The organism is Pseudochelatococcus lubricantis (genome assembly GCF_042432495.1).
In the GTDB taxonomy this organism is placed as follows: Bacteria; Pseudomonadota; Alphaproteobacteria; order Rhizobiales; family Beijerinckiaceae; genus Pseudochelatococcus; species Pseudochelatococcus lubricantis.
The window spans coordinates 114,451-569,230 of record NZ_JBHLXC010000006.1 but is presented as its reverse complement, the minus strand read 5'-3'; the positions used below and the strand labels follow the sequence as shown (position 1 = coordinate 569,230).

Below are 454,780 nucleotides of genomic sequence, written 5' to 3'. Positions count from 1 at the left end.
CTTGCGGAGACACAGGGTCTGTCGGGCGTGCAGACGCTGCGCGCGCTGATCGCCGGAATCGAGATCACCGCCCGCGTGAACATGGGCTATCGCGAGAGCAACGACGGCCGCGACAATCGGCCCTTCACCGACGTGGGAATTTCGTCTGAAGGGATTCCCTCCACCATCGGCGTCAGCGCCCTTACCGCCGTCGCTCTCGGGCTCGACGAGGTCCGGACCTGCGCGGCGCTGGGCATTGGCGGCACACTGGCGGGCTGGTGTCCGGTCGAGGTGCTGTTCGGTGTCGGCGGCACCATCAAGCCTGTCATGTTCGGCGGCTGGCCGGCGACCGTCGGCATGCTGGCGGGACGCTATGCCGCTGCCGGCGTCACCGGGCCGACGCATCTTCTCGAAAGCCCGGTAGGGCTCTACGCAACCCTCGCCAAGGGCCATGATCCGGAAATCGTCAAGGGCTCACGGGGCTGGCAGCTCGAACGTCCCCGGCGCAAATGGCACGCCTGCTGCGGTTTCATCCATGCTGGTGTCGACGGGGTGGCGGCGTTGCGCCATCGCTACGGGCGGCAAATCTTCGAGGGCGCGACGGTCGAAATCGGCGTCGTCCCGCCCGTTGCCACGGTGATCTCTTCCGCCAAGCTGCCGGAGACGGAAACCGAGGCGCGCTTCAGCGGCCGCTATAACGTGGCGCTCGCCGCCGCCGGCGCGGACCGCATCGTACCCACCCATGCGGCGAAGGCGGCCGAGTTTCTTGCCGATCCGTTCGTGACGGCGATGATGGCGCGAATCCGTTATGTCGGCAACGACGAACTGCCCCATTTCTCGCATTCGCATGTGCGCGTGCTCGGCCCGGACGGCGAGGTGAGGGCGGAACAGCGGATTTCGGGCTACAAGGGCTCCGCCGCACAGCCGCTCACCCACGCCGAGGTAATGGAGAAATTTCTCGATCTCGCCTCGCCCGGGCTGAAGGAGCCGCGGGACTATATGGACAAGGTGCTGACGCTGGAAACGCAGCAGAGCCTGTCTTTCCTGTATGATGACATCCACGCCCAACGGATTTGAGCGGCGTGCCTGGAGTCTGTCCTGTTTACGTTGAAACAGGACAGATGCCAGGTTCCTTATCTTGAGCGAATTCTGATCGGAACAGCGCCTATAGCATTTCGACATTTCATTGAAACGCCAAAATGATATAAATTTTTGATATTACGCGCTTTCTTCACGCAAACCGGTATCCACTTTGCTTGAAAACGCTTTAGCCGACGATGCGGGCGTCCAGCACATTCGTGCCCGCGAGTGCGGCGACGAGCGCGGGGGCGGCTGTTGCCAACACGACGAGGTCGAGCCGTTCAAGTCCCGCTCCCTCTTCGAGCAGCAGGACGTAACGCGCCCGTTCGCTCGCGCACTTCCTCGCGGGATCGAATGGGCCGCGCGTCACCTCCGCCCTGAGCGGGCGCCGCACCATGACGTTGAAATCGAGGAGCCCGCCGCCCTCCAGCAGCGCAGCGGCAGGAACGTCGCCCGGAAAGGCGAGGGGATTGCTGGCCGCGTCCAGGCGGTGCTCGTTTTCACCGACGGTCAGAACCATTGCGCCGTCACCGTCCACAACCGACAGGACGCGGTCTACGCCAGAAAAGGCGGAGAAAGGGCCGGAGGCCGCCACAATGGCCGTGCTGATGCGCCAGGAGAAGCTCTCGAAATCCGCGCCCGGCGGTGCGACGACGATCTCGGCTGTTTCGCCGCCGCCATTTTTCCAGGGGCGGAACCGCCTGTCCGCGGCCCGAAGAACTCCCGAAGCTGTCATCCCGTTCAATCCTCCGATAAATATCCCGTGCAATTGTGCCGCCGCAACGCATTGTCCTATCCTGGGGGGCGGTCGCGGCGGTTCCCCGGACAGCGAGCCTGTCCCCGGATCAACTGCTCCGGTCATGGCCGCTTTCCGTGCTGACGCGATGGCCGGGGCGGAACGCCACCCGCACGGTAGTGATGGGGCCGAGATCGTTCCAGGTGGTGCGGTGCAGGATCAGCAGTGCCTGCCCCTGCCGGGTCTGCAGCAATCTCGCATCACGGCGGTCGGCGTTCTCGGCCGAGAATGTCAGCTCGGCCCGCAGATAGGGTGCGTTGCGCACCAGCCATTCGTTGGCGTTCAGATGGCGAAAATCGGCCTGCTCCAGTCCGGGCGCCGCCTGCGGATTGATCCAGCGGTCCTCCAGCTGGAAGGGGAGTCCGTCGCCATAGTGCACGGCCCGCAGGTGAACCAGGATCCGGCCTTCAGGCAGGTCGAGCCGGTTTGCGATCTCCGCCGGGATGGGGCTGCGCCGCTGCGCCACCACGCGATGGCTGTAGGCCATGCCCGCCTGCTCGACCTGCTCGCGCACGACGGGAATCGAGAACGTGGCCTTGCGGACCGGATTGACGGTGACCCGCGTGCCTGCACGGCGCCGGCGGTCCAGCAAGCCCTCGTCCGCCAGCAGTTGAAGCGCCTTGTTGACCGTTGCCCGCGCGGCGTCGAACTCCGTGGCCAGATCGGCCTCGTCCGGGATTCTGTCGCCCTGGCTCCATTCGCGCTCGACGATGCGGCGCCGTACCTCGTTGGCGATGCTTTGCGCCTTGGGTACGGTCGCGCCTGCTTGCTTGTCCGTCACATCTGCTCCCTCACTTTGCCGATGCAGGCCAGATAGCCGGCCACGATCCGGTCGCGCTCCACGTGGCGCCCGTCGCGAACGACGTGACGTCCCGCCGCCCAGACATCGCGTACCAGCCTGTCGTCGCCGGCGAAGATCAGGCTGTCCAGCATCTCGTCGCCCCTGCGGCCGAACATTACCGCATTGTTCAGCGATACGGCACAGAGGTCCGCCCAGAGCCCCTCGCGGATGGCGCCGGTGTCGCGGCCGGCGGCCGAAGCGCCGCCGTCCAGTCCCGCTTCGTAGATCACCCGCCCGGTCGAGCGTTCCGGCTCCGCCAGAACGGCACGGGCCGTGTCGCGCAGACGCTGGCTGTACTCAAGCGTGCGCAGCTCCTCGACAAGCGAGATGCGGATATTGCTGTCCGAGCCGAAGCCCAGATGTCCGCCCGCGTCCTTCCAGACCGTGCCGTTGAAGATGCCGTCGCCGAGGCTCGATTCGGTAATCGGGCAAAGGCCCGCCACCGCGCCGGTCGCGGCGAGGCGACGGGTCTCGTCCCCGGTCATGTGGGTGAGATGAATCAGCGTCCAGCGCCGGTCGGGGGCGTGGTTGTCCAGAAGCCACTCGACAGGGCGGCGGCCGTAGGCGGCGCTGATTTCCTCGATCTCGGGGATCTGCTCGGCCAGGTGCATATGCAGCGGGCGGGCGGGGCGAAGGCTTTCGCACAGCTTCAGCGCTTCGGGCGATACCGCGCGCAGCGAATGGGGCGCGACACCGACGCCCGCGTCGGCGGGCAGGGCGCGCAGCGCGGCCTCGGCGCCGTCGAGCAGGCGCTGGAATTCCTCGGGCGTTGTGCCGAAGCGGTTCTGGCCAGGGCCGAGCGGGCGACGGTCCACACCGCCAAACTGGTAATGCACCGGAAGCAGCGTCAGTCCGATGCCGGTCCTCGCCGCCGCCGCCGCGATGCGTTCGGACATCTCGGCGAGATTGTCGTAATGCCCGCCGCCGGGGCGATGATGCAGATAGTGGAACTCGACATTGGTGGCGTAGCCGGCCTCCAGCATCTCCATCTGCACGAGCGCCGCGATGGCCTCGACGTCGTCGGGCGTCAGGTGGTCGAGGAAGCGGTACATGATCCGCCGCCATGTCCAGAACGTGTCACGCGGTTCCGGTCCGCGCGCCTCCGACAGGCCGGCCATGGCGCGCTGGAAGGCGTGGGAGTGAAGATTCGCCATGGCGGGGAGCAACAGGTCCACCTGCTGGCCATTTGGCGCGGTCCCGGCCTCGACCTTACCGATCCGGCCGCCCGAATCCAGTGCGATGCTTACGTTTTCCGCCCATCCGTCCGGCAGCAGCGCGTGTTTCGCCCAGAGTGCCTTCATCATCATCCCCTTGCCGCAAATTGTGCCATGCGTTGCTTCAATTTTATCCATAACAGGAAAATAAGTTTAGACATAGAGTGTCGATTATGTTTAGACTTATCTCACAGTCAAGAGCGGCGTCAGTGCCGCCGCGAGAATACTTTTCGACAAGCCGGGAGGCGCACGGGATGCAGATTCTCAGCAATGCCACGGTTGCTGCCATGGGCGACTCGTCCCCGGCAGCGGCGGGCGGCGCATCGCAGGGCTACGGCCTTGTCGAGCGCGCCGCGGTCGCGATCGAGGACGGGCGGATCGCCTGGGTCGGCGCCGAGGCGGATATTCCGGCCGACTATGCGGGTGCCGCTCGTCGGGATCTCGGCGGACGGCTGGTGACGCCCGGCCTGATAGATTGCCACACCCATGTCGTCTTCGGCGGAGACCGCGCCCGCGAGTTCGAGATGCGGCTGGAGGGCGCGAGCTATGAGGAGATCGCGCGCGCTGGCGGCGGCATCCTGTCCAGTGTGCGCGAAACGCGCGCGGCGGATGAGGAGGCGCTGCTGGCCTCGGCCCTGCGGCGCGTGGACACGCTGCTTTCCGAGGGTGTGACGACGCTGGAGATCAAATCCGGCTACGGGCTCGACATCGACAGCGAGCTGAAGATGCTGCGTGTCGCCCGCCGGATCGGCGAGGCCCGCAGGGTGACGGTGCAGACGACATGGCTCGCCGCCCACGCCGTGCCGCCCGAATACAGGGACGACCGTCAGGGCTATATCCGCGACGTCGTGATCGCCGGCATGGAACGTGGCCATGCGGAAGGGCTGATCGACGCGGTGGATGGCTTCTGCGAGGGGATTGCCTTTTCACGCGAGGAGATGGCGGCGATCTTCGATCGCGCCGCTGGTCTCGGCCTGCCGGTCAAGCTCCACGCGGAGCAGCTTTCCGATCTTGGCGGCGCCGCCATGGCCGCGCGGCACGCCGCGCTCTCGGCGGATCACCTTGAACATCTGGGCCAGGATGGCGTCGATGCCATGGCTGAATCCGGCACCGTCGCCGTGCTGTTGCCCGGCGCCTTCTACACGCTGCGCGAGACGCACTATCCGCCCGTGCAGGCGTTGCGCGATGCCGGCGTGGCGATTGCGCTGGCGACGGATTGCAACCCCGGTACATCGCCGTTGACGTCGATCCTGCTCACCATGAACATGGGGGCGACGCTGTTTCGCATGACGCCCGCCGAATGCCTCGCCGCCGTCACCCGCAATGCGGCGCGGGCGCTGGGCCTTCCGGATCGCGGCCGTGTCGCGCCCGGCCTGCGCGCCGATCTGGCCATCTGGGATGTCCGGCATCCCGCCGAACTGACCTATCGCATCGGTTTCAATCCCCTTCATGCCCGCGTTGTCGGAGGCGAACTTGTCTGAACTGATCCTCACCCCCGGCGAAACCACACTTGCCGAGTTGGAGCAGGTCTGGCGTCATGGCTTTGCCAGTCGCCTGGCCGTTCGTCTGGCCGACAGCGCCCGGCCCGGCATTGCCGCCTCGGCCGCCCGGATCGCGGCCGCCGCCAGCGGCGACGCGCCGGTCTATGGCGTGAACACGGGTTTCGGCAAGCTTGCCTCGATCAAGATCAGGGCAGAGGACACGGCGACGCTCCAGCGCAACCTGATCCTGTCGCATTGCTGCGGCGTGGGCGAGCCGGTCGAGCCGGAGACCGTGCGTCTCGTCATGGTGCTGAAACTGCTGTCGCTGGGGCGCGGCGCATCGGGCGTCCGCCCGGAGGTCATCACGCTGATCGAAGCGATGCTGGCCGAGGGCGTCCTGCCGGTGATCCCGTCACAGGGTTCGGTCGGCGCCTCTGGCGATCTCGCGCCGCTCGCGCACATGGCCGCAGCCATGCTGGGCGAAGGCCGGGCGACTTATCAGGGTCGTGAGATGCCGGGTGCGGAAGCGCTGGCCGCTGCCGGCCTGCAACCTGTCGTGCTGGCGGCGAAGGAGGGGCTCGCGCTGATCAACGGCACGCAGGTATCCACCGCCTTCGCGCTCGCGGGGCTGTTCGACGCCTTCGCCTCGGCGCGCGCTGCGCTGGTCACCTCGTCGCTGTCGACCGATGCGATCATGGGCTCAACGGCGCCGTTCCTTGAGGAAATCCACACCCTGCGCGGCCATCGCGGCCAGATCCTCGCGGCGGGCGTGATCCGCAACCTGATGGAAGGCTCGGAAATTCGCGAGAGCCATCGCGAGGGCGATACCCGCGTGCAGGATCCTTACTGCATCCGCTGCCAGCCGCAGGTGACCGGGGCTTGCATCGACCTGCTGGCGCAGGCCGCGCGAACGCTGGAGACGGAGGCGAATGCCGCCACCGACAACCCGCTGGTGCTGACGGATGCCGGCCTGATCGTCTCCGGCGGCAACTTCCACGCCGAGCCGGTCGCTTTCGCCGCCGACCAGATCGCGCTGGCCATCGCCGAGATCGGCGCCATCGCGCAGCGGCGCGTCGCGCTGATGGTGGACCCGGCGCTGAACCACGACCTGCCGCCGTTCCTGACGCCCGATCCCGGCCTGAACAGCGGCCTGATGATCGCGGAAGTGACCAGCGCGGCGCTGATGAGCGAGAACAAGCATCTCGCCACCCCGTGCTCGACCGACTCGACACCGACCTCCGCAAACCAGGAAGATCATGTCAGCATGGCCGCCCACGGCGCCCGGCGTCTGAGGCGGATGAACGCCAACCTCGCGCAGATCCTCGGCATCGAGGCGCTCTGCGCCGCTGCTGGCGTGGAGTTCCGCGCGCCGCTGAAAACCTCGGCCACGTTGCAGGCCGTCATCGCCAAACTGCGTGAAACCGTGCCGGCCCTCGCGCAGGACCGCTATCTCGCCGCCGATCTCGCGGAGACCGCGCGGCTGGTACGGGAGGGCGTGCTGACCGGTGCCGTTCCCGCCAGATTGCTTGAAGAGGTGCGCGCATGATTCCCGTCGACGTCGTCGCAGGCGACAGCCCCGTCATTCTCGGCCTGCCGCATACCGGGACCGACCTGCCCGAAGACATCCGCGCGAAGCTCAACCCGCGCGGTCAGCTCCTTGCCGACACCGACTGGCATATCGACCGGCTCTATGAAGGGCTGTTGCCGGGCGCGACCACGGTGCGGGCGACGTTCCACCGCTATGTGATCGACGCGAACCGCGCTCCGGACGACGCGAGCCTCTATCCCGGCCAGAATACCACCGGCCTTGTTCCCGTGACCGATTTCGACGGCGAGCAGATCTGGACCGATCTGCCGACCGCTGAGGACATCGCCGAGCGGCGGCAGCGCTTCCACGCGCCCTATCACGCCGCGCTGGCGGCCGAGATCGGGCGGGTGCGCGCGAAACACGGCGTGGCAATCCTCTACGACTGCCACTCGATCCGCAGCCATATTCCGTTCCTGTTCGACGGCATCTTGCCGGACTTCAACATCGGTACCAATGTCGGCGCGAGCTGCGATCCGCGGATCGAGGCCGCCGTGCGTGAGGAGGCCGCGGCGACGGACCGCACGTGGGTCGTCAACGGCCGCTTCAAGGGCGGCTGGACGACGCGCCAGTATGGCCGGCCGGGCGAGGGTGTCCACGCGATCCAGATGGAACTCGCGCAATCGACGCATCTCGCGGCCGAGGTCCCGCCCTTCGCCTATGACGAGGCGAAAGCCGACCGGCTGCGCGTGACGTTGCGGGCGATCCTCACGCGGCTTGCGGCGCTTGCACCGGAGCTTCGGGCATGAGCGGGCCGCAATCGAAAAAACCCCTTGGGGGGATCAGGGTGCTCGATCTTTCCCGTGTGCTGGCGGGCCCCTATTGCACCGCTTTGCTGGCCGATCTCGGAGCCGAGGTCATCAAGCTGGAGCCGCCCGCCGGCGACGACTATCGCCACGTCGGGCCGTTCAGGGATGGCGAAAGCGCGCTGTTCATGCTGAACAATCGCGGCAAGAAAAGCCTCGCGCTGGACCTGAAGCAGCCCGGCGATCTGGCGCTTGCGCAGGCCATCGCCGCGCGTGTCGACGTGGTCGTCGAGAACTTCCGTCCGGGCGTCGCGGCCCGGCTCGGACTCGGGGCGGAGGCGCTGCGCGCGGCCAATCCGCGGCTGATCTACTGTTCGATTTCGGGCTTCGGTCAGCACGGGCCGTTCAGGGACCTGCCCGCCTATGACCTCGTCGTGCAGGCCATGTCGGGGCTCATGGCGGCAACCGGCGAGGAGGGCGGTGCACCGCTCAAGACGGGCGAGAGCATCGCCGATCTGATCGCCGGGCTGTTCGGAAGCTGGTCGATCATGGCCGCGCTCGTGCAGCGCAACGCGACGGGCACGGGTGCCACGCTCGATGTCGCCATGTACGACGCGCTGTTTTCCATGCTGACCACGAGCCACGCCCAGCATCTTTTCGCGGGCGAACTGCCGCAACGGGTCGGGAACCGCCATCCCCTGTCCACGCCGTTCGGCTGCTTCGCGACCGCGGACGGGCAGGTGGTGATCGCGGTGCTGAACGCGAAGCAGTTCACGACGCTGGCCGGCCTGATCGGCGCGCCCGAGGCGGCCGAAGATCCGCGCTTTGCCAGCGATTCGAGCCGCACCGCCCACGAACCGGCGCTGAAGGCGCTGATCGAAAACTGGTCGCGCGGCTTGACGACCGAAGAGGCCGTCGCCGCGCTGTCGGCCGCCGGTCTGCCGACCGCGCCGATCTGGGACATCGCCCGGGCAGCCGCGAGCGGCCATGCGGAGGCGCGGGAACTGGTGAGCCGCCTGCCGCACCCCGTGCTGGGGCAGGTCCCCGCAGTCGGCCAGCCCGTGCGCTTTGACGGCGAGAAGCCCGTGGCGGCGAACGCCGCGCCCCGCCTGGGCGGCGATATTGAAGCCGTCCTGCAGGAATTGGGACTGGAGAGAACCGCATGAACGACGATTGGACCATGCTGTCCGACGAGGAACGGCTGTTCTGCGAGGTGCTGGGCCGCCTTTGCGCCGAACGGATAGCGCCGCGCGCCTGGGAAACCGACGAAACCGCCGCCTTCGTTCACGAGCAGCTCGGATTGCTCGGCGAGGCGGGGATGATGGGCGCCAACCTGCCGGAGGAATACGGCGGCAGCGGCATTTCCGCCCCCGCGCTGTTGCGGGCGGTGGCGATCGTCGCCGGAGCCTGCGGGTCGACGGCATCGGCGCTGACGGCTCATTATCTGGCGACCGACTCGATCCTGCTCGGCGGCACCGAGGCGCAGAAGCGGGAATGGCTGCCGCGCGCGGCAAGCGGCGAGGCGCTCGGCGCTTTTGCGCTGACCGAGCCGACCGCGGGCTCCGATCCCGCCGACATGAAGACGCGCGCCCGCCGGACGGAAACGGGCTGGCATGTCACGGGCGCGAAATGCTTCATATCGAATGGCGGCGTGGCGGATTTCATCGTGCTCTACGCCGTCACCGATCCGGAAAAGGCGCACCGCGGCATCTCCGCCTTCATCCTGCCCGCGGGCACGCCGGGGCTTGAGGCCGGTCCGGCGGAAAGGACCATGGGGCTGAAGGGCGGCCATGTCTTTACGCTGAACATCGACTGCCACCTTCCTGCGGACGCGCTGCTTGGCGAGGAGGGCAGGGGCTTCCGCACCGCTATGCAGGTGCTGGACAACGGCAGGATCGAGGTCGCGGCCCAGTGCCTGGGCATGGCCGAGGCGGCGATGACGGCCGCCATCGCCTACGCCAGGGAGCGCGTGATCGGCGGTCAGCCGCTCAGCGACCGGCAGGGCATCCGCTGGATGATCGCCGACATGGGCGTGGCCTACCGCTCCGCGCTGTTGCTGGCGCAGGATGCGGCCCGCCAGCGCCAGCAGGCCCATGAGCGGGGAGGGCGTTTCTCGCTTGCCTCGTCCATGGCGAAGCTCGCGGCCTCCGAGGCGGCGGGCAGGATCGCCGACACCGCGCTGCAACTGCACGGCGGCTACGGCTTTACCCGCGACTTTCCCATCGAGAGGATCAACCGCGATCTGCGCATCATGCGGATCTACGAGGGATCCAGCGAAATCCAGCGCAACATCATCTCCGGCAACATGCTGGCCTGACCATCGGAGCGAGATATGGACGACCCACGCCACAACACCCGCGACATCTTTCCGCCGACCGGTCCCGAGATCACCGCGAAAAGCTGGCTGACCGAAGCACCGATGCGGATGCTGATGAACAACCTGCATCCCGACGTGGCTGAAAAGCCGCATGAGCTGGTCGTCTACGGCGGCATCGGCCGCGCCGCGCGGACGTGGAAGGACTTCGACCTGATCGTCGAGAGCCTGAAGAAGCTGGAAGCGGACGAGACGCTGTTGGTGCAGTCCGGCAAGCCTGTGGGCGTGTTCCGCACCCACAAGGACGCGCCGCGCGTGCTGATCGCGAACTCGAACCTCGTGCCGCACTGGGCGACCTGGGATCACTTCAACGAACTCGACCGGAAGGGGCTGGCGATGTACGGCCAGATGACCGCGGGTTCGTGGATCTACATCGGCTCGCAGGGCATCGTGCAGGGCACGTACGAGACCTTCGTCGAGGCTGGCCGCCAGCACTATGACGGCAGTCTGAAGGGTAGATGGATCCTCACCGGCGGGCTCGGCGGCATGGGAGGCGCCCAGCCGCTCGCCGCCGTGATGGCCGGCGCCTGCTGCCTCGCCGTCGAATGCGACGAGACCCGCGCCGATTTCCGCCTGCGCACCCGCTATGTCGATGAAAAGACCCAAAGCCTCGATGAGGCGCTGGCGATGATCGACCGGTGGACCAAGGCGGGCGAGGCGAAATCCGTGGCGCTGATCGGCAACGCCGGCGACGTCTTCCCGGAGCTGGTCAGGCGTGGCGTGCGGCCGGACATCGTCACCGACCAGACCTCGGCGCACGACCCGGTGCACGGCTATCTGCCCATAGGCTGGACCGTCGCCGAATGGCGGGAGCGCCAGGAAACCGATCCGAAAGGCGTCGAGCGGGCAGCCCGCGCCTCGATGAAGGTGCAGGTCGAGGCCATGGTGGCCTTCCACGCGCAGGGCATTCCGACCGTCGACTACGGCAACAACATCCGCCAGATGGCGCTTGAGGAAGGGCTTGAGAACGCCTTCGCCTTTCCCGGCTTCGTGCCCGCCTATATCCGCCCGCTGTTCTGCCGCGGCATCGGCCCCTTCCGCTGGGCGGCGCTGTCGGGCGATCCGGAGGATATCTACAAGACGGACCGGAAGGTAAAGGAACTCGTCGACGATCCGCACCTGCACAACTGGCTCGACATGGCGAGGGAGCGCATCAGCTTCCAGGGACTGCCCGCCCGCATCTGCTGGGTCGGCCTGGGCCTGCGCCACAAGCTCGGCCTCGCGTTCAACGAAATGGTGCGGACGGGTGAGCTGAAGGCGCCGGTCGTGATCGGCCGCGACCATCTCGATTCGGGTTCCGTCGCCTCGCCCAACCGCGAGACCGAGGCAATGCGGGACGGCTCCGACGCCGTTTCCGACTGGCCGCTGCTGAACGCGCTGCTGAACACCGCCTCGGGTGCGACATGGGTGTCGTTGCATCATGGCGGCGGCGTCGGTATGGGCTTCTCGCAGCATTCCGGTATGGTCATCTGCTGCGATGGCAGCGAGGATGCCGATGCGCGTCTCGCCCGGGTGCTGTGGAACGATCCCGCCACCGGGGTGATGCGTCACGCCGACGCAGGCTATCAGATCGCCATCGACTGCGCGCGCGAGTACAACCTCAACTTGCCGGGTATCCTTTGACTTCGGCGCGCGCCGCTGATTAGCTGCGGCGCGCGTCCAAATGCACAACAATGAAGCCAATTCACTGAGGAGAACGATATGACCATTATGAGAATGCTCAAATCCGCCGTATTCGGCATCGCGGCCCTTGGCCTCACCGTCCCGGCCATGGCCGATCAACTGGCGGCCGTCAAGTCGGCTGGTAAGATTGTCACCGCCACCGACATGCACTACGCGCCCTTCGACATGCTGGTGAACGGCGAATATCAGGGCATGACCAAGGACCTGTTCGATGAGGTCAGCAAGGAAATCGGAGTCGCGCCGCTCTATCAGGACATTCCGTGGACGGCCGAACTGCCGGGTCTTGAGGTCAAGAAATTCGACATCGTGATCGCTCCCGTGACCATTACACCCGAGCGGCTTGAGCGCTATGCCTTTTCCCTGCCGATCGCAGATGCGACCGTCTCGCTGGTCAAGTCGGCCAGGAATGACAAGCTGAAAAAGCCCGAAGACATCAAGGGCAAGACTGTCGGCGTTCAGCAGGGCACGGCGCAGTTCCGCCAGCTTGAGGCCTATGGCAAGGAACTCGGCGGCGTCACCGTCAAGGAATACGGCACGACCGACGAGGCATACGCCGACCTCGCCGCCGGCCGTCTGGACGCCGTCGCGGGCTCGCTGCCGAATCTGACCTATCTCGTGAAGAACCGCCCGGAGACCTTCGCGCTGTTCGAGCCTGCCTCGTTCGGCAAGCCGACCTATTTCGCGTGGGTGCTGCGCAAGGATGCGGATAGCGACAGCTTTGTCAAAGCCATCAACAGCGCGCTGCTGAAGATGACCGACGACGGCCGCGTCAAGGCCATCCAGGAAAAATGGCTGGGCAGCTATACCGAGCTGCCGCGTGAGGTTCCGACGAAGTAAGTCGCTTGCGGGCGGGGCCTGCCCCGCCCGTGTCCTCCGGCCCAAGGCGAGGGGCGCATGTTCTCGATTCCGGTTTTCCTCGAAAGTTTCTGGCCGCTGTTCTGGGCGGCGCGCTATACGGTGCTGATTTCCGTGCTGGGTATCGCGCTCGGGCTGGTGATCGGGACGCTGATCTGCGCGGCCCGGCTGTCGCCCTACCGCTGGCTGCACCGCTTTGCGGCGCTCTGGGTCAGTTTCCTGCGCGGCGTGCCTTTGCTGGTGCAACTGCTGGTGTTCTACTACGCGCTGCCGGTGATCGGGCTCGACGTGCCGGCGCTCGCCGCCGCCGTCATCACGGTGGGCGTCTGCGCCAGCGCCTATATCTCGGAAATCTGGCGCGGCGCGATCGCGGCCTTGCCGAAGGGCCAGGCGGAAGCGGCGGTCGCCATCGGCATGACCCCGCGCGATGTCTGGGCCCGCATAATTCTGCCGCAGGCGTTCACGCTGTCGCTGCCCGCCCTCGTCAACGAACTCATTCTGCTTGTCAAGGCGTCGTCGCTGGTTTCGGTCGTCGGTATTCTTGAGATCACCCGCGCCAGCCAGGCGCAGGCCGCGACCACCTTCCGCCCGCTTGAAGTCTATATCGCGGCTGCGTGCTGCTATCTGCTGCTCAACCTGTGCCTTGCGGCACTGGGGCGCTACCTCGAACACAGGACGGCCGTCTGATGGACTGGAGCATCCTGCAACAATACGGCCCGGCGCTGCTGAAGGGTTTTGGCAACACGGTCCTGTGCTGGCTTCTGGGCACGGTCTTCGGCATGGCGCTGGGGCTGGTCATCGCGCTGCTGCAGCGCTATGGATCGCGCTGGCTCAACTGGATCATCCAGGTCTATATCGAGGTCATCCGCGGCACGCCCTTTCTCGTGCAGCTCTTCGTCCTTTATTACGGCGGCCCGCTGATCGGATTGCGGCTCGATGCGCTGCCGGCAGGGCTTCTCGGCCTGACGATCTACGGCAGTCCTTATTTCGCCGAGATTTTCCGTTCGGGCTTCCGCGGCGTGCCGCACGGCCAGATCGAGGCCGCCCGCGCCATCGGCATGTCCGAGCCTGCCATTGTGCGCCGCATCCTGCTGCCGCTCGGCCTCGTCTCGTCGCTGCCGGCGCTGGTCAACTTCTCGATCATCCTGACCAAGGAAACCGTGATCCTGTCGATCATCACGGTGCCTGAGCTGATGTATCAGGTCCAGCGCATGTCGACCGAGACTTTCCGTTATGTCGAGGCCAATCTGGTGCTGGCGTTGTTCTTCTGGGCGCTGGTCGAGGCCATCTCGCGCGTTGGCCGCAGGCTCGAAACGCACGTCACGAAACATCTGATCGAGAGGACGTAAGATGCTTGCCGCGTCATCCGTCGAGATTCGCAAGGTCAACAAGCATTTCGGTCCCTTCCATGCGCTGAAGGATGTGGACCTGGTGATCGAGCCGGGCAAGGTGAACTGCCTGATCGGGCCTTCGGGTTCGGGCAAGTCCACGCTGCTGCGGTGTATCAACTTCCTTGAGGAATACGACTCGGGGGAAATCCGTATCGACGGCCAGTTGATCGGTTATGAAGCGCCCGGCAAGAAGATGTCCGGCCGCAGGCTGCGCGAGATGCGGCGCTCGATCGGCATGGTGTTCCAGCAGTTCAACCTGTGGCCGCACATGACCGCCAGGGAGAACGTGGCCGAGGGGCTGATCCGTGTGCGTGGCATGTCGAAATCCGAGGCCCATGAACGCGCCGCCGAGGCGCTGACGAAGGTGGGGCTCGCCGACAGGATGACGAACCACCCCGCGCGCCTGTCTGGCGGCCAGCAGCAGCGCGTGGCGATTGCCCGCGCCATCGCCATGGAACCACGGCTGATGTTGTTCGACGAGCCGACCTCCGCGCTGGATCCCGAACTGGTGGGCGAGGTGCTGAATGTCATGAAGACGCTCGCGGGCGAGGGCATGACCATGGTCGTGGTGACGCACGAGATGGGCTTTGCCGCGCATGTCGCCGACAAGGTGGCTTTCATGGAGAAGGGCGAACTGGTCAGCGTGGATATCCCCGATCGCATCCTGCACCATCCCGAGGATGCGCGCATCCAGTCGTTCCTGCGCACCTATCACGAGCGCAACAATTTCTGACTCCCGTTGCCTTTAGTAGCACCGCCGATTTCGGGATTGATCGTCACGAAGCGAATGCCGCCTGCCGGGGAACGAAAACCAACTCGGCCGGCGAACCGGCATCGCCTCATGGCCGCCGGTCTCTCCGCTCCCGCCCTTGCCATTGCACTTGTTGATAGCTCATGACATGGGCTATGCCACAAAGTGATGTGGCCTGACCGGATCGATGATCGTGTCAGGAGGAAAGGGAGGGATCATGGACATCTCGCAGCTCGTGACGCTGGTCCATGTCGCCGAGCTTGGCAGCATCAGCAAGGCGGCGGATCGCCTGAACACCGTTCAGCCTGCGCTGAGCCGGCAGATCCGGCTTCTGGAGCAGGAACTCGGCGTCCTGCTGTTCGAGCGCCACGGGCGCGGAATGACCATTACCGAGACGGGGCAGGACGTGCTGGACCACGCGGTGAGGGTGCTGGCCGAGCTTGATGCCATGCGCCGTTCCGTGGAGGAGGGGCGGACCTCCTTCCGCGGGATGGTCCGGATCGGCACCACGCCCACGGTTGCCGAAATCGTCACCGTGCCCCTGATGCAGCGCATCCGCCAGGCGCATCCCAATCTGAATATCCGCTTCTCCTCGGCTTTCAGCGGCTACCTTCTCGACTGGCTGAAACGCGGGGAACTCGATATCGTCGTCACCTACGATCCTCCCCCGGCGAAGTCGCTGCGTGTGACGCCCGTGATGATGGAGCAGCTCTATCTTGTGAGTTCGCGTCCGGGGCTGTCGCCGGACAGGCCCGTTCAGTTCGCGAAGCTGGCCGACGAGCAGCTCGTGCTGCCCAGCCCGCGCCACGGCCTGAGAGAGATCTTCGACGAATGCGCCAGACGGGCCGGGATTGTCTATACCCACGTCGTGGAGGCCGATTCCTTTGCGGCGATGACGGACCTCACGTGTGCCGGTTTCGGCGCCACGATGCTGCCGCTCGCGTCTATCCACCGCATGATCCGCGAAGGCCGGCTGTTCGCGGCGCCGCTCACGGACCCGACACCCGAACGCAAACTCGTCGTCTGCTACTCGGCGGACAGGCCCGTCAGCCCCGCCGCGCGCTATGTCGGCAATACGTTCATTGAAATCGCGACTGCGCTGGTGAATGCCGGCATCTGGGGCGGTCAAATGCTCGCTGCCAACAAGAAGGTATAGAATATTGCTATATCTCGAAGAGAAAAATAGCATTTTTTGATTTCTTCCCGGCACGTTACGACTATCCGGATAACGAGGCGCGGAGGATGCCATGCAGATGAACGGAACCGGACACGACGCCGGGAGACTGGCAGTAGAGTCTGCCGTGCGTTCTGCCGCCCTGCGATGGCGTTCATTTCAAGAACCGCTTCCTGGCGGCCCCCGGCTGTCAGCCGATCCGACGTGACGCAGCCGAAGCGGCGATAGCAGGGAAAAAAACGATGAGCGGCCTTGAAAGATTTTTCAACACGGTGAACGGTGCGCCGGTGCAGAGCACGACGGGACGCTGGCTCGTTTCGGAAAATCCGTATACCGGCGAGCCGTGGGCCGAGGTGCCGCAGTGCGGCGTCGCGGATGTCGAGGCTGCGGTCGAGGCTGCGCATGCCGCCTTCACCACCGGCCCGTGGGCGGCACTGACGGCCACGGCGCGGGGCAAGCTGCTGCGCCGGCTGGGCGATCTGATCGCGCGCGATGCCGAGCGGCTCGCGAAGCTGGAAACCCGGGACAACGGCAAGCTCTATGCCGAGATGTCCGGCCAGGTGCGTTACCTGCCCGAGTATTATTACTACTTCGCCGGCCTCGCCGACAAGATCGAGGGCGGCGTGCTGCCGCCCGACAAATCCGATGTCTTCATCTACACCAAGCACGAGCCTCTGGGCGTCGTGGTCTGCATCACCCCGTGGAACTCACCGCTGCTGCTGCTCACGTGGAAGCTCGCGGCCGCGCTGGCGGCGGGCAATACGGTGGTCATCAAGCCGTCCGAATTCACGTCGGTGTCGACGTTGGAGTTCGTGAAGCTGGCGGAGGAAGCGGGCTTCCCGAGCGGTGTGATCAATACCGTCACCGGCTATGGCCACGAGATCGGCGCGGCGCTGGTGGAGCATCCCAAGGTCGCCAAGGTCGCCTTCACCGGCGGCGACGCCACCGGTGCTGCGGTCTATGCCGGGGCGGCGAAGGGGCTGAAGCACGTCACGCTGGAACTGGGCGGCAAGTCCCCCAACATCATTTTTGAGGACGCCAATCTGGACGACGCGGTGAAGGGTGCCATCTCGGGTATCTTCGCCGCCTCCGGCCAGACCTGCATCGCTGGATCGCGCCTGCTGGTGCAGCGCTCGGTCTATGACGAGGTATCGCGCCGTGTCGTGGACTTCGCCGCAGGCGCCCGTCTCGGCGATCCGATGCAAGCCGACACGCAAGTCGGCCCGATCACCACGCAGCCGCAGCGCAAGAAGGTGCTCGACTATATCGCCGTGGCGAAGGCGGAGGGGGCGGAGTGCCTGCTGGGTGGCAAGGTGCCGGCGGATTCGGCGCTGAAGAACGGCTGGTTCGTGGAACCCACCATCTTCGGCAATGTCACCAACGACATGCGCATAGCCCGCGAGGAGGTGTTCGGCCCGGTGCTGTCGATCATTCCCTTCGAGGACGACGAGGACGCGATCCGCATCGCCAATGACACGATCTACGGCCTTGCCGCCGGCGTATGGACGCAGAACATGCGCCGCGCCGTCCGCATGGCCGACGCGCTGAAGGCCGGCACGGTCTGGGTGAACACCTACCGCGCCGTGAGTTTCCTGGCGCCTTTCGGCGGCTACAAGAAAAGCGGCATCGGGCGCGAGAACGGCCAGGAGGCCATCTACGAGTATCTGCAGACCAAATGCGTCTGGCTGAACCTGGCCGAGGGCGTTCCGAACCCCTTCGTGCTGCGGTGAACTTTTTCGAGTGAGGCGATGCAAACCGTGTCAGACCAGTATCAGGATATCCGTGACGCCATCCGCGATCTCTGCGGACAGTTTCCGGCGGAGTACCACCGCAAGGTCGACGAGGCCCGCGCCTATCCGGAGGAATTCGTCGACGCGCTCACGAAGGCGGGCTGGCTTGCGGCGCTCATCCCGGAGGAATACGGCGGCTCGGGGCTGGGGCTGACCGAGGCGTCCGTGATCATGGAGGAGATCAACCGCGCGGGCGGCAACTCGGGCGCCTGCCACGGCCAGATGTACAATATGAATACGCTGGTGCGCCACGGCTCGGAGGAGCAGCGCCAGCGCTATCTGCCGAAGATCGCCTCGGGCGAACTGCGCCTGCAATCCATGGGCGTGACGGAACCGACGACCGGCACGGACACGACCAAGATCAAGACGACCGCCGTCAGACGAGGCGACCGTTACGTCGTCAATGGCCAGAAGGTCTGGATCAGCCGCGTCCAGCACTCCGATCTCATGATCCTGCTGGCCCGCACCACGCCGCTGGCCGACGTGAAGAAGAAGTCCGAAGGTCTGTCGATCTTCATCGTGGACATCCAGGATGCGATGAAGAAGGGGATGGAGGTCCGCCCGATCCTCAACATGGTGAACCACGAGACCAACGAGCTGTTCTTCGACGAGCTGGAAATCCCGGCGGAGAATCTGATCGGCGAGGAGGGGCAGGGCTTCAAGTATATCCTGACCGGCCTCAACGCCGAGCGCACGCTGATCGCCGCCGAATGTATCGGTGACGGCTATTGGTTCGTCGACAAGGTATCCGAATACGTCAAGGAGCGTGTCGTGTTCGGCCGCCCGATCGGCCAGAACCAGGGCGTGCAGTTTCCCATCGCCGAAGCCTTCATCGAGGTGGAAGCCGCGAACCTGATGCGCTTCGAGGCCTGCCGCCTCTATGACGCGCACCAGCCCTGCGGCACGCAGGCCAACATGGCGAAGTATCTCGCGGCCAAGGCATCGTGGGAGGCGGCCAACGCCTGCCTGCAGTTCCACGGTGGCTTCGGCTTCGCCTGCGAGTACGACGTCGAGCGCAAGTTCCGCGAGACGCGGCTTTATCAGGTCGCGCCGATCTCGACGAACCTCATCCTCTCCTATGTGGCGGAGCATGTGCTCGGCCTGCCGAGGTCGTTCTGATGGCGGGTGAGCAGCTTCCACTCAGCGGCATCACCGTCGTCGCCATCGAGCAGGCGGTGGCCGCGCCGTTCACGTCGTCGCGCCTCGCGGATGCCGGGGCGCGCGTCATCAAGATCGAACGGCCGGAAGGGGACTTTGCCCGCGGCTATGACGACGTCGCCGGCGGGCTGTCGAGCTACTTCGTCTGGCTGAATCGCGGCAAGGAATCGCTCACGCTCGACCTGACGAAGCCCGAGGGCAAGGCGCGGCTCGCCGAATTGCTGACCGGTGCTGATGTGCTGGTCCAGAACCTGAAGCCCGGTGCGCTCGACCGCCTCGGCTTTGATCACGAGAGGCTCTCGCGGGAGTTTCCCCGGCTGATCGCGTTGTCCATCTCGGGTTATGGTGAGAGCGGGCCCATGGCCTCGCGCAAGGCCTATGACCTGCTGATCCAGGCGGAATCCGGCCTGTGTTCGGTCACCGGCGGGCCGGAGAGCCCGGCGCGCGTGGGCATCTCGATCGTCGACATCGCCACCGGCGCCACCGCCTACGCGGCGATCCTGGAAGCGCTGATCCGGCGCTCCGTTACCGGCGAGGGTGCTCATATCAGCGTCTCGATGTTCGACGTCATGGCCGACTGGCTGACCGTGCCGCTGCTCAACCACGAAGGCGGCAGGTCGCCGAAGCGGATCGGTCTCGCCCATCCCTCGATCGCTCCTTACGGCGTATTTGCGACGGGCGACGGCAAGCAGATCCTGATCTCGGTGCAGAGCGACCGCGAGTGGCGCAATCTGGCCAGGGTTTTCCTCGGCGACGAGGCGCTTGGGACCGATCCGCGCTTCGCCACCAACGTGGCGCGGGTCAGCAACCGCGCCGGGACCGATGCCGTGGTGGCGGCGGCCTTCGCCGCCCGGACGGGCGAGGAGGCGTTGGCGGACATTCAGGCTGCGGATGTCGCGTTCGCCTCGGTCAACGACATGGAAGGGCTGTCGCGCCATCCGCACCTGCGGCGGATTACGGTTGAAACGCCCGCCGGTCCGGTGTCCTATCCCGCGCCGGCGCCGGTTTTCGCGGGCGAGGAACGTCGTTATGGCGCGGTTCCGGCGCTCGGCAAGGAGGATCTTTGATGGCTGTCGACATTGCGCAGTTGCGGGAATGGATCGGGCGCGAGGAGAGCGCTTCCGAGGTGGTGACGCCGGAACTGGTCCGCCGCTTCAACGCCACGCTCGACCTGGACGGCTGCAGCCTGCCCGGCGATCCCGCACCGCTGCTGATCCATCTCTGCCTTGGCCAGCCGGCTGTTCCCGGCGCGCAGCTCGGGTCCGACGGTCATCCCGCCCGTGGCGGCTTCCTGCCGCCGGTGCCGCTGCCGCGGCGGATGTGGGCGGGCGGCGCTTTCGCCTTCCACGACGACATCCGTGTCGGCGATACGGTGACGCGCACATCCCGCATTCTCGACGTGGCCCTGAAGGAGGGCCGCTCCGGACAGCTCTGCTTCGTCACCGTGGAACACCGCATCGGCGCCGGCGGCCGCGACGTCATCACCGAGCGGCAGGACATCGTCTACCGCGACGCGGGGAGCCCGAAGCCGGCCCCCACCGCAGCCCCGGCCGCCGCGCCGGAAGGGGCGCATCGCCGCCTGATCGTGCCGACAACGACCTTGCTGTTCCGCTATTCGGCGCTTACCTTCAACGGCCACCGCATTCACTACGACGCGCCCTATGCGCGTGACGTCGAGGGCTATCCCGGGCTTGTCGTCCACGGGCCGATGCAGGCGACGATGCTGCTCCATCTCGCCGCCGACATCGGCGGCCGGGCGCCTGCGCGCTTTTCGTTCCGCAGCCTGTCGCCGCTGTTCGACAACGCGGACTTCATTCTCGATGCGGCGGAGGACGGCGCGGCCCTGAAGCTCTGGACGGCCCGCGTCGGCGGCCCGGTGGCGATGGAGGCCAAGGCGGAATGGTAGACCGCGGAATGGTAGATCTGGCTTCGATCCGCGCACCCCTCTTCGTGCCGGCCAACCGCCCCGAGCGTTTCGCCCGGGCGGCGGCGGCGGGCGCTGATACGGTGATCCTCGACCTGGAGGATGCCGTCGCCGCCGATGCCAAGGACGCAGCGCGGGCGGTGCTTGCGTGCGATTTCACCGACCTGCCGGTGATCGTGCGCATCAACGCGGTGGGCACGGTCTGGCATGAGGCGGATGTCGCGGCGGTGCGGCAACTGCCTCTCGCGGCGGTCATGCTGCCGAAGGCGGAAGATCCGGCGATGCTCGCATCGGTCTCATTGAAGCTCGGCGGCGATATCCCGCTGATCGCGCTGGTCGAGAGCGCGCGCGGCATCGCCCGTGTGCAGGCCATCGCCGCCACTCCCGGTGTGGCGCGGCTCGCCTTCGGCTCCGTCGATTTCTGCGCCGATCTGGGCTGCGCCCATCTGCGCGAGGTTCTGCTGCCGGTGCGGCTGCAACTCGTGCTGGCCTCGCGTTTGGCCGGAATCGCCGCGCCTGTCGACGGCGTCACGGTGCAGCTTGACGATGTGGCCGTCGCCCACGACGACGCGGCCCATGCCCGGGCGCTCGGCATGACGGGGAAGCTGTGCATCCACCCCAGACAGGTCGCCGAAGTGAAGAGTGCCTTCGCCCCGACGGAGGCGGAGGTTGCCTGGGCGCGGCGGGTGCTGGCATCCGGCGACGGCGCGGCCTCGGTCGATGGCGCCATGGTCGACGAGCCGGTGCGCATCCGCGCCCGCGCCATCCTGACCGAGGTGGGATGAATCATGTCCGATCTGCCGCAGCTTGTCCTGATCCCCGGCTTGCTCAACGACGCCGATCTCTGGCGCGACCAGATCGCCGGCCTGTCTGACGTCGCGCGGCCGGTCGTGGCCGACATCACGCGCGGCGAAACGCTGTCGGCACTGGCAAGCGGCGTGCTCGCCGGCGCCGAGGGCCGGTTCGCGCTCGCCGGGTTCTCGCTCGGCGGGATCGTGGCGCTGGAGATCATGCGCATCGCGCCCGAACGGGTGAGCCACCTTGCGCTGCTCGACACGACGATGCTGCCCGACAGCCCGGACCGCGCGCAGGAGCGGCGGCGGCTCATCGCCACGGCGCGTAACCCCGGAAAATTCCATGGCTTCGGCGAGCATCTGCTGCACACTTATCTCGCGCCCGAACACCTCGGCAACACGGAGATGGTCGAGCGGGTGCGCGCCATGACGGCGCGGCTAGGCCCCGAGGTGTTCGCCCGCCAGAGCCTGATCGACCGACCCGACAGCCGCGCGACGCTTGCCCGCCTGCGTTGCCCTGTGCTGGTGCTGTGCGGGGAGCATGACGCGCTGACGCCGCCGGAACTCCATCGCGAGATGGCGGTCGCCATTCCCTTCTCGCGGCTCGATATCGTGCCCCATGCCGGCCACCTCACACCCATCGAGCAGCCGCAGGCGGTGACATCGGCCCTGCTGCATCTGCTGCGGAGTTGATGGCAGTCAGCGGAACAGGGTCACGGGGAGATCGTGAAACACGGTCTTCCAGCCATGAGACGTGGAGCGCAGGGCGCATCTTGCTGATGGGCCGCATTCATCCCGTTCGCCGCCGGTCCGCAGCCCGACCAACGCGCGCCTTGCCTGTTAGAGCGCATTCCGATCAGATGGAATCATCTGATCGATCAGAATTCGCTCAATATAAGGAACCTAGAATCTGTCCTGTTTCAATGTAAACAGGACAGATTCTAGCGGCACGGATGTTTGCCGCATCGTTGCCGTCAGCGATTCCTGAACACGGGCTTGCGCTTCTCGGCGAAGGCCGTCATCCCCTCGCGTCTGTCCTCGGTGGCGAAGGTGGTGTAGAGCAGGCGCCGCTCGATGTAGATGCCTTCTGCGAGGTGGGTTTCGTAGGCGGCGTTCACCGCTTCCTTCGCCAGCATGACGATGGGGCGCGACAGGGTGGCGATCTTCGCGGCGAGCGCCACGGCCTGCGCCAGATACGTGCCCGGCGGCACGACGCGGGATACGAGGCCCATGGCGAGCGCCTCATCGGCGGCTAGCGTCCGGCCCGTCAGGATCATGTCCATCGCCACCGCCTTGCCCACGATGCGCGTCAGCCGCTGTGTGCCGCCGGCGCCGGGGATGATGCCGATCTGCGTCTCCGGCAGGCTGAAGCGTGCCGTTTCCGAGGCGACGATGATGTCGCACATGAGGGCGAGTTCGCAGCCCCCACCGACGGCATGCCCGGACACAGCCGCGACCGTTGGCTTGCGCACGCGCGAAAGGCCCTCCCACGAGGCGGTGATGAAGTTCTCGCCATAGACTTCCGCGAAAGTCTTGTCCCTGATTTCCTTGATGTCGGCGCCCGCCGCGAAGGCGCGCTCCGAGCCTGTCACCACGACGGCGCCGACCGTCTCGTCCGCATCGAACGCGGCGGCGGCCGACGAGAGTTCGGCTGTGAGCCTGCCGTTCAGCGCGTTCAGGGCCTCCGGCCGGTTCAGTGTGATGATGCCGACCGGGCCTTCGGTCGCGACGAGAATGGTCTCATAGCTCATGACGTTTCGGTGCTCTCAGCTATGCGGATGACGATCTTGCCCAGACGGGCGGGATGCTCCAGCCGCGCAAAGGCGGCTGGCACTTCGGTGAGGGGAAAGACGCTGTCGATCAGCGGCGTGAAACCGCCGCTCTCCCAGGCGCGGATCAGGCGGCGGAACTCCTCCATGTTGCCCATTGTCGAGCCGTGAACCGACAATTGCCGCACGAACAGCCGCTGGATATCGGCGGACGGATGGGCGCCGGTCGTCGCCCCGCAGGTAACGAGATGCCCGCCCCGGGCCATCGACCGCAGCGAGGCGCCCCACGTCTTTTCGCCCACGTTGTCGATCACGAGGTCCGCACCTTCGCCATCCGTCAGCGAAAGCACCGCCTTCGCCACGTCGGCGGTGCGGTAATCCACGGCGTCGATGGAGAGCGCGCGGAAATGCGCCAGCTTGTCCTCACCGGTGGTCGTCACGATCACACGGGCACCCGCCATGCGCGCGAGTTGCACGGCGGCATAGGAAACGCCGCCGCCGGCGCCCTGCACCAGCACCACGCTGCCCGGCCCCGCGGGGGCCTTGCCGAACACCATCCGCCACGCCGTGAGATAGGCGACCCCCAGCACCGCCGCCTGATCGACATCGGCATCCGGGCGGAGTTTCACCAGGGAGCGGGCAGGCAGGGAAATCTGTTCCGCGAAAGTGCCGTCGCGATGTTCTCCCGGAATTCGCGCGGTCCGGCAGAGTGGCTGGTCGCCGGCCAGGCAGTGCCGGCAGACGCCGCAGAACTCGTAAGGGTAGAGCAGAACGCGCTCCCCCGGTCTGACGTCCGCGTCGATGTCGGCTTCCATGACCTCGCCCACGCCGTCGACGCCCATGACCTGCGGCAGGCTATGGGTGATGCCGGCGCCGTTGTCGCGCATATAGAGATCGACGCGGTTGACCGATGCGGCGAGCATCCGCACCCGCACCCCGCCTTCCGGCCGCGGCGGCGCGGGTATGTCGTCATACACGACGCCTGCGGCGCCGCGCTCCTTCAGGACGATGGCTTTCATGAGCGGCCCTCCCGCAAATCATGTAAACATATTTGCATTTTATGATCAAGGGCGCCTCCACCGGAGAACGCTGTCATCCGCCAGCGCTATGGTAATCCACTCCCGTTGCATGAAGCGGGCGGATACCATGAACGGCAACTTATTGTCGTAGCGACGTCGGGTTTACGGGTTCGGCTTTTTGCCTGCGCGCGCCGGTTGCCGCGGGAGGCTTCCGGCGGCGGATCATTCCGCCGCGGCGGCCGTCCCGGACACAGGCTGCGCTTCCGGGTCGAGCGCCTTGAAATTATGCAGCATCTTGTCGAGGTAGTGGATCATGTGGATCTTGTCCTCGGTGGAGAAGCCCGTCAGCGCCTCGTCGTAATAGTCGGCGATCACGGAACGCATATCCTTGTCCCAGAGGCTGCGGCCCTTGGCTGTAAGACGCACGAGGCGCGACCGATTGTCGTTCGCATCCACCGCCCGCTCGACATAGTCGAGCACCTCAAGCCGCGACAGCACGCCCGCGAGATTCTGCCGGCTGACCAGCAGGAACGCCGCGAGGTCTCCGACAGCCACCCCGTTCTCGAAGGCGGGCCGCGTCAGCGCGCCGAGAACGGCCCACTGCTGGGTGGTAATGCCATGCTCGTCCAGCGCCCGCGTGCCCGTCTTGTGCAGCATGTTGGCGCATTGATAGAGCCGGAAGAAGAGCCTGTTGCTCAACCCGACGGACAGCCCCCCGAATGCGTCAACATCTTTCGTCATGGTGCCAGTCTTGCCTGCGGCGGCCAGGCAGTCAAGAGACGTACCGCATTAAAAATAAGGTAAATATATTGACATAAAAGTTGGGCCGGATTACGACGATTGCCGGGGAGGTCGATCCATTTCTGGATGCGACAATGGCTTCAAATCCGCAGAAAAAGCGGTTTTGTTGACGGAATCCTTATGGCCTTAAATCAGCAATGGAGGCATCTGTGAGGGGCTTGAAAGGTAAAGTAGTTGTCGTAACAGGCGGCGCGGGAGGCATCGGTTCGGCGACCGGCCGGCGATTCGCGGAAGAGGGGGCCCGTGTCGTCGTGGCCGATATCGGCGCCGAGGCGGCCGCCCGGGCGGTTGATGCCATCCGGAGCGCCGGCGGAGAGGCAACGGCGCTTGCCGTCGATCTCGTCGATTACGAAGCGACTGCCGCCGCAGTGGCAAATGTCGAGGCGGAGTTCGGTCCGATCGATGTGCTGGTCAACAACGTTGGCTGGGATCTGTTCGCCCCCTTCCTGAAATCCGAACCCGATTTCTGGACGAAGATCATCGATATCAACCTGCGCGCCGTGCTGAACATTACCAAACCCGTTGTTGCTTCGATGGTGGCGCGGGGTGTCGCCGGCCGGGTCGTCTCGATCGGTTCGGACGCCGGGCGCGTGGGATCGTCGGGCGAATCCGTCTACGCCGCCTGCAAGGCGGGCGTCATCGCCTTCTCGAAGACGCTGGCGCGCGAGCATGCCCGCCATGGCATCACTTTCAACGTGGTTTGCCCCGGCGTGACCGAGACGGCGATGCTGGAGAGCTTCATGGAAGCGGCGGGCGACAAGGAAAAGCTGCGCGTCGCCTTCACCCGGGCCGTGCCGCTCGGCCGGCTGGGCAAGCCCGACGATCTGCCCGGCGCGATCCTGTTCCTCGCCTCCGATGACGCCGCCTTCATCACCGGGCAGGTGATCTCCGTCTCCGGCGGCCTGACGATGCACGGCTGAAAGGACGAGCCATGACCTATACGGATATTCTCTATGAAGTGAAGAACGGTGCCGCCTGGATCACCATCAACCGGCCCGACAAGTATAACGCCTTTCGCGGCCACACGGTGGATGAGCTGATCCACGCGGTCCAGACCGCCGGTTGGGATCGCAAGATCGGCGTGATCGTGCTGACGGGCGCGGGCGACAAGGCCTTCTGCACGGGCGGCGACCAGTCGGCACACGATGGGCAATACGACGGCCGGGGCGTGATCGGGTTGCCCGTCGACGAGTTGCAGAGCCTGATCCGTGACGTGCCCAAGCCGGTGATCGCGCGCGTCAACGGCTTCGCCATCGGCGGCGGCAACGTGCTCGCCACCGTCTGCGACCTCACCATCGCCTCCGGAAAGGCGCAGTTCGGCCAGGTGGGCCCCAAGGTCGGTTCAGTCGATCCCGGTTTCGGCACCGCCTATCTCGCCCGCATCGTCGGCGAGAAGCGCGCCCGCGAAATCTGGTACCTCAACAGGCGCTACACCGCCGCCGAGGCGTTGGCCATGGGGCTCGTCAACGCCGTCGTTCCGCACGAGGAACTCGACGCCGAGGTCGATCGCTGGGTGGCGGAGCTGATGGAGCGCTCTCCCACCGCGCTGGCGCTGGCCAAGGTGTCGTTCAACGCCGACAGCGAAAACATCCGTGGCATCTCGGCCCTCGGGATGCGGGCGCTCAGCCTCTACTACGAGACCGACGAGAGCAAGGAAGGCGGCATCGCATTCCGCGAGAAGAGAAAGCCGGATTTCAGGAAATTCGGCAAGTAACGAAGAAAAATGAGCCTGATGGTCCAGTAACCGGGGAGGAAACATGCATCCCACGATCTTCGACACGGCGGAATTGAGCGATCTGCGCGACCTCGCCCGCAAGTTCGCGACGGAAAAGCTCGCGCCTGGCTATCAGGCGCGCGAGAAAGCCGGTGCCTTCGGCAAGGAACTGGTGCGCGAAATGGGCGGCCTCGGGCTGATCGCGCCTGAACTGCCGGAACAATTCGGCGGGCTCGGCGCGGGCGCGATCTATTCCGGCGTCATCATCGAGGAAATCGCCAAAGCGGACTTCAACTTCGGCTACGTGAACATCCTCGCGTCGCTGAACGGCCAGATCCTCGCCAGTTTCGCCAATCCGGACATCCGGCGGGAGTGGCTGCCGAAGCTCACGGCGGGCGAGATCATGATCGCCATCGCACTCACCGAACCGCGCGGCGGGTCGGATGCTGCCAATCTCGGACTGCGCATGGAACGCGCGGGTGATCATTATATCATCAATGGCGAGAAAACCTCGATCTCGGCCGCCGATCAGGCGGCTGGCGCGGTTGTCTTTGCCCGCACCGGCCGGCCGGAGGACAAGGCGCGCGGCATCTCGGCGATCTTCGTGCCCATGGACACCCCCGGCATCAGCACCACCCGCTTCACGGATGTCGGCCAGCACGCGATCGGGCGCGGCTCCATCTTCTTCGACAACGTGAAGGTGCCAGCGGAGAACCTGCTCGGAGACGAGGGCAAGGGCTTCGTGCAGGTGATGCAGGGCTTCGACTTCTCTCGCTCGCTGATCGGGCTGCAATGCCTCGGCACTGCGCGGCAGAGCCTCGATGAAACATGGGCCTACATCGGCGAGCGCCATGCCTTCGGCAAGCCGCTCGGGGCGTTCCAGGGCATCACCCACCAGCTCGCGGATTTCGATACGCGGATCGAGGGCGCGCGGCTGCTGAGCTACAACGCACTCTGGCTCAAGGACAATGACTTGCCGCATGTCGCCGAGGCGGCGATGGCGAAGTGGTGGCCGCCGCTGCTCGCCTATGAGGCGATCCATTGCTGCCTGCTGATCCACGGCCACGCCGCCTATTCCAGCGAACTGCCGTTCGAGCAGCGCTTGCGCGATGTGCTCGGCCTGCAGATCGGCGACGGCACCGCGCACATCATGAAGAACATCATAGCCCGCGAGCGCGCGGGCCGGGCGGCCGTGGCTGGCTGAACCCGGAAAGGGGAGGAAGCAAGCGATGAAATTCGATGCAGTACTGATCGAACCGCGCCGTGCAAGAATGGAAGCGGAAGGATTATGGCGCGGCAAGACCTTGCTCGATTATTTCGATGCCTGCGTGGCCGAAAGGCCCGATGCCGTGGGACTGACCGCCGTCACCGTCGCCACGGGCGATCGGCGCGATCTGACCTATGCCGGGATCGACCGTCTCGCGTGGCGCGCGGCGGCCGGCCTGCGCGGACTCGGTCTCGCCAGGGACGACGTGCTGGCCTGCCAGTTGCCGAACTCGTGGGAATTCGTCGTCCTCTACATCGCCTGCCGCCGGCTCGGCATCGTCTTCAATCCGGTGATGCCGATCTTCCGTGAGCACGAGCTGCTGTTCATGCTCCGTCACGGCGAGGTCAAGGCCTTCGTCGTGCCGCGGACGTTCCGCGGCTTCGATCACGAGGCGATGGCGGAGCGGATGCGGCCCGACCTGCCGGACCTCGAACACGTCATCGTCACCGGAGGAGAAGGGCCAAACGGCTTCGACGCCCTGCTGCTCGATCCCGCGCTCGACGACATACAGGACCTCGCGGCGATCAGCGCGCGCGACCGCGGCGACGCCGATGACGTGTGCCAACTCATTTATACGTCCGGCACCACGGGCGAGCCGAAGGGTGTGATGCACACCGCCAACACGATGTATTCCAATCTCGTGCCCTACGCGGAGCGTCTGCGCCTTGGCGCATCGGATGTCGTGTTGATGGCCTCGCCGATGGCTCATCAGACAGGCTTCATGTACGGCTTTCTGATGCCGGTGATGCTGCGCGCCCGCATGGTGCTCATGGATGTCTGGGACAAGGCAGTGGCGGCGCGGCTGCTTGAGAGCGAACGGGCGACCTTCACCATGGCCTCGACGCCGTTCCTCATGGATCTGTCGAACGCCGTGGAGGAGGAGGGAACAGATGCCTCGTCATTGCGCATTTTTCTCTGCGCCGGCACCGCTATCCCCGGTCCGCTCGTCGAACGTGCGCGCGGCGTACTCGGCGCAAAGGTCATTTCCGCGTGGGGCATGACCGAGAACGGCGCCGTGACCGTCGTCGCACCGGACGATCCGGACGAACGCTCGGTCAATACCGACGGCTTCGCCTTGCGCGGCATGGAGCTGCAGGTGCGCGGCGCCGACGGACTGCCGGCGCCGGCCGGCCACGAGGGCGAGCTTTACGTGCGCGGCTGTTCCAACTTCGTCGGCTACCTCAAACGTCCGCAATGGAACAACACCGACCCCGAGGGCTGGTTCGACACCGGCGACATCGCTCGCATGGACGAGCAGGGCTACATCCGTATCTGCGGGCGCTCCAAGGACATCATTATCCGCGGCGCGGAGAATATCCCGGTCATCGAGGTCGAGGCGCTGCTTTACAAGCACCCGGCGATACACCAGGTGGCGGTTGTCGGCTATCCCGACGCGCGGCTGGGCGAGCGCGCCTGCGCCTTCGTGGTGCTGAAGGGCGGACAGAGCTTCGACTTCGCTGAAATGACCCGCTTTCTGGAGATGCAGCGGCTGGCGAAACAGTACTTTCCCGAACGGCTCGAAATCCGCGACAAGCTGCCAGCGACCGCGTCGGGCAAGATCCAGAAGTTCGCGCTGCGCAACATCCTGAAGGCCGAAACCGGGGGCGGGGAAGCATGAACGGCACACCGCCCGCGATCTCGATCCGCCGGGCAACATGCGCCTGAATCGCGTCTGCGCCACCGGACAAGGCACACGACCCCGTCAGGCCCACAGTCTGGCGGGGATTGTTCCGATCACGGGTTCCGATCAGAATTCGCTCAAGATAAGGAACCTAGAATCTGCCCTGTTTCAACGTAAACAGGACAGATTCTAAAGGCCGTTTCCGCCGGCGGGCAGGCTCATGCCGGCGACCATCTCGCCGTCCTCGTCCAGCCCTTCCTCAAGAAAGCCTGCGGCACCATAGAGGCGGCGCGCTCCCTCGTTGTCCGGCATGTAGCAGATTGAGACCCGGCGCACATGGCGGAGCGCGGCAATTTCTTCCAGCACCGCGCGCAGGGCGGCGCGTCCATAGCCGCGGCCCTGAACGGCGCTGTCGATCATGAAGCGGTAGATCCGCGCCTCGTCGTCGTCCGCCGGCGCCTCGTACATGAGAAATCCGACGATGCGCGCCTGCGCCATCACAACGCGGGGGCGGGCGTCGGGATCGTGATCGGCCTCGTCGAGCGACTCGGCGTTGCCCGCCAACCAGTCCACTTGCCCGGGCGCGAGTTCGAGGGCCACCACGGCCTCGCGGTTGGCCGCCGTCACGGGAACGAGGCGAACGGCGGGCGGCGGAGAGGTTTCGCGGTCCATCGTCTCGCCATCCCGGGCTTCAGGCAGCGTCCGCCCGGGAAGGGGCGACGTCGCGGACCGGCGTGAGAAGGCGATGAAGCTTCGCGGGGTTGCCGCGCCACGCGGTGCCGGCCTCGATGGTCTCGCCCTTCATGACGAACGAATCCGCGTCCACCACCGCCCCGTCGCCCACGCTCACGCCGTAATGGATGAAGGCAGCCGGCGCGAGGGTGCTGCCGCTGCCGACATGCACGCGGTCGGACTTGAACACGCCTTCTTCCAGCGAATGCGCCTGAATGACGCAGGCTTCGTTGAGGGTTGCGCCGTCGCCGATCTCGACCAGCGAGCGCTCTGTGATGATGCTGCCGGCATCGTAAACCCGCCGGCCGACCTTCGCGCCCATGAGGCGCAGGATCATCGGCCGGAAGGGCGTGCCGCCGAACAGGCGGGCGACGGGCGAGTCCGACAGCTTCCAGTGGCGTTCGTGCGACCAGAAGCGGGGATCGTAAATGGTGACCATCTGCGGCCTGAGCCGCCCGAAGCCGAGGCTCGCCCGTTCGAGCAGGATGAAGAACGGAATGACGATGGCCGAGGTCAGGATCGTCGCCACGAAAAGCGCCGCCGCCCCCCACTCCGCGTAGTAGTTGAGCGCCCGGTCCCAGATCAGCATGCTCACGAACAGCGCGAACCATTGCCCCACGAGGTAAAGCAGGGCGGTGGCGGCGTTGTGCCGGTTCTTGCCGGGCAGGCGCCTGCTCCGCTCGCCCTCGTCGAAAGAGCCGATCAGCGCCTTGTCGCGTTCCACCATGCGCGGGATCGCGAAGGAAGGCGAACCGAGCAGGCCGACGTTTTCCCTCACCGGGCCGTCGACCGGGATCATGACCTTGGTGCCGAGCAGGCAGTTGGCGCCCGTGCGCGCATCCGGCGGGTAATAGATGTTGTTGCCGAGATAGTTGCGCTCGCCGATCCGTGTATGCTCCAGGCGGAAGGCAGATGCGGACTTGTACATGTTGATCATGGAAAGGCCGTCCGACACGATGGTGCCGGCGCCGACCTCGCACAGCAGCGGGTTGTCGTGCTGCTGGTTGGTGCCGAAGTTGGAGCCGGTCTGCTCCACCTTGTCGAGGTTCCAGCCGATGGCGCGCATGTAGTGCACCACCGCCGAGCTGTCACCGAACACCACGTTCAGGAAGCGGGAATTGCTCGACCACGCCACCAGCGTCTGCAACCAGAAATGGAGGCCATAAAGCGAGTAGGTCCGGCCCGGCTTCAGGAACGGCCGGAACAGGCGTGGCAACACCGCCCCCGAGGCGAGTATCACAGCGATGGAGCCGAACAGCGTGATGGTGGAGGAGGCCAGCACGAGGCCGACCGTTTCCTCGAAGTCGTCGCTCACATATTCCCAGGCGCTCAGGAAAAGCAGGGGCAGCGGCGTGACGACGGCAAACAGCCCGACCAGCTGGACCGCCTCGTAGAGGATGCGGCGGGCCTTCGAGCAGGGCATGTCCGGAACCTTGCGATAGTCCGCCGTCGTGGGCACTGCCGGCGAGCCATGCCACGTCTCGCCCGCCGGAACGCTCTGTCCGCTCTGGAGCGACGAGGCGTGGCCGAGCTGCGCGCCGTCGCCCATGGCGGTGTGGATGTCGAGCACGCTCGCCTCGCCCACGAACGCGCCACGCCCGACGTTCACCGGCCCGGTGTGGATGTAGCCCGACTGCGCGCGATAGCCCAGAACAATGGAATCCTTGCGCAGGATGGCGCTGTCGCCGAGGGAGATGAGATCCGTGCAGACCGGCACGAGACGGCATTCGATGGCGGTGTTGCGGCCGAGGCGAGCCCCGAGCAGTTGCAGATAAAGGCTGTAGAGCGGGCTGCCGCGAAACAGCACGACGGGCGCGCTGCGGATCAGCGTCTTCACCACCCAGAAGCGATAATAACGCACGCTCCAGATGGGGAAGGATTCCGCTTTCCAGCGGCCGATCAGCAGCCATTTGCCGATGATTGAGATCGCCGACATGCCGAAGAACAGGGCTGCCGCCAGCACCGCGCAACGCAGATAGAGATGCAGCGGCTCCTCAAGCTTGACATAGACCCAGTCGAGGCCGCGATCGAGCGCCCATAGCCCGAAGAAGCTGTAGATTCCGTAGAAAAATAGCTGGGCGGCGCCGCAGGTCCAGTAGGCGAGGGCCGAGGCTTCGTGCGTTGGCTCGGGCTCGACAGGGGTCGCGGCCTCCTGCTCCGGCCTGCGCAGATGCCGCGCGAGGAGCGCCACGCTGGGATGAAGGTAGATGTCCCGCATGGAGGTGGCAGCCCACCCCTCCCTCGCGCGCACGCGGGTGCAGAACCACGCCATGAGCAGGGAGTTGGCGCCGAGGTCGTCGAAGAAATGGTCCTCGACGGACACTTCGTCGAGTTTCAGCACGTCCGCGAGAATGCCCGCGAGAAACCGCTCGTCGTCGTTGGCAGGCGGTACCACCGGCCGCTCGGCGGAAAGCCGCGTGCTCGTCGGCTTCGGCAACTGCCGCAGATCGGCCTTGTTGGAGACCGTCATGGGAATGGTCGGCAGTTCTTCCAGATAGGCCGGCACCATGTAATCCGGCAGGCGCCGCTTCAGCTCCCGGGCGATGTCGGCGCGGGAGAGTGTGGGGAGGCCGCTCTTGAGCGCGTAATAGGCGACGAGTTCCACACGGCCGGGTTCGACTTCCCAGGTCGTGGCGGCGGCTTGCCCGATGGCCGGCTGGTCGAGCAGCACCGCCTCGATCTCGCCGAGTTCGATACGGTAGCCGCGAATTTTCACCTGCGTGTCGATGCGTCCGCGATACTCGATCTGGCCCTGCCCGTTGATGCGCCCGAGGTCGCCCGTGCGGTAGATGCGCCTTGACGGGTTGTTCGGCAGGTCGAGGAAATCCGGGACGAACTTCTGCTGGGTGAGGTCCGGCCGGTTGAGGTAGCCCACCGCAAGCCCGATGCCGGCGATGCCGATCTCGCCGAGTTCCCCAGGCGCGGCGAGAGCGGGCTCCGTCGGGTCCAGAATGACGATGGAGTATGTGGGCAGCGGCGCGCCGATGGTGACCGCGCCGTCCGGCGTGAGCACGCCCATCGTCGCCGTCACCGTCGCCTCGGTGGGGCCGTAGGTGTTGAGGATTTGCCGCCCCGGCTTCGACCAGCGCACCACCAGATTGTGCGGGCACGCCTCGCCGCCCACGAGCAGCAGGCGCAGGTCCGGCACCTCGCTTTCGATGGAGGAGAGCAGCGTCGGGCTGCAGGCCATGCAGGTGACGGCGTTCGTCCGCAGGAAGTCAGCCAGCTCCTCGCCGATGAGGGTGAGGCTGCCCGGCGCCGGCACCACCGTCGCGCCCGCCGCCAGCGGCACCCAAATCTCCTCCACCGAGAAGTCGAAGGCGATGGTCATGCCCTGATAGACGCGGTCGCCCGGCCTGTAGCCGTAGCTGGCGGCCGCGACGCGCACAAAGTTGCAGATGCTCCGGTGCTCAACCGCCACACCCTTCGGCTTGCCGGTCGTGCCGGAGGTGTAGAGGATGTAGCAGACCTTGTCCGTCGTGGCCGCCACCTCGTGGGCCAGCAGCGGCGCGCCGGATTGCGCGTCGACCTCTGCCGCGACCGCGTCGAGCAGCACGTGGGGCACGGGCAGTCCTTCCACCCGGCTCTCGTAAGCGCGGATCGTGACCACGAGGCCGACTCCCGCATCCTCCAGAATGAAGGCGATCCGCTCGTGCGGGAAGGCGGTGGCGAGCGGCACATAGGCGGCCCTTGCCTTCATGACGGCGAGCAGAAGCGCGTAGGTCTCGGCGGAGCGGTCGAGCAGGAGGCCCACCCGATCGCCGGGCTTCACGCCCCGCTCGACGAGGAGGCGCGCGAGCTGGTTGGCGCGCGTCTCGATTTCCCGATAGGTCCAGGTGCGCCCGCCGTCGATCACGGCCGGACACGGGCCGAAGCTCTCCGCAAGCTGCTCGAACAGTCCGTCCAGTCGCTCGACGGGACGACCCTGATCGGCGAAATCGGCGCCCGCCAATATCTGGGGCCGCGTGTTCGCCATTGCCTCGTCAGCCACCGCAACAGGCGCCGGCTCGTTACCCGCACTTGCTGCCGCGGCGTCCTCGTCGAACCCGCGGCGACCGATCCCGTGGACCATTTTTCACTGCTCTGATCTTGGGATCGGAACGGGCCGATCCGGCATTGCCAAGACTGCGCAAGACGAGTTCAAGCGCCGGCGTCCCCCGGAGCCTTCCGGCACCGCTGAACTGCCCGCGCGACCGCCTTCCGCAGACTCACCCCTTGCTGGCCGCAGACGGTAATTGAAGCCTCGATAAAAGGAAAGTGCGTCTTTGGTGAGCAAACGCCTGATAAAACACCGGCTGTTTCGGGTCTTCAGCCCCGCTGAGGCGCCGGTGGGGATCGCCGGCAGACGGGCGGCGGCAGGTCGCTGTCCCGATGTTATGCTACATCTTTATGGCATATATGCCTGTTTCTGTGCCATGATAGCCAGGTATCGAATGAGGGAAGACTGTGGAACAGGTGGAACGATCCGGCCAGGCGCCGGCAATGCCCGCGGTGGCGGACGATATCCTCTCGGCTGAGGCGCCGAGGGCGGCGGCCTTCATCGTCACCGTTTACGGAGACGTGGTCGAGCCGCGCGGCGGCACGCTCTGGATGGGTACGCTGATCGAGGTCTGTTCCGCGCATGGCATCAGCGAGAGCCTGGTGCGCACGGCGGTGTCGCGCCTTGTGGCATCGGGCCGGCTCCTCGGCGAGCGCGGCGGCCGGCGCAGTTTCTACCGCCTGACGTCCGCGGCGCGGCGCGAGTTCGCGGCCGCGGCCCGCATCCTCTTCGCGCCGCCGCCGCCCGCTGCCGGCTGGCTGCTCTGGGCCGACGCCGCCGATGAACTGCCGCGAGACCCGTGGGCGCGGATCGGGCCGGGACTGGCACTGGCGCCGGACCGCGCGGATCTCGACCCTCCCGACGGCTTGTTGATGCGCGTGGAGACGCTGAAAGGCGCCGCCGCCCTGCCGGAATTTGCTGCGAGATACTGGGAACTCGATGGAATCGCAAACAGTTATCGCGCCGTGATCGACCGGTTCGCGCCGCTGGCGGAGGCGCTTTCCGGCGGCTACGGGCCGGACGGCGCCGCCGCGCTGGCGCTCCGCCTGCGGCTTGTCGACCAATACCGCGCAGTAGCGCTGCGCGATCCGCGCCTGCCATCCGCCGCGCTGCCCGCCGACTGGCCGGGGCGGCAGTGCAGGGCGCTTTTCGTCACGCTCTACCGTACGCTTGCGCCGGCATCCGACATTTATATCGGGCGGCATTTCCAGGACGCAGACGGCTTGCTGCTGGCCTCGACCGAGGGGACGGCACTGAGACTGGAAAGGCTCGAACGTGAAGAATATCACCCAACAGATTGATTCCGAATAATAAAAATTTTCACTCCGCTATCAGGCCTCAAAACATCACATTATAATTGTTATTTTTATGTTGCGCGTGATGTATTTTTGATGCCTAATACATCGACCGATCGGTCACTGAATGCAGCGCATATCGGCGACCTAAAGAACACAAGGGAGGAATGACATATGCCGGAAGCCTTCATCTGCGATGCCGTGCGCACGCCCGTGGGCCGTTATGGCGGGGCGCTGGCCTCCGTGCGGGCGGACGATCTGGCCGCGGTGCCGCTCAAGGCGCTGGTGGAGCGCAATCCGGACGTGGACTGGTCTGCCGTGGACGATCTGATCTACGGCTGCGCCAATCAGGCGGGCGAAGATAACCGCAACGTGGGCCGCATGGCGGCGCTGCTGGCGGGCCTGCCCGTGGGGGTGCCGGGCACGACGGTGAACCGGCTGTGCGGTTCGGGCATGGACGCGGTCGGCATGGCCGCGCGGGCCATCCGGGCGGGAGATTGCGATTTCGTCCTCGCCGGCGGCGTGGAAAGCATGACGCGCGCGCCCTTCGTTATCCCGAAGGCGGAAACCGCCTTTTCGCGCGCCAATGCCATCTACGACACCACCATCGGCTGGCGGTTCACGAACCCGGCGCTGAAGAAGGAATTCGGCACGCATTCCATGCCGGAGACGGCGGATAACGTGGCCGCCGATTTCGGTATCAGCCGCGCCGATCAGGACGCTTTCGCGGTGCGCAGCCAGCAGCGCTGGGCTGCCGCTCAGGAGCGGGGTGTGTTCCGCGACGAGATCGTGCCGGTCACGATCCCGCAGAGGAAGGGCGATCCCGTCGTCGTCGACACCGACGAGCATCCGCGACCCGGCGTGACGCTGGAGGCGCTGGCGAAGCTGAAGGGCGTGAACGGTCCGGACCTGACGGTGACCGCGGGCAACGCCTCGGGCGTCAACGACGGCGCGGCGGCGCTGCTGATCCTGTCCGGCGCGGCGGCGGAGAAGCAGGGGCTGACGCCGAAGGCCCGCATCGTCGCCATGGCGGCGGCGGGTGTCGAGCCGCGCATCATGGGTGTGGGGCCGGTGCCCGCGGTGCGCAAGGTGCTCGCCCGCACGGGGCTTGGCCTCGACCGGATGGATGTCATCGAACTCAACGAGGCCTTTGCTGCCCAGTCGCTCGCGGTGCTGCGCGCACTCGGCCTGCCGGACGATGCCGCGCATGTGAACCCCAATGGCGGCGCTATCGCTCTCGGCCACCCGCTCGGCATGTCGGGCGCCCGTCTCGTCACTACGGCGACGTATCAGCTTCATCGCACCGGCGGCCGCTATGCGCTCTGCACCATGTGCATCGGCGTGGGTCAGGGCATCGCCGTCATCATCGAACGTGTCTGAAAAAGGGAGGTTTCGGTCATGTACGCACAGGTTATCAAGTCCGAGGGCGCGAAGCCGCGCGGGGAGATGTCGCCGGAAGAGATCGCCTTTCAGGAGCGCATCGATCGGGGCGAGAAGATCGAGCCCAAGGAATGGATGCCGGAGGGTTATCGCAAGACGTTGATCCGCCAGATCGGCCAGCATGCCCATTCCGAGATCGTCGGCCAGCTCCCGGAGGGCAACTGGATCACCCGCGCGCCGACGCTGGAGCGCAAGGCGATCCTGCTCGCGAAGGTGCAGGACGAGGCCGGCCACGGGCTCTATCTCTACTGCGCGGCGGAGACACTGGGCGTCAGCCGTGACGAGCTGCTGGAGAAGCTGCACAACGGCAGCATGAAGTATTCGTCGATCTTCAACTATCCGACCCTGAACTGGGCCGATATCGGCGCGGTGGGCTGGCTCGTCGACGGCGCGGCGATCATGAACCAGGTGCCGCTGCAGCGCACCTCCTTCGGCCCCTACAGCCGGGCGATGATCCGCATCTGCAAGGAGGAGAGCTTCCACCAGCGTCAGGGCTACGACATCATGATGAAGATGGCGCGGGGCACGCCTGAGCAGAAGGCCATGGCGCAGGACGCGCTGAACCGCTTCTGGTATCCGGCGCTGATGATGTTCGGCCCGTCCGACAAGGATTCGGTCCATTCCGCGCAGTCGATGGCGTGGAAGATCAAGATCAACACCAACGACGAGCTACGCCAGAAATTCGTCGACCAGACCGTGCCGCAGGCCGAATACCTCGGCCTGACCGTCCCCGATCAGCACCTGAAGTGGAACGAGGAGAAGGGCGGCTACGACTTCTCGGAGCCCGACTGGAGCGAGTTCTACGACGTCCTCGCCGGCAACGGCCCCTGCAACAGGGAGCGGCTCGGCGCGCGGGTGAAGGCGTGGGAGGACGGTGCCTGGTTCCGCGACGGTCTCGTCGCCCATGCGGAGAAGGCCGAGGCGCGTCGCGCCGCTGCGAAGATCGCTGCCGAGTAACGCCGAGGACCGATGAATAACGGCGGGCGGCCGAAGCCGCCCGCAGCAAAAAAACTGGGAGGATTATCGAATGTCCAGCGAATGGCCCCTCTGGGAAGTATTCATCCGCGGTCAGCACGGGCTCAACCACCGCCATGTCGGCAGCCTGCATGCGCCGGATGCGGAGATGGCGATCAAGAATGCCCGCGATGTCTATACACGCCGCAACGAGGGCGTGTCGATCTGGGTGGTGAAATCTGTCGATATCGCGGCCTCCAGCCCCTCCGACAAGGGGCCGCTCTTCGAGCCGTCGAACTCGAAGGTCTATCGCCACCCGACCTTCTTCGACATTCCGGAAGAAGTGGGGCATATGTGATGGCCGCGATCATTGCCGCGGTCGATCGGGCCGCTTTCTTCGAGTTCCTCACCCGGATGGGGGACAATACCCTGATCCTCGGCCACCGCGTATCCGAATGGTGCGGGCATGCTCCAGTGCTGGAAGAGGATATCGCGCTCGCCAACACCGCGCTCGACCTCATCGGGCAGACCCAGCTCTGGCTCGGCCTCGCCGGCGAGATCGAGGGCAAGGGCCGCAACGCCGACAACCTCGCCTTCCTGCGCGATGCCGGCGGGTTTCGCAACGTGCTGCTGGTCGAGCGGCCGAACGGCGATTTCGGCCAGACGCTGATGCGCCAGTTCCTGTTCGACGCCTGGCATCACGGGATGCTGACGGCGCTGACCGTCTCCGCCGATCCGCGCGTGGCGGAGATCGCGGCGAAGGCGCTCAAGGAGGTGTCCTACCATCTGGAGCGTTCGAGCGATCTCGTGATCCGTCTCGGCGACGGGACGCCCGAGAGCCACAAGCGGATGCAGCAGGCGCTCGACGACATCTGGACCTATACCGGCGAACTCTTCGTCGCCGATGAAACCGACCGGGCGATGGCGGAGGCGGGTATCGCGCCCGATCCGGCGCGCCTCAGGGCGAAATGGGAAGAGATCGTGACCGGCGTGCTGACCGAGGCGGCGCTGAAGATTCCGGCGACGGGTTATGTCCACAAGGGTGGCAGGCGCGGCGTGCATACCGAGCATCTGGGCTACATCCTCGCCGACATGCAGTTCCTGCAGCGCGCCTATCCCGGCGCGGTCTGGTAGGAGGCGACGATGCCCGCCGTCACCAAGCCTTCCACCGAAGAGGTCTGGCGCTGGTTGTCGGAGGTGCCGGATCCGGAAATCCCCGTGATCTCCCTGACCGATCTGGGGATCATCCGCGATGTCGCGTGGGACGACGATACGCTGGTCGTGACCGTCACGCCGACCTATTCCGGCTGCCCGGCGACGACGGTGATCAACCTCGACATCGAACACGCCCTGCGCGGCCGGGGGATCGGGAAGCTGCGGCTGGACCGCCGGCTCTCGCCCCCCTGGACCACGGACTGGATCAGCGAGGCCGGCCGCGAGAAGCTCAAGGACTACGGCATCGCGCCGCCCATCGATGGCACCGCGGCGGACGGGCGGCTCGTGGCGAGAGCGAAGCGCCTTGCCGAGGGGGCCAACCTCGCCATTGCCTGCCCGCGCTGCGGCTCGACCCGGACCGAGAAAGTGAGCCAGTTCGGCTCCACCCCCTGCAAGGCCAGCTATCGCTGCCGCGACTGCCTGGAACCCTTCGACTATTTCAAATGCATCTAAGAATGCGGAGGTAACGCCGAATGGCCCGTTTCCACTCCCTTGAGGTCGTCGATGTGCGGCGCGAGACTCGCGACGCCGTCGTCGTGACCCTGAAACCCCGGCCCGAGGATGAGGGCGCCTTCGACTTCATCCAGGGCCAGTATCTGACCTTCCGCCGCGACTTCGACGGCGAGGAGCTGCGTCGCAGCTATTCGATCTGTGCCGGCACGGACGAAGGTTGCCTGAAGGTCGGCATCAAGCGCGTCGACGGCGGCGCCTTTTCGACATGGGCGAACGAGAACCTCGCGGCCGGCGACACGATCGAGGCGATGCCGCCGACGGGCAAGTTCTTCGTGCCGCTGGACCCGCAAAGCGAACGCCACTATCTCGGCTTCGCGGGTGGCTCGGGGATCACGCCGGTTCTGTCGATCGTCAAGACGGTGCTGGCGCGCGAGCCGAAGTCGCGCTTCACGCTCGTCTACGCTAACCGCCAGATCAGCTCGATCATGTTCCGCGAGGAGCTGGAGGACCTGAAGAACCTCTATCTGGGCCGGCTTGCCGTGCTGCACGTGCTGGAAACGGAGGCGCAGGAGATCGACCTGTTCACCGGCCGCATCGACGCGGAAAAGGTGCAGGCGCTGTTCGCGCACTGGATCGACGTCAACTCCGTCGGCACGGCCTTCATCTGCGGGCCGGAGCCGATGATGCTGGCGATAGCGGCCGCGCTGCGCAACCACGGGTTGGCGGATTCGCAGATCAAGTTCGAACTCTTCGCCTCCGGCCAGCCGGGGCGCGCCAGAGCCAAGGCTGTCTCCCGGGTCGCCGTGGAGCCGGGTTCCGGCACCGAGGCCACGGTGACGCTCGACGGCGCAACCCGCACCTTCCTCATGCCGCGGCAGGGACAGAGCCTGCTCGACGCCGCGCTCGCAGCCAATCTGGACGCGCCCTATTCCTGCAAGGCGGGTGTCTGTTCCACCTGTCGCTGCAAGGTGGTGGAGGGTGAGGTGGAAATGGCCGTGAACCACGCGCTGGAAGACTACGAGGTGCGCGCGGGCTACGTGCTTTCCTGCCAGTCCTTCCCGCTGAGCGAGAAGCTCGTCGTCAGCTACGACGAATAAACAGCGGGGAGAAAATTATGTCCGACGTCATGAACATCGATGATTATCTGGCGCAGGGCGGCGTGTTGACCTCGCCTGACAACGTGCCCGCCCGCTATCGCGGGGAGCTGCTGCGCCTCATGTCCTCCTTCGTGGACAGCGAGCTTGCCGGATCGGCCGGCTTCGCCGGCGCCATCAACTTCGCCCCCGGCATCAAGGAGCGCATCGCCGCGAGCCGCATCACGCTGGAGAAGGCCGATCACGCCGAGCGCGTGCTCAACGTAATGGGCTCCTTCGGCACCGACACCCGTCGCTATCAGACGCAGCACGACTGGGCAGCGCGGGTGGCGCGCGACGCCGATTTCGGCGCGGCACGCACAGGCGGGGACATGCGGCTGTCCGTCTTCCGCTATCCGCTCGATGGCTGGACTGACGCCGTGGCGATGAACGTGCTGATGGGGCTGGCGACCGGCGTGCAGCTCACCGAACTCACCCGCGTCTCCTATGCGCCACTGGCGGAGGTTTTCCGCGAGATCGCGCCGCGCGAGGCACGCCATGCGGAGCTTGGCCTCGAAGGGCTCGAACGCATCGCCGCGGCCGATGAGGGCAGGGCTGAGGCCCGTGCCGCTGTTGCCTACTGGCGCCCGCGCGTGGCGGCCACCTTCGGCGTGGCGGGCTCGGCGCGCTACGGCACGCTCGCCCGCTTCGGCCTGCGCCACACGCCGAACGAGACGCTGCTCGCCCGCTGGGAGGGGCTGGTGGCGGAGAAGCTTGGCCCGCTCGGCCTGAACTGACCGCGCGTCTCCCGCGCCGCTCCCCTGAACCCATGAAGGAAGTATCCATGACGACCCTGGCCCGCGCTCCGCGCCGTCTCGAAAGCTATGTCTGCGGAAGCTGGACCGCCGGCGCGAAGGAGGGGCAGCCCCTTCTCGACGCCGCGACCGGCGAGACCGTGGCTTTGATCGATTCCACGGGACTCGATTTCGCCGCCGCGCTCGCCTACGGCCGCGAAGTGGTGGGCCCGAAGCTGCGGGCGCTGTCGTTCCACGAGCGCGCCGGGCTGCTCAAGGCGCTGGGCACGGCGCTGATGGAGCGGAAAGAGGAGTTCTACGCCGAGAGCTTCCACACCGGCGCGACGCGCGCCGACGGCTGGGTAGACATCGAGGGCGGCATAGGCACCATGCTGTCCTACGCATCGAAAGGCCGGCGGGAGCTGCCGAACACGCGCGTGCTCATCGACGGGCCGGTGGAGCCGCTGTCGCGGGACAACAGCTTCTCGGCCCAGCATATTCTGACGCCGCTCCAGGGCGTGGCGGTGCATATCAACGCCTTCAACTTCCCCGTCTGGGGCATGCTGGAGAAGGTCGCGCCGGCGTTGCTCGCGGGCGTTCCCTGCGTGGTCAAGCCGGCGAGCCAGACAGCCTATCTCACCGAACTCGTGGTCCGGCGGATCGTGGAGACGGGTCTTCTGCCGGAAGGCGCGCTGCAGTTGATCAGCGGCTCTGTGGGCGACCTGCTGGATCACGTCACCGGGCAGGACGTCGTCACCTTCACCGGCTCGGCCGGAACGGGGCGGAAGCTGAAGGCGCATCCGGCGGTCGTCGCCAATTCCGTGCGTTTTACGATGGAGGCCGACAGCCTGAACGCCTCCATCCTCGGCCCGGACGCCGTGCCGGGCACGCCGGAGTTCGACCTGTTCGTGAAGGAGGTCGTGCGGGAGATGACGGTGAAGGCGGGGCAGAAATGCACCGCCATCCGCCGCGTCATCGCGCCGCGCGCACACGTGCAGGCGCTGGTCGAGGCGCTGCGCGGGCGGCTGGACAGGACGGCGGTGGGCCTGCCGGCGGAGGAGGGCATCCGCATGGGGCCGCTGGCCTCGCTCGGCCAGCGGGAGGAGGTGCGTGCCCGCATCCGCGACCTGCAGGCCGACGCAGAGATCGTCGCCGGCGATCCCGACGATGTGCGCGTGGCGTCGGGCGATGCGGAGAAGGGCGCCTTCCTCAATCCTGTCCTGCTCTACGCCGATCGGCCCTTCGAGGCGGCGGCGGTGCATGACGTGGAGGCGTTCGGCCCGGTTTCGACCGTGCTGCCCTACGATACGCTCGACGAAGCGGTGGCGCTGGCGCGCAAGGGCAAGGGCTCGCTCGTCGCCTCCGTCTTCACCGACGATCCGGCAGTGGCGGAGGAAGTGGCGATCGGCACTGCGCCGTTCCACGGCCGTGTGCTGATCGGCAACCGGGCCTCGGCCAAATCCTCCACCGGCCATGGCTCGCCGCTCGCCGGCCTCGTCCATGGCGGTCCCGGCCGCGCCGGCGGCGGCGAGGAACTGGGCGGCATGCGCGGCGTGACGCATTACATGCAGCGCACGGCAGTGCAGGGTGCGCCGCGGCTCCTCTCGGCCGTGACGGGACGCTGGATCGAGGGCGCGGAGGCGCAGCAGGGCATCCACCCGTTCCGCAAGTCGCTGGCGAAGCTGAAGATCGGAGACCAGCTCGTGACGGAACGGCGCACCGTGACGCAGGACGACGTGGAGCATTTCGCGCACTTCACCGGCGACACGTTCTACGCCCACATGAATGAGGAAGCGGCGAAGGCGAATCCGTTCTTCGACGGGCGTGTGGCGCACGGCTACCTGATCGCGTCCTTCGCTGCAGGGCTCTTCGTCGATCCCGCGCCGGGTCCGGTGCTGGCGAACTACGGCGTCGACAACCTGCGGTTCCTGACGCCGGTGTATTTCGGCGACTCGCTGCAGGTGCGTCTCACCTGCAAGGAGATCAACCCGCGCGCGACCGCCGAGCACGGCGAGGTGCGCTGGGATTGCCAGGTCACCAACCAGAACGATGCCGTGGTGGCGCAATACGACGTGCTCACCATGGTCGCCAAGGACTGGCCGCAGGCCTGACGTCGACTCAGCGGACGGCCTTGATCCCCTCAAGGATCAGGGTCGTCGCCACGTCGGCGTAATCGTCGCGGCTGATGCGGCCGCCTTCCTTGAACCACATGTAAACCCAGTTCATCATGCCGAAGAGCGACATGGTCACGGGCATCAGCAGCGGGCGCTCCTGCCTGTCGAGCCCAGGATTGATCTCGCGCAGCACGGCCGAGAAGTGGCGCACGATGCGCCGCTCGATTTCCGTGATCTCGGCCCTCTGCTCTTCCGACAGCGCCGAGGTAGCGTTGAGCTGCACCTTATGCTCGTTGTCCGCCCCGCGGTAGTTCTCCAGCACCGCGCCGACGAGCCGCCGCAGCCGCTGTTCGGGTGGCAGGTCCGGCTCATCCGCCGCCAGGATGGCGTCCTCCAGTTCCTCCAGATGCGTCATGATGATCGCGAGGATCAGCGCATCCTTGCTGGGGTAATAGTGATAGAGCAGCGCCTTCGAAACCTGCGCGTGGGCTGCGATCTGCGACATGGAGGCCTTGTCCATGCCCTGTTCGGCGAATACGGCCGCGGCATTGTCCACAATGCCGCGTTGCTTCTCCTCGAAGTCTGCCGCCCGTGTCCGAGCCATACCTGTCACTGTCCTGATTGTGGAGTGTAAAAAGGGGGGCTTACGGCCCCCTCTTTAATGGCAATGCGTGCCGATGTCATCGGCACGGGGGATTTATTCTTTCGGCCGGTTGTCCAGCACACGCCTGGCCTTGCCCTCCGAGCGACAGATCGCCTGCGGGTCGCGTATCTCGATCCGCGTCGTGACGCCGACGACGCTCTTGATGTGATGGGCGAGTTCCTTGCCCGATTTCGCGCGCGCATCATCGGTCGCCATGTCCGGCGTGCATTCGACGTGGACCGTCATGTTATCCATGCGGCCCGCGCGGGTCAGCTCGATCTGGAAATGGGGCGCGAGGCCCTTGCACTTCAGGATCTGCTCCTCGATCTGGGTCGGGAAGACGTTCACGCCGCGCAGGATGATCATGTCGTCGCTGCGGCCGGTGATCTTCTCGATGCGGCGCACCGACCGCGCCGTGCCCGGCAGCAGGCGCGTGAGATCGCGGGTGCGATAGCGCACCATCGGCAGGCCTTCCTTGGTGAGCGTGGTGAACACCAGTTCGCCCAGCTCGCCGTCCGGCAGCACCTCGCCCGTGTTCGGGTCGATGATCTCGGGGTAGAAGTGGTCCTCCCAGACGTGGAGGCCGTCCTTCGTCTCGACGCATTCCTGCGCGACGCCCGGGCCCATGACCTCCGACAGGCCGTAGATGTCGACGGCATGCATGTCGAAGGCTTCCTCGATCTCCAGCCGCATCGCGTTCGTCCACGGCTCGGCGCCGAAGATGCCGACCGAGAGCGAGCTTTGCCGCGGATCGACGCCCTGGCGGCGGAATTCGTCGAGGATCGACAGCATGTAGGACGGCGTCACCATGATGATGTCCGGCTTGAAATCGGTGATCAGCGTCACCTGCCGCTCGGTCATGCCGCCCGAGATCGGCACCACGGTGCAGCCCAGCCGCTCCGCGCCGTAGTGCGCGCCGAGGCCGCCGGTGAAAAGCCCGTAGCCATAGGCATTGTGCAGGATGTCGCCCGCCCGCCCGCCGGCGGCGCGAATGGAGCGCGCGATGAGATTAGCCCAATGATCGATATCGGACTGGGTGTAGCCGACGACGGTCGGCTTGCCGGTGGTGCCGGACGAGCCGTGAATGCGGACGAGCTTCGAACGCGGCACGGCGAACATGCCGAAGGGATATGTGTCGCGCAGATCCTGCTTGGTGGTAAGGGGGAAGCGGGCGATGTCGGCAAGCGTCTTCAGTTCCTCGGGATGCACGTCGTGCTCGATGAACCGCTTGCGGTAGAAGGGCGAATTCTCGTAGGCGTGCTTCAGAGACCGCTTCATGCGGTGAAACTGCAAGGCTGCGATCTCGTCTCGGGAGGCGATTTCGATCGGGTCGAGATCGCCGGGACGGGGAGACAGGTCCTTCATTTTTTCCTCCCAGAAGGTTGTATGGTTTTATATCAGGCGCGGTCCGGCAGGTGCGTGCCCTTGACGATGCGAGAATGGCCGCGCAATTCGGCGATGTGGTCGCCGGCTTCGTTGGTGACGCGCACGTCGTAAATGCCGCCGCGGCCACGGCGCGATATCTCCCGCGCAACGGCGATCAGGCGGTCGCCGACGAAGGCGGGTGATATATAGGTGATCGACGCCTGCTGGCCGACGGTGCGCTGGTTATAGCCGTTGCAGGCAAAGGCGAAGGCGCTGTCGGCGAGGGTGAAGATGTAGCCGCCGTGGCAGGTGGTGTGGCCGTTGATCATGTGTTCGGTCACGGTCATGCTCAGGGTCGCTTCGCCGGGCGCGACATGGTCCAGCCGCATGCCGAGCCGCCGGCTGGCGGCGTCGCCGTCCCACATCGTCCGGGCGCAGGCTTCGGCCAGTTCCTGTGAGCTGAGGTTGCTGACGTCCGTCATTGGCCGCGAAACTCCGGCGTGCGCTTTTCCAGAAAGGCGGTCACGCCCTCGCTATAGTCGGCGGTGCGGCCGGCCTCGCGCTGGCAGTCGCGCTCCAGATCGAGCTGGGCGTCGAACGATTGCGTGCCCGCGGCCTGAATGAGGCGCTTGGTGAGGCCGAGGCCGATGGTGGGGCCCGCCGCGAGCCGGGCGGCCAGTGCTTCGGCCTCTCCCATCAGCTCGGCGTCGGGCACGGCCTTCCAGATCAGGCCCCAGGCGGCGGCGGTGGCGGCGTCGAGCGGCTCGGCTGTCAGCGCCAGCGCCTTGGCGCGCGGCTCGCCCAGAATCCGCGTCAGGCTCCAGCTTCCGCCGGCGTCCGGGATGAGGCCGATCCGGGAGAACGCCTGGATGAAACGGGCCGATTCGGCCGCCAGCACAATGTCGCAGGTGAGAGCGATATTCGCGCCGGCGCCGGCGGCGACGCCGTTGACCGCGCAGATTACCGGCTTTTCAAGGGCGCGAATCAGCCGCAACGTCGGATTATAGAACGTCTCCAGCGTATGGCCGAGATCGGGCGCGGGCCCGCCCTTTCGGGGATCGCGGTCGCCCAGGTCCTGTCCGGCGCTGAAGCCGCGGCCCGCGCCCGTCAGCAGGACCGCCCGCACCTCGGGCTCGTCGTGAGCGCGCCGGAACGCGGCACGCAAAGCCAGGTGCATTTCTTCATTAAAGGAATTAAGTTTTTCCGGGCGGTTCAGCGTCACCCGAAGAACGCCGTTCTCCCGCGCCACCAGCACGGTGTCGGAATGCCCCATGTCATCCTCCCAATAACAGGCGCGGCCTTTTCGCCACGCTTCGGCAACCTTGAAAGGTACCGTTAAAAAATCAGTTGCATAAACCGACCGGCCGGTCAATGATAATCCAAAAATCGGGGAGGACACCGGCATGGAAAGTTTGTTCGACCGCCATAGCGGTCTGCTGCAGGATGCGCTGAAAGCCAACGAGACGCGCGGATTCTGGTCGCCGTTTCCGGAAGTTCCCAGCGGGAAAATTTATGGCGAGACCGCCCGCGCCGATGCCGGGGCGGACTTCAACGCGCTTCTCGGGAGGCCTTTCGTCCTGCCCGGCCATCCGGAGAGCCGCCGCATCGGCGCCGAGGTATCTCCCTGGGGGCCGGAACTCGGCATCGGTTACCCGGCGGCCGATTCCGCCGCGCTGCTGGCGGCATCCGCATCCGCGGCGGCGGAATGGGCCGCGTCGGCGCCCGAGACACGGGTCGGCATCTGCCTCGAAATCCTGACCCGGCTGAACCGCGCGAGCTTCCTGTTGGGGAACGCGGTCATGCACACCACCGGCCAGGCCTTCCCGATGGCCTTTCAGGCGGGCGGGCCGCATGCGCAGGACCGGGGGCTGGAGGCCGTGGCGGTGGCTTATGCCGAGATGACGCGGGCGCCACGCGAGGCGCTGTGGGAGAAGCCGCAGGGCAAGGCCGCGCCGATCGTGCTGGAAAAGCACTGGCGCGTGGTGCCGCGCGGCATCGCGCTGGTGATCGGCTGCAACACCTTCCCGACCTGGAACTCCTATCCCGGCCTTTTCGCCAGCCTTGCAACGGGCAATACCGTCATCGTCAAGCCGCATCCGGCGGCGGTGCTGCCGCTGGCGCTGACCGTGAGGGCGGCGCGCGAGGTGCTGGCCGAGGCCGGCTTCGACCCTAACGTGCTGCTGCTCGCCGCCGACGAAGCCGGGGCCGAAGTCACAGCCGGTCTGGTACGCGCGCCCGAGGTCGCCATCATCGACTTTACCGGCTCGAACGCCTTCGGCGACTGGATTAGGGCCAACGCGGGCGAAGCGCTGGTGTTCACGGAGGAGGCCGGCGTCAACTCGATCGTCGTCGCCGCGACCGGGGACTTCGCCGGCATGTGCGCCAACATCGCCTTCTCGCTGTCGCTCTACAGCGGACAGATGTGCACGGCGCCGCAGGACATCTTCGTGCCGGCGGACGGAATCGAGACCGACGAGGGCCGCAAGAGCCTCGATGAGGTCGCCGCCGGCATCGCCGCGGCGGTCGACGCCCTGCTCGCCGATCCGGCGCGCGCCGTGGCCGTCTGCGGCGCCATCGCCAACCCGGCCACGCTGGACCGTGTCGCGGCCGCGAGACACCTCGGCCGCATCGTGCGCGACAGCGCGCCGCTGCCGGAAGGGCGCAGCGCCACGCCGCTCATCCTCGCCGTCGACGCTGCCGAAACCTCGGCACACGAGGAGGAACGCTTCGGGCCGATCTCCTTCATCGTCGCGGTGCGGGACGCGGAGGCGGGCATTGCCGTAGCGGCGGAACTGGCCCGGCGCAAGGGCGCGATCACAGCCGCGCTCTACGACACCGACGAGGGGCGCATCGCGCGCGCCGCCGACGAGTTCGCGCGGGCGGGGGCGAACCTTTCCGTCAATCTCACGGGCGGCATCTACGTGAACCAGAGTGCGGCCTTCAGCGACTATCACGTCACGGGTGCGAATCCGGCGGGCAACGCCAGCCTGACCGATGCCGCCTTCATTGCCGGGCGCTTCCGTCTCGCCATGTGGCGGCGCCCCAAGGCGGCCTGAGACAGGCCGCACGATCAACGGCCCTGCAACGGCCGAACATTTCAAGCAACTCTCTGGGAGGAGAAACATGAAATTCATGAATACGATAGAGAAAGATTCATCCAGGCTGAATCGGAAATCCTCTATATCAGGTTGTTTTTGCATCAGGTTTTTCCGGAAAACGATATCCGGTTTTCGGCTTGATGCACTGGCTCTCGGCGCGCTCATGGCCTCCGGCTTTGCCGGGACTTCCGCGCTCGCCGACATCCGGATCGGCGCAACGGTTTCCGAGACGGGGCCGGCGGCCTTTCTCGGCGATCCGGAAGCCAGAACGCTGCGGCTGCTGGTGGAAAAGATCAACGCGGCCGGCGGCGTGAACGGCGAGCAGCTCAAGCTCTTCCTTTACGACGACGGCGGCGATCCGAACAAGGCGCGCACCTTCGCCACCCGCCTTGTCGAGGACGACGAGGTGCAGGCGATCATCGGCGGCACCACCACCGGCACGTCGATGTCCATCATCCCGATTGCCGAGGAGGCCGAGATCCCCTTCATCTCGCTCGCCGGCGCCATCGAGATCATCGACCCCGTGAAGGAATGGGTGTTCAAGACACCACACACCGACCGCATGGCCTGCGAGAAGATTTTCGCGGACATGAAGAAGCAAGGCTACACGAAGATCGGCCTGATCTCGGGCACCGACGGCTTCGGCGCCTCGATGCGCAAGCAGTGCCTCGATGTGGTGGGCGGCTACGGCATCGAGGTCGTCGGCGACGAAAGCTACGGCCCGCAGGACGCCGACATGACGCCGCAGCTCACGAACCTTAAGGGCAAGCCCGGCATCCAGGCCATCCTGAACCCCGGTTTCGGCCAGGGACCGTCGATCGTGACCCGCAACTACGCCCAGCTCGGCATCAGGCTGCCGCTCTACCAGTCGCACGGCGTGGCCTCGGACGGCTTCATCGCACTCGCGGGCAAGGATGCGGCGGAGGGCGTGCGCCTGCCGGGCACCGCGCTGCTGGTCGCGGGTCTGCTGCCGGACGGCGATCCGCAAAAGCCCGTGGTGACGGCCTATATCGAGGACTACAAGGGAAGCCACGGCACGGCGCCGACGACCTTCGGCGGCTATGCGCATGACGCGCTGCGCATCTACGTGGACGCGGTGAAGCGGGCGGGATCGGCGGAGCCTGCGGCGGTGCGCGACGCCATCGAGGCGACATCCGGCCTCGTCGGGACGACGGGCGTCGTTACCTATTCGCCGAAGGATCACCTCGGGCTCGATCTTTCGGCCTTCCGCCTGCTGGAAATCCGCAACGGCGGCTGGGCGCTGGCCGAGTAACCTGACCGTAAGCGCCCGTGGCCGGCCGGACGACGCATCGCCCGGCCGGCCACGGGAAGCTCCGCTCCTCCCAGAGTCCCCGCATCCCGTCGGAGATACGGCCATGCCCGAACTCATGCAATTCCTTCTGTCCGGTGTCACGGTCGGCGCGGTCTACGCGCTGGTCGCGCTCGGCTTCACGATCATCTACAACGCTTCCGACGTGGTGAACTTCGCCCAGGGCGAGTTCGTCATGCTCGGCGGAATGGTCACTGTTTTCGCGCATCATGCGGGCCTGCCGCTGCCGCTCGCGGCGCTGATCGCCATTCTGTCCACGGCGGGCATCGGCGTTGCGCTGAACAAGCTCGCGATCGAGCCGGCGCGCGGCGCGCCGGTCGTGTCGCTGATCATCATCACCATCGGCGCCTCGATCTTCATCCGGGGCGTGACGCAGCTCGTCTTCGACAAGCAGCTCCACCGCTTTCCGGCCTTTTCGGGCGACGAGCCGATCCGTGTGCTGGGAGCGACGATCCTGCCGCAGAGCCTGTGGGTGATCGCCGGCGCGGTCGCGGTTTTCGTCGGGCTGTGGCTGTTCTTCACCAGAACGCTGATCGGCCGCGCGGTGCTGGCGACATCGAACAACAGGCTCGCGGCGCGGCTCGTCGGTATCAATACCGGCTGGGTGATGACCCTTTCGTTCGCGCTCTCGGCGGGCATCGGTGCGTTCGCGGGCGTGCTGGTGACGCCGATCACGCTGGTCTCCTACGATGTCGGCATCGCGCTAGCGCTCAAGGGATTCGCGGCCGCCATGCTGGGCGGCATGGGCAACCCGAAGGGGGCGCTCGTGGGCGGCATCCTGCTCGGCCTTCTGGAGGCGCTGACGGCCGGCTACGTCAGCTCGCAATACAAGGACGCGGCGGCCTTCGTCGTGATTCTCGCCGTGCTCTTCGCGATGCCGCAGGGTCTCTTCGGCAAGAAATCGACGGATCGGGTGTGACCATGCGGCTTTCCGAAAAACAGTGGACGCTCCTCATCCTGGCCGCGCTGATCGCGCTGTCGCCGTTCTTCTTTCCGTCAAGCTATTATTATCGTGTCGGCTCGCTGATCTTCGTCAACGGCCTTGCGGTGACGGGCATCGTCATCCTGACGGGTTATGCGGGGCAGATCAGCCTGGGGCACGCGGGCTTTGCCGGCATCGGCGCCTATGCCTGCGCGCTAGCGCCCGCGCACCTCGGCCTGCATCCCGCACTGGCGCTGGTGCTGGGGGCGGCTATCTCCGGGGTGCTGGCCTTTCTCGTCGGGCGGCCGATCTTGCGGCTGAAGGGCTATTACCTAGCGGTGGCGAGCCTCGGCCTCGGCATCCTCGTGGCGATGGCGCTCGCCAACGAATCCTGGATCACCGGCGGACCGGACGGGATCAAGGTGGCTGACCTCGGCCTGCGGGCCGTGCTGAAAAGCCAGGGGCTGGACCTGTCGAACACCGAGTTCTGGTACGCCTTCACCGGCCTCGCCCTGCTCATCGGCGCGTGGCTGGCGCTCAACCTGCACGACAGCCCGACCGGCCGGGCGCTGCGCGCGCTCCACGGCTCCGAGATCGCGGCGCGGACGGTGGGGATCGACGTGGCACGGGCGAAGCTCGCGGCCTTCGTGATATCGGCCGTCTACGCCTCGGTATCGGGCTCGCTGCTCGCCCTGCAGAACAGGTTCATCACGCCGGATGTCGCCGGCTACATGCATTCGATCGAGATGGTCACCATGGCCGTGCTCGGCGGCGCGGGCTCGGTGCTGGGGGCGATCTTCGGCGCCGGAATCCTGACGATGCTGCCGCAGGTGCTGACAGTCTTCGCGGAGTACGAACAGCTCATGCTCGGCCTCGTGATGATGCTGGTGATGATCTTCATGCGTCAGGGCCTGCTGCCGTCGGTGCTGCGCCTGATCCGGGGGAGGGGCGAATGACGGTGCTGCTGGAAATCGAGGGGCTCGGCATCAGTTTCGGCGGCTTGCGCGCCGTCAACGACGTGAGCTTTCGCGTCAACCCCGGCGAAATCGTCTCGGTCATCGGGCCGAACGGAGCGGGCAAGACGACGTTGTTCAACATGATCTCGGGGATCTACAAGCCCGGCGCGGGCCGGGTGCGGCTGATGGGCGAGGACGTGACCGGTATCTCGCCGCATCTGCTGGCACGGCGCGGCATGTCGCGCACCTTCCAGAACCTGCAGATATTCCAGTCCATGACCGTGCTGGAGAATGCCGTCGCGGGCTATCACCTGCAGGAAAGCGGGTCGGTGATGGCCGATCTTTTGGGCCTGCCCGCATCGCGCCGGCGGGCGGCTGCGGCCCGCGAGGGCGCGCGCCAGCTGCTGGAGCGCGTGGATCTTGCCCGCGCGGCCGAGATGGAGGCGGGCAGCCTTTCCTACGGCGCACTCAAGCGGCTGGAGATCGCCCGCGCGCTGGCACTGAACCCGAAGGTTCTGCTGCTCGACGAACCGGCCGCCGGCTGCAACGCCGTCGAAACCGAGGAAATCGATCACCTGATCGCCGAGGTCGCGGCGTCGGGCGTCGCCATCCTGCTGGTGGAGCATGACATGAAGATGGTGATGCGCATCTCCCGGCATATCGTGGTGCTCGACCACGGCGAGAAGATCGCGGAGGGCGACCCGGCCACGGTCAGCCGCAATCCCAAGGTCATCGAGGCCTATCTCGGCACGCAGGCGGAGGACGCCCATGCTCACGGTTGAGGGACTGCGCTCGCGCTACGGGCGCATCGAGGTGCTGCACGGCATCGATCTGCATGTCGATTCCGGCGAGATCGTCACGGTCGTGGGCGCGAACGGGGCGGGCAAGACGACGCTGTTGCGCTGCCTCTCCGGGGTGCAGCCGGTCGCCGGCGGCAGCATCACCTTTCGCGGCGAGGCGCTGACGCCGGTTCCCGCTCACAGGCGCCTGAGCCGCGGCCTCGCCCAGTCGCCGGAAGGGCGGCAGATATTCACCAATCTGACGGTGGAGGAAAACCTGCGCCTCGGCGCCTTCCTCTACAGCGACGGCAGGGTGGAGAAGGACATGGAGGATGCCTTCGGCATGTTTCCTGTCCTGAAACAGAAGCGCAACCTGGCCGCCGGCGGGCTCTCGGGCGGCCAGCAGCAGATGCTGGCCATCGCCCGCGCGCTGATGGGGCGCCCCTCCTGCCTGCTGTTGGACGAGCCGTCGATGGGCCTCGCCCCCATCCTCGTGCAGCAGATTTTCGACGTGGTAAAGGGCCTCAAGGCGCTCGACGTGACGGTTCTGCTGGTCGAACAGAACGCCTTCGGCGCGCTGAAGATCGCCGACCGGGGATATGTGATGGAAACCGGCCGCATCACCATGGAGGGAACGTCCGAGGCACTGATCGCCGATCCGCGCATCCGCGAAGCCTACCTGGGGATTTAATCGATATGCCAATCGTCAGCATCGCCCGCGAGGGCGACATCGCCGTCGTCACCATCGACAACCCGCCCGTCAATGCCTTGTCGCAGGCGCTGCGGCAGGCACTTCTGGAGGCAGCGGAAACGCTCGATGCCGATCCCGACGTGCGCGCGGCGGTGCTCCTCTGCGCCGGGCGTACTTTCATCGCCGGCGCGGACGTGACCGAGTTCGGCAAGCCGCCGCAGCCGCCGCATCTGCCCGATGTGATCGCGCGGATCGAGGCGGCGGCGAAGCCATGGGTGGCGGCGATCCACGGTTCGGCGCTGGGCGGGGGCCTCGAAGTGGCGCTCGGCTGCCGGTTCCGTGTCGCCGTGGCGGATGCCAGCGTCGGCCTGCCGGAAGTCACGCTCGGCATCGTGCCCGGCGCGGGCGGCACCGTACGCACCCCGCGTCTTGCAGGCGCCGTGGCGGCCGTGGAACTGGCGACGACCGGCAAGCCTGTCCGCGCGCCGAAGGCACGGGATATCGGTCTCGTCGATGCGGTGGTGCGGGGTGACCTGCGTGCGGCCGCCATCGCCTTCGCGCGCGAAGCGCTCGGCAAGCCGCTGCCCGGGCCGGCCTCCCGCCGCGCCGTGGAGGTGCCCGATCCGGCCTTCTGGACCGGGCAGGAAGCGGCGATCGCCAAACGCGCGCGCGGCGAGATCGCGCCGCTGAAGGCGCTGGCCTGCGTGCGCCATGCCGTCGAGGCGCCATTCGACGACGCCATGGTTTTCGAACGCGAGACCTTCCTTGCGCTGCGCGGCTCCGCGCAGGCCGCCGCCTTGCGTTATGTCTTCTTCGCCGAACGCGCGGCGCCGCGTCCGGCGCATCTTGCCGGCGTCGCGCCGCTGCCGGTCCGGCGCGCCGGCGTTATCGGCGGCGGCACCATGGGGGCGGGGATCGCCGCCGCGCTGCGCGACGCGGGTCTGCCCGTGACGCTGATCGAGCGCGACGAGGAGGCGGTCGCACGTGGCCTCGCCACCGTCGGTGCCATTTTCGAGGGCGCCGTGAAGCGTGGCCGGCTGACCGACGCCCAGGCCGCCGACCGCATGGCGGGCATTTCCGGGACGGCTGACCATGCCGCGTTGGCCGATGTCGACCTGGTGATCGAGGCGGTGTTCGAAGAGATCGGCGTGAAGCGCGCGGTGTTCGCGCAGCTCGCCACCACCTGCCGCCCGGATGCGGTGCTGGCCACGAACACCTCCTACCTCGACCCGCGCGCCATTGCTGTGGGCTTGCCGAACCCCGGCCGCTTCATCGGGCTGCATTTCTTCAGTCCCGCCAATATCATGAAATTGCTGGAGATCGTGCCGGTGCCGGAGACCGCGCCGGAGACACTCGCCACCGGCTTCGCGCTGGCGCGCAGCCTCGGGAAGGTTCCGGTCCAGGCGGGCATCTGCGAGGGCTTCATCGGCAACCGCATCCTGAAGCGCTACCGTGCGGGGGCCGAGGCGCTGGTCCGCCGCGGCGTCGCCATCGCGGCGATCGATGCGGCGATGCGCGACTTCGGCTTCGCCATGGGGCCGTTCGAGGCGCAGGATCTCGGTGGGCTCGACATCGCCTTCCTGCAGCGGGAAGGAGCGCGCGCCGCCGGGCGGGACACGCCGGAGACGCTGGGTGACATCCTCGTGCGCGCGGGCCGCAAGGGGCAGAAGACGGGCGGCGGCTGGTACGACTACGCGCCCGGCGAGCGCAAGCCGCTGCCGTCAGTGACGGTCGCCGAACTCATCGCCCCCGCCGTCGCGGGCGGCGAGACGCTGCCGCGCGCGGCGATCGCCGACTATCTGGTGGCGGAAATGGCGGCCGAAGGTGCGGCGATCCTGGCGGAAGGCATAGCGCGGCGGCCCGAGGACATCGACCTCGTGGAAATACACGGCTACGGTTTCCCGCGCTGGCGGGGCGGCCCGATGCATCTGCGCGGCGCCGTGGGGACGCAGCGGTGAAGCATGCCTCTTGCCGACCGGAAAAGGCGAGATGATTCGACGCATCCGGCAGGCCGTCGGAACTGCTCTTCCGCCGGCCTGCCGGTGATGCCGCAAAATGGGACTTGCAACAAAACTGTCACATTAACCGGTCACAACGAGAGCGGCCGGTTCCCCGCTCATCAGACAGGATTTGTGTCATGTCGCTATCCAGCAGTTCCCAGACCCGGACGGAGGGGCTTCCCGTTCTCGCGACCGATCCGGCCGAGGTGGCCCGCATCGCGGCCTCGATCGACATCGGCGATCGTGCGGCCGTCGCCACTTACGGCGATGGCGCCCAGCGCGACGTCACCCGCTACGTCGACAACATTCTCTCCCAGATCCAGTCCAAGGACATCGGGGAGGCGGGCACGCTGCTTAGTGAAATCCTGCTTAAGTCGAAGGATCTCGATCCTTCCTCCATCAACCAGAGGGGCTTCCTGTCGCGCCTCTTCAGCTCCGCCGAGCGGGAGATCGAGAAATTCTCTATCCGCTTTCAGGACGTCGCCAGCCAGATCGACCGTATCGGCCTGCAGCTCGACAAGCACAAGGACGTGCTCACGCAGGACATTGCCCTGTTCGACGACCTCTACGAGCGCACGCTGACGTCTCTGCGCGGCCTTGAAGCTCATATCGAGGCGGGCAAGTCGTTCGCCGAGAGCTACAGGGCGTCCACCCTGCCGGGATTGCAGCAGGAGGCGACGGACTCGGGCGATGCCATCGCGGCGCAGCGATACCGGGACGCGCTGCAGGCCCTCGACCGGCTGGAGAAGCGCGTCTATTATCTGCAGCAGGCGCGCCAGATCGCGCTGCAGCAGCTGCCGCAGATCCGCATCATCCAGTCCGGCGACCAGACGCTGATCGAAAACCTGCAGGCGACGACGACGCTGACCGTGCCGGCGTGGAAGCAGAAGATGGTCATCCTGCTCGGCCTCCACCGCCAGCGCAAAGCCCTGGAACTGCAGGAGGCCGTCACCGACGCGACCAACACCATGATCCAGCAGGCCGCCGAGATGATGAAGGATCAGGCCATCGCCATCGAGAAACAGTCCCAGAAGGGCATCGTCAGCATCGACGCGCTCCAGAAGGCCAATCAGGATCTCGTCGACACCATCCAGTCGGTCATCAGGATACAGCAGGACGGGCGGCAGCAGCGCGCCGAGGCGGAAAAACAGCTTGAGCACATGACGGACGACCTGAAGAAGGCTCTCACGTCAGCCTGAGGAAACGGCCATGCGCAAATTTATCGCGGCTTTCCTGTGCCTGCTGGCGCTGGCTGCATGTTCGGACAGCACCCCGCCGGAAACGTTCGCCGTCGTCGCCGGTTCGGAAAACCGGGATCTCGAACCCATCGTTCAGGAGTTCTGCACGAAGCAGGGGCATGCCTGCTCCGTCACATATCTGGGGTCGCTCGACATCGGCCTTTCGCTCGCGGATGCGGAACCGAAATATGACGCGGTATGGCCGGCGGCCAGCATCTGGATCAGCATATTCGATCAGGAGCGCAAGGTCCGCCATCTGGCCTCCATCGCCCAGAACCCGGTCGTCCTCGGCGTGCGCGAATCCCTCGCGCGCGATCTCGGCTGGATCGGCCGGGATGTCTCGATGGCCGACATCGTCGCCGCCATCAGGAACGGCAAGCTCGGCTATCTGATGACGTCCGCCACACAGTCCAACTCCGGGGCTAGCGCCTACCTCGCCATGCTCTCCGCCGCCGTCAGCCACGGCGACACGATCAGGCGGCAGGACCTCGACGACCCTGCCGTCACGGAGACGGTGAGGACACTGCTGCGGGGCATCCGGCGCTCCGCCGGCTCGTCGGGATGGCTCGCCGATCTCTATCTCGCCTCCGCGCGGCAGGGTGTCCGCTACGACGGCATGTGGAATTACGAGGTCACCATCCGCGACGTCAACAACCAGCTCCGGACCGAGGGCAAGGAACTGCTCTACGCGATCTACCCGACGGAAGGCGTCGCCGTCGCGGACTCGCCGCTCGGCTTCGTCGACCGGAAGGGGGGGCAGGAGACGGAGGCGTTCTTCCTGAAGCTCCAGGCGCACCTGACCTCGCCGGAAGTTCAGAAACGCATCGCGGAATCGGGGCGCAGGCTTCCGTTCGGCTCAGCCTCCACCGCCACGCCGCGGGCGGAGCCGGAGTGGAACTTCAATCCGGAAAAGCTGATCTCGACGATCCGGATGCCCGAGCCCGGCGTCATCAGGCAGGCGCTCGACCTTTACCAGGGCGCGTTGCGCCGGCCGTCGATCACGGTCATGTGCCTCGACTACTCGGGCTCGATGCAGGGCGACGGGGAGCAGCAACTGCGCGAGGCCATGAGCTTCCTGCTGACGCCGGAGCAGACGAAACGGCATCTCGTGCAGTGGTCGCCGCAGGACCGCATCGTCATCATTCCGTTCGACGGCTCGCCGCGCGCCGAATACCAGTCGACGGGCGCGGAGGCCGAGCAGGGCGCCATGCTCACCGCCGTCAACACGCAGGTCGCGGGTGGCGGAACGGACATCTACGCCTGCGCCACCCGGGCGTTGCAGCGCATCGACGATCTCAACAGGAACGAGGAATACCTGCCGGCCATCGTGATCATGTCCGACGGGAAAAGCCAGGGCGGTGCCCAGGCCTTCCGGCGGGCGTGGGACGCCAGCACGAAGCCGCCGGTGTTCGGGATCACCTTCGCCGATGCGAACGAGCAGCAGCTCAAGGAACTCGCCGACGAGACCGGCGGCCGCGTCTTCGACGGGCGGCGAGACCTGATCGACGCCTTCCGGTCGATGCGGGGGTATAATTGATGGCCGCACCTTCCCCGAACGACTGGCGATGGGTCGTGGGAGGCATCGTCGGCGCACTGAGCGTGCCCGTTCTCACGCTCGCCGCGGGCGTGCCGCTGATCGTGTCGTCGGTCATAGCTGCGCTGCTCTTCCTCGGCGTCTCGCTGCTGCTTTCGCCGAGGCGGCTGTTCGAGGGCCTGTCCTTCAAGGGCGTGAGCAAGGGGCAGCTCGAATTCGCCGCCGACCTGATCAAGGAGGGGGACGCGCATGTGCGCAGGCTGCGCGTGCTGGCGCGGGACATGCCCGGCAACGACATGAGGGCGCGGCTCTCCCATCTCGCCGAAACGGGTGCGCGGATCCTGTCGCTGATCGAGAAAAGCCCGGGGAAGGCGCCGTCCGTGGGGCGCTTCGTCAGCTACTATCTGCCGCAGACCGTGCGCATCGCGGAGGGATACCTCATGGTCCACGGGCAGGAGCGGCCGGACCCCGACCGGCTGAACGAACTGTCGGGCGTCGTGGACAGGCTTGACAGGGTCTTCGACCAGTACGCGGGCACGCTCGTGGAAAGCGAGCTGTCGACGCTGGACGTGCAGCTTCGCCTGATAGATGCCTCACTCAAGCAGGACATCAAGGAATGACACTATCGCGTCGCGCTCTCGGGGGCGCCCTGATCGGCGCCGGAATCGTCGGAACCGGCGCCTATGTGGCGCTGCGGGACAACCCGCTCCTGCGCGGACTCACGGGCAACGCCACCGAACTCAGGGGCTTCGTCGGCGGCGAGAAGCAGCCGTATCTCGCCAACCCGCAGGTCGTCGATCTGCTCAGGCGGCACGGCATCGTTCTGCACAGCACCATCGCGGGCTCGGTCGAGATGGTGCGGCAGCGCTCCCTCATCGACCAGCGGCCGGATTTCCTGTGGCCGTCGTCGTCGGTGATGACGGAAATGGCGAAGATGAGCGGCCTGTCCATCGTGAGGGACCAGACGATCCTCAACACGCCGATCGTGATCTATTCCTGGAGCGGCGTCGTCGAGGGCCTCGTCGGCGCGGGGCTCGTCACGCGCACGGCGGACGGGCATTACGAGGTCGACACGGGCCGGCTGATCGGGGCCATCGCCTCCCGCTCCCGCTGGCAGGATGTCGGCGTGCCGTCCCTCTATGGCGCGATCCGCATTTCCTCGACGGATCCGAACCGGTCGAACTCGGGCTTCATGTTCGCGGGCCTCATGCTCAGCGCGCTGACGGGCTCGGTGCCCGACGCAGGCGATCTCGACAAGCATTTCGCGACCGTCAGGACCGTCTTCGAGCAGATGGGCTTCAAGTCGCCGAGTTCGGGAAAGCTCTTCGACCAGTACATCGCCGGCGGTCCCGGCAGCGAACCGATGATCGTCGGCTACGAGAACCAGCTCGTGGAATGGGCGCAGGCCGACCGGACGCGGTGGGAGCGCATCCAGGCGGGCAAGGGGGCAAGGCCGCTCCTCATCTACCCGCGCCCGACCGTCTATTCCTCGCATCCGCTGCTCGCCCTCACCGGTGAGGCGACGGCGCTGATAGACGCGCTGCTCACGCCCGAGCTTCAGGCCATCGCCTGGACGAACCACGGTTTCCGTGGCCCCCTCGGCGAGCAGACCGCCTCGGCCCCGCCCGGGCTCGCCGAGCTTCTCATTCCCGAGGTCAGCGCCACCCTGCCTTTGCCGGGAGCGCCCGTGATGCTCGACCTCATCCAGCGTCTCGATGCCGGAACCTGAGTCCGCACCATCGCCATAACCCTTGCCATAATCCTTGCCATAATCCTTGCCGAACGCCTCGTCCGGCCGATCCGCCGGGCGGCGCGCTACGGCTCCATCTTCCGGACGCGCGTTCCGGCTTCGCCCTCAAGTATCGCGCGCGCGTCTTCCAGCCGGCCGATCCCCGCCACGCGCCCGCGGGTGGCGGCGAAGGCGCATGCGGCCTCGACCTTCGGCCCCATCGAGCCGGCCTGGAAGGAAAGTGCGGAAAGCATAGCGGGCGTCGCCTCGCGGATCGCGCGCTGGCCGGGCGTACCCCAGCCCTCATAGACGGCCTCGACGTCGGTCAGCATCAGGAATGCGTCGGCGTCGAGCTGGCCGGCGAGCAGGCCGGCGGCGCGGTCCTTGTCGATGACGGCCTCGATGCCTTCGAGTTCGCCGTCCTGGTTGCGGATGACGGGAATGCCGCCGCCGCCCGCGCAGACGACGATGACGCCCGCGTCGACCAGCAGGCGGATCGCGCCGATCTGCGTGATGCGCTTCGGCAAGGGGGAGGGTACCACGCGCCGCCAGCGCCCCTTCGCTTCCTCCACCATCGGCCAGCCATGCGCGGAACGCGCCCGCGCGGCTTCCGCATCGTCGTAGACGGGACCGATCGGCTTCTGCGGCCGCGCAAAGGCGGGATCGTCCCGCTCCACCTCGATCTGGGTCAGCAACGTGGCGAGCCTGGTGTCAGCGGGCAGCGCGTTGGCCAGCTCCTGCTCGACCAGATAGCCGATCATGCCCACGCTCTCGGCGCCGAGGATGTCAAGGGGGTAGGGCGCTACGTCCTTGTATGCAGCCGCCTGCAGCGCGAGCAGGCCGACTTGCGGCCCGTTGCCGTGGGCCACGACGACGGTGTGATCGCGCGCGAGGTCCGCCAGCGCGGCCGCGGCCTTGCGGACATTGGCGCGCTGCACCTCCGCCGTCATCGGCTCGCCGCGTCTCAGCAGCGCGTTCCCTCCAAGGGCGACGACGACGCGCATCTCACGACCCCAGCGTGGAAACGAGCACGGCCTTGATGGTGTGCATGCGGTTCTCCGCCTGATCGAAGACCACGGAGGCCTTGGACTCGAACACCTCCTCCGCCACCTCCATGCTTTCGATGCCGTATTGCTGGAATATCTTCTCGCCGATCTCCGTCTCGCGGTTGTGGAAGGACGGCAGGCAGTGCATGAACTTGGCATGGGGGTTGCCCGTCGCGGCCATGACCTCGGCGGTGACCCGGTAAGGCGTCAGCAGCTTGATGCGCTCCGCCCAGACGGAATCCGGCTCGCCCATCGACACCCAGACGTCGGTGTAGACGAAGTCGCTGCCTTTGGCGGCTTCCACCGGATCCTCGGTAATGGTGATCGTCGCGCCGGTGGTCCGGGCGATCATCCGGCACTGCTTGACGAGTTCCTCATCCGGCCAGCACGCTTTCGGCGCAGCGAGGCGGACATCCATGCCGATCAGCGCCGCGCCGGTGAGCAGCGAATTGCCCATGTTGTTGCCGGCATCGCCCAGGAAGCAGAAAGCCGTCTGCGACAGGTGTTTGCGCGTGAACTCGCGCATGGTCAGGAAATCGGCGAGGATCTGGGTCGGGTGGAATTCGTCCGTGAGGCCGTTGTAGACCGGCACGCCGGAATAGGCGGCGAGTGTCTCGGCCTGCTCCTGCCCGAACCCGCGATACTCGATCGCATCGTAAAGGCGGCCCAGCACGCGGGCCGTGTCCTTCATCGACTCCTTCTTCCCGATCTGGGTGCCGGAGGGCCCCAGATAGGTAACGTGCGCGCCCTGATCGTAGGCGGCGATCTCGAAACCGGTGCGGGTGCGCGTCGAGTCCTTCTCGAAGATCAACGCGATGTTCTTGCCCTTGAGCTGCTGCTGCTCGTAGCCGCCGTATTTGGCCTGCTTGAGCGAGGCCGCGAGCCGCAACAGGAAGCGGATTTCGTCGGGCGTGAAGTCGAGCAGCTTGAGGAAGCTGCGGCCTTTCAGATTGACGGGCATCTTACATCTCCCAAGGCGTTTTCAAGCAAAGAGGGTTCTGGGTGTGTCGAGATACGGGTTCGGCCTGGCCGAAAATGACGGGTTTCGATAACCGGAGCGGAACGGACTAGATGTCGATCAGTGCCGGAAGCGCCGAAACCCGCCGTTTGCAGGCCAGCGTCACCCAAAAGTCTCCATGCCCTACACAGGGTCGCGGATCAGCGGGCACGTCATGCAATGGCCGCCGCCCCGGCCGCGGCCCAGTTCCGAGCCAGGCACGGTGATGACCTCGATGCCGGCCTTGCGAAGCTGCGTGTTCGTATAGGTGTTGCGGTCGTAGGCGATGACGACTCCCGGCTCGATCGCCAGCACGTTATTGCCGTCGTCCCATTGCTCGCGCTCGGCGACATAGGTGTCGCCGCCGGTCTCGACCACGCGCAGCGCCTTCAGGCCCAGCGCCTCCGCCGCCACCTCGGTCAGCGGCCGCTCCTCCTTGCGCACATCGATCTGCCATTCCTTCTCGCCGGGGCGAATGGAATAGGGCTCGATCTTCGCGGCGACCTCGGCGAAAACCGTCACGAGATCGCGGTCGCAGAAGCTGAAGACCGTGTCGAGGTGCATGGAGGAGCGTTCCACCGGCAGCTTGCAGGCGATGACGCGCTCCGCGCCGCCCTGCGCGAACAGCGCCCGCGCGAGCTGGCTGACGGCCTGCGGCGTGCTGCGCTCGCCCATGCCGACCAGGACGACGCCGTTACCGACCGGCATCACATCGCCCCCCTCAAGCGTCGCGAGACCGTGGTCGTTGTCCGGATCGCCCCACCAGATCGGGAAGCCCGCGTCGCGGAAATCCGGATGGAAGCGGTAGACGGCGGCGACATTGATGGTTTCGAGCTTGCGCGCGTTCCAGTGCATCGGGTTGAGCGTCACGCCGCCGTAGATCCAGCACGTGGTGTCGCGGGTGAAGAGATGGTTGGGCAGCGGCGGCAGAACGAAGTCCTCCGGCCGCAGGGTGGGCGCGAGCAGGCCCCGGGCGTCGACGGGCAGTTCCGCGCGGTTCATGCCGCCCATGAGGATCAGCGAGAGCGCGTCGGCATCGAGCGCGGTGAGATAGGCCTTCAGGTCGTCCGCGAGGCCGACGCCGACGGTGTCCTCGTTCACCCGCCGGTCGAGCAGCCATCGGCGCGCTTCCGGGTCCTGCAGCGTCTCCACCAGCAGCTCGCGCAGGAACACGACTTCCACGCCCCGGTGGCGCATGGCATCGACGAAGGTGAGATGCTCGACGCGGGCCTGCTTGACCCAGATGACATCGTCGAAAAGCAGCTCGTGGCAGTTCGTGGGCGTGAGCCGGGCAAGGGCGTTTCCGGGCCTGTGGACGAGGACCCGGCGCAGCTTGCCGACCTCCGAGTGGACGCCGTAAGTGATGGTCATGGCATTCTCCTTCAGGCGAGCAGGACGGCGATGCTGAGGCATGCCGTGATGATGACGGTGAGGATGAGCAGCAGCGGCCACATGAAGCGTAGCCAGCGTTCGTAGGGGACGCGGCCGATGGCGAGCGCGCCCATCACTACCGCGAAGGTGGGGTTGATGAGGTTCACGAGGCCGTTGGCCGACTGGTAGGCCGTTACCACCAGCTCGCGCCCCACGCCGGCGAAATCCGCCACGGGCGCCATGATCGGCATCGACAGCACCGCGAGGCCAGACGAGGACGGCACGAAGAACGACATCAGCACCTGCAGCCAGTACATGACGTTGATGAAGGCGACCTTGCCGAGGCCGGCGACCGAGAGTTCCGCCCAATGCAGGATGGTGTCCGTGATCTTGCCGGCATCCATGACGACGACGATGCCGCGGGCGAGGCCGATGATGAGCGCGACGCCGAGCAAATCCCGCGAGCCATTGACGAAGGACTCGACGAAGCTCTGCTCGCCGGGGCGGGTGATCAGCCCGATCAGGATCGCCGAGGCGAGGAACAGGCCGCTCATCTCGCCCATCCACCAGCCGCCCTTCAGCACACCCCAGATCATGACCACGAAGGTGATGCCGAAAATCGCCAGCACGAGCTTGTGCATGCCGGTGAAGTCGGTCCGCTCGCCCCGGTGCGCGCTGAGGAAGAATTCCTCGTTCGAGGCCTTCATGTCATAGACCAGCGACTTCGAGGGATCGCGCTGCACGCGCGCCGCGTAGCGCATCACGTAGACCACGCAGGCCAGCCAGCACAGGCCGAGGATGACGAAACGCAGCACGATGCCCTGGGTGAAGGGAATGCCGGCGGCGTCCGACGCGATGACGGTGGCGAAGGCATTCACCGTCGAGCCCAGCACGCCGACACCCGCGCCGAGCAGGATGACCGCCACCGCCGTTATGGCGTCGAAACGGGCCGCGATCATGATCGGGATCAGCAGCATGTAGAAGGCGAGCGTCTCTTCGGCCATGCCGTAGGTCGTGCCGCCGAAGGCGAAGAGCCCCATCAGGACGGGGATCAGCCATTTCTCGCGCCCCTTGAGCGCGATCATGGCGCTGCCGATGCCGGAATTGATCGCCCCCGTCGCGGTGACGACGCCGATGAAGCCGCCGAGGATGAGCACGAAGACCGCCACATCAACGGCGTTGGCCTGATTGGTGGCGGGATTGTAGAGCCCGCCGATGGGCGCCATGATGACGTCAAAGAGGCCCTGCGGGTTCGCCTCCGTCTCCGCGTAGGTTCCCGCGACGGGTACTTCGCGGTTGAGTGCGGGATTGAGGACGCGGTTGTATTGCCCGGCCGGGATGATCCACGTCAGCGCCGCGACCAGAATGATCAGCCCGAAGAGGATCGTGAAAGCGGTAGGGAAACGGAACCTCTGTGACTCTGCTGTTTCTGTTGTTTCCGGAGTATCGTTCATATCGCTCGTTCCGTATCGTTGTCGAAAACCGGTGAGTGCGACTGTCGAGGCTGATTTTCCCAATGGAATCGTCGCGTTCGAGCCTCGTGCGTTTTTTGGATGAAGGACTCCAGCAACAGCCGGGGGCTATTGCTGCCTCCATACGCGGCTTCACGGCCACACCTGCCGCGAAGACTTGTCGATCCCGAGCGGCGTCGGGAGCAGGTTTCACGGTTCGGGGCGGTCACCAAGAGAGCGCCTGCCACTGCGGGCGCCGTAGAGCGGCGGGACCGGCGCCACGAATTCGGCGTCCGGCTTCTATCCGCCGTCCTGTTCGCCATCCGCCATGCGGCGATCAACGATAGCAACATCATCCGACGATCGCCGGAGGAGAGCATTGATCGTTGTCATGGTTTTCCACGCTGCCAAGGATGGGAAACGGTGCGGGCAACCCATGTGGTCCGGGCAATCCATATGGTCCGGGCAATCCATGGCGTTTGCCGCGTGCCCGACGTGTGAAAACAAGAATTTATATGAGAGTGCATGATATATAGGAATTTTATTCACCTGTTCTTTGCCGTGACTATAGCAGCCTGTCGGCCTTTCCCGGCCCGATCGCTTGTATCGCTGCGGGCTGGATGTTCTCCGCGAACCGGTTTCAGGGTAGCCTTGGAAGAGACGGGCGTCCCGCTCCCGGGTCGTCATCACAGGCCGCGAACCGATTGACAGGAACGCCATGACTTTTCCAAACGGACTATGCGCCTTTCCGATCACGCCCGCCGACCACGCCGGTCGTGTCGATATCGCGGCGCTGCGCAGGCTGGTTGCCCGGCTTTCGGACGCACAGGTCGACTCCATCGGCCTGCTCGGCAGCACGGGCGTCTACATGTACCTGACCCGTGACGAGCGGCGCCGGGCGGTGGAAGCCGCGCTGGACGAAATCGGTAGCCGCACGCCTGTTGTCGTCGGCATCGGTGCGCTCAGGACCGACGAAGCGGTGGGGCTCGCGCAGGATGCGAGGGCCATCGGCGCAGCCGCGGGGTTGCTGTCGGCCGTCTCCTACACGCCGCTCGCCGATGAGGAGGTGTTCGTGCATTTCTCCACCGTGGCGCGGGAGAGTGGCCTGCCGATCGTCATCTACGACAACCCCGGAACCACTCGCTTCCGGTTCACGCCGGAGCTGGTCGCGCGCCTTGCCGCAGTGCCCGGCATCGTCGCGATCAAGAACCCCGGCTGGGAGCCCGATGAAACGGCGCGCCATCTGGCCGGGCAGCGCGGCATCGTCCCGGCCGCCTTTTCCATCGGCTGCAGCGGCGACTGGATGGCGACCGAGACGATGATCGCGGGTGCCGACACGTGGTATAGCGTGCTCGCCGGCCTGTTTCCGGAGGTCTGTCTCGGCATCGTCACAGCTGCCCGGCACGGTGACGCCGCCGAAGCGCGCCGGCTTGACGCAGCGCTCGCGCCGCTCTGGAATCTGTTCAGGCAATTCTCCAGCCTGCGCGTCGTCTATGCGCTTGCCGACCTGCTCGACATTTGCCACGTGGAACCGCCGCGGCCGATCCTGCCACTTCCCGATGCAGCGAAGCAGCAGGTCGCCGGAACACTCGCCCACCTGCCGACCGGCATCACGCGATGACCGGGCGCGGCGCCAGCTCACGCTTCGCCGTCGCGACGACTTCCCGCGTCAGATCGGAAAGCCGGTCGGCGGCAAGGCGGCTGACTTGCCAGAACAGCGGGATGTCCAGCGCGGTGCCGGGAATCAGCTCCACCAGCCGGCCTGACGCCAGATGCTCTCTCACCAGCAGGGCGGGGTTCAGGCCCCACCCCATGCCCGCCAGACCGGCATCGATGAAGCTTTGCGTCGAAGGCAACCAGTGGGTCGGATAGGTGACGCTCCGGCCCAGCGCCTGGCGTATCCACGCGAGCTGAAGCCGGTCCTTCTGATTGAAGGTGAGGCCTGGCGCCCGGGCGATGGCCTCAGGCGTCACGCCGGACGGGAAGTGGCGTTCGACATAGTCGGGGCTGGCCGTCGCGTGGTAACGGAGCGCACCCAGAGGGGTGACGCGGCATCCCTGAACCGGCTTCGCAAGGGAGGTGACGGCCGCCAGAACGCGGCCGCGCTGCAGCCATTCCGCCGTATGGTCCTGATCGTCGACCGCGACGTTCAACAGGTAGGCGGAGTTGCGCGTGAAGGCGGATATGGCCGTAAGGAACCATGTTCCAAGGCTGTCTGCATTGGCCGCGACGTTGAGCGTGACCCTCTGCATGGGCGCGGCCGGATCGGCCAGCCCCGGCAGATGCCCGGTCAGCTCCTGTTCGAGCATCCCCACATGCTCCATATGCCGGCAGAGCCATGCGCCCTTTTCGGTTGCGACGCATGGCGTGCCTCTTTCGATCAGTACCGTGCCGAGCCGCTCCTCAAGCTGCTTCACGCGCTGGGAGACGGCCGAGGGCGTCACGTTCAGGGCTCTGGCGGCCTTCTCGAAGCTGCCTGTCTGCACAACCATCGCGACGGCATTCGCGGCGGGATAGTCGATCATGGATTAGCTCTGCTTAATCCGGGTTATTCGATTTAAGTATGCTGATCACAGGATCGCAGCTACCACAAGTCCCGTGAATCGGCGGGGGTGGTCCTGTAGCAATGAATCTTTCGGTTTTTTTCGCAGGCATGACGATGGGTCTGAGCCTGATCGTCGCCATCGGCGCGCAGAACGCCTTCGTGTTGCGGCAAGGTCTGCGCAACGAGCATGTCTTCGCCGTCTGCCTCGCCTGCGCGATGTCCGACGCGATCCTGATCGTGGCGGGTGTATCCGGCTTCGGGAAAGCGGCAGGCTGGCTGCCGTGGTTCGATCCCGCGATGCGCTATGGCGGCGGCGCCTTCCTGATCTGGTACGGCGCCAGAAGCCTGCGCTCCGCCCTGCGTTCCACCGAAGCGTTGACGGTCGGCGCCTCGGCGGAGAAACGCGACCTTGCGAAAACCCTGCTGGCCTGCCTCGCCATCACCTGGCTGAACCCGCATGTCTATCTCGATACGGTCGTCCTGCTCGGCACGATCTCGACGCAGTTCCCCGGCTTCGAGGTTTCTTTCGCGGCGGGCGCGATCTCGGGATCGTTCCTCTTTTTCTTCTCACTCGGTTATGGCGCAACGCGGCTCCGGCCGGTTTTCGCCAGGCCGTCGGCATGGCGGATTCTGGAAGGGGTCATCGCCGCTGTCATGTGGGCGATCGCGTTCAAGCTCATTGCGGGCGTTTGAGGCGCTGTGTCCGGGCGCTCTCATGCTGCCAGCGTGTTCTTGTAAACGATGCCGGCCTTCATGATGAGCTGCATGCGGCGTTCCGGATCGCCGATGATGCCGATGTCTTCGAGCGGATTGCCATCCACGACGAGCAGATCGGCGTGGGCGCCGGTCTCGATCAGCCCCAGGTTGCCGGGATAGGGGTTGCGGGCGCCCGACAGCGCCAGCAGCGCGGCATTGCGGCTGGTGGCCAGCCTCAGCACGTCGACGTTCGACATCCAGCGCGCAAGCTTGGCGATCTGCCGGCCCTGCGTCGCCGTCTTTGCCGGGCTGAACAGGATATCGGTGCCGATGGCGACATTGACATCGTATTGCCGGGCCAGTTCGAAAGCGCGGACCGTGCCTTCGGCGATGGCCTTTTGCTGGGCCTGCTGCTCCGGCGTTGACTGGGGGTTGGCGTCTTCGTCAGCCAGAAAGGGCTGGAGGCTCCACCAGGCGCCGGCATCGGCGATGTGTTTGGCCGTCTGCGCCTCGGCAAGCTGGCCGTGCTCGATGCTCTTCACGCCGCAGGCGAGGGCGCGTTCGATTCCTTCGGGCGTGTAGACGTGGGCGCAGACGTAGGTGCCCCAGTCGGAGGCAGCATCGACAGCCGCCCTGATCTCGGGCGCGGTGAACTGGATCGAGTCCAGCGGATCGTAAAGCGACGAAACCCCTCCGCCGACCATGATCTTCAACTGGCTCGCCCCCAGCAGCAATTGCTCGCGGGCGCGCTTCAGGACCTCCGGCACGCCGTCGGCGATGATGGCGATCCCTTCCTTTTCCGCCGGGCTGAGGGGCGCCGCCGGTGCGCTCGGGATCTGGCTGCGGAAACGGAAATCGCCGTGGCCAGCGGTCTGCGAGATCATCGCCCCGGAGGGAAAGATGCGCGGACCGGGAAAGCGCCCCTCGTCGACGGCCCGCTTGAGCGCGAAGGTCGGCCCGCCGACATCCCGCACGCTGGTGAACCCGCGCAGCAGCGTGCGCCTGGCCTCCTGCACCGCGAGCAGGTGGATGTAGGCGGCATCGGCGGTCATCGCGACAGCCTGCGGCAGCGCGGCCATGAAGCTGTGCCAGTGCGCGTCGATGAGGCCGGGCATGATCACCTTGCCCGCGCAGTCGATGACCTGCGCGTCTTCGACGGCTTCTCCGCGAGGGATGAGCGCCGCGATGCGTCCTCCGGCGATGGCGACGTCGCGGCCGTCGATCAGCCCGGCGGAAACGCCGTCGAAGATCCGCGCGTTGGCGAGCACGATGGTGGCCGGCGCTTCGGCCGCGAGCGGCGTCGCCTGCCCGAGCGCACCCGCTGCCAGCGTGGCCGTGACCCCTTTCAGAACCGCGCGCCGGGAGAGCGCGTCCTCCATGGTGCAGACCACGCGCCGCGCCTCCGCGCCATGACAAAGGCAAGCGCCGACGAAATGCCCGTAGCGCGTTTTCAGACGAATGATCATGGTCTCTCCTTCGCCGGCATGGTCAGCGGAAACCGCACGGGTCCCGCGCCGTTTGCCGGGCTGTCCCGACGAGCTGCCTAAGCCCGTTCGGGCGCAGTATCGTACAGGCGCGTTATATGAACGTGAAATCGTGAAGTCGCGGTCGAATTTTCCGGGCGATTCCGGCGCGGTTCAGGGCGCGCGATGCCGATCGCGCTGGCACGGCGGCCGCCGATGCATTAACATTCTATCAGGCCCCGTCTGCAGGGCCGGTCACATCGACTGAGTGTAAACGCTACAGGTATCAGCAGCCTTCTTCGCGGGAGCCGCGCTTTCAGGGGCAGGCGCCCATGAGGGAGGTCTGCCGGCGCACGTTCCTGCAACCGCCACGCCGCGGTCGCAGTCCGGATCGCACGGCATGGCCCATCGATAAGGGGGAACTGAGCTATGCATTCACATCAAGAAGCCGTCGGAATATGGAAGATTTTATTGCTGGCCGCGGGGGTGACGGTGCTATCCTCTTCCGCCTATGCCGCATGCATACTTTATGAACATCGGGACTATCAGGGGGCCCAATACCGGCTCAATGACGGCGACGCGATGATCATGAAAAGGGGCGAGACCGTATGCACTTCGGTCAGCCACGGTCCCGGCGGGGGATGTGTCTACTATGAACCGTCGTGGAACGACGAACTCTCGTCGTTCAGGGTGACGAACGGATGCACGCTCACCTTGTACGAGAATTTCAACAGGAAGGGCGCGCGCTTCCGGTCGAACCGGAGCTACCGTTATGTCGGCGGCGCCTGGAACGACGAGGCATCGGAAGCCTATTGCTCCTGCCGTTGACGCGATGAACTCCGGACAGCGGGGACCTCTCCCGTTTTCCATGGGCCGGGCCAGCCTGTCAACGAAACGAAGCATATCCGTGACAGGGTATAGAGCGCGTTCTGATCAAATAGAACTGACTGGTTAATAAGCATTCGATCAAAATCATAAATTTTAGTCATGTTATCATTTCCCTGAAAAGACGAAATGATCTATGCAGCAACACGGTGCACGCCCATGATCAAGACCCCGTTCCTGCTGCTGGGCCTGTTCTGCCTGTTTCTGAGCCTGCTGGTCGCGGGCGGCAGCGCGGGTGCGCTCGGCATTTTCGAGGCGGAGAAAGGCCCCGGCCTGGGTCTCGCGGCCCTGTGCTTCTTCTGCGTGCTGCCTTGCTACAGCTATGCCATCCTGACTTGCGAGGTGCTCCAGCTCGGCGCCGTCAGTGGCCGGCTTCAGACGGTCGTCGCGCTTGCGGGCTCCATCGTGGGCCTGCTCTTCGGCCTCTATTTCATTGTCAAGGCCATCACGCTGCTGTCGGTGATGCTGGCCCTGTTCCTCGCGGTGCCTTTCGGCACCATCGCCTACATGGTGATCTGGGGCACATTCGATACGGGGACGAGCCGGATTGTCCTCTCGCTGTTCATGACGGTGCAGATCATCGGCGCCATCTTTCTCGTGGTCGCGGCGCCGACCATCGTCAAGAACGGCAAGCTCGTCGCGCTCACGGCCGTGACGCTGGCTTTCGCCTTCATCCTCGGCCTGCTGCACGGGCTCGTGCCCAATCCGCTCGTCTCCATCGTGGATGCGCTCGCCGCCCTCGTCATCAGCATCGTGGCGACGATCTGGATGCTGCCGCTCCTGATCGGCGGCATTCTGTCCCTGGTTCGCGTGGTGCGCGCGGTGGCGTGAGGGGTGCCCGTCAATTCCAGGTCACGCGCGGCGTGCCGCCGCCGAGAGCCTCGACGGTGAAACAGCCGCCGCCCGGGCCGATGGCGAAGGTCGCCTCGTCCGTCAGCCTCTGGTTTTCGCAGCCCGAGGTGGGGACGGCGGCATCCGCGCGGCGCAGGCACAGCACCATCGGCATGGGCTTGCCGTCGGCGCGCGGATCGAGGCCGCTGAGGCTGATCCGGGCACCGTTGCCGGCCGTGAGCCGGGCGCGGGCAACCCGGTTCTTCTGTGTGGACTTGCCGACGAACAGCGCGCCACCGCCGCACTGGTTTCCCGTGGCTGCGACAGGCGTGGCGCCGGGCGCGAGCGGCGAGAACAGGGTGCCGAGCACCTCGAACGGCCACGGCGCCCCCTCGCTGTTCATCCGGTCTTTCCAGTCCGCGCTGCCGTTGCCCGTGGGCACCAGCGCCGCGCCGGCACCCATCGCGACAAGAAACACGATACCGAGCAGGATCAGTCCGATGATGACAGGGCGCATGAGATGCTTCCGGTTCGCTGGCGCTCAATACTGTAAAACACGACGGATCACTGCCGGCGGAACTGTTCGGTCTCCGATCTGTCCGGCCGTCCGCTGTTGTCCTTGAAGGCCGTGGCGGTCGTGACGTTCAGCTGGTCGTTCGTCGTGTCGAGGCGGAACGACATCGTCCGCGTTGCAAACCCCTGATCGTAGAAGGCACTGTAACGGTTGGGGAGCGGGCGGGCGACATAGGTAGTACCACCGGGCCGGCGCCAGCGGGTCTGCCGCAGCGGCGTCGTTCCCCAGTCGCAGTTGGTGGGCGAGCATTTGCCCCAGACATGCACCGTATCGTTGGCGATGACGATCTGCGGAATGCTGCGCGTGTTCGCATTCACGTTGATCCACGTCCCGGTAATGGCCGGCGCGGCCGTGGTCTGGTCGCCCGGTTCCTCCTCCTCCACCTCCGGCTTCGGCCAGAAAGCGTAAGTGAGGCCGCCGGCGACGCCGATCACCAGCACGGCGGCGACGGCCACGGCCCACCATGGAAAAGGCTTCTTGGCCGGCGGCGGCGCGGCGGGCAGCGCCGGCACGGTGAAGGCGACGGGGCGGCTTTCCACGGAATCCGTGTCGGATCCGTTTTCGAGCGCCACCCGCAGCCGGAAGGAGGATGCCTTCGGCGCGGCGCCGGCGGGCGCGGCGATCGCAAGCTTGACGGTATGTACCTCACGCGGGCCGAAATCGACCGTATACAGCGTGGGGTTGGTGACGGAGGCGCCTTCGAAGCGATAGAGGGCGCGTTCGGCCTCCTCGGCCGGCAGGACGCTGAGGCTCGCCGTGAGGTTCTGCCCGGTCAGATTCTCGACCGTGAAGGCGACGAGTCCGTTGTAGGTGCCCTTGACCTCCGCGGCCTCGGCGAGGACCGCGTTCGGCGGCGGGTCGCTGATCTGAAAGCTTGCCATGTCGGTTCTCCTCAAGTGCCGTCCGGTCCGGCGGGTAAAATGTCGAGTTCGTAGGTCACCCACGCAGGCCGCTCGCCGGCGACGATGCGCGCGACGAGGTCCAGCCTGTGGGCAGCATCCGCCGGTATGCCCACACAAATGTGAAAGGCGCTCCTCTGTCCGGTCCGTGGATCGACCGGATTTTCGGTGATCGTGAAGCCGCTGACGCCGGTCGCGCATTCGAGCAGGGTAACGAGCGCCTCGCTGGTGCCGCGCAGCCGGGCGCATTCCGCCGCCACGCTCACGAGCTTGCGCAGGGCGTCCGGGTCGATGCGCGTCTGCACGCGGGCGGCGCCCTCGTGTTCCAGATAGGGGCCGAGCGCCAGCCAGCGCGCCAGCATGGCGACGAACGCATCCGGCGCGTAACGTGGATCGAAAGAGATGTCGAGTCCCGCGAGCACGGCTTCCGTCGGTGCGTGCATCTCCTCCATCACGGCGAGCAGCGCGGCCAGCACGGGACTTGCCGGAAGGGCGTCGCGGTAGATTTCCGGCAGCAGGCCGGCGATGGCCCCGGCTTTCATTCTGTCGCTCCCGGCCGGAATCCGCGTCCAGCCGCCCGGGAACGCGGCAGCATGTCCGGCTTTCTGTCCCGGCAGGTCAAAGGCTTTCTCCGGATTCGGAGGTGATCGTGAGTTCGATCGCTCCCGGGCGGAACAGCCAGTGCCGGGGCAGGGGCACCTTGTCGTCGAAGACGTCGCTGCCGATCTCCGCATAGGTGCGGCCGAGATCCGCGCTGCGGTAGATGCCCGCCTCGCCGCCGAAGAACAGGAACGGCACGTCCGTCTCCGACGGGCCGATGGCGGCGCCGCGCACCGGCGGCAGACTGCGGCGCTCGTCGACCGGCGGCAGGCCGCAAGAGATCGCGGGGGGATCGCTCCAGCGGGCGTCGCGGCCCGGACGGCAGCAGAGAATGCCGCCCCGGTTGCTGCCGGCGATGGCGATATCGTCCCAGAAGTCGAAGGCTTCGCAGCTGCCATGCGTCCAGCCGTCGCTGAGCGCCTGCCAGCCGGTCGGATCCTCGCTACCGTCGAGGCGGATGCCGATGCGCATGGCGCCCTGTCCCGGCTCGCCGCCGGCGGCGGCGAAGCCCGCCCAGAGGAAGGTCTCGTTGCCGACCTGCTGGAAGGCGAGGCTGCTGACCGGCCGCCCGGTCGTGTTCGGCAGGCGGCGGAACGTGCCGCCGCCGACGGCGATGAAAATGCCCAGCCCTTCCCGCGCCGCCACGGCGATGAGGTGCAGGCCGGAGAGATGGCGCGCTGTCGCCAGCGCCTCGAAGCCGCGCTGGTCCTCCCGCCGCTCCGCCTCCGTGGCGCCGCGCACGGGCACGGGCTCCGCCGCCGTCACGGTGGAAAAGCGGATGCGCTGGAGCATGTCGCGCCCGGCGATGAACAGCACCGGCATGCCGTCGAGTTCGCTCCAGGCGACATCGCGGATTTCGTTGGGGAAGACGAAATGCAGGAGCGGCGCCTGCGTACCCTGCGCCTCGCGCCGCGTATCCCGCCAGCTCTCGCCGCCATCCTCAGAGATATAGAGGATGTAGGTGGCGCGGCCCGCTTCCTCCCGCCGCGAAAAGGCCGCGACCTTGCCGGGCAGGAAGGGCGCGGTGCGCACGCCGAGAAAGGTTTCCCGCGCGGCTTCCCCGGCGGCCGGGTCCAGAACCGTTTCCCAGCTTTCGCCACGGTCGAGACTGCGGAACAGGGCACGGCCGGCGGCGAAACAGGTCGTCTCCTGACAGCGGTCGCGATGGATGTCGACGATCATTTCGGACGGCGCGTCGCCGGTGTGGAACTGCAGGCGCTCGGCATAGCGCACGCCGGGCTCGCGCGTCAGGGTCTCATAGATGTCCGAGGCGCGCAGCGGCTGGCCGAACGCCCATTGGCCATCGGGCGCCAGCAGGGCCCGCAGGGCGGTGGTCAGCCGCGCACGCACGGCTGCGGCGTTCTCGAATTCGGACACGACGAGATGCGCGGAGAGGTCTAGCTTGCGGCACCGCGCCCACTCGACGTGGGTCTCGACGCCCACCGGCCGGCGGCGGCGGATGAGGGTCTCGACATCGGCGAGAAGGCCGGGGCTCTGGCGCGAGGCGAGCGTGTCCGCATCCGTATCCGCCGCGTCGAGCTTCGGCACGATGAGCACATGCACGACGCCCGGCCTGCCATAGGCCCACAGATCGCGCTGCGCGTAGGCTCGGGCGCGGGCGATGCCCGGCACCTCGCGGGCGACGTTCTCGAAATCGCGCGTCGTCACCGCGGAGCGTAGCACGCGCACCGCCTCGCTGCCGCGGGCGATCGCCTCGGCGACCGGCTCCTTGTCCTCGCCGCCGAAGGCCGGCTCCCGGTTTTCGACGTTCACCTGCGGAACAGGCGTCTTCATCACCGTCAGGGTGCCCGGCAGCACATTCCCCCTGACGCCGCCGCCGCGCAGGTACCAGGCCCGGATCTGCCGGTCCTTCGCGGGGCCCGCCCGGCTTGGGCGGGTCTGGTCCGCCAGCGCGCCGGCCGCGGCGGCGCTCGGCATGAAGATGATCGTCCCGCGCAGCCTGTCCGCGGCGAAGACCTGCGCGTCCGGAGCGAGGCCGGCGAAGGATTCGACTTCCCGCCACAGCGCGAAGGTTCTGCCGTCGATGCGCACTTTCTCCAGATCGCTTTTCTCTCGGCCCTGCGCGCTGTCGTCGGGGCCGAGTTCGACGGCGACCCGCAGGTCGTCTCCCGCCACCGGCCGGCGCAGGATGGGGCCGCGCCGGACGGTGTGCGCCTGTCCGAATGCGCCGGTGCCCGTGCCGAGCACCTCCGCCTCAACCCGCTCGGCATGGAGCGCGCGCACCTCCACGGTTACCTCCGTGTCCGGCGCGTGCCGTTGCGGAAACGCCGCTTCCGACAGCGTGTGGAAGGTAACCGAGCCGCTCTTGTCGCTCACCGCCGTGCCGCGGGGAATGACGAGGCGGCCTGCATCGACGGCCTGTGGCGACAGGCGGAACGTGAGCGTGACCGTGGCCGGCGCCGGCGCGCGCGGGGCGACGCCCAGCAGGTCGAGCAGCGCGTAATGAACCTTTTCCGGCAGGCGGTTCAGCCGGTAGAGCATGATGTCGGTGAGATGGGCGAAAAGCTCAACGAGCGTGATGCCCGGATCGGAGGCATTGCGGTCCGTCCATTGCGGGCAGCGCTCGTCGATGAGGGCGAGCGCCTCGCGCAGGAGATCGTCATACCGGCGGTCGTCGAGTGGCGGATAGGTGAGCATCAGGCCGCGTCCCCCGTCAGATCCAGACTGAATTCGAGCCGTTCGGCGTGGCGGGTGGCGCGCACCCGATAGTCGAGATGAACGAACAACGTGGCGCGCGCCGGATCGTCCGTTCCCGTCGCGCCGGCACGCGGCCCGGCATCGAGATGAAGGATTTCCGCGCGCGGCTCGAAACGCAGCAGGGCCTGGCGCACGTAGTGAATGGCGAGGCCCGCCGTCGTCGCGTCATTGGGGTTGAACATCAGCCGGTGCAGCGGGCAGCCGTAGTCCGGCCGCATGACCCGCTCGCCCGGCCGCGTGGCGAGCAGGATCAGGATCGATTGCCGCACGTGCTCGTTCTCCTCGATGAGCGCCACGCCGCCCGTGGATGAGACCGCGAGGCCGAGGCTGCGGTCGCCCGGCCCTTCTGAGGGGGCGGGCGCCGCCAATCGGGAGAGACCGAGAAAGGCCCAGCCGCCAGCCATATCCTGCTTCCTCGTGTTCGGTTTTCCGGTGTGGTGTCACCCTTCGACGATCGCGATCCAGTTCTGGCCAGCGCTCGCGACATGCCAGGGAGACAGATTGACGTTCATGTAGTCGGTCGCGCCGCTGGCGCTGTCGAGCGCGATGCCGAGGCCCTCGATGACGACGAATTGCGAATGGCTCTTGCTGTCGTTGACGGTGGCGATGGCGCGGCAGCGCTTGATGCCCGCCGCCTCCGCACCGCCGATGCAATGGGCGACGGAGCGGCCGTCGAAGTCGCCCTTGACGAGAACCGGGATGTCATCGACCGTCACCCAGTCCTGAATCGGATCGAAGGTGACCGTTCCGGCATGGACGCAATGGCATTGCGCCTGCTCCGTGCACAGCAGGGTCATGACGTCCTCCGTTCGAACTGCACCCTGGCGGCCTGAATGGTCAAGGTGCCGCCGACGGCCGCGATGGTCAGATCGCCGGCGACGACGAGTTTCGACGCCGCGCCGAGCTGCAGGAGGTCGCCGCGCTGGGTGGAGAGCGAAAGCAGCGTCTGCTGGCCTCCGAGGACGAGCCGCTGGTTGCCGCCGGACGCCAGCACGAGCGCGCGCTTGTCCTGCGTCGTGGTGCCGCGCGGCAGCCGCGCGTGGCCGTAAAGCCCGCCGAGAATGATGCCTTGCGCGAGATCGCCCTGCGGAAACAGGACGACGACCTGATCGCCGACATCGGGCAGGACGGCCGCGCCCTTGCCGGCGCCCGCGCCGGCCACGAGCACGCTGAAGAAGCCGGGTTCGAGATCGCCGAGCGCGGGCAGCTTCACCTTGCAGCGGGCGCCGCCCTCGGGGTCCTGAATGTCGGTCACCTCGCCCAGCGTGACGACGGGCGCGTGCAGCTGCTCCGGTTCGTGGGGCAGGGCGGTGGAAAACGTGCTCGTGGCGCCCGTGGCGGCATCGAAATGATGCACGACCTCAGTGACGACCCCGATGGGCGACGTTTTGGTGTCGAGACCGTCAAGCCGCAAGCGCAGGCCGGGGGCGAGATCGGGGTCGGCGAGGACGGTTCCGCGCAGCACGGTTTCGCGCGCCACGGCGCGGTCGAACGCCGCCTGTGCCTGCGCCTCCAGTGCAGCCTGGGTGCCCGCCGGGCGGTTGGTGGCGTGCAGCAGCCCCTGATCCTGCTCCAACGCGGGCAGGCCGTAGCTGTCGAGGTCGATGCTCTGGTCCTGACGCGCCAGCGCCGCCTCGGCCGAAAAGGAGGTGGCGGAATAAGGGTCCCAGCCCCTGCTGCGGCTGGCGCGCGCGGCCTGTTCGCCGCTCTTTTCGATCGTCGCCTCAAGCAGGTTCTTACCCCACGTGTAGGCGCGCGGATCCTCGCGCCCCGCCAGCGAGACGAGGCGCAGGCAGGTGCCGTCGAGGGTGGCGTAGAGGCCCTGTTCGCCGCCGAGCGCGAGCAGCGCGGCCAGGTCGCTCGTGCCCGCCTGCACGAAACGTCGGGGAGGGGTTTCCTCGTCGCAGGCAAAGGTGAAGTCCAGCTCCGCCGCAGCCTCTTCCCACAACGCCGTCAGCCGCGCGTTTTCGACGACCCTGAACCGCCGGCGTAGCCGCAGGGCATGCAGCGCGTCATGCGCGCGGACGAGCAGCCGGCTGACGCCGCCCGCCGGATACCGCTGCTCCTGACCGGTGATCGTGCCCCTGAACAGCAGCCGGCCGTCCGCCGTGGCGACGGCAAGCGCGAGGCCGGCCTCGCACCGTTGGCCGAAGCCCGGCGGCGGCGCTTCGATCGTCAGCTCCGCAAGGGCCGGAACGTTGAGCGCGCGGCGGATGACGAGGCGCGAAAGCTGGTGCGCGGCGGCCTGCGGCAGGGGCGCGCCGCCGAGCGTGACGACCGGCAGGGCCTTGCCGGAAAGCGCGCCGCCGATGGTTGTGGCGTTCGTCATCGTTCCGTCCCTCCCACGGCCGAATTGCCGGATGCCGGCGGCAGGGCGATGACCTGTCCCGGTTCCAGATGCAGCGGATCGGCGATGTCGTTGTGGTCGGCGACGATCCGCCAGTCTGCGGGATTGCCGCTGTACTCCGTGCCGATCCGGTCAAAACGCGGGTTGGGTATGCCGTTCTCGTCGACTTCGACGGTGATGTGCCGGGCGAAAGCCTCCCCGGGCGACAGGGCTGCCGGCGGCGGCTCGAAGAACGAGGCTGTTTCGAGCTGCGGCCCGGCAACGGCGCGCGGCGGCGTCAGGGTTTCCGGCAGGCGGCGCAGGCGCATGCGCAGGAACGAGCGGCGTGGCCGGCCTTCGCCGTCGAAACGCTCGAACCGCTCGGCGACATCGGTGACGACACCGAGAATGTTCCACGAGCGGCCCCAGATGAAGCGGACCTGCGGCACGACGCCGGCACGGTGTTCGGCAGCGGCGTTTTCCGCAAGGTTCCAGAACGGCCGCGTCAGGTGGCGCACGTCGGCGGAGCGCGGCGCATCGAGCCCGGGCAGCGCCGCGCCGGATAATGGTGGCTCTGCCGCCGCAGGCTCGGCCTCGGCGCGTGCAATATCCCCGCCCGGCTGCCGCAGTGCCTGCGCGTCGATGAGATCGATATCGAACAGAAGATCGAGCGTGAGTTCCGTGACGCCGCCGCCCGTGGCGATCAGCGGCGTGTCGGAGAGGCCCGGCCCCGTCACTGCCCCCGCGCCCGCCGTCAGGGGACGCAGGCCGCTGGCGCGGGTGAGTGTCAACTGCTCCGGATTGAGCAGGGCGGAAATGCGCTCGCCGGTGGCTTCGATGAGGAAAAGCGCGCGTTCCATCAGCTTTCCTCCTGGATGCGGATGAGCCGGCGCATGTCGTGCGCCGGCGTCTCACTCCCGGTGTCGCCCGGCGCTGGCGTCGGGGCAGGCGGCAGGACGGGCCAGAGATCGGCGTCGAACGTCTCGCGCCACTTGACGGCAGCCCCGGGCTTCCGGGGGGACGGGGCGGGCGGCAGCGGCGCGCGGGGGGAAACGGAATCGGCCGGGCTGCCATCCCGCCGCTGCCAGCCCGCGAGGGCCGGCTGCGCATCGGGGCCGGGCGCCTGCCGATCCGCGCCGAAAATCTTCTGCCAGATATTGTGGAGGCCGGGCTTTGGCGTGAACGCCCTGGCCGGTGCGGGCGGCACCTGCGCCGGACGGGCTACGTTCGCCGGCGGGCGGCGCATGCCGGTTTCAAAATCCGCCGGCGTTCGCGGAGGCGTGAAATTGGCCGCCACGGTCTCGCCTGGTGATCGTGGTGCGGTGCCGAAGGAGGGGCGCTCGGCAAAGGCTGCCGGCGGCGGGACGGGTGCGACGGGCAGTCTGGCGGCCGGGATTTCCTTTCCCGCACCATCGAGCGGTGTAATCGCCCGCAGCAGGAAACGCGGCGCGCGGCGGGCCGTGCGAGGCTCTGCGGAAAAAACCGGTCGGGCGGCGGGCGCGAGAGCCGGCTGTGCGGGCGCGGCGACAGCGGAAGCGGCGGGTGCAGGCACCGCCGTTTCGAAAAGAGGGGCGGTCACCGGCCTTTCCGTGGTGGCGTGGGGCTCCGGAACCGCGCGGCGGCTCTCCCGGCGCGGAGCGGCGGCCGCCTGTTTCGTGGTCATCCGCTCCTGGCGCGGTGCCTCTTGCGGGGATCTGTTGCGGGCCACAACTTCAAGCCACACGTCCGGCGCGTCCGGATAAAGCTCGCGCAAGTCGTCCATCTCCGCGCGCAAAGATGCCGCTTCGGTCCTTGCCGCCATTCCGCGCGTCATCGCCGTGGCGAGCGCGCGCCACGCCCGCCGCGCGCCGGCGAGGAACCGGACCAGCAGACGGGTGAGATGGTGTGTGGCAGCGGGCGGCGTCATCGTCTCACTCGGCCCGCAACTCGTCATACGCGAGTTTGAGTTCGGCGAAGGCGATATCGCGGCCGAGGCCGTCCAGCGCCGGGCCATGCCACTCGCACGGCCAGGCGCTGAGCAGATTCCAGCGTAGAGCTTCGGTGACACCGTCGGTTTCGAGCAGCAGGATCGAAACGTTGCGCCGCTCGATCCGCCCCTTGGCTATCGCGCTGATCCAGTTCCACAAATCCGTGGATTTGGTCAGGCCGTGGCGCAGCGTCACCTCTGCATATTCCACCGGGCCGGGCAGGGAGCGCACCGCCTGCCCGTCGCCGCCGGGCCGATAGCGGATGGGATGGATGCGCATGGCGAGGCCCTGAACCGAGAAAAAGGCGGCTTCGGTGACCCCGCCGATCTCAAGGCGGAAATTGAAATTGCGATAGGGATCGATCGGGCCGGAAGATTGCGCGCTCGCCATGTCTTAAGCTCCTTCGCGGAATTGTGTCATCGGGCTTTAGAGCCCGCACGGGCGCGTGCGGCTCACGCAGCGCCGGAGGCTTCCTGGGCTGTCGGCAGGCCCGCCATCTGCCCGATCTCGAAAATGACGAACTCCGCCGGTTTCACGGGGGCGACGCCGATGACGATGGTGACGATGCCCTGATCGACGTTTTCCTGCGGGTTGGTTTCCTCGTCGCATTTGACGAAGAAGGCCTGCTCCTCCGTCGCGCCCATGAGCGCGCCGCGCCGCCACAGGTTGACGAGGAAGGCGTGGACGTCGCGCCGGATGGACTTCCACAGGGGTCTGTCGTTGGGCTCGAACACGACCCAGCTCGTGGAGCGGATGATGGATTGCTCGATGAAGATCAGCAGCCGGCGCACCGGGACGTAACGCCAGTTGGACGCCGGCGCCGCGAGCGTGCGCGCGCCCCAGACCACGATTCCCTGATCCGTGAAGAAGCGGATGGCGTTGACGCTCGCGAGGTTGAGCTTGCCCTGTTCGGCATTGGTCATGTGCTGGCTGAGGCCGAGGGCGCCGCGCACGGGCTCGTTGGCCGGCGCCTTGAATATGCCGCGCTGGACATCCGTGCGCGCGTAGATGCCCGCGATATGGCCGGAGGGCGGGATGAGCACGGGCTCCTTGCGATCCGTCGCCAGACAATCGCGCACCACAAGCCACGGAAAATAGAGCGCGCCGAAGCCGCGCGGGGAGGCGGGCGCCCGGAGGCCGGCGCGAGGCGCCGCCGGTGCGTCGGTCTCGTCCGCATCCTGCCCTGCCACGGCGGGCGCCGCGACCTGGCCGACGGTCACCAGCGCATCGAGATCGACCCGCGCCGGCCCCGGCGCGTCGACGATGGCGAAGCGGTCGCCCTGCCTCTCGCAGGAGCCGATGAGGATGCCTGCGGATTCGGTGTCGCTGAAACCCGGCGCAGCCACCATGGCTATTTCATCGTAGGGCAGCAGTGCGTCGACCGCCGCCTGCAGCGATCCCTGCGCGCCGAGATTGACCACGTAGCAGCGCGTGCCGCCGTTGAGGAAAAAACCGAAAACGGCGTTGGCGAGATGGTTGGGCTCTGCCGACCGGTCTCCGAACGCGGCGCGGAAGGCGCTGAAGCTGTTGACGGGTTTGGGTTCGAGTGGAAACGCCGCGGGATCGGGCGCGCGCCCGATGAAGGCCGCCGTCGTGGTCGTCACGCCCTGGATCGGCCGCGTCCCGCTGTCCTTCTCCTCGATGTAGACACCGGGATAGGAATAACTCACGCTCATGATCACTCCTCCGCAAATCCGTCTCGTCGTGTTCGGTGCGCTCCAGTGTCCCGGTCGATCCCGAAAGCGGCGGTCGCTCTATTGCATGAGCCCGTCGATGGGCATTTCCACGGTTATGGTGCCATGCGCCGGCACGATGACCTCGTGCCGTGCGGTCTTGAAGCCGACGACGAGCTTGATGGCACGCCCGCCGGGCAGGCCGGTCAGATGAAAACGCCCGCGATGGTCGGTGCGGACCTGCTGCTGCTGGCCGACGACGGCGATGTCGGCCTCGGCGAGCGGCAATCTGCGGCCGGCCGCCGTGGTGCCGACAAGCTCGCCGTGGAGATCGGCAAGCGCCTCGCTCACGACACGCGGAGGCGCCAGCACGGGCCGGGCCGCCACGGTCTGCCGCTCCCGTGCGAAAGGCACGTGCAGAAGCATGGCGAGACACGGCGGCAGGCCGCATTGCCGGCTCATCGCCAGCGCGGCGTCGCGCGTATCGAGACCGACCTCCTGACTGTCGCCGGCGCCGTCGCGCCAGCGTCCCTCTTCCAGCAGAAACGCGAGGTCGCCCGCCAGCGCCGCCGCCTTCAGACAATCGGCCTCGGCAACGAAGAGGAGAAGCGATACCTCCACCAGAGCAATGTTCCGGCGCCCGAGCGGCCCGGTTTTAGGCTGGACATTGCATAGCAAGAGACCCGCGCCCCCCGTGGGGAGCCGCGCCGGCGCCGAGAGGTCCGGCATGGACAGAAGATGCACGGGCTCAGGCGCAATAGCCTCGCCGAGCCATTGGTGAAACGCCGCCAGCGATTGCGCAAGCGATGCCATTGCCGCCCCTCCGCCGGATCAGGCCGTTTCTTCTCGCATGACAAGCAAAGTTTTTATTCAAACACACGCAAAGCAGTCATTCTTCGCGTGAGAATGTCCCGGAACCATGTGTATTTTTATGATTTCATCCAGTCCAATACGTTATCCCCTGCCGCAGCGCAGGGTATATTGACCGGTTTTGCTATAAGACACCCTTGTAGGGAATCTTCTTCTTGCAGCCCGCGAGGGTATTATAGTAAAATACTTGAGCACAAAAATGATTTTGATAATAGCACGCTTAAGCTCAAATTCAAGCATAGGCCCCGAAATAAATCGCCGCGCACGGCCGCTCCGATGCGCGGGCCTGCAAGCCTGCGCGTCGGCCGCCGTGCTTGGCAAGAAGGGAAGATAGCGTCCGCCTGGGCGGATTCAGCGGATCGTGTGTCAGCCCCCGAACAGGCGTTCGAAGAAGTTCTTTTCCCGCTGCGGCCGGGGCTGTGCCTGCGGCGCCGGCGCGCGCAGGTCGACGGGCGGCTGCAATGACGCGGCGGGCGGGGGCGGCGCGTCCGGCGGCAGCTCGCTGACCGGTGCATCCCACGGGCTGCCGGGCAGGGGGGCCGGCGTCACGCCCTTCAGCGCCTGCACCATGAAAGCGCGCCAAGCCTCGGCGGGCAGGGTGCCGCCGGTGACGTTCTTCGTCGGCGAGTAATCGTCGTTGCCGAGCCAGACGCCGGTGACGAGCCCGCTCGTGTAGCCCATGAGCCACGCATCGCGCGATTCCTGGGTGGTGCCCGTCTTGGCGGCGATCTCGTAGCCATCGATCGCCACGCGCCGCGCCGAGCCGGAGGTGACGGCCTGATGCAGCATGTAGTTCATCATCGACGCATCGTCCTCGCTCAACACGCGCCCGAGATCGTAGGGCTGGCGCTGGTAGACGGGCTTGCCGTCAACGGTCTTCACGTCGCGGATGATCCACGGCACCACGCCGACGCCGCCGTTGGCAAAGGCCGCGTAGGCGGCGGTGAGTTCGAGCGGGCTCACTTCCGACGTGCCGAGCGCGATGGTGGCGTTCGCGGTGAGCGGCGAGGTGATGCCGAGGCGCTGCGCCGTCTGCGCGACCGTCTTGGGCCCCACCTCGACGGCGAGCTTCACCACCACCGTGTTGAGCGATTGCGCGAGGGCGGTGGCCAGCGTCACCGGGCCGCTGTAGCGGCGGGAGAAGTTCTGCGGCTGCCAGCCGTTGATGTTCACCGCCGTGTCCTGCCGCACGGTGCCCGGGTTCATGCCGCGCTCCAGCGCCGTCAGGTAGACGAAGGGCTTGAAGGCCGATCCGGGCTGGCGGCGGGCAGTGGTCGCGCGGTTGAACTGGCTCGCGGCATAGCTGCGTCCGCCGATCAGGGCGCGGATCGCGCCATCGTTCGACATCGCCACCAGCGCGCCCTGAGAAACGCGCGCCTCCGCGCCTTTCTTCGCGATGACATCGGTCAGCGCGCTCTCACCGGCGCTCATCAGGGCGCGGTCGATGGTGGTGCGCACCACGACATCTGTTTCCGCCTTGCCGATGAAGTCGTCGAGCACGTCCATCACGTAATCGGCGGCGTAGTTGGCATTGCCCGTGCCGCGTGGCTTGACGGTTTCGGCCGGCGTCATCAGCGCGCCCTTGGCCTGCTTGTCGGTGACGAAGCCGAGTTCCGCCATGTTGGTGAGCACCAGCTGCGCCCGCGCCTGCGCCGCCTGGGGATTGCGCGTCGGCGACAGGCGCGAGGGCGCCTGCACAAGGCCGGCGAGCATCGCGGCCTCCGCCAGCGTCACCTCCTTGGCGGGCTTGCCGAAGTAGCGCAGCGCCGCCGCCTCCACGCCATAAGCGCCCGCGCCGAAATAGACGCGGTTGAGGTAGAGCGCGAGAATCTCGTCCTTGCTGAAGTTCTGCTCCAGCCAGACGGAGAGGATCGCTTCCTGAATCTTGCGCGCGACGGTGCGATCCTGCGTCAGGAAGAGGTTCTTCGCCAGCTGCTGCGTCAGCGTCGAGCCGCCCTGCGACACGCCGCGCGCGGTCACGTTGCGCACAAGCGCACGCGCGATGCCGAGGGGATCGATGCCCCAGTGATCGTAGAAGCGCCTATCCTCGATGGCGACGAAGGCCTGCGGCAGATAGGGCGGCAGTTCCTTCAGCGTCACCGTGCGGCCGCCCATGTCGCCGCGATTGGCGAGCAGCGAGCCGTCCGCCGCCAGCACCGCGATGTTGGGCGGGCGCTTCGGCACGGTCAGCGTATCGATGGGGGGAAGCTGGGCGAAATGATAGGCCACCACGCCGCCCACCGCGATCGCAGCCCAGAGGCCGAGGACGACGATCGTCGAGAACAGCGTGCCGACAAGCGTGCGACGACGCCCCGTCCGGCGTTTGCGGGCGGGCGGACGCCCGCTTGCCGCCGCCTTCCTCGCGCCCTTGCCGCGTCCCGCTGCCGCCATCGATATCCCCTCGCTGCTCACGTCCGGTCCGGGTTGCGACGGTCCCTGGCCGGCTGGCGAAGGGGCCCGCACGAGACGGTCCTGCGCCGACAGGCGCCATTCCTGCGTGCCGGAAGCTGCCGCGTCGTCGCGATCCCCGTCCGCCTCGAAACGGGGCTCCTGCCGGAACCCGCTGCCTTTGCCGTAACCGTTGCCCTGCGTCATCTCACCGGGATGTCTGTTCGCGCGACAACGCGCGCCGCTACTTCCAGCTTCTCTTCTGGCATCCTAATTGTGGCAGATTAAGGGGACGTTGCCGCCGAACCCGCGGCCCGTGCCGGTTTGTGCGTGGAATTTGCGCGATACGCCACGCCGCCGCGTTTGAAATTGCGCTTTTCACGGCGCATAACAAATGAAGACGGAATTGTGCGACAGATGTTGCAGAATGCGCTGCCGGATATCAACAGTTTGCCGTCCGGAGGTAAAATCTGCTAACGCATGACGCCGTGATATATTGAAAAATTATGCGCCAACCGTCGCGGGCGGCGCGTTCTTCTGCACGAGAGTCCCATGGCCGCTGCCTCTTCCGCCAAGACCGCGATCATCACCGGCGTGACCGGACAGGATGGCGCCTATCTCGCGCAATATCTGCTGGAGCGCGGGTATCGCGTGGTCGGCGCGGTGCGGCGCACGTCGTCGGTGAATCACTGGCGGCTGGCGGAACTCGGCCTGCTGGACCACGCCAGTCTGGAACTCGTCGATTTCGACCTGGGCGATGCCACCAGCGCTATCCGCCTCGTGGCCGAGCACCAGCCGGACGAGATCTACAACCTCGCCGCGCAGAGCTTCGTCAGCGTCTCGTTCAAGCAGCCGCTGGCGACCGCCGACATGACCGGCCTCGGTGCCCTGCGTCTGCTGGAGGCCGTGCGCATCGTGAAGCCGGATACGCGCTTCTATCAGGCGAGCACATCGGAGATGTTCGGCAAGGCGCAGACGCCCCGGCAATCCGAGACGACGCCGTTCTATCCGCGCTCGCCCTATGCCTTCGCCAAGCTGATGGCGCACTGGGCGACGGTGAACTACCGGGAGAGCTACGGCATCTTCGCGGTTTCAGGCATTCTCTTCAATCACGAATCGCCCTTGCGCGGCAAGGAGTTCGTCACCCGCAAGATCGCCGATCACGTCGCGCGCGTCTCACTCGGCGAAACGGCGCCGCTGGAGCTTGGCGCGCTCGACGCGCAGCGCGACTGGGGCTATGCGCGCGAATACGTCGCCGGCATGCACGCCATGCTCCGGCATGAGCGCCCCGATACATTCGTGCTGGCGACCGGGCGCACGTCAAGCGTTCGCCGTTTCGTCGAACTGGCGTATGGCGTCATCGGCCTCCCGCTCGTGTGGGAAGGGGAGGGCGCGCGGGAGCTGGCGCGCGACGCGCACACGGGCGCCGTGCGCGTGCGTGTCAACCCGCGTTTCTACCGCCCGGCGGAAGTGGATTTGCTGCTCGGCGATTCCGGCAAGGCCGAACGCGAACTCGGCTGGCACGCGCAGACCGGGCTGGAGACGCTGTGCGAGATCATGGTAAAAGCGGATATCGAACGCAACCGTCAGGGTCGCTCGTTCTGACCGGCCGTTTCGGCCGGCATCCGTGGTTCTTCTATCGGAGAGAGCGCCCATGCGCGTGCTCGTCACCGGCGAGGAGGGTTTTACCGCCCGCCATCTCGCGCCCCTGCTCGTCGCCCACGGCCACGAGGCGCTGCCGCTCGCGGCCGACCTGACGCGGCCGGCGGAGGTGGCGCAGCGCGTGTCGGCGCTGATGCCGGACGCCGTCGTGCATCTGGCGGCCATCTCGTTCGTGCCCGACAGCACGGACGCCCGGGTCTACGCGGTCAACACGGTCGGCACCGTGACGCTGCTCGATGCGCTGGCCGGGCTGGCGCGGCCGCCGCGCCGGGTGGTGCTGGCGTCGAGTTCCCACGTCTACGGCACGCAGGCGGGCCGGCTGGCCGAGGATGCGCCGCTGCAGCCGGTCACCCACTACGGCGCCTCGAAGCTCGCCATGGAGTGCGTCGCGCGGCCGTACCGGGAGCGTCTCGGCGTCGTGATCGCCCGGCCGTTCAACTACACCGGCGTCGGGCAGGGGGAGCGTTTCCTCGTGCCCAAGCTCGTCGCCGCCTTCCGCGCCCACTTTCCCGAATTGCGGCTGGGCAACCGGAATGTCGCACGCGACTTTTCGGACGTGCGTCACATCGTCCGCGCCTACTTCGCCCTGCTGACGGCGGACGACGTCGAGGCGGTCTACAATCTGTGCTCGGGCCGGCCCGTCACCATAGAGGCGCTTCTGGCCGCACTGGAGGCGCAGACCGGCCATCGGCCGCGGATCGTCACCGACCCCGCCCTCGTGCGCCCCAACGAAACGCCCGTCCAGTACGGTGATCCGGCGCGCATGGAGCGCTTGCTCGGCACAGCCGCGCCGCCGGTGGAGGACGTCCTGCGCTGGATGTTGCGGCAGCCCGCCTGAAGCGCTGCGTGCCGAGGCGCTGACGAAAGCCTGTGGAAAAGCCGGCGCGGAGGGGCTGTCCTGCGGCTTTTTGTGCCGTCCCCCGATACGAAACTGTCATCCTTTGGCCGTTATATGAATACTGCATGGGTGTGTGCGGCGTCGGCGGTCGATTCGCGATAAAATATGTGGATTGACGGCGCGATACAAAAAGCGTGCCGCTTTTCGGGCGATATCGTGCGTTAACAAACAGATAGCGCGGCGGCTACATTTTTATCCCGTGCTGGCTGCATCATGAATGCCATTAAATCTATTGTCTAAATCTATTGTCTATGTTAATGTACAAATGTAAGATAATTTCCATTCGTTCCTGCTGCACGCGCGGCCTGGGACAGTTGAATGATAAAGGAGAGCTGACGCGGGATGGTGTCGGGATTTGAGCGGGCGGGGTCTGGCGGAGACGATATCTGCCATGGCTGATGTTCTCAAGCCGTCCGTGATGGAGAAGAAAAAGAAGAATTGCCGGCGCCAATTCGGGGCGCTGCCGTTGCGCATGAGCGATGACGGCCGGATCGAGGTGATGATGGTCACCTCGCGCGAGACCCGCCGCTGGATCGTTCCCAAGGGCTGGCCGATCAAGGGCCTGTCCGGCGCGCAGACGGCCGCGCGCGAGGCGCAGGAGGAAGCCGGCGTGCTCGGCATCACGGGCAAGAGCCCGGTGGGCGGCTATCTTTACGACAAGCGTCTCAAGAACGGCAGCAGCGCGCGCTGCTATGTCGAACTCTATCCGCTCTGGGTGGTGGACGATATGCCCCGCTGGCCCGAATATGGCGAGCGCGAGATCGAATGGCTGCCCGTCGACCAGGCTGCGGAACGCGCGGGCGACGCCTCGCTGGGCGAACTGCTGCGCGCGGTCGGCGACAAGGGGTTGCCGCGTTCCTCCCACAAGCTCTATCGCAAGGCGGCACGCAAGGCGCGGCGCACGCAGGCCCAAGGCGATTTGCGTTATCGTTGAGCCAGAGCCCGCTGTTCATATTGCTTTGGATGCCCGGCTGTTCACCCTTCCCGGCGCAGCTGTTGCAAAACATTGCGATTGCGTGACCTTCCGAAAAATCCCGTTTCCCTCCGTCCGAAAACCGGTTACACACGGAGATTGCGTGGCGGGTGGCGGCGCTTGATGAGTGGACGGAAGATGGAGCGAAGTGGCGTCAAGCCCGACAAGGCGGATACGGCAGGCGTGAGCGAGAATCGCAGCAAGGCGGAAATCCGCAAGGAAAGCGGCTTTCTCGATACAGTGAAGGTGGTCGCGCAGGCGCTGCTGATCGCGCTCGTGGTGCGCTCCCTGCTGTTCCAGCCTTTCAACATCCCGTCCGGATCGCTCATCCCGACACTGCTCGTGGGTGACTACCTGTTCGTGTCCAAATATGCCTATGGCTATTCGCGCTTCTCGTTCCCGCTCGGTATCGTGCCGTTCGAGGGGCGTATCCTGGGCGCGGAGCCGAAGCGCGGCGATGTTGCGGTGTTCAAGTTGCCGAAGGACAATTCCACCGACTATATCAAGCGTGTCATCGGCCTGCCGGGCGATACCTTGCAGATGATCGATGGGCGGTTGTTCATCAACGGCAAGATGGTCGAGCGTGAGCGTATCGGCAACTACCGGGACGACGAGGACACCACGCCCGGCACAGGGCCTGAGGTGCCGATGTACCGCGAGACGCTGCCCAACGGCGTGAGCCACGTCGTGATCGAGCGCTATGGCGACCGCGGCCCGTGGGACAACACGCCGCTCTACAAGGTGCCCGAGGGACACTACTTCATGATGGGCGACAACCGCGACAACTCCGCCGATTCGCGCGACATGAGCACCGTGGGCTATGTGCCGTTCGACAATTTCGTCGGCCGCGCCGAGGTACTGTTCTTCTCCATTGACGGCGTGCCGGCGTGGCAGGTGTGGAACTGGCCGACGGCCGTGCGCTGGGAGCGCCTGTTCAGCCGGATACATTGATGCCCGATCTCGCTTCTCTCCAAGAGCGCCTCGGCTATGTCTTCGCCGACGCCGGTCTGCTGGATATGGCGCTCACCCATGTCAGCGCGATCCCGACGCAGAAGATAAAGTCCTACCAGCGGCTCGAATTCCTGGGCGACCGGGTGCTCGGCCTTGTGGTCAGCAACATGCTCTACGCAACCTTCCCCAACGCCGAGGAAGGCGAGTTGTCGCGCCGGCTCGCGGAACTCGTGCGCAAGGAAAGCTGCACGGAGGTGGCGCGCGGCTGGCAGGTCGGCCCGCTGCTGCGGCTCGGCGAGGGCGAGATCACGTCGGGCGCGCGCGACAACGCCGCCATCATCGCGGATGTGTGCGAGGCGATCGTGGGCGCCGTGTTTCTCGATGGCGGCTTCGACGCGGCGCAGGCTCTGGTCGAGCGGGCGTTCGAGGCGCGCATGCACGCCCCGCGCCGCCCGCTGCGCGATGCCAAGACAGCGCTGCAGGAATGGGCGCAGGGCCGGGGGCTCGCCGCGCCCACCTATGAGATTACAGACCGCAGCGGCCCGGACCACGCGCCGCGCTTCCGCGTCGCTGTCCGGGTCGATACCATGTCGCCCACGGAAGGGCAGGGCACCTCGAAACGCACCGCCGAGCAGGACGCCGCCGCCCGCTTCCTGTCGCGCGAAGGAATCCGGATCAGCCAGTCATGACGGACGAAAACCCGCAGCAGCCGCAACCGTATGAAGCTCCGCAGACGCGCTGCGGCTTCATCGCCCTCATCGGCGCGCCGAACGCCGGCAAGTCCACGCTGCTCAACGCGCTCGTCGGTGGCAAGGTGTCCATCGTTTCCCACAAGGTGCAGACCACGCGCACGCTGGTGCGCGGGATCACGATCGAGGGCGATGCGCAGCTCATTTTCGTCGACACGCCCGGCATCTTCCGCCCGAAGCGCCGGCTCGACCGCGCCATGGTGACCTCGGCCTGGGGCGGCGCGGGCGACGCGGACGCCGTGTGCCTGCTGATCGACGCCCGCCGTGGGCTGGACGAGGAAAACGAGGCCATTCTCGACAAGCTGCCGGACGTTCGCCGGCGCAAGATCCTGATCCTGAACAAGATCGACCTCGTGCCACGCACGGCGCTTCTGGCGCTGGCGGAAAAAATCAACGCGAAGCTGCCCTTCGACGAGACGTTCATGATCGCCGCCCTTAACGGTGACGGCGTGGCGAGCCTGCGCAAGCGTCTCGCGGAGCTGGTGCAGCCGGGGCCATGGCTCTATCCCGAGGACCAGATGTCCGACGCGCCGCTGCGCCAGCTCGCGGCCGAAATCACGCGGGAGAAGCTGTTCGAGCGCCTGCACGACGAACTTCCCTATGCCTCCACGGTCGAGACCGATCAGTGGACGGTGCAGAAGGACGGCTCGATCCGGGTCGAGCAGACGATTTTCGTGGAACGCGAGAGCCAGCGCAAGATCGTGCTCGGCCATCAGGGGCAGGCCATCAAGGCCATCGGCTCGCGCGCGCGCGTGGAAATCGGCGAGATCGCGGAGGCGAAGGTGCATCTCTTCCTGTTCGTCAAAGTCCGCGAGAATTGGGCCGACGACCCTGCTCGCTACCGCGAGATGGGGCTGGAGTTTCCGCGTGGCGGATGATATCAGCTGGCAAGTTTTCCGTTTGCCAGAGTAATCGCTGGCCGGATCGGTGCTTTGTTGGAGACTGGCGCGATGCGTTCCGGCGACGACAGGTTTTCTGCCGTTCTTTCCTATCTTTTTGCATTCATACTCGGGTCATATATCAGCCTGGCCGTCTTCCCCGCCGATTTCATCTGGCCGGCAGCGGTGGCGCAGCATCCGTTCCATCAGGATTTCTCGCAACACGTCGTCGGCCAACGCTATTTTATTGCCGATGCATGGCGCTGGCCCCCGTTCGAGGTGCCGTCCCTCAACTTTCCCGATGGCGTCCATGTCGGGTTCACGGATTCGATTCCGGCGCTCGCCGTGCCTCTCAAGCTGCTGTCGTTCCTGCTCCCGCCCGGCTTCCACGGCTTCGGCCTGTGGTACATTCTCGCATGGATCCTGCAGCCCGTTGCCGCCGTCTGGTGTCTGCGCGCGGCCGGCGAACGGCGGTTGCTGCCAGCCGCCTGCATCGCCCTGATCGCCATCAGCATGCCGACATGGTGGAGCAGGTTTCTTCATGCGTCGCTGTGCGGTCATTTCCTGATCTGGATCGTGCTGGGCACGTATTTCCACCTGCTGCGCGACAACAGGGCGCTCCATTGGGTGTACGCGGCGCTCGTGCAGATCGTGATCCTGTTCGTGCATCCCTACCTGTGGGCGATGACGGCGGTCATCCTGTTTGCCGTGCCGCTGACGTATTTCTTCAACGGCGACAGCCGCTGGCGCACATCGTTGCCCGCGAGCGTGCTCGCCGTTGTGGCGAGCATCGCGACGGCATGGGCCACCGACTATCTCGGCGCGCACGGCGGGCATGGCTACGGCATCTACGGCATGAACCTGCTGTCGCCCTTCTGGCCCGCCGGTTCATCGCTGCTGCCCTTCAGTCTGCCCATGCTCTACACATCGCCGGAGGGGGCTTGGGAGGGATACCAGTATCTCGGCGCTGGCATGCTGGCCGGCCTGGTGTTGCTCGTTCTCGCGCGGCGCGGCGCCCTGGTGGGGGACCTGCGCGCCAACATCGGCCTGGTGCTGGTGTCGCTCTTCCTGACGGTCTTTTCGCTATCCAGCACCATCGGGATCGGCGGCCGCATCTTCCCGAACGTCTACGCGACGAACGGCTTCCCGTCTTTCATCGAATCGCTGTTCGACCATTTCCGCTCGTCCGGGCGCATGTTCTGGCCCGTGGGATACCTGCTCGTCCTCGCGGTCGTGATGGGGCTGGCGCGAATGGGCAACGCCGTGCTCGGGACGGTGCTGCTGCTCGCGGTCGCCGTGGTCCAGTTCGCCGACAACCGGGATGCGCGCGCGACGCTGGCCTCCAGCCTGCGCCACGATCGGCCGGCGTGGCTCTTCGATGTCGGGCGCGTGCGGGAGGCGGTTTCGAAGGCCTCGGTTCTCCGGATCTATCCACGCTGGGAATGCGTGCCGACTGCGGACATCCCGGCCGAGCACCAGAGCATCACCCAGTTGCTGACCGTCGCTTCCGAGACAGTCGTGCCGGTCAACACGATGTACGTGGCGCGCTGGCACAACATGCGCAACTGCAACGACGAGCAGGAGGCCGCGGAGCCCCTGGCGCCGGGCGAGGTGCGCATTCTGGGCGTGACCGTGCGCGACCGTTACGGCCCGCACATTCCGGAGGCGGATCGTTACTGCCAGCGTGTGGACCAACTGCTGCTGTGCAGCCGTCCCGCTTCGACACAAGGCGGGTAATCGGCGGGTAATGATGCTCCTGCCGACAGCGAAGGTGCCCCGATTTCAGCGTGCCGGGTGATGTGTCGGCGCAGAAGGACGGGGCGGGCGGCCGTTCACTCGCCCGCCGTCGCCTTCTTCGCGGTGCGGCTGCGCGCGGCCTTGGCCGGCTTGGCCGCATCCGGCTCCGCGTCGCTTTCGGTGTTAGCCGCCGTCTTGCTGGCGGCCGTCTTCCGGGCGGTCGTCTTTCTGGCGGTTCCGGCTGTTGTCTTGCTAGCCGCCGCCTTGCCGGCGGGCTCCTTTTCGGCAGCGGTCTTGGCCGGGGCCTTCTTCGCGGGCGGTTTCTTCTTGCCCGCCACCCGCCGGGCACGGATGAGGGCGACCGCTTCCTCAAGGGTGTAGCTGTCGGCCTCCACGCCCTTGGGCAGCGTGGCGTTCGTGGTGCCATCGGTCACGTAGGGGCCGTAGCGGCCGGCCTTCAGCGACAGGGTCTTGCCCGTCTCCGGCTCCTCGCCCAGCACCTTGCCGGGATCGGAAGAGCCGCCGCGCCGCCCGCCGCCCTGTTCCTTGGCGATGATCAGGTCGATGGCGCGGTTGGCGCCGATTTCCAGCACGCTGTCGTCCTTGCCGAGGCTGGCATAGGTCTTGTCGTGCTGCACATAGGGGCCGAAACGGCCGATGCCGGCCTTGATCGGGTTGCCGCTCTCCGGATGCGTGGCGACGGTGCGCGGCAGCGACAGCAGCTTGAGCGCGATGTCGAGATCGACGTTGTCGGGCGCGAACTCGCGCGGCAGCGTCTGACGCTTGGGCTTTTCTTTCGGCGTGGCTTTCGTCTTCCGGCCCTTTTTCGGCACGTCGCCGCTGCTTGCCTCAGGCGTCTCCGGTGCCTCGGGCGCTTCCGGCGCGTCGCCGCCGAGCTGCACATAGGGGCCGTAGCGCCCATCGCGCAACGAGACCTCCAGGCCGGTTTCGGGGTCGGTGCCGAGCACGCGCGGCCCGCCGTCTCCGCCCCCGCCTTCGCCGTCGCCCGAAAGCTGGCGTGTGTAGCGGCATTCGGGATAGTTCGAGCAGCCGATGAAGGCGCCGAACTTGCCGATCTTCAGCGACAGCCGGCCCGAGTTGCAGGCAGGGCAGGCGCGCGGATCGCCGCCGTCGGCGCGGGCGGGGAAGATGCGCGGCGCCAGCACGTCATTCAGCGAATCAATAACTTGCGTCATGCGCAGTTCGCGCGTGCCCTCGATGGCGGCGATGAAATCGCGCCAGAAGTCGCGCAGCACTTCTTTCCAGTCGATCTCGTGATTCGACACGCGGTCGAGCTTTTCTTCGAGGTCGGCGGTGAAGTCGTACTCGACATAGCGGCTGAAGAAGCTCTCCAGAAACGCTGTGACGATGCGGCCCTTGTCCTCCGGCACGAGGCGCTTTTTGTCGAGACGCACATATTCGCGGTCGCGCAGCACGGCGAGCACCGCGGCATAGGTGGACGGGCGGCCGATGCCCAGCTCTTCCATGCGCTTGACGAGGCTCGCCTCGGTGAAGCGCGGCGGCGGCTCCGTGAAGTGCTGGGTGGCGCGAATCTCGCGCTTGTCGAGCGAATCGCCCGCCTTCATGGCCGGCAGGCGGCCGCCGTCCTCGTCCGCGTCGTCGTCGCGCCCTTCCTGATAGAGCCTCAGGAAGCCGTCGAACACCACGACCTGCCCGGTGGCGCGCAGGTCGAGCACGCGGGCGCCCACCTGCGCCGTGATGTCTGCGGTGGTGCGCTCCAGCCGGGCCGATTCCATCTGGCTCGCGAGGGTGCGCGTCCAGATCAGCTCATAGAGCTTTGCCTGCTCGGGGTCGAGATAGCGCGCCACGGCATCGGGCGCGCGGCCGGGGTCCGTGGGGCGGATGGCCTCGTGTGCCTCCTGCGCGTTCTTGGCTTTGGTCGAATACTTGCGGGGGGCGTCCGGCACGTAGGCATCGCCGAAGGTGCGGCCGATGACCGCGCGGGTGGCGCTCACGGCCTCTGGCGCCATGTCGACGCCGTCCGTTCGCATATAGGTGATGAGGCCAACGGTCTCGCCGCCGATCTCCGTGCCCTCGTAGAGGCGCTGCGCGAGCTGCATGGTGCGCGCGGGCGCGAAGCCAAGCTTGCGCGAGGCTTCCTGCTGCAGCGTGGAGGTGGTGAAGGGCGGCTGCGGATGGCGCCGCGCGGGCTTCGCCTCGATATTGGCGACGGTGAAGGCGGCGGTTTCCAGCGCATCCTTGAAGGCCTGGGCTTCCTCGCCCTTGCCGATGTCGAGGCGGGTGATCTTCCTGCCGTCCGCGCCGACGAGGCGCGCCTCGAACGTGGCGCCCTCGCGTGTCGCCAGAACCGCGATGAGCGACCAGTACTCGCGCGCCACGAAGGTCTCGATCTCGCGCTCCCGGTCGCAGACGAGCCGCAGCGCCACGGACTGCACCCGCCCGGCCGAGCGCGCGCCCGGCAGCTTGCGCCACAGCACCGGCGACAGGTTGAAGCCCACCAGATAATCGAGAGCACGGCGCGCCAGATAGGCATCGACGAGTGCCTGGTCGATCTGGCGCGGATGCGCCATGGCGTCGGCGACCGCGTCGCGCGTGATGGCGTTGAAGGTCACGCGCTCGATCGGCAGGTCCTTCAGCAGTTTCTTCTGCGCCAGCGCCTCGATGACGTGCCACGAGATGGCTTCGCCCTCGCGATCCGGGTCGGTTGCGAGGATGAGCTTATCGGCGCCCTTCACAGCGCGCGCGATGTCCGCGACGCGCTTGGCGCCGCGGTCCTCAAGTTGCCACACCATGGCGAAATCGGAATCGGGATCGACCGAACCGTCCTTGGCCGGCAGGTCGCGGATGTGGCCGAACGATGCCAGCACCTCGTAATCCGGGCCGAGATATTTGTTGATCGTCTTCGCTTTGGCAGGCGATTCGACGACAACGACCTTCATGATTCCATCCCCGACGGCTGAAAAACGATTGCACTTGAGTTTTGTGCAACGGGCGGGATAAGTGGGGGCAAAAGGGGCGCAAGTCAAATGCTGCGGTGCACCTCTTTCCAAAAAGATCACGATGTGCCGCCGTTCCGGCGATCATGCAAGCTGCCCGTTCCCGTTTCCCGCAAGGCGTCACATGACTGGCATCCCGGACGCAACATCCTGTATACGCTCGCTGAATCGGGCCACGCGGATGGCGCTGCCGGTGCTGCTCGCCTATGCGATATTCGCGCATCTCATCGTCGTCTCATTCGGTACGGTTACGCTGGCGGCAGGGCTGCCGGGGGGGACCGGAGCCGTCGGCCCGCTTGCCGCCGTGCCTTTCGCCGCCATGCTGTGCCATCCGGGCGCGCTCGCGGAAGATGCCTCGCCCGGCACTGAGCGCCCCCCGGGCGATATGCCGCACGGCAAGCAGCACTGGTGCTGCGGTCCATGCCTGTTACAAGGGTCGGAGCCGTGGGCGCCGGCGGCTGCTTTCATTATCTTTTCCCATGAACGCGCTGCTTCCGTCATCCGCTGGCACTCCGGGCGCGAGACGGCGCTGGCTTCGTTCGCGGTCGTGCCGACAGCGCGCGGCCCACCCGCCGCCGTCCGCCGGACATGAAGAATCACAGATCCCGGTCCGATCGAATGTGAATGGATCGGGGATTCCGTAACAAATCCGAAGCAACGCAACCGAATCGCCGTTACGCTTCGACCGTTCGCCGTCGAACTGCGGGGCTGGAGCCGCGCATGGATATCCGGTTCTGGACATCCGGTTCGACGCCGCACCGTGGATTGCGCGGATCGATGACCGCGCCAGGGAGACAGATCATGACTGCATTCATCCATGCCACCCACGCCCGCCGCCTTGCCCGTGTTCTGGCACAGGCGTCGTTCGCGACCGCGCTGGCCGTCGCGGGGGCGGGCGCTCCTGCCGCTTTCGCCCAGTCGTCCGCTCCGGCGCACGGCGCACAGCAGCAGGCGGAGCAACACACCGGCATCGCGATAGAACAACCGTGGTCGCGCGCGACCGCCAAGGGCGCCCGCGTCGGTGGCGGCTATCTGGGCATCACCAACACGGGTAACGAGGACGATACGCTCCTCTCCGGCTCGACCGACGTTGCCGAGCGCGTTGAGATTCACGAGATGGCGGTCGTCAACGGTGTCATGAACATGCGCAAGCTCACGGACGGCCTTGCCGTCCCCGCCGGCCAGAGCGTCGCGCTCAAGCCGGGCAGCTATCACATCATGCTCATCGGCCTGAAGCGCCCGCTGCGCGAAGGCGAGACGTTCGACGCCAGCCTTGAGTTCAGGAATGCCGGGACCGTTCCCGTAACCTTCACGGTACGCGGCATCGGCGCGCGCGACGCCGATGGCCACCAGGGCATGCAGGACAAGCCGAAGGGGCACTGACGTGAAGGGGCACTGACATGCCGCGACGGGGACGGAAACTCCGTCCCCGTCGCGGCGATGGTTCTCCAAGGCGGTCGCCGCCTTTCGTGCCAGATGGCGTGGGCGCGGCGATTGAGCGAAGCGCAGCGATATCCTACGCCCGCTCGGCGGAGGGGACGAAGCGCATGGTGAATATCCGTCCAGCCACCGCGCGGCCGAAGGACGAGGTAAACTGCAGCGGCGTGCATGCGTTGAAGGCGTCCGCAATGGAGTTCAGAAACGCGCGCGCCCGCTTGTCGCTTTCGCCGAGCCGGGCGAAAGTGATGCGCGGGGGCCCCATGAGCGAGCCGTCACGCCGGAAACTGAAGCGTGCCGTGGCGGAAAGCCCTTCGGTGCCGTGCGGTGGCTTCCAGCAGGCCATGAGTGCGGGGCCGATGCCCCTTGGCGTGTTGATCTCTGCCGCTGCCGCTGTCGTGAGGGAGGCGACGCCAAGCGAAGCCGCTAGCAACGCGATGCGTACCACCCGAGGCCATGCGGCTGCCGGTGACGCCGAGACAGCACGCGAACCTGCAGGCGCGGGACCGTGCAGGGCAGAGAGCCGATCGACGGGGCGCATGTTTTTCTCCTCGGTCTGAACCTGCAGCGCAGAATACATCACAAGGCGAAAAATTGGATGCGCGGGCGGAAACTTTTATGCCGCGCCACCGCAGCCCCGGGATAGCGACGCCTGAGGACGGGCTCGCCGCTCGCCGGGCCACCGAATCACACACGCAGGGACGCGAGTTGCTCCCCGGCGGAGACCGCATCCGGCCTCGCGTCGGCGGTAAACTCGCGCGAGGAGATCAGGTTCCGCCAGGCTTCCGCGACGTTGACGGACTGACGGAAGAACTCCTCGAACGCCGCCTGCTCCAGCCCTTCGAAGGACAGGTGATCGGCATAGATCAACCGGTTTTCCTGCCTGTCGAGCCCGATTGCGCCCGTGCCGACGAGAAGCCCGGCGAGATTGACCTCAAGCAGATTGGCATAACGCTCCGTGTCGACTGCTGCCGGCAGGTTGCCGATCACGGACAACAGGATGAGATGTCTTTTCTCGGGATCGTATTGGGCGTCGATGACGATGTCGTCGAAGGTGAGGCGGATGGCGTTATTGTCGTCCAGCTTCAGATCCGGAAGCCCCAGCTTGCGGCCGAATTCGGAAAACAAAAACGTTGGGTCAGCGAGGGTCGACATGCCCATGTTCTCCCTTGAAAAGGCTGAAACAGGTAATAGAGAAGCAAACATCCAAAACGACACGTATTGTAGGGGATGGAATGTCAATGTCAAACAACCATAAAGAATCACATAAAGTAAAAATAAAACAAAATCACAATAATTACTTCAAATAGCAAATTATGAATTTATTTAACATCTATTAAATATAGTAATTATTACTTATTTACAAAATAAGTATTTCTTATTTAGGTAAAAATTTTTTACTGTCAGAAGTATACAGTGCAACGACATTCTGCAACGAGCGCGTGGGCGCTCATTGTCCGGCGTCGGAGTGTGTTCCCGGATTGCCGGTGCCGTCCGTGGAGGGAGAGGTCGTTTCCTTGCGTGCGGCTTCGAAGCGCGCCTCTTCTGCCTTGTGCCTGTACTGCGAGCAGACAAGCCAGCCCTTGGCCGGGCGCAGCACCGCAAGGCAGCCGATCAGGATGAGCGGGAAGGTGGTGAAGAAGTGCACCCACAGCGGGGCGCCGAACGTCATCTCCAGCCAGATGCCGAAGGCGAGCGCCGGAATGCTGCCGATCCACATCGCGAAGAACGCCGGACCGTCAGCGGGATCGGCGAAGGAATAGTCCAGCCCGCAGACCTCGCAGCGCGGGGCGAGGCTCAGGTAGCCCTTGAAGAGATGGCCCTCGCCGCAGCGTGGGCAACGGCCGCGCAAACCCAGCCGGAAGGCGCTCTCAGCCGATTCGGGGATGTCGTATTGGGTCGTCATCGAGAAAGCTCCTGAAGAAAACTCCCGCAAACGTCAGGCGGCCCTGTCGACCTTGTCCGCGTCCGCGTCGCCGTGCAGCGTCCGCGACAGGCGCGATCGCTCGAAAAGGATCACGACGATGATCGCGAACGCAAGCGGCAGGATGAGATAAAGCAGCCGGAAGACCAGCAGTGCGGCGAGAATGTCCGACTGCGAGAGCTGCTCGTTGGCCATCGCGTTCAGGAACACGAACTCCAGCACGCCGAGCCCGCCCGGCGCGTGCGAGATCAGCGCCAGCGAGAAGGAAGCGAGAAACACGCCGAGCACCACGAAATAGCCGGGGTTTCCGGCATCCGGCAGCGCAAAGTGAATGATGGCCGCAGCGCCGATCAGCTCCAGCGGCGCGGCCATGAGCTGGCGCACGGTGATGCGCAGGCGCGGATAATAGACGGCGAACTTGCCGATCTTCAGCGGCTTGAACTCGCGCCACGAGCCGAGCACGTAAAGCGCGACGAGGGCGAGCATACCGAAGCCCACGAGGCGCGCCAGCCACACCGGCGCATCGATGAAGCGCAACACGATTTCCGGCTCGCCCACCAGCACGAGCCCGCCGAGCAGCACGGTACCGAGCGCGAAGGTGAACGAGCACAGCGCGACGAGCACGCCGACCTCGGCGAGGCTCAGCCCCATGCTGCCGTAAGCGCGGAAGCGCACCATCGCGCCCGAGAGCACGGAGGCGCCGATGTTGTGGGACAGCGCATAGGTGGTGAACGAGACCAGCGACACCACGACCCACGAAATCTTGCGGCCCAGGTGCAGCAGCGCGATCCGGTCGTACCAGGCGAGCGCGCCGTAGGCGACAAGGGTCGCGAGCACGCACAGCATCCAGCGGTGCGCGCTGATGTTGGCCACGCTGTCCCACACCTCGCTGGCCGAGATGTCTTTCAGTTCCTTGAACAGAAGCCAGAATGAAAAGACGACCGCGATAAGGCCGATGACCGGCCAAACATACTCAAGCTTCTTCTTCATTGGCTCTCTGGCATCTGATTCCGGGCGGCGGCAAGTCTGGACATCAAGCCTCGACATCATGTCACAGGGGGGCCGGACGACAGGCCTTCGTCGCAAATCAAGGACGGCGGGACAGGTTCCGGGCAGGCCGGCACCCCGCGACGCGCCGACAGCGCCGCAAGTCATCTGTGCCCCACGCGCCCGTTCGCCGCAAGAGGAATTCGCCTTCGGGCGCATTCGTCGCAAGGCGAAGTTGCACTGCGGCAATCTTGTTTCACACCGTTGTCGGGGAAAAGCGGTGGCGTGACGTGGACGCGGCAGTGTATTTCTGTCATTTATGACGTCGACGAGTCTTGCTGGGGCGACGGCGTCGTCGTATCCGTGCGGGGAATGCATAAAAGGCACGACGCCGGACCACCGGTGCGCGCGATAATCGGAATGTATGGCGGCGGGCGGAACGATCCGCGGCGGCGCCATTCAGCGGGTGGGGCTGTCTTGGCTTATTTTGTCGACCAGTTTGTCAACGGGCTGACGCTTGGTGCTGTGTACGGCCTGATCGCCATCGGCTACACGATGGTCTACGGCATCATCGGCATGATCAACTTCGCCCACGGCGAGTTGTTCATGATCGGCGCATTCATTTCCCTCATCGTGCTGCTGCTGCTGGCCCAACTCGGCGTCGCCTCCGTGCCGGTGGCCATTCTGATCACGCTCGTCCTGTCGGCGGCGTTCACCGCCCTGTGGGGTTATGTGGTGGAGCGGATCGCCTACCGGCCGCTGCGCGGCGCCATGCGCCTCGCGCCGCTCATCTCCGCCATCGGCATGTCGATTCTGCTGCAGAGCTTCGTGCAACTGGTGCAGGGCGCCGGGCAGAAGTCGCTCGCGCCCATGATCACCGGCCGCGTCGTCGTCGGCGAGCTGGACGGCCAGCCCGTGGAGATCGCGGTCGTGCGCATCGTCATCATCGCGGTGACGCTGGTGCTGATGACGGCCTTCAGCCTGTTCGTCGCTCGCACCAGCTTCGGCCGGGCGCAGCGCGCCTGTGAGCAGGACCAGAAGATGGCGAAACTGCTCGGCATCAATGTCGACCGCGTCATTTCGCTCACCTTCGTCTCGGGCGCGGTGCTCGCGGCGGTGGCGGGGTTGCTCTATACGGTCTACTATGGCTCGATCGATTTCTTCATCGGCTTTCTCGCCGGGCTGAAGGCGTTCACGGCGGCGGTGCTCGGGGGTATCGGCTCGCTGCCGGGGGCGATGCTCGGCGGATTGCTGATCGGGCTCATCGAGGTATTCTGGGCGGGTTATGCGACGGCCGAATACAAGGACGTCGCCGTGTTCGCCATCCTCGTGCTCGTGCTCCTCTTCCGGCCGACCGGCCTTTTGGGTCGCGCCGTCGTCGAGAAGGTCTGAATGCAGGTTCGACCTTCGCATCAACCAGAATCTAGCGTGGTCCAGACACGAATCGGGAGAATCATGATGAAAATGTCAGCGAAAAAGGCTCTGGCCGGCGTCTGCATGCTGGCGCTTCTCGCGGGGGCGACCGCCGCGCGGGCCGATGTGACCATTGCGCTCGGCATTCCCGCCACCGGCGGGCAGATCGCGGCGCTCGGCGCGCAGGCGAAGCTCGGCGCGGAAACCGCTGTCGCGGCCATCAACGCCAAGGGCGGCATCAACGGCGAGAAGATCGACCTGCAGATCGCCGACGACCAGTGCGACCCCAAGAACGCGGTCTCCGCCGCCAACCAGGTGGTGTCGCGCGGCATCAAGTTCGTGCTGGGCCACCTGTGCTCGGGCGCGTCCATCGCCGCTTCGGACGTCTATAACGACGAAGGCGTGCTGATGCTCACCGCCTCCGCCACCGCGCCCGATCTCACCGAGCGCGGTCATCCGCTCGTCTTTCGCGCCAACGGCCGCGACGACCAGCAGGGCTCCGTGGGTGGCAAGTTCATCGCCGAGAAGTTCAAGGACAAGCGCATCGCCATCGTCGACGACAAGCAGGTTTACGGCCAGGGCCTGGCGCGCGAGGCCGGCAAGGTGCTCGCGGCCGCTGGCATCAAGCCGGTCTATGTCGGCACGATCAACGCCGGCGAGCGCGACTATTCGGCGCTGGTCAGCCGCCTGAAGGACGAGAAGGTCGATGTCGTCTACTTCGGCGGCTACCATACCGAACTCGGCCTGATCGTCCGTCAGGCCCGCCAGGCCGGCCTCGACACGCGCTTCATCGGCGCGGACGGCATCGCTGCCAACGAATTCTGGTCCGTCGCGGGCGAGGGCGGCGCGGGCACGCTGTTCACCTTCTCCGCTGACGCCAAGGACAAGCCGAGCGCGCAGGAAGCCTACGCCGAGTTGAAGAAGGGCGGCGAGCCGGACAATTTCGCCTTCTACTACTATGCCGCCGCGCAGACGCTGGCCAAGGCCATCGCCGACGCAGGCAAGGACCCGGAGAAGGTTGCCGAGAAGCTGAAGTCCGAGAGCTTCGACACCATCGTCGGCACCTTCCGCTTCGATGCCAAGGGCGATCTGGTCGATCCCGAATATGTCGTGTTCGAGTGGAGGGACGGCAAATACGCGCCGACGAAGCTCTGACCCCTATGATGCAACCCGCTCCCGCCTGTCAGGCGGGAGCGGGTGGTTACAGAATGACAGATGTGTTTCATAACAAGAACAACTGCCGGAAGATCGTTACATGAGCCTCGCCGCCGCCCGTGACACCCACGATCCGGAAGCCCGGTCGCTGTTCGTTGCAGCGCTGCGCGAGGCGCTCGTCGCCGGCATCATCATGGTCGGCCTCGCGCTGCCGCTGGTGGGGTTCGAGCTGGAAAACCAGACGGGCGGTGGCGTCGCCATCGACTATCGCTTTGACTGGGTCGCGATCGCCGCGCTTGTCACGTTCTTCGGCCGTTTCGCGGTCGCCCTGTCGCGGCCTTATGTCGCCAGTGCACTGGGGCGGCAGAAGAGCGTCGCTGGCACGCCGGTGCGGCGGACGGCGCTGCCGAGCGGCGTGACCTCGGCGCATCTGGGGCTCGCGCTCGGCCTCGTGGCACTGGCGCTGCCGTTCCTGCCGATCGCGGACCGCTACATCGTCGACACGGCGACGACGGTGCTGATCTACGTCATGCTGGGGCTCGGGCTCAACATTGTCGTCGGTCTAGCGGGGCTGCTCGACCTCGGTTATGTCGCATTCTATGCGGTGGGGGCTTATTCCTTCGCACTGCTGTCGACCATCTACGGGATGTCGTTCTGGCTTTGCCTGCCGGTCGCGGGGATCATGGCTGCCTTTTTCGGCATCCTGCTCGGCTTTCCGGTGCTGCGCCTGCGCGGCGACTATCTCGCCATCGTCACGCTCGGCTTCGGCGAGATCATCCGTGTTGTGCTGATCAACTTCGATGTGCTGACCGGCGGCCCCAACGGCGTCGGCGGCATTCCGCGTCTTACGTTTTTCGGCCATCCCTTTGCCAACCGCGCGCAGGATGGCGTGACGCCCTTTCATGAGCTGTTCGGCATCGCCTACGCGCCGATCCACCGTGTCATCTTCCTTTATTACGTGATCTTCGTGCTGGTGCTGATCACGGCGTTCGTGTCCATGCGGCTGCGGCGGCTGCCCATAGGCCGTGCGTGGGAAGCGCTGCGCGAGGACGAGATCGCCTGCCGCTCGCTCGGGCTCAACGTTACCCGCGTCAAGCTGTCGGCCTTCGCTATCGGCGCGATGTTCGGCGGCTTCGCCGGCACGTTCTTCGCGGCGCGTCAGGGCCTCGTCAGCCCGGAGAGCTTCACATTCTGGGAATCGGCGCTGGTGTTGATGATCGTCGTGCTGGGTGGGCTCGGCAGCCAGACGGGCGTCGTCATCGCCGCCATCGCGGTCATCGCTATTCCGGAGTTCTCGCGCGACCTGGCGCAATTTCGCATGCTGATGTTCGGCGCGGCGATGGTGGCGCTGATGGTCTGGCGTCCGGGCGGCATCATCGGCACACGCGCGCCGAGCGTGCGGCTGGGCGGTGGCGTTCCTTCGCCGTCCGGAAAGGCGTGAATTTCCCGCCGGATGTTCTAGACTGACAAAGACGGCTGTCCGCGGACGGGGCATGCAACAAGGGATGGGGGTTTGACATGATAAGGACTGTTGGCGCGGCGTTCGCGCTGCTGCTGGCCGGTGGTGTCTGGGGTGCGGACAGCGCAGCCGCGCAGACGCAGACGGTGGCGATCACCTCCATCGTCGATCACCCGGCCCTCAACGCCGTGCATGAGGGTGCGGTCGCGGCGCTGGCCAGAGCCGGCTTCAACGACGGCAAGGAGATCAAGGTCGTTTTCGAGAGCGCGCAAGGCCAACCGGCGACGGCGGTGCAGATCGCCCGCAAGTTCGTCGGCGAGAAGCCGGCCGTGATCATCGGCATCTCCACGCCCTCGGCACAGGCGCTGGCTGCGGCGACGAAGTCCATTCCGGTGGTGTTCAGTGCCGTGACCGATCCGGTCGGCGCGCAGCTCGTGGCCTCCGCCGATAAACCTGGCGGCAACGTCACCGGCGTGTCGGACCGCGCACCCACCGAGGACCAGGTGGCGCTGATTCGGGAACTGACGCCGGACGCGAAGACCGTGGGCGTGCTGTTCAATCCCGGGGAGCCCAATTCCGTCACCGCGGTCAAGGAACTGAAGGAAGCGGCGGCGAAGATCGGTCTTTCGGTGGTCGAGGCGCCTGCCACCAAGACGGCGGAAGTGCAGGGCGCGGCGCGCTCGCTCGTCGGCAAGGCGGATGTTGCCTTCGTCCCCACCGATAACACCGTCGTCTCGGCGCTGGAGGCGGTGACGGGCGCCCTGATTGCGGCGAAGATCCCGCTCTACGCGGCGGATACCGACAGCGTGGCGCGCGGCGCGTTCGCTTCTGTGGGCTTCAACTATCGCCAGGTGGGTGAGCGCACCGGCGAACTCGTGGCGCGCATCCTGAAGGGCGAGAAGCCGAGCGACCTGCCCGTTCAATTTGCGCAGGGCACGGACCTCTATCTCAACAAGGGCGTGGCCGGGAAGATCGGTGTCACCCTGTCTGAGGCGGCCGTGAAACGTGCGGTGAAGGTGATCGACTGAAGGGGGCTGGCGGTGCTCCAGAGGGGTGCCGGCGCTTGAGGAAAAAATTGACAAACAGGGCGTCGGCGTGCTTTCGCACGCCGATATCCTTTATTGAGCAGGTGTTCGCAGAATCATGAGCAGCATCGCCCTGTTGGGCGCCATCGAACTCGGATTGATCTATGCGCTCGTCGGTTTGGGCGTTTATCTGTCGTTCCGGGTGCTTGATTTTCCCGATCTCACCGTCGACGGCTCGTTTCCGCTGGGCGCGGCCGTCACCGCCGTACTGCTCGTTGCGGGGGCCGATCCATGGGTGGCGACGGGGGCGGGCGTTGTCGCCGGGGCGCTTGCCGGGTTCGTCACCGCCTTCGTGACGGTGCGCTTCGGCGTGCTGCATCTGCTGGCGTCGATTCTCACCATGATCGCGCTCTTTTCCGTCAACCTGCGCATCATGGGCCGCCCGAACATCGCGCTGCTGACCGAGGCGACGGTGCTGACGCCGTGGCTCAGTGGCGGCACGTTCGGCGGGCTGGTTGCGGATGAATACGTGCGCCCGCTGTTTCTCGCCGTCGTCGTGCTCGCCGCCGTGGCGCTGGTGGCGGCATTCCTGCGTTCGGAGGCCGGACTTGCGATGCGCGCCACCGGCGCCAATCCGCGCATGGCCCGTGCGCAGGGCGTGCGCACCGGCGTGCAGATCATCGTCGGCGTCATGCTCTCCAACGGGCTCGTCGGCCTTGCTGGGGCGCTTTTTGCGCAGACGAACGGCTTCGCGGACGTCACCTCCGGCGTGGGCACCATTGTCGTGGGGCTGGCGGCGGTTATCGTGGGCGAGACCTTCATTCCGCGCCGGCGCATCTTCTGGGCGCTGGTCGGCTGCGTGGTCGGGGCGGTCATCTACAGGCTCGCGGTGCAGACGGCGCTTTCCATCGATTTCCTCGGCCTGCAGGCGTCCGACCTCAACCTCGCGACGGCGCTGCTGGTGCTGGTGGCGCTGGTGCTGCCGAAGCTGCGCCACAGGGTGCGCACGAGGGCTGCATCATGATCGAGGTTCGCGATCTCGTCATCACCTTCAATCCCGGCTCGCCGCTGGAGCGCAAGGCGCTGCGCGGCATTTCGCTGCGGCTCGGAGAGGGGGATTTCGTCTCCATCATCGGCTCCAACGGCGCGGGCAAGTCGACGCTGCTTGGCGCCATCGCCGGCGATATGCTGCCGACCTCCGGGCGCGTCCTGCTCGGCGGCAGCGACGTCACCCGGCTGCCGGCGGAGGCACGCTCGCGCCATGTGGCGCGCGTGTTTCAGGACCCGCTCGCCGGCAGTTGCGGCAATCTGTCGATTGCGGAAAATCTCGCGCTCGCGGCCTCGCGCGGGCAGCGGCGCTCCTTCCTGCCCGCGTTGCGCCAGTCGCGACTGTCGAAGATCCGCGCGCGTATCGAGGAGCTGAACCTCAAGCTTGAAGATCGCCTCGACCAGCCCATGGGATCGCTATCCGGCGGCCAACGCCAGGCGCTGTCGCTCGTTATGGCGACGCTGGCTCCTTCAAGCGTGCTGCTGCTTGACGAACATACGGCGGCGCTCGATCCGCGCAACGCCGAATTCGTGCTGGGACTCACCCGTGATCTCGCCGCCCGCTTTCGGCTTACGGTGCTCATGGTCACGCATTCCATGCGCCATGCGCTCGATATCGGCACGCGCACGGTGATGTTGCACGAGGGCCGCATCCTCCTCGATGTCGCGGGGGCGGAGCGGGCGGGACTGACGATCGAGGACCTGCTCGACCAGTTCCGCCGGGCACGCGGGGAGGCGCTGGCGGAGGACCGCCTGCTGACCGGTTGATGCTCCTGCGCATGTCACCACCGGGGCGCGGGCCGGCAGGCACCGCGCAGAAGCTCGTGCTGGTGCAGATGTTGCGCGCGGCGGCGGCACTGTTCGTGGTGTTCCACCACGCGCAGTTCGACGCCGCGCATTTCGCCCCGCAGGGCGGTTTTACGCCCAGCCGCGCCCTGCCGTGGGAGGCGGGCGTCGACATCTTCTTCGTCATTTCCGGTTTCATCATCGTCCATTCCTCCCGCCGTCTGTTTGCGGCGCCGGGGGCGCGCATGACGTTCCTGAAACGCCGCCTCATCCGCATCGTGCCGCTCTACTGGCTGGCGAGCGCGGCCTTTCTCGCTGTCAGCCTGTCGCTGCCGGCGGTGTTGAACAGCCCGAGGCCCGGCTTGTCCGAGGTCATCGCTTCCTTCCTGTTCTGGCCCTATGTCAACAGCGCCGGCGTGGCCCAGCCCATGCTGTCGCTCGGCTGGACGCTGAACTACGAGATGGCCTTCTATCTCGTGTTCGCGCTCGCTATCGCCCTGCCGGGCCGGCATGCGGTGCTGGCGGTCGCGCTGTTCCTGTCCGCGCTTGTGGGTCTCGGCACACTGGTGGCGCTGCCGATGCCGCTGGCGTTCTGGGCGGATTCGCTGGTGTTCGAATTCGTGTTCGGCATGGGGATTGCCATGCTGCGCGAGGCGGGCGGACGCCCCGGCATCGTCCTGCGCGTGGTGCTGTTCTCGGCGGCGATCCGCATGCTGCAGGCTGATCTGACCCAGGATGACATCGTCCGTGCGGTCGCGTGGGGCGTGCCGGCGGCGATGCTGGTCATGGCTGCGGTATACGGCCCGGAGCCGCGCCATCCGCCGCTTCTCGGCCGTCTGATCGTGCTGCTGGGAGACGCTTCCTACGCGCTTTATCTCTTCCATCCCTTTGCATTGCGTGCAACCCGGCTTATCCTTTCGGGCATGGATGTCGGACCGTGGGGCTACGTCGCCATCGCCTTGCCAATGGCGATGATGCTGGCGGTCGCGGTGCATCTCCTGATCGAACGGCCGGTGATGCGCGGGTTGCGTCGGCTGTTGTCGGACGGGAACGGGGGAGAGGAGCGTGAGCGAAGACGTTGAGAACACGGCAAGAGCGCGCCGAAAGGCGCAACTGATCATTCCAGTGGTTGATCTGCGCGAGGTCCTTGAACCTAAAACGAACGGCAAGGCGGACGGTGAGGCCGTTCCCCATGGCGCCGTACCGGACCTCATCCCCGTGACGACGAAGCCGCCGGCGAAGGCGCCGTCGGCCGCGCCGGACAAGGCTGAAGATAACGAAAAAGCCGGGAAGGGGCCGGAAGCAGGCGCTGCGAAACCCGCCGCGCCATCCGCCGCATCTGTCTCCGGGCCGATGGCCGCGCTGCCGCCTCCGAAGCCGGCGTCTTCCCCGAAAGCGGCTGAGGGGGCGGGGCAGAAAAGCGGGAGCTGGCTGTTCCCGTTCCTTGCCGGCGTTCTTGCCGGCGCGGCCGGGTTTTACGCCGTCTTGTGGCTGCGCGCGCTCATCTGATCGTCCGTTCGCCGATTGTGGCGATGGCGCCGGTCTGCGGATCGTGGCCGCGCGTGGTCAGCGAGATCGCGGAGCGGGTGCCGTCGGGCACGATGTCGAGCAGGTGATAGCCGGCCCTGTGGTCATTGGTGCCGCTGACCGCCGACACGGAGGGCGCGCCGAGAATCGGCACCGCCGATCCGCCGGGGCCAGGTATCGTCGCGAGAGATGTCTTGTGGTTATGGCCGTGGAGGATGATTTCCGCGCCGGCGCGCGCGACGGTTCTCTCGAATTCGGCCGCATCGGTGAGGCCGCGTCCGGGTTTCGCCCCACCCAGATGAGGCGGATGGTGCACCATCACCACCCGGCACAGGCCGGCGCGGCCGAGGTCGGCGAGAATATCCGCGAAAGCGGTGAGCTGCGCCTTGCCCAGCGTGCCGCTGGCGAGGAAGGGCAGCGTCGGCACGCCCGAGGAGAGGCCGATCAGCGCCACGCCATCCCGCTGGCGAACATAGGGAAACCTGCTCGCCGCCGCGCCGTCGCCCGTCATCCACGGCCCCAGCCAGTGCCGCATCGGCGCGAGCGCGGCGCGTACATAGGCATCGTGATTGCCCGGCACGAAACTCACGTGCCCGGACGGGCCCAATTGCTCCAGAAACGCCCGCGCGAGAGGGAATTCACCGGCAAGGCCGATGTTGACGATGTCGCCCGTCATGGCGATATGGTCCGGCCGGTGGCTTCCGATATCCGCCAGCAGGCGCGATAGCAGCGGCATGTCATGCGTGCGCGAACGCCCGCGCTTCCAGTTGATGAATCCCGTCAGGCGCTTGTTCAACAGCTCATGCAGCAGCACGGGCGGCAGCGGGCCGATGTGGGCGTCTGAAAGATGGGCGATGAGCATGGAACCTCCGGGGGCAGCATCCCGTGTTTCGTCTCGCCAATCCCCGCCGCCCCGTCAAGCCTTCGCACGGATGAGATGGACAGTGCGCCCTCGTGATGATAGATGGCGCTTCGGAAGGGTAGTGGTCATGACGATGTTCCGGATTTCCTGGCGACGACGATGCGCATCCGTGCGTGTTGCGGCCGCGCGTGTTTTGGCGCGCGTGTCGTCGTGCATCGGGCTTTCCGCGCCGGCCTGAACCCGTCTGCCGGCGTGGGGCGCGATGCCTGATCCGTCGTCCTCATGGCTGCCGTTTCCGGTGGTCGAAATCCGGTGATTCCCTTTCATGACTTCTCTTGTGCTGACCATTCGCCACGAATATCCCTCGGACTACGACGCCATCGAGCGCATGCACGAGCGCGCTTTCGGCCCGGGCCGCTTCGCCCGCACGGCGTATCGCCTGCGCGAGGGCGCGCCGCCGGTGGCGGACCTGTCGTATTGCGCCCTCGTCGGCACGCTGATCGTCGGCTCCGTGCGGCTGACGCCCGTTCGCGCGGGAGACGCGCCTGCCCTCGTGCTCGGGCCGTTGACGGTGGAGCCCGCGTTCAAGGATCGCGGCATCGGCGCTGCACTGATGCAGACGTCGCTCGATGCGGCAAAGCAGGCGGGGCATCGCCTCGTCGTGCTGGTCGGAGACGAGCCATATTACCGGCGGTTCGGTTTCCGCGTCGTGCCGGCTGGCCGGTTGATCCTGCCGGGGCCGGTCGATCCGGCGCGCTTCCTCTATTGCGAACTGGGCGAGGGCGCGTTCGAGGCGGCGCAGGGCGCGGTACGGGCGTTGCCCGCAGCGGCGTGAGATATTTCCGCGCCCGGTGAGGCCGGAAGGCGCTATGCCTTCCGGCGCCGGCTTTCCATGATCCACGCGGCGAGCACCGCCCAGATGAGCAGCGCGAGGCCGGCCAGGCCGATGCCGAGCGGGAACTCGCGCACACCCCGGACGATGGCGCTACCGCTGGGACGCAGGCCGATCCAGTTATCGCCGGCGAAGGTCGACCCGGCATGGACGAGTTCGATGCGCGGCACAGCCGGCGCGCCGTCCACACGCCGCACGGAACCGCCCGTGGCCTGCGCCAGCGGCGTGAGGCGCTGGGTGTCGCTGAACACATCGGTAAGCTCGCGCGGATTGTCGGGGCCGGCGTTGACGAAGGCGGAAAGCGTGCCGTCCGTCAGCCGGTAAAGGCCGAGCTGTCGGTTTTCCACGGTGGCGGAAAAGAGGCCGGGCTTGACGGGCGTGAGCGTCACGGTCTGCGTCTGCCCGTCGGGCGCGGTCAGCGTGACGGGGGCCGGCGCGTCCGCCATGGTCTGGCGCTCAATGGCGATGAAGCCGTCGTGTGCGGTGGCGCGTAGCGCCTCTTCCTCCAGCGCCGGTTCGCGCATCAGCCAGTGGGAGAGGCGGCGCAGCAGATCGACATGCGGCCCGCCGCCCTGGAAGCCGCGCGCCCATAGCCAGGCGTGGTCGGACAGCAGCAGCGCGATGCGCCCGCGCTCGTGGCGGGAGAGGATGAGCAGCGGCAGGTTGTCCGCGCCGTCCATCAGCGTTTCGCCCCCGTGCACGTGCGCGCCGATCTGGCGCAGCCACGTGCCCCAGCTCGCCTGCGTGCCGGCGGAGGCGCCGCCCGGCAGGTCGCGCGTGACGGGGTGGCGTCCGCCAGTAGCGGTGACATGGGGGCGGAAATCCGTCTCATGGATCCGCCCGTCCGGCGTCGCCGGCAGGATCGCGCCGAGCGACGTCCGCGCCACGCTCGACGCGCCCGAAAACTCTGGTCCGGCGGCAAGCAGCAGCGCGCCGCCCTGCCGCACGTAGTCGGCAATGTTGTCGTAATAGATGGGCGGCAGTACCGTGAGATTGGCGTAACGATCGAAGATGATCAGGTCGAAGTCCTGAATCCGTTCCTGAAACAGCGCCCGCGTGGGGAAGGCGATCAGCGACAGCTCGTTGATCGGCGTGCCGTCCTGCTTTTCCGGGGGGCGCAGGATCGTGAAATGCACGAGATCGACGTTCGCGTCGGATTTCAGCAGGTTGCGCCAGGTGCGCTCGCCTGGGTGCGGCTCTCCCGAAACCAGCAGCACGCGCAGCTTGTCGCGCACGCCCTCGATGGTCAGCACGGCACGGTTGTTGGCGGCGGTGAGTTCGCCGTCCAGCGGCTCGACCTCCAGTTCCAGCACGTTGGGACCGGGGTGCTCGATGGGAATGGAGAGCGGCACCGGCCGCCCGGCCGGGGCCTGCACGGAGCCGAGCAGGGTGCCGTCGCGGCGCACCGTCAGGCGCGCCGTGCCGGGGCCGCCGCGCTCGTCGATGAGCACGCGGATGGTCTGGCTGCGGCCGACGATGCCGAAGCGCGGCGCGTCGACGAGCGCCACGCGCCGGTCGCGTTCCTGCCGCTCGCCGGTGACAAGCGCGTGCAACGGCGCGGTGAAGCCGAGTGCGTTCACACTTGCCGGGATGTCGTGGACAACGCCGTCGGTGATCAGGATCGCGCCCGCGACACGCTCCGCCGGTACATCGGCCAGCGCGCGCGACAGCGCGCCGAAGAGCCGCGTGCCGTCGCCGCCTTCACCTTCCGCCACCTCGATCCGGCGCAGCTCGATGCCGGGCAGGGCGCCGATCTGCCGGGCGACGGCTTCGCTCACCGCCGTCGTCTGTGCCTCGCGCGGCCCCAGCTTCTGTGAGGCGCTGCGGTCGGTGACGGCGACGACGATATCGTTGAGCGGCTCCCGCTCCTCCGATACGAGGGCGGGGTTGGCGAGCGCGCCGATGAGCAGCGCCATCGCCACGCCGCGCAGCAGACCGCTCCACAGCCCGCGGCGGATGGCGGCGGCGATGCAAACGGCCAGCGCGGCCACCGCGAGCCCGGCGAGGACGGCTGGCGGCAGCAGGGGCGAAAAGCCGAGGGTGGGAAAGGCGTCCGCGATCATGCCGGCATCCTATTGCCCGAGCCGGTCGAGAAGTGCCGGCACGTGCACCTGATCGGCCTTGTAGGAACCGGTGAGCACGTACATGACCATGTTCATGCCGCCGCGCGCCGCCATCTCGCGCTGGTCCGGATCGGCACCGACAGTGGGGTAAAGCGGGTTGCCGAAGTCGTCGAGCGCCCAGGCGGCCGCGAGGTCGTTGGCGGTGATGATGATCGGCGACACGTTGTCGCCGCTGCGCACCGGGCGCGGCTCGCCCTCCGGCGCGGGCGGCAGCGCCTCCACCCACGTCTGTCCGGTGGCGTAGCGGCCGGGGAAGTGGTCCATCAGGAAGAAGGTCTTGGTCAGGACATGGTCGGGCGGCACAGGTTCGAGTTCCGGCACGTCGATGCCGGCCAGCATCTGCCGCAACCGCGCTGTCTCGGGCGTCGGCGAGCCGCCACCGGCGCCCTGGCTCCAGGCGTCGCGGGTGTCGAAGATGACCGTGCCGCCTGCCTTCATGTAGGCATCGATCTTGCGCAGCGCCGCCTCGGAGGCCGGCGGAGCATCGGCGGCGATGGGCCAGTAGATCAGAGGATAGAAGGCCAGTTCGTCGGTCGCCGGATCGACGCCGACGGGATCGGCCGGCTCGAACGACGTGCGGAACGCGAGTTCCTGGCCAAGCCCGGCCAGGCCGGCCCTGCTCGTCTCGTCCACCTCCCCGTTGCCGGTGAGGACATAGGCGAGGCGCGTGTGAAGCGCCGCCTGACGGTCGATGTCGGAGAGCGGCGCCTGCGCGAGGGACGGCACGGCGGGCAGGGCGAGAAGCGCCGCCGCGAGCAGAAGCACCGGCAGGGCGGAGCCGGCCCCCGCGTATGTCAGCCGTCCGCGCCGCCTGCCGCCGAGCAGGGCGCCGATCAGCGTATCTGCCATGAAAAGAACCAGCGCGGCCAGCAGCAGCGGCAGGCGCAGGTCGAAGCTCTGCGGTGAGGAAAGGGGTTTGACGGCACCGGCGAGCGGGCCGAGATCGAGCGGCGCGAGGCGGTCGCCGTCGCGCAGGACGTTGAGCGCGAGCGGTGCCTCGTTGGTGCCGTAGAAGCCCGCCGGGTGATCGCGCGAGGCGCGGACGGTGCCGTTGCGGGGAACAGGCCGCGCGGTCGCGGGCGGGCTGCGGAAAGCGCCGAATCCGTCGAGCACGCGCAGCGGCGAGACGGTTTCCGCGGAGGCGCCCGGCGCATCGGCCGCGGTATTGTCCTGTGCGGCGGCGTGGCGGCCGGCCATGGCGATGATACGGCGCAGCATCTCGACGAAGGTGCCCGACAACGGCAGGTTCGACCACGTGGAATCCGCCGTCACATGCACCAGCACGATCAGCCCCTCGCCGCGCCGGTCGGCGGTGACGATGGGCGTGCCGTCCGACAGGGCGGCCCACGTGCGCCGGTTGAGATCGGCATCGGGCTCGGCCAGCACCTGCCGCATCACGGTGATCTCCTGCGGCGCGTCGAGCCCCTGGAACGGGCCTGTCTCCGGGAAGGGTGCGAGCGTCTTCGGCGTATCCCACGAGAGGGCGCCGCCGATGGTGCGCTCGCCCTGCCGCAGGCGTACCGGCACCAGCGTCTCGTCGCTGTTGGCCATGCGCGGGCCGGCGAAGCGCAGCAGTACGCCGCCGCGCTCGACGAAGGCCTCCAGCTTCGCGGCCGTCTGGCGGTCGATGACGCCGATGTCCGTGAGGGCGATCACGGTCGCGTTCTCGTCGATCAGGCGCGCGACGACATCGGGCAGCGCGCCGCGCGGCTCGCGCAATTCGGCGAAGGGTTCGAGCGCGCGGGCGAGATAGAAGGTCGGCGACAGCAGCGGCTGGCTCGCCGTATCCGCGCCCGCGCCGGAAATCAGCCCGACCCGGTGTCGGCGCTGGCGGTCGTCGACAAGTGTCACCGCGCCGGCCGATGCCTGCCCGGCGATGTCGACGCGCGCGACGGCGTTGCGAATTTCGATCGGCAGATCGAACAGCGCCGTCGCCTCGGTCGCGCCGTCTCCGAAAGCGAAGGCGGCCTCGCCGAGGGGAAGGCTGCGGAAATCGACCGCCCGCAACCGCCCTTGCGCGGGGGCACGGGGGTCGGCGCGGGTCACCGTCACCTCCAGCCCGTCGCGCGTGTTGCGGCTGCCGGCAAGGGCAAGAGTGCCGGCGAAGGGCTCCGCGCGGACATCCAGCGCGCGCACGCCGCGCAGGGCGTCGAGGCGCGCGGCGAAGGTCGCCTCCGCGTCTGCTATACCCGCGCCTGCAGCGCTGACAGCGGTGCCGTCGCCGACCCAGGCGATGGCCGCATCGGCATGGGAGTCGAGAAAACGCCGGATGGATTCGAGGTGCGCGGCGCGCTCCGCCACATGGGGGCGCGGCTCCAGCGCCCGCAGCCGCTCGCCTGCGTCGGCCCCGCCGTCGAGCGCGATGTCGCCCGGCGCGTCGGCGAGGCCCACGAGCGCGACGGGCCGTTTGTCGCGGCTCGCGGAGGCGAGAATGTCGCGGGCCGCGCTCACCCGCGCCGGCCAGTCGTTCGCAGCCGAAAAGCCGTTGTCGAGCAGCAGCAGCACCGGCCCGTTGCCGGGCATGGCGGGCAGCGGGTTCCACGCCGGCCAGGCGGCGGCGAGAATGATGAGTGCCGCGATCAGCAGCCGCAGCAGCAACAGCCACCACGGTGTACGCGCGGGCGTCTGGCGGTGGGGTGCGAGGTCCAGCGCCAGACGCAGCGGCGGGAAGGCGATGCGGCGCGGCGCGGGCGGCGTGATGCGCAGCAGCAGCCAGAGCGCCGGAAGGCCAGCGAGCGCGAGTAGCGTCAACGGTGCGGCGAAGGCGAGCGGCAGACCGAGAAAATCCAGCCCGAACATGTCACGCGCCCCCGTTGCGCCGGCTGGCAAGCAGCGTCAGCACCCTGAGCGCCGCCTCGCTCGCCGGTCTGTCCGTGTGGTGCACCGTGAGCGTGAAGCCGTAGCGCGTGAGGATGGCACGCAGGCCTTCGCGATGCGCCTGGAAACGCCGCCGGTAATCCTCGCCCCATCCGGCCGCGTCGCCCAGATGCAGGCGCGCGCCGCTTTCAGGATCAATGAGTTCCGTCTGGCCGCTAAACGGAAATGTCTCCTCCACGGGATCGACGACAAGCAGCACATGGCCACGCGCGCCGTTTGAAGCGATGAATGAGATAGTCTCTTCAATATCCTGCAATGGAACGAGAAAGTCGCCGATGAGCAGAGGCTCGCTGCGTTGACGTAGCGGCGCGGCGGGCGGCAGGTCCCGGTCGGCGCCGGCAACATCCGCCGCGAGGGCTTCGGCGATCTGTTCGCTGATATGACGGGAGGCGCGCGGGGCGAGCAGGCCGAGGCAGCCGACGCGCTCACCGGCGGCGACCAGCGTGTCGGCCAGTGCCAGCCCCAGCACGATGGCGCGTTCCACCTTCGGTGCGCGCGCCAGCGACGAGGCGAAGGCCATGGACACGGAACGGTCTATCCACAATTCGATGGTCTGCGCCGCCTCCCATTCGCGCTCGCGCACGTAGAGCTTGCTGTCGCGGGCGGAGCGGCGCCAATCGATCCGGCTGGCGGATTCGCCGGAAGTGAAGGGGCGGAACTGCCAGAAGCTCTCGCCCGGCCCGGCCCGGCGCCTGCCGTGAATGCCATGGGCAAGGCTCGTCGCCACACGCCGCGCTTCCAGCACGAGACGCGGCAGGCGGGCGGCAAGCTCGCGCGCTCTCCCGCGCTCTCCCGTTCCGGGAAAACGGCTGCGGTCAGGCAGGATCGCCACTTGCGCCATGCTCATAGGCCTGTTCAGGAAATAAACGTATCAAGTTGCAAATCAATCAGTTTATTCGTCAGATGCGCGCCGCGAGCCGGGCGATGATACCTTCCGCCGTCTCGCCCTCCGCGCGTGCGGCGAAGGTGAGCGCGATGCGATGCTTGAGCACGGGTTCGGCGAGTGCGCGCACGTCTTCCAGCGAGGGTGCGAGGCGCCCCTGTACCAGCGCGCGGGCGCGGGCGGCGAGCGTCAGCGCCTGGCTGGCGCGCGGTCCTGGCCCCCAGGAAAGCTTGTCCGCGACAGCCTGCACCTCAACCGGCCCGTCCCCGCCCGGGCGGGCGGAGCGGACGAGATCGAGAATGGCCTCCACGACGCTGTCGCCCACCGGCAGACGTCGCACGAGGCGCTGGATACCGACGAGCGTCTCGGCGCCGAAGGCGGCGGAAGCCTTCGCCTCCTGCGTGCCGGTGGTTTCCAGCAGGATGCGCCGTTCGGTGTCGCGGTCCGGATAGCCGACGTCGATCTGCAGCAGGAAGCGGTCGAGCTGCGCCTCGGGCAGCGGATAGGTGCCCTCCTGCTCGATCGGGTTTTGCGTCGCGAGAACGTGGAAGGGATGCGGCAGATCGTGGCGCACGCCGGCAACCGTCACGTGGCCTTCCTGCATGGCCTGCAGCAGGGCCGATTGCGTGCGCGGGCTGGCGCGGTTGATCTCGTCGGCCATCAGCAGCCGGGTGAAGATGGGCCCGCGCACGAAGCGGAAGCTGCGCTGGCCGGATGTCGACTCGTCGAGGATTTCGCTGCCGAGGATATCGGCGGGCATCAGGTCCGGCGTGAACTGCACGCGCTGGCTGTCGAGGCCGAGCACGGTGCCGAGCGTCTCCACCAGGCGCGTCTTGGCGAGGCCCGGCGCGCCGACCAGCAGCCCGTGGCCGCCGGCGAGCACCGTGACGAGCGCGAGTTCCACGACCCGTTCCTGCCCGAAGATGACGGCGCCGATCGCCTCGCGCGCACGTGCGATCGCGGCGAGCGCGGATTCCGCCTGCGCGACGATGGCGGTGGCGGCGATGGTGGCATCATCGGGCGCTGTGGCGGTCATCGTTTCCGTTCCTGTGCAACCTGGCGTTTCTCTGCAGTCTGGCGTCGTCAGAAAAGTGGATACCACTTTTTCGGCCTGAAAACGCCCGAACCGGTAAACTAGTGCTATTCCCGCGATTCAGCGAGTCGCAGAATGCCGGCGCGACTCGCCCTTCTGTTGTGGGGCGCCCGTGCGGCGCCAGTCAAGCGCCACCGCGGAGAATCAGGCCGATCATGACTATGTTATGATGTTAACCCGTGTCATGAATCGGGCGATGCAAAAAAACGGCAACCGTGCATGCGTATGGCTGTACCGTGCGTTGACGGGTGACGCCATTCCGGGAGGCGAAGATGACAAGAGCGCCAGAGATGCAGCCGGCGGGCGGCGATCCGGCCGGTGTTCAGCACGACGCGCCGCAAGGGCTGGCGCGCCTGCTTTCGGCTGCGCGCGGCACGGGTGCGCGGGAGGGTGTGGAGCGCTGGAATCCGCCCGATTGCGGTGACATCGATATGCGGATTGCCGCCGACGGCGCCTGGCTCTACCAGGGCACGCCTATCGGGCGCGCGGCGCTGGTGCGCCTCTTCGCCTCCATCCTGCGCCGCGAGGGGGAGCGCTACGTCCTCGTCACGCCTTTCGAAAAGGTGGGGATAAAGGTCGACGACGTGCCGTTCCTTGCCGTTGAAATGGCCGTCGATTCCGTGTCGCGCCGTGTGCATTTCCGCACAAACGTCGACGATGCCGTGGAGGTGGGCGAGGCTTGCCCGCTGTGTTTCCGCACGGACGCCGCCGGCGGCTTCCGCCCCTATGTGAAGGTGCGCGGCGACCTGTGGGCGCGGCTGACGCGCGCGCTGGTGCCCGATCTGCTGGCGCTGGCGGAGGAGCGCACGGTCGATGGCCGCATGATGGTTGGCATCCCCTCCGGCGAGGCGTTCTTCCCCATCGCCGAACGCTCCGCCTTTTTCAGCGAGGAGCTGGCGTGACAGGCCTGAGCTACACCGACGACGATCTTATTGCCCACCTGAAGGCGCGCCTGGTTCGCGACCCGCCGGACCGGTCGGCCCCCCACACGGGGGGCGACCACGCGCTTGGCGATCCGCTGCCGTCCATCTCTCCCATCCGCCCTGCCGCCGTGCTCGTGCCGCTCATCCCGCACGAGGCGCCGTCGGGGGTGCGTTATACCATGCTGCTGACCCAGCGGGCCGCCACACTGCGCCAGCACCCCGCGCAGATTTCCTTTCCCGGCGGCAAGATCGATCCGGAAGATCCGTCGCCGCTCGCGGCAGCGCTGCGCGAGGCGGATGAGGAAATCGGCCTGCCGGCTTCACTCGTGTGCCCGCTCGGCTATCTCGACGGCTATCTGTCAGCAACCGGCTATGCCATCGTGCCGGTGGTGGGGCTCGTCGATCCGCGCTTCACGCCGCGACCCAACCCGGAAGAGGTCGACGACGTGTTCGAGGTGCCGCTCGATTTCCTCATGGACGTCAACCACCACGAGCGCCACGCGCGCGAATGGCACGGTACGCTGCGTCATTATTATGCAATGCCGTGGGGCAAGCGCTATATCTGGGGAGCAACGGCGGGAATCATCCGCAACCTCTACGAAAGGCTTTACGGGCCATGAAAGCATGTCCGAACTGCGGAACGGCGCGATGAGCAGAGCGGTTTTCGAGGCGCTCGTCCTGTTTCTCAGCCCGTTCTTCCTGTTCGGCATCTATCTCTTTCTGCGCCGGCGCAGCCCCTTCACCCGCGAGGCGTGGGACGGCCACGTGCCATGGCTCGTCATCGCGGGACTTGCCGTCGCCATCGTGGGCTTCGTCATTGCCGGGCTGACGGCCGAACGAAACGCGGGCGCCTATGTGCCTTCGCATCTGGAGGACGGCAAGCTGGTGCCGGGGCACTTCCAATGAGCCTGCCGCAGTGCGTCCGGGATCTGCTCGGCGACGCGGTGCTGCGGCGCGTGCTCGCGGCGGTGGACGCCGAGGGCGCGGATACGCGCGTCGTCGGCGGCGCGGTGCGCAACGCGCTGCTCGGCGTGCCCGTCAAGGACATCGACTGCGCGACGACCGCCCACCCGCGCGATGTCATGCGTCTCGCGCGGGCAGCCGGGCTGAAGGCGGTGCCGACCGGCATCGAGCATGGCACCGTCACCGTCGTCGCGGACGGGCGCCCGTTCGAGATCACCACCTTGCGCCGGGACGTCGAGACCGACGGCCGCCACGCGGAGGTGGCCTTCGGCACCGATTTCGGCGAGGATGCGCAGCGGCGCGACTTCACCATCAACGCCCTTTATCTCGACAAGTCCGGCCGCATCCACGATTTTACCGGCGGCCTCGCGGATATCGAGGCCCGGCGCGTGCGTTTCATCGGCGATGCCACGACACGCATCCGCGAGGATTTCCTGCGTATCCTGCGATTCTTCCGCTTCTCGGCCGAGTATGGCGCGGCGGTGCTCGACGCGGACGGTTTCGCTGCCTGCATCCGCGAGCGGGCGGGGCTGTTCCGCCTGTCGCGCGAGCGTGTGCGGGCGGAATTGCTGCGCATCCTCGTCGCGCGTCGCGCGGCTGCGGTGGTCACGACGCTGAGCGACGCGGGCCTGTTGTCCATGATGACGGGCGGCGTCGCGGAACTCGGCCGCTTCGCCCGTGTTTGCGGCCAGTCGGAAGACGCCACGCTGCGACTTCTCGCCCTTTCGGTTTCGGTGGCGGAAGATGCCGACCGGCTGCGCGAACGACTGCGGCTGTCGAATGACGAACACGAGCGTCTGTCAAAGGCGGCGGCGCTGATCGCGCATCTGCATGGAAGGCGGGAGGCGCTCGACACCCGGACGCTGCGCCGCCTCGTCGTGCTCCACGGCGTTGCCGCTGTCGCCGATGCGCTGGCCATTGTCGATGGCGAGCCGCGCCCCTGTGTGGAAGAAGCGGCGCGCGCGCTGCTGGCCAGCTTCGCGAAGGGTGAAGAGGCGGTACCGCGGTTTCCGTTGACGGGCAAGCATGTGGCGGCGGCGGGCGTGCCGCCGGGGCCGCGAATGGGGCAGGTGCTGGAGCGGGCGAAGGCGCTTTGGCTCGCCGCCGACTGTCCGGCCGACAAACCGCAACTCGCCGCGCTGCTCAGGCTGGCGGTCGGCGAGGTTTCAGGTGAGGGGGGCGGGTGCGCCGATGGCGCGCCGGTCGAGATTCTGCGATAGCAGGCAGAGGCCGAGCCCGCCCGCCGCCAGCACGGCGGAAACCAGCGGCAGACTGCCGTAGCCCGCGCCCAGCGTCAGCGCGGTGCCGCCGATCCATGCGCCGCCCGCGTTGCCGAGATTGAAGGCGGCCTGGTTCAGGCTCGACGCCAGATTCGGCGCCTCGCTCGCCGTATCCACGACACGGAGCTGGAGCGGCGCGGTCACCGCAAAATCCACGATGCCCCAGACGAAGATCACCGCGACGGCGGCCTGCCATATCGGAGCCGCGAAATGCAGCGCCACGAGCAGGGCGATAAGCCCGGTGAAAATGCCGACGAGCGACGACATTAGCCGCCAGTCGGCCAGCCGGCCGCCGAGGAAGTTGCCGATCGTTATGCCCACGCCGAACAGCAGCAGCACCCACGTCACGTGATGCGGCTCAAGTCCCGAGACCTCGCGCAGCAGAGGCGCGATATAGGTGAAGACGCAGAACAGACTGGCGGAAGCGAGCACGCTCATGCCCATGGCAAGCAGCACCTGCGATTTGCCGAGCACGCGGAACTCGCGCATGATGCTCGCCTTCGGGTTGGCGATGTTCGCGGGGACGAGCAGCACGAGCGCCAGCGCCGCCGCGACGCCGATCAGCGCAACGGCCCAGAAGGTCGCGCGCCACCCCCACTGCTGGCCAAGCGCCGTGCCGGCCGGGACGCCGAGGATGTTGGCCAGCGTCAGGCCGCCGAACATGAGCGCCACCGCCTGCGCGCGCCTGTTGCGCGCCACGAGGCCCGCCGCCACCACCGCACCGATGCCGAAGTAGGCGCCGTGGCAGAAGGCCGTCACCACGCGCGCGCCCATCAGCAGCCAGTAGCTGGGCGCGATGGCGCACAGCACGTTGCCGAAGATGAACACACAGGTGAGGGCGATCAGCGTCGCCTTTCGCGGCAGGCCGTTTGTGGCGATTGCCACGATGGGCGCGCCCACGACCACGCCGAGCGCGTAGCCGGACACCAGATGCCCCGCAGCCGGAATGCTGACGCCGAGGTCTTGGGCGACTTCCGGCAGCAGGCCCATGATGACGAATTCGGTTGTGCCGATGCAGAACGATGCAGCGGCGAGAGCAAGCAGGGACAGGGGCATAAAGGCGATTCCGGCCGGCAGATGCGTTGCCGCGCCACGGCGCGGGCAGGGTATTCAGTTCGGACGGTAAGCGTTATCGAATTCGAATAGTAAAACAATCGCCCATGTTGCAGTGCAGCCATGCCGCGCGCAAAGGCGGATTCCATACGAATGTCATGATCTCAGGCTGGAAGCGGAATCTGCCCCGCCAACAGTGCGCCGAGCACGGCCGCCAGCAGCACCGTGCCGTCGTGCAGGGCCAGCACGAGACGGGACGGCGGGCCGTTTTCGTGCAGCCATTGCGTGGTGCCCGCGACGCAGACCGACCAGCCCGCGCCGAGCAGCGCCAGCGCCAGGGTGAACGCGGCCGCCGTTTCCGCGGCTGCGAAAACCGGCACGCCGAGTGCCAGCAGCAACAGGCCGCCCAGCGCCACCAGCGGTGGTGTCACGCCCTGCGGGAGATGCGCGGTGAAGAGCGCGGGCGCGTACATCGCCACCATATGCCAGGAGATGCCCGCGAAGATGAGGCCGGGGGAAAGGCCGCACCCGGCCATGGCGAGAGGAGCGGCGGCCATCAGCATGGTCATGACCATCCATGCCACGACGCCGGCGAAGGTCGCGCCGATCACCGTCCGCCAGTCCTGCGTGCGCGCGGCTGGCATTTCGGCCGCCTGCGCTTCCGCCATCTGTGGGGAGACGGACGGCAGGGTCAGCGCCAGCGCGAAAGCGCCGACCTGCGCCACCGCTGCCGCCAGCGCCGTGCCGACGAACAGGCGCGGCGCGGCGAGGCCTTCCGCGAAGCCGGCGAGCGAGGGTGCGATCAGGCCGACGAACGCGCCGGCGCCGAACACGGCGGCGATAGCCGCCCTGCGGTCGGCGGGGCCGGTGACGCTCGCTGCCGCGTGGCGGTAGAACAGTCCGAAACCGTTGGAGATGCCAAGCCAGAACGCGCCCAGCATCAGCGGGATGAACTGCTGGTTGAGGAGCGCCCAGGCGGACATGATACCCCCGGCGATGCCGAGGCTCGCGCCGAGCGCGAAGGCCGCGCGGCGGCCGAAGGCGTCCATCAGGAAGGAGGCAGGAAAGGTGGCGACCGTCGCGCCGATCAGCATGGCCGCATAGGGCAGGGGAGCCATCCACGGCCGCGGCGCGAGAAACGCCCCGGCAAGCGGCAGCGTGCCGACCATCAGCACCTGCGACAACACCGCAAGCGCAAAGCCCGCCGCCAGCCGGTTGACATGGCGGCTCACGGCCCGATCATCGATCAGCACGGAGGGCGCGCACAGGCAGGCGAGCCTGCCGGCGCGGGCCGTGAACTCGCCGATCGGCAGGCTCATCCCCGCTGGTCCGGGCGGGCGGCGGGGGGCAGGTCGTCGTCGCTCAGCACGCGCAGGCTCGCGCCTTCGAGATCGTCATACTGGCCGTTGCGCATGCACCACATGAAGCAGGCGAGCCCGCCGAGGCCGAGCGTCAGCGCAAGCGGCACAAGAATGAGCAATACGGTCATGACAAACCCTCCTGTATTGCGACGCCCGGCGGTGCCGTCACGGCGGGCTCCGCCCGTGCGTCCCTGTCCGCGCCGAGGCGGGCGCGCAATGCGTTCGCCGTCACCAGCAGCGACGAGCCGGACATCGCCACCGCCGCCACCAGCGGCGTCACCTGGCCGAGGAAGGCCAGCGGCACCGCTATCAGGTTATAAATGGCAGCGATGCCGAGGTTCTGCAACATCAGGCGCCGCGCCCGGCGGCTGACCCTCACGGCGGCGAGGACGGGGGCGAGGCGGTCGCCGAGGAAGACGCCGTCCGCCTGCGCCTGCGTAAGATCGGCCGCCGTCACCGGAGACAGCGAGACATGCGCGGCGGCAAGCGCGGGCGCGTCGTTAAGGCCGTCGCCCACCATCAGTACCTTGCGGCCTTGCGCCTTCAGGGCGGCGAGCGCCGCGATCTTGTCCTGCGGCTTCAATCCGCCCCGCCAGGCCTCGATGCCGAGCTGCCCGGCCACCGGCGCCACCGCATCGGGCCGGTCGCCGGACAGCACGATCAGCGACAGGCCCTGGCGCGCAAGCTCCCGCGCCACCCTCACCGCGTCGGCGCGCAGCGTCTGGCGGATTTCGAGCAGCGCGCGCCGGTCGCCGAGCATCACCGCGACGAGCGAGGTGTCCGCGCCGGAAGGCTGCGGGTGGTCCGTGAAGCCGCAGAAGGCCGGACTGCCGAGCCGGGCCTCCACGCCGCCCGCGACGGTTCGCACCCCTTCACCGGGACGCTCCTCCACCGCCTCGAAGGGCGCGGCGCGGCCGGCTTCCCGCGCGACAGCGGCGGACAGCGGATGCGAACTCGACAGAGCCAGCCGGCCCGCGACCGCGAGCAGGTCTGCCGGCACGTCGGGGGCATTGGCGACACGCGGATCGGGCACGGTCAGCGTGCCGGTCTTGTCGAAGACAATGGTGTCGGCCTCCGCCAGCCGCTCCAGCGCATCGCCGGAGCCGAGCAGGAGATTGGCCCGGAAAAGCGTGCCCGCGGCTACAACCTGCACGGCGGGAATGGCAAGCGCCAGCGCGCAGGGACAGGTGATGATGAGCACCGCGATGGCCGTGATCGCCGCGTCGTGGAAGGAATGGCCGGTCAGCATCCAGACGACCAGCGTGATCAGTGCCGCGCCGTGGACGATGGGCGCGTAGGCGCGGGCGGCCCGGTCCGCCAGGTGCAGGTAGCGCGAGCGGCCCTCCTGCGCGGCTTCGAGCAGCCGCTCGATGTCGTCGATCAGCGTGGCTTCGCCCGCGGCGGTGACCTCCAGCGTCAGCGTGCCGTTGCGGTTCAGGCTGCCGGCGTACACGGTGTCGCCGGAGGCGACGTCGCGCGGGTGCGTCTCGCCGGTGATGAGGCTCTCGTCGACGGCGCTCTCGCCCGAAAGCGCCCGGCCGTCCGCCGGCACGCGCTCACCCGGCAGCACCTGCACGCGCTCGCCGGGCCGCAACGCCTCCGCCGGGGTGAGGGTCAGCGTTCCGTCGGCCTCGATGCGGCGGGCGGTCGCCGCCTTGAGGGCCGCGAGATTGCCGGCAACCGCGCGCGTCTTGCGGCGCATGGCCTGATCGAGCACCCGCCCGCACAGCAGGAAGAACAGCAGCGTCACGGCGGCGTCGAAATAGGCATTCTCGGCGTGGTTCATGGTCTCGACGATGGACATGCCGAGCCCCAGCATGATGCCGAGCGTGATCGGCACGTCCATGTTGAGATGCCGGCTGCGTATCGCCCGCCAGGCGCTGGAGAAGAACGGCTGCCCGGCATAGGCTGCCGCCGGCAGGGCGATCAGCGCCGAGATCCAGTGGAACATGTCGCGCGTTTCGGGCGTGATGTCGGACACGTTGCCCGCCCATACCGAAACCGACAGCAGCATGACGTTCATCGACGCGAAGCCCGCGACGGCGAGGCATTTCAGCAGGTGCTGCATGCGCTGCGCCTCAGCCTCTTCGGCCTCACGCGCGACATAGGGCTGGGCGCGGTAGCCAAGGCGGCGAAGGGCATCGAGAATGGCGGAGGGTGTGAGTCTCCGCTCGTCCCAGTTCACCGTGAGCCTGTGGCGGCTGTAGTTGACGCGCGCGCCGACAAGGCCCGGCAATTCCTGCAGCCCGTGCTCGATCTCGCCGATGCAGGCGGCGCACGTCATGCCCTCGACAGCCAGGTCGAGGCGCGCCGCGCCGTTTTCATGGCGGATGAAGCCGGTCAGGTCGAGGGCGGCGGCTGTCATGGACTCTCTCCCAGAGCGCGTTCCGATCAGAATTCGCTCAAAATAAGGAATCGAGAATCTGTCCTGTTTCAACGTAAACAGGACAGATTCTAGTTCAGCACCACGCGGCTCGACGAGCGGAACATCTGCTCGCCGTTGCGCTCGATATCGAGGTCGAGGTTCCAGTTCCCGGGCGTGACAGCGATGTCGGCCTCATAGATGCCGTTACCCCTGTCCGCGAGCGGGATCGACCGATCGCGCCGCGAATCCGTCGGGTGGGCGAGGACGAGTGTCGCTTCGAGGCCCGCGAGCGGCCGTCCCTGCGCATCCCTCACGGAGACGGAAGTCGCGCCGGTTGCGACGCAGGCATGTTGCGGCACGAGGCATCCGTGACCGCCGGCGGGCTTCAGACCGACCGTGCCCGCGCGATGCGGCAGCATGACGTCCACCTGCCAGCCGAGCGCCTTCTGTGCCTCGGCGGCTTCGCGGTCCCGGGCGAAGTTGAGGCCGGCGCGGTAGCTGCTGATCTTTTCCGCGCCGCCGTGCGTGGAGATGGCGGCCCGGATCATCACGACATTGACGGCGGCGACAGCGCCGAAGAAGCCGATCAGGCACAGCAGCACCGTGCGCCCCGTCAGGCGGCGCTCGCGCCCGCGACGGGGGCCGACGGGCGCGGGGGAGGGCATGGTGGTCGGCATGGATCTGTTCCCCTGTTAACGGCCGAAGAAGTGGTCGCGCGCGCTGGCGCCCGACGTGCCGCTCTCGTCCCTGATCCGGAACACGATATCCGCATTGTCGGGCGCCGTGCCGCGCGGCTCGTCGTGAATGGTGACGAAGGCGCGCACCTCCCGCGTCTGGTCGGGACCGATGGTGAGGGCCACGCGCCCGTCCGCCGCGTCCTCATCGCCGATCGCGGAGAGCTGCGCGCCGGGCAGCGGCGTGCCGTCCGGACGCATGACGGTCAGCTCGAAAGTGCGTGCGTCGCGGTTCTTGTTGATCACCCGCAGCGTGTAGGCGTTGCGGACGGAGCCGTCGGAAAGGCGCACGAACACCGGGTTGCGGTCATGCAGCACATTGATGCCGGCCGTCGAGCGCGTGAGCAGCGTATAGAGCATTGCGCTGCCGACGACGGCGATGATAGCCACATAGGCGAGGGTGCGCCAGCGGATGAGGCGGACATGCGTCGGCTTGCCCTCGGTACGGGCGCGGACGTTGCGGTCCGTGTCGTAGGCGATCAGGCGCGTCGGCCGGCCGATCTTCTCCATCACCGTGTCGCAGGCATCGATGCACAGCCCGCACTGGATGCAACCCAGTTGGCTCCCGTGGCGGATGTCGACGCCGGTCGGGCAGACGTTGACGCATTGATAGCAATCGATGCAGTCGCCGGCGGCCTCGCCCTTGGCCCGCAGCGCTGCGTTCCGCTTCACCGAGCCGCGCGGCTCGCCGCGGTCGTAACGGTAGGTGACGTTGAGCGCCTCCTCGTCGGTCAGCGCCGCCTGGATGCGCGGCCACGGACACATGTAGAGGCAGACCTGCTCCCGCATGTGGCCGGCGAGCGTGTAGGTGGTGAAGGTGAGGATGCCGATCCAGACATAGGCCATCGCCGGCGCGGTAAAGGTCGCCAGTTGCCACACGAGCGTCGGCGCGTCGGCGAAATAGAGCACCCAGGCACCGCCGGTCCACCACGCGATGATCAGCCAGAGCGTATGCTTGGCCGTGCGCCGAAGGATCGTATCCAGCGTCAACGGCCCGTTGTCGCGCTTGATGCGGTCGCGCCGGTCGCCCTCGGTCAGGCGCTCCACCGCGAGGAAGAGGTCCGTCCAGACGGTCTGCGGGCAGAGATAGCCGCACCAGACGCGCCCGGCGACGGCGTTCATCAGGAAGAGGATCAGCGCGGCGAGGATCAGCAGGCCGGTGATATAGTAGAACTCTTGCGGCCAGATCTCGACACCGAAGAAATAGAATCGCTTGGTGACGAAGTCGATCAGCACCGCCTGGTTGGGCGCGTCGGGGCCCCTGTCCCAGCGTACGAACGGCAGCAGGTAGTATATGCCGAGGGTGACGACCAGCACGATCCACTTGATCCGCCGGAACGTGCCGTGCACCTTCTGCGGATATATCTTCTTTTGCGCCTCGAATAACAGCGGTTCGTCGCTGGAGGGCGTGGTGGTGTCGATGACGCGGGTCGTCGCCATGGCGCTTACTCGAATTTAAATCGTTACATCATGTGCCGCACGGGCATGAAGTGTTTCCGGTGGCAAGCCCCACCGGAAACCGTTGTTACTCGCCGCCGCCCAGCGTGTGGACGAAGACGGTGAGGGCCTTGATAGTCGTATCGTCGAGGCGGCCCTGCCAGGCCGGCATCACCGAGCCATGGCCGTTCCAGACGCCATCGATGATGGTTTCGCGCTCAGGACCGAACAGCCAGATGCCCGTGGTGAGATTCGGGGCGCCGAGTTCCCGGCTGCCCGTGCCGCCGGCCTGGTGGCAGGAGGCGCAGTTGTCCGCGAAGATTTTCGCACCCGTCGTCAGGTTGGCCTTGTTCTCCACCGGCAGGCCCGAAAGGGAGCGCACGTAGTCGGCAACCGCGACGATGTCCGCGCGCGGGATCATGCCGTCGCGGCCGAAGGCGGGCATGTCGCCAACTCGCGCCTCATCGTGGCCGGAGCGGATGCCGAAGCGGATCGTCTGCTCGATATCTGCGAGCGTGCCGCCCCAGAGCCAGGCGTCGTCGTTGAGGTTCGGATAGCCCTTAGCGCCGCCGCCGCCCGCGCCATGGCAGGGCGCGCAGTTGTCGCCGAACGCCGGCCTGCCGAGCGCACGTGCGAAGCTCAGCAGCTCAGGATCGGACTCGATCTGTGCCGTCGTGGAATCCTCAAGGCGGGTCATCATCGCGCTGCGCTGCTCGCGCAGATCGTTGAGCTGTTCCGCCACCTGCTCGCGCGAACTCCAGCCGAGAATGCCGGGCGTGAAGGAGGAGATGAGCGGCCACGCGGGAAAGGCGATCCAGAAGCCGATCGCCCACACGATGGTGGCGTAGAACACCCACAGCCACCAGCGCGGCAGCGGGTTGTTGAGTTCCTGAATGCCGTCCCACTCATGGCCGGTGGTGGATACGCCCGTCAGGGAGTCGACCTGCGGGGCATGGCCGTGGTCGGTCGTGTCGGTGTGCGCCATGATCCTCAGTCCTCCCGCAACGGAATGCGCGCGGCCTCTTCAAACCCCTGCTTGCGCGAGGGGGCGAGGGCATAAACCAGAATGGCGATGAATACGCCGATGAAGTAGAGCAGGCCCCATGTCTGGGCGAACCCTGCAAGCATTTGGTAGGTGCTCATGTTCGCCTTCCCGCTACCGGATGTTGGCCTTGTTGTCGTACAGCTTGAAGTCGACCTGGGTGCCCAGGTGCTGCAGGTAGGCGATCAGGGCATCCGCCTCCGTGACGCGGCCCGGGTTGCCGTCGAAGTTGCGCGCGACAGCGTTGGGGTAGCGCGAGCGCAGGCCGTCGACGTCGGGATCGTCGAGCGTCGCCTGGATGGTGACGTCCGCCGTCGCCCGCTCGATCATCTCTTCCGTATAGGGCACGCCCGCAACGCGCAGCACGCGCATGTCGTCGGAAATGCGGCTGAAGTCGAGTTCCCGCTGCTCAAGGAAGCCGTATGGCGGCATCACCGAGCCGGGTACCACTGACTTGGGATCGCGCAGATGGTCGCGGTGCCAGCCGTCCGAATACTTGCCGCCGACGCGCGCCAGATCGGGTCCCGTACGTTTGGAGCCCCACTGGAAGGGGTGATCGTACATGCTCTCCGCAGCCAGCGAGTAGTGGCCGTAGCGCTCCACCTCGTCGCGCAGCACGCGGACCTGCTGGCTGTGGCAGTTGTAGCAGCCCTCGCGGACGTAGATGTTGAAGCCCGCGAGTTCCAGCGGCGACCTCGGACGCATGCCGTCGACCGTCTCGATCGTGCTTTTCAGGTAGAACAGGGGAACCGCCTCGACGAGGCCGCCGATGGCGACCACGATGACGATGCCGAGGAGCAGAATGATCGAGTTTTTCTCGAAGATCGCGTGTTTTTGCCAAAGCGACATGGTCGTCCTCATTCAGCGGGCGTCAGCGCCGGCTTGGCGGCGGTTTCGGGAACGGTATCGGCAGCCTCGCCGTACTTAACGGTCATCCAGAGGTTGTAGGCCATGATCAGCGCGCCGATCAGGAACAGGATGCCGCCCAGTGCCCGGATCAGGTAGAAGGGGTGCATCGCCTCCACGGTCTCGATGAACGAGTATTCAAGGAAGCCGAGGCTGGTGTAGGCACGCCACATCAGGCCCTGCAGGATGCCTGCCACCCACATCGACGTGATGTAGAGCACGATGCCGATGGTGGAGATCCAGAAGTGCAGCGAGACCAGACGCAACGAATACAGCCCCTTGCGATTCCACAGCCACGGGACGAGGCAGTAGAGCGTGCCGAAGGAGATGTAGCCGACCCAGCCGAGCGCACCGGAATGCACGTGGCCCACGGTCCAGTCCGTATAGTGCGACAGGGCGTTCACCTCGCGCACCGACATCAGCGGGCCCTCGAACGTCGCCATGCCGTAGAAGGCGATGGCCACGACCATGAGACGCAGGACCGGGTCTGTGCGCAGCTTGTCCCACGCGCCGGAGAGCGTCATCAGGCCGTTGATCATGCCGCCCCACGAAGGCATCCAGAGGATGATCGAGAACGTCATGCCGAGCGTCTGCGCCCAGTCGGGCAGGGCGGTGTAGTGCAGGTGGTGCGGACCTGCCCAGATGTAGATGAAGATCAGCGCCCAGAAGTGGATGATCGACAGCCGGTAGGAATAGACCGGACGTTCCGCGCGCTTCGGCACGAAGTAATACATGATGGCCAGGAACGGCACCGTCAGGAAGAAGCCCACGGCGTTGTGGCCATACCACCACTGGATCAGCGCGTCCTGCACGCCGCTCCACAGCACGTAGGATTTCGGCGAGAAGATCGACACCGGGATCGCCGCGTTGTTGCCGAGGTGCAGCACCGCGATGGTGATGATGAAGGCGAGATAGAACCAGTTCGCCACGTAGATATGCGGCTCCTTGCGGCGCGACAGCGTGACGAGATACACCAGCAGATATGCAACCCAGACGACGGTGAGCAGCAGGTCGGCGTACCATTCCGGCTCGGCGTATTCCTTCGACTGCGTGATGCCGAGCAGGTAGCCCGTGCCGGCGATGACGATGAACAGGTTATAACCGAGCACGACGAACCACGGCGCGATGTCGCCCGCGAGGCGGGCATGCGACGTGCGCTGCAGGACGTAGAACGACGACCCGATCAGCACGTTGCCGCCGAATGCGAAGATCACCGCGGAGGTGTGCAGCGGGCGCAGGCGGCCGAAGTTGATCCAGTGGAACAGGTTGAGTTCCGGGAACGCAAGCTGCAACGCGATGATCACGCCAACCAGAAAGCCGGCAATGCCCCAGACCACCGCCGCGACGGTGGCGAACTTGACCGGCTCGAAGTTGTAGTTCGGCCGGCCGTCGATCTCTCGCGGCGGCAATTCCGCCGGGCGGGCGTAGAATCGGTCGATGATCTTGAACACGCCCCACGCGCTTGCTGCCGCCAGCAGAAAGGCGTGGAACGAATATTCCGTCGTATGGGCCTTCGCCCCGATCAGGATGAACAGAAACGTGAACGCAGCCAAGGCGGCGGCCGTTCCGGCCTCGCCGAATGTCATACGCTTCTGGGGTGCGATCGCTTGCGCCATGGTGTCTATCCGCCACTTGTGTCGTCGCCGGGGCCTTATGTCCGGACATCAGCCTGCCCAGCTTTACAATCGTTACAGCTTTGGTCTGCGTTGCGTATCGTCTCCTTGATTAGAATCAATTTTTTTTGAAAGAGGACGCTCCGTCGCACCCTTGGTGCACAAGGCATTTCGGACAGCGGCATTTTGGCGCGCACCCGCCTTTCCGGATGTGATATGGCGCAACGCGAAGACTGCGGAATATGCTATCGTCGCGCGACGACAGGCGTTTGTCGCGGCGGGCCCTGACCGGTGAGGAAATGAAGCCATGAAAGCGCGGGATATCCTTACAGCCAATGTCATCACCGTGAGAGTCGATGTGCCGCTGGCGGAGATCGCGGACCTGCTCGTCCGCAATCGCATCGGCAGCCTGCCGGTGCTCGACGCGCACGACCGGGTGGCGGGCGTCGTCTCGGAGGACGATTTCCTGCGCCGTATCGAGACCGGCACCGAGCGGCGGCGCTCGCGGCTGGCGGAGTTCTTCACGAGCGATGCCGTGCTGCAGCAGGATTACGTGCGCTCGCGCGGATTGCGGGCAGGCGACATCATGCGCACCGACCAGCCCCGGATCGGTCCCGATGCCGAACTCGCCGAGATCGCCGACGTTCTCGAACGCCACAACATTCACAGCGTCCTGGTAGTGGAGGGCGACAAGCTCGTCGGCATCGTCAGCCGCAGCGATCTGGTGCGCGCCTACGCTTCCGTGGCCGATACCCGCGCGCAGCCTACAGAGGGCGACCGCGCCATCCGTGAGGCGCTGCTGCTGGAACTCGCCAGCCAGCCGTGGGGCCGGCGGCTCGAAAACACCATCGTCGTCACCGATGGCATTGTTCACCTATGGGGACAGGCGGTCTCGCCCACGGAGCGCGCTGCGCTGCGCGTTGCCGCGGAGCGCATTCCTGGCGTCCGCACGGTGCAGGATCACACCACGCTGACCGGCCCGGCATCGTTTGTGGAATAAGACATCAGGCCGGAAAATGGACGGAGCCGCAGCGCGGCTCCGATTTTCCATGAGCGTTCGATTTTCCATGAGCGAGAGCGTCCCATTTTCCATGAGCGAATGCTTATCGGGCTGACGCTCCCATGTGCTCGGAAAGCGCTCCGGCGATAGGCTGCTTTCCGTGGCGGCTCAGTTCTTCCAGCTCGTCATAACCGCAGTGATGGCGTCGCTCAGGGCATTGTTGAGAAACGGCTTTTCCACAATCGGAATGCCCTGCGCCTGCGCCCGGTCGCGCAGGGTGGTGCTTGGATAGCTGGTAATCAGGATTGCCGGCATGGCGGAGCGGCGTTCGAGCGCCAGCGATGCGAGCATGTCGAGTCCGCTTGCGCCGGGCATCTTTTCGTCGACCACGAGGCAGGCGTTGCTGGGCAGGTCGTGCGCTTCCAGAAACTCCGTCGGGCTGGTGTAGCAACGCACGGCGTATCCCTCGATTTCGAGCGCGAACTTGAGGGCGCCGAGCACAGCTGGATCGTCGTCGATGATGAGCACCATCTTCTTCTCGACGATCAGCCTGCTCTCCGACGGCGCGTATCCCGTGCCGTCATTTCCGGTCCGGTCGCTGTTTCCTCTCGCTCTGCCGGCGGCGCTGATGCCGGACGTCGCGTACCCTAGCCACGTCAGTAGGCCACCCCCCGCATGCGGGCGATATTTCTCCCCACCGGAGCATTTATTGAAGTTGTTCACGGCACGCCACCATGTCCAGACCGCTCCAGACATTGCATCGGTTCCAACCCGCAGCCGCGGTGCCGTCCATTCGCCGGTACCGCGCCGGCATCGATCGGCGCAACAGGAGTCTGCGTCATTTCGCCATAGTCCGCAAACGGATGCCTTGACCTGCATCAACCATCCGGCATCGCTCACAGATCAGGATGCTCCGGTCTCGCCGGCGAGATTCTGCCCGGAATCCAGCGCGTTACTGCTGACGAGCGCCATGCGGACGAGATGCGACAGGCTGGCGGCGTTCATTTTCGTCATCACATGAGCGCGATGGACCTCGACCGTGCGCGGGCTGATTCCAAGCGAGACGGCGATATGCTTGTTGGTGAGACCCTTCACCAGCCCGTCGAGCACCTCACGTTCCCGGCTGGTCAGCGTCTGCAGCCGCTCGTTGATTTCGCAGGCCTCGGCGGTCGCCCGCGGCGAGGCCCTGCTACCGTCGAGCGCGATGCGGATGCCCGCCAGCAGCGTCTCGTCATCGAACGGCTTTTCGAGGAAATCGCTGGCGCCGATCTTCATGGCGTCGACGGCGAGCGGAATATCGGCGTTGCCGGTGATGACGATCACGGGCAGGTCGATGCCCTTTTCCTTCAGGATGCGAAGCAAATCTATGCCGCTGATGCCGGGCATGCGCACGTCCGTAACGATGCAGCCGCCGAGTCCCCAGGGCCGCTGCTCCAGAAATGCCTCGGCGGAAGGATAGGTCAGGACGGTCAGGTTCATGCCTTCCAGCAGGAACGAAAGGGAATCGCGCACTGATTCGTCGTCATCGATCACATGGACGGGGCCACTACGCATGCTCCGGAGACTCCTCTTGGGCCGAGCGAAGGGTGAAGCGAAAGATAGTGCCGCCGCCGGACGTGCCGTCAGCGTTGATCTGGCCGCCGTGGGCCTCCACGATGGTGCGCGAGATCGACAGTCCCACGCCCATGCCGTTCTGTTTCGTCGTCACGAAGGGCTGGAACAGGCGCCTCGCGACATCGGGCGCAAGGCCGGGTCCCGTATCTTCGACGCTCACTTCCACCATGCCGTCTTCAATCGGCTTCGTCACGACGCGGATTTCCCGCACATCGGAATCCTGCACCGCCTCCAGCGCGTTGCGCAACAGATTCACGAGCACCTGCTGTATCTGCACCTTGTCCGCCAGCACCCACATGGCGCGGGGATCGAGGTCGTAGGTGACGCGCGTTCCGTATTCGCGGGCGCCGACAAGCGCCAGCGCGCTTGCCTCCTCGATCACCTTGGTGAGGTTTTCCACACGCCGCTCGCTTTCGCCGCGCGCCACGAACTCCCGCAGGCGGCGGATGATCTGGCCGGCGCGCAGGGCCTGGTCGGACGCCTTCTCCAGCGCGTCGCGGATGCGCGTGGCGCGCGGCTCGTCGTCGTTCTCCAGCAGGCGGCGCAGGCCGCGCAGATAGTTGGCGATGGCGGTCAGCGGCTGGTTCAGTTCGTGCGCCAGCGTGGAAGCCATTTCGCCCATCGCCGTCAGACGCGAGATGTGGACGAGTTCGGCCTGCAGATCCTGCAGCCGCGTCTCGGTCTTCTGCCGCTCGGTCAGGTCGCGGACGAAACCGGTGAAGAAGACATCGCCGGGTGCGGTTGTTTCGCCGACAGAAAGTTGCATCGGGAAGGTGGAGCCGTCCTTGCGCTGTCCCATGACGACGCGGCCGATGCCGATGATGCGTTTCTCGCCGGTCCGCAGGTAGCGTTCCATGTAGCGATCGTGGTCCTCCCGGTAGGGAGAGGGCATCAGGATCGAGACGTTCCGGCCCATCACCTCCTCGGCGGTAAAGCCGAACAGGCGCTCCGCCGCGCGGGAGAAGGAGTGGATGCGCCCGAAACGATCGATCACGACCATGGCATCCGGCACCGTATCCAGAATCGAGCGCAGATGCGCCTCCCGGGCGAGCAGGTCCCGCGCCGCCGTGTCGGATTCGGGCGCCTCCTGGTGTTCGTTCCGGGTGCGCAGGCGCTCGCCGTAGTACGCCATGCCGAGGCCAACCAGCGCGAAGGCGGCGGCGGCGGCGATATCGGCCTGCGCCTCGCCTGGCGCATGATCAGTGAGCGCGCCGGCGACTGCCAGCGCTACGGCGGTCGCGACCACGCCGGGACGGAAACCGCGCTCGCATGCGAACAGAACGGCGAGGAGCAGCATCGGCTGTAGCAGCAACGGTTCGTCGCCAAGCTGAAAGACGAAGCCCAGCATGCCAACGAAGGCGACCGCGAGAAGCCCTCGTCCGTAATAAAGATAAGGCACGCGCCTGCCGACGCGGGCGGGTGCCAGCGCTTGCGCCGCTCCGGAACGGATACGGAAAAGCGGGCAGGCGGAAACCCCGTCCTCCGGCGAGTTGGCAGCTTTCGCAGAAACATTGCGCTGCCGCAAGGCATCCGGGACCTGCGGCGGGTAATAATCTTTCCCGGCGCCTTGTTTCTGGGCGCCCCCGGGCTCGTTTCGGGACAGACGGTCGATCATCGTTGGTCTCTGTTTCGCTCAGGTCCGGTGATCCCGGTCGGGCGTCGTTCCGGTACGTCTCTCCGGCGGCCGCGAACCGCCGCGCAGGCTGGCATGATTTTGCCGCAGGTCGTTCCGCGCTACCTTGCGCCGACCGCATAAAGGGTTCAACATCCGGTACTACGGGATTTCCCTTACGCAGTCGACCGGATTCCGCGTCACGCGGGACGGCGATACACAAAGGACATGACGAAGGGAGACGACATGTCCAGCATCCTGCAAACGCCCCAGACTGTCACCACCGCCGCTATCCCTCTTCCTGCCTCTCCGGTGAACCTCGCCGACGCGAGAATACGCGGGCAGTGGCGGCCTTCCGCCGAGCAGATCGCCGACTGGTCGCTCGACGCGCGGATCGTCCATATGTTCGCCGAGATCGGGACGCCGGGCACGGTCGCCCGCAATGGCGAATTGTACGCGGAAGACGACGCAGTCGACAATCTTTACAGGATCGAAAGCGGCGTCATCCGTACCTGCAAGATCCTGAACGACGGACGTCGGCAGATCGACGGCTTCTACATGGCCGGCGACATCGTCGGGCTGGAATTCGGCCGCCGGCACCTGTATTGCGCGGAAGCCGTGTCGCGCGCCACCTTTCGCGTCGTGCGGATGCGCACGGTGCACGCGCAGATCGAGACCGGCGGCGACATGTCCTGCGCATTGTGGGAGATGACGGCACGTGAGCTGTACCGCTCGCAGCAGCACATCCTGCTGCTTGGCCGCCGCAGCGCGCAGGAGCGGGTGGGCTGCTTCCTGCTGGCGATGGCGAACCGGATCGTCGGCAAGGATGTGCTCGATACTGCCGGCGCGGCGTTCGATCTGCCGATGTCGCGTCAGGACATGGCCGATTATCTCGGCCTGACGATCGAGACGGTTTCACGCACGTTCACGCAACTGGAGGCCACGGGCGTGATTGCTCTCGAGTCGGCCCGGACGTTGCGCCTCTGCAACCGTTCGGTGCTCCGCGAGATGAACGGTTGAGAGCAGATCCGATCCCTTTCGGGACCGGGTCATCCCCACGGCCCCCTTTTCCGGGGAGGGGGCTGGTTGTCTGTTGGGCGGCGGGCGTTCCATCTGTCGCGCCACCGGCGGCTCCAGGGGCCGCCGGCGTCGGTGCCGGGCTCCGGAGCGGCGTCGGTCGTTGCCGGTTCTGTGCCGGGAACGGGCAAGGGCTCGCTCGGCAAGTGGCCGCCGGCATAACGCACCAGCGCATCGATCCTGTCCCCGATGGGCGGGTGTGTCGCGAAAAGGCTGCTGAAGCCGGTGCGCGGGTTATCGATGCACATTTCCATGACGGCAGATGGCGCGGCGGGAACGTCGCTATGGCCGGATATCTTCAGCAGCGCCGAGATCATCGCGTCCGGGTTTTTCGTCAGTTCCACCGCTCCGGCATCCGCGAGATACTCGCGCGAACGCGATAGCGAGAAGCGGATGGCGATGGATAGCACCCACGCCAGAACCGCCAGCACCAGCGCGACAACGATGGCTAGCGCCGCGCCGCCGCCCTTCCGGTCGTTGTCGCGGGAGGACGAGCGCATGGGTGCGAACCGCAGCCAGCGGAAGAGCATCTCGCCGAAAAACGAGACCACGCCGGCGATGATCATCGCCGTCACCATCAACTGCACATCCCTGTTGCGGATGTGGGTCAACTCGTGGGCGAGCACTGCCTCGATCTCGGCGCGGTTCAGCGTCGCCAGCAGGCCGCGCGTGACGGTGACCGCATACTGGTCTTCGTTGAGGCCGGAGGCATAGGCGTTCAGCGCATCCGTTTCCATGACGGCGAGGCGAGGCGTGCGCAGGCCGCGCGAGATGCACAGGTTTTCGAGCAGCGCATAAAGCTCGGGCGCGTCGGCGCGCGTGATGTCGTGCGAGCCGGTGATCGCGCCGAGGATTTTCTGGTGAAAGAAGTAGGCGATTCCGATCCACGCGAGCGCCGCCAGCGTGGCGACGGGAATCGTCGTGACGAAGCCGTCCAGCGCACGACGGACGAGCACATCGAAAGGCGCGTTCGCCGCCAGCGCCTCGCCGGCCAGCGCGCCCGCGAACACGAGCACATACACCAGCAGGAATAGCCCCGCTATCAGCAGCGCGGAACGGACACGGTTAGCCCGGATATGCGTATAGAGCCCGAACGCGGCCATTCAGCAACCGTTTATCAGAATTTCACCGTCGGCGGCGCGTCGAGCTGCTGGCGCGCCGTCTCGCCCACATCGAAGAACTCCCGGTGCGTGAAGCCGAAGTTCCGGGCGAACAGGGTGGCGGGAAACGATTCGATGGCGGCGTTGTATTCGCTCACCGCGTTGTTGAAGAAGCGCCGCGCGGCCGCGAGCTTGTTCTCGATATCGGAAAGATCGAGCTGCAATTGTTGGAAATTGCCGTTCGCCTTGAGGTCCGGATAGGCTTCGGCCACGGCGAGGAGCCGGCCCAGTGCCCCCGTCAGCGCCTGCTCGGCACTGGCCTGTCCGGCGGAACCCTGCGCCTCAAGGGCAAGCTGGCGCGCCCGCGTGACGGAATCGAGCGTCTCGCGCTCATGCACGGCATAGCCCTTCACCGTCTCGACGAGGTTGGGAACAAGGTCGCGGCGCTGCTTGAGCTGCACGTCGATATCGCCGAATGCCTGATTGACCCGCTGCCGCAGGGACACCAGCCCGTTGTAGACGAAGACGGTGTAAAGCAGGAGTGCGACGATGACGCCGAGGATGATCCACATGACGGCCCCCTTGGAGCGTTGCAATGATGGCAACTTATGGCGAACGGCGCCGAGGCCAGTGTGACACAGGCCGCCCGCGCGTAGAAGGGCCGTGCGGTTTTTTCGTCAGCCGTCCTCGCCCGGCTCGCTGCCGGGCGGCGCTCCGCCGGATGTCGCCGGAACATGGGCCTCCACATGGGCCGTTGCCGCGGCGTCCGGGTGGCGCCCGCGGGTTCCCGACGCCCGCAGCGCCATGCCGCCTACCTCAAGCCCCACTTTGCCGCTATCCTGATTATCGAAGCGGAAGATGATGCCGAACGAATGCCAGTTGTCAGGCGGGACGCCATAGTAACGGACGATGTCTCGCAGGATCGGTTCCAGCCTCCGGGCGATATCCAGGCGGCGCTCCAGATCGCGATCGAGTGCCTGCAGCACCTCATTGATGTCGATCATTTCATCGAACGCCATGACTTGCGGCGTGTCGTCGTCGGACATGCGTTCTCCTCAACCTGCGGGGGCGCGCCCCCGTCACTCCGCCGCCAGATCGGAAACTGTCGTTCGGCAATTTTCCGCCCGCATATCCGGCATCGCGGATAATAACAGGCGATCGCGGCCGGTGTATATGTTCGCAACGCGACTCTGATCCGGCAAAGCGGTGGTTCCGCCGGGCGCGAAGGTGCGCTATTGCTCTGTCATCGCCGCCGGCAGGGCCGGCGAAGGATCGCGAACGCGCACCATATAAATATATCACAGCATGACAGGCAAAGGCGAGCGATGCCAGACACGCAAAACTATATCCGCCGGATATTGACGTCATCGGTCTATGACGTTGCCATCGAATCGCCGCTCGATCCGATGCGGCGTCTGTCGCAGCGCATCGGCACGCCGGTCTTCCTGAAGCGTGAGGACCTGCAGCCGGTCTATTCCTTCAAGCTGCGCGGCGCCTATAACAAGGTGGCGCAACTTTCGGCGGAGGAACGCGCGCGCGGCGTCATCTGCGCCTCGGCCGGCAATCACGCCCAGGGCGTGGCTCTCGCCACCCAGAAGCTCGGCATCCGTTCCGTCATCGTCATGCCGCGCACCACGCCCGGCATCAAGGTCGCGGCTGTGCGCAATCTCGGCGGCGAGGTGGTGCTGTTCGGCGACGCCTTCGACGACGCGCGCCGCCACGCGATGGAACTGGAACGCGAGCAAGGCCTCGTCTTCGTCCACCCCTACGACGATCCGGATGTGATCGCCGGGCAGGGTACGGTCGCGGTCGAGCTGCTGCGCCAGCATCCGGGGCCGCTGGAAGCCGTTTTCGTGCCCATCGGCGGCGGCGGGCTGGCGTCGGGCATCGCGCTCTACATCAAGTTCCTGCGCCCCAATGTGAAGGTGATCGGCGTCGAGCCCGACGACGCCGCCAGCATGAAGGCCGCCATCGCCGCGGGCGAGCGCGTGGTGCTGCCGCATGTCGGCCTGTTCGCGGACGGCGTCGCCGTAGCGCAGGCGGGCGTGGAGACGTTCCGCATCTGCCGTGAACGGCTCGACGGCATCATCACCGTTTCAGGCGACGAAATCTGCGCGGCGATCAAGGACATCTTCGACGACACCCGCGCCATCGCCGAACCGGCCGGCGCGCTGGCGCTCGCGGGACTCAAGCGCTACCGCACGCTGCCGGAGGCCGGCAACGGCCCGCTGATCGCCATCAACTCCGGCGCCAACCTCAACTTCGATCGCCTGCAGCACGTGGCCGAACGGGCGCAGGTCGGCGAGCGGTCCGAGGCGCTGATCGCCGTTACCATTCCCGAGCGGCCGGGCAGCTACCGCCAGTTCATCCGCCTGCTGGGCGACCGCCAGATCACGGAGTTCAACTACCGTTACGCAGCCGGCGCCGATGCCCATATCTTCGTCGGCGTGCAGTTGCGCGACGGCGAGCGGGAGCGGGAACAGATCCTCGCCCTGCTGAAGGAGCGTGACTACCCGGCGATCGACCTCTCCGACAACGAGCTTGCGAAGCTGCACGTCCGCCATATGGTCGGTGGACGGGCGGCCTCGGTGGGCAACGAACTCGTCTACCGGTTCGAATTTCCGGAACGCCCGGGCGCGCTGTTGCGCTTTCTGGAGGTGCTGCGCTCGGACTGGAACATCTCGATGTTCCACTATCGCAACCACGGCACGGATTTCGGCCGGGTGCTCGCCGGCATCCAGGTGGAGGAGGCCGACCGGCCAGCATTCGCCGGTTTTCTGGAGGAACTTGGCTATCCCTGGTGGGAGGAGACGAACAATCCCGCCTACCGGCTTTTCCTGGACGGAAGCTGAAGCTAAAGTTTCATATCCGTCCGGATATTCGCCACATTGCACGCGCCTTTTTGGATGGTCGAGTTACCACACCGGCGGGCGTTCTATCGGGCGGCCGCCGGGAGATGTCAGGCGCTTCTACCGGCGGCATATGCGATGGCTTTCCCTCTCCACCCGAATGAAGAATCGTCGCCGACACCCTCGGCCGGTTTGCTGGAAATCGACCTCGCGGCCATCCGCTCCAATTACCGCCTGTTGCAGGCGCGGCTGGGGCAGACCCAGTGCGCCGGCGTGGTGAAGGCGGATGCCTACGGCCTCGGCGCGTCGCGCGTCGCGCCGGAACTGCACGCTGAAGGCTGCCGCCACTTCTTCGTCGCGCATTTCGACGAAGCGCTGGCGCTGCGGCCTGTGCTGCCGGACGACAGCACTCTTTATGTATTGAATGGCCTCACGCGCGACGCCGTCGGCGCGTGCGCGCAAGCGGCGGTCGTGCCGGTGCTCAATTCAGCCGATCATCTCGCCGCGTGGCGCGCGGAGGCAGCGCGGCTCGGCCGCATCTTGCCCGCCGTCGTACAGATCGATACCGGCATGTCGCGCCTTGGCCTCGCGCCGGCGGAGGTGCGGACGCTCGCGCAGAACGCGCGGTCTTTCGAGGGGCTCGACATCCTTTTCGTCATGAGCCATCTCGCCTGCGCCGACGAACCGGCACGTGCCGCCAATGCCGAGCAACTCGCCAACTTCCGCGCCGGCCACGATGTCCTCGCCTCCCATTCCGCCTTTGCTCGCGCACGCCGCTGTCTCGCCAACTCCTCCGGCATCTTCCTGGGGCGGGACTATCATTTCGACATGGCACGTCCCGGCGCGGCGCTCTACGGCATCAATCCCCTGCCGGGGAGGCCCAATCCGATGCGCCCGGTCGTGCGCCTCCACGCACGTGTCATCCAGACGCGGGCGATCCCGCGCGGCGTCCATGTCGGCTACGGTTACACCTTCGAAGCGCCTGCGCCCGTGCGCGTTGCCACGCTGTCCGTGGGCTACGCGGACGGTTGGCTGCGCAGTCTGGGCGGGCGCGGCACGGTCTACCTCGACGGTCACCGTCTGCCCATACTGGGCCGCGTGTCGATGGACAGCATCTCGGTAGACATCTCCTCGCTGCCGGAAGGCGCGGTCGGCACGGATGCACGGGTCGAACTGATCGGCGGCCACCAGAGCGTCGATCAGGTGGCGGACGCGGCCGGCACCATTGGATACGAGATCCTGACATCGCTCGGTCATCGCTACAGGCGCATCTATAGCGGTGAGGCGCGGGCCTGACTTCCGGCCGGATTTCTTAACATCGAGAGAGTCGTGATCCCATGAAAGTGATTGTTCTGGGCGCCGGCGTCGTTGGCGTGACCTCGGCCTGGTATCTGGCGAAGGCTGGCTGCGACGTTACCGTCATCGACCGCCAGCAGGGGCCCGCCCTTGAAACGAGCTTCGCCAACGCGGGGCAGATTTCACCCGGCTATGCCTCGCCGTGGGCATCGCCTGAAATTCCGCTGAAGGCGTTCAAATGGCTGTTCATGGAGCACTCGCCGCTGATCCTGCGGCCTCGGGCGGATGCCGCCATGCTGGCGTGGCTCGTGCAGATGCTCGGCAACTGCACGCCTGCGCGTTATGCCGCCAACAAGGCCCGCATGGTGCGCATAGCCGAATATAGCCGCGACTGCCTCGATGCGTTGCGGGCAGAAACCGGCATCGCCTATGACGAGCGCACGCAGGGCACGCTGCAGCTCTTCCGCACGCAGAAGCAGCTCGATGCCGTCGGCGGCGATATCGAGGTTCTGCGCCAGTACGGCGTGCCATTCGAATTGCTCACGGTCGACGGTTGCGTCACGGCGGAGCCCGCGCTTAAGCATACGCGCCACAAGATCGTCGGCGGTCTGCGCCTGCCCCGCGACGAGACGGGAGACTGCTTCAAGTTCACCAATGCGCTGGCGCAGCAAGCCGCCGGCGCGGGCGTGACTTTTCGCTATGGCGTCGAGATCCTCGGCCTAAGTGCCGAGGGTGACCGCGTTACCGGGGTGCGCACGGCGGACGGTATCGAGAAGGCCGACGGTGTCGTGGTGGCGCTGGGCAGCTTCTCGCCCCAGTTGCTGAAGCCACTCGGCCTGCGCCTGCCGGTCTATCCCGTGAAAGGTTATTCGATCACGGTCGATATCGCCGATGCGGAGGCGGCGCCGGTTTCCACGGTGCTGGACGACAGCTACAAGGTCGCGATCACCCGCCTCGGAGATCGCATCCGCGTCGGCGGCATGGCGGAAGTGTCCGGCTATCAGATTGCGCTGCATCCGGACCGTAAGGGCACGCTGTCACTTGTGCTGCACGACCTGTTCCCGCATGGCGGCGATCCGGCCCCTGCGCAGCTCTGGTCCGGCCTGCGGCCGATGACGCCAGACAGCACCCCGGTCATCGGCAAGACGCGCTTCGCCAATCTCTACACCAACACCGGTCATGGAACGCTGGGCTGGACGATGGCCTGCGGATCGGGAAAAGTGCTGGCCGACATCGTGACGGGTGCGACGCCCGAAGTCGACGTGTCGGATCTTTCTCTCGCCCGCTATGGCGCGAGGTGATGGCTTGTCCCGCTTTTCGGGGTCACGCCCTGGCTGCAGCCGCCTGACGGAACTGTGCCAGCACGAAGACGCGGATCGCGGAAGACAGGTTGCTGTCTCCGCGCGCTGTGTCGATGTCGGCGATCAACGCCGCTACCGATGTCTGACGGTTTTCGGCAATCTCGCGCAAGGCGTCCCAGAACGGCTGCTCCAGTGATACGCTGGTGCGATGCCCGGCGATCATGACCGAGCGCTTGATAACGGTCTCGCTCAAGCCGGTTGCACTCATGCTGCTTCCGCTCACGCCTTGCCGTCGTCATCGGAACGCGATCGGGCGGCATCGGTTTCCGCGAGGCGATGCCCGTCGAGACGGCGTTCGTCTTTCTCGCGCGTGGCGGAGGAGAGCGTCCGCTCAGCCTTCGGCACGCCGGAGCGCAGGCGGTTCTCCGCCGCCTGCGCTTCCTTTTCCGATCTGGCGCGCGCCTTGCGGGCACGGCGCAGGTTGATGAGTTCGGCCATGGCGGCGACGATCAGTGCGGGGCCAGCATGTCCTGCGGGCGGACGACGGCATCGAACTCCTCGGCCGTGACCTTGCCGGACTTCAGCGCTTCCTCGCGAAGGGTGGTGCCGTGCTTGTGGGCGGCCTTGGCGATGTCCGCCGCAGCATCGTAGCCGATCTTCGGCGCAAGCGCCGTCACCAGCATGAGCGAGCGCTCCAGCAGCTCCGTGATGCGCTCCCGGTTGGGCTGAATGCCGACGACGCAGTTGTCGGTGAAGCTCACGGCGCCATCGGCGAGCAGCCGCACAGACTGCAGGAATACATGGACGATGACCGGCTTGTAGACGTTGAGTTCGAGGTGGCCCTGGCTGCCGGCGACCGAGATCGTCGTGCCGTTGCCGATGACCTGCGCGGCGAGCATCGTCACCGCTTCCGACTGCGTGGGGTTGACCTTGCCGGGCATGATCGACGAGCCGGGCTCGTTCTCCGGCAGGGACAGCTCGCCGAGGCCCGAACGCGGGCCGGAGCCGAGCAGGCGGATGTCGTTGGCGATCTTGAACAGGGCGGTCGCGACGCTCACCAGCGCGCCGTGCGCGAACACGACGGCATCGTTGCTTGCCAGCGATTCGAACTTGTTCGGCGCGGTGACGAAGGGCTGGCCGGTGATTTCCGCGACCTTGGCGGCGAAGCGCGCCGCGAATTCCGGATGGGCGTTGAGGCCTGTGCCGACGGCCGTGCCGCCCTGTGCCAGAGGATAAAGGGATTCGATGCCCTTCTTCACATGGCGGATGCCGGTTTCGACTTGCGCCGCGTAGCCGGAGAATTCCTGGCCCAGCGTGACGGGCGTGGCGTCCTGCAGATGGGTGCGGCCGATCTTGACGATGTCCCCGAATTCTTCCGACTTGGCGACGAGCGCCTTGTGCAGATGCTCCAGCGCCGGCAACAGGCGATTGCTGACGTCGAGCACGGCGGCGATGTGGATGGCAGTCGGGAAGGTGTCGTTCGACGACTGGCCCCTGTTGACATGATCGTTCGGGTGGACCGGCGTCTTGGAGCCGAGCGGCGCGCCGAGCAGCTCGTTGGCGCGGTTGGCGATCACCTCGTTGGCGTTCATGTTCGACTGCGTGCCGGAGCCCGTCTGCCAGACGGCGAGCGGGAAGTGGTCGTCGAACTTGCCCGCGATCACTTCCTCCGCCGCGGATGCGACAGCATCGGCCACCTTGCCGTCGAGCACGCCGAGATCCTTGTTGACGAGCGCGGCCGCGCGCTTCACCAGAGCGAGCGCATGGACGAGAGGCAGCGGCATCTTCTCCGTTCCGATGCGGAAATTCTGGAGCGAGCGCTGGGATTGCGCGCCCCAGTAACGATCGGCGGGAACCTCGATCGGGCCAAAGGAATCGGTTTCGGTACGGGTCTGCGACATCGGGCGCTCCTCGGAAGGGCGATACGCTTCCCCGGGAAGCGCTCGCTCAAAACCACATGCGCAAGGCACCACCGCAACCCTTCGCGATCCACGATCCCGAACCGGCCAGCGATGCTTCGCTCTCTCGTCTGGGCGCAACCAGGCGGCCATACCCATTGGGGAAGTGGTATAGCCGCAGCCGTGGCGTCTCGCAAAGGGGGTTAAGAAGGATCGTTGCGGATCGGGTGACGAATCGGTGACTTTGTCACGCCTTGCCGGGTCAGGTGTTCTTCTTGCGGAATGCGTCGAGCCGCACTACCTGCGCACCGGTCTGCTCGCCGTCGCCTGCGGGCTGGTCGGCGTCGCCATCCTCGCCAGCGCCCTCGGGAGCGGAAGCCCGCTCCTGCGCCGGCGTCTCTTCCGTCGCCACGGTTCCGTGCGACGAGGAGACGGTGTCATCCAGCTGTCTGTCGTCCGTCTCGCCGGGGCGGACTGGCGGGGCGATCTCGAAAATGCGGCGGGGGAAGGTGGCGGGCGTAACCTCTCCGGCGGGAACGGAATCGGTTTCCGCCTCATCCGCCTCGTCGTCATCAAGTGTGTCGAGATCCGTCTCGAAGCGCAGGCCGAAATCGACGGAACGGTCGAAGAAGCCGGTCAGCGCGTCGAACGGCACCACCAGCTTCTCCGGAATGCCCTTGAACGACAGCCCGACCTCGAACGCCGTTTCCGAGACCGAAAGGTCCCAGAACTGGTGCTGGAGCACGATCGTCATCTCGTCCGGATACTCGGCCCGCATGCGATTCGACAGCCGGACGCCGGGGTGGCGCGTCAGGAAGGTGATGTAGAAATGATGGTCGCCCGGCAACCCGTCCCGCGCCACATCGGCCAGCACCTTGCGGACGACGCCGCGGAGGGCGTCCTGGACGTGGAGGTCGTAGCGGATGAAGTCCTGAGCCATGGAACGGATGCCTGAAAAATCCCGATGCAGAATCCGCATCTCCGGGCAACGTTGATGCCAGACTTGCAGGGGGCAGCGCAAGCCCTGAAAAGCATATTCCGATCCGCCCGTTCGACCGTCCCGCGAAAGGGAAGTGGAGGCTTCTGTTGCCAGGTGCCTCCGAACCCCGCCCTACGGGGCTAACCGCAGGGACTTTGAATCGATTACCGGTACCGCATTACGCGGCGACAGCAACCGGAGCATAGTTGTCGTTGGCAACTATTGTTTCGGCCCGATGACGGCGGAACCATGCCGAACGAAAGCACACCCTTTACACCCTCGTCGATCCTGTTTCGCCCCCGCCGAAACCCGGCCTTCTCAGGCGTGTGCCGGGCTTTGGTGGAGGCGCCGGGTACCGCCCCCGGGTCCGAATGGTTTATTGCGATGACCGTTTATCGTCATAGCCGTCTTGCGGCGGCAAAATGAATATAGGGGCTATTCATCCCGGATGGAAGAGGCCATAATCTGGAATAATTCCAGATAAGGTGCGCTCTCCCCAGCGATTTTGAGCCGTCTTCTTTCTGCGCGACAGGCGACTGTGCTAGCGTCACCGCCAGCGCGTTTTTCCGCGCCGGGCTGCAGCGTTTCGTTGGGGAGATGTGATCGTGCGCGCCTATCTCGATCTGCTCGATCGCATCCTGCGCGAGGGGAAGCACAAGGATGACCGCACCGGCACCGGCACGCTGTCGCTGTTCGGGGAGCAGGTGCGCTTCGATCTGGCGCGGGGCTTCCCGCTGCTGACCACCAAGCGCGTCCATCTGAAATCCGTCATCCATGAATTGCTGTGGTTCCTGCGCGGCGACACCAATGTCGCGTATCTGCACGAGCACGGCGTCACCATCTGGGACGAGTGGGCGGACGGGAACGGCGATCTCGGCCCGGTCTACGGCAAGCAGTGGCGGGCGTTTGCCGGCGGGAACGGCGAGACGGTCGACCAGATCGCCTGGGTCGTCGAGGAAATTCGCCGCAATCCCGATTCGCGCCGGCTGGTGGTGAGCGCGTGGAATCCGGCTGACATCCCGAAGATGGCGCTCGCGCCCTGCCATTGCCTGTTCCAGTTCTACGTCGTCGACGGTAGCCTCTCCTGCCAGCTCTACCAGCGTTCTGCGGACGTGTTTCTGGGCGTGCCCTTCAACATCGCGAGCTATGCGCTGCTGACGGAACTGATCGCCCATGTCGTCGGGCTCAAGACCGGCGAGCTGGTGATGACCTTCGGCGACGTGCATCTCTACCTGAACCACATCGAGCAGGCGCGCACGCAACTGGCGCGGGAACCGCGCGCGCTGCCGCGCCTCTCGATCGATGAAAGGGTGACGTCGGTGTTCGACGTCCTGGCGGAGGATATTACCGTCGCGGGCTACGATCCCCACCCGGCCATCCGGGCGCCGGTTGCGGTGTGAGCGATGGCGGAACGGGCGTCGCGTCATCCGCTGGTCATCGTCGCCGCCGTCGCGTCTAACGGCGTCATCGGCGTGCGCAACACCTTGCCATGGCGGCTCGGCAGCGATCTGAAGCGATTCCGCGTGCTCACAACGGGCAAGCCGCTGGTGATGGGCCGGCGGACGTTCGAATCGCTGCCGCCCGCCCGCCCGGGCAAGGACGGCGCCCCGGCGCCGGGCCGGCTGCCTGGTCGGCCGCTCGTGGTGCTGAGCCGCTCCGCGCTTCCGGTGACGCCCGATGACGGGGAGGTCGCGCGCGCCCGCGATCTCGACGAGGCGCTGGCGCTGGCGGATGCCATGGCGACGCGCGACGGCGCTGATGAAATCGTGATCGCCGGCGGCGGCGACGTTTTCGCGCAGGCGCTGCCGCTCGCCGAACGTCTCCATCTGACGTGGGTCGATGCCGCGCCGGACGGCGATGCCTTCTTTCCGGCCATTCCGGCCGACGTGTTCCGGGAGGTTCGTCGCGAGGCGCACGCGCCGGGAGAGCGGGACGACCACGCCTTCGCCTTCGTCGACTACGAGCGACGGCGCGCTGACGCGATATGACCTTTTCCCGAATCGTCATATCACTCTTGTCGGTCGGTCCGCGCGCCGCCGTTTACGGAACCGGCGCGCGCTTTTCCGGACCATGCGCCGGCGATCGACGCATTAAGGGAGTTTTGGAGCTTGACGGGGCCGCCCGCGCCACCCAAGTTGCGGGTATCGTATTGAAAGATCATGCCGAAGGCATGCGGGCGCGGACGTCCCGCCTGCGGGCGGAACACCAGAACAGGGAATGGCTGACTTATGCCTTGGAGTAACCAGAGCGGCGGTCCGTGGGGCCAGAAACCACAGGGACCATGGGGCACCGGGCCGCAAGGCGGCGGCGGGCAACAGCCCGATCTCGAGGATATCCTGAGACGCGGTCAGGACAAGCTGAAGGGCATACTCCCCGGCGGGGGCGGCGGAGCGCGCGGCATCGCCGTGGTCGCACTCGGCGCGGTGCTGCTGTGGCTCGCGACCGGTTTCTACACGGTGCGCCCGGACGAGGTCGGCCTGAACCTGATTTTCGGCAAGTTCGTCGGCAAGACGGGCGAGGGGCTGCGCTACAACTTCCCCTATCCGGTCGGCTCGGTGATCAAGCCGCGCGTGACCACCGTCAATACGATCGAGGTGGGCCAGCGCACGGGCGATACGTCGCAGCGCATCTCGCAGCGCGAGGTGCCCGAGGAAAGCCTGATGCTCACCGGCGACGAGAACATCGTCGACATCAACTTCACCGTGCAGTGGCAGGTCAGCCCCAGCAGCCCGGAAAACTACGTGTTCAACCTCAAGAACCCCGATGCCTCCATCAAGGCGGTGGCGGAAAGCGCCATGCGCGAAGAGGTGGGCCGGCGCAACATCCAGGCCGTGCTCACCACGGACCGCGGCCCCATCGAATCCGAGGTGCGCAGGCTGATGCAGGCGCAGCTCGACGAATACGGCGCCGGCGTCGAAATCCGGCAGGTGCAGCTGCAGAAGGTCGACCCGCCGCAGCAGGTCATTGATGCGTTCCGCGACGTGCAGGCCGCACGGCAGGACCAGGATCGTCTGCGCAATGAGGCGGAGACCTACGCCAGCCGCGTCGTCCCGGAGGCGCGCGGCGAGGCTGCCCGCATCACCCAGGCGGCGGAAGGCTATCGCGAGAGCGTGGTGGCGGACGCGCGCGGCGCGGCGGGACGCTTCACGCAGGTGTATGAAACCTACAAGGCCGCGCCCGCCGTGACGCGCGAGCGCATGTTCATTGAGACGCTTGAGAAGGTGCTCGGCAGCACTGACAAGGTCATTCTCGACCAGAGCGGCACGCAGGGGGCGCTGCCGCTGTTGCCGCTCGGCGCGCTGCAGGTGCCGGGCGTGTTGCAGCCGCAGGCCGGCGCGGCCGCGCGGCCGCCGGCGCAGGCACCGCAGGCCGGAACGGTCATTCAGCAGGGAGCCGCCCGATGAACAGCCAGACCCTGAAGATCGCCGGCGCGGTGATTCTCGCGATCGTGGTATTCGTGCTTTACACCGCGACCTTCATCGTCCACCAGACGGAACAGGCGCTGGTGCTGCGCTTCGGCGGCGTGCGCTCCGTGGCGACCGAGCCTGGACTCTATTTCAAGCTGCCGCTGATCGAGACCGTGGTCGACATCGACAACCGCGTTCTCGACCTCGACCTGCCGGAGCAGGAAGTGATCGCCGCCGACCAGAAGCGGCTCGTGGTCGACGCCTTCACCCGCTACAAGGTGACGGACGCCGTGCGCTTCTATCAGACGGTGAACAACATCGCCGGCGCCAACCTGCGGCTCGCCAACATCATCAACTCGACAGTGCGGTCGGTGGTGGCGGAGGCGACGTTCACGGATATCGTGCGCACCAACCGCGCCGGGCTGATGGGCGAAATCCGCGATGAGGTGAACAGGCAGGCGCAGGGTCTCGGCCTCACCGTGATCGACGTGCGGTTGCGCCGCGCCGACCTGCCGCAGCAGAACAGCGAGGCGGTCTTCCAGCGCATGCAGACGGAGCGCCAGCGCGAGGCGGCGGACATCCGCGCGCAGGGCTCGCAGCTCGCGCAGGGCATCCGGGCGCGCGCCGACCGTGACGTGACCGTGATCAAGGCCGACGCCAACCAGCAGGCGCAGCAGACGCGAGGCGAGGGCGACGCGCAGGTGAACAGCATCCTGGCGGAGGCTTACAGCCGCGACCCCGAGTTCTTCGCCTTCTTCCGTTCGCTGCAGGCCTACACCACGAGCCTCGTCGGCAGCGGCACGCGCTGGGTGCTCTCGCCCGATTCGCCGTTCTTCCGCTACCTCGGCGGACCCGGCGGCACGGCGACGCCGCAGGCGTCTTCCGGAAGCACGCCCGGGCAGTAAGCAGTTTGAAGCGGCGGGCGCCCCAGCGGGCGTCCGCCTTTTTCGTGGATGCGGCGGGACAGCCGCCCACGCCGGTGTGATTATGTTGGCCGTGAGCCCAAAGAGCCTTTATCTTTGCGTTCGGCCGTGATCTTTTTACCAGAAGAAGAGCGAAGCATCGGCCATGGCGCGACCAGGGGGATCGCAGCCGCGTGGGCCGGCCGTTTCGCCGCGTTGCCGGGAGGGGCTTGACGGCGAATGACAGATTTTCTTGCCGCTTTCGGGCTGCTGCTTGCGCTGGAAGGCATATTCTTCGCCGCGTTGCCCGGCGTCGCCCGCCGGGTGCTGAGCGAGGCGGCGGATTCGCCGGTCGAACGCATGCGCCTCGTCGGCATCGTGTTCGCCGTCATCGGCGTCGTGGTGGTCTGGACGGTGCGCCGCGGTGGCCTATTATAGCTGAATGTCGAACGTCGGAGCGGCCTGCCCCTTCACGGAAACGCCGGCCCGTTCCATCTTTCCGTTTTTCACTGCTCCGGACGGAAAAGCCCGTCAGGCTCGTTCCGGAAAGGCTCTGGGCACCGCAGCACCATGCACGACACCGCACACGCTCCCCGACGATTCGAAACGCCGTTCACGCATGAGGCCGCGAGCAGCGGCGCGTGCCTGTGGCGCGGCGCCGTGCTGGCCGCGGCGCTGATGCTCGGCATGGCCGGCGCGCCCGCCTTCGCGCGCGGGCCGGAGGCCATCGCCGACCTCGCCAGCGAGGTGATGGACGCCGTCGTCAATATTTCCGCCGCCGAGACGGAAACCGTCACGAAGCGGGGGGAGGTGCCGCCCGCCATTCCCGGTTCGCCCTTCGGTGACCTGTTCGACGAGTTCCGCAAGCGTCGCAATGAGGGCGGGCCGCGCCCACGGGGCGCCGAATCGGCGGGTTCGGGCTTCGTGATCGACGAATCGGGCATCGTCGTCACCAACAATCACGTGATAGGCGAGGCGAACGACATCACCGTGGTGTTCACGGACGGCGCCAAACGCAAGGCGGAGGTCGTGGGGCGCGACGACAAGCTCGACCTCGCCGTGCTGCGGGTGAAGACCGACAAGCCGCTGAAGGCGGTGAAGTTCGGCAATTCGGAGAGCCTGCGCATCGGCGACTGGGTCGTGGCGATCGGCAACCCCTTCGGGCTCGGCGGCTCGGTGACGGCGGGCATCGTCTCCGCCCACAGCCGCAACATCGAGCAGGGACCCTACGACGACTATATCCAGACGGACGCCGCCATCAACCGGGGCAACTCCGGCGGGCCGCTGTTCAACCTGAAGGGCGAGGTGATCGGCATCAACACGGCGATCCTGTCGCCCTCCGGCGGCTCGGTGGGCATCGGCTTCGCGGTGCCGGCGGAACTTGCGGCGCCAACCGTCGCCCAACTGCGGGAGTTCGGCGAGACGCGCCGCGGGTGGCTCGGCGTGCGCATCCAGCCCGTGGACGAGGACACGGCGGAGGCGCTCGGCCTCGGTGGCCAGGATGGCGCGCTCGTCGCCAGCATCGACGGCAAGGGGCCGGCCGCGAACGCAGACATCAAGACGGGCGACGTCATCGTGCAGATCGACGGCAAGCGGGTGAAGGAGCCGCGCGACCTGTCGCGCACCGTCGCGGCGATGCCGGTCGGCAAGCGCGTCGACGTAACGCTGCTGCGCGACGGCAAGGAACGCAAGGCTTCGGTGACACTGGGCCGCCTTGAGGACGGCGAGAAGGCGCAGGCCCAGGCAGCGGGAGAGACCAGCAAGGCACGGTCCGGCCGGACGCTGGGGCTGCGCCTTTCGGAAATCGACGACGAACTGCGCCAGCAGTATGCGCTGGCGGAGGACATCAAAGGCGTCGTGGTGGTGGAGGTTGAGCCCGATTCGCCCGCCGCCGACAAGCGCATCGAGCCCGGCGACGTGATCACGGAAGTGGGCAAGTCGCCGGTGACGGCGCCGGCCGAAGTGGAACGCCGGCTTGAGGCGCTGCGCAAGGAAGGCCGCCGCTCGGCGCTGCTGCTGGTGACCGGGCGCGACGGCGACGTGCGTTTCGTCGCCATCCGGCTGGAGGAATGATCAGTCGGCCGCGAAATCCTCGCGCTTGTAGCCCTGGATATAGAGAAGTGCGCTGAGATCCGCCTTCTCGACGCGGGCGTGTGCTGCCGCGGCCACGGCCGGCTTGGCGCGGAAGGCGACGCCGAGGCCGGCTTCCTCCAGCATGGCGAGGTCGTTGGCGCCGTCGCCCACCGCGAGCGTTTCGTGCAACGCCAGGCCGTGCGCCTCCCGCAGCTCGCGCAGGGTGGCGAGCTTGGCCTCGCGGCCCAGGATCGGCTCCTCGACGACGCCGGCCAGATGCTCCTCCTTCACCACGAGGCGGTTGGCGCGGTGCTCGTGGAAGCCGGTGAGCAGCGCGATGCGGCTTGTGAACAGGGTGAAACCGCCCGACACCAGGCAGGTGTAGGCGCCGTGCGCGCGCATGGTGCGCACGAGGCGCGCGCCGCCCGGCGTGAGCGTGATGCGCTCGGCGACGATGCGGTCGACGACGCCGACCGGCAGACCGCGCAGCAGCGCCACGCGCTCGCGCAGCGCCGGCTCGAAGGCCAGCTCGCCACGCATGGCGCGCTCCGTGATGGCGGACACCTTTGCCTTCAGGCCGACGAAGTCCGCCAGCTCGTCGATGCACTCCTGTCCGATCATGGTGGAATCCATGTCGGCGAGGAAGAGCTTCTTGCGCCGGCCGAGAAGGGGCTGGACGATGACGTCCACAGGCGCGTCGGCCACCGATTCGCGCAGGCGGTCGGCAATGGCGCGCGGCGAATCGCCCGGTTCCGGCGTAAACACGAGATCGGCCGCGATGCCGGCATCGAGCCAGCGGGCCGGCGGCGTGCCCGGCAGGGCTTGCGCCGCGCGGCGAACGACGGCATCCGTGAGGGCGGGCGCGGCCGGATTCGCGACCAGCGTCGCGACATAAGGCGTGACGGGCGGCTGGGGCGTAACGGGCGATTGATCGACTGATGTCATGCGAACCAACAATGATTGAGAACGAAGAGCGGCACGGGACGCGGGCTATCCTCATCGCAGGCCCGACGGCATCCGGCAAGTCTGCTCTTGCGCTCGCGCTCGCGCAACGGTGCGGCGGCGTGGTGGTAAATGCCGATTCGATGCAGGTCTATGCCGGTTTGCGAATCATCACCGCACGGCCGACCGAGGAGGAGGAGCGGCTTGCGCCACACAGGCTTTACGGCCATGTCGACGCGGGCGTGAACTATTCCGTCGGGCGCTGGCTGGAGGACGTGACGGCGGCGCTCTCCGACGTGTGGCGGGCCGGCGGCCTGCCGGTCGTCACCGGCGGCACGGGGCTCTACTTCAAGGCGCTCATCGAAGGATTGTCCGAGATACCGCCCGTGCCGGAGGAGGTGAGGGCGCAGGTGCGCGAGCGGGCGGCGGGGCGCGAGACGCCTCTGCTCTATGCGGATTTCGCGGCGCGCGACCCGGAAACCGCGCTGCGCATAAGCCCCACGGACCGGCAGCGGATATTGCGCGGGCTGGAGGTGCTGGCGGCGACGGGACGGCCGCTCGCCTCCTTCCGCAATATGCGGCGGGCGGGGCCGCTCGCGGGGCTGGCGGTGCGGAAGGTGTTTCTCGCGCCCGGACGGGCGCAGGTCAACGACCGGATCGACGCGCGCTTCCTCGCCATGATGGCGGCCGGCGGCCTCGATGAGGTGCGGCATCTCGCCGCGCGCGGGCTCGATCCGGCGCTGCCGGCCATGCGGGCGCACGGCGTGCCGTGGCTCATCCGCCATATCCGCGGCGAGATCGGCCTCGACGAGGCGGTGGCGGGCGCGCAGGCCGATACGCGCCACTACGCCAAGCGGCAGTTCACCTGGTTCCGGCACCAGCTCGGCGGTTTCGAGTGGCTGACGCCGGAGGAGGCGGCCGACAGGTTGCCGGCCGGCGCCTGACCGTCAGAGGGCGGCGAGATCGGCCGGCATATCGGCCTGCAGCACGACGACCTTGGTGCCGAGCGGCACGCGGCTGTGCAGGTCGATGATGTCCTGGTTGAGCAGGCGGATGCAGCCGCTCGACAGCGACAGGCCGATGGAGGACGGGTCGTTGGTGCCGTGGATGCGGTAGAGCGTATCCCGGTCGCCCTGATAGAGGTAGAGGGCGCGCGCGCCGAGCGGGTTGTCGAGGCCCGGCGGCATGCCGTTGCGGTATTTCTCCAGCTCCGGCTGGCGCTTGATCATTTCGGCGGGCGGCGTCCACACCGGCCATTCGGACTTGCGGCGGATGGTGGCGCGGCCGTTCCAGTCGAACCCGTCGCGGCCCACGCCGACGCCGTAGCGGATAGCGCGGCCTTCCGGGCGCACGAGGAACAGGAAGTGGTTGCCGGGATCGACGACGATGGTGCCGGGCTCCTCCGGCGTGTCGTAGGCGATCTCGCGGCGGAAGAACTGCGGGTCGATCTTCACGAGATCGATGGCGGGAACGGGGAAGCGCTCGGATGGAATCTCGGCATACATGCGCACGAAACCCGGATCGATGCCGGGAACTGCCGACTCGATCACGGGCGGGGACTGGGTCACGCAGCCTGCGGCTGCAAGGGGGGCACCGAAAACGAACACACGCCTGCTGATCGCGAACATCATATCCTCAAGACTGACAACGTTTGTGATGGGCCTCGCGCGAAGTGAAGGCAATTTCAAGACGTGTGGGCCGACGAAAGGTTCCATCTGCGACATGGTGCCCCAAATCCCTTAACGTGTGGTATTTTCATCACGAATATCAAGCGCTTCGCTTCAATTTCCCGTGATTGCGGAACCTGATGCGAATCGAAAAATAGGAAAATAATCCTTGACAGCGTGACGCTGGTCCGCTATGTTTCAGCCATGCTCAGAAAGTGTGTCCGGATGGCGCGGCCATTGACCGGGCACCGTGCGGGCCGGACCCGTTGTCGATGAGGCAGCCTCGTCGACAGCGGGTTTTTTCATGGGCCGGTTGTCCGCGCCCGAAACGAATGCCGATTACCGACATCATGAACGAGGAAGGGCCATGCCTCAGCCTGATCGTGCCGGCCAGATGGGCGGCGGCGACGATGACCTCTGGAAAGAAGCGCGCCGCCTCTACGAACAGACGAACACGCCCGCGCAGGATATCGCGGCGCTGCTCGGCAAGTGCAGCACGCGCGCGCTCTACCGGCTCGCGGAGCGGCGCGGCTGGGGCAAGCGGCCGAAAGGCGGGAAGCCGGAAGGGCGGGCGCCGGCGGACGGCGGCAAGCTGGAACGCGCGGCGAGCCTCAACGGGCGCCGGCAACTGATCCAGAAGCTGGAAAAGACAGTGGCCCGCGAGATCGCCGCCATCGACAGCCGCGTGCGGGAATACGCGGCCGAGACGGGCGGCGGCGCGCCCGGCGCCGACCACGAGCGCCGCGCGCGGGCGCTGGCGACGCTGGCGCGCACGCTGCGGGAACTCGCGGCCATCGACAGGGCGGACGCGCAATTGGCGGAAACGCAGACCGGGGAGGACGAGGATGAAGAATTCCCGCGCGACGCCGCGGCGCTGCGCGACACGCTTGCGCGGCGCCTTGAGCAACTGTCTCGCCAGCGGCCAGCTCGGAGCGTTCCTCGCGACCTGTGACGCGGCGGCGCTGCGCTATCTCATGCATGCCTGGGCGGATGTCTGGGCGCGCGACGACCAGTTGCCGCCGGACTGCGCGCAGGGCGGCGGGGACTGGACGACGTGGCTCGTGATCGGCGGGCGCGGCGCCGGCAAGACGCGCACGGGCGCGGAATGGGTACGGGGCATGGCGCTCGGCCTGCCGCCGTTCAGCGGGCGGCCGGTGGCGCGCATCGCGCTGGTGGGCGAGACGATCGCCGACGTGCGTGAGGTGATGGTGGAGGGCGTCTCGGGCGTGCTCGGCGTGCATCCGTGCGGCGAGCGCCCGGCGTGGATACCGACGCGCCGCAGGCTGGAATGGCCGAACGGCGCGGTGGCGCAGGTCTTTTCGGCGGAAGATCCGGAAGCGCTGCGCGGCCCGCAATTCGCCGCCGCCTGGTGCGACGAACTCTGCAAATGGCGGCAGGCGGAGGAAACCTGGGACATGCTCCAATTCGGCCTGCGGCTCGGCGAGCACCCGCGCCAGCTCGTCACCACGACGCCGCGCCCTGTGCCGCTGCTGAAGCGGTTGCTGGCGGACCCGCGCGCCGCCGTCACCCGCGCCGCGACGCGCGCCAACGCCTGGAACCTCGCGCCAGCGTTTCTCGATGCCGTGGTGGGGCGCTACGCGGGCACGCGGCTCGGGCGGCAGGAACTCGACGGCGAGCTGATCGAGGAGCGGGCGGACGCGCTGTGGACGCGCGCCATGATCGACGCCGCGCGTATCGACGCGCCGCCGCCGCTGGCACGCATCGTGGTGGCGGTCGATCCGCCCGCAACGTCGGGCAAACGCGCCGACGCCTGCGGGCTGGTGGTGGCGGGACGCGACGAGGCAGGCCTGTTCCACGTGCTGGAAGACGCCACCATGGAGCGCGCCCGGCCCGCCGAATGGGCGGCGCGCGCCATCGCGCTCTACCATCGCCATGGGGCGGACGCGCTCGCCGTGGAGGTTAATCAGGGCGGTGAAATGGCCATCGCCGTATTGGGCGAGGTCGACGCCTCCGTGCCCGTCACGCCGGTGCGCGCCACGCGCGGCAAGTACCTGCGCGCGGAACCCGTCGCCGCCCTCTACGAACAAGGCAGGGTGCGCCATGCCGCCGCGTTCCCGGCACTTGAAGACGAGATGACCGATTTCGGGCCCGGCGGGCTCTCCAACGGCCGCTCGCCGGACAGGCTCGACGCGCTCGTCTGGGCCATCACCAGCCTGATGAGCGTGAAGAGCGGCGCGCCCCGGATCAGGCGGCTGTGACGGCTGGACTACGTCGGCGTCCGCCGGGCTTCACGCTTTTTTTGAAGAGAGCCTCGCATTGGCTCGGGCGCGCGTTCGCGCTTGCCGCGCTTTGCGCGGGAGAGGGCGGCGCGCCCCGGATCAGGCGACTGTGACGGCTGGACTACGTCGGCGTCCGCCGGGCTTCACGCTTTTTTTGAAGAGAGCCTCGCATTGGCTCGGGCGCGCGTTCGCGCTTGCCGCGCTTTGCGTGGGAGAGGGCGGCGCGCCCCGGATCAGGCGGCTGTGACGGCTGGGCGACGTCGGCGCCCGCCTGGCTTCACGCTTTTTTGAAGAGAGCCTCGCATTGGCTCGGGCGCGTGTTCGCGCTTGCCGCGCGTTGCGCGGGAGCGGGCGGCGCGCTGTGCCGGGCGGTTTTGAAGGGAGAAGGGGATGAGCGATATCGGTTCGGCCGGCGGGTTTGCCGAGAACCTGACGGCGAGCGTGGAGGGTGCGCGGGAGGCGATGCTCGACCTCGAAGACGTCGCCCAGCGCTTCGGCAATACCGTCACCGGCGTGTTCTCGCGCGCCGTCGTCAACGGCAAGCAGTTCGACGACGTCGTCCGGACGCTCGGCACGCGGCTGACGCAACTCGCCCTGCAGGCGGCGCTGAAGCCGCTGGAGACGGCGGTGACGTCCGGGCTGGGAAGTCTGCTCGACAAGGGTGTCAGCGCGGGCATCGGCTCGCTTGGCACGGCGCTGTCCGGCAACCTGCTGACGGCGAGCGCGGCGGGCAATGTCGTCGCGGGCGGCGCGGTGCGGCCCTTCGCCGACGGTGGCGTCATCGCCGCGCCGACCTATTTCCCGCTCGGGCGTGGGACCGGGCTCATGGGCGAGAAAGGCGCGGAAGCCATCATGCCGCTGACGCGCGGCCCGGATGGCAAGCTCGGCGTGCAGGCTGCCGGCGGGGGCGCGTCGACCGTCAACGTCACCATCAACGCCAGCGACGTGGAGAGCTTCCGCCGCTCCGAGGCGCAGGTCGCGGCCGCGCTGGCGCGAGCCGTGGCGCGCGGGCGGCGCGGACTGTAGCGCTCACCGAAAGCATCGCGCCGGCGCCATTGGATCGGCACGGCCGTCCATCCCGAAACATCAGGAAACGATCATGGCTTCTTTCATCGGCCGCCTTTTCGGCGGCGGAGGGCGCGCGGCCGCGCCCGTTCAGGAGGCTTCCGCGCCGCCGGAGCGCAAGGCCTCGCGCACGGCCGCGCTGTTCGCCGTCTCGGAGCCCGGGCGGCCGCTGTGGACGCCGCGCGATTATCAGGCACTTGCGCGGGAGGGTTTTCAACGCAACGCCGTGGTGCACCGCTGTGTGCGGCTCGTGGCGGAGGCGGCGGCTTCCGTGCCGCTGCTGCTGAAGGCCGGCCGGCGCGAGTTCGACACGCATCCGCTGCTGTCGCTCATCGCGCGGCCCAGCCCGCGCGAGGCGGGAACGGCGTTTCTGGAGGCGGTGTACGGCCACCTGCTGGTGGCGGGCAACGCCTATGTCGAGGCGGTCTCGCTCGACGGCACGCCGCGCGAGCTTTATGCGCTGCGGCCCGACCGCATGCAGGTGGTGCCGGGGCCGGACGGCTGGGCCGCGGCCTACGACTACCGCGCCGGCCACAGTGCCGTGCGTTTCCGGCAGGAGGGGGAGGTGCCGCCGATCCTGCATCTGCGGCTGTTCCATCCCGCCGACGATCACTATGGCCTGTCGCCCATGGAGGCGGCGGCCGTGGCGCTCGACATCCACAACGCCTCGGCGGGGTGGAACAAGGCGCTGCTCGACAACGCGGCGCGGCCCTCCGGCGCGCTTATCTACGCCGGGCCCGACGGCGCCAACCTGACGGACGCGCAGTTCGAGCGGCTGAAGGCGGAACTGGAGGCGCAGTTCCAGGGGGCGGCAAACGCCGGCCGCCCGCTGCTGCTGGAAGGCGGGCTGGACTGGCGGCAACTGTCGCTGACGCCGGCGGAGATGGACTTCGCGGAAGCGCGGGCCTCCGCCATGCGGGAAATCGCGCTCGCCTTCGGCGTGCCGCCGCTGATGCTCGGCCTGCCGGGCGATTCCACCTACGCGAACTACGCAGAGGCGAACCGGGCGTTCTGGCGGCAGACGGTGCTCCCGCTGGTGCGGCGCACCGCGCAGGCCATGGCGCACTGGCTGGCGCCCGCCTACGGCGGCGGCCTCTCGCTCGACCCCGATCTCGACAGCATCGAGGCGCTCGCCGGCGAGCGCGAGGCGCTGTGGCGGCGCATCACGGCGGCGGATTTCCTCTCCGCCGACGAGAAGCGCGAGGCCGTGGGCTACGGGAAGGGAGACCGGCGATGACGGACATCGTGACGGAGCTGCCGGCTGCCGTGCTCGCGCCGGTGGCGGAAAGCCTCATCGCGCGCGGCGACCTCGCCCATCTCGCGCTGTTCCTGTGGGCGGGCGGCGCCTCGGCGCTGCTCGTGCTGACGCTGCGCGACCTTGCCGGCGCCAACCGGCGTTTCGACGCCTTCGTGCGCGAACTCGCGCGCTTCAATCGCCGCCACGACGGGGAAGACGGCTGACAAGGAGAATTGACCATGGCCCGTTCGATCAACCGCGCAAGGCCGGTGCCGAAGCGCGCCACCGCGCCGCGCAGGCCGGCGCCGCAAAAGGCCGACGAGGCAATCTCGGCCTTCATCCGCGTGCTGGAGCGGCTGGACGCCGCGCCCGCCGCGCCGCTGCCCACGAGGCTGGGGGCGAAGCAGAACAAGGCGCTGGACCGCGCGCCGGAGGGCCGGTGATGGAGGAACATCTGGTGACGGGCCATCTTGCCGGCGGGCTGCGTCTTGCCGGGCGGCTGCCGGAGCTGAAGGCGGTGCCGAGCGTGATAGGGCCCGTCGACGGGGAAGGTGTGTTCGAGGGCTACGCGAGCCTTTTCAACGTGCCGGACCTCGGCGGCGACATCATCGAACCCGGCGCCTTCGCGGCGAGCCTCGCGCGGCGCGGCGCGGCGGGAGTGCGGCTGCTGTGGCAGCACGACCCCGGCGAGCCGCTCGGCACCTGGCTGTCGCTCGTGGAGGACGCGCGCGGGCTGAAGGTGCGCGGGCGCCTGAGCCTCGACGCGCGGCGGGCGCGGGATGTCGAGGCGCTGCTGAAAACCGGAGCCGTGGACGGCCTGTCCATCGGCTTCCACACGGAACGCGCGCGGCGGGAAGCCTCCGGCGTGCGCAGGATATCCCGGCTCGACCTGTGGGAGGTCTCCATCGTGACCTTTCCCATGGCGCCGGGAGCACGGGTGCTCGCCGCGGCGCCCGCGACGAAAGGCAACCCGCCGCTGGCCGAGGCCATCCGGCGGGTGACGGCCGAACTTCATTCCTGAACGGAGATATGCCGATGACCGTTGAATACGATGTTGCCACGCTGCCGACCGGCGCGCCCGAGACCAAGGTGGCGCACGACAGGGCTTCGCATGGCGAGGTTGCCGCCGCCTTCGCGGAGTTCTCGCGCGCCTTCGCCGCCTTCCGCGAGGCCAACGACGCGCGCATCGACGCGCTGGAGACGCGCATGGCCGGCGATCCCGTGATCGAGGACAGGGTCGCGCGCATCGACCGGGCCGTGGACGAGACCAAAGGCAGGCTCGACCGGCTGATGCTGGAGGCGCGCCGGCCCGCGCTCGCGGGGATCGAGGGGCGCGCCGCCGATCCGGTGGTGGAGGAGCACCGGAGTGCGTTCGCCGGCTACATGCGGGGCGGCGAGACGGCTGGACTGAAGGCGCTGGAGCTGAAGGCGGGCGGCGCCCGCGCCCTCTCGGCGGGATCGGGGCCGGACGGCGGCTATCTGACGCCGGCGGCGGTGGAGCGGGACGTGCTGGCGCGCCTCGGCGACATCTCGCCCATGCGAGCGCTCGCCTCCGTGCGGCTTATCTCCGGCGCGGCCTACAAGGGCGCGGTCACGAAGACGGCGGCGGGCGCCGGCTGGGTCGCGGAGACGGGCGCGCGGGCGCAGACCGACACGCCCGTGCTGGCGGAACTCGACTTTCCCGCCCTCGAACTCTACGCGCTGCCCGCCGCGACGCAGACCCTGCTCGACGACGCGGTGGTCAACATTGAGGAATGGCTCGTCTCGGAGGTGGAAACGGCGTTCGCCGAGCAGGAGGGCAGAGCCTTCATCGAAGGCAGCGGCACGGGCCAGCCGAAGGGGGTCGTCAAGTATCCGACGGCCGCCCACGCGGACTGGGAATGGGGCAAGCTCGGCACCACCGTGACGGGCGCATCCGGCGCATTTCCGGCGAGCAACCCGGCCGATATCCTGCTCGATCTCATCTACAGCCTCAAGGCGGGCTACCGGCAGAACGGCGTCTTCCTGATGAACCGGAAAGTGCAGAGCGCCGTGCGCAAGCTGAAGGGCGGCGACGGGCATTACCTGTGGCAGCCGCCAGCCACCGCCGACCAGGCGGCATCGCTGTTCTCCTTCCCCATCGTGGAGGCGGAGCATATGCCGGACATCGGTGCCGACAGCCTCTCCATCGCCTTCGGGGACTTCCGGCGCGGGTATCTCGTCGTGGACCGCGCGGGCGTGCGCGTGCTGCGCGATCCGTATTCCGCCAAGCCCTACGTGCTGTTCTACACCACGAAGCGCGTGGGCGGCGGCGTGCAGGACTTCGACGCCATCAAGCTGCTGAAGTTCGGCACTTCCGCCGCGCCCGCGGCAGGCGGTTAACGCCACTCCGCCGTGCGGCCCCAGCGGTTCAGGGTGCCGTCGATGAAGCCGCGCTGGGGGGCGACGAGAACGCCCTGCGTGTAGAGGCCGCACTGGCTGTTGCCCGCGCCCTTCGCCCAGGTGGAGACGGCGATGACGGCGCCGTCTCCGCGCACGATGGGGCCGCCCGAGTCGCCCTGGCAGACGCCGGCGCCGGGGCGCTTCCCGAGCCCGGACGGATCGGCCGCCCACAGCAGGATCTTGCCCGGTCCGTAGGGCTCGACGATGACGAGTTCCGCCGCGCGGAAGGTGCCCATCGTTTTCGGGTCGCCCTCCGCCGCCGTGCCCCAGCCCAGCGCGGTGACGGGCGTGCCGGCGCGCGGCAGCTTCGCCGCGCTGAGGGCCGCCGGCGCGAAACGGGCGGGCAGGGGCGCGGGCAGGCGGATGAGGGCGAGGTCTATGGAGCGCTGGCGCGCCTCTATCGCGCCCGCGTTGTAGCCGCCGTGCGTCGCGACCTCGGCGGGCTCCAGCAACACCGGCTCGCCGGAGGGGTCGCGGAAATGGACGCGGATCTCGCGCCCGCCCGCGACGCAATGGCCGGCGGTGAGCACCGCATCCCGCGCCAGCACGATGCCGGAACACACGCCGCCGCCCTTCGACAGCACCATCACGGTGCGCGCCTTCAGCGGGCCGCCGTTCTCCGCGCCGCGGACGATGGCGGCGGCCGGCGTGGCGGCCAGACCAGCAACAAGCGAGGCAACGACCGTTGCCGCCGCGACATGCACGCGCGCGTTCACGCGCGCCGATTTCCGAAGGATCATCATGACCCCGCTTCTCCTGACCGGACCGGCAGCCGAGCCGGTGACGCTCGCCGATATCAAGGGTTACCTGCGCCTCGACCATGACGACGAGGACAGGCTCATCACATCGCTTATGACAGCCGCGCGGCTGATGGTCGAGGCCGAAAGCGGCCGTTGCCTCGTCGCGCAGACCTGGCGGCTGGTGCTCGACCGCTGGCCGGCGGCAGGCCCGATCCGGCTGCCTCTTTCGCCCGTCATCAGGCTCGACGGCGCGCGCGTGTTCGATGCGGCGGGCGCCGCGATGGCGGTGCCGGCGACGCATTTCCATGTGGATACGCTCGCCGAACCGCCGCGTCTTATGCCTGCGGCGGCACTGCCGGCGCCGGGACGGCCGTTCTCCGGCATCGAGATCGATGTCACGGCCGGCTACGGAGAGGCCGCCGCCGACGTGCCGATGCCGCTGCGGCAGGCGGTGCGGGCCATCGTGGCGCGCTGGTACGAGCATCGCGGCGACGGCACCGGCGAGGTGCCGGCCATTCCGCCCGAGGCGCTGGCGCTGATCGCGCCCTACCGGCGCGGGAGGCTGTGAGATGGCGGTGCGCGGAATCGGCGAGCGGCGGCGGCATTTCTGGCTGGAGATGCCGGTGGAGCAGTACGACGGCGCGGGCGGCGTGGTGCGCCGCTACGCGCGCCGCGCCCGCCTGTGGGGAACGCTGGAGGCGGTCGGCGCGTCGTCCGGCGCGGCGCGGGAGGCGGCGGAGCGGCGGGAGATCGCCACGACGTGGCGTATCGTGACCGGCTTTAGGGCCGATATCGACGGCCGCAGCCGGCTGCGGCTCGGCGGCCGTGTGTTCGCGGTGCTGTCCGCCGCCGACCCCGACGGGCGGCGCCGTGGCCTCGTCGTGGTGGCAGAGGAGATCACGCCATGAGCGGGGCGGAAGCGAAAGGGCCGGTGCTGGCGCTGCGCGAGGCCATCGTCGCGGCACTGGCGCGGGATGCGGCGCTGACGGCGATGCTCGGCGGCGCGACGATCCATGACGAGGCGCCGCGCGGCGCGCGCGGTGTGTACGCCGTGTTTTCGGAAACGCGGCTGCGCGACTGGTCGACGGGCAGCGACCAGGGCCACGAGCAGGACGTCGCCATCAGCGTGTGGTCGGTGGAGGGCGGGGCGCGGATGGCGCTGCGCGCGGCGGCGCGGATCGGCGAACTGCTGGACGGAGCGGCGTTGACGCCAGACGGCCACCGGCTGGTGAACCTGCGGGTCACGTCGTCCGAAACGCGGCGCGATACACGCGCCGACCGTTCCCGCGTGGTGCTGCGGCTGCGGGCGGTGACGGAAGTACTCTCAACCCGGAATTGATGGAGGAGCGGATGGGTGCCCAGAAAGGCAAGGACCTGCTGCTGAAGGTCCGCGACGGCGGCGGCGTCTTCGTGACGGTGGCGGGCCTGCGTGCCCGCCAGATCGCGTTCAACGCGGAGGCCGTCGACGTGACGCACGCGGAATCCGTCGGGCGTTGGCGTGAGCTGCTGGCGGGGGCGGGCGTGCGGCGCGCGGCGGTGACGGGCGCCGGCGTGTTCAAGGATGAGGCGTCCGACGCGCTTGTGCGCCAGAGCTTCTTCGACGCGACCATCGCCACCTGGCAGGTGATCGTGCCCGATTTCGGGCGGATCGAGGGGCCGTTTCAGGTGACGAGCCTCGAATACCGCGGCGACCATGCTGGCGAGGTGACGTTCGATCTGGCGCTGGAATCGGCCGGCGCCCTCGTTTTCAGCGCATTGTGAGGACGGTCATCGGGAGGACGATCATGGCCAATCGCAGACGGGGCGAGATCGAGGCGGTGCTCGCCGGAGAGCGCCATAAGCTGGTGCTGACACTGGGCGCGCTCGCGGAGCTGGAGGACGCCTTCGGCGTCGCGGACCTCGTGGCGCTCGGCCGGCGGCTGGCGGCGGGCGGGCTCTCGGCGCGCGATATCACGCACATCCTGCAGGCGGGACTGCACGGGGCGGGCAGCAGCCTCGACGCCTCCCGCCTGCCGGTGGCGCGGGCACTGCCGGAAATCTTGCGCGCCGTGACGGAGCTGCTCACCGCGACCTTCGGGCAGGAGGAAGCCGCAGGCGGGCCTTCGCATGCCGTTGACGCGACGCGGCCTTTTCCATGGGAGGAGGCGATGCGGCTGGGCTTCGGCGTTTTGCGGCTGTCGTCGCGCGCCTTCTGGGGCATGACGCCGCGCGAGCTGGCGGCGGCGGCGGGCATCTATGGGCCGCCGCGCGCGCCGCTTTCCGGCGGGGAGCTTGCGGCGCTGATGCGCGCCTTTCCGGACGACACGGGAGCATGACGATGCCGGCAGGTTTTCATGAAGTGCGCTTTCCGCTCGATGTAACGCCCGGTGGGCGCGGCGGGCCGGAATGGCGCACCGACGTTGTGACGCTCGGCTCCGGCGCGGAGCATCGCAACGCGCGCTGGGCGCAATCGCGCAGGCGCTACGACGCCGGCTACGGCATCAAGACGCTCGATGCGCTGCACACGGTGCTCGTCTTCTTCGAGGAACGGCGCGGCAGGCTTTTCGGCTTCCGCTGGCACGACCGGATGGATTGCCGCTCGGGAGCGCCCTCGCGGACACCGGCCTTCACCGACCAGCGGATTGGCACCGGCGACGGCGCGGCGCGGACGTTCCAGCTCGTGAAAAGCTACGGGACGGGCTACGCGCCTTATGTGAGGCGGATCGCCAAACCGCTGGCAGGAACGGTCTCCGTCGGCCTCGATGGAGCCGCGCTGCCGGCAGAGGCGTTCGATGTCGACACCGCGACGGGGCGCGTGACACTCGCGCAGGCGCCGCAGGCGGGGGCGGCGGTGACGGCCGGGTTCGCGTTCGACGTACCCGTGCGCTTCGATACCGATGCGCTTGGCATCGATTTCGCGGCGTTCTCGGCCGGCGTCATCCCGGCCATTCCGCTCGTCGAAATCCTGGATTGAAAAGGAGGCGCCATGCGCGCGCTATCGGATGGGCTCTCGTCGCACCTCGGCGAGGGCGTGACCACGCTTTGCCGCTGCTGGAAGCTGCTGCGCCGCGACGGCACGGCCGCGGGTTTCACCGACCACGACCGCGATCTGCATTTCGCGGGTGTGACCTTTCTGGCCCGCTCCGGACTGGAGGCGGCGGAGGCGACGGCGGAGCTGGGCTTCGCCGTTTCGGGCGGCGACGTGGCGGGCGTGCTGGCGGCGGCCAGCATCACGGAGGAGGATCTCGCCGGCGGGCAATATGACGACGCGGGTGTCGAGACGTGGCTCGTGAACTGGGCGGACGTCGCGCAGCGGCTGCTGCTCGACGTTGCGTCCATCGGCGAGATCAGGCGCACCGAGCATGCCTTCACGGCGGAGCTGCGCGGCGCGATGCACCGTTACGATCAGGAGCAGGGCCGGGTCTACCGGGCGGATTGCGCGGCCGATCCCGGCGACAGCCGCTGCAGGGTGGCGCTCGACGCGCCGCATCTGCGCGCGGCGGGAACGGTGGAGACGACGGACGGGCGGCTCGGCTTCTCGGCGGCGGTGCTCGGCGGATACGCGGACGGCTGGTTCACGGGCGGTGTGCTGACGTTTCAGGGCGGCGCGAACGCCGGCGTCACCGCCGGGGTGAAGGCGCACCGGGGCGCGACGCTGCAATTGTGGACGCCGGCGGCGAGGGCAATCGCGGCGGGCGATGCGTTCGCCGTGACGGCTGGCTGCGACAGGAGTTTCGCCACCTGCCGGGCGAAATTCGGCAACGCGGTGAACTTTCGCGGCTTTCCGCACATGCCCGGCAACGATTTCGTCGTGCGCTACCCGTCGCAGGGCGAGCCGGGGCTCGACGGCGGGAGCCTGTTCCGATGATCGCGCGCGCTGCCATTGTCGCGCAGGCGCGAAGCTGGATCGGCACGCCGTACCTGCATCAGGCGGCGCTGAAGGGCGTGGGCTGCGACTGCCTGGGGCTCGTGCGCGGCGTCTGGACGGCGCTGTACGGCCGCGCGCCGGAAACGCCGCCGCCCTACAGCGCCGACTGGGCGGAGGCGGGCGGCGTGGAGACCCTGCGCGACGCGGCGCTGCGGCATCTCCGGCCGGTGAGCCCGGACGCCATCCGCGCGGGCGACGTGCTGCTGTTCCGCTGGCGCGCGCATGTGCCGGCGAAGCACCTCGCCATCGCCAGCGAGGCGGGGCCGAACGGCGCGCGCATGGTGCATGCGCACGACGGCGCGGCCGTGTGCGAGGTGGCGCTGTCGGGGTGGTGGCGGCGGCACCTCGCCGGCGCCTTCTCGTTTCCCGATTCTCTTGACCAGTGAAGGAGGGCGCGGATGGCGACGCTTGTGTTGCAGGTGGCGGGGGCCGCCGTCGGCGGGCTCGTCGGCGGACCCGTGGGGGCGATTGCCGGGCGGGCGCTCGGCGGACTCGCCGGGGCGATGATCGACAGCACGCTGTTCGCGCAGGGCGGCGGCACGCAATACCGCGAGGGGCCGCGCCTGGCCGACATGGACGGGCTGACCTCGACGGAGGGAGCGCCGGTGCCGCGCGTCTACGGGCGGGCGCGTATCGGCGGGCAGCTCATCTGGGCGACGCGGTTCGAGGAGAACGTCGAGCACGAGGTGACGCGCAGCAGCGCGCGCGGCGGCAAGGGCGGCGGCGCTAAAAGGCAGACGACCGTCACGACCACCTATTCCTACTATGCCAACCTTGCCATCGGCCTGTGCGAGGGCGAGATCGCGCAGGTGCGGCGCGTGTGGGCAGACGGGCAGGAACTCGATCCCGAAATCGCCTTCCGCGTCTACAGGGGCACGGAAGACCAGCAGCCGGACCACCTGATCGTGGCCAAGGAGGGCGAGGCGAATGCGCCCGCCTATCGCGGCCTCGCCTATGTGGTGTTCGAGCGCCTGCCGCTCGCGGAATACGGCAACCGCGTGCCGCAGTTCTCGTTCGAGGTGGTGCGGCCGGCGAACGGGCTCGGGGCGCGGATCAGGGCCGTCGAGGTGATTCCCGGCGCGTCCGAGTTCGCCTACGACACGGCGGCGGTGGTGCGGCTGGGCGCGCCGGGGGTGAGCGTTTCCGAAAACCGGCACCAGCGCGAGCGGGAGGCGGATGTGCTCGCCTCCTTCGATGCGCTCGCGGCCGTCTGCCCGAACCTGGAACGGGTGGCGATCGTCGCGAGCTGGTTCGGCGACGACCTGCGCGCGGGGCATTGCACGATCACGCCGCGAGTCGAGCATGCGGCAAAGGAAACCCACGGCGGCGAATGGTCCGTGGCCGGTTTGACACGGGCGCAGGCGCGGACGGTGAGCAGCGTGGACGGCGCGCCGGCCTATGGCGGCACGCCTTCCGACGCCTCGGTGAGGGCGATCATCGCGGAGGCGAAGGCGCGCGGCTGGGCGGTGACGCTCTATCCCTTCGTCATGATGGACGTGCCGCCCGGCAATGCCCTCCCCGATCCGTACACGGGCGCGGCCGGACAGCCGCCCTATCCCTGGCGGGGGCGCATCACCTGCGATCCCGCGCCCGACCGCGCCGGCACGGTTGATGGCACAGCGGAAGCGGCGGCGCAGGTGAAGCGGGTCTTCGGCGCGGCGGACGGCCGGGGCCTGCGGCGGCTGGTGCGCCATTACGCAACGCTCGCGGCGGAGGCCGGCGGCGTGGATGCCTTCGTCATCGGCTCGGAACTCGTGGGGCTGACGCGCGTGCGCGCGGCGCCCGGCGTCTATCCGGCCGTCGCGGAACTCGTGGCGCTCGCGGCGGAGGCGCGCGCCATCCTCGGTGCGGGCACCGCCATCACCTACGCGGCGGACTGGACGGAATACGGCGCGCATGTGCGCGACGGCGGGCGGGAAGTGCGCTTCCCGCTCGATCCGCTGTGGGCGGACGCGAACATCGACGCGGTGGGCATCGACTTCTACGCGCCGCTCTCGGACTGGCGCGACGGCACCGGCCATGCCGACGCGCGGGAAGCGGAGTCCGTCCACGATCTCGACTACCTCAGGCGCCGGGTGACGGCGGGCGAGGGCTTCGATTGGTATTACGCCGACACCGCCGGGCGGGCGGCGCAGCAGCGCCTGCCTATCACGGATGGCGCTCATGGCAAGCCGTGGATATTCCGCCAGAAGAACATCGCCGGCTGGTGGGGCAATGCGCACGTGGAGCGCGTCGACGGCGTCGAAACGGGCGCGACCGCATGGGTGCCGTGCGGCAAGCACGTGTGGCTGACCGAGATCGGCATTCCGGCGGTCGACCGCGGTACCAACGGGCCGAACGTGTTTCCCGATCCGAAATCCTCGGAATCGGCCTATCCGCCGTTCTCGCGCGGCACGCGCGACGACCTGATCCAGAACCGGGGGCTGACGGCGCTGCTCGATGCCTACGGCTCCGGCGGGACGGCGGCCAATCCGCTCTCGCCGCGCGACGGGTTGCCGATGGTGCCGGCTGACCGCGTGTATGTATGGACGTGGGACGCGCGGCCCTATCCGGCCTTTCCGGCGCTGACCGACGTGTGGCGCGACGGCGGCAACTGGGAGACGGGGCACTGGCTTACCGGGCGGCTCGACGGGCTGACGCTGGACGGCCTCGTCGCGGCGGTGATCGCCGACTGGGGCCTGCCGGCCGCCGACGTCATGCTCGACGGGGAACTCGACGGCTATGTCATCGACCGGCCCATGTCGGCCAGGCAGGTGCTGGAGCCGCTGGCGAGCGCCTTCGGCTTCCATGCCGTGGCGAGCGGCGGGGCGGTGCGCTTCCGCGCCAACGCGGGGCCTGCCGCCGTCGCGCTGGCGGCGAGCGAGATCGTGCCGGACGGGGAGGGCGCGGGCATCACGCTGCGGCGGGCGCAGGAAACGGATCTGCCAGGCGAGATCAGGCTCGGCTACACGGACGGCGACCGCGACTATCGCCGCTCCGCCGCCGTCTCGCGCCGTGTCGCGACGGGCAGCCGGCGCTCGGAAGGGCGGGAGCTGGCGGCGGTGCTGCGGGCAGGGCTGGCGCAGCATCTGGCCGATACGGGATTGCAGGCGCTGTGGGTGGGGCGCGAGACGGCCGCCTTCGCGCTTTCCACGCGGCAGGTGAGGCTGGAGCCCGGCGATGTCATCGCGCTGCCGGTCGGCGGGGAGACGCGGCCGTTCCGCGTTTCCCGCATCACGGACGGGGCGGTGCGGCAGGTGGAGGCGCATGCCGTGGAGCCTTCGCTGCAGCGGGACGCCGTGCCGACGCTGCCGCGCCCGCTGCCCGCCGTCCCGCAACTGCCGGGGCCGCCCGCCGTCACCGTGCTCGACCTGCCGCTCGCGACCGGTGAGCCCGCGCCGCTGCAGGCGATGGCGGTGTTCGCCGATCCGTGGCCGGGGCGCGAGGCGATCTGGCGCGCGGGCGATGGCGGCGGCTTCGCGCTGCATGCCGTCGCGGAGCTGCGCGCCATCGCGGGCGAGACGCTGACGCCGCTCGGGCCGGGGCCGCTCTGGCGATGGGATATGGGCAACAGCGTCGACGTGCGGCTGCGCGGCGGACTGCTCACCAGCCTCGACGACGCGGCCGCGCTGGCGGGCGGCAACGCTGTCGCCGTGCAGGGCGCGGACGGACGCTGGGAAATTCTCTGCGCGGCGCGCGCGGAACTGGTGGCGGCGAATACGGTGCGGCTGTCGCGGCTGCTGCGGGGGCTGGGCGGCTCCGAAGCGGAGGCGGCGCGCACCGTGGCGGGCGGGGCGGCGGTCGTCGTGCTCGATTCCGCGCTGGTGCCGCTGACGACGGATGCGGGCGAGATCGGGCGGCCGTGGCGCTATCGCATCGGGCCGGCTTCCGGTGATCATGCCGGGCCGATGGTCGTGGAAGTCACGGCCGCCGCGACGGCGCAGGCGCTGAAGCCGCTGGCGCCGGTGCATCTTTCCGCCCGCCGCACGGCGGACGGGATCGCCATCGGTTTCATCCGCCGCGCGCGGACAGGCGGCGACAGCTGGGAACTCGCGGAGGTGCCGCTGGCGGAGGCGATCGAAGCCTACGAGATCGACATTCTCGCCGGCGACACCGTGAAACGCACGCTCTTCGCCACGGCGTCGCCGGCGCTCTATCCGGCGGCGCAGGAACTCGCGGATTTCGGCTCCGCGCAGGGCGCGATCGGCGTCGCGGCGTTCCAGCTCGGCGCGACGGTCGGGCGTGGCTTTGCGGCGCGGGCCACGTTGAAGGTTCTCTGAAAGGATATCCCACCATGAGCGAGACGACGAAACTGCGGCTGCCGCTGCTGGCGGCGGCGCAGGCGCAGAAACACGTCACCCACAACGAGGCGTTGCTGAAGCTCGACGCGCTGCTGCATCTGGAGGTCATCGACCGGGATCTCGCCGCGCCGCCTCCCGGCCCCGCCGACGGCGACCGCTATATCGTGGCGGCCGGCGCGTCGGGTGCATGGGCGGGCGAGGACGGCCATGTCGCCGTGTGGCAGGACGGCGTCTGGCGCTTCCACGTGCCGCAAACCGGCTGGCGGGCGTACGTGCGCGACGAGGGGGCGCTCTGCGTCAAGGCCGACGCCGGCTGGTTGGCGCTCGGCGCGGGTGGAGGGGCGTTGCAGAACCTGACGCTGTTCGGGCTCGGCACGCAGGCGGACGCCGAAAACCCGTTCGCGGCGAAGATCGGCAAGGCGTTGTGGACGGCGAGGACAGTGGCCGAGGGAGGCACCGGCGACCTGCGCTACACATTCAACAAGGAAGCGGCGGCGAACGTGCTCTCGCTGCTCTTCCAGCGCAACTGGTCGGGCCGGGCGGAGATGGGGCTGATCGGCAGCGACGACCTGCAGGTCAAGGTCTCGGCGGACGGCGCGACATGGCGCGAGGCGCTGCGCATCGACCGCGCGACGGGGCGGGCGACGTTCTCGCAAGGCATCGCGCCGCGCGCGTGGGTGACGCTGACGGACGCCGCGACCGTCGCCATCGACGCGGCGGCCGGCGACAAATTCCGCCTGACGGCGAGCGGCACGCGGACGCTGGGAAAACCGACCAATCTCACGGACGGCGTGCGCTTCCTGCTGCGTGTCATCAACAGCGCGGCGACGACGCTGACGCTGAACGCGGCCTATGCGCCGCTCTCCGGCAGCGTGCCTGCGCTGCGCACCGGAGCGGGGCAGGGCAACACCTTCGACTGCGTCTACGACGCGGCCGCCGACAAGATTTTCTATGCCTGGTACTGACGGACGGGAGACTGCCTTGAGCTGTGCGAAGGGGCGCGTTCCGCGCCACGATTTCCACCTGCGGCGCGGCGACAGCGCCACCATCGTCCTGCGTTTCAGGACGCTGTCGCAGACAGGCGCGACGCGCCTGCTCGACCTTGCCGAAAGTGACATCACACTCGCCGTGGAGTGGCCTGGCGGCGGGCTGGTGCGCCGTTCCGGCAACGGAGGGCTTGCCGTCGACGCGCGTGCCGGCACGGTCGCCTGGCGGCCGGAGCCCGTCGAGACGCGCGCCATTCCCGAAGGGCGCGTCGCCACCTACCGGCTCGTGCGCGAGGTGGCGGAGGGCGAACGGCGCACGCTGCTGACGGGCTTCGTCATCGGTGCCGGAACCACGGGCGAAGGAGGAGATGCTGACGATGTGTGACAACGACTGCGCGACGGTGGTCGAAATCCTGATCCCCGGCCCTCAGGGACCGGGCGGTGTGGGCAACAGCGGCATCGGCGGCTATTCCGTCGCTGTCGAGAACGCCGCGGAAGGCCATACCCTCGTCTTCGACGGGGAGGTGTGGGAAAACCGCCCGCAGCCGGCGGGACAGGGCGACATGAAAAAGGCCGTCTACGACGCGGACGGCGACGGCAAGGTCGACGTGGCCGCCGCCGCGGACGCGGTGGCGTGGGCTGGCATCGCGGACGTGCCGCAGAGCTTTCCACCCGCTGCGCACGCGCACGACACGGCGCAGGTGACGGGTCTCGACGCAGCGCTGGCCGCGAAAGCGCCGCTCGACTCGCCGACCTTCACCGGCGTGCCGACCGCGCCGACGGCGGAGCCGGGCGCGAACGGCGGGCAACTCGCGACAACGGCCTTCGTGACGGCGTCCATCGGCGCATTCGAGCCGGCGGTGACGTGGGACGCGATCGCCGGCCGGCCGGAAGCCTATCCGCCCGCCACGCACGACCACGGCATGGCGGAAATCGCCGGCCTCGGCGAGGCACTCGCGCAAGCGGGCAGGATCGCCGGGCCGGCGACGACGCTCGCGGGCGCGCTCGCCTACTTCGACGACACCACCGGCGCGCTGCTATCATCCGGAGACGACACGATGACGAGCCTGACCACCGCACTGGAGGCGATTGCCGGGGCGATCGCCGAGCATCCGGGCACGACCCCTTCCGCGCCGACGTGGGAGATGCTGACCGGAAAGCCCGCCGCATTTCCGCCCGCGGAGCACCTGCATCCGTTGTCGGACGTGACGGGTCTCGACGCGGCACTGGGCGGAAAGGCGGACGCTTCGGCGCTGCCCGCGCCCGCGAGCGCCGGCGCGCTGCTGGCCGGCGCAGACGACGCAGCCTTCGCCACGGGAAAGGGAATTGCGGACGCCAACGCGCCGGTGGCGCTCGATGCCACCGGTGAGACGGTCGCCATCGATCTGGCGGCGGGTCTCAATTTCACGCTCGCGCTGCCGGACAGCCGCACCGTCGCCAACCCCGCCAACGCGCGGCCGGGGCAATCTGGCAGCATCTGGGTAACGCGCACAGCCGCAGGCGCGGTGCCGTCGTTCGGCGCTCACTGGCGGCCGGCCGGGGGCGGCAGCGCATTCAGCGCGGACACGAATGCGGCCGACCTCGTGACGTTTCTCGTCATCGCGCCGGGCGTCGTGGCCTACACGGTGCTCGGCGGCTTCGCGGCGTAGGAGGGGAACATGATGCTGGGCCTGCATCCCATGCTGATGGGAGAGACGGCAAAGCCGGAGCCGCCGGGCGTGTGGAAGGCGTATGCCTCGGCGTCGCCGCGCACGATCCGCTCCGTCATCCACGTCAACGGACTGTTCGTGGCGGTGGGGGACGGCGACACGATCCAGACGAGCACTGACGGCGCCAACTGGACGCTGCGCAGCAGCGGCACCGCCGGCGACCTGCGCAGCGTGACCCATGGCAAGGGCCAGTTCGTGGCCGTGGGCGACAAGTGCCAGATATACACCAGCCCGGACGGCATCGGCTGGGCGTCGCACGGGACGCCGGAAGAGGCCGCCGGCGGCATGTGGAGCGTCGCCTACGGCAATGGCCTGTTCGTGGCCGGCGGCGACGGCGGCACGATGTATACGAGCTGGGACGGCGTGTACTGGGCGGCCCGCGCCGGCCACTACGCCGCCAACGCCTACGCGCTGATCTATACCGATTATACCGGCAGCCTGTTCGTGGCCGGATGCGGCGGCGGGCGGTTCCAGACGAGTACCGACGGCATTTTCTGGATGCCCGGCGACGACTTCGGCGTCAGCGCGGTGCGCGCCATGGCCTATGTCGGCGGCGTGTTCGTGGCCGTGGGCGACGGCGGCGTCACGCAAACGGGCACTAACGGCAAGAAGTGGACGCGCCGGCCCGGCGCCCACACGAGCGACATCCACGCGCTCGCCCACGGCGGCGGCCTGTTCGTCGCGGGCGGAGACAGCGGCGCGCTCCAGCGGAGCGCGGACGGAATCACCTGGCAGGCGGACGCCGGGGCGCAAACGGGCGATATCCGGAGCCTCGTCTACGCCGGCGGCCAGTTCGTCGCCGGCGGGCAGGGCGGCCAGATCCAGAAAATGAGATGGCCGTAGCGCATTTTTGCTTGAAAACGCTTTAACGCCGGGAACCGGATGCAATGCCGCCCTCCGGGGCGGCTTTTTTGTGGCTGAACTTCTTCATCAAACGAACATGGAGGCCAGCATGGCCCGCAAGGTAACGGACCTCGTCATCGACCGCATCAGGCAATGGGAGGGGCTGCGGCTGACCGCCTATCGCGACGCGGGCGGTGTGTGGACCATAGGCTACGGCCACACGGGCGCGGAGGCGCGCGCCGGCCGGACCATCACGCGCGAGCAGGCGGAAGCGCTGCTGCGGCGCGATCTCGCCCGCTTCGAGGCGGCGGTGGAAAAGGCCGTCGGCGTGCCGCTGTCCGACAACCAGTTCGGCGCGCTGGTGTCGTTCGCGTTCAACGTGGGGGAAGCGGCCTTTGCCGGCTCGACGCTGGTGAAGCTGCTCAACGGCGGCGACTACAACAGCGTGCCCGCGCAGCTCGCCCGCTGGGTCCACGCCGGCGGGCGACGGGTGCAGGGGCTGGTCAACCGCCGGGCGGCGGAGGCGGGCCTGTGGGCCGCGGGCGCGTTCGTGTCGTCCGCGCCGGTGGCGGCTTCCGTGCCGCCGCAGGGGCTGCTGACGGCGGAATCCGCCACGGCGACGGCAGGCGTGCTCTCGGCCGTCGCCACGGCGGCGAGCACGCCGGGACCGCTGCAATGGCTGTTCATGGCGATCCTCGTCGCTTCCTACGGCTTCAGCGCACTGTCGTGGTGGTCGCGCCGCCGGGAGCAGGCACGGTGATCAGCCCTCCTCTCGCAGCGCCCGGCGCAGGACCTTGCCGACGTTGCTCCGGGGCAGGGCATCGCGGAAGACGATGGAGCGCGGCGTCTTGTAGGCGGTGAGGAACTGCCTGCAATACTTGACGATATCCTCCTCCGTCAGGTTCGGGTCCTTGCGCACCACAAAGGCCCGGACCGCCTCGCCGGTCGCCTTGTCCGGCACGCCGACGACGGCGACTTCCGAAACGCCGGGATGGCCCGCGACGACGTCCTCGATCTCCGCCGGGTAGACATTGAAGCCGGAAACCAGGATCATGTCCTTCTTGCGGTCGACCAGCACGACGCGGCCGTTGTCCGTGAGGCGGGCGATGTCGCCGGTCTTCAGCCAGCCGTCGGCGGTGAGGGCGCGGTCGGTCTCCTCCGGCGCGTTCCAGTAGCCGCGCATGACGTTGGGGCCGCGCACCCACAGCTCGCCTTCCTTCCCCGGCGCGACCTCCTCGCCCAGATCGTCGCGCAGGCTGATCTCCATGGAGGGCAGCGGCAGGCCGACGCTGCCATCGAATTCATGGCCGTCGACCACCGGGCTGAAGGTGACGACGGGCGACGTCTCGGTGAGGCCGTAGCCTTCGATGATGGGCACGCCCGTGCGCTCGCGCCAGCGCCGCGCCACGGCTTCCTGCGTCGAGGCGCCGCCGGCGATGGCATAGCGCAGGCCGCTGAAGTCGATCCGGCCGAAATCCGGGTGGTTCAGCATGGCGTTGTAGAGCGTGTTGATGCCCATGATCGCCCTGAACTTCAGCCTGGCGATGGTCCGGATGAAGCCCTTGATGTCACGCGGGTTGGCGATCAGCACCGACGTCATGCCGTAGGACATGAACAGCAGCAGCATGTTGAGCGCGAAGATATGGTAGAGCGGCAGCGGCACGATGACGCTGCCGCCGCCCGTGAGGCAGGCGAGGGCGCGAACCTGCTCGACATTGGCGACGAGGTTGCGGTGGGTGAGCATCGCCCCCTTCGCCCGCCCGGTGGTGCCGCCCGTGTACTGCAGGAACGCCAGATCGTCGCCAAGGATGCGCGGCCTGCGCGGCGGCTGCTTGCGGCCGATCGCCAGCGCCTCGCGCAGGGACCGCGCGCCGGGCAGGTCGTAAGGCGGGACGGCCTTGCGGAACTTCAGGACCAGCTCCACGAGCCAGCGGCGCGGCAGGGGCAGCAGATCACCGATGCCGGTGACGATGACCGTGCCGACGGGCGTCTGTGCGCGGACTTCCGCCAGCGTGGCGGCGGCGAGGCTGCTGACGACGATGACCTCGGCGCCGCTGTCGACGAGCTGCGATTTCAGCTCGCGCGCCGTGTAGAGGGGATTGACGTTCGTGACCACGAGGCCGGCCTTCAGGATGCCCAGAAGCGCCACCGGATATTGCAGCAGGTTCGGCATCATCAGCGCCACGCGGGTGCCGGCGCGCAGGCCGAGGCCGTTTTGGAGATAGCTGGCGAAGTCGTCGGAGAGGCGGTCCAGCGTGCCGTAGGTCATCGATGCGCCGAAACTCGACAGAGCGACGCGGTCGCGGTAGCGTCCGGCGGCTTCCGCGAACATTGCCGGGATGGACGGAAAGCGGTCGGGATCTATGGTCTCCGGCGCGTTCGGCGGGTAGTGATCCAGCCAGATCGGTTTCATGGCTTCCCCCAGATAGCCTGAGATTGGACAGATGCCTTGCGGCCCGGGGCGCGTGCCGGGCCGGGGCGTCGCTTCTAGCGGAACACCGCCAGCGGCTGTTCAGGATCGTCCCAGCGGTAGCGCATGCCGACGGAGACGATGTCGGCCGAGGGCTTGAGGTCCGCCACGAAGGGCAGGCCCACGTAGTCCGGATGGCCGGGCACGATGCGCACCGGCGCGGGCTTCACGAAGAGATGCGCGTAGGAAACATCGAACGACAGCTTGTCGTTCCACCGGTAGGAGGCGCCGAGCGACGTCCACAGCCGGTCGGCATCCGGGATGCGCACGTTGCGCACCGCGTCCGAAATCGGCGACAGCTCGTAGCCCAGGCCGCCGCGCAGGGTCAGCCTGTCATCGACCTTGTACTCCGCGCCGAGGCTGAAGAACCAGCCGTCGTCGTACTGGAACTTCAGCGCCGTGGCGGGGGTGCCGGTGACCTTGTTGACGACCGCGACGCGGTTCAGCCGGCTCCAGTTGGTCCACTCCACGCCGGCGAGCAGCGTCCAGCGTTCGTCGATGCGCTGCGACAGGCCGAGCGTCAGCACCTCCGGCAGGTTCACCTTGGCGCGCACCGGGACGGAGACGCCGGGACGGGGCAGCAGCGAGCCGTCCAGCTCGTGATGGATGGAGGAACGGAAGCCGAGGCCGATCACCGTGCCCTCGGCGGGCGTGAGCGTCGCGCCCAGCACATAGCCGACACCGGTGTGATCGCCCTCCAGCGAGACGTTGGGCGCGCCGAAGCCGATGCCGGAAGCCTGCCGCAGGGTGACGTCGAGATACTGGACCTGGATGCCCGCGCCCAGCGACAGCCAGTCGTTGACCTTGTAGGCGATGATCGGCGTGGCGTTGAGGGAGAACACCTTCGACGTGCGGCCGTAGACCTGGCCGGCCCAGTCCTGATTCGGTTTGGTGACGAAGCCGAAGGGCGTGTTGGTGGTGAGGCCGAGCCAGAACCGGTCGTTCAGCTGGATGGCGGCGGTGCTCGCGGGCAGCACGCCTGCCTGGCTGATGTTGCCGGAATCCCGCGGCACGCCGCCGGCTGCCCTGACGGTGCCGAGCGTGTAGAGATCGGGCTTGATGGTGGACTGCGGCGCGACGAGCGTGACGCTGCTCTCAAAGGTGAGGCCCGGGTTCATGGTGATCGTCGCCGGATTCCAGAAGGCCGACGACAGGCCGCCCGAGCCCGCGCCGACGCCCGCGAACGACAGGCCGAGCCCACGGGCGCTCTGCTCGCGCAGTGCGAAGGAGCCTGCGATAGCCGGCAAACAAAATCCTGTAAAGGAGAAGGAAACGGCCAGCATGCATGCCAGCCGCGAGGGCTTGTTCATATGGTCCTCCCTATATGTTTTTTTGGCGTCCGCCTTGTCGGCGGCTCTTGTTGGTGGCGATACGGCGGGTGGGCCGTATCGCTTCTTGCCCCGTGGGCGTGCGGTCAGTCTTCTCCCTGCAGCAGGCCGGCGAGCTTGAGGGCGACGCCCTGCGACCCTTCGACCTTCAGGCGGCCCGTGGAATAGGCGACCAGGGGGTTGAGCTTGCCGTCCATGAGCTTCTGCAGGTTGGCGGAGGACAGCCGCACGGTGGTGTCGGCCTCCTCGCCGCCCGCCTCGACGCTGATGCCGTCCTCGCCGTCGGCGATGGTGATGGTGTCGTCGTTGTCCGTCAGCGCCACCACGACGCGGTAACCGATCCGCGCCACGTTGCCGACGCGCGCGCGGATCGCATCGATGAGTTCTTCCGTCGCGACCATGCGGATTCTCCTTCTGTCACAGCGCGCTCCGGTCTGGTCTATGGAGACGCGCCAAAATCAAAGAACTAGAACCGGTCCTCGCCCAGCGCCATCGTCGACGCCTTGCCGCTTCTGATTGCCGACCACAAGGCACCGGTCTGCGGCAGCAGGCGTTCCATGTAGAAGCGGGCGGTCACCAGCTTCGCTTCATAGAACGCGGCATCGGCGCCGGCGGTTTCACGTTTCCCGACGGCGATCTTCGCCATGCGCGCCCACATGTAGCCCAGCGCCACGAGGCCGAAGAGGCGAAGGTAGTCGGTGGCGGCGGCGCCGGCCTCCTCGGGATCGCGCAGGCCGTTCGCGGCGATGTGGGCGGTGGCCTGCTGGAGAGTGCCGAAGGACTTGGCGAGCGGGCCGATGAAGTCGGCAAGCGCCTCGTCCTCCAGATTGGCGTCGATGAAGGCGAGCACGGGATGGAAGAAGCTGCGCAGCGGCCGGCCGAAGTTGGACGACATCTTGCGGCCGACGAGATCGAGCGCCTGCACGCCGTTGGTGCCTTCGTAGATCTGGGCGATGCGGGCATCGCGGACGTATTGCTCGACGCCGTGCTCGCGGATGTAGCCGTGGCCGCCGTAGGTCTGCACCGCGAGGTTCGCCACCTCGAAGCCGAGGTCCGTGAACAGCGCCTTGACGATGGGCGTCATCAGCGCCACGCGGTCCTCCGCCGCCGTGCGGACCTGCTGGTCCGGCGACAGCTCGTGCTCGTCCAGCGCACGCGCCACCCAGCCGCAGAGCGCGCGGCAGCCCTCGGTATAGGCGCGGGCCGTCATCAGCATGCGGCGCACGTCGGGATGGACGATAATGGGATCGGCGGGCCTGTCGGGGTACTTCGCACCCGCCAGCGAGCGGCCCTGCAGACGCTCCCGCGCGTAGGCGACGGCTGCTTGATAGGCAGCCTCCGCCACGCCGAGCCCCTGCGTGCCGACCGAGACGCGCTCGCTGTTCATCATGGTGAACATGGCGCGCATGCCCTTGTGCGGCTCGCCGATGAGCCAGCCCTTTGCGGCGTCGAAGTTGATCTGGCAGGTGGCGGACGCCTTGATGCCCATCTTGTGCTCGATGCCGGAGCAGCTCACGCCGTTGCGCGGGCCGGGGTTGCCGTCGGCATCCTGCTGGAATTTCGGCACCAGAAAGAGGCTGATGCCCTTGACGCCCTTCGGCGCGTCGGGAAGCCTCGCCAGCACGAGGTGGACGATGTTTTCCGTGAGGTCGTGCTCGCCGGCCGAGATGAAGATCTTCGAGCCGGTGATGCTGTAGCTGCCGTCGCCCTGCGGTATGGCGCGGGTACGCAGCAGGCCGAGGTCCGTGCCGCAATGCGGCTCGGTGAGGCACATCGTGCCGCTCCAGCGGCCCTCGACCATCTTCGGCAGCCAGGCGTCCTTCAGCTCTTGCGATCCGTGCGACCTCAACGCCAGATAGGCGCCATGCGTGAGGCCCGGATAAAGACCGAACGACAGGTTCGACGAGCAGATCATTTCCTCGACGAGCTTGTAGACGCTCGCGGGCAGTCCCTGTCCGCCATAGGCCGGGTCGCTCGCCGCGGCATTCCAGCCGGCCTCGCGGAAGGCGTCGTAGGCCTGCCGGAAGCCCTGGGGCGTGCGCACCACGCCGTTCTCGTAATGGCAGCCTTCCAGATCGCCGCTGGCGTTGAGCGGCAGCAGAACGGTTTCGGTGAAGTTCGCCGCCTGCTCCAGCACATCGTCGATGAGATCGGCGGACAGCTCGCCCTGTCCCTCAAGCGCTGTCAGCTCCGCGCTGCCGTGCAGCTCGTGCAGCACGAAGCGCATGTCCCGCAAGGGAGCCTTGTAAACCTGCATTGTCTCCTCCCCGTTGAAGCGCCCGCCGCTTTCGCTGGCGGCGGGCATTCGTGTTGCGTTGTGCCGTCAGTTGCGGAGCGGCTTGCCGGTCAGCAGCATGTGCTCGATGCGCGCCAGCGTGCCGGGCGTGCGGGCGAGGCGCATGAACGTCTCGCGCTCAAGCCGCAGCACATCCTTTTCGGCGGCCGGCACGGTGGGGTCGGCATCGCTGCCCGAGAGCACGTCCGCAAGCCCGTCCGCGACGACGAGGTCGTGGTCCGTGGCGATGCCGCGCTTGTGGAAGCCCTGCGCGGCCATCATCATGGCGAGCTTGCCGGACGGGCCGGGCAGGACGATCTCGACGCGCTCCGGCGGCGTGTAGCCTTCCACGAGTTCGAGCGCGCGCGCCTTCGCGTCCGCGAGCAGACGGTCGCGGTTCATGGTGACGCGGTCGCCCTCGCGCAGGATCAGCATGTCGCGCGCCTCCGCCGCCGATTTGGAAACGGTGGCGGTAGAGACCATCTCGAACACCTTCGCGGGCGCGGGCATCGGGCCATGCGGCAGCTTGCCGGGCGCAGACCAGCGCACCAGCAACTCCTTGCAACCGCCCCATGCCGGCACGAGGCCGACGCCGCATTCGACGAGGCCGGCGTAGGTCTCGGCGTGCGCCTGCACCGCGTCCGAATGCAGCAGCAGCTCGCAGCCGCCGCCGAGCGCCATGCCCGACGGCGCGCCGACAACGGGGAAGGGGGCGTGCTTCAGCGCGCCGTAGACCTTCTGGCCGGTGGCGACGAGCTTCTCGATCTCGCCCCACGCGGCGATGTTGGCCGCGAAGAGCGCGAGGCCGAGGTTGGCGCCGACGGAGAAATGCCGGCCCTCGTTGTAGATCACCAGCGCCTTGTAGCCCCTCGCGACCAGCTTGATGGTGCGGTCGAGCGCGTCCAGCACCTGATCGTCGAGGGAATTGCCCCTCGTGGTGATCTCGAAGCACGCCACGCCGTCGCCGATATCCCACAGGCTCGCGGCGCCGTTTTTCAGCACCGGCTGCGACCGACGCCTGATGTCCTCCAGCAGGATCACGCCTTCCGGGCGGACGACGTCGTGATAGTCGCCGTCGAGGCCGAAGAACTGCAGGCGGCCGTTTTCGACGCGGTAGAATTTCCGGTCGCCGATCTGCTCCAGCAGCGGCGGCACGGTTGCGCCCTCCGCCTTCAGCCGTTCGACGAGCCACGCCGCGCCCACGCGGTCGATGAGCGCGAACGGCCCTTCCTTCCAGTTGTAGCCGAGGCGCATGGCGTCATCGATGGCGACGATGTCGTCCGCCGCCTCCGGCACCAGACCGGCGGCGTAGGCCAGCGTGCGGCCCATCACGCGCCAGGCGTATTCGCCAACGGGGCCGGGTGCGTTGAACAGCGCGCGCAGGTCGCGGCCGGCTTCCTTCAGCGTTTCCGTATCCGCCCTGGCCGACGGGCGGTAGGCGCCGGTCGCGAGGTCGATGCTCTCCTTGACGCGCCCGCCGTTCGCGGTATTGAGGCGATAGAAGCCGCCCTTGCCCTTGCGGCCCGTGTAACCCTCCTCGATCATGCGGCCGATCAGCGGCAGGTCGCGGTTCAGCGCGTGGAAGGCATCCGCCGGCGGCAGGCTTTTCGCCAGACTCGCGTTGATGTGCGGCATCAGGTCCAGCCCCACGAGGTCGGCGAGGCCGAAGACGCCGGTCTTCGGGATGCCGAACGGCCGGCCCATGGCGGCGTCGGCGTCCTCGATGGCGAGGCCGAGGTCGATGGCCTCCACGACGCCCGCCTGTATCCAGTAGACGCCGAGCCGGTTGGCGATGAAACCCGGGCTATCCTTGCATCTGACGATGGACTTGCCCAGCCTTTCGTCGGCGAAACGCGACACGCGCGCCGCCTGCGCGGGATCGGTATCCGCTCCCGCCACCACCTCCAGCAGCCGCATGTAGCGCGGCGGGTTGAAGAAGTGGGTGATCAGGAAGTTCAGCCGGAACGTTTCCGGCAATCCAGCGACGAGGTCGTGCAGCGGAATGGTGGAGGTGTTCGAGGACACGGCTGCGTCCGGCCGGCGTGCCGCCTCGATCTTCGCGTAAAGCGCCTGCTTGATGTCGAGACGCTCAATGACGGCTTCGACGATCCAGTCGCATTCGCCGATCCGGGCGAGATCGTCGTCGATGTTGCCTGGCTCGATGAGCCTCGCAGCCTTTTCCGACATCAGCGGGGCGGGGTCGGTCTTCTTCAGCCGCTCGATGGCGGTGCGCGCGATGGCGCTGCGGTCGCTGCCTTCCGCCGTGCCGGGAGGAACGATGTCGAGCAGCAGCACCGGTACGCCCGCATTGGCGATCTGCGCCGCGATGCCCGCCCCCATGACGCCTGCGCCGATGACGGCGACTTTTTCAATCTTGCCGTTGGTCATCACACGCGCTCCAGAATCGTTGCGATGCCCTGGCCGCCGCCGATGCACTGGGTGGCGAGCGCGTAGCGCTTGCCCTCGCGCACGAGCAGGCTCGCGGCCTTGCCGGTAATGCGCGCGCCCGTCGCGCCGAGCGGATGGCCGAGCGCGATGGCGCCGCCGTCGATGTTGAGCGTTTCCTCGCGGATGCCGAGTTCGCGCACGCAGGCGAGCGCCTGGCTGGCGAAAGCCTCGTTCAGTTCCACGATGTCGATGTCGTCGATGGTAAGGCCGGCGCGGTTCAGCGCCTTGCGGGTCGCGGCGACGGGGCCGATGCCCATGATCTCCGGCTCGCAGCCCGCCACGGCCACCGAGACCACCCGGGCGAGCGGCGTCAGGCCGTTCCTGTCGGCATAATCCTCGCTCGTCACGAGAACGGCGGAGGCGCCGTCAGTGAGCGGCGAGGACGTGCCCGCGGTGACCGTGCCGTGCGCGTCGAAGGCCGGCTTGAGAGCCGCGAGCGCCTCGGCGGTGGTGTCCGGGCGCGGGCAGCCGTCGCGCGTTACCAGACTCTTGCCGGTATCGATGGCGACGATCTCGTCGTCGAGGCGCCCGGCCGCCTGCGCCTCGGCTGTCAGGCGCTGGCTGCGCAGGGCGAAGGCCTCCTGCTCCTGGCGGCCGATGTCCCACTGCCTGGCGACGTTTTCCGCCGTGTCGCCCATGCCGAGCAGCGCGCCCGGACGGGTTTTCGCGAAGGCCGGATTGGGCAGCGGGTTGAAGCCCATCATCGGCACGCGCGACATGCTTTCCACACCCGCCGCGATGAATGCCTCGCCCGCGCCGAGCTGGATCTGGCCCGCTGCGATGTGGATCGACTGCATCGACGATCCGCAATAGCGGTTGACCGTCATGCCCGCGACGGACAGCGGCAGGCCGGCGAGGAGACCCACGGCGCGGCCGATGTTGAAGCCCTGCTCGCCCTCCGGAAAGGCGCAGCCCATGATCAGGTCCTCAAGGTCGGCGGCTTTCACGCGGCTGCGCTCCACGAGCGCGCGCACCACCTGCGCGGCGAGGTCGTCCGGGCGCACACGCGCCAGATCTCCCTTGCGGGCAAGCCCGAAGGGGGAACGGACGTAGCCGGCGATGACGACATTCTTCATTGACGTAATCCTCCCCAAGTAATGGCAATCGATTTTTTTATTCACTCGGCGGTGGCCAGTACGGCGCTATAGTCTGTCCTGTTTACGTTGAAATAGGCAGATTATAGGTTCCTTATTTTGAGCGAATTCTGATCGATCAGATGGCTCCATCTGATCGGAGCGCGCTCTAGCGGCCGGAAGGCGCGGTTCTGCTGCCGTATGCCATCGCCGCGCGGGCTTCCCGCTCGATCTCGTCGAGTTCGGCCAGCGCCTCGTCGAGGGCGATGCGCTGCTCCTGCAGGGACTGCCGGCGCACGCCGATGCGCTTCAGCAGCATGCGCAACTGCTCCTGCTGGGTCCTGTCTGCGTCGTAGAGATCAAGATACTCCCTGATCTCGCGCAGCGAAAACCCCAGCCGCTTGCCGCGCAGGATCAGGATCATGCGCACCCGGTCGCGGTGGCTGTAGATGCGGTTGTTGCCGGCGCGGCGCGGCGCGATCAGCCCGCTATCCTCATAGAAACGCAGCGTGCGCGCGCTTACGCCGAGTTCGCGGCCAAGCTCAGTGACCGAATAGAGGCGGTCGTCCGGCGCGCCCGCGTCTTCGCCGAAGCCGCCATCCACCGCGGCGGAAACGGTCTGCTCCGGCACCGCATCGATCGCGCCCGCGTCAGTCATTCCGCCCTGTATCCCTGCTGCATGTTTTTCATCCTCCCGTCAGCTGGCGATACGAATCGCCCGCCCGCGCCGGAGCGGCGGCCATTTGCGGCCTTGTTGCTCATGCTCCAAGCTTCCCTATACATCTCATACTTGACGTATACGTCAATTGCAATACCACTTGGTGAGGAAAGATCGCCCGGCCCGGGCCGTCTGGTGGAATCCGCCGGTGTAGGCAATAGTTGCGGGCGATGGTTGCGATCGCATCTACGATGCATTTGGGAATGGAGCGCCTGGAATGGGTTTGATGTCTCTTGTCGAAGGCCGGCTGACGCTGCCGGCGATTGCAGCGCCGATGTTTCTGGTTTCGGGGCCCGATCTCGTGATCGCCCAATGCCGTGCGGGCGTCGTCGGCAGCTTTCCCTCGCTCAACGCGCGGCCGCTTGAGGTGCTCGACGAATGGCTTGTGCGGATCGGGGAGGCGTTGCGCGCCCACGACGCGGCGCATCCTGAAAAGCCTGCGGCGCCTTTCGCGGTCAACCTGATCGTGCACCGGTCGAATGCGCGTCTTGACGACGATCTGGCGCTCGTCGTCAAGCACAGGGTGCCGCTGGTCATCACGTCGCTCGGCGCGCGCGAGGACGTGAACGCCGCGATCCACGCCTACGGCGGCATCGTGCTGCATGACGTGATCCACACCACCTTCGCCCGCAAGGCGATCGAGAAGGGCGCGGACGGGCTGATCGCCGTCTCCGCCGGCGCCGGCGGGCATGCGGGCGCGTGGTCGCCATTCGCGCTCATCGAGGAAATCCGCGCGTGGTGGGACGGGCCGCTGGCGCTGTCCGGCGCCATCGCCACCGGGCGCGGCGTGCTGGCGGCGCGCGCGGCGGGGGCGGACTTCGCCTACATCGGTTCCGCCTTCATCGCCACGCAGGAGGCGCAGGCGCCGCAGGCGTACAAGGACATGATCGTGGCGGGCGGCGCCGCCGACATCATCTATACGGATGTATTCACCGGCGTTGCGGGCAACTATCTGAAGCCTTCACTGACGGCGGCCGGCATCGATCCCGACAAGCTGTCGCAGGTGACGCCGCAGGCGCTGGACCTCGCGCTGTCGAAGGACGGCCCCCGGCCGTGGCGCGACATCTGGGGCGCGGGGCAGGGAATCGGCGCGATTCGCGAAATACCGACGGTCGCCGGCCTCGTGGCGCGGCTGAAGCAGGAGTATGACGCCCAGCGCGGACGGCTTTGCGGCGCCCCCGGCGCAGGGGAATGAGGGCGCCGGGCGAGGCGCGGGTCGCGGACTGTTTTGCGCATCGCCCGCAAAATCACCATATTGAGGCGTGAACACCACGCGCTACTGAAAAGATGACAAGCGAGCCCGTTGCCATGCAGCCCCCCCTTGAAGAGATTCTCGACAACTTCGCGTTCCTCGACGACTGGGACGACAGGTATCGATATCTGATCGAGCTGGGGCGCACGCTGGAGCCGCTGCCCGAGGACGCGCGCACGGAGGACAACAAGGTGCGCGGCTGCGCCAGCCAGGTGTGGCTGCAGTCGAGCGTCGTGCCCGATTCGCGGGGCGGCGCGCCGGTGCTCATCTTCCACGGCGACAGCGACGCCCATATCGTGCGCGGGCTGGTGGCGCTGGCGCTCGCGATCTTTTCCGGCAAGCGCGCGGCCGAGATCGTGCGCACCGATGCCTTTCCGGTCTTCGACCAGCTCGGCCTCGCCGCGCACCTTACGCCCCAGCGCTCCAACGGCCTGCGGTCGATGGTGGACAGAATCAGGAAAGACGCCCAGCGCGTCGTGGCGCAATCGTCGCCGAACGCGGCGGCAACCGCCGATTCTGCCTGACTCCGCGCAATGGAAGGCGCGCAGGACGATATCTCTGCCGGAAAATACGCCGCACGGGGACTTGTCCACAGGCGTCACGCAAACGACATAACAAGTGCCTCACCCCCCATTGACAGTTCGGGAACGGCTTCGTAAACAGACGTCCTCGCTTGCAGGCGAGCCCAGGTGGCGGAATTGGTAGACGCGCTGGTTTCAGGTACCAGTGACGCAAGTCGTGGAGGTTCGAGTCCTCTCCTGGGCACCATCAGTCTGATCTCTTTCATGAAATCGGCTGATCAGGTGCAGGGCGCATCCCGGAAAGCAAGGGATCAAGGCGCTGCTGATAGACTTTCCCATTACGATTCAGGCCAGGTTGATTACGTCGCAATTGTCGTGTGGCGAATCGGCCTCTGTTGCCTTTGCGGCGGAGGCGGTGGCCACCGTGGCAAGAGCCGTGGCGATGTGGCCATGATATGCGGGGTCGCGGGGACCGGATGACAGATTATCTCCACCACGTCATGCTCACTACCGGCGACGTCACGCGGATGCCGCGCGACGGGATTTCGGACGACGACATCGGGGCTATCGCCGAGATGCTGGATGGCGTGTTGCTGGGCGGCGTGCTGCCGGCTCCCGGTGCGGAAGAATATCTGGTCAACGGCTCACACCATCGGGATAACCTGATGGTCACGTTATGGCGCGGCCCCTGGCCGAAGCGGACGGCAGTCCTGACGACGGCCGTGGCGCGCGGGCCGGGGCCTGCGCTGACGTTGTGGCGCGAGATGCACCGCAGCGCGCGCGTACCTCTTGCCACCGACACCGGCAACCCGCCGCCGGAGCCGTGGATCGCCGACCGCGCGGAAGCGAATGCAGTCGCATATGCGGCCGAGGCGTCGCGGATCGGTGACTGGTCGCGACGCCTCGGCTGGGCGTGGATGGATTATGGCAGGTGAGGGCGCAGGCCGGCTCCTCAATCCGCCTGATCGAACAACTTGCTGAACTGCCGCGGCTGGGAGCGCAGGTACTGGTTGGGCGCGCGCACGCTCGCGCCGAAATGGGCGGCGGCGTGCCAGGGCCAGTGCGGATCGTAGAGGATGGTGCGCGCCAGGGCGATGAGGTCGGCATCGCCGGTGCTGACAATTGCTTCGGCCTGCTCGAATTCCGTGATCAGCCCCACCGCGACGACCGGAATTCCGACAGCGGCCTTCACCGCCCGCGCGAAGGGGACCTGATAACTGGGGCCGATGGCGATCCGCTGGTTTTCGGCCAGCCCGCCGCTCGAAACGTGGATGGCATCGCAGCCGCGCGCTTCCAGCGCCTGCGCGAAAGCAATGGTCTGCTCGACATCCCAGCCGCCTTCCACCCAGTCGGTTGCGGAGACGCGCGCCGAGACCGGACGGTCGGCCGGGAAGGCCGCGCGCACAGCGTCGAACACCTCCAGCGGGAACCGCAAGCGGTTTTCCAGCGATCCGCCGTATTCGTCATCGCGCCGGTTCGAAAGCGGCGACAGGAACTCATGCAGCAGGTAGCCGTGCGCGGCGTGGATCTGGACTGCGTCCAGCCCGAGTCTGCCGGAACGTTCGGCCGCCTGCGCGAAGGCCAGGCGGATGCGTTCAAGCCCGTTCCTGTCGAGCGCTGCCGGCGCGACATCGCTGGCGCGGAAGGGCACGGTGGATGGGGCCACCGTCTGCCAGCCATTCGCATGGTCGGGCGGAATCTGCGCGCCGCCGTTCCACGGCACGTCCGTGGAGGCCTTGCGGCCGGCGTGGGCGAGCTGGATGGCGATCGGCATGCCCGACCAGCGGCGGATGCCGTCCAGCGTCCGGCCCAGCGCGGCCTCGGTTTCATCCGAATACAGGCCGATGTCCCTGTAGGTGATGCGCCCTTCGGGCGCGACGGCCGTCGCCTCGATCGTCAGCAGGCCGGCGCCGGAATTGGCGAGGCTGCCAAGGTGAATCAGGTGCCAGTCTGTCGTCTTGCCGTCCTCGGCCGAGTATTGGCACATAGGAGCGATGACGATTCTGTTCCGCAGGGGCAGCTTGCCGATGTCGATCGGTGAAAATAACTTCGCGTGAGTCACGATTGCTTTCCTTCGCGTAGAAACAGGCGGTGTCCCCAAGAGTGGCACAGCGGACGGCTGGCGACCATGCGCTCCGGCAGCACAGGCCGACGGATCGATCAACGGACACTGAAGACAAGCAATTTTATAGATGATCGCGATGACGCTCCACCGCCGCGACAGGGGACACCACCGGACAGGTGCGCACAAGCACCCATCCCAATTTCAGCAGCATTTCACTGTGAGATTGAGTGGTGCGGCCGAGAGGACTCGAACCTCCACTGGTTGCCCAACTAGCACCTCAAGCTAGCGCGTCTACCAATTCCGCCACGGCCGCAGCGTGTCCCGAAGGAGCATGTCCTCCCGAAGTGGGCTTGGATGTAACAGAACGTTTCAGCTTCCACAAGCCCCTTGCGGCATCTCGCGCCGGACGATTCACATTGCCTGTGGGCAACTTTGCCGTGCCCGCCGCGCGGGGGGCGGCAAAAAGGTTTGCCGGATATGGCGGCGAGGCCGCCGGGGGCCTATATTACGGTCACGAACGCGCTTCGGGAAAACGAATTGCCTTCATTTCGAGGCGCGCGGGCAAAGGCGGGAATCAGCCGGCTGATTCGACAGGGCCATTACGCGCCGGCGGGATTTCGCTTTATGTCCGGCTGCAATCGTTCAAATGTAGGATGACGCGGTCGGCGGCGGGAATCGGGCCGGAGACGGCGGAGAATCAATGTATCAAGAGCAGGTCATGATGAGCGAGCATTCCGATGAGGGCCCGCGTCTCCCGAGGCTGGTGGTGTTTTCGGGCGCCGGCATCAGCGCCGAGTCCGGTATCGCGACCTTTCGGGACGCCGACGGGCTCTGGCACGGGCACGATCCGCGCGACGTCGCCAATTTCGATACGTGGCGGCAGAATCATGCACTCGTCCACGCATTTTACAATCATCGGCGGACGGAACTCGGCAAGGTGGCGCCCAACCCCGCCCATGCGGCGGTCGCCACGTGGGAAAAGGACTTTCCCGGCCGGGTGCTGAACATCACGCAGAACATCGATGATCTATTCGAACGCGCCGGGGTGGAGAGCACGGTGCATCTGCACGGCTTCCTGCGCAACCTGCGCAACACGCGCACCGGGGAATTGCGCGACATCGGCTACACGAGCTTCGACCCCACCGGCGATCCGCAGCGCGTGATCAAGCCGGACGTGGTCTTCTTCGGCGAACTGGCGCCGAACTACCGGCTGCTGGGCGAACTCGCCGCAAGCCTTGACGAAAACGACACGGTGATCAGCATCGGCAGTTCGGGCGCCGTGGTCAGTATCGACGGCCTCGTGGAGGCGACCGGCGTCTTCGGCATCCTGAACGTGCTGGACAACGTCGTGGGCGCGATCGACGAGCGTGTCTGGCACGAGCGCTTCTTCGAGCCGGCGACGCGCGCCGTCGAACGCATCGATGAGATCGTGCGCGAGCGCATGCAGGAGAAGCCATGACTGCGTCGTCCTTGCCCGTCGCGCGCGGCGACCTCGTGGACAGGCTGCTGCCCGCGCCCGGCGCGTCGCCCGTCGAATGGATCGTCACCGACACGCCGGTGCCTTACGAGACGGCGATGGCACTGATGGAAACGCGCGTCGCGGCCATCGCGGACGGCAAGGCCGGCGAATGCGTGTGGCTGCTGGAGCATCCGCCGCTCTACACCGCCGGCACCTCCGCCAAGCCGGAGGACCTCGTCGACCGGCGCTTCCCCGTGTTCCGGACAGGCAGGGGCGGGCAGTTCACCTATCACGGCCCGGGCCAGCGGGTGGCCTATGTCATGCTCGACCTCCACCGCCGCACGCCCAGCCCGCAGACGCCGGATCTGCGCCGTTTCGTGGCTTGCCTTGAAAGCTGGCTGATCGCGACGCTCGATGCGTTCAACGTGCGCGGGGAGCGGCGGGAAGACCGTGTCGGCGTCTGGGTCAGGCGGCCCGAGATGGGCGACGGCGCGGAAGACAAGATCGCCGCCATCGGCATCCGCGTGCGCCGCTGGGTGGCGTTTCACGGCATCAGCCTCAACGTGGAGCCCGACCTGTCGCATTATCAGGGCATCGTGCCTTGCGGCATTCGGGGACATGGCGTCACCAGCCTGGTCGATCTCGGCCTGCCCGTCACGCTCGCCGACGCCGACGTGGCCCTGCGCGCGGCGTTCGAGGATATTTTCGGCGAGACGGTTTCGGGACTCCAGCCATGACGGTTCTTGTAGCGGGAGCGCCCGCATGAGCGGGCTGCATCTCATCAAGCTGTGCGTGGGCGTCGATTCGGTCGCCGAACTCGTGGCCTGGAACGCGCAGCATGAGGGCCGCGAGAGCGGCCACACCACGCGCATGACGCCGAAACGGAACGACGAACTGCTCGACGGCGGATCGCTGTACTGGGTGATCAAGGGCCAGATCGCCTGTCGACAGCGGCTGCTGGAGTTGCGCCCGGTGCGCGGCGAAGACGGCGTATCGCGCTGCCGCCTCGTGCTGGACGGCACGATCGTGCCGGTGGTGCCGCGGCCGTATCGTGCGTTTCAGGGCTGGCGCTATCTTGAAGCGAAGGATGCGCCGCCCGATCTGGAGGAAAGCTCCGGCGCCGTCGCCGCCATGCCCGAGGAGATGAAGCGCGAACTCGCGGCGCTCGGCCTGATCTGAGCCCGGCGCCCGTTGCGTTCACGCCCGTACGTTTTAGCCCATACGTTTCGCTTGGACGCCGGATGCTTTATGATGGCGGCAACGCAGGAGGATCGTTTGAAAAGAGTGACGACCTTGTTGACCGGCGCACCCGTGCTTCTGGTGCTGGTTGCCGGTTGCGCCTTCGCACAGCCGGCGGGGAATGCCGGGCGCTGCATCGCTGTGGGCGGTGAAACACCAGCCGGCGCTGGCGCCGATTGTCGCGGCGGGCCGCTGAAGCCGGGCGATCCGCGCTTTGGCAAGCCGCAGGTGCCGCAGTCGGCGCAACGCGCGGGGCCGCCGGGGCAGACGTTCCAGATCGGCGGCAGCAGCGTGACGCTTTCCGGCTCCGTGCGGGTCGAGGGTGTATATTCTTCCCGCTGACGGTGACCGGCACGCGGAAGACGCCCGTTTCCCCAATCATTGATGGTATGGCGTATGATCTACCTTCTTGGAGGAATTCTTGCCGTCAGCCTGCTCTGGTGGGTGGGGAAGAACTATGCCGACGCCGATCCCCGGCAGATGGCGGCGCTTGTCCGCAAGATCGGCGGCTGGGGCCTCATCGCCTTCGCTGCACTGCTGCTGCTGCGCGGGCGGATAGACCTCGCCGTGCTCATGGGCGGCGCGGGCTGGTGGCTGGTGCAGGGAAACCGCCTAGATGCGTATCTGAACAGCCGCTTTTCCCTTGGGCGAAAAAACGCTGAGGGAAACGCGCACGCGGGGCCGGTCGAGCGCACGCGGCCGGGCGAGATGTCCGAAAAGGAGGCTCTTGAGATACTCGGCCTTCACCCGGGGGCGACCGAGACGCAGATTCGCGAAGCCCACCGGAATCTGATGAAGAAACTGCACCCCGACCAAGGGGGCACGAACTACCTTGCCATGCGGGTCAATCAGGCCAAGGACGTCTTGTTGAACCGACATCGCTGATGGCTCCGCTTTCGGATTGATCATCGGGTGGATAACCTGGAAGCGACGTCGCCGCTTCCGCTATGGCAGCAACCTTGGCCCGAAGGCTCAGCCGGGCGTCGCGAAGCAGTCGAACCCGCTGCGCTTCAGCGTCTTGCATGCGGCCTGCGCGCCTTCGGGGTCGAAGCCGGAGAAGCGCGCCCTGAACAGCGTGACGTTGCCGCGCACGACCTTTTCGGTGAACGGCGATGCATTGGCCAGCAGGCCGCGCGACTTGCTCTTCGCCTGCTGCAGGATGTGGTGGGCCTTGTCCTCGTCGGCAGATGCGCCAAGCTGGATGATCCAGCCGGGAGCGCGCGCGGCGGACGCCGCAGCCGGCTGTGCCGGCGCCTCGACGGCGGGAGTGGCGGCGAGCTTGGCCAGCGCCTTCTTTTCCAGCGTCCGGTCGGGTTGGACGGAAGCGAGCGTCACCGTTGCCTCCGCAGGCCGGGGCGCGGGCGCCGGAGCGTCCGCATACGCGAGCGCGCCGCTGGTCGAGGATTGCGCGGCGGGGCCGGAAGAGGGCGTCACCGTCGCGCCCGAGGCCGAGGCGACGACCGGGCGGATGTTGGACAGGTCGATCGGCTTGCCGATCTGCAGCGGCACCGTATTGGAAAGGGGCTGGGACGGCGGCACATAGACCGGCTCGGCGCTGGCCACCCGGACAGGCGCCTCGACATTGCGGGCGCTGGGTGCCTCGACGACGAGCGCCGTCCGGCGGCGGCCGGTGGAGGCGTCCGGCAGGGACTGTGCCAGCAGGACTTCCATGCGTTGATCGCGCTGCGCGCCGGAGCGCCCGCCCAGAACCGTGGCCACCACGTGACGGCTGTCCGTGCGCAGGGACGTCAGCAGGTTGAAGCCGGATGCCCGCGTATAGCCAGTCTTGATGCCGTCGACGCCCTCGACGCGGCCGAGCAGGCGGTTGTGATTGCCGATCGACCGGCTGCCGTAGTTGAAGGTCCGCGTGCCGAAATAGGCATAGTAGCGGGGGAAGCGGTCCTGGATAGCGCGTCCGAGGATCGTGAGATCGCGGGCGGTCGTGATGTTCGGCGGGTTAGCCGGCAGGCCATGCGGATTGCGGAACGTCGTCCTGCTCATGCCGAGCGCGCGCGCCTTCTGGGTCATCATGCGGGCGAAGTCGGCCTCGGTCCCGGCGATGTTTTCGGCGATGACCATCGAGACGTCATTCGCGGAGAGCGTGACGAGCGACTTGATGGCGTCCTCGACACGGATGGTGCTGCCCGCCCTCACGCCAAGCTTTGTCGGCGGCTGGGAGGCGGCGTATTTCGTGACCCGCAGGCGAGTGTCGAGATTGAAATTCCCGCTCTCAAGCTGCTCGAAAAGCAGATAGAGCGTCATCACCTTGGTGATGGATGCCGGGATGCGCGGGGCGTCCTCGTTTTCCGCGAACAGCGTCCGGCCAGTCTTGACGTCGACGACCATCGCCGCAGATGGAGGCGCATAGGCGGGCGCATGGCTCCTGCGCTGCGCAGCATCGGCGGAACTGGCCGCCCCAACGACAACGGCAGCCGCCAGACCAGCCGCTCCCGAAATCTCAAGAATGCGATGACGATTCCCCACAACGCAACCCCAGATCATAGCCGCCGCCCCTTCATCACACCTTGCAGCACTCACAGTTCTGTGCCTTCCGGCTTACACGCCCGAGAGCGCGTCGCCCGGCCGGCACAGTCAACAACCCTAAAGGGACGCGGTTACGGAGCCGTTAATTCCACGACGGTTCCGGGTGAACTTATTTTGCACCGCACAATAATGCTTGACAGCTTTTGTGCAGTGCACATATATTGACGGCGTTCGATATGCTCAGATGGGCAGGTAACGGTTTGGCCTTGGGAACGGCATGTCGGGAAGGGAACCGGTGCGGGCGATTCTCCCGCAGCGATCCCATGTATAATGAAATCCGGGCGGACGCCGGTCCGCGCTCAAGGAGATACATGATGGCTGCGCAGTACGAAGACGTTCAGAAGTTCGGCAAGGAACAGATCGACAGCTCGCTCAAGGCGTTCGGCGCCTTCTCCAAGGGTCTGCAGGGCATCGCCGCCGAGCTGGCCGACTACACCAAGCGTTCCTTCGAGGAAGGCACGAGCGTGCTTGAGAAGCTCGCTGCCGCGAAGACGCTCGACAAGGCTCTCGAAATCCAGACCGAATACGCGCGTACCGCGTATGAGAACTTCGTCGCCGAAACCACCCGCATCGGCGAACTCTACACCGACCTGACCCGCGAGGCCTTCAAGCCCTACGAGGGCGCTTTCGCCCGCAGCCAGTCGCAGTCGCACTGACGATACCGTCGGTCGGGAAGGGCTGACGCCCGTCCGCCGCGCAGGCCGTTTTGCGGCATGCGGTCGGGGCGGGTGTTGTGCCCTGCGTTCAGTAATATGTGAAAAAGCCCGGCGATGCGGGCTTTTTTGCTTTCTGGCGGCGCGGATGTTCCTGCTCGCCGCCCGGCAGCGACGACCTGAAAGCTTTGTGACTGAATTATTGCATGGGGGACTGGCGTGGAGGTGCAACCGCGATTAGATTGTGCAGGGTGAGGAATTCGACGCGCCGCAGCAGCGGCCGGGGATGTGATCGGGCAGTGACGCAGTCAGGAACGACGGGGGCGAGCGGGGTGCTCCAGGCAGCAGAACATCCGGGCATATTGCCCGCATTTCCGACTGCTTGCCGGAAAGCGGCGTCTGGTGTTGCCGGCATGGCGACAAAAGGGCGTTCCGCGGACGGGCATAGCCGCGCGGTGTGGCATATGGCGGACAAGCCGTCGCGAACGGTCTCCATTCCCGAAGGGCCGGGGACCACGCTGCTGACGCGCACCCGGACCCGCACGAAGCGGCCGAGCATGTATCGCGTATTGCTGCTTAACGACGACTACACGCCAATGGAGTTCGTCGTACATGTACTCGAACGGTTTTTCAACAAGAACAAAGAAGATGCCACGCGCATCATGCTGCACGTCCACCAGACGGGCGTCGGCGAATGCGGCATCTTCACCTACGAGGTCGCCGAGACCAAAGTGACTCAGGTTATGGACTTCTCACGCAAACACCAGCATCCTCTCCAATGCGTCATGGAGAAGAAATAGGGCCCACCCAGCCGGAGAAAGGATTTTCCCTTGCCGACATTCTCCCGCAGCCTTGAACAGGCCCTGCATCGTGCCTTGGCTTTCGCCAACGAGCGCCGCCATGAATACGCCACGCTCGAACACCTGCTGCTCGCGCTGGTGGACGATCAGGACGCAGCGGCCGTGATGCGGGCCTGCAACGTCGACATCGAGGCGCTGCGGCGCAATCTCATCGATTATGTCGACGGTGAACTCACAAATCTGGTCGTTTCCGGACGTGAGGATTCGAAACCGACAGCGGGCTTCCAGCGCGTCATTCAGCGCGCGGTCATCCACGTCCAATCATCCGGGCGGGAAGAGGTGACCGGCGCCAACGTGCTCGTGGCGATTTTCGCCGAGCGCGAGAGCCACGCCGCGTATTTCCTGCAGGAGCAGGACATGACGCGCTATGACGCCGTCAACTACATCAGCCACGGCATCGCCAAGCGTCCCGGCGTCGCGGAATCGCGCCCGCCGCGCGGCGCCGACGAGGAGGCGGAAACGAATTCTCCCAGCAACGAGGAAACCGAGGTTCGCGCCAAGAAAAAGGGCGATGCCCTCGATGCTTACTGCATAAACCTCAACAAGAAGGCGAAGGAAGGCCGTATCGATCCGCTGATCGGCCGCGCCAGCGAAATACAGCGCACCATCCAGGTGCTGTGCAGGCGGCAGAAGAACAATCCGCTGCTCGTCGGCGACCCCGGCGTGGGCAAGACGGCCATCGCCGAGGGGCTGGCGCGCAAGATCGTGACCGGCGAGGTGCCGGACGTGCTGAAGGACGCGACGGTGTTCTCGCTCGACATGGGCACGCTGCTCGCCGGCACGCGCTACCGCGGCGACTTCGAGGAGCGCCTGAAGCAGGTGATGAAGGAAATCGAGGCGCACCCGAACGCCATCGTTTTCATCGACGAAATCCACACCGTCATCGGCGCGGGCGCTACATCCGGCGGGGCGATGGATGCATCGAATCTGCTGAAGCCGGCGCTCGCCTCCGGGACGCTGCGCTGCATCGGCTCGACGACCTACAAGGAATATCGCCAGTATTTCGAGAAGGACAGAGCGCTGGTGCGCCGCTTCCAGAAGATCGACGTCAACGAGCCTAGCGTGCCGGACACGATCGAGATCGTGAAGGGTCTGAAGCCCTATTTCGAGGACTTCCACAAGCTACGGTACACGAACGAGGCCATCAAGGCTGCTGTGGAGCTTTCGGCGCGCTACATCCACGACCGCAAGCTGCCGGACAAGGCCATCGATGTCATCGACGAGAGCGGCGCCTCCCAGGCGCTGCTGCCGGCAAGCCGGCGCAAGAAGACTATCGGTATCCGGGAGATCGAGGCGACGATCGCGACCATGGCGCGGATTCCGCCGAAGACGGTGTCGAAGAACGATGCCGAGGTTCTGGCGCATCTGAAGGAAACGCTGGAGCGGGTGGTCTACGGGCAGGATGCGGCCATCGAGGCGTTGTCGGCGGCGATCAAGCTGGCGCGCGCCGGGCTGCGCGACGGCGAGAAGCCCATCGGCAGCTACCTGTTCGCCGGCCCCACCGGCGTCGGCAAGACGGAGGTCGCGCGCCAGCTCGCGCACGCGCTTGGCGTGGAACTTCTGCGTTTCGACATGTCGGAATACATGGAGCGGCACACCATTTCGCGGCTCATCGGCGCGCCGCCCGGCTATGTCGGCTTCGACCAGGGCGGTCTGCTGACGGACGGCGTCGACCAGCACCCCCATTGCGTGTTGCTGCTGGACGAAATCGAGAAGGCGCATCCCGATCTCTACAACATCCTGCTGCAGGTGATGGACCACGGCAAGCTGACCGACCATAACGGCAAGCAGGTCGATTTCCGCAACGTGATCCTGATCATGACGACGAACGCCGGTGCGGCGGATCTGGCGAAGCAGGCCTTCGGCTTCACGCGCACGCGCCGCGAGGGTGACGATACCGATGCGATTTCGAAGCTGTTCACGCCCGAGTTCCGCAACCGTCTCGACGCCGTGATCTCCTTCGGCCACCTGCCGAGGGAGGTGATCGCCAAGGTCGTCGACAAGTTCGTGATCCAGCTTGAGGCCCAGCTGGCCGACCGCAACGTCACCATCGAGCTGACAGACGAGGCACGCGACTGGCTGGTCGAGAACGGCTACGACGAGTCCATGGGCGCGCGTCCGCTCGGCCGCCTGATCCAGACGACGATCAAGACGCCGCTTGCCGACGCCGTCCTGTTCGGCCTGCTCAGGAATGGCGGGGCCGTGCGTGTCGTGGTGGTGAGCGACGAAACGGGCAGGAAGTCGCTCGCACTCGACTATCCGCAGGGCCCGGTCACGCCCCAGCCGGAGAAGGACGTCGCGGGCTCGCGCCGGAAGCGCGGCAAGCCGGACGAATCCGGCGGTGCCGACGACGGACCCGACGGCGACGATGGTGGGCCGGACGATCCGGACAAGGATGGCGCGGGTGCGGCGGAAGGTCAGCGCGCCGGCAGTTCCACGCCGAAATCCGGGACGGACGCTCCTTCCAAGTCCGGCGCCGCCAGGCCGCGCCGCTCCCGCAAGACTGTCGAGGCGGAGGAGAAAAAAGCAGGAGACAAGAAGGCAGGTGCGAAGGTATCAACGCCTGTCAGCATCGTCCCCAAGGTTCCTCTGCCACGGAGTTGAGTTTTCATGTCGACCTGGTTTGAACGCAGACGCGATCGGGCGCGGCGGCGCCGGCACTTCGAGGAAGTCGCCGCATGGGTCATCCTGCCGTTGATCGTCGTGATCGGCTGGGTCGTTGGTCAGCAGGTATATTCTGAACTGGAGGAGCCGATTTCGGCCTTTCTTCAGAACATTGATCGCGAGCGGTGAGCGTGCGGGCAAATCCCGCCGTTCACACGCTCTCGAACCGCATGACTGTATAACTTCCGTAATTACGGGAGCAGATCGTGCCTCGCCGCGAGGCATTTCTGTTGGGCATGCCCGCAGGATCGCGTAACAGGCGACAGATATCGATAAATGTAACATGGCGGCGCGGGATATGGCGCTGGCATTCGGCAGTGCACCGGGGAGTTCGCGCGGCGGCTGCCGAGCCGTATGGCGGTGTAAACCTGCAATCGTCCCGACAGGCAATCGCCTGTCGGGATTTCTGTTTCGGCAAGCTGCGCGCTTACCGCCGCGACCACCAGCCCGACCGTTTCGGCCTTGTGTCGTCATCGGACGGCGCTGCCTCCGAAGCTTCCGCCGCGTCGGCTTCCGTTTCCGGCGTAACAGACTCAGCCGGGTCGTGACCATTGCCCTCGACAGCAGGCGCAGGGACGGGCGCGGCGTCATCCGCCTCATGCTGCGGAAACGGCGCTTCCTCAGGCGACGCGGGCTCGTCGCCTTCCACGTCCTCTGCTTCGCCGGCCGTTGCATCAACCGTCGTCTCGGCTTCCGCCTCCGTCTCGGCAGACGGCACCGGAAGGGCCGGGGCAGCAATCGTCTCCTCATCTTCGACGCGGAGCGCCTCAGCCGGAACTTCTTCCGCCAGCGGCTCTATCTGCGCGACCGCCTCATCGCCCTCATCCTCCGCGAAGGAATCATCCTGCGCGGACGTATCCTGCTCGGCCCCGCCAGCAGTCTGTCCGCCTTCCTCGCCGCCGCGTCCGCCACGCCGGCGGCGCCGACGGCGCCGACGCCGGTTTCCGGCTTCGCCCTCGGCCCCGGAAGCCTCCTGCGTCAGCTTCTCGTCGGCCGTTTCTGTCTCGTCGTCACCATCGCTCTCGTTCTCGCCGGGGGGGATATCCGCATCGCTGTCGGACACCTCCGGCTCCTCATGCGGGCTCTCGACCGCTTCGTTCCACCGGCCGGCGGGCTCGGCCACCGGACGCGCCTGCACCGCAGCGGGCTCGCCCTGCGGCTCGGGACGGATGACAGCCTCGCCGCGCTCCAGCGCGTAGTAGTTGACGCCGGTGAAGTTGACGTCGTCGGCCAGAATCGAGATGGCCACGCCGAAGCGGGTCTCAAACTCACGCAGGTGGAGGCGCTTCTGGTTGAGCACGTAGAGCGCGACCTCGGTGCGTGTCCGTACCTCGATGTCGTAGCCGGCGTTCTTGATCAGCGCTTCTTCGATGGCGCGCAGGATATGCAGCGCGATGGAGGGCGTCGCGCGCACGAAACCGGTGCCGGCGCAGTGGGGGCAGGGCACCGACGAGCTTTCCAGCACGCCCGTGCGGATGCGCTGGCGCGACATCTCCAGCAGGCCGAAGGCGGAAATCCGCCCCACCTGGATGCGCGCCCGGTCATTCTTCAGGCAGTCCTTGAGCTTCTTCTCGACATTGCGGACGTTGCGCCTGTCCTCCATGTCGATGAAGTCGATGACGATGAGCCCGGCAAGGTCACGCAGGCGCAACTGGCGCGCAACTTCCTCCGCCGCCTCCAGATTGGTGCGATACGCGGTGTCCTCGATGTTGTGCTCGCGCGTCGAACGACCGGAGTTGACGTCGATCGAGACGAGCGCCTCGGTCGGGTTGATGACGATGTAGCCGCCGGATTTCAGTGTCACCTGGCTGGAGAACATGGCATCGAGCTGACCCTCGACGCCGTGGCGGGCGAACAGCGGCTGGATGTCCTTGTACGGCTGCACGGCCTTCGCATGGCTCGGCATGAGCATGCGCATGAAGTCCTTGGCCTCGCGATAGCCGTCGTCCCCGGCCACCAGAATTTCGTCGATGTCCTTGTTGTAAAGGTCGCGGATGGCGCGCTTGATCAGCGAACCTTCCTCGTAGACCAGCGCGGGCGCGCTCGACCGCAGCGTCAACTCGCGCACGCTCTCCCACAGGCGCAGCAGATACTCGAAATCGCGCCGGATCTCGGCCTTGGTGCGCGCGGCGCCGGCCGTGCGCACGATTACGCCCATGCCATCCGGCACCTCAAGTTCCTGCGCGATGGCCTTGAGGCGCTTGCGGTCCGGGATATTCGTGATCTTGCGGGAGATGCCGCCGCCGCGCGCGGTGTTGGGCATCAGCACGGAGTAGCGGCCGGCCAGCGACAGGTAGGTCGTCAGCGCCGCGCCCTTGTTGCCGCGCTCCTCCTTCACGACCTGGATCAGCAGCACCTGGCGGCGCTTGATGACCTCCTGGATCTTGTATTGACGGCGCAGCGGACGCTGGCGGCGGTCCGACACCTCCTCCAGCGCGTCGGAAGCACCGCCGACGTGCTCGACGTGGTCTTCGTCACCGTTGCCGTTGTTGTCGTTATTCCCGTCCGTCTCGGCGTCGCCCTCGTCCCGACCGCCGTTCTCGTCGTCGGCGGTGACGGAGGCGCCCTCGTCGGCGTGTTTCGCCCCACCGCGGCGGCTGCGGCCCCCGGAGCGCTCGTCGTCGCGGTCGAGGTCGCGCTCGGCGCGAGCCTCCTCGTCGAGCAGCGCCTGACGGTCGGCAACCGGAATCTGGTAATAGTCGGGATGGATTTCGCTGAAGGCGAGGAACCCGTGCCTGTTGCCGCCGTATTCGACGAACGCAGCCTGAAGCGAAGGCTCCACACGGGTGACCTTGGCGAGATAAATATTGCCGCGCAGCTGTTTACGATTGGCGGACTCGAAATCGAACTCTTCTACCTTGTTTCCACGGACCACGACAACCCGGGTTTCCTCCGGGTGCGAGGCATCGATAAGCATCTTGTTAGCCATGTTGAACTCTCGAAAGGGCGCCCGCAGCCGAACGCAGCAACGGCCGTCGGCGGACCGCCGGAGACGCAGCCACGCCAGAAGGCCGGCCGCGTTCCACGGGTTGCATGTCGCTGGAGCGCAGAAGCGCCGGAACAACGCCGGCGCGCAGGGCGAATAGGAATGATGGAGCGGGGAAATCGCCCGAAACCCGGTTGACCGGCACGGTCCATGCCTTCAGCGAAAGCATGGGCGGCGCGGAAAACCCGCACGGGACCGGCTTGGGGACGCACGATCGACGGGCGAGGCGGCAGGGACATCGACGACGGCTGTGCCGCAGAAAAAACCGTGCAGCCCGCATGCCGGCGACACAGGTTCCGCGGTGCAATCTCAAGCCTGTCGATCAAAGCCTGTTCCAAAAACGTGCGCCCGCCCGGGAAACCCGGCAGCGGACAATATCCAATACAACCTTTTCAGGCAGCGTCCGCCCCCGCCGCTATACGATCGGGACAACGGCCGCCGCCGCGAGGCGACGCGATGGAGCGCCGGGATTGACGGATCGCACCCGTCGGCCGGCGAGGACCGCGGCACGGCGCGACGAGGCAAAACCTCTCGCGCCCATGCGACGAATCACGGACTCCGCTGATCCAGGCCACGACGGTCGTCAAACGACGGCCGCACAAGAATTTTCGCGCATGGGCCACCGCGTTGGCGGGGCGGGCAGGCGAGGGTGCTGGCTGTCGCTGCGTTCGCCCTATGGGGGGAACGACGCATGACGATGCCGAAACCGGATCATCTTCATTACAGAACGGAATTGCCATTTGGCAAGCGTTATGCGTGACATGGGTCAATTATGTTCGGCATCCGTGTCATGCATCGGCGGGATGCGTATTGCTGCCGGGTGTGACATGCGTCACACGAAATGTTGATTGCGGTGCGGTAAAAAGAGATTAACCATCCTCCCATTATGCTGTCGAAAGCGAATGGCCCGAACAGCAGCTAACGTGAAGAGCGGCAGCGTATGGAATCCCGGCACGGCATCGACATCCCGGCGTGCAAGTCTCGCCCGTGCACACCCGGCGTTGGCGCGTTCTGCCTGCACGCGCTTCGCGCCTGCCTTCTCGCGCTTGCCCTGTTCGTGCCGGCGGGCCTCTCCGTCGGCGCAGCCGGCGCGCAGGATCGGCCGTCCGGCGAGGTGATCCGGGCAGTCGCCATTGACCTCTCGGGAAACCGGGAGAAATCGCGGATCGTGCTGACCCTGTCTGCGCCCGTGGAGGCGCGGGCGTTCCTGCTGGAGCGGCCGGACCGCGTCATCATCGACCTGCCGCAGGTCGCGTTCAGCATGCCGGGTGATTCGCACGCCGACGGACGCAGGAAGGCTGCGGGTCTCGTGGCATCCTTCCGCTACGGGCTGTTCGCGCAGGGGCGTTCGCGCATCGTGATCGATCTCAAGGAGCCGGCGCTGGTGACGCAGGTCGTCAGCGAACCGGTTGCCAAGGGAGCGACGCTTACCATCGAATTGTCCCGCGCGGACCGTGCCGCCTACAGCCGCGCGGCGATGCAGCCGATGGTCGAGGCGGCGGCGGCTCTCTCGGCGGCGGAGAACGCGCGCGCGGCGGCCGCGCGTGCGTCGGCAGGGGCGGATGCGTCGGCCGATCGGCGCGACGATCGCCCCCTCATCATGATCGATCCCGGGCACGGTGGCGTCGATCCCGGCGCCATCCGCAAGGGCGTTCAGGAAAAGGATCTTGTGCTGGCCTTCGCGCAACGCCTGCAGGACAAGATCCGCACGGGCGGGCGCTACCGCGTGCAGCTCACCCGCAGCGACGACAGCTTCGTCTCGCTGCGCGGGCGCGTGCGGATCGCACGTGAGGCCGGAGCGGACCTGTTCATCTCCGTCCACGCTGATTCGCTCGGCGGCGGCGGTAACGACAGCGTGCGTGGGGCGACCGTCTACACCAGCTCCAGCATTCCGACGGACGCTGAATCGGCGCAACTCGCGGCGAAGGAAAACCTCGCCGACCAGATCGCTGGCGTCGAGGTTGCGGAGGAGGCCGACGACGTCGTCGGCATTCTCGCCGAACTGACCCGGCGCGAGACGCAGACACTCTCCCACATCTTCGCCGAGCGCACGATCGAGACGCTGCGCGCGCAGGTGCGTCTCAACCGCAATCCGCAGCGGTCGGCGGGTTTCCATGTGCTGAAAGCGCCTGATGTGCCTTCGGTCCTGCTGGAACTCGGCTATCTGTCGAGCGAGCAGGACGTGGCGTTGCTCACCTCCGACGCCTGGCAGGAAAAGACGGTCAGCGCGCTGGTCTCGGCCATCGACCGCTTCTTCGCCCGGCGCATCGCCGAACAGGGGCGGGACAAGGGCTGAGCGCGTCCGGGGCACCTGCTGTCGATGCCGTAAAGACACATAACCTTCAAATGCCCCGGAACGGGTGTTTTCCTGAACTGCATCTTCATGATAAAGGCATATATTAAAGACAACGTGTGTTTCCGGCTAGGGCCGGACGGTGGTGGTGCGGTTTTCCAGGATCGTTTTCCTGATTTGGGCGACAGGCCTTACATATGAGATTTCTGCTTCGGTTCGTCGGGTTTGCGTTTGCCGCCCTCGCGCTGCTGTTCGTGGGCGGCGCGGCGGTCGTCGGCTTTTTCATCTGGAAGTACTCCCAGGACCTGCCCGACTATTCGCAACTGGCCAACTACCAGCCGCCCGTCACGACGCGCGTGCACGCGGGGGACGGCAGCCTGCTCGCCGAGTACTCGCGCGAGCGCCGGCTGTACCTTCCCATTTCCGCGACGCCGAAGCTGCTGATCGACGCCTTCCTTTCGGCTGAGGACAAGAGCTTCTACAAGCACGCTGGTGTCGATCCGGAAGGCATCGTGCGCGCGTTTGTCTCGAACCTGCGCAGCGGAGGGCGCCCGCAAGGCGCTTCCACCATAACCCAGCAGGTGGCGAAGAACTTCCTGTTGAGCAGCGAGCGCAGCTACGACCGCAAGATTCGCGAGATACTGGTCGCCCAGCGCATGGAGAGCGTCTACTCGAAGGACAGGATCCTTGAGCTTTATCTCAACGAGATATATCTCGGCATGGGCAACTACGGTATTGCCGCCGCCGCGCTGAACTATTTCAACAAGTCCGTCAACGAACTCACGCTGCCGGAAGTCGCCTATCTCGCCGCGCTGCCCAAGGGGCCGAACAATTACAACCCCTACACGCGCAACCAGGCGGCCGTCGACCGCCGCAACTGGGTGCTCGACCGGATGGCCGAGAACGGCTACATCACCGCCGCCGACGCGGCTGCCGCCAAGGCGACGCTCCTCAAGCCGACGCCGCGTGCGCTCTCGCCCAATACGTACGTCGCGGGTTATTTCGCGGAGGAGGTCCGCCGTCAGCTCGCCGAACGCTACGGTGAGAAGGAACTCTACGAGGGCGGCCTGTCGGTGCGTACCACGCTCGATCCCAAGCTGCAGGCTACCGCCCGCAAGGTGCTGACGGACGGGCTCGTGCGCTATGACGAGGTGCGCGGCTGGCGCGGTGCGGACGACAGGATCGACCTTGACGGGGACTGGGGCGAGGCGCTCGCCAGGAAGCCCCGGCTCGGGGACGTCAGGCCGTGGGAACTCGCCGTGGTGCTTGCCGTCGACAGCCAGAACGCGCGCATCGGGCTGCAGCCTGGGGTCGATCCGGGCGGGCGGGTGGATTCCGAGCGGCGCACGGGCGTGATCACGGCCGAGGGCGTGCGCTGGACGCGCCGGCGCCTCGGGCAGGTGCTGTCGGTGGGGGAACTCGTTTATGTCGAGCCCATCGCTGGGCGGCAGAACAGCTACCGCTTGCGGCAACTGCCGGAGATTTCCGGCGCCATCGTGGCGCTGGACCCGGCGACAGGGCGCGTTTTCGCCATGGTCGGCGGCTTCTCCTTCGACCAGAGCGAGTTCAACCGCGCCATCCAGGCACTTCGGCAGCCGGGCTCGGCCTACAAGCCCTTCGTCTATGCGACGGCAATCGACAATGGCTATACGCCGTCGAGCATCGTGGTCGACGGCCCCATCGAGATCGATCAGGGGCCGGGCATCGGCATCTGGCGTCCGGAAAACTACGAGAAGCGCTTCGCCGGCCCGCGCACGCTGCGATACGGCCTCGAACGCTCGAAGAATCTCATGACCGTGCGTCTGGCGCGCGATATCGGCATGCCGCTGATCATCGAGTACACCAAGCGCTTCGGCATCATGGACGACATGCCGGCGATGCTGTCGATGTCGCTCGGCGCGGGTGAGACGACGGTGCTGCGTCTGACGGCGGCCTATGCCATGTTCGTCAACGGCGGCCGCCACATCCGCCCGACGCTGATCGACCGTATTCAGGATCGCTGGGGCAAGACGCTGTTCCGCCACGACCAGCGCACCTGCGATACCTGCGCCGCCGACCGCTGGCACGGCCAGGCCGAACCCGCGCTCGTCGACAACAGCGAGCAGGTGCTCGACCCGCTCACCGCCTACCAGATCGTCTCGATGCTGGAGGGCGTCGTGGAGCGCGGGACCGGGCGCCTCGTCGCCGAGGTCGGCAAGCCGCTCGCCGGCAAGACCGGCACGACGAACGACGCCAAGGACGTGTGGTTCGTCGGCTTTTCGCCCGATCTCGCAGTGGGCGTTTACATGGGTTACGACCGTCCGCGCTCGCTCGGCGCCAAGGCGCAGGCGGCAACCTACGCCGCGCCGATGTTCCGCGACTTCATGAAGATCGCGCTGGAGGACAAGCCTGCGACGCCGTTCCGCGTGCCGGCGGGCATCAAGCTGATCCGCGTTGACGCGGCCACTGGCAGGCGGACTTCCGGCAGCGGCAACGGCGTCATCCTGGAGGCGTTCAAGCCCGGTACCTCGCCGCCCGACACGGTTGTTTCCAGCAACGCGCAGAAGGCGCCGGCAGCGTCCGCTCCGCCGCCGCAGGCCGCACCGCCGGCCGGCGGGTTTGCCGCGGGCGGCCTCTACTGACGCCGTCGCATTTACACGCCACCATTTACATTGCACCACGGGACGGTTATGTCCCGTGTTCGCATTCTCTTCAGACAGTTCGTTTGCCGTTATCAGGAAGCCATGCGCGCAGAGATCGAAAACCTCATCGAGAACGTCAAGCAGTCCGTGGGACTGCTGAGGAGGCATCTTTGACTGGGATGTCGCACAGAAACGCCTTGCCGAGCTGAACGCGCTGGCCGAAACCCCCGACCTGTGGGACGATGCGGAAAAGGCGCAGAAGATCATGCGCGAGCGCACCGACCTCGACGAGGCAGTGGCGACCGTGCTGCGCATCGAGCGTGACCTTGCCGACGCCATCGACCTTATCGAACTCGGCGAGGCGGAGGGCGATCAGGAGATCGTGACGGAGGGCGAGGAAACCATCCGCGCCCTTGCGGCCGATGCGGCGCGCCGTCAGGTGGAAACGCTGCTTTCGGGCGAGGCGGATCAGAACGACACCTTCCTCGAAGTGCACTCCGGCGCGGGCGGCACCGAGAGCCAGGACTGGGCGCTGATGCTCATGCGCATGTACTCGCGCTGGGCGGACCGGCGGGGCTTCAAGGTCGAGATGCTCGAAGTCACCGACGGCGAGGAGGCGGGAATCAAGTCCGCGACCCTGCAGATCAAGGGCCACAACGCCTATGGCTGGCTGAAGACCGAATCGGGCGTGCACCGGCTGGTGCGCATCTCGCCCTTCGACTCGAACGCCCGCAGGCATACGAGCTTCGCCTCGGTCTGGGTCTACCCGGTTGTCGACGACCGTATCCAGGTGGACATCAAGGAATCGGACTGCCGCGTGGATACGTTCCGCGCCTCCGGCGCGGGCGGCCAGCACATCAACAAGACCGACTCCGCCGTGCGTATCACGCACATTCCCACCGGCATCGTCGTGTCGTGCCAGGCCGAGCGGTCCCAGCACAAGAACCGCGCCACGGCATGGAACATGCTGCGCGCGCGTCTCTACGAGCTGGAGTTGCAGAAGCGCGAGGAAAAGGCGAGCGCGGAAGCGGCCAGCAAGACGGATATCGGCTGGGGCCATCAGCTCCGTTCCTACGTGCTGCAACCCTACCAGCTCGTCAAGGACCTGCGCACGGGTGTGACGTCCGGCACGCCGTCCGATATTCTTGACGGCGACATCGATTCCTTCCTCGAAGCCGCGCTGGCGCAGCGCGTCTACGGCGGCGGCGGGGATGTGGAGGACATCGACTGACGGGCCGGGCGAATGCCCGGCGCCAAGCCAACGTATTCGGGGGATGACGGTCTGCCATGTCGCTCCCCGGCGACGTTGACGCTTGCGCATTTCATGTTGTGATGCAACATTGAAGACAGACTCGTATTTCACGCTTCCGGCTTCACTCGGGGCGGCGGGTAATAACAACAACAATATCGCCTGCCGGAAAGCGGGCGATCGGCTCACGAGGGCTCAACAAAATGGCGGGCGAACGCACGCAAAACCTTCAGGACACCTTCCTTAATCACGTCCGTAAGAACAAGGTTCCGCTCACGATCTTCCTCATCAACGGCGTGAAGCTGCAGGGTGTCGTCACCTGGTTCGACAACTTCTGTGTTCTGCTGCGCAGGGACGGTCATTCGCAGCTCGTCTACAAGCATGCGATCTCCACCATCATGCCCGGCCAGCCGGTGCAATTGTTCGAACAGGCGGAAGAGCTTGGCGAGAGAGCATAAGTTTCTCAGTCGTCCTGGCCGGGTGAACGGCCGTTCCGGTATTCTTTGTCGATGTCATTGACCGAGCAGCGGCCTACGGCCGGCGGCACGCGCACGTTCGTCGTTGGCGCGTATAGCACCCGCAAACCGAAGCCGGCAGCAGTGCCCGCTACGCCCGACGAGTTCGCTGCGGTACGCGATCCACAGGCGCGAATCGATGAGGCGGTCGGGCTTGCCCGCGCCATCGATCTAGAAGTGGTGCGGCCGATCGTTGTCGGCCTCGACGCTGTCCGCCCGGCGACCTATCTGGGCAAGGGGCGCGTGGAGGAGATCGCGCAAGCGGTGAAGGACGACGATGTCGGCCTCGTGGTGATGGATTGCGCGCTTTCGCCTGTGCAGCAGCGTAACCTCGAACGGGCGTGGGGCGTCAAGGTCATCGACCGGACGGGCTTGATTCTCGAAATCTTCGGTAGCCGGGCCCACACCCGCGAGGGCACTCTGCAGGTTGAACTCGCGCATCTCTCCTACCAGAAGAGCCGCCTCGTGCGCTCGTGGACCCACCTTGAGCGCCAGCGGGGCGGCTTCGGCTTCCTAGGCGGCCCCGGTGAAACGCAGATCGAGGCGGACCGGCGCATCATCCAGGAGCGCATGACGCGCATCGAGCAGGACCTCGAAGCGGTGAAGCGCACGCGCTCCCTGCACCGCGCCAGCCGCAGGCGGGTGCCGTATCCGGTTGTCGCGCTCGTCGGCTATACCAATGCGGGCAAGTCGTCGCTGTTCAACCGGCTGTCCGCCGCCGAGGTGATGGCGGAGGACATGCTGTTCGCCACCCTCGATCCCACGGCGCGGTCGGTCACGCTGCCCCATGGCGGCAAGGCGATTCTCTCGGATACGGTCGGCTTCATCTCCGACCTGCCGACCATGCTGGTCGCCGCCTTCCGCGCCACGCTGGAGGACGTCATCGAGGCGGACGTGCTGCTGCACGTGCGCGACGTTTCCCATACCGACACACTGTCGCAGGCGGCGGACGTCAACGCCATCCTGCGCGAACTCGGGATCGACCCGGACGGCGGTGCGCGCATCATAGAGGTGTGGAACAAGGCCGACCTGCTCGACGAGGGAGAGCGCCAGCGCCTGCTCAACGTGGCGGAAGGGCGCCCGGCGGACCAGCGCCCGGTGCTGGTCTCCGCGTTGACGGGCGAGGGGCTCGACCGGCTGCTCGCCACCATCGAGGACCGGATCGCGCGTGGCCGCGGCGTCTTTCTCGTCAGCCTGGAACCGGAGGACGCCGGCCTCGCGAACTGGCTTCACGAGGAAACCGAGGTGCTGGAGCGGCGCACGGACGATAACGGCCGCTTGTCCATCGTGGTGCGCGTCGCACCGGAGAAGGAGCCGCGCCTGCTCAACCGCTTCCGTGGTGCCCGGCAAATACGCTGATATGGTAGTCTGTTATCGGCATTCCTTGGTATAATACACGAACGGTATCCCGCGCGCGAACGCTCTCAGGAGGTGGCGGATGGCGATGAGACCTTCGCCTCCTGCCACAGTTCCTCCATTTCGCCGAGTGTTGCTTCGGATATCGTTTTTCCATATTTATCAATGTGTTTTTCGATATATTTGAAGCGTGACATAAACTTTTCGTTGGTGGCGCGCGCGGCTGCCTCCGGATCTATGCCCAGATGCCGGGCGAGGTTGACGACGGCGAACAGCAGATCGCCGATCTCCTCCGCCACCGCAGTGCGGCCGCCCGGTGCGGCCTCATCCTGCGCGATGGCTTCCTCCACCTCGGCGAGTTCCTCGCGCACCTTGGCGATCACGTCGGCGGTGTCCGTCCAGTCGAAGCCGACGCGGGCGGCCTTGCGTTGCAGCTTTTCGGCGCGCATCAGGGCGGGCATGTTGGCGGGCACGCCGTCGAGCAGGCTTTCATCCAGCTGACTGCCGCCGCTGCGCGGGGCGCGTGCGTTCTTTTCGGCGGCCTTGATGTTTCCCCACAGGACCTTGACCTGATCCGGCGTCAGATCGCGCGCATCGCCGAAGACATGGGGATGGCGGCGGATGAGTTTTTCGGTAATGGCCTGCACCACGTCGCCGAAAGCGAAGTCACCCCGTTCCTCCGCCATGCGGGCGTGGAAGACGACCTGGAGCAGCAGGTCGCCCAGCTCCTCGCGCAGGTCGTCGAAATCGCCGCGCGCGATGGCGTCAGCCACTTCGTAGGCTTCCTCGATGGTGTAGGGGGCAATGGTCGCGAAATCCTGTTCGAGATCCCACGGGCAGCCCGTGCCAGGCGTGCGCAGGGCGGCCATGATCTCCAGCAGGCGGGCTATATCACGCGATGGCGTCATCGTTCGATCCTCGAAAGCCTCATGTGAAGGCGAGTCTCACCCCATGGCAAGATGGCATTCCATGTCGCCATGTGGTCTTCTGCAAGCCATGCACAGTTGATTCCCGGCCAGTGTCGCTAGACCGGAGAACATTGGCAAAGCCTAGCATTGGCCAACTAACAGTGGCTAAGTCTAAAGGAGCCTCCTGTCAGGGGGATGACCCGATATGCCTGACGATACTTCTCCGACGTCTCCCGCGGGACGAGTCGCACCCGCCGCGACGGAACGGCGGGCGGCGTCGCGGCTTGCCCGCGTCGCGTCCTTTCTCGCGATGGATGTGCTGTCGGCCGCGGGCGCGATCGAGCGGGCGGGCGGCAGCGTTATCCATATGGAACTCGGCGAACCCTCCGCACCGACGCCGCGCCGCATCCGTGACGCGGCGAAACGGGCGCTCGACGGCGACAGGGTGAGCTACACGGAGGCGCTGGGGCGAGGTGCGCTGAGGGAACGCATCGGCAGGCACTATAGGGACACTTACGGCGTCACGGTCGATCCCGCGCGCATCGTCGTCACCACCGGGTCATCGGCGGGCTTCGTGCTGGCCTTCCTCGCGCTGTTCGAGCCCGGCGCGCGTGTTGCGGTGTCGGCGCCCGGCTATCCCGCCTATCGCAACATCTTCGCCGCGCTGGGGATCGAGGCCGTGCCGGTGCCGCTCGACGACGCCAACGGCTGGACGATCACCGGCGCGGCGGTAGAGCGCCTGCATGCGGAAGCGCCGCTAGCGGGTGTGCTCGCCATGAGCCCGGCCAATCCCTCGGGCGTCACGATGAAACGGGAAACGCTCGCCGCGCTTGCGGGCGCGTGCCGGCGGCTCGGCCTCTGGTTCGTCTCCGATGAAATCTATCACGGGCTGACGTACGGCGTCGCGGCCGAGACGGCGCTTGCCTTCGACGACGAGGCCGTGATCGTCAATTCGTTCTCGAAATACTACTGCATGACGGGATGGCGCATCGGCTGGCTCGTGCTGCCGGAGCGGCTGGTGCGCGGTGTGGAGCGGCTGGCGCAGAACCTCTACATCTCGCCGCCATACTTGTCCCAGGTCGCGGCGGAAGCTGCCTTTGATGCCATAGACGAGCTTGAGGCAATCAAGGCCGGCTATGCCGCCAACCGCGACCTGTTCCTCAACGAGTTGCCGAAGATGGGTCTCGGCAAGGGGCCGGCCGCCGATGGCGCGTTTTACCTGTACATCGACGTCAGTCATCTGACCGACGATTCGCTCGCGTTGAGCGGGGCTATCCTGCGGAAGGCGGGCGTCGCGGTAACGCCCGGCCTCGATTTCGACCCCGACAACGGCGGCCGCTTCATCCGGCTGTCCTATGCCGGCTCGCAGGCGGACTGCCGGGAGGCCGTGTCGCGGCTCTACAGTTTCGTCACCGCGAACGCATAGAGCCGACGCGCCACGAGCCGACGGGCCTCATGCCCCCTGCGTGTCGGCGTCGAGCGCGGCGCGAATGCGGGCTGCGTGCTCCGCCAGCACCGCCGCGTCGGCGAAAGCGCCTGATGCGTGGCGCTGCAGCGGCACACCCTCGAAACGGGGAATGATGTGGACATGGAGGTGGAAGACCGTCTGTCCGCTCGCCGTCTCGTTGAACTGGCTGACGAAAACGCCGTCGGCGCTGAAGGCCGCACGGGCTGCGCGGGCGACCCGCTGCACCGCCTTGAACAGCACCGCGACCGTTTCCGGATCGGCGTCGAGAAGGTTGCGCGACGGCGCCTTGGGGACGACGAGCGTATGGCCCTCGCCCTGCGGCATCACATCCATGAAGACGAGGATGTCGTTATCCTCATAGACCTTGGCGGCCGGAATCTCCCCGCGCAGGATCTTCGCGAAGACGTTGTCGGGATCGTAAACGGTCATGGCGCGCTCACCCTTGTGACGATTTCGATGCGGAAGCGCCGCGATGCAGGGGCATTGCAACATTTCCGATGCTGAATGTTGCGACGCAAAGGCATCGCAACTTGGGCATCGCAACTTGGCGCGCAAACGTCAACGGGCAAACCGCGTTTTCGCCCCTCGCGGGGCGCGGACCGTGATGGCGGAAAAGGGAGAGAGGCTGGCCGGGAGCGGCGGCGGAAACCGCACACGCCGCTCGCCGGCCAGCAACCCCACGGACCCAGGAGATGCGGCGGACCTGAGCACTCCGTAGGGTAAACTGACGCCTTACTTATAAACGATCTGGATCAGGTGTAAATCTTTAAGCTGCAGAACTTTGCCGGCCCATGGACAGAACCGCGGGAAACGCAGGAGAATCAGGGTGCCGGACTATAGGTGCGGACCGTTTCCAGAAACTTCGCTACCGAAATCGGTTTCGACAGATAGGCCTCGCAGCCACTGGCGCGGATTCGCTCCTCGTCGCCCTTCATGGCGAAGGCGGTGACGGCGATGACGGGAATCGCGCGCAATTCCGCATCGGCCTTCAACCATTGCGTGACCTCGATACCGGAAACTTCCGGCAGCTGGATGTCCATGATGATGAGATCGGGCTTGTGATCGCGCGCGAGTTCCATGGCCTCGCGGCCGTTCGTGGCCTTGAGCGTGGCATAGCCATGCGCCTCCAGCAGATCGCCGAAGAGCTTCATGTTCAACTCGTTATCCTCGACGATCAGCACCGTGCTGGTCATGCCCCAACCTCGCCCCATTCTGCCGGTACGCACTGGCGGATTCACAACACCAGAACACGCGGCATAGTCGCATATTCGACGTGTTTTCCGATTCTTCCAATAGAAAAGCGCAGCGCGCCGCGCCTGAAACAGCGCCGTCCACCGGCGATTCGGCGCTGGCGGGGAAGGCGCGGCCGCACGACGGAGCGGCAGGGGCCCGGCTGTCGAATTGCCGTCCGGCCTGTCTCTTCGGTTCATGCATCAAATGGAATCGGAAAACGGTATCCGTTTCCCGATTCCATGCCTTATGCTTGATGTAACCGGATCGCTCACCGACGCATTGCCCGCCCGGGCGCGCGGCACGGCGACAACCCATTGATGAAAGGCGGAATTCCATCATGCCCCGTTCGATCTCCGCGCGCTCAGATGCCGGCGCCCAGCAGGATCCCGAGGCGCTCGCCATCTCGGCGCTTGCGTTTCTGGCCGGCGAGCCGGAGAGGCTTGGCCGCTTTCTCGCGATTACCGGGCTTGGGCCGGAGACGATTCGCGGCGCGGCGTCGAACCCCGGTTTCCTCACGGCGGTGCTCGATTATCTCGCCAATGACGAAACCCTGCTGGTCGCCTTCGCGGCCAATGTCGGCATTGCACCTGAGGCCGTGGCGCAGGCGCAGACGCGGCTGGCCGGGCCGCCGGCCGGCTCCCTCTGAGCGGCCTGCGGCTGCGTCCCCGTTTACCCTTGTGTTGCCGGGCGCGATCCGTCAAAACATCGGGGTGGGCCGCGCCGGTCCGCATGCCTTTCCCGTTCGCCAATCAGAGAGAGATCGAGCCATGAGCGCCATCGATACGAAACTCGCCGAACTCGGCATCGCGCTGCCGACACCCGCGATCCCCGTCGCCAATTATGTCTCGTTCGTCCAGTCGGGGTCGCTGCTCGTCATTTCCGGCCAGTTGCCGCTGGGCGCCGATGGCACCATCGACCCGGCGCACAAGGGCAAGGTCGGCGGCGACGTGGCGCCGGAAACGGCTGCCGAGGCCGCGCGCCTCGCCGCCATCAATGTATTGGCCCAGGCGCAGGCTGCCGTGGGCGACCTGTCGCGAATCGTGCGCGTCGTGCGCCTCGGCGGCTTCATCAACGCGGCGCCGGGCTTCACCGCGATCGCGCCCGTCATGAACGGCGCCTCCGATCTCGTCGTCGCCGTGCTGGGCGATGCGGGCCGTCACGCCCGCTCCACCGTCGGCGTCGCGGAGCTGCCGCTGGGCGCGGCGGTTGAGGTCGAAGCCCTGATCGAGGTCGCCTGATGAGCGCGCCCGCCTCCGCCGCCGATTGGCTCGCCGCCCGGCCGGTCGCGCATCGCGGCTTGCACGATGCCGCGCTCGGCGTGGTCGAGAACACGCCCACGGCCGGGCAGGTGGCGGCGCGGGCGGGTTTCGCCATCGAATGCGACGTGCAGCTCTCCGCCGATGGCGAGGCCGTCGTGTTCCATGACTTCACGCTCGACAGGCTGACGACCGGGCAGGGGCGCGTCGACGACCTGAGCGTAGCGGAACTCGCCGCGCTCTCCTACAAGGGCTCGACCGACCGTATCGTCACCCTTGACGCCTATCTCGACCTGATCGGCGGCCGCGTGCCGCTGATCGTCGAGATCAAGAGCCGCTTCGACGGCGACCTGCGGCTGACGCGCCGCACGGCCGACATCGTGAATCGGCGCAGCGAGCCGGTGGCGCTGATGTCGTTCGATCCGGATGTGGTGGAGGCGCTGCGCGCGCTCGCCCCGGATCGCCCGCGCGGCGTCGTCGCGGAAGCCGCCTATACGCACGGCGAGTGGCAGGAGCTTTCCGACGAGCAGCGGCACGAGCTGACGAACTTCCTCCACATAGACCGCAGCCGGCCGGACTTTATCGCCTGGCATGTGAAGGACCTGCCGCACACGACACCCGCGCTGGCGCGCCATTTCGGCCTGCCGGTGCTGACGTGGACGGTGCGCAGCCCCGACGACCGCGAGGCGGCGGCCCGGTTCGCCGACCAGATCATTTTCGAGGGCTTCCATCCTTGAAGATCGGCGTCGCGGGAGCCATCGCTGCCATTCCCGCCGCAGAATGGGATGCCTGCGCGCTTGACAGCGCGCGGCACGCGCCGGGGGAAGACGCCGACAACCCCTTCGTCCGCCACGCTTTCCTGCGCGCGCTGGAGGAATCGCGCTCCGCCGCGCCGCGCGCGGGCTGGCAGCCGCTGCACCTGACCGTCCATGACGATGCGGGCAAGCTCGCCGCCACGGCGCCATGCTATCTGAAAGGCCACTCTCAAGGCGAATACGTGTTCGATCACGCCTGGGCGGATGTCTATGAGCGGGCAGGGGGGCGCTACTATCCGAAGCTTCTCGTCGCGGTGCCCTTCACGCCCGCGACCGGGCCGCGCCTGCTGGTACGCGACGGTCCGGCGCAGGAAGAGGCGCGCGACGCGCTGATCGGCGGCCTGCGCGCGCTGCGGAAAGAAGCCGGAGCGTCGTCCATCCACGTCAATTTTACGACGAATGCGGATTCGGAACGGCTGGAGCAGGCAGGTTTCCTGCCGCGTATCGATTGCCAGTACCATTGGCTCAACGAAGGCTTCGGCTCGTTCGAGGACTTTCTGTCCGCCCTCGCGTCACGCAGGCGCAAGACCATCCGGCGCGAGCGGCGTGAGGCGCTGGCGCCGGGGATCACCGTCGAGCACCTGCGCGGCAGCGACATCGCCGAGGAGCACTGGGACGCCTTCTTCGCCTTCTATCAGGACACCGGCAACCGCAAATGGGGCCGCCCCTACCTGACACGCGCCTTCTACGACGAAATCGGCCGCACCTTCGCGGACAGGGTGCTGCTCGTCATGGCGAAGCGTGCCGGGCGCTACATTGCGGGCGCCATCAACTTCATCGGGCAGAATACGCTGTTCGGCCGCCATTGGGGGGCGATCGAGGAACACCCGTTCCTGCATTTCGAGGTCTGCTATTATCAGGCGATCGATTTCGCCATCGCCAATGGACTTGCGCGCGTGGAGGCGGGTGCGCAAGGCGAGCATAAACTGGCGCGTGGCTATCGGCCGGTGCTGACCCATTCCTGCCACGATATCGCCGATCCGGCCCTGCGGCGCGCCGTCGCGGACTATCTGGCGCAGGAGCGCCCGGCGGTGGAGCGGGAAGCGTGCTATCTGGAAGGGGAAACCCCGTTCCGCAAGCCGACACCGTAAACGCAAAACGCCCCCGGAGCGCATCGCGGGGGCATTCGGCGCAAGTACAAAACTACCTCAGCGGCAGCCTTACTTGATCTTCGTTTCTTTGAACTCGACGTGCTTGCGCGCGACGGGATCGTACTTCTTGATCGCCAGCTTGTCGGTCATCGTGCGCGAATTCTTCTTCGTCACGTAAAAGTAACCCGTGCCTGCCGTCGAAGCGAGCTTGATCTTGATCGTGGTGGCCTTGGCCATGGCGTAACCTCTGTCAGGTGACGCCGCGGCGGGCGTCCGAAAAAATGCAAAAAGCCGGAAACCCGGCTATTCATGTTATTGACATGCAGCATCGCAAGGCCCGTGTCAAGGGCGCGCAACTCCCTTCGGGCGGCTTTTCCCCGCCGGTCCGCCTAGGAAGAAACGCCGCATCGCGGGATGCGATGAAAATCTTGTTTTCGCCTTCTGACGTACCTAGGTTAAACCGATGATGCGTCGAGAGCGGCGGCGGGCGTGCGTGTTTGATTCGTTGCGGGAGGATTTGGCATGGGTGGATTTGGCAGTATCTGGCACTGGATCATCGTCGGTGGCCTCGTGCTGCTCCTTTTCGGCGGACGCGGCAAGATTTCCGACCTGATGGGTGATGTCGCGAAGGGCATCAAGGCGTTCAAGAAGGGCCTGTCCGATGACGACAAGCCGGCTGCGGACACCGATGCGGCGCAGAAGCCCGTGACGCATCAGGAAACGGCGAACCAGGCGGCGCCCCAGGAAAACAAGGTGAGCTGAACCGCCTTCCGCCCGACCGGGCGGATGTGCAAGCGTCGGCAATTGGTTGCAGGGATATTCCGAGGTGACATCCCGGAATTGTCATCGGCGTCGGGACGACAGAGCGCGGCATGTTTGATCTGAGTTGGAGCGAGCTTCTGCTGGTGGGAGCCGTCGCGCTTGTCGTCATCGGCCCGCGCGAGCTGCCGCGTGTCCTGCGCACCGTGGGGCAGGCATTCGGCAAGATGCGGCGCATGGCCGGCGAGTTCCAGACGCAGTTCAACGCCGCCATGCGCGAGGCGGAACTAGACGAAATCCGCGACACTGTCCGGGACGTGAAGAGCACCGCAAGTCGCGCTATGGATACCAAGGTCAACACGGCGTTCGATCCGTTGCGGCAGGTGCGCGACGAGCTGCGCGACGCGCTCCAGAAGGCGGAAACGAAGACAGAAGTGCCCGCTCCAGCGCCCGTCCATGCCGACTGGTTCGACGCGGCGTCGGTGGTCCCGTCCGCCGCCCGCGCCGGTGAGTTTTCCGCGCCCCTGCCGGAGGTTCCCGCGCCCGCCGGGCCGCCGCTTGTCGCGGAGGCGTCGCTTGCCCGCATCGTCCACAAGAAGGGGCGGCGTGTGATCGTGGCGGCGCCGCAGGAGGTGGTGAGGCCGCTGTCGCGTCCGTTGTCCGGCACGGCGCGTCTTTACAAGGCGACGAAGTTTTCCGCCCTTCCGGCCCGCTCCGCCGCGCGGCGGAAGCAGCGGCCGTCTGCCCCCGTGACGCCGCCGGGCGGCAGCGAGGGCGGCCAATGAGTACGCAAGTGACCCGAGCGAGCGATGACGTGAACGCCCATCCTTCAGACGAAGACGAGATCGAGGCATCCCGCGCGCCTCTCATCGATCATCTCATCGAGCTTCGCTCGCGCCTGATCAAGGCCATGCTGGCCTTCATCGTGATGTTCTTCCTGTCGTTTGCCTTCGCGAAGCAGATCTATAATATTCTGGTCTGGCCCTATATTTTCGCGGCGGGCGAGGGGGCGGACGTGCGTCTTATCTATACGGCGCCGCTCGAATACCTGTTCACCCAGATCAAGATCGCGGCCTTCGGCGCGGCGTTCTTGTCGTTCCCGGTGGTCGCCATCCAGATCTACAAGTTCGTCGCGCCGGGGCTCTACAAGAACGAGCGCCAGGCCTTCCTGCCTTATCTTTATGCCACGCCGTTCTTCTTCGTGCTTGGCGCGCTGGTGGTGTACTTCATCGCGATGCCGATCGTCATGCGCTTTTCGCTCGGCCAGCAGCAGGTGGCGGAGGCCGGGCAGGCGGCTATCCAGCTCCTGCCCAAGGTGAGTGAGTACCTGTCGCTGATCACGACGCTGATTCTGGCCTTCGGCATCTGTTTCCAGTTGCCTGTGATTCTCAATCTGCTGGCACGGGCGGGGGTGATCGATTCCGCTTTCCTCACGTCGAAACGTCGCTACGCCATCGTCATCGTGTTCGCGGTCGCGGCCGTGCTGACCCCGCCGGACATCATCAGCCAGATCGCGCTTGCGGTGCCGACGTTGCTCCTTTACGAGCTTTCCATCGTCTCGGTTCGTCTGACCGAGAAGAAACGCGCTGCGGCGGATGCCGCGCGGCAGGACGGATAGTCCGCCGCGCACCCGTCCGGCATGGGCGAGGCAGGCAGATTAAGGAGAGGCGGTGCGCCCGCGCCGCCGTTCGGGAACGTCATGCACGACATCCGTATCATTCGCGATAACTCCGAAGGCTTCGATGCGGCGCTGGGGCGGCGGGGGCTGCCGGCGGTGGCGCAATCCATCGTTGCGATCGACGAACGGCGCAAGTCCGCCATCGCCTCGCTGCAGGTGCTTCAGGAGAAGCGCAACGCGCTGTCGAAGGAGGTCGGTCAGGCCAAGGCCGCCCGGGACGAGGAGCGGGCGCAGGCGCTGATGGCCGAGGTCGCCTCCCTCAAGGAAGCCATGCAGGAGGCGGAAGAGGCCCAGAAGGCCGCCATCGCGGAACTGGATGAGGTTCTCGCAGCCCTGCCGAACACGCCGCTCGCCGAGGTGCCGGATGGTCCGGACGAAAGCGCCAATGTCGTGCATCACGTCTTCGGTACGCGCCGGGAGTTCGATTTCGCGCCACGCCAGCACTTCGAACTCGGCGAGGACCTGCGGCAGATGGACTTCGAGACGGCGGCGAAGCTGTCCGGATCGCGCTTCGTCGTGCTCAAGGGGCACCTCGCCCGGCTGGAGCGCGCCATCGGCCAGTTCATGCTTGACATCCACACGCAACACCACGGCTACACGGAAGTGAATCCGCCGCTGCTGGTGCATGACGACACGATGTTCGGCACGGCGCAATTGCCGAAGTTCCGCGACGATCAGTTCGCCGTCTCCGACGACAAGTGGCTCATCCCCACCGCCGAGGTGCCGCTGACGAATCTCGTGCGCGAGATCATCCTGCCGGAGGGCGAGCTGCCGCTGCGCTTCGCGGCGCTTACTCCCTGCTTCCGGCGTGAGGCTGGTGCGGCGGGACGCGACACGCGCGGCATGCTGCGCCAGCATCAGTTCACCAAGGTGGAACTCGTCTCGATCACCACGCCCGAAACATCGCGCGATGAGCACGAGCGGCTGCTGTCCTGCGCGGAGGCCGTGCTGAAGGCGCTGGACCTGCATTACCGCGTGGTGACGCTGTGCACCGGCGACATGGGCTTTGCCTCGCAGAAGACTTACGACATCGAGGTCTGGCTGCCGGGCCAGCAGGCGTACCGTGAGATTTCGAGCTGTTCGGTCTGCGGTGATTTTCAGGCGCGCCGCATGAACGCCCGCTACCGGCCCGACGACGAGAAGACGTTCGGCAAGGGCGCCCGCTTCGTGCATACGCTCAACGGATCGGGCACGGCGGTCGGCCGCGCGCTCATCGCCGTCATGGAAACGTGGCAGAATGGCGACGGGTCGGTCACGGTGCCGGATGCATTGCGCTCCTACATGGGCGGCATCGAGCGGATCGAGGCCGTTTCCTGAGCTGAAATGGAAGTCTGGGCGGCAAGGAGCGGGCCATGCGCATTCTCGTGACCAACGACGACGGAATCAACGCCGAGGGAATCGCCATACTGGCGCGGGTGGCGGCCGAGCTGTCCGACGATGTATGGGTCGTCGCGCCCGAGACCGATCAGAGCGGCGTATCGCATTCGCTGTCGCTACACGATCCGCTGCGGCTGCGCGATCTGGGCGGGCAACGGTTCGCCGTATCCGGCACGCCCACCGACTGCGTCATCATGGCCGTGCGTCATCTCTTCAAGGATGTGCTGCCAGACCTGGTGCTGTCCGGCATCAACATCGGCCAGAACGTCGCCGAGGACGTCATCTATTCCGGCACGGTGGCCGGCGCGATGGAGGGAGCCATCCTCGGCATTCCCTCCATTGCCCTGTCGCAGGTGTACGGTCCCGGCGGGCGCGGTGACGCCAATTGGGACTGCAGCGCCACCCATGCGGGCGAGGTTGTCCGCCGCGTGGTGAAGGCCGGGATCGAGCCGGGCATTCTGGTCAACGTGAACTTCCCGAGCTGCGCGCCCGAGCAGGTCGCCGGCATCGCGGTCACGGCGCAGGGGCGGCGCAACCTCGCGCTGCTGAAGGTCGAGGAGCGGCTGGACGGCCGCAACAAGCCGTATTACTGGCTGATGGGCGCGCGCAATCCGCATGAGCCCGTCGACGGCACGGATTTGTGGGCGGTCCGCAACAACCGCATCTCGGTCACGCCCCTGCAGATCGACTTTACCCACGAGCCGACCATGACGCGCTACGCCGGCCTGTTCCACGGGCTTCGTGGATAGCCGGCTGCGCACATGTCCCAGGCGGATTCGCACCAGCCGGATCGTACAGCGGAAGAAACGGTTGCCTTCCTGCTCGCGCTGCGGGAGCGCGGCATCCGTGACACCGCCCTGCTGCGGGCCATGGAGATGGCGCCGCGCCCACTTTTCGCGCCGCGCCGTTTCAGCGATCTGGCGCGGGCCGATATATCGCTGCCGCTGCCGTGTGGCCAGACGATGACGGCGCCGGGCATCATCGCCACCATGGTGATGGCGTTGAAAGTCGCGCCCCGGCACAGGATTTTCGAGGTCGGCACCGGCTCGGGCTATGTGACGGCGGTGCTCGCCCGGCTGGGGGCGCAGGTGATCTCGGTGGAGCGTTACCGCACCCTTGCGCTCGCGGCGACGGAGAGACTCGCGACCATCGGGCTTGCCAACGCGCTCGTCCTGCCTGGCGACGGCCTGTCCGCGGCTGACGTCGCCGGGCAGCGCCTTGACCGCATCCTGCTGAACGGCACTATCGCCAGCGAGTTTCCCGCGCCGCTGCTCGCGAGCCTCAACCCCGGCGGTGTGCTGGTCGGCGCGCAGGTTATCGGAGGCGAGTCGCGACTCGTGCGCGTGACCCGCCGCGCGCTGCCGGAAGCCGCTCCGGCGGAGCCCGGAGCCGGCGGGCAGCAACTGCTGGAGGAAGGGCCGGAGTTCACGCAGGAAATCCTTGGCCCCGTCCGCTTGCCGCCGCTGGCGCATGGCGTCGCGCGCGTGCTGTGAGGGTTGCGCCTGCTGCGCGGAACATGGCAGCAAGGCTGTGTCACGACACTGCACCGGAAATCGTCATTCAAGGTGAATCAATTTCCCCCGAACACCGGTTTGGCAACGCTTGTTTAACCAGAATCCGATCTTATTGACCCATCGAGATTCACGGGTACGGGTTAGGTGGGGGCAATGCCTGAGAGCGAAAAAACGTTGCTGCCGGTGGTTCATGCGGGGTCCATCCAACGTCTTGCCGTGGCAGGATTGCTGGCGAGCGCCGTCGCGGCATGCAGTTCCGATACCTTGCGGTTCGGGGACAACCCGTTTGCCAATCCATTCAGTAATGCGCGGGCCGACAACACGACGACGGGCAGCATCGGCTACTCGCCGTCGATGCCCGTGCAGTCGGCGCCGCTTGATCCGCCGGTTCCCGTCCGGCAGGCTTCCCCGCAGCCGAACTACAGCGCGCCGGTGAACGCCGCCGCGCAGCAGGCGGCGAGCCGCGTCGAGGCCGTGGGCGGCACCGCCAGGGGCTGGACGGCGCAGGGCGGGTCGCAGGTCTATGTCGGCACCGGCGATACGCTCGCCACCCTGTCGGGGCGTTACAACGTGCCGACGGCCGCCATCCTCGCCGCGAACGGCCTTTCCGGCGCCAATCAGATCGCGCCCGGCCAGCGACTGGTCATTCCCGTGTACAACGCCGGCGGCGGAGCCGCCCCGGCCGCAACCGCAACTGCTGCCGCCAGCAGCGTGAATGCGGCGGCCGGCAGCGTGAGATCGACAGTCACCTCGGCGGCCGCTCCCGTGCAGCAGGCGGCGACGCACACGGCGACGAAGGCTGCCGGCGCCGTCAGCAACGTGTCGCACGCCGTCGCGAAGCCCGTGGCGCGGGCCGAAGGCTCGCTGAACGATCAGGCTGCCCGGATCGCGAAGGTCAGCACGGCCGCGCCGGCATCTCCGCCCGCGCGCCAGGTCGTCGCTGCGTTGCCTCCGGTCGCGACGCCGGCTGCAACTCCCAAGGCTGCCGTGGCGGCGGTGGTGCCCAAGGCCGTCGCGGCTCCGAAGGTCGTTGAGCAGAAGCCGGTCGCAGCCGTGACGCCGGCGCCCGCACAGGCAAAGCCGGTTGCGGAAGACAGGCAGCCGGAAGTCGCGGCGAAGGCTGCGGCCGAGGACAGCGCCGGCTTCCGCTGGCCGGCCCGTGGGCGCGTCATCAACGGCTTCGGCAGCGGCAACGAGGGCATCAACATCGCCGTACCGGAAGGCACGGCAGTGAAGGCAGCGGAGGGCGGCGTCGTCGCCTATGCCGGCAGCGAGCTGAAAGGCTACGGCAACCTGGTGCTGATCCGCCACGACAACGGCTGGGTGAGCGCCTACGCCAACAACGGCGAGCTGAATGTCAAGCGCGGCGACAAGGTGTCGCGTGGCCAGACCATCGCCAAGTCCGGCCAGACCGGCAATGTCACCTCGCCCCAGCTTCATTTCGAGTTGCGCAAGGGTTCCAAGCCGGTCGATCCCGTGCCGCACCTCGCGGGCTTGTGATCTCACCCGGACCACGGAAAACAGGCAAGGGCCGCACGCAAGCGCGGCCCTTGCCTGTTGGATCAGGCGTCGATGGGCACGCCGAGCCGCCCGGCGAGGTCCGTCACATACTGCCACGCCGTGCGCCCGGAGCGCGCGCCGCGCGTTGTCGACCATTCGAGTGCGTCGGCCCGCAGCTTCTCGCGCGGCAGATCGAGGCCGAAACGTTCCGCGTAGCCATAGACCATGTCGAGATATTCGTCCTGGCTGCACTTGTGGAACCCGAGCCAAAGGCCGAAGCGGTCGGATAGCGAGACCTTCTCCTCGATGGCTTCGCCGGGGTTGATGGCGGTGGCGCGCTCGTTGTCCATCATGTCGCGCGGCAGCAGATGCCGTCGGTTCGAGGTGGCATAGAACACGACATTCGTCGGCCGCCCCTCGATGCCGCCCTCCAGCACGGCCTTCAGCGACTTGTAGGAGGTGTCGTCTGCGTCGAACGACAGGTCGTCGCAGAACACGATGAAGCGATGCGCGTCCGCGCGCAGGATCGCCATCAAACCGGGAAGGCTTTCGATATCCTCTCGGTGAATTTCCACAAGTTTGAGCGGCAGGGCGCCTGCCGAGGCACGCGCGGCATTGATTTGCGCATGCACCGCCTTCACGAGCGAGGACTTGCCCATGCCGCGCGCCCCCCACAGCAGCGCGTTGTTGGCGGGCAGCCCTCCGGCGAAGCGTTCTGTGTTCTCGGCCAGGGTGTCGCGCAGCCGGTCGATGCCACGCAGCAGGCCGATTTCCACCCGGTTCACGCGCGGCACGGGAACGAGCGTGCCCGGCGGCTGCCATACGAAGGCGTCGGCGGCGGCGATGTCCGGCGCGGGGGAGGCCGGTGGCGCCAGCCGTTCGACCGCCTCGGCAAGACGCCTGATTTCCCTGAAAAGCGCCTCGCCCAGTTGCATGGCAGCCGCCGCACCTGCGTCGCCGCCCGAACGCTCATCCGTCATGGACATTCACCCTTCGATGTTTTCGCCCCGCGACTCCGAAAGCCGATTTGAGGCGTTTGATTTCGCTTGCGCGATGGTTATAGTCCCCGCAACTTTCCGACTCCATATCCATACCGGATTGGCGCGTTCTTTCTGTCTGGAGGATGACCCTTGATTTCGATGGCCTTTGCCCAGGGCACGACCGCCGCTCCCACCGGGAGCAGCATCATTATCCAGTTCATCCCCTTCATCCTCATCTTCGTGGTGATGTGGTTCCTGATCCTGCGCCCGCAGCAGAAGCGCGCCAAGGCGCATCAGGAGATGGTGAAGGGTGTGCGGCGCGGCGATACCATCGTGACCTCCGGCGGCTTCATCGCCAAGGTGACGCGGGTCATCGACGACAACGAGCTGGAGGCGGAAATCGCCGACGGCGTGAAGGCCCGCATCGTGCGCTCGACCCTCGCGGACGTCCGCGCGAAGGGCGAACCGGTGAAGGGCGAGGCCGCCAACGACGCCGGCAAGTAACCGGCGGCGCAGCGACGTAATCGCCCGTATTCTCCGGCGCCGCGACCGCCGGACAGAGGACACTGGCGCATCGGACCGCGAGGCGGAAACCGGCTTCCGGATCGGCCCGATGCCCGACAGGAAAACAAGATTGGCCCTGCGCGCGGATCGGCGTACGGCTATCCGCCCGGCATCAGGAAGGCCGCCCGACAATGCTCCGTTATTCGACCGGCAAGGTCGTTGCCGTTCTCGTGCTTACCATGCTCGGCTTTCTTTTCGCCGCGCCCAGCCTGTTCACCCCCGCCCAGCGTGACGCCTTCATCGCGTCCGTGCCGTCGTGGATACCGCGCGCGCTGGTGCCGCATCAGGGCATCGTGCTCGGCCTCGACCTGCAAGGCGGTTCGCATGTCGTGCTGGAGGTCGATACGAACGATCTGCTGCGTACGCAGCTCAACCTGCTGCGCGACGACGTGCGCGCCATCCTGCGGGACGAGCGGGTGACGGCGCAGGGCGGTATCGTCGTGCAGCCGCGCGGCGTGCAGATTCGCATTCCCGACGGCGAGGCGCGTAACAAGGTGCTGCCGCGGCTGCGCGAATTGTCGCAGCCCATCGGCAATCCGCTGCTGGGGCAGGCGGGCGCTTCCACGATTGACATCACTGCGGACGCCGACGGCCTCATCCGCCTGACGCTGTCCGATGCCGGCATCAACGATCGGGTGCGCCGCGCCGTCGATCAGGCGATCGAGGTGCTGCGCCGGCGCGTGGATGCACTTGGCACCACCGAACCCAACATCCAGCGCGAGGGCGCGGATCGCGTGCAGGTGCAGGTGCCGGGCCTGCAGGACCCGCAGAGGCTGAAGGAAATCCTCGGCCGCACGGCCAAGCTCGAATTCCGCTTCGTGTCGGAGACGGGCTCCGGCGACGTGGAGAACATTCCCTCGCAGGAGATCCCCGGCCAGACCTTCCCGGTGGAGCGCCAGCAGGCGGTTGACGGCGCCGACCTCGTCGACGCGCAGCCATCGTTCGACTCGCAGACCGGCCGGCCCATCGTCAATTTCCGCTTCAACATGCGTGGCGCGCAGCGCTTCGGACAGGCGACGACGGAGAACGTGGGCCGCCTGATGGCTATCGTGCTCGACAACGAGGTGATCTCCGCTCCCCGCATCCAGACGCCGATCACCGGCGGTTCGGGCATGATCTCCGGCAGCTTCACGGTGGAGCAGGCCAACAACCTCGCCATCCTGCTGCGCGCCGGCGCGCTGCCCGCCAAGCTCACCATCGTGGAGGAGCGCACGGTCGGCCCCGGCCTGGGACAGGACTCCATCGAGGCCGGCAAGGCGGCGGTGGCGGTCTCCACGGTGTTCGTCGTGCTGTTCATGTTCGCGACATATGGCCTTTTCGGACTGATCGCCAACATCGCGCTCGTTGTCCACGTCGTGTTCATCTTCGCGCTGATGTCGCTGCTCGGCGCGACGCTGACGCTGCCTGGCATCGCGGGCATCGTGCTGACCATCGGCACGGCGGTGGACTCGAACGTGCTCATATACGAGCGCATGCGCGAGGAATCGCGGGCAGGGCGCTCGCTGATCACGGCGCTGGAAGCCGGCTTCAACCGCGCTTTCGCGACGATCATCGATTCGAACTCCACCATGCTGATCGCGGCGCTGATCCTGTTCTTCCTAGGGTCCGGGCCCGTGCGCGGCTTCGCCGTGGTCTTCATCCTCGGCATCCTGACGACGGTCATCACCGCCGTCACCATGACGCGGATGATGGTGGCGCTGTGGTACCGGCTGGCACGGCCCAAGAGACTGCCGTTCTGAAGACTGCCGTTCGAACGTATTGAAGTGAAGGGTTGGCGCCGCCCCGCGCGGGCCGCCCGCTGAGGAGAGACGAGAGTGCGCCTGCTTCGCATCTACCCCGATGACACCCGTTTCGGCTTCGTCCGCTTCCGGCGCATCACGCTGCCGCTGTCGGCGCTGCTGGTCGTTATGACGGTCGTTCTCGGCATGACTGTCGGCCTCAATTTCGGCATCGATTTCAAGGGCGGCACGCTGATCGAGATGCAGGCCAAGTCCGGCAAGGCCGATGCGGGCGCCATCCGGCAGACGGCGGAGGGGCTCGGCTTCGGCGGCGTCGAGGTGCAGGAATTCGGCACGCAGGGCGGTGTGTCGCTGCGTTTCCCCATCCAGGAAGGCGGCGAGGGCGCACAGAGCAACGTCGTGCAGCAGGCGCGCGCGACCTTCGAGGCGGATTACGAGTTCCGCCGCGTGGAGACGGTGGGGCCGCGCGTGTCGGGCGAACTGGTGCGCTCGGGCACGCTCGGCATCGTACTGGCGATCGGCGCGGTGATGGCCTACCTGTGGTTCCGGTTCGAGCTGCAGCTCGCGATCGGCGCCATCATCGGCACCATCCACGATATCATTCTCACGGTCGGCTTCTTCGTCGTCACGCAGTCCGAATTCAACATGACGTCGATCGCCGCGATCCTGACCATCGTCGGTTATTCGCTCAACGAGACGGTGGTGGTGTTCGACCGCACGCGCGAACTGATGCGCCGTTACAAGAGCATATCGGTCGAGGAGCTGCTCGACGTTTCCGTCAACACCACCATGTCACGCACCGCGATGACCGCCACGACGACCTTCCTCGCCGTGCTGGCGCTCGTGCTGTTCGGGGGTGAGGCGATTCGCGGCTTCGCGGAGGTCATGCTGTTCGGCGTGGTGATCTGCACATACTCGGCGGTGTTCGTGTCATCGCCCATCCTGATCTATCTCGGCTTGCGCTCGCGCCCGGCCGAGTCGGCACAGGCGGCGACGCGGGCGGACGCAGCGGAGCAGACGCCCTGATGTCGAAGCCGGAGGCACGCTACGAGGGTTTCCTGCCAGGGCAGCATCCCGTGACGGCCTACGGCAATGGCGGCTTCCGATTCGCCGGCATGTCGCACCGGGGATCGCTGCTGCTGTTGCCGTCCGGCGTCGTTGCCATCGAAGCGGCCTCAGTCGCCGATCTGTCCACGGTGCAGCTGGCGCAGGTCGCGGCGGAAGGCGAGGGGGTCGAACTGCTGCTCATCGGCACGGGGCGCAACATGCAGCTGCTGCCTGCCGGTCTGCGGCAGTTCCTTTCGGAGGCAGGCGTGCGATTCGAGACCATGCAGACCGGGGCGGCGATCAGCACCTACAACGTCCTGCTGGCGGAAGACCGGCGCGTGGCGGCTGTCCTGATCGTCGTGGAGTAATCTCCCGGTCGTGTCCGCGTGTCGTTGCAAGGGTGCAGTCACCGTTTGCTGAAATTGCTTTGGAGCGCACGATGGCGCCGACCGTTTCCGTGTCTGCCTTCTCCCATTGCGAAACCATCGTGCGCGAGCACGAACCGGACCGTTACTGGGCGAGCCTCTTCGCACCGGCGGACAAGCGGCCCTATCTCCAAGCGCTCTATGCCTTCAACCATGCGGTCGCGTGCGTGCGCGAATCGGTCAGTGCGCCCCTTCCGGGCGAAATCCGCCTGCAATGGTGGCGGGATGTGATTGACGCCGCACAAAGCGGCGCGCAGGGCGACCCGGTGAGCGAAGCTTTGATCGCCACCATCACCCGCTTTTCGCTTCCTGTGCAGGCATTCCACGACCTGATCGACGCGCGCGTCTTCGATCTCTACGATGACCCGATGCCTTCGCTCGCCGATCTGGAGGGATATTGCGGGGAGACATCGTCCGCCCTGTTCCGGCTGGCGAGCATCGTGCTGGCCGATGGCCGCGATCCGGGCGGCGCGGACGCCGCCGGGCATGCGGGCGTCGCCCATGCGATGACCGGCCTGCTGCGCGCCCTGCCGTGGCATTTGCGGCGGGGGCAGGTCTACCTGCCCGCCGACGTTCTGGAACGGCACGGCGTGAGCCGCGAAAGCCTGACGACGGGCGCCGCCGATGGCCCGGGTCTGTCACGGGCGCTCGCCGACCTGCGGGCGGTTGCTCGCGATCATTTCACCAAGGCCGAGACGGCCATGGCTGATGTGGCGCCGGAGGCCCGGGCGGCCTTTCTGGCGGCGGCTACCGTTCCGGCTTATCTCGCGCGCATGGAGCAGCGCGGCTACACGCCGTCGCGCTCCATCATCGATCTGCCGCAATGGCGTCGGCTATGGGCCTTCTGGCGGACAGCCGGGCGCTGGGGCCGATAGGGTAGCCAGCCACGACGCGAGGTCCCGCCGCGCCCGCGTCGTCAGCGCCTGCTTGCGGGCGAGTGCCTTGGCCGATCCCCGCAGCCGCTTGCCGTCCTCCGAGCGCAGCGCCTCGGTGAGCGGCGGAAACAGGCCGAAGTTCACGTTCATCGGTTGAAACGAGGAGGGTTTCGATACGGCCTCACCCTCCGCGCCGTCGTCGTCCGCATCGACGGAGACATGGCCACCGGTGATGTAGTCGAGCAGCGCGCCGATCGCCGTCGTCCGGGGCGGAAGGGGCAGGCTCGCCCCCGTCTCCTCGGCTGCGGCGAAGCGTCCGGCCATGAGGCCCACCGCCGCACTTTCCACATAGCCCTCGCAGCCGGTGATCTGTCCGGCGAAGCGCAGGCGTGGCCGCGCTTGCAGCCGCAGCGTCCTGTCGAGCAGGCGGGGGGAGTTGATGAAGGTGTTGCGGTGCAGGCCGCCCAGCCGTGCAAACTCGGCGTTTTCGAGGCCGGGAATCATGCGCAGGATGCGCGTCTGCTCGCCGTACTTCAGTTTCGTCTGAAAGCCGACGATGTTGTAGAGCGTCGCGGAAGCGTTATCCTGCCGCAACTGCACAATGGCGTAGGGCTTGACGAGAGGATTGTTGGGATTGGTCAGGCCCACCGGCTTCATCGGGCCGAAGCGCAATGTCTCGCGCCCGCGTTCCGCCATCACCTCGATGGGCAGGCAGGCGTTGAAATAGGGCGTGTTTTTTTCGAATTCCCGGAAGTCCGTCTTCTCGCCGGCCAGCAGCGCGTCGACGAATGCTTCGTACTGTTCCTGCGTCATCGGGCAGTTGAGGTAATCGGCGCCCGTGCCGCCCGGCCCCGCCTTGTCGTAGCGCGATTGCGCCCAGACGATGTCGCGGTTGATCGTATCCGCATGGACGATGGGCGCGATGGCATCGAAGAAGGCGAGCGCGCCTTCGCCGGTGGCTCCCTGCACCGCGTCCGCCAGCGCCTGCGAGGTGAGGGGGCCGGTGGCGATGATCGTCTGCCCCCAGTCCTCGGGCGGCAGGTCCTTCACCTCCTCCCGCACGACGGTGATGAGCGGATGCGCGCCGATGGCTGCTGTCACCGACTGCGAGAAGCCCTCGCGGTCCACGGCGAGCGCGCCACCCGCCGGCACCTGATGGGCATCCGCATGCGCCATGATCAGCGAGCCGAGCGCCCGCATCTCCTGATGCAACAGTCCGACAGCGTTGGTGCCGGCATCGTCCGAGCGGAAGGAATTGGAGCAGACCAGTTCGGCCAGCCCGTCTGTCTTGTGGGCGGGGGAACTGTTGTCGGGGCGCATCTCGTGCAGCACGACGGGCACGCCCTGGGAGGCGACCTGCCAGGCAGCCTCGCTGCCCGCGAGCCCTCCCCCTATTATGTGAACCGGATTCGTCATCCGGTCTATGTGTCGCTTATGGGGGCAAGCGTCAAGCGAGGTTAACGTCCTCGCCGCGGCTTACCGCAAGCGCCCAAACAAGAACGCCCGCCTGCTAACAGGACGGGCGTTCTATCGAGGCCTTCACGGTGCCGGTGTCACGCCAATGCGTGCCACAGTCACGCATTGGAATACTTCTTGGCGACGTACGGGATTTCCCAGCGGGACAGACCAACGTCGTTCAGCTCGCGATCCGAGAGCTGAGAAAGCTCGCGAATGGTCTCACGGTACAGACGCCAAGCGCGGATTTTGGACAGAATATAAGAAACGATCATCACACTCTCCTGATGCAGCGATGCGGAGGGATTAATCTCCTGCACTGTTGCGATGCAATATACGTCACCAGCGCATGCTGAGGGAGAGGGCATTTGGAAGATCAGTCAGGCATTCAATGCATGGCTAGAAGGCAGTTTCTTCACGATTTGCCCACAATTGGGGCAAAAAGATAAATGGTTTCATGTGTAAGCATTGCGCTCTCGTCATTCCGCCGCTTGTGTGCGCTTGCGAAGAGGTCGGCGGGCCAGCACTTCCCGCAGGAAATGGCCCGTATGGCTCTTCTCGTCTGCGGCGATCGTCTCCGGCGTGCCCTGCGCGACGATCCGCCCGCCGCCATCGCCGCCCTCGGGCCCCATGTCTATGATCCAGTCCGCCGTCTTGATGACTTCGAGGTTATGCTCGATCACCACGACGGTGTTGCCCTGCTCGACGAGTTCGTGCAGCACTTCGAGCAGCTTGGCGACGTCATGGAAATGCAGGCCGGTGGTCGGCTCGTCGAGGATATAGAGTGTGCGGCCGGTGGCGCGTTTCGACAGCTCCTTGGAGAGCTTGACCCGCTGCGCCTCGCCGCCGGACAGCGTCGTCGCGGGCTGGCCTACCTTCACATAGCCGAGCCCGACGCGCGACAGCGTCTGCAGGCGGTCGCGGATGGCCGGCACGGCCTTGAACAGCTCCAGCCCCTCGTCGACCGTCATGTCGAGCACGTCGGCAATCGAGTGGTCGCGGTATTTCACCTCCAGCGTCTCGCGTTCGTAGCGCTTGCCCTTGCAAACGTCGCAGGTGACGTAGACATCGGGCAGGAAGTGCATCTCGATCTTGATGACGCCGTCGCCCTGGCAGGCCTCGCAGCGCCCGCCCTTGACGTTGAACGAGAACCTCCCCGGCTGGTAGCCGCGCGCCTTCGCCTCCGGCAGACCGGCAAACCATTCGCGGATCGGCGTGAACGCGCCCGTATAGGTGGCCGGATTCGAGCGCGGCGTGCGGCCGATGGGCGACTGATCGATGTCGATCACCTTGTCGAGCTGCTCCAGCCCGTCAAGTGCGTCGAACGGGGCAGGGTGGGCCACAGCGCCATTCAGATGCCGCGCCGCCGCCTGGTAGAGCGTGTCGATGACGAGGGTGGACTTGCCGCCGCCCGACACGCCGGTGACGCAGGTGAAGGTGCCGAGCGGAAACGCGGCGGTGACGTTCTTGAGGTTGTTGCCCCGCGCGCCCCTGAGCGTCAGCATGCGGCTTTTCTGCGGCTTGCGGCGTTTGGCGGGCACCGGCACCGAGAGTTCGCCGGTCAGATACCTGGCCGTCAGCGAATCGGGGGATTTCAGCAGCTCCCCGGGCGTGCCCTGCGCCACGATGCGCCCGCCGTGGACACCCGCGCCGGGCCCGACGTCGACGACATAATCCGCCTGCAGGATGGCGTCCTCGTCGTGCTCGACCACGATCACGGTGTTGCCGAGATCCCGAAGGCGCTTCAGCGTCTGCAGCAGCCGCTCGTTGTCGCGCTGGTGCAGGCCGATGGATGGCTCGTCCAACACATAGAGCACGCCGGTGAGGCCCGATCCGATCTGGGACGCAAGCCTGATGCGCTGGCTCTCGCCGCCCGACAGCGTGCCGGAGGCGCGCGCCAGCGTGAGGTACTCCAACCCCACATCGAGCAGGAAGGTGAGCCGCTCGCGGATTTCCTTCAGGATGCGGTAGGCGATCGCGTTCTGCTGCTCGGTCAGCGTCGCCGGCGCCGCCTCGAACCAGCCGCGCGCGTCGCTGACCGACAGTTGCGACACCTCGCCGATATGTTTCCCCGCGATCTTCACGGCCAGCGCCTCGGGCTTGAGGCGGAAGCCGTTGCAGGCGGCGCAGGGCGTCTCGGACATGAAGCGCGCGATGTCCTCCCGCGCCCACTCGCTGTCCGTCTCCTTCCAGCGTCGTTCGAGATTGGGTATGACACCCTCGAACGGCTTGTTGACCTCATAGCTGCGGCTGCCGTCCGCATAGAGGATGCGCACCTTCTCGCGCCCGGTACCGTAGAGAATGGCATTGCGCAGGCCCTCCGACAGCTCCGACCACTTCGTCGCCATGCCCTCGCCGAAGTGAGCGGAGAGCGCGTCGAGCGTCTGGGCGTAATAAGGCGAGGTCGATTTCGCCCAAGGCGCCACCGCGCCGTCGCGCAGCGTGCGGCCCTCGTCCGGCACCACCAGCGTGGGCGAGACGTGCATCTCGCGGCCGAGCCCGTCGCAGACCGGGCAGGCGCCATAGGGGTTGTTGAATGAGAACAGCCGCGGCTCGATCTCCGGAATCGTGAAGCCGGAGACGGGGCAGGCGAATTTCGATGACAGAATCAGCCGGCGCGGCGCGCCCGATTCGTCCGTTTCGTCGGCGAATTCGATGACGGCGATGCCGTCCGCCAGATCGAGCGCGGTCTCTAGCGATTCCGACAGGCGCGACGCCATATCGGCGCGCACGACCAGCCGGTCGACCACGACGTCGATGTCATGCTTCAGCTTCTTGTCGAGCGATGGCGCGTCCGCGATCTCGTGGAAGACGCCGTCGATCTTCACACGCTGGAAGCCGCGTTTCAGGAACTCGGCGAGTTCCTTGCGGTACTCGCCCTTGCGCCCGCGCACTACGGGGGCAAGCAGATAGAAGCGCGTCTTCTCCGGCAGGGCGAGCACCCGGTCGACCATCTGGCTGACCGTCTGGCTCTCGATCGGCAGGCCCGTCGCCGGCGAATAGGGCACGCCGACGCGCGCCCAAAGCAGGCGCATGTAATCGTAGATCTCCGTCACCGTGCCGACGGTGGAGCGCGGGTTGCGCGAAGTCGTCTTCTGCTCGATGGAGATGGCCGGCGACAGGCCGTCGATCTGGTCGACGTCCGGCTTCTGCATCATCTCCAGGAACTGGCGAGCGTAGGCGGACAGCGATTCGACATAGCGGCGCTGCCCCTCGGCATAAATCGTGTCGAAGGCCAGCGATGATTTGCCGGATCCCGACAGGCCCGTGAACACCACGAGCCTGTCGCGCGGGATCGTCAGGTCGACGTTCTTCAGGTTGTGCTCGCGCGCGCCGCGAATGCTGATCACGTGGCGGGGGCCCGCCGGCAGCGGCGTCGAGCCATCGAAAAGGTCGTCAAGAGAGGCCATCAGTCACCAGCCGGTTGCAGAAAAAGGCACGCCGGAATACGGTCAGGAAAAGTCGTCATGCGCAAGGCGATCATAGCGGCATCCGATGCCCGGTGTTGTGCGTTTGTCGAAAATCGGTCTTGCATTCACTTTTGCACTGCATTAGGAACATTTCAAGAACAATTTTCTTTGCGGGACGGGTGGGTTCGATTGGCGGCGTTTTCCGGGCATAAGCGCTTCGGGGCCGGGCGTGCGGATTGGTGGCACCGGCGGATTCGCGTATTGTCCGGGTTTGCCAACGGCACCCGCAGCAGGAGGACATCGGTATGGCAGGCAGCGTGAACAAGGTCATTCTCGTCGGCAATCTCGGGCGCGATCCGGAGATTCGGCGCCTCAATTCGGGAGAGCCGGTCGCGAGCCTGCGCATCGCCACGTCCGAGACCTGGCGCGACAAGGGGACCGGCGAGCGCCGCGAGCGGACGGAATGGCATAATGTCGTGATCTTCAACGAGAATCTCGTGCGTATCGTCGAACAGTACCTGCGCAAGGGCACCAAGGTCTATGTGGAAGGTCAGCTGCAGACGCGCAAGTATCAGGACAAGGACGGCCAGGAGCGCTACACGACCGAGGTGGTGCTGCAGCGCTTCCGGGGCGAACTGACGATTCTCGACAGCCGTGGCGGCGGTGAGGAAGGCGCCGGCGGGTATGGCGGCGGCAGCTTCGCCGGCGCGGAGCCGTCGCGCCCGGCCGTCAGCGACAGGTCGCAGACATCGGGCAGCGGCAGCTACGGAGGCGGCCAGTCCGGGAACTATTCCACGGACCTCGACGACGATATTCCGTTCTGATCGCGGTATCTGTCGGCATGCCGGCATTTCTTGGCCGGTTGCCGGCGGCCTGCAGGTTCAGGTATTGCCGCACATCGGGCCTTGTTCAGGTTCCATAATCCTGCTTACGCGATTCATCTATCCGTGTAGCCGCGTCACACCTCCTGCGTGGCGCCAGCTACACGACGTCGCCATTTGATATAAGGAATCGACACCAGCGTGCCGATGACCAGATGGTAGAGAACGACGGCGAGCGCGGCTCTTTCGTCGGGGAAATTGACGCTGGCGATTGCCATGGCGATTCCCGGATGGCGCGTTCCGGTCGCCAGCGCCAGCACGGTGCGGTCCTTCGGCTCCGGACCACCGAGCTGGTGGCCGACCAGAAGGCCGATCAGCGTGAAGGCCGCCAGCGCGACGGCGACGCCGTTGCCCACCATCGCCCATATAGCCGGCCATGCCACGAACAGCACCGGCAGGCATGCGGCGACGAGCAGCGCCATCGCTGCAGCTGAAACAGGCCGGGCAATCCGGTCCGCGAAGGCCGGCGCGTAGTGCCGCACAGCAATGCCGGCTGCCAGCGGCGCGATGACGGACGTGAGTTCTATGAAGCCTATCTTGAGCGCCGATATGCCCGTATCGTGTCCGAATGCCGCGCCGACGAGTCTCACGGCGAGCGGTGCCAGAACGATCGCCATGAGCGAGGCCGCGACCAGCAGGCCGATGGTATAGGTGGCCGAGCCGCCCGCCCCGCGCTGCTTGTTGGCAAGGATGGGTGGCACCGGCGAGACCGCCAGCGCCACCAGCGCGATGCTGACCGGCCGCGGCAGATGGAACAGCGCGGCGATCGCTGCGGCGACGACAACCATGATGACGTTCATGGCGAGGATCGAGCGCAGGAAAAGCGCGCGATGCTGCACAAGGTATATCGCATCCTCCCGTCTGGCGGAAAGACCGATCGTGAAGACGAGAAAGAGGATGCTGACCTTGATCGTCAGCAACAGCAGGTGCGCGAGCGTCATGCCTGCACTCTATGCGTGAAGAATATAACGATATTATTTATCTTGGGATTTATGCCATGACTGCCACGCCCCCGGCCTGCGGGTCGTCGCCGCGTGCGGGATGGCGCGCGGCGACGGGCAGGATCACTCCGCCGCCACGCGGGCATAGGCCGCGGGATCGTAGTTGAGGATCGGGCCGAGCCAGCGCTCGACCTCGGCCACGTCCATGCCCTTGCGCAGTGCATAATCTTCCACCTGATCGCGCTCCACCTTGGCGACGCCGAAGTAGAACGCTTGAGGATGCGACAGGTAGAGCCCCGAAACCGACGATCCCGGCCACATCGCGTAGCTCTCGGTGAGCTTCACGCCGATGCGCTCTTCCGCCTTCAACAGGTCGAACAGCGTCGCCTTCTCGGTGTGGTCGGGCTGGGCCGGATAGCCCGGCGCCGGGCGGATGCCCCGATAGTCCTCGCGCAGCAACGCCTCGTAATCGTCCTCGCGCTCGTCGGGTGCGTAGCCCCAGAATTCGCGCCGCACGCGCTGGTGCATCCGCTCCGCGAAGGCTTCCGCCAGCCTGTCGGCGAGCGCCTTGACCAGGATGGAGGCATAGTCGTCGTTGGCGTGCTCGAAGCGTTTGGCAATTCGCTCCTCGGCGAGGCCGGAGGTCACCACAAAACCGCCAATGTAGTCGGCCTTGCCGCTGCCCTCGGGCGCGACGAAATCGGACAACGCCACGTTCGGCTTGCCGTCGCGCCGGGCGAGCTGCTGGCGCAGGGTATATAAGGTCGCGATCCGCTCCTGACGGCTTTCGCCCGTATAGAGCGCGATATCGTCGCCCACCGCATTCGCCGGCCAGAAGCCTATGACGGCCTTGGGCGTGAACCAGCGCTCGTCGACGATCCGCTTCAGCATCTCCTGAGCTTCCGTATAGAGTTGGCGCGCCACCGGGCCCTGCGTTTCGTCGGCGAGGATATCCGGGAAGCGCCCGCGCAGCTCCCATGACTGGAAGAACGGCGTCCAGTCGATGTAGCGCGCGAGTTCGCCCACGTCGTAGCTGCTGAAGGTGCGCGTGCCGAGGAATGCAGGTCTGGGCGGCGTGTAGTTCGCCCAGTCGACGGCGAAATGGTTCGCCCTCGCCTTCTCGATCGGCACGCGCTTCTTGTCGGCCTCGGCGCGCGCATGGGCGGCGGCGGCCTTCGCGTAGTCCTCGCGGACGCCGGCGATATAGCCGTCGCGCAGGTCCGGCGAGAGCAGCGACGACACCACGCCCACGGCGCGGCTGGCGTCGTTGACGTGGATCGCCTGCCCGCGCGCGTAGTTGGGGTGGATTTTCACCGCCGTATGCACCCGGCTCGTGGTGGCGCCGCCGATGAGCAGCGGGACGTCGAAGCCCTCGCGCTCCAGCTCCGCCGCCACATGCGCCATCTCGTCGAGCGAGGGCGTGATGAGGCCGGAGAGGCCGATGATATCGACCTTCTCGGCGCGCGCCGTGTCGAGTATCTTCTGTGCCGGCACCATGACGCCGAGATCGATGATCTCGTAATTGTTGCACGCCAGCACGACGCCGACGATGTTCTTGCCGATGTCGTGCACGTCGCCCTTCACGGTCGCCATCAGCACCTTGCCGGCGGAAGACAGCTGGGAGAGGCCCGTCTCCTGCTTCTCCTTTTCCATGAAGGGCATGAGATAGGCCACGGCCTGCTTCATCACGCGGGCGGATTTCACCACCTGCGGCAGGAACATCTTGCCGGCGCCGAACAGGTCGCCGACCACATTCATGCCCGCCATCAGCGGCCCCTCGATGACGTGCAGCGGGCGCTTCGCGGCAAGGCGGGCCTGGTCGACATCGTCCTCGATATATTCGGTGATGCCGTTGACGAGCGCGTGTTCGAGACGCTTGCCGACTTCCCAGGTGCGCCACGTCAGGTCCGCCTCGCGCGCCTGCTTGCCCTTGCCCCTGAAATCCTCGGCAAGCGCCAGCAGCCGCTCGGTGCCGTCCTTGCGCCGGTTCCGGATCACGTCCTCGCACGCCTCGCGCAGCGCGGGGTCGATCTCGTCATAGACGGAAAGCTGCCCGGCGTTGACAATGCCCATGTCCATGCCAGCCTGGATGGCGTGGTAGAGGAAAACGGCGTGCATCGCCTCGCGCACCGGCTCGTTGCCGCGGAACGAGAACGACAGGTTGGAAACGCCGCCTGAGATGTGCGCATGCGGCAGGGTCTGGCGGATGCGGCGGGTCGCCTCGATGAAATCGACGCCGTAGTTGTCGTGCTCCTCGATGCCGGTCGCGACGGCGAAGATGTTGGGATCGAAGACAATGTCCTCCGGCGGAAAGCCCGCCTCCTCCGTCAGCAACTTGTAGGCGCGTGTGCATATCTCGACCTTGCGCGCCTGCGTATCCGCCTGCCCCGTCTCATCGAACGCCATGACCACGACCGCCGCGCCATAGGCACGCACGATGCGCGCTTCGTGCAGGAACTTTTCCTCGCCCTCCTTGAGCGAGATGGAGTTGACGATTCCCCTGCCCTGCAGGCACTTCAGCCCAGCCTCTATGACGCTGAACTTCGAGGAATCGACCATGATCGGCACGCGGGCGATGTCGGGCTCGGACGCCACCAGATTGAGGAAGGTCGTCATCGCCTTCTCACTGTCGAGCAGGCCTTCGTCCATGTTGATGTCGATGACCTGCGCGCCGTTCGCGACCTGATCGCGTGCCACGTCCAGCGCCGCTGCGTAGTCGCCGGCCGTGATGAGCTTGCGGAAGCGCGCGGAGCCGGTCACGTTGGTGCGCTCGCCGACGTTGACGAAGGGAATGTCGGGCGTCAGCGTGAATGGTTCGAGGCCCGAGAGGCGCAGCAGCGGCGGTTGCGTCGCCGGCTTGCGCGGCGCCTTGTCCGCCACCGTCTCGGCAATGGCGCGGATATGGTCGGGCGTCGTGCCGCAGCAGCCGCCGACGATGTTGACGAGCCCGGCTCCGGCGAACTCGCCGATGAGCTTCGCCATCGCTTCCGGGCTTTCGTCATAGAGGCCGAACTCGTTCGGCAGCCCGGCGTTCGGATAGGCGCAGACGAAAGTGTCCGCCGCCTGCCCCAGCTCCTGTATATGCGCGCGCATCTCCCGCGCGCCGAGCGCGCAGTTGAGGCCGATGGAGAACGGGTCTGCGTGGCGCAGCGAATACCAGAAGGCCGTCGGCGTCTGCCCGGACAGGGTTCGTCCGGAGAGGTCCGTGATCGTGCCGGAAATCATGATCGGCAGCCGCACGCCGGTTTCCGCGAACACCTGTTCGGCGGCGATGACGGCGGCCTTGGCGTTCAGCGTGTCGAAAATGGTCTCGATCAGGATGACGTCCGCGCCGCCCGCGATCAGCCCGCGCGTCTGCTCGGCATAGGCGCCGCGCACTTCGTCAAAGGTTACAGCGCGATAGCCGGGATCGTTGACATCCGGCGAGATCGACAGCGTGCGGTTCGTCGGGCCGATGGCGCCCGCCACGAAACGCCGGCGGCCGTCTTTCTCCCGCGCGATGGTGGCGGCCTCCCGGGCCAGCCGCGCGCCCTCGAAGTTGATGTCGAACACCGCCGATTCCAGCCCGTAGTCGGCCTGCGCGATCGAGGTGCCGGAGAAGGTGTTCGTCTCGACGATATCCGCGCCGGCCAGGAAATATTGCAGGTGGATGTCGCGGATGGCGTCCGGCTTCGTGAGCACGAGGATGTCGTTGTTGCCCTTCAGGTCCTGTCCATGGTCCCGGAAGCGCTCGCCGCGGAAGTCGGCCTCTGTCAGCTTCAGGCCCTGCACCATGGTGCCCATGGCGCCGTCGAGGATCAGGATGCGCTCCCGCGCGGCAGCCGTCAGCGCCCTGCGGACCTCGGCTCCGTCAACAACCGGCGATGTACTCATTCTCAACTCATCCTCTCTCCGCCGCACCGGGCGGCGCTGAAACCGCGTCAGGCGGCTGCTTGCGCCTGCCCGGCCAACGGGCGCAGGCCCAGCAGATGGCAGATCGCATAGACGAGATCGGCGCGGTTCATCGTATAGAAATGGATATCGGTGACGCCGCGGTCCACCAGATCGAACACCTGTTCGGCGGCCACCGCCGCCGCGATCAGGCGGCGCGTCTCCGCGTCGTCGTCGAGGCCGTCGAAGCGCTGCGCGAGCCAGGCCGGCACGCTCGCCCCCGCGCGGGCGGCGAAGGCCGCCGTCTGGCGGAAATTCTGCACCGGCAGGATGCCTGGCACCACGGGGATATCGATGCCCGCCGCGCGCACCTTGTCGAGATAGCGGAAGTACACATCGTTATCGAAGAAGAACTGGGTGATCGCGCGCGCCGCGCCCGCCTCGACCTTCTGCCGCAGCACATCGATATCGACATCGATGCTCGCGCTCTCCGGGTGTTTTTCCGGATAGGCGGAAACGCTGATCTCGAAATCGCCGATCTGGCGGATGCCCGCGATCAGCGCGGGCGTCGAGACGTAGCCTTCCGGATGCGGCGCATACGGCGTGCCGATGCCGCCGGCCGGATCGCCGCGCAGCGCCACGATGTGATGCACGCCCGCCTCGGCATAGGAGCGGATGACGTCGTCCACCTCCGCCTTCGTCGCGGAGACGCAGGTGAGATGCGCGGCCGGGCGCAGCGCCGTCTCCTCCACGATGCGCCGGACGGTGGCGTGCGTGCGCTCGCGCGTTGAGCCCCCCGCGCCGTAGGTCACCGAGACGAAAGCGGGACGCAGCGGCTCCAGCCGCTTGATCGAGGCCCAGAGCGTCTCTTCCATCGCCGGCGTTTTCGGCGGAAAGAACTCCAGCGAGACGCGCACCGGGCGCGTGCCGTCGCGGCTCGGCCGGAAGCCTGGTCGGAACCCGGGACGGGATTCATGAAGCGTCATATCAAAAACTCCCGTCAAGCAACTGCGGATATGGAAGAATATTCTGAAACGTCGGTAACGACGCGCCGGTCGCGGGCGAGATACAGCGAGACGGTCAGCAGATCGCCCCGGCCGGGCTCGGCAGGCGTCAGGTCGCGATAGCCGATGAGGTCGAGTTCCGCCTCCTCCAGCCAGCCGGACATCTGCTCATGGGAAAAGCCGAGCCTACGGTGGGCGTGCTTCTCCCGCAGGAACTCAAGCTCGTGGGCGGCGAAATCCACGATCAGCAACCGCCCTCCCGGCGACAAAGCCCCGGCCGCCTCGCGGATGGCGCGCGCCGGATCGTCGAGGAAGTGCAACACCTGATGAATGAGCACGAGATCGAAGGAATGGCGCTCGACAGGCAGCGCGTGGATATCGCCCTGCCGGAGCTGGACATGGGACAGGCCCGCCTGCTCCAGATTGGCGCGCGCGACGGTCAGCATGGCATGGCTGGCGTCGAGGCCGACGGCCCTCGCCGCCCGCTCGCCCAGAAGCTGCAGCATGCGGCCGGTGCCGGTGCCGAGATCGAGCACGGCGCGGAATGGTTGCTCGCCGATCATCTCGCGGATGGCGGCTTCGACGGCATCCTCCGGAACGTGGAGGGCGCGCATCTCGTCCCAATGCCCCGCGAGACGCGAGAAATGCACCTGCGCCGCCTGTGCCCGCGCCTCGCGCACGGCATCGAGCCGCTGCCTGTCGGCCTGCAGCCGGGAGTCCCCGCGATGCAGGCGCGCGACGAGATCGCGCACCACCATGGCGCCGGCGTTCTGGTCCGCCAGCCGGAAGAAGGCCCACGCACCCTCGCGTTGGCGCTCGATCAGCCCGGCTTCCGTCAGCAGCTTGAGATGGCGCGATATGCGCGGCTGGGATTGCGCCAGAATGTCCGTCAGATCGGAGACGTTCAGCTCGCCCTCGGCCAGCAGCGCAAGAATGCGCAGGCGCGTTTCCTCGCCTGCAGCCTTCAGCGCCGCCAGCATCGCGGACAGCGGAACGGCCATGGACGCCTTCTCCCGGAGCGGTCCGCGAGATCGCAAAGGAGCGGACGCTGCCGCTGATGACGTCGTGCCGGAAGTCATGTTCGCACCCCGCTCAAGCCCGCGATATTCCTCGCGTCCCCCTCGTCCGGGACGCTCCATGCCTTATTTTGAAGAACTGCAAAAATCATATAAAGATATATTTATATATATTCTCGCATGGAGGCAAGCGCCATTTTCCGGCGTCTCCTGCCCCTGCGGGCGGGCGGGCCGCCTCTTGACCGGCGCCTGGCGAGGGGTCATATGTCGTTTCAAGCTGTTTCCGGATAGGTGCTGCATCGGCGGGCCTGTGCGGGAGTGTTCCGAAACGAAGTGCCAAAAAGGGCTTCGGATATGTCACGCATGCCATCGTTGTCCTCGCCGTTCCTCCTTGGCTTCGACGAGATCGAGCGCGCGCTCGACAGGGTCGCCAAGGCCGCGAGCGACGGTTATCCTCCCTACAATATCGAGCGCATCGCCGGCGAAGGTAACACGCCGGACCGCCTGCGCATCACGCTGGCCGTCGCAGGATTCACGCGCGAGCAGCTTGAAATTACGCTGGAGGAAAACCAGCTTGTAATCAGAGGCCGTCAGACTGAGGATAAGGGCCGCCAGTTCCTGCACCGTGGCATCGCGGCGCGGCAATTCCAGCGGTCGTTCCTTCTGGCGGACGGCATGGAGGTGTTGGGGGCCGACCTCGCTAACGGGCTCCTGTCGATCGATCTGGTCAGGCCCGAGGCCCAGCGCATCGTCCGGCGGATTGATATTCTGGCGCGCGATTGATCGCGGCCAAGACTCGCGACTGCTTCTGAAGGAGAGTGCGATATGATCAATGGTTCCTTTGAATTCGACGGCGACGCGACCGACGTGCGGGCTTTCGGCCTCGCTGGCGGCGGCAAGATAGCCTACCTGCGGTCCATCCGTTCCGAGGACGTGAAGAAGCTGTTCCCCGATGCGCCCGCCATCAAGCCGGGCCTCAAGCTCTTCGCCCTGCTCGCGGCGGACGGCACGCCCATAGTCGTCACCGACTCGCGCGATGCTGCCATCGCCAACGCCTGGGCGCACGATCTTGAGGCAGTGAACGTCCACTAATTCAGTATCTTACCGGGTGATATTCATATGCCGCCGCGGGTTCTCCTGCGGCGGCATTGTTTTTCAGGCGGAAACGGCTCCAGCGACGGTCGCCACCAGCAGAGCGATATCCTGCGGGCGCGAGAGCCGGTGATCGCCGTCCTTGATGAAGGTCACGGTCGTCGCCTCGCCCGGCAGGTGCTCCACGAGTTCCAGCGCGTGGCGCCACGGCACATCCGGGTCCTGCATGCCCTGCAGGATATGCACCGGGCAGCCGGGGGCGATGGGCGCGCCGAACAGGTTGTGGCGCGCGCCGTCCTCAATCAGCGCCCGGGTGATCGGATAAGGCTCGCCATAGGCCGAAGGCACCAGCAGACGGCCGCTTTCCGTAACGGTGCGCCGGTCGCTTTCGCTCATGGCGGCCCACATCAGCTTGTCGGTGAAATCGACGGCGGGCGCGATCAGCACCAGCGCGGAAGGCGCGCTGTCCGTTCCCGCAAGCGTGCGCGCGGCAAGCAGCGAGAGCCAGCCGCCCATGGAGGAACCGACGAACACCGGCCGCGTGCCGGCCCTGGCGCGGATGATGCTCACTGCATCCGACAGCCAGTCCGAAATGGTGCCCTCCTCGAATCGCCCGTCGGATTCGCCGTGTCCCGAATAGTCGAAACGCAGGAAGGCCTGCCCGCTTCGCTGCGCCCAGTCGTCGAGCGCTGCGGCCTTGGTGGCGCGCATGTCCGAGCGGAAGCCGCCGAGCCAGACGACGGTCGGCGACCGCCCCTCGCGCGGCAGATAAGCCAGACGACGACCGCCGGTAGCGGTTTCGTTAATGAAAAATTGCGCGTTCGGCTGGTTCACTTTACATAACTCCGCTGTCAGCATGGCTATTGTACGAATCTTTCCGCCTACTCTTACCATTGGTGAACCTGTCGATGCGACCGGGCGCTCTCCGACCGAATGTATCCCGTGGCCTGTCCGCGACGACGACGCACCCGCTGTACGGCCGCACGGTCTTGCAGATCATTCCCGATCTGGAGGCCGGCGGGGCGGAGCGCACCACGGTCGATATCGCCGCCGGCCTTGCGGAAGCCGGTGCGCGCGCGCTGGTCGCGACGGAAGGCGGCCGGCTGGTGGGCGAGCTGCAGGCCAATGGCGGCGTCTGGGTGCCCTTCCCGGCCCGTAGCAAGAACCCTGTCGCGATGGCCTTCAACGCGCGCAAACTGGCCCGCCTTTGCCGACAGGAGGGCGTCGAGCTGCTCCACGCCCGCTCCCGCGCGCCGGCCTGGGTGGCGCTGATGGCGGCAAGGGTGCTCGGCCTGCCGTTCGTCACGACCTATCACGGCAGCTATTCGGGCAAGTCCTCCGTCAAGGTGCTGTACAATTCCGTCATGGCGCGCGGCGACGTGGTCATCGCCAATTCGCGCTACACCGCGGGTCTCATCGAGGCCGCGCATCCGGTTGCAGCCGGGCGTGTGAAGGTCATTCACCGTGGCACGGATCTCACGCAATACCAGCCCGACAGGGTGGCGCCGGAGCGAGTCGAGGCGCTGCGCAAGCAATGGCAGACCGCGCCGCACCAGCGGATCGTGCTGCTCGCCGCACGCCTCACCGCATGGAAAGGGCAGCGCGTACTGATCGAGGCGGCGCACCTCCTGCACGACGGGCAAGCCCATCGCGACGCGCTTGCGGACGTGGTCTTCATCCTCGCCGGCGACCCGCAGGGGCGCGATGGCTACGTACGCCAGCTCGACAAGGACATCGCGCGCCTCGGCCTGACGGACGTCGTGCGCCGCGTCGGCCATTGCACGGACATGCCAGCCGCCTTTCAGGCCGCGTCCGTCGTCGTCGTGCCGTCGACCGAGCCGGAAGCCTTCGGGCGGGTGGCGGTGGAAGCGCAGGCCATGGGAACGCCGGTCATCGTCTCCGATCTCGGTGCGGTGCCGGAAACCGTGCTGAGCCCGCCGGACGTCGCGCCCCAGCAACGGACCGGCTGGCGCGTGCCCGCCGGCGACGCGCCAGCCCTGGCCGCCGCCGTTGCGGAGGTGCTGCTGCTCGGCGCCTCCGCCCGTCAGTCGCTGACCGCGCGTGCGCGCCGGCACGTCGAGTCGCATTTCTCGCTGGAATACATGGTTAATGAGACGCTTGGCGTCTATGCCGCCCTGCTGGCCGGCAGGCAGCGCACGCCGCAGGGTTGACACAGGTCGTCATTTTCGTGTCGTGATGTGGCCGGATGCTATTGACATTGTGGTACTTTATGCAAATGTTCCCGTCATCGAGGCAGTGCGTCGTGGCAGGAGGGCAGTTGATTTTTTCGGTTTGATCCGGGAGGTGCCCATCGCTGTCCGGCGTCAATCAGGAGAGATCAGCCATTCGCCGCCCCATGAGATCGCTTGCGGTTCCGCAGAAGGAAGGGCCGCGCGCCAACAGAGACATCCGTGGCGTTCGTGAAGTTCAACTTATCGATGAAGAGGGCCAGAATCGCGGGGTCGTATCGTTCTTCGACGCCCTGCGCATGGCCGAGGAAGCGGGACTGGACCTCGTCGAGATAGCTCCCAACTCGACCCCCCCCGTCTGTAAGCTGCTCGATTACGGCAAGTTCAAGTTTCTGGAGCAGAAGAAGGCCGCCGAGGCCCGCAAGAAGCAGAAGACCGTCGAGGTGAAGGAGATCAAGCTCCGCCCCGGCATCGATGACAACGACTATAACGTCAAGATGCGGGCGATGCAGCGCTTCTTCGAGGAAGGCGACAAGGTCAAGGTAACCTTGCGCTTTCGTGGTCGCGAGATGGCGCATCAGGATCTCGGCTACAAGCTGATGCTGCGCGTCAAGAACGATGTGCTCGAAACCGCCAAGGTGGAGAGCGAGCCGCAGCTCGAAGGCCGCCAGATGACCATGGTACTGGCGCCACGGTAGAGCTTTATATCAGGTATATCGAGTAACAATTATTGGTGCTTGCGTGACGGCGCGCGCTTGCGCACAATGACTCCCGGGGGCGGCGGACAACGGGTTCGCCCTCCGCGCATTCCCGGGAGCAACATATGTCGTCGCCGCTCGTTTCTCCGCAATGGCTCGCCGAAAAGCTCGGCCTCGCCGGCAGTGCCGCCGATCCCGCCGTCGTAACGGTCGACGGATCGTGGTATCTGCCCGCGGAGAATCGCGACCCGCAGGCGGACTATCTCAGGGCGCACATTCCCGGCACCGTTCGTTTCGACATCGACGCCCTCAGCGATCGCGCCTCGCCCCTGCCCCATATGCTGCCATCAGCGCCGGATTTCGCCGCGCGCGTCGGCGAACTTGGCATTTCCGACAAGGATATCATCGTTGTCTACGACGGCGCGGGCCTGTTTTCGGCTGCGCGCGTATGGTGGACCTTCCGTCATTTCGGCGTGGAAAACGTCTTTGTGCTCGACGGTGGCTTTCCACGCTGGCAGGCGGAGGGGCTGCCGGTCGAGGCAGGCAGCGTGACGCGCCAGCCGGCGGCCTTCGCGGTGAAGCCGGCGCTTGAGGCGGTGATCGATGCCGAGGGCGTGCGCACCTATCTCGATCGGGCATCCGCCCAGGTCGTTGACGCACGCGGCGCACCCCGCTTCCGGGGAGATGTGCCGGAGCCCCGCCCGGGCCTGCGCAACGGCCACATTCCGGGTAGCCGGAACCTGCCCTTCAGCGAGATCGTCAACGACGGGCAGCTCAGGCGCCCGGAAGAAATTGCCCGGGCCTTCGCACAGGCTGGCGTGGATACCGACAGGCCGGTCGTCGTCACCTGCGGCTCCGGCGTCACGGCAGCGGTGCTGGCGCTCGGCCTCCACACGTTGGGCAAGCCCGTGACGGCGCTTTACGATGGATCGTGGGCGGATTGGGGCTCGCGCGAGGATCTGCCGGTCGCCACCGGCCCGGCATCGTGATGCCAAGGGATATTGGCCGACCCGACTGATCGGCCATCATCCTTGCCTCGTCTGCTCAACTACTTTCAACAAAATTTTGTGTAAGCTATTGATTAAAAATCACATTATCCGGGTGGTTGCGCGATTTCCAGCATGTGGCGTGTCAGCCGGCGCTCGAAGCGCAGCCAGACGCGGCGGGTGATTTCCACCAGCACCAGGTAGAGTACGGCGGCGTAGATATAGACGTTGAAGTCGTAAGTGCGCGAATAGGCATAGCGCGCCTCGCCCATCAGGTCGAAGATGGTGACGAGGGCGGCGAGCGCGCTGGCCTTGACCATCAGCACCACCTCGTTGCCGAGCGGCCGCAGCGCCACGATCATGGCCTGCGGCAGAACCACGAGCCGGAACGCTGGCCAGTAGCCAATGCCGAGCGCCCGGGCGGCTTCCCATTGCCCGGTGGGCACGGATTTGATCGCGCCACGGAAAATCTCCGCCTGGTAGGCCGCCGTATTCAGTGTGTAGGTGAGCAGCACGCAATACCACGCCTCGCGAAAAATCCACCAGACGCCGAGTGTTTCAAGCGTTCCGCGAAATTGCAGGCCGCCATAATAGACGAGGAAGAGCTGCACCAGCAGCGGCGTGCCGCGCAGCGAATAGCTGAATGCGCGGAACGGCGCGCGCAGCCAGCGCCTGCGGGACAGCAGCGCGAGGGACGATGCAAGCCCCAGCACCGCGCCGAGGCTGCAGGTGATGACGACGATCTGCACCGTGATGCCGAGGCCGGACACGATGCGCCCGCCGTAGCGTTCCCAGAGTTCCGGACTGCCGAACGGCGTGAACAGCACGCCGAGCGCCTGCGTCAGCACCGCGTGCAGCCAGCCGGTGAGGGTCGGGATGAGATCCGTCATGCGTCCCGCTCCCGTCCGCGCGCACTGCGCCGTTCGAGGTGCGCGAAAAGCTCGCCGGAAACGGCGGAGATCAACAGGTAGACAACGAAGGCGGTGATGTAGAACAGAAAATACTGCTTCGTCGTGCCCGCCGCGACCTGCGTCATGCGCATCAGCTCGGTCAGCGAGATCACGGATACGAGCGAGGTATCCTTCAGCAGCACCATCCACAGGTTGCCGATGCCAGGCAAGGCGTGGCGCAGCAGTTGCGGGAAGATGACGAGGCGCAGCGTCAGTCTGCGCGACAGACCGAGCGCGGCGGCGGCGGCATACTGGCCTTGCGGAATCGCTGTGAAGGCGCCGAGCCACACCTCGCTCGCGTAGGATGCGTTGACCACGCCCAGCGCGACGACGCCCGCGGCGAAGGCCGGTATTTCCACGACGACGCCCGGCGCCACGGCCGCGAACAGTTGCCGGAGCGCGATCTGCGCGCCGTAGAACACGAGGAACAGCGTCAGCAGCTCCGGCAGGCCCTTGAACACCCACGCGAACGCAACGGAAGCGCCGCGCGTGATTCTGCCGCCGGAGCGCTGCGCCAGCGCCAGCAGAAAGCCGAACATGATGCCGAATGGAAAAGTGACGAGTGCGAGCGCCAGCGTAAGCAGCGCCCCCTTCAGAAGCTCGTCGCCCCATCCCCCCTCGCCGAACGATAGCAGGCTCAGCAACTCGGACGCCGGCATAAGCACGCCCCCTGCGTCCGCCCCCGCGTGTGCGTCATTGGATCGTCAACCGTCTCGACCGCCTGGGAAATCCGTGCGGCTTGAAAATGATAGCCGCTGTCAAACCGCAAAACGGCGCCCATGTCCAGCCGGGAAGCCCGAATTCCTCAGGGATTCCCGCAGGAAATACAGCCGCGGGGGCGCAAGGCCCTCCCCGGCGGTGTCACGATCAGTCGAGCTTGTAGTCGAAGTACTTCGCCGCGATCCGCGCGAAGGTGCCATCGGCGTGCACCTCGTCGATCGCCTTGTCGAGCAACGCCTTCAGATCGCTGTCTTCCTTGCGCAGCGCCGCGCCGATGCCCTCGCCATGGTACTCGAGAACATTGTCGAGGTCTGCCAGCAGCTTGCAGCACGCCTGCCCTTCCTTGCTGCGCAGGAAATCCATGATCGTGGGCTTGTCTGCCATCGTGGCATCGATGCGCCCGCCGGCGAGATCGGTGTTGGCCTCGTCCTGCTTGGGATAGAGACGGATGTCGGCGTCCTTGTAGACGCCTTCCGCGTAATTCGTGTGGATGGTCGACGACTGCACGCCCAGCACCTTGCCCTTCAGGCTTTCGGGCGAGGCGTCCTTGAGGGGCGAATCCTTCGCGACCGCGACGCTGGGGCGCAGCACGAGGTAGGGCTTCGTGAAGGCCACCTGCTTCTTGCGCTCCTCGGTGATCGACATGGAAGCGAACACCGCGTCATAGCGGCCCGCGAGCAGCGCCGGCAGGATGCCGTCCCAATCCTGCGCCTGGAAGGTGCAGGTTACGTTCGCCTTCTCGCAGATGGCCTGCGCGAGATCGATCTCGAAGCCGGCGACCTTGCCGGACGAATCCGTGTAGTTGAAAGGCGGATAAGCGCCTTCGGTAGCGATGCGAATGGTTTTCCATTCCTTGGCCGACGCCGGCGTGGCGAGCGGCAAGGCGGCGAGCGCTGCCGCAAGAGCGACAGAGGCTGCAACGGTAAGACGGCGCATTACGGTTCCCCTTATGATTTTGCGGACACAGGCACTGCATCCCCGTTCCCGCCCGCCGGAACGGGAATCGCATGACATCTGGCTTCTAGGGTACCGGAAAGACGACGCGGCTTACAAGCCGTCCGTTTGAAGGGCATCCGGTGCGCGACAATGGGCCGCCGGATGCAAACGGGGGCTGCGGCCGGCGCCGCGCCCCCGGAAAGTCAGGCGAAAGACAGCCGATCAGGCTGCGGCGGCGCTCGCCTCTTCGAGCGTGCGCACGGAAAGCACCATTTCGGGCACGTATTCCGGCACGTGGATCTTCGCCGTCGTGTTCTCGACGATGGTGTCGACCACGATGCCCGGCGCGCGCTCGCGCAGGACGAGGCCATCGTCGGTGGGCTCGATCACCGCGAGTTCCGTGACGATCAGCGTCACGCGGCGCAGCGAGGTCAGCGGCAGGGTGCATTTGGGCACGATCTTCGGCCGGCCGCGCGCCGTGTGCTGCATGGCGACGATGACGCGCCGCGCGCCGGTCACGAGGTCCATCGCGCCGCCCATGCCCGGCACCATCTTGCCCGGCACCACCCAGTTGGCGAGCTGGCCGTTCTCGTCCACCTCAAGCCCGCCGAGCACGGTGGCTTCGACGTGGCCGCCGCGGATCAGGCCGAAGGAGACCGCGCTGTCGATGGTAGCCGCGCCCGGCAGGGCGGAAACGTAGCCGCCGCCAGCGTCGGTCAGGTCTTCGTCCTCCATGCCCTCCGGCGGGCGGGCGCCCATGCCGATGATGCCGTTTTCCGACTGGAAGAAGACGGAGAGTTCCGCCGGCACATAGCGCGACACGCCGGTGGGCAGGCCGATGCCGAGGTTGACGAGCGAGCCGGGTTTGAGTTCACGCGCCACGCGGCGCTGGATGATTTCCAAGGCGTCCATGCTCAGGCCCTCTTGATCAGATAGTTGACGAGCACGCCGGGCGTGCGCACGGCGTCCGGCGGAATCACGCCGACTGGGACGATCTCGCGCGGTTCGCAGATGACGGTGTCGGCCGCCATCGCCATGATCGGGTTGAAGTTCGTCGCCGTCAGCTGGTACGTGAGGTTGCCCACGTAGTCAGCCTGGTCGGAGTGGATGAGCGCGAAGTCGGCTCTCAGCGGCGGCTCGTAGAGCCACTCCTCGCCGTCGATCTCGATGACGCGCTTGCCCTCGGCCTCGATGGTGCCGAGAGCCGTCTTCGTCAGCACGCCGCCGAGTCCGTAGCCGGCCGCCCGAAGCTGCTCCGCCAGCGTGCCCTGCGGCGCCAGATCGATGACCATCTCGCCGTCGATCATCTGCTTCTGCGCTTCGGGGTTGAGGCCGATATGCGACACGATGAGCTTCGACACCGCGTGCGCGTGCACGAGGCGGCCGATACCGAAATCGGGACGCCCGGCGTCATTGCCGATCACGGTAAAATTCTTGCGGCCGGCCTCCACAAGCGCATCGACGATACGGTGCGGCGTGCCGACGCCCATGAAACCGCCGATCGCCAGAACGGCGCCGTCCGGGATCAACTCCGCAGCCGCCTGCGGCGTGATTGCCTCTTTCATGTCTACTCTCCAGCCGTTGAAACGGAAACAAGCGAAGCCATCTTCCGACCCGTCGCGCCATGAGCCACGTCAACGATAGAATGCTTGTAACAATGGCAACTATTTGCACGGTCGACGTTTTGCATGACAACCATGACGGGCATGTGTCGTCAAGCGGCCCCCGTACTACAATTGTTGCATCGCACGGAAACTGTCACAACGCCCATGCGCGATACCTTCCGCGGCCGGTCGTCTCGCGCAGTCCGAGTTCGGCGATCAGACCCTGTGCCGCGCGCGGGGAAACGGCGAGCGCCTGCGCCACCGTGCCCGCCGTCACCAGCGGCCGGCGCGTTGCCAGCGCGATCAGCGCCGGCAGCCGCGATGTCGTGCGCCGGTTGGCGCACTTGCGCTCCAGCAGGCTGATCGCCAGCGTCAGGCGGTCGTGTTCGCGCAGGCCCGCCGCCGCGCAGGCGCGCACGGCCTCGCACCACGCGGCGAGCCGCGTCGCGCGGTCGGGCGAGCGCCGCCGCTCCCACGGGGAAAGGCGCAAGCCCGTGTTGAGGCACGGCAGGTGCGCCAGCGTCTTGCCGCGCTGCCGCAAGTAATCCGCCACGATCTGCCGGCCGAGCCACGCGCCCCGGCGCACGGGTGGCGCCGTCTCCCACGCATCCCACAGCAGGCCGGCGGCGATGACCGGCGGCAGGCCGTCCATGACGGCGGCCATACGCTGCCATGCGGCCAGTTGCGCGGCGTCGTCCGGGTCCGCTGCCGGCAGCGGCTCCCGCCGCATCCCGCCTTCCGCCCGCGCTTCTCCGGCGAGCACTTGCGCCGAGCGGGCGAGCGCGACGTCGATCAGCGCCAGCGCGGAATCGAGCGCTGCGTTTTCGGCCGTGGCTTCCGGCGCGCGCGCGTCCGCGATTTCCGCCCCCGGCAGGCGGGTTTGCGGGCGCTCCCCCTCGCCGTGCAGGCGCGCGAAACCTTCCGGCGACAGGGCCCAGCCTGAAGGCTGCGCCGCGATGAGGCGGCGCGCGCCGACGATGGCCCGCGCGCGGATCAACTGCGGCGTCGGGGCATGTATATCCATGCCGGCGTCATGCAGCACCAGATCTTCCAGCGCCACGAGTTCTCCCTCGATCCACAGCGACGCGCAGGCATCCGCGAAATGCGAACGGGCGATCCATCCCTCGCCGGCGGCGCCTGCGCGCAGGCGCTCGTCAAGGCGTGCCAGCATGTCCTCGGCGGCGACCAGCGGGCCGGCGAGAGACGCCCACGGTAAATCCGCCGGCCCGCAGGCGGCGAAGCGGTCAGCGGAGGCGCCCGGCATGGCGGAAACCGTCAGAATACGCCGTCCACGTGGACGAGGCCGGCCGGAGGATGGTGAGCCTGTTCCCGGGATGCAAGCTCATGAGGCGATATCGCTCTCCTGCTCCACCGCGCCCTGTGCGCCCGCCTGCACCAGCGCCAGCCATGCGTCCTCGTCGATGGTTTCGATGCCCAGCGCCCGTGCGCGCTCCAGCTTCGATCCCGCCTTCGGGCCGGCGACGACGAGATCGGTCTTCACCGAGACGGAACCCGCGACCTTCGCGCCAAAACGTTCCGCCATGGCCTTCGCCTCCTCGCGCGTCATGCGTTCCAGCGAGCCGGTGAACACCACCGTCTTGCCCGCCACGGGGCTGTCGCTGACCGTCGCCTCCATCGGCTGAGGCGTCACCCGTGCCAGCAGCGCGTCGAGCGTCTCGATGTTGTGCGGTTCGGCGAAGAACTGCACGATGGCGTCCGCCACCACCTCGCCGATGCCGTCGATGGAGGTCAGTTCCGCCCAGGCTTCGTTGTTCAGCGCCTCGGCCGATATCCCCCTGCCGGCGTCGAGGGCGGCCTGCCGGAACGCGGCGAAGCTGCCGTAATGGCGCGCGAGCAGCTTCGCCGTCGTCTCGCCGACATGGCGGATGCCGAGCGCGAAGATGAAGCGGTTAAGTGTCACCGTGCGGCGCGAGTCGATGGCGGCGAAGAGGTTGCGCACGCTCACCTCGCCGAAGCCCTCGTAGTTCTTCAGCTTGCTGACCGGGTTCTGTGAATCGCGCTCCTCCAGGGTGAAGATGTCCTGCGGGCCGTGCACCAGCCCCTTCGCGAAAAACAGCTCGATCTGCTTCTCACCCAGCCCGTCGATGTCGAAGGCGTTGCGCGAGACGAAGTGCTTCAGCCGTTCCACCGCCTGCGCCTCGCAGGTGAGGCCGCCGGTGCAGCGGCGCGCCACGTCCTGCCGGCCCGTGCGCGGATTTGTTTCGCGTACCGCGTGGGCGCCGCATACGGGGCAGACTTCCGGAAACACGAAGGGCGGCGCGTCCGCCGGGCGGCGTTCGGGGACGACACCGATGATCTGCGGGATCACATCGCCCGCGCGCTGGACGATGACGGTATCGCCGATGCGCACGTCCTTGCGCGCGATCTCGTCTTCGTTGTGGAGGGTCGCGTTCGACACGACGACGCCGCCCACCGTCACGGGTTTGAGCTTGGCGACGGGCGTCAGCACGCCGGTGCGTCCCACCTGGATGTCGATGGCGAGCAGTGTCGTGGCCGCTCGCTCGGCCGGGAATTTGTGCGCCAGCGCCCAGCGCGGGCTGCGTGAGACGAAGCCGAGGCGTTCCTGCAGCGCGAGGCTATCGATCTTGTAGACGACGCCGTCGATGTCGTAACCGAGATCGGCGCGCTGTGCCTCGATGATGCGGTAGTGGGCGAGCAGCTCGTCGGCCGACTGGCAGCGCGTCATCAGCGGATTGACCGGCAGGCCCCAGCGCTGGAAAGCGGCGATGACGCCATATTGCGTATCCGCCGGCAGGGCCGTGCGTTCGCCCCACGCATAAGCGAAGAACGCGAGCGGCCGCGCCGCGGTGATCTGCGGATCGAGCTGGCGCAGGGAACCGGCCGCCGCATTGCGCGGATTGGCGAACACCGGCTTGCCGGCCTCCAGCTGGCGGGCGTTGAGGGCGGCGAAATCGGTGTGGCGCATATAGACCTCGCCGCGCACCTCGATAACCTCCGGCACGTCGCCGCCCGCCAGTTGGTGGGGAATGCCCGCCACCGTCAGCGCGTTGGCGGTCACGTCCTCGCCCTCCTCGCCGTCGCCGCGCGTCGCGGCGGTCACCAGCCTGCCGCCCTCGTAGCGCAGGCTGCAGGAAAGGCCGTCTATCTTGGGTTCGGCGGTGAAGACGAGCGGCGTGTCCGCCGGCCAGTCGAGAAAACGGCGCACGCGGGCGACGAACTCGCGCACATCGTCGTCCGAAAAGCCGTTCGACAACGAGAGCATCGGCACCCTGTGGCGCACCTTGGCGAATTTTTCGGACGGCCGCGCGCCAACCTTGACCGACAGGCTCTCGGCGTCGCGCAGCGTCGAAAAGCGCGCTTCGAGCGCATCGTAGCGGCGGCGAAGGGCGTCGTAGTCCGCATCCGAAATGACCGGCGCATCCTCGCTGAAATAGCGCACGTCATGGGCTGCGATTTCCGCGCCCAGCGCCGCATGCTCCCGCTTTGCCTCGCGCGGTGTCAGGACGGCCACGTCGACCGGACGCAGATCGGACGCCATGCTCAGGCTCCCTTCAGCAGGCGGACGGCGGCGGCGCGCGCCTCGCTTGTGATGGTCGCGCCGGCGAGCATGCGCGCGATCTCCTCCTGCCGCTCGTCGTGCGCCAGCGGCGCGACGCGGGTCGCGACACGCTCCTCGCCGTTCGCGCTCCTGTCGCCGACGGCCTGCTTGGCGATCAGCAGATGCGTGAGGGCGCGCGCGGCCACCTGCGGCGCATGCGTCACGGCGATGACCTGCACGCCGCGCGACAGGCGGGCGAGCCGGTGGCCGATGGCATCCGCCACCGCGCCGCCGACGCCGGTATCGATCTCGTCGAACACGAGCGTGGGCGCGGAGCCCCGGTCCGCCAGCACCACCTTGAGCGCCAGCATGAAGCGCGACAGCTCGCCGCCGGAGGCCACTTTCATCATCGCGCCGGGTTTCGTGCCGGGGTTGGTCTGCACCCAGAATTCCACGCGGTCGAAGCCCTCGGCGGTGCGCGCGTTCTCGTCTGTGTCGACGCGGGTGATGAAGCGCGCCCGCTCCAGCTTCAACGGCGGCAGTTCGCCATTGACGGCGGCATCGAGCTTTTCGCCCGCCGCCCGCCGCGCCGCGCTCAGGGAGCCCGCCGCCGCGAGATAGGCCGCCTCCGCCTGCGCCAGTTCCGCCGCAAGGCTCGCGAGCCGCTCCTCCCCCGCGTCGAGCGCCGCAAGGTCGGCCTCGAATTTTTCGCGCAGGGCCGCGAGATCGTCGGCGAGCACGTTGAACTTGCGCGCCGCCGCCCGGATGGCGAACAGGCGCTCTTCCGTCTGCTCCAGCTCACGCGGATCGTACTCGGCGTCGCGCAGCGCCTGTTCGAGCACGTTGCCGGCGATTTCGAGTGCGTTGATGGCTTCGTCTAGCGCCTTCACCGAGGGTTCGATCAGCGCGGGCGCCTGATCCGCCCGCCGCTCCAGCCGCCGGACGGTCGACGCCAGCACCGGCAAGGGCGAGGTGTTGCCGGCGACACTCTCGTATGCCTCCCGCAGCTCGCGCGCCACCTTTTCCGACTGCATCATCACCTGGCGGCGCGCCGCAAGCTGTTCCTCCTCGCCCGGTTCCGGCGCGAGCTGCGCGAGTTCCTCCGCCGCGTGGCGCAGAAAATCCGCCTCGTTGCGTGCGGCCTCCACCCGCGCCGCGTGGTCGGCGAGCGCCCGCTTCAGGCGCTGATAGGCGCCGTAGGCGCCGGCCACCTCGTCCGCCTGCGCCTCCAGGCCCCCCAGCGCGTCGAGAATGGCGCGGTGCGAGGCCGGATCGGTCAGGGCCCGGTCGTCGTGCTGGCCGTGGATTTCAACGAGATGCACGCCGATGCCGCGCAGCGTCTGCACGCTGACGGGCCGGTCGTTGACGAAGGCGCGCGTGCGCCCGTCGGCATATTGGACGCGGCGCAGGATGATCTGCCCGTCGCCGGGGTCGCAGAACTCGTCCGCGGCGCGGCGCGCGGGGTGCTCCGGCGCCACCTCGAAGGAGGCGGTGACCTGCCCCTGCGCCTGCCCGTGGCGAACCAGCGCGCCATCCCCACGCCCGCCGAGCGCCAGCGCGAAGGCATCGAGCAGGATCGACTTGCCCGCCCCCGTCTCGCCGGTGAGCACGGTCAGCCCCTCCTCGAACGCGAGGTCGAGGCGGTCGATCAGGACGATATCGCGAATCGAAAGATGAACCAGCATCGCTCACGCTATCCGGAAAGGATGGGAACAGAGTAGCAACAAATTCTGCCTACAACCAGCCCTTCCACCGGAAAAAAAAGTAGGGCGTGACCGCGGCCATGATCATGACGAAGATAGCGACCGGATAGCCGAACTGCCAGCCGAGTTCCGGCATGTCCTGAAAGTTCATGCCGTAGATGGAAGCGATCAGCGTGGGCGGCATGAACACAACGGACATGACCGAGAACAGCTTGATGATGTTGTTCTGTTCGAGGTTGACGAGGCCGAGCGTCGCATCGAGCAGGAACTGGATCTTGCCGGACTGGAAGGTGGCGTGCTCCTCCAGGGACTGGATGTCGCGCAGGATGGTGCGCAGCTCCTTGCGCAGTTCGCCGCTGCCCCCGCCGCTGCGGTAACTCGCGGACAGGAACAGCAGGGCGCGCTCCAGCGACACCAGGCTCTCGCGGCTCATGGCGATGAAGGTGCCGGCGTGGCCGAGCGCGCGCAGCGTCCGCTGGTGGCCCTTGCCGGCGGCCTTGCTTTTCTCCTCGAACACGGAGCGCGACAGCACGTTGATTTCCTCCGCCGTTGCCTGCAACACCTCGGCGGAACGGTCGATGATGGCGTCGATCAGCCCCTGGAAGATGGCATCCGCCGTGCCGGTCGTGCCGCCCGGCTTCGACGCGCGGAAGGCGAACATCGCAAAGGCGCGCGGCTCGTCGTAGCGCACGGTGACGAGCGTATTGCCCTTCAGCACGAACGTGACGCCGGCCATGTCCGGTTCGTCGTCGGCTGAAATGAGCAGTTTCACGGTGATGTAGCGCGCGCCGTTGTCGTGGTACAGCAGCTCGGAGAGTTCGATGTCGTCCATGTCCTCGCGGGTGGGCATCTCGACGCCGAGCGTCTTTTCCACAAGCTCCTCCTCGGCCCGCGTCGGCTCGACGAGGTCGATCCATACGGCATCGGGAGGGATGGGCTCGCCGAAACCGAGCATCTGCCGTTGCAGCCTGACGTTCTGCGGTTGCGCCTCACCGGGAGCGATGCGATAGACGATCAGCATGCGGTATCATCCCCTGATCTGGACATGCGTATGGAACGCGATCCCGGAAAGCGATGCCCGCCCGCCGGGAAATATCGTGCATCAACAAAGAGACAGAGCGGGAAGCAGCAAGAAGTCATCCCGATCCAGCGCGAGAATCCGCCAGCCGCGTCCGCTTGGGGCACACGCTTGGCAACCTCGCGCTGATGCTTTATGCGTAGCGCCTGCCGGCGTCAACGTGAGGGAGCGGACGGGCTGGCATGCGGCCGCGACTTCCGCTATCGCGTTGCCTGTCCGATACTTTTTCACGTGCCCGCCGTTGGGCGCGACGTTTGTGCCCATTTAGGCGCCTGCCCTGCTCCGATGACGGCCCGATCCGACGATTCGTCCACCCTGCTGCTGCCGGCGACCCCGGAAGGTATTGCCCGCGCGGCGGCGTTGCTGCGGGCTGGGCGGCTCGTCGCTTTCCCGACCGAGACTGTCTACGGTCTCGGCGCGGATGCGACTTCCGGCGAGGCCGTCGCCGCCATCTATGCGGCGAAGGAACGGCCGCGCTTCAACCCGCTGATCGCGCATTATCCCGATGTCGCGAGCGCGATGCGCGACGGGCGTTTCAGCGACGCCGCGCGCCGGCTGGCGCAGGCCTTCTGGCCCGGGCCGCTGACGTTGGTGGTGCCGAAGTCCGGCGATTGCCGGATCAGCGATCTCGCTTCCGCCGGGCTCGACAGCGTGGCGCTGCGCGTTCCCTCCCACCCCGTTGCCCGTGCGCTGCTCGCGGCGGCGGGCGTGCCTGTCGCCGCCCCTTCCGCCAACCGGTCGGGGCGCGTCAGCCCCACGTCCGCGGCCCATGTGCTGGGCGATCTCGACGGGCGCATCGCCGCCGTTATTGATGGTGGGGAAACGCAGGTGGGCGTGGAATCGACCATCGTCGCATGCCTCGGAGAGCGGCCGGTGCTGTTGCGCCCGGGCGGCGTGCCGCGAGAGGCCGTTTCCGACGTGCTCGGGTTCGCCGTGGATGAGCCGGCTGTAGGCATTTCCGCAAACGAGGGTGCGCCCGTGGCACCGGGGCAGCTCAGCTCGCACTACGCCCCCCGCGCCGCCGTGCGCATGCATGCAAGCGACGTTATGCCGGGCGAGGCTGCCCTGCTGTTCGGCCCGCCCCTGCCGGGCACGGAGCAGGCCGCCGCCTGTCTCAACCTCAGCGAGCGCGGCGATCTGGCGGAAGCCGCCGCGCGGCTATTCGCGTATCTGCGTGCGCTCGACCGGCCAGGCATCGACAGCATCGCAGTGGCGCCCGTTCCCGATACCGGGCTCGGCGAGGCGATCAACGACCGGCTGAGGCGCGCGGCCGCGCCCAGAACGGCGTGATACTTCCCGCCTGACACTTCACGCATAACGCGCGCCAACGAAAAAGGCCGGTCCGAAGACCGGCCTCCGCAAACAATCGGGCAACTGGCCCGTCAGTTCTTCAGCTTGGCCGCGAGCTTGGCGACATGGGCGCCCTGGAACTTCGCGCCGTCGAGGTCCACCTGCGTGGGCTGGCGGCTGCCGTCGCTCGCCGCAATCGTGGATGCGCCATAGGGCGAGCCGCCGACGATGCCGTCGAGCGTCGTCTGGCCGCCGAAGGAATACGGCAGGCCGGCGATCACGAAACCGTGGTGCAGCAGCGTGGGCAGGAAGGTGAGCAGCGTGGACTCCTGGCCGCCGTGCTGGGTGGCGGAGGAGGTGAACACCGCGCCGACCTTGCCGATGAGGGCGCCCCTGGCCCACAGCCCGCCGGTCTGGTCGATGAAGGCGCGAAGCTGCGAGGCGACCACACCGAAGCGCGTGGGCGCGCCGAAGATGATGGCGTCATAGTCGGCCAGTTCCTCGACGGTGGCGACGGGCGCCTTCTGGTCGAGCTTGAAATGGGCGTTGCGGGCGATTTCTTCCGGCACAGTCTCCGGCACGCGCTTCACCACGACTTCCGCGCCTTCGGACGCGGCGCCTTCGGCGACGGCATAGGCGAGCGTTTCGATGTGGCCGTAGGTCGAATAATAAAGGACAAGGACTTTGGCAGCCATGGGTATCGTTCTCCCATTCGATGTTGGATGGGCAGACAATACCGTTTCGGGGTGACAGCGCGAGCGCTATCTGCGCAGAATGCCGCTTGCATCAATGCAAGCAAGGACGATTCCTGCACAGGAGACCGTTGTGGAACAACCGCGCCAACCTTCCCGCGATTTCGTCGGCCGGATGTCGTGGGACGATTTCAGGCTGGTCCGCGCCATCTGTGAATCCGGCTCGCTGACGGGCGCGGCGGAGGCGCTCGGCGTCAATCATTCCACGGTTTTCCGGCGGCTCGCCAATCTGGAGGCGCTGATCGGCGTGAAGCTGTTCGAGCGCCACCGCTCCGGCTATACGCCCACGCCGCCGGGCGAGGAGATTCTCGCCATCTCGGAACGTTGGGCGGACGATGTCGCGGCGCTGAGCAGGATGCTGATGGGCTGTTCGCATTCGCCCGCCGGCGAGTTGCGCATCACCACCAACGACACCCTGCTGATCCATCTGCTGACACCGCTGTTCGCCGGTTTCCGCAGGGAATATCCGAATATCCAGCTCGAAATCCTGCTGGCGAACCAGCCGCTCAATCTCTCGAAGCGCGATGCGGACATCGCCATCCGCGCCACCGACAATCCGCCGGAAACGCTGGTGGGGCGGCGGCTCAGCACCATGGCGTGGGCCGTGTACGGCCGGCGCGCGGACTTTGGAGACCGCCAGCCCGGCGAGGCGGAACTGGCACAGGCCGACTGGGTTTCGATGAACGATCATTTCGGCGCCATGAAAGCGGTGCGCTATGCGCATGCGATGTCCGCCTCCGGCAAGCCCGTCTACCGCGTCAACAGCGTTCTCGGCCTGGCGGAGGCGGTGGAGGCCGGCATCGGCATAGGCCCGCTGCCCTGTTTCATCGCCGATGCGAAGCCCGCCCTGCGGCGGCTGACCCCGCCAAATCCGGATTTCTCGACAAGCCTGTGGCTCCTCACCCATCCGGACCTGCGCCGGTCGGTGCGGGTACGGGCGTTCCTCGACTACGCGGCATCCGATGTCACACGCCTGCGGCCGTTTCTGGAGGGCGAGGAACGGCAGGTTTCCGCTGCCTAAAGCGTTTTCAAGCAAAGTGGATACCGGTTTGCGTGAAGAAAGCGCGTAATATCAAAAACTTATAGCATTTCGGCGTTTCAATGAAATGTCGAAATGCTATAGAGTGTCTTCCGATCAGATGGAATGCAAGTTGCGGTCAATATAAAACTTGGAGCGCATGGTCTGCTTCCATCAGCACGTCTGGCGCTCTGGTCACGCAGCGTTCAGGTCTGGCCGGGGCGCAGCTTGTAGAAGATGTGGCGGCCGATGACGTCCATCTTCTTGAGCTTGCTTGCCCAGAAGGGGCGCACGTAGTCCGCGTGGTAATGGGTCGCGCCGCCTACCTCGGCGTTGTACATCTGGCCTGCCACGACCCGGTCGGCCACACGCACGGCCACGCTCCAGGAACGCCTGTCGGTGATGCGCAGCGAGCGCCCCTCGCAGGCGAATGAGAACTGGCAGCCTTTGTAACGATGGCGGTTCTGGTAGACGACGCCGCAGACGCTTTTCGGATAAAGGCCGCTTTTCACGCGGTTCAGCACCACCTGCGCCACGGCTGCCTGCCCGGCTTCCGTTTCCCCGCGGGCCTCGAAGTACACGGCCTCTGCCAGGCATTGCGCCTCGCGCTGCGTGTTATCCGCATCGATGAGGTCGGCATAGCGCGGCGGCGTGTCGCTCAGCGGGGTTTCCTCAAGCGGCGCCTTGGTGATGATCGTCGTGCGCGGCGGCGGCGCGGCGGGCCGCTTCGTCAGCAGCCCGACCGCCATCTCGGGCGGCAGCGCCAGCGGCACGGCGGCGATTTCGACCGGCACCGCATCCGCGGGCGCCGGCGTGACGGAAGCGAGCGCCTGCGCGGCCGGTGAAGGTGGCGTCGCGCCATCTCCCAGAAAAATGGTCGTGCCGCCCGCCCGCACATAGGCTGGCGTGGTCCGAGGGGCCACGGCCAGCTGGGTCGCGATGGCCTCTTCCTCCGTCAGCGGCTGGATGCCCCACATGTCCTCGACGGCGGGAATCTCGGTGGAACCTTCCATGAGCAGCGTCGGCGGCAGCAGGCGGATGTCACGCCCGAGCACGGCCTGTGCCTCGGTGGTGCGCGTGCGCGCCGTCTCGTGTCCCTGACGGCTGATGGACGGACTGACGCCCCCGAGCGGATCGCCCTTCCGGCTGCGAATGATCTCCGGCCACGCGCCGGGATAGCGTTTCAGGTCGCCGCGCGGCGCGGCCGTCTGCACTTCGGCATCGCTTTCCTGCACCAGCGGCACCGGCTGGAGAGCGCGGGCCAGATCGGGCGCGGGCAGGCCGATCATGGTGGCGGTGGCGCGCGTATGGCCCGGCACGATGTCCGCCGCCGTGAGCGCCAGTCCCCGGCTGACCCCGGCGAAGCTGATGCCCGAGTTCGCCTCCTGCCCGGCCGTGGCGGTGAAGGAGATCAGCATGCCACCCGCCAGCGCCCAGGGAGCAGCTGTGGCGAAAGCCCAGATCAGTCCGGATTTGCGTCGACGCATTGGCTCGTCACTCAACTCGAAAAGCGATTGTTATGGTTATCGCTTGTCAAGGTTGAGGCTTGGTTAAAGGCGGCCACCGGAAGAGCAACAGGCGCCCCCGCCGTTTGCCGGGCGGAGGCGCCTGTCGTCTGAGTACCAGTCCGGGGCGGATCAGGCGGCGGTCACGCCTGGCTTTCCGCCCTCACCTTCAGCGCGGCCTGCGCGGCGGCGAGACGCGCGATCGGCACGCGGTAGGGCGAGCACGACACGTAATCGATGCCGGTTTCCTCGCAGAAGGCGATGGAGGCCGGATCGCCGCCATGTTCACCGCAGATGCCGAGCTTGATGTTCGGCCGGGTCGCCCTGCCCTTCGCCACTGCATGCGCCACCAGCGCGCCCACGCCCTCGCGGTCGATGGTCACGAACGGGTCCGACGGCAGGATGCCCTTGGCGGTATAGTCGCCGAGGAAGATCGCCGCGTCGTCACGGCTGATGCCGAGCGTCGTCTGCGTCAGGTCGTTGGTGCCGAAGGAGAAGAACTCCGCCGTCTGCGCGATGTCGTCGGCCTTCAGGGCGGCGCGCGGCAGCTCGATCATGGTGCCGACCTGATAGTCGAGCGTCACGCCCGTTTCTTCCGCCACCGCCTTCGCGATCGTATCGATGCGCACCTTGGTGAGGTCGAGTTCGGCCTTTGTCATGACGAGCGGCACCATGACTTCCGGCTTCACCGTCTCGCCCGTCTCCTTCGAGACCTGGGAGGCGGCCTCGAAGATAGCGCGCGCCTGCATCTCGGCGATTTCCGGATAAAGGATCGCGAGGCGCACGCCGCGGAAGCCGAGCATCGGGTTGAACTCGTGCAACGCCTGCGCGCGGCCCTTCAGCTTGTCCGCGGGCACGCCGAGCGATTCCGCGACCTCGGCAATCTCCGCGTCGGTGTGCGGCAGGAACTCGTGCAGTGGCGGGTCGAGCAGGCGGATGGTCACCGGCAGCCCCTGCATGATGGTGAACAGCTCGACGAAGTCCTGCCGCTGGTAGGGCAGCAACTTCGCCAGCGCCGCCCGCCGGCCGGCCTCGTCGTCGGCGAGGATCATCTCGCGCACGGCGATGATGCGCCGGGCGTCGAAGAACATATGCTCGGTGCGGCAGAGGCCGATGCCCTCGGCACCGAAGTTGCGCGCGGTGCGCACGTCGTGCGGCGTCTCGGCGTTGGCGCGCACCTTCATGCGGCGCACGGAATCGGCCCACCCCATCAGCGTGGCGAACTCGCCGGACAGCTCGGGTTCGAGCATCTTGACCTCGCCGGCGATGATCTGGCCCGTGCCGCCGTCGATGGTGAGAATGTCGCCGGCCCGCAGCGTGACGCCGCCGGAGGACAGCGTGCCCGCCGCATAGTCGACGCGCACGGAGCCCGCGCCGGACACGCAGGGCTTGCCCATGCCGCGCGCCACGACCGCCGCATGGGAGGTCATGCCGCCGCGTGTCGTGAGGATGCCTTCGGAGGCATGCATGCCGTGGATGTCTTCCGGCGACGTCTCGACGCGCACCAGGATGACCTTGCGACCGGCCTTCTTCGCCTCCTCAGCCGCCTCGGACGTGAACACGATCGCGCCCGACGCCGCGCCCGGCGAGGCCGGCAGGCCGGTAGCCAGCACCTTGCGGTCGGCCTTGGGATCGATGGTGGGATGCAGGAGCTGGTCGAGCGCGGCGGGCTCGACGCGCGCAACCGCCTCTTCCTGCGTGATCAGGCCTTCGCCGGCGAGATCGACGGCGATCTTCAGCGCGGCCTTGGCCGTGCGCTTGCCATTGCGGGTCTGCAGCATCCACAGCTTGCCGGACTCGATGGTGAATTCGAGGTCCTGCATGTCGCGGTAATGGCTTTCGAGCAGCTTGTAGATGCGAACCAGCTCGGCATAGGCTTCCGGCAGCGCGGTTTCCAGCGAGGGCCGCGTTGAGGCGGAGGCGATGCGCGCCTGCTCGGTGATGTCCTGCGGCGTGCGGATGCCGGCGACGACATCCTCGCCCTGTGCGTTTATGAGGAACTCGCCGTAGAGTTCCTTCTCGCCCGTGGAGGGATTGCGCGTGAACGCGACGCCGGTCGCGGACGTCTCGCCGCGGTTGCCGAACACCATCGCCTGCACGTTGACGGCGGTGCCCCAGCTCGCGGGAATGTCGTGCAACTCGCGGTACTTGATGGCGCGCGCGTTCATCCACGAGCCGAACACGGCGCCGATGGCGCCCCAGAGCTGCTCCTTCGGGTCCTGCGGGAAAGGCTTGCCGGTCTCGCGCTCGACGATCTGCTTGTACTGGCCGACGAGCTGCTGCCAGTCGGCGGCGTCAAGCTCCGTGTCGAGTTCGACGCCCTTGCGCTCCTTGTAGACTTCGAGCACTTCCTCGAAATGGTGGTGGCCGACATTCAGCACGACGTTGCCGTACATATTGATGAAGCGGCGGTAGCTGTCCCATGCGAAGCGCTCATCCCCGGCAGCCGTCGCCACGGCGACGACCGTCTCGTCGTTGAGGCCGAGGTTGAGGACTGTGTCCATCATGCCGGGCATTGAGGCGCGGGCGCCCGAGCGCACGGACACGAGCTGCGGATTGGCGGGATCGCCGAACACCTTGCCGGTCTGGCGCGAGATCCGGGCCAGCGCGCTCTCGACGGCCTGCTCAAGGTCCGGCGGATAGCTTTGGCCGTTCTCGTAATAGTAGGTGCATACATCCGTCGTGATGGTAAAACCGGGGGGAACAGGCAGACCCAGATTCGCCATCTCGGCAAGGTTAGCGCCCTTGCCGCCAAGCAGGTTGCGCATGTTGGAGGCGCCTTCAGCCTGACCGTCACCGAATGTGTAGACCCATTTCGTCATTTGGCGTTCGCCTTTTAGAGCATGATCCCGGATTGCTCCCGCCGACGCGGCGCATCCCCGGAAGGTGATATGCTTCAACATAAAGAACAGAGCATGACGGGCGCCGCTGCCGGCGCCGCGAGGCTCCATCCCGCTTCGAACTGAACAGCCGTGCCGGCCAGGATCGTCGTCCTGTCCGGATCATCCGGCCGCTCCCCTGGCCTGACGGGCCGCCCGCGCCCAACGAACCGCCGTCCGCCAGTGGCGGCCGGTTCATCGGGGGCGTTTCAGCCCGCCAGAAAGCGCTCCCGCATCCGCGAAACCGGAAACGGGCTCGCGAGGCTTGGCGCATTCAAACGAAAAATGCAATGCGACATCGGACAGAATATGACCAAATGACGATACAAAGCTTGTTCCGCACGAAATTATATTGTCCGAAACGTGTCGAACATACCCCCGGCAAAATCGCGCGCTGACTCATCCGCCGATCACACCGAAGTCCGCCACCGTGTGCGTCGCGGCGCGCAGCGCGTCGAGCAGCTTGAGGCGATTCGTGCGCAGCTCGCTGTCCTCGGCGTTGACTGTCACCGCATCGAAGAAGGCGTCGACGGCGGGGCGCAGCTCGGCGAGCGAACGCATGGCCGCCTCGAAGTCCTCGCGTTTGACCGCAGCGTGCGCTTCCTCCCGCGCCAGGCGCAGCGCCTCGACCAGTGTCCGCTCTTCCTCCTGCCCCCTGTCGAGGATCAGCGCGACATCCGCGCCGCCCTCGTAGGTGCGGCCGTCCTTCTTTTCCTCGATGCGCAGGATGTTCGCCGCGCGCCGGTATCCCGCGAGCAGGTTGGCGCCGTCCTCGGTGTCCAGAAAACGCCCCAGCGCCTCGACGCGGCGCACGATGAGCACGAGGTCGTCCTGTCCCGCCAGCGCGAACACCGCCGCGATCAGGTCATGCCGGGCGCCCTTGTCGCGCAGGTAGACGGTGAGCCTGTCGGCGAAGAACGACAGCAGATCGGCGATGAGCGCCGCCTTGTCCGCCTTCACCGGCAGCGCGTCGAAGGCGGCGTCGAGCAGCCGCGACAGCGGCAGGCGAAGGTTGTTGTCCAGCACGAGCCGAATCACGCCCAGCGCCGCGCGCCGCAGCGCGAACGGGTCCTTCGAGCCGGTGGGCTTCTCGTCGATGGCCCAGAAGCCCGCGAGCGTATCGAGCTTGTCGGCGAGCGCCAGCGCCACCGATACCGGTCCCGAGGGCGTCGTGTCGGACGGGCCCTGCGGCTTGTAGTGCTCCTCGACGGCGGTCGCCACCGCCTCGTCCTCGCCCTGCGCGGCCGCATAGTAACGGCCCATCAATCCCTGCAGCTCCGGGAACTCGCCGACCATTTCGGTGACGAGATCCGCCTTGGCGAGCCCGGCTGCCCGCTCCACCTTGCCGGCGTCCGCGCCGACGAGGGGGGCGATGAGGCCGGCGAGCTTCGCTATGCGCCCGATGCGCGCGGCCTGCGTGCCGAGCTTCTCATGAAAGACGATGTTGAGCGCCTTCAGCCGCTCCAGCCGCTGGTCTAGCGGCTTCAGCGCGCTGCCGACGAATTCCGGCAGAGGCTTCTGGTCGGTGTCCCAGAAGAAGCGGGCGTCGGAAAGGCGCGCCCGCACGACGCGCTCGTTGCCCGCCACGATGGCCGCGCCGCCGTCCGACGCCTCGATGTTCGCCACCAGAATGAAGCGGTTTGCGAGCTTTCCCGTCGAAGCCTCTTTAAGAACGAAGCATTTCTGGTTCGCGCGGATCGTGGCGCGGATCACCTCAGGAGGCACCGCGAGATAAGCCTCGTCGAAACGGCCGATCAGCACCACAGGCCATTCCACGAGGCCGGCGACTTCTTCGAGCAGCCCTTCGTCGGGGATGATGTCATATCCCTGCGCGAAGGCGAGCGTGTTGGCGTCCGCCAGGATGCGGCGCTTGCGCTCGTCGAGATCGAGCACGACATGCGCTTTTTCCAGCGCGGCGATGTAGTCGTCGAACCGCCGCACCAGGATCGGCCCCCGCGACAGGAACCGGTGGCCGCGCGTCACGTCGGAGGCGCGCAGGCCGTCGATATCGAAGGGCACTACGTCGGGAATCTCAGTCTCCGGCCCGAAGGTGCACAGGATGGACTGAAGCGGGCGCACCCAGCGCAGGCTGCCGGGCTCACGCGAGGCCTCGCCCCAGCGCATGGACTTCGGCCACGGGAACGCGCGCACCACGGCCGGGATGATCTCAGCCAGCACCGCCGCCGTCTCCCGCCCCTCGCGGTGGATGCGGGCGACGTAGAATTCGCCCTTCTTCGGGTCGGCGACGATGTCCGCCTCGTCGATGGAGTTGAGGCCGGCGCTCTTCAGGAAGCCCTGCACCGCCGCCTCCGGCGCGCCGACGCGCGGTCCCTTGCGCTCCTCGTTCTGGTCCGGCTGGCGCACGGGCAAGCCGATGACCTGCAGCGCGAGGCGGCGCGGCGTGACGTGCGCCTGCGCGCCCTCATAGACGAGGCCCTGCTCCACGAGGGCGTCGGTGACGAGCTTTTTCAGGTCATCGGCCGCCTTGCGTTGCATGCGGGCGGGGATTTCCTCGGAGTGAAGTTCAAGAAGCAGGTCTGGCATCGGTCGTGGCTTTTCTCGTGTCGGGTCGAATGCGGAGGTCGTGGGCGGGCGTCATGCGGCGCCGCCGCCCTCCGTCAGCAGCCACGCCGCGCCGCACGCCTTGGCGAGTTCGCGCACGCGCAGGATGTAGCTCTGGCGCTCCGTCACCGAAATGACGCCGCGTGCATCGAGCAGGTTGAAGGCATGGCCGGCCTTCAGGCACTGGTCGTAGGCGGGCAGCACCATGAGATGGCGCCCGTCCGCCGAGGCGCCCTTTTCCAGCAGCGCCCGGCACTCCTCCTCCGCCTCGCGGAAGCGGCGGAAAAGCGCCTCCGTGTTCGCGTATTCGAAGTTGTAGCGCGAGAACTCCTGCTCGGCCTGCAGGAAGACCTGACGGTACATCACCTTCTCGTCGCCTTCGCGGCCGTTGAAGTTGAGGTCCATGATGCTCTCGACGTTCTGCAGGTAGCACGCGAGGCGTTCCAGCCCGTAGGTCAGTTCGCCCGACACCGGCATGCATTCGATGCCGGCGACCTGCTGGAAGTAGGTGAACTGGCTCACTTCCATCCCGTCGCACCAGCATTCCCAACCGAGCCCCCACGCGCCGAGAGTCGGGTTCTCCCAGTCGTCCTCGACGAAGCGCACGTCGTGCACGCGCATATCGATGCCGATGGCTTCGAGAGAACGCAGGTAGAGTTCCTGCAGGTCCGGCGGATTGGGCTTCAGGATGACCTGGAACTGATAGTAATGCTGAAGCCGGTTGGGGTTTTCGCCATAGCGCCCGTCCTTGGGCCGGCGCGAGGGCTGCACGTAGGCCGCCTTCCACGGCCTCGGCCCCAGCGAGCGCAGCATGGTGCCCGGATGCGAGGTACCCGCGCCCACCTCCATGTCGTAAGGCTGAAGAATCACGCAACCCTCCGCCGCCCAGAAGCGCTGCAGCGTGAGAATCAGCCCCTGAAAGGAACGTGTGGGATGCAGGGGGTCTTTTATATCGGGCGTGGTCATCGCGATCTTTGCCGAACTGGCCCCGGCACTTGCGAGGCGATCTGGAGATGCGACAAACTAGTCCGCGATCGTATCAAGTCAAGGTGCGGAACGAGCTTTCCGCCTCAGCGGATATTTTTCCGGTGATGAAGCCGGTGACGCCGGCCCGTGCTCTCCGGATATCCGTACATGCGATCGCCAGCGCGCGAACCTCGCTTCGGGCTTGCGCCCGCAGGCGTGACGCCCAATAATTCCGTGATAGGCGCGCTGCCCCCACTTGGCGGCGGGCGCGCGGGCTGATATGGCGTTGCCATGACTGCGCACAGCTTTGACAACATCCGCAATTTCTCGATCGTCGCCCACATCGATCATGGCAAGTCGACGCTCGCCGACCGTCTCATCCAGACGACCGGCGCTGTGTCCGAGCGCGAGATGGTCGAGCAGGTGCTCGACAGCATGGACATCGAGCGTGAGCGCGGCATCACCATCAAGGCGCAGACGGTTCGTCTCGAATACAATGCGAAGGACGGCAAGACCTATGTCCTCAACCTGATGGACACGCCCGGCCACGTCGACTTCGCCTACGAGGTGTCGCGTTCGCTCGCCGCCTGCGAGGGCTCGCTGCTGGTCGTGGACGCCTCGCAGGGCGTGGAGGCACAGACGCTCGCCAACGTCTATCAGGCGCTCGACGCCAACCACGAGATCGTGCCCGTTCTCAACAAGATCGACCTGCCCGCCGCCGAGCCCGAGCGCGTCAAGGAGCAGATCGAGGAAGTGATCGGCATCGACGCCTCCGACGCCGTGGAGATTTCGGCCAAGACAGGCCTCAACATCGAGGGCGTTCTGGAGGCCATCGTCACCCGCCTGCCGCCGCCGAAGGGTGACGAGACGGCCCCGCTCAAGGCGCTGCTGGTGGATAGCTGGTACGATGCGTATCTGGGCGTCGTCGTGCTGGTGCGCATCGTCGACGGCGTCATGAAGAAACACCAGACCATCCGCATGATGGGCACCGGCGCTACCTATCAGGTGGAGCGCGTCGGCGTGTTCCGGCCCAAGATGACGCCGGTCGAGGTGCTCGGCCCCGGCGAGGTCGGCTATCTCACAGCCTCGATCAAGGAAGTGGCGGATACCGCCGTCGGCGACACCATCACCGAGGACAGGCGCCCCTGTGCCGAGCCCCTGCCCGGCTTCAAACCCGTGCAGCCGGTGGTGTTCTGCGGCCTGTTCCCCGTGGACGCGGCCGACTTCGAGGACCTGCGCGCGGCGATGGGCAAGCTGCGCCTCAACGACGCCAGCTTCTCCTTCGAGATGGAAACCTCCGCCGCGCTCGGCTTCGGCTTCCGCTGCGGCTTCCTCGGCCTGCTGCACCTCGAAATCATTCAGGAGCGGCTGGAGCGCGAGTTCAACCTCGACCTGATCTCCACCGCGCCCTCGGTCGTGTACCAGCTGAAGCTGCGCGACGGCACGAACATGGACCTGCACAATCCGGCCGACATGCCGGACGTGATGAAGATCGAGGAAATCGCGGAGCCGTGGATCCGGGCGACCATTCTCACGCCCGACGAGTATCTCGGCGCGATCATCAAGCTGTGTCAGGACAGGCGCGGCGAGCAGGTCGATCTCAACTACGTCGGCAAGCGCGCCATGGTGGTCTACGACCTGCCGCTCAACGAAGTGGTATTCGATTTCTACGACCGCCTGAAGTCCGTCTCCAAGGGCTATGCTTCCTTCGACTACCAGATCACCGAGTATCGCACCGGCGATCTCGTGAGGATGTCGATCCTCGTCAACGCGGAGCCGGTCGACGCGCTCTCCATGCTGGTGCACCGCACGCGGGCGGAGGCGCGCGGGCGAGCCATGTGCGAGAAGCTGAAGGAACTCATCCCGCCGCACATGTTCCAGATTCCTGTGCAGGCCGCGATCGGCGGCAAGGTCATTGCGCGCGAGACCATCCGCGCCCTGCGCAAGGACGTGACCGCCAAGTGCTATGGCGGCGACGTCTCGCGCAAGCGCAAGCTGCTCGACAAGCAGAAGGAAGGCAAGAAGCGCATGCGCCAGTTCGGCAAGGTGGAGATTCCGCAGGAGGCCTTCATCGCCGCCCTGAAGATGGATGACTGAGCGCGCCTGTTTCCTCCGCCGCGCAAACCTCCTAATCTGACGGCGGGGGAGGAAGACGATGGCAGGGTGGCTCGTCGTTCTGGTGGCGCTCGTCTATCTGTGCGGCCTGTTCGCGGTCGCCCACATGGGCGACACCTTCGGCAAGCGCATGATGGGCGGCAGCGCGCGCGCGAGCATCTATGCGCTGACGCTCGCCGTCTACTGCACGTCGTGGACCTTCTTCGGTTCGGTCGGGCTTGCGGGCCGTTCGGGGCTGGACTTCCTCACCGTCTACATCGGCCCCGTGCTGCTGCTGGGGCTCGGGTTCCGCTTCATCACGCGCGTGGTGGAACTCGCCAAGGCGCAGAACATCACCTCCATCGCCGACTTCCTCGCTGCCCGCTACGGCAAAAACGACCGCGTCGCCGTGCTGGTGACGATGATCGCGGCAATCGGCGTCATCCCCTACATCGCCCTGCAGCTCAAGGCGGTGTCGTCCTCGCTGACAGTGTTCTTCGAGGCTGCGCCGGACATCACCTTCATCCCGCCGGCGGCGCTCGGCATCGATCTCGCCTTCGTGGTCGCGGCCGTGCTGGCGGCATTCGCGGTGGCGTTCGGCACCCGCCATGTCGACGCGACCGAGCACCAGGACGGGCTCGTGCTCGCCATCGCGCTGGAATCGCTCGTCAAGCTGGTTGCCTTTCTGGCCGTCGGCATCTTCGTGACCTATGTCATGTTCGACGGCGTCGGCGACATCCTCATGCGGGCGGCGGTCACGCATCCGGGCGGCGACATCCAGGAGAAGACGTCGGATGTCGTGACCTACCTGACGCTCACGCTGCTGTCGCTCGGCATGGCGATGCTGCTGCCGCGCCAGTTCCACATGATCATCGTCGAGAACCGCGATATCTCGGATGTGCGCCGCGCGGCGTGGATGTTTCCGCTCTACCTCATCGCCATCAATGTCTTCGTGCTGCCGTTGGCGCTTGCCGGGCAGGCGGCGTTCCCGGAGGGCGCCATCGATCCCGACATGACGGTGCTGGCGCTGCCGCTGTCGGCGGGAGCGCACACGATGGCGCTGATCGCCTTCATCGGCGGGCTGTCGGCGGCAACCGCCATGGTGATCGTCGATTCGGTGGCGCTCGCCATCATGATCTCGAACGATCTCGTCATCCCCTTCATCCTGCGGCGGCGCGCGCGCGCCAACACCCACAACACGGGCGACCTCAGCGGCTTCGTGCTGCTGGTGCGGCGCGGCTCCATCGTCACGGTAATCCTGCTCGCGTATGTCTACTATCGGGTATCGGGCGAAGCGGCGCTGGCCTCCATCGGCTTTCTGTCGTTCGCGGCCATCGCGCAGCTCGGCCCCGCCTTTGTCGGCGGCTTCGTCTGGCGGCGCGGCACGGCGCTCGGCGCGAGCGCCGGGCTCGTCGCGGGTTTCCTGGCATGGGCCTATACGCTGCTGCTGCCGAGCCTCGCCGGCAGCGGGGGCGGCGACTGGGCGTCCTTCGTAGCGCAGGGACCCTTTGCCATCGAGGCCCTGCGGCCGACGGCGCTGTTCGGCACCGATCTGCCGGAGCTGACGCATGGCGTGTTGTGGAGCCTGTCGGTCAATCTCGCGGCCTACGTCGTGTTCTCGCTGCTGCGGCCGGAAACGGCGCTGGAACGCCTGCAGGCGAACGTCTTTGTCGGTTCGGACGGCGCGCCTCTCGCCGTGGTGCAGACGTTCTGGCTGCGCCGTTCTCCGGTTTCCGTGGAGGACCTGAAGGGCGTCGTAGCCCGCTATCTCGGCAACGAGCGCACGGAGCGCGCCTTCGAGAGCTTCACGGCCCATCGCGGCGGGCCGACGTCCGGCGAGGCGGACATCCATCTCCTGCGTTACGCCGAGCACCTGCTCGCCTCCGCCATAGGCGCGTCAAGCTCGCGGCTGGTGCTGTCGCTGCTGCTGCGCGGGCGCAACCTCTCCACGCACGATGCGCTGCGCCTGCTCGACGACGCCTCCGCCGCCATCCAGTACAACCGCGACATTCTCCAGCACGGCCTCGACCACGCGCGGCAAGGCATCACGATCCTCGATCGAGACCTGCGGCTCATCGGCTGGAACCGCGCCTTCCGGGACCTGTACGACCTGCCGCCCCACCTCGTGCGCTTCGGTGTCGGCATCGATGAGATCGTCCGCTATAATGCCGAGCGCGGGTCCTACGGGCCGGGCGACACGGAGGATCTGGTCGCCGTGCGTCTCGCGAGCCTCATCAGCGAGGTGGAGCCGGCGCGCCTGCGTCTCTACCCGGCGAACCGCGTCATCGAGGTGCGCTCCAACCACCTGCCGGACGGCGGCGTGGTCACGACCTATACCGATATCACCGAAGCGGCCGCCGAGGAGGAGGCGCTGGAGCAGCGCGTGCGCGAACGGACCGAGGAACTGACGCAGCTCAACGTCGCCCTCACCCGCGCCAAGGCCGAGGCGGAGGAGGCGAACGCCTCCAAGACGCGCTTTCTGGCCGCCGCCAGCCACGATATCCTGCAGCCGCTGAACGCCGCCCGCCTTTACGCCACATCGCTGGTGGAGCGTGACCGCAAGGCGGACAATGCGGCGCTTGCCGAGAATGTCGAGGCGTCGCTCGATGCCGTCGAGGAAATCCTCACCGCGCTGCTCGACATCTCGCGCCTCGACAGCGGCGTCATGCAGCCGGAACTGTCGAGCCTGCGCATCGACAGTCTCCTGCGCCAGTTGCAGCGCGAATTCGGCATGGCCGCGCAGGAGAAGCACGTGGGGCTGCGGGTCGTCGCGCCGGCACTCACGGTGCGCTCCGACCGGCGGCTGTTGAGGCGCATGCTGCAGAATTTCGTCTCGAATGCAATCAAGTACACGCCCTCCGGCCGTGTGCTGATAGGCGCGCGCCGGCGCGGCAGCAGTCTGCGCATCGAGGTCTGGGACACTGGCCTCGGCATTCCGGCCAGCCAGCAGCACCTGGTGTTCCGTGAGTTCCAGCGGCTACAGCAGGGAGCGAAGATCGCGCGGGGGCTGGGGCTCGGCCTGTCCATCGTCGAGCGCATCAGCCGCGTGCTCGCCCATCCGGTGTCGCTGTGCTCGGAGCCGGGCAAGGGCACGGTATTCATGGTGACGGTGCCGCTGACGGAGCCCGTCGCGCCGGAGACGCCGGCGCCGCAACTACCCGTCGCGCCGGTGACCGGCCTGGAGGACCTCGCGGTGTTCGCCATCGACAACGAGCCCACCATCATTGACGGCATGCGCCAGCTGCTCACCGGCTGGGGCTGCACGATCGTGACGGCCGACGGCGTCGGTACGGCGCTCGACCGGCTGGCGCGCTGCACGCGGCCGCCGGATGTGCTGATCGCCGATTACCACCTCGATCAGGGCGACGGACTTGCCGCCATCGCGGCGCTGCGGGAGCGGCTGCGCCGACCGGTGCCCGCCATCCTGCTGACGGCGGACAGGTCCCCGACCGTGCGGCAGCGCGCCGAGGCGGCCGGCGTTCACGTGCTGCACAAGCCGCTGAAGCCGGCCGTGCTGCGCGCGCTGCTGACGCGCTGGCGGGCCGTGGACGCAGGGTCCGTGTAGGCCCGCCCGCCGTTTCCGGAGTTCCGGCGGAGCGCCGTATCAGCTCTGCACGCCCTCGACGAGCCAGTCCATCTTCAGCAGGTCGGCGTCGCTGATGGTTTCGCCCGCGGCGATCCGCACCGCACCCTTCTGGTCCTTCACCGGGCCGGCGAAGGGCTGTAGCGTCCCGGCGGCGATCGCGTCGCGGACGGCATCGGCCTGCTTGCGGATTTCTTCCGGCAGGGAGGGGTTGTAGGGCGCCATCCTGATCAGCCCTTCCTTGAGGCCCCACCAAGTGTCGTCCGACTTCCACGCCCCGTCCAGCACCAGCTTGACGCGCTCCTTGTAGTAGGGCGCCCAGTCGTAGACAATGGCGGTGAGGTGCGCGCGCGGCGCGAAGCGCGACATGTCGCTCGCCTGCCCGAAGGCGTAGGCGCCACGTGCCTCGGCCACCTGCATGGCGGCGGGGCTGTCGACATGCTGGGCGATGACGTCGGCGCCGCCGTCGATCAGCGCCTTGGCGGCATCGGCTTCCTTGCCGGGGTCATACCACGAGTTCAGCCAGATCACCTTCACGGTGAGATCCGGCCGCACCTTGCGCGCGGCGAGCAGGAAGGCGTTGATGCCCATGATCACTTCCGGAATCGGAAATGACGCGACATAGCCGACCGAGCCGGTCTTCGACACGAGCCCGGCGATGGTGCCGAGCACCGCCCGCCCCTCATAGAAGCGGCCGTTGTAGATGCCGACGTTGTCGGCGCGCATGTAGCCGGTGGCGTGCTCGAACACGACCTTGGGGAACTGGCGCGCCACGCGGATCGTCGGCTGCATGAAGCCGAAGGAGGTCGAGAAGATCAGGCCGTTGCCCGCCGTCGCGAGCTGGCGGATGACGCGCTCGGAATCCGGACCTTCGTTGACGTTCTCGACGAAGGTGACCTTGACGCGGTCGCCGAACTCCGCCTCGACCGCCTTGCGGCCGAGATCGTGCGAGTAGCTGTAGCCGTGGTCGCCGATGGGGCCGACGTAGACGAAGCCGACCTTGAGCGGATCGGCGGCGAGGCCCGTCCGGGTTCCGGCCAGCATGGCCGCCGTTGCACCGGCACCGACGATCAGCGAGCGCCGGGAAAGGGGGAGCGAGGTGATTTCCGACATCTGGTTTCCTTCGGGAAGCGTAAACCGATCGCGCTGATGCATATAGGTTTTCGCGTCTGCTTTGAACGGCAAAATGTGCGGTGACCGCAATTTGTGCGCCGCCCGCGGCACCGCTGCCTCAGCGCGATGCGCGGAACGGCTTGCCGAGGTCCGCCGGTGCGCGCGAGCCCGTCCCGCCTGCCTGCGACCGGGCCGAAATGACGGTAAGCACGAGGACGGTGGCGACATACGGCAGCATCGAGAACATTTCCGAGGGCAGCCCCCACGCGCCTTGCGCGTGGAGCTGCACGATGCCGACGCCGCCGAACAGATAGGCGCCGACGAGCGCGCGCCACGGCCTCCACGCCGAGAACACCACGAGCGCCAGCGCGATCCAGCCGCGCCCGGCTGTCATGCCCTCCATCCACATCGGCGTGTAGGACAGCGACAGGAAGGCGCCCGCGAGCCCGGCCATGGCGCCGCCGAAGAGGCTCGCCGCGTAGCGGATGGCGATGACCGGGTGGCCCAGCGCGTGCGCGGCTTGCGCCGACTCCCCCACGGCCCGCAGCTTCAGCCCGGCATGGGTGCGGTTCAGGAACCACCACGTCGCGGCGACGGCAGCGACCGAGAAATAGACGAGCCCGTCATGCCTGAACAGCAGCGGGCCGGCGACGGGAAGGTCCGAAAGGCCGGTGATGTCGAGCTTCGGCAGCGCCGGAACCGGCTGGCCGACGTAAGGCGCGCCGACCAGCGCCGACAGGCCTATGCCGAAGATCGTCAGCGCAAGCCCGGAAGCCACCTGGTTGGCGGAAAGCGAGAGCGTGAGGACGGCGAAGACGAGCGCCATCAGCATCCCGGCCAGCGCCGCCGCCAGCAGGCCCGCGAGGTGGGAGCCGGTGAGCAGCGCCGCCGCGAAACCGGCCATCGCCCCCATCAGCATCATGCCCTCGATGCCGAGATTGAGCACGCCCGAGCGCTCCACCACGAGTTCGCCGGTCGCCGCGAGCAGCAGCGGCGTCGCGGCGCTGATGGCCGCCGCCATGACGGGGATGAGAAAGTCGATCATGGTTGCGCCGCCCGCGGGGAACGCGCGCCGGTGAGCCGGATGCGGAAGCGCAGCAGGCCGTCGGTCGCCAGCAGATAGAACAGCAGCATGCCCTGGAACACGCCTGTCGCCGCCTGCGGCAGGCCGGCGGTGATCTGCGCGTTCTCGCCGCCGATGTAGGTCAGGGCCATCAGCGCCGCCGCCGCGACGATGCCGGGCGGGCTGAGGCGGCCGAGGAAGGCCACGATGATGGCCGTGAAGCCATAGCCGGGCGTGAGCACCGGCACGAGCTGGCCTATGGGCCCGGCGGCCTCGAACGCGCCGGCCAGGCCGGCGGCGCCGCCGCCCACCAGGAAGGACAGCCACACCGTGCGTCGTGTGCTGAAGCCCGCGAAGCGCGCCGCCTGCGGCGCGTCGCCGACGACCGCGATCTCGAAGCCCGTCACCGTCCGCGCCATCACGAACCACGCCGCGAGCGCCGCCAGCAGCGCCACGAGCGCCCCGGCATGCAGCCGCGTGCCCTCGATCAGCACGGGCAGCAGCGCCGCTTCCGAGAACAGCCGCGTCTGCGGGTAGTTGAAGCCGTCCGGGTCTTTCCAGGGCCCGAAGACGAGCATCTGCAGGATCAGCGCGGCGACGTAGGTCAGCATCAGGCTGGTGAGGATTTCGTTGACGCCGAAGCGGGTCTTGAGAAAGGCCGGGATTGCGGCCCATGCCATGCCGCCGGCGACAGAGGCCGCCAGCATCAACGGCAGTATCCACCAGCCAGCCTCGTTCCAGAACGCCAGCGCCACACCGCCCGCCGCGATGGCGCCGATGATGAGCTGCCCCTCCGCGCCGATGTTCCAGACATTGGCGCGGAAGCCGATGGCGAGCCCCGTGGCGATCAGTGCCAGCGGCGCGCCTTTCACGCCGAGTTCCGTCAAGCTCTGGAAGGTCGTGAGCGGCGCGAGCATGAACTGGTAGAGCGTCTCCACGGGATCGAGCCCCAGCGCCAGAAACAGCACGAAGCCCGAGGCAACCGTGAGCGCCACCGCCAGAAGCGGCGCCACGATCCCGAACCACGGGCTGTCGGGCCGGCGCACGAGTTCAAGCCGCATCGCGCGTTTCTCCCTCCGCGCCGCCCATCAGCAGGCCGATCTCGTCCACCGTCACCTGCGCGGTTTGCAGCGCGCGCGACAGCCGCCCGCCGCTGATGACGGCGATGCGGTCGGTCAGCGACAGCAGTTCGTCGAGGTCCTGCGAGATCACCACGATGGCGGCCCCTTCCCGCGCCAGGTCGGCGAGCGCGATATGGATCGCTGCGGCGGCTCCGGCGTCGACGCCCCAGGTGGGCTGTGCCACAACGAGCACGGCGGGCTTCTGCAGCAGCTCCCGCCCCACCACGAACTTCTGCAGGTTGCCGCCGGACAGGCTGGATGCCGGCACGTCGACACCGAAGGTGCGCACGTCGAAGGCGGAGACGATCCGCTGCGCGAACCGCCGCGCCGCATCGCGCCGGATAACACCCGCGCGCGTGAGCCCCATATGATGGCGGGCCGAGAGCAGCGTGTTGGCGGAGAGGCTCATGCCCGGCACCGCGGCATGGCCATTGCGCTCCTCCGGCAGGGTATAAAGGCCGGCGAGGCGGCGTGCCTGCGGCCCCCTGTCGGCGACCGGCGCACCGTCGACGGCGATCGCGGCGGCGGCGGACGTCCGCCACTCGCCGGACAATGCCTCCATCAGCTCTCCCTGCCCGTTGCCCGCCACACCGGCGATGCCAAAGATTTCGCCCGGCCCGACGGAAAAGCGAATGTCCCGCAACGCCACGCCGAACGCCCGTTCCGCCGGCCGGTCAAGACCGTTGACGGACAGACGCGCGGGCTTCTCCGGCGTGCGGTCGGACGGCGTGCGTTTCGTGACGCGCAACTCGTTGCCGATCATCATCTCTGCCATGGAACGGGCGGTCTCGACGGCGGGGTTGCAGTTCGCCACCACGCGCCCGGCGCGCAGGATGGTGGCGCGCTGGCAGAGCGCGCGGATTTCGTCCAGCTTGTGGCTGATGTAGAGAATGGAGCAGCCTTCCGCCGCGAGCCGACGCAGGGTGGCGAACAGCACCTCCGCCTCCTGCGGGGTAAGGACGGACGTCGGCTCGTCCATCACCAGCAGCCGCGGGTTCTGCAGCAGGCAGCGCACGATCTCGACACGCTGGCGCTCGCCCATCGAGAGCGTGCCGACCGCGCGGCCGGGTTCGAGCGGCAGGCCGTAGCTCGCGGATACGGAGGCGATGCGTGCCGCGAGCGTGCGCCGGTCTCCGGCGGCGTCGAGGCCGAGCGCGATGTTTTCCGCCACCGTGAAGGCATCGAACAGCGAGAAATGCTGGAACACCATGCCGATGCCGAGGCGGCGCGCGGCGTGCGGGTCCGTCGGGGCGACGGTTTCCCCGTTCCAGCGAATCACCCCGGCGTCCGGCCGCAGCAGGCCGTAGATGATCTTCACCAGCGTGCTCTTGCCCGCGCCGTTCTCTCCCACGAGCGCGTGTATCTCGCCGGGGGCGACGGAGAAGGAAATGTCGTCGTTCGCCACCACCGCGCCGAACCGCTTCGTTATTCCGGCAAGGGCGAGACGGGGAGGAACAGCGGACATGAGAGCGGGCGATCCCTGAAAATGCAACCAGAACAAAGGACGGCCCATCGCCGTCGATGCGCCCGCGCCGTTCCTTCGCAGAAGAAATCCGCCCCTTGGGCATCGTCACGAATGACGGCCATCGACGACGTTTTCTTCACCGGAAAGTGTGACGCGGATGCTCCCTTAACATGAAATTCAAACAAAGCGGAGTCGCGATTGGCGGCCCCTTCGCGCGGCGCGGGAAAATCGAGAGAGCCGGCGCCGGGGTCACCCGGTTTCCGCGAGGCTCGTCAACAGCCCCGCGCTTGAGCCTTGCGCTCGTCCGGGCATTGTGACAAAAACCTGTCGTATTACCCGGCGAAGGGGCGGCGCGCGCCGCCGTTTCCGGATATCCTTCGCCTCGCGCCATCGGAACACCGGGAACGGCGCCCGGCGCGGGCCAGTAGCTCAATGGTTAGAGCCGACCGCTCATAACGGTCTGGTTGGGGGTTCGAGTCCCTCCTGGCCCACCAATTCATTTCAACATCTTGCAATAATGTATCGCGAAAATGTTCCGGGCCGCCCGTTTCCGTCCTTGACGGGAGGCGCGCGCCGCCGATGATCGGAAGCGACCGGGAGGAATCGTTATGGCGATGCAGATGAACGGGAAAACGCAATTCCACCTCTGGTACTGGTTGGCGGCTTTCGTCGGGCTGATGGTGTTCCAGTATTTCTTCGCCACGGCCACGCAGGTCGCCGAAATCCCCTACAGCCAGTTCGAGACCTATCTCTCCGAGGGCAAGATAGCCGAGGTCGCGGTTTCGGACCGCTTCATCCAGGGCCAGTTCAAGGAGCCAGTCGACGGCCGGCCGATGTTCGTCACGACGCGCGTCGAGCCCGATTTCGCGCAGGCGCTGCAGGCGCACGGCGTCGTCGTCACGGGCCGGATCGAGAGCACCTTCCTGCGTGATCTCCTGTCGTGGATCGTCCCCGTCCTGCTGCTCGTCGCCGTGTGGATGTTCGTGCTGCGGCGCATGGGGGCGGGCGATGTCGGCGGCGGGTTGATGCAGATCGGCAAGTCGAAAGCGCGCATCTACGTCCAGTCCAACACCGGCGTCACCTTCGCCGATGTCGCGGGCGTCGACGAGGCCAAGGACGAACTCAAGGAGATCGTCGACTTCCTCAAGGACCCGAAAGGCTATGGCCGGCTCGGCGGGCGCATGCCGAAAGGCATCCTGCTCGTCGGCCCGCCCGGCACCGGCAAGACGCTGCTCGCGCGTGCCGTCGCCGGCGAGGCGGGCGTGCCGTTCTTTTCCATCTCCGGTTCGGAATTCGTCGAGATGTTCGTCGGCGTGGGCGCGGCGCGCGTGCGCGACCTGTTCGAGCAGGCGCGCGCGAGGGCGCCGGCTATCATCTTCATCGATGAACTCGACGCCCTCGGCCGCGCGCGCGGCATCGGCCCGCTGTCGGGCGGCAACGACGAGAAGGAGCAGACGCTGAACCAGCTTCTGGTCGAACTCGACGGCTTCGACCCCTCTGCGGGGCTCGTGCTGCTGGCGGCGACCAACCGGCCGGAAATCCTCGACCCGGCGCTGCTGCGCGCCGGTCGTTTCGACCGCCAGGTGCTCGTCGACCGCCCGGACAAGATCGGCCGCATCCAGATCCTCAACGTCCATCTGAAGAAGGCGAAGCTCGCCACCGATGTGTCGCCCGAGCAGATCGCGGCCCTGACGCCCGGCTTCACCGGCGCGGACCTCGCCAACCTCGTCAACGAGGCAGCGCTGCTCGCCACCCGCCGCAAGGCCGACGCCGTGACGATGGAGGACTTCAACAACGCCATCGAGCGCATCGTCGCCGGGCTGGAGAAGCGCAACCGCCTGCTGAACCCGAAGGAGCGCGAGATCGTCGCTTATCACGAGATGGGCCACGCGCTCGTCGCCATGGCGCTGCCCGGCTCCGACACGGTTCACAAGGTCTCGATCATACCGCGCGGCGTCGGCGCGCTGGGCTACACGATCCAGCGGCCCACGGAAGACCGCTTCCTGATGACGCTCGACGAGCTGGAGAACAAGATGGCGGTGCTGCTCGGCGGGCGCGCCGCCGAGTGGATCATCTTCCACCACCTGTCGACCGGCGCGGCGGACGACCTCGTCAAGGTCACGGACATCGCCCGCGCCATCGTGACCCGCTACGGCATGACGGAAAAGCTCGGCCATGTCGCCCTGGAGAAGGACAGGCGCTCGCTGATGGCGACCGACCAGCCCTACTATGGCCCGCCGGAGCGCACCTACTCCGACGAGACGGCGACCTCCATCGACGAGGAGGTGCGCCGCATCGTGGACGAGATGTTCGCGCGCGCGGTCGCGCTGCTCACCAGGCGGCGCGACGTGCTGGAACGCTCCGCCCGCATGCTGCTGGACAAGGAGACGCTGGTCGAGGACGACCTGCGGAACTTCGCGGCACATGCCGGCCCGCAACCGGCCGCCCCGGCGCAGGAACAGCCGCAGGGCCATCCGGCCGGCGCATGACGGCACCAGCCGGACAGGTCGGCCGGGATCCGTGCCCTTACCCGGGGAAGAAGTCGTCGAAGACGGACAGGGGCCGCACGCCGAGCGTCGTGCTCTCCTGATCCGTATCATGTCCCCAAGTGCTTGAGCCGGAAGTGTTCGAGCCGGATACCGCCGCGGTAGCCTTGCCGCGTGCCGGCCCGTCGATGAGGCCGCCGTCGCGCTGCACCGTGTTCGTTTCCGTCTCGACGGCGGTTGCCGCCGCCACGCTGGCGAATGTCGACGGGGCGGTGCCGAGGGAGGCGATAATGCCGCTGATATCGGAGAGGTTGCCGGCGGTCAGCGCGGGCAGGTTCTCGAAAACAGCGTCGCAGTTCTTGTCAAAGGCCACCTCGCCGGCAGGCGTCTTGATGCTGAAGACTTCCGTGTGCGCGCCGTCCGTCACCTTCCAGGAATTGCCGCCGACATTGGTGAGCGTCGCTCCGCTGCTGAAGCCGGAGAGCACGATGCGGTCGCCGACCCCGACGCCGTTGCCGACGAAGTCCTCGATGATATCGCCCGCGATCTCGCCCTTGCGCAGGATGAACACGTCGTTGCCCTCGCCGCCCCAGAGCCGGTCGACGCCCGCGCCGCCGTCGAGGATGTCGTCGCCGGCACCGCCGCGCAGGATGTTCTTGCCGCTGCCGCCGCCGATGAAGTTCGCGAGGGCGTTGCCGGTGCCGTCGATGTCGCCGCCCTGCAGCAGCAGGTTCTCGACATGCGCGCCCAGCGTGTAGCTCCGGTTGGAAACCACCGTGTCGATGCCGCTGTTCGCGTTTTCGATCACCACATCGCCGGAATGGTCGACGACGTAGGTGTCGTTGCCGGCGCCCCCCTCCAGCGTGTCGGCGCCGGCACCGCCGTCGAGGACGTTGTTGCCCGTGTTGCCGACCAGATGGTTGGTGCCGCTGTTGCCGGTGGCGTTGAGGTTGGCCGTGCCCTTCAGCACGAGCTTTTCCACCTGCGTGGGCAGCACGTAGCTCACGGATGAGTAGACCGTGTCGTAGCCTTCGCCGGTCTTCTCGACGACGACGTCCCCGGCGTTGTCGACATCGTAGACGTCGTCGCCCGCGCCGCCTTCCATCCTGTCTGCCCCGGTGCCGCCGATCAGCGTGTCGTTGCCCGCGCCGCCCTGCAGCGTGTCGTCACCGGCCTTGCCGTCCAGGATGTCGTTGCCGCCGTTCCCCTTCAGGAGGTTGGCGCTGTCGTTGCCGGTGATGGTGTTGTCGAGGTCGTTGCCGTTGCCGTTGAAGCTGCCGGCACCGATGATCAGGTTCTCGACATTCGCCGTCAGCGTATACACGCCCGCCAGGTGCGAGATCACCGTGTCGATGCCCTTGTTGGGAAGCTCGGTCACCACGTCACCCGAGTGGTTGACGACGTAAACGTCGTTGCCGCCGAGTCCCGCGAAGCTGTCGGCGCCCGAGGTGCCCGGCAGGAAGTCGTCGCCTTCGGTCGCACTGGTCGCGGGAATGTAGTAGTCCCCGGCCGTCATGTTCGTGATCGTGTTGCCGGAGACCGACGTATGCGACGGGCTGGCGATGGTCGAGTTCGAGATTTCCTCGCGGATGCCATACCGGGTGGCGCCGTTCGAGGTGATGACGTTGTCGATGATCCGCGTATTGGTCGACCGGTAGATGTTGCCGGTATGGCCCGGTTCGGTGTCGTCGCGCACGCGGATGTTGATGGCGTCGTAGGCGCCGGGCGTCTCGACGCCGTTGTTGTGGATGATGTTGTTCTCGATCAGCGTATCGGTCGAGCCTTCCACGCGCACGCCGGCGCGGGCGTTGTCGTGAATGTTGACGCCGGTCACCGTGACGTCGTCGGAGAGCTTGATCAGGACGCCTTCGCGGGAGTTGCCGTAGTATTCCCCGCCCTGGATCGTGATGTTGGTCGGCCAGACGATGTCGGGGGCGCCGTCGAAGACGTCGCCGCGCTGGATGACGATGCCGGTGCCGCCCGTCGCGCCGAGACCGTTGCCGTACGAGATGTTGTTCAGGAACAGCACATCGTTGGAGCTGGTGGTGGCGTTGAAGCCGTGGCGGTCGTTGCCGTAGGAGATGTTGTTCTCGTAGAGGCCGCCCTCGACATAGTCGGCGACGAAGCCGTCGAGGTGGTTGCCGTGCGACACCGAGTTCCGGACAATGAGATTGTAGGTAATCTCGTGCGGATTGATGCCATAGGCGGTGCAGTTCATCGCCTCGACGCTGTCGATCACGATATTCTGGTGCACGCGCCCATCGGCGTTCGTCTTCACGCCGGTGATGATGCCGGCCTGATGGCCCAGATTGTTGGCGCGGTTGCCGTCAATGGTCAGATCCTTGATCAGGATGTTCTCCGCGCTCTCGTTGACCGGGGTGCGCAGAATGCCGTTGATGCGGTCGTTGAAATTGTCCGCGAGCTTGAGCACGGTCTCGCCCATGCCCGCGCCGACCAGGCTCACGTTCGACCGCACCTCCACCGCGCCGGCGGAGGGGTTGGAATGGTCGCCGCTCACGATGTAGATGCCCGCGGGAATGATGACCGTGCCGCCGCCGGCGGCATGGGCCGCGTCGATGGCCGCCTGAATGGCTGCGCTGTCATCGGTTACGCCGTCGCCTTTGGCGCCGAAATCAAGAATATTGTACTCCATGGAACGTCTCCGCGCTAGAGCAGATGCCGGAAGGTGCTTTCCGGAAAGGATTGTGCTTGCTCAAATGGACCGACCGGGATGGACATTCAGCGAAAAGTCATCCCGGTCCTCTATCAAGCCCTGTGCGGGCGTCTGGGGTCGTAAACCGCTGCAGCGCGCGTATTTGCCGGTGACAGAAATTGCCGCGCACGTTTTTTAACGGCGAATTCTAGGCAAATGATCGCGTGCGCATAATAATCTATGTTTAGGAACAGCCAGTCGGGGGCACTTTATTTACGCCCTTCGGTCTCCGCATCGGTCACGGCAGCGCGCCCGATGACGGTGTCGGCCTCAGCCCGCGACATGCCGCCGAACCGGGCGGCGGCCAATGCCGCGGGCGCGTTTCCCTGTGCGGCGGCGAGCGACAGATAGGCGCGGGCGAGTTCGGTGTCGCCCTCCGTCCGCGCGCCCGTCAGCAGCAGCATGCCCAGCCTGTATTGAGCGACGGCGTCGCCGTCCCGCGCCGCGAGCGTGAGGAAGCGCTGCGCCTTCTGCTGTGCGCCCTCCTCTGCCCCCGCCCTGAAGGCATAGATTTCGCCCAGGCTGACGCGCGCCGGGTTAGAGCCCGCGAGCGCCTTTTCCTCCAGGAATTGCAGGATCGCGCCGTCCCCCGCCACCTCGTTCTGCCCGCCGCCCGAAAGCTTCGACAGCGCCTCGATACCGCGCCGGTCGCCCGTCCCGGCCGCCTTGAGGAGCAGGTCGATGGCTTCGAGGCGGTCGTGCGTGTCCGGCTGCGCGAGAAGATGCCGGGCGAGGACGATGCTGGCGTCCGTGTCGCCGCGCGCGATGAGGGGCTGCAGCCAGCGGCGCAGCGTCTCGCCCTCTTCTGGGTCGCCGGGGGCGGCGAGGCCGGCATGCAGGCCGGCGGCGGCAACCGTGGCGGGTGTGCCGAGCGCGGCGACACGGCCGAGCCATTGCCTCGCCGCTTCCGGTTCTTCCCGGCCGGGGGACAGGAGCGCGCGGGCGATCTTCAGCATCTCCCTGGCCCGCTCCTCGCGCGGGAGGCCGGCGAGCAGGCGCAGCGCCCTGTCCGTGTCGCGCCGCACCCCCCAGCCCAGCGCGTAGGCGACGGCCGCGCCTTTCACGGACTTGACGTTACCCGCTTGCGCCCCGCGCGCATACCATTGCGGCGCCTCGCCGGGGTTCGCCTCGCCGCCGATGCCGTGCTGCAACAGAATGGCATAGGCGGTCGCCGAGGCGCTGGAGCCGTTCAGCGCCTCGCGGCGCAACAGCGGCCGCAACTGGGCCGCGCCCTTGAATGGCTGCGGCCCGCGCGCGGCGATCAGCTTGGCGGCGGCCCGGAGCGCCTCGCGGTCGCCGTCGAGGGCGGCGCTCACAAGACTGTCGAAACGCGGCGCGGCAGCGGCGGGAGGTGCGGCGACGGCGAGCAGCGCCGCCGCGAAGAAGGCGGCGCGGACCTTATCGGATATAGCCATTGTCGTGCGCCCTCTTCTGCCATCGCATCGCGGACTGCCGGTCTGCCTTGACGCCGAAGCCGAGATCGAGCGCCAGTCCATACTGGTACATCGCTTCCGGATCGCCCGCCTCCGCCGCCCGGCGCGTCCAGCGAGTAGCCTCGTCCGCCGAGACCCGGCCGCCGTTGAGCCCGGCCGCGTAAAGCCGGGCGAGGGATTTCATGGCCGTGACATCGCCCGTTTCCGCCGCCTGCGTCAGCAGGGCGACCCCTTCTTGCCCCCGCTCCGGCTGCAGTGTGAGAAGCAGCGTGCCATAGGCGTTGAGCGCGGAGGGAACGCCGTTGCCCGCTGCCTCACGGAGCGCGGCAAGCGCCGTTTCCGATGCATCGGACGCATCCCGCCCCGCGAGCACCACGAGACCACGCACCGCGGCCGGCTGGCCGGCCAGCGCGCCGAGGCGGTACCATTTCGCCGCTTCCGCGCCATGTTGGTTCGCATGGAGATCGCCGAGCAGCGTCGCCGCCTTCGGGTGCCCGGCCGCAGCCGCGCGCTCGAACAGGCCGATGGCACGGGCCGTGTCGGGAGCGCCGGTGGCGGCGCCCGAGGCGTAGAGTTCGCCGAGGCCGAAGAGTTGCCTGGGCCGTTCGGCGGCGATCCGCTCGGCCTGCCGCAGCAGTGCTTCGGCACGTGCCGCGCCGCCATCCGGGAACCGCGCGTAGAGGCCTGCGGCGAGCGCCAGCGCGCGGGGATCGCAGACGATGCGCTGTCCCACACCGGCGAGCACGCGCCGCACCGCCGCCTCGTCGTCGGGCAGGGCCGCGAGCGCATCCGCCTCGCCGCGTTCGGCGGCGCGCAGCAGCCATTCTCCGGCCGGCACGCCTGTCTTGTCCGCGACGCCCTCGCCCAGACGGTAGAGCGCCAGCATGGCCTCGCCGTTGCCTGCGCCTGCTGCGGCGGCGAGGCGGCCGATCGCCTGCGCACGCGCGGCGTCGTCGACAGGCGTGTGCGCGAGCAGGCGTTTCGCCAGCCGCAGGTCGACGTCGCCGTTGCCGCTTTCTGCCACCGTCGCCAGCAGTCTGTCGCCGTCGCCGGGCTTCGACGGCAGCCGCGCGGCGAAATAGGCATCGGCCAGCGCCAGCCGGCCGGGGACCACGCCGTCGCCGGGGGCGGCGGCGCGTGCGGCAAACCGCACGGCCTCCTCCTGCGCGACACCACCGCCGATCAGCACTGCCAGTTCGACCATGGCGCGGCGGTCGCCGAGCGCGGCGGCCTTGCCGAGCCAGCCGCGCGCCGCCGCGCCGTCTCCGGCGTCGGCGGCGGAGCGGGCAAGGCGGCGCAGGGCGGCGGCGTTGCCCGCATTCGCGGCGCGTGCCAGCAGGGAGGCTGCCTCCTCCGGCGATGCCGCGCCGGGCACGCAGCGCCCGATTTCGGAGAGCGTGTAAAGCGCCGCCGGTTGTCCGGCCCCGGCCGCGCGGGTGAGGCGCGCGGCGGCTTCCCGCAGGTCGAGGCCCTGGTCGAGCAGATAATCCGCATAGGCGACGTCCGCCTCCGGGGAGCCCATCGCCCCGAGGCGTTCGTAGATCGCCCCGGCGCGGGCCTCATCGGCCGTCACGCCCCGTCCGGTGCGGTAGGCGAAGGCCTGCGCCGAGAGCGCTTCCACGGCCGGCGAAGGCGCAGCGGCCGCCTTGTCGAGACTGGCGGCCAGCGCCACGGGATCGGCCTTGCCGGTGAAGTCACCGCGATGGTAGCGCACCGCCAGCAGCAGCGCGTCCGGTTCCTGAGCGAGCACGGCGCGGGAGAGAAGTTGCTGCGCCGACGGGGTGTCCCGCCCCGCCGCGAGATGGAGGCGCGCGGCGGCCGTCATGGCGCGCACGGAGCCCTGCCGGGCCGCGAGTTCCCAGAGTTCGAGCGCCTTCGCCGTATCCTTCGGCAAGCCGCGTCCCGTCTCGTGGAGGCTGGCGAGCCTTGCCGCCGCATCGGCGTCGCCAACGCCGGCACCGACCTCGTACCACCTCGCCGCCGCCGCCGCGCCCGCGTCGCCCTCCACGCCGAGGAGGAAGTCGCCGACGTCGGTGAGCACCGAGCAGTCGCCGCCAGCCAGCGCCGTTTGCACGCCGATGACGGCGAGCGTGAGGAAATGCCGGGCGGCGTTGTCGAAGGGCTGCGCGGCTCCGGGCGTTGCGTACAGCGCGGCGAGCTGGAGCGCGGCGGCGGGGTCGCCCTGGCTCGCGGCGATGCCGAGATAGCGCGCCGCCGCATCGGGATCGGGCGCCGGCAGCGCGCCGGTGCGGTAGAGCCTGCCGAGCGTGAGCGCCGCGCCTGTCCGCAGCGCGGCCGATGCTTCCTGCAGCAGCGTCTCCGCGCGCTTCAGGTCTACGGGGCCGGCCGCCGGATCGGTGAGCGAGAGCGCCAGTTGCCGCTTGGCCTCCGGCGTCGCCACCGTCGAGCGGGCCGCGAGATGGTCGAGCATGCGCCGCGCGAGCGCCCTGTCGCGCGCCACGTCGGCGCCGCCCGCCGCGTAGCGGCCGGCGTCCGCCAGCATGCGCTCCGGCGGGACCGTGGTGTCCCGGCCGTCCCACTTCGTCCAGTCCACGGCTGGCGGCTGCGGGCGCGGAATCTTGCGGCAGACCTTGGCGTAGTCGCGTTTCGGCGGCGTGCGCAGAAAGGCCTGCGCGCTGGTCGTCGTCTCCCGCGGCTCGGCCTGCTGGGCGCGTGGCGCCGGCACTCCGGCGAACAGGGCCGCGCCGGCCGCCGCCAGCACGAGAAGGCGTATCCCGCCTCCGGAGAAAGGCGCTGTGGCGTTCATCTCGATCCTCCCGATGCGGCCGCCGCTTTCGACGCCTGCTGCTGTTCGTCAGCGGCGGGCGCGAGCGTCTTCAGCATGCGCGCGGCACGCTGGTTGCCCGCGCCGGCGGCCTGTTCGAGCCACCGCGCCGCCTCCGTGTCGTTCTGCCCGACGCCGGCGCCCTTCAGATAGGCCGTGCCGATCTGGAAGGCGGCATCGGCGTGGCCACGTTCGGCGGCGCGGCGCAGCCATGCCGCCACCCGCGCGCCGGCGGCCTTGTCCGTCCCGCTGCCGGCGGCACGCGACAGGTCGTCGACCGCCGACAGGTTGCCTGCGTCGGCCGCGCGCGTCAGCCACTTCTGGCCCTCTGCCCGCGACGTCCGGATGCCGTGGCCGTTGACGAGCAGATGGCCGAATGCCGCCATGGCGTCCCGGTCGCCGTTCGCCGCCGCCTCGGACAGATGGACCGCGGCCCGATCCGTATCGAGCGGGCCGCCGAGGCCCGCGAGGTAGCCGAGGCCAAGCGCGGTGCGTGCCTGCACGGAGCCGCGATCTGCCTGCGCCTCCAGCATCGCGGCGGGATCGGCCCCGGCATCGGCCTGCGTCGGCGCGGCGGCGAGCCACTCCGCCTCCAGCAGCGTTGCGCCGGGCCGGTCGTATGCGCCCTCCGCGCGGACGGCGGCGACGATCTCCGCGCCCCGCGCCGTGTCCCGCGTGACGCCCCGGCCGTTGAAATAGGCGCGCGCCAGCAGCAGCCGTGCCGGAACGTCGTGCGGTTCGTCTGCGAGGATGGCGTCGAGCAGGCCGACCGCTTCGGCGTGGCGCGCGGCGAACGCGCCGGAGGACAGCAACGCGGAAGCGAGCGCCAGCCGGGCGGGCCGGGAGCCAGCGGCCGCCTCCCGCTCCAGCAGCGCCAGCCCTTCCCGGCGCTCGGGTCCCGCCGTGTCGCCGCGCGTCAGCACCAGACCGTAGAGTGCCTGCGCCTCGGGATCGGGCCCTGCGGCGAGCGCCTGCGCGAGCACCCGCCGGGCTTCGGCAAGGTCGCCGTCGCGGCCTGTCGCGGCCAGCGTTCTGGCGAGCGCGACGAAATCCGCCGGCCGCTTCGCGGTCTCCCGCGCCGGCGCCAGCAGGCGCGGCTCGGCCGGGCCCGATTTCAGCGCCCGGGCGACGAGCGCCAGCGCGGCGCGCATGTCGCCCTCATCGAGCTTTTTCAGGTAGAAGCGTTCGGCCGCCGCGCGCCCGGCGGGATCGCTGTCGCGCATGCGCAAGGCGGCCAGTTCCCATGACGCCGCGTCGACGCCGGCGGCAGCGGCCGTCTCGTACCAGCGTCTGGCGAACAGCGGGCTGCGACCCGGGAGGTTGCCATGGGCATACATGCGCGCGATGCGCAGCATCGCCTCGCCGATGCCGTTGTCGGCGGCAGCGAACAGCCGCTCGACCGCCTCCCCCGTCCCCACCGCTTCGCCCAGGCGGCCGTCGAGCGACAGCGCGGCCAGCGCGAGGCCGGCGCGCGGGTCCGTGGCTTCCGCCCGGCGCAAGGCGTCCGCGAGCGCACTGGCGACATCCGCCGGCAGCACCTGTCGCGCGGCGCGCAGCCACGCATCGAGGGCCAGCCCGGCGCTGACGTTGCCGGTCAGCGCCGCGTCGCGCAGCAGGGGCAGCAGCACGGGCGCGACCTGCGGCGCGGCTTCCCTGTCCAGCGCGCGGCCGGCGAGTTTCGTCAGCGCCTCGGGATCGGCGGCGATCGGCTCCAGCGCCCGCCCTATGCGTGCCTGACGTTCCGCCGTATCGCCCCGGAAGGCGAGCGCGGCGGCGAGGTCGAGCGTGTGCAGTTCGAGCCCCGCGCGGCTGTTGCCCGCCTCCGCGGCGCGCGCCAGCCACAGGCGTTTCTCGTCCGTCTGCGCCGTGCGGCCGAGGGCGAGCGCGGCATCGACGCTGCCGGCGTCCGCCGCCTTCCGCAGCATGTCCAGTGCCCGCGCCGGATCGGCAGCGACGTTCTCGCCGCGCTGCAGATGCCCGGCGTAGCGAACCATGGCCGGCAAGCTGCCGGCCTCCGCCGCGCGTTGCAGCCAGTCCAGCGCCGCAATCGGATCGGCCGGGACGAGCCTGCCCTCGCGATGGATGTTGGCGAGTGCCAGCATGGCGCGCGGCGAGCCGGCTTCCGCCCGCGCCCGCAGGGGCGGCAGCGCCGCCTTCTCGCCGCTTTCCGCAAGGTCGGTCAGCGCCCCGACGCTGCCCATCACCGCCGCCGATTCCAGCAGCTGGCGCGCTTCGTCCGGATCGTGCCCCGCACCCTGACCGGCGGCGAGCGCCAGCACGTGGGCGGCCTCGCCGTTGCCCTGAAACATGAGCCTGCGCAGCAATCCCTCAAGCTCGCGGAAGCCCGGCCCCGACGCGGCCAGCCGCAGCCGCGCCAGCGCGACCGCCGTTTCGGCGGTGCGGTCGCCGCGCGCGAAGGCGGCGCCGTAGGCCGCCTTCGCGGCCTCGCGGTCCGGGCGGCGCAGCGGGTTGTCCGGTCCGGTCATCAGCCCCGCGAGCAGCATCGCGCCCAGCTGGCGCCTGTCGGCGGCCGCATTGCTCGCCGACAGGCGTTCCACGGTCTGCCGCTCGGCGGCATAACGCTCCGCAAGCGCCGCATCGCCGGCGATGGCCACGCCGTGCGGCAGGGCGAGTATCAGGCTCAGGATGAAAAGGCAGGCGCGGATCATGGTCGCCCCCAGAAGCAGGTGGCGTTGCCGCCGATGAACTCGTCGACGAGCGGCCGCTCGCGGGCGATGCGGCGCTCGAACAGGCCGCGCAGCCGCGCGGTGGACAGGTCCTCGTCGGCCCCGTCCATATCCGCAGGATTTACGTCCGCGCGGTTCACGACGGCCTCCAGCCAGGCCATGTAGTGGCGACCATGGCCGCGCCTCGTGAGAAAGCCGAGATCCGGCTTGAGATAGTCGTTCTCCGGCCCGGGGATGTAGTTTTCGGCGCTGTAGGCGACCACCGTCAGCGGCGCGGACAGGCCGTTCAGCAGCCCCCCCGCGAGCGCCGCGAAGCCGCGCCCTTCGGCGGAGGCGCTTTCATAGAGGTTCAGGCCCCGCCCGCGCGCGGCTTCGGCGATGACCGTGAGGCTGGAGAGAGTCTGGCGCTGATACCACAGCGCCCGCGCACCCCTGCGCGCCTCAAGCGGCAGCGTGCCGTCGGCGCGGGCGTCGTCGAGGGTGGCCGCGTAGCGCGCGATGCCCTTGTCCAGGAGTTGCCGGTCGTCGATGATCGCGCCCCATGCCGCCAGCACGCTGTCGGCGAGGATGCGGTGGTTGTTGCGGTCGACCTCGCCGTCGAACAGCCTGTCGACGCGCCTCACCAGCGGATCGAGCCATCCGCGCAGCAGATCCGCGTCCGCCGCATCGAGCGAGGGCAGCAGGATCGCATAGGCGACGGTCAGCGGCAGGAGCTGGCGCTTCAACGAATAGTAGGCGTCGTGGACGGTCTGCGTGTCGTTGAAGGCGCCGCTGGCTGCCCATTTGCGCATCAAATCCCGCAGCATGGCCGTGGCGCGGGCGTCGCCGGCGAGCGAACGGCCGGACAGCACCATCACCGCCCACGAAAAATCTTCCGCCGACCGGTCGCTGCCATAGCCCTCCGTCGCGGAAAGCCCGGCGACCGGCTGCAGCGCGGGCCAGCCGGTATCGACCGGAATGGCGAGGCAGAACCGGCGGAACTCCGCGAATTTCGGCGTCTTCAGCTCGGCCGACCTTGCCGCCACGTCGAACAGGCCGTTCCAGCGCGCCTGTTGGGCGGCGCCCGCGCCGGGAAACAGGAGCAGGCCGGCAATCAGAAGCAGGATCCTAGCCATCGCGCGATCCTTTCGCGGTGCTCGCATCCGTGCAGGCTGGCACCGGCTCCTCCGCCTGCGGCCATGCGCCGAAGCGGCAGGTGGCGGAGGGGCGCGGCGGCTGGCAGACGCGGCTGACGAGCATGTCCGACCTGTCGCCGATCTGGAGCAGGAAGGGCGTGAGCGGCAACAGGTCGCCCGTGAAGATGCGTCCACGCTGGCCCTCGAACCGGTTGCCGTCGAGGATCAGTTCGGAAACGTCGGTGACATCGATGGCGCTGCGGTTGGCGATGAAGGCATTGCCCGTGAGCGCCGCCGTCGACACCGGCTGGACGTCGCCCGCCTCGCTGTCGCCGTCCGGCACGGAGCGCGGGGCCGCGGCATAGATGCGCGCGCCACTGTCCTTGTTGTCGGCGATGCGGTTGTCGTAGAGGCCGACGAAGCTGCTGTTGCGCACCCGCACGCCGGCCCGGCGGTTGCCGGAGATGTCGTTCGCCACCGCGAGGTTGCAGCCGCTCTCGTAGATGGCGAGGCCGTCGCCCGCGTTGCGCAGCGCCGAATTCGCCACGATGACGTTGTCCCTGCTGGCGCGTTCGAGCACGATTCCGGACCCTGCGTTGGCGAGGGCGACGTTGCCGACGACGAGCGTGTCGCGCACATCGCGGGACACGAAAATACCGTGCTTTTCCTGCGTGCCGTGGGCGGTGTTGAAGGCCAGCAGCATGCCGCGAGAACCGTCGTGGGGGTTGACGCCGTAGGCGGCGCTGTCGCGGAACTCGTTGCCGACGACGTCCACGCCCCCGGCCTCGCGGCTGTAGAGACCGTAGCGCAGGTTCTCGAAACTGTTGTCGACGATCCGGCCGGTGGATGCGGCCGGGCCGCCCGCGAACGACAGCCCGGCCGTCCTGCCCTGATCGTAGCCCAGCATCGCGAGGCGGCTGCCGGCGATGCGGATGTCGCCGCCGCCCCATGCCGTGATGTAGGGGCGGAAACGGGCGCGGTTGTCGCCCGTCGCGGCAATGGGCTCACCGGTCGCCTCGTCGTGGCTGGCGATCTCCGCATCCTGCACGATGAGCCGGCCCGCGACCGCGATGAAGGCGCCCGCGTCGGCGCTGAGGCGGTACCGGGCGAATTCCGCGCCCGACATGACCAGCGTTGCGCCGGGCAGCACGACCACCGGCGCGCGGACCAGCACGCGGTCGCCGGTGATGCGCAGCATGTCGCGGGCACCCGCTTCCGGCAGATCGCGTGCGATCTGCCCCAGCGTGAGCGTGCCGGATTCGACCGCGAGATAAAAGGGCCAGGCGGTATTCGCCGGCGCGTCGGCCTGCTGCCCGCCGATGCCCCCGAGGGCGTCGGGGTCGAGCGGGCTGAAGCGTATGCTGGCGGCGCGGGCGCTGCCGCCGCCCGGATAGGGCACGGCCGCGCGCTGGCTCGCAGCGTTCAGCGCGGCGATGTCGGGCATGCGGATGTCATGGGCGATCGCCGTGACAGGCGCCGGCGCCCGCACCACATGCCCGCCGGACACGAAGCGGATGTCGCGCGGCCGGTAGGCGCGGGAGGCGGCCTTGAGCGGCTCGCCCGGCGTCTTGTCCAGCCAGCCGAAGCGGTCGAGCGCGCCGGCGCGCCGTTCCGCCACCCGGCGCATCGCCCCCACGCGCGGGCGATAGGCAAGGGTACGCACCTCGGCAACGAAGCGTTCGAGATCGCCGTCCTTCTCGTGGGCGGCGACGGCCGTCTCGGCGAGGACCGCGTCACGAACGGCAGGGAGCGGCGCGAGCGCGGCCTGCGCGCGTGCTGCATCCAGCGCCCCCTTTCCGAGCAGCCTGCGGGCGATGCGGGCATGCGCCTCGCTGCGGGCCTGACCGTCCGTGACGCCCTGCAATATTGCGTCGGCGCGCGCTTGCTCGCCGACGGCGGCGAAGGCCACGGCGATATCGGCGTGCTCCTGCGGGGCCGGGCTGTCGCCGAGGCTGTCAAGCGCCAGTTCGAGGGCGCGGATCGCGCCGTCCCGGTTTGCCTCGCCGAGCCGCGAGGCGAGCACCGCGAAGGTGCGGGCGCGTGCGGCCGCGTCCGGGATAGCTGCCGCGACCTCCCCCGCCTCGCCGAACCGGCCGGCATTCGCAAGGGCGCGGCCGATGGCCTCGCTGACGCGCACGCGGTCTTCGTCAGTGAAAACGGGATCGAGGAGCGCCGTGGCACCGCCTATATCGCCCGTCTTCGCGAGGGCACGGGCGATGCCGGCGCGGGCGAAGGAGGCGTCCTGCGGGCGCGTCGCCAGGTCCAGCATCCCGCGGGCCTCACCGATGTCGCCGGCCTCCGCGAGGCGCCGCGCCAGGCGTGAGAAGGCGTAGGAGCGGTCGTCCGCGTTGTCGATGGTCTCCGAGAGCGCCCTCGCCTCGTCGAAGCGCGAGAAGTCGGCGAACGCGACGGCCAGCGCCGCCGCCGCCTTCGTTTCCTGCGCGGGAACGCGCGTTGCCGCGAGCACGCCGAGGCCGGCGTCCCGGTATCCCAGCTCGTTCAGCTTCCGCGCGATGGCGGCGGCCGTGCTGGCGCGCGCTCCCGGGCGCACTGTCAGCGCGGCGATGTCGGCGGCGCGCAGCGGCGCATCCCTGTCGAGCATGAGGCTCACGACGCGCGCGACAGCGTCGTCCTGCGCCTTGTCGCCGTCCATGGATTTCGCCGCCCGCAGCGCCGTTGCCTCGTCGCCCTCGGCGAGCGCGCCGTCGAAGATGCGCTTCAGCGCCTCCTGCCTGCGCGGCTCGTTCTGGCTCATGGCCTGCGCGGCGAACAACGCCTCGGCCGGGCGCTTTTCCGCGAGGTGCTTCGCCGATGCCGCCGCCAGTTCGCCGTCGTCGGGCGCCGCCCCGGCAGGCTGCAGCCGGGCGCGGGCGATCCGCCGGAAAATGTCGGCCCGCGCGCGCGCGGCGGATATCGCGTCGGTCGCCGCCGTGAGCAGCGCCGCCGGCGGATTCGCTGCGTCAAAGACGAAGACGGCGCCGCCGAGGGCTCCATCGCGGGTCTGCGGCCTGTCGATGCGGCGGGCGTCCTCGATGGCGCGCGCGGCGAGCCGCTCCGCCTCGCCGTTCTGCCCGAGCGCGCGCATGCGGCGTGCGAGGGCGGTCCAGCCTGCGGCGCGGTACGCCGGATCTCCGATCGCGAGCAGCACGGCCTTCGTCTCGATCTCCGCATCGAGGGTCTCGTCTGTCTTCGAGACCGCATCGATCAGCGCCTCGACGAAAGCGAGGCGCAGGATGTCGGCGGTCACCGCCTGCGCGGCGAGTGCCGCCGCCGCCCGTGCCGCGCCGGCCGAGTTCGCCTTGTCCGCGAGCGCGGTCAACACGTCGAACGCTTCTATCGCCGGCCGCAGCAGCGCCGCGCGCCGGCGGGTATTCGTCTCCCCGTCGAGCGCCAGCACGCTGTCGCGCACGATCGCCGCCGCCCTGTCGGCCTCGCCATCCAGCGACGCCGTCGCAGGCGCGGAGAGGACGGCGCCCGCCACGAGCGCCGCTCCGACGAGACTGCGGTTCAGCCGGCGCCGGCGGGTCAAGATACGTTCCTCCGGGCAGGATAGTGCATCTCTCGCGAGGTGCGGGGCAGGAAGCTGCAGACGAGCAGACTGGCCTCGGCATCGTCGAGATTGGCGAAGGTCAGCGGCTCGGCATTCGGCCACGCGAAGCTCTGGCCGGCGGAAAGTACCGCCTTTCCGGTTCCGGAGCGGATGGCGACGTTGCCCTCCAGCACCAGGATGTGCCGCCCTTCCGCCTCGCCGTCGCCGGCGATGTCGAGCACGCGGCCCGCACCGACCGAAATCCGCGCCACGCTGCCGTAGTCCCCGGTGTCGACGACGCGGGAGCTGCCGCAGGCGCGCACGTCGAGGGCATGGCGGTCGGCGGCGGCGTGGCCCTCCGTTGTCAGCCGCTGGGCGATGAGCTTGACGTCCTGCGACAGCGCGCGGGAGGCGACCAGCACGGCATCCTCGGTCTCGACGACCACGACGTTGGAGAGGCCGACCACGGCGACCATGCGGCGCCCGGCACGGACATACGAGCGGCGCACGCCGGCGAGCATGACCTCGCCCATGACGACGTTCTCGTCCCTGTCCTGCACGCTCGTGCGCCACAGCGCCTCGAAGGAGCCGAGATCGTCCCAGGCGGGCGCGACGGGGATGACGCCGAGCCGGGACGACTTCTCCATCACGGCGTTGTCGATGGAAACCGACTCCGCCCGCGCGAAAGCCTCGCCGAGGCGCACGGCGCCGTTTTCCCGTCCGGCGGTGAGCAGCGCTTCCCGCACGGCGGCGAGCACGGCAGGCGCGTGGATTTCCATTTCGGCCACGATGGTGCTGGCGCGGAACATGAACATGCCGCTGTTCCAGTTATGGCGCCCGTCCTCCACCAGTGCGCGGGCGTGCTCGATGTCCGGCTTCTCGACGAAGGCCTCGACGGGATGCACGGCGCCGATCCGGGTGCTGCCGGAGCGGATGTAGCCGAAGCCGGTTTCCGGCGCCGTGGGCGTGATGCCGAAAAGTACGATGCCGCCGTCGAGCGCGAACGCCAGCCCCGCCTCGACGGCGGAGACGAGCAGGCCGGGCTTGCCGACGCTGTGGTCGCTCGGCGCGACCAGAATGACCGGATCGGCATCCTCCTCCAGCATGACGAGCGCCGCCGCTGCGATGGCCGGCGCGGTGGAGCGGATGGCCGGTTCCACGACGATGCGCGGAGAGCCGGCGCCGAAGTCCAGGCCCTCCAGATCCACCTGCACGCGCTCCTCATGATCGCGGTTCGTCAGGATCACAGGGCGGCCGAAGGAAGCGCCCGAGAAGCGCTCCAGCGTCTCCTGGAAGAGCGACCTGTCGCCGACCAGCTTCTGGAACTGCTTCGGCTCGAAGCGCCGCGACAGCGGCCAGAGGCGGGTGCCCGAACCGCCGCACAGGATGACGGGCCTGATGGGGATGTTCTTGTTCACACCATGCATCTCACCGACTCCTGTCCGGCAGCGTCGCGGCAACCGACGTGCTCTGCTCCCTGAATGACGCGACGACGCGGCCGATCGTGCTGTCGCTGAAAAGGTCGAAACGTACGGTCACGGGCTGGCCCAGCATGTCGGCCGTCAGCTCGCGCCCGGTGTCGATGACCACGGTGGAAGGGCTGCGCGGCAGCTCCGTCTGGCCGTCGCCCTTGCCCGGCAACCAGAGGATGCCGGCGTTGTCGACACGGCTGCCGTCGGCGAACTCGACCGCCGCGCTGCGCAGGCCGTAAAGGCTCATCAGCCTGTCGTCCGGAACGGTCGCCGTGACGACGATCGGCGCGTCGGCGCGCATCAGCGTGACGACCGTATCGCCAGCGCGGACGAAATCGCCGCCCGCAAGCTTCTGCTCCACCTGTATGCAGTCGCAGGGTGACTGCACCGTGATCGGGTCGCCTTCCGGCGGCGCGATCGTCATCAGCGGCTCGCCGAGCTGTAGCCGGCGGCGGGGATTGAGATAGTCGATGCGGCCGACGGCGGGCGACGCGAGATTGATGATCTTCGCCGCCACGGCGGCGCTCTCGGCACGCACCACGAAGAGCCTGTCGTAGACGTTCGTCCACAGGAAGGCCGCGAGCGCTATGCCGAGCGCCGCCACCGCGCCGGTGGTGACGACACGTCGCCCGATGTTCGTCAGGCGCCCCAGCGGCCCGGGCGTGGGTGGCGGCGGCACATCGCGTGCACGGACGGTTTCGTTGCGGCGCGCGACGTCGAGCACATCGCCGACCGCGACGACCTCGCCCGCCAGCACCGCGTCGGTGATGTAGCGCAGCAGGCTCGCCTGACGCTCGTCGAGGCCGGTGAAGGCAAGGCTCGCACGCTGCTTCTCCGGGGAAGCGTTGACGACGACCGCGTGGACGCTGAGGCCGAACTGGTAGCCATGGAACGGCAGCGCCAGCGATGCATCCACAACGTCACCGGGAGCGAGGGGGAAATCGCCGGCGATGTCGAAACCCGCCATCGACCATTCCGGCACATCATAGGTGCGCCCCTGGATGACGGCGAACATGGGCAGCCGGTAGCGCGGATGCTGCCGATTCAACTCCGCTTCAAACAATACAGAACCCATGTTTCTGTCTCCATAAGCATAATGGCATTGTAAATTTCACAGAACTGAAAAAGATGTGATGCCCATCAACAAGGAACAGACCACGACAAGCAGAAGAACGCTGACCGCATGATAGAGCTTCGACTCCATCAGCCGGAATCGCGCGAGACGGGTTATCTTCCCCTTGGCGAGTGTTGTTTTCTGGCGCGTCCATTTCTGCTTGTCGAGGCGGAAGAAGACATAAACCTTCATCAGCGAGCCGTATATCTGGTTGAAATACAACAAGATCGGGAAAAATATCGACACGCGCCGCCGCGCCGAAAGCAGAAGCAACGTCAGGACATAGCGGGAGGACAGTATCCATATCGCGTAAACCACGATGGCGAACGGCGATATGAACAAGGTCGCCAGCAGCGCGATCGTCACGCCGATCAGGCACGTCCACATCGACATGCGCTGGTCTAGGATCGCCCACCAGGTGAAGAGGCCGATCCGGCGCGGGCCGAGCGCCAGCGCCCGGCCGTTCGTGCGCAGCATGTTGCCGTACCAGCGCACCATCAACTGCGACGCGGAGTCGATGAAGCTGTCGGAGGGCGGATCTTCCACGGTCTCGACCATGACGTCCGGCAGATAAAGCATATAGTAGCCGTTGCGCAGCAGGTAGAACCAGCTCGACTTGTCGTCGCCGGTCAGGAACTTGAAACGGCCGAGACGGTGATGATCGATGTAGTCCAGTTCCACCTGCGCAACGAAGCGCGGGTCGCAGATGATCGAGGCGCGGAACATCGACATGCGCCCCGTGAGCGTCAGCACGCGCCGCGACAGCCCCATCGACGACATCAGGATATGGCGCTGCGCGAAACGCAGGTCGTACCAGTGGACGAACAGGCGTGAGCCGTTGACGCGCGCCATCTCGTCCGTGGTCAGCGCGCCGACCTTCTGATCGTGGAAGAAGGGCGCGCAGCGCGCGACGAGATCGGGCGGCACGATGCTGTCGCCGTCGATCACCGCCACCATGGCGTCGTCGGGCGGCGAAAGCCGGGCGATGGCACGGAAGCCGAAGGCGAGCGCGTCGCGCTTGCCGGTGCCGGCGATGCGCACGATGAGCAGGTCGACGCGGTCCTCCGGCTTCACCATCCTGTGGTAGAGCTGCTTGATCAGCCGCTGGTCCACCATGTCGACGATCGAGGCGACCACGACTGAGGGGCCGGGCGCGTTGAGCGCGGCGAGAAACGCCGCGCGATAGACTTCGATCGTCGTCTCCGTCGGGATGCGGAAGGAGGTCACGAGGAGGTAGGACGGGACGGAGCCTGCCTCGCCCGCTTCCGCCGCCCGCCGCTTCATCGCCGGATACACCCGGAAACGGTAGATGAGGCTGCGGATGAAATGGAGCAGCCCCCAGCCGTAGCGCCACGCCCCGATCGCGCCGATCGCCAGACCGGTCCGCGTATCGATGATGGCGTAGGCTTCGTTCGGCAACGACGTCGCGACCGCCGCAAGCGCGAGCACCGCGAGGACGTGCACCCAGGGCCGTTCCGAGATATCACCAGCAGATGCCATGGTAGTTTCCCTGGGTCCGGCGCGATCCCTCGACCCGCACGAGGTCGATGATTGGCGTCGTCGGCGCGACCTTGCGGATCGATCCGTTCATCTCCGCGCGGTTGCCGACGACGATGACGTCGGATTCGCTGATGACCGTATCGATGTCCTCCTTGAGCAGCCCGGCGAGGTGCGGCAGGCGGGCCTTGATGAAGGAGGCATTGGCGCCGGTCAGGCGCGCCAGACGGATGTTCGGGTCGTAGATGTTCAGTTCGTAGCCGCGGCCATAGAGGCGTTCGGCAAGCTCCACCAGCGGGCTTTCGCGCAGGTCGTCCGTGTCCGGCTTGAAGGACAGGCCGACGATGCCGATGCGGCGCTGGCCGCGCTCCACGATCATATTGTAGGCGCGGTTGATCTGCGCCTCGTTGGCGGAGAGCGTGGCCTCCAGCAACGGTGCCGGCGTGCCCTGCCGGCGGGAAAGGCTGATCAGCGCCCGCAAGTCCTTGGGCAGGCAGGAGCCGCCGAAGGCGAAGCCGGGCATCAGATAGGCGCGGGAAATATTCAGCCGGTCGTCGCTGCACAGGATGTCGAGCGCGATATGGCTGTCGATGCCGGCCGTGCTGAGGACGTTGCCCATCTCGTTGGAGAAACTGATCTTCACAGCGTGCCAGGCGTTGTTGGCGTATTTGATGCCTTCCGCCGTGCGGATATCGACGATGAACTTCGGCCGCGCCAGATGCTCGTGAATCTCCTGCAGACGCTCCAGCGTAGTGCCGTCGCGGTAGCCGAAGACGATGACGCCGGGATCGTAGTAATCCTTGATCGCAGTGCTTTCGCGCAGGAATTCCGGCAGGTAGGCGATGCCGAAACCTTCGCCTGCCTTGAGGCCGGAGGCGGCTTCCAACGCCGGCACGACGATCTCGTCCGTGGTGCCTGGCAGGCAGGTCGAACGCACGACGATGGAATGGAACACATTCTTGGTGCGGATCGCGGCGCCGATTTCCTCCGACACGCGCTTCAGATATTCCGTGTTGAGACTGCCATCGGACCGCGAGGGCGTGCCGACGCAGATCAGCGACAGTTCGCTTTCCGCGATGGCGGCGCCGGCATCCGACGTCGCCTTCAGGCGGCCGCTCGTGACGGCCGCCCGGATCAGATCCGGCAGGCCCGGCTCGATGATGGGCGATTCACCCGCCAGCAGTGGTCTGATCTTGTTGGGATCAGGATCGACCGCAACAACGTGATGTCCTTCCTGCGCAAGACAGGCAGCGGATACTGCGCCAACATAGCCAGCGCCAAAGATGCTGATCTTCATGTGCTACCCCCAGAAATAAAAATCTAGGACGATAACTACAAAATAGATTTTTTTTCATCATTAATGTAAGTTAATCATCTTTTATATTTAGTCTGATTTCCGTAAATTAACGCTGAAACACCTTCATATGTTGCAAAAATGCCAAACGTTGTTTGACGTAAAGGGGGCTTATATTAATATGTTGCCATCTCCGAAAGTGCTTCCGTGTCGCTGACGAAGATCGTGCCGCGCCGCGTCGTCAATATCTGCATCTTGCCCAGCTCATTGATGACGCGGTTGAAATGGATCGGCGTCACGCCCACCGCATCCGCCAGAAGAGACTGCGTGATCGGAATGGGGACCGGCAAGGACTCCTCGCCGCTTTCGCGCAGGCGTTGAACCAGTTCCCGCAGCAGGATGGCGACGCGCCGCCGGGCGTCGCAACGGCCGAGACTGGTGATCCAGTCGCGCATGATCGCTTCTTGCCGGCTCGCCATCAGCCACAGCGCCTGGTTGACCTCGGGATAGTCCTTCACCAGCGCGAGCATGGGGCTATACTCGATGCGGTCGATGCGCACCGGCGTTACCGCCGCGACAGCATAGTCTAGCGGCGCGACGTTATAGAAATTGGTGTTGCAGGCGTCGCCGGGCATTAGAAACATAATAATCTGCCGCCCGCCGTCGCTCAGCAGGCGGTAGCGCATCGCAATGCCGTCGCCCACCACCGCGAACTGCCGGCTGACCGAACCCACCGCCTGTATCTCTGCGCCCTTCGGGAAGTAGATGCTCTTCACCGGGAGGTCACCAAGGGAATCGCGGCGGATGTCAAAGGGTTGCATCAACCCTTGCAGGCGGCTGATAAACGGTGAAATACATGCGCACATCTTAAAGCCTCCGGTTACAGCGCATGCTCCTGACCCTCGAACCGGCGACACGACGACGATTATCGGCGACGATGCTATCGCAGCCCTTCTTCTGCTTCCGCAGAGCAGCGTCGAACGTTTTCTCCCAACAATCTCTGTTATTTAGGGTTCGAAAGCTGCCAGTCAGTTCATCTGAAAACCAACCCGGAGTTAACAATGGGCCGGCTTCTCTACACGTTCTGTGAGCAGCTTTATTCTAGATAAGCACGTTCAGGCAGGTGCATTCAAGATTATAATTAACTTTTTTTAATAAAATATTGTGACGAATTATTTCAAGAATGTTGCTTAACATATGTTAATGACTGAATACATAATGTGTAAGTATGTTGTTATAGAGAGATATGCCATAGACGCAAGCAACTGGCTGTCGCGGGAGTTGAGATCACATGAATGTTACCTACAGTGACATGAAACCCGACACGGCGTCCGTTGCCAACGGCTCTCTCATTGCCGGTGAAGAACTGCGGGATACAGCAGAGCTGAAGGAAACGCTTGGCCTTTACCGCAAGGTTCTGTTCGAGCAGATCCTGCCGCTTTGGTCGACCGTCGGCGCCGACCATGCACGCGGCGGCTATGCCGAGACGCTGTCCGCCCGCGGCCGGAGCGCGCCCGGCCCGCGGCGGGTGCGAGTCACCGCGCGCCAGGTCTACGCGATGTGCGAGGCGGCCGAACTGGGCTGGAACAGGTTGGCCGCGGAGGCCGGCGTCCGCCATGGCTGCCGCTTCCTCGCGCTCCACACCAGCGCCGGCGGTTTCCTGTTCCATACGCTCGCCGCCGACGACAGCGTGTCCGATATCGGCTTCGACCTCTACGACCAGGCTTTCCTGCTCTTTGCCCATGCGCATGCCTGGCGCCTGCTGCGCGATCCCGATATCGTGGAGCGCGCGCGGCTGCTGCGGCAGTCGGTCGTGGAACGCTTCGCCCACGCGGATGGCGGCTTCGTCGACCGCCTCGACAAGCCCTTCCCGCTGCGCTCCAACCCGCACATGCATCTTCTGGAGGCGTCGCTCGCCTGGCTTCCGCTCGATCCCGATCCCCGCTGGCGCGAACTCGCGGACACGGTCGTGGCGCTGTTCCTGTCGCGTTTCGTCGACAGGGAGCGTGGAATACTGCGCGAGACATTCGGCGCGGACTGGACGCCCGTCGAGGACGCCGGGCGGTGCCGTGTCGAGCCCGGACACAACTACGAATGGGCGTGGCTGCTGATGCGCTGGGAAGCGCTGACCGGCGGCGACGCCGGCGCGTTCCCGCTGGGCATGGTCGGCTTTGCCGAGACGCACGGCTACGACCCGTTGCGCCGGGTCGCGGTCAACGAGGTGTGGTCGGACGGTTCGGCTTCCGACGGCAAGGCCCGCCTCTGGCCGCAGACCGAGCGCCTCAAGGCCTGGCTCGCCGTGGCACGGCGCTCGCAGGGGCCGGACAGGTGGCGCGCGGAGAAATCCGCGCTCGATGCCGCCGGCACCCTGATGTCCTATCTGCAAACGCCGGTGGCCGGGTTGTGGCACGACGTGATGCTGGAGGACGGCAGCTTCGCCACCGGCGACGCGCCCGGCAGTTCCCTCTATCACATCATCTGCGCGATCGGCGAACTGCAGCGCTATGTCGATAGCAGGGAAGAATATGCCTGAATTGGCCTAAATGTAAGGAAATTAAACTTTCTTGCTTTCAAACGAAAAAATGAAAAGTCAAATTGACAAATAATACATTATTTGTCATGCAAATATAATATTTATATGATAAAATACAACGTGCGATTCTTTATTTGAATTGCACAGCGAAGATGTAACGCTGTGTTACTTCCTGAAAAGGGGTGAATATATATGAGCTTGATTCCCGACGTGGCGCCCGGCGTCAACTTCGATCTTACCGACTGGAAAATCACATTGCCCGTCAACAGCAAGGGCTCCGCCAGCGGCAAGGCTTATGAGGTCAAGAACCTCGTCAACTATGAGAACTCCAAATACTTCTATACCGCCGACGACGGTGCGATGGTGTTCTACGCGCCGGTCAAGGGTGCGACCACCAGCGGCTCCAAATATGTGCGATCGGAACTGCGTGAAATGGACAACGGCCGCGTTGCCGGCTGGACGACAGACGAGGGTGGCCATATGGCTGCGACGCTGGAAGTCGATCAGGCGCCGATCAAGACCAACGGCGATGCCGGCCGGCTGATCGTCGGTCAGGTCCACGGCGAGGACGACGAGCTTGTCCGGATCTACTGGGACAACGAGGATATTTATTTCATCAACGACCGTGCCGGTTCCAAGAACAAGGAAACGAAGTTCCAGCTTCGGGACGAGAACGGGGATACCCCCGACGTGTCGCTGAACGAGCGCTTCTCCTACCGGATCGACGTCTCCGGCGATGTGCTCGACGTGCGCGTCTACGCCGACGGCAAGGAATACAAGTCCATCACCAAGATCAACAAGGTGTGGCAAGACGACGAGCTTTACTTCAAGGCCGGCGCCTATCTCGGCGTCAACTCGGATTCCGGCCGCGGCGCGGGGCAGGTTTCCTTCTACCAGCTCGACATCAGCCATGATGCCAACAAGATCCCGGAACTGATCGGCGTTCCCGAGGGCGACTTTCCCGCCTGATACCCAAGCCCGATGAGCGTGGCTCATCGGCAACCGGCCACGCCCGTGCAGTGTCCAGAGGCTGTTAGAGCGCATTCCGATTAAATGGAATCATTTGATCGATCAGAATTCGCTCAAAATCAAAGATTTAGATCATGTAAGCGTTTCGTTGAAATGCTGACATGATCTAGTGACTATTTATACGTTTCGTTGAAACGCAAAAATGGGCTATGTTTTTGTTTCTAAACACTTTCGGATACAAAAACGGCGCCCGTTCTTGCCGGAATTGTTTTAAGCAAAGCCTGCACGGGACCGCCGCGTTCGCGGTTCCGGGGTTCGTTTCAGCCGGCGGCCGCGGGCGGCGCGGCGGGGTGCTCGGCAAGCAATCTGATGACCTCCTCGTCGGACACCTGGTCGAAGTTTCTGTAGAAATAGCCGATTGCGCCGAAATCCTCGTGATCTTCCAGGCAGACAACCTCGTCCGCCTCGGCGCGCAGCTGTGCCAGCACGTCCGTCGGCGCGACCGGCACGGCCAGCACGACCATGGCGGGATGGCGCGCCTGCACGGCCTGCAGCGCAGCGCGCGTGGTCGCCCCCGTCGCGATGCCGTCGTCGACGACGATGGCTGTGCGTCCCCCTGTTTCCGCGCGCATGCGCCGGCCGAGATAGCGTTCGCGGCGGCGCACGATTTCCGCCAGCTCGCGGTCGCGCACCTCGTTGAACTCCCGCTCGCTCACGCCGTTCGCGAGGATGACGTCTTCGTTACGCACGGTCAGGGGCGCCGTGCCGTCTACCACGGCGCCCATGGCGAGTTCGGGCTGGAAGGGCGTGCCGATCTTGCGCACGAGAATAAGGTCGAGCGGCGCGTCGAGCGCGGTGGCTATTTCGGCGGCGACGGGCACGCCTCCGCGCGGCAGGGCCAGCACCACCGGCTTTTGCGCCTTGAAGCGCGCTAGCGCCCGGGCAAGTTTCCGGCCGGCGTCGATGCGATCGATGAACGGCATGGCGGTATCCGGGTTATGCGCCACCGGGCGCGAGAGCTGCGAGATGGGCCCTGAACCGGTCGGCGGCGAGCGCGATCACCGCTTCCATATCGGCGGAGATGGCCCTCTCCTGTTCGCATCTTCAAGATATAGCGCCCCGGAACGGCATACCTTGACCGGCATCAACTGCCGTTGCGCGCCCTATTCCACCCGGTTCCCGGCATTCAGCCTGTCGAGGAAACTGTCGCACTTACATCATCGAGTACAGATGACCTGTTCCATTTGATCGAAGTAGCACGGAATCGAAACCGCCCCCAAAAGGGGCGGCAAGATGGTTTGCAGCATCCGGGGAGCTTCCGTTTCGTCGGCGCCCCTCCCGCCGCGCGGGTGCGCGGCGGGGTAACCTGTTCATGGGCACGGCTTCGCCATTGGCCGGTGGACGGTAATCGTCACACCCGCTCCAGAGCGATGGCAATGCCCTGCCCCACGCCGATGCACATGGTGGACAGCGAGCGCCGGCCGCCGTTGAGCGACAGCTCCAGCGCCGCCGTGCCGGTGATGCGCGCGCCGGACATGCCGAGCGGGTGGCCGAGTGCGATGGCGCCGCCGTTCGGGTTCACCCGCGCGTCGTCGTCGGCGATGCCGAGGTCGCGCAGCGTCGCGAGCCCCTGGCTGGCGAACGCCTCGTTCAGCTCGATCACATCGAAATCCGCCACGGAAAGGCCGAGCCGCGCCAGCAGCTTCTTCGAGGCCGGCGCCGGGCCGATGCCCATGATGCGCGGCGGCACACCCGCCGTGGCGCCGCCCAGAACGCGCGCGACGGGCGTAAGGCCATACCGGGCCGCCGCCTCCGCGCTGGCGATGATCAGCGCTGCTGCCCCGTCGTTCACACCCGAGGCGTTGCCCGCCGTCACCGAGCCGCCCTTGCGGAACGGCGTAGACAGCTTCGCCAACGCCTCCAGCGTCGTGGCGCGCGGATGCTCGTCCTTCGCCACCACGACCGGCTCGCCCTTGCGCTGCGGGATCGTCACCGGCACGATTTCCCTCGCCAGGCGGCCGTTCTCCTGCGCCGCCGCCGCCTTGGCCTGCGAGCGCACCGCGAACGCATCCTGATCCACGCGGCTCACCGAAAAGTCCTCCGCGACGTTCTCGCCGGTCTCGGGCATGGAATCGACGCCGTACTGCGCTTTCATCAACGGGTTGACGAAGCGCCAGCCGATGGTGGTGTCGTGGATTTCCGCGTGGCGGGAAAAAGCGGTCTCGGCCTTCGGCAGCACGAAGGGCGCGCGCGACATGCTTTCCACGCCGCCGGCGATCAGCAGTTCCGCCTCGCCCGCCTTGATGGCCCGGGCCGCCGCTGTCACCGCATCCATGCCGGAGCCGCAGAGCCGGTTGATGGTGGTGCCGGGCACGGCGACCGGCAGCCCCGCCAGCAGCAGCGCCATGCGGGCGACGTTGCGGTTGTCCTCGCCCGCCTGGTTGGCGCAGCCGAAGATGACGTCGTCGACGGCTTCCCAGTCCACCTGCGGGTGGCGCTCGACCAGCGCCCTGAGCGGGACAGCCCCGAGATCGTCGGCGCGCACAGTGGACAGCGCCCCGCCGAAACGGCCGATGGGCGTGCGGATGTAGTCACAGATAAATGCCTCGCTCATCGCGATCTCCTCAAAATTCCGGTACGATCAGATCAGCCACCGTCCCGTCGACGGCAAGTTCCGCGCCGGTCAGCGACTGCAGCTCCTCAAGGCCGATGGCCGGCAGCTTCTCGCGCAGCATAAAGCGGCCGTTCTCGATGTCGATCACCGCGAGGCTCGTATAGACGCGCGTCACGCAGCCCACGCCGGTCAGCGGCAGGGCGCAGCGCTCCACGAGCTTGGGCTCGCCCTTCTTCGTGACGTGTTCGGTCAGGACCGCCACGCGCTTGGCGCCGTGCACAAGGTCCATCGCGCCGCCCACGGCGGGCACGCCCCTGGCGCCGACGCTCCAGTTCGCGAGGTCGCCGTTCTGCGCCACCTGATAGGCGCCGAGGATGGCGACGTCCAGATGCCCGCCACGCACCATGGCGAAGCTGTCGGCGTGGTGGAAGAAGGCCGCGCCGGGCTTCAGCGTCACGGCCTTCTTGCCGGCGTTGATCAGGTCCCAGTCCTCCTGCCCCTCCGGCGGCGCCTCGCCGAAGTTCAGGATGCCGTTCTCGGTGTGGAAGATCGCCTCGCGGCCCGGCGGCTGGTAGCGGGCAACCGCCTCCGGCAGGCCGATGCCGAGGTTCACATAGGCGCCGTCGGCGATGTCCTGCGCCGCGCGCCAGGCGATCTGCGCGTTGGAAAGCTTGATGTCGTCGTGTGTCGTTCCGGTCATGGGTAGGTCGCTCCGGCGCGGTTGAGCAGTTCTTCCTGTTGCGGCTCCGGCACCTCGACCACGCGGTTCACGAAGATGCCGGGCGTGACGACGTGTTCCGGGTCGATCCCGCCGGCCGGCACGACCTGCGCCGCCTGGACGATCGTCTCGCGCGCCGCCATGCACATCAGCGGATTGAAGTTGCGCGCCGCCTTGTTGTAGGTGAGGTTGCCGTGCCGGTCGGCGACATGCGCCTTGACCAGCGCGAAATCGGCCTTGAGCCAGCGCTCCTGCACGTAGGGGCGCCCCTCGAACTCCGCCACCGGCTTGCCCTGCGCGAGCTGCGTGCCGTAGGAGGTCGGCGTGTAGAAGGCCGGGATGCCCGCCCCACCCGCGCGGATGCGCTCGGCGAGCGTGCCCTGCGGCACCAGCTCCAGCTCTATCTCGCCCGCGAGATACTTTTCGGTGAAGACCCGCGGGTCGGCCGAACGGGGAAAGGAGCAGACGAGCTTGGCCACCATCCCCGCCTCGATCAGTGCTGCGAGGCCGACATGGCCATTGCCGGCGTTGTTGTTGACGACCGTGAGCCCCTTCGGACTGCCGGTCCGCCTGTGGCGGTCGATCAGGGCGTGCATCAGCTCGATCGGCGCGCCCGAACCGCCGAAGCCGCCGATCATCACCACAGCCCCGTCGCCGATGCCGGCCACGGCCTCGGCGACGCTCTCGATTGTCTTGTCCATCCGAACTCCTCCGCGCCGCCCGGGCCAGACGCCGGGCGGTTGCCGGCAACAAGGATTAGGCGCGGCCGGACTGGACGGCAATGCCATTCGTGCGCTATACGTTATTTGTTCGTATATCGCACAGAGTCCGCCATGACCATCAGCCAGCGCGACACCATGGGCGGCCTCGCCAAGGGGCTTGCCGTCATCGAGACCTTCACGGCGGACCTGCCCCGCCAGTCCATCGCCGGGGTTGCGGCGGCGAGCGGCCTTGACAGGGCCACGGCGCGCCGCTGCCTGCTGACGCTGGTTCAGCTCGGCTACGCGGACTATGACGGGAAGTTCTTCACGCTCACGCCGCGCGTGCTGCGGCTGGGCACCGCGTGCCTTGCGGCGATGCCGCTGCCGCAGGTCGTGCAGCCGTGGCTCGACAGGCTCTCCGACGAACTCGGGGAAAGCACCTCCGTTTCGATTCTCGACGGGGACGAGATCGTCTATGTCGCCCGCGCGGCACAGCGGAAGGTAATGTCGATCTCGCTGATGCCCGGTTCGCGCCTTCCCGCCTATTGCACCTCCATGGGCCGGGTGCTGCTCGCCGCCCTGCCGGAGGACGAGGCGCGGCGGCGGCTCGCGGCCCGGCCGCTCCCGGCCCGCACGCCGCTGACCGCGACCGGTATCGCGGAAGTGATGGCACGGGTCGCTTTGGCGCGCGAGCAGGGCTATGCCGCCATCGATCAGGAGGTGGAAATGGGGCTGCGCTCCCTCGCCGTTCCGCTGCTCAACGCGCGCGGCATCACCGTGGCGGCCGTCAACCTCGGCCTGCCCGCCCTCGCCGAGGGCGTCGACGGCCTCGTGACACGCTACCTGCCGGCCCTGCGGCGCCTTCAGGCCGAAATCCGGAAAGTCCTGCGCTGACAACGGAGGCGGCGCGGGAAGACGCCGCCCCGCCCCACTTGACGAGCGTGCCGGGACGATCGTACGTGATGAAACGGCAGCGGCGTCGTTGGCGCATGGGTTCCGTGGATTTCATGGGCTCCGTGGATTTCAGGAAGAGGCGGCAAGATCACGAACCGGGTCGCACCATGGCTTGAGCTTCTGGCTCCCTATCGGGGGGCAGCGCTGCTGCTTCTGCTTTGTCAGGTCGGGCAGTCCGTCGCCGTCCTGCTGTTGCCGAGCCTCAGCGCCGACATCATCGATCGCGGCATCCTCAGCGGCGACCACGCCTACATCCTGCGCATGAGCATCGTGATGCTGGGCGCGGCGGCGGTGCAGATCCTGTTCGCCACCGGCACGGCATGGCTCGGCGCGCGCATCGCCATCGGCTTCGGCCGGGATCTGCGCTCGGCGGTATTCGCCCGCGTGCAGAATTTCTCGCTCACGGAGCTGCGCGCCTTCGGCGCACCATCGCTCATCACGCGCACCACCAACGACGTGCAGCAGTTGCAGGCCATGCTGGTGATGCTGTTGACGATGGTGATGACCGCGCCGATCATGGGCGTCGGCGCGGTCGTCATGGCGATCCGTCAGGACACGCATCTCTCGCTGTTGCTGCTGGTGAGCGTGCCCGTGCTCGGGATCGTCGTCGGCGTGCTGACGGTGCGCAGCGTGCCGCTGTTCTCCCGCATGCAGGTGCAGATCGACCGGGTGAACCAGATCCTGCGCGAGCAGATCACGGGGCTGCGCGTCATCCGCGCCTTCGTGCGCGACACGCATGAGCGCGAGCGCTTCGCCGGCGCCAACGACGCGCTGACCGACACCGCGTTGCGGGTCGGGCGGCTGATGGCGCTCAACATGCCGGCGGCCAACATCGTCATGCAGCTTTCCAGCATCGCGATGGTGTGGTTCGCGGCGCACCGCATCGCCGCCGGCGCCATGGAGGTCGGCTCGCTGGTCGCCTTCATCTCCTACATCGCGCAGGTGCTGATATCGGTGATGATCGCGTCGATGCTGTTCGCCATGGCGCCGCGCGCGCTCGTCAGCGGGCGGCGCATCCGCGAGGTGTTGCAGACCGTGCCGTCGGTGGCCGAGCCAGCTGTGCCGAAGCCGCTCGCCGCGCCCGCGCTGCAGCGGGGCGAGATCGCGTTCGTCGACGTAAGCTTCGCCTATCCGGGGGCGCAGGCGCCGGTGCTCCGGGATGTCAGCTTCCGGATCGGTCCAGGCGAGACAGTCGCGGTGATCGGCGCCACCGGCGCCGGCAAGAGCACGCTCGTCAATCTCATTCCCCGCCTGTTCGACGTCAGCGCCGGCAGCGTGCTGGTCAACGGGGTCGACGTGCGCGATCTCGAACTCGCGACGCTCTGGAGCCTGATCGGCCTGGTGCCGCAGGAGAGCTTCCTCTTCTCGGGCACCGTCGCGGACAATCTGCGCTATGGCCGCGCGGAGGCTGACGACGGCGACCTCTGGCACGCGCTGGAGATCGCGCAGGCGAAGGACTTCGTGGCCGCGCTGCCGCAGGGCCTGCAGGCCCCCGTGGCGCAGGGCGGCGGCAATTTCTCCGGCGGCCAGCGGCAGCGCCTCACCATCGCGCGGGCGCTGGTGCGCCGGCCGTCCATCTATCTCTTCGACGACAGCTTCTCCGCGCTCGACTACACGACCGACGCCCGGCTGCGCGCGGCGCTGGCGCGGGAGATAGGCACGGAAGCGGCGACGCTGATCGTCGGCCAGCGCGTCAGCTCGCTACGGCACGCTAACCGCATTCTCGTGCTCGACCGCGGCACGATCATCGGCACGGGAAGCCACGATGAGCTGATGGCCGATTGCGCGGCCTATCGCGAGATCGTCGCCTCGCAGCAGCGCGCCGGCGAGGCCTCGTCGTGACGGCGGCCGGACGCCACACGGACCTGTCGCGCGCCACCACCCCGGGGGCCGATGCCGCGCCCGGGCAGCGGATGGGGCCGCGCATGGGCCCCGGCGCAGCCGCGCAGGCAGGCGCGGGCGCGCGGGCGCAGGATTTCGCCGGCTCGATCCGCCGTCTCGGCCGCCTCCTGCTCGATGGCGACCGGCTGAGGCTCGCCGTCATCCTCGCCTGCACCGCCGTCAGCGTCCTGTTCGGCGTGCTGGGTCCGTGGCTGCTGGGGCGCGCGACCGATCTCGTCGTCAACGCCATCTCCGCCTCGGCGGAAATCGACTTCCTCCGTCTGGCGCAACTGCTCGGCATCACCACGTTGCTACAGATCGCGGCGGCGGCGGCCAACTGGCGGCAGGCGTGGCTCACGAACGCCGTGGTGCAGAAACTGAGCCGGGCGCTGCGCCAGCAGGCGGAGGAAAAGCTCGGCCGGCTGCCGCTCGCGTGGTTCGACCGCCAGCCCCACGGCGAGGTGCTGAGCCGTGTCACCAACGACATCGACAACGTCAGCCAAAGCCTGCAGCAGCTTCTCAGCCAGTTGCTGATGTCTGTGCTGCATGTGATCGGCGTGCTCGCGATGATGCTTGTGCTCTCGCCGCTGCTCACGCTCGCCGCCGTGACCAGCCTCACCGTGTCGCTGGTGATCGCCCGCTGGCTGGCGCGCCTGTCGCAGCCGCATTTCGTGGCCCAATGGCGCTGGACCGGCGTGCTGAACGGCGAGGTAGAGGAAAACTACACCGGCCACACGCTGATGAAGGTGTTCGGGCACCGGCAGCAGGCGCGCGAGCGGTTCGAAACAAGTAACGGGGCGCTGCGCGACAACGCCTTCCTTGCGCAGTTCCTGTCCGGCGTGATCCAGCCGGCGATCATGTTCATGGGCAACCTGACGTTCATCGCCGTTGTCATCGGCGGTGCGCTGCGGGTGGCCGCGGGCGCGCTGACCATCGGCGCGCTGCAATCCTTCATCCAGTATACGCGCCAGCTCAACCAGCCCATGTCGCAGGTTTCCGGCATGGCCTCCATCCTGCAATCGGCCGCCGCCTCGGCAGAGCGCGTCTTCGAGCTTCTGGACGCGCCGGAACTCGCCCCCGATCCCGCTACACCCGGGGAGATCGAGGGCGCGAAGGGGCATGTCGTGTTCGATCGCGTCCGTTTCCGCTACGATCCGTCCGTGCCGCTTTTCGAGAACGTCAGCCTGGAGGCGCTGCCGGGCCAGACCGTGGCCATCGTCGGACCGACCGGCGCCGGCAAGACGACGCTGGTCAACCTGCTGATGCGCTTCTACGAGATCGACGCCGGCACCATCACGCTCGACGGCGTCGACATCCGCGCCATGAGCCGGGAGGGCCTGCGCCGGCACTTCGGCATGGTGTTGCAGGACGCCTGGCTGTTCAGCGGCACGATCCGCGAGAACATCGCCTACGGCCGGGAGGGCGCCACCGAGGACGAGATTCTCGAAGCCGCGCGCACCTGCCATGTCGATGATTTCGTCCGCACGCTGCCGCAGGGCTACGACACGTCCATCGACGAGAACGGCAGCGGCCTCAGCGTCGGTCAGCGCCAGCTTCTCACGATCGCCCGCGCCTTTCTCGCGAAGCCCGTCGTGCTCATTCTCGACGAGGCCACCAGTTCCGTCGATACCCGCACGGAGCTGCTGGTGCAGCGGGCAATGGCGCGGCTGCGGAGCGGCCGTACCAGCTTCGTGATCGCGCACCGCCTCTCGACCATCCGCGACGCGGATCTGATCGTCTACATGGAAAACGGCAACGTCCTCGAACAGGGCACGCACGACGCGCTCATCGCCCGCCGTGGTCATTACTGGCGGCTCGACCGGTCACAGACGCAGCCGGTCGACTGATCCACGGCATCCGCCTTCTCCTAAAGCGTTTTCAAGCAAAGTGGATACCGGTTTTCGTGAAGAAAGCGCGTAATATCAAAAACTTATAGCATTTCGGCGTTTCAATGAAATGTCGAAATGCTATAGCACCGCTTCGACGCGGATTTGCTCATGTGTCGTGCGGAAACGTGAAGGGCTCACCCTCGAAGGCGTCCACGCCGCGCCCGATGGCGCGGATGGCGGCGGTCATGCGGCCGTTCCGTTGCAGCAGCGCATCCGCGAGTTCCACCAGCCGCGCGTTCGGTGTTGCCGCCGGCGCGCGCCGGCGCAGCGCCATCGCAAGCTCCGCCTCGTCGCGGCCAGGCTGCAGCGCCGCCGCGACGATGAAGGCGGCGGCGGGCGAGCGGCTGATGCCGGCATAGCAGTTGATCACCAGCGCCCCCCGGCCCGCCCACTGTCGCGCGAAATCCAGCAGGGCGGCGACATCGCCTTCCGTCGGCGCGACGAGTCCCGGCCGCTCCTCCGCGATGTCGTGGAAGACGAGCCTCAGCACCTGTCCGGACCCACGATCCGCCTCGCGGGACGCGGCGGCATCCGGCGAGGCCATCGAGACCCGATACACCGCCCCCGAATGCCGCAGCGTCTCGGACAATCGCGATAGCGGCGTTACGTGGATCAACGGCGTCATATGGACCGCGTCCCCTCCCGCCATGCGCGCAGGGCGTCCGCCAGCCGCGAGAAGGCTGTGTCGTCTGCGGGAAGGCCGAGACGCAGGGCGCGCGGCCGCGCCTCGAAGGCACGCACGAGGATGCCGCGCCGCCCCAGCGCGGTGAATATCTCCTGCGCCGGAACGTCGTCCAGATAGCGGAACAGGCTGGTGCCGCCGGCGACCGGCAGGCCGGTCTCCGCCAGCAGCGTGTCGAGGCGCTGCGCCTCGCCGCCGAGGCGCGCGCGCATCTCCGCCTGCCAGTCCGCATCGCCCAGCGCCGCGAGGCCATATTCCAGCGCCGGGCCGGAGACGGCCCACGGCCCAAGGCGTGCCGAAAGCCGCCGCGCAAGCTCACGCGGCGCGAGGGCGAAGCCGAGCCGCACACCGGCGAGGCCGAAGAACTTGCCGAAGGAGCGCAGCGCGACGATTCCCGCCGCCTCCACGTCGCCCGCGACGCTCGCCCCCGACGGAACGACATCCATGAACGCCTCGTCCACGACCAGCAGCCCGCCGCGCGCCGAGAGCCGCCTGCCCAGCGCGGCGAGGTCCTCGCGCGCCGCCACCCGCCCGTCGGGATTATTGGGGTTGACGACGATGGCGAGGTCCGCCGTCTCCAGCTCCGCGAGCGTCTCCGCTTCCGTCACTGCGTGGCCGGCGAGGCGCGCCGCGCGGGCGTGTTCCGCGTAGGAGGTCGACAGTACGGCCGCGCGGCCCGGCGGCACAAGCCCCGCGACCAGCGGCAGCAGCAGTTGCGTGCCCGCCGCCGGCACGGTCTGCGCGGCACCCGGCGCGCCGTAGGCAGTGGCGGCCAACGCCGCGAGTTCCCGGCAGCGGGCTTCCTCCGGCAGGCGCGCGAACACCTCGGCGCCGAGCGCCCGGAGCGGATAATGATGCGGGTTGATGCCGGTCGACAGGTCGAGCCACGGCGCGGGCGTATCGGGGAACAGCGCCCGCGCCCGCGCGAGGTCGCCGCCGTGGTCGGCCACGGCATCGGCAAACGCGGCCGTTTCCTTTATGCCGGGCGAGCGCCCGTCGATCGGCTGATTCTCCGCGATCGGCGGGCGCGCCGGTGGTTGGAGCGTCACGTGCAAGTCTCCCTGTTCATTCTCGCCTTCCTGTCGCTCGCCATCGAGGCCGCCGCCGGCTATCCGGATCGCCTCTACCGCGCCATCGGCCATCCGGTGACGTGGATCGGCGCACTGATAAGCCTGCTCGACCGGCATCTCAACCGTGACGGTGCCGCGCCCGGCATCCGCAAGGCGGCCGGCGTCGCCGCGCTGCTGGCGCTCATCGCGGTGAGCGGCGCCGCAGGTTTCACCGTCCAGCGCCTGTGCGGCGACGGCGTGGGCCTGCTCGTCACCGCGCTCGCCGCCAGTACGCTCCTCGCCCAGCGGAGCCTGCACGGCCACGTCGCCGCAGTCGCCGACGCGCTCGACCGCGAGGGCCTTGCCGGCGGACGCCGGGCCGTGGCGCACATCGTCGGCCGCGATCCCGAAAGCCTCGACGAGGCCGCCGTGGCGCGTGCCGCCATCGAGAGCCTCGCCGAGAATTTTTCGGACGGCGTCATCGCGCCCGCCTTCTGGCTCGCCGCCGCCGGGCTGCCGGGGGCAGCCGTCTACAAGGCGATCAACACCGCCGACAGCATGATCGGCCACCGCACCCCGCGCCATGGCGCCTTCGGCTGGGCCTCCGCCCGGCTGGACGATCTCGTCAACCTGCCCGCCTCGCGCCTCACGGCACTGCTCCTCGTCGCGGCCGCCGCCCTCTCGCCCGGCGCCTCGGCCCGCGATGCATGGCGGGCTGTGCTGCGCGACGCCCGCCACCACCGTTCACCCAACGCTGGCTGGCCGGAGGCTGCGATGGCCGGCGCGCTCGGCGTGTCTCTGGCAGGGCCGCGCCACTACGGCGGCGTGCGCGTGGAAGACGCGCGGATGAATGCCGGCGGCAGGCAGCACGCCACAGCCGGCGACATCCGCCGCGCGCTTGCCCTCTATCGCCTCGCGGATGCGCTGTTCGTCGCCACCCTCGCGCTGGCCGCCGCGCTGCTCATGCTGCATGGCTGAGCAGCCCGTCGATGTCGAGATGCGCCTCCAGATGCGCCGCGAGCCCGTCGAGCACCCGCTCGACGCCCGCCGCGTAGTCCTCGCCGGCGCTCGTGCCGCCAAGCCGTGCCAGCCATGCGGCGCGCTGGGCATCGTGCGCGAACAGCCCATGCACATAGCTGCCGAAGATGCGCCCGTCCGCCGACACCGCTCCGTCCGCGCGCCCGTCGTCCAGACGCGCGAAGGGCCGCGCGGCGTCAGGCCCCTCGCTCACGCCCATATGCATCTCGTAACCGCCGAGCCGCACGCCGTCGCGGCTTTCACCTGCCACGAGGCCGAGCTGCTTCTGCGGCGCGAGACGGGTGGCGACGTCGAGCAGGCCCAGCCCCGCGATCCGTTCCGGCGGCCCCTCGATTCCCGGATCGTCAATGACGTGCCCGAGCATCTGGTAGCCGCCGCATAGGCCGAGCACGAAGCCGCCCCGGCGCGCATGGGCGGCGATATCGATGTCGAAGCCCGCCGCGCGCAGCGCCCGCAACCCGGCGACAGTGGCCTTCGACCCGGGCAGCAGCACCAGCCGCGCGTCGCCGGGAATGGCGGAACCGGGAAACACGCGCACGAGATCGACGTCCGGCTCCGCCTCCAGCGGGTCGAGGTCGTCGAAATTGGAGATGTGCGGCAGGATCGGCACGGCGATCCTGATGCGCCCGCCGCCGGCCCGTGCGCCCTCTCCCCGCTCCAGCGCAAGCGCATCCTCCGCCGGCAGCCGCCGCGCGTCGGCGAAGTGGGGCACGAGCCCGAACGCCCGCCAGCCGGTGCGCGCCGCGATCAGGTCCATGCCAGCCGCGAACAACGCCGGATCGCCGCGAAACCGATTGACGATGAAGCCCCGGATCAGCGCGGCATCCGCCGGATCGAGCACCGCCCGCGTGCCGACGAGGCTTGCGATGACGCCACCCCGGTCGATATCGCCGATCAACACCACCGGCGTTTCCGTGGCCGCAGCGAAGCCCATGTTGGCGATGTCGTTCGCGCGCAGGTTGACCTCGGAAGCACTGCCCGCCCCCTCCACCAGCACTATGTCCGCCTCGCCCGCCAGCCGCCGGAAGCTGTCGAGCACATAAGGCAGCAACGTCGCCTTGAGCCCCTGATAGCGCCGCGCGTCGGCGCTGGCGAACACCTGCCCCTGCACGATGACCTGTGAGCCGGTCTCGCTCTGCGGCTTCAGCAACACCGGATTCATGTGGACGCCCGGCGGCACGCGGGCGGCGCGCGCCTGCAGCGCCTGCGCGCGGCCGATCTCGCCGCCGTCGGCCGTCACCGCCGCATTGTTCGACATGTTCTGCGGCTTGAATGGCCTCACGCTCAGTCCGCGATTGGCAAGCGCCCGCGCCAGCCCGGCAACGATGAGCGATTTGCCCACGTCCGACCCCGTGCCCTGAAACATCAACGCGCGGGCCTGCCTCGCCATCCGTCAGAACTCGATTCCCGGCTGCGCCTTCACACCGGCGGCGAAATGGTGCTTGACGGCGCCCATCTCCGTCACCAGATCGGCAGCCGCTATCAGCTCGGGCTTGGCGTTGCGTCCCGTCACGACGACATGCAGATCGTTCCGCCGGTTCCGCAGCGTGTCGACCACCTCGGCGAGGTCCAGATAATCGTAGCGAAGCGCGATGTTCAGTTCATCCAGAACGACAAGGCTGAGCGCGGGATCGCCGATGAGTTCGCGCGCCTTGTCCCACGCCCGGCGCGCGGCGGTGATGTCGCGCTCCAGGTCCTGCGTTTCCCAGGTGAAGCCCTCGCCCATCGTATGCCAGACGACGCGCTCGCCGAACGCGGAGAACGCCTCGCGCTCGCCCGTCTGCCACACGCCCTTGATGAACTGCACCACGCCGACCCGCCTGCCGTGTCCCAGCATGCGCAGCGCCAGCCCGAAGGCCGCTGTCGACTTGCCCTTGCCGGGCCCGGTGTTGACGATCAGCAGCCCCTTTTCCACCGTCTTTGCGGCGACTTCCGCATCCTGCACCGCCTTGCGGTTCTGCATCCGTGCCTTGTGGCGCTGCGCCCGTTCCTCGCTGATATCCGTCATTCCCACCTCGTCCGATCCGTCATGCCGCCACTCATTTCACCTGCATCGCGAGCCCAGCAACCATGAACACCACGCGATCCGCCCGCGTCGCGACCATCTGGTTAAGCCGTCCGGCGGCATCGCGGAAGCGGCGTGCCAGGGCGTTGTCCGGCACGATGCCGAGGCCTACCTCGTTGGAGACCACGACCCACGGCCCGCGCGGGCGGCCGAGCGCCTCCGCTAGCCGCTGGCTTGCCGTCTCCACATCCGGTCCGTCCGGCGACAGCATGACGTTGGTCAGCCACAAAGTCAGGCAGTCCACCAGCACCGGCATGCCTTCCGGCGTGGCGGCCAGTGCACCGGCGACGTCGAGCGGCGCCTCCCGGGTGTTCCAGCCCGCCGGCCGCCTGGCCGCATGGGCGGCGATACGCGCATGCATCTCCTCGTCGTAGGCCTGCGCGGTCGCGATATAGCGCCACGGCGCGGGCTGCTCCATGATCAGCCGCTCCGCGTGGCTGCTCTTGCCGGAGCGCGCGCCACCCAGCACGAATGTAAGAGACGAACGGTGCGCCAAGAAACTACCCGATCCTTAGAGAAACTGCCCGATCCGCAAAGAAACTGCCCCAGCCCGAAACCAGCCGCCGGAGCCTGAAACAGAGGGGCGCGCCCGGGCCGATTCTCCGCGAGCATAGGGCCGAACCCGCTTGCAACCAACGCAAATTTGCGCCGTTGACAGGCTCCGCTCCCCGGCCCTAGATGACGTATGACGGTCTTTCCCCGCATGAGCAATGCCGGGGAAAGCTAAGAGGGAATGCGGTGCGCAAACGTTCGTCCGCCGGACTTTCGTTTGTTATGCCGCAGCTGTTCCCGCAACTGTAGCCGGATAGCTCTTCCGCGTTGAGCGCTCTCCGATCGGAAAGCGCTCAAAGCACACAATCGCGGAGCCTGTTACGATTTCGCAAAATCGGAGCACGCTCCCACGCCACTGAGTACTCGGGAAGGCGGTGGACGAGCGAGAATCCGGGAGCCAGGAGACCTGCCGTCACCCGATTCACTCTGACCGTCCGGCGGGAGAACCGGACAGGGAGCGCATTTCGATGGCTGATTCCGCCCTTTCCGCCGCTCGCGGCCGCGTGCCTTGCACCATCATCACCGGCTTCCTCGGTGCGGGCAAGACGACCCTCATCCGCAACCTGCTCGAACAGACCGGCGGCAGCCGCCTCGCCATCGTCGTCAACGAATTCGGCGATGTGGGCATCGACGGCGAAATCCTGCGCAGCTGCGGCGTCGAGAACTGCCCGCAGGACAACATCGTCGAACTCGCCAACGGCTGCATCTGCTGCACCGTCGCCGACGACTTCGCCCCCGCTCTCGACCGCATTCTGGCGCTGGAGCCGAAGGTCGATCATATCCTGATCGAGACCTCCGGCCTGGCGCTGCCCAAGCCGCTGGTGCAGGCGTTCCAGTGGCCGGCGATTCGCGGGCGCGTCACGGTCGACGGCGTCATCGCCGTCGTCGACGGCCCCGCTCTCGCCGAAGGCCGTGTCGCCGCCGATCCCGCCGCGCTGGAGACGCAGCGTGCCGCCGATGCCTCCATCGACCACGACGATCCCGTCGAGGAAGTGTTCGAGGATCAGATCGCCTGCGCCGATCTTGTCATCGTTTCCAAGACCGACCTGCTCGGTGAGGCGGATCGCGCCCGTGTCGAGGAAACCCTGCGCCCGCACCTGCCGCCGGCGGTCAGGATCGTGGCCGGCGTAAACGGCAAGGTCGATGCCGCCGTGGCGCTGGGACTGGGGCTCGGCGTCGAGGACGACATCGAAAACCGCCGCACGCATCACGACGACGAGGCGGACCACGAGCACGACGAGTTCGACAGCTTCGTTGTCGAACTGCCCGCCGTCGCCCGGCCGGAAGATCTGGCGCGGCGCATCAGTGCCGCTGTCGAGGCCGAGAACATCCTGCGCCTCAAGGGCTTCGCCCACGTCGAGGGCAAGCCGCTGCGCCTGCTTGTGCAGGCGGCGGGTCCGCGTGTCGACCACTATTTCGACCGCCCGTGGAGCGCGGACGAAACGCCGCGCACGCGCCTCGTCGTCATCGGCCTCAAGGGCATCGACCGCGCGGCGATCGAGCGAATCCTCGCCGCATGAGCGCCCCGCGCCAGTGATCCGCGAAAGCACGGACCATGCATCTGCTCGCCACCACCACCGCCTCGCTGGATGACCTGATCGAGCCTGTCGATCTCGGCCAATCCCCGGCGCCGCTGGCGGCGCTGTCCTTCACGGACAGCGATCTCGCCGGCCTCGCCGCGGCCTGGCGGGAAGACCGGCGGCGGGCGGAAGACGCCATCCCGGACCTGCGGCTCGCGCATCTGCGCGACCTGCGCCATCCGATGTCCGTCGATCTGTGGATAGACCGCGTCGCGCGCCACGCGCGCGTCATCGTGGCGCGCGTGCTCGGGGGTTACGACTGGTGGCGCTATGGCTGCGACCGGCTGGCCGCCGTCGCCCGCCGCGACGCCATCGCCCTCGCGCTGCTGCCCGGCGAATGCCGCGCCGACGACGAGCGGCTCGCCGCGCTGTCAACCATCGGGACGGAAGAACGCGCCGCGCTGCTGGACTGTTTCCGCGAGGGCGGGCCGGACAACCTGCGCGCGGCCGTGCATCGCATGGCGGCGCTTGCCGGCGCGGCGGTGGTGCCGGAAGCGGCACGGCCTGTCGCGAAGGCGGGCTTCTACCTGCCAGGCGAAGGCATCGTGCCCCTCGCCCGGTTCCGTGAGACGCCGGATGCCGCGGCCTGCGTGCCGATCGTCTTCTACCGCTCGCTGCTGCTCGCTGCCGACGTCGCTCCCGTCGACGCCCTGTTCCATGCCCTGCGCGCGCAAGGCATCGCCGCCGTCCCGCTGTTCGTGCGCAGCCTTCGCGATCCGGAGGCGGTCGCCGCCATCGAGGCGGCGGCGGACAGTCTGCATCCGTCCGCCCTCGTCACCACCACCGCCTTCGCCCTCGGCGATCACGGCGGCGGCCAGCCGCTGTTCGATCGTCTCGGCGTGCCGGTGTTCCAGGCCATCGTCGCCACCACCGGCCGCGAAGCCTGGCGAGACGGTCAGCGCGGCCTCGCACCCGCCGACCTCGCCATGCACGTCGTGCTGCCGGAACTCGACGGGCGCATCATGGCCGGCGCGATCTCCTTCAAGGATGTCGTCGGCGCCGACGACGCCCTCGCCTTCACCGCCCGCGTCAACCGGCCCGAGCCCGCACTCGTCGAACAGACGGCACGCCGCATCGCCGCCCATATCCGCCTGCAGGGCACGCCGCGCCGGGAGCGGCGCATCCTCATCCTCCTGCCGGATTATCCCAACGCACCCGGCCGCGCGGGCTACGCCGTGGGGCTGGACGTGCCGGCCAGCGTGCTCGCCATCCTCCACGACCTGCGCGAGGCCGGCTATGCGGTGGACGACATCCCGCCCACACCGCGCGACCTGATGCGGCGGCTGGAGACGGCCCGCGAGGCCTGGCCGCCGGGGATGTACAGCGCCTTTCTGGACAGGCAGACACCAGAAATTCGCGAGGCGATGGCGCGGGAGTGGGGCCCGCCCGACGGCGACGCGCCGGACGGCGCCTTCGCCTTCCGCCATGCGCATTTCGGCGCGGCGACGGTGGCCTTCGCGCCCGATCGGGGCCGCGAGGCGGACCGACGGGCGGATTATCACGACCCGGTCCGCGCCCCCCGCCACGCGCTGCTGGCCTTCGGCGGATGGCTGCAGGAGGCGCTCGGCTGCCATGCGATCATCCATGTCGGCGCGCACGGCACGCTCGAATGGCTGCCCGGCAAGACGGTGGCGCTCGGCCCTTCCTGCTTTCCGGCGGCGGTCACGGGGGGCATCCCCGTGCTGTATCCCTTCATCGTCAGCAATCCGGGCGAGGCCGCGCAGGCGAAGCGGCGCATCGGCGCGGTTACGCTCGGCCACCTTACCCCGCCTTTGTCCATGGCCGGGTTGAGCGAGGAATATCAGGCACTTGAGCGTCTCGTCGACGAATACGCCCAGGCCGAGGGCCTCGACCGCCGCCGCCGGGAGCGACTCGCGCAGCTCATCGTCGACAGCGCGAAAAAATCCGGCCTTGCCGTGGAAGCCGGCGTCGCGGAAGGTGACGACGAGGCCTCAGCCTTGCGGCGCATCGATGCATGGCTTTGCGATATCAAGGATTTCTCCATCAAGGACGGCCTGCACATTTACGGCCGCGCGCCGACGGGCGAAGCCGATCCGCAGCGGCTGCGCAGCGCGGATAACGAACGGGCGGCGCTGCTCGCCGCGCTCGACGGGCGCCATGTTCCCCCGGGTCCGTCCGGGGCGCCGTCACGCGGGCGCGCCGATGTGCTGCCCACCGGGCGCAATCTCTTCACCAGCGATCCGCGCACGCTGCCAACCCCGACCGCGCAGGCGCTGGGCGAACGGGCGGCGGATGAAATCGTGCGTATCTATTTGCAGGATAACGGCGAATGGCCGCGCACGCTGGTCATGGACCTGTGGGGCAGCGCCAGCCTGCGCACCGGCGGCGAGGAAATCGCCCAAGGCCTCGCGCTGATGGGCTGCCGCCCGCAATGGGACGCCGCGACCGGCCGCGTCACCGGCATCGAGGTGCTGCCGCCCGCCCGCCTGGGCCGCCCACGGGTCGACGTCACATGGCGCATCTCCGGCCTGTTCCGCGACATGTTCGCGGCCCAGATCGCGCTTCTCGACGCCGCCACGCGCGCCGTGGCACTGCGGGCGGACGAGGGCCGCGACAACCCCCTCGCGGCGGAAGCGCGGCGAAGCGATGGCGTACCTGGCCGGATTTTCGGTTCAGTGCCAGGAAGTTACGGAGCCGGTCCGGAAGAACGGCTGGCCAGCGGGGACTGGCGCGACCGAACCGAGCTGGGGCAGGTCTACCTCGATGCGGCATCCCATGTTTTCGGCGGCGCGGAAGGAGAGGGCAAGCCCGCCCCGGGCGCCTTCGCCGAGCGGGTGGCGGCCGCGCAGATGCTGGTGCACGCGGCTGATGATGCCGGCCGCGACATTCTGGAAGGCTCGGCCGATGTGGCCTTCATCGGCGGTTTTTCCGCCGCCGTAGCGGCGCTCGGCAGCAAGGCCGATCTCGTGGTGCTCGACACGCGCGACCCCGCCCGCCCCCGCGCCCGCTCGCTGCTGGAGGCGGTGACGCTCACCGTGCGCGCCCGCGCCGTCAACCCGCGCTTCATCGCCGGCCAGATGCGCCACGGCCCGCGCGGCGCGGCCGAACTGCTGGAAACGGTGGACCGGCTGGCGGGTTTCGCGGAAACTACGAACCTCATTCCGGACGGCCTGATCGAAGCACTTTACGACGCCTATCTCGCCGATGAGACGGTGCGCGGCTTCCTGCTGCGGGAAAATCCGGTGGCCGCGCAAGTCATGGCGCAGCGCTTCCGCGCGTTGATTCAGCGCGGCCTCTGGCATCCGCGCCGCAACAGCGTGGGCGAGAGCCTGAGCCGCCTCACGGAAGAGGCACAGCCGCGGGAGCTTCCGGCATGAATGCGGCCGTGCTCTCCGGCTCCCCCGAACCGTGGCGGCGGCGTGGCGCCTGCCCCTCGCTCGCGCGCCCCATGCAGACGGGCGACGGCCTGCTGGCGCGCCTCAATCCGGCCGGCGGGGAATTGTCGGCGGCGCAGCTTGCGGGCATCGCGCAAGCCGCCCTCGCGCACGGCAATGGCCTCGTCGAGATCACAGCGCGCGCCAGCCTGCAGGTCCGCGGCCTGACGGACGCCGGCGCAGCGGCATTCGCCGGGGCCATCGCCGCGCTCGGCCTGCCAATGCGGAACGGCACGCCGGTGGAAACCGGGCCGCTCGCCGGTCTCGACGCCTCGGCCCTCGTCGATCCCCGGCCGCTTGCACGCGAGTTGCAGGACCGCGCGGCGGCGGTGCGTCTGGCGGAACAGCTGGGGCCGAAAGTCTCCGTCTCCATTGATGACGGCGGCGTGCTGCCGCCCGGCGCAACCGGCGCGGATATCGGTCTGGAGGCCCGCGCGACTGAAAGCGGCCACCCCTGTTGGCGCATGCGGACGCGGGGCCGGCAGATCGAGGGTCTGGAGCCGGGGCGCGTCACAACGCTCACGCTGTCGCTTCTGCAAGCCATCGCCGCGAAAGGGCGAACGGCCCGCGCCCGCGATCTGGCCGACAGCGATCTTGCAGCCATCGCCGGCGACTTCGTCAGCGACGGCGCGTGTGAGGAGCGTCCGTCGCCGCCCCCCGTCGGTGTCTTTCCGCTGGCCGGCGGCCTGTCCGCGCACGGCGTCGCCCTGCCGTTCGGCCAGACCCGCGCCGAAAATCTGCTGGCCGTTGCGCAGGCGGCGGATGCCGCTATCCCGATGCGTCTGGCGCCCGGAGGCGTGCTCGCCATCGGCCTGCCGGACATCGAGGCCGTCCGGTGGCTGGAAGCCGCCGGGAGGCACGGTCTCGTCGTCGGGCCTCACGATCCGCGCCTCTTCATCCATGCCTGCGCCGGCGCGCCCGCCTGCGCGGCGGCGCATCTCGACACGAAGGCGCTGGCTGAGGCCATCGCCCGCCAGCCCGGCCTTGCCGGAGATGACGTTCGCGTGCATCTGTTCGGCTGCGAGAAACGATGCGCCCGCCCGGCCGGCGCGGTCGTCACGCTGACCGGCCATGCCGACGGTTGCGACATCGCGGCCAACGGCATTCCACTGGGCGACAGCAGGAAGGCAACGCTTCTCGACATGGCTTCACTCCACAGGACGACGGCACCCGCATGAGCGTACCCACGACCGGCGATTTTCCCGACTATCTCAAGGACGGCGACGCCATTTACGAGCGCTCGTTCCGCATCATCCGGGAAGAGGCGGACCTCTCGCGCTTTTCCGACGAGGAGGCGGAAACCGCGGTGCGCATGATCCACGCCTGCGGACTGGTGGAAGCGGCGGCGCATTTCGTCTTCTCGCCGGGCGTGGTCGCGGCCGCGCGCCGGGCGCTGCAGGCGGGTGCGCCGATTTTCTGCGATGCGGAAATGGTGGCCCACGGCATCACCCGCGCCCGCCTGCCCGCCGGCAACGACGTGATTTGCACCCTGCGCGATCCGCGCACGGCGGAACACGCGCGCGCCATCGGCAACACCCGCTCTGCCGCCGCCATAGACCTGTGGGGGGAGCGGCTCGCGGGCGCCGTCGTCGCTATTGGCAACGCACCGACGGCGCTGTTTCACCTGCTCGACAGGATCAGTGCCGGCGGCGCGAGGCCTGCGGCCATTGTCGGCATTCCCGTGGGTTTCGTCGGCGCGGCGGAGTCGAAACAGGCGCTGGCCGACAACCGCCAGGGCATTCCCTTCATCACCATGGCCGGCCGCATGGGCGGCAGCGCCATGACGGCGGCAGCGGTCAACGCCCTGAGCAGGAGCGGATCGTGAGCGGAAAACTGATCGGCGTCGGCACGGGCCCCGGCGACCCGGAACTCCTGACGTTGAAAGCCGTGCGGGTCCTCAACGAGGCCGATGTCGTGGCGCATTTCGCCAAGCGCCGGGAGGACCACCTGCGCGGCAGCCGCAGCAATGCGCGGCGCGCGGCGGCGGTCCATCTGCGCCCCGGTGTTACCGAGCTTCCCCTGCTCTATCCCGTCACGACCGAGATCGACAGGGCGCATCCCGACTACACCGCCGCGATCACGGGATTTTATGACCAGTCGGCGGACGACATCGCCGCCCACCTCGACGAAGGGCGGACGGTCGCCGTGCTGAGCGAGGGCGACCCGTTCCTCTACGGATCGTACATGCATCTGCATGTACGCCTTGCGCATCGCTACTCGACGGAAGTGGTGGCTGGCATTTCCGCGATGTCCGGCTGCTGGTCGGCGGCGGGATTGCCGTTCGTGCAGGGCGACGACGTGCTGACGGTGCTGCCCGGCACCCTGCCGGAGGCCGAGCTGACGCGGCGGCTGGCGGACACGCAGGCCGCCGTCATCATGAAAGTGGGGCGCAACCTGCCCGCCGTCCGCCGCGCCCTCGCCCGAACCGGCACGCTGGAAAAGGCGCTTTATGTCGAGCGCGGCACCATGAGCAACGGCATGACGATGCCGCTCAGCGAGAAGGCCGACGACGACGCGCCCTACTTCTCGCTGATCCTCGTGCCCGGCTGGGAGAGGCGGCGATGAGCGGAAAGCTGCACGTCATCGGCATCGGCCCCGGCCACCCGGACCAGATCACGCCCGAGGCGCGGGAGGCCATCGCCGTCGCGACGGACCTTTTCGGCTACGGCCCCTATCTCGACCGTCTGCCACCCGCCGCCGGCCAGCAGCGGCATGCGTCGGACAACCGCGAGGAACTGGCGCGGGCGAGAGCCGCCCTCGATCTCGCGGCATCGGGAAAACGGGTGGCAGTGATATCGGGGGGCGATGCGGGCGTGTTCGCCATGGCGGCGGCGGTCTGCGAGGCGGTCGAGCACGGTCCCGCTGCGTGGCGCGCGCTCGACATCGCGGTCGTTCCCGGCCTCACCGCCATGCTCGCGGTTGCGGCGCGGGCGGGGGCGCCGCTGGGGCACGATTTCTGCGCGCTCTCGCTGTCCGACAACCTGAAGCCGTGGCCGGTGATCGCCGGGCGATTGCGCGCCGCCGCGGCTGCCGGCTTCGTCATCGCGCTTTACAATCCGATCAGCCGCGCCCGGCCCTGGCAGCTCGGGGAGGCGTTCGCCATCCTGCGGGAGCAACTGCCGCCGGCGACGCCCGTCATCTTCGGGCGCGCGGTGGGGCGGGCAGCGGAGCGCGTCACGATCACGGCCCTCGCCGGCGCCGATCCCGCCCTTGCCGACATGGCGACCTGCGTGATCGTGGGCTCGCCCGGAACGCGGGTCGTCGAGCGCCCGGGCCTGCCGCCCCTGGTCTATTCGCCGCGGTCGTCGGGAGCGGACAGATGAGGCAGCAGCACGCGCAGCGCCGAAAGCGCCGCATCGGCATCGGGCACGGTCATGTCGGGCGCATGTCCGGCCGCGTCAACGGACGGGCGTTGCACCATGACGACCGGCAGATCGAGCCCGCGCGCCGCCGCGATCTTGCCGTAGGTCGCCGCGCCGCCGCTGTTCTTGGCGACGATGACCGTCACCCCGTGCATCTCGAACAGGCGCCGCTCGTCCGCCTCCGCGAAGGGGCCGCGTGCCAGCACGGCTGTCGCGCCGGGCGGCAGCGCGTCCTGCGCCACGGGTTCGATGCTGCGAACAATATAGCGATGCTGCGGTGCCCGCCGGAACGGCGCGACCTCCTGCCGGCCGATGGCAAGGAACACCGTCTGCGGCGCCTCGCCCAGCGCGGCGGCGGCGCCGGCCATGTCGGGCACCTCGATCCAGCGGTCGCCAGACTCGCGCGGCCAGGCCGGGCGATCGATGGCGAGCAGCGGCACGTCCGCGAGGCGGGCGGCGAGAATGGCATGGGCGGACATGCGCGCCGCGAAGGGATGGGTCGCGTCGATCAGCACGCGCACGCCCTGGCGGCGCAGATGGTCCGACAGCCCTTCCACGCCCCCGAAACCGCCGGTGCGGACATGCAGCCGCCCGCCCTGCGGCAGTTGCGGCTGCGCGGTGCGCCCGGCGAGCGACAGCGTGACCGCGAGCGCCGGCCAGGTGTTCAGCTGTTGCGCCAGTTGCCGCGCCTCGCCCGTGCCGCCAAGGATGAGGATGGGGACCTGTTTGCGATGATCGGCCGTCATCATGGCATCTAATGGTCTCCGCTCGTCCGCAGCAATGGAAAAGTGGCTTGCCGTGGTCGGCATCGGCGAGGACGGCGTGGCGGGCCTCGGCCAGGAGGCGCGCGGGCTGATCGCCGGCGCCGCCCATGTGTTCGGCGGCGCGCGGCATCTCGCGCTGGCGCAATCCCTCATCCGCGGCGCGGTACATCCGTGGCCGGCGCCCTTCGACACCGCCGCGCGGGCCGTGCTGGAGCTGCGGGGGCAGGCGGTCTGCGTGCTGGCATCCGGCGATCCGTTTCTGTACGGCGTCGGCGCGACGCTGTCGCGCCATGTCCCGCCCGGCGAAATGCGCGTCGTCCCGGCGCCGTCGGCCTTCAGCCTGGCGGCGGCGCGCCTCGGCTGGGCGCTGCAGGATGTCGGGACCGTTTCGCTGCACGGGCGGCCGATCACGCTCATCCTGCCGCTACTGCATCCGGGGCGGCGCGTTCTCGCCCTCACTTCGGACGGGCAGGCGCCCGCCGCCATCGCGGCCCTGCTGACGGAAGCGGGCTTCGGCGCATCGGACTTCCACGTGCTCGAAGCGCTGGGCGGCGCGGAGGAAGCCGTGCGCGCCAGCCGCGCGGATGCCGTCGGCGATACGGTTTTCCACCCGCTCAATGTCGTGGCCGTCATGGTTATCGCCGGAGAGGCAGCGCGCATTCTGCCGCGCGCGCCGGGACTGGACGACGATCTATTCGCCCATGACGGCCAGATCACCAGGCGTGAGGTACGCGCGCTCACACTGTCCGCGCTTCAGCCCCGGTGCGGGGAACTGCTGTGGGATATCGGCGCGGGCGCGGGTTCCGTCGCCATCGAATGGATGCTGGCGGACCCTTCCCTGCGCGCCGTCGCCATCGAGGAGAACGAGACGCGCGCCGCCCGCATCCGCGAGAACGCCGCCCGCCTCGGCGTTCCGGGCCTGCGGATCGTTACCGGCGCCGCGCCCGCCGCGCTCGACGGTCTGCCGCAGCCGGACGCCGTCTTCATCGGCGGCGGAGGAACCGACGCGGGTGTCGTGCCGGCCGCCATCGAGGCGCTGCGGCACGGCGGCAGGATGGTCGCCAATGCGGTGACGCTGGCGATGGAAATGCTGCTGCTGGATCTGCATCGGCGGCACGGCGGCGAACTGACACGCATCGCCCTCGCCCGCGCCGCGCCGCTCGGCGGCATGACCGGCTGGCGGCCCGCGATGCCCGTCACGCAATGGCGATGGGTGAAACCGTGAGCGCCGCGCGGACGGAAAAAGCGGCGGGCATCGGCTGCCGAAGGGACGCGCCGCTTGCGGACGTGCTCGCGGCCATCGACGCGGCGCTCGCCGTTCAGCAACTCAGTCGCGGCGATCTCGATGCGCTGGCCACCATCGCGCCGAAGCGACATGAGCCCGCCATCGCGGCGGCGGCGGAAACGCTGGGCGTGCCGCTCGTCATCGTCTCCGCCGCCGCCGCGCGGGACGCCTCCGGCCGCTGCCTGACGCTGAGCGCCGCCTCGCTTGCCGCCACCGGTGTCGCCTGCGTATCCGAGGCGGCAGCGCTTGCCGCCATCGGGCCGCGCGGGCGGCTCACGCATCCGCGCGCCGTCCGTGGGGCCGCCGCCTGCGCGATTGCCATCACACCGCCATCTGTTCGGGAGGCACGATCATGACCGTTCATTTCATCGGCGCGGGTCCGGGCGCCGCCGATCTCATCACCGTGCGCGGTCGGGACCTGATCGCGCGCTGCCCTGTCTGCCTTCACGCGGGCTCGCTGGTGCCACCTGCCCTGCTGGACTACTGCCCCGAAGGCGCGCGCATCGTCGATACCGCGCCACTGACCCTTGACGAGATCGAGGCGGAATACGCGCGCGCCCATGCCGCCGGGCAGGACGTGGCGCGGCTGCATTCGGGCGATCTTTCCGTGTGGAGCGCGGTGGCCGAGCAGATTCGGCGGCTTGAGGCGCGCGTTATTCCCTATACGCTCACGCCCGGCGTGCCTGCCTTCGCGGCGGCGGCGGCGGCGCTGGGGCGCGAACTGACTTTGCCGGGCATCGTCCAGAGCCTCGTGCTGACCCGCGTTTCCGGCCGTGCATCACCGGTGCCGGCGGGCGAGACGCTGGAGGCCTTCGCCCGCACCGGCGCGACGCTCGCCATTTACCTCGCCATCCATCGCCTCGCCGACATCGCGGCGGCGCTCGCGCCCGTCTGCGGCGCGGATTGCCCGGTGGCCGTGGTGGTGCGCGCCTCGTGGCCGGATGAACGGATCATCCGCGCGACGCTCGCCACCGTCGTGGACGCCGTCGCTGCCGATCCCGTGGAACGCACGGCGCTCATCCTCGTGGGGCGCGGTCTGGCGGCGGGCGACTTTCAGGACAGCGCGCTTTACAGCGCGGATTATCAACGGCGTTTCAGGGGGCGCGACGGCAAGGGGAGCCACAGCTTGTGACCACGAAAGGCATCATCATCGGCGCAGCGCGTTCGGGTGCGGGCAAGACGAGCGTCACCATCGGCCTGATGCGCGCGTTAGGGCGGCGCGGCCTTGCCGTGCGCGGGGCAAAATCCGGCCCGGACTACATCGACCCCGGCTTCCACCACGCGGCGACCGGCGCGCCGGGCGTCAATCTGGATAGCTGGGCGATGGCACCCGGCTTCCTCGACCATCTGGCGTACGCGCAGATCGGGGGCGCTGACGTGCTGGTCGTCGAAAGCGCCATGGGTCTGTTCGACGGCATCGCATCCGAAGCCGGGCGCAGCGGCGCGGCGGCGGATCTCGCACGCCGGTTCGGGTTGCCGACGCTGCTCGTGCTCGACATCTCGGGCCAGTCGCAGACGGCCGCCGCCATCGCGCGCGGCTTCGCGGCCCATGATGCGGAGGTGCGCATCGGCGGCATCGTGCTCAACCAGGTCGCGAGCGAGCGGCACGAACGGCTGGCGCGCCAGGCCATCGAGGCGCTCGGGCTGCCGGTCGTCGGCGCGGTCTATCGCAATGCGGACATGGCCCTGCCGGAACGTCACCTCGGCCTCGTGCAGGCCAGCGAACACGCGGCGCTCGAAGCATTCATCGAGCGGCTGGCGGACAGGATGGAAGCCTCGCTCGACCTCGACGCCGTGCTCGCCATGGCGGCTCCCCTGTCGCCGGCGCCGGGCAGTGCGGCGTTGACGCTGCCGCCGCCCGGCCAGCGGATCGCCGTCGCGCTCGACGGCGCCTTCAGCTTCATTTATCCGCATGTCACGCGGCTGTGGCGAGAGGCGGGCGCGGAAATCCTGCCTTTTTCGCCGCTTGCGGATCAGGGGCCGGACTCTTCCTGCGACATCTGCTGGCTACCCGGCGGCTATCCCGAGCTGCATGCGGGAAACCTCTCGGCCGCGCGCATCTTCCGCGACACCCTCGCCCGCTTCGCCGAAACCCGCCCGGTGCATGGCGAATGCGGCGGCTTCATGGTGCTGGGGCAGGCGCTGGAGGATGCGGACGGCGTCACCCATCCGATGACGGGGCTGTTGAGCCATGTGACGAGCTTCGCGAAGCGCAAGATGAATCTGGGCTATCGGCAGGCGGCGCTGCTCGCCGACAGTCCCATCGGCCGCAAGGGAGACAGCGTGCGCGGACACGAATTCCACTACTCCCGCGTCATCGCCACCGGAAGCGACGCCACCCTCGCCGACCTGTTTGACGGACAGGGGAACAGCCTCGGCCCTTCCGGCGCGCGGCGCGGGCTGGTGAGCGGCACGTTCTTCCACGCCATCGCGCGTCATTCCGCGGGGACCTGAAGCGTGAAAGCCGATTGCCCCGCGCCGCTGGCCGATTTCCTGCACTGCGTGGGCTTCTACACCCGCATTCCCGTGCCGCCCCTGCCCCAGACGGACCGCCCCTTCGCGGCCCGGCAATGGGCGGCGCCGCTCGCCGGGCTGGTGCCGGGCGCGGCGGGCACGGGCGTGCTGTGGCTGGCGCTCGCCGTGCACCTGCCGATCGAGGCCGCTGCCGCGATTGCGCTGGCCGGCACGGTGCTTGTCACCGGTGCGCTGCACGAAGACGGTCTGGCGGATGTCGCGGACGGTTTCGGCGGCGGGCATGACCGCGAGCGCAAGCTTGCGATCATGAAGGACAGCCGCATCGGCACCTATGGCGTGCTGGCGCTGGTGCTCGGTTGCCTGGCCCGCTGGTCGGCGCTCGTGGCGCTGGCGTCCGCCGGCATGGCTGCCGCCGCGCCGGCCCTTGTCGCCGCTCACGTCGCGTCGCGCGCCCTGATGCCCGCCTTCATGAACGCCGTGCCGCCCGCCCGCGCCACGGGCCTGTCGGCCGGCATGGGGCGTGTCGGCGGGAAAACCGCCGCCGCCGCCCTGGCGATAGGCGCGGTGGCATTGCTTCCCGGCGGCCTTTCCTTCACGCTCGCGGCGTCGATGCTCCTCGCCCTATGGTTTTTGGCGCTCAAGCGCATGTGCGAGCGCCAGATCGGTGGCCAGACGGGCGACGTGGTGGGCGCGCTGCAGCAGGGAGCAGAGATCGTCCTGCTGCTGTCCGCCTGCGTCTTCCTGTCCTGAGAAGCGTCCCGGAGCCATATCCATGCGCCATATCGTCGTCATCGGCATCGGCAGCGGCAATCCCGAGCACATGACCGTGCAGGCCATCAACGCCCTGAACCGTGCCGATATCGTGCTGATCCCGCAGAAGGGCGAAGAAAAGGCGGAGCTGGCCAGCCTGCGCCGCGCGATCTGCGCCCGCTATCTCACCAATCCGCGAACACGCCTCGTGCCTTTCGACCTGCCCGTGCGCGACGCCGCGCGTGCCGATTATCGCGAGGGCGTCGACGACTGGCACGCCGCCATCGCCGCAACCTACCGCACGCTGCTCGCCGCGCATCTTGCGGAAGACGGCACGGCGGCCCTGCTGGTGTGGGGCGACCCGTCACTCTACGACAGTACCCTGCGCATCATCGAGCGCCTGCGGGCGGGCGCGGATTTCGCCGTCGACCACACCGTCATTCCCGGCATCGCCAGCCTGCAGGCGCTCGCGGCCAGCTTCCGCATGCCGCTCAACACCATCGGCGGCGCGGTTTATGTCACCACCGGACGCAGGCTGGCACGGGAGGGTTTTCCGGACAACGCCGACACGGCGCTCGTGATGCTCGACGGCGACATGAGTTTCCGCCATCTCGCGGGCGATGACTTCGATATATTCTGGGGCGCATATCTCGGCATGGCGGACGAGACCGTCATCAGCGGCCGGCTCGCCGATGTCGCGGAAACGATCGCCGCGACCCGCGCCGGGCTGCGCGGGCGCAACGGCTGGATCATGGATATCTATCTGCTGCGGCGGCGCTGAACGCCGCGTCAGTCTTCGGATATGCCCGCTTCGGCGAAGGTGGCCATCTGGTTGTGACATGCGAGCGCGGCGCGCAGGATGCCCAGCGCCAGCGCCCCGCCGGAGCCTTCGCCCAGACGCAGGTCGAGGTCCAGAATGGCCTGCTTGCCGAGCGCCGCCAGAAGACGGCGGTGGCCGGGCTCGGCGGAGACGTGGCCAGCAAGGCAATGATCGAGCAACCGGCGGTCCAGCCCATGCAGCACCGATGCGGCGGCAGTGCAGATGAACCCGTCGAGCAGCACCGGGATGCGTGCGGCCCGCGCTGCGAGAATCGCGCCGCAAATGGCCGCCTGTTCGCGCCCGCCGAAAGCCGCGAGGACGTGCAGCGGCTCAAGCCCCCGATGCCGCGCGAGGCCCTTTTCGACGACGTCCGCCTTGCGTCGCACGCCCTCGGCGTCCGCCCCCGTGCCGGGTCCGACCCACTCCGCCGCCGGGCCGCCGAAGAGCGCCGCCGCAAGCGCGGCCGCAACGGTACTGTTGCCGATACCCATCTCGCCGAGAATGAGCACATCCGCACCGGCATCGACAGCCGCGGCACCCCGGTTGAGCGCGGATAGCGTCTCGCCCTCCGTCATCGCGAATCCAGCGGTGAAATCGGCCGTGGGGCGGTCGAGATCGAGCGGGATCACTTCCATGTGCGCATCGGCCGCGTGGCAAAGCCGGTTTATCGCCGCGCCGCCCGCGCGGAAGTTGGCGACCATCTGCGCCGTGACTTCCTGCGGATACGGACTGACGCCCTGCGCGCAGACGCCGTGATTGCCGGCGAAGATCAGCGCCTGTGCTTGCCCTATCTGTGGGCACGGGTTCGCCCGCCAGCCGGCCATGAACAGCGCCAGCTCCTCCAGCCGCCCGAGCGAGCCTGCAGACTTCGTCAGCCTGCGCTGGCGCAGCGCCGCCGCGTCGCATGCCGCCTCGTCGAAACCGGGAAGCGCCGACGTCAGCGATGCGATAGCGGACAGCGTGGCGAAAGGTATCCTGTCACGTCCGCCGCATCGCGGCGGCAACGCGCCTGATTCGGTAAGAAACACCGTCGTCTGTCCTCATCTGGCGCGTGCCACGCCTCTTGTTCTTCGGCACGTGGCAAAGCATAAGGAGAGGGATCGGGAAAGAAAATCGGGAACCTCGCAACAGCCCGGCGAAAAGGCACAGTGCAATGACCGTTTTTTCCGCTGACGACGCCGGGACGCTGCTTCGCATCCTGCGCTGGCGGCGCGACGTCCGTCATTTCCATCCGGATCCGATTCCCGAGTCGGTGCTCGACAGGCTGTGCGCGGCAATGGACTGCTCCCCATCTGTCGGCAATGCGCGGCCGTGGCGGGTGATCCGTGTCGAGGACCCTGCCCTGCGTGCCGCCTTGCGCGCCAATTTCGAAGCCGCCAATGCGGAGGCCCACGAAAGCTATCGTGGCGCACGCGCCGAAGCCTACGGACGGCTCAAGCTCGCCGGACTCGACAAGGCGCCGGTGCTGCTGGCGGTCTTCACCGATATGGCGCCAGAAGCAGGTGAGCGCCTCGGGCGCGCAACCATGCCCGAGACGCTGCGCCAGTCCACCGCCATGGCGATCCATACGCTATGGCTTGCCGCGCGGGTGGAAAATCTGGGCCTCGGGATGGTCTCGATACTGGAGCCGCAGAAGGTGAAGGCGCTGTTCGGCGTGCCCGATTGCTGGGAGTTCTCGGCGCTTCTGTGCATCGGCCGGTCCGAATTCGATGATGACACGCCACTTCTGCATCGCACGGGCTGGCAGGAGAACAGTGCCACCTGCTGGCAGCGGCGTTAAAGCGATTCAAGTAAAATGGATGCTGTTCCAGTATAATTTGATGAAATAACAATAATACATATAAAATCTGATGCGTTTTTAATATAATTTGCTTCAGTTCTATTCCGACTATATCGGATAATATTATTGAACTGAACTCTCTCAAAATTAGAAACCTGGAAACCATCCCGCCTCAATCTGAACAGGATAGTTTCCAGGATCTGTCCTGCAACGCTCGGGAGCCGTGCGGGTCGTGTCCGTTCAGCTTGCGGGAATGGCCGCCTTCAGCGTCCGGATGTTGTAGCGGAACAGGTCGACATAGGTGGAGGCCGGGCCGTCCTTGCCCGAAAGCGCGTCCGAATAGAGCGTGCCGCCCACCTTCAGGCCCGTTTCCGTCGCTATCTGCTCGATAAGCCTCGGGTTGGTGATGTTTTCGAGGAAGATGGCGGAAGCCTTGTCCTCCTTCACCTGCTCGATAAGTTTCGCCACGTCCGAAGCTGACGCTTCCGACTCTGTCGAAACCCCTTCCGGCGCGATGAACCTCAGCCCGTAGTCGCGCTCGAAGTAGCCGAAGGCGTCATGCGACGTGATGATGGTGCGCCGGCCGGCCGGGATCGCGCCGATGGCGTCCCGCACCTCCTTGTCGAGATCGGCAAGCTTCGCGGTGTAGGCCACGGCATTGGCCGTGTAGATCGGACATCCCGCCTTGTCCGCCTTGCAGAAGGCATCCGCGATGTTCTTCACATAAATTTCGGCGTTGCGGACCGATTGCCAGGCGTGCGGATCGAACTCGCCGTGATGATGATGGCCGGCGTGGTCATGGCCTTCATGCCCCCCGGCCTCATGGTGGTGTTCGTCCTCGCTCGCCTTCAGCGGCGTGATGCCCTGGCTCACCTCCACGACAGGCGCCTTCGCGCCGCTCGCCTCAACGAGCCGCCCGATGAAACCCTCGAAACCGAGGCCGTTGACGAGGATGACGTCTGCGCGCTGCAGCGCGGCGGCGTCGGCAGGGCGTGGCTCGTAGACATGGGCATCGCCGTCCGGGCCGACGAGCGTCGTGATGGCCACGCGGTCCCCGCCGACATTCCGGGCAAAATCGCCGATGATCGAGAAACTCGCCACAATATCCAGTTCGGCCGCCGAGACAGTCGTCGAGAAACCGGCGGAAAACGTGAGCAGGCCGGCACAGGTCGCAACGCGCAACATCCTGAACATGAAGGAACTCCTTTCGTTCGTCAGGCTGTCCGGTGGCGGCTCGATCAAGGCCGGCGCAGCTGAAGGCGAGATCGTCGAAACGCAGGCAAACGTCGGTCGTCGCAGCTTTGCAAACGGGCAACCCGGCAAGGGATTGACAACTCCTGCATATGTAATGTTATTACACACGTCAATGAAAAGTTATGTAATAACGTTTCAAATATGATGCGCGACCGCAGTCTCCGCCAGGGAGCGTCCGGAGCCGCCGCCGCGCAAGGTGTTTCAACAGCTCATGATGGAAGGATCGAACCCGATGAATCCGAAAAGCAATCGCGCGCGCCTGCTGGCTGCCGCAGCCGCCGGCGTCGTGCTGGCCGGCCAGATGGCGTTTGCCGGCGAGACGGGCGAGACGAGGGAAGCGTGGCGGCTGTTTGTCGCCGACCACACCCGACCCGTCGTCCGCGTGCTCGATTTCGATGACGGCAAGGAACTCGCCCGCTACGACATCAAGGGATACGCGACGCTCACCGCCAGCGCGTCCGGGCAAACTGTATTCGCCACGCAGTCGGATTCGGACATCGTGCACGTCATCGGTACCGGCATCGCGCTCTCCGACCACGGCGAGCATCGCGATCTCGATGTCTCCGCCCCTGCCCTCCTGCCGGTGACGTTCGCGGGCAAACGGCCCTTCCACGTCGTGCCTCACGACGACCATCTGATCCTGTTCTACGACCGGGGCGGCAAGGCGGAGATCATCGACGAGGCGGCGCTTCTCGACGGCACGGCAAAGGTGCGCGAGATCGACACGACGGCCCCGCACCACGGTGTCGCGGTGACGATGGGTCGGTTCGTGCTCGTCTCGGTGCCCGACACGAGTGCCGAAACGAAGCCGGATACGTTGCCGCCGCGCATCGGCCTGCGGGTCATCGACGGGAGCGGCAAGCAGGTCGGCGACATCGCGAAATGCACCGATCTGCATGGGGAAGCCACGTCGGCCCGGCTCGTGGCCGTGGGCTGCAAGGAGGGCGTGCTGGTCGCCCGCCCCGGCAAGGAAGGGCCGGAACTCAAGCTGCTGCCGTATCCGGAGACGCTGCCGAAAGGCTACGTCGGCACCCTGCTCGGCGGCAAGGCGCTGCAGTTCTTTCTCGGCAACTACGGCGAGGACAAGGTCGTGCTGATCGATCCCGACAGCGACGAGCCCTATCGCCTCGTCGAACTGCCAACGCGGCGTGTGGACTTCATTCTCGATCCGGCCGACGTGCGCAACGCCTACATCCTCACCGAGGACGGCGACCTGCATGTGCTCGATGTCGTCAAGGGCGAGATCGTCCGCAAGGCAAAGGTCACCGAGCCCTACAGCAAGGATGGCCACTGGCGGGATCCGCGCCCGCGTCTTGCGGTAGCGGATGGCCAGATCGCCATCACGGATCCCCGGCACGCGCTCGTCCGGATCGTCGATTCCGGAACGCTGAAGGAGAGCCGCACGATCCCGGTCGACGGGCAGCCCTTCTCCATCGTCGCCGTCGGCGGGTCCGGCGCGTCGCACTGATAGGGATATCCGTCCCGTTGGGGGCGGCGCGATCCCGGCGTTTCCGTTCCGGATTGGTCACCGTCGGACAAGGGCCGCGTCCGCCCGGAATGCATTCAACCTGAATCGGAAGTCGCTGAAGAAATCAAATCTGGAAGCCGTCCTGTCTTGATGTAAGCAGGGCAGCTTCCAGACACCCGCCGTTCCCGTCACATGAGCAGCGCCTGCAGGACCAGGAATGCGGCGACGCCGGCGACGATGGTCGCGAAAAGGCTGCGGGAAACGGCGCCGGCAGCCGCCGCGACGATGGTGGCCACGAGGGAGATGCTGATCCCCGACGGCGTCATTGCCGGCCTGCCGACCACCTCGGCGGTGACGAGGGCCGCCATGATCGCCGAAGGAACGAAGCCGAGCCAGTCGAGCAGCACGGCGGGCATGCGCATCCGCGACAGGAAAACGATGGGCAGCGCGCGGACCACCAGCGTCAGGGCGGCGCAGACCGCTATGGTGGATAATATTTCGCCATTCATGATTCTCTCCCGCCGGAGCGGCCTAGACGCAGCAGCACGGTCGCAACTGTCGCTGCCAGAACCGTTGCGGCGAGAATCGCGACGCTGGGATCGATCCTGCCGACGCTCACAGCGGTGGCGGCGACGGCGACCGCGATGGTGAGCGTTTCGAGCTTGCGGTTGCGGCTCGCGAACCAGATCATCATCAGCAGGCCGATGAACATGGTGACAAGGCTGAAGCCGAGGCCACTGGTGAGGGCAGGCGGCAGCGACGAGGCCAGCAACGCGCCGGCGATGTTGGCGACAATCCAGTTGATCCACGCCGAAAGGTTGAGGCCCAGCAGCCAGGCGAAGGGCAGCGCGCCGTGACGCCGACCGTACTGGGCCGCCACGCCGAAGGTTTCGTCCGTCAGCAGCGCGCCGCCGATGACCTTCTCGAAGGTCCGCGCGTTGCCGAAGTAGATCGCCATGGCGCTGCTCATCAGCAGATAGCGCATGTTGACCAGCAGCACGGCCAGCACGATCGGCAGCATGCCGTCGCCGGTGCCGTGCATCGAATAGAACAGAAACTGGGCCGAACCGGCATAGAGCAGGCCGGCCAGCGCACAGATCTCCCCGAGCGAAAAGCCCGCGAGCGTGCCGATCGCGCCGGCGGCAAAGCCGATGCTCCAGTAGCCCAGAACCGTCGGCCCACAGGCGACAACGCCTTTGCGGAACAGGGCGGCGGCACTATATTTTTCGTTTCCGACGTCATATGTCGAACTGTTTTGCGTAACCATGCTTCCCAACCTCGCGCGGAGAGCGTTTGTTACCGCGCCAACAATTCAGGAATATTGGAAAATCCTGCGCCTGCACGGCGCGGCGGACATGAGGCCTATTCGGAAAAGGCATGATGGGACGGAACGACATGCGGCTGTGGCGCGATTCGAGCCTCTTCGGCGGGCTCGAACTCCTGCGCGCTTCGTGTTTCGACCATCGCTATTCGCCTCATTTCCATGACGAGTTCGTGGTCGCCGCTTTCAGGCGCGGCGCACAGCGGCATCGGGTGGCGCGGCACGAGGGCGTCGCCCACGCGGGTACGGTGATGATCATCCATCCCGGAGAGGTACATAGCGCCGAGGCGGCGGAGCGGAACGGCATCTGGGAGCACTGTGCCTTCTATCCCTCCACGGATACGATGGAAGCGATCGCCGCCGACATGCTGGGCGGTAGCGGCGCGCTGGATTTCGGGCGCGCGACTCTGCGAACCGAGCCCGGTCTCGCGCGCAGCCTGCTCGCCGCTCATCGCGTCGTCGAAGCGACGCCGGATGCGGTGGAGAAGCAGAGCGCGGTTTATGAGGCGCTCGCCTTGCTGATCCGGCGCTATGGCCAGCGGGCGGGCCGGGCCTCGCGCCCGCAGTCGCCCGCTGCGGACATGAGCCGCGCCGTCGCCTTCATGAACGACTGCCACGACCGCAGGCTGACGGTGGACGAAATCGCCCGGGTCGCGGGCCTCAGCGAATACCATTTCATGCGCGCGTTCCGGGCGCAGTCCGGCCTCACCGTCCACCGCTATCTGACGCAGGTGCGGCTCGGCCGTGCCAAGGCGCTGCTGGAACGCGGCGTGGGCCCTGCGGAGGTCGCCGTAGCCGTCGGCTTTTTCGACCAGAGCCATCTCACCAATCAGTTCCGCAACTGGTTCGGCGTGACGCCCCGCGCCTTCGCGCTGGCGTGCTGCTAGAGCGCATTCCGATCAGAATTCGCTCAAAATAAGGAAACTAGAATCTGTCCTGTTTCAACGTAAACAGGACAGATTCCAGATGTGAGGTTACGCCAAAGGCGGCAGGCGGCGCATGACGGGCTGCGTCTTGACGATGACGGTGTTTGTCTCCGCCTTGTCCGCAATCCGGTCGAGGATCGCGTCGAGCTGTTCGATGGAGCGGACATGCAGGCGGGCGATGAAGCAATCGTCGCCGGTAACCTTGTCGCATTCGGTAACTTCCGGAACCTCCACGATGAGTTGCTGGACGACGTGCAGCTTGCCCGGCAGCGGCCGGATGCGCACGATGGCCTGCAGCGTGTAACCGATCCGGGCAGGATCCACCTCGACGGTGAAGCCGCGAATGACGCCCTGCTCCTCAAGCCGCTTCAACCGTTCAGACGTACTTGGAGACGACAGGCCCACATGCCCGGCAAGGTCCTTGAGCGACATGCGCGCATCGCTTGCCAGAAGCGCGATGATGCGGCGGTCCAGATCGTCCGGCATTTCGTTCTCTCAGGCAATGTCCGCGTGCAGCCTAACAAGATTAGGAATGATGACCATATCACCTTTCCCTGCATATAGATACCGGCCGTTTTGCCCGTTATAGTGAGGTATATATCGGGAGGGAGCGGCAGCGATGAACGAGAAGATGCGCGGCACGGTGGAAATGACCGCCGCCATGGTGATTTCGGGGACCATCGGCCTGTTCGTCGTCCTTTCCGGCCAGCCGGTCGCGGATGTGGTGTTCTGGCGCTGTGTTTTTGCCGCCGCGACCTTGCTGGCGATCTGCGCGGGCATGGGGCTGTTCCGGCCGGGCACCATGACCGGCCGCCAGATCGGCCTTGCCGTCCTCGGCGGTATCGCGATCGTGACCAACTGGCTGTTGCTGTTCGCCGCCTTTCCCCGTGCATCAATCTCCATCGCGACGGCCGTCTACAACACGCAGCCCTTCATGCTGGTGACGATGGGGGCGCTGTTCCTTTCCGAGCGGCTGACGCTATCCGGGCTTCTCTGGCTCGCGGTCGCCTTCTGCGGGATGCTGGCGATCGTCTGGGCGAAACCCGGCGCCGGCTATGGCGGAGAGGATTATCTCACCGGCATCCTCTTCTCGCTGGGCGCCGCCTTCTGCTATGCGCTGGCCGCGGTCATCATCAGAAAGCTCCGCGGCATTCCCCCGCATCTGATTGCGCTCATTCAGGTGTCGGTCGGCATCCTGATGCTTGCTCCTTTCGCCAGCTTTTCGCCCCTGCCCGCCGATCCCGCGGCGTGGGCGTTCCTGATCGCGCTCGGCGTGGTCCATACGGGCCTGATGTACATCCTGCTCTACGGGGCGATCCAGAAGTTGCCGACCAACCTCACCGGAGCGCTGTCCTTCATCTATCCGGTCATGGCGATCGTCGTCGATTTCCTCGCTTTCGGCCATCGTCTGCATCCGCTGCAACTGGCCGGCGCCACGGCCATCCTGCTCTCCGCTGCCGGTACCACGCTCGGATGGTCCCTCGACTGGCGCAGCCGCAGAGGCGTGGCGGCCGTTTCGCGCGAATCCCGAAACCGGCGGTTGACATCGCGGGCGAACCGGCGGTAGGAGAACGCATGAACAAAGCCCGCAACAACACCGTCTATTACGTGCCGCACAGGTAGCGGCGGGAAGGCTTGTTCACTTTTCCAACCGCTGTTCAGGCCAGCGGTTGGACGAGACGACCTCTGGCGTGCATCTCCAGGAGGTCGCTTCATGCACCCGTCGCAGTTCGCAGTTCTCCCGGCCCTGGGTTTGATCGGTTTCGGGGCGTTCGGCCGCCTCATGGCCGAGCATCTGCATCCGTATTTCCGCCTGCGCTGCCACGATCCCAGATACAGTCCCGGCGACCGGATGGCGAGCGACATAGGGCGCTTCGTGGGGCTCGCGGAAGCCGCCCGCTGTCCCTTCGTCGTGCTCGCCGTTCCCGTCGCCGCCCTCGCGGAGGCTGTCGAGGGCATCGCCCCGCATCTGTCGCGGGGAACGCTGGTTCTCGACGTGGGATCCGTCAAGACGCTTCCCGCTCGCATCATGGCGAAGGGATTGCCCGATCATGTCGCCATCGTCGGGACGCATCCGCTTTTCGGGCCGCAGAGTGCGAGAAACGGCATTGCCGGCCTCAAGGTTGCCGTGTGTCCCGTTCGCGGCCGCCGCGGTGGCGGCGTATCCGCCTTCCTGCGCAAGCGGCTTGGCCTCGAAGTGATCGTGACCACGCCGGAAGCGCACGACCGCGAGGCAGCGACCGTGCAAGGGCTGACGCACCTGATCGCGAAGGTGCTCGTGCAGATGGAGCCCCTGCCCTCCCGGATGACGACACGCAGCTTCGACCTGCTCATGGAGAGCATCGGCATGGTCCGCCACGATGCACCGGAAGTGTTCGACGCCATCGAGCGGCTGAATCCGTTCGTTCCGGAGGTGCGGGAGAGGTTCTTCAGACTGGCGGCAGCCCTCGACAGCGACATGGCGTACCGTGACATGGCGTACCGTGACATGGCGTACCGTGACATGGCGTCCGGCGAACTGGCGCAAGAGCGGCGCGGATCGCTCGAAACGCCGTCCGTTGCCGGGTGACGAAGCCCTCGACGGCAGATGCTCCCACGGTTCATAATTGGCGCAGCCGGGGCGGAACGTCCGATCCCGGACCTCAGGAACGACGAGAGGACAAGCCATGACAGCTTCCCCCCTGCCTCTGACGCCCGGGCAGGTCGCCGGGTTGGCAGAGACCTTGCCGCTGTGGCGGGTGACCGACGACGGCAAGGCTATCCGGCGTGAACTCAGGTTCCGCGATTTCAGGCAGGCCTTCGACTTCATGTCCGCGATCGCCGCCGCGGCCGACGAGCAGGATCATCATCCCGACTGGTCCAACAGCTACAACCGCGTCGCCATTCGCCTGACGACCCATGACGCAGGTGGCATCAGCGCGCGCGACATCCGTCTGGCGGAAGCCATAGACGCCGCAGCCGCCAGTTTCGGCGCAAAACCCGCGTAGATGCAGCCCGGTCTCAATGGGTATGGAACTGGTCCTTGAGCGGCGTGTCGTCGAAGGCGGGGACCACGTGGTACTCCAGCATGCGATGAACGCGCGGGCGTTCCTCGCCCCGGTGCAACGCCTGCAGGCGCTCGGCGACAGCGGCGTCGGCCTGCGTGCGGCGCATGTTGTGGCGCACGTAGTCCACCCACGTCGGCACGTGATAGCTTTCGGTCCAGACATCGGGATTTTCCAGATCGCGCAGCAGCGCCCATTGCTGCGCGCCGTCGCGCAGGCGGATACGGCGGCGGTCCGCCATGGCGGCCAGAAAATCCGGGACGTTGGAACGGTCGACCTCATAGTCGATCATCACCATGATGGGGCCGCTCTGGGGCTTCACCACAAGGCGCAGTTCGGGCTCGCGGAACTGGTTGAGGGGATTGAGATCGAGCGAGCCGAATTCGGCCAGCCCGAAACGCAGCCCCATCAGCGCGCCGGCGACCAGGACCACCGTGGCATAGAGCAGCGCCTGCGCCGGCCCGTAGAATTCGGCCACGGCACCCCAGACCCAACTACCGATGGCCATGCCGCCGAAGGTCGCCGTCTGATACAACGACAGCGACCTGCCCACGACCCAGCGCGGCGTCGACAGTTGCATGGACGTGTTGAACAGCGACAGCGCCAGCACCCAGCACGCGCCCGCCGGCAGCAGGAACAGGCAGCCAAGCCACACGGATTTGCTCAGCGCCAGCCCGACGACGCTCAGCGCGAACATCACGAAAGCCCAGCGCACGATATGCTCGGTGCTGAACCGCTCCCGCAGGCGCGCGTTCGCCAGCGCGCCGCCGATGGCACCCAGCCCGAAGCAGCCGAGCATCAGGCCATAGGTCAGCGCACCGCCGCCGACGAGATCGCGCACCACCAGCGGCAGCAGCGCCAGCACCACGATGGCCGCGAAGCCGAAGACGAGGCCGCGGGCCATGACACGCAGCAGGTTGGGCGTCATCAGCACATAGCGCATGCCCGCCCCGATGGCGCTGACGAACTCCTCGCGCGGCAGGGTGTCGGGGGTTTCCCGGTGCTTCCAGCGCGCCAGCGCCGCGATCAGCGGCAAATAGCTGCAGGCGTTGATGGCGAAGGCGAAGGCGCCGCCGGCCACGGCAACGATCACGCCGCCGACAGCCGGGCCCACACTGCGCATCAGGTTGAAGCCCATGCTGTTCAGTGCGACGGCGGACGGCAGGTCGGCGCGCGGTACGAGATCGCCCATGGAAGCCTGCCACGAGGGATTGTGCAGCGCCGTGCCGCAACCGATTAGAAAGGTGAAGGTCAGCAGCAGCCACGGTGTCAACAATCCGCTGAACGCACAGACCGCGAGCGCGATCGACACTGCCATCATCGTGGCCTGGGCGATGAGCATGATGCGCCGCCGGTCGAAGCTGTCCGCAAGCGCGCCGCCTACCAGCGAAAACAGCATGATCGGCAGCGTCGTCGACGCCTGCACGAGCGCCACCATGCTGCTGGAGTCGGAGATCATCGTCATGACCCAGCCCGCCCCGACGGCCTGGATGAGCCCGCCGAGATTGGACGCCAGCGTGGCCGTCCACAGATTCCGGAAATCGCCATGCCGAAACGGCGCCAATACCGATAACCTCGTCTGCAGCATGTCGTCCCCGTATTCTTGTTTGCAGCGGCGCTGGCACACCGGATGTCGCCCGGCCGGGCGCGGATGGGACAATGCGCAAACGAAAGGCCGCGCGCAAGATGGAGATACCCGCCCGCGCCATGCACAGGGAGACGGGCTCCCCGTAACTGTCTGACAGCACTTCCGGTTACGGCATCTGTGACGAAACGGCGACGGACAGCAGACGGCCCCCTATAGAATCGTTTTCCGAAAAGGCCGGTGCAGGAAGCCTTATGTTTCTCTATGCCTTTGTTTTCGAACAAGATTTATCAAATAAACAGAGTCCTATCTATTTTGAAACAGCAGTATTGCGTCATTCCGCCGCGGATACCGAGCGACTGGAAGCAATATGTCGCAGGAGGTTAAAGCGGTGTTTTTTGACCTAACGCAATTCCCTGGCAGCAGAATAAATTTATTTTATAATAATTCAATTGGGGAGAGCTATCATGCGCACCCGTATAGTATTTTTGCTGTCTTTCACTTTCCTGACCGGCGTTCCCGCATTTGCTGAGGAGCCCATCGTGGAAGACGAGCTGCGCGCCACGGCGCAGAGCCTGTTCCAGCCCATTCCGACGGCCGAGGAAGTGATTGCGGCGCGCAAGGTCAGCAAGGATCAGATACAGCTCGGCCAGTGGCTGTTCTTCGAGCCGCGTCTGTCGTCGAGCCAGATCATCACGTGCAACACCTGCCATAGCGTGGGCACCGGCGGCGCGGACAACATTCCGACCTCGATCGGCCATGGCTGGCAGGCCGGCCCACGCAATTCGCCCACGGTGCTCAACGCGGTCTTCAACGTCGCCCAGTTCTGGGACGGCCGCGCCGACGACCTGGCCGCCCAGGCCAAGGGGCCGGTGCAGGCCAGCGTGGAGATGAACAACACGCCCGGCAAGGTGGAAACCGCGCTGAAGAGTATCCCGGAATATGGAGAGCTGTTCAGGAAAGCCTTCCCCGGGCAGGATGAGCCGGTAACCTTCGACAACATGGCCCGCGCCCTTGAGGCGTTCGAGGTCACGCTGGTCACGCCCAATTCGCGCTTCGACCGGTTTCTCAAGGGTGAATCATCGCTCGACGCGCAGGAGATGGCTGGCCTCGACCTGTTCATCAACAAGGGCTGTGTCTCCTGCCACGGTGGCCAGAACATTGGCGGGGAAGGCTACTTCCCGTTCGGCGTCGTGGAGAAGCCCGGCGGCAACATCCTGCCCGCCGGCGACAAGGGCCGCTTCGCGGTGACCGAGACGGCGACGGACGAATATGTCTTCCGCGCCGGTCCGCTGCGCAACATCGCGCTCACCGCGCCCTATTTCCACAGCGGCCAGGTGTGGGATCTCGAACAGGCCGTGGCCATCATGGGCGTCAGCCAGCTCGGCGAGGAGTTGAACGACACCGAGGTCAAGGCGATCACCGCCTTCCTGCGCACCCTGACCGGCGAGCAGCCGCAAGTTCTCTATCCGACATTGCCGCCGAGCACGCAGGACACGCCGCGCCCCATCCAACCGGCCAGCCGCCCGGGCTGAGCCGCGCCGCACACAGAGCCGCCGTCAAGAACCCGCCGATGGTTTCGGCGGGTTTTTCGCGATCCGACGCTGCCACGGCGATTCCCGCCGGGGACCGGGCGCGCCAACCGCATGACGGCGCGTGGGGGAGAAGTTTGTGGCGGAGAAGTTTCATGCTTGCTCACGCCCGGCAGAAGCCATTGTCACAGACTTCCGGCCTCTGGCAGCTATGCTGCCGGTGAGAAACCCGACGGCGATGACGGATTCTCACCGAGCCGCAAAGGAACGCGCGATGACCACTCTTCCCTTGTTCACAGCGCCCGGCCGCTTTCTGCGGGGCAATCTGCATACGCACACGACACGCTCCGACGGCAAACTGCCGACCGAGCAGGTGATTGGCCTCTATCGTGACGCGGGCTACGACTTTCTCGCGATCACGGATCACTTTCTGGCCCGATACGACTGGCCGCTCGTCGATACGCGCAGCTTTCGGGACCAGCGGTTCACGACCCTGCTGGGCGCGGAACTCCATGCGCCGCGAACGGAAATGAGCGACCTGTGGCACATCGTGGCGGTCGGCCTGCCGCCCGATTTCGCACCCCCGACGCCGGAGGAAACGGGTCCCGCGCTGGCGCGGCGGGCGCGGGAGGCCGGCGCCTTCGTGGGCATGCCGCACCCGGCCTGGTACAGCCTCTCGCTCGCCGACGCCGAAACGCTCGACGCCGCTCACGCCGTCGAAATCTACAACCATGGCTGCCAGCAGATGCACGACAAAGGCGATGGCGCCTATCTGCTGGACGGCATGCTCGACAAGGGGCACCGCCTGCTCGCCTATGCCTGTGACGACGCGCATTTCCGCTCGCCCGATTTCGGTGGCGCGTGGATCGAGCTGAAGGCGGGCGCGAACGAGCCGGACGACATTCTGGAAGCGCTGAAAGCCGGCCAGTTCTACTCGACCCAGGGTCCCCGCATCGAGGCCATCGCCGTAACCGGCGATTCGATCGAGGTTTCCTGCTCGCCTGTCAAAGGGGTTCTCGCGGTCGGCTGCGGCTTCAAGATGAGCTACAAGTTCGCGGACTCCATGACGCGGGCGGTCCTGCCCCTCGAACCGCTGACTGCCAGTCCTTGGTTCCGGATCGTGATCACCGGTGAGGACGGCAGGCGGGCATGGTCGAACCCCGTCTGGATGGCCTCCCTCGCCACACCCGTCTGAACCTCGCCCGCGCGACGGGCCCCGCGCCCGTCGTCTGGGGCGGTTCCATGCCGTCATCGGCAACCGGCATCATCCGTCTCTCCAGCGTAGAAGACGGGCTTCCACGGTTTCGGCGATCTTGTTCAGGCTGTACCCGATAAGGCCGAGCAGGAGCACGCCCAGCATGACGACGTCCATCTCAAAGTGCTCGCGCCCCGAGATGATCAGTCCGCCAAGTCCGGGCCCCACCGCCATGAAGTATTCAGCGCCGACTGTCGCCAGCCATGAATAGATCAGGGCGAGGTGAATGCCCGTCATGATCGAGGGAAGTGCCGACGGCAGGCGGGCGCGCAGGAATATCTGCCGCCGGGTGAAGCAGAGGGAGCGCCCCACCTCGATGATTTGAGGCGAGATGGACTGCATGCCCTCGATCGTGTTCAGCGCCACCGGCAGAAAGGCTGCGAGCGTGACGAAGGCGATCTTCGCGCTCTCCGCGAAGCCGAACCACACGGAGATGATCGGGATCCAGGCAAGCACCGCGATCTGCTTGAGGCCGTGGAAGGTGGGGCCGATAAAGCGGTCGGCGATCTTCGAAATGCCGAGAAGCGTGCCGAAGGCGACGCCGGCGATGCTGCCCATGACGAAGCCGGCGATATCGCGGCCCAGACTGGCGGCGATATGCACGAGCAGATCGCCCTCCGTCAATTCCTTCCAGCCCGCGGCGACGATATCCTGCAAGGGGGGAAGGAAGCGGCGGTCGATCAGGCCGAGCTCGCTCGATACCTGCCAGAGAATCAGCAGCAGGATCGGCAATCGCCATCCGCGCGGGATGTTGAGCGATTTGCGGCCGGCGTGACGATCGGGGACGTTGAGTGTGTCGGTCATCGGTTCAGTCGGTCAGTTTCCAGCGCTGCAGCCGGACTTCGATGCGGGCCAGGATATGGTCCATGACGAAACCGACAAGGCCAATGAGGATCATCGAAAAGATCATGGTGTCGAGCCAGAACATCTGGCGCGCCCAGTTGAGCTGATAACCGAGCCCTTCCGACGAGGCGAGCAGCTCGACGGCGACGAGAGCGGTCCACGCCTTGGTCAGGCCATAGCGGATGCCGGTGAACACCGGCGGAACCGTGGCGGGGAGAATGACGAGGCGCAGGCGCTGGAGCTTGTTGAAGCGGAAAATTCTGGCGACCTCAAGGTATCCAGGCGGTATGGAGCGCAACGCCGCGGACGAGTTCATCACGATGGGTATGAACGCCGCCTTGGCGATGATGACGATCTTGAGTGCCTCGCCGAGGCCGAGAAAGAGCATCAGCAGCGGGATCCATCCGATGGTGGGAACCTGCGAAATCGCCGTGAAAAGTGGCCGGACGTGATCGTCGAGCCAGTGCCAGAAACCCATGGCGAACCCGAGGACGAGGCCAGCCACGGCGCCGGCGATGAAGCCGGCCGTGACGCGGCCGGCACTGAAGCTGATCTGCTTCAGAAGATCTCCGCCGACGATGGCATCGACCGCCGCGTCCCAGACGTAAGCCGGATACGGCAGGATCTGTTCGGGCATCAGCTCGTAGGTCGAGGCCAGATGCCACAGCAGGACCAGAACTGCCGGGAACGCGAGCGGTATCGCAAACGCTGTCACGACACGCTGCACGCGCTCCAGCCACGGAACCGAGGGCGTGGATATCGGCGAAGATACAATATCGGTCATCAGGCGGGCACCTTGATGTCGCGGGCTTTTCCCGTCACCGGCCTGGGGCCGCGAATGACATCCAGCTCGTCGAGTATCTGGTTGCGGAAGTAGATAAGATCGGGAGAACGCCTGTCGCGCGGATATGCCAGCGGAATGTCGATAACTCTGGCGATGCGCCCCGGCCGCGGCGACATGACAACGACGCGGTTGCCGAGCAGGACGGCCTCGTCGACATCGTGCGTGACCAGCAGCGCGGTGAGGTGTTCGTGCTCCCAGATGTGTTGCAGCTCGTCCTGCAGGTGGGCACGGGTGAAGGCGTCAAGGGCACCGAAGGGCTCGTCGAGGAGCAGAAGCCCGGGACGGTTGACGATCCCCCGGGCGATGGCGACCCGTTGCGCCATGCCGCCGGAAAGCTGCCGGGGATAGGCTTTGGCGAAGTCGGTCAGCGAGACGAGTTCAAGATGTTCCCGCACGAGCCGCTCTCTGGTCCTGGCATCGGCAGATGCGTTCTCAAGGCCGAGGGCGACATTCTGCTCGACGGTGAGCCACGGAAAGAGCCTGGCCTCCTGAAAGACGAGACCGCGATTCAGGCTGGGTTCCTCCACAGGCTTGCCATCGTGGATGACGGTCCCCTCCCCGGTTTCAAGTCCGGCAACGATGCGTAGCAGGGTCGACTTGCCGCAGCCGCTGGCGCCGACGATCGTGACGAAGCTGCCCTGTTCGACATCGAGGTTGATGTCGAGAAGCGCCTGCAGGCGTCTGTCGTTGACCCGGAAGACTTTGTTGAGATGCCTGATCGACAGGTATCCGGGCCGGGCGGAGGGATCTGGCGAGCCTGGCATGACAATCTCCCCTGTCGGTGTGCTGGGACCCTGGTGTCACCGATTGATTTCATCACGGATGGTAGGCTTGATATTTCATAATGTCTATAGATAATATCGTGATTTCCGGGATGGCGGCGGTTCGGGAACCGTCTGGTCGAGGTAACGAGGTAACCCGGATGGAGTTCGATCATGACTGATGGAAATGGAACGGGCCTTCGAGCGGGCCGACAATTGAGTCTCGGGGCGTTTCTGCTGGAGTCGGGGCACCACATCGCTGCCTGGCGCGATCCCGCGTCGCCGCGGGCCGCCGGCCTCGATTTCGGGCACTACGTGCGCGCGGCCAAAGCGGCGGAAGCAGCGAAGTTCGATCTGGTTTTTCTGGCGGATTCCGCATCCATCCGGGGTTTTGACAGCCCGTCGTTTCCCTTCGAGGAACGCGGCGTCCGGCTTGAGCCGTTGACGCTCCTGTCGGCGCTGGCGGCGGTGACGGAAAGGATCGGTCTGGTCGGCACCGCGTCGACGACATATAACGATCCATTCAACATCGCGCGCCGGTTCGCCTCTCTCGATCTCCTGAGCGGCGGGCGGGCGGGATGGAACCTTGTCACGTCCTCGAACGAGTCCGACCCGGGCAACTTCGGGCAGCACGGACCGGTTCCGCATGCGGAGAGGTACCGCCGGGCGGCGGAGTTCGCCGAGGTCGTCGACGGACTGTGGGGCAGCCTCGATGCATCGGCCCTGCGCTACGACAAGGCTTCCGGCGTTCTTTTCGACAAGGAGGGCCTCCACCCGCTGCACCATGAGGGGCATTATTTCAACGTGCGCGGGCCGCTCAACGTGCCGCCCTCGCCGCAGGGGCGGCCGGTGCTGGTGCAGGCGGGCTCCTCCGACGACGGGCGCGAGACGGCGGCCCGTACCGCCGAAGCCGTGTTTGTCGCCTACCAGAGCTTTTCCGAGGCGCGGGACTATTATGGCGACGTGAAGGGCAGGCTCGGAAAGTATGGCCGCCATCCCGATGAACTGAAAATCCTGCCCGGCGTCTTTCCTGTCGTCGGACGCACCGAGGCGGAGGCCCGGGAAAAATTCGAATCCCTGCAGAATCTGGTCGATCCGGTGGTCGGCCTGGGGCTTCTGAAGACCGTTGCGGGCGGGATCGATCTGTCGGCCTATCCGCTGGACGGGCCGCTGCCGGAGGTTCCCGAAACCAACTCCGGCAAGAGCCGCCAGAAGCTGCTGCTCGAACTCGCGCGCCGCGAGAATTATTCCATCCGGCAGCTTTATCTGCATATCGCCGGCGCGCGCGGGCATTGGCAACTGGTCGGCACCGCTGCCGAAATCGCCGATCAGCTTGAGTATTACTTCCGCAACGAGGCGGCGGACGGCTTCAATGTCATGGCACCGCAACTGGAGTGGGGCCTCGACGACTTCATCGAACTGGTGATCCCCGAGCTGCGCAGGCGCGGACTGTTCCGGACCGAATACGGCGGCCGGACGTTACGGGACCATCTCGGCCTTGCCCGCCCGTCGGGGCGGCGGCGGTTCGCGCCGATCGCGGCAGGATCGTCCTATTCCGAAGCGGCAGCGGAGTAACAGAACATGACGAACAGAGACGGCAAAAAGATTTCGCTCGGCGCGTTCCTCCATCCTTCGGGCCATCATGTGGCCGCGTGGCGGCATCCGGATGCGCAGCCGGACGCGGGCGTCAATCTGGCGAATTACACGCGGCTGGCGAGGCTTGCCGAATCCGCAAGCTTCGATCTGATCTTCTTCGCCGATCAGGCGGCGCTTCCGTCGGAGAACTACGACTATATCAGCCGCACAACGCGAGCCACGCTTCTTGAGCCACTGACGCTGCTGTCGGCGCTGGCGGCGGTAACGGAGCGAATCGGGCTTGTGGCGACGGTGTCGACGAGCTTCAACGAGCCATACAATCTGGCGCGCTATTTCGCATCGCTCGATCATATCAGCGGCGGCCGTGCGGGCTGGAATCTCGTCACCTCCGGCACGCGGCTCGAAGGTGAGAACTTCAGCAATCCGCCGGGCTACAGCCAGCATGACGAGCGTTATGCACGGGCACGCGAATACGCGGAAGTCGTGCAGAAGCTGTGGGACAGCTGGGAAGTCGACGCCATTCTCGGCGACAAGGCAAGTGGCCGGTTCGTCGATCGCAGCAAGGTTCACCGCATCGACCACAGCGGGCAATACTACAGCGTCGACGGGCCGCTGTCGGTGGCGCGGTCGCCTCAGGGCCGTCCCGTGTTGATTCAGGCCGGCTCCTCCGCGTCGGGCCGGGAGCTTGCCGCGCTGACGGCCGAAGCCGTGTTCACCGCCCAGCGGACGTTGGCCGAGGCGCAGGAATTCTACGGCGATGTGAAGGAAAAGGCGCGCTCCTACGGGCGTGACGAGGACGACATCAAGATTCTCCCCGGCATATTTCCCGTGATCGGCCGCACTGAATCCGAAGCGCGGGAGAAGTTCCAGGTTCTGCAGGATCTGGTTCATCCGGTCGTCGGACTGAACTACATCCAGTCGCATCTGGGCGGGATCGACCTGTCCGGCTATCCGCTCGACGGCCCGTTGCCGGACATCGCGCCCGAGACGGAGGCGAACCGCAGCCGGCGGGTGCTGCTGCTCGATCTGGCGAGAAAGCGCAACCTGACGATCCGCGAGCTTTATCTGGAGATAGCCGGCGCGCGCGGACATTGGCAGCTGGTCGGCACGCCGAACGAAATCGCGGATGCGCTGGAGAGCTACTTCCACGAGCGCGGAGCCGACGGCTTCAACATCATGCCGCCATCACCTCACGGTCTCGACGATTTCATCGAACTGGTCGTGCCCGAGTTGCGGCGCCGCGGCCTGTTCCGGGATGCCTACGAGGGCCGGACCCTGCGGGACCATCTCGGCCTGAAAACGCCGCCGAACCGCATCGCGGCGGCAGCGACAGCCGCCTGAACCGACGTTGATGGCGTTTTCATGAGCGAAAGGAAAATGACAATGGATCGCAGGCAGTTTCTCGGAGGCGTGGCAGGGGCGACGCTGGTGGCGGTGACGGGCGCGGTGCACGCGCAGAACCCGCTGGTGGTCAGGATCGGATTCGCGAGCATCGGTGTCGATAACCGGCCGTTCTCCCAGGGCAGCTCGCTGTCGGTCTCGCATTCGCTGGGCCTCGCGGAGAAGGAATTCAGCGATACGCCGAACGTCAAGATCGAGTGGTACTTCTTCCGGGGCGCAGGCCCGGCGGTGAACGAGGCCGTGGTCAACCGGCAGCTCGACCTGTACACGCAGGGAGACCTGCCCTCCATCGTGGGCCGCGCAAACGGGATCAAGAGCAAGATCCTGCTGGTCAGCAGCACGCGCACGCCGGTTTATCTGGCCGTGCCCACAGGATCGGACATCACGAAGATCGAGCAGTTACGCGGCAAGCGGGTAGCCGTGTTTCTGGGAACGAACGGGCATCTGTCCGTCGCCGAAGTGTTTGCCGCACATGGCCTGAAGTGGAGCGACGTGAATATCGTCAATCTGGATAACGCATCGACGAATGCAGCATTGGCGACCAAGGATATCGATGGGGCATTCGGCAGCGTGACATTCCTGCAGCTTGAAGATCAGGGGCTCGTGAAGGTTGTTTACAACAGCAACGACGATACGCCCTCGGCTGCCCGCATAGGGTCGATTTTCGTCACCAGCGAATTCGAGCAGGCACAGCCGGAAATCGTTGCCCGCCTGGTGAAGGCGTTCACCCGTGGTGCGCATTTCGCCTCCCTGGAGGAGAACCGGCAGGCCATCCTCGACGAATGGGAAAAGTCGGGGACGGCACGTTCGATTCTCGAACGGGACATTCAGGGCGTCAGCCTGAAAGCGCGCCACTCGCCGTTGCTCGATCCGTTCACACGCGCGCTTTATGCAAGGAAGGCGGAGAAGTCGAAGGAGTTCGGGCTTATCCGCCGGGCGGTCGAAACCGAAAGCTGGTTCGAGCCGAAATACCTGGAAGCCGCGATCAAGGAACTGGGGCTTGAAGGAGTCTGGACACCCTTCGATCCGGACGGAAAGCCGCTCGGCTGAACCCCTGCCGACAGGTTTCCCACCGGGGGCCGCAGGATGAGGGCCATCGGTCACAGGTTTCGGCGACGGGGAGGAGCAGCTTCGTGTCAGTCATGAAAGCCTGCCGTCATGCGGGCAGGCGTTCACGGCAGGCGAGGTGTCTGCCCGGCGTTCCGGTTGACCATGGCAACGATGATTTCGAAAAGCTCCTCCTGCGCCTGCTGCGGCGTGATCTCGCCGGTCGCCGCAGCTTCGGACAAGGCGTCGGCCGCCCCGAGCATCGCCCAGAATCTCGCCGGCGCGATGTCCTGTCGCCCGGCGAACGGCGCAAGCACGCCTCGGCACTTCCGGATGAAGGCCAACCGGTATTCCCGCTTGATCCGCTCCAGCTCCGGGGCGCCCGCCAGCGCGGCGAGTACGCCGGATATCTCGCGGCCCTGCGTGAGCACGCAGTTCACGTAGGAAGAGGCGATGACCGCGGCCTTGCCTTCCAGGGTCGGTACGCTCCTCTCAAGCGCCGCGTCGATGACGGCCGTCTGGCGTACGTCGAAATCCTCATAGAGCGCCGCCAGCAAGCCATTGCGCGTGCCGAAGTGGTCGTACACGACGGGCTTGGTGACGCCCGCCTGCTCGGCGAGCCGCCCCAGCGTCAAGGCGTCCGTGCCCTCGTCCCGGACCAGACGCCAGGAGACATCCAGCAGCTGTCGCAGCCGTTCTTCCCGCGGCAGGCGACGACGGGATGGCGAAGGGAGTTCCGGCATTTTCCGCGGTGCGCTTGACATATCTATATACCAAAGGTAGGTTACCGAAAGTATATAAGACTCACCCGCCAAACGCAACCAGCCAGCCGGAGCCTCTGCATATGCACGCGCTCATCGTTGTCTCGCATCCTGATCCCAACTCCCTGACGCACGCCGTTGCCGCGCGGATAGCAGAGGGCGTCGTCTCCTCCGGCACCTCGCATTCCTGCGAAATCGCGGACCTAACCGCCGAAAAATTCGACCCGCGCTTCATCCGCGCCGATATCGCCCTTCATCTCCGGGAAGCGCCGCCACCGCCAGACGTCGCCGCCGAACAGGCGAGAATCGAGCGCGCGGATGCGCTCGTGCTGGTCTATCCCGTCTATTGGTGGTCGATGCCCGGACTGCTCAAGGGCTGGATCGACCGGGTATTCACCAACGGCTGGGCCTATGACGATGGCCCCGGCGGACTGGTGAAAAAGCTGCATCGCCTGCAGGTTCATCTGGTCGCTCTTGGCGGCGCCAACCAGCACACCTATGTGCGGCACGGTTATTTCGATGCCATGAAGGCGCAGATAGAACACGGCATTTTCGGCTACTGCGGCGCACCCGTCGCGAGGTCGGAGTTCCTGCTTCCGTCGGACTCCGGTTTTCCGGAGTCCTCTCTCGATACCGCGCACACGATCGGACGTGCCATCTTCGGCGTCGAACCGGAAAGCCGGACATAGCGCGCAGATGGCCACTAGAATCTGTCCTGTGTACGTTGAAACAGGACAGATTCTGGTTTCCTTATGTTGAGCGAATTCTGATCGCTCAGATGATTCCATCTGATCGGAACGCGCTCCAACAACCTCTAAGGTGTTGACAGGCAAGTACCTGCTCTCCAAAACACCCTGGTCTGCTTACCGATGGAGACGGGATGAAACCCCAGTGGCAAAAAGTCTATGACGCGCTCGCCAGCGACATCGGGGCCGGCATCTACAGCCCGGGGGAGCGTCTGCCGTCGGAGCACGATCTTTCGGCTTCTCTCGGCGTCAGCCGCAACACCGTCCGCCGGGCGTTCCTCTCCCTTTCGCAGGACGGCTTTATCCGCATCGTCAACGGACGCGGCAGCTATGTCACGCCGCACGGTGTCACCTACGAGATCGACGCGACCTCCCGCTTCAGGCAAACGCTTGAATCGCTGGGCATCAAGCGGGATCAGACCGTCATCGAGAACACCGTCGTGGCGGCAGATGGGGACGTCGCGGCGGCGCTCGGTCTGTCGCCGGGCGATGATGCCGTCCGGCACGTTTCCGTCATATGGGGTGACGGCACGCCTTTCCTGCTGTCGCGGCGCTACTTCCCGGCCAGCCTCGTTCCGCATCTCGCGGAAGAGATAGCCCGCGAACATTCCTTCACGCGCGTCCTGCAACTGCACAATCTCGGCGACCTCCACCGCGACACCACCACCGTGTCGACGCGCCTGCCCGATCAGGAGGAGGCAAGGCTGCTGTCCTGCCCCCTCAACGCACCCGTACTGGAAGTGTTGGCGCTGGGGCGCCTAGCGGACGGGCGCATCGCGGAATGGCAGAACGCGCTCATGCCGGGATCGCTCGTCCGGCTCACCTTCAAAAGCGCGTCGCAAGCGCTCTGATGGCCGCTGCTCGGACAAAGCTGTAGGTACAGCCGTCATTCTCTCTACATAATATTCGTCTACCACGAGGCACGCCGCGATTGCGGCCCTGCGGAGACAAGGCATCGGTATCGGATCGCTCCGCGCAACTCCCGGATTTGCCATGCGTGAGGATTCTATGGAGAACGGCAGCGATGCTCCTACGGCCGTCAAGGAACTGGGCGAGACGCCGCTGATTCACCCGGGCGCCTCCATCACGCGCTCCACCCTCGGCCGCTATGTGGAGATTGGCGAGGGCAGCGTGCTGAACGAGGTCGATTTCGGCGACTACAGCTACACCGCCGCCTGGGCCGATATCGCCTATACGACGGTGGGCAAGTTCTGCTCCATCGCCGCGATGACGCGCATCAACCCCGGCAACCACGCCACGTGGCGTGCCAGCCAGCATCATTTCACCTATCGCTCGCGCATGTATGGCCTGGGCGACAGCGACGACGCTGCGTTCTTCGACTGGCGGCGCGACCACCATGTCACGCTCGGGCACGACGTGTGGCTGGGACATGGCGCCATCGTGCTTCCCGGCAATGATGTCGGCATCGGTGCCGTCATCGCGGCCGGGGCCGTGGTGAGCAAGCCGGTCGACCCCTATACCATCGTCGCCGGCGTACCCGCCCGCCCAATCAAGCGGCGTTTTCCGCCAACGGTTGCCGAGCGCCTGATGGCGCTTGCCTGGTGGGACTGGCCGCACGAGCGGCTGAAATCGGCGCTGCAGGATTTCCGCGACCTTCCCATCGAAGCCTTCATCGAGAAATACGGCGCGTGACGGGCGGCGCAACGCCCCGTCCCGCGCTTGCAACCCATTGGCCAGTCTTCCCATAGGGAAACGATCATGACCTTCATCAACCGACGTCAAGCACTGCAGGGGCTTGCGCTCACCGGCGCCGCCGCTGCCCTTCCCTTCCCGCGCGCGCTGGCGCAGGGACAGGATCCCCGGCCGGAGCTTCGCATTGCGGTGCAGGGCCTTGCCCCGACCCTGGAGCCGGTCAACGCCATCAGCAATGTCGGCAACCGCGTCACGAACGCCCTGTTCGACACGCTGATCCGCCGCGACTTCTTCAGCAACGACAGTGGTTCGGGCACGGAACTGGTGCCCGCCATCGCCAAAAGCTGGAAGCGTGAGGACGAGCGTACGGTCGTCGTCTCCATCGCAGACAACGTCAGGTTCCACAACGGCGACGCCGTGAGCGCGGCGGATGTCGCCTACAGCCTGTCGGCGGAACGGCTGTGGGGCGACAAGCCCCTCGTGCCGCGCGGCCCGCTGTTCTCCGCCGCCTTCGAGAGCGTGGAGGCCATCGACGGCCGAACCGTCCGCTTCCGCACGAAGGCGCCGGATTTCTCGCTGGAGAAGCGGCTCGCCTCGTGGATCGCGTGGGTCGTGCCGGAGAAGCTCTATCGCGCGCTCGGGCCGGAACAGTTCGGTCTCAAGCCGGTCGGCACCGGGCCGTATAAGCTGGTCGAGTTCCACCCGGGCGACCGCGTGGTGCTGGAGGCGTTCGACGACTATTATCTCGGCAAGCCCACGGCCCGGCGCATCACCTTCCAGGTGGTGCCGGAGGTTGCGACCCGCGCGGCCGGGCTCATCAGCGGCGAGTACGACATCGCCTGCGCACTGACCCCTGACAACCTCGTCCAGCTCGAAGGCCAACCTGATGTCGAGGCGCGCTCGTCAGTGATCGAGAACGTGCATCTGCTCGTCTATCAGGGCGATGCGAGGTGGCTGTCGGACAAGCGCATCCGTCAGGCCCTCAATCTCGCCATCGACCGCAAGCTGATCGTCGATGCCCTCTGGGCCGGCAAGGCCGTCATTCCCAACGGTTTCCAGATTCCGGCCTATGGCGCGGATTTCGATCCCGGGCGCCCGCCCTTCCGGTACGATCCGGAAAAGGCTCGCGCGCTCGTCAAGGAAGCGGGATACGACGGGGAGCCGATCAGCTACCGCACCCTCAACGACTACTACGTCAACTCGGTCGCTGCCGCGCAGATGATGCAGGAGATGTGGAAGGCGATCGGCCTCAACGTCCGGCTCGACATCCTCGAAAACTGGGGACAGGTGCTGGCCCCCGGCATGCAGATCCGCAACTGGTCGAACGGCTTCCAGTTCCCGGATGCCTCCATCCCGCTCACCAGCGACTGGGGGCCGAACGGCTCGCCGCAGCAGACCCATGGCTGGAAGGCGTCGGCGGAGTACAATGCGCTTGCCGCGAAGGTCCGCAGCCTTGCGCCGGGCGATGAACGCCACAAGCTGTTCCAGCAACTGGCCGACCTGTGGGAAGAGGAAGCGCCGGGCGCCGTTCTCTACCGGCCCGTGGAGATCTACGGCGTGCGCAAGACCATCGGCTGGAGGCCGGTTTCGTTCGAGTTCATGGACCTGCGTCCCTACAACCTGCGTTTTGCGTGAGATGAGAGACGGGTCGCGGGTGCCGCCGGCCGACCTGTCGGCGGTGGAAAATGGCCGGCTCGCGGTGCGCGATCTCACGATCGCCGCCCACGACAGCGGCGGCATCCTCGTCTCGGGAGTGGCATTTTCTGTCGTCCCGGGCGAGACGGTTGCGCTGGTGGGCGAGAGCGGCTCCGGCAAGAGCCTCACCATCCTGGCCATGCTGGGGCTGCTGCCGGGAGGCGTGGTACAAACCGCCGGCGACGTGCGGCTCGGTGGCAGCGACATCACCGGCTTCGCGGGCGACAGTATCCGTCTGCGCGGCCGCGTGATCGCCGCGATCTTTCAGGACCCGCAGGCATCGCTCGACCCGCGCTGGACCGTGGGGCGATACCTGCGGGACCAGCTGTTCCGCCATCGCCGCCTGAGGGGCGCCGCGGCGGACCGGGAGGCTGCCGCCCTGCTCGACGGGGTTGGCTTGCCGCAGCCGGAACGGCTGATGAAGAGCTATCCGCACGAACTTTCCGGCGGCATGGCACAGCGTGTAATGATCGCTGGTGCGCTGGCAGCCCGCCCGCGTTTCCTGCTCGCGGACGAACCGACCACCGCCCTCGACGTGACGACGCAGGCGCAGATTCTCGACCTCCTCGCCGATCTTCAGAAGCGGGAGGGACTGGGCGTGCTGCTGGTGACGCATGACCTGGGCGTCGTGGCCGAGATCGCGCATCGCGTCGTCGTGCTCTACGGCGGGCGGATCATGGAGACGGGCGACGCCGCCCGCGTGCTCGGCCATCCCCGTCACCCCTATACGGCCGCCCTGCTCGCGGCCATGCCGGATATCGCGGACGACATGCCGCCGGTAGCCATTCCGGGCCACCCCGGGGAAAGACCCGCCAGCGGTTGCCCGTTTCATCCCCGCTGCGGTCTTGCGACCTCTGTCTGCGAGACGGCGCCGCCATCGCTGCGCGAAATCGGCCCGGAACAGGGCGTCGCCTGCTACCATCCGCTGCCTTCCGCCGCCGTGACGCAGGGGTTGATCCGCTATGCCGTTGGTTGAGGCCCAGGGAGTGGCGAAGCATTTTCGCGTCGGCGGAAGCGCGTTCGCCACGATCTCCCGCGCGACCGTCAAGGCGGTGGCGGGAGCCGATCTTGCCGTCGACCGGGGTGAAACGCTGGCCGTCGTCGGTGAGAGCGGCTGCGGCAAGAGCACTCTCGGCCGCCTGCTGCTCGGCCTGATGCCGCCCTCGTCCGGCAGGGTCATGTTCGACGGGCACGATCTCGCGGGGCTGGGCAGTCCCGCACTGCGCCGCCTGCGCGCACGCATGCAGCTCGTCTTCCAGAACCCGCTGCAGGCGCTCGATCCGCGCATGAGCGTCGGCGAGCAGATCGTCGAGCCGACCGTGATCCATCCGGCGGCGGGCAATCGCCTGCCGGTGGCTGACCTGCTGGCGCAGGTGGGCCTCGACCCCGCCCTTGCCGGTCGCTTTCCGCATCAGCTATCCGGCGGGCAGCGCCAGCGTGTGGTGATCGCGCGGGCCATGGCGACGCAGCCGGACTTCATCGTCTTCGACGAACCGGTATCCGCGCTCGATGTTTCCGTCCAGGCCCAGATCATCCGCCTGATCCGTGACCTGCAGACGGCGCGCGGCTTCGCCTCGGTGTTCATCTCGCACGATCTGCGCGTGGTGCGTCACGTCGCCGACCGCGTCGCCGTCATGTATCTCGGCCGCATCGTCGAGGAAGGGCCGGTACGCGCAGTCTTCGCCGAACCGCTCCATCCGTACACGCAGGCGTTGATTGCCGCCGTGCCGCGTCTGGCGCCGGGCATGCGGCGTGTCCGCGCCGTCCTGAAGGGCGAGCCGCCCAATCCGGCCGCGATCCCGTCCGGCTGTCCGTTCCATCCCCGCTGCCCGGTCGCGGAGCGCGACTGCCGGACACACGCACCTGCGCGTGTCGCCGCCGGCCCCGCGCGAAGCGTCGCCTGCATCCGCGTCGCCAGCGGGTCGACGTTCCTCCCGGCTGCCTGAGGAGCCATATCCATGGACACGCTCCCCTTCCAGCACGACGGCAGGCCCGGTCCTCACCTCGGCCGACGCCTCGCCGCGCTGGCGCGTTTCTGCCTCCTCAAGCTGGCGCGCACGCTCATCACCTTGTGGATCGTCGTCACCTTCACCTTCGTCATTCTGCGGCTCACGGGGGACCCCGCGCTCTCGTTGCTGCCGGACAACGCGCCGCCCGACATCGCCGCCGCGTTCCGCAGCCGCTGGGGGCTGGATCGGCCCGTCTGGACGCAATACGCGCTCTATTTCCGCAACATGCTCGACGGCAATCTCGGCTATTCCCTCGCCAACGGCCGGGATGCGGTGGCGGTGGTGCTGGAGCGCGTTCCCGCCACGCTGCGGCTCACCGTCAGCGCCTTCGCGCTCACCCTCGCCGTCGGCTTGCCGGTCGGCGTATTCGCCGCGCTGCGGCATGGCCGTATGGCGGACCGGGCGCTGATGATGCTCGCGACCGTGAAGTACAGCTTGCCCAACTTCGTCATCGGCATCGGGCTTATCTACGCCTTTGCCATCTGGCTGCGGCTGCTGCCGAGTTCCGGCAGCGCCACGGCCGCGCACTTGATCCTGCCCGTCGTCACTCTCGGCCTCAGCGGGGCTGCCGTCATCGCGCGTTTCACCCGCTCCGCCGCGCTCGAAACGCTTGGCCAGCCCTATGTAAGGGCGGCGATGGCGGCGGGCGAGACGCGCACGCAGGCGATCGTCCAGCATGTTCTGCCGAACGCCGCCGTCCCCATCCTGACCGTGATCGGCTTCACGATCGGCGGGCTCGTGGGCGGCTCGATCATCGTCGAGCAGGTATTCGCATGGCCCGGCATCGGGCGGCTGCTGGTCGACGCCGTCGCCGTGCGCGATCTCGCGGTGGCGCAGGTGATCGTCATTCTCCTCGCCGTTGCCATGGTCACGGCGAACCTCGCCATCGATCTAGCCTACGGCCTCGTCAATCCCCGGTTCTGGAACAACGACGATGACATCCGCTGAAACCGCCGCCGGGACCGCGCCCGGGACAGTTGCGGCGAACCGGCGCCGGAAACGTTCCGCATTCCGCTCCATGCCGTTCAGCGTCTGTCTCGGCGCATGCTGGATGGCCCTGATGTTCGCTGCCGCCATCGCCGCGCCTTGGCTCGCGCCCTACGGCTATGCGGAGCAGCAGCCGCTGCTGCGCCTGAAGCCTCCGGCTCTGTTCGGCTACGAAACGCCCTTCTGGCTCGGCTCGGACCACCTCGGGCGCGACGTGCTGAGCCGCGTCATTCACGCCATCCGCCTCTCCATCGTGATCGCCGTCGCGGGCACCCTGATCGGCGCATGCGTCGGCACGGCGGTCGGCATGCTGGCGGCGCGGCTGAGGGGCTGGTGGGAGGAGGCGTTGATGATGCTGGTGGATGTGCAGGCATCGCTGCCCTTCATGATCTTCGCGCTGACGATCGTCGCCTTCTTCGGCAACAATTTCTGGCTGCTCGTCATCATCGTCGGCCTCGCCGGCTGGGAGCGCTACGCGCGGCTCGTGCGCGGGCTGGTGGTGGAGGCGGAGACCACCGGCTACGCGGCCGCGCTCCGGGCCGTCGGCGCGGATTCCTGGCGCATTTACCGCCACCACATCCTGCGCAACATCACGGGTGCGCTGCTCGTGCAGATGACATTGAACTTTCCCGAAACCATCATGATCGAGACGGGCCTGAGCTTCCTGGGGCTCGGCGTGCAGCCGCCGTTGACGTCGCTCGGCCTGCTCATCAGCGAGAGCCGGAACTACATCGCCATCGCCTGGTGGATCGCGCTTGCCCCGAGCATCGTGGCCGCGTTCACGACGCTCTCGGTCTGCGTCGTGGGCGACTGGCTGCGCGACGTCAGCGATGTCCGGTTGCGCTGACCGGCGGCACCGCTGTCATCCGTGTGTCGCAGCCATTCCTTAGAGCGCGTTCCTATCAAGTAACTTCATTTGATCGGAACGCGCTCAATATCAAACAGTTAGATTATTCCTTCGTTTTCATGGAACGATGAGATGATCTACCTCCCTGCGTGAAGGAGAAATCGCTATGGCGCGCAAAAATGTCCTGTTGATCGTGGTCGACCAGTGGCGGGCCGATTTCGTGCCCCATCTCATGCGGGCAGCCGGCCAGGAGCCGTTCCTGCGGACGCCGAACCTCGACCGCCTGTGCCGGGAGGGCGTCACCTTCCGCAACCACGTCACCACCTGCGTGCCGTGCGGCCCGGCCCGCGCCAGCCTGCTGACCGGCCTCTACCTGATGAACCACCGCGCCGTGCAGAACACGGTGCCGCTCGACGCGCGCCATTTCAATCTCGGCAAGGCGCTGCGCGGCATCGGCTACGATCCCGCGCTGGTCGGCTACACCACCACGACGCCCGATCCCCGCGCCACCTCGCCGCGCGATCCGCGCTTCCTCGGTCTCGGCGACCTCATGGACGGCTTCCGTTCCGTCGGCGCGTTCGAGCCCAGCATGGACGGCTATTTTGGCTGGGTCGCGCAGCAGGGCTTCACGCTGCCGGAGAAGCGGGAGGACATCTGGCTGCCCGATGGCGTCGACGCCGTGCCGGGCGCGACCGCCCTGCCCTCGCGCATCCCGCATGAGTTCTCGGATTCGGCCTATTTCACCGAGCGCGCGCTCACCTACCTCAAGGGGCGCAACGGCAAGCCGTTCTTCCTGCATCTCGGCTATTACCGCCCGCATCCGCCCTTCGTGGCCTCCGCTCCCTATCACGCCATGTATGCGCCGCAGGACATGCCGGCGCCCGTGCGGGCCGAGAGCCCTGAGCGCGAGGCGGCGCAGCATCCGCTGCTGAAATTCTATATCGACAGCATCTCGCGCGGCTCGTTCTTCCATGGGGCCGAGGGATCGGGCGCCACGCTGGACGAGGCGGACATCCGCCAGATGCGCGCCACCTATTGCGGCCTGATGACGGAGATCGACGACTGTCTCGGCGAGGTGTTCGCCTATCTCGATGAAACCGGCCAGTGGGATGACACCCTGATCATCTTCACCAGCGATCACGGCGAGCAGCTTGGCGACCATCACCTCCTCGGCAAGATCGGCTACTTCGACGAGAGCTTCCGCATTCCGCTCGTGATCAGGGACCCGGGGATGCGCGAACGCGCCGGTGCCGTCGACGCGGCCTTCACGGAGAGCATCGACGTGATGCCGACCATCCTGCAATGGCTCGGCGGCGACATTCCGCCCGCCTGCGATGGCCGCTCGCTGTTGCCGCTCGTCGCGGGCGAGCGCCCCGCGGACTGGCGCACGGAGATGCATTACGAATACGACTATCGCGACATCTTCTATTCCCGCCCGCAGGAGCAGCTCGGCGTCGGCATGAACGAAAGCAGCCTCTGCGTGGTGCAGGACGAGGACTACAAATACGTCCACTTCGCTGCCCTGCCGCCGCTGTTCTTCGATCTCAAGGACGATCCGCACGAGTTCGTCAACCGCGCCGACGACCCCGCCTATGCCATGCGCGTGCGCGACTATGCCCAGAAGGCCCTGTCGTGGCGGCTCGTCCATGCCGACCGTACGCTCACCCGCTATCGCGCCAGTCCCCAAGGCCTGCACGTGCAGGAAAATTAGAGCAAGCCTCGGCTCAGGTTGAATGCATCTTGCTTCAGGAAGGCGCGATCGCCTCGCGCCGCCACCCGATGCGGCCGAGGATGCCGCCTTGCCGTGTCACACCGCCATCACGGCGCTTGCCACGTTCATGAATTCGCGGATCGCGCCCTTCTCGCCAAACCTGGGCAGCGCGACGGCGTATTCGCCCGCCGCGAACCCGACGCCGTCAAGCGGAATGCCGCGCAGGCGGCTGTCGAAGCCGAGTTCGCGGCTCAGGACGATGCCGACGCCGAGGCCCGCCGCCGCCGCCTCCTTCACCGCCTCGCGGCTGCCCAGCACCAGATATGGGGACACGGCTTGCGAGGCCTCGCTCAACGCGCGCTCGAAAAGATGGCGCGTCATGGAACCTTCCTCACGCAAGATGAAGCGCTGGCCGCCAAGCTCGCCGATGGAGACGCTTTCGCGCTCCCACCACGGGTGCCCCTCGTTGACCAGCAGAAGCACCTCCTGATCGACAAGATACCGGCACATGAACGCGGGATGAGGCTCCGTCAGCGTGACCAGCGCCACGTCGGCGCGGCTGCTGGCCACAAGATCCAACAGGCGGTTCGAGTTCTCCAGCCGGATCTCGATATGAACGCCGGGCAGTTGCGTCAGGAAACGTTCCAGAATCGGCATCGCCATACAGGGCGAGCATACGCCCAGCGTGAGATATCCCAGACGTAGCGAGCGCCCGCTTTCCACGCTTGCCTCGATATCCTCGATGGTGAGCATGACGTCGCGCACTTTCGGCAGCAGATGCATGGCGTTCGCCGTCAGCTCGATCGCCCCGCCGCTGCGGACGAAAAGGCGCGCGCCCACGCTCTCCTCAAGCGATTTTATGTGCTGGGTAATCGCCGGCTGGCTGACGCCCAGCACCTGCGCGGCGCCCGAAAACGTGCCCGTCACCGCGACAGCGTGAAATGCCCGTAGCTGCGCAAAGTTCATCGGATGTGCTTTCGTCATAAGTTTTACTTCATAATGATGTCATGACATTAAGTGATAGTTATATGGCTTTCAACCATTCCCTGCGCGATTCCGCGAGGAACGACGGGAGAAGAAAGAGGCTATCATGGCATTCGACAAGGGTTTTATCGCGCTGGCGGTTGCATCGCTGGCAATGTCCGCTACGTCCGCTGTCGCGAAAGAGCTTGTGCTCTATAACGCCTCGGACAGCGTCAACACCGCTCTGGTAACGGCGTTCAAGGCGAAGCATCCGGATATCGAGGTCAAGTTCGTATCCGGCTCCACCGGGCCCATCGTGGAGCGGGCCATCGCGGAGAAGGCCAATCCGCAGGCGGACGTCGTCTATCTCGTCAACAACATCGCGCTGGAGCAGCTCGTTGACGCCGGCGTGTTCGAGCCTTACGAGCCGAAGAATTCGCTGATCGGCGAGCAGTTCCGGCATCCGGACCACTTCTATAACAAGCACTTCGCCACGACGATGTGCATGATCGTCAACACGGAGCGTCTGGCCGAGAAGAAGCTGCCGATGCCCGCGGCGTGGGAAGACCTGATCAAGCCGGTCTATGACAACGAAATCTCGCTTCCGTCTCCGCTGAAGTCGGGCACGGGCGGCGCCATCCTGACGACGTTCGTCGACGCTTTCGGCTGGCCGTTCGTTGAAAACCTCAACGAAAACGTCTTCCGCTATTCCGATGGCGGCTCCGGCGGCGCGGATCTGGCGGCGTCCGGCGAGGTCACCATCGGCCTGAGCTTCGATACGACGTGCTTCGAGCGCAAGTCGTCCGGCCGTCCGGTCGAGGTCGTGTATGGCCGCATCACGCCGAACGTCACCGAGGGCGGCGGACTGGTCGCCGGCGCGCCGCATCCGGAAGAAGCCCGGCTTTTCCTTGACTTCATGGCCGGCAAGGATGCCGCCGAGGTACTGGGCAAGGTCGTCGGCGCGACCGCCGTGCCCGGCTACGGCCTCGTCGACCTGAACACCATCACGTTGTGGAACATGCGCCGTCCCGTCAATATCGATGAGTTCCGCGCGGAGTTCACCGCCCGTATCCTGAAGCAATGAGCAGTCTGGCATTTGAAACGCCCGAGCGGCTGGTCCCCGTTGCGGACCAGCCGCATATTCGCGTGAGCGGCGTCGGCAAGCGCTTCTCCGGCAACATCGCCGTGGACGGCGTGAGCCTCGACCTCGCCAGGGGCGAATTCGTGACGCTGCTTGGTGCCTCAGGCTGCGGCAAGACCACCTTGCTGCGGATCATCGCCGGTTTCGTGGCCGCCGATACGGGGCGGGTCCACTGCGGCGGCAGGGATGTCACCGGGCAGCCGCCGGCGCAGCGGCGCATGGGTCTCGTCTTCCAGTCCTATGCGCTGTTCCCCACGAAAACCGTTGCGCAGAACATCGGCTTTTCCAGCCATATCCGCTCCGTGCCCCGGGTCGAGGCGCAGGCGCGGGTGCGGGAACTCGCCGCGCTGGTCGAGCTTGACCAGTTGCTTGACCGTTATCCCCACGAACTTTCCGGCGGGCAGCAGCAGCGTGTCGCGCTGGCACGGGCGCTTGCCTGCGATCCCGAGGTGCTGCTGCTGGACGAGCCGATGTCGGCGCTCGACGCGCGCATCCGCGCGAAGCTGCGGATCGATCTGCGCAGGCTCGTCAGCCGTCTGGGCATCACGACGCTTTATGTCACGCACGATCAGGAAGAGGCGTTTGCGCTGTCCGACCGTGTCGCCGTCATGTCGCGGGGACGGATCGAGCAAATCGGCACGCCAGCGGAAATCTATCATCGGCCCGCCACACGCTTCGTCGCAGAATTCGTCGGCATGTCCAATCTGGTGACCGGCAGGGCGACGGAACACGGCGTTGCCGTCGACGGCGGCTTCTGGCCGGCGAACTTGCCGCGCACGATAGAAAAAGGGCGGACTGTCACGCTGCTCTATCGCCCCGAGCACCTGGGCCTGGTGGCGCCTGCCCGGGCCGCAGTCGCGGCCGGCATGCCCGGCCGGGTCGAGATGACGACGTTCTGCGGCGCTCACGTCCGCGTGCAGGTCCGGCTGGAAACAGGAGAGGACGTGGTCGCCGACGTGCCTTCCGCCCTGCATGCGGACTACAGGAAGGGCCAGCCCGTCTGTGTCGTGCCGGACGCCGACAACGCCTGGATCCTGCCGGACGGGAGCCGCCCATGACATTGACGGCGAGAAACCTCCCGGCAGTCGCGCTCTCCGCCCTGGTGGCAGCGGTGCTCGTGCTTTTCATTGCCTATCCGCTTGCCACCGTGCTGGTGGAGAGCTTCGTTGTCCGCGGGCCGATGACGCCCGAACGGATGGCCACCGTGACGCGCGAAGCGCTCGACACCCTGCCCGCCGGGGAGCGCGACGCAACGGTTGCGCGTTGGGCCGCCACGGCGACGGAGAAGGAGCGGGTGGACGCGACCGCCGCCGCGTTCGGGCTTCTGGATATCCCGGTCGCGTGGGACAGGAAGGCGGCCTACAATGTCCAGAAGCGCAATGCGGATGCCGCGATCGCCGCGCTGCCGCCCGGCGAGGCCGGTGCCTTTCGCGAGACCTGGCCCCTCGCCCATGTCATGCTGCACAAGCGCGCCGCGCTGGCGTTCAAGGTTAAGGACGCGCTGGGGCAGAAGAAGTTCGACGAGTTACGCAACGGCACGGAACGGCGGCTCGGCATCGACCATTACCTTGAGGTCGCACGCAAGGCTCACCTGCGTTTCGCCGCCTTCAACAGCCTTGTCCTCGCGGCCTGCGCGGCGGTGACCACGACTGTGCTGGCGTTCGCGCTGGCCTACGGCGTCAACTACGGCGGCGTCCGCAGGCCGCAGTTCACCCGTGCCGTGCTGCTGACGCCGCTGGTTGCGCCGCCGGTGCTCATCGCGACCGCCATGCTCATGCTTTTCGGACGGCGCGGTCTCGTGACGCACAGCCTTCTGGACAAGGGGCTGGGCCTCATCGACGCCGAGCACGCGAATCTGTATGGCTTCGGGGGCATATTGCTGGCCCAGACGCTTTCCTTCATGCCTGCGGCTTTCATCGTGTTCGACAACGTCATGCGCAAGCACGATGCCGATCTGGACGAGGCCGCGGTCAATCTGGGCGCCCGCCCATGGCAGAGTTTCACGCAGGTGACGCTCTCCATGAACTGGCCGGCCCTCAAGCGCGCCTTCATGTTGGTTTTCATTCTCAGCCTCACGGATTTCGGCAACCCGGCGCTGCTCGGACGCGACATGCCGGTATTGGCGGGCGTGATCTACGACCAGATCACCGCCTATCAGAACACGCCGCTGGCGGCGGCCATCTGCATCTGGCTGCTGGCCCCGTCGTTGCTGCTCTATCTGGCGCTGGAGGCGGTCGGCCGCCGGAAGCGCTACGCCAGTGGCGGCGGCGGCCGCAAGTCGGAGATCGCCCTTCCCGGCGTCTGGCGCGCGGGCCTGTCGTCTCTCGCCGCGGCCGTGATGCTGGTGATCCTGACGATCTACGCGACGATGGCGCTCGGCGCGGTGACGCGCGTCTGGGGCGTGGACTGGAGTGTCACGCTCGGCTACTTCACACCGGAAGGCGTGAACGTCGGCCTTGGCGGCTCGGGATATGGCAGCTCGGATCGCGGCCTCGGCCTTGTCTGGGACAGCCTTGCCATCGCCGGCATGGCCGCGCCGCTCGGCGGGCTGCTCGGCATTCTGGTGGGCTACGTGATCGAGAAGCTGCGCCCGCCCGGCGCCGATCTCATCTTCTTCATCGCCATCGCGCCCGCCATCGTGCCGGGGATCATCTTCGGCATCGGCTACATCGTCGCCTTTAATTTTCCATTCGGCATCAGGGAGCTGGCGCTGACGGGAACCTCGGCGATCCTCGTCATCAACATTCTGTTCTCGAACCTCTTCGTCGGCGTCCTGGCGGCACGCGCGGCACTGCAGGGGCTCGACCCAGCGGTGGACGAGGCGGCGGAAAGCCTTGGCGCCGGCCTCGCGTCGCGGTTCTTCGGCGTCACCATGCCCATGCTCAAGCCTGCGCTGCTGCTCGGCACGCTCTATGTCTTCATCGATGGCCTGACCACGCTTTCCTCGGTCATCTTTCTCGTTTCCGGCAATCACAAGCTTGCTTCCGTCGCCATCTTCAACCATGCAGCCTCAGGCGATTTCGGCTATGCCGGCGCGAAGAGCCTGGTACTGCTCGCTCTGGCGCTCGCGGCCATCGCGTTGATCCGGCTGATCGAGCAGCAGCCGCGCTACGCACGGCAATGGAAACGCATGACGCGCACATTAGCGGCGCGGTCGCGCGGCTTTACGGCGCAGGCGGAGAACACACCATGACAGAGACACTGACGGCGCGCGACAGCCGCGCCTTCTTCCATCAAAGCGGGTCGTCGCCATGCCGGTCGGCCCTGCGGGCCGCGCATGGAATCTGGCTTGAGGAAACGGACGGCCATCGCCTGATCGACCTGCACGGCAACACGGCGCATCATATCGGCTACGCCCATCCGGTGCTCGCCGCCGCCCTCAAGGCGCAGATCGACGAACTGCCGTTCAGCCCCAGGCGCTTCACGAACGCACCTGCCGTCGCGCTGGCGGAAAAGCTGCTCGCGCTCTGGCCGGGGGCGGCGGCGAAAGTGCTCTTCGCGAACAGCGGTTCGGACGCCATCGAAATCGCCCTGAAGCTCGCCCGCGTGGCGACCGGGCGGCATGAAACCGTTTCGCTGCGCGGCAGCTATCACGGGCACGGCTTTGGCGCCTTCGGCCTGTCCCGACCGGACATCGATCCCCGCCTCGGCCCCATGCTGGCGGGGCGCCATCACGTGACGCCCTATTGGGCGGCGGGCGGCGCAGCGCGGATGCTGGCCGAGATCGAGCAGATCCTGTCCACGTCGCAGGAGGGTATCGCCTGCGTGATCGCCGAACCCATCAGGAGCAATTGTCACCTGCCGCCGGAGGGGCTCTGGCTTGAGGTGCGGCGCCTGTGCGACCGGCACGGCGCGCTGCTGATCTTCGACGAAATTCCCTCGGGCCTGGGCAAGACCGGAAAGTTTTTCGCTTTCGAGCATGTCGGCGCGGTCCCTGACGCGGTCGTTCTCGGCAAGGCACTCGGCGGCGCCATGCTGCCGATTGCCGCCGTCATCGCGGACACGAGGCTCGATGTGGCCCCGGAACTCGATCTCGGCCATTATACGCACGAAAAGAACCCGCTGACCGCCCGGGCAGCCCTGACCACTCTTGAGATCATCGAAAGCGAGGGTCTCGTCGACCGCGCCGCCAGAGGCGAGGAACAGCTTGCCCGACTGGTGGCGGCTTCGTCGCAGACTGCGCCGGGGATCGCGGGCGTGCGCGGCAAGGGCCTGCTGCAGGCCGTCATGCTCGATCCCGCGGCCCTCGGCTTCGAGCCGGGCGAGCGGTTCGACGACCTCATGCTGGATGCGCTGCGGCAGCAGGGTGTCTCCACCGTATTCAAGGACGACAGGAGCATCGGCTTCTCGCCGCCCCTGATCATAACGGATGCGGAACTCGCCGATGTCGTGGACCGCATCGGGCGGGCGGCCAATGCGGTTTCCGCGCTGACGGGCCGGCAGGTTCCGGCCCTGGACGAGGGCTGAGCCGCCGCTACAACGGCAGGAGCAGCAGGATGGCAACCCAGATCAGGCTGGCCGCCAGCGTAAAGCGGCCGTTCCAGCGCAGGCCGACCTCTGCCGGCGAGCGGCCGATCGCGTTGGCCACGATGACGAGCGTCGAGACCATCGGCCCCGCCCCGACAATGCAGGCCCAGCCGCCCGCGAGCGCGAGCACGACCGCCGTCAGCGGCAGGCCGGGGAGTTCGAGCCGCGCCATCACCGTGGCCAGGATCGACGCGGAAATCATCGGGTTGATGCCGATGAAACCCAGAACGATCACCGCGGACGCAAGCACCCCCAGAATCGCGCCCGGCGGCAGCGCCGTCGAGGCGAATGCGTGCTCGATGAGTTCGCGCGGCGCGAGATCGGCAAGCAGAATGCCGAGCAGGCCGGAGGCGGAAAAGATGCCGATCTCGTTCGCGTAGTCGGGCCAGCGGGCGACGCCGTCGTTGCGCAGGACGCGGGCGGCGAAGCGCGGGGGCGACACGCCGCCGTTTTCCCGGCCGATGGCCAGCAGCCAGCAGAAGGCGTAGATCGGGACGACATTGATCAGGATGGCCTGAAACGGCAGGTGAGTGAAGGTCTCAACGATCATCGTCAGGCACGACAGGGCCACAATGTGCGCCAGCATCCACAGCAACGCCCGTCCGCCTTCCGGGTCCGGCGCGCGGACGAAGGGGCGTGATGCGCGCGGGCTTTCGAGATGATCGAACAGCAATCCCAGCAGGGCGAAGCCGACCGTCGCCGCGATGCCCCAGGGCGCGACGTCGATCCACGCGACCTGCGGCGTCGCCGCGAGCAGCAGGTTGATCGCCAGCCCCAGCGGGGACCACAGCGCGACGCAGGCGAAGCCGCGCATTACCGCCAGCGTCATGCGCCGCTGCCGCAACTCGACGATGGCCGGGTCGCCGTTGCCCGCCTCAAGCGTGTTGGCCCGCCGCGTCATGTCGATGAGCAGCGCTAGGCCGCCGATGTTCAGCAGGATGCCGAAGATATGCCCGCCGAGCGTCAGCGACGCATAGCGCCGCGCCGGCGGCTGGTTGACGAGCAGCCGCCCCGCCAGAAACGTCGTCCGCGACGCGCCCGCCGCCGCCCGCAACAGCGCGAGCATGGCCAGAAACGCGGGCAGCAGCGTCGTCGGCCCCATGGCACGGACCAGCGTCCCGATGCCACCGTCCCTGAACAGCGTGAACGCGACAAGGCCGACGCAGACCAGCAGCAGCACCCGCACGACGGGCAGGAGATGCCGCCAGCACAGGATCAGATAGCCGCAGAGAAACGCGGCCGCGACGACGGCTCCGGCGTCCCATCCGAACAACGCCCTCGCGTCCGCGCCCGGCAACATCAGCAGCATGCAAAGCGACGCGGCGGCACGCGGGCCGAAGCCGCCGGCGGATATCATTTCGGAAAAGCGTTGCGGCCGGTCGGCGGTCACTGTCGGAAACCTCGGGCAAGCCCCGCGGGAGCGGGCGCGGCGGGAAGCGGGCGCCGTTCAGCCCGCCTGCACGAGGCCTTCCGACTGCGCCACCCGCCGCAAATGGTGCGTCGTATCCCCGAACTGGGTTTCGAGCAATGCCAGCCGGCGGAAATAGTGCGCGCCGAGATATTCCATGGTCATCCCGATGCCGCCGTGCAACTGGACGGCTTTCTGACCCACGAGCCGCGCCGAACGGTTGATCTGCACCTTCGCCGACGACAGCGCCAGACTGCGAGCGCCGGCATCCGGCTCGTCCAGCATCATGGCGGCGAAATACGACATGGAACGGGCCTGCTCGGTGGCAATCAGGATATCCACGGTCTGGTGCTGCAGGGCCTGGAAGGAGCCGATGGTCGCGCCGAACTGTCTGCGCGTCTTCAGGTAGTCGACGGTCAGCGCCTGCAGCGCTTCCATGATGCCGACCGCCTCCGCCGCGACGGCGGCGATGGCGACGCCGTTCACCCATTCGATCACCGCAAGCCCGGCGTCGCACTCTCCGATCAGGGCATCGGCAGGAACCGTCACGCCGGCAAGAAACACGTTCCCTGCCCGCCCGTCATCATGAGTCGGGTAGGCTTCGACGGAGAGGCCGGGCGCGTCGGCCGGCACCAGAAACAGGCTGATGCCTTCCTCGTCACGCCGCGCCCCCGCGGTGCGGGCGCTCACGACAAACCATCGGGCCGTGTCGGCATTGAGCACGACGCTCTTGTGGCCGTCGAGGCGGTAGCTGCCGTCCGGCTGCCGGACGGCCTGCGTGGCCACGTCGTGCAGGTCGTAGCGGGCGCGCGGCTCCGTGTGGGCGAAGGCGAGGCGCAGTGTGCCGTCGATAATGCCGGGAATGATGCTCTGGCGCTGCGCGTCGGTGCCCGCGCGCCGCAGCACGCCGCCGCCCAGCAGCACGGTGGGCAGATAAGGCTCCGGCGCAAGGCCGCGACCCAGCGCCTCCATCACGATCTGGGTTTCGACGGGGCCGCCGTTGAAGCCGCCGTCCGCCTCGCTGAAGGGCAGGCCGAGCAGCCCCAGTTCCGCCAGCCGCTGCCAGCCTTCCTCGCGGAAGCCGCCGGGAGCGGCGCGGTGGGCGGTGATCTGTTCAAGCGTGCCGTAATTGTCGGCGACCAGACGGTCGACCGTTTCCTTCAGCAGATTCTGCTCGTCCGTGAGATCGAAATCCATGATCAGTCCTCGCAAATCCGCAAATCAAAGGCCCAGGATCGCCTTGGCGATGACATTGCGCTGCACCTCGTTCGAGCCGCCGTAGATGGAAACCTTGCGGTTGTTGAAGTAGACGGGGGCTGCCGTTTCCGCCCAGGTGAAGTCGTCCCGAGTGAAATCGTCCAGAGTGAAATCGCCCTCACGCGCGACATCACCTTCCGGCGCCAGATCGCCTTCGTGAACATTGCGCAGCAGCTCCGGCCGGCTGGCGGCCAAGGCATTGGGCCCCGCGAGTTCGAGCAGCAGCTCGGTCGTGGCCTGCTGCAGCTCCGATCCCTTGATCTTGAGAATCGAGGACGCGGGATCGGGCCTGGTGTTGTCGCGCCGGCTGCGCGCCGAGACGACACGCATCTGGGTGATTTCCAGCGCCTTCAGTTCGATCTCGACCTGAGCGACGCGGGCGCGGAAGTCCGCGTCGTCCCACATCACCCCCTCGCCCGCCGGCGTTTCGCGCGCCAGCCGCTTGACCCGCGCGATCCGCTCCTTCGACATGCCGATGCGCGCGATGCCGGTGCGTTCGTTGGCCAGCAGGAACTTGGCGTAATCCCAGCCCTTGTTCTCCTCGCCCACCAGGCAGTCGACAGGGACGCGGACGTTGTCGAGGAACACCTCGTTGACCTCGTGACGGCCGTCGATGGTGATAATCGGGCGCACGGAAACACCCGGCAGGGACATGTCGACGAGGATGAACGAAATGCCGGCCTGCTTCTTCACGGTCGGGTCCGTGCGCGCGAGGCAGAACATCCAGTTGGCGTATTGGCCGAGCGTCGTCCAGGTCTTCTGGCCGTTGATGACATAATGGTCGCCGTCACGCTCCGCCCGCGTCTTGAGCGAGGCGAGATCCGAGCCGGCGTCGGGCTCGGAAAAGCCCTGGCACCACCAGTCGTCGAGCCGCGCGATTCGGGGCAGCAGGCGTTCCTTCTGCTCCGTCGATCCGAAGGTGGCGATGACCGGCCCCACCATGAAGCAATTGAACTGCAGCGGCAGCGGCACCGCCGCCTGCATCAGCTCCTCCATGAAGATGTAGCTCTGGATTGCGGTCCACGGCTGCCCGCCGTATTCCACCGGCCAGTGCGGCACGGCCCACCCCCTGTCGTAGAGGATGCGCTGCGAGGTGATGTAATCCTCGCGCGACAGTGAACGCCCCTGCGAGACCTTGTTGCGGATCTCCTGCGGGATTTCAGTGCGGAAAAACGAACGGACTTCCTCGCGAAAGGCCGTTTCCTCGGGTGTGAAGCGCAGATCCATCAGATCGTTCCGTTTGTTATCTCAAGCAATCCCGCAGCGCCCATTCCGCCTGCGATGCACATCGTGACGACGACATGGCGGACACCCTGCCGGCGCCCCTCCAGCAGGGCGTGGCCGACGAGCCGGGCGCCGCTCATGCCAAAGGGGTGGCCGACGGCAATCGCGCCGCCATTGACATTGACGCGCGCCGGCTCAAGGCTGAGCCTGTCGATGCAGTAGAGCGACTGCGACGCGAACGCCTCGTTCAGTTCCCACAATCCGATGTCGGAGACCTTGAGGCCGTTGCGTTCCAGCAGACGCGGCACGGCGAACACCGGCCCGATGCCCATCTCGTCCGGCTCGCATCCGGCGGTCGCGTAGCCGCGGAAGATGCCGAGCGGCTCAAGCCCCCGTCGCGCCGCCTCCTGCGCCGACATCAGGACGCACGCGGAGGCACCGTCCGACAACTGGCTGGCGTTGCCGGCGGTGATGAACCGGTCGTCACCGCGCACCGGCTTCAGCCGGGCCAGCGCCTCCACCGTGGTGTCGGGGCGGTTGCCCTCGTCCTTCGCGAGTGTCACCACCTCGTGGCGCGTCTCGCCGGTTTCCTTGTCCGTCACCGCGCGGGTAACGGTGATCGGCACGATCTCGTCGTCGAACAGGCCCATGTGCTGTGCCGACGCGGTGCGGCGCTGGCTCTCGACGGAGAACGCATCCTGCGCCTCGCGGCTGATTCCATAGCGCTCGGCCACGTTGTCGGCGGTCTCTATCATCGAGGTGTAGATTTCAGGTTTGTTCGCCAGCAGCCAGTCGTTCAGGAACAGCTCCCGCTTTACCTGAGGCTGGACCAGCGAGATCGATTCGACACCGCCCGCGATGGCGACGGGAACGCCGTCCAGCGCGATGCGCCGGGCCGCCGCCGCGATCGCTTCCAGGCCGGAGGCGCAGAAGCGGCTGACGGTGACGCCGCTGGCCGTGACCGGCAATCCCGCGACGAGGCCGGCGTGGCGGGCGACGTTGCCGCCCGTCGCGGCTTCGGGATAGCCGCAGCCGAGCACCACTTCCTCCACCTCCTCCGGCGCGGCGCCGGAGCGCGCGAGGGCGTGGCGGATGGCGTGCGCCGCCAGATCGGCGCCCTTCGTCAGATTGAGGCTGCCGCGATGCGCCTTGCCGATCGGCGTGCGCGCGGTCGAGACAATTACAGCTTCCGTCATGATGAACCCTTCGGGTGATTCGACGCCGGTCCGGAATCCGGCCGGCGAGAGACCGACCTCAGCCGGCAGATCGGTGTTCGTCTGGAAAGCGCGGCAGCGCGGATGGGCTTATGCCCCTTCCGCCCACTGCCGGAAGGTGAGGCCGGCCTCCGCGAGTTCCGCAAGCAGCGGCGCGGGACGCAGGGTCTCATCCCCTTCCCTGTCCGCGAAGGCGGTGAGCTGCCCGGCGATCGCGCCGAGGCCGACGGCGTCCGCCCAGTACATCGGCCCGCCGCGCCACGCCGGCCAGTTGTAGCCGTTGACCCAGATCACATCGATGTCGCCGGGACGGGCCGCGATCTTCTCGGCGAGGATGCGCGCGCCCTCGTTGACCATGGGATAAAGCAGGCGGGCGACGATTTCCTCCGTGCTGAACGACCGGCGCTCGACGCCCTCGCGCTGCGCTATCTCGGCGATCAAGGCCTCGACCTCCGGATCGCGTTCGCCCTTGCGCGCGTTTTCGGGATAGCGGTAGAAGCCGCGGCCCGATTTCTGGCCGAAGCGGCCCAGTTCGCACAGGGTGTCCGCCACCGGCGCGCGCGTGCCCTGTGCCTTGCGCGTGCGCCAGCCGATATCGAGGCCGGCGAGGTCGCCCATCGCCAGCGGCCCCATCCTGAAGCCGAAGCCCGTGATGGCGTCGTCGATCTCGTGCGGCAAGGCGCCGGCGAGCAGCAGCCGCTCCGTCGCCGCCGTGCGCCGCGCGAGCATACGGTTGCCGACGAAGCCAAAACAGACGCCGACCGTGACGGCAACCTTGCCGAGCTTGCGCCCGAGATCGCCGCACGTCGCCACGACATCGGCGGCGGTCGTCTCCGGCCGCACGATTTCCAGCAGGCGCATCACATTGGCCGGACTAAAGAAATGCAGGCCGATGACATCCTGCGGCCGTTGCGTGGCGGCGGCGATGGCGTTGACGTCCAGGTAGGAGGTATTCGTGGCGAGGATGGCGCCCGGTTTGGCGATCCTGTCAAGGCTCGCGAAGATCTCCTGCTTGACGCCCATATCCTCGAAAGCCGCCTCGACGACGATATCGGCGTCCGCCACCGCGTCGTAGCCCACCGCGCCGTCGATGAGGGCGGTGCGCCTGTCCGCCTCCTCCCGCGACAGGGAGCCGCGCCCCACCGACGATTCATAGAGCCCGGCGACGCGGCCGATGCCGCGCCTCAGCGCATCCTCGGCGACCTCCACCACCGTGACCGGAATGCCGGCGTTGGCAAAACACATGGCGATGCCGCCGCCCATGGTGCCGGCGCCGATGACGGCCGCGCGGGCGATCTCCCGGCGCGGCGTCTCGCGGCCGATACCGGGAACCTGCCCGGCCTTGCGCTCGGCAAAGAACGAGTAGCGCAGCGCCTGCGCGCGCGGATCGTCGACGAGGGTGCGGAACCGGCTGCGTTCGAGCGCCAGCCCTTCCGCGAACGGAAGCTCGAAAACGCCGCGCACGGCCTCCACGAGCGCCGCCACGTTGGGGGCATCGGGCTGACGGCGCAACGCCTCGCGCGCCCGCTCCTCGAAGGCTTCCCGCGCCTGTTCCGTCAGCGTCGCCGATGCGTCTCCGGTGCGCCGCCACGCACCCGCCCTGGCCAGTGCCAGCGCCTTGTCGCGTGCGGTTTCCAGCAGATCGCCGGGCGCGACGACGTCGACGAATCCCAGTTCGAGCGCCCGCGCAGCCTCGACCGGCTCGCCGTCGAGCATCAGCGCGAAGGCGGCGGCAGGGGCGATCAGTCTTGGCAGGCGCTGTGTGCCGCCCGCGCCGGGAATGAGGCCCAGCTTGATTTCCGGCAGGCCCAGCCGTGCGCTGGCGGAAGCGACCCGGGCGTGGCCCGCGAGCGCGACTTCCAGGCCGCCGCCCAGCGCCAGGCCGTTGATGGCCGCGACCACGGGCTTCGCGCTGTTCTCGATCGCATCGAGAACCTCCGGCAGGGCGGGCGGCAACGGCGGCTTGCCGAACTCGCTGATATCGGCGCCGGCGATGAAGACCTTCCCCTCGCCCGTGATGATGATGGCCTCGACGGCGGCGTCGTCCTGCGCGCGCGTGATGAGATCGAGAAGCTGTTCGCGAACCGCCTGGCCAAGCGCGTTGACCGGCGGATTGCTGATGCGCAGCACGGCCACCCCGCCTGCCACATCGGAATGGATTTTCGGCATGATCTCTCCCTCATCTTCCGCAAGCACGATGTTCTGCACTGCAGAATTAAATTCTTCATTTCGATCTATATCATTGAGGGCAGCACAGCGTGTCAAGCGATTTTGATGAACGGCGCGCCCGACATCCTGATTAAAATAATTCTGCAATGCAGAATGTTGTATCGCATTATTGACACGGATATGGCGTTGTGGCATCCATGCACACGCTTCGCCGGCCGGCGTGCGACCTTGCAATCCATCTTGCAGGCGCCGCTTTTAAAAGGGGCGAAGTGCATCTCGACAGGACCGGGGGCGCGTAGTCGCGGCCGGATCCCGGCATGCCGGGCGCATGCGGGGATTTCGGCGGATGGCATATTCCGCGCCATCGCCCGGCGTTCTGGACAATCAGGAACGCGGATGCCCCTACCGGGGCTTCGCCAAGAAAATCAGGGCAATCGTCCCTGTTCACTGACAAAAGGTCCGCGCCCGATCCGGTCGGGTGCCCATGGGGAGGACTTTCATGATCCGCAAGAGTATCGTGTCGTTGTCGCTCGCGCTGGCGATGGCGGTGGGGACGGCGGCTGCTTCCGCCGAGGAACTCCTGATCGGCGCGCACATGCCGCTGACGGGGTCGCTCGCGCGCTCGGGCCAGACCTTTACCGAAGGCATGCAGATTGCCGTCCGGCAGTTCAACGAGAGGTCGGACAAGTACAAGTTCAAGGTCGAGGTGATCGACGACGAGAGCACGCCGGCGAAGGCGGTCTCGGCGGTTGAGAAGCTCGTGAACGACGGCGCGGTGGCTGTCATCGGCGGCTATGGCTCCAACATCATCGGCCCGGCGTCGGCCGCTTCCAACAACCTCGGCAAGGTGTACATCACCGCCGGCGCCGTGAGCGACGAGCTGACCGCCCGCGGACTGAAGACGTTCTTCCGGATCAACAACAACGCCGGCTACCAGCGCGGCGTCGAAAACCTGGTCGCCGAGTTGAAGCCTTCGGCCGTGTCCATCATCGCCTCCACGCGCGAGGCGCCTGCCTTGCTGGCGAAGGGGCTGGAGCAGTCGCTCGCGGAAAAGGGCGTCAAGGTCACCGTCCACAGCTTCGATCCCGCCATCACGGACTTCAAACCAATCATCAACAAGGTGAAACTGCGCGACAAGGCGGACATGATCGTCATGTCCGCCTATGAGAACGACTATGTCGGCATCATCCGCGCGGCGAAGGTTCTGAAGCCCGACGTCAAGCTCATCGTCGGCGTGTGGTCACTCGCGACGCCGAAGATGTACAGCGAGTTCCCGGACCTCATGAACAATGTGGTCGGCACGTCGTTCGTGCCCTTCCCGGTCGAGGTCAACGACCCCGAGGGCAAGCGTTTCGCGGACCTTTACCGGGAAGTGTACAACAAGGACATCGAGTATCTCGCCACGCTCAGCTTCGTGGAAACCACGATCCTGCTGGAGGCCATCTCCCGCGCGGCGGAGGCAGGCACGCTCGACAAGGGCGGCCTCCCCGACGAGATGCGCAAGACCGACCGGCAGACGCTGCTCGGCCGTGTCAAGTTCGACGAGACGGGCGACAACCCCTTCTTCTCGCTGAGCATGGGCCAGCACCGCGATGGCAAGATCGTCCTCGTATCGCCGCAGGCCAACGCGAACGGCTCCATCGTCTACCCCGGCCTGCCCTGGTAAGAGCGGCCCGCGCATGAACGCCGGCACGCCGTGCGGCCACCGTCCGCGCGGCTGAGGCGGGCAGTTCCAGAAACAGCATGTCGGGCGCGGGGCCGGACCGGCGACGGTTCGACACCTCCGATCGTTCGCCCGATCTCAGGAGCCGAAATGATAGAACTCGTTCTTCAGGCGATATTTTCCGGAATCCTCGTCGGCAGCGTGTATGCGCTCGTGGCGCTGGGCCTCGCCATTGCGTTCGGAACCATGCGCATCATCAATCTGGCGCATGGCGAACTGGTGCTGCTCGCCGCATATGCCGCCTATTTCGTCGAGACGAACACGGGGCTCAATCCATATGCCGCGATACCGCTGGCGCTTGTGCTGGTAGGCGGCCTGAGCGCGGTATTGTTCCTGATGATCAACCGGATCCGCGAACATCGGGAGCTGAACTCGCTGATTCTGACCTTCGCGGTCGGTATCATCATTACCAACGCCATCCTGCTCGCTTTCGCCAGCGATGTGCGCACGACGACCTCGCCCCTGCTGCAGGACGCCGTCTCCATCGGCCCGCTGTTCGCCATGAACGGCGAGGTCGTCGCCTTCGCCGTCAGCCTGCTGCTGATGGGGGGGCTGTGGTGGTGGCTGAAGGGAAGCTGGTACGGGCAGGCGGTGCGCGCCGTTTCGTCGAACCGCGACGCCGCCCGGCTGATGGGCATCAACCCCGTGCGCACGGAATATGTCGCCTTCATCGCGGCAGGCGTTCTCGCCAGCGTCGCCGGCGTCGCGCTCTACACCATGAGCGTCGTGCAGCCGTCCATCGGCCATGCGTTCACGGTCAAGGCCTTCATCGTCACCGTGCTGGCGGGCGTGGGCTCCATTCCGGGCGTGTTCCTCGGCGCCATCCTGCTCGGCGTCACGGAGGCGCTGACCGTCACCCTCGCGAGTTCCGCGCTTCAGGAGCTTGCCGGCATGGCGCTGTTCCTGCTCGTCCTCTTTTTCCTGCCGACCGGTCTGTTCGGCGCGCGCGCCCGTCGGGGTTAGGAAACATCGATGTCATCACACGCTCCATCCGTTTCCCGGCCGTCTTCCTGGCCCTCGTCCATCGTGTTCGTCGGCATCGCTCTCGTCCTCGCCGCACTGCCGCTCGCGGCCGGTGCCGGCAACTACTTCCTGGGGCTGCTGATCTCCGCCCTCATCCTGGCGGGCATCTCGCTGGCGTGGGCGCTGCTCGGCAACCTCGGCGGCATGGTGTCCTTCGGGCATGCGGCATTCTTCGGCGTCGGCTCCTATGCCTCGGCGCTCCTGTCGGCGAAGCTCGGCCTGCCGGTGCTGCTGAGCGTACCGCTGGCTGGCGTGATCGCCGTCGGCGCGTCGCTGCTGATGATACCGGCGCTGCGGCTTTCGGGGCCCTATTTTGCCCTCGCCATCCTCGCCTATTCGCAGATCTTCCGCATCCTCGCCACGGAGTTGTCCTGGCTGACGGGCGGCGCCGCCGGCTTTCAAGCCATTCCCCAGCTTCCGGCGGTCCTTGGGCTCGATCTTGCCAGCCGCAGCGGCAGCTACGTCCTGCTGGTGGTGGTCGTGGCGCTGTGCGCGCTCGTCTATGCGCTCGTGCGCCGGAGCCTCGTCGGCACGGCCCTGCGGGCGATCGCCGACAGCGAGGACGCAACCCGCGTCGTCGGCGTGAACAGCATGCTGCTGAAAGCGTGGATGCTGGCGCTGTCCGCCTTCATCACCGGCGTGTTCGGCGCGCTAAACGCGCACATCATCGGCTTTCTGGAACCCGATTACGCCTTCTCCGGCGTGTGGAGCGTGCTGCCGATCATCGCGGCCATCTTCGGCGGCTACCGGACGACCTTCGGGCCGATCGGCGGCGCGGTGATCATCTACCTGTTCGATCAGGTGGTCGCGAAATCCATCATTGCCGTCGGGCACCAGATCCTGCTCGGTTTCCTGCTCGCCGCCATGATCCTGCTGGCGCCCAACGGGCTGCTGGGGCTGGCGGAACGTTTCCTGAAGGGGCGGCGCGATGCTGAAGCTTGAAGGCGTTACCGTTCGTTTCGGCGGTCTCACCGCCTTGCGCGACGTGTCGTTCTCCCTTGCGGAGGGGGAGATTCTCGGGCTGGTCGGACCTAACGGCGCCGGCAAGACGACACTGTTCAACACCATCTCCGGCCTCATTCAGCCGCAGGGACGCATCCTGCTGAAGGGTGTGGACGTCAACCGCCTGCCGTTGCACAAGCGCGCGCGGGCGGGCATCGGCCGCACGTTCCAGATTCCGCAGCCGATGCACCATCTGACCGTGCGGGAGAATCTCGTCGTCGCGCAGGCGTTCGGCGCGGGGCGTCACGATCCCGGCCGGATCGACGAAATCCTCTCGTTCATGGAACTGGCCCGGCAGGCCGAGCGCAACGCCGCGACGGAACTCGCGCTGCAGGAGCTGAAACGGCTTGAGATCGCCAAGGCGCTGGCCATCGAGCCCAAGCTGCTGCTGCTCGACGAGGTGCTCGCCGGCCTCGAAAGCCAGGCCAAGCGCCAGTTCATGCTCAAGCTGAAAGAGCTTCATTCGCACTTCGGCCTCACCATCGTGATCGTGGAACACGATATCGAGACGATCATGAACCTCTGCACGCGCGCGGTCGTGCTGAATTTCGGCCAGCTCATCGCCAACGGCACGCCGGAGGAAGTGTTCCGCGACCCGGCGGTGATCGAAAGTTACACGGGAGCCGCCCATGCTTGAAATCAGACACCTGCGCTCCGGCTACGGCCGCGTCACGGTGCTGTGGGACGTCTCGCTGACGTTCCGTGAAGGCACGTTGACCACGATCGTCGGGCCGAACGGAGCGGGCAAGACCACGCTGCTCAAGACGCTCGCCGGGCTCATCCCCTACGAGGGCGACATCCGGCTGGGCGGGGAGCCGCTGCGCGGCAAGGCCTGGGACCTCGCCGAACGCGGCATCATCCTCGTGCCGGAGGGGCGCATGGTTTTCCGCGACATGTCCGTGGAGGAGAACCTCAGCCTCGGCGCCTATCCGCGCCGCTGCCGGACGGCGTTCGCCAGCAATCTCGAACGGGTCTACTCGCTGTTTCCGCGCCTGAAGGAGCGCCACGGCCAGCTCGCCGGATCGCTTTCCGGCGGCGAGGCGCAGATGCTCGCCATCGGGCGGGGGTTGATGTCGATGCCACGCATCCTGCTGATCGACGAACCCTCCCTCGGCCTGGCGCCGGTGATCGTGAAGGAGGTGTTCGACATCATCCGCCGCCTGAAGGAGGAAGCGATCACCATCGTTCTCGTCGAGCAGAACACGCATATCGCGGTCGGCGTCGCCGACGACGTGCATCTGATGCGGTCGGGCCGCGTGCTGCTCAGCGAGCCGGCGGCGAACGTCGACCTCGACCGGCTGCACGATCTGTATCTGGCGCGGGAGGCTCAATCGGCATGACGGGGCCCTCTTCTCTTCCCCACGCCGCCGGCAGCCGGTTGCCCGCCGCGCTGCGCGGCCGCCTGTCGCTGCCCGTGATCGCCTCGCCCATGTTCATCGTGTCGAACCCGGACCTCGTGATCGCCCAGTGCCTCGCCGGCATCGTCGGCTCGTTCCCGGCCCTCAACGCACGGCCGGCCGAGACGCTCGACGGCTGGATCGTCCGGATCACGGAGGCGCTGGAGGCGGCGCGGGCGGCCGATCCCGCCCGCCCGGTTGCCCCCTTCGCCGTCAACCAGATCGTGCACGGCTCGAACAGCCGTCTGGAGCACGATCTTGAGGTCTGCGTGCGCCGCCGGGTGCCGATCATCATCACCTCGTTGCGCCCGCCCGGCGACCTCGTGCGGCAGGTTCACGCCTACGGCGGTCTGGTTTTTCACGACGTCACCACCGTCCGCCACGCCGAGAAGGCGCTTGAGGAAGGCGTCGACGGTCTCATCCTGGTCTGCGCGGGCGCGGGCGGTCATGCGGGCACGCTCAGCCCCTTCGCCCTCGTCGGCGAGGTGCGCCGCTTCTACGACGGGCCGCTCGCCCTGTCGGGGGCAATCACCTCCGGCGCGGCCATTCTGGCGGCGCAGGCCATGGGCGCCGATCTCGCCTACATGGGCACGCGCTTCATCGCCACCCGCGAGGCCAACGCGGCCGATGACTACAAGGCGATGATCACCAGGTCGAATGCGCAGGACATCGTCTACACGCCGTTCTTCACCGGCGTTCCGGGCAATTATCTGCGGCCCAGCATCGTCGCGCAGGGTCTCGACCCCGATGACCTGCCCGCTTCCGACAAGAGCCGGATGGACTTCGGTCCCGGCCGCAGCGCCAAGGCGTGGCGCGACATCTGGGGCGCGGGACAGGGTGTCGGCACGATAGACGACGTCCCGCCCGCCGCCGATGTCGTGGCGCGGCTGCGGCGCGAGTACGCGGCGGCGCTCCGGCAGGTGCACGGCGCCGCGGCCTCCTATGTCGATGCCGCCGATCATCCGGCCGGCAACGGAGAATTTCAGGAGCCTTCATGACAGCTACCGTTCTCGCCAGCGCTCCCGCGAGCGGCGTCCGCCTGCTCACCATCTCCCGTCCGGAGCGCCGCAACGCGCTCGACCGCGCAACCTATGCCCTGCTCGGCGCGTCGCTGGCGGAGGCTGACCGTGATGCGTCGGTTGCCGCCATCGTCCTCACCGGAGCCGGCAATTGCTTCACCAGCGGCAACGACATCGCGGATTTCCGGACCGACGACACGCAGGACGCGGAAGCGCCGACGGAGCCGGCTGCCGCCGTTTCCAGTCCCGGCCTGTCGTTCCTGCGCGATCTCGTCGGCGTGTCGAAGCCGGTCATCGCGGCGGTAGAGGGTTTCGCTGTCGGAATCGGCACGACGTTGCTCCTGCATTGCGATCTCGCCTATGCGGGGCAAGGCGCGCGGTTCCGGCTGCCGTTCGTGCGCCTGGGCCTCTGCCCGGAAGGATCGTCCACCTATCTGCTGCCGTTGCTCGCCGGGCAGAAACTGGCGTCGGAACTGCTGCTGATCGGGGACGAGTTCCCGGCCCGGGTCGCGGCGCAGGCGGGCATCGTCAACGCCGTCACCGAGGACGGGCAATCGCTGGAAACCGCCATCGAGAAAGCTGCACGCATCGCCGCCCTCTCCCCGGAGGCTGTCCTGGCAACCAAGAAACTGTTGAGACGCGGATACGCAACCGCTATCTCTGAAACGCTCGAAGAGGAAGCGCGCCATTTCCATGCCTTGCGGCGGAGCGAAGCGGCACAGCAAGCTTTCAGGGCATTTCTGTCACGATGAGAACCTCTCTTTCCGCGACCAACATGACTGAACCCGACGACATCGACGCCCCGGAAACAAAGGGCGACAGGCATTTCGTCACCGCGCTGGCGCGCGGCCTCGACGTGATCGCGTGCTTTCGCCGCGGTGAGACGTTTCTGGGCAACAACGATATCGCCGAACGCTGCAAGCTGCCGCGCTCCACGGTCTCGCGGCTGACCTATACGCTGACGAAGCTCGGCTATCTGCATTACAAGGAGGATATCGGCAAGTACCGTCTGGGTACAGCGCTGATGGCCATCGGCTCGACGGCGCTCGGCGGCCTCGATGTGCGCCGCGTCGCCCGCGAATCGCTGACCGATCTCGCCAATTTCTCCAATGCCTCGGTCGGTCTGGGCGTGCGCGAGCGCCTGACGATGCGCTACGTGGAAAGCATGCGCGGCCCCGCCGCCATCTCGCTGAACATCGACGTCGGCTACCGGCATTCGATCGCCCGCAGCTCGATGGGACGCGCCTATATCGCGGTGTGCTCCGAGCGCGAGCGGCGGCAGATATTCGAGGAACTGCAGGATTACGATCCTGAAACATGGCCGCGCAAGCGGGAAGGCATCGAACGGGCGCTGCAGGAGTACCAGGAACTCGGTTGCTGCTGCTCCTTCGGCGACTGGCTGAAGGAAGTCAGCGCCATCGCGGTCGGCTTTCGTCCGGGCGGCGGGTTGCCGCCGATGGCGATCAACTGCGGCGGCCCCACCATCCTGGTACCGCGCGAATTTCTGCTGAGCGAGGTGCGCCCGCGCCTGATCGAGGTCGCCCGCAACCTCGAAGGCGTAATGGGCGCCTGACGGCGGCCCGAAAGCAGCGGCCACAACATATATTCAAGGAAACGCCACGATGACGCATTCACCAGCCCTTCCGCTCAATGGCATCCGGGTGCTCGACATGTCGCGCGTGCTCGCCGGGCCCTGGTGCAGCATGATCCTCGGCGACCTTGGCGCGGACGTGACCAAGATCGAGCATCCCGTGCGCGGCGACGACACGCGCGACTGGGGCCTGCGGACGGGCGAGACGACGACGGCGTATTTCGACAGCGTGAACCGCAACAAGACGTCCATCAGCATCGATCTCGCCACGCCCGAAGGCCGCGACACGGTGCTGGCGCTCGCCGCGCAGGCCGACGTGGTCGTGCAGAACTTCAAGACAGGCGGCGCCGACAGGCTCGGACTGGGATACGAGGCGCTGCGCGCCGTCAACCCGCGCATCGTCTATTGCACCATCTCGGGTTATCCTTCGGACGGCCCCGAGGCGGAGCGCCCGGGCTACGATCTCGTCGTGCAGGGCGAAGCCGGACTGATGGCCATGAACGGGGAGCCGGATCAGGAACGCCTTAAGTTCGGCGTCGCCATCGTCGATATCACGACCGGCCAATACGCGGCGCAGGCGGTTCTAGCCGCCCTGTACGAGCGCGAGAAAACCGGGCGCGGGCGGCATATCTCGCTCAACCTCTTCGATTGCGGCACGTCGCTGACGTCCTACTACGGACTTGAGGCGCTGGCCATGCAGAAGGACCCGCCCCGCTACGGCAACGCCCATCCCTCCATCATGCCCTACGGCGTCTTTTCCGCCGCCGACGGCCCGATCGTCATCACCGTCGGCAACAACGCCCAGTTCCAGCGGTTCTGCGATCACGTCATCCACCGGCCGGACATCGCCGCCGATCCGCGTTTCGCCACCAATCTCGACCGCGCCCGAAACCGCGAGGAACTCGCCCCGCTGCTCAAGGCGGAGATCGCCAGCCACACCCGTGGGGAACTGACCGGGCGGCTGCGCGCGCAGGGCATCCCTTGTGGAGAGGTGCTCGGGCTTCTGGAGGCGTTGACGTCTCCCCGGGCCGAAAACGCCGGCGTTGTCGCCAGCCGGGACAATCCGGACGGCACGGTCTCCCGCGTGCTGGCGCCTCCCTTCCGCCTCGACGGCAAGCGGGTGCCCGTCAGACACATGCCGCCGCCGCTGTCGCGGGAAGATTACGGGATCTGAGAGAGCCGGGCGGATCAAGAGACGCGACGATCCGCCGGTTTTCGGCCTCAGCCTGCGATGAGGATCGCGCGCAGGTCGTTGACGTTCGTCAGCGTCGGCCCTGTCACGACGAGGTCGCCGACCGCCTCGAAAAGGCTGTAGCTGTCGTGCCGTGCCAGAACGGCGGCGGGGTCGAGCCCGGCGGCGAGCGCGCGCTGCCATGAATCGGGCGCGACGATCGCACCGGCGGCATCCTCCGTGCCATCGATGCCGTCGGTGTCGCCGGCAAGCGCCCAGATGCCGGGATCGCCCTTCAGGGCAATCAGCATGCCCAGCAGAAACGCGGTGTTGCGGCCGCCCCGGCCCGCAGGCCCGTTGCCGATACTCACCGTCGTTTCCCCGCCCGAGAGTAGCACGGCGGGTGGCGCCGCCGGCTCGCCGTGGCGTCGCACGGACCGGGCGATGCCGGCCATGGCGGTCCCCAGTTCACGCGCTTCGCCCTCCAGCGCGTCGCCCAGAATGACCGGCGTCAGGCCCTCCGCGCGCGCTGCCTCCGCCGCCGCGCGCAACGCCAGAACGGGCGTTGCGATGAGCCGGTAATCCAGCCGCTCGCCCTCCCGTGGCGTGCCGCCGCCGCTTCCGGCGAGCAAAGGCACCAGATGCGCCGGCAGATCGCCCGCCACACGCGCCACGAACGCGCCGATATCCGGCTCTTCTGCACCCACAGGCACCGTTGGCCCCGAGGCGATGGTGAGCGGATCGTCGCCGGGCACGTCGGAAATGGCGAGCGTCACCACCCGTGCCGGCGCAGCTGCCGCGGCAAGCTTGCCGCCCTTGATGGCGGAAAGGCGGCGGCGCACGGCATTCATCAGGCCGATATCGGCGCCGGAAGCCAGCAGCAGGCGGTTGACCGCGCGCTTGTCGGCGAGCGTCACGCCCTCCACCGGCAACGCCAGCAGGGACGAGCCGCCTCCCGAAATCAGCGCGAGGACGAGATCGTCCGGACCCAGACCCTGCACAGCCGCAAGAATACGCCGCGCGGCACGTTCGCTATTCTCGTCCGGCACCGGATGCGCGGCCTCGACAACCTCGATCTGCCGCGTCGCCGCGGCGTGGCCGTAGCGCGTCACCACGACGCCGCTCAACGGCACATCGGGCCATGCCTCCTCGACGGCCTGCGCCATCAGGGCAGACGCCTTGCCCGCGCCGACCACCACGCAACGGCCCTTCGGACGCTCCGGCAGATGCGCGGCCAGAACACGCCGCGGATCGGCGCTGGAGACACCGGCATCGAAAAGCCTGCGAAGGACGCGGCGCGCCCGTGTGTCGGTCCATTCCATGAAAACTCCCCCTCTCTTGCCTGCATTTGCCGGCAGTATTCTCCGGTTCTCGATGTCCCATTCGCCGGTATATGTGGCATCCATAATCAAAATCGATGCCGTCGGCCGACGTATTATGCCCGCCCGCCAGAGAAACGGCTGACCGCCAAAGTCCGCCGTTCACCCTCCACCTGCCTGCGGCAGGTCGGGATGCTGGCTACAGAATGGCCATTTCTTTCCCCGGCCAGGTGGCAGATACATCGAATCGCTCTTTGCGCACTGTATCGAACGGTGTAAGCGTTTGACAGAACAGCCGCAATGAGAACCGGCGCGATTATCGGCGGCAACCGGCAGATGGCGGACAGTTCCCGACGGAGATAATCACGGCAAGATTTCCATAAGGTTTTGATATGCTTTCGGACTTTTGAGCCTTCTCGGCAATTGGTGGGTTCGGGCGTCCTTAGCGGGAGACTGGGGGCTATCTCTGACTATAGAGTGCTGCTTTCGTGCGCATCGCGCCCGCAACCGCGAAGTTCATCTTGAAGCGAAGCGCGTCGGTTGCCGACGCACTTTGCTCACAAATATTAATCCTTCACTGCGGTGCCTCGCCATCAGGTTCCAGGAACTAGCCGGAATCTTCGCCGCTGAGAACATACCGAACGGGAAGTCGCCGGCCCTCTTCGCGGGCATGACGCCATCTGGCTTGGCTCTCCCCGGACACGCCTATACGAACGCCCCACAATCGCCAGTCTCGACGCTCAATCTCACCCACCTGATTCCGCTTTCAGCGGTTTGGGCGGGACCGGAACAGGGTGAGCATTTCAGCGCGCTCCCGCTATTTTCGGCGAGATCGAAGGCTCGACCCGGTTCCGCTTTAGCCGCCACGTCGGCAACGTGGGCCAGACTCTCGTCGTCGGCCCGACGGTGGGGGCAAGTTGGTGCTGCTCGCCCTCATGGCACCGCAGAGCCGCCGCGCAGGTCTTAGCTTTCGATTTCGGCGGCAGTAATATCTCACCTACTATCATCGAAAACTGCCCGACGCGGCTCCCGCTGTCGAAGGAGTAGGCCATCAAACTGCAGCCCACCGCCGAATATTGACGGTTTTGCCAAATCCATACAGGCCAAACCGTGCTCTAAACTCACTGCGAACTATGATTCATACCTCCTTTTTTTAAATTACAAAGACGGTGAACTAACTGTGCATTTTCAGGAATTGTACGTCCGCCTCTCCAATACGCTAAATCATGATCAAGAGCCGCGTCGTCAATCATCGATATCTTTTGATTACAAATTCTGCATGTTTGATCTGCATCAAACATTTCTTTCTTTAGTTGGCGGGAAAACAGCCGTTTATCTGTGGGAGTGACCTTTTCGGACATGATTTCAGCGAGACGTTTATTCCAAGTATCAAAAGTATAAAATAAACGAGTTGTTTCACCAGTAGCTCGCCGAACTCTATCAACCCACAGTTCATCACTGCTTATCATGTCAAGATATTCTTCATATATTGCGTCTGAATTCTTCGTAATTGATGCCAAATCATACTTAGCAAAAGAAGTTGCGATGACTTGAAAAATTGCAGCATTTGGTCGAGTTGACCACTCACCCGAACTTTTTGAATTTAGTTTCGCAACATCGCTTTTAAGCCTGTATGATGCATCCCCGAATACAGTTAAACATGCTTTCATACATTTTGAAAAAATTTTTCTATACTCTTCTATCTTTTCTATGTTTGCATTCCGATATACATCTAAAAATTCATTTAAAAATTTCTTTAAGCCCTTTTCGCATTTATAGTGCGTTCTTTCATAAAAAGCAAGAAAGCGCAAAACAAGCGCGCGATCTTGCATCCTGTCTTTACTTCCTTTCTGATTTAAACTTTTCTTCATATCTGAATTATCTGACAGTTCCTTTAGCAGATTGTTTAGAGGCCCCCTATATAAGCAATTGCGTATTTCCATATCGTTTAATTTCACACTGCCAGTATTAATCCTTTCGAATACAATAAAATGCATATCGCCGGATGTGCTTGCCATCTCAAACGATCTAAGAAGCGAGTCTTCTAATTTATTTTGATATTCATATCCTATATCTCTAAAATACTTTCCTGATATATTTGGTATTAACTCCATTTCTTGTAGTTTAAATTCGTTATCGAGAAACTTAAAAACTGTAGTTAGGCGCTGCAAACCATCAATAACCTCATATTTACCATCTTCTCTCTTTGCAAGGTAAATTACTGGAACTGGAATATCTATCAAGAAAGATTCTATGAGTTTTGATGCTCTGTTCTTGTCCCACACGTAATTTCTTTGCCACTCTGGGTCGACTATTATGCGTCCATTCTTATGCCATCTATGAAGTTCGGACAGGCTTCTGTCCGCTTTTTCAAGTATAAATTTTCTATCTCCTGAAATAACCAAACTTCCTTCATCTGAACCGTCGAATTCTTCTTTATCATTATCTATTTCATCAAGATAATTTTCAGATTCAGTTAATGTCTTTTTCGTCATTTCTGAAGTTCCATCCTGCATTTTCGCTTGCCCATTCAAATTCTATAGAAAGTACTCTATAGATTTTACTTTTATCAAAAATAGAGGCTGTCTCTCTCGTTTTATTAAACTTGCCGACTCCAGAGTGAGGAAAATGTATCAGTTCTTATAAGCCTCTGACACAATTTTCCACACAGCTGACCTCATGCGTGCCGGCAAGGTGGTGTGGAGCGGCCTCGCCGCTGGCCGCCCACTGCTCGGCTCCATTTCCAACCTGTTAGGCGACTGCAACTTTTAGAGAATTCCATCCAGATCGCTTATACTGAGGCGCCGGCCCGCGAGAGCGGCCAGCCTGCCGCCGATCCCGTCAGGCTCATCGTGCCGATGCCGGAACGGTTCATCGCCATGGACCCCGGCTTCGCCAAGGCGCGGCGGGGCGCATCATATCCCGCAGTGTGTCGTGCTCCGCCGTTGCCCGAACGCTGACCCGCCTTACAATGCGCTTTCCTTACCCGTCAGCGCCTGATGCAAACGCCGAACCTCCCGGTTAAGGGCGATCATCTCTTCCGCCGCCATCCCGGCGTGGGCGAAAAGTGCTTCGCCAAGGCAGCGGCTTTCGGTCCGGAGATCGCGGCCGCGCGCTGTCAGCGCCACCAGAACCCCACGTTCATCATCCTGCCGCCGCGTCCTCGTGACCAGCCCGGCCGCCTCCAGCCGCTTGACCAGCGGTGTGATCGTGCTTGGCTCCAGATCCAGCCGGGTCGCGATCGCGCCGATACTGCGGCCGTCTTCCTCCCACAACACGTTCAGCACCAGATACTGCGGATAGGTGATCCCCAGCTGATCCAGCAGCGGCTTGTAGAGGCGGTTGATCGCCATGGAAGTCGCATAGAGCGAGAAGCACAGCTGATCTTCAAGGGTCGGATTATAGCTCATGGCTGTGCTTATCACGGAATTTGTTATCGCGACAACAAAAAGCTGGACATGCCGCGCCGATGCCTATACAAAGAAAATTATCGCAGCAATGTTTATTATGATAAATAAGGAAATGACCATGTCAGTCCAGGTTCTCTACAGCACCAAGGCCACAGCAGCCGGGGGCCGCGACGGCCAGGCCCGTAGTGAGGATGGCCGTCTTGAAGTCGGACTCTCCACCCCTCAGGAACTGGGTGGCGCCGGTGGCGCGGGCACCAATCCCGAACAGCTCTTCGCAGCCGGTTACGCCGCCTGCTTTCTCGGCGCGCTCAAGCTCGTGGCACAACGCAGAAAGTGAAGATCCCTGCCGAGACCGCAATCACAGCGACGGTGGGCATCGGGCCGCGCTCCGAGGGCGGTTTCGGCATCACAGCCGATCTTGAGATCAGCCTGCCAGGCATTGCGCGCGAGGAGGCGCAGAGGCTGGTCGAGGCGGCGCATCAGACCTGCCCTTATTCGAATGCCACCCGCAACAATGTCGCTGTCGGCCTGACCGTCCTGTGAAGCCGATCCCGCAGGCGCAGTCTGAGAGAACCTGAGCTGCGATGGTCAGTAACGGGCCATCGCAGGCGCCGGATACAGCCGGGGCCGCCTGGCAGGCCACAGTCAGCCATTCATTGATAACAGTAAAGGAAGCAAAGATGTTCGGGATCTCTCCCCTGGGCTGGGTGCATACGCTTGGAAGCCTGCCAGCCATCCCGCTCGCAATCTGGATGCTGGCCCGCCATGGGCGGATCGTGCCCCGATCCACGGCAGGTGCGGCCTATTTCATTTCTATGCTGATCGGCGGACTTACCGTTTTCCTGGTTGCGAAGCAGCCGGCGAGTAACGTCGCTGCGGCTGTAACCCTGGTGTTGCTCGTTGCCGGTTTCACCGTTGGTCGCCTGTCGGGACTGGGGCGTGCGGCCCGCTATCTGGAGACCATCCTCCTGACCGTGACCGTCTTTCTGCTGCTGGTGCCATCGGTGTCTGAAACGCTGAGGCGCGTGCCGGAGGGGAACCCGATCGCGGCTGCGCCCGGCTCGCCGATCCTGTTGGGGGCGCTCGGCACACTGTTCGCGATGCTGATCGTCGCGCTGGTTGCGCAGGTCATATATCTGCGCAGGACAGACCGGCGAGCCAACACCCTTACGGGCTGACTTGTGGAGCGGCCTTCGGTTCAGATAGTCCGGGTTGCCGCCAGCGTCCGGACGCGAGGGCTGCTCGACCCAGAGCGGATCGCGGGACCGACTGTGCTGCGGGACTACGCCCAGGCCATGCATCTCGAATCGAAGCCATGACCGCAAGTTGTACACATCAGCCCCTGACCGGCGGACGCTGATAGCTACGAAACGAGGGAAATCCGCGTTCCCGATTTTATACCGAAGTGGCGGAAGGGGTGGCCGCCATCGCATTGTCTCCATCGTTCCATGAACGTCTATCATAGCCCTTCTATCTCAATGACTTAGGAGCATAATTTTTCTGCACGACTCTTGATTTGTCTCTCACATTCTGCCAATTTTTGTTAGTAGAACGTGAGTAGGGGCAAGGCATGGCAAGGGGCATCCATCGGCTTTCAGCGGCCGAAGTCAGAACCAAAACGGAACCGGGGCACTACAGCGACGGCGGCGGGCTGTATCTCCAAGTCAGCCGGTTCGACAGCACTAAATCATGGGTTTTCAAGTTCACGCTCAACGGCCGGACACGCGGCATGGGCATTGGGCCGATCCATACCTTGAGCTTGGCCGAAGCAAGGGCGAAAGCCGCCGATTTGCGCAAGGTCGTAGCCGAAGGCAAAGACCCTATCGAGGAACGAAACGCCGCTCGATTGAAAGCCGCTATCGACGCGGCGAAGACGATCACGTTCAACGACGCCATTGATAAATATCTCGCCAAGAAGGACGGCGAGTTCAGGAACGAAAAGCATCGCAAGCAATGGCGAAGCACGCTTGACACCTATGCCGCGCCTGTCTTGGGCAAGATGAACATTGCCCACATTGCCATGCCGGACGTGCTTCGGGTCTTGGAACCGATTTGGGCTGAAAAGACCGAAACCGCTTCACGCCTTCGCGGCCGTGTCGAAGCTGTCTTGTCTTGGGCAACGGTCGCAGGCTTCCGCACTGGCGATAACCCGGCCCGATGGGCGGGTAATTTGAAGGAACTGTTGCCGAAGCCAAGCGCCGTTGCGGCGAAGGACAATCAACCGGCGCTGTCCTTATCGGACTTACCCGGATGGTTCGCCGGACTGCGCAAGCGCGAAGGTATGTCGGCGCGGGCGCTCGAATTCTTGACCTTGTGCGCGTCCCGATCCGGCGAAGTTCGCGGCGCGACTTGGGACGAATTCGACATGGAAGCGGGATTATGGACCATCCCGGCCAATCGGATGAAGGCCAAGCGCGAACACCGCATTCCGCTGACGCCCGACGCGTTGGCGCTGTTGAAGGCGCTGCCACGGGTTGAAGGAAGCCCCTATGTGTTCCCGGCCGCGCGGGGCGGCGCGCTGTCTGATATGTCGCTGTCGGCCGTCATGCGGCGGATGCAGGAAGCCGAAACGGCGCAGGAGCGCAAGGGATGGGTTGACCCGCGTTCCGGCCGTCCTGCGGTCCCTCACGGCCTGCGCAGCACCTTCCGCGATTGGGCGGCGGAAACGGGCGTTGCCCGCGACATGGCTGAAATCGCGCTCGCGCATACTGTAGGTAGCGAAGTCGAACGCGCCTATCGTCGTAGCGACATGCTTGAGCGCCGTCGCGCTCTTATGGTGGCATGGGGCGCGGCTTGCCGGGGCGAACGATCGAACAATGTCATCGCGTTCCGCGAGGCGGTTTGATGACCGACCTTCAACGCCTTCTTGATACTGCCGGGATAGACCCGGAAGCCGCCCCGAAGCTTCTTACGGTTGCGGCGGAATATCTGCGCCGTGGCGAAGCCCTTCCGGCGAAGCTGGCGACGTATCTTGCCGCAGCGTTTGAAAGAGTGGCGAAGGCTGAACGGGGCGAACAGGTAAACGCCCTTAAAGAAGGTCTTGGATTGGGCGTCGTGACAGGCACGCCACGGAAGCCAATTCACAAGGGCGACGTTGCATTGGCCGTCGTAGTTCACGGCGACAAGGAAGAAGAAACCGGACTTCGATCCGCAATTGCCGAAGCTTACGGCGTAGCGAAGAACACGGCCAAATCCCGCATTCAAGACGCTCGCGGCGAACTTGAAGAAGCTCACAAGCATGTGGGAAGCATCCGCGTTCGGCCGCGAGATTTCGAAGGCAAATAGCCTGATAAGGGGTGCAAGAACTCCATTAGTTTTTGCACGGCGCGCGGCCTTAGCCTCTTAGCATCATCAAGACGCTAAGGGGTCTATTCATGTCTACGCTCATCCGCCTTCCCGACGTGTTGTCCGCCTACGGTGCCAAGCGGCCGACGCTCTATGCCCACATGGCCGATGGGCTGTTTCCTCGCCCGGTGAAGCTTGGTGCGAAGTTCGCAGCTTGGCCGATGGACGAAGTTACGGCCGTCATCAACGCCCGCATCGCCGGTAAGACGCCCGATCAAATCAAGGTGCTTGTCGCCGAATTGGTTGCTGCCCGCCAACGTCGCGCTTGAAGGGGCAAGGCGGACGTATCATCCGCCGCACTAAGTTGAATTTTCAACGAATTTCACGGCCGAATGAAACCTACTAACAATATACTCACGGGGCGCAAGGTGAATGACAAATTTTTCGGCCAATTCGGGAGTGATGCCAGCGCCTAATTTCGGATTTGACGGGCCGTCGTCAGACGAAGAACGGCAAGCGCGGTTGGTCGAAGTTCTCGCGCATATCAGGCCGGACGACGAACATGCGGTGCGAGCGGTCGCGCGCTCGCTCAAGCGTGGTCCCGAAGGCTATCGCAAGGCATACCTTGAATGGGCGAAGCCCTATGGACGGATCAAGGCGGAAAGGGAATGGGATCGGGCGCGGCATGACCCGGATACCCTGCAAGCCCTGCTAGACGACCTAGCCGCCGCTGCCGCCAAGAAACAACCCTTCGTCGTGCTGTCCGCCGCAGCCGTGCAAATCCGGCCCCCGCTGCGCTGGCGCATCAAGAGCGTGTTGCCCGCCGAAGGTGTTGCCGCGATCTACGGCCCTTCGGGTTCGGGCAAGTCGTTTCTGTCGTTGGCCTTCGCCGCAGCCATCGCCGAAGGTTCACCGGTCTTCGACCATGCCACGAAGCGCGCCGACGTTCTCTATATCGGGCTTGAAGGCGAAGACGGCTACCGGGGCCGCGTAGAGGCATGGCAGCGCCACAATGGCCGCGCAATGCCGGATGGATTGGGCTTCTTGCTGCAACCCTTCCGTTTAACCGATGCGCAAAGCGTAACGGACCTTGCCGCCATGTGCCCGAAGGGTTGCGTCGTCTTTATCGACACGCTGAACCGCGCTGCGCCGGATATTGACGAAAACAGCGGCAAGGACATGGGCGCGGTGATCGAAGGCGCGAAGATGCTCCAACGTTTGACGGGCGGGCTTGTCGTTCTTGTTGCCCACACTGGCAAGGACGGCGCGAAAGGGCTTCGCGGTCATTCGAGCCTGTTCGCTGCGTTGGACGCGGGTATTTTGGTCGAACGTGACAACGAAGTTCGGACCTGGAAGACCGACAAGGCAAGGGACGGCGTAGACGGCGACGAACATCGGTTCCGCTTGAGCGTCATTGAAATCGGCGAAGACGAAGACGACGAAGCGATTACGTCTTGTATTGCCGTTCCCGACAATTCGTTGCCCACAATCCAAATCAAGCCGCTGCCCCGCAGTCAGCAACGCGGCATGGATGCTTTCTGGCAGGCCGCGAAGGATCACGGACAGCGCGACATGTCGGGCAAGCTAATCGGCGTTCACACGGACCATTGGCGGGAAGCCTTCTATCGAACCATGCCCGCAGATAGCCAAGATGCGAGGAAGAAAGCCTTCCAGCGTGTGCGAAATGATCTTGCCAACGCAAGACGCATATCGGTCGAAGGCGAGCTTAACAAGGTCTGCGAAACATTCACGAACCCCGCCGCAGTTGGCAACGAAACAACGGCCGAAGGGCTGTTTTCAGGGGGCGGGACATACGGGACAAAACCGGGACATGTCCCGGTGCAGTAACGGGACAAGGGGTGGGTATATATATCTTTGATATATACCCTCTGTCCCGCTGCACGAAACGACGGCGATTGGAAAAATAGAAATGTCCCGCTCGCCAACGACGTAGTTATGATCGCAGAAAAGGAACGAAACAATGAACAAGGATTGGAAGAACGAATTCGTAAAGATGACGACGAAGCTTGAAGAGGAATTGTTGTCGGGGTTCGGCAGCGACAAGACGACGCTGTTTCTTTGGCGCGTTGCGAATTCGATCATCGCCGTATCCCGCGACCTTCGGCTAGAGGCTACCCATGTAGGCATTGTCGAAGCGGGCTTGCGTCGTGCTGTCAAAGATCGGCTCGAATATCACGGCATGTATCGCACCTATACGCATCCCGAAGCCTATGAGAATGGGATTGTCGAAGCCTTCATGCACGACATGGGGATGCTTCGCCGGATCGTGCTTCATCGCCTTCGCGAAGAACGGAACGAACTGTTCGCTGCGAGCTACTACACGGACCTTGCCGAACCGGCCGTGCAAATCGTTGAACATCCGATGCGGACTTTCGGCCGGCTCCTTGACGAACTCGAATACGTCAAGCACGCGGATAGCGAAGCCTATGGCCGCAGCTTCCACAAGCACCGCGAAGTCATGGCGCTGTATCGCGTCGGACTTGCGGTCTTGCCGCCGGATACATGGGAACCGCAAATCAAGCTGTCGCCCCGCGCCACGGTCACGCCTTCGCCGCTCGCAATCGCCTTGAAGGCCGGTGCCCGCAGCAACAGCCCCGCCACGCCGTGAAATCCGGCCCGCCACGGGCAAGGCGGCTGCGGGATAGGCCGGAACTACCCGCCGACGCGGAAGGGGCTTCTACGGCCCGCCTAGCGCCGCTGCGGCCCTATGTCTTCATTCGTCTACTGTCAGACAAGCAAAGTATTCGAATGCTTCGAAGGATTCAGTGAATTTTCGCACCGTAGCGTGCAATGGAAGTAGGAAGTTAGTAGATCGGACTTTGAGCGAATTCTCATAGTGAAATCAGCCTAAATCGGCGGACGGCTCCTCCGCCGTAGCGTTCGCTAGCGCCGCCGCGCCGAATTGTGGGCATAACAGCCGCTTCCGCGTTCAAGATCACGCCTCGCACAACGATAGAAAAATACTTCGATCTATATGAATCTATATTTGTCTAAGCCAAAAATAGGCAGTTGACGAAATTTCTTAGACGGTCTTATCGGTCAATAAACACGGTTTAATTGGCTGATTTTGGCACCCAATGGCACGCGCAAGTCTCGCAACTGTCGAAGAAAACGACGCTACCCCCGTCGAACGTCGCGTTCGGGCGAAGCTCGATACCCTTGCCGATGTTCGTAGAGAAATGGCGAAGCTCTATCGCATGGCGCGCGCCGAAACGTTGGACGTTCAGGACGCCGCGCGATTGGCGAACATCCTCATGCTTATCGGCCGTCTCATTGAAGGCGGCGAATTTGAAAAGCGGCTTGAAGCATTGGAAGGGCGGACATGACCCGAATGCTCGAATCCCGCTTGAGGAAGCTTGAAGACAGGACGGCGAAGGCAACGACGACAAACCGTGTCGTGTTCGTTGACCAACTGTCCGGCCGGATACTGTCGAAGATACCAAGCGGCGTCGGCGTAATGGTCATTCCGACTTGGGGCGATGATGCGCAATGGGAAGAAGCATTGCGTGAACAGCAAATCAAACTTGTGGGCGAAGCCAGAGAGAAAGAAAGGGCGCTACCGTGAGCCAATATCTTGTGAACTCCGATAAGGCCGCGAATACGCTGGTCGCACTTCAAACGAATTCCGGCCTGCGGGCACGCTTCGGCGATCCGAAGCGATTGCCTTCCGTCGCGGCTGAACTCACGTCGCTTCATACTCGCGTCGGCGCGCACGTTAGCAGCGTTGTTGCTCTTGCGAAGGACGCAACCCGAACCGAAGTCGCGAAGCACGCTGCGGCGAAGGAACTGGCACAACGGACGGTCAAGGCTATCAGCGACACGGCCGAAGCCCTGAAAGCCCGCGCCGCGATCCTGCAAAGTGACGGGCAGGCGAAGGCGGATCATTTCTTCGCACCGCAGCCCGGCTACAGCCACATTGAAAGCGAAGTCCGCACTTGGCTTCGCGAGCAAGTCAAATCCGAAACCGGATTGGGCAAGGTCTTGTCGCTGGCGAAGGAAGACCGAACCCTTGCGTCGGTCATCTATCATAGCCCGCACTATCTCACGGGGCTTGCGCCGGACCTTCAAGCCAAGCTGCGGTTGGACATGACGGAACACTTCGTTCCCGAAGCCTTCGCCTTGGTGAACGAAGGCGTCGAAATCGAAGCGGCGGCTTCGCGCTATGACAAGACCGCTCGCGAAATCAACGCCGCGTTCTACACGCCCGCGATTGCGGACAAAGCCAACAGCCGCGTTGAATTGGGGGCCGTGTGATGCCCGCAAGCACCATCGCGCTTACCGACGAAGACGGCGTGACCCGTTCTGTTCGTGTGGGCGCTATCGCCTTTACGGATCGCAACTACGACGGGGGCTGCTTCGTCACGTTCAAGGACGGAAGCGAACGCTTGTTCCGCGAGGAACCCGACGAAGTTTCCCGCCGCATTGACGAAGCGAACGGCGTTTCCGGCACCATGCCCACACACAACCACGGGCGGACAGTCCCGGCGCACCGTTTGGGATGGAAGGAATGATTTGAGATTGGCCGGGGCGTTGTGGTTGGCACTGCCTCGCCCGGCCGATAGCGGCGTGTCGTTCCTGCCCATGATCGGGCACGCCGTTTCCTTGCCCGCCAGCCCGCGAAGCTGGCGGGCTTTTTGTTCCGACGTTGGGCAGCGCGATAAGCAGGTTTGCACCTATTTTGGCTTGCCGGACCACATGCGAAATTCAAACGGTTCGTCCGGTCGATTGGGCTTCCTGCCAAGGTCTTCGCGAATAGCGAATATAAGGGCAGTCAACAGTTCGTCGTGACGATCCAAGGTTTTGCCGGTGTTCGAATCGGCCGTTTCGTCAAGGTAGCCGCGAAGGGCAACCAACACAGCGGGCGAGCCGACAAGGAATATGTCGTTGGCAGCATCGGCGAAGGTAATCCGTTCTGCATCTGTAGGCTTCGGACCAACTATCGCACTTAGCGCCGTCATGAACCGCTTATAGTGCGTGAGCTTCACTGCCCGCCATTCGGCTTCACGGTCTTTCGCCTTGGTCAGATAAGACGTGATCGCAGCAGCAACGATGCTGCCCACAACCGTGATAATCGCGACGATGATTGTTCCGTTCATTGAAACTTCCGTCGTCTAAAGGCCGCAACGTCCTGCGCAGTGAGCTTGAACCATTCGCCGTTTGCCCGACGATCATCGAAGCGACGATGCCAGTAAGCTTCGATACCGGATGGATCGTCGGTTCGGATCGTGTGAAACAGTTCGGCTTTGTCGGGTAAAGCGATGGTGATTTGCTTGAAGCGCCGTTCCGCGTCGTCGCTGCGGCCGATCTTATAGAAGTCGCCGGATTTAATGAGATACACGAAGCCTTCGACGGATTTCGATACAGGCTGTCGCTGCAATGCGTCGTTGCTTTGTTCAGGCAACATCACGGCAACGTCGGATAGCGCCGTATCGGTTGCTACATGCTTGGCAAGTGCCGCGATCATGTCGGATCGCCGCCCGAAGCTACTTTTGATGACATTCGGATGCGGGACCGAAGGATCGGTCCGCCGCAACATCTCAAGTTCGGAATTTGTGGGCAAACGTCCGTAGTGGCGGCAAGCCGCAATTAGCCCGGAAAGGACCGCATTCGCATCCGATTTTCCGGTCCAATCGTTCGGCTTGAAACCCGCTTCCGTTAGCGCATCGCCCCATCGCGCCCAAAACCGACCGCGCCATTGATGTTCAGCAATACCCGTCTCTTTAGCGAACAGCTTTTGCCCCGGAGCTTGCCCGCCATTTGCCGAAGCTAACCGTCGAATCTCTTGAAGAATGAAATCCCGCATTCAGGTAACGTAGACAGCCTCCCTATCGGGCGAAACAGCAATTCGGCCGTTCACGTCCGCGTGATCGCAACGGCCGCGCGAGCCGCCAAGTGTGGGCATAAAGCCCCGATCCTACCGCCCGATTTGTTGTAGTAGATCGTTAGTAGATTTTCCAAAATTCAGAAAAACGCAATAAAATCAATAAGTAATGGCGGATGGGGTGGGATTCGAACCCACGGACGGCTTGCACCGTCGCCGGTTTTCAAGACCGGTGCCTTAAACCGCTCGGCCACCCATCCGCTGATACATCAAACCCGGGAATGGGGTGCTTTTTTCCAGATAGGTTTGATGCATAAACAAAGAGATAGAACAAAATGGCGATTCAGATGCAATTCATTTTGCTCCAGCGTCGCGACGGTAGTGGAGTGCTCTTCAGGAATCAAGAGAGGGAAGCCAGACGGCATCGCAGGAAGCAGGCTTTTCACCAGCCTGATCCGGTGCTGTCCGCGCAGCACCTGACTGAAGCAGCATCTGGCTGAAAAGACGTACCGCGCTGGCGGAATTATGCCTTGCGGCGGAGCCGGACGATGACGTCGACGCGCGCGACTTCCATGCCTTCCGGAAGGTCGGGCAGATCCGCGACCGAAAGCCCGGAGTCCGGAATGTCCACGAGGTCGTCATCCCCTTCGATGAAGAAATGATGATGGTCCGAGACGTTGGTGTCGAAATACGTCTTCGAGCCGTCGACCGCCAGCTCGCGCAGCAGACCCGCCTCGGTGAACTGATGCAGTGTGTTGTAGACCGTCGCGAGCGACACCGGCACACGCGCCCGCGTCGCCTCCTCATAGAGCATTTCCGCCGTCACGTGGCGGTCGCCCTTCGCGAACAGAAGCCAGCCGAGCGAGATGCGCTGGCGGGTGGGGCGAAGACCGACGCGGCGCAGCTCCTCGCGAAGCTGATGGACCGGGCACCCTTTGTGCATGCCCTGCGGCACGTTCGCGGCGACGAGCACCTCCGGCACCGGCGCTTCCTTCTCCGCCTGCCTCACCGTGATCGCCCTCACCTGTACATTGGCCATTCTCGTCAACTTCCGCTCGTCATCCAACAGAAACATACTTTATCATAAGAATGGTTTGCAATCAGTGCAAGCCGTTGCGCGACAAGGCGACCCGTTTCCCGCCTGCATTGGCCGCATGGCTTCGCCGCGGTTCCAGACCGGAATCCGCCATCACTATCCCGGCAACGGCGCGCCAACGCAAATCACGCTTTCGCCATAACGCTCCGGAAACCGCGCCACGTGCTTGATCGACCGTCCGGCTCGACATAAATATTGCGCGATGTCGTGGCACCTTACGGGAAGCATCATGGCGGCGAACCGGTCTGAACCCCTGTTGCTCGTGGTAGACGTGCAGAACGACTTTACGGCCGGCGGCAGCCTCGCTGTCAGCGACGGCGAAGCCGTCGTCCCCGTCATCAACCGCGTTGCCCGGCATTTTGCCCACGTCGTCCTGACGCAGGACTGGCATCCGGTGGGGCACATCTCCTTCGCCTCGTCCCATCCCGGCAGGATGCCCTTCGACCGAATCGACATGCCCTACGGGCCGCAGACCCTGTGGCCCGACCATTGCGTGCAGGGCACACCAGGCGCTGCCTTCCATCCGGACCTCGACATTCCCCACGCGCAGCTCATCATCCGCAAGGGCTACCAGCCGGATGTCGACAGCTATTCGACGTTCTTCGCCGCAGACCGCACCACACCCACCGGGCTTGCCGGCTACCTGCGCGAGCGCGGAATCAAGAAACTGATGCTGGCCGGCCTCGCCACGGATTTCTGCGTTGCCTGGAGCGCCATCGACGCCCGCAGGCTCGGTTTCGAGGTCGACGTGCTGGAGGAAGGCTGCCGCGGCATCGACATCGGCGGCTCGCTCGAAAAGGCCTGGCGGGACATGGCCGCAGCAGGCGTCGCGCGGCTGCCACCCGGCTCCACCGTTCCCGCCGCATGAGAGAATGCCGACGGATGACGACAAAGCGCGATCACACGGAAATATCCTGCAGTGGATGCGACATAATTTACATCTTGCCGCATGAAACGGAGAGCGGTTAACTGAATCGTCACTTCGTGCCGAAATACTGTACGCATTCGGCTTCGCCAGCCTTCGTCGCATCTACCCGCCCGCGCACACTGGATTGGTCCTGAAACATGTCCCGACGCCTCATTCTGCTTCGTCACACCAAATCGGACTGGCCGGATGGCATCGCCGATCACGAGCGCCCGTTGGGGCGGCGCGGCCTTGCCGATGCCCCGCGTATCGGCAGCTATATCGAAACGCACGGGCTGATTCCCGATTTCGCAGTCGTCTCGACGGCGCGGCGCACACGCGAGACGTGGGATCTGGTGGAGCAGGAGTTCAGCCGCTCCGTGCCGACCCGTTTCGACCGCCGCATCTACGAGGCCAAGCCCGGGGCGCTGCTCTATGTCGCACGCGAGACCGAGCCGTCCGTCGGCACGCTGCTGCTCGTCGGCCATAATCCGGGCTTCGAGGACCTCGCGCGCTTCCTGATCGGCGGCGGCAGCGAGGAGGCACGCGAGCGGCTTGCGCAGAAATACCCGACGGGTGGGCTTGCGGTGATCGATTTCGACATCGGCGACTGGCGCGACATCGAGACACGTTCGGGCTCCCTCAACCGCTTCGTCACCCCGCGCAGCCTTGCGGATGAAGAAGACTGAGCTTATGTCTGCGGCCGACACCTGTTTCGCTTTGCGGGCGGGCTGACAGAGAGGCAACAGACAGACAAACCGCCGGGCGCATGGCCGTGACAGTCACTTCGTCGTTCGACAGCGCGCTCGACATGCTGCGCAATCTAGGTGCGTTCGCGGCCAACGCCGTTGCGCCGCGCGTGCGTCTGGGCGTAACGGGGCTGTCGCGGTCCGGCAAGACCGTGTTCACCACCGCGCTCGTGCATCATCTCATCGGGGTGACGCCGATGCCGGTGTTTCGCGCCTCGGCCGAAGGCCGCATCCGGCGCGCAATCCTCGACGACCAGCCGGACGACGCCGTGCCGCGTTTTCCCTACGAGGAACATCTCGCCACGCTCGGCGAGCCGCTGCGCCGCTGGCCGGAATCGACGACCCGCATCGCCGAGCTGCGCGTCGCCATCGACTACGAGCGCCGCGCCGGCTGGCGCACCGGGCCGGCCAGCCTCGCCGTGGATATCGTGGACTATCCGGGTGAGTGGCTCGTCGACCTCGCACTCATCGACAAGAGCTTCGCGGAATGGTCGCGGGAAACGCTGGCCATGAGCCGGGCGGAGGACCGTGCCATGATTGCCGCGCCCTGGCACGTGGCGCTGGCAGCGGTCGACCCGCAAAAGCCCGCCAGCGAGACCGAGATCGCGCGGCTTGCCGATCTGTTCAAGGCCTATCTCTCGGCCCTGCGCGAGGGCCCGGAGCGCGTCGCCACCACGCCGCCGGGGCGGTTTCTCATGCCCGGCGATCTCGCGGGCTCACCCGCCCTCACCTTCTCCCCGCTCGATCTCGCACCGGGCGCTGCGCCGGCGCCGCGTAGCGTGCATGCGCAGATGGAACGGCGCTACGACGCCTACCGCACACATGTTGTGCGGCCGTTCTTCCGGGATCACTTCGCGCAGCTAGACCGGCAGATCGTGCTCGTCGACGTGCTTTCGGCGCTGGATTCGGGGCCGCGCGCCGTCGCCGAGCTGGAGGAGGCGCTCGATCAGGTGCTCATCGCCTTCCGCGCGGGCAGCAATACGTTGCTGAGCAGCCTGGTCGCGCCACGCATCGACAAGGTGCTGTTCGCCGCCACCAAGGCAGACCACCTGCACCGCAGCGACCATGCGCGGCTGGAGGCGATCCTGCGGCTTCTCGTCGACCGCGCCTTGCGCCGCACCCGGGGCGCCGGCGCGCGCGTCGAGACCCTTGCGCTGGCCTCGGTGCGTGCCACGCGGGAGGCAAGCGTGCGCTCGGGCCGCGACACTCTCCCCGCCATCGTCGGCACGCCGGAAGCGGGTGAGCGAATCGGGGACGAGCTTTTCGACGGTCAGACGGAGGCCGCAATTTTCCCGGGCGAACTGCCGGAGGATCCGCAGGCCGTGTTCAGCGGCGCCATCACGCCCGGCGCACTGCGCTTTCCGCGTTTTCGGCCGCCGCTCCGCATTCCCGATGCCGCCGGCCGGTTGCCGCCACTGCCCCACATCCGCCTCGATCGCGCGCTGGAATTCCTGATCGGCGATCGGCTTTCGTAAATTCCTGCCCGGCTATGTTGCGATGACCAAAGCACCCCGCGCCTTCCGCCTCGACGCTCACACCGGCCAGGAAGCACCCGCGCCGGACACCGGCGAAATCCGTGAGACGCTGCTGCCGCAGGGCGACGTGCTGATGGAGGAACCCGAGAGGCCCGAGGGGGCGGAACCGGTTGCGCCGCCGCCGGCGCGCGGATGGCGCACGCCCTGGCTCGGCCTGCTGCTGTCGGCGCTGGGTGGGCTCGCGACCCTGTGGATCGTGCTCGGAATCGAGCAGATGGTGTCACGGCTTATCGTCTCCGCGCCGGCTCTGGGATGGTTCGCGCTGGCGCTGGCGCTCGTCGCGTTGATCGCCTTCGCCGCTGTCGTCATCCGGGAGGCGTGGGGTGTGTTCCGCGAGAGGCGAATCGAATCGCTACGCCGCAAGGCCGTGACAGCCCGTGAAACCGATGACGAGGCCGCCGCCGCCGCCGTGGTGCGGGATCTCGTTTCGCTCTACGATTCGCGCCCCGAGACAGCCCGCGCCCGCGCCAACCTCGCCGCGCCCGGCGCTGACGCGATCATCGATGCAGCAGACCGCCTGACCATTGCGGAACAGGAACTGCTCGCGCCGCTGGACCGCGCCGCTCGGCGCATCGTCGCCAATCAGGCCAAGCAGGTGTCGATGGTGACCGCCGTCAGCCCGCGCGCCATCGTTGACGTCGCCTTCGTCCTCTACGCCTCCGCGAAGATGGTGCGCCAGATCGCGGCGCTTTACGGCGGGCGACCTGGCCTGTTCGGCTTTGTGCGCCTGTCCGGCAACGTGCTGTCGCATCTTGCGGTGACGGGGGGAATCGCGGTCGGCGACGATGTCATTCAGCAGGTGGTGGGGCTCGGCCTCGCCGCACGCCTTTCCGCGAAGCTGGGCGAGGGCGTGCTGAACGGCCTGCTCACGGCCCGTGTGGGCCTTGCCGCCATCGAGGTTTGCCGCCCGCTGCCCTTCATGTCCGTGGAACCGCCCCGCTTCGGTGACGTCGCATCCGGACTTTTCGACCGCGACAGGCCAAAAGAGGAACGGGCCGACTAAAGCGTTTTCAAGCAAAGTGGATACCGGCTTTCGTGAAGAAAGCGCGTAATATCAAAAACTTATAGCATTTCGGCGTTTCAATGAAATGTCGAAATTCTATAGACACTTTCAGCATCAAGCCACTGCTCTATCCAGTTGTTGACGCATCGGAGTTATGCAGAAGCGGCGCCCATCTTCCGGCTTGATGCGACCAGAGCGCCTGGCGAAAACTCACGAAAATCGATTGGCCGATGATTTTGGCCTGCAGCAGGGGCCGATTCCCTGTTTTCTGCCCTGACCCATTCGCCGGCACCTTCCAGGGGATTGAAGCCTCATGCGGCCGGAAGGAACTCCGGCCGCATGAGCGGTAAGCCCGGTCAGTTGCAGCGCTGATAGCGACGGCCGCGATACCAGTATTCCTCGCAACGCGGCGCCGTCGCGGCACCGATGATCGCACCGCCGGCCGCGCCGATCGCGCCGCCAGCCAGCGCGCCGCCTGCCCTGCCGGTGGCAAGGCCGCCAACGAGCGCGCCCGTGCCGCCGCCGATCAGCGCACCGCCAACCGCGCGATCCGTGGGGTTGGTCGTGTTACAGGCCGCAAGCCCGAGCGCCATCATAGAAACGATCAGAATCTTTTTCATGCTGCATCCTCCAAAAACAATTCTCAGCCCCTCACCCATGCCATCGCCCGGGGCGTCCGGCGCCTGTCATACATCATGTGAACGACAGGCGCGAGACCAGGGGGCAAGGCACCCCGGGGCATCATCAGGCCGGGCACGGCCGTCCTGCAGGACGCGCGACACCCGGTGCGCCACCGGCAAGCGTCACGCGCCGGGCGCGGGCCTCGCCGCGGGACCGGAAGTCGGCGCGGAAGGCGTGCCAGCGCGGTAACGCTTCGACAACAGGTTGACGTCCTGCCCGATGCTGTCGAGCAGATCGATCAACCAGACGTTGTCCTTGCCGACCGTGTCGGAGATGCTCTGGCGGATGATCTCGATCTTGGCCGCAACCTCGAATTCGTTGCGCGCGGCAAGGCCACCGACGGCACGTTCAATGGACTTCAGTTCGCGCAGCAGCTCGTCCCGGAGAGAACGCTGGTCGTCCGCATTGATGAGCGGGGAATCGAGCATGCCGCGCAGAGCCGCCCAGCGCAACCCGAAGGAAGACACCGAGTTCTGCTGTTCAGGCTCGGAATGCGAGGTAAGAGAAGTCATTCTGATGCTCCGGTTTTCAATACAGCCCATAGGAAAAGGCGTATTCAGGTCGAATTATGTTCGGATAAGGTCAGACATTGGCATCATCGCGGCAATCGCACCACTTCCGAGTGAATGAACGGGAAATGACCTGAACAAACTTTTAATGAAAGACCCTTGCACGACGATTTTCCACGCGCCCGCGACATGCGCCCATCTCACAACTGCCGTTTCACCGCAGCGTGCACCGCTGGCGCGACGGGCTGAAAAGCCTGTTCATATCGCCGCTCCATGTTTCCCGTTTATATTCCAAAGCTATCAAAAACTGTTTTCTGGATTATCGCTCCAGATTGGGGACGTTTTGCTAAGGCACCACCGCGATTCAGTCATCCAAGCAGGCATAAGCTAGTCTATAGGCTGTATCCACTTTTCGAAACCATGCTTCGGAATTACCGCGCCGTGAAAACCGCTGAAAGGCACACATCGGCTGCAGGCGCGCAGCTCGTTCAGCATTCACGGCAGATGATTCGCATGCCGGATGCAACCGGAGGAAGCATACCGTCATATAAACGCGCGGGATCGACAGAAGTTCCCATGCATCGAAAAAATGGAAACACGATTCGTCTTGTCGTCACGCGGCAAGAACCGGACGCGCGCGTGAGACTGTATAGCGGCGATGGCGCGCCGCAGCCTGGATTGAGAAAAAAGCCGCGCGGATGGATGCACCCGCGCGGCATTACACTGCAGTCATCCGCATTCGCGGCGCATCGACCACCCCGATTTCCGACATCAGTCGGCGGCAGCGGCCTTGCGGCGCGACCTCTTCGCGGGCGCTGCTGCAGTCGGCGCGGGCTGGACTGCATCACGCTTGCGCTGCTGCCCGAGCCCCATTTCCTTTGCAAGCTGGGAGCGGGCAAGAGCATAGTTGGGCGCAACCATAGGATAGTCAGGCGCAAGGCCCCACTTTTCCCTGTATTGCTCGGGCGTCAAGTCGTATTGCGTCCGCAGATGGCGCTTGAGCGACTTGAATTTCTTCCCGTCTTCCAGGCAAACAATATAGTCCGGCGTGATGGATTTCTTGATGGCAACCGCCGGCTTCGGCGGTTCTGCTGCTACCTCGCTGGCGCTCACCGACACGCGCCGCAGCGCCGAGTGCACTTCGTTGATGAGAGCCGGCAATTCCACCGCCGCGACAGAGTTGTTTGCGACATAGGCAGAAACAATGTCGGCAGCGAGCTCGACATAGTTCACCTTATCTGCTTGCTGTGCGTCGTCAGTCACTTCTGAGCCTCAATAAAAAGAGAATAAATCACCCCGTTTCCAAGACTTCTTAGTTCATAAGTTTTAATCGTGCAACACCAAAATATACCCATTTGAGGCAATTCGCGGAGGTTTTCGAACATTTTCCGCCTCCGCCGGCCTCTCCGCACGATTTTGCAGCGCAGCGAAACGGCTCTACGGTGGCATTTACTTTCATACCCGACAAAATTGTCACCCGATCCCCTTCATATCAGCCTGCCACATCGCTGTCGGCGCTGTCGATCGGGACTATCATTGTCCGACTGTTTCATGAACTCGCGTTAATGTATGAACGAACCATGGCGACATCAACCGTTATGGCTTAATTTTACTCTGTATTTTATGCTATTGCATCCGTCCCCATGAAACGGACGATGTCCCCCATACACGAATCTGTGAATAACTATGCCTTTACGGCACACATCTTGTATAGCAAGACGCTAAACTGAAGCTCAAGCGTAACCAAAACAGGCCTGGTTCTGTGTCAAGCCCCTGCCCAAACCGCTGATGACGGGGAACTTTTGTCATGGCGGCGCGGTTTCGATTGGAATACGCTGCGCGGGTCGCGTTTGCGCCCGGACGGGGCGGATATCTTAATCGCAGATGCTTCCGACATGGAGTTATGATCATGACACAAGCCGTTGCTGATAATAAAGACGCCCGTCGCTTCGAACTGCCTGTCGACGGCCATGTCGCCTTCATCGATTACCGGATCGAAACTGCCGGAGACGACGCCGACAACCCGGTATACGTGCTCGAACACACCGAGGTGCCGGAAGAGCTGGGCGGCCGGGGCGTGGGCAGCCAGCTCGCCGCCGGCGCGCTCGATATCATCCGCCAGTCGGGCGGGCGTGTGCGCTCTGAATGCTCGTTCATCTCGCGCTACCTCAGCCGCCACAGCGACTACAGCGATATCGTCGCACCCTGAACGGGCCGGCATGAGATTGCGGAGGCGGCGTTTTTCACTCCCCGGCGCCGCCGGCCGGCAGATTTGAATCATTCCGGCGATCTGTACAGAAGCGCTGCAATTGGGTATGCAACACGCATTGTGTGGCAGGCGGGGACCATGGCTCCCGCCCATTTGTCAGTGGCGCCGCCGGCGGCCGGCGGAATTGCGGGAGAGGACCGATGACAACCGGTACGGCTTTGCCTTCATCGCAACTCGTGACGATCTTCGGAGGGTCCGGCTTCCTTGGCCGCCATGTGGTGCGGGCGCTGGCGCGCCGCGGATACCGTATCCGTGTCGCGGTACGCCGGCCGGACCTCGCCGGCCACCTCCAGCCACTCGGCGTGGTGGGGCAGATCACCGCAGTCCAGGCCAACGTCCGCTTCCGCGATTCCGTTACCCGGGCGGCGGCCGGCTCTGATGTGGTCATCAACCTCGTGGGCATCCTGCAGGAGACCGGGCGCCAGAATTTTTCGCCCGTCCAGCATCAGGGAGCACAGGCCATCGCGGAGGCAGCCGTGGCCCAGGGCGCGCGGCTGATCCATGTCTCGGCCATCGGTGCTGACAAGGCATCGCCGTCTCTCTATGCGCGCACCAAGGCGCTGGGCGAGGAGGCGGTGCTCACCGCCGTGCCTGACGCCGTGATCTTCCGCCCATCCATCGTTTTCGGCCAGGAGGACGGCTTCTTCAACCGTTTCGCGGCGCTGGCGCGGGCTTTCCCGGTGTTGCCGCTCGTCGGCGCGGAAACGAAGTTCCAGCCGGGTTTCGTGGGTGACGTGGCCGAGGCCATCGCCCGGGCAGTCGACGGCACGGTGCGTGGCGGCGTCTACGAACTCGGCGGCCCCGAAGTGCGGACGCTCCGTCAGCTTGTGGACGAGGTGCAGGCGATCACCGGCCGCAACCGGCCCGTGATCGCGCTGCCTTTCGGCATTGCCCGCCTTCAGGCTGCGGTGATCGAAACTCTGGACAAGCTCACCTTCGGGCTGCTGCCGGATCTCATCGTCATAACGCGCGATCAGGTGACGCTGCTGGCGCTCGACAATGTCGTCTCCGGGGCGGCGAAGGCGGAAGGGCGCACGCTTGAGGGAATCGGCATCATCCCGACCGCCCATCAGGCGATCCTGCCCGGTTATCTGTGGCGTTTCCGCAAGTCAGGCCAGTTCGACGAGGTGCGGGTCTGATCAGCCCCGTGCCGCCGCGCCGCGGGCAACGGCCTTGTGGATCCGTACCATCAGCGCTGCACCGAAGAGGGGCGTGACGAGGTTCACCACCGGCACCATGACCACGAGCGCCGTCACCAGCCCGCCGAGCAGCACCGTCCCGCTGTGCCGGCGGCGCAATTCCTTCGCCTCCGCCACGGGCAGATAGCGCGTGGCGGCGAGTTCAAAATATTCCCGGCCGAACAGATAGGCGTTCGCCCCCAGAAAGGCGAACAGGTTGACGACGGGCACCAGCAGCAGCATCAGCGCGAGCAAGTTGACGCCAGCGGAAATCGCGGCGAAGCGCAGACCCGCGAGCAACGCCTGCCCCACCGGCATTGCCTTTCCCGGCGTGCCGTAAGGGTCGCAGCGCCTCTCGACGATCTCCGCCACATCGTCGAGGAAGTAGCTCGCGACGATGGCCGAGACGGGCGGGATGAGGAACACGAGACCGACGAACACTCCCACCCCTGCGAGCACAACCGCAAGCGTGCCGACAAGCGGGTAGTTCGCCAGCCAGACCCATTGCTCCGAAAGCCACCGGATAAGCTGCGCGAGCCCCGTGCCTATCGCCAGCAGAAGCAGCAGCGTCAGCCCGAGCGAACGCCACAGCACCCTGCGCAGCGGCGGCGAAAACACATCGCGCGCCGCCTCCACTGCCGCCTTCAGCACAAGGCCAATTTCGGGCGGCTCCCGCCGCTGTTCAGGAATAACGTCGTTCGCCATTCGTCCAGAATCATTTGACCGACAGGGTTGCACTCAACGGACGATAGCGGCGCAGGGCCAATCCTCGCAACGAGTCACACCCGTCAAGAGCCGGTATAAGCAGATTTTGCCCGTCCGATCAATGGACGCCTCGGGTTACTTCTTCGCAGGCCGTGCAGGCCGTCACGCCGGGCTCGACAAAATTGTCGCGCACTGTTTATTTATGACGCATAATGCCGTATGAAACGACACGGCGGGAAGCGCGGCTTGTCGTGTGACAATCCGAGGAAAATCTTCCCCTCCGGCATGGCGAGTTCTTGCATTTATGGGGCAACGGTGGATTTAAGCTATATGCATATAAAAATTACAAACAAGTTGAATATTTGCAATTGGCGACACACTGTTTCGCTTTATCGTTTAGTTAATTTTAATTTACCAAACAAATTCAGATATATTTCTACGGTAAATAAAAATTATTTGCAAAATAACATATTAAATTACTTATAAAATTTATAATTAATGCTAGTAATAATTTACTATAATTATCTTTGATGAGCAATGTCTGAAATGAACACTTTAATCGGCAAGCACCCTCCCCCCAATCCTGGAAAAGCGGCCTTGACTGACACTATTCGCGCCATTCTCTCAGCGGAAACATCCCCCGAAGCCGCCCTCCAATCGCTGGTCGGAGCGGACGTTCCTGCTGAAACGATAATCGAGGCGCTGCTTGAAGCGTCCGTGGCCTTGTCCCGGCATCATGGCCTGTGGTCCTCACTCCGGTCCGACGGGATATCCGGCGAAATGGCCGGACGCCTTCAGGCGTCGCTTGCTGTCCTTCTGCATTTTGCATGCGCGCGAGCGGTGGAAATCGCGCTCGCGGGCTATGCGGAGGAGAACGATCTGAACAATCTGCGCCGGCTCGCAGCCACTGTCGTCGATATCAATGGCGTGGCAAGCGAAATCGTTTCGCTGACGCATAACTCGCACAGGGCCAGTCTTGGCGCGCGCTCCGTTGCGGCGGCGGCCACGGAACTCGTCGCGTCGATCAACGTTATCGAGCAATCCAGCAATCAGGTGCTGCAGGAGGTGCGCGATGTAAGCCGGACGGCGACCGACGTCCGCGATAATGTCGACAACCTGCGCGCGGCCATGTCGGATATAACCGCCACGACGGACGAGACCCAGGCGACGGTGAAGGGCGTCGAAGGAGCGTTCGTGCAGATCGCCAATACGCTGGGCGCGATCGACGCCATCGCCCGGCAGACGAACCTGCTGGCGCTCAACGCGACCATCGAGGCGGCGCGCGCGGGCGAAGCCGGCCGCGGCTTCGCCGTCGTCGCTTCGGAGGTGAAAGCCCTCGCCGGGCAGACGGCCAACGCCACGAGGGATATCGGGCAGAGCATCGCCGGCATGCGAGCCGTCATCGGCACGTTGACCGATACGCTTGCGCGGTCGCAAAAGGCAGTGCACTTCGGGCGGGCAGCCATCGATGGCGTCGCCGAGACGGTTGAGCGAACGTCGACAACGGTCGCGTCCGTCATCGATCATATGGGGGAGATCGCGCACGTCCTCTCGCAGCAGAGCGAAGCCAGCAGCGAGATCGCGACCACCATCGAGGCCGAGGCGCGGCTTACGACGGAGAATGAGGCGTCGCTCGACCGCATGGCCGGCAAGCTGCAGCTCGGCAATGACCATCTCTCCGCCAGCGCGCAAAACTGGTTTCAGGCCTCGTCGACGCAGGCCCTTTGCGAGATGGCCAAGATCGACCACGTGCTGTTCAAGAAGCGTGTCATCGACAGCCTCACCGGCCGGCAGGCGTGGCGATCCGGCGACGTGCCCGATCACAACGGCTGCCGTCTCGGCAAATGGTACAACGGCTTGAACAACGATTGCATTTGCAGCCTGCCCGCGTTCAGAAACCTCGTGGAGCCGCACAGGCGCGTGCATGAGGCCGCCCGCACCGCACTGGCGTGCCATGAAACCGGCCGCACGGACGAAGCCATCCGCCAGCTTTCGGAAATGGATCAGGCCAGCCAGGAAGTCATCCAGCTGCTGGACGACTTGTCGGCAACCATCAAGGAACGCTGCTGAGGCGACTCGACGGCGGACTTTCCGGCGGGCTGGACAGGACGACCGGCAGGGGCCGGGAGCCGGCCCGCCTTCCGGCCCGACACACGAGCCGAAAGAGCGCGGCGGCGCTACACCATGCTCGGCAGAACGCGGTTCGGCGCGCGGTGACCGTCCAGGAACGCCTTGATGTTGACGATGACTTTCTCGCCCATCTCGGTGCGCCCTTCCAGCGTCGCGGAGCCCATGTGCGGCAGCAGGACGACGGCATTGTTGCGGGCGAGTTTCACGAGGCGCGGATCGATGGCGGGCTCTTCCTCGAACACGTCGAGCCCTGCCCCGCCCAGTTCCCGCGCCTCCAGCATCTGGATGAGCCCTTCCTCATCGATGATTTCGCCGCGCGCCGTGTTGATCAGGATGGCGTCGCGCTTGAGGAGCCGCAGCCGGCGCGCCGAAAGCAGATGATAGGTCGCGGGCGTGTGCGGGCAGTTGACGGACACGATGTCCATGCGTGCCAGCATCTGGTCGAGCGATTCCCAGTAGGTCGCCTCCAGCTCGGCCTCGATCTCGGGCGCCACGTGGCGGCGATTGTGATAGTGAATCGACAGCCCGAACGACTTCGCCCGACGCGCCAGCGCCTGCCCGATGCGCCCCATGCCGACGATACCCAGGCGCTTGCCGGTGATGCGCCGCCCCAGCATCCACGTGGGCGCCCAGCCGGCCCACTGCTCCGCGCCGATCAGCTTCTGCGCGCCTTCCGGCAGCCGCCGCGCCACGGCGAGGATCAGCGCCATGGTCATGTCGGCGGTGTCCTCGGTCAGCACGCCGGGCGTGTTGGTCACGGTGATTCCCTGTGCCAGCGCCGCGCCGACATCGATGTTGTCCACACCGTTGCCGAAATTGGCGATCAGCCGCAACTGCGGCCCCGCCTGCGCGATCAGTTCGGCGTCGACCCTGTCCGTTATGGTCGGCACGAGCACATCTGCGATCTTGACCGCCTCGACGAGTTGCTCGGCGGTCAGCGGCTTGTCATCCATATTGAGGCGGGCGTCGAACAACTCACGCATGCGCGTTTCAACGCTTTCCGGCAGGGTGCGGGTAACGACGACAAGGGGCTTCTTCTTCATGGACGAAAGTTCCGATCCCGGCGCTCGATTTCACGCCACGTTAAGAACCAGGGAGGCACAACTGCAAGAGGTATCACACAATCCCGATGCAAGATCGACTCCGACGAACCCCGCTTCAACCGAAAACATGATATCGCACCGTATCACAATACAGCCCGATCACGACTTTGCGCAGAAGCCGCATCCCGCATGCAGCAGCAGCCGGTTCTCTGTTAGAGCATGATGGCCGGCCAATGCAACAGCAGCCGGCGCCCGTCCCCGCCGAAGCCGCATCGTGAGTCCGATCAGAAAAGTCCGCACGGAAAGTCCGCCATGTCCAAGACCGTCGCCCCGTCCGCCCTCGCAGCCCTTGTCGTCCTTGCCCTTTTACCGGGCGTGGCGGCCCATGCCCAGCAGCAGCCGGCTGCCGGGCAAACGATCGGCTCGAACAGCAAACTGCCGGTGCCACGCTATGTGAGCCTGAAATCGGACAGGGTCAATCTGCGCGCCGGCCCGGCCAAGGACCATCGCACGTTGTGGGTGTTCCAGCGCGCGGGACTGCCGGTGGAGATCACGGCGGAGTTCGCGACATGGCGACGCATCCGCGACTCGGAGGGCGCGGAAGGATGGGTTCTGCACAGCCTTCTCTCGGGCCGGCGCACCGCGCTCGTCACGCCCTGGGACAAGGACAAGGGTAAGGAGCCCACCCCGCTGCTCGCCCGCGCTTCCGACAGCGCCAACATGAAAGCCCGGCTGGAGCCGGGCGTGATCGTCAGCATAGAGACCTGCGACGGCACCTGGTGTCATGTCACCATCCGCAACCTGGACGGGTATATACAGCAGGGGCGCCTGTGGGGGGTCTACCCCGACGAGATCATCGAGTAGGCTGCACCGTCTGCACGCTCTGCGCGCGCCGTTCCGCCGCCTCGTCGTCGCTGTCGAGGTGATGGCCGACGGCGGCAAGAGCCGACGAGTGCTGGCGCAGCACGAGGCGCGCAGCGCGCAACACCTCCTCTGCCTCGGCCGACAGCGCCTCGCCGTTGGCCGCCCCCTGCGCGGGGCCGCGCGCCGGCACCTTGTCGAGCACCGCGCCGATGCGCGTATCGAGCGCCTCGATGCGCGCATCGATTTCCCGGAGACGCTCGGTGGTTTCGTGCCGCAGATCGCTGAGCGCCTGATGGATGGCGTCCACCTTCTGATCGACGGGACGCACGCGCCCCTCGATCCGCGCCCAGATTCGCCGCCAGACAGGCCGCACGGTCCACGAGATCGAACGGCGCAGGCTGCTGCGCAGGCTCGCATCCCGCAGCTCGACATGCAGCGCGTGCGCGGGGGCATGGACGACCTGAGCCGATTCGACAGGGTGCGCCGGCGCATCCGCAGCACCGACGCCCGCGCCCAGCAGGCCGGTGTAGGTGATGCCGGCGTTGTCGTGCATGATCTGGCGCACGGGCTCGGGCACATTCACCCCGTGCAGCTCGACGCCCTTGAGGAAGTAGTCCCAGAAATGGGGGTTATGTACCCACTGTACCTCCCGCAGCAGCAGATCGGCATATCTGTCCGGGTGCTTGCGCAGCAGGATGGCGTCATTGAGGAAGAATTTCGAGCGGACTTCAAGCGACTCGCGCTCGACGGAACGCGGATGTGGCGGATGATAAACCCACGCACCGCGCGAGAACGGAACCTCGCCGACCTCCTGAAGACGCCAGCCGAGATCGGTATCCTCGCGAAAGTGCGGCTTCTCCAGCGCGATGTCGAAGCCGTTGATGGCGTGGAAGACATCGGCACGGACGAACAGGTTCGCCGTCATGAAGCCGATGCCCTCGAAGCCGTCGTTGGTAACGCCTCGCCAGTTGGGATCGCCGGCGCGGCCGGACGTGATCAACCCTTCGAGCCCGACGATATCGGAGGTGGAGAAGCACTCGTGAGCGTTGGCGAGCCAGCCCTCATGCGGCTCGCAGTCGTCATCCGTGAACGCGATCACACGTCCGCGCGCGAGCGCCGCGCCGGTGTTGCGCGCCGTCACCGCACCCTTGCGGTCGGTGTGGATATAGAGCAGGTCAAAACCGAAATCCCTGTCGCGGTCCGGCCACGGCTCCGCGCTCTGGTCGACCATGATGACCTCGAAATCGCGCCATGTCTGCAGCGAGAGATAGCCCGCGAGCTTCGTCAGCAGCGTATGGCGCTCGTAGGTCGGCACGATCACGGAGAAAAACGGCGGCTCCCGCCCCTCCCGCTTGGGCACGGCCCAGCGGGCGAGCAGCGCGCCGAGGCTGTCGGATATACGCTCCCAGGAATAGAAGCGGTCAGCCTGCGCCCGCGCCCCGTCGCCGAGCGCCGCCATGTCGGCGGGATTGTCGAGCAGGGTGCGGATGGTCTGGGCGAAATTCTCCGCGTGCGCGATGGCGAACGCCCGCTCCGACGTCTCGATGCCGCGCGCGCCGATTTCGGTGGAGACGATCGGCAGTCCGGCCGCCATGAAATCCAGCATCTTGATATTGGTGCCGGACCCGCTGAACATCGGGTTGACCGCGACGTTCGACGCCTGCAGCCACGCGATCTTGTCTTCCTCGGAAATCTGTCCCGTCACGCGGACGTTGGCGGGCAGAGTCATGTCCTCCAGCCCATCGCCGACACCGCCGGCGATGACGAACAGCACGCCCGGCAACGCGGGCGCCAGCGCCTCGGCGATGAACCGCGCCGCGGCGACGTTGGGGCCATACTTGCTGCCGAGGAAGAATGCCACCGGGCGCCCTTCCGCGCCGAGCCGCTGGCGGACGGCGTGTTTTTCCTCGATCGACGGCGGCACGATCTGGCGCGTGAACGTGCCGTTGGGGACGACACGGATGCGTCCCGCGCTGACGCCATAGAGATTCGCGAAGGCTTCCCTGTCCTCGTGGGAGCAGGCCAGAATGAGATCCGCCGCGCGGCAGACCGCACTCTCCACCTCGACAACGCCCCGCGCCACCGCCGACCCCGCGCCGCCGTCGTCGAGCAGTTCGGTGCGCAGCAGACCTTCGACGTTGTGCGCGTCATAGACGATGAGCTGCCTGTCAGGCTGCAGGACGTCGCGCACGAGGGGATAAATCCACGGGTGAGAAAAGACGACGACATCCGCCTCGCGTGCTGCGCGGCGCGCCGCCTCGACATAATCGGGCGACAGATGCGCCATGGTGTGAAAGGCAGTGTCGATGACGCCCTTGCCGCCAAGGTCCTGCGCGCGCCTGTCGGAGGCGGTGAAATGCGCCTCTGTCAGCGGCACCAGCTCTTCAAGCAGGGTCGGTGTGAGTTGCTGCTTGCGCGCGCCGGGTCCACGCCAGTCATAAGTGCCGACGTAATGCGCTCGATGACCGTGGCCAAGACCGTGGTAAAGACCGAGAAGGCGAAGCCGCCCTCCCCCGACCGGCGGATCGATGGGCTGCATATCCAGTACAGTCGTCCGCAACGTCATTGCCGCAGCCCTCTCGCTCGGTTACTCTCGCCGCTCCAACACACGAAAGGTTCTAATTTCCGCGCTTGTTCAAGGCCACGATAATAATAGTGCGTGACACTCATGGGGCGGTTTTTATTTTCTTTCACCCTTGCCGTCAACGGTGAGGGCAGCATGGGTGTTAAGCGCTCATCACAGAAAAAAGACAGCTTTTCTGGCCGTTTGCCGCCATGGAGACTCGCTTACACTGAATCGATCAGGGCGGAAACCTGTTCGGCGAAATTGTGTTCGCTGAACCGGGCAGCGTTCCTGTAGCCGGCCCGCCGGAGCGTGTCGCACAGGTCGTCATCATCGAGCAGCTTGCGGATGCCCGTCGCGATCTCCTCGATATTATAGGGATCGTCGATGAGATAGGCGGAATCCGCCACCACCTCCGGCAGCGAGGCGACGTTGGACGTCAGCACGGGACAGCCGAAGGTCTGCGCCTCAAGCGGCGGGATGCCGAAGCCTTCGTTGAGAGACGGGAACAGCAGCGCGCGGGCGTTCCTGATGAGGCACAGCTTTTCAAGCTCGGTGATATAGCCCACGTAACGGACGGAATCGCGCCGCTGCGGACGCCCGGCATCCTCACCGCTGTTCCGCTTTGCGAAATACTGTTCAAGATGCCGGTCCCGAACATACTCCTGATCGACGATGCCGCCGAGAACCAGCGGCACGTCCAGCCCCTTCGCTGCGATCGTGTAGGCGGAGACGAGACGGTCGATATTCTTGCGTGCCTCTATGGCGCCGACATAGAAACAGTACTGGCCTGCCTGCAGCCCGAACTTCTCCAGCACAGACTGCTGGACGACAGGCAGTGCGCTGAGGCCGATCAGGTATTTGTCCGCCGGGACCGGCTGATATACCACCTTTACGCGGTCCGCAGCCGACGGAAAAAACTTGAGGAGCTGGTTCCGCGAGTACTCCGAAACAGCCAGGATGGCATCCGAATGGTCGTTGAGCGCTTTCAGGCGCTTGTAAAACAGGCCGGGGTCTTCCCGGTGCATGGACGCGGACAAGGGAATCAGATCGTGCAGCGTCTGCACGATCTTGATTTTTTTTCCGCGACTCTCGACGCTCATGGGAGACGTGGTGAAAAACACGCCGCCGTCCAGTTCAGCGGGAAGGTGCAGCGGAAACGGCCGCCTCAGGAGGGGTAGACGGTCGTGCACGGCCATGAGCCGGTAGCCGTCGGGGATGTTGTAGAAAAAATCGACGTCATCGAGATATCTGATGGCTTCTTCCACCACGATATCCCGCAGATTCTCGACAAGCGCAGCCCTGGGGCGCCCAAGGAAGCGTCTCTCGATATATTTCCTGAGCCACTTGACCTTTGAAATAGGCCCCGATGCGTGGACCGGATTGTCGAATTCCTTGAATATGCTCGCGGTAAGCGCCTCGCAAGGACCGTTATGGGAGGCATTGCTTAATATACCGGTCTCGAAGCCCTTCGATTTGACAGCGTGGATCAGGGCCTTTGCAAACAGATATATGCCACGCTGTTCTTTATCCCGAAAACACTGCCCGGCGAAAAGGACTTTCCTTGTCATAAAAACTCTCGCGTGATCGGGCGCGCCCGAAAAAATGTGTTTCAGGCGGATGCAGCCGACGGGCGGGCGTCCGCTCCCGATCCATCCGTTTCCGGCGCGTCGCCCGACGGCCTCCGGAACGGCAGTCCGAGCGCCGTGGCTAGCGCCACGGCCACTTTTTCCCAGGTAACCTCGGCGGCAACCTGCTTGCCCTTCTGCCCCATGGTCCCGGCGAGCGCCGGGTTTTCCGCGAGCTGATCGATCCGCGCCGCGATCGCCGCCGGATCAGCCTCCGTGACGAAGCCGGTCACGCCGTCCTCGACCACGCGCGAAGGCTCGCCGCTGTCGGCGCAGGTGAGGACGGGCTTGCCGCTCAGGAACGCCTCGTAAGTGATCAACCCCAGGTCCTCGTTGCGGGGCATGAACAGGACGGCCAGCGAGTCGCGATAGTAGCCGATCAGATCCTCGTCGCTCACCCAGCCCGTGAAGCGAATGCGCGGATCGCCGGCCGCGCGCTCCTTGAAACGCTCCGCGTCCTCGCCCGTGCCGGAAATGATCAGTTCCACCGGCGCCTTGACGTGGCGCATCGCGTCGATGGCAAGATCGACCCGCTTCCAGCGGTGCAGGCGCCCCGGCATGAACAGATGGCGGAACGGCCCCTCGCGGAAACCCGACAGGCTGGTGGGATGCCGGATGACCTCGGCGTCCAGACCGTTGAACTGACGCAGGCGCTGCGCCACCTCCTCGCCAATGGCGAAGATCTTGCGCGTCCGCGGCGCGCGCAGCGCCGCCGTATCGAGCGTATGGATCAGCGCGCGCTGTTCGAACAGTTCCTCGGAACCCTTGCCGAACTCAACCTCGAACATGTCGTAGAACACGCGCATCGTGTGCTGCAGGTAGCAGACGTGATTCGGATGACGCACGAGGTAGGACGGCGCCTTCGACGTGATCACACCGTCATACGCGCTCAGGTCGAGATCGTAGAAGCGCAGGTACGATTCCTTGACGGCGTCGAAGTCGGACTCGTTGGAGGGGGTGTAGAGCAGCGTGACGTCGAGATCGAGTGCCTGCAGCGCATCCCGCAGTCCCACGAAAAAGCGTTCCGCACCGCCCGTCTCGCCCGACCCCGATCCCGCCGCGACGATCGCTACTTTCGGCTTCATGGCCGCTCCTGTCTCTTGTCTGCACCCGTCCGCCCCACGCTCCGGGTGCCGCCTCGCGCATGTCTTGCCGGCATGCGAGCGGCGAAGAAGGCTCCGACGGCGCTGTCCGCATGCCGGGGCAGCAGCGTCGGGGATGCCCGCAAAGTCATTCTCTGGCTGATCCGGATATAGTGCGGAAACGATGGAGGCCCATCCTCGCACTTGCACGCCTTACCTTGATGGGACATCTCCGCCCAAATGTCTTTCAAGTTCACTAATTTTCTGCGTCAGGACCTCGATCTGCCGGCTGAATTGCACCTCGGACTCCGTCTTTGCCTTGTGCTCTTCTTCAAGACGGCGCTCCAGCTGCTGAGCCTTGCGCTCCGCCGTATCGACGCGCGCCGCCAGCCGCCGCACCTCGCTCGCAAGACGGGGAATGCTGCGCGCGAGACTTGCCAGCGCCACGATCTTGCGGCCGAGCCTGGAGCGGCGGATGCGGTCAAGAAAGCGCTCACGCCGGAGGCCCGAGATGCGCGCGCCCCGCGCCTGCGCCTCATCGGTGGCGGCGAGAGCGTCGATAAGGTCTATCCGGCTGATCTGCCCGAGCCGCAACTGCTGCAGGAAGCGCGCCGCATCCTCGCCGGCCGGCTCACGCCCGAGCAGGGAGAGGTACGCGGCCCGCATGAACACCACATCATAATGCGCCAGGATTTCCGTCGCGGTGTAGCGAAGCTGGGCGGGATCGAGAGGCGGCGGAGCGACTTCCGCACCATTGCCCCCGACGATCCGGGCGTCGGCCCGCGCCTTGCGGGCCTCCACATCGGCACGCACCCGCTGCATCAGCGCATCGAGATCGTCCAGCCGCACCAATTCACTCACGTCGCCATATCTCCAGAACAACGAGGCCGCTCCTCTGGGAAGCAACCCTGGCCTCTTCAGACGCTGCACCAGCAACGATGCATACCAATCATCGTCGGGACCACCGCAAGGTCTCCGGAGCGCGCGGCGATGCGGTGAACACCCGCAAGGCCGGCTAGCCCGACCCCCTGCAGGATAGCGCCTCTTACCCTACATCGAGAATCATAACAACCTGTCAATTCGACGATCCGATGGCAGGATAGCCGGACGTTCGGCAACGTCTTCCCAAGGCCGGATTCGCCTGTCGCCACGGGCTCGTCAGGCGCGCGTCGTTCGCGGATACGAGAACGCGCGCAGACCGATCCGCGTCAGTTTCCCGCTTACACGAGACAGGGCGGCGAGACAATACCTCTGTACAATCGCCCCAGTGATCCGCCGTCAGAGCCGCAGCTCTCCAATGTTTAGTAAAAGCTTAATTCACTAATTTCTACATGATAATTATCAGAATTTCTATGTGCAATTCCGTTGAATAAAACTCAATGACCATATACGGCTGTTTTTGGATTTCATATTTTTCTACACATTCATTCATTTGCGTGAACGGCTTCGTCGTGCCGTTATCCTGCGCGTGGTCAGGCGTTCGACGGGGCGCCTCCCGCCGTCCGCAAGAAATCCTCCAAAGCTGCCGTCTCCTGCGCTGTGAAGCGCAGGCCGAGCTTCGTGCGACGCCACAGCACGTCCTCGGCCGTCAATGCCCATTCGTTTTCGACGAGATGGCGCACCTCGTTCTCACCGAGGTCCGCGCCGATGATGCGCCCCAGCGAGCCGCTCGCGACGATGGGCAGCGCCAGCATTCCGTAGTGGCGCGCCAACCGTTTCAGCGTGGTCTCCGCCACGGCGGGAGCGCGCGCCTTCAGCGTCTTCATCAGTGCCGGCAGGCCATCGACGGGGAAATTTCCGCCCGGCAGAGCGCTTGCCGCCGTCCAGGCCGGCGCGCGTTTGCCGAGCACCGCCTCCACCTTGTCCATCGCCGCCTCGGCCAGCCTGCGATAGGTGGTGATCTTGCCGCCGTAGACGTGGATCGCCACGCCCGATGGGCTGTCGCCTTCCTGCTCCAGCACATAGTCGCGGGTCGCCGCCTGCGCGGAGGAGGCATGGTCGTCGTAGAGGGGGCGCACGCCCGCGTAAGTCCACACCACGTCTGCCGGCGTCACGGCCTTGCGGAAATAGCCGCTCACCGCCTCGCAGAGATAGGCGGTCTCTTCCGGCGTGATGCGCACGGCGGCGGGGTCTCCGGCATAGTCGCGGTCCGTGGTACCGATCAGCGTGAAGTCGCTTTCATAGGGAATCGCGAAGACGATGCGGCCATCGGCATTCTGAAAGATGTAGCAACGGTCGTGGTCGAAGAGCTTCGGCACGACGATATGGCTGCCCTGCACCAGCCGCACGTGCGGTGCGCCGGTGGCGCCGTCGAGCAGGCGCCGCACGCCTTCCACCCACGGCCCGGCCGCGTTGATCACCATGGCGGCCGACAGGTTCCTGTCCGCGCCCGTCGTCCCGTCGCGCAGGTCGACACGGAAACGGCCGCCCTCGCGCCGGATGCCCGTCACGCGCGTGCGCGTATGGATGCGCGCGCCCCTGTTGCTGGCATCGCGGGCGTTAAGCGCGACGAGGCGGGCATCCTGCACCCAGGCGTCGGAATACTCGAACGCCCGGACGAATCCGTTCCGCAACGGCTTGCCTGCCTCGTCCTGCCGCAGGTCGAGCACGCGGGTCGGCGGCAGCAGTTTGCGGCCGCCGATGTGATCGTAGATGAACAGGCCGAGACGCAGCAGCCACGCCGGGCGCAGCGCGCCGTGGTGGGGCAGCACGAAGCGTAGCGGCCAGACGATGTGCGGCGCCATGCGCCACAATATCTCTCGCTCCGCGAGCGCCTCACGCACCAGGCGGAACTCGTAGTATTCCAGATACCGCAGCCCGCCATGAATCAGCTTGGTGGAGGCCGACGACGTACCGCTCGCCAGATCGGCCTGCTCCGCCAACACGACGTCGAAGCCCCGGCCGGCGGCGTCGCGCGCGATACCGCAGCCGTTGATGCCACCGCCGATGACGAGAATATCGCAATCGTTTCCGGACATTTCTTACGCTCTCCGACCCTGCGCAGGTCGGACGCAGCCGCTCCCGCGCGCGAAACCCGCCACAAAGCGCCTCTGCGACGCAGAACATGGCGAGATTCTTACACCCTGGGCATGTAGCATCTTTGACAGACGGTGGCTTTGAAACATTACGAATACGACAGAATCCGTTGCATCGAATCCGCACCTCTCCGGCACGGCAGGCTTTATGCCCCCTTATCGACGCGGCCGGGATGGAAACGATCACAATCTCATGCCAATGATCGCTCACGCAAATTTCATGCGGTTCGGCTTCCGGCGGCGTGCTGCACGGAAGAATGGCGTCTTGCAAAGGTACTTCTGGCCATGGTCCGCAAACTGATATCCGGGAACGGCGGCCACGGCGCGCGGACGCATGCAGCCCCCCTTTTCCCGAGGCCCCTGCTGCGCCGACTCGCTTCGCGAGGCGGCATGGCGCTCATGCTTTGCGGCGCGCTCGGCGCCTGTTCCGTCGGGCCGGACTATGAAAAGCCGCCGCTGGCCGTGCCGGCGAAATGGAGCAATAACGCAGGCGCGACAACGGCGAAGCCCGCTGAGTTCGGGCAGTGGTGGAAGCGCCTGAACGACCCGACACTGAACAACATCGTCGAGCAGGCGGCTTCCGGCAATCTCGACGTCGCCTCCGCCAAGGCCCGCATCCGCGAGGCGCGCGCGACCTACGACCAGGCAGTGGGCGGCTTGTTCCCCTCGGTCAGCGGCACCTCCTCCGCCACGCGCAGCAAGAGCGGCGGGGCGGGTTCCTCCGGCAGCGTGTCGAACACCCTGCGCGCGGGCCTCGACGCCAGCTGGGAGGTCGACCTCTTCGGCGCCAACCGTCGCACCGTCGAAGCGGCCCGCTATGGGCTCGACGCCGCGGAAGAGGACTTGCGCGCCACGCTGGTAACGCTGGTCGGCGACATCGCCACCAACTATATCGATGTGCGCAGCTATCAGGCCCGGCTTGCGCTCGCGCGCAGAACGGCGGCCACGCAGAGCGAGACCGCCGCCCTCACGCGGGCGCAGTTCAACGCGGGCGCGGCTTCCGGCGTCGATCTCGCCAACGCCACCGGACAGGTCGCGACCACGGAGGCCGGCATCCCGACGCTGGAGGCCTCGCTGGCGCAGTCCATGCACCGCCTCGGCGTGCTGACGGGACAGGCGCCGACGGCGCTCTCCGCCCTGTTGCGCAAGGGCGGCGCGGTGCCCGCACCCCGGCTGCCGCTGCCTGTCGGCGTGCCCGCCGACGTCCTGCTCTCCCGGCCGGACGTGCGCCTCGCAGAACGCCAGCTCGCGCAGGCGACGGCGCGCATCGGCGCGGCGGAGGCGGACCGCTATCCCGCCATCAGTCTCACCGGCAGCGTCTCGACATCCGGTGTGCGGCTCGGCGACCTCGCGAAGAATTCGTCGATAAGCTGGTCGTTCGGGCCCAGCCTGAGCGTGCCGGTGTTCAACGCCGGCCAGTTGCAGGCGGCGGTCGAGGCAGCTCAGGCGCAGCGCGACCAGCAGTTCCTCAACCTGCGCGCTACGGTGCTGACAGCGCTGGAGGAAGTGGAGAACGCCGTCGTCGCGCTGGCGCAGGAGCGCGTGCGCCATGAGAAGCTGGCGCAGTCGGTGGCAAGCTACCGCGAATCCGCGCGGCTCGCCCGCACCCTGTTCGAGAGCGGCTCGACGAGCTTCATCGAGGTGCTCGATGCCGAGCGTTCGCTGTATTCGGCGGAGGACTCCCTCATCCAGAGCCGTGTGAACATCACCACGCAGTACATCGCCCTCAACAAGGCGCTCGGCGGCGGGTGGAACGGCGCGGTGAACGCCGGAAAGCCCGAGATCGTCGACAGGATGGGCCCACGTCCCGCCGCCTTCCTGCGCGGCGACGGCAAGAACTGAGGCGGGCGGGGTGAATTCGGTTTTGTATATATACATATAGCCAATTCTATATATCATATCGGCTGAAGCCTCGGCGGGCCCTGCCCCGCGAACGTGCAACCGCGCGATGCATTCCCGCGCCCAACCGGATGGAAGCCTTCATGACCCGCCGCCTCGGACAAACCGACATCGAAATCGCGCCGCTCGTCTTCGGCGGCAATGTTCTCGGCTGGACGGCCGACGAGCCCACGTCATTCGCGCTGCTCGACGCCTTCGTCGCCGAGGGTTTCACCGCCATCGACACGGCGGACGTGTATTCGCGCTGGGCGCCAGGCAACGACAGCGAGAGCGAGCGCATCATCGGGCGCTGGCTGAAGGCGCGCGGCAATCGCGACAGGGTGCACATCTTCACCAAGGTGGGATCGGACGTCGGACAAGGCAAAAAAGACCTTTCGGCCAAATGGATAGAGCATGCAATTGAAGCGTCCCTTCAACGCTTGCAGACCGACTACATCGACCTCTACCAGAGCCATTGGCCGGATCCCACCGTGTCGCAGGAGGAAACGCTCGCCGCCTACGACCGCCTGATCAAGGCTGGCAAGGTGCGCTTCATCGGCGCCTCGAACTACGATGCCGCGCTGTTGTCGGAAGCCCTTACGACCTCGAAGGAAAAGGGTCTGCCACGCTACCAGACCCTGCAGAACGAGTACAACCTTCACAAGCGGGACGCCTTCGAGGGTGAGGTGCAGGATCTCGTTCTGCGGGAAGGGCTTGGCGTTATTTCCTACTACGCGCTGGCAGCCGGCTTCCTCACGGGCAAGTATCGCACGGAGGCCGATCTCAAGGGCGCGCGCGGCGAAAGCGTCCGGCGCTATCTCAACGAGCGCGGCCTGCGCATCCTGGCGGCTCTCGACGCCGTGGCGGAACGGACGGGCGCGGCCCATTCGGAAATCGCGGTGGCATGGGTCATCGCCCAGCCGGGCATCACCGCCCCCATCTCCTCCGCCACATCGCTCGCGCAGCTCGCGAGCCTGATACGCGGCGCGCGGCTCACCCTGGCGCGGGAAGATATCGAGCTGCTGACCGACGCGGGGCGCTGAGGCGCCTTCCGAAACGCTGCCTTGACCAAAAGAGGGCTAGTCGGCGCGCGGCATGCGATGTAAAAGGCGCACTTGCATGCCGCAGGAGGGTTTCAGTCACGATGGCCAAGCCGACCGAAACGGAGACCAGCACCGCTTCTCCTTCCAAACTGCCTGTTGCCGCAGACACCGGCCACGCGACAGCGGCGGCCTCTCCCGCGCCGAAGCCGGAGCTGGAGTTGTTCTCGCTGCCGAGTGCCGAGGAAGTGGTGGGACAGGAAGGCTTCAAGGCTTTCGACCGCATGCGGGAGGCGCTGACCGCGCAGTTTTCCGGTGGCCTGTCCCCGGCGGCGCTGTCGCTGGCTTATTACGACTGGGCGATTCACCTCTCGCACGCGCCGGGAAAGCGGACGGAACTGGCCTACAAGGCTGTCCGCAAGGGCGTGCGCTTCCTGAACTACCTGACGGCGAGTGTCGTCGAGCCGTCGACGCCCCCCTGCATCGCGCCATTGCCGGGCGACAACCGGTTTACCAGCGAGGCGTGGCAGCACGCGCCTTTCAATTTCATCGCGCAGGCCTTCCTGCTTCAGCAGCAGTGGTGGCACAATATCACCCACGAGGTGCCGGGCGTCACCCCGCACCACGAGGACGTCATCAGCTTCTGCGCCCGCCAGATTCTCGATGTCGCCGCTCCCTCGAACAACCCGTTCACGAATCCGGAAGTGATCAACAAGGCGTTGGAAACCGGCGGCGCTAACTTTGTGGAAGGCTGGTGGAACTGGCTTGAGGACACGAGCCGCACCATCACCGGCCAGCCGCCTGTGGGTTCGGAGAATTTCGTCGTCGGCCGTGATGTCGCGGTGACGCCGGGCAAGGTGGTCTATCGCAACCACCTGATCGAGCTGATCCAGTATTCGCCCACGACGGAAAACGTCCACGCCGAGCCGGTGCTGATCGTGCCGGCATGGATCATGAAGTATTACATTCTCGATCTGTCGCCGCACAATTCCCTGATCCGCTATCTGGTGGAGCAGGGATACACGGTCTTCTGCATTTCGTGGCGCAACCCGAATGCCGACGACCGCAATCTTTCTCTCAACGATTACGGCAGGCTCGGCGTGAATGCCGCGCTCGACGCGGTGGCGGCCATCGTCCCCGGCCGCAAGGTGCATGCCACGGGCTATTGTCTCGGCGGCACGCTGCTTGCCCTCGTTGCCGCCGCCATGGCCCGCACGGGCGACGGTCGGCTCGCCACCATGACGTTGCTCGCCGCGCAGACCGACTTCACGGAGCCGGGAGAACTCGCCCTCTTCATCGATCACAGCCAGGTGCATTTCCTGGAAAGTATCATGTGGAACCGCGGCTATCTCGACTCCAGCCAGATGGCCAGCGCCTTCCAGTTGCTGCGCTCGAACGACCTGATCTGGTCGCGGCTCGTGCGCGACTACATGCTCGGCGAGCGCACCTCGCTGATCGACCTGATGGCATGGAACGCCGACTCGACGCGCATGCCCTACCGGATGCATACCGAGTACCTCAAGCGGCTCTACCTCGACAACGAACTGGCCGCCGGCCGCCTTCTCGTCAACGGCCAGCCGGCCGCGCTGCAGAACATCCGCACGCCGCTCTTCGTCGTCGGCACGGAGCGCGATCACGTTGCGCCGTGGCAGTCCGTCTACAAAATTCATTATATCACCGACACCGAAGTGACCTTCCTGCTCACCAGCGGCGGGCATAACGCCGGCATCGTCAGCGAGCCCGGCAAGGCACGGCGGCGCTACCGCATCGCCCGCAAAACGGCCGTCGACACCTGCCTCAGCCCGCAGGAATGGTTCGCGGCGGCGGCGCAGCGTCAGGGTTCGTGGTGGCCCGCGTGGGTGGAATGGCTCGACAGCCACTCGTCGCCGGAGCGCGTCGCCCCGCCCGCCATCGGCGCGCCGGAGCACGGCTTCCCCGTCCTTGAGGATGCCCCCGGCACCTATGTCCTGCAAAGGTGAGACCTCATGACCAGCGCACAAGGGAACGGCCAGACGCCGCGGAACGGCCACGTGCTGCGTAACCGCACTTTCGACGAAATCGCGGTGGGTGATGAAGCATCGCTGACGCGCACCGTGGGGCGCGACGATATAGACCTGTTCGCCGCCGTTTCGGGAGACGTCAACCCCGCCCACCTCGACAGCGCCTTCGCAGCCACAGGGCTGTTCGGCCACGTGGTCGCGCACGGCATGTGGACGGCGGCGCTGATCTCGGCGCTGCTCGGCACGCGGCTCCCCGGCCCGGGCACGGTCTATCTCGGCCAGAACCTGCGGTTCGTGAAGCCGGTGAGCCTCGGCGACACCATCACCGCGACCGTGGTGGTGACCGAGAAGCGGCCCGACAAGCACTTCGTCATTCTCGACACGCGCTGCTTCAACCAGCATGGCGACGAGGTGCTGACCGGCACGGCGACGGTCATCGCGCCCGACCGCAAGGTGGAATGGCCTCAGAAGCCGTTGCCGGAAATTTCGGTGCAGCGGCACGACCTGTTCGAGAGCTTCGTCGCGCGCGCGAAGCAGGGAACGGCGCTGCGCACCGCCATCGTGCATCCGTGCACGGCGGATTCGCTCGCCGCCGCGGTGGAGGTGCGCGCGGAAGGGATCATCGAGCCCGTGCTTGTCGGACCGGAGGCGCGCATCCGCCAGATCGCGGAAGCCGCCGGCATCGTGCTCGACGGCCTGCCGATCGAGTCCGCGCCCCACAGCCACGCCGCCGCCGCCCGGGCCGTGGAACTCGTGGCCGCCGGCAGGGTGGATGCGCTGATGAAGGGCAGCCTGCATACCGACGAGTTGCTTACCGTCGTGCTGGCGCACGGCAGCAACCTGCGGACGGAACGGCGCGTCAGCCACGTCTACGCCATGGACGTGCCCGCCTACGACAAGCCGCTGATCGTCACCGACGCCGCCATCAACATCCGGCCGACGCTCGCGCACAAGCGCGACATCTGCCAGAACGCCATCGACTTCCTGCATTCCGTCGGTGTGGAGGAGCCGCTGGTGGCGGCACTGGCAGCCGTCGAGAAGGTCAACGACAAGATGCCGGCCACGCTGGAGGCGGCGGCGCTGACCGTGATGGCGCTGCGCGGGCAGATCGTCGGCGGCAAGGTTGACGGGCCGCTCGCGTTCGACAACGCCATCAACCGCGACGCCGCGAGCGCCAAGGGCATCGTTTCCCCCGTCGCAGGGCAGGCGGACATTCTGCTGGTGCCCGATCTCGAAGCCGGCAACATGCTGGCGCGGCAACTCGTCTATTTCGCCCACGCGGACGCCGCCGGGCTCGTGCTCGGCGCGCGGGTGCCGATCATCCTGACAAGCCGCGCGGATTCGCTGCGCGCACGAATCGCCTCCGCGGCACTCGCCAAGCTGACATTCGCGCATTCCATCGCGCGATAGAGTCTGTCAGCGCTTCACGGAAACGGTTTGCGTTTTCCGGTGCGACGCCAGCGTGCCTCCGTTGAAAGCGGAAGCACGCCGGCGTTTACTTTTGGTGGAAGGGCTCAGCCGCGTCACGCAGGCGGCAGGAAGTTCACCTCGTGCCGGGCGGCGATGCGCACGACTTCTTCGGGGTCGGCAACGTTGTGGATTTGCGTGAACAGTTCCCACAGCCGGCCCGTCGGTGAAACCCAGAACAGGGCCTTCGCCGTCTGACCCGACTTGTTGAAGATGCCATGCGGAACGTTGCGGGGCAGCCGGATCAGGTCGCCGGCGGTCGCGGCCGCCGGTTGACCGTCGAGCACGACGTCGTAGCGGCCCTCCAGCACGTAGATGAACTCGTCCTGCGTGGTATGGATGTGCGGCGGCACGAAAGTGCCGGCCGGAAACGTCGCATGCCAGGAGAACGACTCGTCCGTCCTGGTCTTGGGCACGTAGGTCTGGCCCAGAATGTTCCACACGATATCGTCGATGGATTCGTCCGCCTTCGTCACGCCTGCTGTCAGTATCGTCATGTCCGTCTCCGTGCTGGGGTTGAGGTGAGGAAAACTTGTCCGGCGCCGCTCACTTGGCGCGGTTGACCTGCGTTCTGTCGAAGCCGGCCGTCGTCGCGTAGCCGCGCACGATGGCGCGCCGCTCCTCCAGGCTGATGAGGGTGTCGAGATCGTCGCAGCCCTCGGGCGCACGGCGTTCCACCTCGTCGATGACACCCTCGGGGCCGCCCTGGCGGTTGAGCCGCACGATCTCCGCCGTCGCGGGCAGGCGCGCTTCGGCATATGACACCAGCGCCTCACGCGGATCGGTGGCCACCGCCAGCGCATCCGCGAGCACGCGCGCGTCGATGATGGCCTGGCTCGCGCCGTTCGAACCCACGGGATACATGGGATGGGCGGCGTCACCCAGCAGCGTCGCGCGGCCCTGCGTCCAGAAGGGCAGCGGATCGCGGTCGCACATGGGATATTTATAGAAGGCAGGCGTCGCACGCACGAGCGCCTCAAGGTCGGTGACCGCCACACCGAAACGGCGCACATGCGGCATCAGCTCCTCGTGGGTGCCCTGCTGGTTCCAGTCCTCGCGCGGCGGTGTCGGGGTGCCGTCGCTCGCAGTGCGGTAGTTGACGACCCAGTTGATGAGAACCTTGCCGGGCGTGGCGCTCCTCGCGATCGGATAGAGTACCAGCTTGTAGGTGAAGCCGCCGGCGATCAGCATCGTACGTCCGTCGAGGAAGGCGTCGCTCTCCACGGCACCGCGCCACATCAACACGCCGTTCCAGCGAATGCCGGCCTCACCCGGATGCAGTTGCCGGCGAATGGCCGAATGAATGCCATCTGCGGCGATCAACACGTCAGCGCGCGCCGAGGGAATGGCGGCAGAGGGCGCGAAATGGGCGGTAACCCCTTCCGCATCCTGCGAGAAGCCCGTGCAGGGCTGGCCGACATGCACGGCGTCCGCGCCCAGCCGCGCGACGACCGCATCATAAAGCAACTTCTGCAGATGTCCCCGATGGATCGAGAACTGCGGCACGTCGTAGCCCGCATCGATGCCGCGCGGCTCGCGCCAGATCTCCTGTCCGGTCCGCGTGGTGTAGATCAGCTCGCGCGTGCGAATGCCGACGCTGTCGAGCGCGGGCAGAAGACCCAGTTCGGCAAGCTGGCTGATGGCATGCGGCAACACGTTGATGCCCACGCCCAGTTCGCGTATCTGCGATGCGGCCTCGTGTACCTCGCACTCGATGCCGCGCGCTTGCAACATCAGGGCTGTCGTCAACCCGCCAATGCCGCCTCCGATGATGAGAGCTTTCATGTCTGGTTCCCCGTTATTGAAGGCTGATCGTTTGCCGCCAGCCAGTTGAAGGGCGCGCCCGCCGGATCGAGCAGCGCCTCGATAATGTCGAAGTGGTGCCGGCCCGCGATCTCGACGGCTTCCGTCCAGGCGCCGAGCCCGTGCCAGATATTGGCGAGCAGCAGGTTCTGGCGCCGGAACTCAGGCAGTTCGCCGCCACCCGCGCAGCACATCAGCCGCGCCCCCGGCCGGGGTGCGAGCAGCACCGGGCTTTCGGTAACAGCTTCGCCGGCGTCGAGCCGCAGGGCGGCATTCATGTGGGTGTTGACGAGCGGCCGCAAGTCGTGCACGCCGCTGATTGACAACACGCGCGTAATGCGCGCGGCCGTTGCGGGAGCAATCGGCGCATCCGCGCACAGCATGCGCGTGACGAGATGCCCGCCCGCCGAGTGGCCGCAAAGGCGGATAGGCCCTTCGCAAGTCCCGGCCAGATGATCGACGAAACGGGCGATCTCGCGGGTGATGCCGGCGATGCGCGCCCCCGGGCAGAGCGTGTAGCTCGGCAGGGCGACACGGAAGCCCGCCGCGACGAGCCCCGCCGCGAGATGCGACCACACGGACTTGTCGAAGGCCCTCCAGTATCCGCCATGCACGAAAACGGCGGTGCCACGGGCCGTCCGCCCCTCGGGAAGGAAGAGATCGTAGCGGTGGCGGGGGCCGTCGGCATAGGCGATGTCGAGCTGCGCGCGCCCGCTCGCCGCCATGCCGGCGCGAAACGTTTCCGCCTGTTCCTGCCAGCGCGCCGCCCAGCGCGGTGCGTCGCCGATGGCAAGCACATTGTCGTAGGCCGCATCGATATCCGCAAGGGGGCCGCCGCCCGGTTGCCAGAGCGGGGCGTTCGTCATTCCCGCGTATCCTTCGCGGTTTCGGCTGCAAGCTTGCGCAGCGAGAAACGTTGCAGCTTGCCCGATTCCGTTTTCGGCAGCGTGTCGACGAATTCGATGGCGCGCGGATACTTGTAAGGGGCGAGATCCTGTTTGACGTGGTCCTGCAGGGTCTTGCGCAGCGTGTCGTCGCCGACATGGCCCTCGCGCAGGACGACGTAGGCCTTGACGACGCTGCCGCGTTCGGGATCCGGCGCGGCGACGACGCCGCATTCCAGCACGGCCTCGTGTGCCAGCAGGCTCGCCTCAACTTCCGGCCCACCGATATTGTAGCCGGCGGAGACGATCATGTCGTCGCTGCGCGCCTGGTACCGGAAGTAGCCGTCCTCGTCGCGAATGTAGGTATCCCCGGTAATGTTCCAGCCGTGCTGGACGTAGTTCACCTGGCGCGGATCGTCGAGATAGCGGCAGCCGATGGGGCCGCGCACCGCGAGGCGGCCGGGCGTACCGTCCGGCACGGGGCCGCCCGCGTCGTCGACCACCTGCGCCTCATAGCCCGGAACGGGCTTGCCGGTGCAGCCGGGGCGAACGCCCTCCTCGCGCGCGGAGATGAAGATGTGCAGCAGCTCGGTGCTGCCGATGCCGTCGAGCAGCGTCAGGCCGGTCGCTTCCTTCCATGCATTGAAGGTCGGCAGCGGCAATGCCTCACCGGCGGAGACACACTTGCGCAGCGACGACAGGTCGTATTCCCCGATCCGGGCGAGGATCGCGCGGTAAGCGGTGGGCGCGGTGAAGCAGACGGTCGGCCGGTACTCGCCGATCGCACGCGCCAGGTCGTCGGGCGCGCTCTTCGCCGGCAGCACGGTGGAGGCGCCGATGCGGAAGGGAAACAGCACCAGCCCACCGAGGCCGAAGGTGAACGCCAGCGGCGGGGAGCCGATGAAGCTGTCGTCCGGATCGGCGCGCAGGATCTCCTTCGCGTAGCAGTCGCAGATGACAAGCAGGTCGCGCTGGTAATGGATGGTGGCCTTCGGCACGCCGGTGGTGCCGGAGGTGAAGCCGAGCAGGCAGGGATCGTCGGCGAAAGTGTTCACGGCCTCGAATGCATCCGGGACGCCATCGAGCAGGCTGCCGAGTTCGCCGCCCAGGTTGCCCGACCACGTCACCACCCGCTTGAGAAAGGCATTGCCGCTCGCCGCCGCGGCCAGTTCCGTGATCAGCGTTTCGTCGGAGAACGCCAGCGCGATCTGCGCCTTGTCGATGATCGGCACGAGTTCCTTAGCGCGCAGCAGCGGCATGGTGGCGACGACGATGCCGCCCGCCTTGATGACGGCGAGGTAGAGCGCCACCATGGTGGGCGTGTTGGCCGCGCGCAGCAGCACCCGGTTGCCCGGCACGAGGCCGAGCTTGCCCACGAGCACGTTGGCCAGACGGTTGATGATGCGCGCGAGGTCGTCGTAGCTCCAGTGGACGCCCGGCCCGCGGACGGCGAGCCGCCCTCCCCGGCCCTCGCGCACATGCTTGTCGACGATTTCGGCGACGGCATTGAGGCGCTCGGGATAGTTCAGCCGGTCGAGATTGATGAATGCCGGCTGCAGTTCCGGCGGCGGCAGACGGTCGAGAACGAAGGTATCGACATGAGACGTGGGGCGGGAAGTGGCGCGCCCGCCCGGCGCGGCATCGGCTTGTGACATCTCAATCTCCTCTGGTGTCTGTCGGCCATGCGGCCCGGGCGCCCGTCGCGCGCCCCCTGCTCCGCATCGCTCCCCGTTTCACGCTTTCCCCGCTCCGTTCCACGATCTGCCGGGCAGTTGCGGTCATCCCCTGCGTCGCCATTTTATTTTATAGTTGAAGCATTTCGACATGACTGTGCTCCGCTCTCCCGCCATGGGTCATACTTGCAGGAACTGCTCCTTGATCTTCGGTGTGCGGCGCAGCTCGTCGCTGGTGCCCATCCAGACGATGCGGCCCTTCTCGATCACGACGTGGCGGTCGGCGAAGCGGCTCAACGCATCGACATTCTTGTCGATGACGAGGATGGCCTCGCCCGCGTCCCGGATGGCGCGCAGGCAGGCCCAGATTTCATCCCGGATCAGCGGCGCGAGGCCCTCGGTCGCCTCGTCCAGCACAACGAGGCGCGGATTCGTCATCAATGCCCTGCCGATGGCGAGCATCTGCTGCTCGCCGCCGGAGAGCTGGTTGCCCATGTTGCGCCGCCGCTCCTTGAGGCGCGGGAACAGGGCGTAGACCTTCTCCAGCGTCCAGCGCGGCGCGCGCCCCGCGCCGCCATTGGCCGCGCCGCGCGCGGTCGCGACCAGGTTTTCCTCCACGCTGAGCGTGGGAAATATCTGCCGCCCCTCCGGCACCAGCCCGAGACCCCGCCGCGCGATCTGGAACGGCGGCTTGCCGGCGACGTCCTCACCATCGATGAGGATGCGCCCCGCCTTCGGCGGCAGCAGGCCGAAGATCGACTTGATCGTCGTCGTCTTTCCCATGCCGTTGCGTCCGAGCAGCGTCACGACCTCGCCCGCGTTGACGCTGAACGCGACGCCGAACAGGATGCGGGAATCGCCGTAGGCGTTTTCCAGCCCTTCGATTCTCAACATCGCCTATCTCCCCCCGCCCGCTGCAGCGGCTTCCGGTGCCTTGTCCGCCTGTTCGTCGCCAAGGTATGCGGCGCGCACCTCCGGATGCGCCCGCACCTCGGCGGGCGGCCCGGAAGCGATGACCTTGCCGTAAACCAGCACGCTGATACGATCCGCGAGCGAGAAGACGGCATCCATGTCGTGCTCGATGAGGATCAGCGTGTGCGTCTGTTTCAATGCGCGCATCAGCTCGACCAGTACCGCGGATTCCTCGTGGCTGGTGCCCGCAAGCGGTTCGTCGAGCAGCAGCATCCGCGCGCCGGTGGCAAGCGCCACCGCGATTTCGAGCTGGCGCTTCTCGCCGTGCGACAGCGTGCCCGCCCGCCGATGGGCGCGGTCCTCCAGGCCGAGACGTGCGAGCACGGCCATGGCTTCGTCGTTCAGCTTCCAGTCACGCGCGACGGGGGCGAAGAACCGGAAGCTCGATCCCGACCGCGCCTGCACGGCAATGGCGACGTTTTCCAGCGCCGTGAAGCCGTCGAGCAGCGCCGTGATCTGGAAGGAGCGTGCCAGCCCCCGCCGCACCCGCTGATGCATGGGCAGGCGCGTGATATCCTCCCCGGCGAAGACGACCTTGCCGCCGTTGCTCGGCAACCGGCCGGAAAGCTGGTGAATGAGCGTCGTCTTGCCGGCGCCATTGGGGCCGATGATGACGTGCAGCTCCCGCTCGGGAATGTCGAGACTGACGTTGTCCGTCACGACGAGCGCGCCGTAGGTCTTCGACAGGTTGCGGACGGAAAGCAGGGCGCCGGTTTCAGCCATGATGCGCGCCCCCCAGCAGCCGCTTCACAAGCCCGCCCACGCCGCCCTTGCTGAACAGCACGACGAGCAGCAGGATCAGGCCGAAGCCGAGCTTCCAGTGCTGCGAGAACGACGACAGCCATTCCTCCAGCAGGATGAAGGCGGCGGCGCCCGCGATCGGCCCGGCGAGCGTCCCCATGCCGCCGAGCACCACCATGACGATCAGCTCGCCCGAACGCTGCCAGCTCATGTAGGCGGGCGAGACGAACTCCACCTGGTTGGCAAGCAGCACGCCCGCCAGCGCCGCGATCGAGCCGGCGATGACATAGGCCGTGAGCTGATACGGAGAGGGTGAGAAGCCGATGGCCTGCATGCGGACCGCGTTATCGCGCGTGCCGCGCAGCACCCGCCCGAAGCGCGAGGCGATCAGCATGCGCGCCAGCAGGAACGCCCCCACCAGTACCGCGAGTACCGTATAGAACATCACGAGATTGTTTTCGAGCAGCGGCAGCCCCAGCACGGTCGAGCGGGCGGGAAGCGTATAGCCGTCGTCACCGCCAAAAGCCGACAGCGAGATCATCAGGAAGTACAGCATCTGCCCGAAGGCCAGCGTGATCATAATGAAATAGACCCCGCGCGTGCGCAGGCTGATCGCCCCCGTCACCAGCGCGAACAACGCGGCGACCGCTACCGCGACGAGGCTCTGCACCAGCAGATCGTTCACGCCATAGGCATTCAGGATTGCGACCGCATAGGCGCCGATGCCGACGAACGCGGCGTGGCCGAAGGATACCAGCGCCCCGAAGCCCAGGATGAGATCGAGCGACAGCGCGGCCAAGGCGAAGATCATGATGCGCGTCGCGACCACCAGCACGAAGGCATCGCCCGTGACGAGGGTCAGCAGCGGCAACGCGGCAAGGATGGCGAACATGGCGAGCGCGGCGAAGCCCGCCGTGCGGAACGACACCCTGACTTCCGCGAGATGGGCCGGCGCGATGTTGGTCGTCGAGCTGTTCATCGCACCGCCCCCCGCACAGGAAACAGGCCCATGGGCCGGAAGAGCAGCACCGCCGCCATCAGGATGTAGATCAGCATCGGTGCCAGCGCGCGCCCGGTTTGCGAGGCCGCCGAGGGATCGAGCATCGTGCGCAGCAGGATCGGCCCGAAGGTGCGCCCCACCGTATCGACCACACCGACGAGGATGGCGGCGATAAACGCCCCGCGCACAGACCCGACGCCGCCGATGACGATGACGACGAAGGTGAGGATCAGCACGGAATCGCCCATACCCGGCTCAACGGACAGGATCGGCGCGACCAGCGCCCCCGCGAGCCCCGCCAGCATCGCACCGAGGCCAAAGACGACCGTGAACAGCCGGCGGATGTCGACACCCAGCGCCGAGACCATCGGCGCGTTGGACGCCCCCGCCCGCAGCAGCATGCCGACCCGGGTGAAGTTGACCAGTACATACAGGCCCGCCGCCGTCGCGAGCCCCGCCGCAATGATGACGAGGCGGTACAGCGGATAGCGCACGTTGCCGAACAACTGCACCGATCCGGTCAGCACCTCCGGCACGGGCACGCTGAGGGGCGCCGCCCCCCAGATGACCTTGACGCTTTCGTTGAGGATGAGGATCAGGCCGAACGTCGCCAGCACCTGATCGAGATGGTCGCGCTCGTACAGCCGGCGGAACACCAGCAGTTCCAGAACGATGCCGAGCAGAAGCGCGGCCGGCAGCGCCAGCAGCAGCCCGAGCACGAAGGAGCCTGTGAGCGCCACGAAGGTCGCGGCGAAATAGGCGCCGACCATGTAAAGAACGCCGTGCGACAGGTTGATCAGATCCATGATGCCAAAAATCAGCGTCAACCCTGCTGCCACAAGGAACAGCATGATGCCGAACTGCACGCCGTTAAGCGCCTGAAGCAGAAAGAGATTCAACATTTCGGATAACAGGCCTCTCATCATGGCCCTGCTGCCAGCGCAATCTGTGGGCTGGAAGGGCGAGACGCGAACGCCGGTTCGTCTGCAGCGCGCGGCGCGAATACAGGCGACCCGGCAGCCGGGGCACGGCATCAGCCGCAGCCCGGCACCCGAAATACCGTTACATCTTGCAGCGGGATGCGTAGTTATCCTGATAATCGTCGAATATCTTCTCAACGACCTCGGTTGCATACTTTCCGTCCGGCCGCTTGACCACCTTCACCAGATAGAAATCCTGGATCGGGAAATGGTTGGGGCCGAACCGGAAATCGCCGCGCAGGGACTCGAACGGTGTTTTTTCGAGCGCCTCCCGCAGCTTGGCCTTGTCGGCGACGTTGCCGCCGGTGGCTTTCACGGCCGCATCGATGAGCAGCGCGGCGTCGTAGGCCTGAATGGCGTAAGTCGCGGGAACGTTGCCGAACTTCGCCTCGTACGCCTTCACGAAGTCGCGCGACTGCGCATTGTCGTAGTTCTGCGCCCAGTTCGCGCCGCCGAGGAAGCCGAGAGCGGCGTCCTGCTGGGCGGGCAGCGTGCTCTCATCCACGGTGAAGGCGGACAGGAACGGAATGCCTTCGAGGCCGGCCTGCCGGTACTGCTTCACGAGGTTGACGCCCATGCCCCCCGGCATGAACGCATAGACGGCATCGGGCTGATCGGCGGCGATCTGCGCCAGCTCCGCCGAAAAATCGAGCTGCCCCAGCGGTGTGAAGATCTCGTTTGTCACCTCACCCTTGTAGGAGTGCTTGAAGCCCGCGAGCGCATCCTTGCCGGCCTGATAGTTGGGCGCTATCAGGAACAGGCGCTTGTAGCCTTGGTTCTCGGCATACTTGCCGAGCACTTCGTGGATCTGGTCATTCTGATAGGAAGTGACGAAGAGATCGGGATTGCATTCGGCGCCCGCGAGGTTGGACGTGCCTGCATTGGTGCTGATGAGGAATGCGCCGCCTGCGGTGACGGGTTTGACGATCGCGCCGAGGACGTTGGAAAAGATCGGCCCGACGACGAAATCCACCTTCTCCCGCTCGACAAGCTCGCGCGCCTTGCTGACCGCCACGTCCGGCTTCTGCTCATCGTCGACGACGATGATCTCCGCATCGAGCCCGCCGAACTTGTTCCCCAGCTTCTCGGCCGCCAGCAGGAAGCCGTCGCGCGATTGCTCGCCTAGCACGGCAGCAGGGCCGCTCAGCGTGTAGAGAAGGCCGATCTTGATCTTGCCCTCCGCTGCCCAGGCAGCCGGGGACACAATGCATGATGTGGCTACACAGGCGGAGGCAACCAGCCCCGCAGTCCTTTTCCGGATTGACAACATTCCCGTTCCCCTGACTGGGGACGACCTCCGGCTGAGACCGGAATACCGTTGGCACCGCCCGGGTGCCGGAAAGCCGCCCTCGTTCTCTTCTGGCTTGGTGCGCACACCGTCCGGGAACCCCACCCGCGGCGGCGGCGCTGTTTTTTTCGAGGCTCTCTTTGTGCCCTTAGAAATTATTTTACACATAAACCATTTGGCCGCAACAGCCCATTTCCTGCCATTGCGCGATTTCCGCCCAAAGCTGCGCCATACTGTGCACGATGTTGCTTCAACGGCCGCCGCCGACGCATGAGATGGTATGCAACCATATGGAATATCGACGTTTCCTGTTGCATAGCATAAATGCATTGTCTCGTTCCGATGGCGGATTTTCCGCTTCGTCGACACGGCCGACGGCCCGCGCCAGCAGCAGATTTGCATCATATGCGGCGGGGTACAAGCGCAGGGTTTCCAGCACCCCTCATCCGGAGGGACCGGGCGGCAGCGCTTATACCGCGACATCCACGCCTGTCGTCAGTTGAAGGTTCTCTCCGCCGTCATTTCGGACGGGTGATGGTGGAGGCGGGCGCGGTTCGTTGCCTGAACGGCGTTCGCGGCAACTTCAGCGTCATGTAGGATTGCGGTTCATCGGTGACGGTGAAGCCGAGACGGGCGTAGACGCCATGGGCATCCACAGTGCGCAGCAGCCAGTTGCCGACATTCGCGAGATCGGGATGGCCGACCGCCCGGCGCGCCAGTTCGACGCCCAGTCCCTGGCCGCGATGGCGCGACGTGATGAACACATCCCGCAGGTAGGCGAACATGGCGCCGTCCGTCACCACGCGGCAGAACCCCACCAGAGTGCCCGCGGCGTCATAGGCGCCGAAGGGAAGCGAACAGCGCACGGCCTGCGTGAGGCGCCCGATTTCGAGATCGCACGCCCAGTAGGCTTCCTGCCGCATCGCCTCGTGCAGTATCTCTATATCCAGATACTGCCGGTCGGTGCTGATCCGGTAATCGCCGAAATTCCACGTATAGACGTCCGTTTCATAAGGCATGAGCTGCATTGTCGTCCCCGCGGTCTTGCGCACTCACGGCTTGTGGAAAGGAGTGCGCGGGCCTCACCCGAGCGCCTGGCTGGCGAGCGCGTAGGTCATCGCCTTTCCTGCCGCCACGCCCGGAGCCGGGTTGCGGCGCATGGCGAGGCCGCTGTCGACGCGGACAAGCCCCCAGCCCGCCAGTGCGGCGGAAAGGCCGCTCGTTTCGGGAACATCGAGGCGGATGAAATCACCGGGCGCGTCGTGGCATAGCCCCCCGATCAGCGCCAGCGCATCTTCATGTCGCGTTGCAACAACGGGGCCGACGACGAGCCCCCGGCCGAACGCACGGCGCACGGCAAAGCCCGTGACGCTGCCATGGCGCTCCAAGACGTTCACCTGCCCGCATGCAAACAGGGCGCCGATCAGCGCCGCGCGCCCGGCGCCGAACGCCTGCGCGTCGAGCGCCGCGATCGCCGCCATGTCGCCGGCGCAGGCCGGACGAAGCCCCTCGCCCACCGGCGCGAAATCGTCCGGCGGCGATACGTTGCCCTGATGCTGGAAGATGGTGCCCGTAGCGGTGAAACCCAGCTTCTCGTAGAGCGGGCGGCCATCCGGCGTGGCGATGAGGCGCAGTTCCCGCCCGGCCGCAAGGGCCATCGCCGCTTCCATGACCTTGCGGCCCACGCCGCGCCCGCGCATGGCGGCGTCGACGATGATCATGTTGACCGTGGCCACGCTCTCGCCGAACGGCGTCACGCAGGTCGTGCCGACAACCGCCTCGCCGGAAAGCGCCACCTTGCCCCATCCGAGTTGCAGGACGAAGCGCCAGTCCTCCAGCCGGTGCGGCCAGCCCGCCGCGCGAGAGAGCCGCAGCGCCTCCGGCAGGTGCGCTTCCGTCATATCGGCGATGCGAAAGAGGTCGGCAGTGGAATCGGCGGTCGTGGACATGGTGGCCATCTGCTCGGGTTGCCTGTGTTCTCGGTCCGGATAAGAAATCGCCGGATCAGAAATCGCCGGGTCTGGCGCGGCCGGCGGCGAATCGGTCGAGGCGGAACTGCATCGGGTCCTCGCTGGTCCGGCTGCCCGTCACCAGCTCGGCCATGAAGGCGCCCGCGCCCGTGCCGAGCCCGAAGCCGTGGCCGCTGAAGCCGGCGGCGACGTAGAAGCCGGGCAGCGCGTCAACCGCCGACATCACGGGAATGCCGTCCGGCGTACTGTCGACATACCCCGCCCAGGTGCTGCCGACGGGTACGTCCGCCAGCGGCGGCAACAGGCGGCGCGCCCGCTCCAGAATGGTCGCCACCGCGCGCCCGTCCGGCTTGGGGTCGAGAATGCGGGTATGCTCCATCGGCGTTGGCGCGTCCATGCGCCACAGACGGCGGCTTTCGTGACCCGCGCGCCAGCCCTGCAGCGACCCCAGCGACAACACGCGCCGGTTCTTGACGAACATCGGGATGAAGTGCCGCGCATAATGCAGCGCCTGCGGCGTCGGATCGACGGCGGCATAGCCTGAGATCGCCAGCGTACGGCCGCCGTCGCCGCGCTCCGTCAACGAGATCGTGGACGTGTGCATGGCGGGTGGCAACGCGCCGCCGCCGGGTTCCAGCCGCACGATCGGCACCCGCACCGTCGCCTGCGGCATGTCGATGCCGTGCTGCAGGCAGAAGGATGAGGCCCACGCGCCCCCGGCCAATACGACAGTGGAGGTGCGGATGACGCCCTTTTCCGTAATGACGCCGCTCACGCGCCCGGCCGTGCGCTCCAGCCCCCGCGCGGCGCAGCCCTGCACGACATGCCCGCCCAGCTTCATGACGCCGCGCGCGATGACGGGCGCGGCCCGCGCCGTGTCGGCGATGCCGTCGTGGGGCGAGAACACGCCGCCCTTCCATGTCCGCCCGGTGGCGCTGCCGCGCGCGGTCGCCGCCGCGCTGTCGAGCATAAAGGTCTCGACATCGTGCGTGACGGCGAAGTCCCGCCACCGTGCCCACCTGTCCAGTTCTTCCTCGTCGTTGGACAGGTACAGCAGGCCGCAGCGGCGGAAGCCCACGCTTTCGCCGATATCTTCCGCCAGCGCGTCCCACAGCGCCAGGCTGCGGACCGCCATCGGCAGCTCGCGCGCATCGCGGTTCTGCTGGCGGCACCAGCCCCAGTTGCGGCTGGACTGCTCGGCGCCGACAAGGCCCTTTTCCAGCACGCAGACGGATATCCCGCGCCGGGCCAGATAATAGGCGGTGCAGACGCCGATGATGCCCCCGCCGATCACCACGACATCGGCCGTTTCGGGCAGGCGGTTCGGGGTGTCGACCCCGATCAGCGGCACGGACAGCATGCTTTCCCTCCTGCCGCGCACGTCACTGGATGCGATCCAGAAAACGGTAATACGCCCCGACGATCGGCAGGAACCACGGCTTGCCGAAGTAGCCGGGAATGGCGTTCCAGGGCAATCCCTTCATGGGGTTGCGGTCGCCCTGGCCGAGAATTGTCTCGGCGAGAATCGTGCCCATCAGCGACGACATCTGAGCCCCGTGACCGGAATAGCCCATCGCGAACAGCAGGCCTTCGGCCTCCCCGGCGCGCGGAAAGCGATCCTGCGTCATGTCGACGAGGCCGCCCCAGCAGTAGTCGATGCCGACGTTCGCCAGATGGGGAAAGTAGCGCACCATGGATTCGCGCAGTATTTCACCCGCCCGGGCATCCGCCTTCGCGTCGGAGCCGCTGAACTGCGCGCGGCCGCCGAAGATCAGCCGATTGTCGGGAGACAGGCGGAAATAGTTGCCGATGTTGAGCGAGGTGACATAGGTGCGCAGACCCGGCAGCGTCGCCGCCGCCTCCGCCTCGCTCAGCGGACGGGTGGCGACGATGAAGCTGCCCATGGGCACGATGCGCCGGCGGAACCAGCCGAACGGGCCGGAGGTGTAGGCCCCCGTCGCCAGAATGACCTTGTTCGCCCTGAGCTCGCCGCGCGGCGTCGTCAACGCCCAGCCTTCGCCCGCCCGCTTGCGCGCCGTGACGGGCGCCCGCTCGAAAACCTGCGCGCCGTGGCGGGCGGCGGCATCGGCGAGCCCGTTGACGTAGCGGCCCATGTGCACCATGGCGCTCTTCTTCTGCAACATGCCGCCGAAGAAGGCGTCCGAGCCGATCTCGCGCGCCAGATCGCCGCGCGACAGCAGTTCGGTATCCGGATCGACGCTGCCGTGCAGCACTTCGTAGTTTCTGGCGATGCTCTCGTAATGGGCTGGCTTCGAGGCGAGCTTCAGCTTGCCGGAGCGCCGAAAGTCGCAGTCGATCCTCTCCTCCTGCACGATGTGCCCGATGAGATCGACGGAAGCGTCGAACGCTTTGTAGAGCGCCGCCGCCCGCTCCGCGCCCAGATGCTCCTTAGCGGCGATGAAGCTGTGCGCGATGCCGTTGTTGAGATGGCCGCCGTTGCGGCCGGAGCCGCCGTAACCCACGTGCTGAGCCTCCAGCACGGCGACGCTGCGGCCGGCCTTCGCCAGCACGCGGGCCGCCGCCAGCCCCGTGAAGCCACCGCCTATGACGGCGACGTCGAACTGACCCGCGACCGGCCCCTTCGCTCCGGCGTTGAACGGCGGAGCGGTATCATGCCAGTACGATTTGAGCTGCATTGCGTTCAACCTTTCCTGCAACCGGCCCCGTCCGTGTCGGCTGCGGTCATTTCCTGCGCGAACCAGAGTACGCGCCCCGCATCGCGATGATTGCCGCAATGCCTCCCGGAATCGCAGAATGTTGTGTTTCGGGAGGCGGGTTCGGCATGGCGTTGCGGAAGGTCAATCCAGCGCGTTCAGCACGGCGGCTGTGATCTCCTCCGTGCGGTGCCGGCCGGGAACCGCGCCGATGCCGGCGGCCGTCGTCCGCTCGATGGCGGCGATCACGCGCTCCGCCGCTTCCGTCTCGCCCAGATGCTCCAGCAACATCGCCCCGGACCAGATGGCCGCGACGGGATTGGCGATGCCGAGGTGGGCGATGTCCGGCGCGGAGCCGTGGACCGGCTCGAACATGGACGGCGCCGTGCGCGCGGGATTGATGTTGGCGGAGGCCGCAAAGCCGAGCCCGCCCTGGATGGCCGCGCCGAGATCGGTGAGGATGTCGCCAAACAGGTTCGATGCCACCACGACGTCCAGCGTTTCCGGCGCCATCACGAAACGGGCGGCGATGGCGTCGATGTGGTAGCTCGTGACCTCTACATCGGGATACTCCGCCGCGAGTTCCCGTGTCACCTCATCCCAGAACACCATCGAGTATTTCTGCGCGTTCGACTTGGTGACGGACGCGAGCCTGCCGCGCCGCCGCCGCGCCTGCTCGAAGCCGAAGCGCATGATGCGCTCGACGCCGCGGCGCGTGAAGATGGCGGTCTCCACGGCGACCTCGGCATCCGTGCCTTGATGCACGCGCCCGCCGGCGCCACTGTACTCGCCCTCGGTGTTCTCGCGAATGCAGAGGATGTCGAAGCCTTCCTTGCGCAGCGGCCCCTCCACGCCCGGCAGCAGGCGGTGCGGGCGAATGTTGGCGTACTGGTCGAAGGCCTTGCGGATCGGCAGCAGCAGCCCGTGCAGCGACACCGAGTCCGGCACCTTCGCCGGCCAGCCCACCGCCCCGAGCAGGATGGCGTCGAACCGGCTCAGGGTCTCTATGCCGTCCTCCGGCATCATGCGGCCGGTTTCGAGATACCTGTCGCACGACCAGTCGAAAATTTCGCCATCGAGCCCGAAACCGCCCTGTGCGGCGGCCCGCTGCAGCACCTGCCACGCGGCTTCGGTCACGGCCACGCCAATCCCGTCTCCGGGCACGAGTGCGACAGAATGGGTCTTCATCCGTTGTTTCCCTGTGGTTACGGCGGTTACGCGACCGCGGCGAGCGCCGCGGGAGGCGCTTTCGGTTGTGATTCCAGCATGGCACGCGCCATCGTGCGGAATCGTCCGAACATGCCGCGTTCTCGAAATAATGTGCGGCGGGAGGCCGTTAAAATGGCGTCATCTCTCCTCCCGCGCCGTTAACGTTGCAGGCAGCAGGATGAAGGGACAATCCATGGACATGTTGAAAGACAAATCGTTGTTCGTCGAGGCCGCGCTGGTGGGCGGCCAGTGGATCGCCGCCGGCGAGGGAGAGACGGTCGCGGTCTCGAACCCGGCGACCGGCCGGCAGCTCGGCGTCGTGCCCGCCCTTGGCACGGCGCAGACGCGCGCCGCCATCGCGGCCGCCGCCCGCGCCTTTCCGGCCTGGCGGCGTCGCACCAGTGCCGAGCGTGCCGCCGTCCTGGAGCGCTGGCACGCGCTCGTCGCGGAAAACGCCGACGACCTGGCCCGCATCCTGACGCTGGAACAGGGCAAGCCGCTGGCGGAAGCGCGCGGGGAAATCGGCTATGGCAACAGCTTCATCAAGTGGTTCGCGGAAGAAGCGCGCCGCGTCGGCGGACAGACGATTCCCTCCCCCACCGCTGATCGGCGAATCGTGGTCACCAAAGAGCCGGTGGGCGTTTGCGCCATCATCACCCCGTGGAATTTCCCCACCGCGATGATTACCCGCAAGGTGGCGCCCGCGCTCGCGGCGGGCTGCACGGTGGTGATCAAGCCGTCGGAGTTCACGCCCTACTCGGCGCTGGCGCTGGCCGTGCTGGCGGAACGCGCCGGCGTGCCCGCGGGCGTCATCAACGTCGTTACCGGCCTGCCGCAGGAGATCGGCGCGGAACTCACCGCGAGCCCGTTGGTGCGCAAGCTTTCCTTCACCGGCTCCACGCGGGTCGGCTCCTTCCTGATGCGCGAATGCGCCGGCACGGTGAAGCGGCTGAGCCTTGAACTCGGCGGCAACGCGCCCCTGATCGTGTTCGACGATGCCGATCTCGATCTGGCCGTCGAGGGGGCAATGGCCTCGAAGTTCCGCAATGGTGGCCAGACCTGCGTCTGCGCCAACCGCATTCTGGTGCAGGCCGGCGTCTACGACGCCTTCAGCGAGAAGCTTGCCGCCCGCGCCTCCGCGCTGAAGGTCGGCGACGGCCTCGATGCCGCGACGGACATCGGCCCCATGATCAATACGGCGGCGGTCACCAAGATTCGCCAGCACATCGCCGATGCGCTGGAAAAGGGAGCCTCCATCGCCTCGAACGCAGCGGAACCGCCGCAGGGCGAGCAGTATGTCGTGCCCGTCGTGCTGCGCAACGCCACCACCGACATGCTGCTGGCGCAGGAGGAAACCTTCGGCCCCGTGGCGCCGCTTTTCCGCTTCGAGACCGAGGAGGAGGCCGTCGCCATCGCCAACGGCACGCCCTTCGGCCTCGCCTCCTACTTCTTCACGCGCGATCTCGCCCGCGCGTGGCGGGTGTCGGAGGCGCTGGAGTTCGGCATGGTGGGGCTGAACACGGGCATGATATCAAACGAGGTCGCCCCCTTCGGCGGCGTGAAGCAGTCGGGTCTTGGCCGCGAGGGCGCACAGGTCGGCATCGAGGAATATCTGGAGCTGAAGACGCTGCACATCGGCGGGCTGTCGGCATAAGCCCGCCCGCGCTCAAAATAAGGAAACGAGAATCTGTCCTGTTTCACCGTAAACAGGACAGATTCCAGGCCTTGCACTGCGATATCAAAGCGCGATCAGCACGCTTTTCTGACGGCGGTTCGCCTTGTAGGCCTCGCGGCCCAGATCCTTGCCGACACCGGAGTTCCTGTAGCCGCCCGTCGGCAGGATGTGGTCGCGGCTGCGTCCGTAGCGGTTGACCCATACGGTGCCCGCCTCGATCTGCTTCGTGATGCGCAGCGCGCGCGACAGATCGCGCGTGAACAGGCCCGAGGCCAGCCCGTAGGTGGGATGGTTGGCGAGCGCCAGCGCCTCCTCCTCGCTGTCGAAGATCTGCACGGTCAGCACAGGGCCGAAGATCTCCTCGGTCACGGCGGGGGACGTTTCCGTCACGCCGGTCAGCACCGTGGGCTGGAAATAGTAGCCGTCCCCGTCGAAGCGCCGTCCGCCGACGATCACCTCGGCCCCCTGCGCGACGGCGGCGGCAACGATGCTCTCGATGCGGTTGAGCTGCCGTTCGGAGATGATCGGGGAATAGGTCGCCGCCTCGTCCCACGTCGCCTGCGGTTTGGCGTGGGCCATTGCGCGGCTTAGCGCCTCGGTCAGCGCGGGTGCCACGGAGCGCTCCACCAGCAGGCGGGAACCCGCGACGCAAACCTGCCCGGCGTTGTAGGTGATGCCGCGCGCGATGCAATCGGCGGCGAGCGCGAGGTCGGCGTCCGCGAAGACGATCTGCGGGCTCTTGCCGCCCAACTCCAGCGTCATGGGCTTGACGCCGCCCCGCGAGACGTTGGCCATGATCGCCTGCCCGGCGGCCGTGGAACCGGTGAAGCTGATCTTGGCGATGTCCGGGTGGCCTGTGATGGCGTTGCCGGTGGTCGGCCCGTCACCCAGCACCACGTTGACGACGCCCGCCGGCACCCCGGCCTGCTCGGCGAGTTCCACCAGATGGAGCGTGGCGAACGGCGTCATTTCGGAGGGCTTCAGCACCACGGCGTTGCCCGCCGCCAACGCAGGCGCGAGCTTCCACACCGCGATCGACAGTGGAAAGTTCCACGGCGTGATCGCGCCGACGACGCCGTAAGGCTCCGTCAGGATCATGCCGAGATGGTCGCTGGCGGTGGGGACGACGTCGCCCCCTTCCTTGTCCGCCAGTTCCGCGAAGAAACGGATCTGCTCGGCGCTGACGGCGACGTCCGCCGTCACGGCCTGCCCCACGGGGCGGGTGGAGGCGACGGCCTCCAGCCGGGCGAGCCGGGCGGCATGCTGCTCGACCAGCGCCGCCCAGCGATGCAGGACATTGACCCGGTCGCGCGGGCGCACATCGGCCCAGCCGCTTGCCTTCAGCGCCGCACGGGCCGTCTGCACCGCCTCGTCCACCACCGTGGCGTCGGCGACGGGGCAGTCCGCGAAGGCGCGGCCGTCGCTGGGGCGGCGCAGCGCGAGCCCCCCTTCGGCTGCGCGGTAGCGGCCGCCGATGTAATGACCGTGAGGCAGGGCGAGGGCTGCGGGATCGAAACTCAGCGTCATCGGGCGTCTTTCAGCATGGAGATGCGAGCGGGGCGGCGGCAGGCGCGCGGCCGGAAGGCGGGCTCTCTTTCGGCCCTTCCGTCATCGTAGATGCGGAAAGCAGCAAAATCTGCGCAAGCCAGCCCCCAAAACAAACGATCCGTGTGTTCTCGCCCCTCCTTTCAGCGGTTCTTTCCGGCGCGGACGGACAAGTCTGTCCGCCAATGTCGGCACTGCCGCCGGGACGTCACCGTTCAGGCATCGACCGGAGAGGGACCATGACCTTTTTCTGCAACACGGACGCCGGGCGCGGCGACCTTTTCCGCCGCCTATTCGGCGAGGCCCTGCCCGACCTGCCCTTCGCCGTTCCCGGTGATGACGTCGATGCCGCCGAGGTGCGCTACCTGCTCACCTGGACGGCGCCTCCGAACCTGCGCGACGCCTATCCGGCGCTTGAGGTGCTGTTTTCGACGGGCGCGGGCGTCGACCAGTTCCGTTTCGACGACCTGCCGCCGCAGACGCAGCTCGTGCGCATGATCGAGCCGGGCATCACCGCCATGATGCAGGAATATGTGGTCATGGGGGTGCTGGCCCTGCACCGCGGCTTGCCGGCCTATCTGGGTCAGCAGGCGCGGGAGGAATGGAAGGTCCTGCCCGCCGTCCCTGCCGCCGGGCGGCGCGTGGGCGTCATGGGGCTCGGCGAACTCGGCAAGGCGGTGCTGGAGGCCCTGCGACCGTTCGGCTTTCCGCTGGCCGGCTGGAGCCGCTCGGCACGCGACATCCCGGGCGTCGTCTGCCACAGCGGCGCAAGCGGCTTGCAGGACTTTCTCGCCGCCACGGACATCCTCATCTGCCTGCTGCCGCTGACGAACGAGACTCGCGGCATCCTCTCGGCTGATCTCTTCGCCCGCCTGCCGCAGGGCGCGGGGCTGGTGCACGCGGGACGCGGACAGCAGCTCGACGCGGCGGCGCTGATCGCCGCGCTCGACAGCGGCCATCTGGAAGCTGCCGTGATCGACGTCTGCGATCCGGAACCCCTGCCGCCCGGCCATCCCCTCTGGCACCATCCGCGCATTCTGCTGACGCCGCACGTGGCGAGCCAGACCAACGCGGAAACCGCCGCGCAGGTCGTCATCGACAACATCCGCCGCCATCGCCGTGGCGAGCCCATGGTCGGGCTCGTCACGCGCGAGCGCGGCTACTGATACCGGCGCCCCCGGTTTCCGACCGCCCGCGTGCGGGTTTTTCTTAAGCGCCGCAAGGGGTTGAACGCCACTCGGCATGACTTCTCAACAAGGAACGACACCATGAGCCTGCTTGTATCTATCGACCCTGACAACCTCGGCGAGGCGAAGGAAACGAAAGCCGCGCCGGACCGACTGCTCGCCGGCGATCCGTCATTCAGAACGTGGGAGCTGGACGACTCGCGCGGCGGCGAAGTGTCCACCGGCATCTGGGAAGCAACGCCGGGGACGACGCGCTCCATCAAGGGTGAAACCTTCGAATTCTGCCATATCCTCAGCGGCGTCGTCGAGATCACGCCGGAAGGCGGCGCTCCCGTTGTCTACCGCGCCGGAGACAGCTTCGTGATGAAGCCCGGCCTCGTCAGCACCTGGCGCACGATCGAGACGGTGCGCAAGATTTTCGTCGTCGTCGGCTGAACATCGCAACAGAAAGGCGGCCTCGGGCAATCGCCGAAGGCCGCCTTTTCGGCATCGCGCCGCGCGGGGCTGCGCAAAACCCGCATGCGAGCGGTCAAGTACCGGGAGCGCCGGTATCAGAGGCCCACGACACCCGGCAGGCCGCGAATGTCCCGAATCTCGGTATAGCCGTAATAGGGGTTTTCCGGCTCGTGCCGCCGGTTGACCCAGACCTTGTTCGTGATGCCGAGATCGTGTGCCGACATCAGGTCATAGCGGAACGACGACGAAACGTGCAGGATGTCCTCCGGCGCGCAGCCAAGGGTGTCGAACATGTATTCGAACGCCTGGAAGCGCGGCTTGTAGGCGTTGGCCTGCTGCGCCGTCAGCACCTTGTGGAAGGGCGCGCCCAGCTTTTCGACGTTCGACATGATCTGCTCGTCCATCGCGTTGGAGAGGATCACCAGCGGGAACTCCCTCGCGACCCGCGCGAGCCCTTCCGGCACGTCCGCATGCGGCCCCCAGGTCGGCACGGCCCGATAGAACTGCGCCGCCTCTTCCTCGACGAATGGCACCTGATTGCGTTTGCAGGCGCGCTCCACCGCGTTGCGCAGAACCTGATCGTAAGGCTTCCAGTCTCCCAGTATCTCGTCCAGGCGATAGGCGGCGAAATTCCTGATGAAGCCCTGCATCCGCGGCTCTTCGAGGCGCGCACCGTAGATTTCGCGCGCCTTCTCGGCCATCTGGAAGTTGGTCAGGGTTCCATAACAATCGAAGGTAATATACTTCGGCCGAAAGACGGTCATTGAAACATCTCCTCTGGTTTTGCGCCTGCAACTGGCTGGCGGTTCGCGACCAGCCGGCGGCGGCATCCTGTCATTCTAGGGGCATCCGGCTGCGCGGGTTGCTGCCGCCCGCCCCCGCGAACGCATGAAATTGCGTTTTGCCGCGGGCGGGACAGCAGGCTGTGCCGCCGTCAGGCGGAAGCCGCCGCCGGCAGGCCGTATTGCGCGCGCAGCCTCGCGAAGATTGCGGCCATCTGCTCCCGCACCGCGCCGTCCTGCCCCGCCTGCGCGACGGTGTCGAAGATGCGGTGCTTCAGGAAGAAGCGCCAGCCGACGGGCACGGAAGCCAGAAATTCCGTCAGCAAATCGTACCGCTCGCGCGTCCACACGCTTTCAAAAGCCACCCGCTCCCGGCCGAACGTGAACATGCCGCTGGCGGCGGTACCGGTTGCGGCACGCAGAGCCGCCGTCGCGGCCTCGTCCACCTGCGCCCGCACGCCCTCGCCGGCGATCGCCACACCGTAGTCGGCCCGTGCGCTCCCCGGCGAGACATAGCCGCAGCGCACGTCCGCCAGCACGGCCTCCGGCGGGCGCCGGAACGGATCGCCATAGCCGCCCGCGCCGGGACCGATAACGCGGATGACGTCGCCGGGGTCGCAATGCACCACGTCGGTGTTGCCCAGTTCCGCCTCTCCCGCCGTGCCGGGGTTTCTGACGAAGTGCGACACGACGCCCGCGTGCGCCCCCTGCACACCCCACGAGGGCATCAGCGAACGGTTGCGGTTGCGCGCCGTCACCACCGTCTCGGGCGACGACACCCGGAATTCCATCACCGCCGACAGCCCGCCGCGATAGCGCCCCGGCGCGCCCGTATCGGGATGGAGGCCGTAGCGCAGGAAATGCACGGGCACCTCCGCCTCGCTGATTTCCACGGGCGTGTTGCGCAGGAAGCCCGTCGCACCGCCCGCGCCGTCGCTGCCATCGCAGAACGGGGTGCCGCCGCCGCCGCCGCCGACCGGGCCGATCGACGCCATCACGGGCCGCCCGGCGCGGTCGGCGGTCTTGACGTTCAGGATCGCGTTGCCGCCCGGCGACGCCGCCGGCATCAGGTGTGGCAACGCCTGCGCGAAGGCGCCCACGGTCACGATCTGCGTCATGGCGCAGGTCAGCGAGCGCATGCCCACAGCCGCCGGCCGTTGCGCGTTGACGACGGTGCCCTCCGGCAGAATGGCCCGCGCCGGGCGCAGGGTGCCCGCGTTCAGCAGGATGTCGTTGTTCAGCGTGTAGAGCACATAGGTGAGCCCCACCATGACGAGCGGATGGCGCTCGCGCCCACCCGTCGGCATGTTCAGTGAGGAGGCGAGTTGCGGGTCGCTGCCGGTGTAGTCCAGCTCGGCCTCGTCGCCCCGGATGCGCAGCGTCAGCGCCACCCGGCAGGGCCTGCCGCCGACGGAGTCCTCGTCGGCATAATCGGCGAAGAAGTAATCGCCGTCCGGCACCTTGCGCAGCACTGCCCGCGCCTGCCTGTCGGCGTAGTCCAGCAGCATGCCGACACCCTCGATGAAGGCATCGAAACCGAAGCGGCGGATGATCTCCCGGATCTTGCGCTCGCCCACGTTGACGCAGGCAAGCTGGGCATGCAGGTCCCCGCCGTTCTGGTCCGGCGAGCGCACGTTGGCGCGCAGCACCTCCACGACGAAGTCGTTGAGCACCCCGCCCGCCACCAGCTTGACCGGGGGAATGCGCACCCCCTCCTGCTCGATCTCCGTCAGCGAGCGCGACAGCGACGCCGGCACCGCGCCGCCCACATCGGTGTTGTGAATGTGCCCGACGACGAAGCACGCGATGCGGCCCTCGTGGAACACCGGCTTCCAGATGTGGAGATCCGGCGAGTGCGTGGCGACGAAACCGCTGTAGGGATCGTTGGTAACGCAGATGTCGCCTTCCACATAGCTGTCGAACATGTCGAGCAGCGGGCGATAGTCGATGCCGCTGTACCACGGCGCGCCAAAATGGCGCGGGCTCGTGAAGGCGAGGCCCTCCCGCGTGACGATCTGGCAGGAGAAATCCTCGGTTTCCTTCACGAAGGCCGAATGCGCCGTGCGCATCAGCGTGAAGGCCATCGCATCGGCCGCCGCGGCACAGAAGTTTGCCAGAACCTGAAGGTTGCGCTCATCGACGGCCATGACTCAAGCTTCCTTCCGCTGCGGCGTGATCAGGAGGTTGCCGAAGCCGTCGACGTTGACGCTGAACCCCGGCGGGATGACGGTGGTGGTGTCGTCCTGCGCCACGATGGCGGGCGCGCCGAAGCAATGGCCCGCGCGCAACTGCATCCGCGCATAGACAGGCGTCTCAAGCTGCACGCCGTCGAACCACGCGGCAACCGTCTTCAGCGGCACGGCCGCGTCCGTGGCGGCGGGCAGCGGCAGCAGCGGAGGCTTGGGCGTGTGCCCCGCGACCACCAGCCGCAGGTTCACGAGTTGCACGGCGCCGTGCGCGTCCGCATGGCCGAAAAGGCGTTCGTGCTCGGCATGAAATGCCGCGACGATGGCCCGCGTGTCGCCATTCTCCAGCCAGGCAGGCTCAAGCTGTGTCTCGATCTCGTAGGACTGGCCCTGGTAGCGCATGTCGGCGGAAACGGCGAGCCGCGCCTCGCCTGTGTAGCCTTGGCCGTCGCGAAGCCAGCCGAGCGCCCTCTCGCGCAGCGCGGCATAGGGCGCGGCGAGGCCCGCGACGCCGGCGTCGTCCACGTCGATGTAGAGGGTGCGGATGAAGTCGTTCTTCAGGTCCGCGATCAGCCCGCCCAGCGCCGAAACGACCCCCGGCGTCGGCGGCACCACGACGCCCTTGATGTCGAGTTCGCGCGCAAGAAAGCAGGCCAGCATCGCGCCCGCCCCGCCGAAGGCGAACAGGTGGAACTCGCGCGGATCGATGCCGAAACGCGAGATGAGGCCGCTGACCTCCGCATACATGCCCGACACCGAAACCGCGACGATGTTGCCCGCTACCTCCTCCACCGAAACGCCGAGCGCCTGTGCGAGAGGCGCGATGGCTGTGCGCGCCGCCGCCCGGTTGACTACGACGGCGTCGTAGCCGAGCGGCGCATGTCCCAGCAGGTTGCTCGCCGCCATCGCGTCCGTGACGGTGGGGCGCACGCCGCCGCGCCCGTAGCAGGCCGGCCCCGGCGTGGAGCCGGCGCTGTCCGGCCCCACCCGCAGCACATTCATCTCGTCGACCCAGGCCACGGAGCCCCCGCCCTGCCCCACCGAACTGACCGAAACCGAGGGCACGTAAATCTGGAAATCGCCGATCAGTTCGCCCACGCCGTATTGCGGTTGCCCGTCGACGATCACGGCGACGTCCGCGCTGGTGCCGCCGATATCGAGGCTCAGCACTTTCGGGAAGCCGCTGGCGGCGGCGATGTAGCCCGCACCGATCACGCCCGATGCCGTGCCGGAAAGGATTATCTGCACGCATTCGGCTCGCGCCTGATCAATGCTCATCACACCGCCGTTGGACTTGGTGATGTGCAGCGGGCACGCCACGCCCCGCTCGCGCAGCACGCGCTCGAAGGAATCGAGATAACGCGCCACGCGCGGCTGCACATAGCCGCTGATGGTGGCGGTGATGGTGCGCTCGTATTCGCGGATGATCGGCCATGTCTCGCTGGAGCAGAACACGGGCAGCTCCGGCGCGACCTCCCCGATCAAGGCCTTGACGGCCTTCTCGTTTTCCGGGTTACGATAGGAATGGAGGAAGGAGATGACGATACCCGCGCAGCCCGCCGCCCGTACGCTCTCGATCGCGGCCAGCACATCCGCGCGCTGCGGCGCGAGCAGCACCTGCCCGCGCGCATCCATGCGCTCCGCGATGCCGAAGACGCGGTAGCGTGGCACGAGCGGCGCGGGGCGCGCCGAGTAGAGATCGTGGATGCGGGGAATTTTCAGCCGCCCGAGCTGCAGCACGTCCTCGAAACAGCGTGTCGTGAACAGGGCGATATCGTCGCCGTTGCGCTGGATGACCGCGTTCACGCCGACGGTGGTGCCGTGCGTGAAATAGGTGATGTCACTGGCCGCGATGCCATGGCGCGCCTCAAGCGCCTCAAGCCCGGCGACAATCTCCGCGCCGGGCGCGTCGGGCCGCGAAAACACCTTCAGCGTCGCGATGGAGGCGTCGGCTTCGTTGAACACCGCGAAATCGGTGAACGACCCGCCCACATCCACGCCAACACGATATCCCATTTAAACCCGCCTCCGGACGATTGTCTTTTCCCGTTTCCGGAGTGCCACACCCGCCCGTCGCCGGGCCAATTCCATCTTGAGCGGACGACCAAACCGCAGGTTATGCGGCGGGGCGAAAGATCGTGCCGCATTTTTCCGATGGAACAACGCACGAGATAGGCAGGGAATGATGATTTTGGCCGCTTATTCGAAAGGTTCTTCGCCGTGCTTTCCGGTCAAATTGAATGGTTTCCGAACGCCGGACATCGGGAACGATTGTCCGGCGGCGGTTCGGGCAAGGGAGGGCAGACATGCAGGCGAGCGCCATTCTTTCCGATCTCGTGGGATTCCCTTCGGTCTGTGGCACGCCGAACGGGCCGATCGTCGACTATGTGCGCGGCTATCTGGCCTTCCACGGCATCCCGAGCCAGATCGTCAGCGGGCCGGAGGGCGACCGCTTCAATCTCTTCGCCACCATCGGCCCGGCGGACCAGCCGGGCTACATCCTTTCCGGCCACATGGACGTG

Annotated in this window: 401 protein-coding genes, 4 tRNA genes, 1 other RNA gene, 4 pseudogenes and 1 riboswitch (2 of these 411 running past the window's edge); of the genes and pseudogenes, 230 read left to right on the top strand and 180 right to left on the bottom strand. The window is 66.6% G+C overall.

Features of this window, described 5'->3' with window-relative positions:
* Positions 1-1,056, top strand: partial view of an MmgE/PrpD family protein gene (locus ACFFJ7_RS13390; RefSeq protein WP_377592952.1) — the 3' portion only. It extends 384 nt beyond the left edge of the window; the window shows 1,056 of its 1,440 coding nt (coding positions 385-1,440); its start codon lies off the left edge, out of view; the stop codon is at positions 1,054-1,056.
* A gap of 190 nt (positions 1,057-1,246) precedes the next feature.
* Here ACFFJ7_RS13390 and ACFFJ7_RS13385 read toward each other — a convergent pair whose 3' ends face one another.
* From ACFFJ7_RS13385 to ACFFJ7_RS13375, 3 genes are all read right to left on the bottom strand, one after another.
* Positions 1,247-1,795 (bottom strand): HutD/Ves family protein, encoded by a 549-nt coding sequence (locus ACFFJ7_RS13385; RefSeq protein ID WP_377592950.1) that lies wholly within the window; start codon positions 1,793-1,795, stop codon positions 1,247-1,249.
* A 109-nt stretch (positions 1,796-1,904) separates the two neighbouring features.
* The gene (hutC, locus tag ACFFJ7_RS13380; protein WP_166950396.1) at positions 1,905-2,636 is read right to left on the bottom strand and encodes a histidine utilization transcriptional repressor HutC; all 732 of its coding nucleotides are present in this window, start codon (positions 2,634-2,636) and stop codon (positions 1,905-1,907) included.
* Positions 2,633-3,997 (bottom strand): formimidoylglutamate deiminase, encoded by a 1,365-nt coding sequence (locus ACFFJ7_RS13375; protein WP_377592946.1) that lies wholly within the window; start codon positions 3,995-3,997, stop codon positions 2,633-2,635. Before ACFFJ7_RS13375 ends, hutC begins: the two co-directional genes overlap by 4 nt.
* 167 nt (positions 3,998-4,164) lie before the next feature.
* Between ACFFJ7_RS13375 and hutI the strand changes: the two genes are divergently transcribed.
* From hutI to ACFFJ7_RS13290, 17 genes are all read left to right on the top strand, one after another.
* Positions 4,165-5,391: an imidazolonepropionase gene (gene hutI, locus ACFFJ7_RS13370; protein ID WP_377592944.1), complete on the top strand. Its 1,227-nt coding sequence runs from the start codon at positions 4,165-4,167 to the stop codon at positions 5,389-5,391.
* Positions 5,384-6,937, top strand: a complete 1,554-nt coding sequence (gene hutH, locus ACFFJ7_RS13365; protein ID WP_377592942.1) for a histidine ammonia-lyase — start codon at positions 5,384-5,386, stop codon at positions 6,935-6,937. The genes hutI and hutH overlap by 8 nt, the downstream gene beginning before the upstream one ends.
* Positions 6,934-7,725, top strand: a complete 792-nt coding sequence (gene hutG, locus ACFFJ7_RS13360) for an N-formylglutamate deformylase (RefSeq protein WP_377592940.1) — start codon at positions 6,934-6,936, stop codon at positions 7,723-7,725. The genes hutH and hutG overlap by 4 nt, the downstream gene beginning before the upstream one ends.
* Complete coding sequence (locus tag ACFFJ7_RS13355) at positions 7,722-8,888, top strand: CaiB/BaiF CoA transferase family protein (protein WP_377592938.1); 1,167 nt, start codon at positions 7,722-7,724, stop codon at positions 8,886-8,888. The genes hutG and ACFFJ7_RS13355 overlap by 4 nt, the downstream gene beginning before the upstream one ends.
* On the top strand, positions 8,885-10,039 hold the full coding sequence (locus ACFFJ7_RS13350) for an acyl-CoA dehydrogenase family protein (RefSeq protein ID WP_377592936.1): 1,155 nt from the start codon (positions 8,885-8,887) through the stop codon (positions 10,037-10,039). Before ACFFJ7_RS13355 ends, ACFFJ7_RS13350 begins: the two co-directional genes overlap by 4 nt.
* A 15-nt stretch (positions 10,040-10,054) precedes the next feature.
* Positions 10,055-11,719 (top strand): urocanate hydratase, encoded by a 1,665-nt coding sequence (gene hutU, locus ACFFJ7_RS13345; RefSeq protein WP_377592933.1) that lies wholly within the window; start codon positions 10,055-10,057, stop codon positions 11,717-11,719.
* Between the two features lie 78 nt (positions 11,720-11,797).
* Entirely contained in the window at positions 11,798-12,616 is an 819-nt protein-coding gene (locus ACFFJ7_RS13340; protein WP_377592931.1) for a transporter substrate-binding domain-containing protein, read from the top strand.
* A 57-nt stretch (positions 12,617-12,673) separates the two neighbouring features.
* On the top strand, positions 12,674-13,321 hold the full coding sequence (locus tag ACFFJ7_RS13335; protein WP_166950413.1) for an amino acid ABC transporter permease: 648 nt from the start codon (positions 12,674-12,676) through the stop codon (positions 13,319-13,321).
* Complete coding sequence (locus tag ACFFJ7_RS13330; protein ID WP_166950415.1) at positions 13,321-13,983, top strand: amino acid ABC transporter permease; 663 nt, start codon at positions 13,321-13,323, stop codon at positions 13,981-13,983. Before ACFFJ7_RS13335 ends, ACFFJ7_RS13330 begins: the two co-directional genes overlap by 1 nt.
* 1 nt (position 13,984) lies before the next feature.
* On the top strand, positions 13,985-14,758 hold the full coding sequence (locus ACFFJ7_RS13325; protein WP_166950417.1) for an amino acid ABC transporter ATP-binding protein: 774 nt from the start codon (positions 13,985-13,987) through the stop codon (positions 14,756-14,758).
* A gap of 235 nt (positions 14,759-14,993) precedes the next feature.
* A complete protein-coding gene (locus ACFFJ7_RS13320; RefSeq protein WP_377592928.1) occupies positions 14,994-15,932 on the top strand; it encodes a LysR family transcriptional regulator in 939 nt (312 codons plus the stop codon).
* 260 nt (positions 15,933-16,192) lie between these two features.
* Positions 16,193-17,680 (top strand): aldehyde dehydrogenase, encoded by a 1,488-nt coding sequence (locus tag ACFFJ7_RS13315; RefSeq protein WP_377592925.1) that lies wholly within the window; start codon positions 16,193-16,195, stop codon positions 17,678-17,680.
* Positions 17,681-17,698: 18 nt separating this feature from the next.
* On the top strand, positions 17,699-18,859 hold the full coding sequence (locus tag ACFFJ7_RS13310) for an acyl-CoA dehydrogenase family protein (RefSeq protein WP_166950423.1): 1,161 nt from the start codon (positions 17,699-17,701) through the stop codon (positions 18,857-18,859).
* A complete protein-coding gene (locus ACFFJ7_RS13305; protein ID WP_377592922.1) occupies positions 18,859-19,965 on the top strand; it encodes a CaiB/BaiF CoA transferase family protein in 1,107 nt (368 codons plus the stop codon). Before ACFFJ7_RS13310 ends, ACFFJ7_RS13305 begins: the two co-directional genes overlap by 1 nt.
* The gene (locus ACFFJ7_RS13300; RefSeq protein WP_377592919.1) at positions 19,965-20,804 is read left to right on the top strand and encodes an HTD2 family dehydratase; all 840 of its coding nucleotides are present in this window, start codon (positions 19,965-19,967) and stop codon (positions 20,802-20,804) included. Before ACFFJ7_RS13305 ends, ACFFJ7_RS13300 begins: the two co-directional genes overlap by 1 nt.
* Before the next feature lie 8 nt (positions 20,805-20,812).
* The gene (locus ACFFJ7_RS13295) at positions 20,813-21,607 is read left to right on the top strand and encodes an HpcH/HpaI aldolase/citrate lyase family protein (RefSeq protein ID WP_377592917.1); all 795 of its coding nucleotides are present in this window, start codon (positions 20,813-20,815) and stop codon (positions 21,605-21,607) included.
* A 3-nt stretch (positions 21,608-21,610) separates the two neighbouring features.
* The gene (locus ACFFJ7_RS13290) at positions 21,611-22,309 is read left to right on the top strand and encodes an alpha/beta fold hydrolase (RefSeq protein WP_246225173.1); all 699 of its coding nucleotides are present in this window, start codon (positions 21,611-21,613) and stop codon (positions 22,307-22,309) included.
* Between the two features lie 281 nt (positions 22,310-22,590).
* Here ACFFJ7_RS13290 and ACFFJ7_RS13285 read toward each other — a convergent pair whose 3' ends face one another.
* From ACFFJ7_RS13285 to ACFFJ7_RS13275, 3 genes are all read right to left on the bottom strand, one after another.
* On the bottom strand, positions 22,591-23,367 hold the full coding sequence (locus tag ACFFJ7_RS13285; RefSeq protein ID WP_377592915.1) for an enoyl-CoA hydratase-related protein: 777 nt from the start codon (positions 23,365-23,367) through the stop codon (positions 22,591-22,593).
* Positions 23,364-24,404 carry a zinc-binding dehydrogenase gene (locus ACFFJ7_RS13280; RefSeq protein WP_377592913.1) on the bottom strand — a complete coding sequence of 347 codons (1,041 nt, stop codon included), beginning with the start codon at positions 24,402-24,404 and terminating at the stop codon, positions 23,364-23,366. The genes ACFFJ7_RS13285 and ACFFJ7_RS13280 overlap by 4 nt, the downstream gene beginning before the upstream one ends.
* Positions 24,405-24,626: 222 nt before the next feature.
* Entirely contained in the window at positions 24,627-25,145 is a 519-nt protein-coding gene (locus ACFFJ7_RS13275; RefSeq protein ID WP_166950435.1) for a MarR family winged helix-turn-helix transcriptional regulator, read from the bottom strand.
* 209 nt (positions 25,146-25,354) lie between these two features.
* On the opposite strand from ACFFJ7_RS13275, the gene ACFFJ7_RS13270 reads away from it, so the two are divergent.
* Genes ACFFJ7_RS13270 through aliA form a run of 4 tightly spaced genes read left to right on the top strand, consistent with a single transcriptional unit; the run spans position 25,355 to position 29,804 of the window.
* Positions 25,355-26,125 (top strand): SDR family NAD(P)-dependent oxidoreductase, encoded by a 771-nt coding sequence (locus tag ACFFJ7_RS13270; protein ID WP_377592910.1) that lies wholly within the window; start codon positions 25,355-25,357, stop codon positions 26,123-26,125.
* Positions 26,126-26,136: 11 nt separating this feature from the next.
* On the top strand, positions 26,137-26,919 hold the full coding sequence (gene badI / locus ACFFJ7_RS13265) for a 2-ketocyclohexanecarboxyl-CoA hydrolase (RefSeq protein ID WP_377592908.1): 783 nt from the start codon (positions 26,137-26,139) through the stop codon (positions 26,917-26,919).
* Between the two features lie 43 nt (positions 26,920-26,962).
* Positions 26,963-28,123: a cyclohexanecarboxyl-CoA dehydrogenase gene (gene aliB, locus ACFFJ7_RS13260; protein WP_377592905.1), complete on the top strand. Its 1,161-nt coding sequence runs from the start codon at positions 26,963-26,965 to the stop codon at positions 28,121-28,123.
* Positions 28,124-28,148: 25 nt separating this feature from the next.
* Positions 28,149-29,804: a cyclohexanecarboxylate-CoA ligase gene (aliA, locus tag ACFFJ7_RS13255; protein ID WP_377592903.1), complete on the top strand. Its 1,656-nt coding sequence runs from the start codon at positions 28,149-28,151 to the stop codon at positions 29,802-29,804.
* A gap of 192 nt (positions 29,805-29,996) precedes the next feature.
* Here aliA and ACFFJ7_RS13250 read toward each other — a convergent pair whose 3' ends face one another.
* Both ACFFJ7_RS13250 and ACFFJ7_RS13245 read right to left on the bottom strand, forming a co-directional pair.
* Positions 29,997-30,479 (bottom strand): GNAT family N-acetyltransferase, encoded by a 483-nt coding sequence (locus ACFFJ7_RS13250; protein ID WP_377592901.1) that lies wholly within the window; start codon positions 30,477-30,479, stop codon positions 29,997-29,999.
* Between the two features lie 19 nt (positions 30,480-30,498).
* The gene (locus ACFFJ7_RS13245) at positions 30,499-34,611 is read right to left on the bottom strand and encodes a Pls/PosA family non-ribosomal peptide synthetase (protein WP_377592899.1); all 4,113 of its coding nucleotides are present in this window, start codon (positions 34,609-34,611) and stop codon (positions 30,499-30,501) included.
* Between the two features lie 374 nt (positions 34,612-34,985).
* On the opposite strand from ACFFJ7_RS13245, the gene ACFFJ7_RS13240 reads away from it, so the two are divergent.
* The 9 genes from ACFFJ7_RS13240 to paaZ all read left to right on the top strand — a co-directional run bounded on the left by ACFFJ7_RS13240 (position 34,986) and on the right by paaZ (position 43,913).
* On the top strand, positions 34,986-35,879 hold the full coding sequence (locus tag ACFFJ7_RS13240; RefSeq protein WP_343042527.1) for a PaaX family transcriptional regulator C-terminal domain-containing protein: 894 nt from the start codon (positions 34,986-34,988) through the stop codon (positions 35,877-35,879).
* Positions 35,880-36,047: 168 nt separating this feature from the next.
* Complete coding sequence (gene pcaF / locus ACFFJ7_RS13235; protein WP_377592896.1) at positions 36,048-37,253, top strand: 3-oxoadipyl-CoA thiolase; 1,206 nt, start codon at positions 36,048-36,050, stop codon at positions 37,251-37,253.
* Positions 37,254-37,271: 18 nt separating this feature from the next.
* Positions 37,272-38,270 carry a 1,2-phenylacetyl-CoA epoxidase subunit PaaA gene (gene paaA, locus ACFFJ7_RS13230; protein WP_166950449.1) on the top strand — a complete coding sequence of 333 codons (999 nt, stop codon included), beginning with the start codon at positions 37,272-37,274 and terminating at the stop codon, positions 38,268-38,270.
* A 70-nt stretch (positions 38,271-38,340) separates the two neighbouring features.
* Complete coding sequence (gene paaB / locus ACFFJ7_RS13225; protein ID WP_166950451.1) at positions 38,341-38,625, top strand: 1,2-phenylacetyl-CoA epoxidase subunit PaaB; 285 nt, start codon at positions 38,341-38,343, stop codon at positions 38,623-38,625.
* Positions 38,625-39,401 carry a 1,2-phenylacetyl-CoA epoxidase subunit PaaC gene (gene paaC / locus ACFFJ7_RS13220; RefSeq protein WP_377592893.1) on the top strand — a complete coding sequence of 259 codons (777 nt, stop codon included), beginning with the start codon at positions 38,625-38,627 and terminating at the stop codon, positions 39,399-39,401. Before paaB ends, paaC begins: the two co-directional genes overlap by 1 nt.
* A gap of 9 nt (positions 39,402-39,410) precedes the next feature.
* Positions 39,411-39,935, top strand: a complete 525-nt coding sequence (gene paaD / locus ACFFJ7_RS13215) for a 1,2-phenylacetyl-CoA epoxidase subunit PaaD (protein WP_166950456.1) — start codon at positions 39,411-39,413, stop codon at positions 39,933-39,935.
* A 20-nt stretch (positions 39,936-39,955) separates the two neighbouring features.
* A complete protein-coding gene (gene paaE / locus ACFFJ7_RS13210; RefSeq protein ID WP_377592890.1) occupies positions 39,956-41,032 on the top strand; it encodes a 1,2-phenylacetyl-CoA epoxidase subunit PaaE in 1,077 nt (358 codons plus the stop codon).
* A gap of 17 nt (positions 41,033-41,049) precedes the next feature.
* The gene (locus tag ACFFJ7_RS13205; RefSeq protein WP_377592888.1) at positions 41,050-41,805 is read left to right on the top strand and encodes a Phenylacetic acid catabolic protein; all 756 of its coding nucleotides are present in this window, start codon (positions 41,050-41,052) and stop codon (positions 41,803-41,805) included.
* A gap of 47 nt (positions 41,806-41,852) precedes the next feature.
* Positions 41,853-43,913: a phenylacetic acid degradation bifunctional protein PaaZ gene (paaZ, locus tag ACFFJ7_RS13200; RefSeq protein ID WP_377592886.1), complete on the top strand. Its 2,061-nt coding sequence runs from the start codon at positions 41,853-41,855 to the stop codon at positions 43,911-43,913.
* A gap of 7 nt (positions 43,914-43,920) precedes the next feature.
* Here paaZ and ACFFJ7_RS13195 read toward each other — a convergent pair whose 3' ends face one another.
* The 4 genes from ACFFJ7_RS13195 to paaG all read right to left on the bottom strand — a co-directional run bounded on the left by ACFFJ7_RS13195 (position 43,921) and on the right by paaG (position 47,197).
* Positions 43,921-44,520, bottom strand: coding sequence for a TetR/AcrR family transcriptional regulator (locus tag ACFFJ7_RS13195; RefSeq protein ID WP_166950464.1), 600 nt, complete (start codon positions 44,518-44,520; stop codon positions 43,921-43,923).
* 93 nt (positions 44,521-44,613) lie between these two features.
* Positions 44,614-45,924: a phenylacetate--CoA ligase PaaK gene (gene paaK / locus ACFFJ7_RS13190; protein ID WP_377592883.1), complete on the bottom strand. Its 1,311-nt coding sequence runs from the start codon at positions 45,922-45,924 to the stop codon at positions 44,614-44,616.
* Between the two features lie 32 nt (positions 45,925-45,956).
* A complete protein-coding gene (paaI, locus tag ACFFJ7_RS13185) occupies positions 45,957-46,406 on the bottom strand; it encodes a hydroxyphenylacetyl-CoA thioesterase PaaI (RefSeq protein WP_377592880.1) in 450 nt (149 codons plus the stop codon).
* Positions 46,403-47,197, bottom strand: coding sequence for a 2-(1,2-epoxy-1,2-dihydrophenyl)acetyl-CoA isomerase PaaG (gene paaG / locus ACFFJ7_RS13180; protein WP_377592878.1), 795 nt, complete (start codon positions 47,195-47,197; stop codon positions 46,403-46,405). Before paaG ends, paaI begins: the two co-directional genes overlap by 4 nt.
* A 130-nt stretch (positions 47,198-47,327) precedes the next feature.
* On the opposite strand from paaG, the gene paaN reads away from it, so the two are divergent.
* From paaN to ACFFJ7_RS13125, 11 genes are all read left to right on the top strand, one after another.
* Positions 47,328-48,980 (top strand): phenylacetic acid degradation protein PaaN, encoded by a 1,653-nt coding sequence (gene paaN, locus ACFFJ7_RS13175; RefSeq protein WP_377592876.1) that lies wholly within the window; start codon positions 47,328-47,330, stop codon positions 48,978-48,980.
* A 205-nt stretch (positions 48,981-49,185) separates the two neighbouring features.
* Complete coding sequence (locus ACFFJ7_RS13170; RefSeq protein ID WP_377592874.1) at positions 49,186-50,295, top strand: ABC transporter substrate-binding protein; 1,110 nt, start codon at positions 49,186-49,188, stop codon at positions 50,293-50,295.
* A gap of 103 nt (positions 50,296-50,398) precedes the next feature.
* A complete protein-coding gene (locus tag ACFFJ7_RS13165) occupies positions 50,399-51,271 on the top strand; it encodes a branched-chain amino acid ABC transporter permease (RefSeq protein WP_377592873.1) in 873 nt (290 codons plus the stop codon).
* A 2-nt stretch (positions 51,272-51,273) separates the two neighbouring features.
* The gene (locus ACFFJ7_RS13160; protein WP_208394139.1) at positions 51,274-52,230 is read left to right on the top strand and encodes a branched-chain amino acid ABC transporter permease; all 957 of its coding nucleotides are present in this window, start codon (positions 51,274-51,276) and stop codon (positions 52,228-52,230) included.
* Positions 52,227-53,012: an ABC transporter ATP-binding protein gene (locus ACFFJ7_RS13155; RefSeq protein WP_377592872.1), complete on the top strand. Its 786-nt coding sequence runs from the start codon at positions 52,227-52,229 to the stop codon at positions 53,010-53,012. The genes ACFFJ7_RS13160 and ACFFJ7_RS13155 overlap by 4 nt, the downstream gene beginning before the upstream one ends.
* Complete coding sequence (locus ACFFJ7_RS13150) at positions 52,999-53,700, top strand: ABC transporter ATP-binding protein (RefSeq protein WP_166950483.1); 702 nt, start codon at positions 52,999-53,001, stop codon at positions 53,698-53,700. Before ACFFJ7_RS13155 ends, ACFFJ7_RS13150 begins: the two co-directional genes overlap by 14 nt.
* Positions 53,701-53,705: 5 nt before the next feature.
* Complete coding sequence (locus ACFFJ7_RS13145) at positions 53,706-55,658, top strand: 3-hydroxyacyl-CoA dehydrogenase NAD-binding domain-containing protein (protein WP_377592871.1); 1,953 nt, start codon at positions 53,706-53,708, stop codon at positions 55,656-55,658.
* A gap of 179 nt (positions 55,659-55,837) precedes the next feature.
* Complete coding sequence (locus ACFFJ7_RS13140) at positions 55,838-56,899, top strand: toxic anion resistance protein (RefSeq protein ID WP_166950487.1); 1,062 nt, start codon at positions 55,838-55,840, stop codon at positions 56,897-56,899.
* Between the two features lie 10 nt (positions 56,900-56,909).
* The gene (locus ACFFJ7_RS13135; protein WP_377592870.1) at positions 56,910-58,475 is read left to right on the top strand and encodes a substrate-binding domain-containing protein; all 1,566 of its coding nucleotides are present in this window, start codon (positions 56,910-56,912) and stop codon (positions 58,473-58,475) included.
* Positions 58,475-59,092, top strand: coding sequence for a 5-bromo-4-chloroindolyl phosphate hydrolysis family protein (locus tag ACFFJ7_RS13130; protein WP_377592869.1), 618 nt, complete (start codon positions 58,475-58,477; stop codon positions 59,090-59,092). The genes ACFFJ7_RS13135 and ACFFJ7_RS13130 overlap by 1 nt, the downstream gene beginning before the upstream one ends.
* Positions 59,089-60,201 carry a hypothetical protein gene (locus ACFFJ7_RS13125; protein WP_377592868.1) on the top strand — a complete coding sequence of 371 codons (1,113 nt, stop codon included), beginning with the start codon at positions 59,089-59,091 and terminating at the stop codon, positions 60,199-60,201. The genes ACFFJ7_RS13130 and ACFFJ7_RS13125 overlap by 4 nt, the downstream gene beginning before the upstream one ends.
* Positions 60,202-60,287: 86 nt before the next feature.
* On the opposite strand, the gene arcC is transcribed toward ACFFJ7_RS13125, so the two are convergent.
* The 4 genes from arcC to ACFFJ7_RS13105 form a co-directional block, all read right to left on the bottom strand.
* Positions 60,288-61,205, bottom strand: a complete 918-nt coding sequence (gene arcC / locus ACFFJ7_RS13120; RefSeq protein ID WP_377592867.1) for a carbamate kinase — start codon at positions 61,203-61,205, stop codon at positions 60,288-60,290.
* Position 61,206: 1 nt separating this feature from the next.
* Positions 61,207-62,208, bottom strand: a complete 1,002-nt coding sequence (argF, locus tag ACFFJ7_RS13115; RefSeq protein ID WP_166950492.1) for an ornithine carbamoyltransferase — start codon at positions 62,206-62,208, stop codon at positions 61,207-61,209.
* Positions 62,209-62,388: 180 nt separating this feature from the next.
* Positions 62,389-63,615, bottom strand: a complete 1,227-nt coding sequence (gene arcA, locus ACFFJ7_RS13110) for an arginine deiminase (protein ID WP_166950493.1) — start codon at positions 63,613-63,615, stop codon at positions 62,389-62,391.
* A gap of 11 nt (positions 63,616-63,626) precedes the next feature.
* Positions 63,627-65,069, bottom strand: coding sequence for a YfcC family protein (locus ACFFJ7_RS13105; RefSeq protein ID WP_166950495.1), 1,443 nt, complete (start codon positions 65,067-65,069; stop codon positions 63,627-63,629).
* Positions 65,070-65,784: 715 nt separating this feature from the next.
* Between ACFFJ7_RS13105 and ACFFJ7_RS13100 the strand changes: the two genes are divergently transcribed.
* Positions 65,785-66,687 carry a dihydrodipicolinate synthase family protein gene (locus tag ACFFJ7_RS13100; RefSeq protein ID WP_377592865.1) on the top strand — a complete coding sequence of 301 codons (903 nt, stop codon included), beginning with the start codon at positions 65,785-65,787 and terminating at the stop codon, positions 66,685-66,687.
* Here ACFFJ7_RS13100 and ACFFJ7_RS13095 read toward each other — a convergent pair.
* Positions 66,677-67,591 (bottom strand): LysR family transcriptional regulator ArgP, encoded by a 915-nt coding sequence (locus ACFFJ7_RS13095; RefSeq protein WP_377592863.1) that lies wholly within the window; start codon positions 67,589-67,591, stop codon positions 66,677-66,679. The genes ACFFJ7_RS13100 and ACFFJ7_RS13095 overlap by 11 nt on opposite strands.
* A 101-nt stretch (positions 67,592-67,692) precedes the next feature.
* On the opposite strand from ACFFJ7_RS13095, the gene ACFFJ7_RS13090 reads away from it, so the two are divergent.
* Positions 67,693-68,304 (top strand): LysE/ArgO family amino acid transporter, encoded by a 612-nt coding sequence (locus ACFFJ7_RS13090; protein ID WP_377592862.1) that lies wholly within the window; start codon positions 67,693-67,695, stop codon positions 68,302-68,304.
* 20 nt (positions 68,305-68,324) lie between these two features.
* Here ACFFJ7_RS13090 and ACFFJ7_RS13085 read toward each other — a convergent pair whose 3' ends face one another.
* On the bottom strand, positions 68,325-69,773 hold the full coding sequence (locus ACFFJ7_RS13085) for a metal-dependent hydrolase family protein (RefSeq protein ID WP_377592861.1): 1,449 nt from the start codon (positions 69,771-69,773) through the stop codon (positions 68,325-68,327).
* A gap of 426 nt (positions 69,774-70,199) precedes the next feature.
* Here ACFFJ7_RS13085 and ACFFJ7_RS13080 point away from each other — a divergent pair, with 426 nt between their 5' ends.
* Complete coding sequence (locus ACFFJ7_RS13080; RefSeq protein WP_377592860.1) at positions 70,200-70,598, top strand: peptidase inhibitor family I36 protein; 399 nt, start codon at positions 70,200-70,202, stop codon at positions 70,596-70,598.
* A 216-nt stretch (positions 70,599-70,814) separates the two neighbouring features.
* On the top strand, positions 70,815-71,486 hold the full coding sequence (locus tag ACFFJ7_RS13075; protein WP_377592859.1) for a hypothetical protein: 672 nt from the start codon (positions 70,815-70,817) through the stop codon (positions 71,484-71,486).
* Between the two features lie 10 nt (positions 71,487-71,496).
* Here the strand turns inward: ACFFJ7_RS13075 and ACFFJ7_RS13070 are convergent, their stop codons facing one another.
* From ACFFJ7_RS13070 to ACFFJ7_RS13010, 13 genes are all read right to left on the bottom strand, one after another.
* Positions 71,497-72,003, bottom strand: coding sequence for a hypothetical protein (locus tag ACFFJ7_RS13070; RefSeq protein WP_377592858.1), 507 nt, complete (start codon positions 72,001-72,003; stop codon positions 71,497-71,499).
* A 47-nt stretch (positions 72,004-72,050) separates the two neighbouring features.
* Complete coding sequence (locus tag ACFFJ7_RS13065; protein WP_377592857.1) at positions 72,051-72,941, bottom strand: hypothetical protein; 891 nt, start codon at positions 72,939-72,941, stop codon at positions 72,051-72,053.
* 11 nt (positions 72,942-72,952) lie between these two features.
* On the bottom strand, positions 72,953-73,501 hold the full coding sequence (locus tag ACFFJ7_RS13060; protein ID WP_377592856.1) for a phage tail protein: 549 nt from the start codon (positions 73,499-73,501) through the stop codon (positions 72,953-72,955).
* A gap of 76 nt (positions 73,502-73,577) precedes the next feature.
* Positions 73,578-76,217, bottom strand: coding sequence for a baseplate J/gp47 family protein (locus tag ACFFJ7_RS13055; RefSeq protein ID WP_377592855.1), 2,640 nt, complete (start codon positions 76,215-76,217; stop codon positions 73,578-73,580).
* Positions 76,217-76,681: a GPW/gp25 family protein gene (locus ACFFJ7_RS13050; protein WP_166950517.1), complete on the bottom strand. Its 465-nt coding sequence runs from the start codon at positions 76,679-76,681 to the stop codon at positions 76,217-76,219. The genes ACFFJ7_RS13055 and ACFFJ7_RS13050 overlap by 1 nt, the downstream gene beginning before the upstream one ends.
* A 36-nt stretch (positions 76,682-76,717) precedes the next feature.
* Complete coding sequence (locus ACFFJ7_RS13045; protein ID WP_377592854.1) at positions 76,718-77,074, bottom strand: hypothetical protein; 357 nt, start codon at positions 77,072-77,074, stop codon at positions 76,718-76,720.
* Positions 77,071-78,606 carry a phage baseplate assembly protein V gene (locus ACFFJ7_RS13040; RefSeq protein WP_377592853.1) on the bottom strand — a complete coding sequence of 512 codons (1,536 nt, stop codon included), beginning with the start codon at positions 78,604-78,606 and terminating at the stop codon, positions 77,071-77,073. The genes ACFFJ7_RS13045 and ACFFJ7_RS13040 overlap by 4 nt, the downstream gene beginning before the upstream one ends.
* Positions 78,603-79,463, bottom strand: coding sequence for a CIS tube protein (locus ACFFJ7_RS13035; protein WP_377592852.1), 861 nt, complete (start codon positions 79,461-79,463; stop codon positions 78,603-78,605). The genes ACFFJ7_RS13040 and ACFFJ7_RS13035 overlap by 4 nt, the downstream gene beginning before the upstream one ends.
* Entirely contained in the window at positions 79,463-80,509 is a 1,047-nt protein-coding gene (locus ACFFJ7_RS13030) for a hypothetical protein (RefSeq protein WP_377592851.1), read from the bottom strand. The genes ACFFJ7_RS13035 and ACFFJ7_RS13030 overlap by 1 nt, the downstream gene beginning before the upstream one ends.
* Before the next feature lie 4 nt (positions 80,510-80,513).
* On the bottom strand, positions 80,514-80,960 hold the full coding sequence (locus tag ACFFJ7_RS13025) for a phage tail protein (protein ID WP_166950525.1): 447 nt from the start codon (positions 80,958-80,960) through the stop codon (positions 80,514-80,516).
* A gap of 62 nt (positions 80,961-81,022) precedes the next feature.
* Positions 81,023-82,246 carry a phage tail sheath family protein gene (locus ACFFJ7_RS13020; RefSeq protein ID WP_166950527.1) on the bottom strand — a complete coding sequence of 408 codons (1,224 nt, stop codon included), beginning with the start codon at positions 82,244-82,246 and terminating at the stop codon, positions 81,023-81,025.
* 78 nt (positions 82,247-82,324) lie between these two features.
* Positions 82,325-83,056 carry a carboxypeptidase-like regulatory domain-containing protein gene (locus tag ACFFJ7_RS13015; protein WP_377592850.1) on the bottom strand — a complete coding sequence of 244 codons (732 nt, stop codon included), beginning with the start codon at positions 83,054-83,056 and terminating at the stop codon, positions 82,325-82,327.
* Positions 83,057-83,479: 423 nt separating this feature from the next.
* Positions 83,480-85,708, bottom strand: a complete 2,229-nt coding sequence (locus ACFFJ7_RS13010) for a transglycosylase domain-containing protein (RefSeq protein WP_377592849.1) — start codon at positions 85,706-85,708, stop codon at positions 83,480-83,482.
* Positions 85,709-86,053: 345 nt separating this feature from the next.
* On the opposite strand from ACFFJ7_RS13010, the gene gmd reads away from it, so the two are divergent.
* From gmd to ACFFJ7_RS12975, 7 genes are all read left to right on the top strand, one after another.
* Entirely contained in the window at positions 86,054-87,106 is a 1,053-nt protein-coding gene (gmd, locus tag ACFFJ7_RS13005) for a GDP-mannose 4,6-dehydratase (RefSeq protein WP_377592848.1), read from the top strand.
* Positions 87,107-87,155: 49 nt separating this feature from the next.
* Positions 87,156-88,001, top strand: coding sequence for a GDP-mannose 4,6-dehydratase (locus ACFFJ7_RS13000; protein WP_377592847.1), 846 nt, complete (start codon positions 87,156-87,158; stop codon positions 87,999-88,001).
* 451 nt (positions 88,002-88,452) lie between these two features.
* The gene (locus tag ACFFJ7_RS12995; RefSeq protein WP_246225177.1) at positions 88,453-88,995 is read left to right on the top strand and encodes an NUDIX hydrolase; all 543 of its coding nucleotides are present in this window, start codon (positions 88,453-88,455) and stop codon (positions 88,993-88,995) included.
* A 177-nt stretch (positions 88,996-89,172) separates the two neighbouring features.
* The gene (gene lepB / locus ACFFJ7_RS12990) at positions 89,173-89,985 is read left to right on the top strand and encodes a signal peptidase I (RefSeq protein ID WP_166950539.1); all 813 of its coding nucleotides are present in this window, start codon (positions 89,173-89,175) and stop codon (positions 89,983-89,985) included.
* Entirely contained in the window at positions 89,985-90,674 is a 690-nt protein-coding gene (gene rnc, locus ACFFJ7_RS12985) for a ribonuclease III (RefSeq protein WP_166950542.1), read from the top strand. Before lepB ends, rnc begins: the two co-directional genes overlap by 1 nt.
* The gene (gene era, locus ACFFJ7_RS12980; protein ID WP_166950545.1) at positions 90,671-91,612 is read left to right on the top strand and encodes a GTPase Era; all 942 of its coding nucleotides are present in this window, start codon (positions 90,671-90,673) and stop codon (positions 91,610-91,612) included. The genes rnc and era overlap by 4 nt, the downstream gene beginning before the upstream one ends.
* 72 nt (positions 91,613-91,684) lie before the next feature.
* Complete coding sequence (locus ACFFJ7_RS12975) at positions 91,685-93,349, top strand: DUF6311 domain-containing protein (protein ID WP_377592845.1); 1,665 nt, start codon at positions 91,685-91,687, stop codon at positions 93,347-93,349.
* A 95-nt stretch (positions 93,350-93,444) separates the two neighbouring features.
* Here the strand turns inward: ACFFJ7_RS12975 and topA are convergent, their stop codons facing one another.
* Positions 93,445-96,270 carry a type I DNA topoisomerase gene (topA, locus tag ACFFJ7_RS12970; protein ID WP_377592844.1) on the bottom strand — a complete coding sequence of 942 codons (2,826 nt, stop codon included), beginning with the start codon at positions 96,268-96,270 and terminating at the stop codon, positions 93,445-93,447.
* Positions 96,271-96,508: 238 nt separating this feature from the next.
* Here topA and ACFFJ7_RS12965 point away from each other — a divergent pair, with 238 nt between their 5' ends.
* A complete protein-coding gene (locus ACFFJ7_RS12965; RefSeq protein WP_377592843.1) occupies positions 96,509-96,919 on the top strand; it encodes a hypothetical protein in 411 nt (136 codons plus the stop codon).
* A 209-nt stretch (positions 96,920-97,128) separates the two neighbouring features.
* Positions 97,129-97,710 (top strand): copper chaperone PCu(A)C, encoded by a 582-nt coding sequence (locus ACFFJ7_RS12960; protein WP_166950558.1) that lies wholly within the window; start codon positions 97,129-97,131, stop codon positions 97,708-97,710.
* A gap of 133 nt (positions 97,711-97,843) precedes the next feature.
* Here ACFFJ7_RS12960 and ACFFJ7_RS12955 read toward each other — a convergent pair whose 3' ends face one another.
* From ACFFJ7_RS12955 to ACFFJ7_RS12940, 4 genes are all read right to left on the bottom strand, one after another.
* Entirely contained in the window at positions 97,844-98,305 is a 462-nt protein-coding gene (locus ACFFJ7_RS12955; RefSeq protein WP_377592841.1) for a UCP034077 family protein, read from the bottom strand.
* A gap of 146 nt (positions 98,306-98,451) precedes the next feature.
* Complete coding sequence (locus ACFFJ7_RS12950) at positions 98,452-98,919, bottom strand: type III secretion system chaperone (RefSeq protein ID WP_377592840.1); 468 nt, start codon at positions 98,917-98,919, stop codon at positions 98,452-98,454.
* Positions 98,920-99,214: 295 nt separating this feature from the next.
* Positions 99,215-99,670: a DUF983 domain-containing protein gene (locus tag ACFFJ7_RS12945; protein ID WP_166950566.1), complete on the bottom strand. Its 456-nt coding sequence runs from the start codon at positions 99,668-99,670 to the stop codon at positions 99,215-99,217.
* A 33-nt stretch (positions 99,671-99,703) separates the two neighbouring features.
* On the bottom strand, positions 99,704-100,678 hold the full coding sequence (locus tag ACFFJ7_RS12940; RefSeq protein WP_377592839.1) for a lysylphosphatidylglycerol synthase domain-containing protein: 975 nt from the start codon (positions 100,676-100,678) through the stop codon (positions 99,704-99,706).
* Between the two features lie 474 nt (positions 100,679-101,152).
* On the opposite strand from ACFFJ7_RS12940, the gene ACFFJ7_RS12935 reads away from it, so the two are divergent.
* The 8 genes from ACFFJ7_RS12935 (at position 101,153) to ACFFJ7_RS12900 (ending at position 109,069) form a co-directional block, all read left to right on the top strand.
* Positions 101,153-102,067 (top strand): ABC transporter permease subunit, encoded by a 915-nt coding sequence (locus ACFFJ7_RS12935; RefSeq protein WP_166950570.1) that lies wholly within the window; start codon positions 101,153-101,155, stop codon positions 102,065-102,067.
* A 63-nt stretch (positions 102,068-102,130) separates the two neighbouring features.
* Positions 102,131-103,243 (top strand): ABC transporter substrate-binding protein, encoded by a 1,113-nt coding sequence (locus ACFFJ7_RS12930; protein ID WP_246225178.1) that lies wholly within the window; start codon positions 102,131-102,133, stop codon positions 103,241-103,243.
* A 100-nt stretch (positions 103,244-103,343) separates the two neighbouring features.
* A complete protein-coding gene (livM, locus tag ACFFJ7_RS12925; protein ID WP_377592836.1) occupies positions 103,344-104,684 on the top strand; it encodes a high-affinity branched-chain amino acid ABC transporter permease LivM in 1,341 nt (446 codons plus the stop codon).
* Between the two features lie 80 nt (positions 104,685-104,764).
* A complete protein-coding gene (locus ACFFJ7_RS12920) occupies positions 104,765-105,730 on the top strand; it encodes an ABC transporter substrate-binding protein (RefSeq protein ID WP_377593033.1) in 966 nt (321 codons plus the stop codon).
* Positions 105,731-105,845: 115 nt separating this feature from the next.
* Positions 105,846-106,751, top strand: a complete 906-nt coding sequence (locus tag ACFFJ7_RS12915; protein WP_166950576.1) for an ABC transporter permease — start codon at positions 105,846-105,848, stop codon at positions 106,749-106,751.
* Positions 106,748-107,542 carry an ABC transporter ATP-binding protein gene (locus ACFFJ7_RS12910; protein ID WP_377592834.1) on the top strand — a complete coding sequence of 265 codons (795 nt, stop codon included), beginning with the start codon at positions 106,748-106,750 and terminating at the stop codon, positions 107,540-107,542. The genes ACFFJ7_RS12915 and ACFFJ7_RS12910 overlap by 4 nt, the downstream gene beginning before the upstream one ends.
* Complete coding sequence (locus ACFFJ7_RS12905) at positions 107,542-108,642, top strand: acyltransferase family protein (protein ID WP_377592833.1); 1,101 nt, start codon at positions 107,542-107,544, stop codon at positions 108,640-108,642. The genes ACFFJ7_RS12910 and ACFFJ7_RS12905 overlap by 1 nt, the downstream gene beginning before the upstream one ends.
* Positions 108,626-109,069 (top strand): hypothetical protein, encoded by a 444-nt coding sequence (locus ACFFJ7_RS12900; RefSeq protein WP_377592832.1) that lies wholly within the window; start codon positions 108,626-108,628, stop codon positions 109,067-109,069. Before ACFFJ7_RS12905 ends, ACFFJ7_RS12900 begins: the two co-directional genes overlap by 17 nt.
* Here ACFFJ7_RS12900 and ACFFJ7_RS12895 read toward each other — a convergent pair.
* On the bottom strand, positions 109,062-109,949 hold the full coding sequence (locus tag ACFFJ7_RS12895; RefSeq protein WP_377592831.1) for a metallophosphoesterase family protein: 888 nt from the start codon (positions 109,947-109,949) through the stop codon (positions 109,062-109,064). The genes ACFFJ7_RS12900 and ACFFJ7_RS12895 overlap by 8 nt on opposite strands.
* A gap of 325 nt (positions 109,950-110,274) precedes the next feature.
* Here ACFFJ7_RS12895 and ACFFJ7_RS12890 point away from each other — a divergent pair, with 325 nt between their 5' ends.
* Entirely contained in the window at positions 110,275-110,784 is a 510-nt protein-coding gene (locus ACFFJ7_RS12890; RefSeq protein ID WP_166950586.1) for a GNAT family N-acetyltransferase, read from the top strand.
* A gap of 32 nt (positions 110,785-110,816) precedes the next feature.
* Here ACFFJ7_RS12890 and ACFFJ7_RS12885 read toward each other — a convergent pair whose 3' ends face one another.
* Genes ACFFJ7_RS12885 through ACFFJ7_RS12870 form a run of 4 tightly spaced genes read right to left on the bottom strand, consistent with a single transcriptional unit; the run spans position 110,817 to position 117,760 of the window.
* Positions 110,817-112,904, bottom strand: a complete 2,088-nt coding sequence (locus ACFFJ7_RS12885) for a hypothetical protein (protein ID WP_377592830.1) — start codon at positions 112,902-112,904, stop codon at positions 110,817-110,819.
* Positions 112,905-112,913: 9 nt separating this feature from the next.
* Positions 112,914-115,763 carry a DUF4159 domain-containing protein gene (locus ACFFJ7_RS12880; RefSeq protein WP_377592829.1) on the bottom strand — a complete coding sequence of 950 codons (2,850 nt, stop codon included), beginning with the start codon at positions 115,761-115,763 and terminating at the stop codon, positions 112,914-112,916.
* Position 115,764: 1 nt separating this feature from the next.
* A complete protein-coding gene (locus ACFFJ7_RS12875) occupies positions 115,765-116,682 on the bottom strand; it encodes a DUF58 domain-containing protein (RefSeq protein ID WP_377593032.1) in 918 nt (305 codons plus the stop codon).
* A gap of 58 nt (positions 116,683-116,740) precedes the next feature.
* Positions 116,741-117,760 (bottom strand): AAA family ATPase, encoded by a 1,020-nt coding sequence (locus ACFFJ7_RS12870; protein ID WP_377592828.1) that lies wholly within the window; start codon positions 117,758-117,760, stop codon positions 116,741-116,743.
* 329 nt (positions 117,761-118,089) lie between these two features.
* Between ACFFJ7_RS12870 and ACFFJ7_RS12865 the strand changes: the two genes are divergently transcribed.
* The 4 genes from ACFFJ7_RS12865 to ACFFJ7_RS12850 are packed head-to-tail and all read left to right on the top strand — an operon-like array spanning position 118,090 to position 120,923.
* A complete protein-coding gene (locus ACFFJ7_RS12865) occupies positions 118,090-118,719 on the top strand; it encodes a DUF1285 domain-containing protein (protein WP_377592827.1) in 630 nt (209 codons plus the stop codon).
* Positions 118,716-119,360, top strand: coding sequence for a CoA pyrophosphatase (locus tag ACFFJ7_RS12860; protein WP_377592826.1), 645 nt, complete (start codon positions 118,716-118,718; stop codon positions 119,358-119,360). The genes ACFFJ7_RS12865 and ACFFJ7_RS12860 overlap by 4 nt, the downstream gene beginning before the upstream one ends.
* 28 nt (positions 119,361-119,388) lie before the next feature.
* Positions 119,389-119,646, top strand: a complete 258-nt coding sequence (locus ACFFJ7_RS12855) for a DUF6111 family protein (protein ID WP_166950596.1) — start codon at positions 119,389-119,391, stop codon at positions 119,644-119,646.
* Positions 119,643-120,923 carry a CCA tRNA nucleotidyltransferase gene (locus ACFFJ7_RS12850; RefSeq protein ID WP_377592824.1) on the top strand — a complete coding sequence of 427 codons (1,281 nt, stop codon included), beginning with the start codon at positions 119,643-119,645 and terminating at the stop codon, positions 120,921-120,923. The genes ACFFJ7_RS12855 and ACFFJ7_RS12850 overlap by 4 nt, the downstream gene beginning before the upstream one ends.
* Here the strand turns inward: ACFFJ7_RS12850 and ACFFJ7_RS12845 are convergent.
* The 10 genes from ACFFJ7_RS12845 to ccoN all read right to left on the bottom strand — a co-directional run bounded on the left by ACFFJ7_RS12845 (position 120,870) and on the right by ccoN (position 131,497).
* Complete coding sequence (locus tag ACFFJ7_RS12845; protein ID WP_166950600.1) at positions 120,870-122,039, bottom strand: MFS transporter; 1,170 nt, start codon at positions 122,037-122,039, stop codon at positions 120,870-120,872. The genes ACFFJ7_RS12850 and ACFFJ7_RS12845 overlap by 54 nt on opposite strands.
* A gap of 161 nt (positions 122,040-122,200) precedes the next feature.
* Positions 122,201-123,355, bottom strand: a complete 1,155-nt coding sequence (locus ACFFJ7_RS12840) for an MFS transporter (RefSeq protein WP_166950603.1) — start codon at positions 123,353-123,355, stop codon at positions 122,201-122,203.
* The gene (gene ccoS / locus ACFFJ7_RS12835) at positions 123,352-123,525 is read right to left on the bottom strand and encodes a cbb3-type cytochrome oxidase assembly protein CcoS (protein ID WP_166950605.1); all 174 of its coding nucleotides are present in this window, start codon (positions 123,523-123,525) and stop codon (positions 123,352-123,354) included. The genes ACFFJ7_RS12840 and ccoS overlap by 4 nt, the downstream gene beginning before the upstream one ends.
* A complete protein-coding gene (locus tag ACFFJ7_RS12830) occupies positions 123,522-125,762 on the bottom strand; it encodes a heavy metal translocating P-type ATPase (RefSeq protein WP_377592821.1) in 2,241 nt (746 codons plus the stop codon). The genes ccoS and ACFFJ7_RS12830 overlap by 4 nt, the downstream gene beginning before the upstream one ends.
* 89 nt (positions 125,763-125,851) lie before the next feature.
* On the bottom strand, positions 125,852-126,439 hold the full coding sequence (locus ACFFJ7_RS12825; protein ID WP_377592819.1) for a FixH family protein: 588 nt from the start codon (positions 126,437-126,439) through the stop codon (positions 125,852-125,854).
* A gap of 15 nt (positions 126,440-126,454) precedes the next feature.
* Positions 126,455-127,936, bottom strand: a complete 1,482-nt coding sequence (ccoG, locus tag ACFFJ7_RS12820; protein ID WP_377592817.1) for a cytochrome c oxidase accessory protein CcoG — start codon at positions 127,934-127,936, stop codon at positions 126,455-126,457.
* Positions 127,937-128,021: 85 nt separating this feature from the next.
* Positions 128,022-128,918: a cytochrome-c oxidase, cbb3-type subunit III gene (ccoP, locus tag ACFFJ7_RS12815; protein WP_166950615.1), complete on the bottom strand. Its 897-nt coding sequence runs from the start codon at positions 128,916-128,918 to the stop codon at positions 128,022-128,024.
* A 5-nt stretch (positions 128,919-128,923) separates the two neighbouring features.
* A complete protein-coding gene (locus tag ACFFJ7_RS12810) occupies positions 128,924-129,076 on the bottom strand; it encodes a cbb3-type cytochrome c oxidase subunit 3 (RefSeq protein WP_166950617.1) in 153 nt (50 codons plus the stop codon).
* A 13-nt stretch (positions 129,077-129,089) separates the two neighbouring features.
* Positions 129,090-129,824 carry a cytochrome-c oxidase, cbb3-type subunit II gene (ccoO, locus tag ACFFJ7_RS12805; RefSeq protein WP_166950619.1) on the bottom strand — a complete coding sequence of 245 codons (735 nt, stop codon included), beginning with the start codon at positions 129,822-129,824 and terminating at the stop codon, positions 129,090-129,092.
* 8 nt (positions 129,825-129,832) lie between these two features.
* Positions 129,833-131,497: a cytochrome-c oxidase, cbb3-type subunit I gene (ccoN, locus tag ACFFJ7_RS12800; protein ID WP_166950621.1), complete on the bottom strand. Its 1,665-nt coding sequence runs from the start codon at positions 131,495-131,497 to the stop codon at positions 129,833-129,835.
* A 304-nt stretch (positions 131,498-131,801) separates the two neighbouring features.
* Here ccoN and ACFFJ7_RS12795 point away from each other — a divergent pair, with 304 nt between their 5' ends.
* Positions 131,802-132,494 (top strand): CBS domain-containing protein, encoded by a 693-nt coding sequence (locus tag ACFFJ7_RS12795; RefSeq protein WP_377592812.1) that lies wholly within the window; start codon positions 131,802-131,804, stop codon positions 132,492-132,494.
* A 168-nt stretch (positions 132,495-132,662) separates the two neighbouring features.
* Here the strand turns inward: ACFFJ7_RS12795 and ACFFJ7_RS12790 are convergent, their stop codons facing one another.
* From ACFFJ7_RS12790 to ACFFJ7_RS12780, 3 genes are all read right to left on the bottom strand, one after another.
* On the bottom strand, positions 132,663-133,250 hold the full coding sequence (locus ACFFJ7_RS12790) for a response regulator transcription factor (protein WP_166950625.1): 588 nt from the start codon (positions 133,248-133,250) through the stop codon (positions 132,663-132,665).
* 147 nt (positions 133,251-133,397) lie between these two features.
* Entirely contained in the window at positions 133,398-134,048 is a 651-nt protein-coding gene (gene fixJ, locus ACFFJ7_RS12785; RefSeq protein ID WP_377592809.1) for a response regulator FixJ, read from the bottom strand.
* A complete protein-coding gene (locus ACFFJ7_RS12780; protein WP_377592806.1) occupies positions 134,041-135,723 on the bottom strand; it encodes a sensor histidine kinase in 1,683 nt (560 codons plus the stop codon). The genes fixJ and ACFFJ7_RS12780 overlap by 8 nt, the downstream gene beginning before the upstream one ends.
* Before the next feature lie 243 nt (positions 135,724-135,966).
* Here ACFFJ7_RS12780 and ACFFJ7_RS12775 point away from each other — a divergent pair, with 243 nt between their 5' ends.
* Positions 135,967-136,740 (top strand): helix-turn-helix domain-containing protein, encoded by a 774-nt coding sequence (locus ACFFJ7_RS12775; protein WP_246225183.1) that lies wholly within the window; start codon positions 135,967-135,969, stop codon positions 136,738-136,740.
* A gap of 29 nt (positions 136,741-136,769) precedes the next feature.
* Here ACFFJ7_RS12775 and ACFFJ7_RS12770 read toward each other — a convergent pair whose 3' ends face one another.
* The 3 genes from ACFFJ7_RS12770 to ACFFJ7_RS12760 form a co-directional block, all read right to left on the bottom strand.
* Positions 136,770-137,900: a M48 family metallopeptidase gene (locus ACFFJ7_RS12770; RefSeq protein WP_377592803.1), complete on the bottom strand. Its 1,131-nt coding sequence runs from the start codon at positions 137,898-137,900 to the stop codon at positions 136,770-136,772.
* 14 nt (positions 137,901-137,914) lie between these two features.
* The gene (locus ACFFJ7_RS12765) at positions 137,915-138,469 is read right to left on the bottom strand and encodes a LemA family protein (RefSeq protein WP_377592800.1); all 555 of its coding nucleotides are present in this window, start codon (positions 138,467-138,469) and stop codon (positions 137,915-137,917) included.
* Positions 138,470-138,574: 105 nt separating this feature from the next.
* Positions 138,575-138,943, bottom strand: coding sequence for a hypothetical protein (locus ACFFJ7_RS12760; RefSeq protein ID WP_166950634.1), 369 nt, complete (start codon positions 138,941-138,943; stop codon positions 138,575-138,577).
* Between the two features lie 249 nt (positions 138,944-139,192).
* Here ACFFJ7_RS12760 and ilvA point away from each other — a divergent pair, with 249 nt between their 5' ends.
* The 3 genes from ilvA (at position 139,193) to ACFFJ7_RS12745 (ending at position 143,343) form a co-directional block, all read left to right on the top strand.
* Positions 139,193-140,749 (top strand): threonine ammonia-lyase, biosynthetic, encoded by a 1,557-nt coding sequence (ilvA, locus tag ACFFJ7_RS12755; RefSeq protein ID WP_377593031.1) that lies wholly within the window; start codon positions 139,193-139,195, stop codon positions 140,747-140,749.
* Between the two features lie 135 nt (positions 140,750-140,884).
* A complete protein-coding gene (alr, locus tag ACFFJ7_RS12750; protein ID WP_377592797.1) occupies positions 140,885-142,042 on the top strand; it encodes an alanine racemase in 1,158 nt (385 codons plus the stop codon).
* A 41-nt stretch (positions 142,043-142,083) separates the two neighbouring features.
* Positions 142,084-143,343 carry a D-amino acid dehydrogenase gene (locus tag ACFFJ7_RS12745; RefSeq protein WP_377592794.1) on the top strand — a complete coding sequence of 420 codons (1,260 nt, stop codon included), beginning with the start codon at positions 142,084-142,086 and terminating at the stop codon, positions 143,341-143,343.
* Between the two features lie 22 nt (positions 143,344-143,365).
* Here ACFFJ7_RS12745 and ACFFJ7_RS12740 read toward each other — a convergent pair whose 3' ends face one another.
* From ACFFJ7_RS12740 to ssrA, 5 genes are all read right to left on the bottom strand, one after another.
* Positions 143,366-143,611 (bottom strand): ribbon-helix-helix domain-containing protein, encoded by a 246-nt coding sequence (locus ACFFJ7_RS12740; protein ID WP_377592792.1) that lies wholly within the window; start codon positions 143,609-143,611, stop codon positions 143,366-143,368.
* Between the two features lie 11 nt (positions 143,612-143,622).
* A complete protein-coding gene (locus ACFFJ7_RS12735; protein ID WP_166950642.1) occupies positions 143,623-143,841 on the bottom strand; it encodes a DUF4169 family protein in 219 nt (72 codons plus the stop codon).
* Positions 143,842-143,852: 11 nt separating this feature from the next.
* The gene (fumC, locus tag ACFFJ7_RS12730) at positions 143,853-145,244 is read right to left on the bottom strand and encodes a class II fumarate hydratase (RefSeq protein ID WP_377592790.1); all 1,392 of its coding nucleotides are present in this window, start codon (positions 145,242-145,244) and stop codon (positions 143,853-143,855) included.
* A 259-nt stretch (positions 145,245-145,503) separates the two neighbouring features.
* Complete coding sequence (locus tag ACFFJ7_RS12725) at positions 145,504-146,181, bottom strand: SspB family protein (RefSeq protein ID WP_166950646.1); 678 nt, start codon at positions 146,179-146,181, stop codon at positions 145,504-145,506.
* A gap of 132 nt (positions 146,182-146,313) precedes the next feature.
* Positions 146,314-146,678: a transfer-messenger RNA gene (ssrA, locus tag ACFFJ7_RS12720) on the bottom strand.
* A 147-nt stretch (positions 146,679-146,825) separates the two neighbouring features.
* On the opposite strand from ssrA, the gene ACFFJ7_RS12715 reads away from it, so the two are divergent.
* The 6 genes from ACFFJ7_RS12715 to ACFFJ7_RS12690 all read left to right on the top strand — a co-directional run bounded on the left by ACFFJ7_RS12715 (position 146,826) and on the right by ACFFJ7_RS12690 (position 152,602).
* A complete protein-coding gene (locus ACFFJ7_RS12715) occupies positions 146,826-147,620 on the top strand; it encodes a thymidylate synthase (protein WP_377592788.1) in 795 nt (264 codons plus the stop codon).
* Between the two features lie 3 nt (positions 147,621-147,623).
* Positions 147,624-148,208, top strand: coding sequence for a dihydrofolate reductase (locus ACFFJ7_RS12710; protein WP_377592786.1), 585 nt, complete (start codon positions 147,624-147,626; stop codon positions 148,206-148,208).
* 240 nt (positions 148,209-148,448) lie between these two features.
* Positions 148,449-149,624, top strand: coding sequence for an FtsH protease activity modulator HflK (hflK, locus tag ACFFJ7_RS12705; protein ID WP_166950650.1), 1,176 nt, complete (start codon positions 148,449-148,451; stop codon positions 149,622-149,624).
* Complete coding sequence (gene hflC, locus ACFFJ7_RS12700) at positions 149,621-150,532, top strand: protease modulator HflC (RefSeq protein WP_166950651.1); 912 nt, start codon at positions 149,621-149,623, stop codon at positions 150,530-150,532. Before hflK ends, hflC begins: the two co-directional genes overlap by 4 nt.
* Before the next feature lie 237 nt (positions 150,533-150,769).
* Complete coding sequence (locus tag ACFFJ7_RS12695) at positions 150,770-150,967, top strand: DUF2065 family protein (RefSeq protein ID WP_166950652.1); 198 nt, start codon at positions 150,770-150,772, stop codon at positions 150,965-150,967.
* Positions 150,968-151,099: 132 nt separating this feature from the next.
* Positions 151,100-152,602, top strand: coding sequence for a DegQ family serine endoprotease (locus ACFFJ7_RS12690; RefSeq protein ID WP_377592783.1), 1,503 nt, complete (start codon positions 151,100-151,102; stop codon positions 152,600-152,602).
* Here the strand turns inward: ACFFJ7_RS12690 and serB are convergent, their stop codons facing one another.
* Complete coding sequence (gene serB, locus ACFFJ7_RS12685) at positions 152,603-153,547, bottom strand: phosphoserine phosphatase SerB (protein ID WP_166950654.1); 945 nt, start codon at positions 153,545-153,547, stop codon at positions 152,603-152,605.
* Between the two features lie 11 nt (positions 153,548-153,558).
* Here serB and miaA point away from each other — a divergent pair, with 11 nt between their 5' ends.
* Positions 153,559-154,488 (top strand): tRNA (adenosine(37)-N6)-dimethylallyltransferase MiaA, encoded by a 930-nt coding sequence (gene miaA, locus ACFFJ7_RS12680; RefSeq protein WP_377592780.1) that lies wholly within the window; start codon positions 153,559-153,561, stop codon positions 154,486-154,488.
* Positions 154,489-154,491: 3 nt separating this feature from the next.
* Here miaA and ACFFJ7_RS12675 read toward each other — a convergent pair whose 3' ends face one another.
* Entirely contained in the window at positions 154,492-155,112 is a 621-nt protein-coding gene (locus ACFFJ7_RS12675) for a L,D-transpeptidase (protein WP_377592778.1), read from the bottom strand.
* A gap of 466 nt (positions 155,113-155,578) precedes the next feature.
* On the opposite strand from ACFFJ7_RS12675, the gene ACFFJ7_RS12670 reads away from it, so the two are divergent.
* The 8 genes from ACFFJ7_RS12670 (at position 155,579) to ACFFJ7_RS12635 (ending at position 162,114) form a co-directional block, all read left to right on the top strand.
* Positions 155,579-156,163 (top strand): hypothetical protein, encoded by a 585-nt coding sequence (locus tag ACFFJ7_RS12670; protein ID WP_377592775.1) that lies wholly within the window; start codon positions 155,579-155,581, stop codon positions 156,161-156,163.
* Positions 156,057-157,430: a DNA-packaging protein gene (locus tag ACFFJ7_RS12665; RefSeq protein WP_377592773.1), complete on the top strand. Its 1,374-nt coding sequence runs from the start codon at positions 156,057-156,059 to the stop codon at positions 157,428-157,430. The genes ACFFJ7_RS12670 and ACFFJ7_RS12665 overlap by 107 nt, the downstream gene beginning before the upstream one ends.
* 420 nt (positions 157,431-157,850) lie before the next feature.
* Entirely contained in the window at positions 157,851-158,477 is a 627-nt protein-coding gene (locus tag ACFFJ7_RS12660) for a phage tail tape measure protein (protein ID WP_377593030.1), read from the top strand.
* A gap of 73 nt (positions 158,478-158,550) precedes the next feature.
* Positions 158,551-159,753, top strand: coding sequence for a phage portal protein (locus tag ACFFJ7_RS12655; RefSeq protein WP_377592771.1), 1,203 nt, complete (start codon positions 158,551-158,553; stop codon positions 159,751-159,753).
* The gene (locus tag ACFFJ7_RS12650; protein ID WP_208394144.1) at positions 159,750-159,977 is read left to right on the top strand and encodes a hypothetical protein; all 228 of its coding nucleotides are present in this window, start codon (positions 159,750-159,752) and stop codon (positions 159,975-159,977) included. Before ACFFJ7_RS12655 ends, ACFFJ7_RS12650 begins: the two co-directional genes overlap by 4 nt.
* 15 nt (positions 159,978-159,992) lie before the next feature.
* Complete coding sequence (locus ACFFJ7_RS12645; protein ID WP_377592768.1) at positions 159,993-160,196, top strand: hypothetical protein; 204 nt, start codon at positions 159,993-159,995, stop codon at positions 160,194-160,196.
* A complete protein-coding gene (locus tag ACFFJ7_RS12640; protein ID WP_377592766.1) occupies positions 160,196-160,774 on the top strand; it encodes an HK97 family phage prohead protease in 579 nt (192 codons plus the stop codon). The genes ACFFJ7_RS12645 and ACFFJ7_RS12640 overlap by 1 nt, the downstream gene beginning before the upstream one ends.
* Positions 160,775-160,788: 14 nt before the next feature.
* On the top strand, positions 160,789-162,114 hold the full coding sequence (locus tag ACFFJ7_RS12635) for a phage major capsid protein (RefSeq protein WP_377592763.1): 1,326 nt from the start codon (positions 160,789-160,791) through the stop codon (positions 162,112-162,114).
* On the opposite strand, the gene ACFFJ7_RS12630 is transcribed toward ACFFJ7_RS12635, so the two are convergent.
* Complete coding sequence (locus ACFFJ7_RS12630; RefSeq protein WP_377592760.1) at positions 162,111-162,917, bottom strand: S1 family peptidase; 807 nt, start codon at positions 162,915-162,917, stop codon at positions 162,111-162,113. The two genes, ACFFJ7_RS12635 and ACFFJ7_RS12630, sit on opposite strands and share 4 nt — an antisense overlap.
* Here ACFFJ7_RS12630 and ACFFJ7_RS12625 point away from each other — a divergent pair.
* The 14 genes from ACFFJ7_RS12625 (at position 162,916) to ACFFJ7_RS12560 (ending at position 175,399) form a co-directional block, all read left to right on the top strand.
* Positions 162,916-163,482, top strand: a complete 567-nt coding sequence (locus ACFFJ7_RS12625; RefSeq protein ID WP_377592758.1) for a head-tail connector protein — start codon at positions 162,916-162,918, stop codon at positions 163,480-163,482. The two genes, ACFFJ7_RS12630 and ACFFJ7_RS12625, sit on opposite strands and share 2 nt — an antisense overlap.
* Position 163,483: 1 nt before the next feature.
* Positions 163,484-163,822, top strand: coding sequence for a phage head completion protein (locus ACFFJ7_RS12620; protein WP_377592756.1), 339 nt, complete (start codon positions 163,484-163,486; stop codon positions 163,820-163,822).
* Complete coding sequence (locus tag ACFFJ7_RS12615; protein ID WP_377592754.1) at positions 163,819-164,253, top strand: DUF3168 domain-containing protein; 435 nt, start codon at positions 163,819-163,821, stop codon at positions 164,251-164,253. The genes ACFFJ7_RS12620 and ACFFJ7_RS12615 overlap by 4 nt, the downstream gene beginning before the upstream one ends.
* Positions 164,254-164,264: 11 nt before the next feature.
* A complete protein-coding gene (locus tag ACFFJ7_RS12610; RefSeq protein WP_377592752.1) occupies positions 164,265-164,675 on the top strand; it encodes a phage major tail protein, TP901-1 family in 411 nt (136 codons plus the stop codon).
* A 23-nt stretch (positions 164,676-164,698) separates the two neighbouring features.
* On the top strand, positions 164,699-165,229 hold the full coding sequence (locus tag ACFFJ7_RS12605) for a rcc01693 family protein (protein ID WP_377592750.1): 531 nt from the start codon (positions 164,699-164,701) through the stop codon (positions 165,227-165,229).
* Positions 165,230-165,231: 2 nt separating this feature from the next.
* Positions 165,232-165,867, top strand: coding sequence for a phage distal tail protein, Rcc01695 family (locus tag ACFFJ7_RS12600; RefSeq protein WP_377592748.1), 636 nt, complete (start codon positions 165,232-165,234; stop codon positions 165,865-165,867).
* A gap of 12 nt (positions 165,868-165,879) precedes the next feature.
* The gene (locus ACFFJ7_RS12595) at positions 165,880-166,761 is read left to right on the top strand and encodes a phage/gene transfer agent baseplate hub protein (protein ID WP_166950673.1); all 882 of its coding nucleotides are present in this window, start codon (positions 165,880-165,882) and stop codon (positions 166,759-166,761) included.
* Positions 166,758-167,207: a C40 family peptidase gene (locus ACFFJ7_RS12590; protein ID WP_377592746.1), complete on the top strand. Its 450-nt coding sequence runs from the start codon at positions 166,758-166,760 to the stop codon at positions 167,205-167,207. The genes ACFFJ7_RS12595 and ACFFJ7_RS12590 overlap by 4 nt, the downstream gene beginning before the upstream one ends.
* A gap of 12 nt (positions 167,208-167,219) precedes the next feature.
* Positions 167,220-171,080, top strand: coding sequence for a baseplate multidomain protein megatron (locus ACFFJ7_RS12585; RefSeq protein WP_377592744.1), 3,861 nt, complete (start codon positions 167,220-167,222; stop codon positions 171,078-171,080).
* Between the two features lie 14 nt (positions 171,081-171,094).
* Complete coding sequence (locus tag ACFFJ7_RS12580) at positions 171,095-172,066, top strand: DUF2793 domain-containing protein (RefSeq protein ID WP_377592742.1); 972 nt, start codon at positions 171,095-171,097, stop codon at positions 172,064-172,066.
* A 16-nt stretch (positions 172,067-172,082) separates the two neighbouring features.
* Complete coding sequence (locus tag ACFFJ7_RS12575; RefSeq protein ID WP_377592739.1) at positions 172,083-172,472, top strand: hypothetical protein; 390 nt, start codon at positions 172,083-172,085, stop codon at positions 172,470-172,472.
* Entirely contained in the window at positions 172,465-173,736 is a 1,272-nt protein-coding gene (locus tag ACFFJ7_RS12570; protein ID WP_377592737.1) for a hypothetical protein, read from the top strand. The genes ACFFJ7_RS12575 and ACFFJ7_RS12570 overlap by 8 nt, the downstream gene beginning before the upstream one ends.
* Positions 173,737-173,745: 9 nt before the next feature.
* Positions 173,746-174,639 (top strand): hypothetical protein, encoded by an 894-nt coding sequence (locus ACFFJ7_RS12565; RefSeq protein WP_377592735.1) that lies wholly within the window; start codon positions 173,746-173,748, stop codon positions 174,637-174,639.
* A 109-nt stretch (positions 174,640-174,748) separates the two neighbouring features.
* Positions 174,749-175,399, top strand: a complete 651-nt coding sequence (locus ACFFJ7_RS12560) for a lysozyme (RefSeq protein WP_377592733.1) — start codon at positions 174,749-174,751, stop codon at positions 175,397-175,399.
* Here the strand turns inward: ACFFJ7_RS12560 and ACFFJ7_RS12555 are convergent, their stop codons facing one another.
* The 7 genes from ACFFJ7_RS12555 to ACFFJ7_RS12525 form a co-directional block, all read right to left on the bottom strand.
* Positions 175,400-177,052 (bottom strand): AMP-binding protein, encoded by a 1,653-nt coding sequence (locus ACFFJ7_RS12555; RefSeq protein ID WP_377592731.1) that lies wholly within the window; start codon positions 177,050-177,052, stop codon positions 175,400-175,402. It lies immediately after the preceding gene.
* 74 nt (positions 177,053-177,126) lie between these two features.
* The gene (locus ACFFJ7_RS12550; protein ID WP_377592729.1) at positions 177,127-178,419 is read right to left on the bottom strand and encodes an OmpP1/FadL family transporter; all 1,293 of its coding nucleotides are present in this window, start codon (positions 178,417-178,419) and stop codon (positions 177,127-177,129) included.
* 104 nt (positions 178,420-178,523) lie between these two features.
* Positions 178,524-178,838, bottom strand: a complete 315-nt coding sequence (locus tag ACFFJ7_RS12545) for an SCP2 sterol-binding domain-containing protein (protein ID WP_166950691.1) — start codon at positions 178,836-178,838, stop codon at positions 178,524-178,526.
* Positions 178,839-178,903: 65 nt separating this feature from the next.
* Entirely contained in the window at positions 178,904-180,694 is a 1,791-nt protein-coding gene (locus ACFFJ7_RS12540; RefSeq protein ID WP_377592725.1) for an acyl-CoA dehydrogenase C-terminal domain-containing protein, read from the bottom strand.
* Between the two features lie 66 nt (positions 180,695-180,760).
* Positions 180,761-183,100, bottom strand: coding sequence for a 3-hydroxyacyl-CoA dehydrogenase/enoyl-CoA hydratase family protein (locus tag ACFFJ7_RS12535; RefSeq protein WP_377592723.1), 2,340 nt, complete (start codon positions 183,098-183,100; stop codon positions 180,761-180,763).
* Entirely contained in the window at positions 183,100-184,236 is a 1,137-nt protein-coding gene (locus ACFFJ7_RS12530) for a thiolase family protein (protein WP_377592721.1), read from the bottom strand. Before ACFFJ7_RS12530 ends, ACFFJ7_RS12535 begins: the two co-directional genes overlap by 1 nt.
* Positions 184,237-184,402: 166 nt before the next feature.
* On the bottom strand, positions 184,403-184,891 hold the full coding sequence (locus ACFFJ7_RS12525; protein WP_166950699.1) for a MerR family transcriptional regulator: 489 nt from the start codon (positions 184,889-184,891) through the stop codon (positions 184,403-184,405).
* 277 nt (positions 184,892-185,168) lie between these two features.
* Here ACFFJ7_RS12525 and ACFFJ7_RS12520 point away from each other — a divergent pair, with 277 nt between their 5' ends.
* The 4 genes from ACFFJ7_RS12520 (at position 185,169) to ACFFJ7_RS12505 (ending at position 187,659) form a co-directional block, all read left to right on the top strand.
* Positions 185,169-186,146 carry an NAD(P)H-dependent flavin oxidoreductase gene (locus ACFFJ7_RS12520; protein ID WP_377592718.1) on the top strand — a complete coding sequence of 326 codons (978 nt, stop codon included), beginning with the start codon at positions 185,169-185,171 and terminating at the stop codon, positions 186,144-186,146.
* Between the two features lie 113 nt (positions 186,147-186,259).
* On the top strand, positions 186,260-186,727 hold the full coding sequence (locus ACFFJ7_RS12515) for a SufE family protein (RefSeq protein ID WP_166950704.1): 468 nt from the start codon (positions 186,260-186,262) through the stop codon (positions 186,725-186,727).
* 159 nt (positions 186,728-186,886) lie between these two features.
* A tRNA-Leu gene (locus tag ACFFJ7_RS12510) sits at positions 186,887-186,971 on the top strand.
* A 229-nt stretch (positions 186,972-187,200) separates the two neighbouring features.
* Complete coding sequence (locus ACFFJ7_RS12505; protein ID WP_377592716.1) at positions 187,201-187,659, top strand: hypothetical protein; 459 nt, start codon at positions 187,201-187,203, stop codon at positions 187,657-187,659.
* Positions 187,660-187,676: 17 nt separating this feature from the next.
* Here the strand turns inward: ACFFJ7_RS12505 and ACFFJ7_RS12500 are convergent, their stop codons facing one another.
* Both ACFFJ7_RS12500 and ACFFJ7_RS12495 read right to left on the bottom strand, forming a co-directional pair.
* A complete protein-coding gene (locus ACFFJ7_RS12500) occupies positions 187,677-188,786 on the bottom strand; it encodes an NADH:flavin oxidoreductase/NADH oxidase (protein ID WP_377592714.1) in 1,110 nt (369 codons plus the stop codon).
* A 231-nt stretch (positions 188,787-189,017) separates the two neighbouring features.
* Positions 189,018-189,102, bottom strand: a tRNA-Leu gene (locus ACFFJ7_RS12495).
* 405 nt (positions 189,103-189,507) lie between these two features.
* Here ACFFJ7_RS12495 and ACFFJ7_RS12490 point away from each other — a divergent pair.
* The 5 genes from ACFFJ7_RS12490 (at position 189,508) to ACFFJ7_RS12470 (ending at position 192,372) form a co-directional block, all read left to right on the top strand.
* Positions 189,508-190,248 (top strand): SIR2 family NAD-dependent protein deacylase, encoded by a 741-nt coding sequence (locus ACFFJ7_RS12490; RefSeq protein ID WP_377592712.1) that lies wholly within the window; start codon positions 189,508-189,510, stop codon positions 190,246-190,248.
* The gene (lipB, locus tag ACFFJ7_RS12485; protein ID WP_377592710.1) at positions 190,245-190,985 is read left to right on the top strand and encodes a lipoyl(octanoyl) transferase LipB; all 741 of its coding nucleotides are present in this window, start codon (positions 190,245-190,247) and stop codon (positions 190,983-190,985) included. The genes ACFFJ7_RS12490 and lipB overlap by 4 nt, the downstream gene beginning before the upstream one ends.
* A gap of 25 nt (positions 190,986-191,010) precedes the next feature.
* Positions 191,011-191,427, top strand: coding sequence for a DUF1489 family protein (locus ACFFJ7_RS12480; protein ID WP_377592708.1), 417 nt, complete (start codon positions 191,011-191,013; stop codon positions 191,425-191,427).
* A 105-nt stretch (positions 191,428-191,532) separates the two neighbouring features.
* On the top strand, positions 191,533-191,829 hold the full coding sequence (locus ACFFJ7_RS12475) for a hypothetical protein (protein ID WP_166950716.1): 297 nt from the start codon (positions 191,533-191,535) through the stop codon (positions 191,827-191,829).
* A 54-nt stretch (positions 191,830-191,883) separates the two neighbouring features.
* Positions 191,884-192,372: a DnaJ domain-containing protein gene (locus tag ACFFJ7_RS12470; RefSeq protein WP_166950718.1), complete on the top strand. Its 489-nt coding sequence runs from the start codon at positions 191,884-191,886 to the stop codon at positions 192,370-192,372.
* A gap of 87 nt (positions 192,373-192,459) precedes the next feature.
* On the opposite strand, the gene ACFFJ7_RS12465 is transcribed toward ACFFJ7_RS12470, so the two are convergent.
* Positions 192,460-193,989, bottom strand: coding sequence for a D-alanyl-D-alanine carboxypeptidase (locus tag ACFFJ7_RS12465; protein ID WP_377592705.1), 1,530 nt, complete (start codon positions 193,987-193,989; stop codon positions 192,460-192,462).
* 356 nt (positions 193,990-194,345) lie between these two features.
* On the opposite strand from ACFFJ7_RS12465, the gene ACFFJ7_RS12460 reads away from it, so the two are divergent.
* The 4 genes and pseudogenes from ACFFJ7_RS12460 to ACFFJ7_RS12445 all read left to right on the top strand — a co-directional run bounded on the left by ACFFJ7_RS12460 (position 194,346) and on the right by ACFFJ7_RS12445 (position 198,337).
* A complete protein-coding gene (locus ACFFJ7_RS12460; protein WP_377593029.1) occupies positions 194,346-194,687 on the top strand; it encodes a phasin family protein in 342 nt (113 codons plus the stop codon).
* A gap of 461 nt (positions 194,688-195,148) precedes the next feature.
* Positions 195,149-195,484 carry an ATP-dependent Clp protease adapter ClpS gene (gene clpS, locus ACFFJ7_RS12455; RefSeq protein ID WP_246225223.1) on the top strand — a complete coding sequence of 112 codons (336 nt, stop codon included), beginning with the start codon at positions 195,149-195,151 and terminating at the stop codon, positions 195,482-195,484.
* A 30-nt stretch (positions 195,485-195,514) separates the two neighbouring features.
* Positions 195,515-197,873: pseudogene (clpA, locus tag ACFFJ7_RS12450) on the top strand (ATP-dependent Clp protease ATP-binding subunit ClpA); the annotation flags it as partial.
* Between the two features lie 281 nt (positions 197,874-198,154).
* Positions 198,155-198,337 (top strand): hypothetical protein, encoded by a 183-nt coding sequence (locus tag ACFFJ7_RS12445; RefSeq protein ID WP_166950726.1) that lies wholly within the window; start codon positions 198,155-198,157, stop codon positions 198,335-198,337.
* A 298-nt stretch (positions 198,338-198,635) separates the two neighbouring features.
* On the opposite strand, the gene ACFFJ7_RS12440 is transcribed toward ACFFJ7_RS12445, so the two are convergent.
* Positions 198,636-201,137 (bottom strand): Rne/Rng family ribonuclease, encoded by a 2,502-nt coding sequence (locus ACFFJ7_RS12440; RefSeq protein WP_377592703.1) that lies wholly within the window; start codon positions 201,135-201,137, stop codon positions 198,636-198,638.
* 997 nt (positions 201,138-202,134) lie between these two features.
* Between ACFFJ7_RS12440 and ACFFJ7_RS12435 the strand changes: the two genes are divergently transcribed.
* The 5 genes from ACFFJ7_RS12435 (at position 202,135) to hflX (ending at position 209,231) form a co-directional block, all read left to right on the top strand.
* A complete protein-coding gene (locus tag ACFFJ7_RS12435) occupies positions 202,135-203,490 on the top strand; it encodes an N-acetylmuramoyl-L-alanine amidase (protein WP_377592701.1) in 1,356 nt (451 codons plus the stop codon).
* A gap of 194 nt (positions 203,491-203,684) precedes the next feature.
* The gene (locus ACFFJ7_RS12430; RefSeq protein WP_377592699.1) at positions 203,685-206,108 is read left to right on the top strand and encodes a penicillin-binding protein 1A; all 2,424 of its coding nucleotides are present in this window, start codon (positions 203,685-203,687) and stop codon (positions 206,106-206,108) included.
* Between the two features lie 102 nt (positions 206,109-206,210).
* Positions 206,211-207,339, top strand: a protein-coding gene (gene prfB, locus ACFFJ7_RS12425; protein ID WP_377592698.1) for a peptide chain release factor 2 whose coding sequence is annotated in 2 segments (ribosomal slippage) — positions 206,211-206,279 and positions 206,281-207,339 — 1,128 coding nt in all. Because the reading frame shifts where the segments join, the coding sequence is not laid out codon by codon here.
* Between the two features lie 221 nt (positions 207,340-207,560).
* The gene (gene hfq / locus ACFFJ7_RS12420) at positions 207,561-207,815 is read left to right on the top strand and encodes an RNA chaperone Hfq (RefSeq protein ID WP_166950736.1); all 255 of its coding nucleotides are present in this window, start codon (positions 207,561-207,563) and stop codon (positions 207,813-207,815) included.
* 51 nt (positions 207,816-207,866) lie between these two features.
* Complete coding sequence (gene hflX, locus ACFFJ7_RS12415) at positions 207,867-209,231, top strand: GTPase HflX (protein WP_377592695.1); 1,365 nt, start codon at positions 207,867-207,869, stop codon at positions 209,229-209,231.
* A 65-nt stretch (positions 209,232-209,296) separates the two neighbouring features.
* Here the strand turns inward: hflX and mazG are convergent, their stop codons facing one another.
* Positions 209,297-210,136, bottom strand: a complete 840-nt coding sequence (gene mazG, locus ACFFJ7_RS12410; protein WP_377592692.1) for a nucleoside triphosphate pyrophosphohydrolase — start codon at positions 210,134-210,136, stop codon at positions 209,297-209,299.
* Between the two features lie 310 nt (positions 210,137-210,446).
* Between mazG and ACFFJ7_RS12405 the strand changes: the two genes are divergently transcribed.
* Complete coding sequence (locus ACFFJ7_RS12405; RefSeq protein WP_377593027.1) at positions 210,447-211,562, top strand: pyridoxal phosphate-dependent aminotransferase; 1,116 nt, start codon at positions 210,447-210,449, stop codon at positions 211,560-211,562.
* A gap of 27 nt (positions 211,563-211,589) precedes the next feature.
* Here ACFFJ7_RS12405 and ACFFJ7_RS12400 read toward each other — a convergent pair whose 3' ends face one another.
* The gene (locus tag ACFFJ7_RS12400; protein ID WP_377592690.1) at positions 211,590-212,033 is read right to left on the bottom strand and encodes an HIT family protein; all 444 of its coding nucleotides are present in this window, start codon (positions 212,031-212,033) and stop codon (positions 211,590-211,592) included.
* A 392-nt stretch (positions 212,034-212,425) separates the two neighbouring features.
* Positions 212,426-212,797, bottom strand: coding sequence for a response regulator (locus ACFFJ7_RS12395; RefSeq protein WP_166950747.1), 372 nt, complete (start codon positions 212,795-212,797; stop codon positions 212,426-212,428).
* Positions 212,798-213,174: 377 nt separating this feature from the next.
* On the opposite strand from ACFFJ7_RS12395, the gene ACFFJ7_RS12390 reads away from it, so the two are divergent.
* From ACFFJ7_RS12390 to ACFFJ7_RS12375, 4 genes are all read left to right on the top strand, one after another.
* Positions 213,175-213,483, top strand: coding sequence for a DUF3572 domain-containing protein (locus ACFFJ7_RS12390; RefSeq protein ID WP_377592686.1), 309 nt, complete (start codon positions 213,175-213,177; stop codon positions 213,481-213,483).
* 121 nt (positions 213,484-213,604) lie between these two features.
* On the top strand, positions 213,605-214,075 hold the full coding sequence (locus tag ACFFJ7_RS12385) for a RidA family protein (protein ID WP_166950751.1): 471 nt from the start codon (positions 213,605-213,607) through the stop codon (positions 214,073-214,075).
* Entirely contained in the window at positions 214,075-214,830 is a 756-nt protein-coding gene (locus ACFFJ7_RS12380; protein WP_377592682.1) for a glycerophosphodiester phosphodiesterase family protein, read from the top strand. The genes ACFFJ7_RS12385 and ACFFJ7_RS12380 overlap by 1 nt, the downstream gene beginning before the upstream one ends.
* A complete protein-coding gene (locus tag ACFFJ7_RS12375) occupies positions 214,827-215,999 on the top strand; it encodes a GNAT family N-acetyltransferase (protein ID WP_377592680.1) in 1,173 nt (390 codons plus the stop codon). The genes ACFFJ7_RS12380 and ACFFJ7_RS12375 overlap by 4 nt, the downstream gene beginning before the upstream one ends.
* A 69-nt stretch (positions 216,000-216,068) precedes the next feature.
* Here ACFFJ7_RS12375 and rpmG read toward each other — a convergent pair whose 3' ends face one another.
* Positions 216,069-216,236, bottom strand: coding sequence for a 50S ribosomal protein L33 (rpmG, locus tag ACFFJ7_RS12370; RefSeq protein ID WP_166950755.1), 168 nt, complete (start codon positions 216,234-216,236; stop codon positions 216,069-216,071).
* Between the two features lie 285 nt (positions 216,237-216,521).
* Between rpmG and ACFFJ7_RS12365 the strand changes: the two genes are divergently transcribed.
* From ACFFJ7_RS12365 to ACFFJ7_RS12335, 7 genes are all read left to right on the top strand, one after another.
* On the top strand, positions 216,522-216,761 hold the full coding sequence (locus ACFFJ7_RS12365) for a twin-arginine translocase TatA/TatE family subunit (RefSeq protein ID WP_377592677.1): 240 nt from the start codon (positions 216,522-216,524) through the stop codon (positions 216,759-216,761).
* 110 nt (positions 216,762-216,871) lie between these two features.
* Positions 216,872-217,543 (top strand): Sec-independent protein translocase protein TatB, encoded by a 672-nt coding sequence (gene tatB, locus ACFFJ7_RS12360; protein ID WP_377592675.1) that lies wholly within the window; start codon positions 216,872-216,874, stop codon positions 217,541-217,543.
* Positions 217,540-218,376 carry a twin-arginine translocase subunit TatC gene (gene tatC / locus ACFFJ7_RS12355; protein WP_166950759.1) on the top strand — a complete coding sequence of 279 codons (837 nt, stop codon included), beginning with the start codon at positions 217,540-217,542 and terminating at the stop codon, positions 218,374-218,376. Before tatB ends, tatC begins: the two co-directional genes overlap by 4 nt.
* Positions 218,377-218,457: 81 nt before the next feature.
* Positions 218,458-219,753, top strand: a complete 1,296-nt coding sequence (gene serS / locus ACFFJ7_RS12350; RefSeq protein WP_377592672.1) for a serine--tRNA ligase — start codon at positions 218,458-218,460, stop codon at positions 219,751-219,753.
* 35 nt (positions 219,754-219,788) lie between these two features.
* Positions 219,789-220,562, top strand: coding sequence for a 5'/3'-nucleotidase SurE (gene surE, locus ACFFJ7_RS12345; protein ID WP_166950763.1), 774 nt, complete (start codon positions 219,789-219,791; stop codon positions 220,560-220,562).
* 12 nt (positions 220,563-220,574) lie between these two features.
* Positions 220,575-221,306 carry a protein-L-isoaspartate O-methyltransferase family protein gene (locus tag ACFFJ7_RS12340; RefSeq protein WP_377592670.1) on the top strand — a complete coding sequence of 244 codons (732 nt, stop codon included), beginning with the start codon at positions 220,575-220,577 and terminating at the stop codon, positions 221,304-221,306.
* A gap of 174 nt (positions 221,307-221,480) precedes the next feature.
* On the top strand, positions 221,481-222,827 hold the full coding sequence (locus ACFFJ7_RS12335) for a peptidoglycan DD-metalloendopeptidase family protein (protein ID WP_377592668.1): 1,347 nt from the start codon (positions 221,481-221,483) through the stop codon (positions 222,825-222,827).
* 62 nt (positions 222,828-222,889) lie between these two features.
* On the opposite strand, the gene ACFFJ7_RS12330 is transcribed toward ACFFJ7_RS12335, so the two are convergent.
* Positions 222,890-223,762: an ATP-binding protein gene (locus ACFFJ7_RS12330; protein WP_377593026.1), complete on the bottom strand. Its 873-nt coding sequence runs from the start codon at positions 223,760-223,762 to the stop codon at positions 222,890-222,892.
* 204 nt (positions 223,763-223,966) lie between these two features.
* On the opposite strand from ACFFJ7_RS12330, the gene yajC reads away from it, so the two are divergent.
* From yajC to ACFFJ7_RS12305, 5 genes are all read left to right on the top strand, one after another.
* The gene (gene yajC, locus ACFFJ7_RS12325; protein WP_377592666.1) at positions 223,967-224,311 is read left to right on the top strand and encodes a preprotein translocase subunit YajC; all 345 of its coding nucleotides are present in this window, start codon (positions 223,967-223,969) and stop codon (positions 224,309-224,311) included.
* A gap of 191 nt (positions 224,312-224,502) precedes the next feature.
* Positions 224,503-226,110 (top strand): protein translocase subunit SecD, encoded by a 1,608-nt coding sequence (secD, locus tag ACFFJ7_RS12320; protein ID WP_166950773.1) that lies wholly within the window; start codon positions 224,503-224,505, stop codon positions 226,108-226,110.
* 75 nt (positions 226,111-226,185) lie between these two features.
* Entirely contained in the window at positions 226,186-227,136 is a 951-nt protein-coding gene (gene secF / locus ACFFJ7_RS12315) for a protein translocase subunit SecF (RefSeq protein WP_166950775.1), read from the top strand.
* Positions 227,136-227,525: an Mth938-like domain-containing protein gene (locus ACFFJ7_RS12310; RefSeq protein ID WP_377592663.1), complete on the top strand. Its 390-nt coding sequence runs from the start codon at positions 227,136-227,138 to the stop codon at positions 227,523-227,525. The genes secF and ACFFJ7_RS12310 overlap by 1 nt, the downstream gene beginning before the upstream one ends.
* A gap of 71 nt (positions 227,526-227,596) precedes the next feature.
* Positions 227,597-228,457: a phytoene/squalene synthase family protein gene (locus ACFFJ7_RS12305; RefSeq protein WP_377592661.1), complete on the top strand. Its 861-nt coding sequence runs from the start codon at positions 227,597-227,599 to the stop codon at positions 228,455-228,457.
* Here the strand turns inward: ACFFJ7_RS12305 and trmFO are convergent.
* The 3 genes from trmFO to uvrA all read right to left on the bottom strand — a co-directional run bounded on the left by trmFO (position 228,416) and on the right by uvrA (position 233,322).
* Complete coding sequence (gene trmFO / locus ACFFJ7_RS12300) at positions 228,416-229,873, bottom strand: methylenetetrahydrofolate--tRNA-(uracil(54)-C(5))-methyltransferase (FADH(2)-oxidizing) TrmFO (protein ID WP_377592659.1); 1,458 nt, start codon at positions 229,871-229,873, stop codon at positions 228,416-228,418. The genes ACFFJ7_RS12305 and trmFO overlap by 42 nt on opposite strands.
* Positions 229,874-230,031: 158 nt before the next feature.
* Entirely contained in the window at positions 230,032-230,187 is a 156-nt protein-coding gene (locus ACFFJ7_RS12295; protein ID WP_166950783.1) for a DUF1127 domain-containing protein, read from the bottom strand.
* 204 nt (positions 230,188-230,391) lie between these two features.
* Positions 230,392-233,322: an excinuclease ABC subunit UvrA gene (uvrA, locus tag ACFFJ7_RS12290; RefSeq protein ID WP_377592657.1), complete on the bottom strand. Its 2,931-nt coding sequence runs from the start codon at positions 233,320-233,322 to the stop codon at positions 230,392-230,394.
* A gap of 305 nt (positions 233,323-233,627) precedes the next feature.
* On the opposite strand from uvrA, the gene ssb reads away from it, so the two are divergent.
* Positions 233,628-234,146: a single-stranded DNA-binding protein gene (gene ssb, locus ACFFJ7_RS12285; RefSeq protein ID WP_166950786.1), complete on the top strand. Its 519-nt coding sequence runs from the start codon at positions 233,628-233,630 to the stop codon at positions 234,144-234,146.
* Between the two features lie 134 nt (positions 234,147-234,280).
* Here the strand turns inward: ssb and ACFFJ7_RS12280 are convergent, their stop codons facing one another.
* The 4 genes from ACFFJ7_RS12280 to ACFFJ7_RS12265 all read right to left on the bottom strand — a co-directional run bounded on the left by ACFFJ7_RS12280 (position 234,281) and on the right by ACFFJ7_RS12265 (position 241,019).
* Positions 234,281-235,144 (bottom strand): bile acid:sodium symporter family protein, encoded by an 864-nt coding sequence (locus ACFFJ7_RS12280; protein ID WP_377592654.1) that lies wholly within the window; start codon positions 235,142-235,144, stop codon positions 234,281-234,283.
* Positions 235,145-235,267: 123 nt separating this feature from the next.
* Positions 235,268-239,017 (bottom strand): methionine synthase, encoded by a 3,750-nt coding sequence (gene metH, locus ACFFJ7_RS12275; protein WP_377592651.1) that lies wholly within the window; start codon positions 239,015-239,017, stop codon positions 235,268-235,270.
* A 47-nt stretch (positions 239,018-239,064) separates the two neighbouring features.
* Positions 239,065-240,000 (bottom strand): methylenetetrahydrofolate reductase [NAD(P)H], encoded by a 936-nt coding sequence (gene metF, locus ACFFJ7_RS12270; RefSeq protein ID WP_377592650.1) that lies wholly within the window; start codon positions 239,998-240,000, stop codon positions 239,065-239,067.
* 14 nt (positions 240,001-240,014) lie between these two features.
* Positions 240,015-241,019, bottom strand: coding sequence for an ArsR/SmtB family transcription factor (locus ACFFJ7_RS12265; protein ID WP_377592647.1), 1,005 nt, complete (start codon positions 241,017-241,019; stop codon positions 240,015-240,017).
* A gap of 369 nt (positions 241,020-241,388) precedes the next feature.
* Here ACFFJ7_RS12265 and ACFFJ7_RS12260 point away from each other — a divergent pair, with 369 nt between their 5' ends.
* Entirely contained in the window at positions 241,389-241,817 is a 429-nt protein-coding gene (locus tag ACFFJ7_RS12260; RefSeq protein WP_166950792.1) for an Hsp20 family protein, read from the top strand.
* A 42-nt stretch (positions 241,818-241,859) separates the two neighbouring features.
* Complete coding sequence (locus ACFFJ7_RS12255) at positions 241,860-242,126, top strand: BQ00720 family protein (protein WP_166950793.1); 267 nt, start codon at positions 241,860-241,862, stop codon at positions 242,124-242,126.
* Positions 242,127-242,189: 63 nt separating this feature from the next.
* On the opposite strand, the gene ACFFJ7_RS12250 is transcribed toward ACFFJ7_RS12255, so the two are convergent.
* Positions 242,190-242,960, bottom strand: coding sequence for an alpha/beta hydrolase (locus ACFFJ7_RS12250; protein ID WP_377592644.1), 771 nt, complete (start codon positions 242,958-242,960; stop codon positions 242,190-242,192).
* A 74-nt stretch (positions 242,961-243,034) separates the two neighbouring features.
* Here ACFFJ7_RS12250 and ACFFJ7_RS12245 point away from each other — a divergent pair, with 74 nt between their 5' ends.
* The 3 genes from ACFFJ7_RS12245 to sseA all read left to right on the top strand — a co-directional run bounded on the left by ACFFJ7_RS12245 (position 243,035) and on the right by sseA (position 246,002).
* Positions 243,035-244,297, top strand: a complete 1,263-nt coding sequence (locus ACFFJ7_RS12245; RefSeq protein ID WP_377592642.1) for a glycosyltransferase family 4 protein — start codon at positions 243,035-243,037, stop codon at positions 244,295-244,297.
* A gap of 185 nt (positions 244,298-244,482) precedes the next feature.
* Complete coding sequence (gene infC, locus ACFFJ7_RS12240; protein ID WP_166950796.1) at positions 244,483-245,013, top strand: translation initiation factor IF-3; 531 nt, start codon at positions 244,483-244,485, stop codon at positions 245,011-245,013.
* A gap of 125 nt (positions 245,014-245,138) precedes the next feature.
* A complete protein-coding gene (gene sseA, locus ACFFJ7_RS12235) occupies positions 245,139-246,002 on the top strand; it encodes a 3-mercaptopyruvate sulfurtransferase (protein ID WP_377592639.1) in 864 nt (287 codons plus the stop codon).
* A 104-nt stretch (positions 246,003-246,106) separates the two neighbouring features.
* Here sseA and ACFFJ7_RS12230 read toward each other — a convergent pair whose 3' ends face one another.
* From ACFFJ7_RS12230 to corA, 9 genes are all read right to left on the bottom strand, one after another.
* On the bottom strand, positions 246,107-246,889 hold the full coding sequence (locus tag ACFFJ7_RS12230; RefSeq protein WP_166950798.1) for an ABC transporter permease: 783 nt from the start codon (positions 246,887-246,889) through the stop codon (positions 246,107-246,109).
* Positions 246,886-247,608 carry an ABC transporter permease gene (locus ACFFJ7_RS12225; protein ID WP_166950799.1) on the bottom strand — a complete coding sequence of 241 codons (723 nt, stop codon included), beginning with the start codon at positions 247,606-247,608 and terminating at the stop codon, positions 246,886-246,888. The genes ACFFJ7_RS12230 and ACFFJ7_RS12225 overlap by 4 nt, the downstream gene beginning before the upstream one ends.
* A 208-nt stretch (positions 247,609-247,816) precedes the next feature.
* On the bottom strand, positions 247,817-248,605 hold the full coding sequence (locus ACFFJ7_RS12220) for a transporter substrate-binding domain-containing protein (RefSeq protein WP_166950801.1): 789 nt from the start codon (positions 248,603-248,605) through the stop codon (positions 247,817-247,819).
* Between the two features lie 222 nt (positions 248,606-248,827).
* On the bottom strand, positions 248,828-249,517 hold the full coding sequence (locus ACFFJ7_RS12215) for a 3-oxoacid CoA-transferase subunit B (protein ID WP_166950803.1): 690 nt from the start codon (positions 249,515-249,517) through the stop codon (positions 248,828-248,830).
* Positions 249,518-249,519: 2 nt separating this feature from the next.
* The gene (locus ACFFJ7_RS12210) at positions 249,520-250,170 is read right to left on the bottom strand and encodes a CoA transferase subunit A (RefSeq protein WP_166950805.1); all 651 of its coding nucleotides are present in this window, start codon (positions 250,168-250,170) and stop codon (positions 249,520-249,522) included.
* Positions 250,171-250,363: 193 nt separating this feature from the next.
* Positions 250,364-251,473: an RHE_PE00001 family protein gene (locus ACFFJ7_RS12205; RefSeq protein ID WP_377592635.1), complete on the bottom strand. Its 1,110-nt coding sequence runs from the start codon at positions 251,471-251,473 to the stop codon at positions 250,364-250,366.
* Positions 251,474-251,551: 78 nt separating this feature from the next.
* Complete coding sequence (gene ligA, locus ACFFJ7_RS12200) at positions 251,552-253,729, bottom strand: NAD-dependent DNA ligase LigA (RefSeq protein WP_377592632.1); 2,178 nt, start codon at positions 253,727-253,729, stop codon at positions 251,552-251,554.
* A 2-nt stretch (positions 253,730-253,731) separates the two neighbouring features.
* Positions 253,732-255,414, bottom strand: a complete 1,683-nt coding sequence (gene recN, locus ACFFJ7_RS12195) for a DNA repair protein RecN (RefSeq protein WP_166950825.1) — start codon at positions 255,412-255,414, stop codon at positions 253,732-253,734.
* 49 nt (positions 255,415-255,463) lie between these two features.
* Positions 255,464-256,453 carry a magnesium/cobalt transporter CorA gene (gene corA, locus ACFFJ7_RS12190; protein ID WP_166950829.1) on the bottom strand — a complete coding sequence of 330 codons (990 nt, stop codon included), beginning with the start codon at positions 256,451-256,453 and terminating at the stop codon, positions 255,464-255,466.
* Positions 256,454-256,795: 342 nt separating this feature from the next.
* Between corA and ACFFJ7_RS12185 the strand changes: the two genes are divergently transcribed.
* Positions 256,796-257,800, top strand: a complete 1,005-nt coding sequence (locus ACFFJ7_RS12185) for an L-threonylcarbamoyladenylate synthase (RefSeq protein ID WP_377592629.1) — start codon at positions 256,796-256,798, stop codon at positions 257,798-257,800.
* Positions 257,801-257,892: 92 nt separating this feature from the next.
* Here ACFFJ7_RS12185 and wrbA read toward each other — a convergent pair whose 3' ends face one another.
* Positions 257,893-258,495 (bottom strand): NAD(P)H:quinone oxidoreductase, encoded by a 603-nt coding sequence (gene wrbA, locus ACFFJ7_RS12180; RefSeq protein ID WP_377592627.1) that lies wholly within the window; start codon positions 258,493-258,495, stop codon positions 257,893-257,895.
* A 130-nt stretch (positions 258,496-258,625) separates the two neighbouring features.
* Between wrbA and ACFFJ7_RS12175 the strand changes: the two genes are divergently transcribed.
* Positions 258,626-259,573 (top strand): LysR family transcriptional regulator, encoded by a 948-nt coding sequence (locus tag ACFFJ7_RS12175; RefSeq protein WP_343042531.1) that lies wholly within the window; start codon positions 258,626-258,628, stop codon positions 259,571-259,573.
* 203 nt (positions 259,574-259,776) lie between these two features.
* Here ACFFJ7_RS12175 and ACFFJ7_RS12170 read toward each other — a convergent pair whose 3' ends face one another.
* The 4 genes from ACFFJ7_RS12170 to ACFFJ7_RS12155 all read right to left on the bottom strand — a co-directional run bounded on the left by ACFFJ7_RS12170 (position 259,777) and on the right by ACFFJ7_RS12155 (position 267,482).
* Positions 259,777-261,057, bottom strand: coding sequence for a cell wall hydrolase (locus ACFFJ7_RS12170; protein WP_377592624.1), 1,281 nt, complete (start codon positions 261,055-261,057; stop codon positions 259,777-259,779).
* 161 nt (positions 261,058-261,218) lie between these two features.
* On the bottom strand, positions 261,219-263,897 hold the full coding sequence (gene ppdK, locus ACFFJ7_RS12165) for a pyruvate, phosphate dikinase (protein ID WP_377592621.1): 2,679 nt from the start codon (positions 263,895-263,897) through the stop codon (positions 261,219-261,221).
* A 456-nt stretch (positions 263,898-264,353) separates the two neighbouring features.
* Entirely contained in the window at positions 264,354-266,498 is a 2,145-nt protein-coding gene (gene glyS, locus ACFFJ7_RS12160; RefSeq protein WP_377592619.1) for a glycine--tRNA ligase subunit beta, read from the bottom strand.
* Between the two features lie 51 nt (positions 266,499-266,549).
* Positions 266,550-267,482, bottom strand: a complete 933-nt coding sequence (locus ACFFJ7_RS12155) for a glycine--tRNA ligase subunit alpha (protein ID WP_166950857.1) — start codon at positions 267,480-267,482, stop codon at positions 266,550-266,552.
* Between the two features lie 291 nt (positions 267,483-267,773).
* On the opposite strand from ACFFJ7_RS12155, the gene lepA reads away from it, so the two are divergent.
* Together lepA and ACFFJ7_RS12145 are read left to right on the top strand one after the other, a co-directional pair.
* Positions 267,774-269,579, top strand: coding sequence for a translation elongation factor 4 (lepA, locus tag ACFFJ7_RS12150; RefSeq protein ID WP_166950860.1), 1,806 nt, complete (start codon positions 267,774-267,776; stop codon positions 269,577-269,579).
* Between the two features lie 58 nt (positions 269,580-269,637).
* Entirely contained in the window at positions 269,638-273,141 is a 3,504-nt protein-coding gene (locus ACFFJ7_RS12145) for a PAS domain-containing hybrid sensor histidine kinase/response regulator (protein ID WP_377592616.1), read from the top strand.
* 39 nt (positions 273,142-273,180) lie between these two features.
* Here ACFFJ7_RS12145 and ACFFJ7_RS12140 read toward each other — a convergent pair whose 3' ends face one another.
* The 4 genes from ACFFJ7_RS12140 to ACFFJ7_RS12125 form a co-directional block, all read right to left on the bottom strand.
* Entirely contained in the window at positions 273,181-274,272 is a 1,092-nt protein-coding gene (locus tag ACFFJ7_RS12140; RefSeq protein ID WP_246225192.1) for a BMP family ABC transporter substrate-binding protein, read from the bottom strand.
* Between the two features lie 118 nt (positions 274,273-274,390).
* Entirely contained in the window at positions 274,391-275,314 is a 924-nt protein-coding gene (locus ACFFJ7_RS12135; RefSeq protein WP_377593024.1) for an ABC transporter permease, read from the bottom strand.
* On the bottom strand, positions 275,314-276,396 hold the full coding sequence (locus ACFFJ7_RS12130; protein ID WP_377592613.1) for an ABC transporter permease: 1,083 nt from the start codon (positions 276,394-276,396) through the stop codon (positions 275,314-275,316). The genes ACFFJ7_RS12135 and ACFFJ7_RS12130 overlap by 1 nt, the downstream gene beginning before the upstream one ends.
* Positions 276,386-277,921 (bottom strand): ABC transporter ATP-binding protein, encoded by a 1,536-nt coding sequence (locus tag ACFFJ7_RS12125; RefSeq protein ID WP_377592611.1) that lies wholly within the window; start codon positions 277,919-277,921, stop codon positions 276,386-276,388. Before ACFFJ7_RS12125 ends, ACFFJ7_RS12130 begins: the two co-directional genes overlap by 11 nt.
* A gap of 418 nt (positions 277,922-278,339) precedes the next feature.
* On the opposite strand from ACFFJ7_RS12125, the gene ACFFJ7_RS12120 reads away from it, so the two are divergent.
* Positions 278,340-278,415, top strand: a tRNA-Ile gene (locus ACFFJ7_RS12120).
* 120 nt (positions 278,416-278,535) lie between these two features.
* Positions 278,536-280,410, top strand: coding sequence for an ATP-dependent zinc metalloprotease FtsH (ftsH, locus tag ACFFJ7_RS12115; protein ID WP_377593023.1), 1,875 nt, complete (start codon positions 278,536-278,538; stop codon positions 280,408-280,410).
* 37 nt (positions 280,411-280,447) lie between these two features.
* On the opposite strand, the gene ACFFJ7_RS12110 is transcribed toward ftsH, so the two are convergent.
* The 11 genes from ACFFJ7_RS12110 to ACFFJ7_RS12060 form a co-directional block, all read right to left on the bottom strand.
* Positions 280,448-283,060, bottom strand: a complete 2,613-nt coding sequence (locus ACFFJ7_RS12110; RefSeq protein ID WP_377592609.1) for a glycosyl hydrolase family 28-related protein — start codon at positions 283,058-283,060, stop codon at positions 280,448-280,450.
* 269 nt (positions 283,061-283,329) lie between these two features.
* Positions 283,330-284,535, bottom strand: a complete 1,206-nt coding sequence (locus ACFFJ7_RS12105; protein ID WP_377592607.1) for an SEL1-like repeat protein — start codon at positions 284,533-284,535, stop codon at positions 283,330-283,332.
* Positions 284,519-287,320 carry a tetratricopeptide repeat protein gene (locus tag ACFFJ7_RS12100; RefSeq protein ID WP_377592605.1) on the bottom strand — a complete coding sequence of 934 codons (2,802 nt, stop codon included), beginning with the start codon at positions 287,318-287,320 and terminating at the stop codon, positions 284,519-284,521. The genes ACFFJ7_RS12105 and ACFFJ7_RS12100 overlap by 17 nt, the downstream gene beginning before the upstream one ends.
* Positions 287,317-290,007, bottom strand: coding sequence for a hypothetical protein (locus ACFFJ7_RS12095; RefSeq protein WP_377592603.1), 2,691 nt, complete (start codon positions 290,005-290,007; stop codon positions 287,317-287,319). The genes ACFFJ7_RS12100 and ACFFJ7_RS12095 overlap by 4 nt, the downstream gene beginning before the upstream one ends.
* Positions 290,004-291,140 (bottom strand): alginate lyase family protein, encoded by a 1,137-nt coding sequence (locus tag ACFFJ7_RS12090; RefSeq protein WP_377592601.1) that lies wholly within the window; start codon positions 291,138-291,140, stop codon positions 290,004-290,006. Before ACFFJ7_RS12090 ends, ACFFJ7_RS12095 begins: the two co-directional genes overlap by 4 nt.
* Complete coding sequence (locus ACFFJ7_RS12085; protein WP_377592599.1) at positions 291,133-294,669, bottom strand: right-handed parallel beta-helix repeat-containing protein; 3,537 nt, start codon at positions 294,667-294,669, stop codon at positions 291,133-291,135. Before ACFFJ7_RS12085 ends, ACFFJ7_RS12090 begins: the two co-directional genes overlap by 8 nt.
* Positions 294,666-296,096, bottom strand: a complete 1,431-nt coding sequence (locus ACFFJ7_RS12080) for a mannose-1-phosphate guanylyltransferase/mannose-6-phosphate isomerase (RefSeq protein ID WP_377592597.1) — start codon at positions 296,094-296,096, stop codon at positions 294,666-294,668. Before ACFFJ7_RS12080 ends, ACFFJ7_RS12085 begins: the two co-directional genes overlap by 4 nt.
* A 1-nt stretch (position 296,097) precedes the next feature.
* Positions 296,098-297,216, bottom strand: a complete 1,119-nt coding sequence (locus ACFFJ7_RS12075; RefSeq protein WP_166950896.1) for a PilZ domain-containing protein — start codon at positions 297,214-297,216, stop codon at positions 296,098-296,100.
* Between the two features lie 36 nt (positions 297,217-297,252).
* Entirely contained in the window at positions 297,253-298,755 is a 1,503-nt protein-coding gene (locus ACFFJ7_RS12070) for a glycosyltransferase (protein WP_166950899.1), read from the bottom strand.
* Positions 298,739-300,049: a nucleotide sugar dehydrogenase gene (locus ACFFJ7_RS12065; RefSeq protein WP_377592593.1), complete on the bottom strand. Its 1,311-nt coding sequence runs from the start codon at positions 300,047-300,049 to the stop codon at positions 298,739-298,741. Before ACFFJ7_RS12065 ends, ACFFJ7_RS12070 begins: the two co-directional genes overlap by 17 nt.
* Positions 300,050-300,222: 173 nt before the next feature.
* A complete protein-coding gene (locus ACFFJ7_RS12060; RefSeq protein ID WP_166950906.1) occupies positions 300,223-300,867 on the bottom strand; it encodes a Crp/Fnr family transcriptional regulator in 645 nt (214 codons plus the stop codon).
* Between the two features lie 470 nt (positions 300,868-301,337).
* On the opposite strand from ACFFJ7_RS12060, the gene ACFFJ7_RS12055 reads away from it, so the two are divergent.
* Positions 301,338-302,579, top strand: a complete 1,242-nt coding sequence (locus ACFFJ7_RS12055) for an AGE family epimerase/isomerase (RefSeq protein ID WP_377592590.1) — start codon at positions 301,338-301,340, stop codon at positions 302,577-302,579.
* Positions 302,580-302,771: 192 nt separating this feature from the next.
* Complete coding sequence (locus tag ACFFJ7_RS12050) at positions 302,772-303,548, top strand: polysaccharide lyase family 7 protein (RefSeq protein ID WP_166950913.1); 777 nt, start codon at positions 302,772-302,774, stop codon at positions 303,546-303,548.
* Positions 303,549-303,868: 320 nt separating this feature from the next.
* Here the strand turns inward: ACFFJ7_RS12050 and ACFFJ7_RS12045 are convergent, their stop codons facing one another.
* The 4 genes from ACFFJ7_RS12045 to ACFFJ7_RS12030 all read right to left on the bottom strand — a co-directional run bounded on the left by ACFFJ7_RS12045 (position 303,869) and on the right by ACFFJ7_RS12030 (position 307,581).
* Positions 303,869-304,531: a phosphoribosyltransferase gene (locus tag ACFFJ7_RS12045; protein ID WP_377592588.1), complete on the bottom strand. Its 663-nt coding sequence runs from the start codon at positions 304,529-304,531 to the stop codon at positions 303,869-303,871.
* 428 nt (positions 304,532-304,959) lie between these two features.
* The gene (gene pcaF, locus ACFFJ7_RS12040; protein ID WP_377592586.1) at positions 304,960-306,162 is read right to left on the bottom strand and encodes a 3-oxoadipyl-CoA thiolase; all 1,203 of its coding nucleotides are present in this window, start codon (positions 306,160-306,162) and stop codon (positions 304,960-304,962) included.
* Positions 306,163-306,172: 10 nt separating this feature from the next.
* The gene (locus ACFFJ7_RS12035; RefSeq protein ID WP_166950922.1) at positions 306,173-306,862 is read right to left on the bottom strand and encodes a 3-oxoacid CoA-transferase subunit B; all 690 of its coding nucleotides are present in this window, start codon (positions 306,860-306,862) and stop codon (positions 306,173-306,175) included.
* On the bottom strand, positions 306,859-307,581 hold the full coding sequence (locus ACFFJ7_RS12030) for a 3-oxoacid CoA-transferase subunit A (protein ID WP_377592584.1): 723 nt from the start codon (positions 307,579-307,581) through the stop codon (positions 306,859-306,861). Before ACFFJ7_RS12030 ends, ACFFJ7_RS12035 begins: the two co-directional genes overlap by 4 nt.
* Positions 307,582-307,713: 132 nt before the next feature.
* Between ACFFJ7_RS12030 and ACFFJ7_RS12025 the strand changes: the two genes are divergently transcribed.
* From ACFFJ7_RS12025 to ACFFJ7_RS12015, 3 genes are all read left to right on the top strand, one after another.
* Positions 307,714-308,475, top strand: coding sequence for an IclR family transcriptional regulator domain-containing protein (locus tag ACFFJ7_RS12025; RefSeq protein ID WP_377592581.1), 762 nt, complete (start codon positions 307,714-307,716; stop codon positions 308,473-308,475).
* Positions 308,476-308,583: 108 nt separating this feature from the next.
* Positions 308,584-310,377 (top strand): ABC transporter ATP-binding protein, encoded by a 1,794-nt coding sequence (locus tag ACFFJ7_RS12020; RefSeq protein WP_377593021.1) that lies wholly within the window; start codon positions 308,584-308,586, stop codon positions 310,375-310,377.
* Positions 310,374-312,263 carry an ABC transporter ATP-binding protein gene (locus ACFFJ7_RS12015; protein WP_377592578.1) on the top strand — a complete coding sequence of 630 codons (1,890 nt, stop codon included), beginning with the start codon at positions 310,374-310,376 and terminating at the stop codon, positions 312,261-312,263. The genes ACFFJ7_RS12020 and ACFFJ7_RS12015 overlap by 4 nt, the downstream gene beginning before the upstream one ends.
* A 148-nt stretch (positions 312,264-312,411) precedes the next feature.
* On the opposite strand, the gene ACFFJ7_RS12010 is transcribed toward ACFFJ7_RS12015, so the two are convergent.
* The gene (locus ACFFJ7_RS12010; protein WP_377592576.1) at positions 312,412-312,930 is read right to left on the bottom strand and encodes a tyrosine phosphatase family protein; all 519 of its coding nucleotides are present in this window, start codon (positions 312,928-312,930) and stop codon (positions 312,412-312,414) included.
* Positions 312,927-313,967 carry a threonine-phosphate decarboxylase CobD gene (gene cobD, locus ACFFJ7_RS12005; RefSeq protein ID WP_377593020.1) on the bottom strand — a complete coding sequence of 347 codons (1,041 nt, stop codon included), beginning with the start codon at positions 313,965-313,967 and terminating at the stop codon, positions 312,927-312,929. The genes ACFFJ7_RS12010 and cobD overlap by 4 nt, the downstream gene beginning before the upstream one ends.
* Positions 313,968-314,036: 69 nt before the next feature.
* On the opposite strand from cobD, the gene cbiB reads away from it, so the two are divergent.
* The gene (gene cbiB / locus ACFFJ7_RS12000; RefSeq protein WP_377592574.1) at positions 314,037-315,014 is read left to right on the top strand and encodes an adenosylcobinamide-phosphate synthase CbiB; all 978 of its coding nucleotides are present in this window, start codon (positions 314,037-314,039) and stop codon (positions 315,012-315,014) included.
* On the opposite strand, the gene ACFFJ7_RS11995 is transcribed toward cbiB, so the two are convergent.
* Genes ACFFJ7_RS11995 through cobU form a run of 3 tightly spaced genes read right to left on the bottom strand, consistent with a single transcriptional unit; the run spans position 314,998 to position 317,635 of the window.
* The gene (locus tag ACFFJ7_RS11995) at positions 314,998-316,440 is read right to left on the bottom strand and encodes a cobyric acid synthase (RefSeq protein ID WP_377593017.1); all 1,443 of its coding nucleotides are present in this window, start codon (positions 316,438-316,440) and stop codon (positions 314,998-315,000) included. The two genes, cbiB and ACFFJ7_RS11995, sit on opposite strands and share 17 nt — an antisense overlap.
* A 27-nt stretch (positions 316,441-316,467) precedes the next feature.
* Complete coding sequence (cobO, locus tag ACFFJ7_RS11990; RefSeq protein WP_377592572.1) at positions 316,468-317,082, bottom strand: cob(I)yrinic acid a,c-diamide adenosyltransferase; 615 nt, start codon at positions 317,080-317,082, stop codon at positions 316,468-316,470.
* A gap of 31 nt (positions 317,083-317,113) precedes the next feature.
* A complete protein-coding gene (gene cobU / locus ACFFJ7_RS11985) occupies positions 317,114-317,635 on the bottom strand; it encodes a bifunctional adenosylcobinamide kinase/adenosylcobinamide-phosphate guanylyltransferase (protein WP_377592570.1) in 522 nt (173 codons plus the stop codon).
* A gap of 176 nt (positions 317,636-317,811) precedes the next feature.
* Positions 317,812-318,119: riboswitch (cobalamin riboswitch) on the top strand.
* A gap of 39 nt (positions 318,120-318,158) precedes the next feature.
* Here cobU and cobW point away from each other — a divergent pair.
* Genes cobW through ACFFJ7_RS11955 form a run of 6 tightly spaced genes read left to right on the top strand, consistent with a single transcriptional unit; the run spans position 318,159 to position 325,989 of the window.
* Positions 318,159-319,211 (top strand): cobalamin biosynthesis protein CobW, encoded by a 1,053-nt coding sequence (gene cobW / locus ACFFJ7_RS11980; RefSeq protein ID WP_377592568.1) that lies wholly within the window; start codon positions 318,159-318,161, stop codon positions 319,209-319,211.
* A 35-nt stretch (positions 319,212-319,246) separates the two neighbouring features.
* On the top strand, positions 319,247-322,609 hold the full coding sequence (gene cobN, locus ACFFJ7_RS11975; protein WP_377592567.1) for a cobaltochelatase subunit CobN: 3,363 nt from the start codon (positions 319,247-319,249) through the stop codon (positions 322,607-322,609).
* Complete coding sequence (cobG, locus tag ACFFJ7_RS11970; protein WP_377592564.1) at positions 322,606-323,844, top strand: precorrin-3B synthase; 1,239 nt, start codon at positions 322,606-322,608, stop codon at positions 323,842-323,844. Before cobN ends, cobG begins: the two co-directional genes overlap by 4 nt.
* Positions 323,841-324,491, top strand: coding sequence for a precorrin-8X methylmutase (locus ACFFJ7_RS11965; RefSeq protein WP_377592562.1), 651 nt, complete (start codon positions 323,841-323,843; stop codon positions 324,489-324,491). The genes cobG and ACFFJ7_RS11965 overlap by 4 nt, the downstream gene beginning before the upstream one ends.
* On the top strand, positions 324,485-325,231 hold the full coding sequence (locus ACFFJ7_RS11960; protein ID WP_377593015.1) for a precorrin-2 C(20)-methyltransferase: 747 nt from the start codon (positions 324,485-324,487) through the stop codon (positions 325,229-325,231). Before ACFFJ7_RS11965 ends, ACFFJ7_RS11960 begins: the two co-directional genes overlap by 7 nt.
* Entirely contained in the window at positions 325,228-325,989 is a 762-nt protein-coding gene (locus tag ACFFJ7_RS11955) for a precorrin-3B C(17)-methyltransferase (RefSeq protein ID WP_377592560.1), read from the top strand. Before ACFFJ7_RS11960 ends, ACFFJ7_RS11955 begins: the two co-directional genes overlap by 4 nt.
* Here the strand turns inward: ACFFJ7_RS11955 and ACFFJ7_RS11950 are convergent.
* Positions 325,956-326,777, bottom strand: a complete 822-nt coding sequence (locus ACFFJ7_RS11950; RefSeq protein ID WP_377592558.1) for a cobalt-precorrin-6A reductase — start codon at positions 326,775-326,777, stop codon at positions 325,956-325,958. The genes ACFFJ7_RS11955 and ACFFJ7_RS11950 overlap by 34 nt on opposite strands.
* Between ACFFJ7_RS11950 and cbiE the strand changes: the two genes are divergently transcribed.
* The 6 genes from cbiE to cobF are packed head-to-tail and all read left to right on the top strand — an operon-like array spanning position 326,776 to position 332,083.
* A complete protein-coding gene (cbiE, locus tag ACFFJ7_RS11945; RefSeq protein ID WP_377592556.1) occupies positions 326,776-328,017 on the top strand; it encodes a precorrin-6y C5,15-methyltransferase (decarboxylating) subunit CbiE in 1,242 nt (413 codons plus the stop codon). The two genes, ACFFJ7_RS11950 and cbiE, sit on opposite strands and share 2 nt — an antisense overlap.
* Entirely contained in the window at positions 328,002-328,433 is a 432-nt protein-coding gene (locus ACFFJ7_RS11940) for a cobalamin biosynthesis protein (RefSeq protein WP_377592554.1), read from the top strand. The genes cbiE and ACFFJ7_RS11940 overlap by 16 nt, the downstream gene beginning before the upstream one ends.
* Positions 328,430-329,209 carry a precorrin-4 C(11)-methyltransferase gene (gene cobM / locus ACFFJ7_RS11935; RefSeq protein ID WP_377592552.1) on the top strand — a complete coding sequence of 260 codons (780 nt, stop codon included), beginning with the start codon at positions 328,430-328,432 and terminating at the stop codon, positions 329,207-329,209. Before ACFFJ7_RS11940 ends, cobM begins: the two co-directional genes overlap by 4 nt.
* Positions 329,206-330,531 (top strand): cobyrinic acid a,c-diamide synthase CobB, encoded by a 1,326-nt coding sequence (locus tag ACFFJ7_RS11930; RefSeq protein ID WP_377592550.1) that lies wholly within the window; start codon positions 329,206-329,208, stop codon positions 330,529-330,531. Before cobM ends, ACFFJ7_RS11930 begins: the two co-directional genes overlap by 4 nt.
* A gap of 3 nt (positions 330,532-330,534) precedes the next feature.
* Entirely contained in the window at positions 330,535-331,302 is a 768-nt protein-coding gene (cobS, locus tag ACFFJ7_RS11925; RefSeq protein ID WP_377592548.1) for an adenosylcobinamide-GDP ribazoletransferase, read from the top strand.
* Between the two features lie 22 nt (positions 331,303-331,324).
* The gene (cobF, locus tag ACFFJ7_RS11920; RefSeq protein WP_377592546.1) at positions 331,325-332,083 is read left to right on the top strand and encodes a precorrin-6A synthase (deacetylating); all 759 of its coding nucleotides are present in this window, start codon (positions 331,325-331,327) and stop codon (positions 332,081-332,083) included.
* 8 nt (positions 332,084-332,091) lie between these two features.
* Here the strand turns inward: cobF and cobT are convergent, their stop codons facing one another.
* Complete coding sequence (gene cobT / locus ACFFJ7_RS11915) at positions 332,092-333,096, bottom strand: nicotinate-nucleotide--dimethylbenzimidazole phosphoribosyltransferase (protein ID WP_377593012.1); 1,005 nt, start codon at positions 333,094-333,096, stop codon at positions 332,092-332,094.
* Positions 333,097-333,275: 179 nt separating this feature from the next.
* On the opposite strand from cobT, the gene bluB reads away from it, so the two are divergent.
* Positions 333,276-333,902, top strand: a complete 627-nt coding sequence (gene bluB, locus ACFFJ7_RS11910; protein ID WP_377592543.1) for a 5,6-dimethylbenzimidazole synthase — start codon at positions 333,276-333,278, stop codon at positions 333,900-333,902.
* A gap of 240 nt (positions 333,903-334,142) precedes the next feature.
* On the opposite strand, the gene aztC is transcribed toward bluB, so the two are convergent.
* Positions 334,143-335,096, bottom strand: a complete 954-nt coding sequence (gene aztC / locus ACFFJ7_RS11905; protein WP_377592541.1) for a zinc ABC transporter substrate-binding protein AztC — start codon at positions 335,094-335,096, stop codon at positions 334,143-334,145.
* Here aztC and ACFFJ7_RS11900 point away from each other — a divergent pair.
* Entirely contained in the window at positions 335,095-335,301 is a 207-nt protein-coding gene (locus tag ACFFJ7_RS11900; protein ID WP_166950973.1) for a hypothetical protein, read from the top strand. The two genes, aztC and ACFFJ7_RS11900, sit on opposite strands and share 2 nt — an antisense overlap.
* Positions 335,302-335,388: 87 nt before the next feature.
* Positions 335,389-336,624, top strand: a complete 1,236-nt coding sequence (gene aztD / locus ACFFJ7_RS11895) for a zinc metallochaperone AztD (RefSeq protein ID WP_377592538.1) — start codon at positions 335,389-335,391, stop codon at positions 336,622-336,624.
* A gap of 188 nt (positions 336,625-336,812) precedes the next feature.
* On the opposite strand, the gene ACFFJ7_RS11890 is transcribed toward aztD, so the two are convergent.
* Together ACFFJ7_RS11890 and ACFFJ7_RS11885 are read right to left on the bottom strand one after the other, a co-directional pair.
* Entirely contained in the window at positions 336,813-337,133 is a 321-nt protein-coding gene (locus tag ACFFJ7_RS11890; RefSeq protein ID WP_377592536.1) for a branched-chain amino acid transport AzlD family protein, read from the bottom strand.
* Positions 337,130-337,891: an AzlC family ABC transporter permease gene (locus ACFFJ7_RS11885; protein ID WP_166950998.1), complete on the bottom strand. Its 762-nt coding sequence runs from the start codon at positions 337,889-337,891 to the stop codon at positions 337,130-337,132. The genes ACFFJ7_RS11890 and ACFFJ7_RS11885 overlap by 4 nt, the downstream gene beginning before the upstream one ends.
* A 110-nt stretch (positions 337,892-338,001) precedes the next feature.
* Between ACFFJ7_RS11885 and ACFFJ7_RS11880 the strand changes: the two genes are divergently transcribed.
* Positions 338,002-338,832: a helix-turn-helix transcriptional regulator gene (locus ACFFJ7_RS11880; RefSeq protein WP_377592533.1), complete on the top strand. Its 831-nt coding sequence runs from the start codon at positions 338,002-338,004 to the stop codon at positions 338,830-338,832.
* Between the two features lie 87 nt (positions 338,833-338,919).
* Here ACFFJ7_RS11880 and ACFFJ7_RS11875 read toward each other — a convergent pair whose 3' ends face one another.
* Positions 338,920-339,357: an Lrp/AsnC family transcriptional regulator gene (locus ACFFJ7_RS11875; RefSeq protein WP_377592531.1), complete on the bottom strand. Its 438-nt coding sequence runs from the start codon at positions 339,355-339,357 to the stop codon at positions 338,920-338,922.
* A gap of 133 nt (positions 339,358-339,490) precedes the next feature.
* Here ACFFJ7_RS11875 and ACFFJ7_RS11870 point away from each other — a divergent pair, with 133 nt between their 5' ends.
* From ACFFJ7_RS11870 to ACFFJ7_RS11860, 3 genes are all read left to right on the top strand, one after another.
* Positions 339,491-340,438 (top strand): DMT family transporter, encoded by a 948-nt coding sequence (locus tag ACFFJ7_RS11870; protein WP_377592529.1) that lies wholly within the window; start codon positions 339,491-339,493, stop codon positions 340,436-340,438.
* Positions 340,439-340,585: 147 nt separating this feature from the next.
* On the top strand, positions 340,586-341,440 hold the full coding sequence (locus ACFFJ7_RS11865; protein ID WP_377592527.1) for a prephenate dehydrogenase/arogenate dehydrogenase family protein: 855 nt from the start codon (positions 340,586-340,588) through the stop codon (positions 341,438-341,440).
* A gap of 97 nt (positions 341,441-341,537) precedes the next feature.
* Positions 341,538-341,858: a 4a-hydroxytetrahydrobiopterin dehydratase gene (locus tag ACFFJ7_RS11860; RefSeq protein WP_377592525.1), complete on the top strand. Its 321-nt coding sequence runs from the start codon at positions 341,538-341,540 to the stop codon at positions 341,856-341,858.
* 13 nt (positions 341,859-341,871) lie between these two features.
* On the opposite strand, the gene ACFFJ7_RS11855 is transcribed toward ACFFJ7_RS11860, so the two are convergent.
* Positions 341,872-343,503 carry an MFS transporter gene (locus tag ACFFJ7_RS11855; RefSeq protein WP_166951012.1) on the bottom strand — a complete coding sequence of 544 codons (1,632 nt, stop codon included), beginning with the start codon at positions 343,501-343,503 and terminating at the stop codon, positions 341,872-341,874.
* A 464-nt stretch (positions 343,504-343,967) separates the two neighbouring features.
* Between ACFFJ7_RS11855 and ACFFJ7_RS11850 the strand changes: the two genes are divergently transcribed.
* Positions 343,968-345,035 (top strand): cytochrome-c peroxidase, encoded by a 1,068-nt coding sequence (locus tag ACFFJ7_RS11850; RefSeq protein ID WP_166951014.1) that lies wholly within the window; start codon positions 343,968-343,970, stop codon positions 345,033-345,035.
* A gap of 271 nt (positions 345,036-345,306) precedes the next feature.
* A complete protein-coding gene (locus ACFFJ7_RS11845) occupies positions 345,307-346,227 on the top strand; it encodes a PHP domain-containing protein (RefSeq protein WP_166951016.1) in 921 nt (306 codons plus the stop codon).
* 69 nt (positions 346,228-346,296) lie between these two features.
* Here the strand turns inward: ACFFJ7_RS11845 and ACFFJ7_RS11840 are convergent, their stop codons facing one another.
* The 3 genes from ACFFJ7_RS11840 to ACFFJ7_RS11830 are packed head-to-tail and all read right to left on the bottom strand — an operon-like array spanning position 346,297 to position 348,738.
* Positions 346,297-347,091, bottom strand: a complete 795-nt coding sequence (locus tag ACFFJ7_RS11840; RefSeq protein WP_377592521.1) for an ABC transporter permease — start codon at positions 347,089-347,091, stop codon at positions 346,297-346,299.
* A gap of 4 nt (positions 347,092-347,095) precedes the next feature.
* The gene (locus tag ACFFJ7_RS11835) at positions 347,096-347,914 is read right to left on the bottom strand and encodes an ABC transporter permease (RefSeq protein ID WP_166951020.1); all 819 of its coding nucleotides are present in this window, start codon (positions 347,912-347,914) and stop codon (positions 347,096-347,098) included.
* Complete coding sequence (locus tag ACFFJ7_RS11830; protein ID WP_166951023.1) at positions 347,914-348,738, bottom strand: ABC transporter ATP-binding protein; 825 nt, start codon at positions 348,736-348,738, stop codon at positions 347,914-347,916. Before ACFFJ7_RS11830 ends, ACFFJ7_RS11835 begins: the two co-directional genes overlap by 1 nt.
* A 171-nt stretch (positions 348,739-348,909) precedes the next feature.
* Between ACFFJ7_RS11830 and ACFFJ7_RS11825 the strand changes: the two genes are divergently transcribed.
* The 3 genes from ACFFJ7_RS11825 to ACFFJ7_RS11815 are packed head-to-tail and all read left to right on the top strand — an operon-like array spanning position 348,910 to position 352,782.
* A complete protein-coding gene (locus tag ACFFJ7_RS11825; RefSeq protein ID WP_377592518.1) occupies positions 348,910-350,310 on the top strand; it encodes an LLM class flavin-dependent oxidoreductase in 1,401 nt (466 codons plus the stop codon).
* A 6-nt stretch (positions 350,311-350,316) separates the two neighbouring features.
* A complete protein-coding gene (locus tag ACFFJ7_RS11820; RefSeq protein ID WP_377592516.1) occupies positions 350,317-351,672 on the top strand; it encodes an LLM class flavin-dependent oxidoreductase in 1,356 nt (451 codons plus the stop codon).
* Between the two features lie 42 nt (positions 351,673-351,714).
* Entirely contained in the window at positions 351,715-352,782 is a 1,068-nt protein-coding gene (locus ACFFJ7_RS11815) for an ABC transporter substrate-binding protein (RefSeq protein WP_166951031.1), read from the top strand.
* Between the two features lie 122 nt (positions 352,783-352,904).
* Here ACFFJ7_RS11815 and ACFFJ7_RS11810 read toward each other — a convergent pair whose 3' ends face one another.
* The gene (locus ACFFJ7_RS11810) at positions 352,905-353,543 is read right to left on the bottom strand and encodes a TetR/AcrR family transcriptional regulator (RefSeq protein WP_166951033.1); all 639 of its coding nucleotides are present in this window, start codon (positions 353,541-353,543) and stop codon (positions 352,905-352,907) included.
* 80 nt (positions 353,544-353,623) lie between these two features.
* On the opposite strand from ACFFJ7_RS11810, the gene ACFFJ7_RS11805 reads away from it, so the two are divergent.
* The 9 genes from ACFFJ7_RS11805 (at position 353,624) to pehA (ending at position 363,188) form a co-directional block, all read left to right on the top strand.
* On the top strand, positions 353,624-354,229 hold the full coding sequence (locus ACFFJ7_RS11805; RefSeq protein ID WP_377592513.1) for an NAD(P)H-dependent oxidoreductase: 606 nt from the start codon (positions 353,624-353,626) through the stop codon (positions 354,227-354,229).
* 191 nt (positions 354,230-354,420) lie between these two features.
* A complete protein-coding gene (locus tag ACFFJ7_RS11800) occupies positions 354,421-355,137 on the top strand; it encodes a GntR family transcriptional regulator (RefSeq protein ID WP_377592511.1) in 717 nt (238 codons plus the stop codon).
* Between the two features lie 142 nt (positions 355,138-355,279).
* Positions 355,280-355,939 carry an LbetaH domain-containing protein gene (locus tag ACFFJ7_RS11795; RefSeq protein ID WP_377592509.1) on the top strand — a complete coding sequence of 220 codons (660 nt, stop codon included), beginning with the start codon at positions 355,280-355,282 and terminating at the stop codon, positions 355,937-355,939.
* A gap of 66 nt (positions 355,940-356,005) precedes the next feature.
* Positions 356,006-357,574 (top strand): ABC transporter substrate-binding protein, encoded by a 1,569-nt coding sequence (locus tag ACFFJ7_RS11790; protein ID WP_377592507.1) that lies wholly within the window; start codon positions 356,006-356,008, stop codon positions 357,572-357,574.
* 1 nt (position 357,575) lies between these two features.
* Positions 357,576-358,610, top strand: a complete 1,035-nt coding sequence (locus ACFFJ7_RS11785; protein ID WP_377592505.1) for an ABC transporter ATP-binding protein — start codon at positions 357,576-357,578, stop codon at positions 358,608-358,610.
* A complete protein-coding gene (locus ACFFJ7_RS11780) occupies positions 358,597-359,580 on the top strand; it encodes an ABC transporter ATP-binding protein (protein ID WP_377592503.1) in 984 nt (327 codons plus the stop codon). The genes ACFFJ7_RS11785 and ACFFJ7_RS11780 overlap by 14 nt, the downstream gene beginning before the upstream one ends.
* Before the next feature lie 78 nt (positions 359,581-359,658).
* On the top strand, positions 359,659-360,591 hold the full coding sequence (locus tag ACFFJ7_RS11775) for an ABC transporter permease (RefSeq protein ID WP_377593010.1): 933 nt from the start codon (positions 359,659-359,661) through the stop codon (positions 360,589-360,591).
* On the top strand, positions 360,578-361,477 hold the full coding sequence (locus ACFFJ7_RS11770; protein WP_166951054.1) for an ABC transporter permease: 900 nt from the start codon (positions 360,578-360,580) through the stop codon (positions 361,475-361,477). The genes ACFFJ7_RS11775 and ACFFJ7_RS11770 overlap by 14 nt, the downstream gene beginning before the upstream one ends.
* 166 nt (positions 361,478-361,643) lie before the next feature.
* Positions 361,644-363,188, top strand: a complete 1,545-nt coding sequence (gene pehA, locus ACFFJ7_RS11765; RefSeq protein WP_377592500.1) for a phosphoric/sulfuric ester hydrolase PehA — start codon at positions 361,644-361,646, stop codon at positions 363,186-363,188.
* 96 nt (positions 363,189-363,284) lie between these two features.
* Here pehA and ACFFJ7_RS11760 read toward each other — a convergent pair whose 3' ends face one another.
* Positions 363,285-364,172, bottom strand: coding sequence for a LysR substrate-binding domain-containing protein (locus tag ACFFJ7_RS11760; RefSeq protein WP_377592498.1), 888 nt, complete (start codon positions 364,170-364,172; stop codon positions 363,285-363,287).
* A 106-nt stretch (positions 364,173-364,278) separates the two neighbouring features.
* Between ACFFJ7_RS11760 and ACFFJ7_RS11755 the strand changes: the two genes are divergently transcribed.
* From ACFFJ7_RS11755 to ACFFJ7_RS11740, 4 genes are read left to right on the top strand one after another with little or no spacing between them, the layout of a single operon-like run.
* A complete protein-coding gene (locus ACFFJ7_RS11755; protein ID WP_166951059.1) occupies positions 364,279-365,235 on the top strand; it encodes an extracellular solute-binding protein in 957 nt (318 codons plus the stop codon).
* Positions 365,232-366,350 (top strand): ABC transporter ATP-binding protein, encoded by a 1,119-nt coding sequence (locus ACFFJ7_RS11750; RefSeq protein ID WP_377592495.1) that lies wholly within the window; start codon positions 365,232-365,234, stop codon positions 366,348-366,350. The genes ACFFJ7_RS11755 and ACFFJ7_RS11750 overlap by 4 nt, the downstream gene beginning before the upstream one ends.
* Positions 366,347-368,485 (top strand): ABC transporter permease, encoded by a 2,139-nt coding sequence (locus tag ACFFJ7_RS11745; protein WP_377592493.1) that lies wholly within the window; start codon positions 366,347-366,349, stop codon positions 368,483-368,485. Before ACFFJ7_RS11750 ends, ACFFJ7_RS11745 begins: the two co-directional genes overlap by 4 nt.
* Complete coding sequence (locus tag ACFFJ7_RS11740) at positions 368,482-369,759, top strand: aminotransferase class III-fold pyridoxal phosphate-dependent enzyme (RefSeq protein WP_377592491.1); 1,278 nt, start codon at positions 368,482-368,484, stop codon at positions 369,757-369,759. The genes ACFFJ7_RS11745 and ACFFJ7_RS11740 overlap by 4 nt, the downstream gene beginning before the upstream one ends.
* A 7-nt stretch (positions 369,760-369,766) precedes the next feature.
* Here the strand turns inward: ACFFJ7_RS11740 and ACFFJ7_RS11735 are convergent, their stop codons facing one another.
* The 5 genes from ACFFJ7_RS11735 to ACFFJ7_RS11715 form a co-directional block, all read right to left on the bottom strand.
* A complete protein-coding gene (locus ACFFJ7_RS11735) occupies positions 369,767-371,209 on the bottom strand; it encodes a hypothetical protein (protein WP_166951067.1) in 1,443 nt (480 codons plus the stop codon).
* A gap of 57 nt (positions 371,210-371,266) precedes the next feature.
* Complete coding sequence (locus ACFFJ7_RS11730) at positions 371,267-372,424, bottom strand: acyl-CoA dehydrogenase family protein (protein ID WP_377592488.1); 1,158 nt, start codon at positions 372,422-372,424, stop codon at positions 371,267-371,269.
* A gap of 24 nt (positions 372,425-372,448) precedes the next feature.
* Positions 372,449-373,711: an acyl-CoA dehydrogenase family protein gene (locus tag ACFFJ7_RS11725; protein WP_377592485.1), complete on the bottom strand. Its 1,263-nt coding sequence runs from the start codon at positions 373,709-373,711 to the stop codon at positions 372,449-372,451.
* On the bottom strand, positions 373,711-374,904 hold the full coding sequence (locus tag ACFFJ7_RS11720) for an acetyl-CoA C-acyltransferase (RefSeq protein WP_377592483.1): 1,194 nt from the start codon (positions 374,902-374,904) through the stop codon (positions 373,711-373,713). Before ACFFJ7_RS11720 ends, ACFFJ7_RS11725 begins: the two co-directional genes overlap by 1 nt.
* A gap of 108 nt (positions 374,905-375,012) precedes the next feature.
* Positions 375,013-377,091 (bottom strand): 3-hydroxyacyl-CoA dehydrogenase NAD-binding domain-containing protein, encoded by a 2,079-nt coding sequence (locus ACFFJ7_RS11715; protein ID WP_377592481.1) that lies wholly within the window; start codon positions 377,089-377,091, stop codon positions 375,013-375,015.
* Positions 377,092-377,590: 499 nt separating this feature from the next.
* Here ACFFJ7_RS11715 and ACFFJ7_RS11710 point away from each other — a divergent pair, with 499 nt between their 5' ends.
* The 9 genes from ACFFJ7_RS11710 (at position 377,591) to ACFFJ7_RS11670 (ending at position 386,020) form a co-directional block, all read left to right on the top strand.
* The gene (locus ACFFJ7_RS11710; protein WP_166951079.1) at positions 377,591-378,757 is read left to right on the top strand and encodes an ABC transporter substrate-binding protein; all 1,167 of its coding nucleotides are present in this window, start codon (positions 377,591-377,593) and stop codon (positions 378,755-378,757) included.
* 147 nt (positions 378,758-378,904) lie between these two features.
* Positions 378,905-379,777 (top strand): branched-chain amino acid ABC transporter permease, encoded by an 873-nt coding sequence (locus ACFFJ7_RS11705; protein ID WP_377592478.1) that lies wholly within the window; start codon positions 378,905-378,907, stop codon positions 379,775-379,777.
* A 9-nt stretch (positions 379,778-379,786) separates the two neighbouring features.
* Complete coding sequence (locus ACFFJ7_RS11700; protein ID WP_377592476.1) at positions 379,787-380,779, top strand: branched-chain amino acid ABC transporter permease; 993 nt, start codon at positions 379,787-379,789, stop codon at positions 380,777-380,779.
* Positions 380,766-381,476: an ABC transporter ATP-binding protein gene (locus ACFFJ7_RS11695; protein ID WP_166951087.1), complete on the top strand. Its 711-nt coding sequence runs from the start codon at positions 380,766-380,768 to the stop codon at positions 381,474-381,476. Before ACFFJ7_RS11700 ends, ACFFJ7_RS11695 begins: the two co-directional genes overlap by 14 nt.
* A complete protein-coding gene (locus ACFFJ7_RS11690; RefSeq protein WP_377592473.1) occupies positions 381,469-382,179 on the top strand; it encodes an ABC transporter ATP-binding protein in 711 nt (236 codons plus the stop codon). Before ACFFJ7_RS11695 ends, ACFFJ7_RS11690 begins: the two co-directional genes overlap by 8 nt.
* Positions 382,176-383,234, top strand: coding sequence for an NAD(P)H-dependent flavin oxidoreductase (locus ACFFJ7_RS11685; protein ID WP_377592471.1), 1,059 nt, complete (start codon positions 382,176-382,178; stop codon positions 383,232-383,234). The genes ACFFJ7_RS11690 and ACFFJ7_RS11685 overlap by 4 nt, the downstream gene beginning before the upstream one ends.
* The gene (locus tag ACFFJ7_RS11680; protein WP_377592469.1) at positions 383,231-384,007 is read left to right on the top strand and encodes an enoyl-CoA hydratase/isomerase family protein; all 777 of its coding nucleotides are present in this window, start codon (positions 383,231-383,233) and stop codon (positions 384,005-384,007) included. The genes ACFFJ7_RS11685 and ACFFJ7_RS11680 overlap by 4 nt, the downstream gene beginning before the upstream one ends.
* A gap of 23 nt (positions 384,008-384,030) precedes the next feature.
* Entirely contained in the window at positions 384,031-384,828 is a 798-nt protein-coding gene (locus ACFFJ7_RS11675; protein ID WP_166951094.1) for an IclR family transcriptional regulator, read from the top strand.
* Between the two features lie 49 nt (positions 384,829-384,877).
* A complete protein-coding gene (locus ACFFJ7_RS11670) occupies positions 384,878-386,020 on the top strand; it encodes a CaiB/BaiF CoA transferase family protein (protein ID WP_377592466.1) in 1,143 nt (380 codons plus the stop codon).
* A gap of 47 nt (positions 386,021-386,067) precedes the next feature.
* On the opposite strand, the gene ACFFJ7_RS11665 is transcribed toward ACFFJ7_RS11670, so the two are convergent.
* Positions 386,068-387,339, bottom strand: coding sequence for a glycerate kinase type-2 family protein (locus ACFFJ7_RS11665; protein WP_377592464.1), 1,272 nt, complete (start codon positions 387,337-387,339; stop codon positions 386,068-386,070).
* 685 nt (positions 387,340-388,024) lie between these two features.
* On the opposite strand from ACFFJ7_RS11665, the pseudogene ACFFJ7_RS11660 reads away from it, so the two are divergent.
* A pseudogene (locus ACFFJ7_RS11660) lies at positions 388,025-388,323 on the top strand (conjugal transfer protein TrbE); the annotation flags it as partial.
* A 134-nt stretch (positions 388,324-388,457) separates the two neighbouring features.
* Here ACFFJ7_RS11660 and ACFFJ7_RS11655 read toward each other — a convergent pair.
* On the bottom strand, positions 388,458-389,831 hold the full coding sequence (locus ACFFJ7_RS11655) for a DUF262 domain-containing protein (RefSeq protein ID WP_166951099.1): 1,374 nt from the start codon (positions 389,829-389,831) through the stop codon (positions 388,458-388,460).
* A 294-nt stretch (positions 389,832-390,125) separates the two neighbouring features.
* Between ACFFJ7_RS11655 and ACFFJ7_RS11650 the strand changes: the two are divergent.
* Positions 390,126-390,296 (top strand): annotated as a pseudogene (locus ACFFJ7_RS11650) (DUF2274 domain-containing protein); the annotation flags it as partial.
* Positions 390,297-390,302: 6 nt separating this feature from the next.
* Here ACFFJ7_RS11650 and ACFFJ7_RS11645 read toward each other — a convergent pair.
* Complete coding sequence (locus ACFFJ7_RS11645) at positions 390,303-390,746, bottom strand: MarR family winged helix-turn-helix transcriptional regulator (protein ID WP_166951101.1); 444 nt, start codon at positions 390,744-390,746, stop codon at positions 390,303-390,305.
* Between the two features lie 118 nt (positions 390,747-390,864).
* Between ACFFJ7_RS11645 and ACFFJ7_RS11640 the strand changes: the two are divergent.
* The 11 genes and pseudogenes from ACFFJ7_RS11640 to ACFFJ7_RS11590 all read left to right on the top strand — a co-directional run bounded on the left by ACFFJ7_RS11640 (position 390,865) and on the right by ACFFJ7_RS11590 (position 398,563).
* Positions 390,865-391,289, top strand: a pseudogene (locus tag ACFFJ7_RS11640) (organic hydroperoxide resistance protein).
* A gap of 137 nt (positions 391,290-391,426) precedes the next feature.
* Positions 391,427-391,924, top strand: a complete 498-nt coding sequence (locus ACFFJ7_RS11635; RefSeq protein WP_166951104.1) for a hypothetical protein — start codon at positions 391,427-391,429, stop codon at positions 391,922-391,924.
* Positions 391,925-392,316: 392 nt separating this feature from the next.
* Positions 392,317-393,591 carry a tyrosine-type recombinase/integrase gene (locus ACFFJ7_RS11630; protein WP_377592460.1) on the top strand — a complete coding sequence of 425 codons (1,275 nt, stop codon included), beginning with the start codon at positions 392,317-392,319 and terminating at the stop codon, positions 393,589-393,591.
* Positions 393,591-394,031, top strand: coding sequence for a hypothetical protein (locus ACFFJ7_RS11625; protein WP_377592458.1), 441 nt, complete (start codon positions 393,591-393,593; stop codon positions 394,029-394,031). Before ACFFJ7_RS11630 ends, ACFFJ7_RS11625 begins: the two co-directional genes overlap by 1 nt.
* Before the next feature lie 89 nt (positions 394,032-394,120).
* Entirely contained in the window at positions 394,121-394,360 is a 240-nt protein-coding gene (locus ACFFJ7_RS11620; RefSeq protein ID WP_377592456.1) for a helix-turn-helix transcriptional regulator, read from the top strand.
* Positions 394,361-394,463: 103 nt separating this feature from the next.
* Positions 394,464-395,879 carry an AAA family ATPase gene (locus ACFFJ7_RS11615; RefSeq protein WP_377592454.1) on the top strand — a complete coding sequence of 472 codons (1,416 nt, stop codon included), beginning with the start codon at positions 394,464-394,466 and terminating at the stop codon, positions 395,877-395,879.
* 133 nt (positions 395,880-396,012) lie between these two features.
* Positions 396,013-396,660, top strand: a complete 648-nt coding sequence (locus tag ACFFJ7_RS11610) for a hypothetical protein (protein ID WP_377592452.1) — start codon at positions 396,013-396,015, stop codon at positions 396,658-396,660.
* A gap of 469 nt (positions 396,661-397,129) precedes the next feature.
* Positions 397,130-397,378: a hypothetical protein gene (locus ACFFJ7_RS11605; protein WP_377592450.1), complete on the top strand. Its 249-nt coding sequence runs from the start codon at positions 397,130-397,132 to the stop codon at positions 397,376-397,378.
* Positions 397,375-397,617 carry a hypothetical protein gene (locus ACFFJ7_RS11600; RefSeq protein ID WP_377592448.1) on the top strand — a complete coding sequence of 81 codons (243 nt, stop codon included), beginning with the start codon at positions 397,375-397,377 and terminating at the stop codon, positions 397,615-397,617. Before ACFFJ7_RS11605 ends, ACFFJ7_RS11600 begins: the two co-directional genes overlap by 4 nt.
* On the top strand, positions 397,614-398,306 hold the full coding sequence (locus ACFFJ7_RS11595; RefSeq protein ID WP_377592446.1) for a hypothetical protein: 693 nt from the start codon (positions 397,614-397,616) through the stop codon (positions 398,304-398,306). Before ACFFJ7_RS11600 ends, ACFFJ7_RS11595 begins: the two co-directional genes overlap by 4 nt.
* The gene (locus ACFFJ7_RS11590; RefSeq protein ID WP_377592444.1) at positions 398,306-398,563 is read left to right on the top strand and encodes a hypothetical protein; all 258 of its coding nucleotides are present in this window, start codon (positions 398,306-398,308) and stop codon (positions 398,561-398,563) included. The genes ACFFJ7_RS11595 and ACFFJ7_RS11590 overlap by 1 nt, the downstream gene beginning before the upstream one ends.
* Before the next feature lie 162 nt (positions 398,564-398,725).
* Here the strand turns inward: ACFFJ7_RS11590 and ACFFJ7_RS11585 are convergent, their stop codons facing one another.
* The 5 genes from ACFFJ7_RS11585 to irrA all read right to left on the bottom strand — a co-directional run bounded on the left by ACFFJ7_RS11585 (position 398,726) and on the right by irrA (position 400,816).
* Positions 398,726-399,148, bottom strand: coding sequence for a hypothetical protein (locus ACFFJ7_RS11585; protein ID WP_377592442.1), 423 nt, complete (start codon positions 399,146-399,148; stop codon positions 398,726-398,728).
* Entirely contained in the window at positions 399,145-399,855 is a 711-nt protein-coding gene (locus ACFFJ7_RS11580; protein WP_377592440.1) for a GIY-YIG nuclease family protein, read from the bottom strand. The genes ACFFJ7_RS11585 and ACFFJ7_RS11580 overlap by 4 nt, the downstream gene beginning before the upstream one ends.
* 188 nt (positions 399,856-400,043) lie before the next feature.
* Positions 400,044-400,133: transfer RNA gene (locus ACFFJ7_RS11575), tRNA-Ser, on the bottom strand.
* Positions 400,134-400,142: 9 nt separating this feature from the next.
* Entirely contained in the window at positions 400,143-400,319 is a 177-nt protein-coding gene (locus ACFFJ7_RS11570) for a hypothetical protein (protein WP_377592438.1), read from the bottom strand.
* 77 nt (positions 400,320-400,396) lie between these two features.
* On the bottom strand, positions 400,397-400,816 hold the full coding sequence (irrA, locus tag ACFFJ7_RS11565) for an iron response transcriptional regulator IrrA (RefSeq protein ID WP_166951475.1): 420 nt from the start codon (positions 400,814-400,816) through the stop codon (positions 400,397-400,399).
* Between the two features lie 355 nt (positions 400,817-401,171).
* Between irrA and pncA the strand changes: the two genes are divergently transcribed.
* The 4 genes from pncA to ACFFJ7_RS11545 all read left to right on the top strand — a co-directional run bounded on the left by pncA (position 401,172) and on the right by ACFFJ7_RS11545 (position 405,160).
* Positions 401,172-401,837 (top strand): bifunctional nicotinamidase/pyrazinamidase, encoded by a 666-nt coding sequence (gene pncA, locus ACFFJ7_RS11560; RefSeq protein WP_377592436.1) that lies wholly within the window; start codon positions 401,172-401,174, stop codon positions 401,835-401,837.
* 197 nt (positions 401,838-402,034) lie between these two features.
* Positions 402,035-402,562, top strand: a complete 528-nt coding sequence (locus tag ACFFJ7_RS11555; RefSeq protein ID WP_377592434.1) for a SixA phosphatase family protein — start codon at positions 402,035-402,037, stop codon at positions 402,560-402,562.
* A gap of 80 nt (positions 402,563-402,642) precedes the next feature.
* Entirely contained in the window at positions 402,643-404,097 is a 1,455-nt protein-coding gene (locus ACFFJ7_RS11550) for a YcjX family GTP-binding protein (protein WP_377592433.1), read from the top strand.
* 22 nt (positions 404,098-404,119) lie between these two features.
* On the top strand, positions 404,120-405,160 hold the full coding sequence (locus ACFFJ7_RS11545; RefSeq protein ID WP_377592432.1) for a YcjF family protein: 1,041 nt from the start codon (positions 404,120-404,122) through the stop codon (positions 405,158-405,160).
* Positions 405,161-405,516: 356 nt separating this feature from the next.
* On the opposite strand, the gene ACFFJ7_RS11540 is transcribed toward ACFFJ7_RS11545, so the two are convergent.
* The 3 genes from ACFFJ7_RS11540 to ACFFJ7_RS11530 form a co-directional block, all read right to left on the bottom strand.
* Entirely contained in the window at positions 405,517-405,780 is a 264-nt protein-coding gene (locus tag ACFFJ7_RS11540) for a YMGG-like glycine zipper-containing protein (protein ID WP_166951115.1), read from the bottom strand.
* A 183-nt stretch (positions 405,781-405,963) separates the two neighbouring features.
* On the bottom strand, positions 405,964-406,353 hold the full coding sequence (locus ACFFJ7_RS11535) for a hypothetical protein (RefSeq protein ID WP_166951117.1): 390 nt from the start codon (positions 406,351-406,353) through the stop codon (positions 405,964-405,966).
* Between the two features lie 768 nt (positions 406,354-407,121).
* Entirely contained in the window at positions 407,122-407,613 is a 492-nt protein-coding gene (locus ACFFJ7_RS11530) for a MucR family transcriptional regulator (protein ID WP_166951119.1), read from the bottom strand.
* 646 nt (positions 407,614-408,259) lie between these two features.
* Here ACFFJ7_RS11530 and ACFFJ7_RS11525 point away from each other — a divergent pair.
* Complete coding sequence (locus ACFFJ7_RS11525; protein WP_166951121.1) at positions 408,260-408,559, top strand: GNAT family N-acetyltransferase; 300 nt, start codon at positions 408,260-408,262, stop codon at positions 408,557-408,559.
* 200 nt (positions 408,560-408,759) lie between these two features.
* The gene (locus tag ACFFJ7_RS11520) at positions 408,760-409,758 is read left to right on the top strand and encodes a complex I NDUFA9 subunit family protein (protein ID WP_377592431.1); all 999 of its coding nucleotides are present in this window, start codon (positions 408,760-408,762) and stop codon (positions 409,756-409,758) included.
* Here ACFFJ7_RS11520 and ACFFJ7_RS11515 read toward each other — a convergent pair whose 3' ends face one another.
* Entirely contained in the window at positions 409,759-410,502 is a 744-nt protein-coding gene (locus ACFFJ7_RS11515; protein ID WP_377592429.1) for a sulfate transporter family protein, read from the bottom strand.
* A gap of 780 nt (positions 410,503-411,282) precedes the next feature.
* Here ACFFJ7_RS11515 and ACFFJ7_RS11510 point away from each other — a divergent pair.
* The gene (locus tag ACFFJ7_RS11510; RefSeq protein ID WP_166951127.1) at positions 411,283-412,572 is read left to right on the top strand and encodes a methyl-accepting chemotaxis protein; all 1,290 of its coding nucleotides are present in this window, start codon (positions 411,283-411,285) and stop codon (positions 412,570-412,572) included.
* Between the two features lie 107 nt (positions 412,573-412,679).
* On the opposite strand, the gene ACFFJ7_RS11505 is transcribed toward ACFFJ7_RS11510, so the two are convergent.
* Positions 412,680-413,675 carry a 2-hydroxyacid dehydrogenase gene (locus tag ACFFJ7_RS11505; RefSeq protein WP_166951130.1) on the bottom strand — a complete coding sequence of 332 codons (996 nt, stop codon included), beginning with the start codon at positions 413,673-413,675 and terminating at the stop codon, positions 412,680-412,682.
* A 312-nt stretch (positions 413,676-413,987) separates the two neighbouring features.
* Between ACFFJ7_RS11505 and ACFFJ7_RS11500 the strand changes: the two genes are divergently transcribed.
* Complete coding sequence (locus ACFFJ7_RS11500; RefSeq protein ID WP_166951132.1) at positions 413,988-414,539, top strand: SH3 domain-containing protein; 552 nt, start codon at positions 413,988-413,990, stop codon at positions 414,537-414,539.
* Here the strand turns inward: ACFFJ7_RS11500 and ACFFJ7_RS11495 are convergent.
* From ACFFJ7_RS11495 to glpD, 5 genes are all read right to left on the bottom strand, one after another.
* Positions 414,529-417,105, bottom strand: coding sequence for a glycosyltransferase (locus ACFFJ7_RS11495; RefSeq protein WP_377592428.1), 2,577 nt, complete (start codon positions 417,103-417,105; stop codon positions 414,529-414,531). The genes ACFFJ7_RS11500 and ACFFJ7_RS11495 overlap by 11 nt on opposite strands.
* A gap of 221 nt (positions 417,106-417,326) precedes the next feature.
* Positions 417,327-418,370, bottom strand: a complete 1,044-nt coding sequence (locus ACFFJ7_RS11490) for a glycosyltransferase family 4 protein (protein ID WP_377592427.1) — start codon at positions 418,368-418,370, stop codon at positions 417,327-417,329.
* A gap of 344 nt (positions 418,371-418,714) precedes the next feature.
* Positions 418,715-419,815, bottom strand: a complete 1,101-nt coding sequence (locus ACFFJ7_RS11485) for a glycosyltransferase family 4 protein (protein WP_377592426.1) — start codon at positions 419,813-419,815, stop codon at positions 418,715-418,717.
* Between the two features lie 210 nt (positions 419,816-420,025).
* On the bottom strand, positions 420,026-420,673 hold the full coding sequence (locus tag ACFFJ7_RS11480) for a hypothetical protein (RefSeq protein WP_377592424.1): 648 nt from the start codon (positions 420,671-420,673) through the stop codon (positions 420,026-420,028).
* A 611-nt stretch (positions 420,674-421,284) separates the two neighbouring features.
* Complete coding sequence (glpD, locus tag ACFFJ7_RS11475; RefSeq protein WP_377592423.1) at positions 421,285-422,790, bottom strand: glycerol-3-phosphate dehydrogenase; 1,506 nt, start codon at positions 422,788-422,790, stop codon at positions 421,285-421,287.
* Between the two features lie 447 nt (positions 422,791-423,237).
* On the opposite strand from glpD, the gene ACFFJ7_RS11470 reads away from it, so the two are divergent.
* The 4 genes from ACFFJ7_RS11470 to ACFFJ7_RS11455 all read left to right on the top strand — a co-directional run bounded on the left by ACFFJ7_RS11470 (position 423,238) and on the right by ACFFJ7_RS11455 (position 429,175).
* Positions 423,238-424,689, top strand: a complete 1,452-nt coding sequence (locus tag ACFFJ7_RS11470; protein ID WP_377592422.1) for an efflux transporter outer membrane subunit — start codon at positions 423,238-423,240, stop codon at positions 424,687-424,689.
* 140 nt (positions 424,690-424,829) lie between these two features.
* On the top strand, positions 424,830-425,768 hold the full coding sequence (locus tag ACFFJ7_RS11465; protein ID WP_377592421.1) for an aldo/keto reductase: 939 nt from the start codon (positions 424,830-424,832) through the stop codon (positions 425,766-425,768).
* 101 nt (positions 425,769-425,869) lie between these two features.
* Positions 425,870-427,744 (top strand): PHA/PHB synthase family protein, encoded by a 1,875-nt coding sequence (locus ACFFJ7_RS11460; protein ID WP_166951150.1) that lies wholly within the window; start codon positions 425,870-425,872, stop codon positions 427,742-427,744.
* Between the two features lie 6 nt (positions 427,745-427,750).
* Positions 427,751-429,175 (top strand): bifunctional enoyl-CoA hydratase/phosphate acetyltransferase, encoded by a 1,425-nt coding sequence (locus tag ACFFJ7_RS11455; protein WP_377592419.1) that lies wholly within the window; start codon positions 427,751-427,753, stop codon positions 429,173-429,175.
* 113 nt (positions 429,176-429,288) lie between these two features.
* On the opposite strand, the gene ACFFJ7_RS11450 is transcribed toward ACFFJ7_RS11455, so the two are convergent.
* From ACFFJ7_RS11450 to ACFFJ7_RS11385, 14 genes are all read right to left on the bottom strand, one after another.
* Positions 429,289-429,729: a cupin domain-containing protein gene (locus ACFFJ7_RS11450; protein ID WP_377592418.1), complete on the bottom strand. Its 441-nt coding sequence runs from the start codon at positions 429,727-429,729 to the stop codon at positions 429,289-429,291.
* Between the two features lie 49 nt (positions 429,730-429,778).
* Entirely contained in the window at positions 429,779-431,017 is a 1,239-nt protein-coding gene (locus tag ACFFJ7_RS11445) for a flavin-dependent oxidoreductase (RefSeq protein ID WP_377592417.1), read from the bottom strand.
* On the bottom strand, positions 431,014-431,901 hold the full coding sequence (locus tag ACFFJ7_RS11440) for a hormone-sensitive lipase (protein ID WP_377592416.1): 888 nt from the start codon (positions 431,899-431,901) through the stop codon (positions 431,014-431,016). The genes ACFFJ7_RS11445 and ACFFJ7_RS11440 overlap by 4 nt, the downstream gene beginning before the upstream one ends.
* A complete protein-coding gene (locus tag ACFFJ7_RS11435) occupies positions 431,898-433,574 on the bottom strand; it encodes a benzoate-CoA ligase family protein (protein WP_377592415.1) in 1,677 nt (558 codons plus the stop codon). The genes ACFFJ7_RS11440 and ACFFJ7_RS11435 overlap by 4 nt, the downstream gene beginning before the upstream one ends.
* A 198-nt stretch (positions 433,575-433,772) precedes the next feature.
* Positions 433,773-434,486 (bottom strand): ABC transporter ATP-binding protein, encoded by a 714-nt coding sequence (locus tag ACFFJ7_RS11430; RefSeq protein ID WP_377592414.1) that lies wholly within the window; start codon positions 434,484-434,486, stop codon positions 433,773-433,775.
* Between the two features lie 3 nt (positions 434,487-434,489).
* Positions 434,490-435,287: an ABC transporter ATP-binding protein gene (locus ACFFJ7_RS11425; RefSeq protein ID WP_377592413.1), complete on the bottom strand. Its 798-nt coding sequence runs from the start codon at positions 435,285-435,287 to the stop codon at positions 434,490-434,492.
* Positions 435,280-436,284 carry a branched-chain amino acid ABC transporter permease gene (locus ACFFJ7_RS11420; protein WP_377592412.1) on the bottom strand — a complete coding sequence of 335 codons (1,005 nt, stop codon included), beginning with the start codon at positions 436,282-436,284 and terminating at the stop codon, positions 435,280-435,282. The genes ACFFJ7_RS11425 and ACFFJ7_RS11420 overlap by 8 nt, the downstream gene beginning before the upstream one ends.
* Entirely contained in the window at positions 436,281-437,207 is a 927-nt protein-coding gene (locus tag ACFFJ7_RS11415) for a branched-chain amino acid ABC transporter permease (protein WP_377592411.1), read from the bottom strand. Before ACFFJ7_RS11415 ends, ACFFJ7_RS11420 begins: the two co-directional genes overlap by 4 nt.
* A gap of 160 nt (positions 437,208-437,367) precedes the next feature.
* The gene (locus ACFFJ7_RS11410) at positions 437,368-438,555 is read right to left on the bottom strand and encodes an ABC transporter substrate-binding protein (RefSeq protein WP_377592410.1); all 1,188 of its coding nucleotides are present in this window, start codon (positions 438,553-438,555) and stop codon (positions 437,368-437,370) included.
* Positions 438,556-439,091: 536 nt separating this feature from the next.
* Positions 439,092-439,601, bottom strand: a complete 510-nt coding sequence (locus ACFFJ7_RS11405; protein WP_377592409.1) for a GNAT family N-acetyltransferase — start codon at positions 439,599-439,601, stop codon at positions 439,092-439,094.
* Positions 439,602-439,655: 54 nt separating this feature from the next.
* Positions 439,656-440,522 (bottom strand): GNAT family N-acetyltransferase, encoded by an 867-nt coding sequence (locus ACFFJ7_RS11400; protein WP_377592408.1) that lies wholly within the window; start codon positions 440,520-440,522, stop codon positions 439,656-439,658.
* A 55-nt stretch (positions 440,523-440,577) separates the two neighbouring features.
* Positions 440,578-441,900 carry an NAD(P)/FAD-dependent oxidoreductase gene (locus ACFFJ7_RS11395; RefSeq protein ID WP_377593007.1) on the bottom strand — a complete coding sequence of 441 codons (1,323 nt, stop codon included), beginning with the start codon at positions 441,898-441,900 and terminating at the stop codon, positions 440,578-440,580.
* A gap of 25 nt (positions 441,901-441,925) precedes the next feature.
* The gene (locus ACFFJ7_RS11390) at positions 441,926-443,200 is read right to left on the bottom strand and encodes an NAD(P)/FAD-dependent oxidoreductase (RefSeq protein ID WP_377592407.1); all 1,275 of its coding nucleotides are present in this window, start codon (positions 443,198-443,200) and stop codon (positions 441,926-441,928) included.
* Between the two features lie 162 nt (positions 443,201-443,362).
* A complete protein-coding gene (locus ACFFJ7_RS11385; RefSeq protein ID WP_377592406.1) occupies positions 443,363-444,406 on the bottom strand; it encodes a tartrate dehydrogenase in 1,044 nt (347 codons plus the stop codon).
* A gap of 214 nt (positions 444,407-444,620) precedes the next feature.
* On the opposite strand from ACFFJ7_RS11385, the gene ACFFJ7_RS11380 reads away from it, so the two are divergent.
* Entirely contained in the window at positions 444,621-446,081 is a 1,461-nt protein-coding gene (locus ACFFJ7_RS11380) for an NAD-dependent succinate-semialdehyde dehydrogenase (RefSeq protein ID WP_377592405.1), read from the top strand.
* A gap of 84 nt (positions 446,082-446,165) precedes the next feature.
* On the opposite strand, the gene ACFFJ7_RS11375 is transcribed toward ACFFJ7_RS11380, so the two are convergent.
* A complete protein-coding gene (locus ACFFJ7_RS11375) occupies positions 446,166-447,629 on the bottom strand; it encodes an aldehyde dehydrogenase family protein (protein ID WP_377592404.1) in 1,464 nt (487 codons plus the stop codon).
* Positions 447,630-447,886: 257 nt separating this feature from the next.
* Between ACFFJ7_RS11375 and ACFFJ7_RS11370 the strand changes: the two genes are divergently transcribed.
* Both ACFFJ7_RS11370 and ACFFJ7_RS11365 read left to right on the top strand, forming a co-directional pair.
* Positions 447,887-448,813: a 2-hydroxyacid dehydrogenase gene (locus ACFFJ7_RS11370; protein WP_377592401.1), complete on the top strand. Its 927-nt coding sequence runs from the start codon at positions 447,887-447,889 to the stop codon at positions 448,811-448,813.
* Positions 448,814-448,915: 102 nt separating this feature from the next.
* Entirely contained in the window at positions 448,916-449,269 is a 354-nt protein-coding gene (locus ACFFJ7_RS11365; protein ID WP_377592399.1) for a cupin domain-containing protein, read from the top strand.
* Positions 449,270-449,385: 116 nt separating this feature from the next.
* Here ACFFJ7_RS11365 and ACFFJ7_RS11360 read toward each other — a convergent pair whose 3' ends face one another.
* The 3 genes from ACFFJ7_RS11360 to ACFFJ7_RS11350 all read right to left on the bottom strand — a co-directional run bounded on the left by ACFFJ7_RS11360 (position 449,386) and on the right by ACFFJ7_RS11350 (position 454,274).
* Positions 449,386-450,054, bottom strand: coding sequence for a haloacid dehalogenase type II (locus ACFFJ7_RS11360; RefSeq protein ID WP_377592396.1), 669 nt, complete (start codon positions 450,052-450,054; stop codon positions 449,386-449,388).
* A gap of 170 nt (positions 450,055-450,224) precedes the next feature.
* Positions 450,225-452,219 (bottom strand): hydantoinase B/oxoprolinase family protein, encoded by a 1,995-nt coding sequence (locus ACFFJ7_RS11355; protein ID WP_377592394.1) that lies wholly within the window; start codon positions 452,217-452,219, stop codon positions 450,225-450,227.
* A gap of 3 nt (positions 452,220-452,222) precedes the next feature.
* Positions 452,223-454,274, bottom strand: coding sequence for a hydantoinase/oxoprolinase family protein (locus tag ACFFJ7_RS11350; RefSeq protein ID WP_377592392.1), 2,052 nt, complete (start codon positions 454,272-454,274; stop codon positions 452,223-452,225).
* Between the two features lie 290 nt (positions 454,275-454,564).
* Between ACFFJ7_RS11350 and argE the strand changes: the two genes are divergently transcribed.
* Positions 454,565-454,780, top strand: partial view of an acetylornithine deacetylase gene (gene argE / locus ACFFJ7_RS11345; RefSeq protein ID WP_166951197.1) — the 5' end (the start) only. Its footprint extends 933 nt past the window's final position; only the first 216 of its 1,149 coding nucleotides appear in the window; the start codon lies at positions 454,565-454,567; its stop codon lies off the right edge, out of view.

Bases quoted from the DNA above. Each gene is read 5' to 3' on its own strand.
- ACFFJ7_RS12845 (WP_166950600.1), bottom strand. From the start codon at position 122,039: ATGCCCCTGTCCCTGCTTGCTCTCGCCGCTGCATCGTTCTGCATCGGC.
- metH (WP_377592651.1), bottom strand. From the start codon at position 239,017: ATGAGTACATCGCCGGTTGTTGACGGAGCCGAGGTCCGCAGGGCGCTG.
- ACFFJ7_RS11580 (WP_377592440.1), bottom strand. From the start codon at position 399,855: ATGCGGGATTTCATTCTTCAAGAGATTCGACGGTTAGCTTCGGCAAAT.
- ACFFJ7_RS13315 (WP_377592925.1), top strand. From the start codon at position 16,193: ATGAGCGGCCTTGAAAGATTTTTCAACACGGTGAACGGTGCGCCGGTG.
- ACFFJ7_RS13030 (WP_377592851.1), bottom strand. From the start codon at position 80,509: ATGACGCCGCCCGCTGCCACACACCATCTCACCCGTCTGCTGGTCCGG.
- paaE (WP_377592890.1), top strand. From the start codon at position 39,956: ATGGCCCGTTTCCACTCCCTTGAGGTCGTCGATGTGCGGCGCGAGACT.
- tatB (WP_377592675.1), top strand. From the start codon at position 216,872: ATGTTTGATCTGAGTTGGAGCGAGCTTCTGCTGGTGGGAGCCGTCGCG.
- pncA (WP_377592436.1), top strand. From the start codon at position 401,172: ATGTCGTGGCACCTTACGGGAAGCATCATGGCGGCGAACCGGTCTGAA.
- ACFFJ7_RS13125 (WP_377592868.1), top strand. From the start codon at position 59,089: ATGACACTATCGCGTCGCGCTCTCGGGGGCGCCCTGATCGGCGCCGGA.
- ACFFJ7_RS11870 (WP_377592529.1), top strand. From the start codon at position 339,491: ATGAACGAGAAGATGCGCGGCACGGTGGAAATGACCGCCGCCATGGTG.
- ACFFJ7_RS12945 (WP_166950566.1), bottom strand. From the start codon at position 99,670: ATGACGACCCAATACGACATCCCCGAATCGGCTGAGAGCGCCTTCCGG.
- ACFFJ7_RS13340 (WP_377592931.1), top strand. From the start codon at position 11,798: ATGACCATTATGAGAATGCTCAAATCCGCCGTATTCGGCATCGCGGCC.
- ACFFJ7_RS11515 (WP_377592429.1), bottom strand. From the start codon at position 410,502: ATGGCGAACGACGTTATTCCTGAACAGCGGCGGGAGCCGCCCGAAATT.
- hflX (WP_377592695.1), top strand. From the start codon at position 207,867: ATGTCATTGACCGAGCAGCGGCCTACGGCCGGCGGCACGCGCACGTTC.
- ACFFJ7_RS13385 (WP_377592950.1), bottom strand. From the start codon at position 1,795: ATGACAGCTTCGGGAGTTCTTCGGGCCGCGGACAGGCGGTTCCGCCCC.
- ACFFJ7_RS11630 (WP_377592460.1), top strand. From the start codon at position 392,317: ATGGCAAGGGGCATCCATCGGCTTTCAGCGGCCGAAGTCAGAACCAAA.
- secD (WP_166950773.1), top strand. From the start codon at position 224,503: ATGCTCCGTTATTCGACCGGCAAGGTCGTTGCCGTTCTCGTGCTTACC.
- cobO (WP_377592572.1), bottom strand. From the start codon at position 317,082: ATGACGGATATCAGCGAGGAACGGGCGCAGCGCCACAAGGCACGGATG.
- infC (WP_166950796.1), top strand. From the start codon at position 244,483: ATGAGATCGCTTGCGGTTCCGCAGAAGGAAGGGCCGCGCGCCAACAGA.
- ACFFJ7_RS12735 (WP_166950642.1), bottom strand. From the start codon at position 143,841: ATGGCCGAACTCATCAACCTGCGCCGTGCCCGCAAGGCGCGCGCCAGA.
- ACFFJ7_RS12745 (WP_377592794.1), top strand. From the start codon at position 142,084: ATGAAAGTGATTGTTCTGGGCGCCGGCGTCGTTGGCGTGACCTCGGCC.
- ACFFJ7_RS11440 (WP_377592416.1), bottom strand. From the start codon at position 431,901: ATGACGAACGCCCCGCTCTGGCAACCGGGCGGCGGCCCCCTTGCGGAT.
- ACFFJ7_RS11710 (WP_166951079.1), top strand. From the start codon at position 377,591: ATGATCCGCAAGAGTATCGTGTCGTTGTCGCTCGCGCTGGCGATGGCG.
- ACFFJ7_RS12625 (WP_377592758.1), top strand. From the start codon at position 162,916: ATGACCCCGCTTCTCCTGACCGGACCGGCAGCCGAGCCGGTGACGCTC.
- ACFFJ7_RS11500 (WP_166951132.1), top strand. From the start codon at position 413,988: ATGTCCAAGACCGTCGCCCCGTCCGCCCTCGCAGCCCTTGTCGTCCTT.
- ACFFJ7_RS13310 (WP_166950423.1), top strand. From the start codon at position 17,699: ATGCAAACCGTGTCAGACCAGTATCAGGATATCCGTGACGCCATCCGC.
- ACFFJ7_RS12110 (WP_377592609.1), bottom strand. From the start codon at position 283,060: ATGGAGTACAATATTCTTGATTTCGGCGCCAAAGGCGACGGCGTAACC.
- ACFFJ7_RS11610 (WP_377592452.1), top strand. From the start codon at position 396,013: ATGAACAAGGATTGGAAGAACGAATTCGTAAAGATGACGACGAAGCTT.
- ACFFJ7_RS11955 (WP_377592560.1), top strand. From the start codon at position 325,228: ATGAGCGGAAAGCTGCACGTCATCGGCATCGGCCCCGGCCACCCGGAC.
- ACFFJ7_RS12775 (WP_246225183.1), top strand. From the start codon at position 135,967: ATGTCCAGCATCCTGCAAACGCCCCAGACTGTCACCACCGCCGCTATC.
- yajC (WP_377592666.1), top strand. From the start codon at position 223,967: ATGGCCTTTGCCCAGGGCACGACCGCCGCTCCCACCGGGAGCAGCATC.
- ccoO (WP_166950619.1), bottom strand. From the start codon at position 129,824: ATGTCGCTTTGGCAAAAACACGCGATCTTCGAGAAAAACTCGATCATT.
- ACFFJ7_RS11525 (WP_166951121.1), top strand. From the start codon at position 408,260: ATGACACAAGCCGTTGCTGATAATAAAGACGCCCGTCGCTTCGAACTG.
- ACFFJ7_RS11725 (WP_377592485.1), bottom strand. From the start codon at position 373,711: ATGGATCTGCGCTTCACACCCGAGGAAACGGCCTTTCGCGAGGAAGTC.
- ACFFJ7_RS12595 (WP_166950673.1), top strand. From the start codon at position 165,880: ATGCGCGCGCTATCGGATGGGCTCTCGTCGCACCTCGGCGAGGGCGTG.
- ACFFJ7_RS13000 (WP_377592847.1), top strand. From the start codon at position 87,156: ATGCGCGTGCTCGTCACCGGCGAGGAGGGTTTTACCGCCCGCCATCTC.
- ACFFJ7_RS12850 (WP_377592824.1), top strand. From the start codon at position 119,643: ATGAGCCTGCCGCAGTGCGTCCGGGATCTGCTCGGCGACGCGGTGCTG.
- aztC (WP_377592541.1), bottom strand. From the start codon at position 335,096: ATGTTCAGGATGTTGCGCGTTGCGACCTGTGCCGGCCTGCTCACGTTT.
- ACFFJ7_RS13130 (WP_377592869.1), top strand. From the start codon at position 58,475: ATGGCCGCACCTTCCCCGAACGACTGGCGATGGGTCGTGGGAGGCATC.
- ACFFJ7_RS11685 (WP_377592471.1), top strand. From the start codon at position 382,176: ATGACGGGGCCCTCTTCTCTTCCCCACGCCGCCGGCAGCCGGTTGCCC.
- ACFFJ7_RS12770 (WP_377592803.1), bottom strand. From the start codon at position 137,900: ATGGCCGCGTTCGGGCTCTATACGCATATCCGGGCTAACCGTGTCCGT.
- ACFFJ7_RS11755 (WP_166951059.1), top strand. From the start codon at position 364,279: ATGGCATTCGACAAGGGTTTTATCGCGCTGGCGGTTGCATCGCTGGCA.
- era (WP_166950545.1), top strand. From the start codon at position 90,671: ATGACGGACGAAAACCCGCAGCAGCCGCAACCGTATGAAGCTCCGCAG.
- ACFFJ7_RS11880 (WP_377592533.1), top strand. From the start codon at position 338,002: ATGATGGGACGGAACGACATGCGGCTGTGGCGCGATTCGAGCCTCTTC.
- fumC (WP_377592790.1), bottom strand. From the start codon at position 145,244: ATGTCGCAGACCCGTACCGAAACCGATTCCTTTGGCCCGATCGAGGTT.
- ACFFJ7_RS12465 (WP_377592705.1), bottom strand. From the start codon at position 193,989: ATGATCTGGGGTTGCGTTGTGGGGAATCGTCATCGCATTCTTGAGATT.
- ACFFJ7_RS12245 (WP_377592642.1), top strand. From the start codon at position 243,035: ATGCGACCGGGCGCTCTCCGACCGAATGTATCCCGTGGCCTGTCCGCG.
- ACFFJ7_RS11950 (WP_377592558.1), bottom strand. From the start codon at position 326,777: ATGATGACGGCCGATCATCGCAAACAGGTCCCCATCCTCATCCTTGGC.
- ACFFJ7_RS13335 (WP_166950413.1), top strand. From the start codon at position 12,674: ATGTTCTCGATTCCGGTTTTCCTCGAAAGTTTCTGGCCGCTGTTCTGG.
- ACFFJ7_RS13275 (WP_166950435.1), bottom strand. From the start codon at position 25,145: ATGACGAAAGATGTTGACGCATTCGGGGGGCTGTCCGTCGGGTTGAGC.
- ACFFJ7_RS12530 (WP_377592721.1), bottom strand. From the start codon at position 184,236: ATGAAGAATGTCGTCATCGCCGGCTACGTCCGTTCCCCCTTCGGGCTT.
- ACFFJ7_RS11410 (WP_377592410.1), bottom strand. From the start codon at position 438,555: ATGTTGTCAATCCGGAAAAGGACTGCGGGGCTGGTTGCCTCCGCCTGT.
- cobM (WP_377592552.1), top strand. From the start codon at position 328,430: ATGACCGTTCATTTCATCGGCGCGGGTCCGGGCGCCGCCGATCTCATC.
- pcaF (WP_377592896.1), top strand. From the start codon at position 36,048: ATGCCGGAAGCCTTCATCTGCGATGCCGTGCGCACGCCCGTGGGCCGT.
- ACFFJ7_RS11675 (WP_166951094.1), top strand. From the start codon at position 384,031: ATGACTGAACCCGACGACATCGACGCCCCGGAAACAAAGGGCGACAGG.
- ACFFJ7_RS12045 (WP_377592588.1), bottom strand. From the start codon at position 304,531: ATGCCGTTCATCGATCGCATCGACGCCGGCCGGAAACTTGCCCGGGCG.
- ACFFJ7_RS11375 (WP_377592404.1), bottom strand. From the start codon at position 447,629: ATGACGCTGAGTTTCGATCCCGCAGCCCTCGCCCTGCCTCACGGTCAT.
- ACFFJ7_RS12565 (WP_377592735.1), top strand. From the start codon at position 173,746: ATGATGCTGGGCCTGCATCCCATGCTGATGGGAGAGACGGCAAAGCCG.
- ACFFJ7_RS13205 (WP_377592888.1), top strand. From the start codon at position 41,050: ATGTCCGACGTCATGAACATCGATGATTATCTGGCGCAGGGCGGCGTG.
- ACFFJ7_RS11400 (WP_377592408.1), bottom strand. From the start codon at position 440,522: ATGTCCACGACCGCCGATTCCACTGCCGACCTCTTTCGCATCGCCGAT.
- ACFFJ7_RS12390 (WP_377592686.1), top strand. From the start codon at position 213,175: ATGCCCCGTTCGATCTCCGCGCGCTCAGATGCCGGCGCCCAGCAGGAT.
- ACFFJ7_RS12580 (WP_377592742.1), top strand. From the start codon at position 171,095: ATGAGCGAGACGACGAAACTGCGGCTGCCGCTGCTGGCGGCGGCGCAG.
- ACFFJ7_RS12435 (WP_377592701.1), top strand. From the start codon at position 202,135: ATGGAATCCCGGCACGGCATCGACATCCCGGCGTGCAAGTCTCGCCCG.
- ACFFJ7_RS13035 (WP_377592852.1), bottom strand. From the start codon at position 79,463: ATGGAACGCGCGCTTTTCCTCATCGAAGCCACCGGCGAGCGCATTTCC.
- hutU (WP_377592933.1), top strand. From the start codon at position 10,055: ATGGACGACCCACGCCACAACACCCGCGACATCTTTCCGCCGACCGGT.
- ACFFJ7_RS11810 (WP_166951033.1), bottom strand. From the start codon at position 353,543: ATGTCAAGCGCACCGCGGAAAATGCCGGAACTCCCTTCGCCATCCCGT.
- aliA (WP_377592903.1), top strand. From the start codon at position 28,149: ATGAAATTCGATGCAGTACTGATCGAACCGCGCCGTGCAAGAATGGAA.
- arcC (WP_377592867.1), bottom strand. From the start codon at position 61,205: ATGCGCGTCGTCGTCGCCCTTGGAGGGAACGCGCTGCTGAGACGCGGC.
- ACFFJ7_RS11700 (WP_377592476.1), top strand. From the start codon at position 379,787: ATGTCATCACACGCTCCATCCGTTTCCCGGCCGTCTTCCTGGCCCTCG.
- ACFFJ7_RS12460 (WP_377593029.1), top strand. From the start codon at position 194,346: ATGGCTGCGCAGTACGAAGACGTTCAGAAGTTCGGCAAGGAACAGATC.
- miaA (WP_377592780.1), top strand. From the start codon at position 153,559: ATGATTGAGAACGAAGAGCGGCACGGGACGCGGGCTATCCTCATCGCA.
- ppdK (WP_377592621.1), bottom strand. From the start codon at position 263,897: ATGACGAAATGGGTCTACACATTCGGTGACGGTCAGGCTGAAGGCGCC.
- ACFFJ7_RS11770 (WP_166951054.1), top strand. From the start codon at position 360,578: ATGACATCCGCTGAAACCGCCGCCGGGACCGCGCCCGGGACAGTTGCG.
- ACFFJ7_RS12075 (WP_166950896.1), bottom strand. From the start codon at position 297,216: ATGGGTTCTGTATTGTTTGAAGCGGAGTTGAATCGGCAGCATCCGCGC.
- ACFFJ7_RS13010 (WP_377592849.1), bottom strand. From the start codon at position 85,708: ATGACGCAGGGCAACGGTTACGGCAAAGGCAGCGGGTTCCGGCAGGAG.
- ACFFJ7_RS13350 (WP_377592936.1), top strand. From the start codon at position 8,885: ATGAACGACGATTGGACCATGCTGTCCGACGAGGAACGGCTGTTCTGC.
- ACFFJ7_RS12550 (WP_377592729.1), bottom strand. From the start codon at position 178,419: ATGAACAAGCCCTCGCGGCTGGCATGCATGCTGGCCGTTTCCTTCTCC.
- ACFFJ7_RS11590 (WP_377592444.1), top strand. From the start codon at position 398,306: ATGCCCGCAAGCACCATCGCGCTTACCGACGAAGACGGCGTGACCCGT.
- ACFFJ7_RS12010 (WP_377592576.1), bottom strand. From the start codon at position 312,930: ATGACGCCGTTGATCCACGTAACGCCGCTATCGCGATTGTCCGAGACG.
- ACFFJ7_RS12855 (WP_166950596.1), top strand. From the start codon at position 119,389: ATGAGCAGAGCGGTTTTCGAGGCGCTCGTCCTGTTTCTCAGCCCGTTC.
- ACFFJ7_RS12880 (WP_377592829.1), bottom strand. From the start codon at position 115,763: ATGTTCGGGCTGGATTTTCTCGGTCTGCCGCTCGCCTTCGCCGCACCG.
- ACFFJ7_RS12070 (WP_166950899.1), bottom strand. From the start codon at position 298,755: ATGGCATCTGCTGGTGATATCTCGGAACGGCCCTGGGTGCACGTCCTC.
- lepA (WP_166950860.1), top strand. From the start codon at position 267,774: ATGACTGCGCACAGCTTTGACAACATCCGCAATTTCTCGATCGTCGCC.
- ACFFJ7_RS12555 (WP_377592731.1), bottom strand. From the start codon at position 177,052: ATGAAACCGATCTGGCTGGATCACTACCCGCCGAACGCGCCGGAGACC.
- ACFFJ7_RS13050 (WP_166950517.1), bottom strand. From the start codon at position 76,681: ATGGCTGGCGGCTGGGCCTTTCTCGGTCTCTCCCGATTGGCGGCGCCC.
- ACFFJ7_RS12440 (WP_377592703.1), bottom strand. From the start codon at position 201,137: ATGGCTAACAAGATGCTTATCGATGCCTCGCACCCGGAGGAAACCCGG.
- ACFFJ7_RS12400 (WP_377592690.1), bottom strand. From the start codon at position 212,033: ATGACCGTTTACGATCCCGACAACGTCTTCGCGAAGATCCTGCGCGGG.
- ACFFJ7_RS12105 (WP_377592607.1), bottom strand. From the start codon at position 284,535: ATGGCTATATCCGATAAGGTCCGCGCCGCCTTCTTCGCGGCGGCGCTG.
- ACFFJ7_RS12570 (WP_377592737.1), top strand. From the start codon at position 172,465: ATGTGTGACAACGACTGCGCGACGGTGGTCGAAATCCTGATCCCCGGC.
- ACFFJ7_RS12830 (WP_377592821.1), bottom strand. From the start codon at position 125,762: ATGACAGCCGCCGCCCTCGACCTGACCGGCTTCATCCGCCATGAAAAC.
- ACFFJ7_RS12725 (WP_166950646.1), bottom strand. From the start codon at position 146,181: ATGGCTCAGGACTTCATCCGCTACGACCTCCACGTCCAGGACGCCCTC.
- ACFFJ7_RS12395 (WP_166950747.1), bottom strand. From the start codon at position 212,797: ATGACCAGCACGGTGCTGATCGTCGAGGATAACGAGTTGAACATGAAG.
- ACFFJ7_RS12035 (WP_166950922.1), bottom strand. From the start codon at position 306,862: ATGACCGGAACGACACACGACGACATCAAGCTTTCCAACGCGCAGATC.
- ACFFJ7_RS11520 (WP_377592431.1), top strand. From the start codon at position 408,760: ATGACAACCGGTACGGCTTTGCCTTCATCGCAACTCGTGACGATCTTC.
- ACFFJ7_RS11830 (WP_166951023.1), bottom strand. From the start codon at position 348,738: ATGCCAGGCTCGCCAGATCCCTCCGCCCGGCCCGGATACCTGTCGATC.
- ACFFJ7_RS13285 (WP_377592915.1), bottom strand. From the start codon at position 23,367: ATGAGCTATGAGACCATTCTCGTCGCGACCGAAGGCCCGGTCGGCATC.
- ACFFJ7_RS11655 (WP_166951099.1), bottom strand. From the start codon at position 389,831: ATGACGAAAAAGACATTAACTGAATCTGAAAATTATCTTGATGAAATA.
- pcaF (WP_377592586.1), bottom strand. From the start codon at position 306,162: ATGAGCGAGGCATTTATCTGTGACTACATCCGCACGCCCATCGGCCGT.
- ACFFJ7_RS12540 (WP_377592725.1), bottom strand. From the start codon at position 180,694: ATGCAGGTTTACAAGGCTCCCTTGCGGGACATGCGCTTCGTGCTGCAC.
- ACFFJ7_RS12060 (WP_166950906.1), bottom strand. From the start codon at position 300,867: ATGCAACCCTTTGACATCCGCCGCGATTCCCTTGGTGACCTCCCGGTG.
- ACFFJ7_RS13140 (WP_166950487.1), top strand. From the start codon at position 55,838: ATGTCGCTATCCAGCAGTTCCCAGACCCGGACGGAGGGGCTTCCCGTT.
- ACFFJ7_RS12875 (WP_377593032.1), bottom strand. From the start codon at position 116,682: ATGGCGCAAGTGGCGATCCTGCCTGACCGCAGCCGTTTTCCCGGAACG.
- ACFFJ7_RS12905 (WP_377592833.1), top strand. From the start codon at position 107,542: ATGCTCCTGCGCATGTCACCACCGGGGCGCGGGCCGGCAGGCACCGCG.
- ACFFJ7_RS11355 (WP_377592394.1), bottom strand. From the start codon at position 452,219: ATGGCCGTCGATGAGCGCAACCTTCAGGTTCTGGCAAACTTCTGTGCC.
- ACFFJ7_RS12740 (WP_377592792.1), bottom strand. From the start codon at position 143,611: ATGAGTGCAACCGGCTTGAGCGAGACCGTTATCAAGCGCTCGGTCATG.
- paaG (WP_377592878.1), bottom strand. From the start codon at position 47,197: ATGGGGCATTCCGACACCGTGCTGGTGGCGCGGGAGAACGGCGTTCTT.
- bluB (WP_377592543.1), top strand. From the start codon at position 333,276: ATGACCGTTTTTTCCGCTGACGACGCCGGGACGCTGCTTCGCATCCTG.
- ACFFJ7_RS12840 (WP_166950603.1), bottom strand. From the start codon at position 123,355: ATGAGCCTGCCGATCGGCGAGTTCACGGCCCGCGCCGGCAGGCTCGCC.
- argF (WP_166950492.1), bottom strand. From the start codon at position 62,208: ATGCCCGTCAATCTGAAAGGCCGCAGCTTCCTCAAGCTGCTCGACTTC.
- ACFFJ7_RS11455 (WP_377592419.1), top strand. From the start codon at position 427,751: ATGACCAGCGCACAAGGGAACGGCCAGACGCCGCGGAACGGCCACGTG.
- hfq (WP_166950736.1), top strand. From the start codon at position 207,561: ATGGCGGGCGAACGCACGCAAAACCTTCAGGACACCTTCCTTAATCAC.
- ACFFJ7_RS11465 (WP_377592421.1), top strand. From the start codon at position 424,830: ATGACCCGCCGCCTCGGACAAACCGACATCGAAATCGCGCCGCTCGTC.
- ACFFJ7_RS12515 (WP_166950704.1), top strand. From the start codon at position 186,260: ATGCAGCCCCCCCTTGAAGAGATTCTCGACAACTTCGCGTTCCTCGAC.
- ACFFJ7_RS12965 (WP_377592843.1), top strand. From the start codon at position 96,509: ATGGCGCTGCCGGTGCTGCTCGCCTATGCGATATTCGCGCATCTCATC.
- ACFFJ7_RS13085 (WP_377592861.1), bottom strand. From the start codon at position 69,773: ATGATCATTCGTCTGAAAACGCGCTACGGGCATTTCGTCGGCGCTTGC.
- ACFFJ7_RS12655 (WP_377592771.1), top strand. From the start codon at position 158,551: ATGGCTTCTTTCATCGGCCGCCTTTTCGGCGGCGGAGGGCGCGCGGCC.
- gmd (WP_377592848.1), top strand. From the start codon at position 86,054: ATGGCCGCTGCCTCTTCCGCCAAGACCGCGATCATCACCGGCGTGACC.
- paaI (WP_377592880.1), bottom strand. From the start codon at position 46,406: ATGACGGACGTCAGCAACCTCAGCTCACAGGAACTGGCCGAAGCCTGC.
- cobW (WP_377592568.1), top strand. From the start codon at position 318,159: ATGGCTGATTCCGCCCTTTCCGCCGCTCGCGGCCGCGTGCCTTGCACC.
- ACFFJ7_RS11995 (WP_377593017.1), bottom strand. From the start codon at position 316,440: ATGTTTCAGGGCACGGGGTCGGACGTGGGCAAATCGCTCATCGTTGCC.
- ACFFJ7_RS12430 (WP_377592699.1), top strand. From the start codon at position 203,685: ATGAGATTTCTGCTTCGGTTCGTCGGGTTTGCGTTTGCCGCCCTCGCG.
- pehA (WP_377592500.1), top strand. From the start codon at position 361,644: ATGGCGCGCAAAAATGTCCTGTTGATCGTGGTCGACCAGTGGCGGGCC.
- tatC (WP_166950759.1), top strand. From the start codon at position 217,540: ATGAGTACGCAAGTGACCCGAGCGAGCGATGACGTGAACGCCCATCCT.
- ACFFJ7_RS11605 (WP_377592450.1), top strand. From the start codon at position 397,130: ATGGCACGCGCAAGTCTCGCAACTGTCGAAGAAAACGACGCTACCCCC.
- ACFFJ7_RS13015 (WP_377592850.1), bottom strand. From the start codon at position 83,056: ATGGCATCGCTTGCGCAATCGCTGGCGGCGTTTCACCAATGGCTCGGC.
- ACFFJ7_RS11425 (WP_377592413.1), bottom strand. From the start codon at position 435,287: ATGGCTGAAACCGGCGCCCTGCTTTCCGTCCGCAACCTGTCGAAGACC.
- ACFFJ7_RS13155 (WP_377592872.1), top strand. From the start codon at position 52,227: ATGACGGTGCTGCTGGAAATCGAGGGGCTCGGCATCAGTTTCGGCGGC.
- lipB (WP_377592710.1), top strand. From the start codon at position 190,245: ATGACTGCGTCGTCCTTGCCCGTCGCGCGCGGCGACCTCGTGGACAGG.
- ACFFJ7_RS11705 (WP_377592478.1), top strand. From the start codon at position 378,905: ATGATAGAACTCGTTCTTCAGGCGATATTTTCCGGAATCCTCGTCGGC.
- ACFFJ7_RS12995 (WP_246225177.1), top strand. From the start codon at position 88,453: ATGGCTGATGTTCTCAAGCCGTCCGTGATGGAGAAGAAAAAGAAGAAT.
- ACFFJ7_RS11720 (WP_377592483.1), bottom strand. From the start codon at position 374,904: ATGACGGAAGCTGTAATTGTCTCGACCGCGCGCACGCCGATCGGCAAG.
- ACFFJ7_RS12385 (WP_166950751.1), top strand. From the start codon at position 213,605: ATGAGCGCCATCGATACGAAACTCGCCGAACTCGGCATCGCGCTGCCG.
- trmFO (WP_377592659.1), bottom strand. From the start codon at position 229,873: ATGACGAATCCGGTTCACATAATAGGGGGAGGGCTCGCGGGCAGCGAG.
- ACFFJ7_RS13080 (WP_377592860.1), top strand. From the start codon at position 70,200: ATGCATTCACATCAAGAAGCCGTCGGAATATGGAAGATTTTATTGCTG.
- ccoN (WP_166950621.1), bottom strand. From the start codon at position 131,497: ATGGCGCAAGCGATCGCACCCCAGAAGCGTATGACATTCGGCGAGGCC.
- ACFFJ7_RS11825 (WP_377592518.1), top strand. From the start codon at position 348,910: ATGACTGATGGAAATGGAACGGGCCTTCGAGCGGGCCGACAATTGAGT.
- ACFFJ7_RS13160 (WP_208394139.1), top strand. From the start codon at position 51,274: ATGCGGCTTTCCGAAAAACAGTGGACGCTCCTCATCCTGGCCGCGCTG.
- ACFFJ7_RS11860 (WP_377592525.1), top strand. From the start codon at position 341,538: ATGACAGCTTCCCCCCTGCCTCTGACGCCCGGGCAGGTCGCCGGGTTG.
- ACFFJ7_RS13060 (WP_377592856.1), bottom strand. From the start codon at position 73,501: ATGAAAGCCGGGGCCATCGCCGGCCTGCTGCCGGAAATCTACCGCGAC.
- paaK (WP_377592883.1), bottom strand. From the start codon at position 45,924: ATGAAGGACCTGTCTCCCCGTCCCGGCGATCTCGACCCGATCGAAATC.
- ACFFJ7_RS11835 (WP_166951020.1), bottom strand. From the start codon at position 347,914: ATGACCGATATTGTATCTTCGCCGATATCCACGCCCTCGGTTCCGTGG.
- ACFFJ7_RS13045 (WP_377592854.1), bottom strand. From the start codon at position 77,074: ATGACCCTGCTGTGCACGGAGCAGGCGCAATGCCATTGCGTCCATGCC.
- ACFFJ7_RS12525 (WP_166950699.1), bottom strand. From the start codon at position 184,891: ATGACTGACGCGGGCGCGATCGATGCGGTGCCGGAGCAGACCGTTTCC.
- ACFFJ7_RS12445 (WP_166950726.1), top strand. From the start codon at position 198,155: ATGTCGACCTGGTTTGAACGCAGACGCGATCGGGCGCGGCGGCGCCGG.
- ACFFJ7_RS11470 (WP_377592422.1), top strand. From the start codon at position 423,238: ATGGCGCTCATGCTTTGCGGCGCGCTCGGCGCCTGTTCCGTCGGGCCG.
- ACFFJ7_RS12615 (WP_377592754.1), top strand. From the start codon at position 163,819: ATGAGCGGGGCGGAAGCGAAAGGGCCGGTGCTGGCGCTGCGCGAGGCC.
- metF (WP_377592650.1), bottom strand. From the start codon at position 240,000: ATGACGCTTCATGAATCCCGTCCCGGGTTCCGACCAGGCTTCCGGCCG.
- ACFFJ7_RS12645 (WP_377592768.1), top strand. From the start codon at position 159,993: ATGGCCCGTTCGATCAACCGCGCAAGGCCGGTGCCGAAGCGCGCCACC.
- ACFFJ7_RS11715 (WP_377592481.1), bottom strand. From the start codon at position 377,091: ATGCCGAAAATCCATTCCGATGTGGCAGGCGGGGTGGCCGTGCTGCGC.
- ACFFJ7_RS12545 (WP_166950691.1), bottom strand. From the start codon at position 178,838: ATGGTCGCGACGGAAGAACTCATCGATGCGATCCGCGCGCGCGTCGGC.
- ACFFJ7_RS12650 (WP_208394144.1), top strand. From the start codon at position 159,750: ATGACGGACATCGTGACGGAGCTGCCGGCTGCCGTGCTCGCGCCGGTG.
- topA (WP_377592844.1), bottom strand. From the start codon at position 96,270: ATGAAGGTCGTTGTCGTCGAATCGCCTGCCAAAGCGAAGACGATCAAC.
- ACFFJ7_RS13300 (WP_377592919.1), top strand. From the start codon at position 19,965: ATGGCTGTCGACATTGCGCAGTTGCGGGAATGGATCGGGCGCGAGGAG.
- ACFFJ7_RS11445 (WP_377592417.1), bottom strand. From the start codon at position 431,017: ATGAAAGCTCTCATCATCGGAGGCGGCATTGGCGGGTTGACGACAGCC.
- ACFFJ7_RS12890 (WP_166950586.1), top strand. From the start codon at position 110,275: ATGACTTCTCTTGTGCTGACCATTCGCCACGAATATCCCTCGGACTAC.
- ACFFJ7_RS11840 (WP_377592521.1), bottom strand. From the start codon at position 347,091: ATGACCGACACACTCAACGTCCCCGATCGTCACGCCGGCCGCAAATCG.
- serS (WP_377592672.1), top strand. From the start codon at position 218,458: ATGCACGACATCCGTATCATTCGCGATAACTCCGAAGGCTTCGATGCG.
- ACFFJ7_RS11435 (WP_377592415.1), bottom strand. From the start codon at position 433,574: ATGTCACAAGCCGATGCCGCGCCGGGCGGGCGCGCCACTTCCCGCCCC.
- clpS (WP_246225223.1), top strand. From the start codon at position 195,149: ATGGCGGACAAGCCGTCGCGAACGGTCTCCATTCCCGAAGGGCCGGGG.
- ACFFJ7_RS11900 (WP_166950973.1), top strand. From the start codon at position 335,095: ATGAAGGAACTCCTTTCGTTCGTCAGGCTGTCCGGTGGCGGCTCGATC.
- ACFFJ7_RS11450 (WP_377592418.1), bottom strand. From the start codon at position 429,729: ATGACGATACTGACAGCAGGCGTGACGAAGGCGGACGAATCCATCGAC.
- ACFFJ7_RS12260 (WP_166950792.1), top strand. From the start codon at position 241,389: ATGTCACGCATGCCATCGTTGTCCTCGCCGTTCCTCCTTGGCTTCGAC.
- surE (WP_166950763.1), top strand. From the start codon at position 219,789: ATGCGCATTCTCGTGACCAACGACGACGGAATCAACGCCGAGGGAATC.
- ccoG (WP_377592817.1), bottom strand. From the start codon at position 127,936: ATGGCGACGACCCGCGTCATCGACACCACCACGCCCTCCAGCGACGAA.
- ACFFJ7_RS12810 (WP_166950617.1), bottom strand. From the start codon at position 129,076: ATGAGCACCTACCAAATGCTTGCAGGGTTCGCCCAGACATGGGGCCTG.
- ACFFJ7_RS12870 (WP_377592828.1), bottom strand. From the start codon at position 117,760: ATGACCGCCACAGCGCCCGATGATGCCACCATCGCCGCCACCGCCATC.
- ACFFJ7_RS12090 (WP_377592601.1), bottom strand. From the start codon at position 291,140: ATGGCTAGGATCCTGCTTCTGATTGCCGGCCTGCTCCTGTTTCCCGGC.
- ACFFJ7_RS12760 (WP_166950634.1), bottom strand. From the start codon at position 138,943: ATGTCCGACGACGACACGCCGCAAGTCATGGCGTTCGATGAAATGATC.
- ACFFJ7_RS11795 (WP_377592509.1), top strand. From the start codon at position 355,280: ATGCGTGAGGATTCTATGGAGAACGGCAGCGATGCTCCTACGGCCGTC.
- ACFFJ7_RS12690 (WP_377592783.1), top strand. From the start codon at position 151,100: ATGCACGACACCGCACACGCTCCCCGACGATTCGAAACGCCGTTCACG.
- ACFFJ7_RS12940 (WP_377592839.1), bottom strand. From the start codon at position 100,678: ATGAAGAAGAAGCTTGAGTATGTTTGGCCGGTCATCGGCCTTATCGCG.
- ACFFJ7_RS11585 (WP_377592442.1), bottom strand. From the start codon at position 399,148: ATGAACGGAACAATCATCGTCGCGATTATCACGGTTGTGGGCAGCATC.
- ACFFJ7_RS13020 (WP_166950527.1), bottom strand. From the start codon at position 82,246: ATGAGCGTGAGTTATTCCTATCCCGGTGTCTACATCGAGGAGAAGGAC.
- ACFFJ7_RS12910 (WP_377592834.1), top strand. From the start codon at position 106,748: ATGATCGAGGTTCGCGATCTCGTCATCACCTTCAATCCCGGCTCGCCG.
- ACFFJ7_RS11540 (WP_166951115.1), bottom strand. From the start codon at position 405,780: ATGAAAAAGATTCTGATCGTTTCTATGATGGCGCTCGGGCTTGCGGCC.
- ACFFJ7_RS11495 (WP_377592428.1), bottom strand. From the start codon at position 417,105: ATGACGTTGCGGACGACTGTACTGGATATGCAGCCCATCGATCCGCCG.
- ACFFJ7_RS11815 (WP_166951031.1), top strand. From the start codon at position 351,715: ATGGATCGCAGGCAGTTTCTCGGAGGCGTGGCAGGGGCGACGCTGGTG.
- rpmG (WP_166950755.1), bottom strand. From the start codon at position 216,236: ATGGCCAAGGCCACCACGATCAAGATCAAGCTCGCTTCGACGGCAGGC.
- ACFFJ7_RS11600 (WP_377592448.1), top strand. From the start codon at position 397,375: ATGACCCGAATGCTCGAATCCCGCTTGAGGAAGCTTGAAGACAGGACG.
- ACFFJ7_RS11690 (WP_377592473.1), top strand. From the start codon at position 381,469: ATGCTTGAAATCAGACACCTGCGCTCCGGCTACGGCCGCGTCACGGTG.
- aliB (WP_377592905.1), top strand. From the start codon at position 26,963: ATGCATCCCACGATCTTCGACACGGCGGAATTGAGCGATCTGCGCGAC.
- wrbA (WP_377592627.1), bottom strand. From the start codon at position 258,495: ATGGCTGCCAAAGTCCTTGTCCTTTATTATTCGACCTACGGCCACATC.
- irrA (WP_166951475.1), bottom strand. From the start codon at position 400,816: ATGCACAAAGGGTGCCCGGTCCATCAGCTTCGCGAGGAGCTGCGCCGC.
- ACFFJ7_RS12950 (WP_377592840.1), bottom strand. From the start codon at position 98,919: ATGTCGACCCTCGCTGACCCAACGTTTTTGTTTTCCGAATTCGGCCGC.
- ACFFJ7_RS12630 (WP_377592760.1), bottom strand. From the start codon at position 162,917: ATGATGATCCTTCGGAAATCGGCGCGCGTGAACGCGCGCGTGCATGTC.
- ACFFJ7_RS11820 (WP_377592516.1), top strand. From the start codon at position 350,317: ATGACGAACAGAGACGGCAAAAAGATTTCGCTCGGCGCGTTCCTCCAT.
- ACFFJ7_RS11695 (WP_166951087.1), top strand. From the start codon at position 380,766: ATGCTGAAGCTTGAAGGCGTTACCGTTCGTTTCGGCGGTCTCACCGCC.
- ACFFJ7_RS12140 (WP_246225192.1), bottom strand. From the start codon at position 274,272: ATGTCGGAAATCACCTCGCTCCCCCTTTCCCGGCGCTCGCTGATCGTC.
- ACFFJ7_RS13095 (WP_377592863.1), bottom strand. From the start codon at position 67,591: ATGATCGACTATCCCGCCGCGAATGCCGTCGCGATGGTTGTGCAGACA.
- ACFFJ7_RS12025 (WP_377592581.1), top strand. From the start codon at position 307,714: ATGACCATCAGCCAGCGCGACACCATGGGCGGCCTCGCCAAGGGGCTT.
- ACFFJ7_RS13280 (WP_377592913.1), bottom strand. From the start codon at position 24,404: ATGAAAGCCATCGTCCTGAAGGAGCGCGGCGCCGCAGGCGTCGTGTAT.
- ACFFJ7_RS12030 (WP_377592584.1), bottom strand. From the start codon at position 307,581: ATGGACAAGACAATCGAGAGCGTCGCCGAGGCCGTGGCCGGCATCGGC.
- ACFFJ7_RS12470 (WP_166950718.1), top strand. From the start codon at position 191,884: ATGATCTACCTTCTTGGAGGAATTCTTGCCGTCAGCCTGCTCTGGTGG.
- ACFFJ7_RS13320 (WP_377592928.1), top strand. From the start codon at position 14,994: ATGGACATCTCGCAGCTCGTGACGCTGGTCCATGTCGCCGAGCTTGGC.
- ACFFJ7_RS13040 (WP_377592853.1), bottom strand. From the start codon at position 78,606: ATGACGAACGCCACAACCATCGGCGGCGCGCTTTCCGGCAAGGCCCTG.
- ACFFJ7_RS12665 (WP_377592773.1), top strand. From the start codon at position 156,057: ATGAAGAATTCCCGCGCGACGCCGCGGCGCTGCGCGACACGCTTGCGC.
- ACFFJ7_RS13055 (WP_377592855.1), bottom strand. From the start codon at position 76,217: ATGCTCACCTATCCGCCACTCGACGACCGCCGGTATGACGATCTCCTG.
- ACFFJ7_RS11350 (WP_377592392.1), bottom strand. From the start codon at position 454,274: ATGGGATATCGTGTTGGCGTGGATGTGGGCGGGTCGTTCACCGATTTC.
- ACFFJ7_RS12710 (WP_377592786.1), top strand. From the start codon at position 147,624: ATGGCGGAACGGGCGTCGCGTCATCCGCTGGTCATCGTCGCCGCCGTC.
- ftsH (WP_377593023.1), top strand. From the start codon at position 278,536: ATGCAGATGAACGGGAAAACGCAATTCCACCTCTGGTACTGGTTGGCG.
- ACFFJ7_RS12380 (WP_377592682.1), top strand. From the start codon at position 214,075: ATGAGCGCGCCCGCCTCCGCCGCCGATTGGCTCGCCGCCCGGCCGGTC.
- ACFFJ7_RS11415 (WP_377592411.1), bottom strand. From the start codon at position 437,207: ATGTTGAATCTCTTTCTGCTTCAGGCGCTTAACGGCGTGCAGTTCGGC.
- ACFFJ7_RS13025 (WP_166950525.1), bottom strand. From the start codon at position 80,960: ATGGCGAGCGCGCAATCTTCCGGCCCGATCGATCCCTATCGCAATTTC.
- ACFFJ7_RS11510 (WP_166951127.1), top strand. From the start codon at position 411,283: ATGGCCGGACGCCTTCAGGCGTCGCTTGCTGTCCTTCTGCATTTTGCA.
- ACFFJ7_RS11940 (WP_377592554.1), top strand. From the start codon at position 328,002: ATGGGTGAAACCGTGAGCGCCGCGCGGACGGAAAAAGCGGCGGGCATC.
- ACFFJ7_RS12585 (WP_377592744.1), top strand. From the start codon at position 167,220: ATGGCGACGCTTGTGTTGCAGGTGGCGGGGGCCGCCGTCGGCGGGCTC.
- ACFFJ7_RS12620 (WP_377592756.1), top strand. From the start codon at position 163,484: ATGGCGGTGCGCGGAATCGGCGAGCGGCGGCGGCATTTCTGGCTGGAG.
- ACFFJ7_RS11800 (WP_377592511.1), top strand. From the start codon at position 354,421: ATGAAACCCCAGTGGCAAAAAGTCTATGACGCGCTCGCCAGCGACATC.
- ACFFJ7_RS11780 (WP_377592503.1), top strand. From the start codon at position 358,597: ATGCCGTTGGTTGAGGCCCAGGGAGTGGCGAAGCATTTTCGCGTCGGC.
- serB (WP_166950654.1), bottom strand. From the start codon at position 153,547: ATGACATCAGTCGATCAATCGCCCGTTACGCCCCAGCCGCCCGTCACG.
- ACFFJ7_RS12975 (WP_377592845.1), top strand. From the start codon at position 91,685: ATGCGTTCCGGCGACGACAGGTTTTCTGCCGTTCTTTCCTATCTTTTT.
- ACFFJ7_RS13165 (WP_377592873.1), top strand. From the start codon at position 50,399: ATGCCCGAACTCATGCAATTCCTTCTGTCCGGTGTCACGGTCGGCGCG.
- ACFFJ7_RS13070 (WP_377592858.1), bottom strand. From the start codon at position 72,003: ATGCGCCCTGTCATCATCGGACTGATCCTGCTCGGTATCGTGTTTCTT.
- ACFFJ7_RS11665 (WP_377592464.1), bottom strand. From the start codon at position 387,339: ATGGAATGGACCGACACACGGGCGCGCCGCGTCCTTCGCAGGCTTTTC.
- ACFFJ7_RS12960 (WP_166950558.1), top strand. From the start codon at position 97,129: ATGACTGCATTCATCCATGCCACCCACGCCCGCCGCCTTGCCCGTGTT.
- ACFFJ7_RS11680 (WP_377592469.1), top strand. From the start codon at position 383,231: ATGACAGCTACCGTTCTCGCCAGCGCTCCCGCGAGCGGCGTCCGCCTG.
- ACFFJ7_RS11740 (WP_377592491.1), top strand. From the start codon at position 368,482: ATGACAGAGACACTGACGGCGCGCGACAGCCGCGCCTTCTTCCATCAA.
- ACFFJ7_RS11485 (WP_377592426.1), bottom strand. From the start codon at position 419,815: ATGAAGCCGAAAGTAGCGATCGTCGCGGCGGGATCGGGGTCGGGCGAG.
- ACFFJ7_RS11850 (WP_166951014.1), top strand. From the start codon at position 343,968: ATGCGCACCCGTATAGTATTTTTGCTGTCTTTCACTTTCCTGACCGGC.
- lepB (WP_166950539.1), top strand. From the start codon at position 89,173: ATGGAGCGAAGTGGCGTCAAGCCCGACAAGGCGGATACGGCAGGCGTG.
- ACFFJ7_RS12505 (WP_377592716.1), top strand. From the start codon at position 187,201: ATGACAGATTATCTCCACCACGTCATGCTCACTACCGGCGACGTCACG.
- ACFFJ7_RS12640 (WP_377592766.1), top strand. From the start codon at position 160,196: ATGGAGGAACATCTGGTGACGGGCCATCTTGCCGGCGGGCTGCGTCTT.
- ACFFJ7_RS12915 (WP_166950576.1), top strand. From the start codon at position 105,846: ATGAGCAGCATCGCCCTGTTGGGCGCCATCGAACTCGGATTGATCTAT.
- mazG (WP_377592692.1), bottom strand. From the start codon at position 210,136: ATGACGCCATCGCGTGATATAGCCCGCCTGCTGGAGATCATGGCCGCC.
- ACFFJ7_RS11430 (WP_377592414.1), bottom strand. From the start codon at position 434,486: ATGTTGAGAATCGAAGGGCTGGAAAACGCCTACGGCGATTCCCGCATC.
- corA (WP_166950829.1), bottom strand. From the start codon at position 256,453: ATGCTGATCGTCTATCGCATCGCTCCCGGTGAGGCGCAACCGCAGAAC.
- ACFFJ7_RS12955 (WP_377592841.1), bottom strand. From the start codon at position 98,305: ATGCGCCCCGTCGATCGGCTCTCTGCCCTGCACGGTCCCGCGCCTGCA.
- ACFFJ7_RS13375 (WP_377592946.1), bottom strand. From the start codon at position 3,997: ATGAAGGCACTCTGGGCGAAACACGCGCTGCTGCCGGACGGATGGGCG.
- ACFFJ7_RS11405 (WP_377592409.1), bottom strand. From the start codon at position 439,601: ATGCAGCTCATGCCTTATGAAACGGACGTCTATACGTGGAATTTCGGC.
- ACFFJ7_RS13135 (WP_377592870.1), top strand. From the start codon at position 56,910: ATGCGCAAATTTATCGCGGCTTTCCTGTGCCTGCTGGCGCTGGCTGCA.
- ACFFJ7_RS11390 (WP_377592407.1), bottom strand. From the start codon at position 443,200: ATGCAGCTCAAATCGTACTGGCATGATACCGCTCCGCCGTTCAACGCC.
- ACFFJ7_RS11635 (WP_166951104.1), top strand. From the start codon at position 391,427: ATGTTCGGGATCTCTCCCCTGGGCTGGGTGCATACGCTTGGAAGCCTG.
- ACFFJ7_RS12080 (WP_377592597.1), bottom strand. From the start codon at position 296,096: ATGCATGGTGTGAACAAGAACATCCCCATCAGGCCCGTCATCCTGTGC.
- paaN (WP_377592876.1), top strand. From the start codon at position 47,328: ATGGAAAGTTTGTTCGACCGCCATAGCGGTCTGCTGCAGGATGCGCTG.
- ACFFJ7_RS12065 (WP_377592593.1), bottom strand. From the start codon at position 300,049: ATGAAGATCAGCATCTTTGGCGCTGGCTATGTTGGCGCAGTATCCGCT.
- ACFFJ7_RS11645 (WP_166951101.1), bottom strand. From the start codon at position 390,746: ATGAGCTATAATCCGACCCTTGAAGATCAGCTGTGCTTCTCGCTCTAT.
- ACFFJ7_RS13170 (WP_377592874.1), top strand. From the start codon at position 49,186: ATGGCCTCCGGCTTTGCCGGGACTTCCGCGCTCGCCGACATCCGGATC.
- ACFFJ7_RS11620 (WP_377592456.1), top strand. From the start codon at position 394,121: ATGTCTACGCTCATCCGCCTTCCCGACGTGTTGTCCGCCTACGGTGCC.
- ACFFJ7_RS12100 (WP_377592605.1), bottom strand. From the start codon at position 287,320: ATGAACGCCACAGCGCCTTTCTCCGGAGGCGGGATACGCCTTCTCGTG.
- ACFFJ7_RS12220 (WP_166950801.1), bottom strand. From the start codon at position 248,605: ATGCGCCGTCTTACCGTTGCAGCCTCTGTCGCTCTTGCGGCAGCGCTC.
- ACFFJ7_RS12490 (WP_377592712.1), top strand. From the start codon at position 189,508: ATGATGAGCGAGCATTCCGATGAGGGCCCGCGTCTCCCGAGGCTGGTG.
- ACFFJ7_RS12280 (WP_377592654.1), bottom strand. From the start codon at position 235,144: ATGACGCTCGCGCACCTGCTGTTGCTGACGATCAAGGTCAGCATCCTC.
- ACFFJ7_RS12305 (WP_377592661.1), top strand. From the start codon at position 227,597: ATGGCGCCGACCGTTTCCGTGTCTGCCTTCTCCCATTGCGAAACCATC.
- ACFFJ7_RS11370 (WP_377592401.1), top strand. From the start codon at position 447,887: ATGACCTTTTTCTGCAACACGGACGCCGGGCGCGGCGACCTTTTCCGC.
- ssb (WP_166950786.1), top strand. From the start codon at position 233,628: ATGGCAGGCAGCGTGAACAAGGTCATTCTCGTCGGCAATCTCGGGCGC.
- ACFFJ7_RS11460 (WP_166951150.1), top strand. From the start codon at position 425,870: ATGGCCAAGCCGACCGAAACGGAGACCAGCACCGCTTCTCCTTCCAAA.
- ACFFJ7_RS12895 (WP_377592831.1), bottom strand. From the start codon at position 109,949: ATGCTCATCGCCCATCTTTCAGACGCCCACATCGGCCCGCTGCCGCCC.
- ACFFJ7_RS11545 (WP_377592432.1), top strand. From the start codon at position 404,120: ATGACCAAAGCACCCCGCGCCTTCCGCCTCGACGCTCACACCGGCCAG.
- ACFFJ7_RS11760 (WP_377592498.1), bottom strand. From the start codon at position 364,172: ATGACGAAAGCACATCCGATGAACTTTGCGCAGCTACGGGCATTTCAC.
- paaC (WP_377592893.1), top strand. From the start codon at position 38,625: ATGGCCGCGATCATTGCCGCGGTCGATCGGGCCGCTTTCTTCGAGTTC.
- ACFFJ7_RS13295 (WP_377592917.1), top strand. From the start codon at position 20,813: ATGGTAGATCTGGCTTCGATCCGCGCACCCCTCTTCGTGCCGGCCAAC.
- ACFFJ7_RS11845 (WP_166951016.1), top strand. From the start codon at position 345,307: ATGACCACTCTTCCCTTGTTCACAGCGCCCGGCCGCTTTCTGCGGGGC.
- ACFFJ7_RS13065 (WP_377592857.1), bottom strand. From the start codon at position 72,941: ATGGCAAGCTTTCAGATCAGCGACCCGCCGCCGAACGCGGTCCTCGCC.
- ACFFJ7_RS11505 (WP_166951130.1), bottom strand. From the start codon at position 413,675: ATGAAGAAGAAGCCCCTTGTCGTCGTTACCCGCACCCTGCCGGAAAGC.
- ACFFJ7_RS11360 (WP_377592396.1), bottom strand. From the start codon at position 450,054: ATGACCGTCTTTCGGCCGAAGTATATTACCTTCGATTGTTATGGAACC.
- ACFFJ7_RS11885 (WP_166950998.1), bottom strand. From the start codon at position 337,891: ATGGTTACGCAAAACAGTTCGACATATGACGTCGGAAACGAAAAATAT.
- ACFFJ7_RS12210 (WP_166950805.1), bottom strand. From the start codon at position 250,170: ATGAAAGAGGCAATCACGCCGCAGGCGGCTGCGGAGTTGATCCCGGAC.
- ACFFJ7_RS12780 (WP_377592806.1), bottom strand. From the start codon at position 135,723: ATGATCGACCGTCTGTCCCGAAACGAGCCCGGGGGCGCCCAGAAACAA.
- cobG (WP_377592564.1), top strand. From the start codon at position 322,606: ATGAATGCGGCCGTGCTCTCCGGCTCCCCCGAACCGTGGCGGCGGCGT.
- ACFFJ7_RS13090 (WP_377592862.1), top strand. From the start codon at position 67,693: ATGAATCTTTCGGTTTTTTTCGCAGGCATGACGATGGGTCTGAGCCTG.
- ACFFJ7_RS13145 (WP_377592871.1), top strand. From the start codon at position 53,706: ATGCCAATCGTCAGCATCGCCCGCGAGGGCGACATCGCCGTCGTCACC.
- ACFFJ7_RS11420 (WP_377592412.1), bottom strand. From the start codon at position 436,284: ATGAACAGCTCGACGACCAACATCGCGCCGGCCCATCTCGCGGAAGTC.
- ACFFJ7_RS11670 (WP_377592466.1), top strand. From the start codon at position 384,878: ATGACGCATTCACCAGCCCTTCCGCTCAATGGCATCCGGGTGCTCGAC.
- ACFFJ7_RS11855 (WP_166951012.1), bottom strand. From the start codon at position 343,503: ATGCTGCAGACGAGGTTATCGGTATTGGCGCCGTTTCGGCATGGCGAT.
- ACFFJ7_RS12265 (WP_377592647.1), bottom strand. From the start codon at position 241,019: ATGGCCGTTCCGCTGTCCGCGATGCTGGCGGCGCTGAAGGCTGCAGGC.
- ACFFJ7_RS12605 (WP_377592750.1), top strand. From the start codon at position 164,699: ATGGCCAATCGCAGACGGGGCGAGATCGAGGCGGTGCTCGCCGGAGAG.
- aztD (WP_377592538.1), top strand. From the start codon at position 335,389: ATGAATCCGAAAAGCAATCGCGCGCGCCTGCTGGCTGCCGCAGCCGCC.
- ACFFJ7_RS11380 (WP_377592405.1), top strand. From the start codon at position 444,621: ATGGACATGTTGAAAGACAAATCGTTGTTCGTCGAGGCCGCGCTGGTG.
- ACFFJ7_RS12590 (WP_377592746.1), top strand. From the start codon at position 166,758: ATGATCGCGCGCGCTGCCATTGTCGCGCAGGCGCGAAGCTGGATCGGC.
- livM (WP_377592836.1), top strand. From the start codon at position 103,344: ATGAGCCTCGCCGCCGCCCGTGACACCCACGATCCGGAAGCCCGGTCG.
- ACFFJ7_RS12885 (WP_377592830.1), bottom strand. From the start codon at position 112,904: ATGATCGCGGACGCCTTTCCCACCCTCGGCTTTTCGCCCCTGCTGCCG.
- ACFFJ7_RS12520 (WP_377592718.1), top strand. From the start codon at position 185,169: ATGGGTTTGATGTCTCTTGTCGAAGGCCGGCTGACGCTGCCGGCGATT.
- ACFFJ7_RS12340 (WP_377592670.1), top strand. From the start codon at position 220,575: ATGTCCCAGGCGGATTCGCACCAGCCGGATCGTACAGCGGAAGAAACG.
- ACFFJ7_RS12130 (WP_377592613.1), bottom strand. From the start codon at position 276,396: ATGCGGCTTGAACTCGTGCGCCGGCCCGACAGCCCGTGGTTCGGGATC.
- ACFFJ7_RS11890 (WP_377592536.1), bottom strand. From the start codon at position 337,133: ATGAATGGCGAAATATTATCCACCATAGCGGTCTGCGCCGCCCTGACG.
- hutG (WP_377592940.1), top strand. From the start codon at position 6,934: ATGATTCCCGTCGACGTCGTCGCAGGCGACAGCCCCGTCATTCTCGGC.
- ACFFJ7_RS12535 (WP_377592723.1), bottom strand. From the start codon at position 183,100: ATGACCAACGGCAAGATTGAAAAAGTCGCCGTCATCGGCGCAGGCGTC.
- ACFFJ7_RS12600 (WP_377592748.1), top strand. From the start codon at position 165,232: ATGCCGGCAGGTTTTCATGAAGTGCGCTTTCCGCTCGATGTAACGCCC.
- ACFFJ7_RS12405 (WP_377593027.1), top strand. From the start codon at position 210,447: ATGGATGTGCTGTCGGCCGCGGGCGCGATCGAGCGGGCGGGCGGCAGC.
- ligA (WP_377592632.1), bottom strand. From the start codon at position 253,729: ATGGCGTCCGATCTGCGTCCGGTCGACGTGGCCGTCCTGACACCGCGC.
- ACFFJ7_RS11555 (WP_377592434.1), top strand. From the start codon at position 402,035: ATGTCCCGACGCCTCATTCTGCTTCGTCACACCAAATCGGACTGGCCG.
- ACFFJ7_RS12055 (WP_377592590.1), top strand. From the start codon at position 301,338: ATGAATGTTACCTACAGTGACATGAAACCCGACACGGCGTCCGTTGCC.
- ACFFJ7_RS11625 (WP_377592458.1), top strand. From the start codon at position 393,591: ATGACCGACCTTCAACGCCTTCTTGATACTGCCGGGATAGACCCGGAA.
- ACFFJ7_RS12170 (WP_377592624.1), bottom strand. From the start codon at position 261,057: ATGCGTCGACGCAAATCCGGACTGATCTGGGCTTTCGCCACAGCTGCT.
- ACFFJ7_RS13325 (WP_166950417.1), top strand. From the start codon at position 13,985: ATGCTTGCCGCGTCATCCGTCGAGATTCGCAAGGTCAACAAGCATTTC.
- ACFFJ7_RS12365 (WP_377592677.1), top strand. From the start codon at position 216,522: ATGGGTGGATTTGGCAGTATCTGGCACTGGATCATCGTCGGTGGCCTC.
- ACFFJ7_RS13075 (WP_377592859.1), top strand. From the start codon at position 70,815: ATGATCAAGACCCCGTTCCTGCTGCTGGGCCTGTTCTGCCTGTTTCTG.
- ACFFJ7_RS12480 (WP_377592708.1), top strand. From the start codon at position 191,011: ATGAGCGGGCTGCATCTCATCAAGCTGTGCGTGGGCGTCGATTCGGTC.
- ACFFJ7_RS12215 (WP_166950803.1), bottom strand. From the start codon at position 249,517: ATGGACGCCTTGGAAATCATCCAGCGCCGCGTGGCGCGTGAACTCAAA.
- ACFFJ7_RS12330 (WP_377593026.1), bottom strand. From the start codon at position 223,762: ATGCAACTGGGCGAGGCGCTTTTCAGGGAAATCAGGCGTCTTGCCGAG.
- ACFFJ7_RS13150 (WP_166950483.1), top strand. From the start codon at position 52,999: ATGCTCACGGTTGAGGGACTGCGCTCGCGCTACGGGCGCATCGAGGTG.
- ACFFJ7_RS12695 (WP_166950652.1), top strand. From the start codon at position 150,770: ATGACAGATTTTCTTGCCGCTTTCGGGCTGCTGCTTGCGCTGGAAGGC.
- ACFFJ7_RS12255 (WP_166950793.1), top strand. From the start codon at position 241,860: ATGATCAATGGTTCCTTTGAATTCGACGGCGACGCGACCGACGTGCGG.
- paaB (WP_166950451.1), top strand. From the start codon at position 38,341: ATGTCCAGCGAATGGCCCCTCTGGGAAGTATTCATCCGCGGTCAGCAC.
- glpD (WP_377592423.1), bottom strand. From the start codon at position 422,790: ATGTCCGGAAACGATTGCGATATTCTCGTCATCGGCGGTGGCATCAAC.
- ACFFJ7_RS13330 (WP_166950415.1), top strand. From the start codon at position 13,321: ATGGACTGGAGCATCCTGCAACAATACGGCCCGGCGCTGCTGAAGGGT.
- ACFFJ7_RS12155 (WP_166950857.1), bottom strand. From the start codon at position 267,482: ATGACCACGCCCGATATAAAAGACCCCCTGCATCCCACACGTTCCTTT.
- ACFFJ7_RS11865 (WP_377592527.1), top strand. From the start codon at position 340,586: ATGCACCCGTCGCAGTTCGCAGTTCTCCCGGCCCTGGGTTTGATCGGT.
- ccoS (WP_166950605.1), bottom strand. From the start codon at position 123,525: ATGACCGTATTGCTCATTCTTGTGCCGCTTGCGCTGACGCTCGGCCTC.
- ACFFJ7_RS12225 (WP_166950799.1), bottom strand. From the start codon at position 247,608: ATGCCGGCGTCCGAGTTGCTGAGCCTGCTATCGTTCGGCGAGGGGGGA.
- ACFFJ7_RS12765 (WP_377592800.1), bottom strand. From the start codon at position 138,469: ATGTGGATCATCCTCGGCGTCATCGTCGCACTCCTGCTTTACACCGTC.
- ACFFJ7_RS11875 (WP_377592531.1), bottom strand. From the start codon at position 339,357: ATGCCGGACGATCTGGACCGCCGCATCATCGCGCTTCTGGCAAGCGAT.
- ACFFJ7_RS11785 (WP_377592505.1), top strand. From the start codon at position 357,576: ATGAGAGACGGGTCGCGGGTGCCGCCGGCCGACCTGTCGGCGGTGGAA.
- ACFFJ7_RS12825 (WP_377592819.1), bottom strand. From the start codon at position 126,439: ATGCCGACCACCATGCCCTCCCCCGCGCCCGTCGGCCCCCGTCGCGGG.
- ccoP (WP_166950615.1), bottom strand. From the start codon at position 128,918: ATGGCGCACACCGACACGACCGACCACGGCCATGCCCCGCAGGTCGAC.
- badI (WP_377592908.1), top strand. From the start codon at position 26,137: ATGACCTATACGGATATTCTCTATGAAGTGAAGAACGGTGCCGCCTGG.
- arcA (WP_166950493.1), bottom strand. From the start codon at position 63,615: ATGACCATCACTTACGGCGTCCACTCGGAGGTCGGCAAGCTGCGCCGG.
- paaZ (WP_377592886.1), top strand. From the start codon at position 41,853: ATGACGACCCTGGCCCGCGCTCCGCGCCGTCTCGAAAGCTATGTCTGC.
- ACFFJ7_RS12670 (WP_377592775.1), top strand. From the start codon at position 155,579: ATGCCTCAGCCTGATCGTGCCGGCCAGATGGGCGGCGGCGACGATGAC.
- uvrA (WP_377592657.1), bottom strand. From the start codon at position 233,322: ATGGCCTCTCTTGACGACCTTTTCGATGGCTCGACGCCGCTGCCGGCG.
- ACFFJ7_RS13100 (WP_377592865.1), top strand. From the start codon at position 65,785: ATGACTTTTCCAAACGGACTATGCGCCTTTCCGATCACGCCCGCCGAC.
- ACFFJ7_RS13250 (WP_377592901.1), bottom strand. From the start codon at position 30,479: ATGGACCGCGAAACCTCTCCGCCGCCCGCCGTTCGCCTCGTTCCCGTG.
- ACFFJ7_RS11365 (WP_377592399.1), top strand. From the start codon at position 448,916: ATGAGCCTGCTTGTATCTATCGACCCTGACAACCTCGGCGAGGCGAAG.
- ACFFJ7_RS11745 (WP_377592493.1), top strand. From the start codon at position 366,347: ATGACATTGACGGCGAGAAACCTCCCGGCAGTCGCGCTCTCCGCCCTG.
- ACFFJ7_RS11385 (WP_377592406.1), bottom strand. From the start codon at position 444,406: ATGAAGACCCATTCTGTCGCACTCGTGCCCGGAGACGGGATTGGCGTG.
- cbiE (WP_377592556.1), top strand. From the start codon at position 326,776: ATGGCATCTAATGGTCTCCGCTCGTCCGCAGCAATGGAAAAGTGGCTT.
- rnc (WP_166950542.1), top strand. From the start codon at position 89,985: ATGCCCGATCTCGCTTCTCTCCAAGAGCGCCTCGGCTATGTCTTCGCC.
- ACFFJ7_RS12050 (WP_166950913.1), top strand. From the start codon at position 302,772: ATGAGCTTGATTCCCGACGTGGCGCCCGGCGTCAACTTCGATCTTACC.
- ACFFJ7_RS12930 (WP_246225178.1), top strand. From the start codon at position 102,131: ATGATGAAAATGTCAGCGAAAAAGGCTCTGGCCGGCGTCTGCATGCTG.
- ACFFJ7_RS12095 (WP_377592603.1), bottom strand. From the start codon at position 290,007: ATGATCCGCGCCTGCCTTTTCATCCTGAGCCTGATACTCGCCCTGCCG.
- ACFFJ7_RS12145 (WP_377592616.1), top strand. From the start codon at position 269,638: ATGGCAGGGTGGCTCGTCGTTCTGGTGGCGCTCGTCTATCTGTGCGGC.
- fixJ (WP_377592809.1), bottom strand. From the start codon at position 134,048: ATGCGTAGTGGCCCCGTCCATGTGATCGATGACGACGAATCAGTGCGC.
- ACFFJ7_RS12335 (WP_377592668.1), top strand. From the start codon at position 221,481: ATGCCTGAGAGCGAAAAAACGTTGCTGCCGGTGGTTCATGCGGGGTCC.
- ACFFJ7_RS11965 (WP_377592562.1), top strand. From the start codon at position 323,841: ATGAGCGTACCCACGACCGGCGATTTTCCCGACTATCTCAAGGACGGC.
- recN (WP_166950825.1), bottom strand. From the start codon at position 255,414: ATGCTGGTTCATCTTTCGATTCGCGATATCGTCCTGATCGACCGCCTC.
- sseA (WP_377592639.1), top strand. From the start codon at position 245,139: ATGTCGTCGCCGCTCGTTTCTCCGCAATGGCTCGCCGAAAAGCTCGGC.
- ACFFJ7_RS12205 (WP_377592635.1), bottom strand. From the start codon at position 251,473: ATGCCGGGCGCCTCCGCTGACCGCTTCGCCGCCTGCGGGCCGGCGGAT.
- cobF (WP_377592546.1), top strand. From the start codon at position 331,325: ATGCGCCATATCGTCGTCATCGGCATCGGCAGCGGCAATCCCGAGCAC.
- ACFFJ7_RS11790 (WP_377592507.1), top strand. From the start codon at position 356,006: ATGACCTTCATCAACCGACGTCAAGCACTGCAGGGGCTTGCGCTCACC.
- ACFFJ7_RS11615 (WP_377592454.1), top strand. From the start codon at position 394,464: ATGACAAATTTTTCGGCCAATTCGGGAGTGATGCCAGCGCCTAATTTC.
- ACFFJ7_RS13195 (WP_166950464.1), bottom strand. From the start codon at position 44,520: ATGGCTCGGACACGGGCGGCAGACTTCGAGGAGAAGCAACGCGGCATT.
- ACFFJ7_RS12635 (WP_377592763.1), top strand. From the start codon at position 160,789: ATGACCGTTGAATACGATGTTGCCACGCTGCCGACCGGCGCGCCCGAG.
- ACFFJ7_RS12230 (WP_166950798.1), bottom strand. From the start codon at position 246,889: ATGACGGATCTCATCCCGACCCTCACCGGCTGGCTGCACGCGGTGCTG.
- ACFFJ7_RS12560 (WP_377592733.1), top strand. From the start codon at position 174,749: ATGGCCCGCAAGGTAACGGACCTCGTCATCGACCGCATCAGGCAATGG.
- ACFFJ7_RS12295 (WP_166950783.1), bottom strand. From the start codon at position 230,187: ATGATCGTTTCTTATATTCTGTCCAAAATCCGCGCTTGGCGTCTGTAC.
- ACFFJ7_RS12790 (WP_166950625.1), bottom strand. From the start codon at position 133,250: ATGTCTGGAGCGGTCTGGACATGGTGGCGTGCCGTGAACAACTTCAAT.
- ACFFJ7_RS13290 (WP_246225173.1), top strand. From the start codon at position 21,611: ATGTCCGATCTGCCGCAGCTTGTCCTGATCCCCGGCTTGCTCAACGAC.
- ACFFJ7_RS11805 (WP_377592513.1), top strand. From the start codon at position 353,624: ATGCACGCGCTCATCGTTGTCTCGCATCCTGATCCCAACTCCCTGACG.
- ACFFJ7_RS12610 (WP_377592752.1), top strand. From the start codon at position 164,265: ATGGGTGCCCAGAAAGGCAAGGACCTGCTGCTGAAGGTCCGCGACGGC.
- paaA (WP_166950449.1), top strand. From the start codon at position 37,272: ATGTACGCACAGGTTATCAAGTCCGAGGGCGCGAAGCCGCGCGGGGAG.
- glyS (WP_377592619.1), bottom strand. From the start codon at position 266,498: ATGCCAGACCTGCTTCTTGAACTTCACTCCGAGGAAATCCCCGCCCGC.
- hflC (WP_166950651.1), top strand. From the start codon at position 149,621: ATGAACAGCCAGACCCTGAAGATCGCCGGCGCGGTGATTCTCGCGATC.
- paaD (WP_166950456.1), top strand. From the start codon at position 39,411: ATGCCCGCCGTCACCAAGCCTTCCACCGAAGAGGTCTGGCGCTGGTTG.
- ACFFJ7_RS11535 (WP_166951117.1), bottom strand. From the start codon at position 406,353: ATGACTTCTCTTACCTCGCATTCCGAGCCTGAACAGCAGAACTCGGTG.
- ACFFJ7_RS13245 (WP_377592899.1), bottom strand. From the start codon at position 34,611: ATGGTCCACGGGATCGGTCGCCGCGGGTTCGACGAGGACGCCGCGGCA.
- hflK (WP_166950650.1), top strand. From the start codon at position 148,449: ATGCCTTGGAGTAACCAGAGCGGCGGTCCGTGGGGCCAGAAACCACAG.
- ACFFJ7_RS13355 (WP_377592938.1), top strand. From the start codon at position 7,722: ATGAGCGGGCCGCAATCGAAAAAACCCCTTGGGGGGATCAGGGTGCTC.
- ACFFJ7_RS11750 (WP_377592495.1), top strand. From the start codon at position 365,232: ATGAGCAGTCTGGCATTTGAAACGCCCGAGCGGCTGGTCCCCGTTGCG.
- ACFFJ7_RS11550 (WP_377592433.1), top strand. From the start codon at position 402,643: ATGGCCGTGACAGTCACTTCGTCGTTCGACAGCGCGCTCGACATGCTG.
- alr (WP_377592797.1), top strand. From the start codon at position 140,885: ATGGCTTTCCCTCTCCACCCGAATGAAGAATCGTCGCCGACACCCTCG.
- hutI (WP_377592944.1), top strand. From the start codon at position 4,165: ATGCAGATTCTCAGCAATGCCACGGTTGCTGCCATGGGCGACTCGTCC.
- cobN (WP_377592567.1), top strand. From the start codon at position 319,247: ATGCATCTGCTCGCCACCACCACCGCCTCGCTGGATGACCTGATCGAG.
- ACFFJ7_RS12795 (WP_377592812.1), top strand. From the start codon at position 131,802: ATGAAAGCGCGGGATATCCTTACAGCCAATGTCATCACCGTGAGAGTC.
- ACFFJ7_RS12125 (WP_377592611.1), bottom strand. From the start codon at position 277,921: ATGTCCGCTGTTCCTCCCCGTCTCGCCCTTGCCGGAATAACGAAGCGG.
- ACFFJ7_RS12865 (WP_377592827.1), top strand. From the start codon at position 118,090: ATGACAAGAGCGCCAGAGATGCAGCCGGCGGGCGGCGATCCGGCCGGT.
- ACFFJ7_RS12185 (WP_377592629.1), top strand. From the start codon at position 256,796: ATGACGGCCCGATCCGACGATTCGTCCACCCTGCTGCTGCCGGCGACC.
- ACFFJ7_RS12310 (WP_377592663.1), top strand. From the start codon at position 227,136: ATGTCGAAGCCGGAGGCACGCTACGAGGGTTTCCTGCCAGGGCAGCAT.
- ACFFJ7_RS13105 (WP_166950495.1), bottom strand. From the start codon at position 65,069: ATGAACGATACTCCGGAAACAACAGAAACAGCAGAGTCACAGAGGTTC.
- ACFFJ7_RS13305 (WP_377592922.1), top strand. From the start codon at position 18,859: ATGGCGGGTGAGCAGCTTCCACTCAGCGGCATCACCGTCGTCGCCATC.
- ACFFJ7_RS11730 (WP_377592488.1), bottom strand. From the start codon at position 372,424: ATGGATTTCGATCTCACGGACGAGCAGAATCTGCTGAAGGAAACGGTC.